Annotated in this window: 444 protein-coding genes, 3 tRNA genes, 1 pseudogene and 1 riboswitch (2 of these 449 running past the window's edge); of the genes and pseudogenes, 240 read left to right on the plus strand and 208 right to left on the minus strand. The window is 66.4% G+C overall.

Annotated elements, in window-relative coordinates:
* From GGR13_RS01035 to GGR13_RS01090, 12 genes are all read left to right on the plus strand, one after another.
* A protein-coding gene (locus tag GGR13_RS01035) for a heme lyase CcmF/NrfE family subunit (RefSeq protein ID WP_183211610.1) crosses the window boundary here: on the plus strand, positions 1 to 1,065 show its 3' portion. Its footprint begins 936 nt before the window's first position; only the last 1,065 of its 2,001 coding nucleotides appear in the window; its start codon lies off the left edge, out of view; it ends in the stop codon at positions 1,063 to 1,065.
* Positions 1,066 to 1,217: 152 nt separating this feature from the next.
* Positions 1,218 to 1,793 (plus strand): cytochrome c-type biogenesis protein, encoded by a 576-nt coding sequence (locus tag GGR13_RS01040; protein WP_343060275.1) that lies wholly within the window; start codon positions 1,218 to 1,220, stop codon positions 1,791 to 1,793.
* A 41-nt stretch (positions 1,794 to 1,834) separates the two neighbouring features.
* Positions 1,835 to 3,394 carry a trypsin-like peptidase domain-containing protein gene (locus GGR13_RS01045; RefSeq protein ID WP_183211612.1) on the plus strand — a complete coding sequence of 520 codons (1,560 nt, stop codon included), beginning with the start codon at positions 1,835 to 1,837 and terminating at the stop codon, positions 3,392 to 3,394.
* 85 nt (positions 3,395 to 3,479) lie between these two features.
* The gene (locus GGR13_RS01050; RefSeq protein WP_183211613.1) at positions 3,480 to 4,151 is read left to right on the plus strand and encodes a response regulator transcription factor; all 672 of its coding nucleotides are present in this window, start codon (positions 3,480 to 3,482) and stop codon (positions 4,149 to 4,151) included.
* A gap of 9 nt (positions 4,152 to 4,160) precedes the next feature.
* A complete protein-coding gene (locus GGR13_RS01055) occupies positions 4,161 to 5,579 on the plus strand; it encodes a sensor histidine kinase (RefSeq protein ID WP_183211614.1) in 1,419 nt (472 codons plus the stop codon).
* On the plus strand, positions 5,576 to 8,485 hold the full coding sequence (locus GGR13_RS01060) for a bifunctional [glutamine synthetase] adenylyltransferase/[glutamine synthetase]-adenylyl-L-tyrosine phosphorylase (protein WP_183211615.1): 2,910 nt from the start codon (positions 5,576 to 5,578) through the stop codon (positions 8,483 to 8,485). Before GGR13_RS01055 ends, GGR13_RS01060 begins: the two co-directional genes overlap by 4 nt.
* Positions 8,486 to 8,536: 51 nt before the next feature.
* Positions 8,537 to 9,166, plus strand: a complete 630-nt coding sequence (locus GGR13_RS01065; protein ID WP_183211616.1) for an EF-hand domain-containing protein — start codon at positions 8,537 to 8,539, stop codon at positions 9,164 to 9,166.
* Positions 9,167 to 9,231: 65 nt separating this feature from the next.
* Positions 9,232 to 9,837, plus strand: a complete 606-nt coding sequence (locus GGR13_RS01070) for an RNA polymerase sigma factor (RefSeq protein ID WP_183211617.1) — start codon at positions 9,232 to 9,234, stop codon at positions 9,835 to 9,837.
* Positions 9,834 to 10,259: a hypothetical protein gene (locus GGR13_RS01075; RefSeq protein WP_183211618.1), complete on the plus strand. Its 426-nt coding sequence runs from the start codon at positions 9,834 to 9,836 to the stop codon at positions 10,257 to 10,259. Before GGR13_RS01070 ends, GGR13_RS01075 begins: the two co-directional genes overlap by 4 nt.
* Positions 10,256 to 10,777, plus strand: a complete 522-nt coding sequence (locus GGR13_RS01080) for a periplasmic heavy metal sensor (RefSeq protein WP_183211619.1) — start codon at positions 10,256 to 10,258, stop codon at positions 10,775 to 10,777. Before GGR13_RS01075 ends, GGR13_RS01080 begins: the two co-directional genes overlap by 4 nt.
* 141 nt (positions 10,778 to 10,918) lie before the next feature.
* Positions 10,919 to 12,106, plus strand: a complete 1,188-nt coding sequence (locus tag GGR13_RS01085) for a BaiN/RdsA family NAD(P)/FAD-dependent oxidoreductase (protein WP_246347671.1) — start codon at positions 10,919 to 10,921, stop codon at positions 12,104 to 12,106.
* 248 nt (positions 12,107 to 12,354) lie between these two features.
* Positions 12,355 to 12,690: a TFIIB-type zinc ribbon-containing protein gene (locus GGR13_RS01090; protein WP_183211621.1), complete on the plus strand. Its 336-nt coding sequence runs from the start codon at positions 12,355 to 12,357 to the stop codon at positions 12,688 to 12,690.
* A gap of 14 nt (positions 12,691 to 12,704) precedes the next feature.
* On the opposite strand, the gene GGR13_RS01095 is transcribed toward GGR13_RS01090, so the two are convergent.
* Positions 12,705 to 14,417: a hypothetical protein gene (locus GGR13_RS01095; protein WP_183211622.1), complete on the minus strand. Its 1,713-nt coding sequence runs from the start codon at positions 14,415 to 14,417 to the stop codon at positions 12,705 to 12,707.
* 166 nt (positions 14,418 to 14,583) lie between these two features.
* Between GGR13_RS01095 and GGR13_RS01100 the strand changes: the two genes are divergently transcribed.
* From GGR13_RS01100 to GGR13_RS01120, 5 genes are all read left to right on the plus strand, one after another.
* Positions 14,584 to 15,288: a two-component response regulator ChvI gene (locus tag GGR13_RS01100; RefSeq protein WP_183211623.1), complete on the plus strand. Its 705-nt coding sequence runs from the start codon at positions 14,584 to 14,586 to the stop codon at positions 15,286 to 15,288.
* Positions 15,257 to 16,876: an ATP-binding protein gene (locus GGR13_RS01105; protein ID WP_183211624.1), complete on the plus strand. Its 1,620-nt coding sequence runs from the start codon at positions 15,257 to 15,259 to the stop codon at positions 16,874 to 16,876. Before GGR13_RS01100 ends, GGR13_RS01105 begins: the two co-directional genes overlap by 32 nt.
* A 62-nt stretch (positions 16,877 to 16,938) precedes the next feature.
* Positions 16,939 to 17,301: an HPr kinase/phosphorylase gene (locus GGR13_RS01110; RefSeq protein WP_281380541.1), complete on the plus strand. Its 363-nt coding sequence runs from the start codon at positions 16,939 to 16,941 to the stop codon at positions 17,299 to 17,301.
* Positions 17,302 to 17,366: 65 nt separating this feature from the next.
* Entirely contained in the window at positions 17,367 to 17,771 is a 405-nt protein-coding gene (locus tag GGR13_RS01115; protein WP_183211625.1) for a PTS sugar transporter subunit IIA, read from the plus strand.
* Positions 17,768 to 18,055 carry an HPr family phosphocarrier protein gene (locus tag GGR13_RS01120; RefSeq protein ID WP_183211626.1) on the plus strand — a complete coding sequence of 96 codons (288 nt, stop codon included), beginning with the start codon at positions 17,768 to 17,770 and terminating at the stop codon, positions 18,053 to 18,055. The genes GGR13_RS01115 and GGR13_RS01120 overlap by 4 nt, the downstream gene beginning before the upstream one ends.
* Positions 18,056 to 18,099: 44 nt before the next feature.
* On the opposite strand, the gene GGR13_RS01125 is transcribed toward GGR13_RS01120, so the two are convergent.
* The 5 genes from GGR13_RS01125 to GGR13_RS01145 all read right to left on the minus strand — a co-directional run bounded on the left by GGR13_RS01125 (position 18,100) and on the right by GGR13_RS01145 (position 20,980).
* The gene (locus tag GGR13_RS01125; RefSeq protein ID WP_183211627.1) at positions 18,100 to 18,561 is read right to left on the minus strand and encodes a peptidase S1; all 462 of its coding nucleotides are present in this window, start codon (positions 18,559 to 18,561) and stop codon (positions 18,100 to 18,102) included.
* Between the two features lie 105 nt (positions 18,562 to 18,666).
* Entirely contained in the window at positions 18,667 to 19,572 is a 906-nt protein-coding gene (locus GGR13_RS01130; RefSeq protein ID WP_183211628.1) for a dienelactone hydrolase family protein, read from the minus strand.
* Positions 19,573 to 19,646: 74 nt separating this feature from the next.
* Positions 19,647 to 20,273, minus strand: a complete 627-nt coding sequence (locus GGR13_RS01135) for an alpha-ketoglutarate-dependent dioxygenase AlkB (protein ID WP_183211629.1) — start codon at positions 20,271 to 20,273, stop codon at positions 19,647 to 19,649.
* 3 nt (positions 20,274 to 20,276) lie between these two features.
* A complete protein-coding gene (locus GGR13_RS01140) occupies positions 20,277 to 20,492 on the minus strand; it encodes a helix-turn-helix domain-containing protein (RefSeq protein ID WP_183211630.1) in 216 nt (71 codons plus the stop codon).
* Positions 20,492 to 20,980, minus strand: a complete 489-nt coding sequence (locus GGR13_RS01145) for a hypothetical protein (protein ID WP_183211631.1) — start codon at positions 20,978 to 20,980, stop codon at positions 20,492 to 20,494. Before GGR13_RS01145 ends, GGR13_RS01140 begins: the two co-directional genes overlap by 1 nt.
* A gap of 122 nt (positions 20,981 to 21,102) precedes the next feature.
* Between GGR13_RS01145 and GGR13_RS01150 the strand changes: the two genes are divergently transcribed.
* The 3 genes from GGR13_RS01150 to GGR13_RS16905 all read left to right on the plus strand — a co-directional run bounded on the left by GGR13_RS01150 (position 21,103) and on the right by GGR13_RS16905 (position 23,192).
* Positions 21,103 to 22,023: an IS1595 family transposase gene (locus tag GGR13_RS01150; RefSeq protein WP_183211632.1), complete on the plus strand. Its 921-nt coding sequence runs from the start codon at positions 21,103 to 21,105 to the stop codon at positions 22,021 to 22,023.
* Positions 22,024 to 22,161: 138 nt separating this feature from the next.
* Positions 22,162 to 22,797, plus strand: a complete 636-nt coding sequence (locus tag GGR13_RS01155; protein ID WP_183211633.1) for a DUF433 domain-containing protein — start codon at positions 22,162 to 22,164, stop codon at positions 22,795 to 22,797.
* Positions 22,794 to 23,192 (plus strand): DUF5615 family PIN-like protein, encoded by a 399-nt coding sequence (locus GGR13_RS16905; RefSeq protein ID WP_183211634.1) that lies wholly within the window; start codon positions 22,794 to 22,796, stop codon positions 23,190 to 23,192. Before GGR13_RS01155 ends, GGR13_RS16905 begins: the two co-directional genes overlap by 4 nt.
* Before the next feature lie 172 nt (positions 23,193 to 23,364).
* Here GGR13_RS16905 and GGR13_RS01165 read toward each other — a convergent pair whose 3' ends face one another.
* Together GGR13_RS01165 and GGR13_RS01170 are read right to left on the minus strand one after the other, a co-directional pair.
* Positions 23,365 to 23,976, minus strand: coding sequence for a DUF4760 domain-containing protein (locus GGR13_RS01165; RefSeq protein WP_183211635.1), 612 nt, complete (start codon positions 23,974 to 23,976; stop codon positions 23,365 to 23,367).
* Positions 23,977 to 24,612: 636 nt separating this feature from the next.
* Positions 24,613 to 25,143: an SH3 domain-containing protein gene (locus tag GGR13_RS01170; protein ID WP_221230368.1), complete on the minus strand. Its 531-nt coding sequence runs from the start codon at positions 25,141 to 25,143 to the stop codon at positions 24,613 to 24,615.
* Positions 25,144 to 25,245: 102 nt separating this feature from the next.
* Between GGR13_RS01170 and GGR13_RS01175 the strand changes: the two genes are divergently transcribed.
* From GGR13_RS01175 to dnaA, 3 genes are all read left to right on the plus strand, one after another.
* Positions 25,246 to 26,232 carry a 2-hydroxyacid dehydrogenase gene (locus GGR13_RS01175; protein WP_183211636.1) on the plus strand — a complete coding sequence of 329 codons (987 nt, stop codon included), beginning with the start codon at positions 25,246 to 25,248 and terminating at the stop codon, positions 26,230 to 26,232.
* A 115-nt stretch (positions 26,233 to 26,347) separates the two neighbouring features.
* A complete protein-coding gene (rpsT, locus tag GGR13_RS01180) occupies positions 26,348 to 26,617 on the plus strand; it encodes a 30S ribosomal protein S20 (protein ID WP_183211637.1) in 270 nt (89 codons plus the stop codon).
* 486 nt (positions 26,618 to 27,103) lie between these two features.
* On the plus strand, positions 27,104 to 28,510 hold the full coding sequence (gene dnaA, locus GGR13_RS01185) for a chromosomal replication initiator protein DnaA (RefSeq protein WP_246347673.1): 1,407 nt from the start codon (positions 27,104 to 27,106) through the stop codon (positions 28,508 to 28,510).
* A gap of 21 nt (positions 28,511 to 28,531) precedes the next feature.
* Here dnaA and GGR13_RS01190 read toward each other — a convergent pair whose 3' ends face one another.
* Both GGR13_RS01190 and GGR13_RS01195 read right to left on the minus strand, forming a co-directional pair.
* Positions 28,532 to 30,874: a PAS domain-containing sensor histidine kinase gene (locus GGR13_RS01190; protein ID WP_183212250.1), complete on the minus strand. Its 2,343-nt coding sequence runs from the start codon at positions 30,872 to 30,874 to the stop codon at positions 28,532 to 28,534.
* A 94-nt stretch (positions 30,875 to 30,968) separates the two neighbouring features.
* Complete coding sequence (locus tag GGR13_RS01195) at positions 30,969 to 31,844, minus strand: isoaspartyl peptidase/L-asparaginase family protein (protein WP_183211638.1); 876 nt, start codon at positions 31,842 to 31,844, stop codon at positions 30,969 to 30,971.
* A 158-nt stretch (positions 31,845 to 32,002) separates the two neighbouring features.
* Between GGR13_RS01195 and GGR13_RS01200 the strand changes: the two genes are divergently transcribed.
* Positions 32,003 to 33,004 carry an NADPH:quinone oxidoreductase family protein gene (locus tag GGR13_RS01200; protein WP_183211639.1) on the plus strand — a complete coding sequence of 334 codons (1,002 nt, stop codon included), beginning with the start codon at positions 32,003 to 32,005 and terminating at the stop codon, positions 33,002 to 33,004.
* Positions 33,005 to 33,014: 10 nt separating this feature from the next.
* On the opposite strand, the gene GGR13_RS01205 is transcribed toward GGR13_RS01200, so the two are convergent.
* On the minus strand, positions 33,015 to 33,425 hold the full coding sequence (locus tag GGR13_RS01205) for a YkvA family protein (protein ID WP_183211640.1): 411 nt from the start codon (positions 33,423 to 33,425) through the stop codon (positions 33,015 to 33,017).
* A gap of 56 nt (positions 33,426 to 33,481) precedes the next feature.
* Between GGR13_RS01205 and GGR13_RS01210 the strand changes: the two genes are divergently transcribed.
* Both GGR13_RS01210 and GGR13_RS01215 read left to right on the plus strand, forming a co-directional pair.
* Positions 33,482 to 34,264: an SDR family NAD(P)-dependent oxidoreductase gene (locus tag GGR13_RS01210; RefSeq protein WP_183211641.1), complete on the plus strand. Its 783-nt coding sequence runs from the start codon at positions 33,482 to 33,484 to the stop codon at positions 34,262 to 34,264.
* Positions 34,265 to 34,356: 92 nt separating this feature from the next.
* Positions 34,357 to 34,431: transfer RNA gene (locus tag GGR13_RS01215), tRNA-Gly, on the plus strand.
* Positions 34,432 to 34,860: 429 nt separating this feature from the next.
* On the opposite strand, the gene GGR13_RS01220 is transcribed toward GGR13_RS01215, so the two are convergent.
* The gene (locus GGR13_RS01220; protein ID WP_183211642.1) at positions 34,861 to 35,982 is read right to left on the minus strand and encodes a phytase; all 1,122 of its coding nucleotides are present in this window, start codon (positions 35,980 to 35,982) and stop codon (positions 34,861 to 34,863) included.
* Positions 35,983 to 36,243: 261 nt separating this feature from the next.
* Here GGR13_RS01220 and GGR13_RS01225 point away from each other — a divergent pair, with 261 nt between their 5' ends.
* The 3 genes from GGR13_RS01225 (at position 36,244) to GGR13_RS01235 (ending at position 40,485) form a co-directional block, all read left to right on the plus strand.
* Entirely contained in the window at positions 36,244 to 38,475 is a 2,232-nt protein-coding gene (locus GGR13_RS01225) for a TonB-dependent receptor plug domain-containing protein (protein ID WP_183211643.1), read from the plus strand.
* A gap of 179 nt (positions 38,476 to 38,654) precedes the next feature.
* Positions 38,655 to 40,058 (plus strand): dihydrolipoyl dehydrogenase, encoded by a 1,404-nt coding sequence (lpdA, locus tag GGR13_RS01230; RefSeq protein WP_183211644.1) that lies wholly within the window; start codon positions 38,655 to 38,657, stop codon positions 40,056 to 40,058.
* 70 nt (positions 40,059 to 40,128) lie between these two features.
* Positions 40,129 to 40,485: a hypothetical protein gene (locus tag GGR13_RS01235; RefSeq protein ID WP_183211645.1), complete on the plus strand. Its 357-nt coding sequence runs from the start codon at positions 40,129 to 40,131 to the stop codon at positions 40,483 to 40,485.
* Between the two features lie 15 nt (positions 40,486 to 40,500).
* On the opposite strand, the gene GGR13_RS01240 is transcribed toward GGR13_RS01235, so the two are convergent.
* From GGR13_RS01240 to fsa, 3 genes are read right to left on the minus strand one after another with little or no spacing between them, the layout of a single operon-like run.
* On the minus strand, positions 40,501 to 41,430 hold the full coding sequence (locus GGR13_RS01240; protein WP_183211646.1) for a tyrosine recombinase XerC: 930 nt from the start codon (positions 41,428 to 41,430) through the stop codon (positions 40,501 to 40,503).
* On the minus strand, positions 41,412 to 42,095 hold the full coding sequence (locus GGR13_RS01245) for a DUF484 family protein (RefSeq protein WP_183212251.1): 684 nt from the start codon (positions 42,093 to 42,095) through the stop codon (positions 41,412 to 41,414). Before GGR13_RS01245 ends, GGR13_RS01240 begins: the two co-directional genes overlap by 19 nt.
* Positions 42,096 to 42,151: 56 nt before the next feature.
* Entirely contained in the window at positions 42,152 to 42,805 is a 654-nt protein-coding gene (gene fsa / locus GGR13_RS01250) for a fructose-6-phosphate aldolase (RefSeq protein ID WP_183211647.1), read from the minus strand.
* A gap of 270 nt (positions 42,806 to 43,075) precedes the next feature.
* Here fsa and GGR13_RS01255 point away from each other — a divergent pair, with 270 nt between their 5' ends.
* Entirely contained in the window at positions 43,076 to 45,238 is a 2,163-nt protein-coding gene (locus GGR13_RS01255; protein ID WP_183211648.1) for a primosomal protein N', read from the plus strand.
* 64 nt (positions 45,239 to 45,302) lie between these two features.
* Positions 45,303 to 46,613 carry a sensor histidine kinase gene (locus GGR13_RS01260; protein ID WP_246347624.1) on the plus strand — a complete coding sequence of 437 codons (1,311 nt, stop codon included), beginning with the start codon at positions 45,303 to 45,305 and terminating at the stop codon, positions 46,611 to 46,613.
* Here the strand turns inward: GGR13_RS01260 and GGR13_RS01265 are convergent.
* Positions 46,610 to 46,969: a hypothetical protein gene (locus GGR13_RS01265; protein ID WP_183211649.1), complete on the minus strand. Its 360-nt coding sequence runs from the start codon at positions 46,967 to 46,969 to the stop codon at positions 46,610 to 46,612. The two genes, GGR13_RS01260 and GGR13_RS01265, sit on opposite strands and share 4 nt — an antisense overlap.
* Before the next feature lie 31 nt (positions 46,970 to 47,000).
* A complete protein-coding gene (locus GGR13_RS01270; RefSeq protein WP_183211650.1) occupies positions 47,001 to 48,845 on the minus strand; it encodes an ABC transporter transmembrane domain-containing protein in 1,845 nt (614 codons plus the stop codon).
* A gap of 136 nt (positions 48,846 to 48,981) precedes the next feature.
* Here GGR13_RS01270 and rpmE point away from each other — a divergent pair, with 136 nt between their 5' ends.
* From rpmE to GGR13_RS01285, 3 genes are all read left to right on the plus strand, one after another.
* Entirely contained in the window at positions 48,982 to 49,206 is a 225-nt protein-coding gene (gene rpmE / locus GGR13_RS01275; RefSeq protein WP_183211651.1) for a 50S ribosomal protein L31, read from the plus strand.
* A gap of 200 nt (positions 49,207 to 49,406) precedes the next feature.
* Positions 49,407 to 50,984 (plus strand): L,D-transpeptidase family protein, encoded by a 1,578-nt coding sequence (locus GGR13_RS01280; protein WP_183211652.1) that lies wholly within the window; start codon positions 49,407 to 49,409, stop codon positions 50,982 to 50,984.
* Positions 50,985 to 51,007: 23 nt separating this feature from the next.
* On the plus strand, positions 51,008 to 51,301 hold the full coding sequence (locus GGR13_RS01285) for a hypothetical protein (RefSeq protein ID WP_246347625.1): 294 nt from the start codon (positions 51,008 to 51,010) through the stop codon (positions 51,299 to 51,301).
* A gap of 7 nt (positions 51,302 to 51,308) precedes the next feature.
* Here the strand turns inward: GGR13_RS01285 and putA are convergent, their stop codons facing one another.
* Both putA and GGR13_RS01295 read right to left on the minus strand, forming a co-directional pair.
* Entirely contained in the window at positions 51,309 to 54,437 is a 3,129-nt protein-coding gene (putA, locus tag GGR13_RS01290) for a bifunctional proline dehydrogenase/L-glutamate gamma-semialdehyde dehydrogenase PutA (RefSeq protein ID WP_183211653.1), read from the minus strand.
* 55 nt (positions 54,438 to 54,492) lie between these two features.
* Positions 54,493 to 56,319, minus strand: coding sequence for a methyl-accepting chemotaxis protein (locus GGR13_RS01295; RefSeq protein WP_183211654.1), 1,827 nt, complete (start codon positions 56,317 to 56,319; stop codon positions 54,493 to 54,495).
* A 203-nt stretch (positions 56,320 to 56,522) separates the two neighbouring features.
* On the opposite strand from GGR13_RS01295, the gene GGR13_RS01300 reads away from it, so the two are divergent.
* From GGR13_RS01300 to GGR13_RS01330, 7 genes are all read left to right on the plus strand, one after another.
* Positions 56,523 to 57,689 carry a carbohydrate porin gene (locus tag GGR13_RS01300; RefSeq protein ID WP_183211655.1) on the plus strand — a complete coding sequence of 389 codons (1,167 nt, stop codon included), beginning with the start codon at positions 56,523 to 56,525 and terminating at the stop codon, positions 57,687 to 57,689.
* Between the two features lie 87 nt (positions 57,690 to 57,776).
* Positions 57,777 to 58,862, plus strand: a complete 1,086-nt coding sequence (locus tag GGR13_RS01305) for a glycosyltransferase family 4 protein (protein WP_183211656.1) — start codon at positions 57,777 to 57,779, stop codon at positions 58,860 to 58,862.
* Between the two features lie 182 nt (positions 58,863 to 59,044).
* Positions 59,045 to 59,410 (plus strand): AtpZ/AtpI family protein, encoded by a 366-nt coding sequence (locus GGR13_RS01310; RefSeq protein ID WP_183211657.1) that lies wholly within the window; start codon positions 59,045 to 59,047, stop codon positions 59,408 to 59,410.
* A 3-nt stretch (positions 59,411 to 59,413) separates the two neighbouring features.
* A complete protein-coding gene (locus GGR13_RS01315; protein WP_183211658.1) occupies positions 59,414 to 60,208 on the plus strand; it encodes a F0F1 ATP synthase subunit A in 795 nt (264 codons plus the stop codon).
* 58 nt (positions 60,209 to 60,266) lie between these two features.
* Positions 60,267 to 60,491, plus strand: coding sequence for a F0F1 ATP synthase subunit C (locus GGR13_RS01320; protein ID WP_077356178.1), 225 nt, complete (start codon positions 60,267 to 60,269; stop codon positions 60,489 to 60,491).
* An 80-nt stretch (positions 60,492 to 60,571) separates the two neighbouring features.
* Entirely contained in the window at positions 60,572 to 61,120 is a 549-nt protein-coding gene (locus tag GGR13_RS01325) for a F0F1 ATP synthase subunit B family protein (protein ID WP_183211659.1), read from the plus strand.
* A 1-nt stretch (position 61,121) separates the two neighbouring features.
* A complete protein-coding gene (locus GGR13_RS01330) occupies positions 61,122 to 61,637 on the plus strand; it encodes a F0F1 ATP synthase subunit B (protein WP_183211660.1) in 516 nt (171 codons plus the stop codon).
* Positions 61,638 to 61,780: 143 nt separating this feature from the next.
* Here the strand turns inward: GGR13_RS01330 and GGR13_RS01335 are convergent, their stop codons facing one another.
* Complete coding sequence (locus tag GGR13_RS01335; RefSeq protein ID WP_183211661.1) at positions 61,781 to 62,563, minus strand: glutaminyl-peptide cyclotransferase; 783 nt, start codon at positions 62,561 to 62,563, stop codon at positions 61,781 to 61,783.
* Entirely contained in the window at positions 62,563 to 63,432 is an 870-nt protein-coding gene (locus GGR13_RS01340; RefSeq protein ID WP_183211662.1) for a TerC family protein, read from the minus strand. The genes GGR13_RS01335 and GGR13_RS01340 overlap by 1 nt, the downstream gene beginning before the upstream one ends.
* Positions 63,433 to 63,752: 320 nt before the next feature.
* Here GGR13_RS01340 and GGR13_RS01345 point away from each other — a divergent pair, with 320 nt between their 5' ends.
* From GGR13_RS01345 to GGR13_RS01365, 5 genes are all read left to right on the plus strand, one after another.
* Positions 63,753 to 64,307 (plus strand): F0F1 ATP synthase subunit delta, encoded by a 555-nt coding sequence (locus GGR13_RS01345; protein WP_183211663.1) that lies wholly within the window; start codon positions 63,753 to 63,755, stop codon positions 64,305 to 64,307.
* 64 nt (positions 64,308 to 64,371) lie between these two features.
* Positions 64,372 to 65,907 carry a F0F1 ATP synthase subunit alpha gene (gene atpA / locus GGR13_RS01350; protein WP_183211664.1) on the plus strand — a complete coding sequence of 512 codons (1,536 nt, stop codon included), beginning with the start codon at positions 64,372 to 64,374 and terminating at the stop codon, positions 65,905 to 65,907.
* Positions 65,908 to 65,936: 29 nt separating this feature from the next.
* Positions 65,937 to 66,815, plus strand: a complete 879-nt coding sequence (locus GGR13_RS01355) for a F0F1 ATP synthase subunit gamma (protein WP_183211665.1) — start codon at positions 65,937 to 65,939, stop codon at positions 66,813 to 66,815.
* A 39-nt stretch (positions 66,816 to 66,854) separates the two neighbouring features.
* Positions 66,855 to 68,366 (plus strand): F0F1 ATP synthase subunit beta, encoded by a 1,512-nt coding sequence (gene atpD / locus GGR13_RS01360; RefSeq protein ID WP_183211666.1) that lies wholly within the window; start codon positions 66,855 to 66,857, stop codon positions 68,364 to 68,366.
* Positions 68,367 to 68,636, plus strand: a complete 270-nt coding sequence (locus GGR13_RS01365; RefSeq protein ID WP_183211667.1) for an ATP synthase F1 subunit epsilon — start codon at positions 68,367 to 68,369, stop codon at positions 68,634 to 68,636. It begins immediately after the preceding gene.
* 56 nt (positions 68,637 to 68,692) lie between these two features.
* Here the strand turns inward: GGR13_RS01365 and GGR13_RS01370 are convergent, their stop codons facing one another.
* The 6 genes from GGR13_RS01370 to GGR13_RS01395 all read right to left on the minus strand — a co-directional run bounded on the left by GGR13_RS01370 (position 68,693) and on the right by GGR13_RS01395 (position 78,511).
* On the minus strand, positions 68,693 to 69,175 hold the full coding sequence (locus GGR13_RS01370) for an RNA pyrophosphohydrolase (RefSeq protein WP_183211668.1): 483 nt from the start codon (positions 69,173 to 69,175) through the stop codon (positions 68,693 to 68,695).
* 85 nt (positions 69,176 to 69,260) lie between these two features.
* Positions 69,261 to 70,463 carry a divergent polysaccharide deacetylase family protein gene (locus GGR13_RS01375; RefSeq protein WP_183212254.1) on the minus strand — a complete coding sequence of 401 codons (1,203 nt, stop codon included), beginning with the start codon at positions 70,461 to 70,463 and terminating at the stop codon, positions 69,261 to 69,263.
* Between the two features lie 153 nt (positions 70,464 to 70,616).
* A complete protein-coding gene (locus GGR13_RS01380) occupies positions 70,617 to 71,084 on the minus strand; it encodes a universal stress protein (RefSeq protein ID WP_183211669.1) in 468 nt (155 codons plus the stop codon).
* 87 nt (positions 71,085 to 71,171) lie between these two features.
* A complete protein-coding gene (locus tag GGR13_RS01385; RefSeq protein WP_183211670.1) occupies positions 71,172 to 76,022 on the minus strand; it encodes an NAD-glutamate dehydrogenase in 4,851 nt (1,616 codons plus the stop codon).
* 196 nt (positions 76,023 to 76,218) lie between these two features.
* Positions 76,219 to 77,064 (minus strand): outer membrane protein, encoded by an 846-nt coding sequence (locus GGR13_RS01390; RefSeq protein ID WP_183211671.1) that lies wholly within the window; start codon positions 77,062 to 77,064, stop codon positions 76,219 to 76,221.
* Positions 77,065 to 77,416: 352 nt separating this feature from the next.
* Positions 77,417 to 78,511: an AI-2E family transporter gene (locus tag GGR13_RS01395; RefSeq protein WP_183211672.1), complete on the minus strand. Its 1,095-nt coding sequence runs from the start codon at positions 78,509 to 78,511 to the stop codon at positions 77,417 to 77,419.
* 123 nt (positions 78,512 to 78,634) lie between these two features.
* Here GGR13_RS01395 and GGR13_RS01400 point away from each other — a divergent pair, with 123 nt between their 5' ends.
* Positions 78,635 to 80,215, plus strand: a complete 1,581-nt coding sequence (locus GGR13_RS01400) for a helicase HerA-like domain-containing protein (protein ID WP_183211673.1) — start codon at positions 78,635 to 78,637, stop codon at positions 80,213 to 80,215.
* Between the two features lie 15 nt (positions 80,216 to 80,230).
* Here the strand turns inward: GGR13_RS01400 and GGR13_RS01405 are convergent, their stop codons facing one another.
* Both GGR13_RS01405 and timA read right to left on the minus strand, forming a co-directional pair.
* Positions 80,231 to 81,295, minus strand: a complete 1,065-nt coding sequence (locus GGR13_RS01405; RefSeq protein WP_183211674.1) for an MltA domain-containing protein — start codon at positions 81,293 to 81,295, stop codon at positions 80,231 to 80,233.
* A 55-nt stretch (positions 81,296 to 81,350) separates the two neighbouring features.
* Entirely contained in the window at positions 81,351 to 82,013 is a 663-nt protein-coding gene (gene timA, locus GGR13_RS01410) for a TIM44-related membrane protein TimA (RefSeq protein ID WP_343060276.1), read from the minus strand.
* Between the two features lie 173 nt (positions 82,014 to 82,186).
* Here timA and secB point away from each other — a divergent pair, with 173 nt between their 5' ends.
* Both secB and GGR13_RS01420 read left to right on the plus strand, forming a co-directional pair.
* Positions 82,187 to 82,714 carry a protein-export chaperone SecB gene (gene secB / locus GGR13_RS01415; protein ID WP_183211675.1) on the plus strand — a complete coding sequence of 176 codons (528 nt, stop codon included), beginning with the start codon at positions 82,187 to 82,189 and terminating at the stop codon, positions 82,712 to 82,714.
* A gap of 54 nt (positions 82,715 to 82,768) precedes the next feature.
* Complete coding sequence (locus GGR13_RS01420; protein WP_183211676.1) at positions 82,769 to 83,770, plus strand: LLM class flavin-dependent oxidoreductase; 1,002 nt, start codon at positions 82,769 to 82,771, stop codon at positions 83,768 to 83,770.
* Between the two features lie 14 nt (positions 83,771 to 83,784).
* On the opposite strand, the gene GGR13_RS01425 is transcribed toward GGR13_RS01420, so the two are convergent.
* From GGR13_RS01425 to GGR13_RS01445, 5 genes are all read right to left on the minus strand, one after another.
* A complete protein-coding gene (locus GGR13_RS01425; protein ID WP_183211677.1) occupies positions 83,785 to 84,378 on the minus strand; it encodes a hypothetical protein in 594 nt (197 codons plus the stop codon).
* 5 nt (positions 84,379 to 84,383) lie between these two features.
* Positions 84,384 to 85,547, minus strand: a complete 1,164-nt coding sequence (locus GGR13_RS01430) for a polysaccharide biosynthesis/export family protein (protein WP_246347626.1) — start codon at positions 85,545 to 85,547, stop codon at positions 84,384 to 84,386.
* A gap of 91 nt (positions 85,548 to 85,638) precedes the next feature.
* The gene (locus GGR13_RS01435; RefSeq protein ID WP_221230369.1) at positions 85,639 to 86,889 is read right to left on the minus strand and encodes a glycosyltransferase family 4 protein; all 1,251 of its coding nucleotides are present in this window, start codon (positions 86,887 to 86,889) and stop codon (positions 85,639 to 85,641) included.
* Entirely contained in the window at positions 86,889 to 88,196 is a 1,308-nt protein-coding gene (locus tag GGR13_RS01440; RefSeq protein ID WP_183211679.1) for a glycosyltransferase family 4 protein, read from the minus strand. Before GGR13_RS01440 ends, GGR13_RS01435 begins: the two co-directional genes overlap by 1 nt.
* A 94-nt stretch (positions 88,197 to 88,290) precedes the next feature.
* Complete coding sequence (locus GGR13_RS01445) at positions 88,291 to 89,286, minus strand: KpsF/GutQ family sugar-phosphate isomerase (RefSeq protein ID WP_183211680.1); 996 nt, start codon at positions 89,284 to 89,286, stop codon at positions 88,291 to 88,293.
* A gap of 184 nt (positions 89,287 to 89,470) precedes the next feature.
* On the opposite strand from GGR13_RS01445, the gene otsB reads away from it, so the two are divergent.
* The 8 genes from otsB to ybgC all read left to right on the plus strand — a co-directional run bounded on the left by otsB (position 89,471) and on the right by ybgC (position 96,639).
* Positions 89,471 to 90,238, plus strand: coding sequence for a trehalose-phosphatase (otsB, locus tag GGR13_RS01450; RefSeq protein ID WP_281380530.1), 768 nt, complete (start codon positions 89,471 to 89,473; stop codon positions 90,236 to 90,238).
* A complete protein-coding gene (locus tag GGR13_RS01455; RefSeq protein ID WP_183211681.1) occupies positions 90,235 to 92,037 on the plus strand; it encodes a glycoside hydrolase family 15 protein in 1,803 nt (600 codons plus the stop codon). The genes otsB and GGR13_RS01455 overlap by 4 nt, the downstream gene beginning before the upstream one ends.
* 58 nt (positions 92,038 to 92,095) lie before the next feature.
* Positions 92,096 to 93,526, plus strand: a complete 1,431-nt coding sequence (locus tag GGR13_RS01460) for an alpha,alpha-trehalose-phosphate synthase (UDP-forming) (protein WP_183211682.1) — start codon at positions 92,096 to 92,098, stop codon at positions 93,524 to 93,526.
* Positions 93,527 to 93,579: 53 nt separating this feature from the next.
* Positions 93,580 to 94,098, plus strand: coding sequence for a crossover junction endodeoxyribonuclease RuvC (gene ruvC, locus GGR13_RS01465; RefSeq protein ID WP_183211683.1), 519 nt, complete (start codon positions 93,580 to 93,582; stop codon positions 94,096 to 94,098).
* Positions 94,095 to 94,712 carry a Holliday junction branch migration protein RuvA gene (gene ruvA, locus GGR13_RS01470; protein ID WP_183211684.1) on the plus strand — a complete coding sequence of 206 codons (618 nt, stop codon included), beginning with the start codon at positions 94,095 to 94,097 and terminating at the stop codon, positions 94,710 to 94,712. Before ruvC ends, ruvA begins: the two co-directional genes overlap by 4 nt.
* Positions 94,709 to 95,746, plus strand: coding sequence for a Holliday junction branch migration DNA helicase RuvB (gene ruvB / locus GGR13_RS01475; protein ID WP_183211685.1), 1,038 nt, complete (start codon positions 94,709 to 94,711; stop codon positions 95,744 to 95,746). Before ruvA ends, ruvB begins: the two co-directional genes overlap by 4 nt.
* Positions 95,747 to 95,821: 75 nt before the next feature.
* Positions 95,822 to 96,190 carry a hypothetical protein gene (locus GGR13_RS01480; protein WP_183211686.1) on the plus strand — a complete coding sequence of 123 codons (369 nt, stop codon included), beginning with the start codon at positions 95,822 to 95,824 and terminating at the stop codon, positions 96,188 to 96,190.
* Complete coding sequence (gene ybgC, locus GGR13_RS01485) at positions 96,187 to 96,639, plus strand: tol-pal system-associated acyl-CoA thioesterase (protein WP_183211687.1); 453 nt, start codon at positions 96,187 to 96,189, stop codon at positions 96,637 to 96,639. Before GGR13_RS01480 ends, ybgC begins: the two co-directional genes overlap by 4 nt.
* On the opposite strand, the gene pal is transcribed toward ybgC, so the two are convergent.
* Together pal and tolB are read right to left on the minus strand one after the other, a co-directional pair.
* Positions 96,633 to 97,190, minus strand: a complete 558-nt coding sequence (gene pal, locus GGR13_RS01490) for a peptidoglycan-associated lipoprotein Pal (RefSeq protein WP_183211688.1) — start codon at positions 97,188 to 97,190, stop codon at positions 96,633 to 96,635. The two genes, ybgC and pal, sit on opposite strands and share 7 nt — an antisense overlap.
* Positions 97,191 to 97,277: 87 nt before the next feature.
* Complete coding sequence (gene tolB, locus GGR13_RS01495; RefSeq protein WP_183211689.1) at positions 97,278 to 98,660, minus strand: Tol-Pal system beta propeller repeat protein TolB; 1,383 nt, start codon at positions 98,658 to 98,660, stop codon at positions 97,278 to 97,280.
* A 436-nt stretch (positions 98,661 to 99,096) separates the two neighbouring features.
* Between tolB and GGR13_RS01500 the strand changes: the two genes are divergently transcribed.
* The 4 genes from GGR13_RS01500 to GGR13_RS01515 all read left to right on the plus strand — a co-directional run bounded on the left by GGR13_RS01500 (position 99,097) and on the right by GGR13_RS01515 (position 102,144).
* Positions 99,097 to 100,272 (plus strand): aspartate aminotransferase family protein, encoded by a 1,176-nt coding sequence (locus GGR13_RS01500; protein ID WP_183212258.1) that lies wholly within the window; start codon positions 99,097 to 99,099, stop codon positions 100,270 to 100,272.
* A 46-nt stretch (positions 100,273 to 100,318) separates the two neighbouring features.
* Positions 100,319 to 100,726 (plus strand): GxxExxY protein, encoded by a 408-nt coding sequence (locus GGR13_RS01505; RefSeq protein WP_183211690.1) that lies wholly within the window; start codon positions 100,319 to 100,321, stop codon positions 100,724 to 100,726.
* A 97-nt stretch (positions 100,727 to 100,823) separates the two neighbouring features.
* On the plus strand, positions 100,824 to 101,744 hold the full coding sequence (argF, locus tag GGR13_RS01510; protein ID WP_183211691.1) for an ornithine carbamoyltransferase: 921 nt from the start codon (positions 100,824 to 100,826) through the stop codon (positions 101,742 to 101,744).
* A gap of 187 nt (positions 101,745 to 101,931) precedes the next feature.
* A complete protein-coding gene (locus GGR13_RS01515; protein WP_183211692.1) occupies positions 101,932 to 102,144 on the plus strand; it encodes a cold-shock protein in 213 nt (70 codons plus the stop codon).
* A gap of 72 nt (positions 102,145 to 102,216) precedes the next feature.
* Here GGR13_RS01515 and GGR13_RS01520 read toward each other — a convergent pair whose 3' ends face one another.
* From GGR13_RS01520 to GGR13_RS01580, 13 genes are all read right to left on the minus strand, one after another.
* The gene (locus tag GGR13_RS01520) at positions 102,217 to 103,110 is read right to left on the minus strand and encodes a hypothetical protein (protein ID WP_183211693.1); all 894 of its coding nucleotides are present in this window, start codon (positions 103,108 to 103,110) and stop codon (positions 102,217 to 102,219) included.
* A gap of 145 nt (positions 103,111 to 103,255) precedes the next feature.
* On the minus strand, positions 103,256 to 104,029 hold the full coding sequence (locus GGR13_RS01525; protein ID WP_183211694.1) for a GIN domain-containing protein: 774 nt from the start codon (positions 104,027 to 104,029) through the stop codon (positions 103,256 to 103,258).
* A complete protein-coding gene (locus tag GGR13_RS01530; RefSeq protein WP_183211695.1) occupies positions 104,026 to 104,613 on the minus strand; it encodes a DUF1700 domain-containing protein in 588 nt (195 codons plus the stop codon). The genes GGR13_RS01525 and GGR13_RS01530 overlap by 4 nt, the downstream gene beginning before the upstream one ends.
* Positions 104,610 to 104,993 (minus strand): helix-turn-helix transcriptional regulator, encoded by a 384-nt coding sequence (locus GGR13_RS01535; protein WP_183211696.1) that lies wholly within the window; start codon positions 104,991 to 104,993, stop codon positions 104,610 to 104,612. Before GGR13_RS01535 ends, GGR13_RS01530 begins: the two co-directional genes overlap by 4 nt.
* A 192-nt stretch (positions 104,994 to 105,185) precedes the next feature.
* Positions 105,186 to 107,027, minus strand: a complete 1,842-nt coding sequence (locus tag GGR13_RS01540; RefSeq protein ID WP_183211697.1) for an ATP-binding protein — start codon at positions 107,025 to 107,027, stop codon at positions 105,186 to 105,188.
* Positions 107,024 to 107,590 carry a heme NO-binding domain-containing protein gene (locus tag GGR13_RS01545; protein WP_183211698.1) on the minus strand — a complete coding sequence of 189 codons (567 nt, stop codon included), beginning with the start codon at positions 107,588 to 107,590 and terminating at the stop codon, positions 107,024 to 107,026. The genes GGR13_RS01540 and GGR13_RS01545 overlap by 4 nt, the downstream gene beginning before the upstream one ends.
* A 150-nt stretch (positions 107,591 to 107,740) precedes the next feature.
* Positions 107,741 to 108,019, minus strand: coding sequence for a hypothetical protein (locus GGR13_RS01550; protein ID WP_221230434.1), 279 nt, complete (start codon positions 108,017 to 108,019; stop codon positions 107,741 to 107,743).
* Positions 108,020 to 108,112: 93 nt separating this feature from the next.
* Positions 108,113 to 108,916 carry a flagellin N-terminal helical domain-containing protein gene (locus GGR13_RS01555; RefSeq protein ID WP_183211699.1) on the minus strand — a complete coding sequence of 268 codons (804 nt, stop codon included), beginning with the start codon at positions 108,914 to 108,916 and terminating at the stop codon, positions 108,113 to 108,115.
* 324 nt (positions 108,917 to 109,240) lie between these two features.
* Complete coding sequence (locus GGR13_RS01560) at positions 109,241 to 109,507, minus strand: hypothetical protein (protein WP_183211700.1); 267 nt, start codon at positions 109,505 to 109,507, stop codon at positions 109,241 to 109,243.
* Complete coding sequence (locus tag GGR13_RS01565) at positions 109,498 to 109,971, minus strand: methyltransferase family protein (RefSeq protein ID WP_343060277.1); 474 nt, start codon at positions 109,969 to 109,971, stop codon at positions 109,498 to 109,500. The genes GGR13_RS01560 and GGR13_RS01565 overlap by 10 nt, the downstream gene beginning before the upstream one ends.
* Positions 109,968 to 111,047: an isoaspartyl peptidase/L-asparaginase family protein gene (locus GGR13_RS01570; RefSeq protein ID WP_183211701.1), complete on the minus strand. Its 1,080-nt coding sequence runs from the start codon at positions 111,045 to 111,047 to the stop codon at positions 109,968 to 109,970. Before GGR13_RS01570 ends, GGR13_RS01565 begins: the two co-directional genes overlap by 4 nt.
* Positions 111,048 to 111,108: 61 nt before the next feature.
* Positions 111,109 to 111,849, minus strand: a complete 741-nt coding sequence (locus GGR13_RS01575; protein ID WP_183211702.1) for a molybdopterin-synthase adenylyltransferase MoeB — start codon at positions 111,847 to 111,849, stop codon at positions 111,109 to 111,111.
* A 40-nt stretch (positions 111,850 to 111,889) separates the two neighbouring features.
* Positions 111,890 to 112,297 (minus strand): BLUF domain-containing protein, encoded by a 408-nt coding sequence (locus GGR13_RS01580; protein ID WP_281380531.1) that lies wholly within the window; start codon positions 112,295 to 112,297, stop codon positions 111,890 to 111,892.
* 125 nt (positions 112,298 to 112,422) lie between these two features.
* Between GGR13_RS01580 and hslV the strand changes: the two genes are divergently transcribed.
* Positions 112,423 to 112,980, plus strand: coding sequence for an ATP-dependent protease subunit HslV (gene hslV, locus GGR13_RS01585; RefSeq protein ID WP_183211704.1), 558 nt, complete (start codon positions 112,423 to 112,425; stop codon positions 112,978 to 112,980).
* Between the two features lie 4 nt (positions 112,981 to 112,984).
* On the opposite strand, the gene GGR13_RS01590 is transcribed toward hslV, so the two are convergent.
* Positions 112,985 to 113,806 carry an enoyl-ACP reductase FabI gene (locus GGR13_RS01590; RefSeq protein WP_183211705.1) on the minus strand — a complete coding sequence of 274 codons (822 nt, stop codon included), beginning with the start codon at positions 113,804 to 113,806 and terminating at the stop codon, positions 112,985 to 112,987.
* A gap of 170 nt (positions 113,807 to 113,976) precedes the next feature.
* Here GGR13_RS01590 and GGR13_RS01595 point away from each other — a divergent pair, with 170 nt between their 5' ends.
* Positions 113,977 to 115,614: a M28 family peptidase gene (locus tag GGR13_RS01595; RefSeq protein WP_183211706.1), complete on the plus strand. Its 1,638-nt coding sequence runs from the start codon at positions 113,977 to 113,979 to the stop codon at positions 115,612 to 115,614.
* On the opposite strand, the gene GGR13_RS01600 is transcribed toward GGR13_RS01595, so the two are convergent.
* The 3 genes from GGR13_RS01600 to GGR13_RS01610 are packed head-to-tail and all read right to left on the minus strand — an operon-like array spanning position 115,611 to position 118,586.
* Positions 115,611 to 116,873, minus strand: a complete 1,263-nt coding sequence (locus GGR13_RS01600) for a cation:proton antiporter domain-containing protein (RefSeq protein ID WP_183211707.1) — start codon at positions 116,871 to 116,873, stop codon at positions 115,611 to 115,613. The two genes, GGR13_RS01595 and GGR13_RS01600, sit on opposite strands and share 4 nt — an antisense overlap.
* A 50-nt stretch (positions 116,874 to 116,923) precedes the next feature.
* Complete coding sequence (locus GGR13_RS01605; RefSeq protein ID WP_183211708.1) at positions 116,924 to 118,072, minus strand: GNAT family N-acetyltransferase; 1,149 nt, start codon at positions 118,070 to 118,072, stop codon at positions 116,924 to 116,926.
* A 55-nt stretch (positions 118,073 to 118,127) separates the two neighbouring features.
* Complete coding sequence (locus tag GGR13_RS01610; protein ID WP_183211709.1) at positions 118,128 to 118,586, minus strand: RidA family protein; 459 nt, start codon at positions 118,584 to 118,586, stop codon at positions 118,128 to 118,130.
* Positions 118,587 to 118,697: 111 nt separating this feature from the next.
* Between GGR13_RS01610 and GGR13_RS01615 the strand changes: the two genes are divergently transcribed.
* On the plus strand, positions 118,698 to 119,615 hold the full coding sequence (locus GGR13_RS01615; protein WP_183211710.1) for a hypothetical protein: 918 nt from the start codon (positions 118,698 to 118,700) through the stop codon (positions 119,613 to 119,615).
* Here GGR13_RS01615 and GGR13_RS01620 read toward each other — a convergent pair.
* The 3 genes from GGR13_RS01620 to GGR13_RS01630 all read right to left on the minus strand — a co-directional run bounded on the left by GGR13_RS01620 (position 119,612) and on the right by GGR13_RS01630 (position 121,643).
* On the minus strand, positions 119,612 to 119,791 hold the full coding sequence (locus GGR13_RS01620; protein WP_183211711.1) for a hypothetical protein: 180 nt from the start codon (positions 119,789 to 119,791) through the stop codon (positions 119,612 to 119,614). The two genes, GGR13_RS01615 and GGR13_RS01620, sit on opposite strands and share 4 nt — an antisense overlap.
* Complete coding sequence (gene hppD, locus GGR13_RS01625) at positions 119,784 to 120,860, minus strand: 4-hydroxyphenylpyruvate dioxygenase (protein WP_183211712.1); 1,077 nt, start codon at positions 120,858 to 120,860, stop codon at positions 119,784 to 119,786. Before hppD ends, GGR13_RS01620 begins: the two co-directional genes overlap by 8 nt.
* Before the next feature lie 132 nt (positions 120,861 to 120,992).
* On the minus strand, positions 120,993 to 121,643 hold the full coding sequence (locus GGR13_RS01630) for an exopolysaccharide biosynthesis protein (RefSeq protein ID WP_246347628.1): 651 nt from the start codon (positions 121,641 to 121,643) through the stop codon (positions 120,993 to 120,995).
* Between the two features lie 70 nt (positions 121,644 to 121,713).
* On the opposite strand from GGR13_RS01630, the gene GGR13_RS01635 reads away from it, so the two are divergent.
* The 3 genes from GGR13_RS01635 to GGR13_RS01645 all read left to right on the plus strand — a co-directional run bounded on the left by GGR13_RS01635 (position 121,714) and on the right by GGR13_RS01645 (position 123,184).
* Positions 121,714 to 122,250, plus strand: coding sequence for a disulfide bond formation protein B (locus tag GGR13_RS01635; RefSeq protein ID WP_183211713.1), 537 nt, complete (start codon positions 121,714 to 121,716; stop codon positions 122,248 to 122,250).
* Positions 122,251 to 122,265: 15 nt separating this feature from the next.
* Positions 122,266 to 122,847: a demethoxyubiquinone hydroxylase family protein gene (locus tag GGR13_RS01640; RefSeq protein WP_183212262.1), complete on the plus strand. Its 582-nt coding sequence runs from the start codon at positions 122,266 to 122,268 to the stop codon at positions 122,845 to 122,847.
* Between the two features lie 70 nt (positions 122,848 to 122,917).
* Positions 122,918 to 123,184 (plus strand): hypothetical protein, encoded by a 267-nt coding sequence (locus GGR13_RS01645; RefSeq protein ID WP_183211714.1) that lies wholly within the window; start codon positions 122,918 to 122,920, stop codon positions 123,182 to 123,184.
* Here GGR13_RS01645 and GGR13_RS01650 read toward each other — a convergent pair whose 3' ends face one another.
* Both GGR13_RS01650 and cobT read right to left on the minus strand, forming a co-directional pair.
* On the minus strand, positions 123,185 to 124,120 hold the full coding sequence (locus tag GGR13_RS01650; protein WP_183211715.1) for an esterase-like activity of phytase family protein: 936 nt from the start codon (positions 124,118 to 124,120) through the stop codon (positions 123,185 to 123,187).
* Positions 124,121 to 124,142: 22 nt separating this feature from the next.
* Positions 124,143 to 126,038, minus strand: a complete 1,896-nt coding sequence (gene cobT / locus GGR13_RS01655) for a cobaltochelatase subunit CobT (RefSeq protein WP_183211716.1) — start codon at positions 126,036 to 126,038, stop codon at positions 124,143 to 124,145.
* A gap of 113 nt (positions 126,039 to 126,151) precedes the next feature.
* On the opposite strand from cobT, the gene GGR13_RS01660 reads away from it, so the two are divergent.
* Positions 126,152 to 126,847: a DUF599 domain-containing protein gene (locus GGR13_RS01660; protein ID WP_183211717.1), complete on the plus strand. Its 696-nt coding sequence runs from the start codon at positions 126,152 to 126,154 to the stop codon at positions 126,845 to 126,847.
* A 266-nt stretch (positions 126,848 to 127,113) separates the two neighbouring features.
* Here GGR13_RS01660 and GGR13_RS01665 read toward each other — a convergent pair whose 3' ends face one another.
* Positions 127,114 to 128,043, minus strand: coding sequence for an N-formylglutamate amidohydrolase (locus GGR13_RS01665; RefSeq protein WP_246347629.1), 930 nt, complete (start codon positions 128,041 to 128,043; stop codon positions 127,114 to 127,116).
* A gap of 71 nt (positions 128,044 to 128,114) precedes the next feature.
* On the opposite strand from GGR13_RS01665, the gene cpdR reads away from it, so the two are divergent.
* Positions 128,115 to 128,471, plus strand: coding sequence for a cell cycle two-component system response regulator CpdR (gene cpdR / locus GGR13_RS01670; RefSeq protein WP_183211718.1), 357 nt, complete (start codon positions 128,115 to 128,117; stop codon positions 128,469 to 128,471).
* Between the two features lie 117 nt (positions 128,472 to 128,588).
* Positions 128,589 to 128,663 (plus strand) — tRNA-Val (locus GGR13_RS01675).
* Between the two features lie 80 nt (positions 128,664 to 128,743).
* Here the strand turns inward: GGR13_RS01675 and GGR13_RS01680 are convergent.
* Both GGR13_RS01680 and GGR13_RS01685 read right to left on the minus strand, forming a co-directional pair.
* Entirely contained in the window at positions 128,744 to 129,055 is a 312-nt protein-coding gene (locus GGR13_RS01680; protein WP_183211719.1) for a hypothetical protein, read from the minus strand.
* A gap of 102 nt (positions 129,056 to 129,157) precedes the next feature.
* Positions 129,158 to 129,406, minus strand: a complete 249-nt coding sequence (locus tag GGR13_RS01685; RefSeq protein WP_183211720.1) for a hypothetical protein — start codon at positions 129,404 to 129,406, stop codon at positions 129,158 to 129,160.
* Positions 129,407 to 129,722: 316 nt separating this feature from the next.
* Here GGR13_RS01685 and GGR13_RS01690 point away from each other — a divergent pair, with 316 nt between their 5' ends.
* Positions 129,723 to 129,953, plus strand: a complete 231-nt coding sequence (locus GGR13_RS01690) for a hypothetical protein (protein ID WP_183211721.1) — start codon at positions 129,723 to 129,725, stop codon at positions 129,951 to 129,953.
* A gap of 12 nt (positions 129,954 to 129,965) precedes the next feature.
* Here the strand turns inward: GGR13_RS01690 and GGR13_RS01695 are convergent, their stop codons facing one another.
* From GGR13_RS01695 to GGR13_RS01735, 9 genes are all read right to left on the minus strand, one after another.
* Positions 129,966 to 130,286: a 2Fe-2S iron-sulfur cluster-binding protein gene (locus tag GGR13_RS01695; RefSeq protein WP_183211722.1), complete on the minus strand. Its 321-nt coding sequence runs from the start codon at positions 130,284 to 130,286 to the stop codon at positions 129,966 to 129,968.
* Between the two features lie 2 nt (positions 130,287 to 130,288).
* The gene (locus GGR13_RS01700; protein WP_183211723.1) at positions 130,289 to 131,092 is read right to left on the minus strand and encodes a succinate dehydrogenase iron-sulfur subunit; all 804 of its coding nucleotides are present in this window, start codon (positions 131,090 to 131,092) and stop codon (positions 130,289 to 130,291) included.
* A gap of 9 nt (positions 131,093 to 131,101) precedes the next feature.
* On the minus strand, positions 131,102 to 132,886 hold the full coding sequence (gene sdhA, locus GGR13_RS01705; RefSeq protein ID WP_183211724.1) for a succinate dehydrogenase flavoprotein subunit: 1,785 nt from the start codon (positions 132,884 to 132,886) through the stop codon (positions 131,102 to 131,104).
* A gap of 3 nt (positions 132,887 to 132,889) precedes the next feature.
* Complete coding sequence (gene sdhD / locus GGR13_RS01710) at positions 132,890 to 133,297, minus strand: succinate dehydrogenase, hydrophobic membrane anchor protein (protein WP_183211725.1); 408 nt, start codon at positions 133,295 to 133,297, stop codon at positions 132,890 to 132,892.
* The gene (gene sdhC, locus GGR13_RS01715) at positions 133,294 to 133,743 is read right to left on the minus strand and encodes a succinate dehydrogenase, cytochrome b556 subunit (RefSeq protein WP_246347630.1); all 450 of its coding nucleotides are present in this window, start codon (positions 133,741 to 133,743) and stop codon (positions 133,294 to 133,296) included. Before sdhC ends, sdhD begins: the two co-directional genes overlap by 4 nt.
* Positions 133,744 to 133,936: 193 nt before the next feature.
* Positions 133,937 to 134,683: a hypothetical protein gene (locus GGR13_RS01720; RefSeq protein WP_183211726.1), complete on the minus strand. Its 747-nt coding sequence runs from the start codon at positions 134,681 to 134,683 to the stop codon at positions 133,937 to 133,939.
* Positions 134,684 to 134,755: 72 nt separating this feature from the next.
* A complete protein-coding gene (locus GGR13_RS01725) occupies positions 134,756 to 135,196 on the minus strand; it encodes an HIT domain-containing protein (RefSeq protein WP_183211727.1) in 441 nt (146 codons plus the stop codon).
* A gap of 2 nt (positions 135,197 to 135,198) precedes the next feature.
* Positions 135,199 to 136,101: an SIMPL domain-containing protein gene (locus GGR13_RS01730; protein WP_183211728.1), complete on the minus strand. Its 903-nt coding sequence runs from the start codon at positions 136,099 to 136,101 to the stop codon at positions 135,199 to 135,201.
* Between the two features lie 25 nt (positions 136,102 to 136,126).
* Positions 136,127 to 136,903, minus strand: coding sequence for an EcsC family protein (locus GGR13_RS01735; RefSeq protein ID WP_183211729.1), 777 nt, complete (start codon positions 136,901 to 136,903; stop codon positions 136,127 to 136,129).
* 155 nt (positions 136,904 to 137,058) lie between these two features.
* On the opposite strand from GGR13_RS01735, the gene mdh reads away from it, so the two are divergent.
* Positions 137,059 to 138,021, plus strand: a complete 963-nt coding sequence (mdh, locus tag GGR13_RS01740) for a malate dehydrogenase (RefSeq protein WP_183211730.1) — start codon at positions 137,059 to 137,061, stop codon at positions 138,019 to 138,021.
* A 49-nt stretch (positions 138,022 to 138,070) separates the two neighbouring features.
* On the opposite strand, the gene dapB is transcribed toward mdh, so the two are convergent.
* From dapB to GGR13_RS01760, 4 genes are all read right to left on the minus strand, one after another.
* A complete protein-coding gene (gene dapB / locus GGR13_RS01745) occupies positions 138,071 to 138,820 on the minus strand; it encodes a 4-hydroxy-tetrahydrodipicolinate reductase (protein WP_183211731.1) in 750 nt (249 codons plus the stop codon).
* Positions 138,821 to 138,828: 8 nt separating this feature from the next.
* Entirely contained in the window at positions 138,829 to 140,010 is a 1,182-nt protein-coding gene (dnaJ, locus tag GGR13_RS01750; RefSeq protein WP_183211732.1) for a molecular chaperone DnaJ, read from the minus strand.
* 267 nt (positions 140,011 to 140,277) lie between these two features.
* Positions 140,278 to 142,188: a molecular chaperone DnaK gene (gene dnaK, locus GGR13_RS01755; protein WP_183211733.1), complete on the minus strand. Its 1,911-nt coding sequence runs from the start codon at positions 142,186 to 142,188 to the stop codon at positions 140,278 to 140,280.
* Between the two features lie 345 nt (positions 142,189 to 142,533).
* The gene (locus GGR13_RS01760; protein WP_183211734.1) at positions 142,534 to 143,853 is read right to left on the minus strand and encodes a metal-dependent hydrolase family protein; all 1,320 of its coding nucleotides are present in this window, start codon (positions 143,851 to 143,853) and stop codon (positions 142,534 to 142,536) included.
* A 177-nt stretch (positions 143,854 to 144,030) separates the two neighbouring features.
* Between GGR13_RS01760 and ahcY the strand changes: the two genes are divergently transcribed.
* Positions 144,031 to 145,422, plus strand: a complete 1,392-nt coding sequence (ahcY, locus tag GGR13_RS01765) for an adenosylhomocysteinase (RefSeq protein WP_183211735.1) — start codon at positions 144,031 to 144,033, stop codon at positions 145,420 to 145,422.
* Between the two features lie 89 nt (positions 145,423 to 145,511).
* Here ahcY and GGR13_RS01770 read toward each other — a convergent pair whose 3' ends face one another.
* Together GGR13_RS01770 and GGR13_RS01775 are read right to left on the minus strand one after the other, a co-directional pair.
* Positions 145,512 to 146,636: a hypothetical protein gene (locus tag GGR13_RS01770; RefSeq protein WP_183211736.1), complete on the minus strand. Its 1,125-nt coding sequence runs from the start codon at positions 146,634 to 146,636 to the stop codon at positions 145,512 to 145,514.
* Positions 146,637 to 146,702: 66 nt separating this feature from the next.
* The gene (locus tag GGR13_RS01775; RefSeq protein ID WP_183211737.1) at positions 146,703 to 147,806 is read right to left on the minus strand and encodes a hypothetical protein; all 1,104 of its coding nucleotides are present in this window, start codon (positions 147,804 to 147,806) and stop codon (positions 146,703 to 146,705) included.
* A 144-nt stretch (positions 147,807 to 147,950) separates the two neighbouring features.
* On the opposite strand from GGR13_RS01775, the gene GGR13_RS01780 reads away from it, so the two are divergent.
* Together GGR13_RS01780 and GGR13_RS01785 are read left to right on the plus strand one after the other, a co-directional pair.
* Positions 147,951 to 148,157, plus strand: coding sequence for a twin transmembrane helix small protein (locus GGR13_RS01780; RefSeq protein ID WP_183211738.1), 207 nt, complete (start codon positions 147,951 to 147,953; stop codon positions 148,155 to 148,157).
* A gap of 3 nt (positions 148,158 to 148,160) precedes the next feature.
* Positions 148,161 to 148,733, plus strand: coding sequence for a cob(I)yrinic acid a,c-diamide adenosyltransferase (locus GGR13_RS01785; protein WP_183211739.1), 573 nt, complete (start codon positions 148,161 to 148,163; stop codon positions 148,731 to 148,733).
* Positions 148,734 to 148,736: 3 nt separating this feature from the next.
* On the opposite strand, the gene GGR13_RS01790 is transcribed toward GGR13_RS01785, so the two are convergent.
* Together GGR13_RS01790 and GGR13_RS01795 are read right to left on the minus strand one after the other, a co-directional pair.
* Positions 148,737 to 148,955 carry a DUF4287 domain-containing protein gene (locus GGR13_RS01790; protein WP_183211740.1) on the minus strand — a complete coding sequence of 73 codons (219 nt, stop codon included), beginning with the start codon at positions 148,953 to 148,955 and terminating at the stop codon, positions 148,737 to 148,739.
* A complete protein-coding gene (locus tag GGR13_RS01795; protein ID WP_183211741.1) occupies positions 148,955 to 149,296 on the minus strand; it encodes a hypothetical protein in 342 nt (113 codons plus the stop codon). The genes GGR13_RS01790 and GGR13_RS01795 overlap by 1 nt, the downstream gene beginning before the upstream one ends.
* Positions 149,297 to 149,425: 129 nt before the next feature.
* Between GGR13_RS01795 and GGR13_RS01800 the strand changes: the two genes are divergently transcribed.
* The 6 genes from GGR13_RS01800 to arfB all read left to right on the plus strand — a co-directional run bounded on the left by GGR13_RS01800 (position 149,426) and on the right by arfB (position 155,007).
* Positions 149,426 to 150,190: an electron transfer flavoprotein subunit beta/FixA family protein gene (locus tag GGR13_RS01800; protein WP_183211742.1), complete on the plus strand. Its 765-nt coding sequence runs from the start codon at positions 149,426 to 149,428 to the stop codon at positions 150,188 to 150,190.
* Positions 150,191 to 151,117, plus strand: coding sequence for an electron transfer flavoprotein subunit alpha/FixB family protein (locus tag GGR13_RS01805; protein ID WP_183211743.1), 927 nt, complete (start codon positions 150,191 to 150,193; stop codon positions 151,115 to 151,117).
* Between the two features lie 152 nt (positions 151,118 to 151,269).
* Positions 151,270 to 152,766 (plus strand): amidohydrolase, encoded by a 1,497-nt coding sequence (locus GGR13_RS01810; protein ID WP_183211744.1) that lies wholly within the window; start codon positions 151,270 to 151,272, stop codon positions 152,764 to 152,766.
* Positions 152,766 to 154,121, plus strand: a complete 1,356-nt coding sequence (locus GGR13_RS01815) for an amidohydrolase family protein (RefSeq protein ID WP_183211745.1) — start codon at positions 152,766 to 152,768, stop codon at positions 154,119 to 154,121. The genes GGR13_RS01810 and GGR13_RS01815 overlap by 1 nt, the downstream gene beginning before the upstream one ends.
* A gap of 20 nt (positions 154,122 to 154,141) precedes the next feature.
* Complete coding sequence (locus GGR13_RS01820) at positions 154,142 to 154,606, plus strand: YaiI/YqxD family protein (RefSeq protein WP_183211746.1); 465 nt, start codon at positions 154,142 to 154,144, stop codon at positions 154,604 to 154,606.
* The gene (gene arfB / locus GGR13_RS01825) at positions 154,603 to 155,007 is read left to right on the plus strand and encodes an alternative ribosome rescue aminoacyl-tRNA hydrolase ArfB (protein WP_183211747.1); all 405 of its coding nucleotides are present in this window, start codon (positions 154,603 to 154,605) and stop codon (positions 155,005 to 155,007) included. Before GGR13_RS01820 ends, arfB begins: the two co-directional genes overlap by 4 nt.
* Here the strand turns inward: arfB and GGR13_RS01830 are convergent, their stop codons facing one another.
* From GGR13_RS01830 to GGR13_RS01840, 3 genes are read right to left on the minus strand one after another with little or no spacing between them, the layout of a single operon-like run.
* Entirely contained in the window at positions 155,008 to 155,532 is a 525-nt protein-coding gene (locus GGR13_RS01830) for a hypothetical protein (RefSeq protein ID WP_183211748.1), read from the minus strand.
* Positions 155,533 to 155,559: 27 nt separating this feature from the next.
* The gene (ubiB, locus tag GGR13_RS01835) at positions 155,560 to 157,146 is read right to left on the minus strand and encodes a 2-polyprenylphenol 6-hydroxylase (RefSeq protein WP_183211749.1); all 1,587 of its coding nucleotides are present in this window, start codon (positions 157,144 to 157,146) and stop codon (positions 155,560 to 155,562) included.
* A complete protein-coding gene (locus tag GGR13_RS01840) occupies positions 157,134 to 157,934 on the minus strand; it encodes a class I SAM-dependent methyltransferase (protein ID WP_183211750.1) in 801 nt (266 codons plus the stop codon). The genes ubiB and GGR13_RS01840 overlap by 13 nt, the downstream gene beginning before the upstream one ends.
* Before the next feature lie 379 nt (positions 157,935 to 158,313).
* Between GGR13_RS01840 and GGR13_RS01845 the strand changes: the two genes are divergently transcribed.
* The gene (locus tag GGR13_RS01845) at positions 158,314 to 158,694 is read left to right on the plus strand and encodes a hypothetical protein (protein WP_183211751.1); all 381 of its coding nucleotides are present in this window, start codon (positions 158,314 to 158,316) and stop codon (positions 158,692 to 158,694) included.
* The gene (locus GGR13_RS01850) at positions 158,691 to 160,160 is read left to right on the plus strand and encodes a TadE/TadG family type IV pilus assembly protein (RefSeq protein ID WP_183211752.1); all 1,470 of its coding nucleotides are present in this window, start codon (positions 158,691 to 158,693) and stop codon (positions 160,158 to 160,160) included. Before GGR13_RS01845 ends, GGR13_RS01850 begins: the two co-directional genes overlap by 4 nt.
* A 58-nt stretch (positions 160,161 to 160,218) precedes the next feature.
* Here the strand turns inward: GGR13_RS01850 and GGR13_RS01855 are convergent, their stop codons facing one another.
* Positions 160,219 to 160,938 carry a Crp/Fnr family transcriptional regulator gene (locus GGR13_RS01855; protein ID WP_183211753.1) on the minus strand — a complete coding sequence of 240 codons (720 nt, stop codon included), beginning with the start codon at positions 160,936 to 160,938 and terminating at the stop codon, positions 160,219 to 160,221.
* A gap of 132 nt (positions 160,939 to 161,070) precedes the next feature.
* Here GGR13_RS01855 and GGR13_RS01860 point away from each other — a divergent pair, with 132 nt between their 5' ends.
* The 4 genes from GGR13_RS01860 to GGR13_RS01875 all read left to right on the plus strand — a co-directional run bounded on the left by GGR13_RS01860 (position 161,071) and on the right by GGR13_RS01875 (position 165,659).
* On the plus strand, positions 161,071 to 161,376 hold the full coding sequence (locus GGR13_RS01860; RefSeq protein WP_183211754.1) for a 4a-hydroxytetrahydrobiopterin dehydratase: 306 nt from the start codon (positions 161,071 to 161,073) through the stop codon (positions 161,374 to 161,376).
* Entirely contained in the window at positions 161,373 to 162,167 is a 795-nt protein-coding gene (locus tag GGR13_RS01865) for an SDR family oxidoreductase (protein ID WP_183211755.1), read from the plus strand. Before GGR13_RS01860 ends, GGR13_RS01865 begins: the two co-directional genes overlap by 4 nt.
* Positions 162,168 to 162,267: 100 nt before the next feature.
* Positions 162,268 to 163,473, plus strand: a complete 1,206-nt coding sequence (locus GGR13_RS01870) for an acetyl-CoA C-acetyltransferase (RefSeq protein WP_183211756.1) — start codon at positions 162,268 to 162,270, stop codon at positions 163,471 to 163,473.
* Between the two features lie 11 nt (positions 163,474 to 163,484).
* The gene (locus GGR13_RS01875; RefSeq protein ID WP_183211757.1) at positions 163,485 to 165,659 is read left to right on the plus strand and encodes a 3-hydroxyacyl-CoA dehydrogenase NAD-binding domain-containing protein; all 2,175 of its coding nucleotides are present in this window, start codon (positions 163,485 to 163,487) and stop codon (positions 165,657 to 165,659) included.
* 72 nt (positions 165,660 to 165,731) lie between these two features.
* On the opposite strand, the gene GGR13_RS01880 is transcribed toward GGR13_RS01875, so the two are convergent.
* On the minus strand, positions 165,732 to 166,568 hold the full coding sequence (locus GGR13_RS01880; protein ID WP_183211758.1) for an aldo/keto reductase: 837 nt from the start codon (positions 166,566 to 166,568) through the stop codon (positions 165,732 to 165,734).
* Between the two features lie 56 nt (positions 166,569 to 166,624).
* Between GGR13_RS01880 and GGR13_RS01885 the strand changes: the two genes are divergently transcribed.
* Entirely contained in the window at positions 166,625 to 167,611 is a 987-nt protein-coding gene (locus tag GGR13_RS01885; RefSeq protein ID WP_183211759.1) for an alpha/beta fold hydrolase, read from the plus strand.
* Between the two features lie 71 nt (positions 167,612 to 167,682).
* Positions 167,683 to 169,272, plus strand: coding sequence for a putative bifunctional diguanylate cyclase/phosphodiesterase (locus GGR13_RS01890; RefSeq protein ID WP_183211760.1), 1,590 nt, complete (start codon positions 167,683 to 167,685; stop codon positions 169,270 to 169,272).
* 35 nt (positions 169,273 to 169,307) lie between these two features.
* Here GGR13_RS01890 and GGR13_RS01895 read toward each other — a convergent pair whose 3' ends face one another.
* Both GGR13_RS01895 and GGR13_RS01900 read right to left on the minus strand, forming a co-directional pair.
* Entirely contained in the window at positions 169,308 to 170,246 is a 939-nt protein-coding gene (locus GGR13_RS01895; RefSeq protein WP_183211761.1) for a pirin family protein, read from the minus strand.
* 17 nt (positions 170,247 to 170,263) lie between these two features.
* Positions 170,264 to 170,755: an Lrp/AsnC family transcriptional regulator gene (locus tag GGR13_RS01900; RefSeq protein WP_183211762.1), complete on the minus strand. Its 492-nt coding sequence runs from the start codon at positions 170,753 to 170,755 to the stop codon at positions 170,264 to 170,266.
* A 148-nt stretch (positions 170,756 to 170,903) separates the two neighbouring features.
* Here GGR13_RS01900 and GGR13_RS01905 point away from each other — a divergent pair, with 148 nt between their 5' ends.
* The 5 genes from GGR13_RS01905 (at position 170,904) to GGR13_RS01925 (ending at position 177,635) form a co-directional block, all read left to right on the plus strand.
* Positions 170,904 to 172,136: a 3-methyl-2-oxobutanoate dehydrogenase (2-methylpropanoyl-transferring) subunit alpha gene (locus GGR13_RS01905; protein WP_183211763.1), complete on the plus strand. Its 1,233-nt coding sequence runs from the start codon at positions 170,904 to 170,906 to the stop codon at positions 172,134 to 172,136.
* Between the two features lie 148 nt (positions 172,137 to 172,284).
* On the plus strand, positions 172,285 to 173,412 hold the full coding sequence (locus GGR13_RS01910; protein WP_221230371.1) for an alpha-ketoacid dehydrogenase subunit beta: 1,128 nt from the start codon (positions 172,285 to 172,287) through the stop codon (positions 173,410 to 173,412).
* Entirely contained in the window at positions 173,412 to 175,184 is a 1,773-nt protein-coding gene (locus GGR13_RS01915; protein ID WP_183211764.1) for a 2-oxo acid dehydrogenase subunit E2, read from the plus strand. The genes GGR13_RS01910 and GGR13_RS01915 overlap by 1 nt, the downstream gene beginning before the upstream one ends.
* A gap of 97 nt (positions 175,185 to 175,281) precedes the next feature.
* Positions 175,282 to 176,676, plus strand: a complete 1,395-nt coding sequence (lpdA, locus tag GGR13_RS01920; protein ID WP_183211765.1) for a dihydrolipoyl dehydrogenase — start codon at positions 175,282 to 175,284, stop codon at positions 176,674 to 176,676.
* A 122-nt stretch (positions 176,677 to 176,798) separates the two neighbouring features.
* A complete protein-coding gene (locus GGR13_RS01925; protein WP_183211766.1) occupies positions 176,799 to 177,635 on the plus strand; it encodes a hypothetical protein in 837 nt (278 codons plus the stop codon).
* A 6-nt stretch (positions 177,636 to 177,641) separates the two neighbouring features.
* Here GGR13_RS01925 and GGR13_RS01930 read toward each other — a convergent pair whose 3' ends face one another.
* On the minus strand, positions 177,642 to 178,685 hold the full coding sequence (locus tag GGR13_RS01930; RefSeq protein ID WP_183211767.1) for an LLM class flavin-dependent oxidoreductase: 1,044 nt from the start codon (positions 178,683 to 178,685) through the stop codon (positions 177,642 to 177,644).
* Complete coding sequence (locus GGR13_RS01935) at positions 178,682 to 179,635, minus strand: ATP-grasp domain-containing protein (RefSeq protein ID WP_183211768.1); 954 nt, start codon at positions 179,633 to 179,635, stop codon at positions 178,682 to 178,684. The genes GGR13_RS01930 and GGR13_RS01935 overlap by 4 nt, the downstream gene beginning before the upstream one ends.
* 125 nt (positions 179,636 to 179,760) lie before the next feature.
* On the opposite strand from GGR13_RS01935, the gene GGR13_RS01940 reads away from it, so the two are divergent.
* Positions 179,761 to 179,845 (plus strand) — tRNA-Leu (locus GGR13_RS01940).
* Between the two features lie 87 nt (positions 179,846 to 179,932).
* Here the strand turns inward: GGR13_RS01940 and GGR13_RS01945 are convergent.
* The 4 genes from GGR13_RS01945 to GGR13_RS01960 form a co-directional block, all read right to left on the minus strand.
* Positions 179,933 to 180,952, minus strand: coding sequence for a tyrosine-type recombinase/integrase (locus tag GGR13_RS01945; protein ID WP_183211769.1), 1,020 nt, complete (start codon positions 180,950 to 180,952; stop codon positions 179,933 to 179,935).
* Between the two features lie 125 nt (positions 180,953 to 181,077).
* On the minus strand, positions 181,078 to 181,629 hold the full coding sequence (locus tag GGR13_RS01950; protein ID WP_183211770.1) for a hypothetical protein: 552 nt from the start codon (positions 181,627 to 181,629) through the stop codon (positions 181,078 to 181,080).
* A gap of 400 nt (positions 181,630 to 182,029) precedes the next feature.
* Complete coding sequence (locus GGR13_RS01955) at positions 182,030 to 182,545, minus strand: hypothetical protein (protein WP_183211771.1); 516 nt, start codon at positions 182,543 to 182,545, stop codon at positions 182,030 to 182,032.
* The gene (locus GGR13_RS01960; protein WP_183211772.1) at positions 182,545 to 182,784 is read right to left on the minus strand and encodes a hypothetical protein; all 240 of its coding nucleotides are present in this window, start codon (positions 182,782 to 182,784) and stop codon (positions 182,545 to 182,547) included. Before GGR13_RS01960 ends, GGR13_RS01955 begins: the two co-directional genes overlap by 1 nt.
* 344 nt (positions 182,785 to 183,128) lie before the next feature.
* Here GGR13_RS01960 and GGR13_RS01965 point away from each other — a divergent pair, with 344 nt between their 5' ends.
* Complete coding sequence (locus GGR13_RS01965; RefSeq protein ID WP_183211773.1) at positions 183,129 to 184,157, plus strand: hypothetical protein; 1,029 nt, start codon at positions 183,129 to 183,131, stop codon at positions 184,155 to 184,157.
* A 302-nt stretch (positions 184,158 to 184,459) separates the two neighbouring features.
* Here GGR13_RS01965 and GGR13_RS01970 read toward each other — a convergent pair whose 3' ends face one another.
* The 4 genes from GGR13_RS01970 to GGR13_RS01985 all read right to left on the minus strand — a co-directional run bounded on the left by GGR13_RS01970 (position 184,460) and on the right by GGR13_RS01985 (position 191,917).
* Positions 184,460 to 185,623, minus strand: a complete 1,164-nt coding sequence (locus GGR13_RS01970; RefSeq protein ID WP_183211774.1) for a DUF1501 domain-containing protein — start codon at positions 185,621 to 185,623, stop codon at positions 184,460 to 184,462.
* Entirely contained in the window at positions 185,620 to 187,182 is a 1,563-nt protein-coding gene (locus GGR13_RS01975; RefSeq protein ID WP_183211775.1) for a DUF1800 domain-containing protein, read from the minus strand. Before GGR13_RS01975 ends, GGR13_RS01970 begins: the two co-directional genes overlap by 4 nt.
* 704 nt (positions 187,183 to 187,886) lie before the next feature.
* Positions 187,887 to 189,122 (minus strand): MFS transporter, encoded by a 1,236-nt coding sequence (locus tag GGR13_RS01980; RefSeq protein ID WP_183211776.1) that lies wholly within the window; start codon positions 189,120 to 189,122, stop codon positions 187,887 to 187,889.
* A 113-nt stretch (positions 189,123 to 189,235) separates the two neighbouring features.
* A complete protein-coding gene (locus GGR13_RS01985) occupies positions 189,236 to 191,917 on the minus strand; it encodes a TonB-dependent receptor (protein WP_183211777.1) in 2,682 nt (893 codons plus the stop codon).
* Positions 191,918 to 192,092: 175 nt separating this feature from the next.
* On the opposite strand from GGR13_RS01985, the gene GGR13_RS01990 reads away from it, so the two are divergent.
* Entirely contained in the window at positions 192,093 to 193,130 is a 1,038-nt protein-coding gene (locus GGR13_RS01990; protein ID WP_183211778.1) for a LacI family DNA-binding transcriptional regulator, read from the plus strand.
* 2 nt (positions 193,131 to 193,132) lie between these two features.
* On the opposite strand, the gene GGR13_RS01995 is transcribed toward GGR13_RS01990, so the two are convergent.
* A complete protein-coding gene (locus tag GGR13_RS01995) occupies positions 193,133 to 195,607 on the minus strand; it encodes a glycoside hydrolase family 3 protein (RefSeq protein ID WP_183211779.1) in 2,475 nt (824 codons plus the stop codon).
* Between the two features lie 110 nt (positions 195,608 to 195,717).
* On the opposite strand from GGR13_RS01995, the gene GGR13_RS02000 reads away from it, so the two are divergent.
* Positions 195,718 to 196,557 (plus strand): glycoside hydrolase family 16 protein, encoded by an 840-nt coding sequence (locus tag GGR13_RS02000; RefSeq protein ID WP_183211780.1) that lies wholly within the window; start codon positions 195,718 to 195,720, stop codon positions 196,555 to 196,557.
* 229 nt (positions 196,558 to 196,786) lie between these two features.
* On the opposite strand, the gene GGR13_RS02005 is transcribed toward GGR13_RS02000, so the two are convergent.
* Positions 196,787 to 197,596 (minus strand): hypothetical protein, encoded by an 810-nt coding sequence (locus GGR13_RS02005; protein ID WP_425486060.1) that lies wholly within the window; start codon positions 197,594 to 197,596, stop codon positions 196,787 to 196,789.
* Positions 197,597 to 197,699: 103 nt separating this feature from the next.
* Between GGR13_RS02005 and GGR13_RS02010 the strand changes: the two genes are divergently transcribed.
* Positions 197,700 to 199,106 carry an SLC13 family permease gene (locus GGR13_RS02010; RefSeq protein ID WP_183211782.1) on the plus strand — a complete coding sequence of 469 codons (1,407 nt, stop codon included), beginning with the start codon at positions 197,700 to 197,702 and terminating at the stop codon, positions 199,104 to 199,106.
* 268 nt (positions 199,107 to 199,374) lie between these two features.
* On the opposite strand, the gene GGR13_RS02015 is transcribed toward GGR13_RS02010, so the two are convergent.
* From GGR13_RS02015 to GGR13_RS02065, 11 genes are all read right to left on the minus strand, one after another.
* On the minus strand, positions 199,375 to 200,241 hold the full coding sequence (locus GGR13_RS02015) for a class I SAM-dependent methyltransferase (protein WP_183211783.1): 867 nt from the start codon (positions 200,239 to 200,241) through the stop codon (positions 199,375 to 199,377).
* A gap of 36 nt (positions 200,242 to 200,277) precedes the next feature.
* Positions 200,278 to 200,391 (minus strand): DUF2474 domain-containing protein, encoded by a 114-nt coding sequence (locus GGR13_RS02020; RefSeq protein ID WP_183211784.1) that lies wholly within the window; start codon positions 200,389 to 200,391, stop codon positions 200,278 to 200,280.
* Positions 200,391 to 201,416, minus strand: coding sequence for a cytochrome d ubiquinol oxidase subunit II (gene cydB, locus GGR13_RS02025; RefSeq protein WP_183211785.1), 1,026 nt, complete (start codon positions 201,414 to 201,416; stop codon positions 200,391 to 200,393). Before cydB ends, GGR13_RS02020 begins: the two co-directional genes overlap by 1 nt.
* Before the next feature lie 3 nt (positions 201,417 to 201,419).
* A complete protein-coding gene (locus GGR13_RS02030; RefSeq protein ID WP_183211786.1) occupies positions 201,420 to 202,832 on the minus strand; it encodes a cytochrome ubiquinol oxidase subunit I in 1,413 nt (470 codons plus the stop codon).
* Positions 202,825 to 203,628: a sulfite exporter TauE/SafE family protein gene (locus GGR13_RS02035; protein ID WP_183211787.1), complete on the minus strand. Its 804-nt coding sequence runs from the start codon at positions 203,626 to 203,628 to the stop codon at positions 202,825 to 202,827. Before GGR13_RS02035 ends, GGR13_RS02030 begins: the two co-directional genes overlap by 8 nt.
* The gene (locus GGR13_RS02040) at positions 203,625 to 205,283 is read right to left on the minus strand and encodes a bifunctional protein tyrosine phosphatase family protein/NAD(P)/FAD-dependent oxidoreductase (RefSeq protein WP_183211788.1); all 1,659 of its coding nucleotides are present in this window, start codon (positions 205,281 to 205,283) and stop codon (positions 203,625 to 203,627) included. The genes GGR13_RS02035 and GGR13_RS02040 overlap by 4 nt, the downstream gene beginning before the upstream one ends.
* A 36-nt stretch (positions 205,284 to 205,319) precedes the next feature.
* Complete coding sequence (locus GGR13_RS02045) at positions 205,320 to 205,514, minus strand: YgaP family membrane protein (protein WP_183212266.1); 195 nt, start codon at positions 205,512 to 205,514, stop codon at positions 205,320 to 205,322.
* 72 nt (positions 205,515 to 205,586) lie between these two features.
* Entirely contained in the window at positions 205,587 to 206,240 is a 654-nt protein-coding gene (locus GGR13_RS02050; RefSeq protein WP_183211789.1) for a peroxiredoxin, read from the minus strand.
* On the minus strand, positions 206,233 to 206,685 hold the full coding sequence (locus GGR13_RS02055; RefSeq protein ID WP_183211790.1) for a YeeE/YedE family protein: 453 nt from the start codon (positions 206,683 to 206,685) through the stop codon (positions 206,233 to 206,235). Before GGR13_RS02055 ends, GGR13_RS02050 begins: the two co-directional genes overlap by 8 nt.
* Entirely contained in the window at positions 206,682 to 207,125 is a 444-nt protein-coding gene (locus GGR13_RS02060; RefSeq protein WP_183211791.1) for a YeeE/YedE family protein, read from the minus strand. Before GGR13_RS02060 ends, GGR13_RS02055 begins: the two co-directional genes overlap by 4 nt.
* Complete coding sequence (locus tag GGR13_RS02065) at positions 207,125 to 208,051, minus strand: MBL fold metallo-hydrolase (protein ID WP_183211792.1); 927 nt, start codon at positions 208,049 to 208,051, stop codon at positions 207,125 to 207,127. The genes GGR13_RS02060 and GGR13_RS02065 overlap by 1 nt, the downstream gene beginning before the upstream one ends.
* A 259-nt stretch (positions 208,052 to 208,310) precedes the next feature.
* Here GGR13_RS02065 and GGR13_RS02070 point away from each other — a divergent pair, with 259 nt between their 5' ends.
* Complete coding sequence (locus GGR13_RS02070; RefSeq protein ID WP_246347633.1) at positions 208,311 to 208,964, plus strand: peroxiredoxin; 654 nt, start codon at positions 208,311 to 208,313, stop codon at positions 208,962 to 208,964.
* Positions 208,961 to 209,356, plus strand: coding sequence for an ArsR/SmtB family transcription factor (locus GGR13_RS02075; protein ID WP_183211793.1), 396 nt, complete (start codon positions 208,961 to 208,963; stop codon positions 209,354 to 209,356). The genes GGR13_RS02070 and GGR13_RS02075 overlap by 4 nt, the downstream gene beginning before the upstream one ends.
* Before the next feature lie 1,545 nt (positions 209,357 to 210,901).
* On the opposite strand, the gene GGR13_RS02080 is transcribed toward GGR13_RS02075, so the two are convergent.
* Together GGR13_RS02080 and GGR13_RS02085 are read right to left on the minus strand one after the other, a co-directional pair.
* The gene (locus GGR13_RS02080; protein WP_183211794.1) at positions 210,902 to 212,167 is read right to left on the minus strand and encodes an acyltransferase family protein; all 1,266 of its coding nucleotides are present in this window, start codon (positions 212,165 to 212,167) and stop codon (positions 210,902 to 210,904) included.
* A 601-nt stretch (positions 212,168 to 212,768) separates the two neighbouring features.
* The gene (locus GGR13_RS02085; RefSeq protein ID WP_183211795.1) at positions 212,769 to 213,488 is read right to left on the minus strand and encodes an SOS response-associated peptidase; all 720 of its coding nucleotides are present in this window, start codon (positions 213,486 to 213,488) and stop codon (positions 212,769 to 212,771) included.
* A gap of 175 nt (positions 213,489 to 213,663) precedes the next feature.
* Between GGR13_RS02085 and GGR13_RS02090 the strand changes: the two genes are divergently transcribed.
* The 5 genes from GGR13_RS02090 (at position 213,664) to bamJ (ending at position 219,194) form a co-directional block, all read left to right on the plus strand.
* Entirely contained in the window at positions 213,664 to 214,911 is a 1,248-nt protein-coding gene (locus GGR13_RS02090) for a multidrug effflux MFS transporter (RefSeq protein WP_183211796.1), read from the plus strand.
* Between the two features lie 77 nt (positions 214,912 to 214,988).
* On the plus strand, positions 214,989 to 216,947 hold the full coding sequence (locus tag GGR13_RS02095; RefSeq protein WP_183211797.1) for a M1 family metallopeptidase: 1,959 nt from the start codon (positions 214,989 to 214,991) through the stop codon (positions 216,945 to 216,947).
* A gap of 40 nt (positions 216,948 to 216,987) precedes the next feature.
* Positions 216,988 to 217,380, plus strand: coding sequence for an acyl-CoA thioesterase (locus tag GGR13_RS02100; RefSeq protein ID WP_183211798.1), 393 nt, complete (start codon positions 216,988 to 216,990; stop codon positions 217,378 to 217,380).
* 91 nt (positions 217,381 to 217,471) lie between these two features.
* A complete protein-coding gene (locus tag GGR13_RS02105; RefSeq protein WP_183211799.1) occupies positions 217,472 to 218,674 on the plus strand; it encodes a threonine ammonia-lyase in 1,203 nt (400 codons plus the stop codon).
* 19 nt (positions 218,675 to 218,693) lie between these two features.
* The gene (gene bamJ / locus GGR13_RS02110; RefSeq protein WP_246347634.1) at positions 218,694 to 219,194 is read left to right on the plus strand and encodes a BamJ family beta-barrel-assembly machinery protein; all 501 of its coding nucleotides are present in this window, start codon (positions 218,694 to 218,696) and stop codon (positions 219,192 to 219,194) included.
* Here the strand turns inward: bamJ and queG are convergent.
* Together queG and GGR13_RS02120 are read right to left on the minus strand one after the other, a co-directional pair.
* Entirely contained in the window at positions 219,191 to 220,228 is a 1,038-nt protein-coding gene (gene queG, locus GGR13_RS02115) for a tRNA epoxyqueuosine(34) reductase QueG (RefSeq protein WP_183211801.1), read from the minus strand. The genes bamJ and queG overlap by 4 nt on opposite strands.
* Positions 220,228 to 221,841, minus strand: a complete 1,614-nt coding sequence (locus tag GGR13_RS02120) for a serine hydrolase (RefSeq protein ID WP_183211802.1) — start codon at positions 221,839 to 221,841, stop codon at positions 220,228 to 220,230. Before GGR13_RS02120 ends, queG begins: the two co-directional genes overlap by 1 nt.
* Positions 221,842 to 222,082: 241 nt before the next feature.
* Between GGR13_RS02120 and GGR13_RS02125 the strand changes: the two genes are divergently transcribed.
* Positions 222,083 to 224,374: a TonB-dependent receptor domain-containing protein gene (locus GGR13_RS02125; RefSeq protein WP_183211803.1), complete on the plus strand. Its 2,292-nt coding sequence runs from the start codon at positions 222,083 to 222,085 to the stop codon at positions 224,372 to 224,374.
* A gap of 4 nt (positions 224,375 to 224,378) precedes the next feature.
* On the opposite strand, the gene GGR13_RS02130 is transcribed toward GGR13_RS02125, so the two are convergent.
* The gene (locus GGR13_RS02130) at positions 224,379 to 225,020 is read right to left on the minus strand and encodes a LysE family translocator (RefSeq protein WP_183211804.1); all 642 of its coding nucleotides are present in this window, start codon (positions 225,018 to 225,020) and stop codon (positions 224,379 to 224,381) included.
* A 126-nt stretch (positions 225,021 to 225,146) separates the two neighbouring features.
* On the opposite strand from GGR13_RS02130, the gene clpB reads away from it, so the two are divergent.
* Positions 225,147 to 227,735 (plus strand): ATP-dependent chaperone ClpB, encoded by a 2,589-nt coding sequence (clpB, locus tag GGR13_RS02135; protein ID WP_183211805.1) that lies wholly within the window; start codon positions 225,147 to 225,149, stop codon positions 227,733 to 227,735.
* Positions 227,736 to 227,996: 261 nt separating this feature from the next.
* On the plus strand, positions 227,997 to 228,296 hold the full coding sequence (locus GGR13_RS02140) for an endonuclease domain-containing protein (RefSeq protein WP_183211806.1): 300 nt from the start codon (positions 227,997 to 227,999) through the stop codon (positions 228,294 to 228,296).
* A gap of 163 nt (positions 228,297 to 228,459) precedes the next feature.
* On the opposite strand, the gene sucD is transcribed toward GGR13_RS02140, so the two are convergent.
* Positions 228,460 to 229,362, minus strand: coding sequence for a succinate--CoA ligase subunit alpha (sucD, locus tag GGR13_RS02145; protein WP_183211807.1), 903 nt, complete (start codon positions 229,360 to 229,362; stop codon positions 228,460 to 228,462).
* Positions 229,363 to 229,409: 47 nt separating this feature from the next.
* Positions 229,410 to 230,600 (minus strand): ADP-forming succinate--CoA ligase subunit beta, encoded by a 1,191-nt coding sequence (sucC, locus tag GGR13_RS02150; protein WP_183211808.1) that lies wholly within the window; start codon positions 230,598 to 230,600, stop codon positions 229,410 to 229,412.
* A 160-nt stretch (positions 230,601 to 230,760) separates the two neighbouring features.
* Between sucC and GGR13_RS02155 the strand changes: the two genes are divergently transcribed.
* Complete coding sequence (locus GGR13_RS02155; protein WP_183211809.1) at positions 230,761 to 231,681, plus strand: DMT family transporter; 921 nt, start codon at positions 230,761 to 230,763, stop codon at positions 231,679 to 231,681.
* Positions 231,682 to 231,689: 8 nt separating this feature from the next.
* On the opposite strand, the gene GGR13_RS02160 is transcribed toward GGR13_RS02155, so the two are convergent.
* The 3 genes from GGR13_RS02160 to GGR13_RS02170 all read right to left on the minus strand — a co-directional run bounded on the left by GGR13_RS02160 (position 231,690) and on the right by GGR13_RS02170 (position 233,991).
* Positions 231,690 to 231,893 carry a cold-shock protein gene (locus tag GGR13_RS02160; RefSeq protein ID WP_183211810.1) on the minus strand — a complete coding sequence of 68 codons (204 nt, stop codon included), beginning with the start codon at positions 231,891 to 231,893 and terminating at the stop codon, positions 231,690 to 231,692.
* Positions 231,894 to 232,053: 160 nt separating this feature from the next.
* A complete protein-coding gene (locus GGR13_RS02165; RefSeq protein ID WP_183211811.1) occupies positions 232,054 to 232,860 on the minus strand; it encodes an extensin-like domain-containing protein in 807 nt (268 codons plus the stop codon).
* A gap of 39 nt (positions 232,861 to 232,899) precedes the next feature.
* Positions 232,900 to 233,991, minus strand: a complete 1,092-nt coding sequence (locus tag GGR13_RS02170) for a serine hydrolase domain-containing protein (protein ID WP_183211812.1) — start codon at positions 233,989 to 233,991, stop codon at positions 232,900 to 232,902.
* An 80-nt stretch (positions 233,992 to 234,071) separates the two neighbouring features.
* On the opposite strand from GGR13_RS02170, the gene ppk2 reads away from it, so the two are divergent.
* From ppk2 to GGR13_RS02185, 3 genes are all read left to right on the plus strand, one after another.
* Positions 234,072 to 234,818, plus strand: a complete 747-nt coding sequence (gene ppk2 / locus GGR13_RS02175; RefSeq protein WP_183211813.1) for a polyphosphate kinase 2 — start codon at positions 234,072 to 234,074, stop codon at positions 234,816 to 234,818.
* A 245-nt stretch (positions 234,819 to 235,063) separates the two neighbouring features.
* Entirely contained in the window at positions 235,064 to 236,020 is a 957-nt protein-coding gene (ubiA, locus tag GGR13_RS02180; protein WP_183211814.1) for a 4-hydroxybenzoate octaprenyltransferase, read from the plus strand.
* 22 nt (positions 236,021 to 236,042) lie between these two features.
* Positions 236,043 to 236,837: a DUF3298 and DUF4163 domain-containing protein gene (locus tag GGR13_RS02185; protein WP_183211815.1), complete on the plus strand. Its 795-nt coding sequence runs from the start codon at positions 236,043 to 236,045 to the stop codon at positions 236,835 to 236,837.
* Between the two features lie 10 nt (positions 236,838 to 236,847).
* On the opposite strand, the gene GGR13_RS02190 is transcribed toward GGR13_RS02185, so the two are convergent.
* Genes GGR13_RS02190 through GGR13_RS02200 form a run of 3 tightly spaced genes read right to left on the minus strand, consistent with a single transcriptional unit; the run spans position 236,848 to position 238,472 of the window.
* Complete coding sequence (locus tag GGR13_RS02190; protein WP_246347635.1) at positions 236,848 to 237,831, minus strand: alpha/beta fold hydrolase; 984 nt, start codon at positions 237,829 to 237,831, stop codon at positions 236,848 to 236,850.
* Positions 237,832 to 237,867: 36 nt separating this feature from the next.
* On the minus strand, positions 237,868 to 238,065 hold the full coding sequence (locus tag GGR13_RS02195) for a helix-turn-helix transcriptional regulator (protein WP_183211816.1): 198 nt from the start codon (positions 238,063 to 238,065) through the stop codon (positions 237,868 to 237,870).
* Positions 238,062 to 238,472 carry a hypothetical protein gene (locus GGR13_RS02200; RefSeq protein WP_183211817.1) on the minus strand — a complete coding sequence of 137 codons (411 nt, stop codon included), beginning with the start codon at positions 238,470 to 238,472 and terminating at the stop codon, positions 238,062 to 238,064. Before GGR13_RS02200 ends, GGR13_RS02195 begins: the two co-directional genes overlap by 4 nt.
* 146 nt (positions 238,473 to 238,618) lie before the next feature.
* On the opposite strand from GGR13_RS02200, the gene GGR13_RS02205 reads away from it, so the two are divergent.
* The 3 genes from GGR13_RS02205 to GGR13_RS02215 all read left to right on the plus strand — a co-directional run bounded on the left by GGR13_RS02205 (position 238,619) and on the right by GGR13_RS02215 (position 242,178).
* Entirely contained in the window at positions 238,619 to 239,578 is a 960-nt protein-coding gene (locus tag GGR13_RS02205) for a class 1 fructose-bisphosphatase (RefSeq protein WP_183211818.1), read from the plus strand.
* A gap of 96 nt (positions 239,579 to 239,674) precedes the next feature.
* The gene (locus GGR13_RS02210) at positions 239,675 to 240,793 is read left to right on the plus strand and encodes a lipase family protein (protein ID WP_183211819.1); all 1,119 of its coding nucleotides are present in this window, start codon (positions 239,675 to 239,677) and stop codon (positions 240,791 to 240,793) included.
* A 299-nt stretch (positions 240,794 to 241,092) separates the two neighbouring features.
* Positions 241,093 to 242,178 (plus strand): DUF5694 domain-containing protein, encoded by a 1,086-nt coding sequence (locus GGR13_RS02215; RefSeq protein ID WP_183211820.1) that lies wholly within the window; start codon positions 241,093 to 241,095, stop codon positions 242,176 to 242,178.
* A 49-nt stretch (positions 242,179 to 242,227) separates the two neighbouring features.
* On the opposite strand, the gene GGR13_RS02220 is transcribed toward GGR13_RS02215, so the two are convergent.
* A complete protein-coding gene (locus tag GGR13_RS02220; RefSeq protein ID WP_183211821.1) occupies positions 242,228 to 242,506 on the minus strand; it encodes a hypothetical protein in 279 nt (92 codons plus the stop codon).
* Between the two features lie 197 nt (positions 242,507 to 242,703).
* Here GGR13_RS02220 and GGR13_RS02225 point away from each other — a divergent pair, with 197 nt between their 5' ends.
* From GGR13_RS02225 to GGR13_RS02245, 5 genes are read left to right on the plus strand one after another with little or no spacing between them, the layout of a single operon-like run.
* Positions 242,704 to 242,955, plus strand: coding sequence for a hypothetical protein (locus tag GGR13_RS02225; RefSeq protein WP_183211822.1), 252 nt, complete (start codon positions 242,704 to 242,706; stop codon positions 242,953 to 242,955).
* On the plus strand, positions 242,952 to 243,122 hold the full coding sequence (locus GGR13_RS02230) for a hypothetical protein (RefSeq protein ID WP_183211823.1): 171 nt from the start codon (positions 242,952 to 242,954) through the stop codon (positions 243,120 to 243,122). The genes GGR13_RS02225 and GGR13_RS02230 overlap by 4 nt, the downstream gene beginning before the upstream one ends.
* The gene (locus tag GGR13_RS02235; protein WP_183211824.1) at positions 243,119 to 243,307 is read left to right on the plus strand and encodes a hypothetical protein; all 189 of its coding nucleotides are present in this window, start codon (positions 243,119 to 243,121) and stop codon (positions 243,305 to 243,307) included. Before GGR13_RS02230 ends, GGR13_RS02235 begins: the two co-directional genes overlap by 4 nt.
* Positions 243,307 to 243,444: a hypothetical protein gene (locus tag GGR13_RS02240; RefSeq protein WP_183211825.1), complete on the plus strand. Its 138-nt coding sequence runs from the start codon at positions 243,307 to 243,309 to the stop codon at positions 243,442 to 243,444. The genes GGR13_RS02235 and GGR13_RS02240 overlap by 1 nt, the downstream gene beginning before the upstream one ends.
* A gap of 24 nt (positions 243,445 to 243,468) precedes the next feature.
* Positions 243,469 to 244,143 (plus strand): class I SAM-dependent methyltransferase, encoded by a 675-nt coding sequence (locus GGR13_RS02245; RefSeq protein ID WP_246347636.1) that lies wholly within the window; start codon positions 243,469 to 243,471, stop codon positions 244,141 to 244,143.
* Positions 244,144 to 244,149: 6 nt separating this feature from the next.
* On the opposite strand, the gene GGR13_RS02250 is transcribed toward GGR13_RS02245, so the two are convergent.
* The 4 genes from GGR13_RS02250 to GGR13_RS02265 are packed head-to-tail and all read right to left on the minus strand — an operon-like array spanning position 244,150 to position 247,309.
* On the minus strand, positions 244,150 to 244,671 hold the full coding sequence (locus tag GGR13_RS02250; protein ID WP_183211826.1) for a methylated-DNA--[protein]-cysteine S-methyltransferase: 522 nt from the start codon (positions 244,669 to 244,671) through the stop codon (positions 244,150 to 244,152).
* Positions 244,652 to 245,782 carry a bifunctional transcriptional activator/DNA repair enzyme AdaA gene (locus GGR13_RS02255; RefSeq protein WP_183211827.1) on the minus strand — a complete coding sequence of 377 codons (1,131 nt, stop codon included), beginning with the start codon at positions 245,780 to 245,782 and terminating at the stop codon, positions 244,652 to 244,654. The genes GGR13_RS02250 and GGR13_RS02255 overlap by 20 nt, the downstream gene beginning before the upstream one ends.
* 60 nt (positions 245,783 to 245,842) lie before the next feature.
* Complete coding sequence (locus tag GGR13_RS02260) at positions 245,843 to 246,955, minus strand: HAAS signaling domain-containing protein (protein ID WP_183211828.1); 1,113 nt, start codon at positions 246,953 to 246,955, stop codon at positions 245,843 to 245,845.
* 24 nt (positions 246,956 to 246,979) lie between these two features.
* Entirely contained in the window at positions 246,980 to 247,309 is a 330-nt protein-coding gene (locus GGR13_RS02265) for a PadR family transcriptional regulator (RefSeq protein ID WP_343060278.1), read from the minus strand.
* A gap of 239 nt (positions 247,310 to 247,548) precedes the next feature.
* Here GGR13_RS02265 and GGR13_RS02270 point away from each other — a divergent pair, with 239 nt between their 5' ends.
* Positions 247,549 to 250,197, plus strand: coding sequence for a M14 family metallopeptidase (locus GGR13_RS02270; protein WP_183211830.1), 2,649 nt, complete (start codon positions 247,549 to 247,551; stop codon positions 250,195 to 250,197).
* A 3-nt stretch (positions 250,198 to 250,200) separates the two neighbouring features.
* Here GGR13_RS02270 and GGR13_RS02275 read toward each other — a convergent pair whose 3' ends face one another.
* The 5 genes from GGR13_RS02275 to GGR13_RS02295 all read right to left on the minus strand — a co-directional run bounded on the left by GGR13_RS02275 (position 250,201) and on the right by GGR13_RS02295 (position 252,698).
* Entirely contained in the window at positions 250,201 to 250,941 is a 741-nt protein-coding gene (locus GGR13_RS02275; RefSeq protein WP_183211831.1) for an extensin-like domain-containing protein, read from the minus strand.
* Between the two features lie 163 nt (positions 250,942 to 251,104).
* A complete protein-coding gene (locus tag GGR13_RS02280) occupies positions 251,105 to 251,314 on the minus strand; it encodes a helix-turn-helix transcriptional regulator (protein WP_183211832.1) in 210 nt (69 codons plus the stop codon).
* Complete coding sequence (locus GGR13_RS02285; protein ID WP_183211833.1) at positions 251,307 to 251,954, minus strand: hypothetical protein; 648 nt, start codon at positions 251,952 to 251,954, stop codon at positions 251,307 to 251,309. The genes GGR13_RS02280 and GGR13_RS02285 overlap by 8 nt, the downstream gene beginning before the upstream one ends.
* Positions 251,955 to 252,012: 58 nt before the next feature.
* Positions 252,013 to 252,387, minus strand: a complete 375-nt coding sequence (locus GGR13_RS02290; RefSeq protein ID WP_183211834.1) for a hypothetical protein — start codon at positions 252,385 to 252,387, stop codon at positions 252,013 to 252,015.
* Complete coding sequence (locus GGR13_RS02295) at positions 252,363 to 252,698, minus strand: hypothetical protein (RefSeq protein WP_183211835.1); 336 nt, start codon at positions 252,696 to 252,698, stop codon at positions 252,363 to 252,365. The genes GGR13_RS02290 and GGR13_RS02295 overlap by 25 nt, the downstream gene beginning before the upstream one ends.
* Before the next feature lie 188 nt (positions 252,699 to 252,886).
* On the opposite strand from GGR13_RS02295, the gene GGR13_RS02300 reads away from it, so the two are divergent.
* Both GGR13_RS02300 and GGR13_RS02305 read left to right on the plus strand, forming a co-directional pair.
* Positions 252,887 to 254,383, plus strand: coding sequence for a phosphomannomutase/phosphoglucomutase (locus GGR13_RS02300; RefSeq protein WP_183211836.1), 1,497 nt, complete (start codon positions 252,887 to 252,889; stop codon positions 254,381 to 254,383).
* 8 nt (positions 254,384 to 254,391) lie between these two features.
* The gene (locus GGR13_RS02305) at positions 254,392 to 255,519 is read left to right on the plus strand and encodes an aromatic ring-hydroxylating oxygenase subunit alpha (protein ID WP_183211837.1); all 1,128 of its coding nucleotides are present in this window, start codon (positions 254,392 to 254,394) and stop codon (positions 255,517 to 255,519) included.
* Here the strand turns inward: GGR13_RS02305 and GGR13_RS02310 are convergent.
* Positions 255,497 to 256,306, minus strand: a complete 810-nt coding sequence (locus tag GGR13_RS02310) for an alpha/beta hydrolase (RefSeq protein ID WP_343060279.1) — start codon at positions 256,304 to 256,306, stop codon at positions 255,497 to 255,499. The two genes, GGR13_RS02305 and GGR13_RS02310, sit on opposite strands and share 23 nt — an antisense overlap.
* 41 nt (positions 256,307 to 256,347) lie before the next feature.
* On the opposite strand from GGR13_RS02310, the gene GGR13_RS02315 reads away from it, so the two are divergent.
* Positions 256,348 to 256,602: an Lrp/AsnC family transcriptional regulator gene (locus tag GGR13_RS02315; protein WP_183211838.1), complete on the plus strand. Its 255-nt coding sequence runs from the start codon at positions 256,348 to 256,350 to the stop codon at positions 256,600 to 256,602.
* A 108-nt stretch (positions 256,603 to 256,710) separates the two neighbouring features.
* Entirely contained in the window at positions 256,711 to 257,295 is a 585-nt protein-coding gene (locus GGR13_RS02320; RefSeq protein ID WP_183211839.1) for a hypothetical protein, read from the plus strand.
* 169 nt (positions 257,296 to 257,464) lie between these two features.
* Here GGR13_RS02320 and lepA read toward each other — a convergent pair whose 3' ends face one another.
* A complete protein-coding gene (gene lepA / locus GGR13_RS02325; protein WP_183211840.1) occupies positions 257,465 to 259,273 on the minus strand; it encodes a translation elongation factor 4 in 1,809 nt (602 codons plus the stop codon).
* 211 nt (positions 259,274 to 259,484) lie between these two features.
* Here lepA and GGR13_RS02330 point away from each other — a divergent pair, with 211 nt between their 5' ends.
* A complete protein-coding gene (locus tag GGR13_RS02330; RefSeq protein WP_343060280.1) occupies positions 259,485 to 260,618 on the plus strand; it encodes an efflux RND transporter periplasmic adaptor subunit in 1,134 nt (377 codons plus the stop codon).
* Positions 260,619 to 260,622: 4 nt separating this feature from the next.
* Positions 260,623 to 263,727, plus strand: a complete 3,105-nt coding sequence (locus GGR13_RS02335; protein WP_183211841.1) for an efflux RND transporter permease subunit — start codon at positions 260,623 to 260,625, stop codon at positions 263,725 to 263,727.
* Positions 263,728 to 263,936: 209 nt separating this feature from the next.
* Here GGR13_RS02335 and GGR13_RS02340 read toward each other — a convergent pair whose 3' ends face one another.
* Complete coding sequence (locus GGR13_RS02340) at positions 263,937 to 266,582, minus strand: TonB-dependent receptor (RefSeq protein ID WP_183211842.1); 2,646 nt, start codon at positions 266,580 to 266,582, stop codon at positions 263,937 to 263,939.
* A gap of 375 nt (positions 266,583 to 266,957) precedes the next feature.
* Here GGR13_RS02340 and GGR13_RS02345 point away from each other — a divergent pair, with 375 nt between their 5' ends.
* Together GGR13_RS02345 and GGR13_RS02350 are read left to right on the plus strand one after the other, a co-directional pair.
* Positions 266,958 to 268,385: a protein adenylyltransferase SelO gene (locus GGR13_RS02345; protein WP_183211843.1), complete on the plus strand. Its 1,428-nt coding sequence runs from the start codon at positions 266,958 to 266,960 to the stop codon at positions 268,383 to 268,385.
* A 220-nt stretch (positions 268,386 to 268,605) separates the two neighbouring features.
* Positions 268,606 to 269,040, plus strand: coding sequence for a DoxX family protein (locus GGR13_RS02350; protein WP_183211844.1), 435 nt, complete (start codon positions 268,606 to 268,608; stop codon positions 269,038 to 269,040).
* Here the strand turns inward: GGR13_RS02350 and GGR13_RS02355 are convergent.
* Complete coding sequence (locus GGR13_RS02355; RefSeq protein ID WP_183211845.1) at positions 269,000 to 269,200, minus strand: DUF2256 domain-containing protein; 201 nt, start codon at positions 269,198 to 269,200, stop codon at positions 269,000 to 269,002. The two genes, GGR13_RS02350 and GGR13_RS02355, sit on opposite strands and share 41 nt — an antisense overlap.
* Before the next feature lie 51 nt (positions 269,201 to 269,251).
* Between GGR13_RS02355 and GGR13_RS02360 the strand changes: the two genes are divergently transcribed.
* The 5 genes from GGR13_RS02360 to GGR13_RS02380 all read left to right on the plus strand — a co-directional run bounded on the left by GGR13_RS02360 (position 269,252) and on the right by GGR13_RS02380 (position 275,225).
* Positions 269,252 to 269,755 carry a MerR family transcriptional regulator gene (locus GGR13_RS02360; RefSeq protein ID WP_183211846.1) on the plus strand — a complete coding sequence of 168 codons (504 nt, stop codon included), beginning with the start codon at positions 269,252 to 269,254 and terminating at the stop codon, positions 269,753 to 269,755.
* A gap of 4 nt (positions 269,756 to 269,759) precedes the next feature.
* Positions 269,760 to 271,541, plus strand: coding sequence for an acyl-CoA dehydrogenase C-terminal domain-containing protein (locus GGR13_RS02365; RefSeq protein WP_183211847.1), 1,782 nt, complete (start codon positions 269,760 to 269,762; stop codon positions 271,539 to 271,541).
* A gap of 180 nt (positions 271,542 to 271,721) precedes the next feature.
* On the plus strand, positions 271,722 to 272,888 hold the full coding sequence (locus GGR13_RS02370) for an acyl-CoA dehydrogenase family protein (protein WP_425486063.1): 1,167 nt from the start codon (positions 271,722 to 271,724) through the stop codon (positions 272,886 to 272,888).
* A 140-nt stretch (positions 272,889 to 273,028) separates the two neighbouring features.
* The gene (locus GGR13_RS02375; protein ID WP_183211848.1) at positions 273,029 to 273,748 is read left to right on the plus strand and encodes a 16S rRNA (uracil(1498)-N(3))-methyltransferase; all 720 of its coding nucleotides are present in this window, start codon (positions 273,029 to 273,031) and stop codon (positions 273,746 to 273,748) included.
* Between the two features lie 115 nt (positions 273,749 to 273,863).
* A complete protein-coding gene (locus tag GGR13_RS02380) occupies positions 273,864 to 275,225 on the plus strand; it encodes a glutamate--cysteine ligase (RefSeq protein WP_183211849.1) in 1,362 nt (453 codons plus the stop codon).
* A 3-nt stretch (positions 275,226 to 275,228) separates the two neighbouring features.
* On the opposite strand, the gene GGR13_RS02385 is transcribed toward GGR13_RS02380, so the two are convergent.
* Entirely contained in the window at positions 275,229 to 275,936 is a 708-nt protein-coding gene (locus GGR13_RS02385) for a hypothetical protein (RefSeq protein ID WP_183211850.1), read from the minus strand.
* Between the two features lie 219 nt (positions 275,937 to 276,155).
* Positions 276,156 to 277,247: an aldo/keto reductase gene (locus GGR13_RS02390; RefSeq protein WP_183211851.1), complete on the minus strand. Its 1,092-nt coding sequence runs from the start codon at positions 277,245 to 277,247 to the stop codon at positions 276,156 to 276,158.
* Between the two features lie 80 nt (positions 277,248 to 277,327).
* Here GGR13_RS02390 and GGR13_RS02395 point away from each other — a divergent pair, with 80 nt between their 5' ends.
* The 6 genes from GGR13_RS02395 (at position 277,328) to GGR13_RS02420 (ending at position 282,559) form a co-directional block, all read left to right on the plus strand.
* Positions 277,328 to 277,996, plus strand: a complete 669-nt coding sequence (locus GGR13_RS02395) for a TetR/AcrR family transcriptional regulator (RefSeq protein ID WP_183211852.1) — start codon at positions 277,328 to 277,330, stop codon at positions 277,994 to 277,996.
* A 129-nt stretch (positions 277,997 to 278,125) separates the two neighbouring features.
* On the plus strand, positions 278,126 to 278,929 hold the full coding sequence (locus GGR13_RS02400) for an SDR family oxidoreductase (protein ID WP_183211853.1): 804 nt from the start codon (positions 278,126 to 278,128) through the stop codon (positions 278,927 to 278,929).
* A gap of 13 nt (positions 278,930 to 278,942) precedes the next feature.
* Complete coding sequence (locus tag GGR13_RS02405) at positions 278,943 to 279,692, plus strand: DUF72 domain-containing protein (protein ID WP_183211854.1); 750 nt, start codon at positions 278,943 to 278,945, stop codon at positions 279,690 to 279,692.
* A gap of 97 nt (positions 279,693 to 279,789) precedes the next feature.
* Entirely contained in the window at positions 279,790 to 280,860 is a 1,071-nt protein-coding gene (locus GGR13_RS02410) for an NAD(P)-dependent alcohol dehydrogenase (protein ID WP_221230375.1), read from the plus strand.
* A gap of 136 nt (positions 280,861 to 280,996) precedes the next feature.
* Positions 280,997 to 281,722, plus strand: coding sequence for an acetoacetyl-CoA reductase (gene phbB, locus GGR13_RS02415; RefSeq protein WP_183211855.1), 726 nt, complete (start codon positions 280,997 to 280,999; stop codon positions 281,720 to 281,722).
* A gap of 99 nt (positions 281,723 to 281,821) precedes the next feature.
* On the plus strand, positions 281,822 to 282,559 hold the full coding sequence (locus GGR13_RS02420; RefSeq protein ID WP_183211856.1) for a DUF4908 domain-containing protein: 738 nt from the start codon (positions 281,822 to 281,824) through the stop codon (positions 282,557 to 282,559).
* Between the two features lie 2 nt (positions 282,560 to 282,561).
* Here the strand turns inward: GGR13_RS02420 and gloB are convergent, their stop codons facing one another.
* Positions 282,562 to 283,290 (minus strand): hydroxyacylglutathione hydrolase, encoded by a 729-nt coding sequence (gloB, locus tag GGR13_RS02425; protein ID WP_183211857.1) that lies wholly within the window; start codon positions 283,288 to 283,290, stop codon positions 282,562 to 282,564.
* Between the two features lie 91 nt (positions 283,291 to 283,381).
* On the opposite strand from gloB, the gene GGR13_RS02430 reads away from it, so the two are divergent.
* The 5 genes from GGR13_RS02430 (at position 283,382) to GGR13_RS02450 (ending at position 288,062) form a co-directional block, all read left to right on the plus strand.
* Positions 283,382 to 284,170, plus strand: coding sequence for a class I SAM-dependent methyltransferase (locus tag GGR13_RS02430; protein ID WP_183211858.1), 789 nt, complete (start codon positions 283,382 to 283,384; stop codon positions 284,168 to 284,170).
* A gap of 10 nt (positions 284,171 to 284,180) precedes the next feature.
* Complete coding sequence (locus GGR13_RS02435; protein ID WP_183211859.1) at positions 284,181 to 284,693, plus strand: SixA phosphatase family protein; 513 nt, start codon at positions 284,181 to 284,183, stop codon at positions 284,691 to 284,693.
* Positions 284,690 to 285,043 (plus strand): DUF952 domain-containing protein, encoded by a 354-nt coding sequence (locus GGR13_RS02440; protein WP_183211860.1) that lies wholly within the window; start codon positions 284,690 to 284,692, stop codon positions 285,041 to 285,043. Before GGR13_RS02435 ends, GGR13_RS02440 begins: the two co-directional genes overlap by 4 nt.
* The gene (locus GGR13_RS02445; protein ID WP_183211861.1) at positions 285,040 to 286,086 is read left to right on the plus strand and encodes a quinone-dependent dihydroorotate dehydrogenase; all 1,047 of its coding nucleotides are present in this window, start codon (positions 285,040 to 285,042) and stop codon (positions 286,084 to 286,086) included. Before GGR13_RS02440 ends, GGR13_RS02445 begins: the two co-directional genes overlap by 4 nt.
* Positions 286,087 to 286,220: 134 nt before the next feature.
* Complete coding sequence (locus GGR13_RS02450) at positions 286,221 to 288,062, plus strand: ATP-binding protein (RefSeq protein WP_246347637.1); 1,842 nt, start codon at positions 286,221 to 286,223, stop codon at positions 288,060 to 288,062.
* Positions 288,063 to 288,092: 30 nt separating this feature from the next.
* On the opposite strand, the gene GGR13_RS02455 is transcribed toward GGR13_RS02450, so the two are convergent.
* Entirely contained in the window at positions 288,093 to 288,578 is a 486-nt protein-coding gene (locus tag GGR13_RS02455; RefSeq protein WP_183211863.1) for a peroxiredoxin, read from the minus strand.
* Between the two features lie 127 nt (positions 288,579 to 288,705).
* On the opposite strand from GGR13_RS02455, the gene GGR13_RS02460 reads away from it, so the two are divergent.
* Positions 288,706 to 289,275 (plus strand): YqgE/AlgH family protein, encoded by a 570-nt coding sequence (locus tag GGR13_RS02460; protein WP_183211864.1) that lies wholly within the window; start codon positions 288,706 to 288,708, stop codon positions 289,273 to 289,275.
* 4 nt (positions 289,276 to 289,279) lie between these two features.
* On the opposite strand, the gene GGR13_RS02465 is transcribed toward GGR13_RS02460, so the two are convergent.
* A complete protein-coding gene (locus tag GGR13_RS02465) occupies positions 289,280 to 289,960 on the minus strand; it encodes a phosphatase PAP2 family protein (RefSeq protein ID WP_343060281.1) in 681 nt (226 codons plus the stop codon).
* A 349-nt stretch (positions 289,961 to 290,309) separates the two neighbouring features.
* Between GGR13_RS02465 and GGR13_RS02470 the strand changes: the two genes are divergently transcribed.
* Positions 290,310 to 292,190, plus strand: coding sequence for a ribonucleoside-diphosphate reductase subunit alpha (locus GGR13_RS02470; protein ID WP_183211866.1), 1,881 nt, complete (start codon positions 290,310 to 290,312; stop codon positions 292,188 to 292,190).
* A 93-nt stretch (positions 292,191 to 292,283) separates the two neighbouring features.
* On the opposite strand, the gene GGR13_RS02475 is transcribed toward GGR13_RS02470, so the two are convergent.
* Positions 292,284 to 293,444, minus strand: a complete 1,161-nt coding sequence (locus tag GGR13_RS02475) for a DegT/DnrJ/EryC1/StrS family aminotransferase (protein WP_183211867.1) — start codon at positions 293,442 to 293,444, stop codon at positions 292,284 to 292,286.
* A 150-nt stretch (positions 293,445 to 293,594) separates the two neighbouring features.
* Between GGR13_RS02475 and GGR13_RS02480 the strand changes: the two genes are divergently transcribed.
* From GGR13_RS02480 to GGR13_RS02490, 3 genes are read left to right on the plus strand one after another with little or no spacing between them, the layout of a single operon-like run.
* Complete coding sequence (locus GGR13_RS02480; RefSeq protein ID WP_183211868.1) at positions 293,595 to 294,122, plus strand: D-glycero-alpha-D-manno-heptose-1,7-bisphosphate 7-phosphatase; 528 nt, start codon at positions 293,595 to 293,597, stop codon at positions 294,120 to 294,122.
* Between the two features lie 54 nt (positions 294,123 to 294,176).
* Positions 294,177 to 295,046 (plus strand): alpha/beta fold hydrolase, encoded by an 870-nt coding sequence (locus GGR13_RS02485; RefSeq protein ID WP_183211869.1) that lies wholly within the window; start codon positions 294,177 to 294,179, stop codon positions 295,044 to 295,046.
* A gap of 52 nt (positions 295,047 to 295,098) precedes the next feature.
* Positions 295,099 to 295,335, plus strand: coding sequence for a hypothetical protein (locus GGR13_RS02490; RefSeq protein WP_183211870.1), 237 nt, complete (start codon positions 295,099 to 295,101; stop codon positions 295,333 to 295,335).
* On the opposite strand, the gene GGR13_RS02495 is transcribed toward GGR13_RS02490, so the two are convergent.
* Positions 295,336 to 296,187 carry an HAD family hydrolase gene (locus GGR13_RS02495; RefSeq protein ID WP_183211871.1) on the minus strand — a complete coding sequence of 284 codons (852 nt, stop codon included), beginning with the start codon at positions 296,185 to 296,187 and terminating at the stop codon, positions 295,336 to 295,338.
* 151 nt (positions 296,188 to 296,338) lie between these two features.
* On the opposite strand from GGR13_RS02495, the gene GGR13_RS02500 reads away from it, so the two are divergent.
* Positions 296,339 to 299,197, plus strand: coding sequence for a M16 family metallopeptidase (locus tag GGR13_RS02500; RefSeq protein WP_183211872.1), 2,859 nt, complete (start codon positions 296,339 to 296,341; stop codon positions 299,195 to 299,197).
* A gap of 3 nt (positions 299,198 to 299,200) precedes the next feature.
* On the opposite strand, the gene GGR13_RS02505 is transcribed toward GGR13_RS02500, so the two are convergent.
* On the minus strand, positions 299,201 to 300,037 hold the full coding sequence (locus tag GGR13_RS02505; RefSeq protein WP_183211873.1) for a S1 family peptidase: 837 nt from the start codon (positions 300,035 to 300,037) through the stop codon (positions 299,201 to 299,203).
* Between the two features lie 6 nt (positions 300,038 to 300,043).
* Entirely contained in the window at positions 300,044 to 300,487 is a 444-nt protein-coding gene (locus tag GGR13_RS02510) for a DUF350 domain-containing protein (protein WP_183211874.1), read from the minus strand.
* Positions 300,488 to 300,664: 177 nt separating this feature from the next.
* On the opposite strand from GGR13_RS02510, the gene GGR13_RS02515 reads away from it, so the two are divergent.
* Positions 300,665 to 301,072 carry a (deoxy)nucleoside triphosphate pyrophosphohydrolase gene (locus GGR13_RS02515; protein WP_183211875.1) on the plus strand — a complete coding sequence of 136 codons (408 nt, stop codon included), beginning with the start codon at positions 300,665 to 300,667 and terminating at the stop codon, positions 301,070 to 301,072.
* Between the two features lie 23 nt (positions 301,073 to 301,095).
* Positions 301,096 to 301,281, plus strand: coding sequence for a Flp family type IVb pilin (locus GGR13_RS02520; RefSeq protein ID WP_183211876.1), 186 nt, complete (start codon positions 301,096 to 301,098; stop codon positions 301,279 to 301,281).
* On the opposite strand, the gene GGR13_RS02525 is transcribed toward GGR13_RS02520, so the two are convergent.
* Complete coding sequence (locus GGR13_RS02525; protein WP_183211877.1) at positions 301,278 to 302,168, minus strand: methyltransferase domain-containing protein; 891 nt, start codon at positions 302,166 to 302,168, stop codon at positions 301,278 to 301,280. The two genes, GGR13_RS02520 and GGR13_RS02525, sit on opposite strands and share 4 nt — an antisense overlap.
* On the opposite strand from GGR13_RS02525, the gene GGR13_RS02530 reads away from it, so the two are divergent.
* From GGR13_RS02530 to GGR13_RS02550, 5 genes are read left to right on the plus strand one after another with little or no spacing between them, the layout of a single operon-like run.
* Complete coding sequence (locus GGR13_RS02530) at positions 302,167 to 302,958, plus strand: ComFC family protein (RefSeq protein WP_183211878.1); 792 nt, start codon at positions 302,167 to 302,169, stop codon at positions 302,956 to 302,958. The two genes, GGR13_RS02525 and GGR13_RS02530, sit on opposite strands and share 2 nt — an antisense overlap.
* Before the next feature lie 56 nt (positions 302,959 to 303,014).
* Complete coding sequence (gene grxC / locus GGR13_RS02535; RefSeq protein ID WP_183211879.1) at positions 303,015 to 303,272, plus strand: glutaredoxin 3; 258 nt, start codon at positions 303,015 to 303,017, stop codon at positions 303,270 to 303,272.
* A gap of 2 nt (positions 303,273 to 303,274) precedes the next feature.
* On the plus strand, positions 303,275 to 304,114 hold the full coding sequence (locus GGR13_RS02540; RefSeq protein ID WP_183211880.1) for a carbon-nitrogen hydrolase family protein: 840 nt from the start codon (positions 303,275 to 303,277) through the stop codon (positions 304,112 to 304,114).
* A gap of 10 nt (positions 304,115 to 304,124) precedes the next feature.
* Positions 304,125 to 304,559 carry a DUF1178 family protein gene (locus GGR13_RS02545; RefSeq protein WP_183211881.1) on the plus strand — a complete coding sequence of 145 codons (435 nt, stop codon included), beginning with the start codon at positions 304,125 to 304,127 and terminating at the stop codon, positions 304,557 to 304,559.
* Positions 304,559 to 305,059, plus strand: coding sequence for a GNAT family N-acetyltransferase (locus GGR13_RS02550; protein ID WP_246347638.1), 501 nt, complete (start codon positions 304,559 to 304,561; stop codon positions 305,057 to 305,059). Before GGR13_RS02545 ends, GGR13_RS02550 begins: the two co-directional genes overlap by 1 nt.
* Here the strand turns inward: GGR13_RS02550 and GGR13_RS02555 are convergent.
* Both GGR13_RS02555 and ubiG read right to left on the minus strand, forming a co-directional pair.
* Positions 305,056 to 305,274, minus strand: a complete 219-nt coding sequence (locus tag GGR13_RS02555; RefSeq protein ID WP_183211882.1) for a hypothetical protein — start codon at positions 305,272 to 305,274, stop codon at positions 305,056 to 305,058. The two genes, GGR13_RS02550 and GGR13_RS02555, sit on opposite strands and share 4 nt — an antisense overlap.
* A gap of 100 nt (positions 305,275 to 305,374) precedes the next feature.
* Positions 305,375 to 306,178 (minus strand): bifunctional 2-polyprenyl-6-hydroxyphenol methylase/3-demethylubiquinol 3-O-methyltransferase UbiG, encoded by an 804-nt coding sequence (ubiG, locus tag GGR13_RS02560; RefSeq protein WP_183211883.1) that lies wholly within the window; start codon positions 306,176 to 306,178, stop codon positions 305,375 to 305,377.
* 57 nt (positions 306,179 to 306,235) lie between these two features.
* Here ubiG and GGR13_RS02565 point away from each other — a divergent pair, with 57 nt between their 5' ends.
* From GGR13_RS02565 to GGR13_RS02585, 5 genes are all read left to right on the plus strand, one after another.
* On the plus strand, positions 306,236 to 307,510 hold the full coding sequence (locus tag GGR13_RS02565; protein ID WP_183211884.1) for an aspartate kinase: 1,275 nt from the start codon (positions 306,236 to 306,238) through the stop codon (positions 307,508 to 307,510).
* Between the two features lie 44 nt (positions 307,511 to 307,554).
* Positions 307,555 to 309,825 (plus strand): phosphoenolpyruvate--protein phosphotransferase, encoded by a 2,271-nt coding sequence (gene ptsP, locus GGR13_RS02570; RefSeq protein WP_183211885.1) that lies wholly within the window; start codon positions 307,555 to 307,557, stop codon positions 309,823 to 309,825.
* Between the two features lie 75 nt (positions 309,826 to 309,900).
* Complete coding sequence (locus tag GGR13_RS02575; protein ID WP_183211886.1) at positions 309,901 to 310,998, plus strand: helix-turn-helix domain-containing protein; 1,098 nt, start codon at positions 309,901 to 309,903, stop codon at positions 310,996 to 310,998.
* Positions 310,999 to 311,056: 58 nt separating this feature from the next.
* A complete protein-coding gene (gene ispG, locus GGR13_RS02580) occupies positions 311,057 to 312,193 on the plus strand; it encodes a flavodoxin-dependent (E)-4-hydroxy-3-methylbut-2-enyl-diphosphate synthase (RefSeq protein WP_183211887.1) in 1,137 nt (378 codons plus the stop codon).
* Complete coding sequence (locus GGR13_RS02585; protein ID WP_183211888.1) at positions 312,190 to 312,786, plus strand: glutathione S-transferase family protein; 597 nt, start codon at positions 312,190 to 312,192, stop codon at positions 312,784 to 312,786. Before ispG ends, GGR13_RS02585 begins: the two co-directional genes overlap by 4 nt.
* A gap of 3 nt (positions 312,787 to 312,789) precedes the next feature.
* Here GGR13_RS02585 and GGR13_RS02590 read toward each other — a convergent pair whose 3' ends face one another.
* Positions 312,790 to 313,572 carry a sulfite exporter TauE/SafE family protein gene (locus GGR13_RS02590; protein ID WP_183211889.1) on the minus strand — a complete coding sequence of 261 codons (783 nt, stop codon included), beginning with the start codon at positions 313,570 to 313,572 and terminating at the stop codon, positions 312,790 to 312,792.
* An 84-nt stretch (positions 313,573 to 313,656) separates the two neighbouring features.
* Positions 313,657 to 314,295 carry a response regulator gene (locus GGR13_RS02595; protein WP_183211890.1) on the minus strand — a complete coding sequence of 213 codons (639 nt, stop codon included), beginning with the start codon at positions 314,293 to 314,295 and terminating at the stop codon, positions 313,657 to 313,659.
* Between the two features lie 195 nt (positions 314,296 to 314,490).
* Between GGR13_RS02595 and prfA the strand changes: the two genes are divergently transcribed.
* Together prfA and GGR13_RS02605 are read left to right on the plus strand one after the other, a co-directional pair.
* On the plus strand, positions 314,491 to 315,558 hold the full coding sequence (gene prfA, locus GGR13_RS02600) for a peptide chain release factor 1 (RefSeq protein WP_183211891.1): 1,068 nt from the start codon (positions 314,491 to 314,493) through the stop codon (positions 315,556 to 315,558).
* Entirely contained in the window at positions 315,558 to 315,740 is a 183-nt protein-coding gene (locus GGR13_RS02605; protein ID WP_013269402.1) for a DUF3606 domain-containing protein, read from the plus strand. The genes prfA and GGR13_RS02605 overlap by 1 nt, the downstream gene beginning before the upstream one ends.
* On the opposite strand, the gene GGR13_RS02610 is transcribed toward GGR13_RS02605, so the two are convergent.
* Positions 315,737 to 315,952, minus strand: coding sequence for a hypothetical protein (locus tag GGR13_RS02610; protein WP_183211892.1), 216 nt, complete (start codon positions 315,950 to 315,952; stop codon positions 315,737 to 315,739). The genes GGR13_RS02605 and GGR13_RS02610 overlap by 4 nt on opposite strands.
* A 108-nt stretch (positions 315,953 to 316,060) precedes the next feature.
* On the opposite strand from GGR13_RS02610, the gene GGR13_RS02615 reads away from it, so the two are divergent.
* Genes GGR13_RS02615 through GGR13_RS02630 form a run of 4 tightly spaced genes read left to right on the plus strand, consistent with a single transcriptional unit; the run spans position 316,061 to position 317,791 of the window.
* Entirely contained in the window at positions 316,061 to 316,780 is a 720-nt protein-coding gene (locus GGR13_RS02615) for a heme ABC transporter permease (RefSeq protein ID WP_183211893.1), read from the plus strand.
* 9 nt (positions 316,781 to 316,789) lie between these two features.
* A complete protein-coding gene (gene ccmD / locus GGR13_RS02620) occupies positions 316,790 to 316,966 on the plus strand; it encodes a heme exporter protein CcmD (protein WP_183211894.1) in 177 nt (58 codons plus the stop codon).
* Positions 316,963 to 317,514, plus strand: coding sequence for a DsbE family thiol:disulfide interchange protein (locus tag GGR13_RS02625; protein WP_183211895.1), 552 nt, complete (start codon positions 316,963 to 316,965; stop codon positions 317,512 to 317,514). The genes ccmD and GGR13_RS02625 overlap by 4 nt, the downstream gene beginning before the upstream one ends.
* A 34-nt stretch (positions 317,515 to 317,548) precedes the next feature.
* On the plus strand, positions 317,549 to 317,791 hold the full coding sequence (locus GGR13_RS02630) for a hypothetical protein (protein ID WP_183211896.1): 243 nt from the start codon (positions 317,549 to 317,551) through the stop codon (positions 317,789 to 317,791).
* Here GGR13_RS02630 and GGR13_RS02635 read toward each other — a convergent pair.
* Positions 317,788 to 319,038, minus strand: coding sequence for an NAD(P)/FAD-dependent oxidoreductase (locus GGR13_RS02635; RefSeq protein WP_246347639.1), 1,251 nt, complete (start codon positions 319,036 to 319,038; stop codon positions 317,788 to 317,790). The two genes, GGR13_RS02630 and GGR13_RS02635, sit on opposite strands and share 4 nt — an antisense overlap.
* A gap of 101 nt (positions 319,039 to 319,139) precedes the next feature.
* Here GGR13_RS02635 and GGR13_RS02640 point away from each other — a divergent pair, with 101 nt between their 5' ends.
* The 14 genes from GGR13_RS02640 (at position 319,140) to GGR13_RS02705 (ending at position 331,345) form a co-directional block, all read left to right on the plus strand.
* Positions 319,140 to 319,472, plus strand: a complete 333-nt coding sequence (locus GGR13_RS02640; protein WP_183211897.1) for a YerC/YecD family TrpR-related protein — start codon at positions 319,140 to 319,142, stop codon at positions 319,470 to 319,472.
* A gap of 6 nt (positions 319,473 to 319,478) precedes the next feature.
* Complete coding sequence (hisG, locus tag GGR13_RS02645) at positions 319,479 to 320,360, plus strand: ATP phosphoribosyltransferase (protein WP_183211898.1); 882 nt, start codon at positions 319,479 to 319,481, stop codon at positions 320,358 to 320,360.
* Complete coding sequence (gene hisD / locus GGR13_RS02650) at positions 320,360 to 321,673, plus strand: histidinol dehydrogenase (RefSeq protein ID WP_183211899.1); 1,314 nt, start codon at positions 320,360 to 320,362, stop codon at positions 321,671 to 321,673. The genes hisG and hisD overlap by 1 nt, the downstream gene beginning before the upstream one ends.
* Entirely contained in the window at positions 321,670 to 323,103 is a 1,434-nt protein-coding gene (gene hisB, locus GGR13_RS02655) for an imidazoleglycerol-phosphate dehydratase HisB (protein WP_183211900.1), read from the plus strand. The genes hisD and hisB overlap by 4 nt, the downstream gene beginning before the upstream one ends.
* Positions 323,100 to 323,699 carry an imidazole glycerol phosphate synthase subunit HisH gene (gene hisH / locus GGR13_RS02660; protein WP_183211901.1) on the plus strand — a complete coding sequence of 200 codons (600 nt, stop codon included), beginning with the start codon at positions 323,100 to 323,102 and terminating at the stop codon, positions 323,697 to 323,699. The genes hisB and hisH overlap by 4 nt, the downstream gene beginning before the upstream one ends.
* A complete protein-coding gene (gene hisA, locus GGR13_RS02665) occupies positions 323,696 to 324,424 on the plus strand; it encodes a 1-(5-phosphoribosyl)-5-[(5-phosphoribosylamino)methylideneamino]imidazole-4-carboxamide isomerase (protein ID WP_183211902.1) in 729 nt (242 codons plus the stop codon). The genes hisH and hisA overlap by 4 nt, the downstream gene beginning before the upstream one ends.
* Positions 324,421 to 325,188: an imidazole glycerol phosphate synthase subunit HisF gene (hisF, locus tag GGR13_RS02670; protein ID WP_183211903.1), complete on the plus strand. Its 768-nt coding sequence runs from the start codon at positions 324,421 to 324,423 to the stop codon at positions 325,186 to 325,188. The genes hisA and hisF overlap by 4 nt, the downstream gene beginning before the upstream one ends.
* Positions 325,185 to 325,334: a hypothetical protein gene (locus GGR13_RS02675; RefSeq protein WP_183211904.1), complete on the plus strand. Its 150-nt coding sequence runs from the start codon at positions 325,185 to 325,187 to the stop codon at positions 325,332 to 325,334. Before hisF ends, GGR13_RS02675 begins: the two co-directional genes overlap by 4 nt.
* A gap of 1 nt (position 325,335) precedes the next feature.
* Complete coding sequence (gene hisIE / locus GGR13_RS02680; protein ID WP_183211905.1) at positions 325,336 to 325,980, plus strand: bifunctional phosphoribosyl-AMP cyclohydrolase/phosphoribosyl-ATP diphosphatase HisIE; 645 nt, start codon at positions 325,336 to 325,338, stop codon at positions 325,978 to 325,980.
* 18 nt (positions 325,981 to 325,998) lie between these two features.
* A complete protein-coding gene (gene zwf, locus GGR13_RS02685) occupies positions 325,999 to 327,459 on the plus strand; it encodes a glucose-6-phosphate dehydrogenase (protein ID WP_183211906.1) in 1,461 nt (486 codons plus the stop codon).
* Entirely contained in the window at positions 327,452 to 328,159 is a 708-nt protein-coding gene (pgl, locus tag GGR13_RS02690) for a 6-phosphogluconolactonase (RefSeq protein ID WP_183211907.1), read from the plus strand. The genes zwf and pgl overlap by 8 nt, the downstream gene beginning before the upstream one ends.
* Positions 328,159 to 329,988, plus strand: coding sequence for a phosphogluconate dehydratase (edd, locus tag GGR13_RS02695; protein ID WP_183211908.1), 1,830 nt, complete (start codon positions 328,159 to 328,161; stop codon positions 329,986 to 329,988). Before pgl ends, edd begins: the two co-directional genes overlap by 1 nt.
* Entirely contained in the window at positions 329,989 to 330,966 is a 978-nt protein-coding gene (gene glk / locus GGR13_RS02700) for a glucokinase (RefSeq protein WP_183211909.1), read from the plus strand. It abuts the gene before it with no gap.
* Between the two features lie 82 nt (positions 330,967 to 331,048).
* Positions 331,049 to 331,345 (plus strand): hypothetical protein, encoded by a 297-nt coding sequence (locus tag GGR13_RS02705; protein WP_183211910.1) that lies wholly within the window; start codon positions 331,049 to 331,051, stop codon positions 331,343 to 331,345.
* A gap of 104 nt (positions 331,346 to 331,449) precedes the next feature.
* On the opposite strand, the gene GGR13_RS02710 is transcribed toward GGR13_RS02705, so the two are convergent.
* Genes GGR13_RS02710 through GGR13_RS02730 form a run of 5 tightly spaced genes read right to left on the minus strand, consistent with a single transcriptional unit; the run spans position 331,450 to position 336,024 of the window.
* Positions 331,450 to 332,256, minus strand: coding sequence for a DUF1295 domain-containing protein (locus tag GGR13_RS02710; protein ID WP_183211911.1), 807 nt, complete (start codon positions 332,254 to 332,256; stop codon positions 331,450 to 331,452).
* Between the two features lie 41 nt (positions 332,257 to 332,297).
* A complete protein-coding gene (locus tag GGR13_RS02715; protein WP_183211912.1) occupies positions 332,298 to 332,660 on the minus strand; it encodes a hypothetical protein in 363 nt (120 codons plus the stop codon).
* Between the two features lie 2 nt (positions 332,661 to 332,662).
* Positions 332,663 to 333,973: a homogentisate 1,2-dioxygenase gene (gene hmgA / locus GGR13_RS02720; RefSeq protein WP_183211913.1), complete on the minus strand. Its 1,311-nt coding sequence runs from the start codon at positions 333,971 to 333,973 to the stop codon at positions 332,663 to 332,665.
* Between the two features lie 50 nt (positions 333,974 to 334,023).
* Positions 334,024 to 334,824 (minus strand): undecaprenyl-diphosphate phosphatase, encoded by an 801-nt coding sequence (locus GGR13_RS02725; protein WP_183211914.1) that lies wholly within the window; start codon positions 334,822 to 334,824, stop codon positions 334,024 to 334,026.
* A 30-nt stretch (positions 334,825 to 334,854) separates the two neighbouring features.
* The gene (locus tag GGR13_RS02730; RefSeq protein ID WP_183211915.1) at positions 334,855 to 336,024 is read right to left on the minus strand and encodes a citrate/2-methylcitrate synthase; all 1,170 of its coding nucleotides are present in this window, start codon (positions 336,022 to 336,024) and stop codon (positions 334,855 to 334,857) included.
* Between the two features lie 242 nt (positions 336,025 to 336,266).
* On the opposite strand from GGR13_RS02730, the gene GGR13_RS02735 reads away from it, so the two are divergent.
* Positions 336,267 to 336,821 (plus strand): cation diffusion facilitator family transporter, encoded by a 555-nt coding sequence (locus GGR13_RS02735; RefSeq protein WP_183211916.1) that lies wholly within the window; start codon positions 336,267 to 336,269, stop codon positions 336,819 to 336,821.
* Positions 336,822 to 336,958: 137 nt separating this feature from the next.
* A complete protein-coding gene (locus GGR13_RS02740) occupies positions 336,959 to 339,805 on the plus strand; it encodes a M16 family metallopeptidase (RefSeq protein ID WP_183211917.1) in 2,847 nt (948 codons plus the stop codon).
* A 148-nt stretch (positions 339,806 to 339,953) separates the two neighbouring features.
* On the opposite strand, the gene GGR13_RS02745 is transcribed toward GGR13_RS02740, so the two are convergent.
* Positions 339,954 to 341,180: an NADP-dependent isocitrate dehydrogenase gene (locus tag GGR13_RS02745; RefSeq protein ID WP_183211918.1), complete on the minus strand. Its 1,227-nt coding sequence runs from the start codon at positions 341,178 to 341,180 to the stop codon at positions 339,954 to 339,956.
* A 188-nt stretch (positions 341,181 to 341,368) separates the two neighbouring features.
* Between GGR13_RS02745 and GGR13_RS16555 the strand changes: the two genes are divergently transcribed.
* The 3 genes from GGR13_RS16555 to GGR13_RS02760 are packed head-to-tail and all read left to right on the plus strand — an operon-like array spanning position 341,369 to position 343,798.
* Positions 341,369 to 341,710, plus strand: coding sequence for a hypervirulence associated TUDOR domain-containing protein (locus tag GGR13_RS16555; RefSeq protein ID WP_246347640.1), 342 nt, complete (start codon positions 341,369 to 341,371; stop codon positions 341,708 to 341,710).
* A 31-nt stretch (positions 341,711 to 341,741) separates the two neighbouring features.
* Complete coding sequence (locus GGR13_RS02755; protein ID WP_183211919.1) at positions 341,742 to 342,884, plus strand: DUF1176 domain-containing protein; 1,143 nt, start codon at positions 341,742 to 341,744, stop codon at positions 342,882 to 342,884.
* Positions 342,833 to 343,798 carry an NAD(P)/FAD-dependent oxidoreductase gene (locus GGR13_RS02760; RefSeq protein ID WP_343060282.1) on the plus strand — a complete coding sequence of 322 codons (966 nt, stop codon included), beginning with the start codon at positions 342,833 to 342,835 and terminating at the stop codon, positions 343,796 to 343,798. The genes GGR13_RS02755 and GGR13_RS02760 overlap by 52 nt, the downstream gene beginning before the upstream one ends.
* 16 nt (positions 343,799 to 343,814) lie before the next feature.
* On the opposite strand, the gene GGR13_RS02765 is transcribed toward GGR13_RS02760, so the two are convergent.
* From GGR13_RS02765 to fliQ, 5 genes and pseudogenes are all read right to left on the minus strand, one after another.
* Positions 343,815 to 345,653 (minus strand): DUF885 domain-containing protein, encoded by a 1,839-nt coding sequence (locus tag GGR13_RS02765; protein WP_183211920.1) that lies wholly within the window; start codon positions 345,651 to 345,653, stop codon positions 343,815 to 343,817.
* A 130-nt stretch (positions 345,654 to 345,783) separates the two neighbouring features.
* Positions 345,784 to 347,820 carry a cell cycle histidine kinase CckA gene (gene cckA / locus GGR13_RS02770; RefSeq protein ID WP_183211921.1) on the minus strand — a complete coding sequence of 679 codons (2,037 nt, stop codon included), beginning with the start codon at positions 347,818 to 347,820 and terminating at the stop codon, positions 345,784 to 345,786.
* A 54-nt stretch (positions 347,821 to 347,874) separates the two neighbouring features.
* Positions 347,875 to 348,951 (minus strand): flagellar biosynthesis protein FlhB, encoded by a 1,077-nt coding sequence (gene flhB / locus GGR13_RS02775; RefSeq protein WP_183212278.1) that lies wholly within the window; start codon positions 348,949 to 348,951, stop codon positions 347,875 to 347,877.
* 3 nt (positions 348,952 to 348,954) lie between these two features.
* Positions 348,955 to 349,716 (minus strand): annotated as a pseudogene (fliR, locus tag GGR13_RS02780) (flagellar biosynthetic protein FliR); the annotation flags it as partial.
* A gap of 7 nt (positions 349,717 to 349,723) precedes the next feature.
* On the minus strand, positions 349,724 to 349,987 hold the full coding sequence (fliQ, locus tag GGR13_RS02785) for a flagellar biosynthesis protein FliQ (protein ID WP_183211922.1): 264 nt from the start codon (positions 349,985 to 349,987) through the stop codon (positions 349,724 to 349,726).
* 124 nt (positions 349,988 to 350,111) lie between these two features.
* Between fliQ and GGR13_RS16560 the strand changes: the two genes are divergently transcribed.
* A complete protein-coding gene (locus tag GGR13_RS16560; RefSeq protein WP_246347641.1) occupies positions 350,112 to 351,167 on the plus strand; it encodes a prolyl hydroxylase family protein in 1,056 nt (351 codons plus the stop codon).
* A complete protein-coding gene (locus GGR13_RS02790) occupies positions 351,109 to 352,176 on the plus strand; it encodes an acyltransferase family protein (RefSeq protein ID WP_343060295.1) in 1,068 nt (355 codons plus the stop codon). The genes GGR13_RS16560 and GGR13_RS02790 overlap by 59 nt, the downstream gene beginning before the upstream one ends.
* Before the next feature lie 17 nt (positions 352,177 to 352,193).
* On the opposite strand, the gene fliE is transcribed toward GGR13_RS02790, so the two are convergent.
* The 3 genes from fliE to flgB are packed head-to-tail and all read right to left on the minus strand — an operon-like array spanning position 352,194 to position 353,349.
* Positions 352,194 to 352,493: a flagellar hook-basal body complex protein FliE gene (gene fliE / locus GGR13_RS02795; RefSeq protein ID WP_183211924.1), complete on the minus strand. Its 300-nt coding sequence runs from the start codon at positions 352,491 to 352,493 to the stop codon at positions 352,194 to 352,196.
* Positions 352,494 to 352,504: 11 nt separating this feature from the next.
* Positions 352,505 to 352,891 (minus strand): flagellar basal body rod protein FlgC, encoded by a 387-nt coding sequence (gene flgC / locus GGR13_RS02800; protein WP_183211925.1) that lies wholly within the window; start codon positions 352,889 to 352,891, stop codon positions 352,505 to 352,507.
* A gap of 47 nt (positions 352,892 to 352,938) precedes the next feature.
* The gene (gene flgB, locus GGR13_RS02805) at positions 352,939 to 353,349 is read right to left on the minus strand and encodes a flagellar basal body rod protein FlgB (RefSeq protein ID WP_183211926.1); all 411 of its coding nucleotides are present in this window, start codon (positions 353,347 to 353,349) and stop codon (positions 352,939 to 352,941) included.
* Positions 353,350 to 353,471: 122 nt separating this feature from the next.
* Between flgB and GGR13_RS02810 the strand changes: the two genes are divergently transcribed.
* The 3 genes from GGR13_RS02810 to GGR13_RS02820 all read left to right on the plus strand — a co-directional run bounded on the left by GGR13_RS02810 (position 353,472) and on the right by GGR13_RS02820 (position 354,962).
* On the plus strand, positions 353,472 to 353,747 hold the full coding sequence (locus tag GGR13_RS02810; protein ID WP_183211927.1) for a FliO/MopB family protein: 276 nt from the start codon (positions 353,472 to 353,474) through the stop codon (positions 353,745 to 353,747).
* Complete coding sequence (gene fliP / locus GGR13_RS02815) at positions 353,744 to 354,574, plus strand: flagellar type III secretion system pore protein FliP (RefSeq protein WP_183211928.1); 831 nt, start codon at positions 353,744 to 353,746, stop codon at positions 354,572 to 354,574. The genes GGR13_RS02810 and fliP overlap by 4 nt, the downstream gene beginning before the upstream one ends.
* Positions 354,575 to 354,653: 79 nt before the next feature.
* Positions 354,654 to 354,962 carry an HU family DNA-binding protein gene (locus tag GGR13_RS02820; RefSeq protein WP_281380543.1) on the plus strand — a complete coding sequence of 103 codons (309 nt, stop codon included), beginning with the start codon at positions 354,654 to 354,656 and terminating at the stop codon, positions 354,960 to 354,962.
* 8 nt (positions 354,963 to 354,970) lie between these two features.
* Here the strand turns inward: GGR13_RS02820 and GGR13_RS02825 are convergent, their stop codons facing one another.
* Positions 354,971 to 357,907 carry a tetratricopeptide repeat protein gene (locus tag GGR13_RS02825; protein ID WP_246347642.1) on the minus strand — a complete coding sequence of 979 codons (2,937 nt, stop codon included), beginning with the start codon at positions 357,905 to 357,907 and terminating at the stop codon, positions 354,971 to 354,973.
* A gap of 107 nt (positions 357,908 to 358,014) precedes the next feature.
* On the opposite strand from GGR13_RS02825, the gene GGR13_RS02830 reads away from it, so the two are divergent.
* The 3 genes from GGR13_RS02830 to GGR13_RS02840 all read left to right on the plus strand — a co-directional run bounded on the left by GGR13_RS02830 (position 358,015) and on the right by GGR13_RS02840 (position 360,344).
* The gene (locus tag GGR13_RS02830; RefSeq protein ID WP_183211930.1) at positions 358,015 to 358,479 is read left to right on the plus strand and encodes a DUF983 domain-containing protein; all 465 of its coding nucleotides are present in this window, start codon (positions 358,015 to 358,017) and stop codon (positions 358,477 to 358,479) included.
* 86 nt (positions 358,480 to 358,565) lie between these two features.
* Complete coding sequence (locus GGR13_RS02835) at positions 358,566 to 359,912, plus strand: cytochrome b/b6 domain-containing protein (protein ID WP_183211931.1); 1,347 nt, start codon at positions 358,566 to 358,568, stop codon at positions 359,910 to 359,912.
* Positions 359,913 to 360,032: 120 nt separating this feature from the next.
* Positions 360,033 to 360,344: an RNA-binding S4 domain-containing protein gene (locus tag GGR13_RS02840; protein ID WP_246347643.1), complete on the plus strand. Its 312-nt coding sequence runs from the start codon at positions 360,033 to 360,035 to the stop codon at positions 360,342 to 360,344.
* A gap of 37 nt (positions 360,345 to 360,381) precedes the next feature.
* On the opposite strand, the gene GGR13_RS02845 is transcribed toward GGR13_RS02840, so the two are convergent.
* On the minus strand, positions 360,382 to 360,999 hold the full coding sequence (locus GGR13_RS02845; RefSeq protein ID WP_183211932.1) for a YceI family protein: 618 nt from the start codon (positions 360,997 to 360,999) through the stop codon (positions 360,382 to 360,384).
* 258 nt (positions 361,000 to 361,257) lie between these two features.
* Between GGR13_RS02845 and fdxA the strand changes: the two genes are divergently transcribed.
* On the plus strand, positions 361,258 to 361,599 hold the full coding sequence (fdxA, locus tag GGR13_RS02850; protein WP_183211933.1) for a ferredoxin FdxA: 342 nt from the start codon (positions 361,258 to 361,260) through the stop codon (positions 361,597 to 361,599).
* Between the two features lie 290 nt (positions 361,600 to 361,889).
* Complete coding sequence (locus GGR13_RS02855; RefSeq protein WP_183211934.1) at positions 361,890 to 362,459, plus strand: CarD family transcriptional regulator; 570 nt, start codon at positions 361,890 to 361,892, stop codon at positions 362,457 to 362,459.
* Positions 362,460 to 362,543: 84 nt separating this feature from the next.
* On the opposite strand, the gene GGR13_RS02860 is transcribed toward GGR13_RS02855, so the two are convergent.
* Entirely contained in the window at positions 362,544 to 363,005 is a 462-nt protein-coding gene (locus tag GGR13_RS02860) for a DUF3617 domain-containing protein (protein WP_183211935.1), read from the minus strand.
* 459 nt (positions 363,006 to 363,464) lie between these two features.
* Between GGR13_RS02860 and rpmB the strand changes: the two genes are divergently transcribed.
* Positions 363,465 to 363,761 carry a 50S ribosomal protein L28 gene (gene rpmB / locus GGR13_RS02865; protein WP_183211936.1) on the plus strand — a complete coding sequence of 99 codons (297 nt, stop codon included), beginning with the start codon at positions 363,465 to 363,467 and terminating at the stop codon, positions 363,759 to 363,761.
* 108 nt (positions 363,762 to 363,869) lie between these two features.
* The gene (locus GGR13_RS02870) at positions 363,870 to 365,588 is read left to right on the plus strand and encodes a M1 family aminopeptidase (RefSeq protein WP_343060283.1); all 1,719 of its coding nucleotides are present in this window, start codon (positions 363,870 to 363,872) and stop codon (positions 365,586 to 365,588) included.
* Positions 365,589 to 365,594: 6 nt separating this feature from the next.
* On the opposite strand, the gene GGR13_RS02875 is transcribed toward GGR13_RS02870, so the two are convergent.
* The 4 genes from GGR13_RS02875 to GGR13_RS02890 form a co-directional block, all read right to left on the minus strand.
* Positions 365,595 to 366,371, minus strand: coding sequence for a transglutaminase-like domain-containing protein (locus GGR13_RS02875; protein WP_183211937.1), 777 nt, complete (start codon positions 366,369 to 366,371; stop codon positions 365,595 to 365,597).
* A gap of 150 nt (positions 366,372 to 366,521) precedes the next feature.
* On the minus strand, positions 366,522 to 367,082 hold the full coding sequence (locus GGR13_RS02880; protein WP_183211938.1) for an HNH endonuclease: 561 nt from the start codon (positions 367,080 to 367,082) through the stop codon (positions 366,522 to 366,524).
* Between the two features lie 132 nt (positions 367,083 to 367,214).
* The gene (locus GGR13_RS02885) at positions 367,215 to 367,865 is read right to left on the minus strand and encodes a trimeric intracellular cation channel family protein (protein ID WP_183211939.1); all 651 of its coding nucleotides are present in this window, start codon (positions 367,863 to 367,865) and stop codon (positions 367,215 to 367,217) included.
* Positions 367,862 to 368,515, minus strand: a complete 654-nt coding sequence (locus GGR13_RS02890; RefSeq protein ID WP_183211940.1) for a DNA-3-methyladenine glycosylase family protein — start codon at positions 368,513 to 368,515, stop codon at positions 367,862 to 367,864. The genes GGR13_RS02885 and GGR13_RS02890 overlap by 4 nt, the downstream gene beginning before the upstream one ends.
* 53 nt (positions 368,516 to 368,568) lie before the next feature.
* Here GGR13_RS02890 and GGR13_RS02895 point away from each other — a divergent pair, with 53 nt between their 5' ends.
* Together GGR13_RS02895 and gluQRS are read left to right on the plus strand one after the other, a co-directional pair.
* Complete coding sequence (locus GGR13_RS02895; protein ID WP_183211941.1) at positions 368,569 to 369,714, plus strand: JmjC domain-containing protein; 1,146 nt, start codon at positions 368,569 to 368,571, stop codon at positions 369,712 to 369,714.
* Positions 369,715 to 369,716: 2 nt separating this feature from the next.
* Entirely contained in the window at positions 369,717 to 370,565 is an 849-nt protein-coding gene (gene gluQRS / locus GGR13_RS02900) for a tRNA glutamyl-Q(34) synthetase GluQRS (RefSeq protein ID WP_183211942.1), read from the plus strand.
* A gap of 28 nt (positions 370,566 to 370,593) precedes the next feature.
* Here the strand turns inward: gluQRS and GGR13_RS02905 are convergent, their stop codons facing one another.
* Positions 370,594 to 371,919, minus strand: coding sequence for a spinster family MFS transporter (locus GGR13_RS02905; protein ID WP_183211943.1), 1,326 nt, complete (start codon positions 371,917 to 371,919; stop codon positions 370,594 to 370,596).
* Between the two features lie 125 nt (positions 371,920 to 372,044).
* On the minus strand, positions 372,045 to 374,282 hold the full coding sequence (locus GGR13_RS02910) for a TonB-dependent receptor (RefSeq protein WP_183211944.1): 2,238 nt from the start codon (positions 374,280 to 374,282) through the stop codon (positions 372,045 to 372,047).
* Positions 374,283 to 374,461: 179 nt separating this feature from the next.
* Here GGR13_RS02910 and GGR13_RS02915 point away from each other — a divergent pair, with 179 nt between their 5' ends.
* Positions 374,462 to 375,190: a TetR/AcrR family transcriptional regulator gene (locus GGR13_RS02915; RefSeq protein ID WP_183211945.1), complete on the plus strand. Its 729-nt coding sequence runs from the start codon at positions 374,462 to 374,464 to the stop codon at positions 375,188 to 375,190.
* Here the strand turns inward: GGR13_RS02915 and GGR13_RS02920 are convergent.
* Positions 375,177 to 375,599 (minus strand): DUF2141 domain-containing protein, encoded by a 423-nt coding sequence (locus tag GGR13_RS02920; protein ID WP_183211946.1) that lies wholly within the window; start codon positions 375,597 to 375,599, stop codon positions 375,177 to 375,179. The two genes, GGR13_RS02915 and GGR13_RS02920, sit on opposite strands and share 14 nt — an antisense overlap.
* Positions 375,600 to 375,661: 62 nt before the next feature.
* Here GGR13_RS02920 and GGR13_RS02925 point away from each other — a divergent pair, with 62 nt between their 5' ends.
* Positions 375,662 to 376,426, plus strand: coding sequence for a LytTR family DNA-binding domain-containing protein (locus GGR13_RS02925; protein ID WP_183211947.1), 765 nt, complete (start codon positions 375,662 to 375,664; stop codon positions 376,424 to 376,426).
* 3 nt (positions 376,427 to 376,429) lie between these two features.
* Here the strand turns inward: GGR13_RS02925 and GGR13_RS02930 are convergent, their stop codons facing one another.
* Together GGR13_RS02930 and GGR13_RS02935 are read right to left on the minus strand one after the other, a co-directional pair.
* On the minus strand, positions 376,430 to 377,896 hold the full coding sequence (locus GGR13_RS02930; protein ID WP_183211948.1) for a carotenoid oxygenase family protein: 1,467 nt from the start codon (positions 377,894 to 377,896) through the stop codon (positions 376,430 to 376,432).
* 24 nt (positions 377,897 to 377,920) lie between these two features.
* A complete protein-coding gene (locus GGR13_RS02935; protein ID WP_183211949.1) occupies positions 377,921 to 378,376 on the minus strand; it encodes a DUF2141 domain-containing protein in 456 nt (151 codons plus the stop codon).
* Positions 378,377 to 378,648: 272 nt separating this feature from the next.
* On the opposite strand from GGR13_RS02935, the gene rpe reads away from it, so the two are divergent.
* From rpe to purH, 4 genes are all read left to right on the plus strand, one after another.
* A complete protein-coding gene (rpe, locus tag GGR13_RS02940; protein ID WP_183211950.1) occupies positions 378,649 to 379,308 on the plus strand; it encodes a ribulose-phosphate 3-epimerase in 660 nt (219 codons plus the stop codon).
* On the plus strand, positions 379,305 to 381,119 hold the full coding sequence (locus GGR13_RS16835; RefSeq protein WP_183211951.1) for a heparinase II/III domain-containing protein: 1,815 nt from the start codon (positions 379,305 to 379,307) through the stop codon (positions 381,117 to 381,119). The genes rpe and GGR13_RS16835 overlap by 4 nt, the downstream gene beginning before the upstream one ends.
* A 98-nt stretch (positions 381,120 to 381,217) precedes the next feature.
* Positions 381,218 to 381,706: a PA2169 family four-helix-bundle protein gene (locus GGR13_RS02950; RefSeq protein WP_183211952.1), complete on the plus strand. Its 489-nt coding sequence runs from the start codon at positions 381,218 to 381,220 to the stop codon at positions 381,704 to 381,706.
* A 135-nt stretch (positions 381,707 to 381,841) separates the two neighbouring features.
* Positions 381,842 to 383,446: a bifunctional phosphoribosylaminoimidazolecarboxamide formyltransferase/IMP cyclohydrolase gene (gene purH, locus GGR13_RS02955; RefSeq protein ID WP_183211953.1), complete on the plus strand. Its 1,605-nt coding sequence runs from the start codon at positions 381,842 to 381,844 to the stop codon at positions 383,444 to 383,446.
* Between the two features lie 24 nt (positions 383,447 to 383,470).
* Here the strand turns inward: purH and GGR13_RS02960 are convergent, their stop codons facing one another.
* Positions 383,471 to 384,274 carry a hypothetical protein gene (locus GGR13_RS02960; RefSeq protein ID WP_183211954.1) on the minus strand — a complete coding sequence of 268 codons (804 nt, stop codon included), beginning with the start codon at positions 384,272 to 384,274 and terminating at the stop codon, positions 383,471 to 383,473.
* Between the two features lie 258 nt (positions 384,275 to 384,532).
* Between GGR13_RS02960 and GGR13_RS02965 the strand changes: the two genes are divergently transcribed.
* On the plus strand, positions 384,533 to 385,060 hold the full coding sequence (locus GGR13_RS02965; RefSeq protein ID WP_246347689.1) for an OmpA family protein: 528 nt from the start codon (positions 384,533 to 384,535) through the stop codon (positions 385,058 to 385,060).
* A 46-nt stretch (positions 385,061 to 385,106) separates the two neighbouring features.
* Entirely contained in the window at positions 385,107 to 385,859 is a 753-nt protein-coding gene (locus GGR13_RS02970) for a dienelactone hydrolase family protein (RefSeq protein ID WP_183211956.1), read from the plus strand.
* A gap of 6 nt (positions 385,860 to 385,865) precedes the next feature.
* Here the strand turns inward: GGR13_RS02970 and trpS are convergent, their stop codons facing one another.
* The 4 genes from trpS to mutS all read right to left on the minus strand — a co-directional run bounded on the left by trpS (position 385,866) and on the right by mutS (position 394,179).
* Positions 385,866 to 386,909: a tryptophan--tRNA ligase gene (gene trpS, locus GGR13_RS02975; protein ID WP_183211957.1), complete on the minus strand. Its 1,044-nt coding sequence runs from the start codon at positions 386,907 to 386,909 to the stop codon at positions 385,866 to 385,868.
* 38 nt (positions 386,910 to 386,947) lie between these two features.
* Positions 386,948 to 388,573 carry a murein biosynthesis integral membrane protein MurJ gene (murJ, locus tag GGR13_RS02980; RefSeq protein WP_246347690.1) on the minus strand — a complete coding sequence of 542 codons (1,626 nt, stop codon included), beginning with the start codon at positions 388,571 to 388,573 and terminating at the stop codon, positions 386,948 to 386,950.
* A gap of 243 nt (positions 388,574 to 388,816) precedes the next feature.
* Positions 388,817 to 391,501, minus strand: coding sequence for a [protein-PII] uridylyltransferase (gene glnD / locus GGR13_RS02985; protein ID WP_183211958.1), 2,685 nt, complete (start codon positions 391,499 to 391,501; stop codon positions 388,817 to 388,819).
* Positions 391,498 to 394,179, minus strand: a complete 2,682-nt coding sequence (gene mutS / locus GGR13_RS02990; protein WP_183211959.1) for a DNA mismatch repair protein MutS — start codon at positions 394,177 to 394,179, stop codon at positions 391,498 to 391,500. The genes glnD and mutS overlap by 4 nt, the downstream gene beginning before the upstream one ends.
* Before the next feature lie 53 nt (positions 394,180 to 394,232).
* Positions 394,233 to 394,452: riboswitch (cobalamin riboswitch) on the plus strand.
* A gap of 167 nt (positions 394,453 to 394,619) precedes the next feature.
* Between mutS and GGR13_RS02995 the strand changes: the two genes are divergently transcribed.
* Complete coding sequence (locus tag GGR13_RS02995; RefSeq protein WP_183211960.1) at positions 394,620 to 396,464, plus strand: TonB-dependent receptor plug domain-containing protein; 1,845 nt, start codon at positions 394,620 to 394,622, stop codon at positions 396,462 to 396,464.
* 43 nt (positions 396,465 to 396,507) lie between these two features.
* Here GGR13_RS02995 and GGR13_RS03000 read toward each other — a convergent pair whose 3' ends face one another.
* On the minus strand, positions 396,508 to 397,428 hold the full coding sequence (locus GGR13_RS03000) for an aldo/keto reductase (protein ID WP_183211961.1): 921 nt from the start codon (positions 397,426 to 397,428) through the stop codon (positions 396,508 to 396,510).
* A 73-nt stretch (positions 397,429 to 397,501) separates the two neighbouring features.
* Positions 397,502 to 398,134, minus strand: a complete 633-nt coding sequence (gene maiA / locus GGR13_RS03005) for a maleylacetoacetate isomerase (RefSeq protein ID WP_183211962.1) — start codon at positions 398,132 to 398,134, stop codon at positions 397,502 to 397,504.
* 277 nt (positions 398,135 to 398,411) lie between these two features.
* Between maiA and GGR13_RS03010 the strand changes: the two genes are divergently transcribed.
* Together GGR13_RS03010 and GGR13_RS03015 are read left to right on the plus strand one after the other, a co-directional pair.
* Positions 398,412 to 398,756, plus strand: coding sequence for a glycine zipper domain-containing protein (locus GGR13_RS03010; protein ID WP_183211963.1), 345 nt, complete (start codon positions 398,412 to 398,414; stop codon positions 398,754 to 398,756).
* On the plus strand, positions 398,756 to 399,163 hold the full coding sequence (locus GGR13_RS03015; RefSeq protein ID WP_183211964.1) for a hypothetical protein: 408 nt from the start codon (positions 398,756 to 398,758) through the stop codon (positions 399,161 to 399,163). Before GGR13_RS03010 ends, GGR13_RS03015 begins: the two co-directional genes overlap by 1 nt.
* A gap of 63 nt (positions 399,164 to 399,226) precedes the next feature.
* Here the strand turns inward: GGR13_RS03015 and GGR13_RS03020 are convergent, their stop codons facing one another.
* Together GGR13_RS03020 and GGR13_RS03025 are read right to left on the minus strand one after the other, a co-directional pair.
* The gene (locus GGR13_RS03020) at positions 399,227 to 400,078 is read right to left on the minus strand and encodes a metallophosphoesterase (protein ID WP_183211965.1); all 852 of its coding nucleotides are present in this window, start codon (positions 400,076 to 400,078) and stop codon (positions 399,227 to 399,229) included.
* Positions 400,078 to 401,019 (minus strand): diacylglycerol/lipid kinase family protein, encoded by a 942-nt coding sequence (locus GGR13_RS03025; protein WP_246347644.1) that lies wholly within the window; start codon positions 401,017 to 401,019, stop codon positions 400,078 to 400,080. Before GGR13_RS03025 ends, GGR13_RS03020 begins: the two co-directional genes overlap by 1 nt.
* A 203-nt stretch (positions 401,020 to 401,222) precedes the next feature.
* Here GGR13_RS03025 and GGR13_RS03030 point away from each other — a divergent pair, with 203 nt between their 5' ends.
* The 4 genes from GGR13_RS03030 (at position 401,223) to GGR13_RS03045 (ending at position 405,159) form a co-directional block, all read left to right on the plus strand.
* Complete coding sequence (locus tag GGR13_RS03030) at positions 401,223 to 401,567, plus strand: YMGG-like glycine zipper-containing protein (protein ID WP_183211967.1); 345 nt, start codon at positions 401,223 to 401,225, stop codon at positions 401,565 to 401,567.
* Positions 401,568 to 401,700: 133 nt separating this feature from the next.
* On the plus strand, positions 401,701 to 402,150 hold the full coding sequence (locus tag GGR13_RS03035; protein WP_183211968.1) for an OmpA family protein: 450 nt from the start codon (positions 401,701 to 401,703) through the stop codon (positions 402,148 to 402,150).
* Between the two features lie 106 nt (positions 402,151 to 402,256).
* A complete protein-coding gene (locus GGR13_RS03040; protein ID WP_343060285.1) occupies positions 402,257 to 404,464 on the plus strand; it encodes a protein-disulfide reductase DsbD family protein in 2,208 nt (735 codons plus the stop codon).
* 23 nt (positions 404,465 to 404,487) lie between these two features.
* Positions 404,488 to 405,159 (plus strand): redoxin family protein, encoded by a 672-nt coding sequence (locus GGR13_RS03045; protein ID WP_183211969.1) that lies wholly within the window; start codon positions 404,488 to 404,490, stop codon positions 405,157 to 405,159.
* On the opposite strand, the gene GGR13_RS03050 is transcribed toward GGR13_RS03045, so the two are convergent.
* Entirely contained in the window at positions 405,160 to 405,633 is a 474-nt protein-coding gene (locus tag GGR13_RS03050) for a hypothetical protein (protein ID WP_183211970.1), read from the minus strand.
* Positions 405,634 to 405,756: 123 nt separating this feature from the next.
* Here GGR13_RS03050 and pgi point away from each other — a divergent pair, with 123 nt between their 5' ends.
* Together pgi and GGR13_RS03060 are read left to right on the plus strand one after the other, a co-directional pair.
* On the plus strand, positions 405,757 to 407,355 hold the full coding sequence (gene pgi, locus GGR13_RS03055; RefSeq protein WP_343060296.1) for a glucose-6-phosphate isomerase: 1,599 nt from the start codon (positions 405,757 to 405,759) through the stop codon (positions 407,353 to 407,355).
* A gap of 9 nt (positions 407,356 to 407,364) precedes the next feature.
* The gene (locus GGR13_RS03060) at positions 407,365 to 407,730 is read left to right on the plus strand and encodes a bleomycin resistance protein (protein WP_183211972.1); all 366 of its coding nucleotides are present in this window, start codon (positions 407,365 to 407,367) and stop codon (positions 407,728 to 407,730) included.
* Between the two features lie 54 nt (positions 407,731 to 407,784).
* Here the strand turns inward: GGR13_RS03060 and GGR13_RS03065 are convergent, their stop codons facing one another.
* Complete coding sequence (locus GGR13_RS03065; protein ID WP_183211973.1) at positions 407,785 to 408,183, minus strand: hypothetical protein; 399 nt, start codon at positions 408,181 to 408,183, stop codon at positions 407,785 to 407,787.
* Positions 408,184 to 408,472: 289 nt separating this feature from the next.
* Here GGR13_RS03065 and groES point away from each other — a divergent pair, with 289 nt between their 5' ends.
* The 5 genes from groES (at position 408,473) to rimM (ending at position 413,613) form a co-directional block, all read left to right on the plus strand.
* Positions 408,473 to 408,757: a co-chaperone GroES gene (gene groES, locus GGR13_RS03070; protein WP_013267610.1), complete on the plus strand. Its 285-nt coding sequence runs from the start codon at positions 408,473 to 408,475 to the stop codon at positions 408,755 to 408,757.
* 115 nt (positions 408,758 to 408,872) lie between these two features.
* A complete protein-coding gene (groL, locus tag GGR13_RS03075; RefSeq protein WP_183211974.1) occupies positions 408,873 to 410,525 on the plus strand; it encodes a chaperonin GroEL in 1,653 nt (550 codons plus the stop codon).
* A gap of 331 nt (positions 410,526 to 410,856) precedes the next feature.
* Entirely contained in the window at positions 410,857 to 412,383 is a 1,527-nt protein-coding gene (ffh, locus tag GGR13_RS03080; protein WP_183211975.1) for a signal recognition particle protein, read from the plus strand.
* A 21-nt stretch (positions 412,384 to 412,404) separates the two neighbouring features.
* A complete protein-coding gene (gene rpsP / locus GGR13_RS03085; RefSeq protein WP_183211976.1) occupies positions 412,405 to 412,959 on the plus strand; it encodes a 30S ribosomal protein S16 in 555 nt (184 codons plus the stop codon).
* Between the two features lie 126 nt (positions 412,960 to 413,085).
* The gene (gene rimM / locus GGR13_RS03090; protein WP_183212284.1) at positions 413,086 to 413,613 is read left to right on the plus strand and encodes a ribosome maturation factor RimM; all 528 of its coding nucleotides are present in this window, start codon (positions 413,086 to 413,088) and stop codon (positions 413,611 to 413,613) included.
* Here the strand turns inward: rimM and GGR13_RS03095 are convergent.
* Positions 413,610 to 413,789 carry a DUF1508 domain-containing protein gene (locus GGR13_RS03095; protein ID WP_183212285.1) on the minus strand — a complete coding sequence of 60 codons (180 nt, stop codon included), beginning with the start codon at positions 413,787 to 413,789 and terminating at the stop codon, positions 413,610 to 413,612. The genes rimM and GGR13_RS03095 overlap by 4 nt on opposite strands.
* Positions 413,790 to 413,953: 164 nt before the next feature.
* Here GGR13_RS03095 and rlmN point away from each other — a divergent pair, with 164 nt between their 5' ends.
* Positions 413,954 to 415,108 carry a dual-specificity RNA methyltransferase RlmN gene (rlmN, locus tag GGR13_RS03100; protein WP_183211977.1) on the plus strand — a complete coding sequence of 385 codons (1,155 nt, stop codon included), beginning with the start codon at positions 413,954 to 413,956 and terminating at the stop codon, positions 415,106 to 415,108.
* Here rlmN and GGR13_RS03105 read toward each other — a convergent pair.
* Together GGR13_RS03105 and GGR13_RS03110 are read right to left on the minus strand one after the other, a co-directional pair.
* Positions 415,105 to 415,389: a hypothetical protein gene (locus GGR13_RS03105; protein WP_183211978.1), complete on the minus strand. Its 285-nt coding sequence runs from the start codon at positions 415,387 to 415,389 to the stop codon at positions 415,105 to 415,107. The two genes, rlmN and GGR13_RS03105, sit on opposite strands and share 4 nt — an antisense overlap.
* The gene (locus tag GGR13_RS03110) at positions 415,361 to 415,531 is read right to left on the minus strand and encodes a hypothetical protein (RefSeq protein WP_183211979.1); all 171 of its coding nucleotides are present in this window, start codon (positions 415,529 to 415,531) and stop codon (positions 415,361 to 415,363) included. The genes GGR13_RS03105 and GGR13_RS03110 overlap by 29 nt, the downstream gene beginning before the upstream one ends.
* A gap of 252 nt (positions 415,532 to 415,783) precedes the next feature.
* Here GGR13_RS03110 and GGR13_RS03115 point away from each other — a divergent pair, with 252 nt between their 5' ends.
* The 7 genes from GGR13_RS03115 (at position 415,784) to GGR13_RS03145 (ending at position 424,374) form a co-directional block, all read left to right on the plus strand.
* Positions 415,784 to 416,989, plus strand: coding sequence for a saccharopine dehydrogenase family protein (locus tag GGR13_RS03115; RefSeq protein WP_183211980.1), 1,206 nt, complete (start codon positions 415,784 to 415,786; stop codon positions 416,987 to 416,989).
* A 13-nt stretch (positions 416,990 to 417,002) separates the two neighbouring features.
* A complete protein-coding gene (locus GGR13_RS03120) occupies positions 417,003 to 418,181 on the plus strand; it encodes a carboxynorspermidine decarboxylase (RefSeq protein WP_246347645.1) in 1,179 nt (392 codons plus the stop codon).
* A gap of 82 nt (positions 418,182 to 418,263) precedes the next feature.
* Positions 418,264 to 419,577: an acetyl-CoA hydrolase/transferase family protein gene (locus GGR13_RS03125; protein ID WP_183211981.1), complete on the plus strand. Its 1,314-nt coding sequence runs from the start codon at positions 418,264 to 418,266 to the stop codon at positions 419,575 to 419,577.
* Positions 419,578 to 419,685: 108 nt separating this feature from the next.
* Positions 419,686 to 420,249, plus strand: coding sequence for a TMEM165/GDT1 family protein (locus GGR13_RS03130; RefSeq protein WP_183211982.1), 564 nt, complete (start codon positions 419,686 to 419,688; stop codon positions 420,247 to 420,249).
* A 25-nt stretch (positions 420,250 to 420,274) separates the two neighbouring features.
* The gene (locus GGR13_RS03135) at positions 420,275 to 422,455 is read left to right on the plus strand and encodes a response regulator (RefSeq protein ID WP_183211983.1); all 2,181 of its coding nucleotides are present in this window, start codon (positions 420,275 to 420,277) and stop codon (positions 422,453 to 422,455) included.
* A gap of 169 nt (positions 422,456 to 422,624) precedes the next feature.
* Positions 422,625 to 423,677, plus strand: a complete 1,053-nt coding sequence (locus GGR13_RS03140) for a ribonucleotide-diphosphate reductase subunit beta (RefSeq protein ID WP_183211984.1) — start codon at positions 422,625 to 422,627, stop codon at positions 423,675 to 423,677.
* Positions 423,678 to 423,747: 70 nt separating this feature from the next.
* Positions 423,748 to 424,374, plus strand: coding sequence for a glutathione S-transferase family protein (locus tag GGR13_RS03145; RefSeq protein WP_183211985.1), 627 nt, complete (start codon positions 423,748 to 423,750; stop codon positions 424,372 to 424,374).
* A gap of 3 nt (positions 424,375 to 424,377) precedes the next feature.
* On the opposite strand, the gene GGR13_RS03150 is transcribed toward GGR13_RS03145, so the two are convergent.
* On the minus strand, positions 424,378 to 425,265 hold the full coding sequence (locus GGR13_RS03150; RefSeq protein WP_183211986.1) for a hydrogen peroxide-inducible genes activator: 888 nt from the start codon (positions 425,263 to 425,265) through the stop codon (positions 424,378 to 424,380).
* Between the two features lie 72 nt (positions 425,266 to 425,337).
* Positions 425,338 to 427,389: an AsmA family protein gene (locus GGR13_RS03155; RefSeq protein WP_246347646.1), complete on the minus strand. Its 2,052-nt coding sequence runs from the start codon at positions 427,387 to 427,389 to the stop codon at positions 425,338 to 425,340.
* 202 nt (positions 427,390 to 427,591) lie between these two features.
* Between GGR13_RS03155 and GGR13_RS03160 the strand changes: the two genes are divergently transcribed.
* Positions 427,592 to 427,897, plus strand: a complete 306-nt coding sequence (locus GGR13_RS03160; protein WP_183211987.1) for a hypothetical protein — start codon at positions 427,592 to 427,594, stop codon at positions 427,895 to 427,897.
* A 70-nt stretch (positions 427,898 to 427,967) separates the two neighbouring features.
* Here the strand turns inward: GGR13_RS03160 and GGR13_RS03165 are convergent, their stop codons facing one another.
* Positions 427,968 to 430,073 carry a S9 family peptidase gene (locus GGR13_RS03165; protein ID WP_183211988.1) on the minus strand — a complete coding sequence of 702 codons (2,106 nt, stop codon included), beginning with the start codon at positions 430,071 to 430,073 and terminating at the stop codon, positions 427,968 to 427,970.
* 77 nt (positions 430,074 to 430,150) lie between these two features.
* Complete coding sequence (locus GGR13_RS03170; RefSeq protein WP_183211989.1) at positions 430,151 to 430,459, minus strand: hypothetical protein; 309 nt, start codon at positions 430,457 to 430,459, stop codon at positions 430,151 to 430,153.
* A gap of 74 nt (positions 430,460 to 430,533) precedes the next feature.
* Between GGR13_RS03170 and trxB the strand changes: the two genes are divergently transcribed.
* Entirely contained in the window at positions 430,534 to 431,541 is a 1,008-nt protein-coding gene (trxB, locus tag GGR13_RS03175; RefSeq protein WP_183211990.1) for a thioredoxin-disulfide reductase, read from the plus strand.
* A gap of 9 nt (positions 431,542 to 431,550) precedes the next feature.
* On the opposite strand, the gene GGR13_RS03180 is transcribed toward trxB, so the two are convergent.
* The 6 genes from GGR13_RS03180 to GGR13_RS03205 all read right to left on the minus strand — a co-directional run bounded on the left by GGR13_RS03180 (position 431,551) and on the right by GGR13_RS03205 (position 436,427).
* Positions 431,551 to 431,958 carry a response regulator gene (locus GGR13_RS03180; protein WP_183211991.1) on the minus strand — a complete coding sequence of 136 codons (408 nt, stop codon included), beginning with the start codon at positions 431,956 to 431,958 and terminating at the stop codon, positions 431,551 to 431,553.
* A gap of 57 nt (positions 431,959 to 432,015) precedes the next feature.
* Complete coding sequence (locus tag GGR13_RS03185) at positions 432,016 to 433,602, minus strand: PAS domain-containing protein (protein ID WP_183211992.1); 1,587 nt, start codon at positions 433,600 to 433,602, stop codon at positions 432,016 to 432,018.
* 93 nt (positions 433,603 to 433,695) lie between these two features.
* A complete protein-coding gene (locus GGR13_RS03190; protein ID WP_183211993.1) occupies positions 433,696 to 434,871 on the minus strand; it encodes a cell wall hydrolase in 1,176 nt (391 codons plus the stop codon).
* Positions 434,872 to 434,968: 97 nt separating this feature from the next.
* The gene (locus GGR13_RS03195) at positions 434,969 to 435,448 is read right to left on the minus strand and encodes a Dps family protein (protein WP_183211994.1); all 480 of its coding nucleotides are present in this window, start codon (positions 435,446 to 435,448) and stop codon (positions 434,969 to 434,971) included.
* Positions 435,449 to 435,643: 195 nt separating this feature from the next.
* Complete coding sequence (locus GGR13_RS03200) at positions 435,644 to 436,006, minus strand: DUF6481 family protein (RefSeq protein ID WP_183211995.1); 363 nt, start codon at positions 436,004 to 436,006, stop codon at positions 435,644 to 435,646.
* A gap of 235 nt (positions 436,007 to 436,241) precedes the next feature.
* Entirely contained in the window at positions 436,242 to 436,427 is a 186-nt protein-coding gene (locus tag GGR13_RS03205) for a hypothetical protein (protein ID WP_183211996.1), read from the minus strand.
* A gap of 470 nt (positions 436,428 to 436,897) precedes the next feature.
* Here GGR13_RS03205 and GGR13_RS03210 point away from each other — a divergent pair, with 470 nt between their 5' ends.
* A complete protein-coding gene (locus tag GGR13_RS03210) occupies positions 436,898 to 438,019 on the plus strand; it encodes a cell wall hydrolase (protein ID WP_246347647.1) in 1,122 nt (373 codons plus the stop codon).
* Here the strand turns inward: GGR13_RS03210 and nadC are convergent, their stop codons facing one another.
* Genes nadC through nadA form a run of 4 tightly spaced genes read right to left on the minus strand, consistent with a single transcriptional unit; the run spans position 438,020 to position 442,318 of the window.
* Complete coding sequence (gene nadC, locus GGR13_RS03215) at positions 438,020 to 438,883, minus strand: carboxylating nicotinate-nucleotide diphosphorylase (RefSeq protein WP_183211997.1); 864 nt, start codon at positions 438,881 to 438,883, stop codon at positions 438,020 to 438,022.
* Positions 438,883 to 440,391: an L-aspartate oxidase gene (locus GGR13_RS03220; RefSeq protein WP_183211998.1), complete on the minus strand. Its 1,509-nt coding sequence runs from the start codon at positions 440,389 to 440,391 to the stop codon at positions 438,883 to 438,885. The genes nadC and GGR13_RS03220 overlap by 1 nt, the downstream gene beginning before the upstream one ends.
* Positions 440,388 to 441,239 carry a metalloprotease gene (locus tag GGR13_RS03225; protein WP_183211999.1) on the minus strand — a complete coding sequence of 284 codons (852 nt, stop codon included), beginning with the start codon at positions 441,237 to 441,239 and terminating at the stop codon, positions 440,388 to 440,390. Before GGR13_RS03225 ends, GGR13_RS03220 begins: the two co-directional genes overlap by 4 nt.
* On the minus strand, positions 441,239 to 442,318 hold the full coding sequence (nadA, locus tag GGR13_RS03230) for a quinolinate synthase NadA (RefSeq protein ID WP_183212000.1): 1,080 nt from the start codon (positions 442,316 to 442,318) through the stop codon (positions 441,239 to 441,241). Before nadA ends, GGR13_RS03225 begins: the two co-directional genes overlap by 1 nt.
* A gap of 228 nt (positions 442,319 to 442,546) precedes the next feature.
* Between nadA and ilvA the strand changes: the two genes are divergently transcribed.
* On the plus strand, positions 442,547 to 444,067 hold the full coding sequence (ilvA, locus tag GGR13_RS03235) for a threonine ammonia-lyase, biosynthetic (protein ID WP_183212001.1): 1,521 nt from the start codon (positions 442,547 to 442,549) through the stop codon (positions 444,065 to 444,067).
* Between the two features lie 81 nt (positions 444,068 to 444,148).
* Entirely contained in the window at positions 444,149 to 444,685 is a 537-nt protein-coding gene (gene ppa / locus GGR13_RS03240) for an inorganic diphosphatase (protein WP_183212002.1), read from the plus strand.
* Position 444,686: 1 nt separating this feature from the next.
* Here ppa and rarD read toward each other — a convergent pair whose 3' ends face one another.
* Positions 444,687 to 445,610: an EamA family transporter RarD gene (rarD, locus tag GGR13_RS03245; protein WP_343060286.1), complete on the minus strand. Its 924-nt coding sequence runs from the start codon at positions 445,608 to 445,610 to the stop codon at positions 444,687 to 444,689.
* Complete coding sequence (locus GGR13_RS03250; protein ID WP_183212289.1) at positions 445,607 to 446,653, minus strand: aspartate-semialdehyde dehydrogenase; 1,047 nt, start codon at positions 446,651 to 446,653, stop codon at positions 445,607 to 445,609. Before GGR13_RS03250 ends, rarD begins: the two co-directional genes overlap by 4 nt.
* 166 nt (positions 446,654 to 446,819) lie before the next feature.
* Here GGR13_RS03250 and zapE point away from each other — a divergent pair, with 166 nt between their 5' ends.
* Both zapE and GGR13_RS03260 read left to right on the plus strand, forming a co-directional pair.
* On the plus strand, positions 446,820 to 447,974 hold the full coding sequence (gene zapE, locus GGR13_RS03255; RefSeq protein WP_183212004.1) for a cell division protein ZapE: 1,155 nt from the start codon (positions 446,820 to 446,822) through the stop codon (positions 447,972 to 447,974).
* A complete protein-coding gene (locus GGR13_RS03260) occupies positions 447,971 to 448,486 on the plus strand; it encodes a YbjN domain-containing protein (protein ID WP_183212005.1) in 516 nt (171 codons plus the stop codon). The genes zapE and GGR13_RS03260 overlap by 4 nt, the downstream gene beginning before the upstream one ends.
* Positions 448,487 to 448,492: 6 nt before the next feature.
* Here GGR13_RS03260 and GGR13_RS03265 read toward each other — a convergent pair whose 3' ends face one another.
* Positions 448,493 to 448,886, minus strand: partial view of a M16 family metallopeptidase gene (locus GGR13_RS03265; protein WP_183212006.1) — the 3' end only. Its footprint extends 824 nt past the window's final position; 394 of the gene's 1,218 nt are visible here — the last part of the coding sequence; the start codon falls outside the window, past its right edge — the gene reads right to left on this strand; the stop codon is at positions 448,493 to 448,495.

Here is a 448,886-nt window from a genome sequence, read left to right on the forward strand (position 1 = left end):
CGCGGCCTGATGCTGCTGGCCATCCTCGGCGTCACGGCCGGGGCGGCCTTTGCCCTGTTCGCCTGGCGAGCCCCCCAGCTGAAGGGCGGCGGCCTGTTCGCCCCGGTCAGCCGCGAGGGCGCGCTGGTGCTGAACAACCTGTTCCTGACTGCGGCTGCAGCGACCGTCCTTTTGGGCACGCTCTATCCGCTGATCCTGGAGGCCGCGACCAGCCAGACCATCTCGGTCGGACCGCCCTATTTCGCCCTCACCTTTACCCCTCTGATGATCGTTGCCTTCCTGATCCTGCCGGCCGGGCCTCTGCTGGCCTGGAAGCGCGGCGACCTGACCGGTGCGATGCAGCGCCTCGCCGTGGCTGCCGGACTGACCCTGGTTGCCGCCCTGGCAAGCTGGTTCGCCTTCGAGCCGAAGAAGGCCATGGCCGCCGCCGGGATCGCGGTCGGGGCGTGGCTGATCCTGGGGGCTCTTGCCGAAGTCGTCGAACGCGTCCGCCTGTTCCGGGTCTCGTTCCCGGAGGTCATGCGCCGGATCCGGGCCCTGCCTCTTGGGGCCTGGGGCATGACCCTGGCGCACGCAGGTCTGGGCGTCTTCGTTCTGGGGGCCGTGGTCGAGGTGTCGTTCAAGGCCGAGAACGCCGCGCCCCTCGCCATCGGGCAGGAAATCAGCGCCGGCAACTGGACGGTGCGTCTGGACGACGTCCAGATCGTGGAGGGACCCAACTATCTGGCCGAGCAGGGCCGACTGACGGTGACACCCCGCGACGGCGGCCTGTCGCGCGAAGTGGTGTCCGAGCGGCGTTTCTTCCCAACCGGCGGGCAGACGACGACCGAGGTCGGCCTCGACTTCCGGGGCCTCGACGACGTCTATGTCGTCATGGGCGAGCGGCGCAGCACACCTGAAGCGGCTCAGGCCTGGACCGTGCGCGTCTATGACAATCCCTGGGCGCGGCTGATCTTCCTCGGCCCGGCCATCATGGCCCTGGGCGGCGTGCTGTCGCTGTTCGATCGCCGCCTGCGGGTCGGCGTCGCGGCAAGACGGGCCGCGCCGGTGGTGGAAGGGGCGTGAGGAGGCTTGCTTCCATTTCCGCTCATCCCGGCGAAAGCCGGGACCCAGAGCTGTCCATGGGACGGTACGCGGGACCGATTGCCTTGCTGAACAGGCACGACCGATCGTCCAAAGATCCGGGTCCCGGCTTCCGCCGGGATGAGCGGACATGGGTGGGGTTTTTCCTCACCGTCCTGCTTTCCATCCTGATCCTCGCCACCCCCACCTTCGCCCAGGAGCCCGCGGCCCTGCCGGATCAGCCTCTGGCCGATGCGTCACAGGAAGCGCGGGCCCAGGCCCTGTTCGAGGTCCTGCGCTGCGTGGTCTGCCAGCATGAGTCGATCGCTGACAGCCCGGCGGGCATTGCCGGCGACATGCGCCGTCTGGTGCGCGAGGAGATCGCGAACGGATCGACCGACGATCAGGTCAAGGCGGACATGGTGCGTCGCTATGGCGACTTCGTGCTGTTCGAGCCGCCGGTGCGGTTCGGGACATGGCTGCTGTGGTTCGGACCCTTTGCGCTCGTCGCGCTGGGCGGACTGGCGCTGCTGGTCGTGTCGCGGCGCAAGCGGGTCGAAACCCGGGACCTCAGCCCCGAGGAAGAGGCGCAATTGAACGAAGTTCTCCAATCGGACAGGTTCGGCCCGAATCCGGTCGCATCTTCGCCCCACGCCGGGCGTTCGTTGGGATCAACCGATGATACGGTGCCTGTTGGCGTCACGCCGCAGCCGCCTATATCGAAGCCATAGGTGCCGTCCGGCACCGGATTGAAAAGACGACAAGGATGACGATGCTGAAGCGCAAGGAGTTCATTCTGGGGGCAGCCGTTGGCCTAACCTTCGCCGCCGCCGCCACCGCCGGAGGGGTCATCGACTGGCCCACCGCCAATGCCCAGGTCGCGGGCGTCTCGGGACGGATCGCGCCGACGGCCGGTGCCAGCGCCCTCGCCTTTGCCCCGCCGCAAGGGGCCCCGCTGAGCTTTGCCGACATCTTCGACCAGGTCTCACCCGCCGTGGTCCAGATCACCGTCGAGACGACGGTCGAACGGCCCCGCGGCGGCCGGTTGCAGATTCCCGGCTTCCCGCCCGGCTTTGGCTTCCAGATCCCTGAAGGCGAAGAGGAAGAGGCTGAGCCCCGCACCTCGACCGGCGCCGGCTCCGGCTTCTTCATCTCGGCCAGCGGTTTCATCGTGACGAACAATCACGTGGTCGAGAACGCCACGGAGATTTCGGTCACCCTCGCCGATGGCCGTGAACTTGAGGCCCGTCTCGTCGGCCGGGACAAGGACACGGACCTGGCCGTGATCAAGGTCGAGGGCGGCGATTTCCCGTTCGTGGCCTTCGAGGAAGCCGCACAGCCCCGCGTCGGCGACTGGGTCATAGCGGTTGGCAATCCCTTCGGTCTGGGCGGCACCGCTACGGCCGGTATCGTTTCGGCCACGGCCCGCGAAATCCCCGCGAACGACAATCCCTACACCGACTTCCTCCAGATCGATGCTGCCATCAATACGGGCAACTCCGGCGGTCCGACCTTCGACATCTATGGGCGGGTCATCGGCGTGAACTCCGCCATCTTCAGTCCCTCGGGTGGCTCGGTCGGCATCGGCTTCGCCATCCCGGCGTCCATCGCCAAACCCATTACCGACCAGTTGATGAGCGGCGAGACGATCCAGCGGGGCTACCTCGGGGCCCAGATCGGCACGGTGAATACGGATGAGATGCGCGGATCCCTGGGTCTGCCCGACGACTTGGAAGGGGCATCGATTGAAGGGCTGACGCCCGGCGCGCCCGGTGCCGAAGCTGGTCTGCGTGAAGGCGATGTGGTCACAGCGATCAACGGCAACCCGATCGACAGTTCGACGGCACTGACACGCGCCGTCGGGGCGACCAAGCCGGGCCAGACCATGCGGCTCGACATCTACCGCAACGGTCGTCGCCAGACCATCAATGTGCGGGCAGGCACACGGCCAGCCGACATCAGCGCGACGGCCGCCGAGATGGAAGCCCCCTCCGGCGCGCCTGCAAAACCGGACGCATCGAGCAGCGAGACCATTCTCGGGATGACCGTCGGTCCTGTGCCGGCTGCGGTTCGGCAACGCTATGGCCTGACCGGTGACCAGAGCGGCGTCCTCATCACGGCTGTCGAGGCCCGCTCGCCTGCAGCCCGGGAAGGAGCCGCTGTCGGCGTGCTGATCGAGCGCGTGAACTATGATCGCGTCGCCACGGTCGCCGAGTTCAAGGCTGCTGTCGAAGCCGCGCGCGCCGCCGGGCGTCCCAGCGTCCTTCTAGCCGTCCGGGCTCCTACCGGCCAGCAGGGGCGGATCATCGTGCCGTTTGCCGCCGCCGAGTGATCCCAAGCCTGAATAATCGCTAACTCACTCCTTCGCCGCCGATGCGCTACCATCGGCGGCGAATCTGTGTTCGGAGGGGTGATCGATGCGCATTCTGGTGGTCGAGGACGATGCGGACGCCGCCCAGGCGATGGTCCGGGGGCTGAGCGAAGCGGGGCACGAGGTCGCCCATGCCGTCGACGGAGCCTATGGCCTGCTCGAGGCCCAGCAGGGCGGATACGACGTCTATGTCGTCGACCGGATGATGCCGCGCCTCGATGGCGTGGGCATGGTCGAGACACTGAGGAAGAACGGCGACCAGACGCCGGTGCTGTTCCTGTCGGCCCTCGGCGAGGTCGAGGACCGGGTCACGGGGCTGAAGGCCGGGGCCGACGACTATCTGGTCAAACCCTATGCCTTTGCCGAGCTGATCGCGCGGGTCGAGGCCCTGTCGCGGCGTCGCGAGACCGGCGGCGTCCAGACCGTGCTCAAGGTCGGGGATCTGGAGATGAACCTGATCGCCCGCACCGTGCATCGCGGTACCACCGAGATCGACCTGCAGCCGCGGGAGTTCCAGCTGCTGGAATTCCTGATGCGCCACGCCAACCAGTCGGTCACCCGGACCATGCTGCTGGAGAAGGTCTGGGAATACCATTTCGACCCCCAGACCAATGTCATCGACGTCCACATCAGCCGCCTGCGCGCCAAGATCGACAAGGGCTTCGACCGCGCGATGCTGCAGACGGTACGGGGTGCGGGATATCGGCTAGAGGCGTAAAGCGCCTCGATGCGTCTCCCCTCGCTTCTGCGCCGCACGCCGTTCCGGCTGACGCTGCTGTTCCTGGCCCTGTTCGCCACGGCCGCCAGTGCCATCCTGGCCTATGTCTATATCGCTTCGGCAGCGGAGGCCCGGGCCCAGGCGGAGGCGAGCGTGCAGGCCGAGGCCGACATCCTGCTGGCCATCTATAATGCCCGCGACATCGATGCCCTGAACATGGCCCTGATTGAGCGGATCAGCCGGAGCGGGCCCTATGTCTATGTGCTGACCGACGCCAGCGGCGCCTTCATCAGCCGCAACCTGGATGCGTCGCCGATCGACCCGGCCCCCGATACCCGGGCCGGCCAGTGGGGCACCTTCCGCCTGACCGAGACCGACGAGGCCGGGCGGGTCGAGCGGCCGCAGGGTCTGGGGGTCGACTATGAACTGAGCGGCGGCGAGCATCTGTTCGTCGGCCAGTCGCTGGGTGACACCGAAGCCTATCTGATGCGACTGACCCAGGCCCTATGGGCGGCGATGGGGATGGTGCTGGTGCTCGGCGCCAGCGGGGGCCTGCTGATCAGCCGCAATGTCGAACGGTCGATGGCGCGGCTGAACAAGGTCGTGATGGCGGTTCAGGACGGCGACCTGAAGGCCCGGGCCGAGGTGCGCAAGTCCGGCGACGAACTGGACGAACTGGGCCAGGGGCTGAACCAGATGCTGGACCGGCTGGAAGCCTCGATGACCTCGATCCGGCATGCAGGCGATGCCATCGCCCACGACCTGCGCTCGCCCCTGACCCGGATGCGCGCCAAGCTGGAGGTGGCCCTGATCGATGCCGAGGCGGGCAAGGTGTCGGGCACCGATGCCCTGGGCGTTGCGCTGGACGAGGCCGACCACCTGCTCAAGACCTTCAACGCCGTCCTCGCCATCGCCCGGCTGCAGGCGGCCCAGGGCACGCCGGACCCGGTGCGCTTCGATGCAGCAGACCTGGCCTCAGACATGGCCGAGCTCTACGAGCCGGCGGCCGAGGACAAGGGGCTGGAGTTCGGGGCCGAGATCGAAGCCGGCCTGATGATCGAGGCCAACCGGCCGTTCCTTGCCCAGGCCCTCGCCAACGTCATCGACAATGCCATCAAATACACACCGGTCGGCGGGGCCGTGATGTTCCGTGCCCGGCGGCGGTCATCGGGCGAGGTCGAGTATTCGGTGACCGACACCGGCCCCGGCGTGCCCGAGGCGGATCGCGAACGGGTCGTCGAACGCTTCGTCCGCCTGGACAACAGCCGCACGGAGGTGGGATCCGGCCTTGGCCTGTCGCTGGTTGTCGCCGTGCTGGAGGCGCATGGCGGGCGGGTGCAGCTGGATGAGGGTCCCGGTGTGTATGACGGGTTCGGACCGGGCCTGAGGGTCGCCCTTGTCCTGCCTCCCGCACCGGCGGGCGTATGAGCCTGTCCGCGACAGCCCTGGGTGCTTTGATCCGGCCCTGCGGACCGGTGATCGATCCCGCGATCGCTGCTCGGACACACGATCGGCTGATCGAGACGGCGGACGCCGGTGGCTGGCGGGCCGCTCTGGACGCCGCCTGGCTGGCGCTGGAGCCCGTCTTCGCGGCCTCGCCCTATCTGTCCGGACTGGCCCGGCGCTGGCCGGACCGGTTGCACGACATCCTGCGCCAGGACCCCGAGGCCCGGCTGGCGGCGATCCTGTCGGATACCGACGCACTGACCGGCGGGGCCGAGGACGTGCGCCGGCCCCTGCGTCTGCTGAAGGCCGAACTGCATCTCCTGACCGCGATCGCGGACCTCGGCGGACACTGGGATCTGGATCAGGTCACCGGAGCACTCAGCCGCTTCGCCGATGCCACGACCCGAACCGCGCTGGCCGCTGTGGCCCATGATCAACGCACCAGGGGCAAGCTGACCAGCGCCCCCGACGACCCGCGCGGCCCCGTGCCCGGGCTGTTCGGCCTGGCCATGGGCAAGCACGGCGCGTTCGAGCTGAACTATTCCAGCGACATCGACATCTCCTTCTTCTTCGACCCCGAACAACTGGCCGCGGCCCTGGGGCCGGGCGTGGAGGCCCAGACCTTCGTCAACCGCATCGGTCAGGGACTGGCCACCCTGCTGTCGGAGCGGACAGCCGATGGCTACGTCTTCCGCGTCGATCTGAGGCTGCGGCCCGATCCCTCCTCGACCCCGCCGGTCGTGGCCGTGCCCATGGCGCTGGACTACTATGAGTCCGTTGGCCAGAACTGGGAGCGGGCCGCCTTCATCAAGGCCCGGGCCGTCTGCGGCGATGCGGTTGCGGCGGCCGAATTCCTGAACGACCTGACCCCCTTCATCTGGCGGCGCAGCCTCGACTACCAGGCTGTGCTCGATATCCAGTCGATCAAGCGGCAGATCCACGTCCACAAGACCGGCGAGGGCCTCGAAGCCGCCGGAGCCAATCTCAAGCTCGGACGCGGCGGCATCCGCGAGATCGAGTTCCACGCCCAGACCCAGCAGCTGATCCTCGGTGGCCGTGACCCCGGCCTGCGCAAGGATCGCACGGTCGAGGCGCTGGCGGCGCTGGCTGCCGCTGGACACATGCCTGCCGAGGTCGCCGACGAACTGACCATCGCCTATGTCCGCCTTCGGGGTCTGGAGCACCGCGTCCAGATGCTGGACGACGAGCAGACCCACACCCTGCCCGCCGACCCTGGGCGTCGTCAGGCCGTCGCGGCTCTGGAGGGTCATGCGGATCTGGCCAGCTTCGATGCCGGGGTCGAAACCCTGCTGGCCGGGGTCAACCGCCGCTATGGCGAGCTGTTCGAGGGCGAGGAAGACCTGTCTTCTCCCTATGGCAGTCTGGTCTTCACCGGCACGGACAATGACCCGGAGACCCTCGCGACCCTGGAACGGATGGGGTTTTCCGAACCGGCCTCCGTCGCCGACACGATCCGCTCCTGGCACCACGGACGCATTCCCGCGACCCGGACGGCACGGGGCCGGGAGCTGTTCACCCGCCTCGCGCCCCGCCTGCTGACCGCGCTCGCAGATACAGGGGCACCCGATGCCGCCTTCCGTCGGTTCGCCGTCTTCTTCTCGGGCATGAATGCGGGCGTGCAGGTTCAGGCCCTGTTTCTGGGTCAGCCCAGGCTGTTTGACCTGGTCGTCGGCGTCATGGCGTTTGCGCCGCGTCTGGCACGGGCGCTGGGGCGGTATCCCGCCGCTCTCGATTCCATGCTGGACGCCCGGTTCCAGACCGAACTCGGCATCAACACCGGCCTGTTCGACCAGATGGACGCCGAGGCGCGAGCCTCGGGCGATTTTGAAGGGGCCATGAATGTCGTGCGCCGTCTGCATCGCGAGCAGGACTTCCGCATCGGCATCCAGACCCTGAGCGGGCGTGTGGGGCCGGCGGCCGCGGGGCTGGCCTACACCAATCTGGCCGATGCGGTCATGCGGACCCTGTCGGAAGCGGCGCTCGTCGAAACCCTGCGCCTCGGCGGGGCCTTTCCCGGCGTCGTCGCCGTGATCGCCCTGGGCAAAGCCGGCTCGCGCGAAATGACGGCGAGTTCCGACCTCGATCTGATGACGGTCTATGACGCCCCGCCCGAAGCGGTCAGCGCGGGCAAGGGCTGGAGTGCGGATCTGTGGGGGGCCCGCTTTACCCAGCGGCTGATCGCAGCGCTCTCGGCCCATACCGGCGAGGGCGGGCTTTACGAGGTCGACATGCGGCTGCGGCCCTCCGGGTCGAAGGGGCCCGTTTCGGTGCGGCTGGCCGCCTTCGAAGCCTACTATGCGGAGGAGGCAGCGACCTGGGAGTTCATGTCCCTGACCCGGGCAAGGGTTGTCTGGGCCAGCGACGCGGACTTCGGCGAACGTGTCACCGCAGCGATCGAGGGGGCCCTTCGCCGTCCGCGTCCGGGCGTGGATGTGGCAGCCGATGTCCGGTCCATGCGGGACCTGATGGATCGTGAACGGCGCCCATCGGGGTTCTGGGACCTGAAGCTCGCCTCGGGGGGTCAGGTGGATGCCGAGTTCGTGGGACAGTACCGCCAGCTCGTCAGGGCAGCGGCAGGCGCGACCCTGACCGTTTCGACCGTCGATCAGCTCGGCCATGACCCGGTCCTGGCCGAGAGCTGGACACTACATCAGCAGCTGAGCCAGCTTCTGGCCTGTGCGTTCGAGGACCGCCCCGATCCGGACGCTGAACCGTCGGCCTTTCAGGCCCGGCTGGCAGAAGGGGCTGACGCACCGGACTTCGACCGGCTGCGCGCGCAACTGGCCGACGTCAGGATGCGCGCACGAGCGGCCTTCGAGACCGCCCTTCCCTGCCCCCGCGACGGAGTTTCCGACGACCCGCGTTGAACCTGTCGACATGGGGATGCGCCAGGCCACAACGGCCAATCGGAGACCACAATGAAAAAGACGATGATGATCGGCGGCGCCGCTGCGCTCGCTCTCTCCGCCGCCGTCGGTGGCGCTGCCCTTGCCCAGCAGGCACCTGCCGAGCGCTCGCCTGCCCGGGCTGATGCCAACCGTGACGGACAGATCACGCGGGCCGAGTTCGTCGATGCTCGCGTCCAGCGACTGAAGGCCATCGATACGGATGGCGACGGCACGATCACCAGGGCGGAACGAGCGGGTGCGAAACAGGCGCGCCGAGCCGAGCGTCTGGAGGGCCGATTTGATCGGCTCGACACGGACCGCAATGGCGCAATCAGCCGTACCGAGTTCCAGGCCCGTCCCGAGCGGGGAGGTCGTGGGCCCGGTGCGGACAGGATGGGCCGCGGTGGCCCCCGCGGCGAACGCATGGCAGCGCGCCGGGAGGCCCGTGGCCCGCTTGTGATCGCTGAAGCCGAGGCCCGGGCGACAGAAGCCTTCGCCCGGATGGATGCCAACAGCGATGGAGCCGTGACGGTGGCCGAACGTCGCGCTGCCCGCCAGCAGATGCGTCAGGTCCGGCAGGAGCGTCGTGCCGAGCGCGTGGCCCGTCGTGCGGCTCCGGGTTCGCAAACCCAGTCGCCTCCGACCCCCGGTTCGGAGTAAGGGCATGTCGGGGAAGGCCGTGCTGTCTCGGTCAGCCCGTTTCGTGCGAATCGAAAGAGGGCCGTTTGGCGCTGACGACCGACCCCGACGAGGATTTGGTTCGCCGTGTGGGTCAGGGCGACCCGGCGGCGATCCAAGCCATGGTCGCGCGAAAACTGCCCCGGATGCTGGCGCTCGCCAGCCGGATGCTGGGCGATCTCACCGAAGCCGAGGATGTGGCGCAGGAGGCCATGCTGCGGGCCTGGAAGCAGGCCCCCCGATGGAGGCCGGGACAGGCCAAGTTCGATACATGGCTGCACCGCGTCGGGCTGAACCTCTGTTACGATCGGCTGAGACGACGCCGGGAGGTCCCGACCGATACGCCACCCGACCGGACCGACGATGGGCCAGCGCCCGATCGCGGGCTGATCGCAGCACAGACGGGCATCCGGGTGGATGCGGCCCTAGCCCGGTTGCCGGACCGACAGCGCGAGGCCATCATCCTGTGTCATTATCAGGAACTCACCAACATCGAGGCGGCGTCGCTGATGAGCGTCAGCGTCGACGCCTTGGAAAGCTTGCTGTCACGGGGCCGACGGGCCTTGCGACAGACACTGGCCGATCTGGCTCCGGGTCACGACCCCGGGGCCAGCCCGAGCTCCGCTCGGGCGGCTGAAGGAGGAAGAACATGAAGGTCGAACGATTTCAGGAGCTGGCCGAGGCCTATGGCGCGGATCTGCGCCGCTGGCCGGAGACGGACCGCGCGGCGGCCGAGGCTTTGCGGCGCGCCGAGCCTGTCATGGTCGAGCGGCTGTTGTTCGAAGCGGCGATGACAGATGCAGCGCTGCATGCATCCGCGTCCCCCCAGGTGTCGATGGCCCTGCGTGACCTCGTCATTGCCTCTGCGACCGCGGCAGGCCTGTCACATCGCCGGATGCAATGGATTGCAGGGCGCCTGGCCTGGATGTCCGGGGCAGGCTGGGCCGCAGCGGCCTGTGCGGGCGTGGTCTTTGGCCTGAATCTGACGACCCAACTGACGGCTGACAAGCAGGTCGATGCCGTCCTCTATCAGGCCACGATGGACGGCGTGGATGACACCGAGGTGCTGGGTTGAACGCGCGGGTTCTCGCCATTGCCCTGGCGGTCTCCGTGGCCGTGAACCTGTTTGCGGTCGCCGCGGGCGTGACCGTGATGGTCGGCCAGGCGAAGGTCGAACGCCAGCTCGAGCAGGCCCAGCGCCCCGGCCGGGATCGCTCGATGCGCGAGGTTCTCGCCACCGTCGATCCCGAGGTCCGGGACCGCGTGCGCGCTGCCATGCGCGCCTCGGCGCAGGCCGCGCGTCCTGATTTCGAGGATGCCCGACAGGCGCGGCGCGAGGCCGTTGCCCTGAGCCAGGCTGAAGCGTTCGAGCCTGCTGCCGTGGCGACCTTGCTGCAACGCTCCCGCGAGGCGGAACTGAGGGGCCGGGCGCGGCTGGAGACCGACATGGTTGCCGTCCTGCAGACCCTCGCCCCCGAGGATCGCAAGACCCTGTCGGTCTTGATGAACCGCAGGCGCAATCGGGATCGCAGGCCGACAGAGCCCGTGGCCGAGCCTCGTCCCCAGCCCCCCGTCGCGGGCGAGAAGGGCTGACGCGAGACCGGACGGCATGGCATCAGCGATCCCGCTGCGGTATCGAGCGCGGATGTTGATCGAGACCTCTCCGCGCGCGGGAACACCGGCTTGAGCCGCCAGACCATCGACGTCCTGATCGTGGGTGCGGGTGCGGCGGGCATGATGTGCGCGATCGAAGCCGGTCAGCGTGGGCGCCGGGTCCTGGTCGTCGACCATGCGCAGGCCCCGGGCGAGAAGATCCGGATTTCGGGTGGCGGACGCTGCAACTTCACCAATACCGGGACCACGCACAGGAATTTCCTCGGCGAGAACCCCCATTTCGCCGCCTCGGCGCTGAAACGCTACACGCCCGCCGACTTCATTGCCCTTGTCGATCGGCACGGCATCGCCTGGCATGAAAAGACCCTGGGCCAGCTTTTCTGTGACGACAGCGCCAAGCAGATCGTGCGGATGCTGACCGACGGCATGAGGGCCCGCGGCGTGGTTCTGAAACTGGGCACGGGCATCGCCGCACTGGAGCGAGCGAGCGACGGCTTTGATGTCACCCTGGACGACGGAACGAGCCTCAGGGCCTCTTCGGTCGTCGTCGCGACCGGCGGCAAGTCCATCCCCAAGATGGGCGCCTCAGGATGGGGCTATGATCTTGCCCGGCGCTTCGGGCTCCGGGTCACGGACACCCGCCCTGCCCTGGTGCCTCTCACGTTCGAGACCGGGCTTCTGGAGACGCTGAAGGCCCTCGCCGGAGTGGCCGTCGAGGTGGAGGTAACGTCCGATCCCGCGCCCGGTCCGCGCGATGCCACCCCGGCGGTGGCCAGCATGCGGGACAGGGCGACATTTCGTGAAGGCATGCTGTTCACCCATCGCGGCCTGTCCGGTCCGGCCGTCCTGCAGATCAGTTCCTACTGGCGCGAAGGCGAGGCGATCACGATCGCCATGGCGCCGGGCGAGGACGTCTACGGGCGGCTCAAGGGCGTCAAGGACGCCGGTGGCAAACAGGCCATTCACACGGCACTGGGCGAGATCGTGCCGCGCCGCCTCGCCGAGACGATCGTCGCGCGGGAGCAGATCGCAGGCAAGCTGGCCGAGGTCGGAGACAAGACCTTGCGGCGTCTGGACCAGGCCGTGAACAACTGGACGGTGAAGCCTGTCGGATCCGAAGGTTATCGCACGGCCGAAGTCACTCTGGGCGGGGTCGGTACCGGTGCCCTGGATCAGAGGACGATGCAGGCCACGACCGTGCCCGGCCTCTTTTTCATCGGCGAGGTCGTCGATGTCACGGGCTGGCTGGGGGGCTATAATTTCCAGTGGGCCTGGTCGTCCGGTTGGGCCGCCGGTCAGGTCTGCTGACATCGCGCGCGCTGTCGGACTTGCGCGCCTAACCGCGACTTCCTAGGTTGCAGATGCGGGACGGGCCCCTCTGGCGTTCGTTTCCGGTTCTGTTTCCGAGCGGCTTTCCCCCCAGCCGTGGCGAGACGCCGGAGGCGACGCGATGTCGGACCGCAACGGGTGCGCCCGGAGCATGGCCTGTCGCTCGCTTGTGATGGATTGTGTTCCGGGTGCATTCGTCCACTGGTTCAGCTCCACTGAGGCCGCCCATGCCCCTTCTGATGTGCCCGAACGACAACGCTCCGATGCAGACGCTCGAGCGCGCCGGCGTCCAGTTCGACATGTGTCCGACGTGTCGCGGTGTCTGGCTTGATCGCGGCGAACTCGAAAAGCTGATGGACGCTTCGGCCGCGGACAGCCGCCCGGCCAGCCCTGCACCATCGACCTATGCGCCGCCCCCTCAGCAGCCCTCACCGTGGGGCGGAGGGGCCGCTGGCGGGTATCGCCAGGAGCCGCGTCGCGATGACTATCGCCGGGACGACCGCTATGATGGCGACCGTTATCGCAAGAAGAAGCGCGACAGCATTTTCGACATTTTCGACTAGGCGCTGGTCCGGGATCAGGCGGCCAGGCCCGCAGCCTGCATCAGGCCCTTGATGGCGAGAACCGTCTGTGGTTCCGCATGAAGTGCGGCGCGGGCCTCCGGGGCCCGAAACAGTTTCAGGGCCTCCATCTTGGCTCGGTCGGCCACAGGGCCGGTCGGGCCTGTTTCTCCGGCCGCAAGGCGCAGCAGCATGGCGAGGCGTCGGGGGATCGGAACACTCGCCCGGGCAATCTGGCCAATCAGTTTCGCCTCGGTTTCGATGGCACCACCGACAGCTCCGATCGCCTTGCAGATTGCGGTTTCGTCGCTTTCGCCAAGGTCGCAGGACCTGACAGCCCGCTGGAGATTGGCGAGAACCGTCAGCTTTTCGACCGGGGGCTGACGCGAGGCGCGCATTTCCGTTTCAAAGCGCAGGGACCCCACGCAGGCGGACATCCAGCGCGCTGCTGCCCGCTTGTTGGCCGCACCCGTCACGTTCTCGCAGAGCCGGGCGAGCTGTTCCGCCTCGCAGAGGACGGACTCGCACTGTGCGACAAAGGCCGAAACGAAATCAGCCGTGACGATATTGCGCGACCGTTCCACGAAGGCGTTCTGGACTTCCTCAAGCGTGAGAAGGCGACCCACGGTCGCGGTCAGTGACATCGCAAGGACGCGGAGAATGTCGATTTCGGAAGAGGCTTCGCTGGGGCGTAGCCGACGCGGCCCCATCAGCTCTCGCAGAACCATGCGGGCCAGGGACGAAGCCAGGATCGGATAGTCGCCCGCCCCCAGATGCGCCCCGAGCCGTCCCGCCGCGCCGTCGACGACCGGCATCGCAAGTGCGAAGCGGGGATCGTGCCTGACCAGAGCCTCGATTTCTCCCGGAGCGACCATGCGAACAACGGCAGCGAGGCTGCCGCCCTGGTCCAGCCCCGGGCCCAGAATGTCGGCCAGATTGGTCCGGGGGGCCAGAAGTTCGCAGAGCAGTTGCTCGATCTGCACCATGACCAGCGCCCGGGGCGGACCGTCTGCCGGAGCAGCATCCGCCAGATCCATGAGGCAGTCGAGGCGCGCCCTGGCACCCTTGATTCCCTTCAGGGCACCGGAAACCACACCGCCCATGATGAAGGCGCGATCGGGCAGCCCTGCGATCTTCCTGGCCGTGTCGGCCAGGGGACGGCTGGAGAGTTCGGTGAAGACGTTCGCCCGGCCCGCCTTGATGACCCGCTCCATCGCCTGCTCCGACAGGCGTTGATAATGACGGATCAGCTCGTGGGTCGCCTGACCGGTGGCCTGGCTCTCGGGGATCGCAATTTTCTGCAGCGCATGCTGGAGCTCGACCCCTGACGCCTCCAGTCGCTCCACGAGGTCCGGGCGGTGCAGGAGCTCGAAAGCGGTCACCCCGTTCCGGGCCAGCCAGTCCTCCAGCACCCGTCCCAGCGTTTCGCGGGCCAGCGGCGTATAGAGATCGGACGGGCCCGTGCACCGGGGCCCGAGCGTTTCCCGCTCGACCGAGCGCTTTTTGGACACTTCCGGCACGCCTCGGGTCAGCAGGGTCGTGCTCTGGAACGCCATCGTCTCGGTATCGAGCGTTTCCTTCGTGACCCGAACGGCTACGGCGCGCTTCTCGGCCAGCAGGTCTTCCGCCGTGTCGATCGCCTGCTTGCGATCTTCGGTCGCCATGAGCAGGGTCCACGGCGAAGGTGGCGTCTTGCGCTGGAAAACTTCGTAATGGATCGGTCCGGCCATGCCGCCTTGTGCCACAACAGGGTTTAAGGGCGGGTTTCCGTATGAACACTGGCGGTTCGGCCTGTGTGGCCGTAATGTCACCGTGATTTCGATCGAACGGTTACGCTTGTGGCGCGTTCATACGATCCGACACGCGATATCCGACTGAAACGAAGGAGGCCCGAGCTTGGCCAATATCACTCTGGTGGACGACGACGAGAACATCGTCGCCTCGGTATCACTGGCGCTGGAAAGCCACGGCCACAAGGTCACGGCCTATCACGACGGGGCCACCGGCCTTGAGGCGCTGGAAACCTCGCCCCCGGACCTGGCGATCCTCGACGTGAAAATGCCCCGCATGGACGGCATGGAGGTGCTGCGTCGCCTGCGCCAGACCTCCCAGATCCCGGTCATCATGTTGACCTCCAAAGATGAGGAGATCGACGAGATCCTGGGCTTCAACCTGGGCGCGGACGACTACATCCACAAACCGTTCAGCCAGCGCCTGCTGATCGAGCGCGTTAAGGCGTTGCTGCGTCGCACAGGCGCGGACGGTGGCGAGCCCGAGCCCTCTGCCGAAATCAGCGGCAAGGCGATCCGGCGCGGGAAGCTGGTCATGGACCCGGCCCGCCACGAAAGCACCTGGGACGGCAAGGCCGTCAAGCTGACCGTCACGGAATTCCTGCTGCTTCAGGCCCTGGCCCAGCGCCCGGGCTTCGTGAAGAGCCGCGACAACCTGATGGACGCCGCCTACGACGATCAGGTCTACGTCGATGACCGCACGATCGACAGCCACGTCAAACGGATGCGCAAGAAGTTCCGCGTGGTCGACAACGAGTTCGACGCCATCGAGACCCTGTATGGCGTCGGCTATCGATACCGCGAAAGCTGAACGACCGGACGCGCTGGTCGAGGATGCCCGCCCCCGCCGACGGCTGATCCGCTTCGGCGGGTCGCGGCTCGGCGGGTTCATCCTTGTTCTGAACCTGCTCAGCCTGCTGATCCTCTTCGGCGGTGCGCTGGCCCTGAACGAGTGGCGGACGGGCCTGATCGAGGCGCGCCAGGAGTCGCTGCTGTCACAGGCCGAACTTCTGGCCGAGGTGCTCTCGGACCAGAAATACACGGTGGGTGAGCCCTATCCCACGTTCAACGAGGAACAGGCTTCGCAGGTCCTGCTGGACAAATACGTCCCCCGCGGCCAGCGGGCCCGCATCCACGACGTCGATGGCTTCCCGGTCGCCGACAGCTATGTCGTGTCCGAGAATATCGGCGGCCAGCCCCTGCCCCCGGCCCGTCCGGCCGGATCACCGGTCAGGAGCGACCGTCTCACCCCGCGTCAACTGCAACAGATCGAAGACGCGCGGGGCGAACTCGGCGAAGAGATCGCGCTGGCCCTGGAGGGCACACCACAGGCAGGCGTGCGCGTCTCGGAATCCGGCGAACGTGTGGTCTCGGTGTCCTTCCCCATTCGTCATGTCCAGCAGGTGCTGGGCGTCCTGACCATCGAAGCCGCCGATGTCGACGAAATCCTCGACGACCAGCGACGCGCCCTGATGCCGTTTGCGCTGGTGGCGCTGGCCGTGAACCTGATCGCCTCCCTGCTGCTGCACCTGTTTGTGGCCCGCCCGGTCATGCGGCTGTCGGCAGCGGCTGACCAGGTCACCGCCCAGCGCGCCCGCGCCATCTCGCTGCCCGATCTCGAGGACCGCAAGGACGAGATCGGCGATCTGGCCCGGTCGCTGGAGTCTATGACCGACACCCTGTCCACGCGCATGGACGCGATCGAGCGGTTTGCCGCCGATGTCAGTCACGAGATCAAGAACCCTCTGACCTCGATCCGCTCGGCGCTGGAGACCCTCGATCTGGTCAAGGAGCAGAGCCAGCGCGACCGGCTCACGGCCCTGCTCCAGTCCGACGTCAAACGGCTGGACCGGCTGATAACCGACATTTCCAATGCCTCGCGACTGGACGCCGAACTGTCGCGTGACCGGCCACGGTCGATCGATATCGCGACCCTGCTGGGAGATATCGTCGGGGTCTATGAGACGACGTCACGGCCCGGCGAGGCGCAGGTGGTTCTGGCACCCCGGCCCGAGGGTATGCTCCGCGTCATGGGCCAGGACGGGCCGCTGGGGCAGGTCTTCCGCAATCTGATCGACAATGCCCGGTCCTTCAGTCCGCCCGGCGGCGAGGTGCGGGTCTCGATTCGGCGCGATGACCGCATCCACATCCGGGTCGAGGACGATGGCCCGGGCATTCCGCCCGAGAACCTCGAGACGGTCTTCGAGCGTTTCTATACCTCGCGTCCAAAAGGCACGGCCTTCGGGGCGAATTCCGGCCTGGGCCTTTCAATCGTGCGCCAGATCGTGGAGTCGCACGGCGGGTCGGTGGTGGCGACCAACCGGTCCGGTCCGGACGGCAAGATCATGGGGGCAGCCTTCGAGGTCACCCTGCCCGCTGTCGGCGGACGTCGGTCCTGAGCCCCTCGATCCATGCCACGGCCGTCGCCGTCCGGGACCGGAACGGCTGGCGCAGCGTCCTGCTGCGTGGCCCATCCGGAGCGGGCAAGAGCGACATGGCCTTGCGCCTGATGGCCCGTGGATGGCGGCTGGTCAGCGATGATCAGGTGCATCTCTGGCGCTGCGGCGAAAGCCTCTATGCGACAGCGCCGCGCCAGATCCTCGGCCAGATCGAGGCCCGGGGACTGGGCATCGTTTCGGCGGCCCCGCTCCATGTCGCGCGGGTGGCGTCTGTGGTGGACTGTGTGCAGCAAGCCACGGAGCGCATGCCGGAAGCGGACCGGATCGACCTTTGCGGCTTGTCCGTTCCCCGGCTCACACTGGACATCCGGCCACAGTCCGCGGTCGAAACCCTGATCCGGTCCATCGTGGGGCTTGAACCCTAGCGACTTTGCCCTATTCAGTCGGCGCTTGCATCCAGGGTGTTCGGAGCGGCATCGGTGAAGCCTTCATGATCGGGCTGGTGATCGTCACCCATGGTGGCCTGGCCTCGGAATTCCTGTCTGCGATGGAGCATGTCGTGGGACCCCAGCGCGGGGTCGCGGCCATCTGCATCGGTCCGGACGACGATATGGAGCGGCGGCGTCGCGACATCGTCGATGCGGCCGCGGCTGTCGACGATGGCTCGGGGGTCATCCTGCTGACCGACATGTTCGGGGGGACACCGTCCAACCTCGCGATCTCGGTGATGGGTCAGACCCGCGCCGAAGTCATCGCCGGGCTGAACCTGCCCATGCTCATCAAACTGGCCAGCGTGCGGACACGCGAAAGCCTCGAGGCCTGCGTCGCGCACGCCCAGGACGCGGGTCGCAAGTATATTTCCGTGGCGTCCTGGGTGCTGGCGGGCGAAAAATGAGCGCGCCTACCGACGTGTCAGAGACTGTGGTCGGGATCTGCAATACGCGCGGGCTTCATGCCCGGGCCTCGGCCAAATTCGTGAAGCTGGCGTCGAGTTTCGAGTCCGAGGTCAAGGTGACGCGGGATGGCCAGACCGTCGACGCCCGCTCGATCATGGGTCTGCTCATGCTGGGAGCCGGCATGGGTTCCGACATCCACATCAAGGCCGAAGGGTCCGATGCCGAGGCCGCGATCGAAGCCCTGGCTGACCTCGTCGTTCGCAAGTTCGACGAGGACGCCTGACCCCCAGGTTTTCGACCTGGGGGATTTTGCCGGTTCGGCAGACGTTACGGGGTTTCTGTGATGAGCAGCGTGGCCGAGGCCGTGCCACCGCCGAACGTGCCGATCCAGACGTCATAGGTCCCGCTGGCAGGCTTGTTGAAGCGCACCTCGGCGTCGCCGTCGCCATAGCTGTCATCGTCACACGACCAGTCGCCGTTCGGACCGTTGATGATCAGTGTCGTGTCCGTGGACGAGATGGTCCGAAACACCAGAGGCAGGCTTCCGGAGGAATAGGTGACCTCGAAATCCGGTGCGTCGCTGATCCGGCCCGTGCATGAACCCGGGAGACGCGACCCATCGATGCTGCCGCCCGCCGTTACGGAAACCCGATACGGGTCAGGGGTAAAGCCTGCGCTCAGGCTGATTTCGCCGAAATTGGCCTTGAGGCCCGCATTCTGTGCTGAAGCCGATCCGGCGGCAACCAGCAAGGCAGCCGACAGGGCTGCTCCGAAGATGATGTGTTTCATGACGATTTCCCCTCACCTGTCCCGACACGAGACGGTCCCGTACCCAGGTTCATGGAACCAACATTGATTGCCGTCAAGCGGTCGGTCGAGAGGATTCGGGACGCCTCAGGCCTTCAGGCGGGCATCGAACAGGGCCAGCAACCGGGCCCACCCATCGGCGGCGTCCGGGGCGCTGTAGCTCTGGCGATAGTCGGCGTGGAAACCGTGCTGCGCACCCGGATAGACGGTGATCCCGCTCTGTCGGGCCCCCGCCCTCTGCAGGGCCGCATTCATCGCATCGACGCTGGCAAGGGGAATGCCGCCGTCATTCTCGCCATACAGACCGATGACCGGAGATTTCAGATCATCGGCCAGATCGACGGGCCAGGGTGCTCCTGCTGCGATCTGCTCCGGCGTGGCCGTGGGTGATGGCGCCAGACGCCCGTACCATGCCACGCCCGCGTCGATTGCTGCGAAGCGGGCGACGGCCTGCCAGACCACCTTGCCCCCCCAGCAGAAGCCGGTGATGCCGACCCTGTCGGCATTGGCCCAGGGCTGCTGGCTGACCCACTCGAGGGTTGCAGCAATATCGCTCATGACCTGTTCATAGCCAGCCGCCGCCACGATCGTCTGGATCTGGCGCATGTCCGACAGGGGGGCCGGATCGGCCGCGCGGACGAAGAAGGCTGGAGCGATGGCCACATAGCCGGACTTGGCCAGCCGCCGGCAGATGTCCTGGATATAGGCGTGCACGCCGAAGATTTCGGATGCCACGATCACCACCGGAAATGGCCCGCTGCCCTCCGGCCTTGCGACATAGGCCGGCAGGGCAAAGCCGTCAGGCGCCGGATAGGTCACATCGGCGACCGTCAGGCCGACCGCGTCGGTCACGATCGGCTCGGCGGCCTGCGCCAGGGCTGCGGGGGCATAGGCGGCGAAGAACAACCCGCCCAGTGTGCCCTTGGCCAGGCCTCGCCGCGAGACGTCGAACTCTTCGGCGGTCTGGCCTTCGGGACGGTTCAGGACGGGCATGGGCAAGCTCCGGAAATGTGACACCGGACTGTGACGCTGGCATGCCGAACCGTCGAGTCACGATCTCCGTGAGGTCATGCGGCCTTTCGCAGCGTGAGATTGATGCGCCCGCCGCCAGCGATCAGTCGCGACGATTCCTCCAGCACCCGGTCGATCCCGTGCCGCGCCAGCCGCGCAGGTCCGCTCAGCGCACAGACATCGCCCGAGGCAAGCCGCACCGTCGCGGTCCGTCCGCCGTCGGCCGGTCCGATCCGAAACATGGCGGTATCGCCCAGCGAGACCGACACCACCGGTGCGCCCATGTCGGCTTCATCCCGGTCCTGATGCAGGCCCATCTTCGCCGAGTTCCGGTACAGATTGACCAGACAGGCATCGGGCTGGTCTTCGCGACCCGTAGCCTCGGCCCACAGGGCCAGCAGCATCGGCGGGATGGCGGGCCAGGGGCGGCCGGTCTCCGGGTGGGTGGGCTGATAGCGATAGCCCGCCCGGTCTGACACCCAGCCCAGCGACCCCATATTGGTCATTCGCACCGAGAACGGCCGCCCGCCCGGGGTGACCGGTTGATAAAGCGGAGCTTCGTCAATGGCGGCCAGGACGGTTTCCAGCAGGGTCGCCTGATCCGGAGGGGACAGCCAGCCGGGCCAGAGTCCAAAACCCGGCAGGATGCCCGCACCGATGTCGCGCACGGCGGCCTCAGCCATGGCTCATCCCTCCCACTGAAACACCGCGCCGATCTCGACCCCGAAGACGGCGGCGATGCGGAAGGCGGCTTCCAGGCTGGGCGAGTATTTGCCCGCCTCGATGGCGGCAATGGTCTGCCGCGTCATGCCGATCCGTTCGGCCAGCTGGGCCTGGGTCATCTCTCCGGCGTGGAATCGCAGGGTGCGGATCGTGTTTCGGATGGGCGGCGGTCCCGCCATCAGCGCAACCCCTTCAACAGGGCCAGCGTCACGCCGGCACGGATCGTCTCGGCCAGGACCAGACAGGCGACCAGCACATTGGCCAGCAGGACCATGGCATTGACGTCGGTCGTATAGCCCGCCCGCCCCTCGACCAGATTGCCGCCGACCAGCCCGCCCAGATAGACCAGCAGCGCCAGCACCATGATCAGCGCGGTCAGGGTCATCAGGGCGACATGGCTGCCTTTCAGGGCCGCGCCGATCTCGCGCTCGTCCCGGCTGGTCTTGTCGACCTTGCTCGTGGTTGCGGTGGCGATGAGGGTCAGCACGATCTCCAGCACGACAACCCCGACCAGACACAGGAAGAACAGCCCGCCGATGTCGCCGGCAAAATCGTCGGCCCTGAGTTCGCCCCGCGCCACGCGCGTTCCGACCGACCAGAAATAGAAGCCCCAGACGCCCACCGCGCCGATGATGCTGATCCAGAGATGTTTTTCACGAAACGACATGGCGGGCTCCCGATGATGGAAGCGGAGTCGCATATGTCAGACATTGAGTCTATTATTTTGGACATTATGTCTTTGACAAACCCACCACATAATGTAGGGTGAGGGGGTAAGGAGATTCCCCCGTGTCCGTTCTTTCCAAGCCCTACTTTCATGATGAAGCCGCCGCTTTCGCGTTCGTCGAATGCATCATCTGGAATGGCACCCCTCACTGCCCGACCTGTGGCTCAGTCAAGGTCTATGCGATCAAACCCAACGCGGAAAAGAAGGTCCGTATGGGCCTGAAGAAGTGCGGCGACTGCAAGCGCCAGTTCACCGTCCGCATCGGCACCATTTTCGAGGAAAGCCACCTTCCCCTGCACAAGTGGCTTCAGGCGATCTACCTGATGTGCAGCATCAAGAAGGGCATCAGCTCCAAGCAACTGGAGCGCACCCTGGAATGCACCTACAAAACCGCGTGGTTCCTGTCGCACCGTATCCGTGAGGCCATGCGCTCGGTCGATCTGGCTCCGTTCGGCGGCGGCGGTGGCGTGGTCGAGGCTGACGAGACCTTTATCGGTCGCGAACCCGGTATGCCCATTCAACGCGGTGTGGCTCACAAGATGAAGGTGCTCACCCTGATCGACCGCGCCACTGGCCGCGCCCGTTCAGTCGTGATCGACGATCTGAAAACCACCACCATCGGCCCGATCGTTCTGGCGAACGTCAAGCGCGAAGCCGCCCTGATGACCGACGAAGCCCACCGCTTCCAGGCCATCGGTCGCCATTTTGCGAGCCACGACACCGTCAACCACGCCAAGGACGAATACGTCCGCGCGGGCGATCCCATGATCACGACCAACACCGTCGAGAACTATTTCAGCGTCTTCAAGCGCGGCATGAAGGGCACCTACCAGCATTGCGCCAAGAAGCACCTGCACCGCTATCTGGCTGAGTTTGATTTCCGCTACTCGAACCGTTCGGCGCTGGGCTGCGAAGATCAGGAGCGGACGCTTCGCGCTTTGAAGGGCATCGTCGGCAAGCGCCTTACATACCGCTTGGCCTGACATCTGGACCCAAGCCGGCCCCAAACGGACGCTGGAGGCCACGAAAGAAGCCCAAAACGCCGTGAAACTGCGAAGCCAATTTACGGATTCTTGTGAAGATGATACGCTCATAACGAGCGCGCCGCTCAGGAAATGCTCTTGTCAAACGATGTCATTGCCGCCTTTACGCAGGAACAAGTTCAGAGCCTAACAGGCCTGACGACCGGACAGCTGCGCCATTGGGAGAAGATTGGTTTCTTCGTTCCCGGCCATGCTGCCGAAAGTGCCCGCAGCCCGTATTCGCGCATCTACAGCTTCAAAGACGTCGTGGGGCTCCGGACCATTGCGGTCCTTATGGGTAAGCACGGTGTTTCAATGCACCACCTGAAGAAGGTGGCTGAGAAGCTGAGCGCTTACAGCGCTGCACCATGGTCGGAAATCAAACTCAAAGTATGGAAAAGAGAAGTCCAGTTTGATGAGCCTGAAACTGGCCGCACCCGTGGAGTGGTGGATGGTCAGTATGTCCTGCTTGAGATCATTGATGTCATTGAGGACATGCGTAGAGACGCCGCAGCCATGCGGGAACGCAAGTCCGATCAAGTGGGCAAGATCGAGAAGCATCGTTACGTCAACCATAACCAAGCAGTCATCGCAGGAACCCGAATCTCGGTAGGCGCCATTCAGCGTCTTGCGGAAGACGGCTTCTCCCCTGACCAGATCATTGCAGAATATCCACGGCTGACCAAAGCGGACGTTAGCGCCGCCCTGAAGCACCAGACCGCCATGGCCGCGTGACTGCAAAGCAAAAGATCAGGTTCTTTCTAGATGAAGGCGTCACCCGCGCGGCGGCTAGGGTCTTTGAAGATGCTGGCCACGAAGTGATCATACTTCAGGAGGCGATCGTACCTGGCTCCCCAGATCCACTCGTGTGCGCTGCGGCGGAGTTAAACGAAGCTGTTCTCGTGGCGCACGATGGCGATATGCGCGCGCTAGCGTCACGCCGCGGAGTCAGCAATCGAAGGTTTCGCACATTGAGCCTGATCAAGCTTGATTGCCGCGAGTCCAAGGCACCCCAACGGCTTAAAGAAGCTATGTCGCTCATTGAGCACGAGTGGGCGGTTGGAAATGGTCCGCGCGACCGCAGGATTTTCTTGGTCATCGGAAACGAAGCCATGAGAACGCATAGGTGAATTATGAACCAGAGCGATAAGCCCCAAGCCGACAAGTTCCGCGATATGGCCCGCGAGCTAGAGGCTGACGAAGACCCTGCGCACTTTGAGCGGGTCGCGCGTCATATCGTTGATGCGCCGATCCCTCCGAAGGAAGCGAAGCCGACTCATAAGAGGGCCTAAGCTACGGTGACTATCGAATGCCAACCCACCAAAGGGCTTTAAACGGGCTTTGCTTTCCGCTGACCCAGCCATTCAGCTTTTCAAACTCCTGCCAGATCGTGGGCACCTTCGTACGATTGCGTAGGGCAATGACGAAGGGATGTGCGGCCGACCAAAATCGTATGATCGTCGATTTAGAAAAGCATTTTACCAAATCGTACTCGTAAATGCCCTGTTGGATGCCCACAGCGATTAGCTCGTAGTCGTTAAGGACGGCGATGATGGCTAGGGTTTCTTCCTTGCCGATGTTTTCCTCATCCGCCCACTTAGCGAGGTTCTGGTTGCCCCGGCTAAGTTCAATGAACTTTTGGACGGTAGCCTGGATTGAGGAATCGGCTCGGAGCGCAGCGATGTGCTGGATCGTGGTTTGCCGTCGAGTCAGCACTCGCTGGCTATACACACCCCATATGGCGATTAACGCCGCTGTGAGCGCAACAGCCGCACCCAAATAACCTATAAAGAGCGTGGCTTGCGGGTCGCTGCCACGCGATTGAACCAACGCGAAAGCGCCGCCCAGCAACCACCCGAACACCAGCCCGCCCGCACAGAGGACGACGGCAAAAATAAAGGCCCCCATTTTCATGGGGGCCAAGCTAGGCGACTTACAGTTGATTTAAAAGAGGATTAACCGAGGCCGCCCCAGCCCTCGGGGGCGAGTGAATTCTTAGCCATCTGATTGGGCCTCCTTCATCTAAATGAACCACCATCCGGCGGTCCAATGCGGAGCGGGGATATGCTCCTGACCATCATTAAACGCAAGCTTTTGTCTAAAGTTCACCTACGCTTTGGCTTCATACCTTGTCACTTTGCGATTAACGCCGCTTGAACAAGGCAATTGCCGAAGCGGATGATCATCATTGCCAGTCTTTTGGGTCAAGCGACGTTTCATTACAAATTGTACGCGCAAACCCGTAACGGTGGGAAGGCAAACCAAGCTCTGCGTCAAAGAAGACCCCGCCGCTCCGCGCGCTCGCATCGCTCAGTAATGCGTGGCCCTTGGATATGGGACTCGTTGATGCAGCGCTGCACCCGGTCTTTTGCAGCGAGGCTTGTGGACGCCCACCACGCCACTGCGCCCACCAGTGCGAGGCCGATGACCCCGGCCAAAAACAATCGAAACTGTGAGGCTGTCATTCCGAAAACATATCACCGACAACCAGATTTGGAAGCGGGTTTGTCAAAGACATAATGTCTATTATTTTTTACATCATGTCCGATTTTATTGTCTTGCGCGCGCAGTTCCCGCCGGACGGGCGGCATCGCACAGGGCCGTTGTCTGGGTGCCGAACAGGGTGCCCTCGCGGACCCAGCCGCGAAGCTTGTGCGCACGGACCCGGCACCAGCCGTCCTCGCATTCGTCCAGCGAGACGAGCGAGCGCGCCGAGAGCCTGGCCCGGACCGCGGAGGTTTCGGAACGCCCCGAATGGATCATCACCTCGGCCGTCGTGGTGTTGAAGACACTGCGGCGGCCCGACGCCACGCTGCGGTGGATCCAGGCGACCGCCCCTTCGGGATCGCAGATCTTGCGCCATTCGCGGGTCTCGGCGATCACCTGGACTGGCAGGCCCGAGGCGCGATACTCCCACAGGATCCGGTAATCCAGCCCCGGACCCTGGCGCGCGCGGACTTCCGACGACTTCAACGAGACCCAGCGCGGGACCTCGAGACCCGTCGGCGTCGGGCGGCCGTCCGGCATGGTCTGACCTGCGCCACTCATGACACCGAGGCCAAGAACGGCGATCAAGGGCATCACGCGACGTGACACTCTTTGGAAGGTGGCGACAGCTTTGCTAGACACCCGTATCGACCTGTCGAAGGGGCCTGTGACGGCCCGCTGATTTCAAGGCTCCCTATGTCGTCCCGCAAACTTAAGGTCGTGTTAACCAGACGCCTGCCGGACGCGGTCGAAACGCGCATGCGCGAGCTGTTCGATGCCGAGCTGAACCTGAAGGACATCCCGTTCGACCGGGCGGCCCTTGAAGCGGCGGTCCAGCGGGCCGACGTCCTGGTCCCGACCATCACCGACGAGATCGATGCCGGCCTGATCGCCGGGGCTGGTGACCAGCTGAAGATGATCGCCAATTTCGGGGCCGGGGTCGATCACATCGACATCGACGCCGCCGTGGGGCGCCAGATCATCGTCACCAATACACCCGGCGTCCTGACCGAGGACACCGCCGACCTGGGCATGGCGCTGATCCTCGCGGTCAGCCGCCGCATCGTCGAGGGGGCCCAGGTCGTCGCCGACGGTCAATTCGAGGGCTGGACGCCGACCTGGATGTGCGGACGCAAGCTGTGGGGCAAACGGCTGGGGATCGTCGGCATGGGCCGGATCGGCCAGGCGCTGGCCCGCCGCGCGCGCGCCTTTGGCCTGCAGGTGCACTACCATAACCGCAAGCCCGTCAGCCCCCGCATCGAGGAGGAGCTGGGCGCGACCTACTGGGACGACCTGGACCAGATGCTGGCCCGGATGGACATCGTCTCGCTGAACTGCCCGGCGACCCGGGAGACCCATCATCTGCTGTCGGCCGAACGGCTGGCCCGCATGCCGTCCCATGCGATCCTGATCAATACGGCGCGGGGCGAGCTGATCGACGAGGCGGCCCTGTCCGACGTCGTCGCGCGACGGATGCTGTCGGGCGTCGGGCTGGATGTGTTCGAGAACGAGCCGGCGATCCATCCCGGCCTGCTGGGCCATCCGAACGTCGTGCTGCTGCCGCATCTGGGATCGGCGACCCTCGAGGCGCGTCAGGACATGGGCGACCGGGTCATTCTGAATGTCATGACGCACCAGAACGGGCACCGTCCACCGGACCGGGTCATCCCTGCTATGTTGTAGGTGGGCGCGGACTCGCGTTGACCCCCCGGAGGCTTTCAGTTATAGCCGCCCGCTCTTGAAGATTTCCGCGCCGTGGACGTGTGCTCCGCGGCGTTTTCTGTTCGAAAGAATAACGATGGCCAACAACCCCGGCGCCCGCAAGGCGATCCGCAAGATCGAAGCTCGCACCGAAGTGAACAAGGCGCGCCGCACGCGTGTCCGTACTTTCCTGCGCAAGTTCCAGGAAGCCGTGAGCGGCGGCGACGCCGCTGCCGCCAAGGCCTCCTTCGTCGAGGCTCAGTCCGAAGTGATGCGCGCCGTTTCCAAGGGCGTGGTTCACAAGAATACGGGCTCGCGAAAAGTGTCTCGGCTGGCCGCACAACTTAAGAAAATGTCGGCCGCCTAAGCCTTCGTTTTTACGGCTCGTCACAGGGCCGTCATCTGAAAAATCAGTGTTATCAACGCCGAGGAAGCGACTGCTCCCTCGGCGTTTCGTCGTGTCCGGATAAGTTGTTGTCGACCCATCCGCACCCGCCCGGGTGACGAAAGGGCCGTTTTTCCAAGCCCTGTTTGGCCTTAGCGGAGTCAAACAATTTAACTGCAATTCGACTCGCGAATCAGCGTTGACCCCTGCGTCGCGCGGCGTAAGTTTTGGCCTCTAACGCACTTCCATCCCCACACGGATGAAGACGGCGTGAAAGCGATTTCACGCTGGCGGGAGTAGTCTGATCCAGAGGTCGAACCCGCCCGTAAAGCGTCAGCTCTACGGGAGAGGAGAACGCGTCCCCGGTTCAGGCGACTCCCTGTGTGACCCTGCGCCGGTTGTCGCGGGGGAATGGTAACAACGATGATGGCGAGTAGTGGAGCGATGGGGGGAGCGGCCTTGACGAATATGACGGACCCGGACCGGATCTGGACCGAGGCCGCTGGCAAGCTTCGCGCCGAAATCGGCGAGGGGCCCTTCAGCTCCTATATCGCGCCGTCCGCCGTCCGTGCCGAAGCTGGCGGACAGCTGATCCTCGTCACACCGACCGCCTATGCCCGTGACTGGGTTCGCAAGAACGCCCTGCGCCGCATGAATGAACTCTGGCTGGGTCTCGACGGCCTGTCGCGCAAGCTGGAAGTCCGCTGCCGCGCCGAGGTTGGCTCGCCGGCTCCGGCCATGGCCCAGCTCAGCCCGGCCAATGACATGTCCGTCCTGGCCACGGCCCCGACGGCGACCGTGGGACCCGTGACCGATGGCCCGCGTGCCGTCCGGGCCGCCGGCCTGCAGGAGCGCCTGACCTTCGACAGCTTCGTCGAGGGTCAGGGCAATGCCTTCGCCCTTGCCATCGCCCGCCAGACCGCCGCCTGGGCCGATGGCCACTTCAACCCGATCTTCTTCTGTGGCCCCTATGGCTACGGCAAGACCCACCTGCTGAACGCCATCGCCTGGGAAGCCCAGCGGCTGCGCCCGGACGCCAAGGTCGTCTATCTGACCGCCGAACGGTTCCTGTCGACCTTCGTGCGCGCCATGCAGGACCGCTCGACTGCGGCCTTCAAGGAAAGCCTGCGCTCGGCCGACATGCTGCTGCTGGACGACGTCCAGTTCGTCGGCGGCAAGGCCAGTACCCAGGAAGAGCTGCTGTCGACCCTGACGGCCCTGATCGAGGACGGCAAACGGATCGTGCTGTCGGCCGATCGCGCCCCGATGGCCCTGACCGAAATCGAGCCTCGTCTGCGCAGCCACCTGTCGGCAGGCCTGACCTGCCCGGTGGAGCCGGCAGACCGGATGCTCAAGATCGCCGTGGCCCAGAACAGGCTGCAGGCCCTGGCCCGGCTGGGCGTCGTGTCTGGCGAGGCCAATCCGGCCGTGCTGGAACAGCTGGTCGATCGCACGCCGGGATCGGTGCGCGAGCTCGAAGGGGCCGTCAACACCCTGGCAGCGGCGGCGGGTCAGCGCCTGTCGTCGGTGACGCTCGAGGAGGCCCAGGGCCTCCTGGGGGCCTCGATCCGTTCGGGTCCCGATCGCCGCATCACGGTGGACGAGATCCAGAAGACCACGTCCGAGCATTTCGCCATGAAACAGGTCGACCTGCTCAGCGAGCGTCGCACGCGTGCCGTCGCGCGCCCGCGCCAGATCGCGATGTATCTGTGCAAGCAGCTGACGACCCGCTCCTATCCGGACATCGGTCGGCGGTTCGGGGGTCGCGATCACACCACCGTCCTGCACGGTGTGCGCAAGATCGAGGAACTGCTGGCCACGGACGAGCAGATCGCCAAGGACGTCGAGGCCCTGATCCGCAAGCTGCGGGGCTGACCGACGGGCGACGGACCGGTCTCAGGCCGTCGCCTTCAGCCCCAGCTCCGGAGCAACGGCACGACCGACCGCCTCGACCGGCAGATGCAGGATGAAGGCCGCACCCTTGCCGGGTTCGCTCTCGACCTCGGCCCAGCCGCCATGAAGTTCGACCAGCGCCTTGACCAGGGCCAGGCCCACACCGGGACCGCCTCGGTCACGCCGCACGAAGCGATCGAAGACATGGGCCTGCAGATGATAGGGAATGCCGCGGCCGGTATCCTCGACCCGCACACGCACTTCCGAGGCCGTGGCGACCGCGATCAGCCGGACCTCGCCGCCGTCTGATACGGCGCGGGTGGCATTCTCCAGCAGGTGATCGATCGCCTGGGTCACGCGACGCGGATCGGCGCGGATGGTCGGCAGGGTCTTGGGACACGCCGCCTTCAGAACCGCACCCCGCCCTTCGACCCTGGGCCGGAACCGCTCGACTGCGTCGGCGAAGACATCGCGCATGCGCACATCCTCGAGACTGAGCTCCATCTCGCCGGCATCGATCTGGGCCATGTCCAGCACGTCGTCGATCGACCGCGCCAGCTGGCTGGCTGCCGTCCGGATCGCCCCGGCATGCTGGCGACCGCGCTCGTTCAGATCGCCCATGACCTCCAGCAGTTCCGAATAGCCGACGATGGTCGTCAGGGGCGTGCGGAGCTCGTAGGAGACGCTGCCGACGAACTCGCGCTTCAGGGCCTGGCTTTCCTCAAGCGCCGTCTCGCGCTGGGCCAGCGCCTGCTCCAGCTCGCGCCGGGCCGTGACGTCTGAGAAGGCCACCAGGGTCGCCCCGTCCGGCAGGGGCCGGGTCTGCCACGCGGCCACGCGGCCATCGGTCGTGCGGCCCTCGCCCGAGACCGCGATCCGGCTTTCGGGGTCAGGGTCGGCCACTCGGGCCTTGAGCCCCAGCCACAGACCGGGATCCGGCAGCACGGACTTGCACAGCTCGGCCACGGCATCGAAATCCTCGGCCTCGACCAGCCGGTCGCTCGACAGGCTCCAGAAGGTCTCGAACGCCTCGTTGTGCAGCCTCAGCCGTCCGTCGGACCCGAACACGGCCACGGCGTCGTTCAGCTTGTCGAGGGTCGCGGTCTGGACCTGGATCTGGGCATTGTAGCGGCTGCGCAGCTGCATCTCGTTGGTCATGTCCGAGAACAGCAACAGGATCCCGCCCAGCGGGTGCGGCTGGCGCACGACCCTCAGGGTCCGGCCATCGGGCAGGGACCAGCTGTCATCCGGCGCAGCCTCGGAGGCCCCGTAAAACTCCAGTTCCCGAGCCTTCCAGCCGGCGTAGTCGATGACCTCGGGCAGCTGGCGCTTCTGGCGCAGCCGATCCAGCAGCTCGGCATGGGTCGGGCGTTCGTCCAGCCAGGCCGGGTCGATGTTGAACAGGGCCTGGAAGGCGGTGTTGTGGAAAGCCAGCCGCTTGGCCGGTCCAAAGATCGCCACGGCATCAGCCAGGTGGTTCAGGGTCTCGTCGTGGGCCTCGACGTGACGACGCAGGGTGTCGCGCGTCTCCTCGGCCTCGGTCATGTCGATGGCAAAGGTCAGGACGGCCCCGCCGCCGCCGATCAGCGGCTCGGCAACGATCTTCCACGCCCGCCGGCGGCCCTCGCCCGCTGTCCAGCGGAAGCCCTCCTGGCGAATGCCCAGCCGCCCGGCCTCACCGACCATCTGGTCCGCCCCGCGGTCGAAGCTCATGTTCGCGGCCTTGGCCTCGTCCAGGGTCGTGGCCTTGACCTCGGCCAGCCAGGCGCGGTTGGCCCAGACCAGTTCGCCCGTCGCATCGGTCACCCATGTGGGAGACGGCGACGTATCGGCCAGGACGCCCAGCCCCGCATCCACGACCCGGGCCGAGGCCTTGAGCGGGGCCAGCCGGATCCACGCGGCGGCGCCGACCGACCGTCCCTCAACCGACCAGGCGCCGGCCGCCGTCTCGATCCGCAGATCGCAGGGCTCTCCCGTATGCGCCAGGGCATCCAGGCTGGGCCCGTGCAGGGTGCGGATGGACTGGACCAGGGCTTCGGCGTCGCTGACGTCGAGATCGCTGATGCCGGTGTGCGTCAGGGCTGTCCGGGCGACCATTACGGCATGCGGTGCCCCCAGCAGGGTCAGGGCCTGACCGTCCGGCCCCAGCGCGATGCGCACGTCATCGAACGCCCCCAGAGCCCCGTCGCGGTCGGCCAGAAGCGCCGCCGTGGTGGTCGCCTCGCGCTCGAGCGCCTCCTCGCGTGCCGACAGTCGATTGCGGAAACGCCATGCCCAGGCGCTGACCGATAGGGCCAGTCCCGCCGCTCCCGCAGCTGCTACATAGGCGATGTCGGCCTCAGCCATGCCGTCCAGACCCGAAACCCCTGATTCGGTAACCATACCCCATGCGGGGACTCTGGCGACAGACCCCGTGGCCGGATCGCCAGAGACGGGGAATTCAGTGGTCGAAGATCTCGACCCCGACCTGACCCTCGGTCGTCAGCCAGGCACGTTTCATGCCCTGGCTGTTGAACGGGTGCGCGATCCGGCCGCCGGCATCGAGGGCGATCAGCCCCCCGTCCCCACCCATGGCCCCGATCTCCGCGATCACGGCGGCCGTGGCCTCGGCCAGCGACTGTCCCGATGCCACGCGCCAGCCGACCTGGGCGCAGGCGGCGATGCGGATGAAATACTCCCCCTGCCCCGTGCCTGACACCGCGACATGGCTGTCGGCCCAGGTCCCGGCCGCGGGGATCGGCGTGTCACCGACGCGCCCCGGCATCTTGCCGAAGACCCCGGCCGTCGACGTCGCGGCGGCCAGCCGTCCCTGATCGTCCAGCACACAGCAGCCCACGGTGCCATGAGCCAGCGTCCCCGGCGGATGGTTGTCCTCGCCCTGCCCCGCCCGCGTGAACCAGTCCGGCTCGTCGCCGATCGGCTCCATGGCCTGGTCATGGGCAAACAGCGCAGCCCCCTCGCCCACGATCATGACGTGCGGCGTCCGGTCCATCACGGCGCGGGCGACCCGGATCGGGCTCTTGAACCCCTGCAGGGCGGCCACCGCCCCCGCCCGCCGCGTCGCCCCGTCCATCAGGCTGGCGTCCAGTTCATAGGCCCCGGCCAGATTGGGCGAGGCCCCCCGGCCGGCCACATACAGGCCCGAGGCCTCCAGCAGGGCCACGGCCTCGACCGCGACATCCAGCGCCGGTGCCCCGTCCGACAGCCGAGCCTGCATCGCCTCGACCACCTCGCGCATGTGCACGGTCTCGGCGTCATAGTTCCGCTCGCGCCGGGCACCGGCTCCGCCGTGTAGTATGAGGGCGGGTGCGGGCATCGGGCGTCTCCGGAGATCGGCCCTTTCATTCGGGCCGTCCGCTGATTAGCGTCTGGACGTCACAAGACCAACCCGGACGCCCGGTCCGACCGACACCTTTTCAAGGGTCCGGGCGCGCGCCATGCCGTGCCGGGCCTGATCGTTTCGAGGAGATCCCAATGCGCGCAGTCCTGTCCACCGTCGTCGGCGGCCCCGAGACCCTGGTGGTCGAGACCATCGCCGATCCCACGCCGATGAAGGGCGAGGTGGTCATCGACGTTCGCGCGGTCGGCATCAACTTCCCCGACACCCTGATCATCGAGGACAGGTACCAGTTCAAGCCCGCGCGTCCGTTCTCGCCCGGTGCCGAGGTCGCCGGCGTGGTCGAGGCCATCGGCGAGGGTGTGAAGGGCATTCACAAGGGTGACCGGGTCATCGCCGTGCCCGGCTGGGGCGGTCTGGTCGAGCGTCTGGCCGTGCCTGCAAGCTCGGTCATCAAGATGCCCGACGCCATGTCCTTCGAGGAAGGCGCCGCGCTGATCATGACCTATGGCACCAGCTATTATGCGCTCAAGGACCGCGCCAGCCTGCAGCCCGGCGAACGGCTGCTGGTCCTGGGGGCTGCGGGCGGCGTGGGCTCGGCCGCGGTCGAACTCGGCAAGGCCATGGGGGCCTCGGTCACGGCCGTCGCCTCGACCCACGACAAGGTCCAGTTCGCGCTGGAACTGGGGGCCGACAACGGCCTGATCTATCCGTCCGGCGCCATGGACAAGGCGGCCCAGAAGGAACTGTCCGGCGAGCTGAAGCTGGCCTCGGGTCGCGATGGCCCGGACGTGGTCTATGACGCGGTCGGCGGCGACTATGCCGAGCCGGCCCTGCGGTCGATGGACTGGTACGGTCGCTATCTGGTGGTCGGCTTCCCGGCGGGCATACCCTCTTTCCCGCTGAATCTAACGCTGCTGAAGTCGGTTCAGGTGATCGGGGTGTTCTGGGGCGCCGCCGTTGCGCGCGATCCGGCCGGGCACGCCGCCAACATGGCCGACCTGCTGCGGTTCTGGAGCGAGGGCAAGATCAAGCCGCGCGTTTCTCAGACCTTCCCGCTCGAACGGGCCCATGAGGCCATCAAGGCCCTGGGCGACCGCTCGGCAGTGGGCAAGGTCGTCGTGACCGTCACCGACTGACGCCGACGACCTAGGCGTCGCGCAGTCGCTCCAGCGTCTTCTGTGCGGCATCCTGATGCCGTTTGCGGATGTTGGCGCTCAGCGTCGCGATCACGGCCGTGATGACCGCTGCATCGTCCGTAAAGCCGATGCCCGCCAGAACGTCGGGGATCGCGTCGAAGGGCATGACGAAATAGGCCAGCGCGCCCATCATGATGCCCTTCGCCGCCATCGGCGTCTCGGGGTCACGGGCCGCGAAATAGACGCTGACCACCTGTTTGGCGAAGGGGATGCGGGCGGCGACGCGACCGATCTTGGGCCAGAAGGCCGTGTTCACGCGCATCTCGTTGACCCGCATCACCGAAGGCACCAGCGCCTTGGAGGGATCGATCGCATCCTCGGGGGTGATCGTGTCGTTCGAAGGTTTGGCTTTGGAGCTCATGGCGGCTAAATCCCGGCAACGAACAGAAGTTCATTTCATACATAGGGACGAAGCGCATGAAACTCGACAGCTCGATGGCCGCAGTTGTGACAGGGGGGGCTTCGGGCCTGGGCGAGGGCACGGCGCGAGCGATCGCGGCAACGGGCGCCAGGGTGGCTCTGTTCGACATGAATGCCGAAAAGGGCGAGGCCATCGCGGCCGAGATCGGCGGCATCTTCTGCAAGGTCGACGTCACCTCGGACGAGGAAGTCGCCGCCGCCTTCGCCAAGGCGCGCGCCGCCCACGGCCAGGAGCGGCTGACGGTCAACTGTGCCGGCATCGCCTCGGGCCAGAAGACGGTATCGCGCAAGAAGGACACCGGTGAGGTCCGCGCCCATGACATGGCGACCTTCGAACGCACCGTCCGCATCAACCTGTTCGGCACCTTCCGGGTGCTCAGCCAGTCGGCGCTGGGCATGGTCGGGCTGGAGCCCCTGGAAGACGGCGAGCGCGGCCTGATCGTCAACACCGCCTCGGTCGCCGCACAGGACGGCCAGATCGGCCAGGCGGCCTATTCGGCGTCCAAGGGCGGCGTCTATGCCATGACCCTGCCGATCGCCCGCGACCTGGCCCAGGAGGGCATCCGCGTGAACACCATCCTTCCAGGCATCATGTGGACCCCGATGATGGCCGGCATGGACCAGAAGATCCAGGACGCCCTGGCCGCCGCCATCCCCTTCCCCAGCCGCCTCGGCAAGCCTTCGGACTATGCCAGCCTGGTTCTCGAACTGGCCCGCAACGTCTACATAAATGGCGAATGCATCCGGCTGGACGGCGCGATCCGGCTCGCGCCGCGCTAAATCGAAAGAAGGGGCTTGCGAGGGGGCGGGCGCGTCCGCTATACGCCCGCCTCTCGACGAGACGGATCGCCCAGCGGGGCCCGTCGCGGAGTGCGGGCGTAGCTCAGTGGTAGAGCACAACCTTGCCAAGGTTGGGGTCGAGAGTTCGAATCTCTTCGCCCGCTCCAGTCGAGACCTTCTTGCATAGAACGCTATAGTTTCTTGCGCAGTGGCGCTCTCTTGAAGCGCGCGTCTGCGTCTGCGGGCGGCGTGAATTTGCCAAGGTTGGGGTCGAGAGTTCGAATTTCTTCGCCCGCTCCAGTCGAGATAGCCAAGGCTGTCAGAAGTGACCCGAGGGGCGCCCGTCGTGCCCGCCTCCTTCGCATTCCGCTGCCGCAGTGCTGCATTGCCGACGCATCGGACGCTGCCCTGACTCGGTCTCTTTTAGAGGCTGGTCCGGACAAGATCCGCGCAATGACCTGCGCGGCGATTGATTGGGTTGGCAAGAGGCCGGCCTGCGCAGCCATCAAATAGCGCAGCTGGCCGGCCGATCTCTCCGCTGAGCCCTTGAGCGCAGGCCACTAGCCGCAGCCCGCCGCGCTTCATGCGCGGCTGCCTCAGAGCCCGAGCGCTGTCTTGATCGCCCGCCAGTCAATGTATTTGAAATTCTGGGTGCCGACGTCGTTGATGTCGTCCTGGATCACGACCAGGCCCTCCGGAAAGGCTGCTCCGACAGGGCCACTCAAGGCATGCAGGCCGTCGGTCCCGGTGATGCCATCCACGGCACCTTCGGTGACCACGAAGCGCCCCACCCAGACCGGCGCGGTGCCATCCACGCGCCAGACCGGGAAGGTCGAGTCGCCCTGGCTGGAAGCGATCAGGTAGCGGGCCGGGCCGTCGGTGATGATGGCCAGGCCTTCCAGATCGGCGACGATCCGGTCGGGCGCGATCGGCTGGATCAGGGTGCGGGCCGCGCCGGTTGCGGGATCGAGGCCATAGCGCCACAGGCCGACGTTTTCCTCGCCGATATACAGGGCGTTGGTCGCAGGATCGGCGACGCAGCCTTCCGAGATCGTGCCGATGTCGAAGCGGCGCAGTTCGCGCGTGACCGGCTTGCCGTCCGCACCGGCATCCAGGGTGAACTGGCGGACCTCGCCCTCGTGACCGACCATGATGGCGTGCAGCTGGGTGCCGACCTGCGCAAAGCAGAAGCCATAGGGCTCGACCACATCGGTCGGGACATGGCCCCAAAGGCGGACGCCATTGTCACTGGCGGTATTGGCAGGGTCATAGAGGAACAGGGTCACGCCGGTTGTCGTCGGCGAGCGGTCGCTGGCCCCGAGCACCACCATGGACTTGCCGCCGACGCTGAGGCCCTCGGCCACATCGACATTGTTCAGCAGGCCCTGGGGCAGGAACTGCAGGATCGATCCGTCGAGACCGTAGATATAGAGGCCAGCCTTCTTGTCCGTACCGGCGACGAAGCCGGGTGTGGAGACGCCCTGGACCATCACGGGCGCGCCTTTGGAGGCCCAGATCGCTGGATCATCGGCCGCGTCCTGACCGGCGGTGCCGACCGAGGGGGTTTCCAGGGTCGCCTGTACGGGCGCGCCGGAACCGATGAAGCCTTCGCCTTCGCCCTGAAAATCGACCTCGGTCGTGGTGCAGGCAGCAAGGGTGAGAGCCGAAATCAGTGACAAGAATGAAACACTGATATGCGATCCGGTACGGACGGTCATGGCGGGGGTCCCCTGGCTGTCATTGCGGGCTGATGCGCGGGCCCAGACCATGTGCAGCCCCGCCGGTCAAGCCGGGATTGGCTGCTCGGTGAACGGCGATCAACATGATTGATCCGAACCGGGAGCGAACGTCACGAAACCGTCTATCGTTCGCAGAATCTCGGTCGCAGAACCGTCGTCGATGCTTGACCCTTACGGTCTAGCTACCGCCCCCAGCGGGCTGTGCGCCGGGGCGCGTGCCCAAACCTGTTGGGGATCGACATGAAACGTACAGCTCTTCTGCTGGGGGCGGCGCTTGCGCCTCTGGCCTTCTCGGGCGTGGCCCAGGCGCAATCGAGCGCCGTCCAGCCCGAGCCGGAAACCTCGGTCGAGGAGGTGATCGTCACGGGTCGCCCGGTGTTCCGGAACCGCACCGAGGACACCGTCCCGACCCTGTCCTATGACCTGGAATATTTCCAGCGGTTCGAGCCACTGACCGTCGGCGATGCGCTGAAGCGCGTGCCCAGCGTCACCTTCCTGTCGGACGTGCTGGAATCGGATGGGGTCCGGCTGCGCGGTCTCGATCCGGGCTACAGCCAGATCCTGATCAATGGCGAGCGCGTGCCCGGTGGTGGCGTGGACCGTTCGTTCTTCGTCGACCGCATTCCGGCCGAGCTGATCGAGCGGGTCGAGGTTGTGCGGGCATCGTCGGCCAACCGGTCCGGGGATGCAGTCGCCGGGGCCATCAACATCGTCCTGCGCGACGCCTACACGCTCGACGGCGGCTATGTCCGCCTCGGCGGCATCCTGTTCCCCGGCAACGAGCTGGGCGGCACCTATGGTGCGGTCTACGGCGGCCAGGTCGGCCCGGGCCGCCTGCTGATCGGCACCAGCATCCAGGACCGGATCAACCCCAAGGACAAGTTCAGCGCCCGCTACGCCCGGCCGAACGGCCCGCTGGTGAACACCGAGGTCCAGACCGACGTCCGTGACAGCACCGACTACTCCTTCAACGCGGCCTATGAGGTCGAGGTCGGCGGCGGCAAGCTGGACCTGTCAGGTGTATTCGTCCGGACCGAGCGTCTCCAGGATGAGGACTCGCTGGAATACCGCAACGGCATCCGCACCGAGGCGAACCTGCTGACGGTCAACGACAACGACGTCGACATCGAGACCGACAACCTGGCCCTGCGGGCCCGCTACGAGCGCGACATGTTCGGCGGCGAGACGCGCTTCAAGCTCGGCTACGCAAGCTTCGACGACCAGCAGTCCGAGTTCGAGAACGAGGCCGAATATCTGCGCGACGCCATCCCCTTCCCCGAGGAAGACCGGTTCACCGCGGATTTCGTGATCACGGACCTGCTGGACGAGGAACTGTCCGGAGCCATCGAGCACACCCGCCCGCTGACCGACTCCATCGATCTGGAGTTCGGCGTTCAGGCGATCCGGAAGGACCGCGAGTCGATCACCGACGAGGCTGCCCGCGTCCGCTCCACCGTGCCGAACGCCCCCGCGCCGCGCCCGGTCCAGCCGCCCTTCGTCTTCGCCCGGAGCGTCTACACGATCGAGGAAACTCGCATCGATCCCTATGTCATGCTGTCCGGCGAACAGGGCGCCCTGAAGTGGGAAGCCGGTCTTCGCTATGAGACCACCGATGCCACCATTGCTGGTTTCGACACCGATTATGCCGAGCTCCTGCCATCGGCCAGCCTGCGCTATTCGCTGTCGGAGCGGGATCGCCTGACCCTGTGGGCCGGCCGGACCATCCGCCGTCCGGACTTCGACGATCTGGCGCCGGGCGTGCTGGAAGAAGAGCGTGGCGACAACGACTTCCGTGGCAACCCCTTCCTCAAGCCTGAGCTGGCCTGGGGCATCGACGCAGGGTTCGAGCGTCGTCTGGGTCGCAGCGGCGTGGTCGGCATCAACGCCTTCTACCGCGACATCACCGACCTGAGCGAGGACGTGAACACCGGCGTCCAGGGCAGCGGCGGAGCCGGCACCTTCATCGAGTCGATCGACAACGTCGGCGACGGCCAGGTCTACGGCGTCGAGTTCGACCTCTCGACCCCGCTGGACTTCATCGGCTTCGACAAGACCGGCGTGTTCGTGAACGTCTCGCTGCTGGACAGCACGGTCGAGGATGCCCTGGGCGAGCGCCGCTTCAACGACCAGTCGAATTTCGTCTACAACTTTGGCTTCACCCACGACATCCCCAGCTGGCAGGCCGCCTTCGGCGCGACCTATCGCAAACAGGGCGATGCCTTCGGCCGCGTCTTCGCCGAGGAAGTCGAGACCCGTTACGGCGCCGATCTGGAAATCTTTATCGAGAAGCAGCTGACCTCGAACGCGGTCCTGCGCTTCACCGGGTCCAACCTGCTCGACACCAAAAAGGAAGAGGTCTTCGACAAGTTCGCCGATCAGGACGCACAGATTTCCCGCACCTACGACGAGTACGAGCTGGAGACCGAAGAGGCCAACCCGGTCTACCAGGTGGTCCTGCGCGTCGCCTTCTGATCAACCCGATCACGCGAGACGATTTCAGGGGGGCGGGTCGAAAGGCCCGCCCCCTTCTTTCGTCGAGGCTGCATCCTGGCCTCCGAGCCCCTATATCGCAGTCACGCGGTTGACCCCGGCGGGACGGGCGCTAGTTATCGCGCGCGCTCCCCCGCGCCGTTCGAGCAGAGAGACTGACCATGGCCGAAGCCGCATCCTATGACGTCGTCATCATCGGCGGCGGACCCGGTGGCTACAATGCCGCCATCCGGGCTGGCCAGCTGGGCCTGACGGTCGCCTGTATCGAGATGCGCGAGACCTTGGGCGGCACCTGCCTGAACGTCGGCTGCATGCCCTCAAAGGCCTTGCTGCATGCCTCCGAGATGTTCGAGGCCGCGAACGGCGAATTCGCCAAGATCGGCATCGAGGTCACGCCGAAACTGAACCTGCCGGTCATGATGGCCCAGAAATCCGAGAGCGTGACCGCCCTGACCAAGGGCATCGAATTTCTGTTCAAGAAGAACAAGGTCACCTGGATCAAGGGCCGCGGCCGCATCACCGGCCCTGGCGCGGTCGAGGTCGAAGCAGCGGACGGCAGCACGACGGCGCTGACGGCAAAGGACATCGTCATCGCCACGGGCTCGGAACCCACCCCCCTGCCCGGCGTCGAATTCGTGCCGGGCAAGGTGGTCGACTCCACCGGGGCCCTTTCGCTATCGGCGGTGCCGAAGAAGCTTATCGTCGTCGGGGCCGGGATCATCGGGCTGGAGCTGGGCTCGGTCTGGCGTCGTCTGGGGGCCGAGGTGACCGTGGTCGAATATCTGCCGCGCATCACGCCCGGCATGGACTCCGATCTGGCCACCGCCTTCCAGCGGGTCCTGACCAAACAGGGCATGACCTTCAAGCTGGGCTCCAAGGTCACCGGATCGAAGGTGGTCAAGGACGGCGTCGAACTGACCATCGAGCCCGCTGCCGGCGGGGCTGCCGAGACCTTGACCGGTGATGTGGTCCTGGTGGCCATCGGCCGTCGCCCCTACACGGCCGGGCTGGGCCTCGAGACCGTCGGGGTCGAGACCGACAAGCGCGGCGTCATCGTCGGCGATCACTTCAAGGTCGCCCCGGGCGTCTGGGTGATCGGCGACGTCACGACCGGCCCGATGCTGGCCCACAAGGCCGAGGAAGACGCCGTCGCCGCCATCGAGCTGATCGCCGGCAAGGCGGGTCACGTCGACTACAATCTGGTGCCCAGCGTGGTCTACACCTTCCCCGAAGTGGCCTGGGTCGGCCAGACCGAGGACCAGCTGAAGGCGTCCGGCGTCGCCTACAAGTCGGGCAAATTCCCCTTCAGCGCCAACAGCCGCGCCAAGATCAATCACGAGACCGACGGCTATGCCAAGGTCCTGGCCGACGCCACCACCGACCGGATCCTGGGGGTCCACATCATGGGTCCGCAGGCGGGCGAGATGATCGGCGAGGCCTGTGTGGCCATGGCCTTCGGCGGGGCCTCGGAAGACCTGGCCCGCACCAGCCACGCCCACCCGACCCGCTCGGAGGCGGTCAAACAGGCGGCCATGGGCGTCGAGGGCTGGACCATGCAGGCCTGATCCGGGACGCGCCGGGTTCAATCCTGCCGGTAAACCTGCTAGGGTCACACTCGAATCCGGAGGTCGACCGATGCTTGCACTTGCCCTCGCGTTGCTGGCTGGCCCGGTTGACGAGCCTGCAACCCGGCCGTTTGCCCTGCCCTATGCATCGGCCAGACCGTCCGATGCCGAAAGAGTGGCAAGGACAATGACGATCACGCGTTCGGCTCCTGTCGACTGCGCAAACCTGCTCCAGAGGGTCGGGCCGCTGGCACCGGATACCCCTCTGCAGCAGGCCACGACGGGACAGACGGCTGGTGCCCAGCCCAATGTGAAGATGTACCATCTGCTGGATCGGCGGATAGACGGCTGTCTCGTGCCCCTGATCGTCATTGATCAGCTTCCACAGGCCGATCAGGCCATCGGCCGCATCATCGACCCGCGCTGAGACGCCTTCGCCGGCTCAAGGCCTCGGATGGGCCGCCGCATAGGCGCCGAGCAGGTGGGCGGCGTCGACGGCCGTGTATCTCTGGGTCGTCGACAGGCTGGCGTGGCCCAGCAGTTCCTGGATCGAGCGCAGGTCGGCTCCAGCCCCCAGCAGATGGGTCGCGAAACTGTGGCGCAGGGCATGGGGCGTGGCGCTGGCCGGCAGGCCGAGACGACCGCGCAGAAGCTGGACCGTGGCCTGAACGTGCCGAGGGCTCAGCGCGCCGCCGCGCTTCGCCCGGAACAGGGGTTCATCCGGGGCCAGCACGAAGGGCTGCAGCGCCAGATAGGCCTCCACCCCCGCCCGGACAGCCGGCAGCACAGGCACCAGCCGCATCTTCGACCCCTTGCCGATGATCCGCAGGGTCTCGGGCAGGGGCGCATGCGACCGGAGCAGACCCAGGGCCTCCGAGATCCGCAGCCCGCATCCGTACAGCAGGCCCAGCACGGCCGTGTCCCGCGCCGCTTCCCAAGGCTCCTGATCGGGGTCGGCGGCAGGCTCCTGCATCATCCCGCGCGCCTGATCGGCGGTGACCGGGCGGGGAAGGGAGGGCTTGACGCGTGGCCCCCGAACGAGGGCCAGCTGAGGTGCCGGCGTCCCGCAGCGACGGTCCAGGAAGACATGAAAGGTGCGTATGGCCGACAGGGTCTGGCTGAGCGACCGGGCGTTCAGAGGATGCTCACCGCCTCGCCGCTCGGCCAGATGCGCGCGGATCTCTGCCGCCGTGATCGTGCCAAGGTCGGCCAGCGACTGGGGCTCGCCCCGGTGGCGCTCCAGAAAACCCAGGTAGGTCCGCCCGATATGGCCATAGGCTTCGAGCGTCCGGGGCGACAGCCGGCGCTCATGGGCCAGATGCTCCAGCCAGGTGGACAGAGCCTCCGAGGCGGTCAGTTCAGGATCGGCCATCGCTCGGCCATCCGTTCCACCACCCGGGCGATGAAGGCGACCAGTTCGCAGCCCATCTGTGGCGTGAACCCATCCTCTTCCAGTGAACCGAAGGCACACAGGCCCGAGCGCAGCGTCCCGTCGGGCCCGATGTGTGGTGCGATACGGATCAGGGCCACGGCCCTGACGGCCTCGGCCCCGGCACCGAACAGGTCCAGATCCTCGAAGGCGGGTCCCAGCCATGTCAGACCATGATCGCCAAGCCAGCGGTCGACCCCGCCCTCCTCCAGCCCGCGCCAGCCGAACGGCACGCCGCCCGGCTTTTCCAGCGCAATGACGGCTCCGGCCAGGCCGAACCGGGCCTGGACCGAGGCATCGAGCCGCCGGGCCAGATCGGAATGACTGCGCGACTCCATCAGGTCCAGGGTCGCGACGTGAGTCTGTGTCTGGGCCGCGAAATTGGCGCGGGCGACGCCCTCGATCTCCTTGCGGGCATCGGATTCGCGCGTCACCACCGCCTCCAGACGCGTCAGCGCCGCGGGCCCGAACTCGACGACATTCCGGCCGTGCGGTTTCAGTCCGATCTCTTCCAGCAGCGACCGGTCATCCAGAAGGATCTGCGGGTGGGCCTGCAGCCAGTCGCGCACCTCGGGCCAGTGAAGCTCCGGGCCGCCGGTCTCGCGCATCAGGTCGGTCGGTGCGCTCAAGGCGGGCGTCTCCTCCCGGAAACGCCGGGCCAGATTTACAGGATCGACTGACCGGTCTTGCCCCAGTCCGCCAGGAATTGATCAAGCCCCTTCTCGGTTAACGGATGCTTGACGAGAGCCTTGAAGGTATCGGCCGGCAGGGTCGCAGCATCGGCTCCGGCCAGGGCTGCGGCACTGACATGGGTCGGATTGCGCAGCGACGCAGCCAGGATTTCGGTCTCGAACCCGTGGATGTCGTACAGGGTGCGGATCTCTTCCAGCAGGGTGATGCCATCCGCGCCGTGGTCTTCCAGACGACCCACGAACGGCGAGACGAAGGTCGCCCCCGCCTTGGCCGCCAGCAGGGCCTGGGCCGCCGAGAAGCACAGGGTCACATTGGTCCTGATGCCCTTGTCCGTGAATGCCCGGGTGGCGCGCAGTCCGTCCCAGGTCAGGGGCAGCTTGACCACGACGTTCGGAGCGATGGCCGCCAGCTTGTCGCCCTCGCGGACCATGGTCTCGAAATCGGTCGCCACGGCCTCGGCCGAGATCGGCCCCTCGACCAGGGCGCAGATTTCAGCGATGACCTCGGCGATGTTGCGACCGGATTTGGCGATCAGCGAAGGATTGGTGGTCACGCCGTCCACCATTCCGGTGGGCAGTATGTCCTTGATCGTGGCGACGTCGGCGGTATCGAGAAAGAGTTTCATGCCGCCAGCGTTTAACGGCCTCCGGCGACGATTGCGAGACATCTCCTTGCCAGCGCCTGCGATGGGAAGCGGGACCACGCAGCAATGGAGGGGCACTCTCCAATCCTCCCCATCGCTTGCGATGGGGAGGGGGACCACGAAGTGGTGGAGGGGCTCGTGCCGCCTTCCGGTCCGTCGTTCTTTGAAAGAAACCACCCGGTCCGCATCCACCAGCCCCTCCGTCTCGTCGGCTTCGCCGCCGATCCACCTCCCCACGTCGTGGGGAGGACAATGATCGTCGCCTCCGTCCTGATCCCCCTGCCGGTGCCCGAGGCCTTCGACTACGAGGTTCCGGAAGGTCTCGATGTCGCCCGGGGCGATCAGGTCGCCGTCCCGCTGGGCCCCCGCCTGATCCGGGGGATCGTCACCGAGGTGCGCGAAACCACCGGCTCGAACCGCAAGCTCAAGCGCGTGGACAGCGTGCTGGACGATCCGCGCCTGCCGTCACGAACCGTCGACTTCGTGGAATGGGCCGCGCGCTGGACGCTGAGCCCGCCGGGCGAGATGGCCGCGACCGCTCTGAAGGGCCTGCGCGCTCCCCGCCCCCGGCCCGAGCGCAGGGTGCGACGCTTCGGCGACCGCCTGCCCGCGCGACCCACAGCGGCCCGCGCCGGCGTGCTCGAGGCCCTCGGGGACCGCGCCCTTGCGGCGGCCGACCTCGCCCGGGCGGCTGGCGCTTCCAGCGGCGTGGTCAAGGGCCTGATCGACGAGGGCGTGCTGGAGGTCATCGAGATCACGGCCGAGGCTGCCTTCGCGGCTCCCGATCCCGACCACGCGCCCGCAACCCTGAACCCGGATCAGGCCGCGGCTGCCGATGCGATGGCGGAGGCCACGTCCAGGGGCGGCTTCGCGGCCTTCCTGCTGGACGGGGTCACGGGGTCCGGCAAGACCGAGGCCTATCTGGAGGCCGTGGCGCGGACCCTGCGGGCCGATCCGGCGGCCCAGATCCTGATCCTGCTGCCCGAGATCGCCCTGACCCAGGACCTGATCGCCCGCATCACGGCCCGGTTCGGCACGGCCCCGGCGGAATGGCATTCCGGCATTGCCCCGCCGCGGCGCCGGGTGGTCTGGGAAGCGGTGGTCGCCGGGCGCTGCAACATCGTGGTCGGGGCCCGGTCGGCGCTGTTCCTGCCCTATCCGAACCTGAAGCTGATCGTCGTCGACGAGGAGCACGACGGCTCGTTCAAACAGGAGGACGGGCTCGTCTATCACGGCCGCGACCTTGCCGTGGCCCGGGCCCGGATCGAGGGCGGCACCGTGGTGCTGGCGTCGGCCACGCCCTCGCTCGAGACATTGTGGAATGCGCAGCAGGGCCGGTATCGCTGGCTGAAGCTGGCGGCACGGCATGGCGCAGCTGTCCTGCCCGATATCCAGCTGCTGGACCTGCGCCAGACCCCGCCGGACCCGCAGACCTGGCTGTCCCAGCCGCTGCGAGAGGCGATCGGCGAGACCCTGCTGAAGGGCGAGCAGACCCTGCTGTTCCTGAACCGGCGCGGCTATGCCCCCGTCGTCCTGTGCCGGGCGTGTGGCCACCGGCTGACCTCGCCGGACACTGACAGCTGGCTGGTCGAGCATCGCTACACCGGGCGGCTGGTCTGCCACCTGACCGGCTTCTCCATGGCCCGGCCGAAACACTGTCCGTCCTGCGGCGCCGAGGACAGCCTCGTCTCGGTCGGCCCTGGCGTCGAGCGGGTCGAGGAGGAGGTCCGCCAGCTGTTCCCACAGGCGCGCACGGCCGTCTTCAGCTCCGACACTGTGCCGGACGCGCGCTCGGCCCGGGCCCTGATCCAGACCATGAAGGACGGCGGAATCGACATCCTGGTGGCGACCCAGGCGGCGGCCAAGGGGCACAATTTCCCCAACCTGACGCTGGTCGGCGTCGTCGATGCCGATCTGGGCCTGCGCGGGGGTGACCTCAGGGCCGCCGAGCGCACCTTCCAGCTTCTGACCCAGGCCACCGGCCGGGCGGGGCGAGCCGAACGCCCGGGCCGGGCCCTGCTGCAGACCTGGACGCCCGAGCACCCGGTCCTGATCGCCCTCGCCGCCGCCGACCGGGATGGCTTCGTCGAGGCCGAGATGGCCGAGCGCGAGGCCGCCGCCCTGCCCCCCTATGGCCGTCTGGCGGCGCTGATCCTGTCGGGCGAGGACGCAGCGGCCGTCGAACGCCTGGCCCAGGCCCTGGCCCAGAACATCCCCAATGCCGAACGGCTGGAGGTCTATGGCCCGGCGGATGCACCGCTGGGGCTCATCCGGGGGCGTCGCCGCAAGCGACTGCTGGTCCGGGCCGACCGCGACGTGGATATCCAGGCCTTTCTTCGCGCCTGGCTGTCGCGGGTGAAGGTCCCCGGATCGGTCCGGTTGAGCGTGGATGTGGACCCCTACAGTTTCCTGTAGACACTCCCCAGATAGACCCTTGCCGTGGCCGGATTTTCGGCTCCCTCGATCTGTAGAGTTCGCCTTGCCGTCGCATGAACCGCCCGCCGTCAAGCCCGGCATGACCCCCGAGATCGCCAACCTGGTCGCAGAGGTGAAGGCCGACATCGTCGCCGAAACCGTCGTGCAGATCGATACGGTCACGCCACCCCAGGTCGAGTCGTCTCCCGATCCGGAGTACCGCACACCGCCCGAAGAGCTGCGCTACCGGTTGCGGCAGCAATCGCTGCTGGCCCGATTTGGAGAGCAGGGCCTTCGTGAACGCGACCGTCAGGCCCTTCTGGACACGGCCTGCAAGGCTTGCGCGGAAGGACTGGAAACGCCGTTCGCCAAGGTGCTGGCCTATGACGAGGCGTCGTCCCGGCTGATGCTGGTGGCTGGCACGGGCTGGCGCACGGATGCAGAGGGCCGCACATCGCTGGGATCGGATATGGAAAGCCCGGCGGGCTATGCATTCCGCACCGGAAAGCCCGTCCTGTCCAATCATCTCGAAAACGAGGAACGGTTCCGCACGCCGAGCTTCCTTGCCGAGCACAGGATCCGTCGCGCCATCAATGTGCTGATCCAGCCCGAGATCGACGGGCGCCCCTATGGGGTTCTGGAGGTCGACAGCCCTGACGAGGGACATTTCGACGCCAAGGACGCCATCTTCCTGGACGGGTTCGCCTCTGTTCTGGGTGCCGCGATCGCCCGACAGGCCGTCGAGCAGCGCCTGCTTGCTGCGATCGAGCATCAGGCCCTCATGGCACGCGAAGTGAGCCACCGGGTCAAGAACAGCCTGGCGCTGGTCTCCGGCCTGCTGTCGATGCAGGCGCGCAGCGCGGGATCGGAAGAGACGCGCCAGGCCCTGACCGATGCCGGTGCCCGGATCCATGCCATCAGCCAGGTGCACGACCAGCTCTGGCGAAGCGTCGACCTGGATACGGTGGGGCTGGATGCCTTCCTGTGCCAGCTCTGTGAAGGCCTGGCCGAGAGCGCGCCTCGCCATGTCATCGAATGCGTCGCCGGGCCGGGAACGGTGCCATCGGACGTCGCCATCCCGCTGGGCCTCATCGTGAACGAGTTCGTCACCAATGCCATCAAATACGCCTATGGCGAGGACGGTGGCCGGATCACGGTCCATGCCGAGATCGCGAACGACCAGATCCGGCTTGCCGTCGCCGATGAGGGACAAGGGTTCGACTTCGATGCCGCGCGCACGAACCGCAGCCTGGGTCTGAGGGTCGTCGACAGTCTGGTCCGTCAGTTGGGCGGGACTCTGGTCGATACGGCCGAAGGTACAGGCACCTGCCTGACCCTGACGGCACCGCTATCCGTGGCAACAGAGGTGGTCTAGCGGCCGGCGACCAGTTCCACAGTGATCGTCTCGCCCGTGACCGCCGTCGCCGTCCAGCGCGTCCCGATCCCGCCCCGGACAATCGGCGTGCAATAGGATCCCGGCACGATGATCGGGCGGCGCAGGCTGAAGCACACCTTGCCGTCGCGGACACGCCAGGTGCCGGCATTTCGCCCGCCGCGACGCCCCTCACCTTCGAACCGGCCGTCCGCCGTGAGCCAGGCCCTGGCCTTGCGCCCGTCCGGATAGGTCGAGACCAGGGTATTGCCAAACACCGGCACGAGGTCGGCCGCGGTCGGGGACACGGTCGGGGCCTGGACTGTCAAAGCGAGCGCGATCGTCAGGGCAAGGATCATCGCCGCAGCGAACCGCGTTAATCCGGCTGCGTCAATCCGCGCGGAACTGCAGCTTGGCGAGACGGGCGTACAGTCCGCCACGGGCGACCAGTTCGCCGTGGGTGCCCTGATCCACCACCTGCCCGTTCTCCATGACCACGATGCGGTCGGCGCGAAGGACTGTCGCCAGGCGGTGGGCAATGACGATGGTCGTGCGGCTCTGCATGGCCTGATCCAGAGCGACCTGCACCAGCCGCTCGTTCTCGGCGTCCAGTGCGCTGGTCGCCTCGTCCAGCAGCAGGATCGGGGCGTCGCGCACCAGGGCCCGGGCAATGGCCAGACGCTGCCGCTGCCCCCCCGACAGGCTCTTGCCCCGCTCGCCCAGCGGCGTGTTGAAGCCTTCCGGCAGGGCGTCGATGAACGCCAGGGCCTGGGCCTCCTCGGCCACCTCCCGGGCCTCGGCCTCGGTCGCGGCCTCGCGCCCGAACCGGATGTTCTCGAGCGCCGATCCGGAGAACAGCGGAGCCTCCTGCGACACCCAGGCGAACCGGTCCCGCACCTCGACGGGGTCGGCCTTGCGCACGTCCACGCCATCGACCGACACCAGGCCGCTCTGGGGGTCGTAGAAGCGCAGCAGCAGCCGGAACACGGTCGACTTGCCGGCCCCCGAAGGTCCGACGAGGGCGACCGTCTCGCCCGGCCGCACCGTCATCGAGAAGCCTTTCAGCGCCGGCAGATCGGGGCGTCCCGGATAGGCGAAGTCCACCGCCGACATCGACACCTCGCCCAGCGGCGGGCTTGGCAGGGCAACGGGATGAGCCGGTGCCGCGATCGAGGCCTCCGCCCTCATCAGTTCGTCGATCCGCTCCATCGCCCCGGCCGCCTTCTGGACGTCACCCCAGCTTTCTCCCAGCGCCCCGACCGCCCCGGCGGCAAACACGGACAACAGGACGAACTGCAGCAGGGTCCCCGGGGTCATCGTCCCTGAGATCACGTCCTGGGCCCCCAGCCAGAGAACCAGGGTCACGCCGCCAAAGGTGACGACGATGATCATGGCGGTCATCAGGGCCCGGGCCCGCATGCGCTTGAGGGATACGCCGAACGCCCCCTCCACCGCCGCACTGAACCGGGCGATGGCGCTGTCGACGCGGCCGAACGCCTGGACGGTCTCGATGGCATCCACACTCTCGCCGGCAAAGCCCACGGCATTGGCGAACCGGTCCTGGGAAGCGACCGTCAGCTTGCGGACCTTGCGGCCGAACAGGAAAATCGGGCCGAGCAGCAGCGGCACGATCAGCAGGACCAGACCGGTCAATTTGGGGCTGACCACGAACAGCAGGATCAACCCGCCAATCAGGGTGAGGAAGTTCCTGAGCGCAAAGGACACCGAGGTCGTCAGCAGCGTCTCGACCAGGGCGATATCGGTTGTCAGTCGGCTCAGCACCTCGCCCGTGCGCATCTGGGCATAGAAGGAGGGATCCAGCGTCAGGATGCGGTCGAACAGGCCCTTGCGCACATCGGCAATGACCCGCTCGCCCGTCTTGGTGACATAGAAATAGCGGCACGCCGAGGCGAGGCCGAGAAACAGCGCATTGGCCCCGAGCACCAGGAACCAGAGGTCCAGCTGCCGGCCACTGTCCTCAAAGCCGTTGTCGATCGCGCCCCGCGCCGTCACCGTCAGACCCAGTGACGCGGCCGTGGACAGCAGCAGCCAGCCCATCGCGATCAGCGCGTCCAGCTTGTGCTGCATCAGATAGGGAAGGAGGCGTCCAAGAGGGCGGATATCCTTGCGCTTGGCCCGACGTTCTCCGGCCTCCCCCATCTGTTCGATCAGCAGCGCTCCGGCGCCGGGGCGGTCGGAGACGGAGGGCGCTTCAGTCGGGGGGGAGACGGTCATCGACGCGCCTCTTGCCCCGGAACGCCCCCCGGTGTAAACGCCGCCGCTCATTCCCGCCGGAGCTCTGGCGGGATTTGTCATTTTCGCGCACCGACGGTCGGCATCGTCACCGCGCCCAAGAGACCGGACGACGACCATGAAAGCGGACACGCACCCCGACTACCACTTCATCACCGTCACCCTGACGGACGGTTCGACCTACCAGACCCGGTCGACCTACGGTAAGGAAGGCGATGTCCTGAACCTCGACATCGACCCCTCGACCCACCCGGCCTGGACCGGCGGCAACCAGCAGATGCTGGACCGGGGCGGTCGCGTGTCGCGCTTCAACAACAAGTTCGGCGGCTTCATCAAGAAGTAGGTCCACGGAACGGGCACCCGCAAAGGTGGGCCTTCCGGACCGAAATGTCGCACCTGGGTGCGGCATCACGACCACACAAAGCGTCGTCCCTTTCGGGGCGGCGCTTTTTGTTTGGCTGGAACGCCGTTAAGGTGAACTGGGTTCGGGTACAGGACGTCGGCGCGCGATGCAGTGCCGAACACAGGGATTGAGCGTAAGTTATGAATCGACGGCAACTGGGTCTCGGCATCGCCACGACGGCGATGACGGCAGCAGCGGCGGCAGCCGCCCAGCAGGCTGTTCCCCAATTCGAGACCGCACCGATCCGACCCGTGACCCGGTGGTCCGCCGCGTTCGAGGATCAGATCGGCCGCCTTCCGGATACGGTCCAGGGCGACGTGCGGGCCTTCTATGACATCAACGGCTGGCGTCCCGTCTGGACGGCCGAGCGCCTGCGTGGCCTGAACGCGGCCGCAGGTCGGTCCGAACGCCACGGTCTGCCCGCCTCGGACTTCTTCGACTTCGTCGGCTATGCCGCGGATCGCGACAGTGCCGACGTGCGCACCACCGCTGCGGCCCTGACCTATGCCCGCGTACTGGCCGAGGGTCGCGTTCGTCCCGAGGACGTCGAGGACCTCTGGGAAATGCAGAAGAACCGCGTCGATCTGCCGAGGGGTCTGAACGACGCCATGGTCCGCGGACAGCTTCTGGAGTGGTACGAGGCGCTGGCCCCCTCCGACATCGGCTATGCCAACCTGTCCGCAGGCTATGTGCGCTACCGCCGCCTGGCCCGTGATGGCGGCTGGCCCGTGTTCCGGCCCGGTGCCCCCATCGAGCCCGGCAACAGCGACCGGCGCATCCCCGCCCTGATCGCCCGTCTCGTGGCCGAAGGCGACCTGACCGCCGCCCAGGGGGAAACCCTGAAAGCCCAGGGCGTCGTCTATTCCAGTGCGCTGCAGACCGCCGTGCGCGGCTTCCAGGCCCGCCATGGCCTTGGGGCGGACGGTCGGATCGGCACCGGCACACAGCGCTCGCTCTCGGCCTCTGCAGAGGACCGGGCCCGTCAGATCGCCCTCAACCTCGAGCGGCGTCGCTGGCTGAAACGCGAGGTTGCGCCCGAGCGGATCGAGGTCAACACGGCCGCCGCCATCATGGTCTACTGGAAGGACGGCCGGCCCGTTCACTCGAACCGCGTCGTGGTGGGCTCGGCAGAAAACCAGACCCCCAGCCTCGAAAAGCCCTTCGCATCGGTCGTCGCCAATCCGCCCTGGAACGTCCCCTCGGGCATTGCCCGGCGCGAGATCCTGCCGCGCGGCCCCGCCTATCTGCGCAGCCAGAACATGTACGTCACGCCGGAAGGCAACGTCGTCCAGCGCGCCGGTCCCCTGGCCGCCCTCGGCTATGTGAAGTTCGAACTGCGCGACAGCTATGCCATCTTCCTGCACGACACGCCGTCGAAGGCCGCCTTCAACCTTGCTACCCGCCAGCGGTCGCATGGCTGTGTGCGGGTGCAGGGTGCGGTGGAGTTCGCCCGTCTTCTGCTCGCCCCGGATCCGGTAAAGCTCGAGGAGTTCGACACCGCCCAGCAGACCCGCGAGACCAAGCGCGTGACCACCGGACGCGAGATCGGCGTGCGACTGCTGTACTGGACCGCCTTCGTCGATGGTCAGGGCCGCGTGGCCTTCCGCGAGGACGTCTACAAGCGCGACCAGAAGCTGGCCGAGGCCCTCGGCATCGCCATCAGCCTGCCGACACCCGTCGACGACGGTCGCACCGACGTCAACGACGTCGGACCCTGATCACAACAGAAAGACGCCCGACCATGATGAAGGCCCCGACGCAACGATCCCGCCGCCTCGCGTGGCGGCTCGCCGGCTGGGGACTGGTGGCTGGCCTGCTGCTGATCCCCGCCGTGGCGATGCTGATCACCGACGAGGTCGTCTGGACGACAGGCGACTTCTTCCTTGCTGCGCTGCTGCTGATCGGCGGTGGACTGCTGATCGAACTCATCGTCTGGAAAATGCCCGGCCGGCCCGTTCGGCTGGCCCTTTGTCTGGCCGTCCTCGCCGCCGTCGGCGTGGTCTGGGCGGAAGGGGCCGTCGGCCTCTTCCGCTGATCGCTGCCTAGAGGTTCAGCAGGGCCGGGTCGCCGCCCTGGGCGGAGATGTTGTTGCTGATCGCCTTTTCCGAGGCATAGCGGATCAGGCTGTTGGGTCCGCCCGCCTTGGGTCCGGTGCCCGACAGACCCTCGCCACCGAATGGCTGCACGCCCACGACCGCGCCGGTGATGGAGCGGTTGATGTAGACATTGCCGGCCGGGACCAGGGCGATCACCTCCTCGGCAAAGGCCTCGATGCGGGAATGGACCCCCAGCGTCAGCCCGTAGCCGCGCGCCGCCAGCTTGCGGGCCACGGACGCCAGATCCTTCGGGTCGTAGCGGTAGACGTGCAGGATCGGGCCGAACACCTCGCGTTCGAGGAAGTCCGGTGTGGGGATCTCGGCAATCGTCGGTGCGAACAGATCGCCCCGGGCCACTTCGGCGGGAAGGGTTGCCCGCGCCAGGACGGACGCTTCGCGCGACAGCCGCTCGACGTGGCCTTCCAGCATCGCCCGGCTGTCGGTGTCGATCACCGGGCCGATATCGGTCGCCGGGTCGGTGGGATCGCCGACCACCTGGGCGGCCAGCGCGCCTTTCAGGCCCTCGATCAGGCTGTCAGCAGAGTCCTTCGGGGCATACAGGACGCGCAGGGCCGAGCAGCGCTGTCCGGCCGAGCCGAAGGCCGAAACGATGACGTCGTCGATGACCTGTTCGCGCAGGGCCGTGGTGTCGACAAACATGGCATTCAGGCCGCCTGTCTCGGCGATGAACGGCAGGATCGGACCGGGTCGTGCCGCCAGCGCTCGGTTGATCGCGCCGGCAGTATCGGTGCCGCCCGTGAAGGCCACGCCGTCGATGCCGGGATGGCTGACCAGGGCTGCACCCACGGTCTCGCCGCGTCCGGGCACAAGGGCCAGCAGATCGGGGTTCAGCCCCGCCCTGTGATACAGGCGCACAGCCTCTGCAGCGATCAGGGGCGTCTGTTCGGCGGGCTTGGCCAGGACGGCGTTACCTGCTGCCAGCGCGGCCGCGACCTGGCCCGTGAAGATGGCCAGCGGGAAATTCCAGGGGCTGATGCAGGCAAAGACACCGCGACCGTGCAGCACCAGCCGGTTGGTCTCTCCGACCGGGCCGTTCAGCGTCTGCGGCCCGCCGAAATCCTTCTCGGCCAGCATCGCATAGTAGCGACAGAAGTCGGCCGCCTCGCGCACCTCGGCGACGCCATCGTTCAGCGTCTTGCCCGCCTCGCGCGCCAGCAGCGCCACCAGCCGGTCCATGTCCGCCTCGAGGGCATCCGCCATGGCCCGCAGCACGGGCGCACGCCGCGATCCACCGGCGCGATCCCAGGCCACCTGGGCACGGGCCGCAGCCTCGATCGCCGCGTCGATATCGGTCGGGCTCGCCTCGGACACGTGGCCCAGGACCTGCGACCGGTCGAACGGATTGGTCACGTCCTGCGGGTGGGTGCCGGCCAGCAGCCTGCCACCGACGATCGGGCCCGAGGTCAACTTCTCGGAATCGACCTTCGACAGGGCCAGGGCGTGACGCTCGCGGTCGGCGGCCTGGGAGTAGTCGCGACCGAGTGCGTTCTGGCGGTCCATGTACATGTCCTTGGGCGTGGGGATCTTGGCGTGACGGTCGGGATGGGCCTCGACCGCGGTGATGGGATCGGCAGCGACGGCCGAGGCCGGAACGCGCTCGTCGAGCAGGGCGTGGACGAAGGACGAGTTGGCCCCGTTCTCGAGCAGCCGGCGTACCAGATAGGGCAGGAGGTCCTCGTGTCCGCCCACGGGCGCATAGGCCCGGACGTTCATCGTGCCGAACGTCTCTGACGCCGCCTCGTAGAGGGCCTCGCCCATGCCATGCAGGCGCTGGAACTCGATCTTGACGCCGCTGTCCTTCGCCATCCGATGCACGGCGGCTAGGGAATGGGCGTTGTGGGTCGCGAACTGGGCATACAGATGCGGAGCGGCGTCGATCATGGCGCGGGCGCAGACCAGGTAGTTCAGGTCCGTCGCCGCCTTGGTCGTGAACACGGGATAGTCAGTCCGGCCCATGACCTGGGCGCGCTTGATCTCGGTGTCCCAGTAGGCCCCCTTGACCAGCCGGACCATCAGGCGACGGTTGGCGACCCGGGCCAGTTCAGCCACGCGGGCAATCACCTCCGGCCCGCGCTTCTGATAGGCCTGGACCGCCAGCCCGAGACCGGTCCAGTCCCTCAGATCCGGTTCATGCGCCAGCCGGTCGAGCAGCTTCAGCGACAGCGCCAGCCGGTCGGCCTCTTCGGCATCCATGGTGAAATTGATGTCGTAGCGCGCCGCGATCAGCGCGAGCCGGCGGACACGCGGATAGAGCTCGGACCAGACCCGGTCCTCGTGCGTCGCCTCATAGCGGGGCGACAGGGCCGACAGCTTGACCGAGACCCCGTGTCCGACCTCGGGCCCCTGCCCCTTGGCCGTCTTGCCGACAGCGGTAATGGCATCGGCATAGATGGTCTCGTAGCGTTCGGCATCGGCCGCCGTGCGAGCCCCCTCGCCCAGCATGTCGAAGCTGCAGAGCCAGCCTTCACGGTTGGATCGCTTCAGGGCCGCTTCGATCGTGCGACCGACGACGAACTGCTCGCCCATGATACGGACCGCCGCCGCGACCGCCTGACGGATCACCGGCTCGCCGAGCCGGCCGGCGACGCGCTTCAGAAAGCCCGGCAGATCGGTCTTGGCCTGCTCGTCGGCATCGACCAGCTTGCCGGTCAGCATCAGGCCCCAGGTCGAGGCGTTGACGAAAAGGCTGTCCGACTGCCCGAGGTGCGAGGCCCAGTCGGCCGAGCCGATCTTTTCCGCGATCAGCCGGTCGCGCGTGTCCTCGTCCGGCGTGCGCAGCAGGGCTTCCGCGAGACACATCAGGGCCAGCCCCTCACGCGTCCCGAGCGAGAATTCCTGCAGGAAGCTCTCGACCACGCCCTGTTTTTTCTGACTTTTTCGGGCGTGCTCGACCAACGCCACGGCATCGGCGACAACGGCTGTGCGAGCCGCGGCATCCAGCGGCGAGGCGTTCAGGATCGTCTGGACGGCAACCGGCTCATCAGCAAACTTGCCGTGATCCAGCCTGTCCCAGTCCTGCGTGAGGGTCAGGGGTGGGGAGACGTGTGCGTTCATGCGCACGCTCTACTCCCTTAGCCCGCAATGGGGAAAGGGCCGATGTTTGCCTGCGTCAGGCTGCCTGTTGCAGCGCGGCCTCGCCGCCACGGTAGCCGCTGCTCTCGACCTGGAAGCGGCTGACCGAGCGTTGCAGCTGCTCGGCTTCCTGGGCCAGGGCATGGCTGGCGGCGGTCGATTGCTCGACCATCGCGGCATTCTGCTGGGTCACCTGATCCATCTGGTTGACGGCTGTATTGACCTCCAGAAGTCCGGTCGACTGTTCGCTGGCCGAGGCCGCGATCTCGGCGATCAGGCCGTTGATCTCGTTCACCCGCGCCATGATGCTCTGAAGCGCCTCGCCGGTCTGTCCGACCAGTCCGACCCCCGAGCTGACCTGGCGCGATGACGCCGAGATCAGCACCTTGATCTCCTTGGCCGCCTCGGCCGAGCGCTGGGCCAGGGCCCGGACTTCCTGAGCCACCACGGCAAAGCCACGCCCCGCATCCCCGGCCCGCGCGGCCTCGACGCCGGCGTTCAGGGCCAGAAGATTGGTCTGGAAGGCGATCTCGTCGATGACGCCGATGATCTGACTGATCTCGTTGGCCGATTTCTCGATGTCACTCATGGCCTCGATCGCTTCACTGACCACGACACCGCTGGTCTCTGCGTCACCCTTGGCAGCCTTGACGGCGGCGAGAGCCTGGCTGGCACCCGTGGCGGTCCGGCTGACGGTCGCCGTGATCTCATCCAGGGCAGCGGCCGTCTCCTCGAGGCTGGCGGCCTGCTGCTCGGTCCGGCGCGACAGGTCATCGGCCGCATGGCTGATCTCGCCCGACCCGGAACGGATGGCCCCGACATTGCCGACCACATCGCTCATGGCTTCCCGCATCTGCTGGATCGCCAGATTGAAGTCGGCCTTCAGCTTGGCGTAGTCACCCGGGAATTCCGCACGAATGGCATAGGTCAGGTCACCCTTGGCCAGATGCTCGAGGCCGCTGGCCAGAGCCCCGACCACGACTGCCTGCTCCCGCGCCGTGGCCGCCCGGGCGGCGTCTGCCCTTTCCCTTTCCTGGTCGGCGGCTTCCCGCTGGCGCAGAACGGCCTCGGCCTCCGCGCGCGTTCGCTCCATGATCAGGGTCTGCAGGGCCTCGACCGATCGACTGATGGCCCCGACCTCGTCGGACCGTCTTGCGCTGCTCATGTCCACGTCGGTCTCGCCCTTGGCCAGGGCCAGCATGGCGTTGGACAGGGTCATGATGGGCCGGACGATCTGGCCCAGCGCGGTCGCGATCATCACGCCGGCCACGAGCAGCCCGCCGATCATCGCACCGATCATCATGCGCCGGCCGAGAACGGCCTTGGCCTCGGCGTCCGTCTTGGACGCCAATGCAACGGCCGTGATGTCGTCACCCGCCTTTTCCATCCGCGATTCAAGATCCGCGAAATCGGCCATGAAGGGCGTGAGTTCTGCCCGGGCCAGAGCGGCGTTGCTCGAGGCCAGGGCGACGATCCGTTCGGCCGAGATGATGTAGGCGTCCAGTGAAGGCTTCACCTCGGCCAGAGCGCGACGCGTCCCTGCATCCTGGGCCAGGGTCTCGTTGGCCGCCACGCTCTCGCGGAAGACGGCACTGTGCTCGGCAAGGTCGGCCTTCACGTCCGTCAGGGCGATTCCGCTCTGGGGATCGATCGACAGCAGCGCGGCCAGGGCGTCGGAGCGCAGGGCATCGTGCATCATGTCCGCGCGCATGTGGTTGCGCAGCACCTCGCTGGAAAGCTGCGAGGACTCGAGCGCCCGCCCCAGAGTGACATCGACCCAGTAACCGACGGCCCCCATGCTGAGGCAAAGCCCGACAACCGCTATTCCAGCCACGATGATCTTGGCGCGAATGGTCTTGAGCATGAAGTCACTCCCTTTGGAATGAATTAGACGCTCCAGTCATTAAACTTGGGTATAATGGCGAATACGTAGACCTACTTAGCAATCGAACCGCTCATGGCGACAATCGGGAATAAGATACGCAAAACAAAATAACCGCAGTTTAAGCTTAACTTCAGCGGTTATGGCCATCGTCAACCTGAAACAGGGAAGACGACATGCTCATCATGCATCGCCGTGCAGCGTTTGGGGCTGCATTTCTGGCCCTCGTCACAGCCAGTACTGCCTTTGCTCAGGATGAACAGGAACCCTGGACGTTCAGTGCCGCCTATACAGCAGATGTCATCGGCGTGGATGCGCGAGATCGCTCGCTGGACTGGCGGGCCCTCGACAATCTCGATCTCGTCGTCGACGCAGACCTGGAACGTCTGACCGGCTGGCGTGGTGCCCGGGTTCACGGTGCCGTACTGGTCAACAACGGCGGCGAGCCCAATGCCCTGGCCGGCACGCTGCAGGGCATCGACAATATCGAGGTCGGCGATGCTGCCGTGCGGCTGTTCGAACTCTGGATCGAGCAGGATCTTGCGGACGGGCGGGCAACGCTGCGCACCGGCCTGTATGACCTCAACAGCGAATTCTACGCGACCGACGCCGCGGGCCTGCTGATCGCGCCACCCTTCGGCATCGGCTCGGAACTGGCCTCGACCGGGCCGAACGGGCCATCCATCTTTCCGTCCACGGCTCTGGCTGCGCGACTGCGGATCGGCCGCGAAGAGGGTGGCTATGGCCAGGTCGCGGCCATCAACGCCCGGGCCAGTACCCTGGGCGATCCGGATGGCATCGACACCGATATGGACGATGGCGTGCTGCTGATCGGCGAAGCCGGCTGGAATGGCCCGACGCGCCTTGCCGCCGGCACCTGGCGCTATGACAGGGCTCAGGACGACATCCGCACCCTCGCCCCCGACGGCAATCCGGCCAGGACCACGGCACAGGGGATTTATGCCCTGGCCGAGACCGACCTCTTCCAGACCCCCGCTGGCGGCAACGCGCGCGGCTTCGTCCGGGTCGGCCTGTCCGACGGCGACACCACGGACTTCTCTGGCGGCTGGCAGGCCGGCGTCCTCCTGAACCAGGTCTGGGCGTCCCGCCCCGACAGCCAGTTTTCCATCGGCGTCCATGAAGGCCTTCTGTCGGACAAGGCCCAGGCCAATCTTCGCGACGGAGGCGATCGCCCCGCGTCTGCCGAGCAGGGATTCGAGATCACCTATTCCGATCGCATCGGCCCGCTGACGGTCCAGCCGGACCTGCAACTGATCCGGAATGCCGGCGGTCTGCGCTCGGCCGATACGGTCGTTGTGGTCGGCCTCAGGGTCAGCGTCGCCCTCGACTGATCGCCGGCGCTGCAGCTTGAGGGCTTTTGCCCGGTCGCGCGAACGGCTAGAGCAGTCCATCGTTCATGGTGGAGACTGCTCGCGCCTATGCGTATCGTTCTGGCCACCGACGCCTGGGAGCCGCAAGTCAACGGCGTCGTCCGCACCCTGACCCGCACGGTCGAGGAGTGCCGGGCCATGGGCCATGAGGTGGACGTGATCCGCCCCGACCAGTTCAAGACCATCCCCTGCCCCACCTATCCCGAGATTCGCCTTGCCCTGGGGGCCGAGGAAGAAATCCGCGAACGTCTGCGCGCCTTCGAGCCGGAAGCCGTCCATATCGCCACCGAGGGGCCGATCGGCATTGCGACCCGGCGCATCTGCGTCGAATGGAAACTGCCGTTCACGACCAGCTACCACACGAAATTTCCCGAATATGTTTCGGCGCGATTCCCGATCCCGGTCCAGGTCGGCTACGCCTATATGAAATGGTTCCACAAGCCGTCGGGCCGGCTGATGGTGGCCACACCGACACTGCGGGACGAACTCGTCGAGCATGGCTTTCGCAACGTCTCGCCCTGGTCGCGCGGCGTGGACACCGAACAGTTCAATCCCGACCTGCCGCGCATTTTCGACGAGCTGGGCGGCAAGGACTGGCCGCGTCCCTTCTTCCTCAATGTCGGTCGGGTCGCGGTCGAGAAGAACATCGAAGCCTTCCTGTCGACCGACCTGCCGGGCACAAAGATCGTCGTCGGTGACGGCCCGGCCCGTGCCGACCTCGAAGCCCGTTACCCGGACGCCAAATTCCTCGGCGCGCGGTTCGGCGAGGAGCTGGCGCGCTGCTTTCGCGATGCGGACGTCTTCGTCTTCCCCAGCTGGACCGACACCTTCGGTCTGGTGATCCTCGAGGCCATGGCCACGGGCACGCCGGTTGCAGCCTATCCCGCCCATGGCCCGATCGACATCATCCCCGGCTCCAACGCCGGGGCCATCGACGACGATCTGAAGGTCGCCTGCATGAAGGCGCTGGAGTGCGACCGGGCTGCGGTCCGCGCCTATGCCGAAAAGTTCAGCTGGCGCGCCTCCGCCGAACAGTTCGTCGAGAACCTCGAACCCTATCCGGAGCCGGCCCGGGGCCGCTTCTGGCGCCGACTGCGCCGGATAGCACGGGTCCGCCGGAAAGCCGCCGCCTGACCCGAGAGGGAGGGAGAAATGTCACAGCCTCGGACAGAACGCCTCCTTCCCTCGATATCAGCTTTAGAATCATGGACTTGGGGCCTCACGACCCAGCCTTGACCTCGCAGGGATCCAGCTATAGGTTCCGCGCCGAATTCAGACCCGTTCCGGGCTCTCCGGAACGTCGATCGAACAGGCTCATGTCCCAGAATACGGAATCGCGCGAAGAGGCGATCGCACGCCTCGCGAAAAGCGCATCCGATCTGGAGGCGCGGACCACCAGGGAAGCGCAATCCGATGCGGCCGGTCAGGCCGTGGCGGGCCAGGCATACAAGGTCGTGGCCCAGCTTCTGGGCGGCGTCTTTCTGGGGATCGGTGCCGGGTTCGTGTTCGACCGCTTCGCCGGAACGGCGCCGTGGGGTGTGATTGGCGGGGTCCTTCTGGGCTTCGCCGTGTCTTTGTGGATGGCGTGGCAGACGGCCAAACGGCTGATGGCACAGGCAGCGGCGGCCGGCGTGGAACCTCGTTCTATCCCGTTCGACGACGCCAATGATGAGGAGCGATAGGCCTTGGCCGATCCGATCGAACAGTTCGAGATTCACCCGCTGCCGGGCATGACCTTTGGCGAGGTCAATGTCCCCGTGCTCGGCAATCAGGTGATCGCCTTCACCAACTCGCACGTCGCCATGACGATCGCCTTCCTGATGGTGGTCCTGTTCCTGACGGCCGTGACGTCGGGCGCCAAGGTGGTGCCCGGCCGGCTCCAGTCGACGGGCGAGACCCTGTTCGGCATGATCGACGGCGTCACGGACTCCATCATCGGCCATGAGGGCCGCAAGTATTTCCCGTTCGTCTTCACCCTGTTCACCCTGATCCTGGGCATGAACCTGCTGGGGATGTTCCTGACCTTCACGGCGACGTCGCAACTGGCCGTCACCATCACGTTCGCCATGCTGACCATCCTGCTGGTCATCGGCGTGGGCATCCTCAAGCACGGCCTGGGCTTCTTCCTGCTGTTCTGGCCGTCCAGCGCCCCGCTGCTCCTTCGCCCCGTCGTCGGCGCGATCGAGTTCCTGTCCTTCCTGCTGCGGCCGGTCACGCTGGCGCTGCGTCTGTTCGGCAACATGCTGGGCGGTCACGTCGCGCTGAAGATCTTTGCCGGCTTCGTCGTCAGCCTGGGAGCCATGGCTTTCGCTGGCGAGGGCCTTGGCCTCTGGGCCCTGCCGATCGCGGCCCTGTCGATGACCATGGTCGTCGCCCTGACCGCCCTCGAGTTCCTCGTGGCCTTCCTGCAGGCCTTCGTGTTCGCTGTTCTGGCCACCATCTACCTGAATGATGTGGTCAACCTGGGCCACGGCCACTAAAGCCACGCCCAGCCTCTTCGCCCCAACCCCGAAACCCAGAAACTAGGATTTGAATCTCATGGAAGCTGAAGCCGCAAAATACATCGGTGCTGGCCTCGCCACCCTCGGAATGATCGGCTCTGCCATCGGCGTGGGCAACATCTTCGCCAACTTCCTGAACGGTGCCCTGCGCAACCCTTCGGCCGCCGGCAGCCAGGTCGGTAACCTGTTCGTGGGCGCGGCTCTGGCCGAAGCCCTCGGCATCCTGGCCTTCGTGCTGGGCATCCTGATCCTCAACGCCTAATTTTCACGGCGTTTCCAGCGGCGGTGTCCTCCTGACCCGGAGGGCACCGCCTCTTTGCTGATATCTCGCAGACGGACACCATGGCCGCCCCCGAATCCACAGACATCCACGGCGGAACGACCGCCACGACCGAAGCCGAATCCGGGGGTCTGCCCCAGTTCGACACGTCCGTCTGGGGCGGGCAGATCGTCTATCTGCTGTTCCTGTTCGTCGTCCTGTACCTGCTGATCTCCAAGGTCTTTGCGCCGCGTCTGCGCCGCGTCATGGACGAGCGGGCCACCACCATTTCCAGCGCCGTTGCCACGGCCAAGTCGGTCCAGGCCGAAGCCGCGGTCCAGGCCGCTGCCGCCAAGGCCGAGGTCGCCGAAGCCCGCGCCCAGTCCCGCGCCATGGCCGCTGCCGCCAAGGCGCGCGTCACCGAGGAAGCCAACGCCCGTCGTGCGGCCGAAGAGTCCGAGGTCAACGCCCGCATCGCCACCGCCGAAGCCGCCATCGGCCAGACCCGTGACGCTGCCATGGCCAATGTCGGCACCATCGCTGCCGACACGACCCAGGCCATCGTCGAGCGCCTGACCGGCACCAAGGTCAGCGCCGCCGACGCCGCCGCCGCAGTCAAGGGAGCCGCCTGATATGCCCCATTTCCTCGAAGGCTATTTCTGGAACGTCTCCAACCCTGAACTCTGGGTCGGCATTGGCCTGATCCTGTTCTTCGGCATCGTGATCGCTGCCGGCGTGCCCAAGCTGGTCGCCGGTACGCTCGACGCCAAGGCCGCCAAGATCCAGGCCGAACTGGACGAGGCCGCCCGCCTCCGTGCAGAGGCCGAGGCCCTGCTCGCCACCATCCGTCAGGAAAAGGCCGAAGCCGAAGCCCAGGCGCAGGAAATGCTGCGCGCTGCCGAGGCCGATGCCCGCACCATGGAAGTCGAGGCCCGCGCCCGTCTCGAGGAAACCATGGCCCGTCGTCAGGCCATGGCCGAACGCCGCATCGCCCAGGCCGAGGCCCAAGCGACGGCAGAGGTCAAGGCTGCCGCTGCCGACGTCGCCGCCCGGGCTGCCGAGGCCATCCTGACGGCCCGCATCGCCGGCCAGACTACGGACCCGATGCTCGACGCTGCCATTGGTCAGATCAGCACCCGCCTGAACTAGCCCGTTTTCCGCTCATCCCGGCGAAAGCCGGGACCCGGTGCCTTCGCCGCACTTGCGGATAGCGGGGCGCGCACTGCGAAACATTTTTGCATTGCCCAGAACTGGGTCCCGGCTTTCGCCGGGAGGAGCGGGGTGACTGGACCCTATTCCGCGTCCGTCAGCCGGATTTCGAACAGCTTCGGCCAGTTCTTGCCTGTCACGAACAGCCGCCGGCCTGCCGCGTCCCAGGCAATCCCGTTCAGCACATCGTCGGTCGGTTCGACGCGCTCCGCCACTGGCAGGATATCGGTCAGGTCGATGACGCCCACGACCGCGCCGGACACCGGATCGATCCGCACCAGCAGGTCCTGCCTCCACAGGTTGGCGACGATCTGGCCGTCGATCCACTCCAGCTCGTTCAGCCGCGTCACGGGCCGTCCGCCATAGGTAACGGTGATGCGGCCGGTCTCGGCAAAGGTCACGGGGTCCAGGAACCGGATCACCGGAGTGCCATCCGACAGGATCAGGCGTTGCCCGTCATCGGTCAGGCCCCATCCCTCGCCCGGATAGGCGAACTGTCCAAGCGGGCTCAGATCGTCCGCATTCCAGATGAAGCCCGTGCCGTTCTGCCATGTCAGGCTGAACAGCTTGCCCCCCAGCTCGGTGACACCCTCGCCGAAATAGGCCCGGTCCAGTTCACGCTTCTGCAGCACGGTGCCATCGGCCAGCCGCACCCGTCGCAGGGTCGACGGGTAGCGGCCCGTCGTCTCGATCAGGTCACCGTCATGAACAATCAGGCCCTGGGTGAAGGCGCCCGGATCGTGCGGATAGGTCGCGACGATCTCGAAGCCCTGCACGGTCGGCAAGGCCGCGGCCGGCGGGTCCTGACCAGCCGCCGCGCCTCCCGTCAGGAGAAGTCCGACAGCGATCAGGACCGGGGCGCGCATCAGCGGGTCGGGTCCGCCGCGGCTTCCTTTTCCGCGGTCTGGGCCCGGGCCTCGGCCTCATTGGCCTGGGCGCGCGCCAGCTCGGCCTTCTCTCGCTTGGACCCCGACTTGCGGCTGAGCATGTTCAGCCCCTCCACGAGGGCCGAGAAGGCCATGGCGGCGTAGATATAGCCCTTGGGCACGTGCACGCCGAAGGCATCGGCGATCAGCACCATGCCGATCATCAGCAGAAAGCCCAGGGCCAGCATGACTACGGTCGGGTTCTTGTTGATGAAATTCGCCAGAGGGTCGGCGGCCAGCAGCATGACACCCACGGCGACCAGGACGGCCACGACCATGATCGGCAGGTGCTCGGTCATGCCGATCGCGGTCAGGATCGAGTCGATCGAGAAGACCAGGTCCAGCAGGATGATCTGGAAGATCGCCGCGCCCGCGTTGTTGATCACGACGCTCTTCTTGTCGAGCACGTCATGGCTCGGCGTCGGATCGACCGTGTGGTGGATTTCCTTGGTCGCCTTCCACATCAGGAACAGGCCACCGGCCAGCAGGATCAGGTCCTTCCAACTGAAGGCCGTCTCGAAGGCAGGCTCGCCGTTCTCGCCCAGCGGGCCGACGATGCCCAGATCGATCACGGTGGCGGTCAGGCCGACCAGCCATGCGATGATCGACAGCAGGGCCAGACGCATGATCAGGGCCAGGCCGATGCCGATGCGGCGGACCTTCTGGCGCTGGTTTTCCGGCAGCTTGTTTGACAGGATCGAGATGAAGATCAGATTGTCGATCCCCAGCACCACTTCCATGATGATCAGGGTGACGAGAGCCGCCCATGCGGCCGGGTCGGACAAGAGGGGCGTGATGCTTTCAAGCATGGGTCGGGAGATCCTGTGAGGTCTGGCCCCCGAGTGCGTCGGGAGAGGGTCGGGCCTATGAACACGCTTCTAGCGTCACGGTTGCCTTGCGGGCAAATGCTGAGGCGTCGGGGACACGGTCGGGCACGACCCGCCTGCGGTGCCCTGCCTCGGTTGCGAGGGGGGATTACCCATGCTATCAGCGCCCCGGCTTAGCGAAGGCCCGTCCCTGAGGCGGGTTTTTCGTCGTGCTTTACCAAGCATTTCAAGCTTTTGATCGGCGAGACCCTCTCCGCCGGTCGCAAAACGACCAACGCTTAATCCCCGGGCGGACCCTATAAGTGGCTGACGATTTCAGAACGACGGACGTCGGAGAACGCTATGCACAGGCGTTGTTCGATCTGGCCCTGGAGACAGGCAAACTCGACGCCGTGCGCGCCGATCTCAAGTCGCTGAAGGCGGCCTGGATCGAAAGCGCCGACCTGCGCCGCCTGGCGACCTCGCCGGTCATCGCTGCCGATGACCAGCAGAAGGGTCTCGTGGCCATCGCCGATGCGGCGAAATTCGACACGACGACCCGCAACTTCCTCGGCCTGCTGGGCCAGAATGGCCGCGCCCGCGATCTGGGCGGCGTCATCACCGGCTTCGAGGCCTTGTATTCGAAGCACACGGGCGTCGTCGCCGCTGAGGTGGTATCCGCCGTGCCGCTCACGACCGCCCAGACGACCCACATCCGCTCGGCCCTGATGCAGGCGCTGGGCAAGGCGCCCGAGATCACCGCCCGCGTCGACCCCGCCATCCTCGGCGGACTGAAGGTCAAGGTGGGGTCGAAACTGTTCGACGCCTCGCTGAAATCCAAACTCGACCAGATGAAGTTCGCCCTGAAACGGGCCTGACCCACGAACGCAGCGCGGCCCACACACCGCGCTTCCAAGAAGACGAAAGCCAGAGAGCCACACCATGGACATTCGCGCCGCCGAGATTTCGGCCATCCTCAAAGGCCAGATCGCCAATTTTGGCGTCGAAGCCGACGTGTCCGACGTCGGTCAGGTGCTGTCGGTCGGTGACGGCATCGCCCGCATCCACGGCCTGGACAATGTCCAGGCTGGCGAGATGATCGAATTCCCGAAGGCCGGCGTGAAGGGCATGGCCCTGAACCTCGAGCGCGACAACGTCGGCGCCGTGATCTTCGGCGCCGATGCCCAGATCGCCGAGGGCGACGAAGTCCGCCGCCTGGGCGAGATCGTGGACGTTCCGGTCGGCAAGGGCCTGCTGGGCCGCGTCGTCAACCCGCTGGGCGAGCCGATCGACGGCAAGGGCCCGATCCAGTTCACCGAGCGTCGCCGCGTGGACGTCAAGGCTCCCGGCATCATCCCGCGCAAGTCGGTGCATGAGCCGATGCAGACCGGCCTCAAGGCCATCGACACCCTGATCCCCGTCGGCCGTGGCCAGCGCGAACTGATCATCGGTGACCGTCAGGTCGGCAAGACCGCCGTGGCGATCGACACCATCCTGAACCAGAAGTCGATCAACGTTGAGGGCGCGTCGGAAGGCGAGAAGCTCTACTGCATCTACGTCGCCATCGGCCAGAAGCGCTCGACGGTGGCCCAGATCGTCAAGACGCTCGAGGAGCGCGGCGCCCTGGACTACACCATCGTGATCGCCGCCACGGCGTCCGAGCCCGCCCCGCTGCAGTTCCTGGCCCCGTTCTCGGGCACGGCCATGGGCGAGTATTTCCGCGACAACGGCATGCATGCCCTGATCGTCTATGACGATCTGTCGAAACAGGCCGTCGCCTATCGCCAGATGTCCCTGCTGCTGCGCCGCCCGCCCGGCCGTGAAGCCTATCCGGGCGACGTCTTCTACCTGCACAGCCGCCTGCTGGAGCGTTCGGCCAAGCTGAACGAGGACAACGGTTCCGGCTCGATGACGGCGCTGCCGCTGATCGAGACCCAGGCCAACGACGTCTCGGCCTATATCCCCACGAACGTGATCTCGATCACCGACGGCCAGATCTTCCTGGAATCCGACCTGTTCTACCAAGGCATCCGCCCCGCCGTGAACGTCGGCATCTCGGTCAGCCGCGTGGGCTCCTCGGCCCAGATCAAGGCGATGAAACAGGTCGCCGGTTCGATCAAGGGCGAGCTGGCCCAGTATCGCGAGATGGCCGCCTTCGCCAAATTCGGTTCGGACCTCGACGTCTCGACCCAGAAGCTGCTGGCCCGCGGTGCCCGCCTGACCGAGCTGCTGAAACAGCCCCAGTACTCGCCGCTGACGGTCGAGGAGCAGGTCGTCTCGGTCTATGCCGGCACGCGCGGCTACCTCGATGCGATCGCCGTGGCCGACATTGGTCGTTTCGAATCCGAGCTCCTGGCCCGGATGCACTCGAACCACGCCGGCATCCTGAGCAGCATCAAGACGACCAAGGCTCTGTCGAAAGAGCTGGAAGCCGAACTGAAGGCTGCCATCGAAGCCTTCGCCAAGACCTTCGCCTAACTGACCCCGAGCTGAGAGAGTAGCGCCGGATGGCCAGCCTCAAGGAAATGCGCAGTCGGATCGGAAGCGTGAAAGCCACGCAGAAGATCACGAAAGCCATGCAGATGGTCGCCGCGGCCAAGCTGAAACGCGCCCAGGACCAGGCCGTCGCGGCCCGGCCCTATGCGACGAAGATGGCTGCGGTCATCGCCAACCTGTCGGCGGGCGTGTCGGGTGACGACGCGCCGAAGCTGCTGGCCGGCACCGGGTCGGACCAGCGCCACCTGATCGTGGTGGCTTCGGCCGACAAGGGTCTGGCGGGCGGCTTCTCGTCCAACATCATCCGCGCCGCCCGCAAGCGGATCGACAGCCTGATCGCCAGTGGCAAGGACGTCCGCGTCATCGCCGTGGGCCGCAAGTCGCGCGACCAGCTGACCCGTCTGTACGGCAAGGCGGTCGTGAAGACGTTTGAACTGTCCGAGCACAAGACGATCGGCCTGCCGTCGGCCCAGCCGATCGCCGAGCTGATCGCCGAGGAGTTCGAGGAAGGCCGCGCCGATGTGGTCACCCTGTTCTACAGCCAGTTCAAGTCGGTCATCAGCCAGGTGCCGACCGCCAAACAGCTGATCCCGACCGTCGTCGACGGCGGCGCCGAGCCCATCGACCTCAAGGGCGCGGTCTATGAATACGAGCCCTCGGAAGAGGAAATCCTCGAGACCCTGCTGCCGCGTGCCATCACCACCCAGATTCTGGCGGCTCTCTACGAGAACCAGGCCGGTTTCTTCGGGGCCCAGATGAGCGCGATGGACAGCGCGACCCGCAACGCCGGCGACCTGATTTCCGCCCTGACCCTGCAGTACAACCGATCCCGCCAGGCGCAGATCACCAAGGAGCTGATCGAGATCATCTCCGGTGCCGAAGCCCTCTGATCTGATCCTGACCGAACACAAGACAACGGACCGCAACCGATGACCGACACCGTCGCCAAGAAACCCGCCGCCCCGCGCAAGGCCGCCGCGCCAAAAGCCGCCGCTCTCGTCGCCGCCGTCCAGGGCGGCAAGATCGCCCAGGTCATCGGTGCCGTCGTGGACGTCGAGTTCACCGGCCCCCTGCCCGCCATCCTGAACGCCCTGGAAACCCAGAACGTCGACCAGAAGACCGGCGAGCCCTTCCGCCTGGTGCTGGAAGTCGCCCAGCATCTGGGTGAGAACATGGTCCGCACCATCGCCATGGACACGACCGAGGGCCTGACCCGCGGCCAGCCCGTGACCGACACCGGCACCTCGATCATGACCCCGGTCGGCCCCGCCGTTCTGGGCCGCATCATGAACGTCGTCGGCGACCCGATCGACGAAGCCGGCCCGATCCTGACGACCGAGCGTCGCCCGATCCACCGCGAGGCCCCGACGTTCGAAGAACAGTCCACCTCGTCGGAAATCCTCGTCACCGGCATCAAGGTCATCGACCTGATCTGCCCCTTCACCAAGGGCGGCAAGGTCGGGCTGTTCGGCGGCGCCGGCGTGGGCAAGACCGTGACCATGCAGGAGCTGATCAACAACATCGCCAAGGCCTACGGCGGTTACTCCGTTCTGGCCGGCGTGGGTGAGCGGACCCGCGAGGGCAACGACCTGTATCACGAGATGATCGAGTCCAATGTGAACGTCGCCGGTGGCGGCGAAGGCTCGAAATGCGCCCTCGTCTACGGCCAGATGAACGAGCCTCCCGGAGCCCGCGCCCGCGTCGCCCTGACCGGTCTGGCCCAGGCCGAGTATTTCCGCGACGAGGAGGGCAAGGACGTCCTGCTGTTCGTCGACAACATCTTCCGCTTCACGCAGGCCGGTTCCGAAGTGTCCGCCCTGCTGGGCCGCATCCCCTCGGCCGTGGGCTATCAGCCTACCCTGGCCACGGAGATGGGCAACCTGCAGGAGCGCATCACCTCGACCAAGAAGGGCTCGATCACTTCGGTCCAGGCCATCTACGTTCCCGCCGACGACCTGACCGACCCGGCTCCGGCCGCCTCCTTCGCCCACCTTGACGCGACCACGGTTCTGAACCGCGACATCGCTGCCCAGGCCATTTTCCCCGCCGTCGATCCGCTGGACTCGACCTCGCGGATCATGGACCCGCTGGTCATCGGCGAGGAGCACTACCGCGTCGCCCGTTCGGTCCAGGAAGTCCTGCAACAGTACAAGTCGCTCAAGGACATCATCGCCATCCTGGGCATGGACGAGCTGTCGGAAGAGGACAAGCTGGTCGTCTCGCGCGCCCGCAAGATCAGCCGCTTCCTGTCGCAGCCTTTCTTCGTGGCCGAGCAGTTCACCAACTCGCCCGGCAAGTTCGTCGAGCTGGCCGACACGATCCGCTCGTTCAAGGGCATCGTCGCCGGTGAGTACGACCACCTGCCCGAAGCCGCCTTCTACATGGTCGGCACCATCGAAGAGGCCGTCGAGAAGGCCCAGAAGCTGGCCGAGGCCGCCTAAGTGGCCGGGAAGCTCAACTTCTCCCTTGTGTCGCCGGAACGCGAGGTCTTTGCCGGCCTGGTGGACCAGGTGGATGCCCCGGGCGTCGAGGGCGACTTCGGCGTCCTGCCCGAGCACGCCCCCTTCATGACCGCCCTGCGCGAAGGCCCAGTCACCGTCTTCACCGGCACCGCGCGCCGCGTGTTCACGGTCAAGGGCGGCTTTGCCGACGTCAATGCCGAGGGTCTGACCATCCTCGCCGAGGAAGCCTCGGAAGTCGCAGCGGCCTGATCGGCCGACCGCGTTTCAGATGAAACAGGGCCTCCCGTTCGCGCGGGAGGCCTTTTTCATGCCGCCAGATGCGCGAAGGCCGCGACGACCTGCTCATAGGCCGCGCGCTTGAACGGCACGATCAGGTCGCGGGCCTCCGACAGATCGCCCCAGCGCCAGGCGTCGAACTCGACCTCGCCATGGGCCTCCAGATCGATCTCCGCCTCATCGCCCGTGAAACGATAGGCGAACCAGACCTGCTTCTGACCGGCATAGCCCCGCGCCTGTTTCGACCCGCCATAGCCGACCGGAAAATCGTAACGGATCCAGTCGTCGGTCCGGCCCAGCATCACCACCGAGGTCACGCCCGTTTCCTCGGCCAGCTCGCGGCGAGCGGCGACTTCCAGATCCTCGCCCTTGTCGACGCCCCCTTGCGGGAACTGCCAGTTGCCCGAGGCCTCGGTCCCGGCCCGGTGCCCGTACCAGACCTGCCCTTGCGCATTGAACAGGACGACGCCGACATTGGGGCGATAAAGGCTCAGATTGGGTGCAGAGGTCATGCCCCGCTCTTGCCATCCCGCAGCGACGACGTCACCCGCGCATGGTGATTGACGGCTGGATTGCGAAGGCCCGCAGGCCCGACCGTCAGCGCCCGGGGCGCTGGGTCATGGCGCTGGCGGGAGCCAGTTGCAGGCCACGGGCTTCCAGACCGGCGGTCCAGCGGGCAGCGGCCTCGACCGTCACCGGATAGCTGAAGCCGGTCCCCAGGGCTGCTCCGCGCGACTTGGCCAGGGCCTCCAGCGCATTCAGCTGGGCGACGATTGCGGCCGGGGTCTGCTGCTGGTCAATGACCCGATCGGCGCTCGCGCGTGCCCAGGCCCCGGGGCGACGGCGGGCGGTCCCATCATCCATGAAGGCCAGACCCCGCTGGCGCAGGACGGCGAGGAAGGCGCTGGTGCCCGCATCGGAGGCCACGAACCGGTCCCCCAGATAGTTGGTCACCCCGAAATAGCCGGTCGCGCGACCCAGCAGCCAGTCCATCTTGGCCTGGATGTCTTCGGCGCTGCCCGTGCTCAGCAGGGTCTGGGGGCCGGGGTCGTTGTCCGGATAGCCGGTCGGCTCCATCGGGATCTCGATCATCACCTCATGGCCCTGGGCCCGGGCGAGGTCGATCCAGCCCTGCAGCCCCTGAGCATAGGGCACGAAGCTCAGGGTCACCTCGGCCGGCAGGCGTTCGATGGCGGCACGGGTGGTCACGGCATTCAGGCCCAGCCCCCCGACAATCAGGGCCACGCGCGGCTTGCCGTTCGAACGGAACGGACGGGCATAGGCCTGGGCCGGGACGCGGCCATCCGGCGCGATCACGGGCAGAGGTCCGTTGGGGCCCGGCGCGCTCAGGCCGGCGATGGGGGCCGCCGGCAGGGGCTGGGCGGGCAGGCGGGGCGAGGCCATGGCAGCTCCCCCGCCAGAAACGGAGGCCCCGTCCGGCAGAGTGATCAGGGCTTCCGTCCCCGCAGCCCCGTTGGGATCCAGCAGACCCTCGGTCGTCAGATCCTGATACGCCCCGAAATCGCCCAGGCTGAAGGCTTCGAGGCCGGTCGGCCCGACTGGCGCAACCACGGGAGCCCGCTTCAGCTCGACCTGCACCGACGGCGTTCCCGCGCGGGGATCGCCCAGTACGGTAAGGAACAGGGTCGCCGTGCCCAGCAGCAGGAAGCCTGCGGCTCCCACGGCCACAGGTGGCTTCTTCAGCGCGGTCAGGACCGGCGCGGCGGACAGGCGGAAAGGCGGGCGCTGCGGCGGCGCTCCGGCGGTGGCGGCGAGAACGGACTGGCGCTTTGCGAACATGGACACGGAATGGATGCTCGGATGGAAACCGCGAAGGCGGCACACTTCAGGTGGCAGTGTGGCGAGCGGCGGTTAAGAAACCCTAACGCGGATTCATCCCTTCGCCCGGTTTTCGCAGGGTTTCCGGCACCCTGTGGCAGCGACCCGTCCGGATCAGGCCAGGTCCTCGATCTCGGCGTCGGTCAGCTCGCCGGGGACGATGGTCACCGGCAGTTTTCGACCGCTGAAGGCGGCACCCTGTTTCAGCACGGCCGCAACCAGAGGCCCAGGCGACTTGCCCCCGCTGGCCGCCGCCAGAACCAGGATCTTGATCTCCGGATCCTCGCCCACGACCTTGCGGATCGCGGCCTGGGCTTCCCCGGTTTCGATCAGGAAGATCGGCTGCGACCCGGAACGCTCGGCCGCGATCTCCCCCAGCCGCACCAGGAGGGCCTCGGCTTCCTCGCGCTGCTGGCGCTGGATCTCGTCGCGCACGCCCGACCAGTGCTCGTCCGAGCTGTCGGACAACACGCGCAGCATGGCCACGCGCCCGCCCGTGGACCTCGCGCGCCGCGCCGCATAGCGCAGGGCCGCGTCGAACTCCGGACTGTCGTCCACGACGACCAGAAACTGTCTCGGCATGAAGGTTCCCCGCCCTGTCTTGTGCGCAAGCGACGCCAAGGGGGCGATGGAGTCAACTCACCGCCCCCTGACACCTACCGGCGTGGATCAGAGCTTGCCCGCGATACTGCGGATGGCACCGTTGGCAATGGTCAGTTTGGCGAAGGTCCAGCCGGTGCCCGAGGCCTCGATCTCGTCGACCGAGGCCCGCATGGCCTCGACCTGGGCCTGACGCGGACCGATCCAGGCATCGACCGCCTGCTCTGCCGCCTGCTCGGTCGCGCCGACTGCGACATCCGATGCCATGGCCACGGCACGGGTCAGGGCAACCTGCTCGGCCATGATGTCCTCGATCAGCCGCCGCACGGCCAGCCGGTCGAAATGATCGACGGATGGCACACCCCCGGCAGCGGCCCTGAGGCGGTCAAAGTCGAAGGCCGCCCCGACTTGGTGATACAGCCGTGCCATGGCCGGCTCGGGCCAGCCTGTCTCGGCCGCCAGGTCGCCGATGTCTGCGGTCGCCACCGAAGGCCTCAGCATCGCAAAGCCCCGCGCCATCGCCTCGGGGGCGCCCAGGCCGATGAAGGTCCTGACCCGCTCCTCCAGCCGTCCCTGCTCGAAGCGGGACAGCACGGCCCCGCCCTCGGGTACCAGGGCATCGACCACCGGGCGATAGGCCGCAATCAGGCTGCCGACCGTAGCGCCCGGCCGGGCCGCGCGTCGGGCCAGCCACGCGGTCTGGCGGCGCAGCACGACCGCGATCTCCTGATAGAGGGCCGTCTGGGCCTCCGCCGAGATCTGACCATCCAGCGCAGACACCGCATCCCATGCCTCGTCCAGCCGGAACACCCGCCGCGCGGCCTCGAAGGCGATGACCAGAGCCCGGGTATCGCATTCCGCAGACACCCGCAGCCGCTCGGGGAAGGTCGCCCCACCCATGTTGACGATCTCGTTGGCCAGAACCGTCGCCACGATCTCGTGCCGCAGCCGGTGCCCCTTCATCTCGGGCTCGAACCTGGCCAGGGCGTCCGGGAAGTAGCGGATCAGCGCCGCCTCGAAGAACGGGTCCTCGGTCGCGCCAGAGGCCACGATGTCGTCGAACAATTCGATCTTGGAATAGGCCGTCAGGACCGCAAGCTCGGGCCGGGTCAGCGGCTGGCCCATCGCCTTCATCTCGGCAATGCGGGCATCGCTGGGCAGCCCCTCGACCTTGCGGTCCAGCTTGCCCTTGGCGCCGAGCCACGACATGAACCGGGCCTGGGCGTCGAGGCTGGCGGTGCCTTCGGCCTGCTGCAGGGTCAGGGCCAGGGTCTGGTCGTAGTTGTGGGCCAGGACCTTCAGCCCGACCTCGTCGGTCATGGAGGCCAGCAGGGCATTGCGGTCCTCGGCCTTCAGCGTGCCATTGGTGACGGCTGACCCCACCAGGATCTTGATGTTGACCTCATGGTCGGAGGTATCCACCCCGGCGGAGTTGTCGATGGCATCGGTGTTGATCCGGCCACCCTGCGCAGCAAACGCGATCCGGCCCGCCTGGGTGAAGCCGAGGTTCGCTCCCTCGCCGATGACCTTGACCCGCAGTTCGTCGGCATTGATCCGCAGGGCGTCGGTGCCCTTGTCCCCGACCTGGGCGTCGGTTTCCGCGGCGGATTTCACATAGGTGCCGATGCCGCCAAGATACAGCAACTCGACCGGGGCCTTCAGGATCGCCCGGATCAGGCTGACCGGATCCAGGCTGTCCTCGGTGATGTCCAGCGCCGCCTTGATCTGGGGCGTCAGGGTGATGGACTTGGTCGCCCGCGAGAAGACGCCGCCACCTTCGGAGATCAGCGAGGCATCATAGTCCTGCCAGGACGAACGCGGCAGCTGGAACAGCCGGTCCCGCTCGGCCCAGGACCGGGCTGCATCCGGGTCAGGGTCGATGAAGATGTCGCGGTGATCGAAAGCCGCGATCAGGCGGGTGGCCTTCGACAGCAGCATGCCATTGCCGAACACGTCGCCCGACATGTCGCCCACACCGACGGTGGTGAAGGTCTCGGTCTGGATGTCCTTGCCCATCTCGCGGAAGTGCCGCTTGACGGCCTCCCAGGCACCGCGCGCGGTGATGCCCATGGCCTTGTGGTCATAGCCGACCGACCCGCCGCTGGCGAAGGCGTCGCCCAGCCAGAAGCCGTAGTCGGCCGACACCCCGTTGGCGATGTCCGAGAAGGTTGCCGTGCCCTTGTCGGCGGCGACAACCAGATAGGGGTCGTCCCCCTCCCACATCACGACATGGTCCGGATGCTCGACCGCACCGGTGGATCCGATGTCGTCGGTGATGTCCAGAAGACCGGACAGGAAGGTCTTGTAGGCGCGGATCGCCTCGGCCTGGATGGCATCGCGGTCCCCGCCCCTCGGCAGGTGTTTCGGGTAGAAGCCGCCCTTGGACCCGACGGGCACGATGACGGCATTCTTGACCTGCTGGGCCTTGACCAGACCCAGGACCTCGGTGCGGAAATCGTCGCGCCGGTCGGACCAGCGCAGGCCGCCCCGCGCGACCGGGCCGAACCGCAGGTGGACGCCCTCGACGTGCGGGGCCCAGACGAAGATCTCGCGATAGGGCTTGGGCAGCGGCAGGTCGTCCAGTTCGCGCGAGGCGATCTTGATCGAGATGTGCGGCTTGGGCTGGCCATCCGCTGCGCGCTGGAAATAGTTGGTCCGCTTGATGGCCCCGACCAGCGCCGCCAGACGGCGAAGCGCCCGGTCGTGGTCCAGCGATTTCACGTCCTGCAACAGGGCCGTGATCTTTTCGGACAGTTCGCCGGCTGCAGCTTCCCGCGACGTGACATCGCCGCCGTGCTCCGGATCGAATTTGCAGGCGAACAGCGACAGCAGGGCCCGCGATACGGCCGGATACTCGGTCAGGGCCGCTTCCTGAACGGCCTGGGACGGATCGAGGCCTGTCTGCTGGCGATAGCGAGCCAGGGTCCGGATCAGGGCCACCTCGCGCCAGCTGACGCCCAGTTCGAGAACCAGGCGGTTGAAGCCATCGCTTTCCGTGCGGGCGGTCCACACTGCGACAAAGGCCTCTTCGAACGGCGCCTTGATGTCGGCAAACGTCAGCGCCTCGCCGCGTGGATCCTCCAGCAGGAATTCGTGGACGTGGATCTCCTCGTCATCCAGCGGGCGGATGGCGTGGCCGAACTCCTCGAGCGTCTTCAGACCCATATCGGCCAGGATGGGAAGAACATCGGACAGCGGGACCGCCGCGCCCCGGCGATAGAGCTTGAACCGGAACTGGAGCGCCGTGTCGTCCGCCTTGCGGAAGGCCCGGACAGCCACCGGCTCGCCCCCGTCATTGTTGCCGGACGCGTTCAACCGGTCGATCTGACGAAGATCGGACACGGCCTCGGTGGCGTCGTAGCGATCGCGGTAACCTGCGCCGAAGGCTTCGGCCCATTTCTGGCTCAGGGCACTGATCTGCGAGTCGTCGTAGTCGGCCGCGCGCGCTGCACTTTCGAAGCGATCGACCCAGCTTCGCCCGGCCTCGGCCACCTCGGCCTGAAGCGCTTCCGCATCCGGGACCGCATGGTCACCGGGCGTTATGCCGATGATGTAGTGGATGCGGACCAGGGGCGCGTCGGACAGCTGCGGATACCAGGCCGACAGGCGCCCGCCCCAGGCCCGCGCGAGAATGCGGCCGATCCGCTCGCGGACGCTGGAGTCGAACCGCTCGCGCGGGATGAAGGCGAGGATCGACACGAACCGGTCGAACGGGTCCGGGCGAGTGAAGATCTTGATCTTCGGCCGGTCATAGAGGTGGAGAATGCCCAGCGAGATGTTGAGCAGCTCGTCCTCGGACACCTGGAAAAGCTCGTCGCGGGGATAGTTCTCGAGAATGTTCTTGAGACGCTTCTCGTTGTGACTTCCGGGAGCCTTGCCCGCGCGGGCCAGGGCATTGGCCACCTTGCGACGCAGCAGCGGCACCTGGGTTGCCGTCCGGTCATAGGCCTCGGCCGTGAACAGGCCCACGAAGCGGGTCTCGCCGGACGCCCGACCATCCGCGCCGTACCGCTTGACCCCGACGTAATCCATATAGGCCCGGCGGTGGACCCGGCTGCGGATATTGGCCTTGGCCACGGTGACCGGCTCGGACAGCACCATCTGGCGCTTCATGGCCTGGGTCAGGACGGCGGGCTCCGACGTCCGGCGCAGCACAGTCCTCTGGGCATCGCGTAGCACACCGACGCCCTCGGCGGACTGGCTCAGGGGCGCTTCCGCCTCGTAGCCGCCATCGGTGGAGCGCGGGTAGTCGTAGTCGCGCGCGCCGAGGAAGACGAAATGGTCGTCGTTCAGCCAGCGCAGGAAGGCCAGGTTCTCGGCCACGATATCGGCGTCGACATCGCCGGGACAGGCTTCCAGATGGGCGACGGCGCGCTCCATCAGGGCCGTCATGGCCCCATGGTCCTCGACCGCCGCGTGAACGTCGGCCAGGGCCTCACCGATCTGGTGCACGAGCGTGTCTCGCCGCTCCTGCGTCAGAGGGTCCAGAACGACCACGATGGTGGACTGGCGCCCGGAGTCACGATCGATGATCGGATGAAACAGGGACCGTACGGTCACGCCGGCGTCGGCCAGTTCCCCCATCACGCTGTCGACGAGGAAGGGTCGATCGTCCTGCACGATGTGGGCGACATCATAGCCCGTCGAACGGCCGTCGGCCGTCTTCAGCGGCTCGACGACGATTCGTGGCGCTTCGCCCGGCTTGCGGGTCTCGGCAGCCTTCCAGACCTGAGCCAGCAATGCCGCGAGATCGCCACCGGCCAGCTCCGGAGTCTCGTCGACGGCATAGTCCTCGTGCGCCTGGGCGAGGAAGGATTGCTCCAGAGGAGTCGTTGCCTCTCGCCCGACCGCCTTGCCGAACGCCCGTCCCAGCGCCTCCAGCGTGAGGGCCTGAGGCAGGGAAACAAGTTCGCCGGACATGGGCAGGGTCTCGTAAGGCGCGGCCGGGCCGCCTGGGAATGGGCGACAGGGTGAGCCGATCGCGCCAGAGGATCAATCCGCTGATTAGGCCGGGTCGCGACGCTGCGAAACCCCCCTTTGGTACCGGAAAGACAAAACGCCGGGACTGCATCAGCAGCCCCGGCGTTCGTGATCGATGTTCTCGTGTCTGTCGGGACTAGAAGCGGACGCTCATCCCGATGTTCAGGGCGTGGAGCCCGAATTTGGAGTTGCTGCGGATCATGTCGGTCCCGGTCGTGTTCGGGGCGAGAATGAACGGGTTGGTCGCCGGGGCCGTCCCCTGCCCGACCCGGATGTTGTAATCGCCCGGCTCCAGCGAGGTGTAGAGATACTCACCCGTCACCGACAGGTTCGGAGCGAGCTTGTACTCGATGCCGCCGCCGGCCTGCCAGCCGTCCGCGTCGTCCTCGTCGACGGTTTCAGTGAAGCTGTTGGCACCGTTGGAGGTGTCGAAGCTGTTCTCGACCTTGGCATAGGCGACACCGCCGGTGCCGTAGATCAGCGCCGGACCAGCCACGAAGCCGGCACGAAGACGGGCTGCGGCCATGGAATCAACGTTGCGGCTGAAGACATAGGCGGCCGGGGTCGAGCTGAACCCCGTGACACTGTCTTCCTGCCAGACAGCGCTGTAGTCGCCGACGACACCCAGGACGAGCTTGCCGAACTGGAAATCATAACCCGCACGAATGCCGGCCTGTGCCCCGGCAGAATCTCCGTCACAGCCATCAGCGGCTGTGGTCGCCTTGGCGGCGCCGTCACAGAAACCCGGGCTGAAAGCATCGGCACCCGCCGGCGTCCGGACGGGATCGCCGAAATTGCCGTCGAGGTTGCGGTCGAACCTCAGCGTCTCCTTGCTGTCGTCATTCTTGTCGGTGTAGCCGGCGAACACGCCAATATACGGCCCGCTGAAATCAGTGCGCCAGTCGGCACTCTGGGCCATGGCCGAAGTCCCGACCATCGCCAGGAGGGCAGCCATGGAGGCTGCAGAAATCATCGTCTTCATTGTTGAACCCTTACATTGGAGTGGGTCGCTCAGGGGCGACAAGCCCTTCCCTCGCCCACAACGACGCGGGTTGAGGCCCGTTCCCGGGCCTTCCTCAGGATTGCAATCAGGCGTCCGATCTGTTGCGGATGTGCCGCATATTTCATCTGCACAAAGACAAGGCCGCCGAACCCGGGGTCCGGCGGCCTGCTTTAGGCTCCGGCACTGGAGGGGAGGGGTGCCGGTCCTTGATCGTCACGGTCGGGAGGGGGGATCGACCGTGGCGACTGACGGGAGATGGGCCCGCGCGTCGCAGGTTCAAGGCTTGGAGCGTCTATTGATGCCCATGCCCGATGCGGCTGGCTGTCACGGTCTAGGGGTCTTTGCTGTCGGCCTTGGCACCGTCTTCGGGATAGGGCTCCCCGTCGCCGGACAGCAAAACGGCCATCCAGTAGGAGCCCTTGAACTCGGCCAGGATGGCCATGGCCATGACCGCAAGGGGTGTGGACAGGAACATGCCGGCGACGCCCCAGATCTTGCCCCACAGCGCCAGCGACAGCAGCACGACGACGGGGTCTATGTTCTGGTTCTCGCCCTGCATGCGGGGCTGGATCATGTTGCCGACGACGAAGAGGATGGCCTGAAGGCCTGCCAGAAGGATCAGGGCCGGCCAGTAGTCGGGAAACTGCACGAGGGCGAACAGCGGCGGGGCGAGGCCGGCAATGGCCCCTCCCAGGATCGGAATGAAGCCGACGACGAAGATGACGAAGGTCCAGAACTCGGCATTCTGAAGGCCGACCACCCGCATGAGCAGCCAGGCTGCGGCACAGATCATGATCCCCGTGACGGCCTGGACCCAGAGATAGCCCTCAACGCCGGAACGCACCCGGGCAATGACCTGCCTGGCATCGCCGCGCGAGGACCGCTCGGGGAACATCCGCACGATCTTCTTTCCGAAACCGGCCTGCGAGGCCAGCAGGAAACCGAGATAGACCAGGACGAAGAAGGCGCCGGAGGCGATCCCCTGCACCTGCACGGCCAGGGTCGTCAGCGAGCCGCGCAGGTCGATCCCGTTGAGCAGGTCCCGCGACGTCGGTACGGTGTCGACCCCGAAGATCCCGCTGATGTCGGCGATGATCTCGTCGATCCGCGGTCCGATATTGGCCGTGACACCCGAGGCGTCGCTGAAGAACCCGGCCGCGCCGTTGACGATGATGGCGATCGACAGGAAGAAGCCCACCACGACGATCAGGATCGCCACCAGACCCGACCAGCGATTGGGCAGCGGGGTACGCTGTTCAACCTCGCGCTGGATGCCGCCGATCATGATCAACAGGAAGATCGCGATCGCCAGGGGCGTCAGGATATCGGCCAGCCAGAACAGGGCCGCGCCACCGGCCACGGCAGCAATGAGAACGAGAGCGTTCTGGGCGACGGCGGAGCCGGACAGGCTGACGGGAATTTTCATGGTGCGACCTTTCGCGCCACCAACACGCCGGGTCAATCACCGTTCCGTGATGACCGCGACACTCTGGAGAACGCCTTTGCCGTGAGCTAAGCAGGACACACCCTGATCCACGGAACCCTGCCCATGTCCGACGCCCTTCCCGGTCTCTTCCTCGGCCAGTCGGAAGCCGACGGTGCGTCCCGCGCCGAGACCCTGCTGTTCAAGCGCGCCAACCGCCACGGCGTGGTGGCCGGGGCGACCGGCACGGGCAAGACCGTGACGCTGCAGATCATGGCGCAGGGGTTCTCGGATGCCGGGGTGCCGGTCTTCTGTGCCGATGTGAAAGGCGATCTCTCGGGCATCTGCATGCCCGGCTCCCCCAACGAGCGCCTGACCGCCCGTGCCACCGGCATGGGGCTGACGCTGGATCCCAAGGCGGCGCCGACGGTGTTCTGGGACCTGTACGGCCAGAAAGGTCATCCCATCCGCACCACGGTGTCGGAGATCGGTCCGGTGCTGCTGGCCCGCATGCTGAACCTCAACGATGTCCAGGAGGGCGTGCTCTCGGTCGTCTTCCATGTCGCCGACAAGGAAGGACTGCTGCTGCTCGACCTCGACGACCTGCGAGCCATGCTGGTGCATGTCGGCGAGAATGCGGAGCGGATCGGCCGTGAGGTCGGCAATGTCGCCCCGGCCTCGATTGCCGCGATCCAGCGGTCGATCCTGCAATTGGAACAGCAGGGCGGGAAGGCCTTCTTCGGGGAACCGGCCCTGCGGCTGGAAGACATGATCCGTGTCGGCCTGGATGGCCGGGGCCAGGTCAATGTGCTGGACGCGACCAAGCTGATGAACAGCCCGCGCCTGTATGCCGCCTTCCTGCTGTGGCTCCTGTCCGAGCTGTTCGAACAGTTGCCGGAAGTCGGCGATCCGGAGAAGCCGCGCCTGGTCTTCTTCTTCGACGAGGCCCACCTGCTGTTCAACGACACGCCCGATGCCCTGCGCGAGAAGGTCGAGCAGGTCGTGCGGCTGATCCGGTCCAAGGGTGTGGGCGTCTATTTCGTCACCCAGAACCCGGCCGACATTCCCGACAGCGTCCTTGCCCAGCTGGGCAACCGGATCCAGCATGCCCTGAGGGCCTATACGCCGGCGGAACAGCGCGGCCTGAAGGCGGCGTCCGAGAGCTTCAGGCCCAACCCGGCCTTCGATACGGCAGACGCCATCCAGGGACTGGGTGTCGGCGAGGCGCTGGTTTCGACACTGGATGAAAAAGGGGCCCCCAACATCGTGGGCCGCACCGCCATCCGCCCGCCCGCCAGCCGCCTTGGCCCCGCCACCGATGCCGAGCGCGCAGCCGTCATGGCCGCAAGCCCCGTGCGCGGCGTCTATGACACCATGGTCGACCGCGAGTCGGCCGAGGAAATCCTGTCCGCGCGCCGCGGGGAGGCCGACAAGGCGATTGCCGAAGCCGAGGCTGCGGAAGCCCGTGCCAAGGCGGAGGCCCAGGCTGAAAAGGATGCCGAAAAGGCCGAGGTAGCCCGTGAGCGCGAGCAGGCTCGCCAGGCGCGCGAGGCGGCCCGCGCCCGCCCGGCTCCGCGCGCCGCCCCCCGGCGGTCGACGCGTGAAACACCGATCGAGGCCGCGACGAAATCGGTCCTGCGCACGGCAGGCTCGACCATTACCCGCGAGCTGTTGCGGGGGATCCTCGGCGGGCTGAAGCGGCGGTAGAGGTTCCCGTTCGCCTCAACCCCTTGGAACCAGCCGCCACATCCTGAGGGGATGGCGAACGGAACCAGCCTCCTCGCCTGCCGCATCGCCGCGACCCATGTAGAGGTCGGCCCGCACCGGGCCGCGAATGGCGGAGCCGGTATCGAGGGCCATGACCAGGCCGGAATAACTGCCTCGCGCGCCCGGCAGATTGCCGCCGTCGGCCTGGATCCACACCAGATCGCCGTAGGTCCAGCTGGCCGGATCGATGGCGATCCCGCGGCGTGCCGTCAGGGGAACGCCTGCGGCTCCGGCAGGGTGGCCGCCGTCGTCCGCCGCCAGGGCGAAATAGATGTAGCGGGGATTGAGCGCGGTCACGGCCCGGGCCCGCTCGCCCCTGTTGGCCACCAGCCAGCGCCGGATGGCCTCGCCGGACGTGCCGTTGCGCGGCAGCAGGCCCTGCGCCTCCATCGGCCGGGCGATCCCGACGAAGGGGCGGCCGTTATCGGCGGCATAGGACGCCCGCGCTTTCGTGCCGTCCTCGAACGTCAGATAGGCCGATCCCTGGATCTGCATGAAGAACAGGTCCTCTGCCCGCATCCACGCGACGGCGTCCGGGGCCGCAGAGGCCTCGATCGAGGCCCGCTCGGGGCCTGTCCATCCGCGCTGCCAGCCGGCTGGTGCCGGACGAACCGGGGTGTCGAACGCGCCTTCAGCACGCCGGCGCGCCGGGTACTCCGGCGCGAAATAGCTGGTCAGCAGCCCCGGGCGGCCGTCCGCCGTCTCGGCCGCGACCAGGCTGAAGCCCGTCTCGAAGAAGGCGCGGGCCATCGATGGCGTCACCGATGTCCGGTCAAGATCGCGAGCCCGGCTGCACTGGACCCGGGCCGGCGCGTCACGGGCGACGCCGCACCCCGTCACATAGGCCCGAAAGGCCGCCAGATGGTCTTCCTGATCCCAGCCCGGCAGGGTCGCGGGGCTGTCCCCGGCGATGACCACCGGAGCCGGCGGGACGGGTAGTGTTGCGACAGGGGCAGGCAAGCCATCGACTGCCGGACGCTGCCCCCCGCCTCCGGCACAGGCCGCAAGGACGACAGCCATGACGGAAAATGCCGCGACCGCGCGCGCCCGTTGCCGGATCAGCAGGCCCGACACGTCAGGCGTTGGCGGGTTCGACCCGGGCCAGGACCCAGTTGGGATCGGCCGCGCCCAGCTTGCGCTCGAATGTCCAGTGTTCGGCTGTGCGACGCTCTTCGATGCGGGGCTCCGCCGTGTCCTCGCCAGAGGCCGGAATGATCTTGCTGCGCATTTCCGACAGGAACCGGACCTTGGCGATGGCGCGATCGCCGTCGGCCGTGGCGCTTTCGAGGTCGGCGCGGGGGCTTTGCAGGAATTCCACCTGTTCGGTCTCACCCCGCGTTTCGCGTGCGACGATGCCGGTTTCGAACGAGTCCATGACCGCCGGGGCCAGCAGGGGCTTCAGGGCCGCCCGGTCGCCCGACGCATAGCCGCGCACGATGGTCTCATAGGCCTGACGCGACCCCTCGAGGAATTTCTGCGGGTCGAAGGCCGGATCCCGTGCTTTCAGCCCCGAAATGGCGGCCATCGTCTGGGCGTCCAGCAACGGGCGGGCCGGGATGGCCGGCTCACCGGCCGCGGGCAGGGCCGGCGTCTTGGCGTCTTCCTGCGGCTGGCGGCCGACCTTCTTGCCCAGCACATTGTACAGCTGGAACAGGATGAAGGCCGCGACCACGGCAAAGAAAACGATCTGGAAAAGGGCAGGCGGCACGGGCAATCCCTGGATGGCGGCGTCCGGCACGCCGGACGTCAGACGACGATTAGGGTCTGATATAGGCGCACGCAAGGCATCGCGCACCTGTCTGCCCCCTCGCCGTTGCCGCAGGGCCAGACGACGTGCTAGTCGCCGCCCCTTCACGCGGTGCCGCGCTCGCGCCTCCGCGACCACCCTTTTTGAGCTATGGCCCCTCGCCCATGACCGACGTCACGCCTCCCGCCGACACTCCGATCGATCCGAATGCCAACGGTCAGGCTCCTGGCCAGACCCAGGGCCAGCCTGCCGGTCCCGGCTTCCGCATCCTTGCCCAGTTCGTGCGGGACCTGTCGTTCGAGAACCCCAAGGCACCCGACAGCCTGCGCATCGAAGGCAAGCCGCAGATCGATATGGGCGTCGAGATGGCGGCCCAGGGGCGTCCGGATGGTCTGTTCGAGGTCGACCTGAAGCTTTCGATCAAGGCATCGGCCAGCGGCACGCCCGTCTTCCAGGTCGAACTGGTCTATGGCGGCCTGTTCCAGCTGGCCAACGTCGCCGAGCAGGACATCGAGCCGATGCTGCTGATCGAATGCCCGCGCTATCTGTTCCCCTACGCCCGCGAGATCGTGGCAGGGGCGACGGCGGACGGCGGCTTCTACCCGCCCTTCATGATGGACCCGCTGGATTTCCAGGCCATCTACATGGCCCGTCGCCAGCAGATGGCCGCGCCGGTCGCCGGCGAGGTCTAGGGCCACAACCGTTCCCGGACTTGGGGATGACGCGGTCATCCCCATATCGGGCTCATGACCCTTCTGTCCGTTCTCGATCTCGCGCCGGTGCCCCAGGGCTCGGATGTGTCCCGATCGCTGGCCAACACCATCGATCTGGCACGTCATGCCGAGCGCCTCGGCTACCGTCGATACTGGCTGGCCGAACATCACAACATGGCCGGGATTGCCTCGGCCGCGACCTCGGTCGTCATCGGAGCCGTTGCGGCGGCAACCCGCACCATCCGGGTCGGAGCCGGTGGCATCATGCTGCCCAACCATGCGCCCCTGGTCATCGCAGAGCAGTTCGGCACCCTGGCGGCGCTTCACCCCGGACGCATCGATCTGGGACTGGGCCGGGCTCCGGGGTCGGACATGGCAACCGCGCGGGCGCTGCGCCGCAACCTGGCCGGTGATGCCGACAGCTTCCCGCAGGACGTGATGGAGCTGATGCACTGGTTCCAGCCCGCCGAGGAGGGCCAGCGCCTGCGCGCCAACCCCGGAGAGGGACAGGACGTACCGATCTGGATCCTGGGGTCATCGACGTTCGGAGCCCAGTTGGCGGCCCATCTGGGACTGCCCTATGCCTTTGCCAGCCATTTCGCGCCGGGCGACATGATGGCGGCCATCCGCATCTATCGCGAGACCTTCCGTCCGTCGGACCGGCTGGCAAAGCCGCATGTCATGCTGGGCTTCAATGTGTTTGCCGCAGATACCGACGCGGCTGGACAGGCCTTGTTCAGTTCCCTGCAACAGGCCTTCGTGAACCTTCGCTCCGGGCGACCCGGGAAACTGCCACCGCCAGTGCCCGGCTTTGCAGACAGCCTGCACAGCGGCGAGCGGGCCATGATCGATCAGGCGCTGTCCTGCTCAGCGGTAGGCGGACCCGTCACGGTAAGAGCCCAGCTGGATGCCTTCGTCGCGCGGACCGGAGCAGACGAGCTGATGGTCACCAGCCAGATCTGGGATCATGACGCACGAGTCCGGTCCCTGGAAATCCTGGCCGACGTCAGCGAGGACCGGCGCGCGGCCGCCTGAGCTGGCCTGCGCCGTCAGCCCGGGGGCAGGGGAAACAACTCGCCCTGCCCTTTCGGCAACGCCTGGCCGCCGCCTGCGTCGCCCAGACCGAGCCAGGCGCTCGTGATGCCGAGGCGGATCGAGCGCTCCAGGAGCGCCATCGTGCCGTCATGGCGGGCGTCGGGACTGTCTCTCAGCGCCTGACATTCCGAGAGCACCTGGGCGGCGTGGACGGCGGGACTGTCAGCGGGCTCGTGCAGGCCCAGCGTCCTCAGCGTCGCAAACCGCCAGCCCTCCTCGGGGGGATACTCATGGACAAGCACCCAGCGATCCGAGGGGCGCATCTGCTCGGCAAGGAACTGCCATTCCCGATCTCCCGGAGCGCGGGCGTAGTGGCCGGGCTTCGTGGGCAGTCCGGCGCGCGCATAGACGGCGAGGGCGTACTCTTCGAGTTCGCCCAGCAGCCGGGATAGGGCATTGTCCACCGGCGCGGCCGGCGCGGATGACCAGGCATCCTGATCCGCACCCAGCAGATCTTCATGGGGTGCCGGACGGGCGGGAATCCCGAGACGACGCGCAATGCTGATCGAAAACCGTCGCCACGAGAATTCACCGTGCCGATCGGCCATGGGCGTCAGTTCTGAAGGGTGCTGGTCACCGAGACGTCGTAGACGATGCGCGTGAAGGACTGGATGGCCTCGAAGAATTTGCGCATCTCGGCGAGCCCGGACTGGGGCACATAGACGATGTCACCTGGCTCGATGACGAAATTGCCGGCCGTGAACAGTCCCGTCGCGTCCTCGAAATTGAGCCGGTACACGATCGGGATCCCCCGCACGGTCGGGGCCTGGGTGACACCCAGCGCCTCGGCGACTTCAGGACGCTCGAAGCGGAAGACCAGCACCGACCTGGCATTCGCCAGATTGGCGTTGAGGCCGCCGACCTTGGAGATTGCGCCGGCCAGCGTCGTCGGGCCCGGCTCCATGGAGACTTCTGCCACGGCTCCCAGCGCCCCGAACGTACTGAATTTACGAGGCCTGTAGGCGAGGTTGATTTCGTCACCCCGGGCCAGGCGGACATTTTCCCGGAAATCGGTCGTTACGGCACTGAGGGGGGCGCTGTAGGTCTGGCCATCGCGCTGGATGTTGACGATGACATCTTCGACCGGGCGCGTCGTGCCGCCCCTGTCGCCAATGACGTCCAGAATGCGATCGGCGTTGGACGACAGTGGAGCCCGCCCCGGCTGCCTCACATCACCCAGAACATTGACCGTGTTGAACGAGTTCTGGGCAATCGAGACGGTAACCTGGGGATTGCCGACCCGGCCAATCAGGGCGCGACGGATCGCAGCCCCGGCCTGGGTCGAGGACAGGCCGGCAACGCGGACCGGACCTGCGAACGGGATCGTCGCATTCCCGCTGGAATCCACGCTGATCCCCGGCAGTTGCTGCTGCCCGGAACGGAGTCCGGACGCGCCCGCGCCCGCACCGAAGAGATTGCCGCTCGGCTCGAAGATCGAGACCGCGAGAACGTCGCCGGGGCCGATCAGGCCCGAAGCGCCCTCGACGGACGAATTGGCCAGTGTGCCAAGGAAGCGTGGGGGCACCAGCTTGATCCGCTCGCTCGCACCATAGTCGAGGTCGACGATCTGGTAGAAACCCTGGGTGTCTACGGACGTCGCACCGCGCTCGACCGCCTGCCCGGACGGTCCGTCCCGCGGCAAGGTCGAGCATCCGCTCAGGACAGCCACGATGGACAGCGCCAGAACCGAGCGTGTCAGGGGATTGGATAGGTTCATGGTGAACTGATTACCGGCGTTTGGCGTGAGGGACCAGAGGTCTGGCCGAAATGGCGACGTCAATCCTGAGCGCCGCACGAAGAGCGGGATGTCAGCTGTTCAGACCGATGCGTGCAGCAACATCCGCGAAATGCCGATCCCACGTCGGCGCAACGAAATGGGGAGAGATCGGACGCGATCGCGTGGCCCGCTCCAGGGCAGCGAGCCAGCCCAGGCCGTCCAGCGGGTCGATCAGTTCGGCATCCGGCACAAGTTCCCTGTGCGCGGGGATGTCCGAGGCGATCAGAGGCACCCCGAGGGCACAGGCCTCCACCGCCGGCAGGTCGAAGCCCTCGACACTGGACGGGGCGAGCACGGCCTGGGCATTCTTCATGAGGGCCGCCAGCGAGGCATCCGGCAGATTGGCGGCCTGATGCACCAGCCCCCGCAGGTTGGGCGACCGCTGAAGGTGATCCAGCACGGCTTCGTTCTCCCAGCCATAGCGGCCAACCAGCACGAGCTGTGGGGCGTCCTCGCCCATCCGCTCCTGGAGGCGCCGCCAGATGGTCAGCAGGAACGCCAGGTTCTTTCGCGCCTCGATGGTGCCGACATGGACAAAATAGGGCCGCGGGGTCGCATTGCCGGGACGGTCGAGAAAGATGGGCTCCAGCCCCAGGTGGATGGCGTCGATCGGCGGTGCGGCGATCCCCTCGCGATCGGCAAAGGCCTTCAGCTCACTGGCTGTGTAGTTCGAGTTCACGAGGATGCGCGAGGCGTGCTTCAACGCCGTCAGGACACGGATCCGGTGCTTTTCGCCATCGCCCGGACGGCAGAACTCCGGATGAGTGATCGGGATCAGGTCGTGCAGCAGGACGATGCGCTCGATCCCGTTGGCGCTGAGGCTGTTCAGGATTTCGGGGGTGTTGAGGCTGGTGTGGCCCACGTTGAAATAGCGACGCCCGGGCGGGATCTCGGGCATCCGGCGCGACCGGAAGAACTGCTTCCAGACCCGCATCCGTCGCGGGGCGTTCCGGTCAACGGGTGCTGGCGGGGAGCCCAGAACGGACACCGGTCCCGGCCGGTCGGCATTCAGGGCTTCGAACAGCCTCCGCTCGGCCTCGGTCAGGGGGCGATTGAAGAACTCTCCGGTCCAGCGTTTTCGCAGGGTTTTGACGCACTGACGGAACCAGGTCCCGTCCACCGCGACGAGCTGGTCATGCTTGGAGCGCACCGGGACCATCCGGACGTCCTGGCGCGACATCAACCATTCCGCATAGGCGAGGCAGACGCGGTCGACCCCGGTCGGGGCGGTCCGCTCGGTCCGACTGACCAGACGACTGGCATCGAAAAGGATGTCTTCCATCACAGAATACCTACCTTGTGATAGAGCTGCCGCAAGCGGTCCTGATAGGCTTCAGGGGTAAACAGTCCGGCCTGAACCCGCCCGCGGGCAACAAGTTCCGTTCGCAGGCCTTCATCGGAATCGAGGGCCAGCAGCCCCCGGGTCAAGGCCTGGACGTCATAGGGATCGACGCTGATGGCAGCCTCTCCGGCCACTTCAGGCAGGGACCCGGCTGTCGATGTCAGGACGGCCGTTCCCAGCGCCATGGATTCGAGTACAGGAAGGCCAAAGCCCTCGTAGAGCGACGGAAATACCGTCGCCCGCGCCCCGCGGATCAAGCTGACAAGCATGGCAAATGGCATGTATTCATACTGGCGGATCCGGTCCGCGCTGGGCCCGCCGTCACGCTTGACCTGGTTCAGAAGCGCCGTTTCTCCGTCGTCCAGCCAGGCTCGTCCGCCGACGATCACCAGCGGGCTCACCGAGCCGGATGCCAGATAGGCTTCGACGATACGGCCGAGATTCTTCTTGGGTTCGATCGCCCCGAAATGCAGGAAATAGCTCTTCCAGCCCAGATTGAAGACGCCTTCCAGCTCACGCGCGACATCGGCATCCGGTCGGCTTGTCAGCGCTTCCGGCAGTGAGACCGCCTGATAGGTGTTGGTGACCCGGTCTTCTGGGACATTCAGGATCCGGATCACATCCTGGCGTGTCGTTTCCGACACGACGGCGATGTGATCGGCACGCCTGGCAATACCCTGACACATGGCCAGATAGGCCCCGGTATCGTCGGCCGTCGTATGCGGCAGGCGCAGCGGGATCAGGTCGTGGATCGTGTAGATGTTGGGCACTCCCTTCGCGTGAAGCGGAAGGGTCGAGGTCCAGTGCATGACATCCGGGGCCGGAGCCGCTGCCGTGGCATCGAAGGACAGCGGCGTCTCGGTGCGATATCTGTTGAAGGCGCGGCGTGCGAACAGAAAGAGGTCCTGGGCTGCCCAGAACCTGTCCGCGTCCGGTTTGCCTCCGCCCTGGCTGGGCCAGATGACCTCGCCACTGTGGGCTACGGGATAGGCGTTTCTGCCGAACCGGCTGAGCACGGTTCGACGAAAGCGCTCGGACTTCTTCATTTTCCGGTTCGGCTTTCCCGCGTCGAACAGGGCTGTTTCGTCCAGAACCCGGTTGCCGCTCTTCCCGACGACCGGCCCGTAAAGCACCTGGGTCCCGAGCCCCAGAACACGGGCGTTTGCCAGCAGATTGCGCCCGTAGGTGGCGATCCCCGACCCCTTGGCGAGAGCGATATTCGAGCCGTCGATGCAGATTGATTTCATTGAACCATTCATCAGCCACCGACCCTGGAGGTCAGCTCGGGCATCGTCGTGGCGCAAGGCGTAGCGCGGCGACACGAGTCGGGTCAACCGCCGCTCAGGAGACGTAGCCCGCCTGCATAAGCTCGGCGACATGCACGATCGCGACAGGCCGGTCATTCTCGACCACGAACAGATTGGCAATCTTGTTGGCGGCCAGAAGGTCGACCACGTCGCTCATCCGCTGCTCAGGCCCAACGGTAATCGGCTTGCTGCTCATGATGTCGCCGGCGACGATGGCCGCGATGTTGTTGGCAAAGGCCCGACGGACGTCGCCATCCGTGATGATCCCGGCCAAGGTCCCGTCGGCGTTCAGGACCGCGACGGCCCCCTTTCGCCCCTCGGTGATAGCCGAAACGACGACCGAGAAATCGGCATCCAGGGCCACGGTGGCCGGTGGAGCGTGATTGTCGCCCATCCATTCCCGGACGCTCTGCAGGCTCATGCCCAGCGACCCGCCCGGATGGTGGAGACCGAAATCCTGGGCCGTGAACTCGCGACGGTCCATCAGCACCATGGCCAGGGCGTCGCCGAGCGCCAGGGTCATCAGGGTCGAGGTGGTCGGGGCCAGGCCGTTGGGACAGGCTTCGGCGACGCTGGGCATCACCAGGGGCACGGCCGACATCCGGGCCAGGAAGCTGGAGCCCCGCTGGGTCATGCCGATCACGGGGATGTCATTGCGCTGACAGAAGATCAGCGGATCGCGGAGCTCGCGGCTTTCACCCGACGACGAGATGGCCAGCAGGGTCGTGTCGTGGCGCAGCATGCCGAGGTCGCCATGGCTCATCTCCGCCGGATGCACGAAGAAGGCGTTGGTGCCGGTGGAGGCCAGGGTCGCGGCGATCTTTCCGCCGATATGGCCCGACTTGCCCATACCGGTCACCACGACATAGCCCGGCCGGCTCAGGATCACGTCGCAGGCGCGGGCCAGAGCCCCGTCGATCGTGCGCTCAAGCGCCTGAAGCGCCTCGATATTGAGCCGCACGACCTCGCGGGCACGGTCACCCATGGCGGCAACCTGATCCGGGCTGGAGGTTCTGATTTCCGGGCTCATGCGGCAGCCATCCCTTGACGTTTCTTGCGCGCCAGATGCGCCCTCCATGAAGTTTTCGCAACGGCCGATCCGCAGCATCGCGGACCGCAATCGACCCGCCCGCGGCAGAAATGCCGGGCGGGCGCTCAACCTTTGCCGTCCCGAGGCGTTAGGGGCGCGGGGCTGACCACGATCACGAAAACGGATGACGATGCTGCACGCCGCAGACCAGACCATAGAGCTTGAGCCCCCCCCGGCGCAGCTGGTGCGACCGGCCCTGTTTCTCGATATGGATGGGGTTCTGGCTCCGCTGGCCCCCACACCCTCGCAGGTCGGGCCCGTCGCCCGGCGCACCGCCGTGCTGGAGGCACTGGACCAGCGCCTGGGTGGCCGCATGGCGATCCTGAGCGGGCGTACCCTCGAGGAAATCGACCGGATCAGCGGCGGCGCAGCGCGGTCGGCGTCGGGCGTCCATGGTCTGGAGCGGCGACGGCGCGATGGCGAGACCGAGCGCGCCCGTGTGCCGGAAAGCCTCCGCAACGTGGTTACAGCCTTTGAGGAATTCGCCCGGACCCGGCCAGGCATTCTTGTCGAAGACAAGGGCGCGTCCGTGGGATTGCACTACCGGCAGGCCCCGGAAAGCCGCGAGGAAGCGACCGCCCTGGCCACCCGGCTTGCCGGAGAGACCGGGCTGATGCAGCAGCCCGGCCATATGGTCCTCGAGCTCAAGACCCCAGGCGCGGACAAGGGCACAGCCCTGACAGCCTTCATGACCGAGCCGCCCTTTACCGGATCGGTCCCGATCATGCTCGGCGACGACCTGACCGACGAGTTTGCGTTCGAAGCGGCAACCGCCCTGGGCGGCTTCGGCGTTCTGGTCGGCCCGGCGCGCCAGACCGCCGCCCGGTACAGGCTCGATGATGTCGAGGCGGTGCTGACCTGGCTGGAAACCGTCGAGGAGACCAAGGCATGACCAACCTCCCGCCCAGGGGGCCGAACCTCGACCTCGCGCCCATCGGCAACTGTGCCATCAGCGCCCTGATTGACCGCTACGGACGCTACGTCTGGGCCTGTGCGCCACGTGTGGACGGCGACCCGGTCTTTTCCGCCCTGATGGACGGCCAGGCGCCCGATCACGGGTTCTGGTCCGTCGAGGTCGAGAACCTCAGGGACGTAACCCAGGCCTATATCCCCAACACCCCCGTCCTGCGCACCGTGCTGACGGCGGAAGATGGCTCTGCGGTCGAGATCATCGACTTTGCGCCGCGCCACATGAAGCACGCGCGCACCTATCGACCCCTGGCGTTTGGCCGGATCATCCGGCCCCTCAATGGCGTACCGCGCGTGACGATCCGGCTGCGGCCCTCGGCAGACTGGGGTGCCCGCAAGGCAGAGTGCACATCCGGCTCGAACCACGTCCGCTACCAGTGCACCGACCTGACGCTGCGCCTGACCACCGACTGTCCCGTGTCCCATGTGCTGGAGGAGCGGACGTTCCGTCTTGAGCAGCCCTACGCCTTTTTCCTCGGGCCTGACGAAGGCTACGATCAGGAAGTCGGACCGGGCGTCCAGTCGGCGCTGGATCGCACCGTGGCCTACTGGAAGGCCTGGGTCCGGACGCTTTACATCCCGCTGGACTATCAGGAAGCGGTCATCCGGGCGGCCATCACCCTCAAGCTCTGCGTCTACGAAGAGACCGGGGCGATCGTTGCGGCCATGACGACGTCTGTCCCGGAGTTCCCCGAGAGCGGACGCAACTGGGACTACCGTTACTGCTGGATCCGGGATGCCTATTACACAGTGCGGGCGCTGAACCGGTTGGGTGCGGTCGACATCCTGGAGAACTACCTCGTCTATTTGAGGAACCTGGTCGACAACTCGGCCGGAGGCCATGTGCAGCCGGTCTATGGTGTCGGCCTGGAGCCGGGCATCGGCGAGAGCATCCTGACCTCGGTCGAGGGCTATCGCGGGATGAAGCCGGTGCGCGTCGGCAATCAGGCTCACGAGCACCTGCAGCATGACGTCTACGGCCAGATGGTCCTGGTGCTGGTCCAGTCCTTCCACGATCAGCGCCTGCTGCGGCCGGGCACGGTGGACGACTTCTATTCGCTGGAGGCGGTTGGCGAGCGGGCCTTTGCCATGCACGACCAGACGGACGCCGGCCTCTGGGAGTTCCGGACGATCGCGCGGGTGCACACTTATTCGTCAGTGATGTGCTGGGCCGCCTGCGATCGTCTGGCAAAGGCGGCGAACAAACTGGGGCTGGAGGCGCGCGCCACTGTCTGGGCCGACCGGGCCGCCGTCATCCGGGCCCGGATCGAGAAGGAAGCCTACCTTCCCGAACTCGGCCGGTTCGGGGCCAGTTTCGGGGGAGAGGAACTGGACGCCTCGCTGCTGCAGCTGGTCGATCTCGGCTTCCTGACCCCGGACGATCCGCGCCAGGTCGGAACGTTCGATGCGATCGAGCGCGACCTGAAGAAGGGGCCGTATCTGTTCCGGTATGTCGAGCCGGACGATTTCGGCGAGCCGGAGACGGCGTTCAACTTCTGCACCTTCTGGTTCATCGAGGCCCTGCACCAGAACGGTCGCGACGACGAGGCGCGAGCCATCTTCGAGGAGATGCTGAGCCGCCGGACCCATGCAGGTTTGCTGAGCGAGGATATCTCGCTGGGCGATGACGAACTGTGGGGCAACTACCCGCAGACCTATTCGCTGGTCGGGATCATCAACTGCGCCGTGCTGTTGAGCCGGTCATGGACGGACGTGCGATGAGCGTGATCACGACATCGCGTTCGATCCGTATCTCGCCTTCGCGCGTTTGGGGGGCATCATGGGTCGCCTGATCGTAGTCTCCAATCGTGTGTCGGCCCCGACCGACCCGGCCGCCGGCTCGGCGGGCGGGCTGGCGATGGCCCTGTCGGCCGCGCTGCGGAAATACGACGGGCTGTGGTTCGGGTGGTCGGGCGAAACCGTCGATCACTTCACCGGCGAAGCCAAGATCGAGGACCGCGCCGGCGTCACGGTCGCCCTGGTCGATCTGGAGAGCCAGGACGTCGACGAATACTACAATGGCTATGCCAACAAGACCCTGTGGCCGCTGTTCCACCACAGGGTCGACCTGACGACCTATGAGCGCAGCTATGGCGAGGGCTACGAGCGGGTGAACCGTCGGTTCGCAGAGGTCCTGGCCCCGATGATCGAGCCGGACGACATCATCTGGGTGCATGACTACCATCTGATCCCGATGGCCCGGGATCTGAGGCGGCTGGGGATCACCAACCGGATCGGCTTCTTCCTGCACACGCCCTGGCCGGCTCGTCAGTTGCTGGTCACCCTGCCCCATCATCGGCGGCTGGTGGAATCCCTGTTCGCCTATGATCTGGTCGGGTTCCACACCCGCGAATGGCTCGATCTGTTCACGGACTACGTCGTGACCGAGGCGCGGGGCGATGTGACGGGCGAGAATGGCCTCGAGTGTTTCGGTCGCGTGGTCCAGACCGGCGTCTATCCCATCGGGATCGATGTCGAGGGCTTCATCGCGGCCGGTGACTCGGCCCTCGGACGACGGACCTACGACCGGATGATGTCGTCCACGGCCTTCCGGTCGCTGCTGGTCGGCGTCGACCGGCTCGACTATTCCAAGGGCCTCGAGCAGCGACTGGTCGGCTATGAACAGTTCCTCGCCGACAATCCCGACATGCGATCCCAGGTGCTGCTGCTCCAGGTCACGCCCATTTCGCGCGACGAGGTCGATTCCTACCAGGACATTCGGGGGCGGCTCGACTCGCTGGCCGGTCGGATCAACGGGGCCTATGCCGAGATGGACTGGCAGCCGATCCGTTACCTGAACCGGACCTATCGGCGCGACCAGCTGGCCGGCATCTATCGCGCGGCTCGCGTCGGACTGGTGACGCCTCTCCGCGACGGCATGAACCTGGTGGCCAAGGAATATGTCGCCGCCCAGGACCCGGCCAATCCCGGGGTGCTGATCCTGTCACGGTTCGCCGGTGCCGCCGAACAGATGGGCGAGGCCCTGCTGGTCAATCCGTTCAGTCGCGAGGAGCTGTCCGAGGCGATAAAACAGGCACTGACCATGCCGCTGGCCGAACGGATCCGGAAATGGAAGGCGCTGATGCAGGTGGTCCGCGACACCGATGTGTCGATCTGGCGGGATGATTTCGTGGGGGCCCTGAAGGCCGTCAAGATCGTCGGCGACGGCGGCGCGCCGTTCCATCAGGGGGCCAACGCCCACGCGGCGTGAAAATCGGGGCTGGTCATTGTTCGTCAACCCTGTTTGGGGCAAGACTGGAACGAATGACGAACACCCTGATTCAATCTGGCACCCGCATCCTGGGACTCGACCCCGGACTGCGCCGCACCGGCTGGGGGGTGGTCGTGGCCGAAGGCTCGCGACTGCGCTGGATCGCGCACGGCGTCATCAGCCCGCCTGAAGCCGCCCCGTTCAGCGAGCGGCTGCTGTTCCTGCTGGAAGCCGTCGGCGAGGTCTGCACGGCCTACAGCTGCGATGAGGCGGCGATCGAGGAAGTGTATGTGAACATGAACCCGTCCTCGACGCTGAAGCTGGGCCATGCGCGGGCCGCCGTCATGCTGGCCCCGGCACGCTGCGGCCTGTCGGTCGCGGAATATTCGCCCAATCTGATCAAGAAGGCCGTGGTCGGGTCCGGCCATGCCGACAAGGGCCAGATCGCCTTCATGATCAAACGGCTTCTGCCGGCCGCCGGTGAGGTCAAGACCGATGCCGCCGACGCCCTCGCCGTCGCCGTGACCCATGCCCAGCTGCGGAAGCGGGCCCTGCTGGAGATGGTGTCGTGATCGGTCGTCTGAGGGGCCTCGTGGCCGAGGTCGAGGATGGTCATTGCCTGATCGACTGCGCAGGCGTCGGCTATGTCGTGGCCTGCGGGGCGAGGACGCTGCAACGGCTGCCTGCCCCGGGCGACGAGACGATCCTGCACATCGAATCCAGCTGGTCCGCCGAGAACGGACCCCGGCTGTACGGCTTTCTGGGCCGGGACGAGCGGCGGGCCTTCACGACCCTGACCGGCATCCAGGGTGTCGGCCCCAAAGCGGCGCTGTCGGTGCTGGACGTCCTGCCGCCCGGCGACCTGGCGGGGGCCGTGGCCCGGGACGACAAGGCCGCGATCGGGCGGGCCAATGGCGTCGGACCCAAGCTGGCGCTGCGGATCGTCACCGAGCTGAAGGGCAAGTCGCTCGGCGATGTCTCCTTCACCCCGTCCGCGATCGGCGGCTCGGGCGAGATCGTGCCGCCGAAGCCGAGCCTGACGGGGGAAGCCGTGTCGGCCCTGCTGGGTCTCGGCGTGGCCGAGGTCAACGCCCGCCGCGCCGTGGATCAGGCCCTGCTCCGGCTCGGTGAGGAGGCCGAGCTGTCGGCCCTGATCCGGGCTGCCTTGCAGGAACTGGGGCGATGACCGACGACCGCATCATCTCGCCCGCGGCTGCGCCGGGCGAAGCCTATGACCGCGCCCTTCGGCCCCAGACGCTGTCGGAGTTCGTCGGGCAGGAGCAGGCCAAGGGCAATCTGAAGATCTTCATCGACGCCGCCCGGGGTCGCAACGAGGCGCTGGACCATGTCCTGCTGTTTGGGCCGCCGGGACTGGGCAAGACCACCCTGGCGCAGATCGTGGCGCGGGAACTGGGTGTCGGCTTCCGGGCCACTTCTGGACCGATCCTGGCCAAGGCCGGCGATCTGGCGGCCATCCTGACCAATCTGGAACCCCGGGACGTCCTGTTCATCGACGAGATCCATCGCCTCGCCGCCACTGTCGAGGAGATCCTGTATCCGGCGATGGAGGACCATGTGCTGGACCTGATCATCGGTGAAGGGCCCTCGGCGCGCTCGGTCCGGATCGATCTGGCCCCCTTCACCCTGGTCGGCGCAACGACGCGCGCGGGGTTGCTGGCGACGCCGCTGAGGGACCGGTTCGGCATCCCCCTGCGGCTCGAATTCTATACGCCCGACGAACTGGTCCGGGTGATCACCGGGGCGGCGCGCAAGATGGGGGCCCCGATCAATGACGAGGGCGCCCGGGAGATCGCCTCGCGCGCCCGGGGCACGCCGCGCGTGGCCGGACGGCTGCTGCGCCGCGTACGGGACTTTGCCGAGGCCGAAGGGGCCCCGATGATCAACCGCATCGTCGCGGCCCGGGCACTGGCGCGGCTGGAGATCGACGAGGCCGGGCTGGACGCCAATGACCGCCGCTTCCTGAAGGCCCTGATCGAGAACTATGGCGGCGGGCCGGTCGGGATGGACACCCTGGCCGCCGCCATCGCCGAGGCCAAGGACGCCGTCGAGGACGTGATCGAGCCCTATCTGCTGCAGCAGGGCTTCATCCAGCGGACCTCCAGGGGGCGGATGGCCTGCGCCAGGGCCTATGCGCACCTTGGACTGGCCGAGCCGCCCAAGCCGCCGACGGCGTTGCCGGATGACCTCTTCGGGGGCTGACAGGCCTTTCAGGGCCCTACCCCTTCACCTGAAAGGCGAACGGCGGCATCCTGTCAGCTGGATCGGGAGGCCCCCATGGCCAGACGAGGCAGAACAAGACAGGTGACGACGGCGCTGGCCATGCTGGTCGTGGCGCTGGGCGCTACGGGAACGCTGGCCGATGCCCAGAGTGTCCTGCCCCGGTTTGCCGAGGACGGGCCGGCGCGCGCCTTGCGGCAGGTGCGTGAGCAGCGCGGGCCGGGGACCGAGCTGCGGTATGTCCAGCCAGGCCAGAACCGCACGGTCTGCGGCTATATCGGGCGGGCGGGGCAGCGGGCGGCGGTGGCCTTCGTGTCGCGGCCCAGCCGGATACTGTTCAGCGATGATCCCCTGACCGTCGAGTTCCGCGAGGCGCGGGAGCGGTACTGCCCCGACCTGCTGCAAGCCCCGACCGGGACCGGATGAGCAACCAGCCGACCGCCGGCCGGTTCGAGGGCCGTGATCATCTGCTGCCGGTGCGCGTCTATTACGAGGACACCGACTTCACCGGCCTGGTCTATCACGCGAATTATGTTCGCTATTTCGAGCGCGGCCGGTCGGACTTCTTGCGGCTGGCGGGCATCGGCCACGCCCGGCTGCTGGATCAGGAGGCCCCCATGGCCTTCGTCGTGGCCGAACTGAACCTGACCTTCCTGAAGCCCGCCCGGATCGACGATGCCCTGGTCGTGCGGACCCGCTACCAGCGGATCAGGGGGCCGAGGCTGATCATCTCCCAGACGGTCGAGCGCGGGAGCGAGGTCCTTTGCCGGGCCGAGGTGGTCGCCGTTTGCATCCATCTGGACGGACGGCCCCGCCAGCCCGGGCGGGCGCTGGTCGAGGCCGTCACGCCCTGGCTGGACCCCGAAGGTCAGTAGGCGCCGGACACAAGGGCGGTGCGGCCATTGCGGTTGCGAGCCCAGCTGTCCTCGCTCGACCCCAGCGCGATCGGCCGCTCCTTGCCGAAGCTGATGGTGTCGATCCGGCCCGCCGAGACGCCGCGCTCGATCAGATAGTTGCGAACCGATTCAGCTCTCCGGGCGGCCAGGGCCAGATTGTATTCGCGGGTGCCACGCTCGTCGGCATTGCCCTCGATCCGGACCATGACCTGGGGATAGCGCTGCAGCCACTCGGCCTGGGCGTTCAGGCGGGGATAGGCGTCGGGGCTGACCTGATAGGAATCCAGATCGAAATAGATGCGGTCGCCGACATTGATGGCGAACTCCTGCGCCGATCCGGCAGCGGCGGCGCCGCCGGCATTGCCTTCGATCGGGCCGGTCGGCGCCGTCGGGTAGGCCGGGCCGCCCGTGTCGCTGGCAGGCGGCGTGTTCGGCACCGCCGGGGTCACGGGGCGACGAGTGCAGGCCGCCATGGAGGCAACGACGAGGCCCACGGCGGTCAGGCGGATCAGGGTGCGGGCGGCGATCATTCTGGAAGTCTCCGGGTCTCTGGCGATGGGTGTGCGAGGGAGGAACGTTTCACGCGAACCGTCCGCTCCATCAGGGTTAAGATCGGGTTACGACGGGCAGCTGTCCGGGCCCTGGGCACGGCCGAGTTGCATGGGCGTATCGGCCAGCAGGGGCGACCAGGCGGGGTCGGAGCCCCGGCCCTGATAGCCTGACTGGGCGATGACCCGGCCGGAAAGGTCGACCATCCACAGATTGGTGTCCCCGCCCCGGGTCTGGCGCGCAAACATCAGATAGCGGCCATTGGGGGCCCAGGATGGGCCTTCCTCGAAATAGCTCGACGACAGCTGTCGCTCGCCCGAGCCGTCGGCATTCATCACGCCGGTTGCGAACCGCCCGCCCTGCGACTTGGTGAAGGCGATCAGGTCGCCGCGCGGGCTCCAGGCCGGGGCCGTATAGCTGCCGCCGCCGCGCGAGATCGGGCGTTGCCCCGAGCCATCGGCGTTCATCACATACAGACGCGGCGTGCCCGAACGATCGGAGTTGAAGACGATGCGCGAGGCGTCCGGGCTGAACGACGGCGAGGTGTCGATCCCGGGATCGCTGGTCAGGCGACTGAGCTGGCGGGTACGAAGGTCCATCACATAGACGTCGGTATTGCCGCCCCGGATGATCGAGAACGCCACCTTCGTGCCGTCCGGCGAATAGCGGGGCCCAAAGGCCTGGCCGTCGAATTCACCGAGACTCTCCCGGCGGCTGGTCGACAGATTGTAGAGGTAGATGCGGCTGTAGTCCTTGCCGAGCGCCATATAGACGATCTCGTCCGGCTTGGACGAGAAGCGCGGGGTCAGGATGATCTCGTTGCCGTCGGTCAGGAATTGCGGGTCGGCGCCGTCGGAGTCGACGATGGCCAGCCGGCTGAGACGGTTCAGCCCGGTGCCGCTCTCGGCGACATAGAGAATCCGGCTGTCGAAGAACCCGCTCTCGCCGGTCATCCGCTGATAGACGACGTCGGCGATCTTGTGGGAAATCCGTCGCCACTGTTCCGGCGTGGCGGTGAAATTATAGCTGACCAGCTGGCACTGGCGATACGGGTCATACAGACGGAAGCCGAAGTCGTTGCGGCCGTCGGCACGCGGCGTCACCGAGCCATACAGAACAGCCTGGGCCCCGATCTGGGTCCATTGCGGGAAGTTCGGCGCGTTCTGCAGGCTGAGGCCCGTCTCGATGAAGCTGGACGGGTTCATCGGCTCGAAGAAACCCGAGCGGCGCAGGTTGTCGCCGATGACCGTGGTCACCTGAGAACCGTTCGGGCCGCTGAACGGAGCCACCGCGATCTGGAAGGGGCGGATCACGCCCTGGTCGATCTCGACCTCGACCGGGCCCTGCTGCTGCGGGGCCGGCGTCTGGGGACGGGCGACCTGGGCCTGGACCAGCGTCACGCCCGCAACCGCGACTGCCGCGACCGTGCAGAGAAGAAGGTTCAGACGCATGAAGGGCTCCGGCATTATGAGGCGTATCGTCGGGTCTTATCGCCAGCCCGGTCGACAAACGCCAGCTTCAGCGTGATTGGGGCGACTTTGCGGACGAGAGGGCTTTCAGGACACGTGCTGTGTCTGGATTGTCTGGATTGTCTGGAATCGAGCCTGCTTTCGACCGCCTGCGTAACCCCTCATCCGCCCCTCCGGGGCACCTTCTCCCGCAAGGGGAGAAGGAAACCAGAAGCCCTACTCCCCTTGCGGAAGAAGGTGGCACGCGCAGCGTGACGGATGAGGGGTCAGTTTAGCACAGGTCCGGACGGGGGTGTGTTGACTAACACCGTCCCCGGTCCGACAAGACGGGACCCTATTCTAGCGGTCCCGGCGCAGCAGCGGCGGGACCGTCTCGCTTTTGGAGAACAGCACAGTGTCACAGGCCGCTTCGCACCTGATGGGTGTCTACAACCGGGCTCCGGTCGAGGTGGAGCGTGGCGAGGGTGCGCGCCTGTTTGCCGCCGACGGCACTGTCTATCTGGACTGCGTGCAAGGCATCTCGACCAATGCCCTGGGTCACGCCCATCCGGTGCTGGTCCAGGCCGTCAAGGACCAGGCCGAGAAGCTGTGGCACGTGTCCAACATCTTCCGCATTCCCGATCAGGAAGCCCTGGCCGCCGAGCTTTGTGACAAGTCGTTCGCTGACGTCGTCTTCTTCACCAACTCGGGGACCGAGGCGGTGGAATGCGCGCTGAAGACGGCCCGCAAATATCACTACGTCAACGGCCAGCCCGAGCGGATCGACATCTATGGCTTCGACGGTGCCTTCCACGGCCGGACCTACGGGGCCGTCAACGCCGCCGCCAACCCCAGCTATACCGAGGGCTTCGGGCCCAAGATGCAGGGCTTCCACCAGCTGACCTGGGGCGACCACGAGGCGCTGAAGGCCGCGATCGCCAATCCGACGACGGCGGCGATCATCGTCGAGCCCGTCCAAGGCGAGGGCGGGTGCCGTCCGGTGCCGGACGTCTGCCTGCGCGGCCTGCGTGAGCTGTGCGACGAACACGGTGTGCTGATCATCTTCGACGAGGTCCAGTGCGGGATGGGCCGGACCGGCAAGCTGTGGGCCCACGAATGGGCCGGGATGCAGCCCGACATCATGGCCATCGCCAAGGCGCTGGGCGGCGGCTTCCCGATCGGGGCCTGCCTGTCCACCACCGAGGCGGCCAAGGGCATGACGGTCGGCGCACACGGCTCGACCTTCGGCGGCAATCCGCTGGCCATGGCGGTTGGGCGGGCGGCGTTCGGCGAGCTGTCGAAGCCCGAGACCCTGGCCCACGTCAACGAGATCGCCGGCTATCTGAAGCAGCAGTTGCACGGGCTGAAGGAGCGCTTCCCGGACGTGATCTTGGATGTGCGGGGCAAGGGGCTGCTGACCGGGCTGAAGCTGGTCCCCAACAATCGCGAGTTCATGGCCTGGGCGCGGGACGGGCAGCATCTGCTGATCGCGGGCGGCGGCGACAACTGCGTACGCCTGCTGCCACCGCTGAACATCACGCTGGAAGAGGCGCGGGAAGCCGTCGAGAAGCTGGAGCGGACCTGCGAGGCGGCCCGGGGCAGGATGGCGGCGTAGTTACAGCGTAGCAAAAGCAAAGGGTTCATCACTGCGGTCACAGCGGATGCACGGCGAGCACGACGGTACCGGGACTGTTTCGGCCGAGGTGAACGCCATCGGCACGGCGGTGATGGATTCGGCTTTCACGGTGCATCGGCAGCTTGGGCCGGGGCTTCTGGAAGCTGTTTACGAACATTGTCTGGCGGAAGAGATGAAACTGAGGGGGCTGCAGGTCGACCGTCAGATCGCTGTGCCTGTTACCTACAACGACACGAAACTCGACGTCGGTTTCCGGCTTGATCTTCTGGTGGAGCGGAAAGTCATCGTGGAAATCAAGGCGATCGACGCCCTGGCATCGATCCATGTCGCGCAGCTTCTGACCTATCTGAGGTTCGCTGACGTCCGATTGGGGTATTTGATCAACTTCAACACGGTCAGACTCAAGGACGGCTTTCGCCGTCTGGTTCTATGAGCCGCTCCCCCCTAAGGTCACAGGACCCGCTGTGTTCGCTGTGATCTCGCCGTGTTCGCCGTGATGAACCCTAGCCCGCGATTGGTTTGAGCAATCCATGACCAGACATTTCCTCGACATTCATCGGCTGGACGCCGCGGACCTCCGGGCCATCCTTGATGATGCCCATGCCCGAAAGGCGGCCCGCAAGGGCTGGCCGCAGGGGCGGGTGGATGCGGATGCGCCCGGCAAGGACCGGGTGCTGGCCATGATCTTCGAGAAGAATTCGACCCGGACACGGTTCAGCTTCGATGCCGCCATTCGCCAGCTTGGCGGGGCGGCGATCATCGCCAATGCCGGGGACATGCAGCTGGGGCGCGGCGAGCCGGTCGAGGATACGGCCCGGGTCCTGTCGCGGATGGTCGATGCGGTGATGATCCGCGCCAACCGGCATGAGGATGTCGAGCGGTTCGCCCGGGTCTCGACGGTCCCGGTGATCAACGGACTGACCGAGCGCAGCCACCCTTGCCAGATCCTGGCGGACCTGATGACGATCGAGGAGCGGCTGGGGCCGATCCAGGGCAAGACCCTGGCCTGGGTCGGGGACGGCAACAATGTCTGCCACAGCTTCATGCATGCCGCGCCCAAGTTCGGCTTCCACTTCAGCGTCGCCTGCCCGGCCGAATATCACCCCGATCTCGTGGACCTGGCCAAGGGTGGAAACCACGTCACCCTGACCAGCGACGCCCATGAGGCGGTCAAGGGGGCCGATGCCGTGATCACCGATACCTGGGTATCGATGGGCGATGCGGACTATGAGGCGCGACTGGCAGCATTCGAGACCTATGGCGTCGACGATGCCCTGATGGACCTGGCCGATCCGGACGCGATCTTCCTGCACTGCCTGCCGGCGCACCGGGGCGAGGAGGTCACCGATGCCGTGATCGACGGCCCGAGGTCGGTTGTCTGGGATGAGGCGGAGAACCGGATTCACGCGCAGAAGGCCGTCCTCGCCTGGTGTTTTGCCGAGGCCGGATAACGGTCGGGCCGGAATAATCACGAAGCGGGTTGTCGAAAGGGCCGGTTGAGCGTACAAGAGGGCTCGTCGATCTCACTGCGTAACGCCCCCTCTCTTTGCGAACGCACCGAGTTTAGGCTTTTCCATTCAGAACCGACCCACCCCAGACGCTGTTGTCGCGGGTGAATATCTAGCGGAGGTCCTGAAAATGGCTACCGGCACTGTCAAGTGGTACAACTCCACCAAGGGTTATGGCTTCATCGAGCCTTCGGATGGCGGCAAGGACGTGTTCGTTCACGTTTCGGCCGTTGAAGGCGCAGGCATGAACGGCCTGAACGAAGGTCAAAAGATTTCCTACGAAGTCGAAAAAGACCGTCGTACGGGCAAGGAATCGGCCGGCCAACTGAAGGCCGCTGAATAGTCCTTACGGATCATTCAAGCGATTGGCGGGGCCGATGCGAAAGCATCGGCCCCGTTTTCGTTTGGGCTGGGACTAGCGCCGGACGGTGACGCGGGCGCGGGTTTCCAGCTCGCCGATGCGGCGGTCCAGATAGGCGCGGTCGTCGCTCGAGGGGCTGGTACGCGAATAGGCGGCCTCCAGACGGACGAGATCGCCATGCTCGACGCGGATGTCGGCGGCCTCGGCCCGGGCGAGTGTCGTCGAGGTCAGGGCCCGCTCGATCGCGGCCAGGCGCGTGCGCGGGTCCTGCTGCGCATAGCCGCCACCGGCGCCGACGGCTACGCCGAGACGGGCGTCCAGGGCATCAAGACGGCTTTCGATGTCCTCGCGTTCGCGGGCGGTCAGGCCACCGGACTGGTACCCTGCCTCGGTCTGGATCAGGGCGGCATAGTCGGCGCGCAGACGTGTCGCCTCGACGCGGGTGAGCTGGCGCGCGCTGACCGCGGCATTGACGCGGGCATCGAAGTCCGCCCGGCCATCGACCACCGACTGATAGCCACCCAGGTCGTCGGCATAGCCGCCGGCTTCGAGGCTCGCCGTCAGAGCGTCATACCGGCTGTTGAGTTCAGCCGTTTCGGTCGGAGTAAAGCGGCGATCGGACCCGTAGCGGGTCTCCAGCGCGACCAGGGCGTCGTATTCCGCATTCAGGCGACTGGCCGAGTTGCGGTCGAGGGTGCCAGCGCGGACGTCGGCGTCGATCCGGGCGGAGAACTGGCTGCGGCCATCGTTGAGCGGGCGTTGCCCACGGGCCCAGGCGGTGTCGAGGGCCGAACCGCCGGTCCCGAACAGGGCGCCGAGCACGGCACCCAGGGTGTCCTGACGCGTGTTGGTCTGGGCCGAGCCATAGGCCGTCTGGGCGGTGACCATGCCCGCGGTCGAAAGGGCGAGCGTGCCGACGGCGGCGGCGGTGAGGAGATGGATTTTCATGAGAACTGTCCTTGGGAGGCATGCGGCGGACCGGGTCGCGCTGTGTCTGGAACGTGGTTCCGCGGTTTCGGTTGCCCCAAACGACAGGGGCGGAGCCGCCTGCGCGACCCCGCCCCCTTTCACATCGGTTCCCTGGAGAGCCGTTCTAGTTGGCGACGTCCCCGGAGCCCGAGATGTTCTGGGTCAGGCTGGCCGGCCGGGACTCGAGGTCCACGTCGCCGGATCCGGTGAGGTCGATCTCGACCTTGCCGGTCGCATCGACCCGGGCATCGCCGCTGCCCGAGATGGCGATGTCTGCATCCGCAACTGTCAGATCGCGCAGCTCGGCATCGCCCGAGCCGGTGATGTCCAGCGCCAGCCGGGTCGCCCGGCCCTGGGCCTCCACATCGCCGGAGCCGGAGATGTCGACGGTCATCTCGGCCTGGTCATAGTCCTGGATGATCAGGTCCGAGGAGCCACGCAGGTCGAAGCGGTTGACCGACGGGGCCGTGACCACGATGCGCAGGCGTTCGGAGTCGCTCCAGCCCTGGATCCCCGTGCCGGTGACGGAGACCACGACCCGGTCGCTGCCCTCGTCGAGCTGCAGGCGGCCGCCGTCGATGCGGACGCGATCGACAATGGCCTGCGGGCCCGTGATGACGACGTTGGCCGCATCGCCCTGGACGAAGGTGACGTCGGCGGCGAGGTCGAGGGTCAGGGTCTCTCCCCCCGCCCAGGGCACGGTCCGGGTGGTTTCCGGTCCTTCAGCAGCCTCAACCGAATCCGTGCGGCGGATCATGGTGTGGCCGTCCTCGTCGTCGATCGTGAAGCTCCAGCCGTTGCGCTTGATGTCTGCGCCGCCCAGGGCTGCCGCCCCGCCGAAGGCAATGATGCAGAGCAGGAAGGCGCTGCCGGCGATGATGAAGAGGGTGCGGATCATGACCGGGCTCCCATGGGCTCAGCGTTGGTTTCGAGGGCCGGCTTGAGCAGCCGGTAGTGAAGGCGGGCGAACCAGACCAGGCCGTTGACCAGCAGGATGGTCGAGATGGCCAGCAGGGCTCCCACGAAGGTCGATCCGGCCATGACGCCCAGGCCTGCCAGGATGGTCGCGGCGATCCCGCCCGGAGCCACCGAGAAGGGCGCTGCGATCATGATCACGGCCCCGCCGAAGAAGCCGATCACCACGCCGCAAAGCACGGCGAACATGATGCCGATGACGCCCATCAGGATCGGCAGCAGGATCAGGATGTCCAGCGCACCGAGGCCCAGGACCGCGAAGACGGCTCCGGCAGCGGCCGAGGGGTTCTTTTCCTGATGCCAGCGCTGGATGCCGGCCTCGGCCTTCAGCTCGCGGGCCAGACGGTCGGGATCGCCCAGCTTGGCCGAGATTTCAGCCTCGGTCCGACCGGCGGCGAGGCCGTCATCGAAATGCGCCTCGTAATCCGTCAGGATCTCCGAGGCGGACGACACAGGCAGGCCGGCCAGTCCGCGCTTCAGACGGGACAGGAATTCGTCGCGGGTCATTGGGTCTCTCCCATGACAGGGGTGGTGGCCGCATCGGCGGCCGGGGTGGCCGGGACGTCATCGCCAAGGATGATCGCGTCGACGGCGCGGGTGAAGGACTTCCATTCGCTGGCCTGGGCCAGCAGGGCCTGACGGCCGGCGGAAGACAGGCGGTAGTATTTGCGCGACGGCCCCGAAGAGCTCTCGACCAGATAGGTCTCGACCAGCCCGTCCTGCTGCATCCGGCGCATCAGGGGGTAGATGGTGCCCTCCCCCATATCGATGGCGTCGGACAGGCGGCTGGCGATCTCGTAGGCATAGCTGTCGGCACGCGACAGGAGCGCCAGGACACACAGGCCCAGCACCCCTTTCTTCAACTGTATCTCGATGGTTTCGGTCACAGGCGACCCTCCTTCTGATGAAGAAAGTCTATCGCAAGGTACCTGTCGTCGCAAGGTACCTGTCTAAACATGACGAAGGTTTAATGAGCGGCGGTTTGCGAAGCGGAATGTTGGTAACCGCCAGACGCGGTGCGGCCGAGCCAGCGCAGATCGCGGTCCAGGTGTCGACTGAGCCGGCGGCGCTTCGTGGTCTCAGTGGCTCAAGGCCACAGCGCTGGACGACGGGACGGCCTTGCCGCAGGCCGCAAGGACCGCGAACAGGGACGGCAGATGGATCGGCTTGGTCAGAACGCCATCGGCACCCGCCGCCATGTAGCGACTGACGTCGTCGGTAAACGCGTTTGCCGTCAGCATCTGGATGGTGGCGCCTGGCGCAAGATCGCCCGAGCGAATGCGCCGCACCGCTTCCACGCCGTCCATCACCGGCATGTTGGCGTCCATGAGGACCAGATCGAAACGCGCAGTGGCGAGGGCGTTGAGCGCCTGCTGCCCATCCTCGGCGAATGTGAGTTCGACATTGGCGGGGGCCAGGAGCAGTTGCAGGACCCGACGGTTTGCCGGGTTGTCCTCGGCCGCAAGCACGCGAAGGCCACCCTGAACCTCGTCGGGTTCCACGGGCTGTTCCAGATGAACGCGCGTGCTGGTCTCGACAGGGCACTGGAACCAGAATCGGCTGCGGCCGGTCTCGGTCCGGTCGGTGCCGATCTCGCCCCCGAGCAATCGGACATTGCCGGTGCAGATGGACAGACCCAGCCCTGTGCCCCCGGCCTCACGGCCGGTTTCAGTCTGTTCGAAGGGCTGGAAGATCCGCTCGCGGTCACTGTCGTCCACGCCCGGACCGCCATCGATGACCTCGACCCGAAGGGAGCCTTCGACAGAGGACACGCGAATGGCAATGCTTTCGCCTCGGGGCGTGAATTTGATGGCATTGGCGACCAGGTTGACGACGGTCTGCTCGATGCGCCCCTCGTCGGACCGGATCAGACGACTGCCAAGCTCGGTCGTGTCCAGCGACAGTTCGATCCCCTGCTCGCGCGCGTAGGGCGTCCAGATCCTGACGATGGCCCCGACCATGGTTCCAGGATCGAAGTCCGAAAGGTGCGCCGTCACCTCGTTGGCTTCGATCTTCGACATGTCGAGGACCGCGTTAAGGAGCCTCAGCAGCATCTCGCCAGAGGCCAGCACGCCATCGACAAGTTCGTGCTGCCCCGGCGTCAGCGGTTCTCGCCTGAGCGTCTGAGCCAGACCCAGGACCGCGTTCAGCGGGGTGCGGACCTCGTGGCTGGTGACGGCAAGGAAGGCGGACTTTGCCCGGCTGGCCTGCTCGGCCGCCCTGTGCTCGGCCTCGAGCGCAGCCTTGTCGATGGCCGCGCGATCGCTGTTGCGCTTGCGCTCGACCACACGACCCAATTGCGCACCGATCTGCTCGACCGTCCGCATCAACGTTTCGTCCGGTTCCCTCGGCCAGCCCTGGAAGAATTCCAGAACAGCCCCCACCTCGGTGCCGATCAGGGCGGGGAAGGCAAAGGCGGCACGGAGACCGCATTCCCGCGCGACCTGGGTGCGTTGAAAGTGGACGTCCAGGGCGATGTCGGAAATCCAGACGGCCTGTCGTTTCTGCAGCACACGACCTGGCAGGCTCGGGCCGGGGCCAAAGCTCATCGATTCCGTCACCCGGCGGAAGGCCTTGGCCTCTACACTTGAGTCCGAAGACCAGACGCCGGACGAGACCAGCTTGACGGTGTCGGACGGATAATCAGCGAGGATCCAGACATGGCCGGTCGCCCAGCCCGTGTAGGTGCAGATCTCGTCCAGGGCGACACGGAAGGCGTCTGACGGATCATCGAGCAGGTTTGCGGCACTGGCGATGGACTCGACCAGCTTCAGTCTCTGCCTTTTGACAAACAGATCGCGCGTGCCCTGCTCTGCGATGCGCTCGGCCATCTGACGGGCCTCCCGCTCACGCGCCAGTCGACGCTCCAGTCGCTCGATCTTCGCGAGAAGGTCGTCGGACGGGGCGGGCACGGAAATCACGCAGCCTTGACCTTGTCCAATGTCTCGGAAGACCAGGAGATGGCAAAGGTGCAGTGCGGCGCGCCATGAGACGTGCAGGTGACATGTTCGAAGGTCACGGATTCGCCGTACCAGACGGCGGTCCCTTCAACGAACCCCTGGGCCAGCGCACACATCCTGCGCGTGGAGATATAGTCCATGACCAGGTCGCCCGAACTGTTCGAGCGCATGTTGAAATGCGGGCAGGCTGCACCGGGGTAGAGCTTGCGGACCTCGGTATGAATCTGGCTGTTGATGCCTTCGACGAAGGTGCGCGCGTCCGGGGCGGCCGAGAAGAAGTCGGGATAGATGTCCGCCATCAGGGGAATGGCGTTCTGCCCGAACCAGCGCAGGACCTGATCCCGGTCCAGCTCGAGGTCCTGACCTGCTGCGGCAACCAGGGCTTCCATGTCGGAATCGGGATAGCTGCCCAGCGACGTATAGGCCCCGCTGACCTCTGCAGCGTCGATGAGCCGGTCCCACATGTCGTCTCCGAAGGCGCGCGACACCGCGCCCTCGAGAAGATTGAAAACCACGCCTTTCATTGCATCCCCCGCTGATATTCGACGAACGGTAGTCGTCGAAGACGAAGGAAGTATAAACCGGTGCGGTTCAGATGATCGTCTGACCGAGCCGCAGGGCAACCTTTGCGCCCGCCATGCCTCGGCGCGGTGATGACGGGTTCGCGCTGTCGATCAGGCCTTTGTGCTGGCGATCGTGCCAGTGGCGTAGAGCGGGTCGTTGATCAGACTGGCGACCGCGTCGCGGGACAACTGCTTGATGGTCTCGCCCGTCGAGCGGTCCACGGTCTTGTAGACATAGGTCCCCGCGCGGGGGCCCTGCTCGATCACCAGGCGGTAGTCCGCAGCCCGGGGTTCAGGCTCGGCCCGGGGGCGGCTGTCGGGAAGGTTCGTGCCGATCGACGGCGTCGGAAACGCGGCGACGGGGCTGACGGCGGAGGCTTCGCTGGACATCTCTCCTTACGCCGGACTTCAGGCGCCTTCTTGTTGCACGGGCCGGACGCGGTCGGGCGGAACCTTGCGGCTCCGCCCTCGCGTCTTGCGGCTTTAGCGGAACAGCGACAGCAGGATGCTGCTCGACTGGTTGGCGATCGACAGCGCCTGCACACCCAGCTGTTGCTTGGTCTGCAGGGCGGTCAGCTTTGCGCTTTCCTTGGCCAGGTCCGCGTCGACGAGGTTGCCGATGCCGGTCTCGATCGAGTCCTGGAGCTTCGAGGTGAAGGTCAGGCTGCGCTCGAGCGACTGCGACTGGCTGCCCAGGGTTCCGAGGAAACCCGTGAACGTATTGATGGCCGTATCCACAGCCGCGGCAGTGGCCCCGGCACGCAGAATGGCACCACCGGCGGTCGCGACGGTCGTTGCCGTGGCGACACCGATGTTGGAGGTGTTGCCTGTGGCACCCGTGCTGGTGAGCACGGTCTGCTGGGCGGTTGTTGTGAACAGGTTCACCCCGTCGAAGGACGAGCCCGCCAGCGCCTTGGTGATTTCGTTGCCGAGGGCATTGAAGTCAGCGAGGTAAGCGGTTTCGGCAGCCGAGCCGGCTGTCGAGGACTGGATGGAAACGGCGAGGCCCTTCTGCTTTTCGAGGGCCTCGACGATGGTTTCACCACCGGCGAGTGCGACGTCGACGATGGATTGACCGCGCTGGATGGAGTTCTTGACGGAGTTCAGGGCACCCAGTTCAGCGCGCTGGGCCGTCGAGATGGCGAAGATCGCTCCATTGTCCTTGGCGGACGAAACGTTCCTGCCGGTGTTGATGCGGTTCTGGGCGGTCGCCAGATCGCGGTTGGTCTGGTTCAGAGCCTGCAGAGCGATCTGCGAACCCGTGTTCGTATTGATGCTGTTAGCCACTTCGGGCCTCTTTCCTTCTGGATATACAGCCTCTTTTGAGGCGTGAGCCTTATGCTCATCCAGGCTGGTTCAAATGCGGGGCCACGATTCATAAAAAAGAGAGATGATGAATTTCATCGACTTATACGTTCAACTACGTATGCAGAATTTGCCGACCCGGCAGATCCTGCCTGGTCTTGTGGACATTCTTGCCGACCAGAGCGGTCCGATCGCAGGTTGTGAAGGCGCCGGAGCAATCGATGGGCGCTCAAGCTAAGCCGTTAGATAATCGTGCGAAAATACTCACGCACGCAGCCTGAGATATACCCTGTTCTGGGTATGCCCCTAGGCCGGGGGGGCCAGCAGCGCGCGGGCTTCGACGCCGGTACGGTTGGAACGGTCACGGACCTCGACCTCGACAAGGACGGCGCCAACCGGGTCGTGAGCCCAGATGTAGCGACGCTCGATCTCGACCGTTCGGCCCGAGGGCGCAAACCCTTCGAAGGTGTCGCCCCAGGGCGTCACCCGCCGGATCTCGGCCCATTTCAGGGACACCGCGGACGCGAGCTCCTCCTCGGCCATGACCCTGAGTTCGTCGTCGTTCACAGCCATCGCCGTACCTCCTGCCGGTAGCCCAGATAGGCGGGACCAAAGCGGGCCTGCAGATAAAGTTCCTCGCGCGCGATCACGAACCGGTCGATGACCAGAAGACAGGGCAGAAGCAGGATCAGCGCAGACGGGCTGTCCATGCCGATCGCCATGCCGGCATAGATGATGGCCATGCCGACATAGATCGGGTTCCGGGTGAGGCGGTAGATTCCGCCAGTGACAAGGGCGGTCGACGGCTTCCAGGGCTGGACAGCCGTCCGGGCCTTGCGGAACAGGCCGGCGGCCATGGCCTCGAGCCCGAACCCGATGACGAGGCCAGTGACCGCGAGGCCGCGGCGCCAGAGATCCGGCAGGCCCAGGCCGGGGACGTCGAACATTTGCCCTGTTCCCCATCCGGCCAGCAGGAAGCCGACATAGATCAGGGGTGGCGGCGCGATGACGCCCGGAATGTCGCGGTGTTCGCTCACTCCTCGTCGCCATAGATGGCGACCGAGATCGGCTCGCCCGGTGCCACGCGTCCCCGGTACATGCCCGAGGTGTTCATCGAGAAGGCGACGCGCCCATCCCGACCCATGACGATGACGCCGCCGTCTCCGCCGATCGAGGCGACGTCGGCGATCTCGGCATCGGCGGCGGCCTGGACCGACAGACCGTTGGCCGTGCGCATGCAGATGTCGCGCGCCACCGTCGCCCGGATGAAATATTCGCCCGAGCCCGTGGCCGACACCGCACAGCCATCGGCATTGGAGGCATAGGTCCCGGCCCCGATCACCGGCACATCGCCGACCCGGCCCCAGCGCTTGGCCGTCATGCCGCCGGTCGAGGTGCCCGCCGCGAGGTTCCCCGCGCTATCGAGGGCAACAGCGCCGACCGTGCCGAATTTGCGTTCGTTCAGCGGGGGCTGTGGCAGGCGGTTGACGGATGCCTGAGGGCCCGGGGCGCCAGCGGGACGCGCCGGGATGGGCAGGTTCTGCTCGCGCAACGCAGCCTCGAGCCCGCGCCAGCGGCGTTCGGTGAAGAAGAAGGACGGGTCGACCTGTTCCAGCCCGGCCGAGGCGGCAAAGGTCTCGGCCCCCTCGCCGATCAGCATGACGTGGGGGGATTTCTCCATGACGGCCCGAGCGGCCGCAATCGGGTGGCGGGTCCGGGTCAGGCCAGCAACCGCTCCCGCCGTTCGATCGGCCCCGTTCATGACCGCGGCATCCAGTTCATTGCGACCGGCGGCGGTGAAGACCGCTCCGCGTCCGGCGTTGAACAGCGGGTCATCCTCCATGATCTCGATCGCCGCCTGAACCGCATCCAGGGCGATCCCGCCGTCGGCCAGAACCTTTGAGCCTGCCTCCAGCGCCCGGGTCAGGGCAGCGCGATAGGCGGCGTCCTGTTCAGGGCTGAGATCGGCACGCTCGATCACACCGGCCCCGCCATGAATGGCGAAGGACCAGCGTGGCGCAACAGAAGGCGCGGCGCCCTTGGCCAGGACGGGGGACGCCAGGGCCGTCAGGGCGAGCGCGGCAGCAATCAGGGGGGCTGACTTGACGATCATCGGGGTCGGTCTCCGGTTTGGAGATCGACATTAGGACCCGACTCGGCGGCGGGGGAAGGCCTCAAACGCGCGCGCAGACGGGGCAGTCGGGGTCGGCGGTCACCCGCACCGTCCGGGCCGTGGCCGACAGGCCGTCATAAAGGAGGAGACGACCGGTCAGCGGCTCGCCCGCGCCGGTGATCTCCTTGATCGCCTCCAGCGCGGTCATGGCCCCGACAATGCCAGCCAGCGCCCCGACCACGCCGACGCGGGCACAGGTCTCGGCGTCAGAGGGGGCCTCGGCCACCAGGCAGCGATAGCAGGGTTGACCCGAAAAGATCCCGACCTGACCGCTCCAGCGGCCCAGAGCCCCGGACACCAGCGGCACGCCCGCGGCGACGCAGGCGGCATTGACGGTGAAACGGGTCTGGAAATCGTCGGTGCCGTCGATGATCAGATCATGGCCCGTGACCAGGCGTGCGGCATTGTCTGCCGACAGGGCGACGGGATGGGCCTCGATCCGCACATGGGGGTTGAGGGCGGTGAGGCGCTGGCTCACGACCTCGACCTTGCCTCGCCCGACATCATCGGTCGCAAAGGCGATCTGGCGCTGGAGGTTCGACAGGCCGACTGTGTCTGCATCGACCAGACCGATCGTGCCGACCCCGGCGGCCGCCAGATAGAGCGCGGCCGGTCCGCCAACGCCCCCAACGCCCACGATCAGGATGCGCGCCGCGGCCAGCTTCTGCTGTCCTGGACCTCCGATCTCGGACAGGACCAGATGGCGCGCATAGCGCTCGATTTCTTCATCAGAGAAGGCCACGCCCCGCCATACGCCGGACGCGCCGGGTGGTCACGCGCGATCAGGCCGCGATGCGATATTCCAGCATGGCCTCGAGCGAGCCATGGGTGACGTGATCCAGATCGGTCAGACCGACGTGATCCAGTGTCCGCTGCGGTTCATGACAGACGGTGACCGCTTCGGTCAGGGCGCGCTCCCGGATCGGCATATCGCAGACCATGCGCAAGGGCCCCAGGCGGGCATCGGAGTCCAGACGACGCAACAGCCTGTCGACGTCCACGCGCTGGCCCTCGATGACCTGAACGACCTGTCCGTCATGAAACAGCATGGAGGTGCACAGGTGATCGCGACGATTGTTGACGTCGGACACGCCCACGATCTGTGCCATCGACAGCGGAGAACGGCCTGCGGTCCCGATCAAATTACTCACATAGGCCACGCGAACAAGCACGACGTTACTCCGGAACATCCCTCCAAATGAGACGTTCGAGCAGGTTAACTGCGTTTACGGGCAATTTCGTGGCCTAATGCCCGCATTGAAATTGCTCATGAAGCGCCTTGTCCGGCCGTAATTCCGTCGCCATTTGATCGGCCATGACCGACCAGACCTTCCTCCCCGGCCCCGGCTGGCATGGCACCACCATCCTCGCCGTGCGCAAGAACGGGCGCACCGTCATTGCCGGCGACGGCCAGGTTTCAATGGGGCCGACCATCGTCAAAGGGGCGGCTCGCAAGGTCCGCGTGCTGGCCGGCGGCAAGGTGCTGGCCGGGTTTGCAGGCGCAACAGCGGATGCCTTCACCCTGATCGAGCGGCTGGAGGCCAAGCTGGAACAGTATCCGGACCAGCTGGCGCGGGCCTGTGTCGACCTGGCGAAGGACTGGCGGACCGACCGCTACCTGCGCAAGCTCGAGGCCATGCTGCTGGTCGCCGACAGGACCTCGATCTTCACCGTCACCGGCGTCGGCGATGTGCTGGAGCCCGAGCACGGCGTGGCGGCGGTCGGATCGGGCGGCAACTATGCGTTCGCCGCCGCCCGCGCCCTGATCGACCACACCGACCTCGATGCCGAGACCATCGCGCGCCAGGCCATGGCCATCGCGGCGGACATCTGCGTCTACACCAACGGCAATCTGACGGTGGAGACGCTCTAGGGCGCTACGCCTCCTCGTCGCCCGCCAGGCCCATCATGTGGAAGCCGGCGTCGACGTGAACGACCTCGCCCGTGGTTGACAGACCCAGGTCCGACAGCAGCCACAGGGCACAGCCGGCGACGCCCTCCATCGAGGTGTCCTCCTTCATGGCCGACATGGCGCGGCCCTGGGCGATCATGCCGCGACCGCCCGAGATTCCCGCCAGCGACAGGGTGCGCATGGCCCCCGCGCTGATGGCGTTGACGCGGATTCCCTTCGGCCCCAGGTCGCGGGCGATGTAGCGGGTCGCGGCCTCCAGCGCGGCCTTGGCCACACCCATGGTGTTGTAGTTCGGGATGGCGCGCTCGGATCCCAGATAGGTCATGGTGACCAGCGACCCGCCGTTCGGCATCAGGCGCGAGGCGCGCTTGGCCACGTCCACGAAGCTGAAGGCCGAGATGTTCATGGCCAGCAGGAAGCTGTCGCGGCTGGTGTTCTCGACGAACGAACCCTTCAGCTCGTCCTTGTTGGCGAAGGCCACCGAATGGACGACGAAGTCGATGGTGCCGAACTCGGCTTCCAGCTGGGCGAAGGCGGCGTCCATCGAGGCGTCGTCGGTGACGTCGGCCTGGATCAGAAGTTTCGCACCCACGCTCTCGGCCAGCGGGTGCACCCGGCGCTCCAGCCCCTCGCCCATATAGGTGAAGGCCAGCTCGGCCCCCTGGGCGGCCAGTTGCGAGGCGATGCCCCAGGCGATGGAGTTGGCGTTGGCCACGCCCATGATCAGGCCCTTCTTGCCCTTCATCAGCTCGCCCTTGGGCATGGTCCAGGCGGATTCGGTGGCCATCGTCTCAGTCTCCTGTCTGTGGGGCCGGCGCATTCGTCGGCGAGGCCCTGTCTGGCGGTCTTTCTGGACGGGGGCGTGCGTCGAGACAAGCGGGCAAGGCGATGACGCGTCGTGCTGGACAGCCATGCAGCCACATGGGACGGATTGGCCTGTGCCTTGAGGACCCTGCCATGATCGCCTTCCACCGTCTCGCCGCCGCCGCCGTGCTCAGCCTGTCGGTTGCGGGGCCCGTCCTGGCCCAGACCCCGGCAGCCCCGATGCTGGATGCCGCTGCGATCAAGCGCGATGTCGAGGTCCTGTCCGGCGACGCCTATGCCGGGCGCGGCCCGGGCGAGGTCGGCGAGGAAAAGACGCTGGCCTATCTGGTCGAGCAGTTCGCGGCAGCGGGCCTGCAGCCGGGCGGTCAGAACGGTGGCTGGTTCCAGGACGTGGCCCTGACCCGATACCAGCGCGACAATGCCAGCGTGTCTATCCGGCTGAATGGCGAGATCCAGCCGCTCGAGCTGGTGCGCGATCTGAGTGTCACCTCGATGCATATCGGACAGACGCGGATCGAGGACGCCGGGCTGGTCTTCGTTGGCTTTGGCGTGGATGACCTGGGCTGGGACCAGTTCGCGGGCGCGGACCTGACCGGCAAGGTGGCGGTCGTCCTGCTGAACGACCCGGACTATGCTTCCGACGTTGGTCCGTTCAACGGCCGCAACCGCAGTCCGCAGGGCGGACTGGGGGCCAAGAAACGGGCGGCCTTTGCGCGCGGGGCGGTGGCCGTGCTGCAGATCCACCAGTTCGAGACGGCCTCCTGGCCCTGGCAGCAGATCGCGAATTCGGACCCCGACCCCAAATTCGTTCGCGGACCGGCTCCCGAGCGCGGCGTGGACACCAGCGGAGCGATCCGCTGGGAGGCGGCGGTCGATCTGTTCGCCAAGGCCGGGTTCGACCTGCCTGCGCTGGCTCTGTCGGCCCGCGAACAGGCGTTCCGGGCGGTCGAGGTGCCGGGCGTGACCCTGTCGACGGAATTCAGCATTGCCGCCTCGCCTATGGTCACGCGCAATGTCGTGGCCCTGCAGCCGGGCACGGACCGGGCGGACGAGACGGTCATCTATGGCGCGCACTGGGATGCCTATGGCATCGGGCCGGCGGACGATCGCGGCGACCGCCTTCGCAACGGGGCCATCGACAACGGCATCGGGACGGCAACCCTGCTGGAGATTGCCCGGACCTATGCCAAGGCCCTGGCCCCGCGCCGCAGCGTCCTGTTCATCGGCTATACGTCCGAGGAAGACGGGCTGCTGGGCGCCTATGAATATGCCAACGCCCCCCTGCGGCCACTGGAGACCACGGCGGCGGTATTCAACCTCGACCCCCATCTGGCCCTGCCGATGACCCGCAGTCTGGAGCTAATCGGGGCGGGCCGGACGGGGCTGGAAGTGGACCTGGCGCGGGTGGCGGCCGGCCAGGGTCTGTCGATCGAGGCGGAGCATGATCCGGCGGCCGGCTGGTACGGGCGGTCCGACCATTTCACCTTTGCCGAACAGGCGGTGCCGACGGTCTATTTCCGGGCGGGAAGCGATCTGGTCGAGGGCGGGACCACGCGCGGCATGGCGATGATCCGGGCCTACAACAGCCAGCACTATCATCAGCGGACCGACGAGTTCGATCCGGCCTGGGACATGGCGGCGGCGGCGCAGGAGGGCACGGTCGCCTATCTGCTGGGACGCGAGGTGGCCGACAGCGACCGCTGGCCGAACTGGAACGAAGGTGTGCCTTACCGGGCGCGCCGGGACGCCAGCGCGGCGGCCCGGGACTAGGCCTTGCCGGCCCGACGTCCCATCCGGTCGAGCAGTTGCATCAGGGGCGTCGCGGTGATGCCGTGGACGACGATCGAGACCAGGACGATGAAGCCCGTGATGGCCCACAGCCGCTCGGAACTGCCGAACTCGGCGTGGTTCAGGCCATAGGCGACATAATAGACCGACCCCAGGCCCCGGATGCCCAGCCAGGCCATCATCAACCGGTCCCGATAGGGCAGTGACGACCCGACGAAGGAGACCATGGCCGCCAGCGGGCGGACGATGAACAGGATGGCCAGGCCGATGAGCGCATCGGTCCAGGTCAGGCTGTCCAGCAGGCCATTGGCGAGCGCCCCGCCGAACAGGACCAGCAGCAGCATCATGATCAGCCGCTCGATCTGTTCGGCGAAGTCATGCATCTCCTCGTGGAAATCATCCTCGCGCTCAGCGGCCCGGATCGTCAGGGCACAGACGAAGACGGCCAGAAAGCCATAGCCGTGCACGACCTCGGTCAGGCCATAGGCGATGAAGGTGGCTCCGACCGCGACCAGACCATCGGCATGGCGCGACAGGCCCTTGAGGCGGTCCCCGAAGATGAGCCAGCCCATGGCACGACCGATGCCCCAGCCCATGGCGCAGCCGGCCGCCAGCTTCCAGGCCACGTCGACGGCCAGCCAGGTGGTCAGATCCGCGAGCTTGAACCCGCTCAAGGCCGTGACACCGCCCGCAGCGGCCAGGATCGCCAGATTGACGAAGGGAAAGGCCAGGGCGTCGTTTAGTCCGGCTTCGGACGTCAGGCCGAAGCGGACCTCATTCTCCTCGCCCGAGCGCGGCGGTCCTGTCTGGACGTCGGACGCCAGCACCGGATCGGTCGGTGCCATGGCCGCCCCCAGCAGCATCGCCATGGCCAGGCTGAAGCCCAGCCCGGCCAGCCCGAGCCAGGCGACGGCGACAATGGTGATCGGCATGGCGATACCCAGCAGCCGCCAGGTCGGGGCCCAGCCGCGCCAGCCGATCGGGCGGTCCAGCTTCAGCCCCGCGCCCATCAGCGAGATGATGACCACCAGCTCGGTCAGCCGCTCGGTCAGGGTGTCGTAGGATCGCGGGTCCGGATTGAAATTCAGCCACCCCAGGCTGAACACGCCGACGCCGAGCGCGACGCAGATCATCGCCAGCGACAGCGGCACGGTCTTCAGTCCCTTCGGAGCCCACGACACCAGCAGGATGATCAGGCCGAGCGCCACGAGAAACAGGATGTAGGGTGTGGGAGCGGACACTCAGGACCTTTCAATCGCACCCTAACGCGGGCTCTTCGGTTTCGGCTGCGTCATAGCGGATCGCGATAGGGGGAGTATTCCAGGGTCATGGCCTCGATCCCCGCTGCCACGCCCTCGCGTTCCTGATCGAGATAGCGGGCGACCGGCTCACGCAGGCCTTTCGGGGCGATGTAGTGGGCGGAGTAGACGGGGGTCGGCAGATAGCCCCGCGCGATCTTGTGCTCGCCCTGGGCCCCGGCCTCGACGCGGGACAGGCCGCGCGAAATGGCGAATTCGATGGCCTGATAGTAGCAGAGCTCGAAATGCAGGAAGGGAACATCGTCCAGCGTGCCCCACTGTCGCCCGTACAGGGCATCGCGGCCGATCAAGTTCAGGGCGCCGGCGATCGGCACCCCGTCACGGAAGGCCATGACCAGGGCGATCCGGTCGGCCATGGTCGCACCGATCCGGCTGAAGAAGTCCCGCGTCAGATAGGGCCGCCCCCATTTGCGGCTGCCGGTGTCGATATAGAAGGCGAAGAAGGCGTCCCAGTGGGTCTCCTCGATCTCGCTGCCCGTCAGGACCCGGATGTCCAGGCCCGCCTGTGCGTCCCGGCGCTCGCGGCGGATGGTCTTGCGACGGTTGGACGACAGCACGGCCAGAAAATCGTCGAAGGTTTTGTAGTCGCGATTGGGCCAGATGAACTGCATGTCCAGACGCGGCAGCAGGCCAGCCTCGGTCATGTCGCGCCATTCCTCCTGGGTCGGAAAATTGACGTGGAGGGATGAGGCCCCCTGATGGTCGCAAAGCTGCACGGCCCCCTGGATCAGGGCCTCGCGAACCATCCCGGCCTCGGCGGAGGAATGGGCAAGGAAGCGAGGACCCGTGGCGGGGGTGAAGGGCACGGCCCCGAGCAATTTCGGATAATACTGCCCTCCGGCCCGCTGCCAGGCGTCGGCCCAATTGTGGTCGAAGACATATTCCCCCTGGCTGTGGGACTTCAGATACAGCGGCATGACACCGATCACGGACCCGTCGGGATCGTGCAGCGACAGATGCCGCGGACCCCAGCCCTGACGCGGGGTGGCGCTGCCGGAGGCCTCGCAGGCATGCAGGAAGTCGTAGCAGACGAAGGGGTCGCCGGTGGGCAGGGCGCAGGCGTCCCAGGCTGGCTGTCCGATGGCCGCGATCCGGTCGTGGACGCGGATCTCCAGACTCACGCCCGGTGGTCCGCGCGAGGCCAGGTTTTCACCGGAGGAAGCAGGGTTTTCAGGGTCACTTCACCTCGACGACGGCATCGACCTCGACGGCGAAACCGAGCGGCAGCTTGTAGACACCCACGGCCGCACGCGCGTGACGCCCGGCGTCGCCGAAGACCTTGACCATCAGGTCCGAACAGCCGTTGATGACCGCCGGAACGGCCGTGAATTCCGGTCCGGCCTGGACGAAGCCCCCCAGTTTGACCACGCGGACCACGCGGTCCAGATCCCCGTCCAGAGCGGCGGCCATCTGGGCCAGCAGGTTGATGCCGCACAGGCGGGCCCCTTCGACGGCCTGTTCCTGGGTGACATCCACGCCGACCGTGCCCTTCAGCCCCCCAGAAGCGTCGTTCGACAGCTGACCCGAGATGTGCAGCAGATTGCCGGTGCGGACAAAGCCGACATAGTTGGCCACGGCCTTGGCGGGTTCGGGCAGGACGATGCCGAGATCGGCAAGGCGGGCGTTGGCGCTCATGGTCGGTCACTCCGTGGATCTGACCGGGTCTTAGCGCGCGCCGCTGGCGTCGTCATCCGTCGAAGCCGCGGCTTAACGCTACGCCAACGGGTTTCCGCCAGGGTGACGGCCATGGACTTCCTGACCCATGCCCACATCGAGGCCTTTCAGGCCATCCGGAACCGGCTGAACGACGTCGATCGGGATCGGGTCGACGCGGCCTCGGTCGAGGCCCTGGACCCCGCACGAGCTGCAGCGCACCACTGGAATTTCGAGCTGCCGGCCCATGCGGCGGATGCCGCCCTGGGGTCCGATGCGACCGACGACATGCGCCGCGCCCTGATCGCGACCTGGGCGCTGGAAATGCCCGAACGGGTCGCGGCGGAAAACCTGCCGGTCGAGGTGACGGAGCTGTACCCCTGGTGGCTGGACCGTCTGTCGGAATTCCTGATCGCCTCCGAAGGCGGCTATGACCGTGATCACTGGGCCAAGGACGTCAGGCTGGTCCTGGTGCTCAGCGTTCCGGGTGCCCGATCCCAGATTCTCGATCTGTCGTCACGGGTGGGGCCGCGGGAGGTGTTGCGCAGCGCTCTGGACGGTCATGGATGGGGTGCGGTCCTTGCCTATCTGAAGGCCCAGGGCTGGCGGCGCATCTGGCTGCAGAACCACACCGAAAGCCGCCACACCCAGGACTTCAACGAGGCGGGCTGGGACCGCACATGGATGACGTCGGCCGCGATCTGCCGGACGCGGCCAGAGCTCGCCGGCACGATGGGGGCCAGCTGGTTCTATGATCCGCAGCTCGAGACCATCAGCCCCCGCCTGAACTATCTGAGACTCAACCCGCTGAAGGGCGGAGCCTTCATGATCCATCAGGGCCCGGGCGAGATCCATTCACAGCGCAGCGGGGCGACCTCCCCGACCCGGCGGGGCCTGATCGAAAGCGGTGCCTACACACCGCACTCCTGGCTGCTGGCCTGGCCCCGTTCGACCCTGATCCCCTGGGCCGGGCAACAGGCGGCCGAGCTGAACCGGCAGGCCGCCGCCTAGCGTCCGAAGCGACGCCAGAGCGACAGGCCGATCACCGGCAGGAAGCCGCCGACCAGGGCGGCGATCAGGACGGTCCAGAAATCCCCTCCCAGACCGTATCGCCCCACCCCTGCCCCGACCCCGGCCGCCAGCAGCGGACCGAGCCAGGGCAGATGATGCAGAAACCGGTCAGGCATCGACCTTGATGACCCCGCGGCGGATCTGGTCCAGCTCGATCGAGTCGAACAGGGCCTGGAAATTGCCCTCGCCGAACGCCTGGTTGCCCTTGCGCTGGATGATCTCGAAGAAGATCGGGCCGAACATGTCCTGGGTGAAGATCTGCAGCAGCAGGCCGTCGTCGTCAGAGCCATCGATCAGGATGCGGTTCTTGCGCATCCGGGCCACGTCCTCGCCGTGGTTGGGCAAGCGTTTGTCGATCAGTTCGAAATAGGTCTCGATCGTATCCTGGAAGGGCACGCCCCGGCGCTTCAGCTCCTCCACCGTCTCGAAGATGTTGTCGGTGGCCAGGGCGATGTGCTGGATGCCCTCGCCGTTGTAGCGGCGCAGGAATTCCTCGATCTGGGAGGAATCGTCCTGGCTCTCGTTCAGCGGAATGCGGATGGCGCGGTCGGGGGCGATCATCGCCTGGGAGAACAGGCCGGTCGCCTTGCCCTTGATATCGAAATACTTCTGCTCCTCGAAGGCGAAGACCTCGCCATAGAAGCCGGACCATGTGCGCATCTGGCCGCGCCGCACATTGTGGGTCAGATGGTCGAGCATGTGCAGGCCAACGGTGTTGCGGCGCTCGGCCTCTTCCCAGCCCTCGATCTCGTCCCAGCCCTCGTACAGCGAGCCGCCCTCGCCATAGGCATCGATCAGGTACAGCAGCGAGCCGCCGATGCCGCGCAGCACATAGGCCCCCTGACCGAGCGCGCCTCCATCATGCATTTCCGCCGAATGGGCACCGCGTTCGAGCGCACTCTCGTAGGCGGCCTTGGCGTCGGCGACGCGGAAGGCCATGCCATTGGCGGAAGGGCCATGATCCCGGGCGAACTCGCCCGCATGGCCGGCGGGAGCCGTGTGCACGAGAAAGGAGATGTCGCCCTGCTTCAGCCGGACCACGCCGTTGGCCGGGTTCCTGTGCGTCTGGACAAAGCCCATGGTCTCGAGCTGGGCGATCATGGCCGGGGTGTCGGGGCCGGTGAACTCGACGAATTCGAAGCCGTCGACGCCGAGGGGGTTGTCGTGCGTGGTCGCGTCCGTCATGCGGGCGTCTCCTGGAGATGGGTGGACCTGTGCCGGCCCGATTGCGGCGGAACCTAGTGGGCCGGGGCCCTCAAGCCAAGGCGCAGGATGCGGGTTCAGGGCCGCCCCGTCGCCACAAGCCGTAAATGGCGATCACATCCCCGGCATCAGCCGCAGCGCCCAGTCGGCCCCGAGCAGAAGCCCCACCCCGACGGCCGACAGCAGACCGACCCACCCGGTGGCCACGGCAGCGCCGGCCAGGACGAACAGCCCGTCCCTCTGGATCAGCCCCACTGCCAGCAGCGACAGGGCCACGGACGGGATCGTGTTGGTCATCGGCAGGACGATGGTGACCGTGGCCAGGATCATGAAGATCGCTGCAAACCGCTCGCCCGGGCCCACGGAAAATGCCTTCAGCCGCGGCCGCGACAGCCGTTCCAGCCAGCCCAGCCGCTTCTCTGTGAAATCGGCCATCCCCTCGAGCCAGGCAGCGCGAGCCCGCAGGTTCAGGAACCAGCGCGGAAGCCAGGGCTCTTCGCGCCCGAGGAGAAGCTGGAAGGCGAGGATCAGTATGGCCAGGCCGACGACCTGGGGCACGCCATACAGGCCCGGGACCAGGCAGGGGATGGCCAGGATCAGGACCAGCAGCCCATAGGCGCGTTCGTCCAGCCGGTCGCGGATCTCGGCCACGGTCAGCCCCGTCCCGGCCCCATCGTCGGCAAGGCGACGCAGCAGGCGCGCCAGATCCTGGCGATCGTCGTCGCTGTGCTGATCCCGCGGCATCTCGGTCAGGGGCAAGGTCATGGGCGGCGTCATAGACGATGGGGCGTCAGGCGCAATCGACGCCGTGCCCGGTCCCGTCTAAACAGACACGATGAGATCTGCCTTTGTGCTCCTGACCCGCTGGTGGACGGCGTTTGCGCTGGCCCTGTCGCTCGCCATGCTGGGCGCTGCGCACGCGTTCGAGCGCTTTGCGGGGCTGGAACCCTGTAATCTGTGCCTCAAGCAGCGCGAGACCTACTGGGCGGCCGTGGCCGTGGCGGCGGTCGCGACAGGCTGGGCCATCGTCAGCCGGGCCAGCCGGGGCACGCCCCGCATCGCCTCCTTCCTGCTGTTTGCGGTCTTCACGACGGGTGCGATCACCGCGGGCTTCCACGCCGGGGGCGAACTGAAATGGTGGGACCTGCCCGCGACCTGTTCGGCCGCTGGTGGAGCCCTCAGCCTCGACGGGCTGACGGCCTTTGCTCTCGGGACGTCGGCGCCGATCACCTTCGTCGGCTGCGACGCGGTGACGTGGTCCTTCCTCGGCCTGTCCATGGCAGGATGGAACACGCTGATCGCGGCGTCCCTGGCCGGGTTCAGCCTGTTTGCCTCCAAGCGCCCGAAGGATGCCCGGGCCCCGGGGCGCTGAGTTCGAGTGGCCAAGATGACGTTTGCCGACAATCCCTCCCGCGACATTCCCCTGCCCCGTCCCGGGCGCGGCGCCGGGCGGGCGCGGCTGGCTGAAATCCTGCGCGTCGATCACGCGGGCGAGTACGGGGCCGTCCAGATCTACAAGGCCCAGCGTGCCGTCTTCGAGGGCCTGCGCGGCAAGGAAAGTCTGACCCGGGACCTGACCGAGATGCAGGGGCATGAGGCCGTCCACAAGGCGCGGTTCGATGCCCTGCTGAACGAACACCGCGTCCGGCCGACGGCCCTTCTGCCGCTCTGGCATATCGCAGCGGTCGGGCTGGGGGTGGGCACGGCCCTGATGGGCGAGAAGGCCGCCCATGCCTGCACCGAGGCGGTCGAAAGCGTCATCGAGAAACATTACGCCGACCAGATCGTCGAACTGGCCGACCGCGAGCCGGCCTTGGCGGCCGAGCTGACCCAGTTCCGTGACGAGGAACTGGAACACCACGATCACGCCATCGAACACGGCAGCCGCGAGGCTCCGGCCTATCGGCTGCTGTCCGCAGTGATCAAGGTCGGGTGCCGGGTGGCGATCAAGGTGTCCGAACGGGTCTGAAGGCCCGACACGGGGTTGCAACCTGACCCCGGGAGTGCATTGTTCTCCGATCTTGGATCGGGGGTTCAGCATGTCCGTGACTATCGTCGGCGCCGTAGCGGCGGTTCTGCTGTCTCAGCAGGTCACAGTCATGGAGAACCGCTCCGTCAGTCCACCGCGGACCGCCGTCAGCACCACGGATTCCAGCACCACCCGGGTCTGCCGGATGGAGCGGGTGACCGGATCCAATTTCTCGCGCCGCGTCTGCCGCACGGCCGCAACAGAGGTTCGCGAGCGGACAGAGAGCCAGGAAAGACTGCGGCGGATGCAGGGCTCCCGGCTTCCGGACGGCAACTAGTCAGCGCGCCAGATCGAACGCCAGCAGCAGGGTCCGCTGCAGCGGATTGTCGTTGTCGTCACTCAGCAGATAAAGCCGCGTGCCCTTCGCCGTCGCGACGGCGGCGATCCCCTCCATGTTGTCGACGGAGGCGGGTGGGCGAAGCGTAATGAGGACGGGCCCAAGGGTGCCGTCCTCCGACAGCCGACGGACCCGAGCGCGCATGTCCAGCGGGGGCGAAAAGCTGCGCTCGACGATGAACCAGCCCCCGGACGGATCGCGATCGGCCCCGGTCACGCGAAAGCCGTCGGCTCCGATCGCGGGATAGGCGGGCAGCGCCGCGCAGCCCGCACCGCGGCAGACCCACCCCCCGGACTCCTCGCCCAGGACCAGCCAGCCGTCGTTCCCGGCCGAGGCCAGCCCCTCCATCCCGCCATTGTCCGGAAAGATGACTGCGGGGTGGGAAACGGGGACAGGTCGCGCCGTGGCCCCGCGGCCATAGTTCCAGATGCGGTGATCGCGCTCGAAGCTGACAAGGACGGATCCGTCGTCGAGGATGGCGATCCCCTCGGCATCCGCCCTCGGCTTGGGTGACAGGACAGCACCGTCCGGATCGATCAGCGGGCGCAATGTTGCGCCCGCAATCCCGCTGAGCCGATCCGCGGGGTCAGTGACCAGTCGCATCCGGATCAGGGTGCCAAAGTCGCTGACAGTCCAGGCCGTATCGTCCACGACCTTCAGGTCGGACAGGCCGTGCAACTCAGGGCCTCGCAGGGTCAGGCCACCGGCATAGGTGACGCCCTCGGCCAGGGTCGCCCCGACCGGCCCCAGAGGCGTGGCTCGCGCCTCGATCCGGACCGGACGGTCGCCCGTGTCACTGTCCAGCGGTCGGCTGGTGTCGATCCCGGCGCAGGCGGCCGCCAGCAGCAGGGCGGACACCAGACCGAGGCGCGCCATGGCCCGCATCACGGGACCGGCATCATGCGGCCCGCCGCATGCGGCCACCCGGCCGGGCCTTGCCGGTGGCGACGGTCTTGGGGGCAGCCTCGAACAGCTGGGCCAGGTTCTCGATCATGACGCCGCCGAGCTGCTCGACATCGACGATGGTGACAGCGCGCCGGTACCAGCGGGTGACGTCGTGGCCGATGCCGATAGCCACCAGTTCGACCGGGCTCTGGGTCTCGATCCGCTCGATCACCTGACGCAGGTGCTTGTCCAGATACAGGGCGGCATTGGCCGACTGGGTCGAGTCGTCGACCGGTGATCCGTCCGAGATGACCATCAGGATCTGCCGGGCCTCGGGCCGGGCCAGCAGCCGGTCATGCGCCCAGGTCAGGGCCTCGCCGTCGATGTTCTCCTTCAGCAGGCCCTCGCGCATCATCAGGCCCAGGTTCTTGCGCGACCGACGCCAGGGCGAGTCGGCCGCCTTGTAGATGATGTGGCGCAGGTCGTTCAGCCGGCCCGGCATGGACGGCTTGCCGGCGCTGATCCAGGCCTCGCGCGCCTGGCCACCCTTCCAGGCGCGGGTGGTGAAGCCCAGGATCTCGACCTTGACCCCGCACCGCTCCAGCGTCCGGGCCAGGATGTCGGCACAGACCGCCGCCACCATGATCGGCCGCCCCCTCATGGAGCCGGAATTGTCCAGCAGCAGGGTGACGACCGTGTCGCGGAAGGGGCTCTCGCTCTCGGCCTTGAAGCTGAGCGGGCTGGTCGGATCGGTAATCACACGGGTCAGGCGGGCGGTGTCGAGCACCCCCTCCTCCAGATCGAACGACCAGGACCGGTTCTGTTGCGCCATCAGGCGGCGCTGCAGCTTGTTGGCCAGCCGCGCCACGACGGACGACAAAATGGTCAGCTGCTGGTCCAGCAGGGCGCGGAGCCGCTCCAGTTCGCTGGGGTCGCAAAGGTCGGCGGCGTCGACAACCTCATCATAGGCGGTCGTGAAAACGCGATAGGCCGACGCATCGCGTCCGTCATCAGCGTTCGCCTGCCGGTTTGGCAGGGCACCTTCGTTCATTTCCGGCCCGTCGTCGGAGGCGTCGCCGTCCATCTCGGTCGGGGTGCCCTCGGAACGGCTGTCGCGTTCCTGATCGGCGTCGGGATCTTCGGACGAGCCGTCCATCGACTGGCCGCCCTCGCCGCCGCCCTCGTCCTCCTCGTCCTGCTCCTGTTCGTCGGAGGGTTCGGGCTTCTGCGGATCGGGTTCGTCCTCGCCCGCGTCGTCGGAGGAGTCCTCGCCTCGCCCGTCGCCGGGATCCATGTCCAGGGCGACCAGCACATCCTTCATGGCGCGACCGAAGGCGTCCTGATCGTTCGCCGTCAGGGCCAGCCGGTCGAGTTCTGACCCGGCGCGGCCCTCCAGCCCGGCTCGGACAAGGTCCAGCATGGCCCGGACGCCTTGGGGCGAAGCTTCTCCGGTGACGCGCTCGCGCACCAGAAGGGCGACGGCCTCGGCCACGGGGACGCGCTCGGCCTCGGCCCGGAGCGCCCCCATCTTCTCGAGCCGGTTGACGAGGGCGGCATTCATGTTGGCCCGCACGCCGGCCAGCGACTGGGAGCCATAGGCCTCGACCCGGGCCTGCTCCACCGCTTCGAAGACGTCGGCAGCGCGGGTATCGGCCGGCCTGAGCCGGGCATGCAGACCCGCGTCGTGATTGGCCAGCCTCAACGCCAGCCGGTCGGCCTGACCCCGCAGGGCCGCGCTCTCGGGACCCGACGGATCGCGCGGCGGATGGGGCAGGGTCAGCTGATGGTTCGACAGGCGCGGCCCATCCGAACCGAACACGACCTCGAGCTCCGACTGCTCGGCCAGGGCCCGGGCCGCATGCGCCAGCGCGCGCTTGAAGATCTCGGCGGGAGTATCATTGGGGGCCATGGCGCACACATAACGCAAGCGCACGGAAGAGGAAGCGCCGGGTCTGTCGCATCTGTCACCGAGGTGCCCTATCTTGTGCGGGTGCGAAGCGAACCGAGGACGCAAGACCGACGATGACCTGGCTGGATTGGGCGGCGCTCGTACTCTTCTTTATCTGCTGGCTGGGCTATGGGCCGCTGCTGAAGCTGCTGGCGCGCGGGTCAGGCTCGCTCAACGACGACATGCTCACCGTCCGTCAGGCCTGGATGACGGCCATGACACACCGGGAGATGCGCCTGCTGGACAGCCAGTTGCTGGGGCATTCGATCAACTCCGGCTCCTTCTTCGCATCGTCCAACCTGCTGCTGATCGCGGCGGTGGGCGGGATTCTGTTCGGCGGTCAGGGTGCCCTGGAAGGGTTTGCATCCGTCGGGGCGGAGGACGTGCCGATCCAGTTGCTGGAGGCCAAACTGGCCCTCGTTCTGGTGTGTCTGGCGCGCGGGCTGCTGGATTTCATCTGGTCCATCCGTCAGATGAACTATGCCCTGGCTCTGATCGGCGCAGCGCCCGAAGTGCATACCGAGCACGACAAGGTCGCCTTCGGCAAGGCCACCGCAGACGTCCTGAATCCCGCCCTCAGCGCCTTCAGTCAGGGGGTGCGGGGCTATTATTTCGCATTGGCGGCAGCCGCCTGGCTTTTCGGTCCCCTGTGGCTGGCGCTGGGCGTCGCTTCGGCCTTTTCCCTGCTGGTCTGGCGTCAGGCAGGATCTCCGGCCGCGCGGGCGATCCGGACCGCAAAACGCCTGCTGGATGCGAACACGACGCCGTAAATGGCGGGTTCGCAACTGCAATATTTCCGCGCGAAGGGAAATGCGGCAAGATCATGCACTGAAAACGTCTGCATGCTGTCGGAATGGGCAGAAAACATCGTAACCAGCCGTGATGACGATTATGAAATCCCATCTTGACGCATTGTGCATCGCAACCTAGTTTTCCTGTGACGCCTCCGGGCGTCTTGCCCTTCCTGGGCGTTTCCTCCCTATAGACTTTTAAAGCCGCGCCCTCGGGCGCGGCTCTTTTTTTGCCTGAAGACAGGTCAGAGACGCCAGTCGTCGGCCGCGAGGCTGGCGATGATCCGACCCAGCGCCGTCCGGGTCCGGTCATAGTCCGCCGACGGCTCCAGACGCAGCTCGTCGAAATAGAGCGCGCGGTTCAGCTCGATCTGGATCGCCTGGAACCCGGCTTCGGGCCGTCCCCAGATCTGCGTCGAGTACCCCCCCGCATAAGGCTGGTTCAGGCCCACGATCCAGCCGAGACCTTCGAACAGAGCGCGCAGTCGCCGCGTCACCCGGGCGGAACAGGATGAGCCATGCCGGTCGCCAATCACCACATCGACACTGCGCGAGGATCGCCCACCCCTGCCGCGTCCCTGGCCGCCGGCGGCGCGCGACGGCATCGAGTGCCAGTCCATCAGGATCGCCACGCCGCGGGATGCGCGCGCCGCCTCCATCCTCTCGGCAAGCGCCGCATGGTAGGGCTCATGGACACGCGCCACCCGCCCCTTCGCCTCCTCCAGGGTAAGGCGGCGATCATAAAGCGCCGCCCCATCCCCCGCCCGTCGGGCGATAACGCCGAAACCCGCCTGGACCTTGGCACTGCCAGGGCCCACCCCCGGGCAGTCCTCGATCAGGGCAGGATCCAGTTCGTCCGGTGCCCGGTTCAGATCCAGATAGGCGCGGGAAATTCGCCCGGCGATGACCGGGATGCCCACATCCGGAGCCGATGAGATGAGCCGGTCCACCAGGGCATCCTCGGCACTGCGCAGACTGGTCGGCGCCAGGCCTGCGACCGGCCCGAAATCGTCCGGCAGCAGCGCACCCGAGTGGGGCGAGGCGAACACCAGGGCTCCCGCCTCGCCGGCAGGCAGGGTCAGGTCGAAGGGGGTCACCGGATCGGGAGCGGACGACATCATTGCTCCGGCCATACCGCGATTTGCCGGTCCATCCACAGCGACGGCTTCGCCCATACGGTGATTTTCATGGCTGGTTTACCGTTCCGGACCTAGCGTGACGCTCGATTCCGGAGACGACCCACGCCATGGCACGCATACTTCTGGCTGAAGACGACGCATCGCTGCGCGGATTTCTCACGCGGGCGCTGGAGCGGGCCGGGCATCAGGTCATCGATTGCGAGAACGGGGACGACGCCATCGACGCCCTGGAGCACGGTCCCTATGACCTGCTGCTGACCGACATCGTCATGCCGGGCGCCGACGGGATCGAGGTGGCTCGCGTGGCTGCCGCCCGCCAGCCTGGCCTGCGCATCATGTTCATCACCGGCTTTGCCGCCGTCGCCCTGTCTGCTGCCCAGGCCAGCCCGCAGGCCAAGGTGCTGTCCAAGCCCGTTCACCTGCGCGACCTGGTCAATGAAGTCGACCGGATGATCGCGGCCTGAAGGACGGGTTCGGGGCCATCGCCCCAACTTCGTCCGAAAAGGGCCTTGCGATTGGCCAGAGGTGCGGGGTATAGACCGCTCCTTCCCGTTCCGGGGCGTTCCCGGAACCGTCTTGGCGGATGCGTAGCTCAGCGGGAGAGCACCTCGTTGACATCGAGGGGGTCACAGGTTCAATCCCTGTCGCGTCCACCATTCCTTTCCTTCATTCCAGCGTCTGGCCGCTACGGGCGGCGAGCGCTTGTGTAGGTTTGAAGATAGCCGCCTCGCCTGTATCAGCCAGCCTTGCGGACGACTGTTTCCGAAGCCGCAGATTGACGAAACCTGGCGCTCCTTTGTGAACCTGGCGCTCGGGTGGCGCGAACCGGTTTTCGCTCGGGCCAGGCACTGGGGAAGCCCTTGTTCCCGTCGGCAAGACTGCCGACAAAGCGCTCGCCATAATAGAGGAAGATCGTCTCGTAGCCGACCCAGTAGAGCGCCCGGTCTGCCATTGCTGTCATGGCTGAAACGTCGTCGGCCGCTGCGAGCACACAGACATCGGCCCCCATCTTGCCGGGCAGGTTCACGATGCAGAAGTAACAGTCCATGCGCTCACTCCGGGTACTGATCGACGAATGACGCAGCCGTCATCCGGTTCCATCAAGACCATGTGTGATTGCCGCGATCGCGCGATGTTTCAGAGCGGCCTGTCAGCCTGAGGGGGCAGCCCCGGGAGGCTGCAGTCCGGGATCCAGCGAGACCCGACCCCCATGCGGTCTGTCGCGATGCAGTTCGAAGCGCGCCTTGCCGCCTTTGCGGACGGCGATCGAGGAAAAATCGCCACTCAGGAGCAAACGAAGTTCTGCCAGCGAACGCGCCTCGTCGTCATCGCGGGCCGCAACCTCCTCGATCGTCCGATGGCGATCAAGGCCATCGATCAGGAACTCGTAGCTGGTCATCACCCCCTCCTGCCGCCGAGCCACAATCCGCCATCTTCCGTCGACCGGCATTATCCTGCGTCAACATTCTGCAGATTTCTTCAGGGTGCCTACCTTGAAGAGATTACCGATCCTGGTGGCGTCAGGGCCGTCGGGCCCCGCGGTCGGATACTCGTGGAGGCGACCCGCCTGATCGCTGCGGCCGGCGTCCTGGCATCGCGGCGGCCGTCCGGGCCCAGGCTCACTTGTCCACGGGTTTCGAAGACAGCTGTGTTCCGTTTTTGTTCTCGCCGTCATAGGCTGCACGCGGGTCGGCAGCCCGATGGAGACACATGACATGAATGACCGCGCACTGGCTGACTTCCTCAGCGCCCTGGATGCCGATCTGGCCCGACAGGACGAGGCCCTGTCCGACCCCATCAGCCTGATCGGATCAGGCGAACGGATGTACCGTGCCATGGAGCGACTGGCCCAGGCCGGGGTTGGCGACGAACAGGCGGCCGAACTTCTGAGGGCCGACGTCGAGCGTCGGGCCTGGATGTCGGATCAGGGGTACGGGATGGCGTGACGCCGACGGGCGTCAGTGCTGGCTTTGCGGCAGGCGAACGATCAGGCCGTCCAGCGCATCGCTGACCCGGATCTGGCAGGACAGGCGCGAGTTCGGCTCCACCGTTTCGGCGAAATCGAGCATCGACTCTTCCATCGCCGACGGTTTGCCCGCCACGGCGACCCAGTCGGGATCGACATAGACGTGGCAGGTCGCGCAGGCACAGGCCCCGCCGCAGTCCGCGTCGATGCCCGGGACGTTGTTCCGGATCGCGCCTTCCATGACGGACAGGCCCGGCTTCACGTCCACCGTATGCTCTTTGCCATCGTGCTCGATGTAGGTGACCTTGGCCATGATCAGGCGGGCTGCTTCACGCGGTCTGCCGGACGATTGACCATCAGCTTCTTGGTCTCGGCAATGGCCTTGGCCGGGTTCAGCCCCTTGGGACAGACCTGGGCGCAGTTCATGATCGTGTGGCAGCGATAGAGCTTGAACGGGTCCTCGAGATCATCGAGCCGCTCATTGGTCTTGTCGTCACGGCTGTCGGCGATCCAGCGGTAGGATTGCAGCAGGGCTGCGGGGCCCAGGTACTCGGTCTGGTTCCACCAGTAGCTCGGGCAGGACGTCGAGCAGCAGGCGCACAGAATGCACTCGTACAGCCCGTCCAGCTTGGCCCGGTCTTCCGGCGTCTGCAGACGTTCGGTCGTCGGATCGACGTCGTCGGACTGGAGGTAGGGCTTGATCGAGTCGTACTGGGCGTAGAACAGCGTGAGGTCGGTCACCAGATCCTTGACCACGGCCTGGTGCGGCAGGGGCGCGATCGAGATGTTGTCGCCCGAGCACTCGTCCCAGCCCTTGGTGCAGGCCAGGGTGTTGCGGCCGTCGATGTTCATCGAACAGGACCCGCAGATGCCCTCGCGACAGGACCGGCGGAAGGCTAGGGTCGGGTCGATCTCGTTCTTGATGTAGATCAGGGCGTCCAGAAGCATCGGACCGTGATTGGCGGTCGGCACCTCGAACGTGTCCCAGCGCGGATTGGCATCCACCTCGGGATCATAGCGATAGACCTTGTAGGTCTTGACGTCCTTCGAGCCCGGAGCCGCCTTGTGGACGCGGCCCTTGGTCGGCTTGGACTGGCGGGGGAGAGTGAGTTCAACCATCGTCGGACCTCAGTAAACCCGTGCCTTGGGCTTGATGTACTCGATGTCGGTGGACATCGTGTACTCGTGCACGGGGCGGTAATCGATCAGCACGCCGTCGCCCTGGGTCTTCCAGGCCAGCGTGTGCTTCATCCAGTTCTCGTCGTCGCGGTCGGGGAAGTCCTCGCGGGCGTGGGCTCCTCGGCTTTCCTGACGGTTGGCGGCGCTCTCGATCGTGACCAGGGCCTGATCGATCAGGTTGTCGTACTCCAGCGTCTCGACGAGATCGGTGTTCCAGATCAGGCCGCGATCGGTGGTGCGGATGTCCTGGCCGCGCGCATGGATGTCGCGCAGCTTGGCGACGCCCTGGTCCAGGGTCTCGCCCGTGCGGAACACGGCCGCGTCGGACTGCATGGCCCGCTGCATCTCGAGACGCAGCTTTGCGGTCGGGGTGTCGCCATTGGCATGACGGAAGCGGTCGAAACGCGCCATGTGACGGTCGGTCGAATGGGCCGGGGCGTCAGGCACCTTGGCGGCCTTGTCCACGACCTCGCCGGCGCGCAGGCCGGCAGCGCGACCGAACACGACCAGATCGGTCAGGGAGTTCGAACCCAGACGGTTGGCGCCGTGCACGGACACACAGGCCGCCTCGCCCACGGCCATCAGGCCGGGCACGACGGTGTCGGCATTGTCGCCGACCTTGGTCAGGACCTCGCCGTGATAGTTCGTCGGGATGCCACCCATGTTGTAGTGAACGGTCGGCAGGACCGGGATCGGGGCCTTGGTCACATCGACGCCGGCAAAGATCTTGGCCGATTCCGAGATGCCCGGCAGGCGCTGGTGCAACACCTTGGGATCCAGGTGGTCGAGGTGCAGATAGATGTGGTCCTTGTTCGGACCGACCCCGCGGCCTTCGCGGATCTCGATGGTCATGGACCGGCTGACGACGTCGCGGCTGGCGAGGTCCTTGGCCGAGGGCGCATAGCGCTCCATGAACCGCTCGCCCTCGGAGTTGGTCAGATAACCGCCCTCGCCCCGCGCGCCTTCGGTGATCAGGCAGCCGGCGCCATAGATGCCGGTCGGGTGGAACTGGACGAACTCCATGTCCTGCAGCGGCAGGCCGGCGCGCAGGACCATGGCATTGCCGTCACCGGTGCAGGTGTGGGCGCTGGTGGCCGAGAAATAGGCGCGGCCGTAGCCGCCGGTGGCCAGGATCACCAGCTTGGCGCGGAACCGGTGCATGGTGCCGTCGTCCAGCTTCCAGGCGGTGACGCCCGTGCAGGTGCCGTCCTGCATGATCAGGTCGAGGGCGAAATACTCGATGAAGAACTCGACCTCGCGGCGCACCGACTGGCCATACAGGGTGTGAAGGATGGCGTGGCCGGTTCGATCGGCGGCAGCACAGGTGCGCTGCACCGGGCCCTCGCCATAGTTCTTGGTCATGCCGCCGAAGGCGCGCTGGTAGATCTTGCCGTCGTCGGTGCGCGAGAAGGGCACACCCCAGTGTTCCAGCTCGTAGACGGCCTTGGGGGCCTCGCGGACCAGATATTCGATGGCGTCCTGGTCGCCCAGCCAGTCCGACCCCTTGACGGTGTCGTACATGTGCCATTTCCAGGAATCCTCCCCCATGTTGCCAAGCGAGGCGGAGATGCCGCCCTGGGCCGCCACGGTGTGCGAGCGGGTCGGGAAAACCTTGGAGACGCAGGCGACCTTCAGGCCCTGCTGCGCTGCTCCGAGCGCGGCCCGCAGACCCGATCCCCCGGCTCCGACGACGACAACATCGTATTCGTGATCGACGAATTCATAGCTGGCCAAGGTTCAGGCTCCGAGACCGGCCGGCAGCGGGGCTGAGCCCAGCGCCAGTCGGGCGATAAAGAACACGCTGGCAAGCGCCAGCAAAAGGCAGATCAGGGTGTTGAGACCAAGCAGCAGCTTCAACGTCCCCGCCTTGTGGATATAGTCCTCCACGATGACTTTCACGCCCATCTGCATATGCCAAAGCGTCGCAACTAGGGTGACGGCCAGCAGGGCGGCGTTCACCGGGCTGCGGAACCAGGCCAGCGCACCGTCATAGCCCCCGCCGGACAGCGTCGCTGCGGCCCACAGCCCCCAAAGGGTCAGCGGGACCAGGATCAGGGCCGAAAGACGCTCGGCCTTCCATTCGCCTGCGCCGTGATTCTCGGAGACCTTGACGCCGTTGCGGTACTGACTGGTGGTGCGGCTCACAGCGAGACCCTCCCGGCGGCAAACAGATAGGCCCAGAAGGCCAGGGAGGCGACGACACCGAATGCGATCGAGCCCCACGACAGGCCGTCTGCCGCCTTGGGAGTCAGGGCCGCTCCGGCATCCCAGATCAGATGCCGGACACCGGCCGCGAAATGATAGAGCAGGGAAACGGTGAAGCCGAACCAGACGAGCAGGCCCAGCGGCGACCCGGCCAGGCCGACGAAGGTGGCATAGGCCTCGGCCCCGCTGGCCAGGGCCGCGATCCAGGCGACGACCAGAATCGCACCGACATACAGGGCACTACCGGTCACGCGGGTAAGGATCGAGGCCAGCATGGTGACATGCCAGCGCCAGACCTGAAGATGGGGCGACATGGGGCGGGGGCGACCGTTCGGCTGCATGACGTGACCGGTGGTCACGGCAGACGAGTCCTTGGCATTCGACATGCGAATATTTCTCAAATCTTCGAAGAAGTCTGGCGTGGGAGCGCGCGCACAGGCTTTAGGGAACCCCGACCACGGGTGTCAACGCGACCTTTCCCCCCTTTATGCCCTCAAGGCCTAACGACCGGTGCCTGAGCACACTTTTCGTCAGGACCAGGCCGTGAACGGCAAGCCGCAGCGTCCGGGCCCGGATGGATCAGGCCAGATCGCCTGACGACGACGCCTTGCCGGCTGGCAGACCACGTTTGGCCCAGGCGTTCGTGTGTTTCAGCCGCCAGTAGATCATCAGGCCGACGCCCACGATCGTCGGTACCGCCCACATCGCCGGATTGAAGGCATGGTGCGGAAAGAGTCGGACGGCTCCAAACGCAAGGAACGCCGTATAGACCGAGATGCCGGCCCCCAGCGACGCCTGGAAATGCTGCATCAGGAACTCCATCCGCGGCGGATGATCCCTGAATATGAAATGCAGATAGATGACGGCCGACGCCAGACCTGCCGTCGCCACGCCGACCATCAGATACTGCCCGATGATGAAGCCCTGCACGGCGCAGTTCAGGGCCGCGACGATCGTCAGGACCTGCAGAGAAACATTGAACCAGTGCCGGTTCCCGCTGTGTGCCGACTTGTTGCGCACGACCGAAAGGCCGTGCCATGCGAGCCCGATGGTCAGGACGGCCAGATAGAGCATCATCCAGCCGAACAGGCCGCGAATGAGGGGCACATCCGTGAGTTCGGGATGGGTCGGTAGCGGCGCGATCAGGGTGCAAAGCCCCATGCCGATCGCCGAGGTCCCGGTTGCCATCATGCTGTAGGCGAACAGACGCCCCCATTTCCTGTGATGGTGCGCCCCCTTGCGGGCGATCACCGGCACCCAGAAGAGTACCAGCCCGGTGGCCCCGCTGATCACATGGGCGACAACGAAAAGATCAAACAGCAGCATTGGTGTTGACGCCCTGGACGGTCCCGATCCCGATCGTGCCCTGCTCCAACCTTCATGAGCATCGGCCCGGCGTCAATCCGGCAACCGGTCTGCAGGCGGGGCACGCCGCACATGGCTGATCACCACATCCAGGGCATCGGCGCGATAGGGCTGGCCCCCACCCCGGCCCCAGACGGGATCGGGCCACAGGCCGTCATCCCGCCGGCGACCCACGACATGGACATGAAGCTGGGCCGTGACATTGCCGAGGGCGGCGGTGTTCAGCTTGTCGATCGGCCGGCCCCCGGCCTCGCCAAGCGCGCGCACGACCTGCCCGGCCCGGACGATCTCCTCCATCAGCACGGCCCGCTCGCCTTCGCTCAGGTCGGCCAGTTCGACCGCCGCCGCCACGCGAGGGATCAGGATCAGCCAGGGGAAGCGGGCATCGTCCTGCAGCCGCACATGACAGAGCGACCAGTCATCCACAAAGACCGACCCGGCCTCGAACGCCGGGTCGGCAGCAAAATCCGGCATCCTCAGTTCAGGCCGTAGACGACGCAGGCCCGGTCGCTCAGCTCGCGCAACGGCGGCTGCAGGGCCAGGCGCGCGGCCTCGATGGCGGCCTCGCTAGGGGCCGCTCCGGGGGCCGGGGGCGGGGGTGGCGGGGCCGGTGCGAACGCAGCTTCGCGCGCCACCCTGGAGCCGGTCACCACGATATCATCGGCATTGACCGTCGTGGCCAGCCCGGCTCCGCCCCCATAGGACGGCCAGCCGGCGAGGACATCGGTCTCGCAGGCCCGCCCCGTCGGATCGATGACCCGGACGGACCCCAGCGTCGCCCCCGCATTTCCGGCTGCGGCGCGGGCGCGATCCGCCGCGTCCTTGACCGCCTGGCCGGCCAGCCAGGTCTTCACGGCATTGTCGGGTTCCAGCTGGAAATAGACCGGGCTGATCGAGGTCGGCTGGGCCGCCACCACCGTGGCATAGACACGTTCCAGCACCGCCGTGTCGCGGATGGTCAGGCTGACGGTCGCCGTGGCCTGATAGCGTTCGATCCGGTCGGCCCGGACGTTGTCACGCAGGTTACCGTTCTCGTCACGATACTGGTCATACAGGGGCTGGGTCTGGAGCGTCGTTTCGACCCGCACCTTGTCGACGCCGTACTGGGCCAGCGTCTGGCTCAGCGCCCGGACCCGGTCGGCGGCCTGGCGCGAGGCGTCGGCGACGCTGCGCTCCACGACCTGGAAGCTGCCGTTGAAGCCGGCCCGGTTGGCTGGCACCTCGGTACGGACATGACCGATCGAGGCGATGACAGGGTCCCGCATCCACCAGGGGGCCGGAACATTGGCCTGGCCGATCGTGGCCGGCGGCGTCTGGGCCATCGCCATCGACGGCATGAGGGTGCCGGCGATCAGGGCGGCGAATGTGAGCAAGCGCATGGGTCGGTCTCCTGGGTGATTGAAATCAGCTAACGCTGTCGGCGGCCGCCGGTAAAGCCAGCCCGGGGGCCCGCATCCGCCACGCGTTCATCGCTGTCCGCCCCAGATGATCGACCAGCCGGTAGTTCACCACCGCGCCGACCGGGGCTCCGATGACCGGGATAAGCTGCGCCAGCTTGGCGAGATCGATGTAGTCCCGGTACTCCAGCTGGAATTTGCGCCAGTCGAACTCATCCAGGGACGCGGGCTGGTTTACCCCGGCGATCCAGTCCTCCAGCCGGGCCAGGACCTCTGGCCGATGCCGGGCGCTGGAGAAGGCCAGCTGGAAGACGTGGAGGATATACAGCCGCTCGCGCCAGTCCGAGCCGTCGTGGCCGTACAGGGCGGCGATCTCGAACAGCATCTTGACCTTCAGTCCCATCAGGACCGGGAAGTCCGCGGCCGCCAGCAGAAAGCCACCGGCCCCTGCGACACCCCCTTCGACGCTGGCGGTGGTGCGGTAGAAGCCGATCTGGTCCCGCACACGGACCTCGCGCGCCTGCAGGGTGGCAAAGGTCAATGGACGGGCCGAGGTCCAGCCCGAGCCCGTCAGAATCCCGTGGGTCATCTGTTCGATGGCCTTTGTCACCACCGCATGGACCTTCTCCGGGATGGCCGAGTTGATCCGGTCCTGCACCCCGCGCGTGGCGCGGTCCCAGACGCCGGGCCCCCGCAGCACATGGCGCTTCCACGCCTCCAACTCGGCCCGGGCCGAAGCCTCGTAGGTCGCTTCGAAGCCGGGATCGGTCAGGGTATCGGTCATCGGGACTCCATGGGCCGACAGGGCGACCAAAGCCGCAACGCCCGACGCTTGCAGGGGTTCGCCTGCGGGTCTAGACCGCCGCCACGCTTTTCCTCTCCCAACCCCAACCACCGGCCTCGACAGCGCCAAGCGCGACCGGGCCGAGGAGACTGCATATGGCTCGCGCGAAGATCGCCCTCATCGGCGCCGGAATGATCGGCGGCACCCTGGCCCACGTCGCGGCGCGCGAAGCGCTGGGTGACGTGATCCTGTTCGACATCGCCGAGGGCACCCCCCAGGGCAAGGCTCTGGACATCGCCGAGGCCACGGCCGTGTTCGGTTCGGATGTCTCGCTGAAGGGGGCCAATGCCTATGAGGACATCGCGGGCGCCGACGTCTGCATCGTGACCGCCGGCGTGCCCCGCAAGCCGGGCATGAGCCGCGACGACCTGATCGGCATCAATCTGAAGGTCATGAAGGCCGTCGGCGAGGGCATCAAGGCCCATGCCCCCAACGCCTTCGTCATCTGCATCACCAATCCGCTGGATGCCATGGTGTGGGCCCTGCAGAAATTCTCGGGCCTGCCCAAGGAGAAGGTCGTCGGCATGGCCGGCGTGCTCGACTCGGCGCGGTTCGCCTACTTCCTGGCGGAAAAGACCGGCGTGTCGGTCCAGGACATCCATGCCTGGACCCTGGGCGGTCACGGCGACGACATGGTCCCGATGGTGCGCCATTCGACGATCGGTGGCCTGCCCCTGCCGGACGCGGTCGCAGCGGGTCTTCTGTCGCAGGCCGACCTTGACGCCATCGTCGACCGGACCCGCAAGGGCGGCGGCGAGATCGTGGCCCTGCTGAAGACCGGATCGGCCTTCTATGCCCCGGCCGAATCCGCCATCGCCATGGCCAAGAGCTATCTGCTGGACCAGAAGCGCGTCCTGCCCTGCGCCGTCTGGCTGTCGGGTGAATACGGCCTGTCGGACCTCTATGTCGGCGTGCCCGCCCTGATCGGCGCCGGCGGGGCCGAAAAGGTCATCGAGTTCACGACCAACGATGACGAGAAGGCGATGTTCGAGAAGTCGGTCGCCTCGGTCCAGGGCCTGATTCAGGCGTGCAAGGACATCGAGCCCTCGCTGGTCTGATCGACCTCCGGAAATGCAGAAGGCCCCGTCGGCGACGACGGGGCCTTTTTCATGCCTGCCGGAAGCCCAGCACGTCCTGCATGTCATAGAGCCCGGGCCGTCGCGTCCGGACCCAGGCGGCCGCCGCCACCGCACCCTTGGCAAACAACGACCGGTCGATGGCCGAATGCGACAGGGTCAGGATCTCGTCCTTCGAGCCGAACATGACGGTGTGATCCCCGATGATCCCGCCCGCCCGGATCGTGGCAAAGCCGATCTTGCCGGCCTCACGCTGGCCGGTGATCCCGTCGTAGGGCGAGGTGCGGACATCGGCGAGGTCGGCACCGCGACCCGCAGCCGCCGCCTCGCCCAGCATCAGGGCGGTTCCGGACGGTGCGTCGACCTTGAGCCGGTGATGGGCCTCGATGATCTCGATGTCCCACTCGCGCGCCTCCAGCCGCTGGGCCGCATGCTCCACCAGCCCGATCAGGATGTTGACGCCCAGCGAGAAGTTTCCGCTGCGAACGATGGCGATCTTTTCTGCGGCGGCCATCAGGGCCGCGTCCTGCTCGGGCGAAAGGCCGGTCGAGCCGATGACCAGGGCCGGCCCCCCGCGTTCTGCGCAGGTCTTTGCCAGGGCGACCGAGGCCTCGGCCGTCGAGAAATCGATCACGACATCACAGAGCGACAGGTCGGGCGTTTCGCCCCAGTCGAAGCGGACGGCGACGACCACATCATCGCGGGCATCCAGGGCCTGGTCGACGGCACGGCCCATTCGTCCGCGTGCGCCGGAAATACCGACGTGAAACAGCTCGCTCATGGTCGAGCTTACTGCACGTTTTCTTTGCCGCTGTCAGCCTCGGCCCCAAGGATGTCGGCCCAGAACCGCTTGGCCTTGCCCGCAAAGCTGGAATTGCGCGGGTTCTGGCTGTCGCCGAACGACTGGGCCAGTTCCTGCATCAGCTCGCGCTGGCGCGGGGTCAGGTCAGTCGGGGTCTCGACGAACAGTTCGACGACCAGGTCACCGCGATGCTTGCCGTTCAGATGCGGCATGCCCTTGCCCTTGATCCGCACCGTCTTGCCGGTCTGGGCCCCCGCCGGCACCGACACGGGCGCCTTGCACTGACCGTCACAGGCCTCGGACACCAGGCACGGAGCCTCGATTTCGCCGCCCAGAGCCGCGACCGTCATGGACACCGGCACGGTCACCAGCAGATCGAGGTTGTCCCGCTCGAACAGCTCGTGGGTCTGGACCGACAGGAAGACATACAGGTCGCCGCGTGGACCGCCGCGCGTCCCGGCATCGCCCTCGCCCGTCAGGCGGATTCGCGAGCCATCATCGACGCCGGCCGGGACCTTGAGGTTCAGCTTGCGCGTCTTGCGGACCTGGCCGTGGCCATGACAGACCGAGCAGGGATCCAGGATCTGGCCGTTGCCGCCGCAGGTCGGGCAGGTTCGTTCGACCTGGAAGAAGCCATTCGCCTGACGCACGCGGCCCGCGCCGCCACAGGTGCCGCAACCCTTGGGTTTGGTGCCCGGCTTGGCTCCGGACCCTTCGCAGTTGTCGCACGTCGCGGTCGCCGGGATCGACACATCGACCTCGGCCCCCTTGTAGGCCTGTTCCAGGGTGATCTCGAGATCGTAGCGCAGGTCCGAACCCCGACGCGGGCCGTTCGGCTGGCGTCCGCCGGCACGACCGCCGAACACGTCGCCAAAGGCGTCGCCGAACACCTGGGAGAAGATGTCGTTGATGTCGTGGAAGCCCTGCTGGCCGCCCCCACCGCCGCCATTGACGCCGGCATGACCGAACCGGTCATAGGCCGCGCGCTTCTGATCGTCGGAAAGGACGCCGTAGGCCTCGGAAATTTCCTTGAAACGGGCCATGGACTCATCCGAACCGCCATTGCGGTCCGGGTGATGCTCCATCGCCAGCTTGCGGTAGGCTGACTTCAGGCCGGCGGCGTCGATCGACCGCTCAACCCCCAGCACCTCGTAATAGTCACGCGCCATCGGGCGAACTCGTCCTTTTTCCCTCGTGGATCACGCTCGCCTCTCCGGGCAGATGCGTGACACCGACGTCCCGGCAAGACATGGGAACCGGGTTCTGTGATGCAATGTCCTCCCCGACGGCCAGCGACGGGTAGGGGGATGGCGCAAAGCGGCGGTTGAGACGCTGTAAGCCGCAAGGTTGATCCACTCGATCACGCTGCGGACAGAGCCCCTCCACCGCTTCGCGGTCCCCCTCCCCATGCCCGGGGGCATGGGGAGGAAGGGGTTCTACGCGCTCTTCTTCTGGTCTTCGTCGTCCGAAACGTCCTCGAACTCGGCATCGACCACGCCGTCATCGGCGGTGGCCGTCACGTCTTCGGGGTCGCCAGCCGCGGCAGCCTGGGCATACATCGCCTCACCCAGCTTCATCGAGGCCTGGGCCAGGGTGTTGGTCCTGGTCCGGATCTCTTCCGGATCAGAGCCTTCCTTGGCGGTCTTGAGCTCGGCGATGGCCGTCTCGATCGCCGTCTTCTCTTCGGCGCCCAGTTTGTCACCGTGCTCGGCCATGGCCTTTTCGGTCGAATGGATCAGGCTTTCGGCACCGTTGGTGGCCTCGACCATGTCCTTCTTGGCCTTGTCCGCCGTGGCATTGGCCTCGGCTTCCTTGACCATCTTGTCGATGTCGGCATCCGACAGGCCGCCATTGGCCTGGATGCGGATCGACTGCTCCTTGTTGGTCGCCTTGTCCTTGGCCGTGACGTGCACGATGCCGTTGGCGTCGATGTCGAAGGCGACCTCGATCTGCGGCAGACCACGCGGTGCGGGTGGGATGCCCATCAGGTCGAACTGACCCAGCACCTTGTTGTCGGCGGCCATCGGACGCTCGCCCTGGAAGACCCGGATGGTCACGGCCGACTGATTGTCGTCGGCGGTCGAGAACACCTGGCTCTTCTTGGTCGGGATCGTCGTGTTGCGCTCGATCAGCGGCGTGAACACGCCACCCAGGGTCTCGATGCCCAGAGTCAGCGGCGTCACGTCCAGCAGCAGGACGTCCTTGACATCGCCCTGCAGGACGCCGGCCTGGACGGCAGCGCCCAGGGCCACGACTTCATCGGGGTTCACGCCGGTGTGGGGCTCGCGACCGAAGAAGGCCTTCACGGCTTCCACGACCTTGGGCATGCGGGTCATGCCGCCAACCAGAACCACTTCGTCGATGTCCGAGGCCTTCAGGCCCGCGTCCTTCAGCGCCTTGGCGCAGGGCTCGATCGTGCGCTGGATCAGGTCGTCGACCAGGGCTTCCAGCTTGGCGCGGCTCAGCTTGACGTTCAGGTGCAGCGGACCCGACGCATTCATGGTGATGAAGGGCAGGTTCACCTCGTAGGACGGGGTGAAGGACAGTTCCTTCTTGGCCTTTTCGGCCTCTTCCTTGAGACGCTGCAGGGCCAACTTGTCGGTCCGCAGATCGACGCCCTGTTCCTTCTTGAACTCGTCCGCGAGGTAGTCGACCAGACGCAGGTCGAAGTCCTCGCCGCCCAGGAAGGTGTCGCCGTTGGTCGACTTCACCTCGAACACGCCGTCGCCGATTTCCAGCACCGACACGTCGAAGGTGCCGCCGCCCAGGTCGTAGACGGCGATCTTCTTGCCTTCGTTCTTGTCCAGGCCATAGGCCAGGGCCGCAGCCGTCGGCTCGTTGATGATGCGCAGGACTTCAAGGCCGGCGATCTTGCCGGCGTCCTTGGTGGCCTGACGCTGGGCGTCGTTGAAATAGGCCGGAACGGTGATGACGGCCTGGGTAACCTTTTCGCCCAGATAGGCCTCTGCGGCCTCCTTCATCTTGATCAGGGTGAAGGCCGAGATCTGCTGCGGCGAGTAATCCTTGCCGTTGGCGCGCACCCAGGCGTCGCCGTTCGGTCCCTTGACGATCTCGTAGGGGACCATCTTCTTGTCCTTGGCCACCACCGGGTCATCGAACGAGCGGCCGATCAGGCGCTTAATGGCGAAGAAGGTGTTGGACGGATTGGTCACGGCCTGGCGCTTGGCCGGCTGACCGACCAGGGTCTCGCCCGCGTCCTGGATCGCGACGACCGACGGGGTCGTGCGGTTGCCCTCGGCGTTCTCGATGACCTTGGGGTTCTTGCCGTCCATGACGGCAACGCAGGAATTGGTAGTGCCGAGGTCGATACCGATGATCTTGGCCATGAACGTTCTTTTCACTCCATTTGGCGGGCGATGCGGCGGCCTTTTAGAGCGAAGCGCCGTGCGTGACCGCCCCCAGTGTTTCTGTATATCCGCGCACCGGCTGGGGGCCTGTGACGGACGGTTTGTACGGTACCCGGCAAAACCCCAGACATTGAGGGGTTTCTCCGGCTGATGCGGATATGGGAAGGGCATTCGGCCCCGCAAGGCCTTGCGCCCACCCCCGTGAGCCCCGTTCGGACAACCTGCCGAAACGGGTCGGCCCAGATGCGCTGGACAGGCGGGCGATGCAAGTCAATCCAGACGTCACGCGGCCGATCCGCAGGCCTGTGTGGCGGCGATACCCGGCTATTCGGACTTGAACACCTGGCCACCACGCATGACGAAGTCGACATCGGTCAGGACCGTCACGTCGGTCAGCGGGTCACCGTCCACGGCGATCAGGTCCGCGCGCTTGCCCGGCTCGAGGCTGCCGACCTGATCCGCCAGGCCCAGAAGGTCTGCGGCATTGACCGTTGCGGCCTGGATGGCGGTGGCAGGTGTCATGCCGTTGGCGACCATGAGCTCGAACTCGTCGGCATTGCGGCCGTGCTTCGACACGCCGGCGTCGGTGCCGAAGGCGATCTTCACCCCCGCGGGGACAGCGCGCTGAAGGGACTGGCCCGTGATCGAGATACGCCATAGGATCTTGGGCAGGACCTCAGGCGGATAGGCATTGGGGTTGGCCGCCAGCCGCTCGCGATACCCGTTCACCGTCGACAGGGTCGGGACGTAATAGGCCCCGGACCGACGAAACAGACCCACCGTCTCGTCGTCGAAGATGGTGCCGTGCTCGATGGAGTCCGCCCCCAGCCGCAGGGCCATGTCGATCCCGTCGGCCCCGTGGGCATGCACGGCGACCTTCTTGCCATACAGATGGGCCGTCTCGATCAGGGCCCGGGCCTCGTCCTCGAACATCTGGGCCCCCAGGCCCGCCCCGATGCGGCTGTTGACGCCGCCGGTCGTGGCGATCTTGATGACGTCGGCTCCCCGACCGATCTGGATGCGGACAGCCTCGCGGCAACTGGCGACGTCGTCACAGACATTGTCGTGGGCCGTGTGCTCGCGAAGCTCGTCGTTCAGGCCCAGTCGCCCGTCCATGTGGCCCGATGTGGTCGAGATACTGGCCCCGGCATCGACAATGCGCGGACCCGGCACGGCCCCTCGCGCCACGGCATCGCGCAGAGCCAGGGTCACCCCGCCCCCATCCCCTAGGTTCCGCACCGTGGTGAACCCGGCCATCAGGGTCTTTCGCGCATTCTCGGCGGCCTCATAGGCGCGGGCGGGCAGACTGTCCGTGAACTCGGCCAGAAGCCCCTCCTGACCGGCGCGGTCCGAGACCAGATGCACATGGCTATCGATCAGGCCCGGCAGGACGAACCGGTCGCGCAGGTCGATGACCCGGGCCCCGGCGACGGCATCGGTCCCGACGAAACCCTCGCGCACCTCGACCACCACCCCATCCCGGATCACGAGTGTCGACGGCCCGCGTGGCGCCTGTCCGGGGCGGTCCAGCAGGCGACCGGCCTGGACCAGAACGGTCTCCCCCGCCGGAGCCTGGGCCATGGCCGGAGCCGCGGCCATGAGGACCGCCGCGAGGGCTGTGACGACCATCGTATTCTTCAACATGTTCCCGATCCCCAAATCGTGTTCTTCGAGACGAACTTAGGCATGGGTCGCGCCGGCCCGCCAGCGCGGATCATATAAGGATATCCTTATGTGATATTGCTCCGTTAGGGTTTGGCAGCTATACGCACCGCATCCGATTTCACGCCAGCGGCCCCCCGTGGCCGGAAAGAGCCGCCCATGACCGACTACATCGTCCGCGACATCTCCCTTGCCCCGTTCGGCAACAAGGAGATCGCCATCGCTGAAACCGAAATGCCCGGTCTGATGGCGCTGCGCGAAGAGTTCGGCGAGGCCCAGCCCCTGAAGGGCGCGCGGATTGCCGGTTCGCTGCACATGACGATCCAGACCGCCGTGCTGATCCAGACGCTGGAAGCCCTCGGCGCCGACGTCCGCTGGGCCTCGTGCAACATCTTCTCGACTCAGGATCACGCTGCCGCCGCCATCGCGGCTGCCGGTACCCCGGTGTTCGCCACCAAGGGCGAGACGCTGGAAGAATACTGGGACTATGCCCACAAGATCTTCGAATGGGCTGACGGCGGCTATCCGAACCTGATCCTCGACGACGGTGGCGACGCCACCCTGCTGTGCGTGCTCGGACCCAAGGCCGAGAAGGACATCTCGGTCCTGTCGAACCCGCAGAACGAGGAAGAAGAAGCCCTCTACAAGGTGATGAAGCGCTACATCGCCGAGAAGCCCGGCTTCTACTCGGCCATCCGCGACGCCATCGGCGGCGTGTCGGAAGAAACCACCACCGGCGTCCACCGCCTGTACCAGATGGCCGAGCGGGGCGAACTGCCCTTCCCCGCCATCAACGTGAACGACAGCGTGACCAAGTCGAAATTCGACAACCTCTACGGCTGCCGGGAATCGCTGGTCGATGCCATCCGTCGCGGCACCGACGTCATGCTTTCGGGCAAGGTTGCCGTGGTCTGCGGCTATGGCGACGTGGGCAAGGGCTCGGCCGCCTCGCTGCGCCAGGGCGGCGCCCGCGTGAAGGTCACCGAAGTCGATCCGATCTGCGCCCTGCAGGCGGCGATGGAAGGCTATGAAGTCGTCACCGTCGAGGACGTCGCCGGCGAAGCCGATATCTTCGTCACCGCCACCGGCAACAAGGACGTCCTGACCGTCGACCACATGCGCGCGATGAAGAACAACGCCATTGTCTGCAACATCGGTCACTTCGATTCCGAGATCCAGGTCGCTGGCCTGAAGAACTTCAAGTGGGACGAGATCAAGCCCCAGGTGCACCACGTCGAGTTCCCGGACGGCAAGAAGATCATCCTGCTGTCGGAAGGTCGTCTGGTGAATCTCGGCAATGCGACGGGTCACCCCTCGTTCGTGATGTCGGCGTCCTTCACCAACCAGACGCTGGCCCAGATGGAACTGTGGACCAACAAGTCTGCCTACCAGAACCAGGTCTATGTGCTGCCCAAGCATCTGGACGAGAAGGTTGCCCGCCTTCACCTGGCCAAGCTGGGTGCCAAGCTGACGACCCTGTCAACCGAACAGGCCGACTACATCTCGGTCCCGTCGGAAGGCCCGTTCAAGCCCGACCACTACCGCTACTAGGACGGCTCCGGACAGGCAGAGCTCTCCCGCTCTGCCTGTCCGTTATTCCCGGCCTCTACGCAGACCTTATACGCATCATCCCGGCAGACTCAGGCTGCCAGGGCCATGCCCCCGGCGTCATCCCGCGTCGCCAGGCTGTTTTCGAAGTCCCCGAGGAGGTCCAGCAACTCGGCCGCATCCGGCGGCGTGCGCCGGGCACTGAACCGGTAACGCCAGAAGCTCACGATGTGCTGAATGGCCCCCAGCTGCTCGCCAAGGCGCCAGAACAGCAGTGGCGCTTCGAGAAGAAATTCCCGGAAGGCGGCAGGATCGCCTTCCAGGGTGAGGCGGCGAAAAGCGGTATCATAGACACGCAGCATCGACGCAGCATCGTCGCAGGTTTCGACCATCCGGGCCTGCAGGGCCGAGCGGCAGCGATCGAGATCGACCTTCTGCTCTGACGACGCCCGCCCGTGGGGCCGAACTGTACGGACAGCCTCGGCGACCGAGCCGACATCGCCGATGACCGAACGCAGTGCCCATTTGTAATAGAGAAATCCCTTCCAGCTGAAGATGCCCTCTTCATACTCGTCCGGCTGGAGATGCAGGGTCTGCCCGAGCATCTGAAGGTCACCTTCCGCCGTGCTGGACAGGATCTTGCCCGCGAGGCGGGCGACGGGATTGCCCTCGATCGGTACGCCGGCATCGCCGAGACTCAGCCGGACCAGCGGGAGGATCTCTTCCTGAACGAACAGGTCCATCGAGGTCATGTCGGCAGTGCTGACCGCGAAATAGCAGGGGGCCGGCTGGATTCCGTGCCGGCGCAGCTGCTCACGCAACAGGAAGGGATCGAACCCCGGCAACTCCGCCATCAGCTCCAGGACGCGACGATCCGGGTGACCGATCCCGATGCCGAGGGTCTGTTCGAGGGCCCGGTCGAACCCGATCTGATCCACGAACAGGAACCGTCCGCCGGCGCGCAGGTCGCGTTCGTCGATGGGCATGATGATCTTTGTCGCGACATGCCGACGGACCCGGAAGACGTCGATCTCGTCCCGCCGCAGCCTGTGCTTCAGGATCAGGGCGCGGTTGAGCATCCGGTGCTTGAACAACGGAGCGGTCGCCCATTCCTCGGTGTGGCCATGGTCTTCCCAAACCTTCAGCAGGTTGAGCACACGGGCGGTCGAAGCAGAGCGCTGAAGGTTGGTCAGACTGCGAATGGAACGATCGGTCATACAGAAAGCACTCGCAAAGGGTCGCCCGATCGACACCCTTGAATGGAAATGGTTGACATTTTCGCTTCAGATTTCTTCGTCGCGTCCGCGCAGGCTGACCTCGAAATCCATGAAGATATCCATCAGTTCATCGACCCCGGGAGCCGCGGCCCTCGGACTGAAGCGATAGTTCCAGAAGCTGACGATGTGCTGGATGGCACCCAACTGGTCGCCCAGCCGGGCGAAGAGCGCCGGTGCCTCGAGCAGGAAGTCACGAAAGCCGACCGGATTGCCGTCCTGGATCAGCCCGGCGTAGGCCGCGTCGTAGAATTTCAAGGTGCTGCGGCAATCGACACAGGCGCGTCCGATCAAGGTGCGCAGGACCTCGCGGCCGCGCGCGATGTATTCGCGGGCGGCCGTATCCATGGGTCCCACAGGTTTGACCGTCGCCACCTTCTCGGCAACCAGGGCGATATCCTTGGTCATGCTGCCGAGGCACCATTTGAAATAGAGGAACCCCTTCCAGCAGAAGACGCCTTCCTGGTACTGCTCCGGATTGAGGCGAAGGGTCTGCCCCAGGGCGTCCATGCGGTCTCCGGGCGCGTTCGAGAGAATCTTGGCCGCCATACGCTCGATCGAACTGTTGCCGCCTGCGGTCGCCCCACCCAGGCTCAGCTCGACCAGAGGCGTGATTTCGCCCTTCACGAAATGAAGCATCTTCTGCAGGTCCGCCTCGCTGAGCGCGAAGTAGCACGGTGCTGCGTCGATGCCGGCCTGGCTGAGCTGCTCGCGCAGCAGGAAGGGGTCCAGCGAAGGCAGTTTGTCGATCAACCGGAGAGTCTTGACGTCCGAATGACTGGCCGGGACGCCAAACACCTCCATCAGCGTCTGTTCGAAATTGATCTGGTCGACAAAGACGTAGCGACCACCGGTCTTCAGGTCATGACCGTCGATCGGGATGATGATCTTCGTTCCGACCTGTCGTCGCCCCCGGAACATGTCGACCTCGTTCCGCCGCAACCTGTGCTTGACCACGAGGCAGGTATTCAGTTCGGTGGTCTTGAACAGCGGCCGCTCGCTCCAGTCCGGCGTGTGCCGGTGGGCTTTCGCGATCTGGTGCAGGTTCAGGACGCGTGCCGTCGATGCCGATCGCTCGAGGTTTTCCAGATTTCGTACGGCGCGATCGGACATGGGGTTTCACCGGGGGTGCTGACGGTTCCCTGATAGACAAACCAGCTTTACCGTAACGATAACGGGGGTGGGTCGACGATGTCGCGGACCTCTGCGCGCCTCTGTCGCTTGGCGTAGCGCCGTCACGGGGGTAGGGATCGACCCATGGACAACGTCTTCACCATCCTCATCCTGGTGGCTATCGCCGCGGTCGCCGTCACCCTGGGTTTCGGCATCTATTCGCTGTTTCGGGGCGGAGCCTATGCGAAGTCGAACTCCAACCGCCTGATGCGGTTGCGGGTACTGCTCCAGGCCGTGGCCGTCGTCTTGCTGATGGTCGGCCTGTGGTGGAAATCCACGCAGGGAGCCTAGGCCGTGGTCGTCCTGAACAAGATCTACACCCGCACCGGTGACGCCGGAGACACCGGTCTGGCGTCAGGCGAGCGCGTGTCCAAATGCGACCCGCGGGTCGAGGCCTATGGGGCCGTCGACGAGCTGAACGCCGTGATCGGGATCGCGCGCCTTCATTCCGGACAGAACGATCGCATCGACGCCATGCTGGGGCGGATCCAGAATGAACTGTTCGACCTCGGAGCCGACCTCGCCACACCGCACGATCCAGCGCCGAAATGGGAGGCCCTTCGCATCGTCGCGTCCCAGGTCGAGCGGCTGGAAGCCGAGATCGACTGGATGAACGAAAGCCTCAAGGCATTGGACAGCTTTATCCTTCCCGGTGGCTCCCCGTTGTCGGCCCATCTCCATCTTGCCCGAACCGTAGCGCGACGGGCGGAGCGCGAGGCCGTCCGTCTGGTCGAGACCGGCGCGACCGTCACACCGGAAGCCATGCGCTATTTGAACCGGTTGTCCGACCATCTGTTCGTGGCGTGCCGCCGGGCCAATGCCAACGGGGCCAGCGACGTCAAGTGGAAGCCGGGCGCGACGCGCTGAGCTTCAGGCCCGCTTGCCCTTGAACCAGGCGTAGATCGCCATCGCATGACCATGGCCGAGCCCATATTCGGCCTTCAGCCAGTCCGTGATCTCGGTGGCCCTGACTCCATCCGCGATCTGCCCATCGACCAACAGCCCCCGGTCCGACGCCGATGCGGACAGATCTTCCGGCGTCTTGCCCGTCTTGGTCCTGACCGTGTCCAGATAGGCCTGGAACGACATCAGTTGGCAGGGCCGTTGATGAACTCCTCGCGCTGCTGCTCGATCTGGGCATTGACCGCGCGGCGCTCGTTCGCGACCTCGCGCTCGAGGCCCAGCAACTCGCGGTTCTGCGCATTGGAGGCTTCCGCACGGGTCACCCCTGCAGGCCGGCCGGTGATATCGGGAATATAGATGGGCGTGGCGCATGTGCGGCTCTCCACATCATACCACTTGCCATCCTTCTCGCAGCGCTCACCCGGATCCAGCCAGTAGGACTGGAACACGACCGTCCCGGTGATCAGCACGGCAAAGACGCTGAAAAACAGGATCGTCAGACGTTTCATGCTCAGGAAACGATGCATCGGTCATTCTCCCGTAGCCCCGGCTTTCACCACAGGGCGCGTCGATAGTTCACGTCGCGTTACGTTGACAGCCGTCGTATCGCGTTCCATTCCCTGCGCCAACATTCCGGCACTTGTGTGGATCGTATCATGAAGGTTCTCGTCCCCGTCAAACGGGTCATCGACTATAACGTCAAGGCACGCGTCAAGGCGGACCAGACGGGCGTCGACCTGGCCAACGTCAAGATGAGCATGAACCCCTTCGACGAGATTGCCGTCGAGGAGGCCGTTCGTCTGAAAGACGGCAAGGATCATCACGCCGCAGGCACGGTCACCGAGATCGTCGTTGTCTCCATCGGGGTGCAGCAGGCGCAGGAAACCATCCGCACGGCCCTGGCCATGGGCGCCGATCGCGGCATCCTGATCCAGTCCGATGCCGACCTCGAGCCCCTCGCCGTCGCCAAGCTCCTCAAGGCCGTGGTCGAGGAAGAAAAGCCGGACCTCGTCCTGATGGGCAAGCAGTCGATCGACGGCGACAACAATGCCGTCGGCCAGATGCTGGCGGCGCTCCTCGACTGGCCCCAGGCGACCTTCGCCTCGAAGATCCAGATCGGCGATGGCAAGGCGACCGTGACGCGCGAAATCGACGGCGGCCTCCAGACCATCGCCTCGCAACTGCCCGCGGTGGTGACCGTGGACCTGCGCCTGAACACGCCGCGCTATGCGTCGCTGCCGAACATCATGAAGGCCAAGAAGAAGGAGATCGCGATGAAGACGGTCGCCGACTATGGCGTCGATATCGCCCCGCGCCTCAGCGTGCTGAAGGTCACCGCCCCACCCGTGCGTTCGGCCGGGATCAAGGTCGCTGACGCGGCCGAACTCGTTTCCAAACTCAAGACCGCAGGAGCGATCTGAATGGCCGTCCTCGTCATCGCCGATCACGACGGCGTCAATCTGCGTGACACCACGAACAAGACGGTGACCGCTGCCGCAAAACTGGGCGAAGTCGACATCCTGGTGGTCGGTCAGGGCGCAAAGGCCGTCGCCGATGCCGCTGCCGCCATCGCCGGGGTCCGCAAGGTCCTGCTGGCCGAAAGCGCCGAACTGGCCAAGACGCTCGCCGAGGCCGTCGAGGCGGTCGTTGTGCCTCTGGCCGCTGGCTATGACGCCGTGCTGGCCCCGGCCACCATGGACGGCAAGAACTACATGCCCCGCATCGCGGCCCGTCTGGACGTGGCGCCGATCTCGGACATCATCGAGGTCGTCTCTGCAGACACCTTCGTGCGACCGATCTATGCCGGCAATGCGCTGGAAACCGTCCAGTCTTCGGATGGCAAGAAGGTCATCACAGTTCGTCCCACGGCCTTCGACGCTGCGGGCACGGGCGGGTCGGCAGCCATCGAGACCATCGCCGGGGCCGACGCCGCGCGGACCGACTTCATCGGCGAGGAACTGGTCAAGTCCGACCGGCCCGAGCTGGGCGCAGCCAAGATCATCGTCTCCGGCGGTCGCGCCATGGGCTCGGCCGAGGAGTTCCATGCCATCATGGACCCGCTGGCCGACAAGCTGGGCGCCGCGGTCGGCGCGTCGCGGGCCGCCGTGGACGCCGGCTATGCGCCCAACGACTATCAGGTCGGTCAGACCGGCAAGGTCGTGGCCCCGGGCCTTTACATCGCGATCGGCATTTCCGGCGCGATCCAGCACCTGGCCGGCATGAAGGACTCCAAGGTTATCGTCGCCATCAACAAGGACGCCGACGCCCCGATCTTCCAGGTCGCGGACTATGGCATCGTAGGCGACTACAAGACGGTCGTTCCGGAACTGATGACGGCGCTGGGCTGATCAGCGATCGGGTGCTCCGCCACCCGGCGGGCGCCCGTCTCTGCGACGCCCTGACCGGCGGATGATTTTTGACCTTGCGGTCATCCGAACCCCTCGCTTGTATGAAACCAGTTCAGACAGCCCGCGCAGTCGCGGGGATGAGGGGTTAATCCATGATTTTCGATCGCCTGCGGGGCCCAAGCCCCGCCGTCATCGCCTGTATTCTTGCGGGAGCGCTGTCGCTCTCCGCCTGCGCCACCACGCCGGACAGCCCCGATACCGCAGACGCGGGACATTCGCGGCCCGAAAGCGCGGCACTGGCGACCGGGCTGGACCCGGCCACCAGCCTGAACCCCTTCCCTTCGACCTATCAGCCCCTGCCGCGCCAAAACACGGCCATCGTCGGGGCGACCGTCTTCACGGCCGCCGGCACGAAGATCGAGAACGGCGTGGTCGTCGTCACCGACGGACGGATCGCGGCTGTCGGCGATGCCTCGACGCCAGTTCCAGCCGGGCATACGGTCGTTGACGGGCGCGGGCGCTTCGTGACGCCCGGCATCATCGACGTCCACTCCCACCTCGGTGTCTATCCCTCGCCCGGCGTGCAGGGGATGAGCGACGGCAACGAGGCCACCAGCCCCAACACCGCCCAGGTCTGGGCCGAGCACTCGATCTGGCCCCAGGACCCGGGCTTCAACACGGCGCGGGCGGGCGGCATCACGACCCTGCACATCCTGCCCGGCTCGGCCAACCTGTTTGGTGGCCGCGGCGTGACGGTCCGCAACATCCCTTCGATCACCATGCAGGGCATGAAGATGCCAGGCGCCCCCTACGGCCTGAAGATGGCCTGTGGCGAGAACCCCAGCCGCGTCTATGGCGGACGCAACCAGTCGCCCGCGACCGGGATGGGCAATGTCGCCGGCTACCGCGCGGCCTTCATCGCCGCGCGTGACTACAAGGCCAAATGGGACAAGTGGCGCGCGGACGGCGAGGGATCGCCCCCGACCCGCAACCTGCAGAACGAGACCCTGGCCGGGGTGCTGGACGGGTCGATCCTGATCCAGAACCACTGCTACCGTGCCGACGAAATGGCCGTGATGATCGATATCGCCAATGAGTTTGGCTACAAGATCCGCACCTTCCACCACGCCGTCGAAGCCTACAAACTGGCCCCGACCCTGGCGCGCGAAGGGATCTGCGCGGCCATGTGGACCGGCTGGTGGGGCTTCAAGATGGAAAGCCTGGACGGCATCGAGGAGAACGCTGCCATCGTCGACGCGCAACAGGGATCCTGTGCCGTCATCCATTCGGACGATGCCGAACTGACCCAGCGCCTGAACCAGGAAGCCGCGGCCGGTCTCGCCGCCGGCCGGCGTCTGGGCCTGAACACGCGCGAGGAAGATGCCATCGACTGGATCACCATCAACGCCGCCCGCGCCATCGGGATCGAGGACCAGACCGGTTCGCTGGAACCGGGCAAACGCGCCGACATCGTGATCTGGAGCGCCAACCCCTTCAGCGTCTACGCCCGCGCCGACCAGGTCTTCATCGACGGCTCACTGAGCTACGACCGGACCAACCCGGCCTATCAGCCCACGACCGATTTCGAACTCGGCCAGCCTGGCTTCGGCCGGACGCCGACCGTCGCCGCCAATACGGGAGCCCGCTGATGCGTCGCCTCATCATCACGGCCGCACTCGCGGCCTTTGCAATTGGTGCCCCTGCTGTCGCCCAGGACACCGTCGCCATCACCGGAGGCCGTGTCCTGACCGGTACCTCGGTCATCGAGAACGGCACCGTCGTCATGCGCGGCGGACGGATCGTCTCGGTCGGCACGGGCGCCGCGCCTGCCGGTGCCCGCATCGTCGATGCGTCCGGCAAGACGGTGTCGCCTGGCTTCGTCGCCGTCGATTCAGGGCTGGGGACCTCGGAAGTTTCGTCCGTTGACGGATCCGATGACCAGGGCAACAGCGCCAACACCATCAGCGCGTCGTTCGACGTCAGCTATGGCCTGGATCCCTGGTCCTTCACGCTGCCGGTCGCCCGCCAGGGCGGGATCACGCGCGCCATCGTCGTCCCGTCGCACCCCGGCGGATCGGGCGGCCACAACCACGCTGACGACAGCGATTTTGCAGGCGTCGGTGCCGGCGGCCTGCAGTCCCCGGGTCTCTTCGCCGGTCAGGCTTCGATCATTCATCTGGGTCAGGGCACCGAAATCCTGGTCAAGCCCCGGGTTGCCATGGTCGCCCCCTTCGGCGAGGCCGGTGCCGGGGTCGCGGGCGGGGCTCGGGGCGCCACCTTCACCCTGTTCAAGGAAAGCCTGGCCGAGGTTCGCCTCTATGCCCGCAACAAGGCGGCCTATGACCGGGCGGGCCTGCGCGATCTCTCGCTCTCGCGGGCCGATCTGGAAGCCCTGATCCCCGTCGCCGAAGGTCGCATGCCTCTGATCGTCACGGTCAACCGCGCCGCCGACATCCTGCAGGTCCTGCGTCTGGGCCAGGAAGAAGGCGTGCGGCTGATCCTCGACGGCGCGGCCGAAGGCTGGCTCGTCGCCGACCAGATCGCTGCGGCCAATGTCCCGGTGCTGCTGAACCCGATCATGAACCTGCCCGATTCCTTCGAGCGCCGCGCCGCGCGGATGGAAAACGCCGCCGGACTGGATGCTGCGGGCGTGGTCATTGCCATCAAGGGCAATGGCGGCTCCATCCACCGGGCCAAGGAAACCCGGTACAACGCCGGCAATGCGGTCTCCCACGGCCTGTCCTATGCTTCGGCCATCGCGGCGATCACCACCAATCCCGCGCGCATCTTCGGCATGGCGGGCGATTTCGGAGCCCTGGCACCCGGGGCTGCTGGCGATGTCGTGATCTGGTCGGGTGACCCGCTGGAGCCGCTGTCCATTGCAACGGCGGTCTTCGTCAACGGCATCGAACAGCCGATGGAAACCCGCCAGACCCTGCTGGCCCGCCGCTACATGACCGGCGGCACCCAGGCCAGCGGCATGCCGGTGGCCTACGGAAACTGAGACATGATATGGGGCCGGGCATGACGTCCGGTCCCATCATCTACATCGACGCCGATGCCTGTCCGGTGAAGGACGAGGTCTATCGCGTCGCCGATCGCTACAGGCTGAAGGTGTTCGTGGTCTCCAACACCTGGATCAATACCCCGCGCGCCGCCTTTATCGAACAGGTCGTGGTCGATGAGGGGCCCGACGTTGCAGACGACTGGATCGCAGAGCGCGCAGGCCCGGGCGACGTGGTCGTCACCAGCGACATCCCGCTCGCCGATCGCTGCCTCAAGGCCGGGGCACAGGCGCTCAAATCCAATGGACAGCCGTTCACGCCGGACTCGATCGGTTCTGCCCTGGCCGGGCGGATGGTGGGCGAGCATCTGCGGTCCATGGGCGTGGCCACGTCTGGCCCTCCCCCCTTCGGCCCCGCAGACCGCTCCCGGTTCCTGCAGGCCCTCGATCAGGCGGTCGTCCGGGCGAAGCGGGTCATCCGTTGACCGTCATTCCGGAAGACGAGCTGGAGTTCCGCTTCTATCGGGCAGGCGGACCAGGCGGACAGAACGTCAACAAGGTTTCGACCGCCGTCCAGATGCGGTTCGACGCCCTAAACTCACCGTCCCTGAGCGAGTCCGTGAAGCAGCGCCTGATGAAACTGGCCGGAAGCCGCCTGACGCTGGACGGGTTCATCCTGATCAACGCCGTGCGTCACCGGACCCAGGAGCGCAACCGCGCCGACGCCATCGCCCGGCTTCAGGCCATGGTCGACGAGGCCTCGATCGCCCCGGTCTACCGCGTGCCGACCCGACCGACGCGGGCTTCGAAAGAACGTCGCCTCGTCGCCAAGACCCACCGGGCCGGCATCAAGAGCGGCCGGGGCAAGCCGACCGCCCAGGACTGATCAGGCGGCCGGGGCCGGTGCGGGTCGGAACAGCAGGACGGTGATCTTGCCTTCCGGATTCAGGCCGACGATCCACTGCGTCACGGCCTTGTCAAAGGTCACGAGGAACAGCTCGGCCCCATTCTCGCGGCCGCGATGTTCGACGGACTTCAGGGCACCGAAGCCCTGGATGATGGGGGTCAGGGTGGCAGAGCGCGGCCGGACCTGGGTCGCCAGATCCTCGGTCATGTCGGCATAATTCAGTGTGCCCGACTGGCCTGCGGCAATCGTCGCCTTCAGGGCCGTCTCGGTCGCGGCGACGACGGCCGGGCTTGACGGCGCGCTCTGCGCGGCCTCGACCGCTGGTGCCACGGGAGCCGGTGCCACCCGAACGGTCGACGCGGCCGGTGCGTCGAAGGTGTTGGGCAATGTGCCCGCCGACACGCCGGTGTTCAGGTTGCGCGCCGTGCCCTGAGGCGGCGTCTGTGCCAGAACCGGACCCGCAAGGGCCATCAGGGCAGCGGTCGTGGCGATAAGCGTTTTCACAGGGCAGGCTCCGGGACAGACGGATCGTCAGCCCGTCATGATCGGCCAAAGCGACAGAACAAGGGCGGCCAGGGAGGCCACCGTGGCGACGACAACGCCCATAGCGATCCAGGCCGGTGTCTTGTTCCGTTCGACGATCACGGTCTGGGTGACGGGCGGCTCCTGCACCAGCCGCGACAAGGCCTTGGCGCCAGTGATCAGTTCCATCACGCCATCGCGGACCTTGGCACGAGGTCCCAGTTCGCGCGAAATCCAGGCCTCGACCACCGGACGAGCCGCCTCCCACAGATCGTGGTCGGGATTCAGCCGCCGGGCCACGCCCTCGACCGAGACCATGGTCTTCTGCAGCAGGATCAGCTCCGGGCGCAGATGCATGTCGAACAGGGCCGTGATCTCGAACAGCTGACCCAGCAGGCGTCCCATCGAGACCTGCGAGGCCGCACGGCCGATCACGGGCTCGCCGACGGCCCGCAGGGCCTGGGCAAAGGCCTCGACCGAATGGTGCGGCGGCACATAGCCGGCCTCGAAATGGACCTGGGCAATCCGTGGATAGTCGCGGGTCAGGAAGCCCCACAGGATCTCCGCCAGATAGCGTCGCTCGCCGGGCCCGAGGCGTCCGACGATCCCGAAGTCGACAGCCATCACCTCGGCCGGGGCGCTGGCAAAAAGATTGCCCTCGTGCAGGTCTGCGTGGAAGGTCCCGTGATCCAGCGCCTGGATCAGGAAGGCGCGCACGACGTTGTCGGCCAAGCCATTCTTGTCGAGGCCCGGCTGCTCGGCTGCCATCGGATCCGTCATGGGCATGCCAGTCGCCCATTCGAGCGTCAGCACACGCTTGCCGACCCCTTCCCAGATCACGGCCGGAGCGGACATGTGACCGGACTTGGCCATGATGTCCTTGAGCTCGGAGGCGGCGGCCGCTTCCAGCCGCATGTCGAGTTCCAGTTCCATCGACCGGGCAATGGTCTCGACGAATCCCTTGGGCTCGAGACGGCGTGACAATGGCACCAGACGGTGCACGATCCGGGCCCCCAGCCGCATGGCGTCGAGGCCGGACGTTACCCGGCGTTCCACGCCGGGCCGCAGCACCTTGACTGCGACCTTGCGCCCGTCCGCCAGCCGCGCCGGATGGGCCTGGGCCAGCGAGGCGGCTCCGATGGGATCGCCGAACTCGGTGAACAGCTGATCCGTGGTCCGGCCGATCGACCGCTCGATCTCGCGCCGGGCCTGCTCGGTCGGGAACGGTGGCAGATTGTCCTTCAGCCGTCCCAGATCCTTGGCGAACTGGATGCCGAAGATGTCGGCCCGCGTCGCCAGCACCTGACCGAGCTTTATCGCAACAGGCCCCAGATGTTCGAACGCCTTGCCCAGCCGTTCGCCGGGTCGGCCTTCGCGGCCCTCGCGGCGGGCAAACAGATGGACGAGCCCCGTCAGGGGTCGGCTCCAGCCGGGCAGCAGGGGCGTCAGTTCGCGCGGCACCAGGGCATCATACTTGGCCAGCACACCCATCCAGCCAATCAGCCGCCAGGCCGCGCCCAGCGGATCACGCACCGGCTGGGCGACCGGTGCCGTGGGGGCCGTCCTGTAGCGGGTCGGATAGGTCAGATCGCCCACCCGTGATGGATTGCGGCCACACCACCGGCCATGTTGGTGACGGTCACGCTGCGGAAGCCGGCGTCCTCGATCATCCTCTTGAAGGTGGTCTGGTCAGGGAAGCGGCGAATGCTTTCGACCAGATACTGGTAGCTGTCCCTGTCCTTGGCCACCCACTGGCCGATGGCGGGAATGGCGTTGAAGGACCAGGCGTCATAGGCCTTGCGGATCGCCCCGGTCGTGGGGCGGGAGAACTCAAGGCACAGGAACCGTCCCCCGGGCTTCAGCACGCGCCGTGCCTCCGACAGGGCCACTGAAATGTCAGCGACATTACGGATTCCGAAACTGATCGAATAGGCATCGACGCTGGCATCCGGCAGCGGCAGGGCCATGGCGTCACCGACGGACCAGGACATCTCCGGTTCGCCGCCCTTGTCCACGCCGGCCAGGATCATCTCGGCGTTGTAATCCAGCACGATGACCGATGCGTCGCGGTTGGTGTCCGACGGATCGCCCCGCCGCTCCTGGGCCCGGCGCGCCATTTTCGAATAGCGACGCGCCATGTCGCCGGTTCCGCCTGCAACATCCAGGATCACCTCGCCCGGACGCGGGTTCAATCGGGCCGCCGCCGCATCCTTCCAGAGCCGGTGCACGCCCGCGCTCATCAGGTCGTTCATCAGGTCGTAGTTGGAGGCGACGCTGTCGAACACACCGCGCACCATCCGGACCTTCTCCTTCGCATCGACGTCGCGAAAGCCGAAGGAGGAGGTGTCGCCGGAGGAATGGGGGCGCGTCGTGCTGTCACTCATGCTCGGGGTGTAGCCGTTGGCGAGGATCGCGTCACCGGGCTGTTTCGTCGCTGAGGTTCATCCCACGCCACCGGATGCGGGCCCATGAAAAAAGAGGCCTCTTCAACGACAGGTATGGCGGCTCAAGGGCTTGAACCGAAAGCCATCGACGATCGTTCGGCAGCCTCTCAATGCTGAAATCAATACTCGTCACCCAATAACAATATTCGCGGTAAACACTCTTAAACTAAACTATAGTGACTGGATATTTACTCTGTAGGATTGCAGGTTTATGTTCTATTCACCAATGATCCTGCCCCATTTGGCAAATTCCGGCCGCATCTGATTTACCGATTATTTGCTCTTCGGCAATAAACCGGGCCAATCGGGGAGTTTGGCGATGTCTGACGTGATTTCTGACCAGAAGCGACGCAAGAGCGATGGGCGCCCGCGCATTCCGGGCGTTCCGATCGAGTTGCGGGAGCGCCGCAAGGGTTCGCGGATCAACCGCGTGGCCCCCCGTACGTCCAAGCTTCAGGTCGTGGGCCTTCTGGCCACGATCTTCACCGCATCCGTCGCCGTGGTCGTGATCGTGGCGGCGCTGCAGCTGGACATGCCGATCCCCATCACCGCGAGGGTGACGGTCGCCACGCTGCTGGCCTTCGCCCTGTTCATCCTCGCGCTCGGCTCGGTCGAGCAGCGGCTGATCGAGATCCGGCTCGAGCTGATGATGCTGAATGGTGGCGCCCGGCGCAGCGATCGCCGTGAGGACGACCGATGACCGGACCCCGACGCCTGGCGAATTTCGTCCGCAGCCTTGCGTCCAGCAGGCGCGGCAATGTCGCCATCATCACCGCCCTGGTCTTTCCGTTCCTGATCGTGCTCGGCGGCGGGGCGATCGATTTCCACCGGGGCTATACCGCCAAGGCCCAGGCCCAGGACGCGATCGATCTCGCCGCCATTTCGGCAGCTTCCAGCAGGACGATCGACACCGACCAGCTCGAAGGGATCGCGGTCGACTACCTGGCTGGCAACATTGCCGGGCGGTTGATGAACCCCAATCCCACGGTCGAAGTCCATGACCCCGAGGTCAGTGGATTCCGGATGACCCTTTCGGGGAGCGTCGACTCGATCTTTCTGGGTCTGGTGGGAATTCCCACCATGCCTGTGGAGGTCGAAACGGTTGTCGAGCGCGGCACGATGGAGACGATCGAACTCGTCCTCGTGCTCGACAATACATGGTCCATGTCAGCGCCTGCCGGCGGCGGCGTTACCAAGATTGCTGCCCTGAAGAGCGCTTCGAATGTGCTGGTGAACGCCCTGATGGCCAATCCTGACGCTGCGGTGAAACTCGGCGTCGTGCCCTATGGCGACTACGTCAATGTGGGCACCGGCAACCGGGGAGCCTCTTGGCTGAGCGTACCGGCGGATATCTCCACCACCTCGCAACGCGTCTGCACCACCATCACTACGCGCAACGTCTGCACCCGCGGTGCCACGAAAACCTGCACGCGCAGTCGTGACGGCGTGGTCGAGAGCTATGACTGCACGCCCCAGACATGCAGGACCGAACCCGTTGCACCCTACCAGAGCTGTTCAGGCGGAACCACGACGGTGCAGCGCTGGTTCGGCTGCGTCACTTCCAGACCGCAGGGAACGCACCGTCTGAACGACAATGCCGGCTTCCCCTATCCGGGCCTGCTCGCAACCAGCCAGAACTGCCTCACGGCCATCACGCCGCTGACGGATCGCAAGGCCACGATCACGGCCGCGATCAACGCCCTGGTCGTGAATGTCGGCAACTACAAGCCGGAAACCTACATCCCGTCCGGTCTGATGTGGGGGATCAATGTGCTGTCGCCGACAGAACCGTTCTCACAGGGCGCGGCCTACGGCACGAACAACACGCGCCCGCGCAAGATCATGGTCCTGATGACCGATGGCGAGAACACACTGCGGTTCAACCCGTCGAACGGTCTGCACCAGGCCCCCAGCGGCGGCAACGCTGGTGTGACCCAGCTGGCGGCGACGAACACCGACACGACGGCGCTCTGCAACTACGCCAAGAGCAAGAAGATCGAGGTCTATACGGTGGCTCTGGCCGTCACCTCGAACACAGCCCGGAATCTTCTGTCGGCCTGCGCGTCCGAAGCCGACAACTACTTCGACGTCCGCGACACCGCCCTGCTCGAAGAAGCCTTCCTCGGCATCGCGGCCTCGATCTACAAGGTCCGCATCGTAAGCTAGGCCAGACTCGCCGACCTGCAGCGGCCCAGGCCACCGCAGGTCGGCTGCGCCAGCCCGATCAGTCCACGAGTTCAGGTTCGCGTGCATGCGGCACCGGGACGTCCAAGTCCTCCATCACCGTGCGCATGGCCGCGTAGCAACCGCACGCGTGGGCCTCCAGCGCCTTGCGGTCCAGAACCTCGACCCATCCGCGCCCGCGATGGATCAAACCCTTCTCCTCCAGCATCGTCCCCACTTCGCTGACGGTCGCGCGACGAACGCCCAGCATCCCGGCAATGTCGGCCTGCGTCAGATCAAACCGGGGGCCGTCGGCGCGGTCGTGAATGGCCAGCAGCCAGCGCGCCAGGCGTTCATCCAGCCGGTGCTGGGCATTGCAGGCCGCCGTCTGCTGCACCTGGGCGAACAGGCTTTCGGTGAATTTGGCCAGCGCCATCCGCATCGGCTCGGAAGCCTCGAGCGCCTCGGAAAAGACATCGGCCGGGCAACAGGCAGCGACGCCGCCGATCTGGCTGATCGCGCGACTGGCGGCACGGGCATTCAGAGGCCCGCAGGTCACGCCGACGATGCCTTCGCGCCCCACCGCCCCGGTCTCGACCATTCGGTCGTCGGGCAGCAGGGTCATCAGGGATACCACGCCCCGCAGCGGGAACCAGACCTCGCCGACGTCCTCGCCGGCATCGTAGAGCATCTGCCCGCGATCGAACGCTGTTTCGTGCAGATGCGGTTTCAGCCGTGCCTGATCCGCACGCGGCAGGGCAGCGATCCAGAGATTGTCCATGGTCTTGACCTCCCCGACGTCAACTCGCCAGCACTAACGATGAAGCGTGGCCATACGTTCCCTTCACAGCGAAGACCGCTTGTCGGGACCCGGTGCGCGGGTTAGGCCCGCTGCCAAGCAGGAGAAACGTCCATGGCCAACGTGCCGATCGATATCGCAGAGGCCCTGTCCGGCCTCCCCTTCTGGCGCGCCCACGACGGAGACCGGCCTGCAATCACCCGCTCCCTTCGCTTCAACGACTTCAACGCCGCCTTCGGCTTCATGAGCCGTGTGGCCCTGATGGCCGACAGGATGGATCATCACCCGGAGTGGTCGAACGTCTACGACCGAGTCGAGGTCCTGCTGACCACCCATGACGCCGGTGGCGTGACGGCACTGGATGTGAAACTCGCACGCTTGATCGACGAAGCCGCGGCCTCGACGGGAGCGAAAGCATGACCACCACAGCGACAGGACGGGTTGCCGGCAAGAAGGCCCTGATCACCGGCGCGGCCGGGGGCCTCGGACAGGCCATGGGCTGGATGCTCGCGCGTCAGGGCGCGAAGGTTGCCCTGACCGATGTCGACCTGGCCGGGGTCCAGGCCCTGGCGGCGGCCATCAATGCCGAGGTGCCGGGCTCGGCCTTTGCCTATGCCCATGACGTCGCCGACGAGGCGGCCTGGGCCTATGTGGTCGAGGCGGCCGTTGCCGACATGGGCGGGCTGTCGATCCTGGTGAACAATGCCGGCATCGGCGGTGATCTGAAATTCGTCGAGACCGACACGATCGAGAATTGGCGCCGGGTCCAGGCGATCAACATCGAGAGCATCATGCTGGGCTGCAAGCACGCCATGAAGCATCTGCGCGCCTCGGCCCCCAGTTCGATCATCAACATCTCGTCGGTCGCCGGGTTGGCGGCCGCGCCTGGCATGGGGGCCTATAACGCCACCAAGGCAGCGGTCTGGATGTATACCAAGACCGTCGCGCTGGAGGCCGCCAAGATGGACTGGAACGTCCGGAGCAACTCGGTGCATCCCGTCTTCATCAAGACCCCGATCCTGGACCCCTTCATCGCAATGGCGGGCGGCGACGAGGCCAAGGCCCACGAACGCCTGACACGCGGGATCCCGCTGAAGCGGATCGGCGAGCCCGATGATGTCGCCTACTGCGTTCTGTATCTGGCTTCGGACGAGTCGAAATTCGTCACAGGATCGGAGTTCAAGATCGATGGCGGGATGCTGGCCCAATAGGCCGACGCCCGCGATCACACGGCTTGTTACTTGACGTTGACGTAAACGTAGGCTTTTACGAACCCAACCAAGAAACCGTCCTTATTGGAGACGCACTCAAATGGCCGAAGCGTATATCTACGACGCCGTCCGCACCCCGCGCGGCAAGGGCAAGAAGGACGGTTCCCTGCACGAGATCACGGCGCTGAGCCTGGCCACCCAGGTTCTGGAGGCCCTGCGCGACCGCAACGATCTCGACACATCGAAGGTGGATGACGTCATCCTCGGCTGCGTCTCGCCCGTTGGCGAACAGGGTGCCGACATCGCCCGAACCGCCGTGCTCAGCGCAGGCTGGTCGCAGCTGACGGCGGGCGTGCAAGTGAACCGGTTCTGCGCCTCCGGCCTGGAAGCCGTGAACATGGCGGCGGCCAAGGTTAAGTCCGGCGAGGCCGACTTCGCTGTCGGCGGCGGCGTCGAGGCCATGAGCCGCGTCCCGATGGGCAGTGATGGCGGGGCCTGGCCGGTCGATCCGTCCAGCGCCTTTCCGACCTATTTCGTGCCCCAGGGCGTCTCCGCCGACATGATCGCCTCGAAATACGGCTTCAGCCGCGATGACGTCGACGCCTACTCCGTCGAAAGTCACAAGCGTTCGGCGCGAAGCTGGGCCGAGGGCCGGTTCAATCGCTCGGTCGTTCCGGTCAAGGATCAACTGGGCCTGACGCGTCTGGACCGTGACGAGACCATCCGTCCGAACACCGACATGCAGACCCTGGGGGCCCTGAACCCGTCCTTTGCCATGATGGGCGAGATGGCGTTCGATGCCGTGATCAACCAGCGCTACCCCGAGGTCGAGCGCGTCAACCATGTGCATACCCCCGGCAACTCGTCCGGCATCGTCGACGGTTCCGCCGGCGTGCTGATCGGCAGCCTCGAGGCCGGTCAGGCCGCAGGCCTCAAGCCCCGCGCCCGCATTCTCGGTGCCGCCTCGATCGGATCGGAGCCCTCGATCATGCTGACGGGCCCTGAGTTCGTGGCCAACAAGCTGCTGGCCCGTCTGGGCATGCAGTCCAGCGACATCGACCTGTACGAGCTGAACGAGGCCTTCGCCGCCGTCGTCCTGCGCTTCATGCAGGCGCTGGATATCGACCACGACAAGATGAACGTCTGCGGCGGGGCCATCGCCATGGGCCACCCGCTGGGTGCCACCGGGGCCATGATCACCGGCACCGTGCTGGACGAGCTGGAGCGGTCGGGCAAGTCGACCGCCCTGATCACCCTGTGCATCGGCGGCGGCATGGGCACCGCCACCGTCATCGAACGCGTCTGAGGGAACTGACCATGGAAAACTTCAAGATCGACGTCGATGCCGACGGCATCGCCCTGATCACCTTCGACGTCCCCGGACGCTCGATGAACACCCTGACCTCGGGCGTGATGGCCGAGATCCCGGAACTGGTCGAACGCATCAAGACCGATGACGCCATCAAGGGTGCGGTCCTGACGTCGGGCAAGGCCTCGGGCTTCTGCGCCGGCGCCGACCTCGGCGACATGGCCGGCGGCATGATCGGCGGCGGCGACCTGCAGGCAGCCTATGACAGCGGCTGGAAGCTGAACGGGGCCCTGCGTGCCCTCGAGACCTGCGGCAAGCCGGTGGCTGCGGCCATCAACGGCCTGGCGCTTGGCGGCGGGCTGGAGCTGACGCTGGCCTGTCACTATCGCGTGGTCGGCGACAGCCCGAAGATCCAGCTCGGCCTGCCCGAGATCAAGGTCGGCCTGTTCCCGGGCGGTGGCGGCACCCAGCGTCTGACTCGCCTGATCGGCGTGCAGGCGGCCATGATGGCCATGACCGAGGGCAAGTCCTTCCGTCCGAACGACGCCAAGGGCGCGGGCTTCATCAATGAGGTCGTCACCGCCGGCACCGAGGTCGAGGCTGCCAAGGCCTGGATCAAGGGCGGCGGCAAGGCCGTCCAGCCCTGGGACGACAAGAGCTTCAAACTGCCCGGCGGCGGCCCCTACCATCCTGCCGGCATCCAGAATTTCCTGGTCGGCAATGCGATGATCCGCAAGCAGACCTATGGCAACTATCCGGCTGCGACCAACCTGATGAAGGCCGTCTATGAAGGCGTCCAGGTCCCGATGGATGCCGCCCTGCGGATCGAGACCCGCTACTTCATCAAGACCCTGATGACCCCCCAGGCCCAGGGCATGATCCGCTCGCTGTTCCTGTCGAAACAGGATCTCGACAAGGGTGCTGTTCGTCCCGCGGGCGTGCCGAAGTCCGACCCGAAGAAGGTCACCGTCATCGGGGCCGGCATGATGGGCGCGGGCATCGCCTATGTTCAGGCCCTGGCCGGAATCGAGACCATCCTGATCGACCGCGACCAGGACGCCGCCGACAAGGGCAAGGCCCACGTCGCCGACCTGCTCAAGAAGCGCCTGTCGCGCGGCCAGATCGATCAGGCCAAGTACGACGCCCTTCTTGGTTCGGTCACCGCCACCACCGACTACGACCTGATCAAGGGCTCCGACCTGGTGATCGAGGCCGTGTTCGAGAACCGCGAGATCAAGGCCGATGTGACGAAACGTGCCGAGGCCCAGCTTGAGCCCGGTGCCGTGTTCGGCTCCAATACCTCGACCCTGCCGATCAGCGGCCTCGCGACCGCCTCGGTCCGTCCGGAAGACTTCATCGGCATCCACTTCTTCTCGCCCGTCGACAAGATGATGCTGGTCGAGATCATCCTGGGCGAAAAGACCGGCGAGGCAGCGATCGCCAAGTCGCTCGACTATGTGATGAAGATCAAGAAGACACCGATTGTCGTCAACGACGGCCGCGGCTTCTACACGTCACGCTGCTTCGGCACCTATGTCGCCGAGGGTCTGGCCATGCTGGAAGAAGGCTATGCCCCTGCCCTGATCGACAACATTGGCCGCATGACGGGCATGCCCCGCGGGCCGCTGGAAATGCATGACGACGTCGCGCTGGACCTGTCGGTCAAGATCGCCAAACAGACGGCCGAGGACCTCGGCGATGCCTATGAGCCGCTGGCCGGAGCCGAGATCGTCCGCAAGATGGTCGAGGAGCTGGGACGCTACGGCCGCAAGAACGGCAAGGGCTTCTACGACTATGACAGCAAGCCCAAGACGTTGTGGAAGGGCCTGTCCGAACTCGCTCCGGTGAAGATCAACGACTCGACCCCCGAAATGATCGCCGACCAGAAGCAGCGCCTGCTGTTCCGTCAGGCGGTCGAGGTCGCGCGCTGCTGGGAAGAGGGCGTCATCGACGATCCGCGCGAAGCCGACGTCGGTGCCATCCTGGCCTGGGGCTTCGCGCCCTGGACCGGCGGCCCGATCACCTACATCGACCAGATGGGCGCTGCGGCCTTTGTGGCCCAGGCCGATGACTATGCCGCCCGCTATGGCGACCGCTTCAAGGTCCCGCAGCTTCTGCGCGACATGGCGGCCTCCGGCGAGACCTTCTACGGCCGCTTCGCCAACCACAAGGCCGCCGCCTGATCCGACCTGTCCTCCCCATTCGCTCGCGAATGGGGAGTGGGACCGCCCGAAGAGCGGTGGAGGGGCAATCCCTCAGATGATGTCCAGCGGCTGTTCGCTGGTCGGCGGCGGAAACGCCCTGTCCAGTTCCGCATGATCCTCGGCGTCGAACTGGATCTCCAGCGCCTCGGCATTGGCCTCGACGTGCGCGACCGAGGATGCCTTGGGAATGGCGATGATCCCGTCCTGACGCAGGATGGCCGCCAGCGCGATCTGGGCCGGCGAGGCATCGTGCCGGTCAGCGATGGCGTTGATGACCGGATGCTCCAGCAGTCCCCCCCGCCCGAGCGGTGAATAGGCCATCATGGGCATGTCCCGCGACTGCATCCAGGGCAGCAGATCGAACTCAATGCCCCGTGAGCCGAGGTGATACAGCAGCTGATTGGCTGCGCAGTGCTCTCCCCCTTCGATGGCGTCCAGCCGCCGCATCGCCTTCATGTCGAGATTGGACACGCCCCACCGGGTGATCATGCCCTCGTCGACCAGTTCCTCGAAGGCGGCGACCGTCTCCTCCAGCGGCACCCGTCCCTCCCAGTGCAGCAGGTAGAGGTCCAACCGATCGGTCCCGAGCCGCTCCAGCGACTTTTCGCAGGACAGCATCATCTTCATCTCGGAGGCGTTCTCGGGCTTGACCTTGGACACCAGGAACACCTCGTCCCGCCGCCCGGCGATGACCTCGCCGACCAGCCGTTCCGACTTTCCGTTGCCATAGAGTTCGGCCGTATCGATCAGGGTGAGCCCCAGATCGATCCCGCGCGACAGGGCGGCCATCTCGGAATCGCGGGTGGCGGGATCGTCGCCGATCTCCCATGTCCCTTGGCCGAGAACCGGAACCGACGTACCGTCGGCAAAGCTGGTGATGCGTGTCATGACCGGACAAATGCACGAGGCGGGCTTCGGTGCCAGCCCTTCTCGCGGGAGCCAACATGCACACACGCCTGATCCAGACCGACGGCCTGTGCCAGCAGGTGCTGGAGGCCGGACCGGACGACGGCCCGCTGGTCCTGCTGATCCACGGCTTTCCGGAACTGGGGATCAGTTGGCGGGCCCAGGTCGAGGCGCTCGGCAATGCGGGCTATCGCGCGGTCGCGCCGGACATGCGGGGCTATGGTGGCACCGACAAACCGGCGCAGACCCTGGACTATTCGATTCTGAACCTCGTCGGAGACATGGTCGATCTGGTGCGCGCCCTGGGTCGCAGCGACTGTTTCGTGGTCGGCCATGACTGGGGCGCGCCGGTCGCCTGGCATTGCGCGCTTCTGCGACCCGACCTGTTCCGGGCGGTATTCGGACTTTCGGTTCCGTTCCAGCCCCGTCGCGCCAAGGGCCCGCCCACTCCGGCCATGACGGCGATCGCGAAACGGCTGGGACGCGGGACCCTGTACATGACCCAGTTCCAGGCCCCCGACGCCCACGCAATCTTCGAGACAGACGTGCCCTCGGCCCTGCGCAAGGGCTTCTATGCCTATGACGGCGCTGCGCCGGAGGAACGCCAGTCGACCGGCTTCATCGCCGAAGGCCAGGACTTCATTTCCGAGGTCGCCGATGACGCCACGCTTCCCCCCTGGATGAGCGCAGAGCATTTCGCCGAATACGTCACGGCCTTTTCCGCCGGCGGGTTCAAGGGACCGATGGACTGGTACCGTTGCCTTGACCTGAACTGGTCCCTGACGGCTTTCCTTCAGGACCAGAGAATCGTTGTTCCGTCTGCCTTCATGGTCGGGGAGCGCGATCCGGTGCGCCACTATGCGGGCCAGCATGAGGGCGGACTCAAGGACTGGCTGACAGATCTGCGGTCACAGACGGTGCTGCCCGGGGCCGGGCACTGGATCCAGCAGGAGCGATCTGCCGAAGTCACCGGGGCGCTCCTGAACTTTTTTGAGGACCTGCGTTCGCCGAACAACCATGGTTAAGCTTAGGAATTTTTAATCCGCGAGCGCTGTAGGCTGTCTCATGGCCCCTGGAGAGGCCTGACTGTTCACTCTTGGCCCTGCAGATCATTACCCACGTGAAACGCTCGAGCGCATGGAAACGCCGGCTGGACCCGGCCCCGACAGAGGCGTGGGCCCGCCGCACCATGGACGGGGTCACCCTCGTGGCGCTGGTGACCTTTGTCAGCCTGGTTGTCGTCCTTGTCGCGCGCGCGGCTTCCGACCCGGACGCGGGTCATGCCCTGCTGATCATTGACGCTGGCTTGATCGGATCCGGATACGTCCTGCTCGGGCAGTTTCGCAAATTCAGAAACACCGAGCGCGCCAGCCGGGCCCATGCCGAGTATCGTCTCCGGTCCGACCCGGTGACCGAACTGCCAAATGCCGAAGGCTTTGCAGAGGCAATCGCGTTCCATGGTCGCGAAGCGGCCACCTCTCAGACGGAAATCGCGATCCTGTGCATCAAGCTGGACCGGCTGAACGAAATTCACGCGCGCCTTGGCGAGGCGTGCGGGGATGAACTTCTGCGCGACCTCAGCGGGCGGCTCGTCACGTCCTTTGGCAGCAGTGGCGTGGTCGCCCGGGTCGGGGAAGACATGCTGGCTGTGCTCCATCCGGCAACCCCGGAATTCAAGGCCGCACTGGTTGGGGGAGAGATCAACCGACTGATGGATCTACCGCTGATAACCCCCATCGGCGACATGGCTGTGGCCAGCACGATCGGAGTCAACTTCCCCGCTCGGCCGATTACCTCGCCGCAGAATGCACTGAGACAAGCGCGGCTGGCTGCCGCTGCTGCCCTGACCTCGGGTGCGGCGGTTGCCTTCTTCGAGCCGTCGCTTGATCACACCCAGAGGCTTCACCTCGACCTCGAAGTCGAACTTCGTCAGGCGCTTCAGTCGGGCGGCCTCGAAATGGTCTACCAGCCCCAGATTGACGAAACCGGCGTGATCATCGGCGCGGAAGCCCTGATGCGCTGGCCGCATCCCACGCGCGGCCCGGTGTCCCCGACCCTGTTCGTGCCCCTCGCGGAGACGGCCGGGCTGGCCGAGACACTGGGGCGCTACGCCATTGAACGGTCGTTTGCGGATTCGGTCCTGTGGCCGGGGCTGAAGATCGCCATCAATGTCTCGCCGATCCAGCTCAAATCTCCGAACTTTGCCGACATGGTCAGCAGCTTGCTGGTCCAGTACGGCGTCAGGGCGAGTCATTTCGAGTTCGAGATCACCGAGGGCGTCCTGCTCCGTGCGGAGCCGGTCGTGCTCGACAACCTGGAACAGTTGCGGCGGATGGGCTTCCAGATCGCGCTGGACGATTTCGGGACCGGCTATTCCAGCCTGGGCTATCTGAGCCGGCTGCCGGTGGACAAGATCAAGATTGATCGCTGTTTCGTCACGCCGCTGGGTGAGCGCAAGGACGCCACCATGATCATCCGCGCCATCAGCGACCTGTCGATTGCCCTTGGCGTCAAATTGTTGGCGGAGGGCGTAGAAACGCGTGCCCAGCTGGACATCCTGCGAGCCGAGGGATGCAACCAGGCCCAGGGCCATCTGATCGGGCATCCGATGACGCCGGACCAGATCACGGCCTTGCTCGAACTGTCCCCCGAAGCCCGGGACGCCCAGGACAGGTCTGCGGCGTAAAACGGAAGGCGGCCGAGCCGGAACCTGAAAGGGCCTCAGACCGGATCGGTCGGCTTCGGCTCGACGGGCCCTGTGGTCGTCGCATTGATCGACGGCTCGTCCGGCAGGGGGATGAATTCAAGATCATCCTCGGCAGGCAGGGACATCCGGCCCGCCTGCCAGTCCGCCTTGGCGGCATCGATGCGGGCCTGAGACGAGGCCACGAAATTCCACCAGATCAATCGCTCCCCGACCGGCTCGCCGCCCAGGGCCATCACCGTGGACGGTGTGACAGACTTCACGGTCGGCTCGGCGTTTGGGTCCAGAACGATCAACTGACCGGCATGGAACTCCCGGTCACCCACCTCGATCGTGCCCTTGGCAACAAACAGCGCCCGCTCGGAATAGCCGCCCGCCCCCTTGCCAGGCGGCGGTGCCGTGCGGACCCCGGCCTGCAGGTCCCAGTGGACATAGAACAGAGGTGATTCCCCCTGGACAGAAGCACTGGCTCCATAGGCCTCTCCTGCCACGAGCCGCGCGAACAGCCCGCCGTGGTCATAGGCCGGAAGATCGTCCTCGCCGTAGTGAAGGAAGGCCGGATCGCAGTCCTCCCTGTGGTCCGGCAGGGCGATCCATGCCTGCATCCCATGCATGGGCCCGCCGGTTGCCTTCTTCAGCGGATCGGTCCGTTCGGAATGGACGATGCCCTTGCCTGCCGTCATCCAGTTCACCTCGCCGGGCCGGATGGCCTGGGTGGCCCCGGTGTTGTCCCGGTGCATGATCTCGCCCTCGAACAGATAGGTCAGGGTCGACAGGCCGATGTGCGGATGAGGCCTCACATTGATCGCCTCGGACCCGGCTGCAAACTCCGCAGGGCCCATCTGGTCCAGGAAGATGAACGGCCCGACCATGCGACGCCGCGCATACGGCAGGATCCGCCCCACCTCGAACCCGCCCAGATCCTTGCGGCGGGCGTCGATCACCATCTCGATCATGGGCAGTTCCTCGGTCTTCAGTTGGCGACGTGGGGGGTGATGATCCCCAGGGGCAGGGCCGTCACATTCTTGACGCCGCGGGTCACGATATGGCTCGCACAGTCGGAAACGATGCCCAGGGTCAACAGTTTCTCGCGCAGGAATTTATCGAAGGCATGCATGTCCGACGTGATGATCCGCAGCACATAATCCTCGCGGCCGGTGATCGTCGCGCACTGGACGACCTCAGGCCATTTGGCGACGGCGGCTTCGAAGATATCGAGATTCTCGGACGAGGGCAGGCTCAGCTTGACGATGGCATAGACCTCGAAATCCAGTCCCAGCAGCGCTGCGTCCAGCAGGGTGACCCGCTTGCGGATCAGACCGGAATCCTCCAGTCTCTTGATGCGCCGCCAGCAGGGCGAGGCCGACAAGCCCACGCGATCAGCCACCTCCGCGACCGACAGCCCCGCATCCTGCTGCAGGATATCCAGGATGCGGGCGTCGATGGGGTCGAGGTCGTCAGCCAAAGCGTTTCTCCATTTCTTGTTATGGCGCAACAAAATACCCTAAAACGGCACATTGCAAGGTCAGATTTGGAAGAGCCTCGGAACCCATGCCATGCTAATGGGCTTGCAACGAGGAAGCGCGGTCGGATCAACCGGACGGCAAGGACGAATGACAAAGAATAGCCAACCGCTGAGCCTGCGCGTGCCGGAGCCTTCGGGCCGTCCGGGCGACGCGCCTGATTTTTCGCACCTGATCCTGGACGCAGCCGGTGCGGTCGACCGCCCCGACGTCGGGTCAAAACCGTTCGACATGCGCGATCATGCTTTCCGGCTTGTCCGCGTGCTGGATGACGAAGGCCAGGCCGTCGGGCCATGGAACCCACGTCTGGATGCCGAGACCCTGCGTCGGGGTCTGAAGGCCATGATTCTGACCCGCGCCTTCGACGACCGGATGCACCGCGCCCACCGCCAGGGCAAGACCAGCTTCTACATGAAATGCACCGGCGAGGAGGCCATCGCCGTGGCCCAGGGCATGATCCTCAGCCGCGAGGACATGGGCTTTCCGACCTATCGCCAGCAGGGCCTGCTGATCGCGCGCGGCTATCCGCTGACGGCGATGATGAACCAGATCTATTCCAACGCCGAAGACCCCATCAAGGGTCGCCAGTTGCCGATCATGTATTCGGCCAGGGACTATGGCTTCTTCACCATCAGCGGCAATCTGGGCACCCAGGTGCCCCAGGCCGTGGGCTGGGCCATGGCCAGCGCCTACAAGGGCGACGACAAGATCGCCATCACCTGGATTGGCGACGGGGCTACGGCCGAAGGCGACTTCCACAACGCCCTGACCTTCGCCTCGGTCTACCGGGCCCCGGTGATCCTGAACATCGTCAACAACCAGTGGGCCATCAGCTCCTTCCAGGGCATCGCGGGCGGGCTGGAGACGACCTTCGCATCCAAGGCCATCGGCTATGGCCTGCCGGCCCTGCGGGTGGACGGCAACGACTTCCTTGCCGTCTGGGCCGCGACCCAGTGGGCCGAGGAACGCGCCCGCTCGAACCAGGGCGCGACGGTGATCGAGCTGTTCACCTATCGCGGCGCACCGCATTCGACCTCTGATGATCCCAGCCGTTACCGCCCGGGCGACGAGCACGAGAAATGGCCGCTGGGCGATCCGGTCGCGCGTCTGAAGCAGCACCTGATCGCGCTCGGAGAATGGTCCGACGATCAGCAGACCGAAGCCGAGGCCGAGGCCGTCGCCCAGGTCCGGGAAGCTGGCAAACAGTCCGAATCCATCGGCACCCTTGGCCAGTCGCGTCCGTCGGTGAAGACCATGTTCGAGGAGGTCTATGCGACCGAGGACTGGCGTCTGACCGAGCAGCGTCGCGAGGTGGGCGTATGATCCCCCCGGTCCGATCATCCCGGCGCACGCCGGGACCCAGGGCTTTGGATGTGATGACCTCGCCGTTCAGCCCTGTCGTCGATCCTGCGCACAGTCCCTCACACAAGACCTGGGTCCCGGCTTTCGCCGGGATGAGCGGTGAGCTTTGATGACCGATACCGTCTTCACCGAGTCCGACCGCACCGACGGCATCGCGCCGGACATGGCCGATCAGGACACTGCCCCAGCCTCGGTCGCGCCCGCCGCGGATGGCGTGGTGCCCATGAACATGATCCAGGCCCTGAACTCGGCCCTGCACGTCAAGATGGCCGAGGATCCCAATGTCCTGAGCTTCGGCGAGGACGCGGGCTATTTCGGCGGTGTGTTCCGCGTGACGGATCAACTGCAGCAGAAGCATGGCCTGACGCGCAGCTTCGACGCCCCGATCAGCGAATGCGGCATCGTTGCCGCCGCCATCGGCATGGGGGCCTACGGCCTGCGTCCGGTGGTCGAGATCCAGTTCGCCGACTACATCTATCCGGCCTACGACCAGATCGTCTCCGAAGCGGCCAAGATGCGCTATCGCTCGGGCGGCCAGTTCACCAGCCCGATCGTGGTCCGCAGCCCCTATGGCGGCGGCATCTTCGGGGGCCAGACCCACTCCCAGAGCCCCGAGAGCCTGTTTACCCACATCGCCGGGCTGAAGGTCGTCATTCCGTCCAACCCCTATGACGCCAAGGGCCTGCTGACGGCCGCCATCGAGGATGATGATCCGGTCATCTTCCTGGAGCCCAAACGTCTCTACAACGGGCCCTTCGACGGCTGGCACCAGAAGCCGGTCTCGCCCTGGAAGGCCCAGGCCTCGGCCCAGGTCCCGACCGGCAAATACACCGTGCCGATCGGCAAGGCGGCTGTGGTCCGCGAGGGCTCCGACGTCACCATCCTGTGCTACGGCACCATGGTCTGGGTCAGCCTGGCCGGCGCCGAACATGCCGGCGTCGACGCCGAAGTGATCGACCTGCGTACCCTTGTCCCGCTCGACATCGAAACCATCGAGGCCAGTGTGAAGAAGACCGGTCGCTGCGTGATCGTGCATGAAGCGCCGAAAACCTCCGGGTTCGGCGGCGAACTGTCCGCCCTCGTCCAGGAGCGCTGTTTCTATCATCTGGAGGCCCCCATCGCCCGCGTCACCGGCTGGGACACCCCGTATCCGCATGCCTTCGAATGGGAGTATTTCCCCGGTCCCGAACGCGTCGCCACGGCGCTGAAATCGGTCATGAGCGGGGGAGCCCGCTGATGGGACGCCATGTGTTCAAACTGCCCGACGTGGGCGAAGGCACCGCTGAGGCCGAACTGGTCGGCTGGCACGTCAAGGTCGGTGACCGCGTCGAGGAGGACCAGATCCTCGCCGACATCATGACCGACAAGGCCACCGTCGAACTGACCTCGCCCGTCGCTGGCGTCGTCACGGCCCTGCACGGCGAGCCCGGGGTGATGTCGCCTGTGGGTTCGGCCCTGGTCGAGTTCGAGGTCGAGGACGCGGGGAATGCGTCTGCGGAATCATCGTCTCCTTTCCCCCTCGAGGGGGGAAGGGCCGGGGATGGGGGTGGGGGCACCCTGCCTCACGTAAGCCCGCAAGACTCCGCCGATGCCTCGGTGTCTGATCGTACGCACCCTGCCGCCACCCCCACCCAACCCTCCCCCCTCGAGGGGGAGGGCTCGAACACAGCGCTCGCCGGAAACTACGTCTTCAAACTGCCCGACGTCGGCGAGGGCACGGCCGAGGCCGAGCTGGTCGCCTGGCACGTCAAGGTCGGCGACGCGGTCGAGGAAGACCAGCTTCTGGCCGAGGTGATGACCGACAAGGCCACCGTCGAACTGACCTCGCCCGTCTCCGGCACGGTCGCCGCCTTGCATGGCGAGGCGGGTCATCAGGTCCCCGTCGGCGGACCGCTGGTGTCATTTGATGTCGCGGGCAAGGGAAACCGTCCCGCTGCTCCCGTCGCAGCGCCCACCAGCCCCTCCACCGCTTCGCGGTCCCCCTCCCCCGTCGCAAGCGCGACCGGGGAGGACAAGGTCGCCGCCGCATCTCCTCCCCGTCCGAAGGATGGGGAGGGGGACCGCGCCAGCGGTGGAGGGGCTGTGGCCGCATCACCGGCCCGCACCGCCCAGACCCCCGGCGTCCGCCCCCTCGCCTCGCCCGCCGTACGCAAGCGCGCGCGCGATCTCGGGATCGAGTTACAGTCCGTGGCAGGCTCCGGTCCGGCGGGACGGATCGATCATGCCGATCTCGATGCCTTCCTGGCCACCGGCGGCCAGCTACCGTCCGCTCCCGGAGCATCCCCGTCCTCGGCCTATACTCGGGCAGAGGGCACGACCGAAGTCCGCATCATCGGCCTGCGCCGCAAGATCGCGGAGAAGATGGCCGAGAGCGTCCGGCGCATCCCCCACATCACCTATGTGGAAGAGATCGACGTCACGGCTCTGGAAGAGCTTCGCGCCCATCTGAACGCCCGGGGCAAGACGACCGGAAAGGCGAAACTGAACGTCCTGCCCTTCATCGCCCGCGCCATCGTCGTGGCCCTGCGCGACCAGCCCCAGATCAACTCCACGTATGATGACGAGGCCGGGATCCTGACCCAGCATGCCGCCGTCCATCTCGGCATCGCTGCCCAGACGCCGAACGGGCTGATGGTGCCGGTGGTGCGGCACGCCGAGTCCCGCGATCCCTATGATACGGCGCTGGAAATCGCCCGCGTTTCGGGGGCGGCAAAGGACGGCTCGGCCAAGCGCGAGGAGCTGTCGGGCTCGACCATCACCATCACTTCGCTGGGCACCTTGGGCGGTCTGGTCCACACCCCCATCATCAACCACCCCGAGGTCGCGATCGTCGGTCCCAACAAGATCGAGGAACGGGTCGTGGTCCGGGACGGCCAGATGGTCGTTCGCAAGATGATGAATCTGTCCTCCAGCTTCGATCACCGCATCGTCGACGGCCACGACGCCGCCGTCTTCGTCCAGCGGATCAAGGGTCTGCTGGAGCATCCCGCGACCCTGTGGATGGACTGAGGCGCTGTCTTCTCCCGTTCGGGGACGATGACAGACGCAGACTGACGACTGAGGGGCGGGCTCCGGTCCGCCCCCTCACCCCTGAACGAGACGAGTCATGCAGCAGATCAAAGCCAAAGTCCTGATCATCGGCGCCGGAACGGGCGGCTATGTCGCCGGCATCCGTTGTGGCCAGCTGGGCCTCGACACCGTTCTGGTGGATGGCGGTGACGGCCTGGGCGGGACCTGCCTGAATGTCGGCTGCATCCCCTCCAAGGCGATCATCCACGCCGCCTCGAAATTCGAAACCGTCGCCAAGGCGGCATCGGGCGGCACCCTGGGCATCACGGCGGCCACGCCCGCCATCGACCTGAGCCAGACCGTCGCCTGGAAGGACGGGATCGTCCGCAAGCTGAACGCCGGCGTCGGTGCCCTGCTGAAGAAGTCGAAGGTCCGGGTCATCAAGGGCTGGGCGAACTTTTCCGACGCCAAGACCTGCCGCGTCGAGACGGCCGACGGCCCCATGACCATCACGGCCGAACACGTCATCCTTGCCACCGGGTCGGAGCCGGTCGAACTCCCCTTCCTGCCGTTCGGTGGCGACGTCCTATCCTCGACCGAGGCCCTGTCGCTGGACGCCGTGCCCGGGAAACTGGTCGTCGTCGGCGGCGGCTATATCGGGCTGGAACTGGGCATCGCCTTCCGCAAGCTGGGCGCACAGGTCGCCATCGTCGAAATGGCCGACCGTATCCTGCCGCTCTACGACAAGGCCCTGACCGACCCCGTCGCGAAATGGCTCGAGAAACACGGTGTCGAACTCCACCTCGGGGCGCGGGCCGGCGGCTTCGGCGACGGGAAACTGTCGATCACCACCCGCGACGGCGAACCGCTCCAGCTTGAGGCGGACAAGGTGCTGGTCACCGTGGGCCGCCGGCCCCGCACCGCGGGCTGGGGCCTGGAAAACATGGGCGTCGCCATGGCCGGTCCGTTCGTGAAGATCGACGACCGCTGCGCCACCTCGATGCGCAATGTCTGGGCCGTCGGCGACCTGACCGGCGAACCGATGCTGGCACACAAGGGATCGGCCCAGGGCGAGGTCGTGGCCGAGATCATTGCCGGCCATGACCGCCGTTTCGACCCCGTCACCATCGCCGCCGTGTGTTTCACCGAGCCCGAGATCGTCTCCGCCGGCCTCGGCCCTCTGGACGTCGAGGGGCGTGACGATGTCATCACCTCGGTCTTCCCGCTCGCCGCCATCGGCCGGGCCCTGGCCATCGAGGCCGGCGAGGACGGCGGCTTCGTGCGGGTGCTGGCGTCCAAGACCGATCACCGCCTTCTGGGCATCCAGGCCGTCGGCCAGCATGTCGCCGAATTAACCAACAGCTTTGCCCAGATGCTGGAGATGGGGGCCGTCCTGGAAGACGTCGCCGGCGTCATCCACGTGCACCCGACCCTTGGCGAAGCCTTCCACGAGGCCAGCCTGCGCGCGCTGGGACACGCCATCCACATCTGACGGACGTGTTGGGCCGGAATGCGATGGCGGATGGAATGGTCACGCTTTTACTCTCCGTCCATTCGCCTTAGGATGGTATGCTGCGAACTGCGCGGCGTCTTGTGAACGTGATCCTCATGTCCGTGAGCCTCATTCGACTTTCCGGCGTCATCATGACGCTGGTCGCAACCTCTGCGTCAGCGCAGGAGCCCTTGCCCGCCGACTGGGACGTTTTACGCGAACCCTCCAGAAAGCTCGTCATGGCCCATACCGGTTTCGATGTGGGCCTGGGCATTGCCGTTCGGTGTGTCGATGGCGGACTGGAGGCCCTGATCTCGGGCCTGCCGTCAAACACGGACGAGCAACGCACGATCGGTGTCGCCTTTGCTGGCGATGATGACATCACCGACCAGCAATGGAACGTCGCCGTCGACCCCACCATCGCCGTCAGCAACATGCCTGCGCCTTTTGCGAGAAAGCTGCGGAACGGAGGCAAACTTCAACTGCGCATCGCGGGTGGGGCTGAAGATGGCCGAAATCTGCGTTACGTCCTTGACCTCCCGGCGTCCAATGCAGCGATCGATGAAACCTTGACTGCATGCGATCGTCCGCTCGTCGATCCGCGCGACGCCGCCTGGGCCGACGTCGGCGACAATGGCTTGCCGACCAACCTGCAATGGCTCAAGCGACCCCGCCCGACCTATCCCGGCGTTCCGAGGTACGAGCGCGGCTTTGCGGTGGTAACCTGTATCGCCGATCCGGAAGGCCGCCCGCAGGATTGCGTCGTCGAAACGGAACACCCTCGCGATGCCGGTTTCGGCCAGGCGACGTTGAGGGCTGCGCGCGAGGCTCGCCTCACCAACAGTTTGAACCCGGATGCGCCGATCACGCCGTCGCGTTTCAACTTTCGGGTAAACTACAATGTCGGCAACGGCCCGGTGGGCCCAGTGACACCCTCGCGTATCCGCCGGCCGAACTAAGGCCCGTCAGTTCGGCCGGATGACCTGTTCCGAGAACCGGGCCATCTCCTCCTCCTGCGGCGACATCTGCAGCAGGACGAGGTCCAGACCGGCGGCTTCGAACTCTTCGATCCGTTCACGGACGGTTTCGGGCGTGCCGACGAAGCCGGGCCGCAGCCCGCGGTTGGAGACGCTGTATTCGCGGATCTTCAGCTCGCGCTCCAGCTCTGTCCCCGACAGCCACTGGTCGAAGTTCGCAAAGCCTGCGGGCGGGGTGCCATCGGCCAGTCCGGGGATGGTGGTGATCCGCTCCAGTTCGCGCTCCGCCTCGGCCTGGGTGTCGCGGACGATCGCATAGCCGGCCATGCCATACTGCATCGGCGGCAGGCCAAAGGCCTCGCGGCGGGCCTTCATGTCGGCCACCTTGCCCGCGATGAAGGCCGGTTCGTCGCCATGCATGACATAGGCGTCGCAGTGCCGGGCGATCAGCGTCTTGGCCGCCTCGCTCTCACCCCCGGCGTAGACCACCGGACGCGGCCGGTCTGCGGTCGCGGATGGCTTGGGCTCCACGATCGCATCCTTCAGCGTGTAGAACCGCCCCTCGAAATCGACCCGCGGCTCGGTCCACAGCCGCGACAGGATGGTCAGCCATTCCTCGGTCCGGCCATAGCGGTCGTCATGCTGGTCGAACTGCAGGCCATAGCTCTCCGCCTCCTTGGCCCACCAGGACGAGACGACGTTCAGCGCCAGCCGCCCGTTCGAGATCCGGTCCACGTTCGCCGCCTGTTTCGCGAACAGCGCGGGCTGGTGAAAGTTCGGGCGCACCGCGACCATCAGTTCGATCGTCTCGGTGATCGCCGCCAGGGCTGCCGCACTGGACCAGGCATCCAGGGCCGGAGCCTCGATTCCCTTGATGTCGTTCAGGTTCAGCTCGGCAATCAGGGTCAGGTCATAGCCCTGAGTCTCCGACGCCTTCACCAGCCGCGACAGGTTTTCCCACGACGCCTCGCGCTCGTCCGGGACATTGCGCAGCCAGCCGCCGAAGACGGGGGCCCAGTATCCGTATCTCATGCCTTCACTCCAAGCGCACGGGCGGCCTTCTGTTCGGCCACGATGCCCTTCAGCCAGTCGACCAGGGCGTCGTGCGGCTCGAAGCCGAGGACCTCCATCGGCCTGGCCACGAAATTCGACAGGGCATTGATGTCATAGAACAGGACGCTGCCGTCCCGTTCATCGACCAGATATTCCACCGAGCCGATCTCGAGATGTCCGGCCGCTGCGATCCGCTCGACCGCATCCACGATTTCGGCCGACGGCTCGACCCGGGTCATGGTCAGGGCCGCCGCCCCCGGTCGCACCATACAGGCGTCGGCGGGGCACAGGTCGAAGGTGTCGCCGGGGCTCTCGACGTCCAGCGCATACAGGACCTTGCCCGCCAGGGTCTCGACCCGGGTGATCTTGCCCCCGACGCGCGGCGCATACTCCTGGATGAGCGAGATGCCGTTGACCCCCGCCGGGGCCGAACGTTCGGCCGCCGCCGTCACCAGGTCCTCGGGCGTGTCATAGCGGACGATGCCCGATCCGGACCCGCCGATGTCGGCCTTGACCAGGACCGGGAACCGCAGCCCCTCCGCCGCCGCCGGCAGGTCGGCCTGACGGTGCGCCACCCGCGTCGCCGGCCCCTTCAGCCCCAGCCGCGCGATCAGGCTCAGCTGCCGCGCCTTGGAGGTGTCGATCGGCAGGGCCGAGGCATTGACCACCCGCGTCCCCTGCCCCACCCAGTGCTCGAACAGGCTCTGGGCATAGAAGATCGGATGTTCGGGATCGCGCAGGAAGGACGACATCGCCACCCGGCTGAAGACCACGGTCGCCGGCGCCGGCGACCCCGCCGGATCGAACCCGTGTCCGGCCAGCGGCACCTTCACATACGAGACCCCCGCCCGCTCCAGCGCCGCGAACAGCGGCTCGAACCATTCTGGGTGTTCATAGACGATGGCGAGATCGGGCAAGGTGTCGGACATGAGCGCCATGTGCGTTACACCACGATGAAACGCAAGGGGTCCTCGCTCAAACCCGCGCGGCGGATTGACCCCGCGCGGCTGCCCACGCTAGTGAACCCCCCTGCCGAGACAAGACCTCAGCCTGTGCGGGCGTGGTGGAACTGGTAGACGCGCCGGACTCAAAATCCGGTTCCGAAAGGAGTGTCGGTTCGATTCCGACCGCCCGCACCATCAATCCCTGTAGGGATTTAGTCGGCTCCTGAGAGGAACGGCTTGAGAACTAAACTAGCGTCCGTGTAAATCCTGTGTAGCGAGGGTTCACGCGGCGTTCTGCCGAAGGGTTCGCTCCAAGGCCCTCATGGCTTCATCCACGTGCGCGTTGCTGACGTGAGTGTATCGCAGAACCATCTGGATCGTCTTGTGCCCGCTGATCTGCTGCACCGTCGCCAGTGGGACGCCCTGTTCAATCAACCGGGTGATCGCAGTGTGCCGCATGACGTGGGGCGTGATGACTTTGGGGTTCAGCCCGGCAGCGATGACCGCGCGCTGAAATGCCTTGCTGATCTTGACTGTATGCATCGACTTCGACCGGCTGTGGCGGGCAGGAAAGATCCATCCTTCTGGGTCATCACGCTCGCCCCTAACTCTTTTCAATACTGCAAGGAGATCGTTCGTCAGGGGCTGATGCCGCATCCCCGCCTTGGCATCGGGAATGAATAGCCGTTGGGTCGTCCAATCGATCTGATCGAATCGCGCTGATGTAATCTCCGAGTGGCGCATCGCCGTGTTCAGACCGAACTCAACGAACAGCCAAAGATCGGGGTGCGGATCTTGGATGGCGGCTCGCCGTAGAGCGACGATTTGATCGCCTTGAAGCGTGACGATCCGGCCCTGCGGTTCATCCAACTTAGGAATTCGACAAGGAACTTTGGGGATACGCTTGCGCCGGACTGCGGTGCTGATGATGTGGCTTAGAGTTGCCAACTCGCGATTTACTGTCGCGGGCGACGCCCCCTCATCCAACCGCGACCGGGAGTAACGTCCAACATGCTCCTCAGTTAGTGCCTCAACGCATTGATCAGTAAGATATGGCTTAAGACGGCGGTTGATTTGGGGCCGCTTGCTTGTCAAGTTTTTGCCGTTGGTCGCCTCCATCTCTAAGAGGTACCAATCGGCGAGTTCGCCAAAACGGACTTGCGTTTTGCGCCCGACAGGCAATGCGGAAGTCCCAAAGAGTATATCGGCCTTTAGGGCCTCTATGCAGGCCTCGCACTTCTTGATCGTCCAGCCTTCACTGGTGAGCCCAAGAACGAGGTGGATGCGCTTCCGATGGTGCATGAACTCTATCCTCCAACGGGCGTCTCCTGCCAGCTTCTCTCCGACGATGCCGTGCTCCCTTATCATTTGTCCGGGTAGAAGCTGCGAGACGGCCTGAGGCGTTAGGGTCCGAAACCGACCTGCCACTAGGGCGCTACTTCTGAGAGCACGTCCCGCGCGGCTTGGTCGGCATGGTTCTTGGCAAACTTGATGGACGCCAAGGCGACCTGTCGCCGATCAAACAATGCAATGAGGTCGCGATCCAGCTTTTCGATTTCATCGGATGGCAGGTCAGCCAACCGCTCTTCTTCTGTGCGAGCGTCCAACCGCCGACCAACCTTTTGGTTCTCACGTAGCTGACGGAGGCGGTCCATCTCTTCGTCCAGGGCAACCACCTCTTTGAACCGAGTGTCGTCCTTGGGGGTCGGAAGAGCCTCCTGAGCCCACTCCAACGCCTTGATCACGCCGAAATATACGAACGCGCTGTCCCGCGTTCCCGCGCCATGCTCGGCGAGGGACAACCGCCTTGCAGTGGTGAGGACAGCCTCCAGAACACCTTCCAAGTGCCGGAGTGATCCGTCCGACCCATGCAGAGCTTTGATCAGGAGGAGTTCGGCTTGTTGGCTCATCGAGCGCCCGGCCTCATCCGAGCTTAGCTCGAGCGCCCGACGTGTTTCCGGTGTGATCCGTGTGGTCACGACCTCCGATTTGTCCGTCAACGGCCCTCTGCGCCTGCCCTTACCCTTGTCAGCCAAACGACCCTCCTTTTGATGTCTTCGAACTGCATACATCATGCTTGACGGCGAGATCAACCGCTGGCATCAATGACTTCGGTTTGAAGACAAGAAGGAGGCGGTGCGATCGTGAACGGAGTTGAACAGGTGACAGTGAGAATGATCCCCGATGGGCGGCTATCCAGACGAGAGGCGGCCAAGTTCGTGGGTGTCGCGTCCAGAACGCTGGCTAACTGGAAGTCGCGCGGAGTAGGTCCGAACCAGACAAAGGTCGGGGGGCGCGTGTTCTATCGCCTCGCCGATCTCCAAATGTTTGTCGCCGATCATGAGGCGGCGGCTTGATCATGCTGCAACCGGTTGCAAACTACGATCGCGAGCTCTCGACTTGGGCCGTCCTTGAGCGCGCGCGAACTGGTCCCAGTGCTCCGCCAGACCTCGCGTTGCCTGGACGAGCCCAATGGTCAAGTATGGAGCCGTCGATCTGGACGGTGCTCTTCTCGCCGTCACGAGACATGAAAACCTTGGTGTACGGCTTCCGCTCGTTCGGCCCGAGAGACACTCGTATTTGCCAGCGTGCAGCCTGTTGCTCGCGAACCTTAAGCACCATTGGGTGGCTGTCCAACGCCAACGCTTCCACGACATCGTCGGCGACACGCAACGGTCCGGCGACGTCAGGCGGGGCGTCCACCACGTCACGCTTAGAACTGACAACGCGAAGAGCACCAGTCGAGAAAACGCGCAGGTGCGAGGCAAAAGTCTTTGTCAGGTACATGTGTGCGACGCGGTCGCGAAGGTCCTTGAACTCCTTCGACTTTGGGGCAGCCAGGATGCGGTCGATATCGGACCAGGTGACAGGGCGGCGCGGATGCTTTCTCATCATCAGCAGTTTCCGCCCAGCACGACGAGCGATGCGTTGTTCACGACCAGTACCTCTTCTGGCCAGAACAGGTCAGAGCGATGTCGAGCGATCCGACCGTCGAAGGTCACCGCACAACAACGCAGATCGCCCTCGTCATGGGCCTCCGTTACGACGGCCAGGTCGCCTGGAATGAAAACGTGTTCGACATCGTCGAGCCGGTCCGAATAGCCGATCACCACCACAATCTGACCCCTGCGCATAACTGGTTCTCCATAGCGGGAGAGTAGCGAGGCATGCAGCGAAGCCAAGATCAACCTATTGATTTTATTAGATATCTAGGCAACATCTCGTGCTCCATTCTGCACTACCTCAACCTGCTGCCCAACCCTTACAGAGGGGCACAACAACCGCTCAGGCTGACGTCACTTTGAACAAGTGCAGGGAAAGGCTTCGGCGCTTTCAGAGCGAGATAGAAAATCGCCTCACAGCGGGCGATCTCCGTGCGGCCAAACACAAACTACGCAAGATGCTGTCGAACCGTTCAGTGCGACTTCACTCCCTGATCATTGCCAACAGAAAGTCACCTGTAGATAGCCGCCTCGACATGGCGCGTCTTATCGAGTTGATCGAGTGCGTCAGGCCAATGTCCCGCGTCGCGTCGCCTTCTGGGTTTGCCTTGCCAAAACCGGAAGGTGGCTACCGCCCCGTATTCGAGTTTGGGCTGGAGGATCGGGCGTGCGCCGTTCTGATCCGAGAAGCCCTCAAACCCTTCGCCCGCGCACACCCTCAGTTGGCCTGTCACCCTGCACAGGTCCTTTTGAGCGGTGGGTTGCCTGTCGCGTGCGAACATCTCCGCCAAGCCCTCGACGCGGCCCCTTCTGGGGCGGTGTTCATACAGATCGACGCGAAACGCTTCTTCCCGTCGATTGCATGTGAAGGTTTGGCGGGGATGACCGGACTTCCACCCGAGGTGATCCATCGGCATCTGTCGGTTGAGCACATGGATGTCCGAGGAAAACGCTCTCTGGAAAATGCTCTCTCTATGAAAGGGAATGATCAGGGGGATGAGACACCTGCGCCATCCGGCGTGGGGCGTGAGAAAGGAGACGCGGCTCTGGGCGGTATCGCTACCGGCTCAGCGGCGGCTTCGCTCGTGGCCGAAATGGTGATGGGGCATATCCTGCGAGATGCAGGCAGCTTGCCGAGCCTCATTGCCCTAATCGTCTACTCCGACAACATCGGAGCAGTGGTCCGGACACGGGAGGAGGCGCTTGCACTTCAGGAAGCCGTCCTTGGAGCGTTCAGTCGTTCCAGGGCGGGGCCGCTCTCTGCCAGCAAGGTTTCGATCAAGGACATTGCAACGGGTTTCAACTTTGTCGGCTACCGATGGCAGCAGCAAGGGGAGAGCCTGACTGCGGAGCCGTCACGTCGGAAACATGAGTTTTGGCAGCTCACCTTCAGCACGGACCTGTTGGAGGCTGGGCTCGGCATAAACCGCGCGGATGCTAATCATTTTCGAAGGCGATTAACAGGCTACGCCAACTCCAAACAAGAATGGGCAGGGCGCGATCGGTTCCTAGCGGAATGGGAGGGGCGCATCGACGCAGCCTTCGCGCACCAAAACGGTGCCTGAACTCCGTTTCTAAGCCGATTGCGACGCTAACCTCGCTTTTGGACCGTAGCTCCAGGCACGAACTTCTGACCCAGCTGAGGGTCAGCTCTGAAATGAAGCGATCTGGTTGCCCATTTTTCTGCAGAACCGGTTGGAACTCACCGCTCTGGACAAGTCGGTAACTTCTTCCGCTGTCCGCTCGAAGAGTGAAAAGGGTGCAGTCAAACTACGGTTTTGCGTCAACATCGGACGTGTTTTGGCCTGCGGAAACCGGACTTTGGATTTGTCGCCCGTAAGGGAGTTCTCTGATGTCCGCCTGTATCTCAGAAGAGCCCATTTAGCGCGGGGGCTTCGTCGGCACTTGCGGGAAACACGGAACTGTCGAGAGCGGCTTTGTCCACGCCCAGGTGATCCCGTAACACACCCTTGAAGACCGATCGCACGTCCAGCGCTGGAGCGAGGTCACGCGATTCAAAGAGACGATTATCGGCCAGGGTCGGCCAGTCGCCGATCATGCCGCCCGCCTTCACCGCACCACCAGCCATCAGAAGCGCCGAGCCGGTGCCATGGTCGGTACCGCCGGTTCCATTGGCGCGAGCGGTTCGGCCGAACTCGGTGGCGATCACGACTACTGTACGATCCCAGTCCTCGCCCAAGCCCGAACGCAGTCCGGATACCACCTGATCCAGTCCGGTCAGCCGCGCCTGCAACTGTCCGACCTGTCGGGCATGGGTGTCCCAGCCGTCGACCGAAAGCGCGACCACATCGGCGCCGTCAGGCCCCGTCATCAGTCGGGCGACGGCCTGGCCCAGGCCGGCAACGTCGTTGCGAGCCAACCGGGGATCACCGCCCATGGCCATGGCCTGTGCCTCGGTCTGCAAACCCGCTGCAAGGTTCTCGGCCAGCAGGCGGTCATTCACATAGAGGTCCTGCAGGAGAGACGCGATCCGGTCCTCGGACCCTGTCCGCCCTCCGGGTGCCCAGCTTGAGGTCGCGGCTGACCCCCGCAGGATCAGGGGTGTCTGTGCGCCGATGGAAAGGCCTTTCAGCCCTCCCATGGCCGCCAGCGCACGATTCAGCCAGCCGTCCGTCTGCTGCCTGAGGCCCTCGCCGCCGTTCTCGAGGACATCCTGTGCGTCGAAATGGGAGCGGACCCGGACTGGAATGGCTACGGCTGGCGCAAACCGCATCTGGCCCTCGCTGTACAAGCTGTGCAGGCCGGCCAGCGAAGGATGCAGGCCGAACCCATCGGACATCGGCAGACTGTGTTCGATCGCCAGCGCACCGCGGAGCGGTCGATAGTTGGGATCGTCCACGGGCACGACAACCGACAGGCCGTCCATGGCCCCGCGCGCGATGATGACGACCATCTTGTTGCGGGGGCCGGGCGCAGCAGACGCCCCCGCCTGTCCGGCAAAGGCCAGGCTGACACCGGCGGCCGATGCCCCCAGGAGGAAGCGGCGGGTAAGATCGAGGGAACGGGTCATCGACGCTGGAACTCCGGCGACATCAGGAACAGGGTGAAGGCCTCGGGTCGGCTTTCGGCACGCGCTACGGCCATGCGGGTGCGCTCGCCGAGGCGGAGGCCCAGCGCTGCGGCCGCCGCTGCGTTCGGGTCTCCGGCCTGGACCCGGCTGGCAGCGGCGCGGGACCAGTCCAGGCGTTTGACCAGGGCATCGGGCCCGGCCCAGTCGGCTGCAGTATCCGGCCATCCTTCGGGCGACGGCGCGCTTTGGGGCGGCTGTCCCATGGCGATCAGGCCCTGACGCAGCGGTTGTACCTGCTGCGGTTCCGTACCGAAGGCACGATGCGCCGAGACGATGAAGTCGTAAGGCGTCTTGACCTTGGCGGGAACGGGCTCCCAAGCCTCTGGTGCCGCGATCAGAGCGCGGGCTACGACTGCCAGGTCCCCCCCGGACGTCGTCCAGGCCCGCTCCAATGTGGCCACGAGCCCCGGGGGCGGTATGTCGGCCACGAAATGAGCGGAGATCTTTCGCGCCAGTTTGCGCGCGGTTTCAGGACGATTGGCGAGGTCCTTCAGAATGGCTTCGCCCTGCGCACGTCCTGTATCCGCATAGCGCTGGCCCAGAACCGTGCGCTCGCCCGGCTCATGGACCACAGGGCGATAGACGAAGCCGTTCTGGCCCGCACCGCCCACGATCGCCCTGGCCATGGAGCGGCCTCTGCGACCGGCAGGGCGACCCGCTTCAGTGTCTCGCCGGGCTGGGATGGACCAGCCGGTCAGGGCCCGGGCGAACTCGGTGACATCGCCCTGGCTGTAGCCTGCGTCGGAGCCGATGGTATGCAGCTCCATGATTTCCCGGGCCAGGTTCTCGTTCAGACCGGCACTGCGCCTCTGTCCCGCAGGACTGTTCGGCCCCACAGACTGGGCCTGATCCAGATAGAGCAGCATCGCCGGATGCTGTTCGGCGGCCATGGCCAGGGTCTCGAACCGGCCAAACACATGGGGGCGGATCGCTTCCCGCTCGTAGGCGTCCAGAAAGATCGCCGACTGGAATTTGGTGGCCGAGGCCGTGAAGTGGTTGGCCCAGAAAATGGCCCACCGCTCTGCGAACCCGTCGGGTGTCGTCGCGGCCAGACGGGTCCGGGCCAGAAAGGCCTCGGCTGCCACACGGGTGAGTGCCTGGCGGCTCGCGCGCCGTGCGTCGAAGGCTGCCTGACCGGCGGGCTCCATCGGACGGCTGCCATCCGTCACCGTCGGATCAGTGTTCGGCCTGTTATCCAACTCCTGCATCGCGACCCCGGCGGGCGGTGACACGTTCATCATCACATCCGCAGGGGTTGCGGAGCCACGCCGGGTCATCCGTCTGTCCTGACCGTCCTGCTGATAGGCAAGAAAAGCCTGAACCTGATCGCTCGTCGATGGAAACTCTCCCTGCGGAGACGCAGCGCCGGATCGTTGAACCTGCGCGTCCAGCCAGCCTTTTGGATCGGCCGCGACGCGCTCGATCTCGCCTGGACGAGCGCCCATGCCAAACCGGGTAAGGGCGATAGCGGCGTTCAAACTGTTCGCGGTTTGCGGCATGTCTTGCGTCCAACCCGATCCCGTTCAATGGGTATGAAACGGTCCGGGAAGGCGAATCCGTCGCGGGCTCAGAACCACGCGGTCGCGGACGCCAGCCATTATCAATGACATATTTGGCCTAGATGAGCCGCAACTCTCATTTCCTGTTTCCGCTGGCGCTGGCCAAAGCGCCAGCCTTCCGGTCAGACGGCGTGAAGGTTTGAAATGAGTGAGATGGATCCGTTTGATCCGTCCGCCGCAAATGTCCGCAATGGGTCGAGTGCGGATTTGACGTGGCAGGCGGAGAGCGGACATTCGCTTGATCGTCCAAACGCGGACCCACTGAACCGCCGCTAGGGGTGGCGAGCTGACTTTGCCAAAGAATGGACGAAAAGACGATAACGTGGTTCGTTAACGCTTTGGCTCGCGGGAGAGGTCAAATGACGAAGAAGACCATCGGGATCTTATTTGCGATCGGTGCTGTGATATTGGGCGGTCTGGTTGTGTTTAATGTGATGTGATCTGATCTGGCGCGGGGCAACGGAACAGCGTCGCAAGTGCTGCCCGATCGCCAATGTCCGCAATGGGTCGAAAGCGGATGCTGAGAACGACCCCGACAGCAGACATTCCCTTACCCATTCGCGCCTAAACGTCATTGCACGAAACGACATCGCCAGTTCGCTGACTGACAACTCTCTGCCTAATGCTCAGAGGCGGCTCCGAGATTACCGGACCCGGCGAATCCCTAAAACGCCAGATCCCCCAATAAAGGCAAACAAGGCACCAACCAGGTAGACGGATCGGAGATCACCCTCGAAAGAAGTCAGCGCGATCAGCCCGACAAGTGGAGCCAGCATCTGTGCTGCAGTCACCGCCACGTTCAGCAGGCCTAGATCCCGGCCAGCGTTTGCAGGGTCAGGAAGGACTTCCGCGATAAGAACAGCATCCGTGATACCGTAAAGGCCGATACCCAATCCTAGAACGGCTTGAGCGATCAACGGGCCGGGCCAGGAAGGGGCCAGCCCCATCAGCAGCGCTCCCATCGCCACAAGGGTGGCTCCACCTGACACCAGCACTCGCCGACGTCCGATCCGATCGCTCACCCGCCCGCCAACCAGGCCCGCAATGACGGCCAGGACTGTGGAAATCGCCAGAAGACCTCCGAACGCAGCTTCAATCCGCACGCCGGGCAGAACCGTCTGGAAGTCGGTTTGCTTGTCCAGAAAGAAAAGAAGGTACAGCACATTGAGCGCCACGGCGGTCTGGACGAGCAGCCGCGAGGCGAATGCAATCAGGAAGTCCCGATCTGCCAGAGCGGTCAGTGAGAGTCCGCGCTGGCGCATGGCTTGCGACATCGGCGCTGCGCGCAAGGTGGTCACGACAAACGGTATGACCATGACCACGGTCACGACGACGACGGTCGTCAGGCGCAAGGCCTCGCCCGTAAGCCACATTCCGATCGCCAAGGCGCCGAACAGGTTGGAGATCGGATAGGCCAGGCCGATGAAGCCAGCCACCACACCTCTCTGATGGGCTGGAACCCGCTCTGGCAGGGTCGCCGTCAAGGGATTGAGCATGAAGTTCAGGCTGACCTGAAGCATCACGATCGCCGTGAGCAGGTCTGCCTGGGTCACGGCGGCATGAATGAACCCATAGCTGACGACCGTACCGACCAAACCTGCGACGATCCAGACGGAGCGCCCGCCGGGCCAATGACGCGTCCGGTCACCGATCAGTCCGGCCAGAACGCTTGCGATTCCGGCGGTCAAGGCCCCCCAGAATGCCACCTCACTAAGGATCTGCGTCCGTGCGGCTGGATCAATCGCCTCGACCTTCAGCGGCAAAATGAGGGTTAGTAGGGGAATGAAGGCGATGTAGGCCCCGACCTGAGCCGCCATATACACCGCCACGAACCCCGGCCTGACCGGCATAGACGGACCGGGGACGGACGTGGACGGCATGGGTTGCATCCTCGTGACCTTGGCGGGGCCGAGACGGTTTGTCACCGCGCAAAAAGAAGCGGCGGCCTCAGATGCGAGACCGTCGCCTTAGGGCCGCTCAGGAAGTCAGCGGATCAGTATTGCACGCGTACGCGGGCTCCGAAGGTGCGCGGGCGGGTGAAGAAGCGGGTGTTGTCGAACTGAGTGATGATGATCGCAGCTTCGTGGATCTCGTCAGTCAGATTGTTGACGTAGGCCTCGAAGCGCAGGCGGCCATCACCGGGCGGGGTCCAGCCGAAGCCCGCGTCGAAGGTCCAATAACCGTCGACCTTGTCGTCCAGCCGGCGGCGGGGATTGTTGGGCTGCTGGAAGTCCTCGCCGTTGAAGATGGTCGTGAAGAAGTCCGAGCGATATCCGGCCGAAACCACATAATCGAACTGACCCATGGTCTCTGTCGGGAAGGCCTGGGTGAAGTTCAGGTTGAACTGCCATTCCGGTGTTCGCGGCAAGGTCTTGCCCTCGATCGACTGGAACACGGCTTCGGTGGGCGCTACGTCAGCCTGGAAACGGAAGTCCTGGATCTCTTCAGCCTCTGTAACTTCAGCTTTCAGATAGAGCAGGTTGAAGTCCAGCCCGATATTCCAGGGCAGATCGATCCCGCCTTCGAACTGCGCGCCATAGATCCGCGACGAGGCGGCGTTGTAGGAATAGGACACCACCAGAGCCAGGGACGAATTCTCCGGGATCGGCACCGTCTGCGGTCCGCCCAGGAAATCCACGATCTGGGCCACCGACAGCAGCGACGTCAGGACCTGGTCCTCATAGTCGTTGTAGAACAGCGAGCCGTTCAGCCGCGCCTTCAGGTCGCCGATGTAAAACTCGTTTTTGGACCCCACCTCGTAAAGGGTGACTTTTTCAGGCCCATAGGTCGGGGCCAGACCGGCATTGCCGATGTTGTCGTTGAAGCCGCCAGACTTGTTGCCTGTCGAAATCAGGCCGTAGAGCAGGTTGTCGGGTGTAACGTCGAACTCGGCGCGTAGACGCCAGTCAACGAAATCGATCTTGCTCTCACCGACCTGCTGGAAGATCTGGCCTGCGAACGGCACGGCGAAGCTGACGTTGCCGTCGCTCGGGCATACGAAGAAGTCGCCGGTCACCGTATCCAGACACGGCGGACGGTTGGGTGCCCCACCAGGAACCGGGCCGTTCCTGAAGATGTCGTCGACGTTGTCACGTGCCCCGAAACGGCTGACCCCGTTGAAGTAGAAGTTCAGAACTTCCTGGTCGGTGATCGTGCCGTTACGGTCCGCATCAGGATTGAAAATCGTCCGGTTCCGCCCTGCGAACTCGAAGCCTTCGGTGCCAACGCGGACGCCGCCGCAGCACGAGAAGTCCTGGCCGCCAATGGCAAAACCGTAGCGGGCCGCCACGCCTCGGCGGCTCTTTTCATCCTCCGTGTAACGCAGGCCGCCCGTGATCCGGAACCGGTCGCTGACATCGAAGGTGGTGTCGGCAAAGAAGGCATAGGACGAGGTGTCGACGTCCGGCATGTTGAACTCGACACCCTGGAAGAACAGGCCGCGGTCACCGGTCGAGCCCAGGAATGAGTACTGATCTTCCTCGAAATAGAAGGCCCCGACGCTCCAGATCCAGGGGCCTTCATTGTCATAGAAGCGCAGTTCGTGGGTCTTGGACTGGCTGTCGGTGATCGACTGGAACTGCGAGAAATTGTCCAGCGTCTCGCCGATCCCGCCCGGCCCTGTCAGATTCTCCAGCACCCCCGGATAGAAGGGCGAGAGCGGGGTGACGGCCTTGTAGTCATAGACCAGGTCGCGATAGCTGGCCGTATATTCGATATCGAACAGGTCACCGTCATAGTTGATGTTGGCGCGAGCACCCCAGTGACGGGTGTTCAGTTCCGGCGTCTTGGCGCGTGCGATAACGCGACGCGGATCCTCGATCTCGTCGGGGTCGATGCCTTCGCCCAGCGGGTTGGCATAGTTGGTGCCCGTGTAGCCGGTGCCGGTCTCGCGGATGTAGTCAGCGCCCAACAAAATCGACAGACGCGAGGTCGGCTCCCACAGGAACTGGATACGGCCCGCGTCGTTATTCTCCGCCTCGGCTGTGCCGACACCCGCCGGTCCGACGTCCTCGTAGTAGCTGTCGTGCTCCAGGTGATAGCCGGCGATCCGGACTGCCGCCTTGTCGCCGACAGGAATGTTCAACATCCCCTGGAATACGCGCTGCTGATAGTTGCCCAGTTCGAACTCGGCACTGGAATCCCAGATATTCAGACCCGGCTTCCAGGTCACGATATTGACCGTTCCTGCGGTAGCGTTCCGGCCGCGCAGAGTGCCCTGAGGTCCAATGTTCACCTCGACACGCTGGATGTCGAAAAAGGCCGAACCAATGCCCGCCGGACGCGGGAGGTAGACTCCGTCGTAGTGGGTCGCTGCAGCTGGATCACCGAGTTCGGTGTTGTTCGACGATCCGACGCCGCGGATATAGATTTCGATATTGCCGCCGTTGTTGGCCACCGACAGGCCGGGCACTCGGCCCTCCAGATCGCTGATGTCCTGGACACCCACGGCTTTCAGATCCTCGCCGGTCAGGGCGACGGCGGTACCCGCATAGCTTTGCAGACTTTGCTCGCGCCGCTCCACGGTGACGACGATCTCGCCGAGATCGGCAGCCCCCGCCTCTTCGTCCTGTTGGGATGCCGGCGTGGGGGCATCCGCGACCTGGGCCATGGCAAGACTGGGGACCAACATGGCCAGCGTCGCGCCGCAAAGCAGTGCCGTCTTCCGATTACGCATTTGGATCATCCTCCCGATGCGGATCTTTGGTCATTCCGCTTGCCTTCAATGCGCCATTGTTTGACAACGTTGTCAACGGTCGTTTTTCGACTGGCGTCTCGGGGTGGGATTGGTGCAACACAGGAGAAGCGGTCCCGTCGACAAGACGCGCCAAGGCCAGCCTGCTGGAGACCCGATGACCAAGGTCACCATCCGTCACGTCGCCGAAGCCGCAGGGGTTGCGGTCAAGACCGTGTCGCGCGTGATGAACGGCGAGCCCAACGTGACCCGCGATCTTCAGGATCGGGTCATGAAGGCCGTGGACCAACTGGGCTATGTCCCCAGCATGGCAGCGCGACGGATGGGAGGCCGTCGCTCCTATCTCCTGGTGGCGTTGAATGACCGCCAGAACACGATCAACAACTGGCGCAGTGGTCGCGGCAACGACTGGATCGACCAGATGCTTCACGGGGCCATGCTGACATGCGAAGCGCATGGCTACCGAATGCTGTTCGAACTGGTCCAGGCCGGTTCGGAAGATCTGGATCGAAAGGTCGTCGCCATTCTTTCGGCGCTGCAGCCGGACGGTATCATTCTGACCCCGCCCCATTCCCAGAACCTGGCCTTGGTCGAGATGCTGACCCGCCGCAACGTCCCTGTCGTGCGGATGGGGGTGCCGGGAAAAGGTGTTGGATTTGGCGTCTTCATGGATGACCGGGCAGCCGCAGCAGAGGCCACGCGGCATCTGATCGATCTGGGCCATCAACGCATCGGCTTCATTGCGGGCAGCCCGCGTTTCGAGGCCAGTCGCCAGCGTCTGGACGGTTATGCCGACGCCCTCCATCAGGCCGACATCGGGATGGACGAAGCCCTGATCGCGCCCGGAGACTTCACCTTCGAGAGCGGCGTCACCGCCGCCGAGGCCCTGTTGTCACGGTCCGACCGGCCAACGGCCATCCTTGCCAGCAATGACGAGATGGCCTTGGCCACGCTCCACGTGGCCTCCCGCCTGGGGATCCGGGTCCCCGATCTATCCGTCATCAGTTTCGACGACACGCCAGGGGTCCGGCTCAGCGTGCCCGGCCTGACCAGCGTGCGTCAGCCCATCTCCGAAATGGCGGCAAAGGCCGCTGAACTGCTGATCGGTGTTAGCCGCACCGGCGAGACCGCACCGTCAGACCACCTGCTCCCTTTCGGGCTGGAAGTCCGCGGATCGACGACACGCGTCACCTGAGATCAATCCGCCGCCGCGGGACAGGTTGTCGCCGTCGCAGCGTCCAGTCTTATGTCTTCCACCGCAACCGTCGCAGGCGCGGCCGCGCTCAGGATCCACGCCCGATCCACACCGGAGAGGCCCCTTTCGCCTGACCGGAAGCAGCTCAACGGGATCGACACCTCCTGCCATCCCGCTCCGCCGACCAGCGGCACGATACCATTGCCCAGGCCGATGCTGAGCGACGAAGCCAGACCTACGTCAAGCCGGTACCGGAAGGTCAGCGCCACCTCGGCATAGTCCGCTCCCGACAGATCGATTGCCGGCCCCGTCACGATCGCCTGACCTGGCCCGGTGAAGGTGATCAGCCGCGCCGATTCCTGACCCTGACCATCGACAGGGGTAACGGTCACGGCCCCGCGCGGGCTGACGCCCCGCGCGCCGTCCGCGATCCGCGCCTCGCCTCCGCTATCGCGCACCACCAGCGACCAGGGCGTGACGAACCGCCCGTCGGCCAGGAACCGCATCGACGACGCATCGGACCCCTCTTCAGCCTCGACGAGTGTCGGGGTCTCCACAGCCGCGGCATAAGTCAGGCCGAAATCATAGCTGAACTGAGGATCGTAATCGGGTGCGCCACGGTTCTGCGGTGCCTGGTCAGGGCTGCGTGGCCAGCTGAACGATAGCCGACCCCGGAAATCATGACGCGGTGCACCGTCGGTTGCCGCGACCAGCACATCGGCGATCCCGCCGCCCTCCGAGCCCGGCAGCCAGGCAGCGACGAACGCATCCGATGCATTGATCTCGGGGTTCACATACAGGGGGCGCCCCGACAGGAAGACAGCGACGGTCGGTATGCCTTCGGCCTTCAGGCGTCGCAACAGGGCCAGGGGCTCGCGTGGGCGGAAGTCCAGATCGGCCAGGTCCCCCTGAAACTCGGCATAGGGTTCCTCGCCAAATACGATGATGGCCACGTCGGGCCGGGCCTCGAAGGTACCCGCCGTGTTCAGCTCGGCGGTGCCGCCCGATGCCTCGACCGCCGCCTTCAGGCCTTCCCAGATCGATTCGCCGTTCGGGAAATCGGCGCGGGTGTTGCCCGTCCCCTGCCAGTTTATAGTCCAGCCGCCCGCCGCTTGCCCGATGTCGTCGGCGCTGCCTGCGACCAGCACTCTCGCACCGGGCCTGATCGGCAAAACAGATCCGTTGTTTTTGAGCAGCACCAGCGATTGACGGACGGCTTCTCGGGCCAGCGCCCGATGCTCTGTCGAACCGAGCATCTCGGTCCGGCCCTCGGCAGGACGGTCAGCCTCGAATACGCCGGTCTTGACCTTGACGATCAGGATGCGCCGCACCGCCTCGTTCAGCCGGGTCATGGAGATGTCGCCTGACTTTACCTGGGCCAGGGTGTTGTCGAACAACGGCCTCCAGCTATCCGGCGCCATGAACATGTCGATCCCGGCGTTGAACGCAGCAGCGCAGCTTTCGTTGGTGCAGCCTTCAATCTGACCGTGGGCATTCCAGTCGCCGACCACAAACCCGTCGAAGCCCAACGGCCCGCGCAGCACATCGGTCAGAAGATCACGATTGGCCGTATGCTTGGCTCCGTTCCAGCTGGAGAAGCTGGCCATGATTGTCAGGACGCCAGCATCGATCGCAGGTGGATATCCCGCCGCATGGATATCGATCAGCTCGCGCTCGGTGATGATCGCATCGCCCTGATCCTTGCCGTTCCGTGTGCCTCCGTCGGCCAGATAGTGTTTTGCCGAACCCGCGATCCGCCCCGGCTCGAGATGGCCCTGACCCAGCCTCCCCTGAAGCCCAAGGGTCATCCGTCCGGCATAGGCTGTGACGATTTCGGGATCTTCGGCATAGCCCTCATAGGTCCTGCCCCAGCGGTCGTCGCGCGGCACGGCCACGGTCGGCCCGAAGGTCCAGTCGGCCCCGGTCGCCGCCACCTCCAGCGCTGTCGCCACCCCGATCCGTTCGATCAGGTCGGGATTGCGCGCAGCGCCTAGGCCAATGTTGTGCGGAAACAGGGTCGCTCCGACGACATTGTTGTGCCCGTGCACGGCATCGATGCCGAACATCAGCGGCACCCGCGCGCCGGGCCGCTCTGCCGCCGCCGCGCGAAAGGCCCTGGCCAGTTCAACCCAGGCCTCGGCCGGGGCGCGCTCATCTGCGCCGGGCGCGGAGTTGCCACCCGCCAGGATCGACCCGAGGGGATAGGCCGCCAGATCTGCGGGGGTGATGGAGCCAATGTCGGCCTGGATGACCTGGCCGACCTTCTCCTCCAACGTCATCCGGTTCAGCAGATCCTCGACGAAGGCCAAAGTGGCGGCATCTGTCATTGCGTCCGGGCTGCTGGCGGTCGGCCAGGCCGACATATCCACAACCGATGACGGCCGGGTCTGCGTCAGCCCTGGTCCGGCTGCCATCAGCAGGGCCGTCAGCGATACGGCGACAGTCGCCAAGCCACGTGGACGGGCGGAAATTGGCATGTGTCGCTTCCCTATGATCTTGTTTCCAGCAAGGTGTCGGCTGTTGACAACGTTGTCAAACCGAGATTGCCTTGGTGCAGGTCGTCGCAGAACGATTACGGGAGAACACAATGCGGTTTGTCACCAAGACGATCGTCGGCCTGGCGGGACTGGCCTGTATCGGCATCGCTCCCGCGCCCCAGGACGACAGCCTCGATGGCTACCGCCTGATATGGAACGACGAGTTCAATACAGACGGCCCACCCGACCCTACCCGCTGGACCTACGATACCCACCGCAACCGGGACGGCTGGTACAACAACGAGCTCCAGTATTACGCCAGGGATCGGCCCGAAAACGCGCGGGTCGAGAATGGGCATCTGATCATTCAGGCGCGGCGCGAAACATTGACGTCGGCACAGGTGTCTGACGCCGGGGGTCAAACTTATACTTCGGCGCGGCTGATCACGCGCGGCAAGGCCGAATGGACCTATGGCTTCTATGAGGTGAAGGCGAAAATCCCCTGCGGTCGCGGTAGCTGGCCCGCCATCTGGATGCTGCCGGTCGCCGATGCCGAATGGCCGGCAGGCGGCGAGATCGACATCATGGAACACGTCGGGCATGCGCGGGGCGAGGTCCACGGCACCGTCCACACCACCCGCTACAACCACACACAGGGGACCGAGCGGGGCGGCAAGAAACGGGTCCGCGACGCCTGTGACGCCTTTCATCGCTATCAGGTGCTCTGGACTCCGGAAGGCATCAATTTCGGCATCGACGATGTCGGCTACTATCGCTTCCGCAACGACGGTCGCGGTGATCCCGCCACCTGGCCGTTCGACGCCCCCTTCTACATGATCCTAAATATCGCCGTCGGCGGCGATTGGGGCGGGGCCGAAGGTGTCGACGACCGGGCGTTCCCCCAGACTATGGAGGTCGATTATGTCCGGGTGTTCAGCCGCGCCGAATGAAGGTTCGTACGCGCCGTCATGTCATTGAAATCGACGGACAACGGAGTTGGACGCCACGGAATTTTCCGGTCCGCTCGCTGGATGACAATTGGCCACCCCAAGATACCGCTGTGACGAAGGTCCGATTTTCGGTTCGACGTCTTTGGCCGATCTCGAGCCAAAGGCTATCCCAGTGACGTTGCACGAGGCCGATCTCATTTCACTGCGGCATGGGATCATCGGACATTCATCAGTTCAATCGCCATTCGCTGAGCGGGTTGCCAGTCGTGCCGCCCTCAAATGCCACTCGGTCGAGTCGAACCGCCACAACACACGTCGGCCGTTGGTCCGGGCTAAAGGCGACGCAGCGACTGGCGCGACCGTTGGGGAAGCTTACCACTCGCCCTTCCAGCCTCAGAGCGAAACCGCCAGCAGGTGGGACAGGAGGCACGTCACCTTTGCCACGGATCGTGTACTGATAGGCTCGGCCGTCGCGGCGGCTCAAACGTGAGCTGTCTTCCGGAAAGATCGCAACCAAGCCCACCGTTTGCGGCGACGGTGGCGCGCTGATCGACGACGACAATCCAGCGACGGGACAGGCGTCAGTGGCCATCCAAGGTCGAGCGATCCAGAAGCCCTCGACGGCCTCCCAGGTTGGGGTCGGGGCTTCGCGGTTGCCGTCGGACGTGGAGCCTGCCACGAACGGCGACGCGAGCCAGTCGCCGGGAGTCAACGATAGTCTCAGGCTTGCCTGGCCCTCGCCCCATTGCCAGTGCGCAAGCCCCTCGTTGGCCTCACCCGCAATTGTCGGACCATTACATCCGAACGGCAGTCTCAAGGAGAAGGACCGGCCGACCAATGGATCAGACCCGGCGACCGTCGCGCCGGCGGCAAAGACCGAGGCCGCCTGAGCCAACGCGGCGATCAGTTCTGCCCGGCCGAGCAGCGGAGGCGGGGTCAGGGTACCGGTGTCGACCTCGATGGGAGGAACGACCTCGGGGGCCGGGGATTTGATGACGGCGGATCGGTCCTGGTCGCACTGCGCCAGCAAAACGGCCACGGCACCCATAGCAGCGGAACGACAGACGCGAACAGAACGACCTAGGCGTGACATGGGAACCAGCCTAGCACACACACGCTGTGGATTTGGAGGCAGGGCAGGGATGAATTTCGATCAGATCGCGGCCCTGGTGGTCCTGGTCGCTGTCGTCGGCGTGCTGATCCACGGCAAGATGCGATCAGACGTCGTGGCCCTGACGGGCGCTGCGGTCCTTCTACTGCTCGGAGTGGTGAGGCCGGTCGAGGTCCAGGGCGCCTTCGCCAGCCCCGCCGTCATCGCCCTGGCCGGCCTGTTCGTCATCGCCTATGCGATCGAAATTTCCGGTCTGCTGGGCCTGCTGATCCGCAAGGCGACGGCCCTGTCAGCAAGATTGGGGGCACGCGGGATCTGGCTGGTTCTCGGGATGTGTGGCTCGCTCGGCGGGTTCCTGAACAATACGCCGGTGGTGGTACTTGCGGCTCCCGTGGTGCGCGACATGGCAACGTCACTGCATCTCTCGCCCAAGCGATTCCTGATGCCGCTCAGCCACCTGTCGGTGATGGGCGGTCTGCTGACCCTGATCGGGACCTCGACCAATCTTCTGGTCAACGACATGGCCAGCAACGCGGGGCAGCCCGTGTTCAGCCTCTTTGAGATCACGCCCGTAGGGCTTGTCATTGCGGCCGCGGGCGCAGTGTATCTGTATTTCGTCGGGGCCAGACAGTTGGGGCGCAGCGTAGCCGCCGACGAGGCAGAGCTGGCCAGGGCCAAGGTGGCGCAGGAAGAGGCGGAGGCAGCGCGCGTCCAGGCCGAGAAGCGTCGCCTGCGGCTGCCGTTCGGTCTGCCGCGTCTGGGCGAGGCTCGCAATCAGTCGGACGGGTCGGGTGATGCACACCTCGGTGACGTGGCTCTCTATGGAGCAGCTGACCGACCATTCCAGCTGCGCAGGGCTCTGATCTCTCTAGGTGTATTTGTCATGGTCGTGGCAGCGGCGGGGCTGGGTCTGGCCCCGATCGCGGCGTCGGCCTTTGCCGGCGCGGTGGCGCTGATCCTGCTGCGCGTCATCACACCGGAAGAAGCCTATTCTGGACTGCGGCCTGACATCCTGCTGCTGATAGCGGGCATGGTCGTAGTCGGGACGGCGATTGAGGTCACGGGACTGGCGGAGGCCGGGGCCGGCCGTCTGATCGACGTGATCCGACCGTTCGGGCCCTTGGCAGCCCTGATCATCCTGTATGGTGTCACCCTGTTCGCGACGGAGCTTCTATCCAACGCCACGGTGGCCGTGCTGATAACTCCGATCGCGGTGGCTCTGGCCGAAAGCCTCGGCGTCGATCCCCGACCGTTCCTTGTTGGGGTCATGATGGCCGCCAGCGCCGCGTTTGCCACACCCTTCGGCTATCAAACCAATGTGCTGGTGTTCCAGATGGGGGGTTACTCCTACATGGACTTCGTCAAGGTCGGCCTACCGCTGAACCTGGTGACCTGGGTTGCAGCCATGTTGGCGATCCCGATCTTCTTCCCGTTCTGAGATTTTCGCCTGACTATTCCAGCATGATCTCCATGCGGGCCGACTGGAGATAAGCCGACCTAGTTCGAGCGTTGAAGGGGACCGCTTCTGAGAGGGAGGCGACAAGCGATCTACTTGGATCTTGCGGACGCGCCAGCGCGTCGCTGTAGATGGGTATCGGACTTGGTCTGATTTCAGATCAAGGTCGCCATATTTCATCACCGAACCTAGACGCGCCATCCCTCTGCAGGCACTCACGCCGTACCATCATGTTTGTCCATCAGGCCCGTCACTCCGTAACTGCAGTAGCCAGCCAGGCCTTGCCGGCCATCAGCACGCCCCTCCCCTCGACCTGATGGCGCTGGAACAGGGTCAGCAGGTCGTGCCTGACCCGCTGCTGCAGGTCCTCGTCACTGGCTTCGACCATTCGACCCGCTGCCAGCGATGACAGGGCGAAATCGGTCGCCGCCTCGGGCGAGGCCCCCTCACCGCCAATCGGCTGCAGGCCCTCATAGGCAAGGATGTCGATGTGGCCAAAGCCGGCCTCACCCAGGACACGGGTTAGATATTCTGTGTCCTCGAACGCGAACGGACCCGGCGCGCGCGGCACGGCCGGCGGCACTTCGATGTGGCGCCGAAGCACGCCGATCATTTCCATCATCCAGGGATTCTCACGCGGCGGGCCCCAGACGGCGAGATCGATGCGGCCGCTCGGTTCCAGACAGCCATGCAGGTTCGAGAAGGCTTCAACCGGCTGCGGAAAGAACATGCTGCCGAACCGGGAGACCATCCGGTCGAACGGCATGTCTGGCTGATAGACCGCCGCATCGATGCATTCGAAATCCAGGTTGGTGACATGGGCGGCGGCTGCCCGCGCTCTGGCCCGAGTGATGAGGTCGGGCGAGATGTCGATACCGGTGACCCATCCGGACGGACCGACCGCAGCGGTAATCACCAGACTCGTCTTTCCGCCGCCACAACCCAGATCAAGGACCCGCTCTCCGGGCATGAAGGCGGCTCTCGCCAGAAGGGCGTCCCCGATCGGCGCGATCATCGCCTCGAACCGGTCGATCCCGGCCAGCCACCGGGCTCCCATCTCGCCGGCCCAGTCCTCGGGCTTCGGGGTCCCTGATCCATCCATCCGGGTGTCGGTCATCGGTACGTGCCTCGAGCGTATTCCAGGTCAGGACGTTCAGGCGTTGAGCCAGGTCCGGATGATGAAGGCCACAACCCCCAGGGCAGCGACGCTCATTGTCCAGATCGCCGCCATCCACAGGAGTCGTTTCCAGAGCGGAGCCTCTTCCATCAGTGATACCCGTGCGTGCCGACCTTGCCGCGAAAGACCCAGTAGGCCCAGGCGGTATAGGCGAGGATGATGGGTACGATGATCACGGTCCCGACCAACATGAACATCTGGCTGGATGCGGGCGCGGCGGCATCCCAGATCGTGATCTGGTCTGGCACGATATAGGGGAAGAGGCTGATCCCGAGGCCCGCAAAGCCCAGCAGGAACAGGCCGAGCGCGATAGCGAACGGCAGACGTTCGGAGCCCCGGTTCAGGCTGCGGAAGAAGAAGACCCCCGCGATCACGACCAGGATCGGGACCTGGGCGGTCAGGAGGACGCCCGGCAGTTCGAACCACCGTTCCCAGTAGGCATAGTCGAGGAAGGGCGTGGCGGCGCTGACGGCGGCCATGCCGCCAAGGGTCGCAAAGCCGAGAATGCGCGCCAGGCGCACGGCATGTCCCTGCGCCGTGCCCTCGACCTTCCAGATCAGCCAGGTCGCACCGAGAAGGGCATAGCCGGCGACGACACCGATCCCTGTCAGGAGACTGAAGGGCGTCAGCCAGTCGAGCCAGCCGCCCGAATAGGCCCAGCCTCCGGCCTCGACGCTCTCGACGACGCTGACGCCCTGAAGGATCGCGCCCAGGATCATCCCCTGTGCCATCGCAGCGACGACCGAGCCAACAGTGAAGGCGACGTCCCAGAGGGCGCGGTGCCGCGGATCACGCCACCGGAACTCGAAGGCGACCCCGCGAAACACCAGACCCAGCAGCATGGCGATCATCAGCGGATAGGTGGCGGGCAGGATGATCCCGTAGGCCAGGGGAAAGGCCGCGAACAGCCCCCCGCCGCCCAGCACCAGCCAGGTCTCGTTGCCGTCCCAGACCGGGGCAATCGAGTTCATGGCCTGATCCCGTTCCTCGCCGACGGCAAAGAAGGGAAACAGGATGCCGATCCCGAGATCGAAGCCGTCCATGACGACATAGGCGAAGACGGCGAAGGCGATGATGAAGGCCCAGATGACCGTCAGATCGAGTGCATAGGTCATGGCTTATTCCGCTGGTCGGGGTGCGCCGTCGAGCGCGGAGGCGGGCGTGATTCCGGCGGACCGGATCGGCACTTGGGGCGGCTCGGTCTCGTGGGCCTGGGGCGTGTGACCCATCAGCTTCAGGAGATACCAGGCCCCCGCGCCAAAGACGGCGAAATAGACGATCACGAAGGCAATCAGCGAGGCGGCCACGGCCGGGGCTGCGAGCGGCGAATGGGACTGACCGGTCAGCAGCTGTCCATAGACCGTATAGGGCTGCCGCCCCACTTCAGTGGTGATCCATCCGGCGATTACGGCAACGAAGCCGGTCGGTCCCATCAGAATGGCGAGCCTGTGCAGCAGGGGCCAGTCATACAGCGATCGACGGGCACGGGCGATCAGGCTGATCACCCCGAGGCCCAGCATCGCAAACCCCAGACCGACCATCACGCGGAAGGACCAGAAGACAATGGCGACAGGCGGCTCACGGTTGTCCGGAATGGTGTCGAGCCCGGCCAGCGGCGCGTTGGGGTCATGCTTCAGGATCAGGGACGAAGCCTTCGGGATCTCGATGGCATAGTCGACGCGCTTCTCGGCGCTGTTGGGGATGCCGAACAGGATCAGCGGCGCGCCGTCGGGGTGGCTTTCATAATGGCCTTCCATCGCCATGACCTTGGCGGGCTGGTGCTCCAGCGTGTTCAGGCCGTGCAGATCGCCGGCGAAGATCTGGATCGGCGCGACGATCGCGGCCATCCACATGGCCATGGAGAACATCTTGCGGGCGTAGGGGTTGGTTCTGTCCTTCAGCAGGTGCCAGGCCCCGACAGCTCCGACCACCAGCGAGGTCGTCAGGTAGGAGGCGATCAAGGTGTGCAGCAGCCTGTAGGGGAAGCTGGGGTTGAAGATGATGTCCAGCCACGAGCCTGCTGGGACGAACTGGCCTGCCGCATTGATCGCGAAGCCGGTCGGCGTCTGCATCCAGCTGTTCACGCTGAGGATCCAGGTCGCCGAGATGAAGGTGCCCAGGGCGACCATGCAGGTCGCCACGAAATGCAGCTTCCTGCCGACCTTGCTCATGCCGAACAGCATGACCCCGAGGAAGCCGGCTTCGAGGAAGAAGGCGGTCAGGACCTCATAGGCCATCAGCGGGCCGAGCACGGGCCCGGTCTTCACCGAGAACACCGACCAGTTGGTACCGAACTGGTAGGACATGACGATGCCGGACACCACACCCATGGCAAAGACCACGGCAAAGATCTTCAGCCAGTATTTGAACAAGTCCAGATAGACGCTCTTGCCCGTCTTCAGCCAGAGCCCTTCCAGCACCGCCAGATAGCTGGCGAGACCGATCGAGAAGGAGGGGAAGATGAAGTGGAAGCTGACGGTAAAGGCGAACTGTATGCGGGCAAGAATGACGGGATCGAGGTGATCAAACACTGTTGGCTGTCCCAAAAAACGCGCCCGCGCTCTTCCAGAGCATATAGGCTGCGACGACGAAGATGAGGATCGAGAAGACGGTGGTCAGCAGGCCTGTTGTCCCCGACAGCTTCCTGGCCGCGAGCGCACCGCCAAAGCTGCCAGCCAGACCGCCGAGTATGAAGATACCGGCGAGAGGCCAGTCGATCAGTCCGGAGAAGGCGTAGTTGAGGGCTGTCGTCAGACCGAAGGCCGTCACGGCGACGAGCGAAGATCCGATGGCATTCAGGATCGGCATCCCTGTCGAAGCGACCAGGCCAGGCACGATCAGGAAGCCGCCGCCAATCCCGAAGAAGCCGGAGAAGACCCCCGTGCCGAGGCCGAAGCCCAGCACCTTGGGCGCATTCTCGCGATTGCACTCCGCGCCCGGATTGCCGACGTCGCCGCGCCCACGCAGCATCAGGACGCCAACGACGACCATGACGATGGCGAAAAGGAACAGCAGCTTCTCGCCGTCGAAGGCCTTGCCGACCGTCGACCCTGCAAAGGCCCCGGCTACACCGGCTCCGGCATACATGCCGGCGCAGCGCCATTTCACCGTGCCGTTCCGGGCATGATTCATGAGTCCCGCCGCTGCATTGGCTGCAACAGCCAGGGCGCTGGTGCCGATGGCGACATGGGGACTGGGTACGCCGACCAGATAGACCATCAGCGGAACAGCCAGGATCGACCCGCCGCCGCCCACCAGCCCGAGCGTGAACCCCACTAGTCCGCCGGACAGCGCACCGAGCAGATACTGGATGGGCTCGAGGGTCATGCCGCGTCCCGATGCTGGGGCTGGGCCATCCACTCATGGCCCTTCAGCATCCCGTTCCAGTAGATCCAGGGCAGGGCTTCGGACTTCAGCAGCCAAGACAGGCGCTGCGGCTTGGTGCCCTCGATAATCCAGCTGGGGAAGCTGGGCAGCAGCTTGCCGCCATAGCCAAACTCGGCGAGCAGGATCTTGCCCCGCTCGACCGTCAGGGGACAGGAGCCATAGCCGTCGTAGATAGCCGTCGGGGCCTTTCCGGTGAGGACGGCAATCAGGTTCTCGGCCACGACCGGAGCCTGTTTGCGAGCTGCCGCCATGGTCTTGGCATTCGGAGTCGATCCGCCGTCGCCCAGGCCAAAGACATTGGCGTGGCGGGCATGCTGAAGACTGGCCTGGTCGACATCAACATAGCCCGCCTCATTGGCAAGCGGACTACGCGCCACGAAGGCCGGAGCCTTCTGCGGGGGCGTCACGTGGATCATGTCGAAGGACTTTGTGACCTCGCCCGCCTTCTCCCTGAAGGTGGCGGTGCGGTCGGGACCGTTGACGGCGATCAGGGTCGACTCGAACTGCAGATCGATGCCGTAGCGATCGACATACTCCATTAGCGGCGGCACGAACTCCTTCACGCCGAACAGGACGGCGCCCGCGTTGTGGAACTGGACGTCGATGTCCTTGAGCGCGCCAGTCCTTAGCCAGTGGTCGCACGACAGATACATCGCCTTCTGCGGCGCACCGGCGCATTTGATCGGCATGGGCGGCTGGGTGAACAGGGCGGTCCCGCCCTTCAGCTTCTGCACCAGTTCCCAGGTATAGGGGGCGGTCTCGTAGCTGTAGTTGGAGGTGACGCCGTTCCGGCCGAGCGTCCCGGGCAGGCCGTCGATCGCGGCCCAGTCCAGCATGTTTCCGGGTGCCACGACGAGTGCGCGGTAGCCGACCGCGCTGCCGTCCTCCAGCGTGACCTGGTCGCGTTCCGGTTCGAAGCTGGCGACTGCACCCTTGATCCAGCGAACGCCCGCCGGGATCACCGACGCCTCGGCCCTTCGTGTGTCCTTCACGTCGAATACGCCGCCGCCCACCATCGTCCAGCCGGGTTGATAGTCGTGGGTCTCGCGCGGCTCGATCACGACGATGTCGAGGCTCCGATCGCGTTCGAGGAGAGAGGCAGCCGTGGCCAGGCCGGCCGAACCTCCGCCGACAATGACCACATCGGCACGCCCGGGCTGTGCGCCTGTCGGTGCGGTCATCCGGGTCTCCAGCCGGGGGCGCAGGGCTGAAAGATCATAGCCCGCCCCTGCGGCGGTCGTTATCAGGGCGTCCGCCGATTGAGCTCCCACCTGTGACAGGGCCCACAGCGTCGTCGAGCGCGTGCCCGTGCGGCAATAAGCAAGAACCGGTCCCTCGAGCTTCATCAGGGCTTCGGCCATGCTGGCGGCGTCACCGTCGCTGATCTTGCCGCCGACCGTCGGAACATGGGCAAAGCCCATGCCATGGGACGCGGCGAGCGCCTGCATCCGGGCCGCCGTCAGCTGTCCTGGCTCCTCGTCGTCCGGTCGATTGTCGATGATCGCACGAAACCCTTCCTGTGCGGCCTGGGCGACGTCTGCCTCGCTGAGCTGTGGCGAGACCGAGAGGGAGGGGGTGAGGGCCTTGAACGGCATGGCGATCGTCCTTGATCGGGGATGTGCGGGTGAGGCTCAGCGGCGACGGCGGCGCGTGGACAGGCCGAACGGCATGTAGGCCGGGCAGGTCGCAGTCAGGCTGGTCAGCAGGAGGACAGCGGCCACGGCTCCGAGAACCAGGGCGAGGGTCCCGCCGATGAGTCCCAGTCCATAGGCGCCGATAACGGCCGCGACGGCGGCAAGCCGGATGACCCGGTCAAGCGTTCCCATGTTCTTCACGGCGAATGTCCTTGGGTAAAAGGGGTGCCGGCGCGGCCGATGCGACCGCGCCGGGTTACGACATCAAGCGGCGATCGGACGGGTCGAGAAATACCAGTCCGTGTATTTGAAGCCCTCGCCTTCACGGGCATTGGCGGCGTCGACGGTCTTTGGAGGCGAGACGATCGCGTCTTCGCCCGGTTGCCATCCGGCGGGGGTCGCCACGCCATTGGCGTCGCTCGTCTGTATGGCGGTGACCAGTCGGACGATCTCGGGGATCGAGCGGCCGTTGCTCATAGGATAATAGAGCATGGCGCGTAGGATGCCTTCGGGGTCGATCACGAAGGTCGCGCGAACCGCTGAGGTGTCGCTGGCTCCCTCATGGATCATGCCGTAGGCGCGAGCCACGTCCATCTTCAGGTCTTCGATGATCGGGAACGGGATCTCGACGCCGAACTTCTCGGCGATGTTCCGTGTCCAGGCGATGTGGGAAAAGATGCTGTCGATCGACAGGCCCAGCAGTTCGCAGTTCTTCGCCTTCAGCTCGGCCGCGACCCCGGCGAAACCGATGAACTCGGTCGTGCAGACGGGTGTGAAGTCGGACGGGTGCGAGAACAGCACCAGCCACTGACCCTTGTAATCGGCCAGCGATCGGTCGCCATGTGTGGTCTTTGCCGAGAAGTTCGGAGCGGGTGCGTTCAGGCGCGGCAGGCCGATAGCGGATTGTGTATCAGACATTGGATGTCTCCAGTTGGGGCTGCTTCGCCGGAGTGGCGGGCAGCAGGCGGTGCAGGATCATCCCGCCCAGCATTGCCAGGACGAAGATGGCGGCTGGGACAGGGGCGATGGCCAGGTCTGCAATGGCGGGGCCGGGGCAGAGGCCGGCGACGCCCCAGCCGATGCCGAACAGGGCAGCCCCGCCGATCAGGCGGGGGTCGAGATCGCGCGCGGTGGGCAGGGTAAACCGCTCGGCCGCCATCGGCGTCGGCATCCGCTTCTGGATGCGCCAGGCGATGGCCATCGGGATCAGGGCACCGCCCATGACGAAGGCCAGGGTGGGATCCCAGGCACCGAACAGGTCAAGGAAGCCGCGCACGCGCTGGGGATCGGCCATGCCGGATACAGCCAGACCGGCACCGAACAGGGCCCCGGCGACCAGGGTGACGGCGATCTGGCGCTTCATTGACCCAGCCCCATCGCGTTCATGGCGGCGACCGTCGCGAACCCCGTCAGCATGAAGGTCGCCGTTGCGACCAGCGACCGGGCCGACAGTCGTGACATGCCACAGACACCGTGTCCGCTGGTGCAGCCGCTGCCCAGCCGCGTGCCGAACCCCACAAGCAGGCCTCCTATCAACAGGGTGACGACGCCCTGCTCGAACCGCGCTTCGACAGGTCCAAGGATCAGAGCCACGAGCAGGGCGCCGAGCGGCAGGCCGACCACAAAGGCGATCGACAGTGGCCGGGGCGCGCCATCGACGGTAATGCCGGTTGCCCGGGCTGCCAGACCGCTGACGCCGGCGATGCGTCCTAGGCCCAGCAGCATGATGGCCGAGGCCGTGCCGATCATCAGTCCGCCGATCAGCCCCTGGAGCGGCATGGCGTTGGCAAGAAGGTCACCCATCACAGCACGTCCAGCGGGATCTTGAGGTAGCGGGTGCCGTTGGACTCAGGCTCGGGCAGGTGCCCGCCGCGCATGTTCACCTGGATGGAGGGCAGGATCAGCTTGGGCATGGACAGGGTGGCGTCACGGGCATCGCGCATGGCCACAAACTCGTCCTCGCCGACGCCTTCATGCACATGGACGTTGCCCGTGCGCTGGGCCCCGACCGTGGTCTCCCAGGCAAAGGTGTCGCGTCCGGCGGCCTTGTAGTCGTGGCAATGGAACAGGCGCGTGCGCTCGGGCAGGGCCATCAGTCGACGGATCGAGCGGTAAAGCTGGCGGGAGTCGCCGCCGGGGAAGTCGGCGCGCGCGGTGCCATAATCCGGCATGAACAATGTGTCGCCTGTGAAGACGGCGTCGCCGATGACATAGGCCAGGTCTGCCGGCGTGTGACCAGGCACGTGAAGCGCGATGGCCTCAAGCCCGCCGATCCGGAACCGGTCGCCGTCCTCGAACAGCCGGTCGAACTCCGACCCGTCGCGAGCGAACTCGGTACCCTCGTTGAAGATCTTTCCGAAGACATTCTGGACGTGGATGATCTCGCGACCGATCGCCAGCTGACCGCCCAGATGAGCCTTGAGATAGGGCGCTGCCGACAGGTGGTCGGCATGAGCATGGGTCTCCAGCAGCCAGGTGACCGTCAGGCTCTCGGCCTTCACATGGGCGATGATGGCGTCCGCCGAGGCGAAGGACGTTCGGCCCGCCGCTGCGTCATAGTCCAGAACACTGTCGACGACGGCGGCTTCGCGGGTCACCGGATCATGGACGACATAGCTGACCGTATTGGTCGGCTCGTCAAAGAACGCCTTTACCTGCGGAGCCTGCCCCGCGCCGCTCCAGGCCTGCTCGATAATCGTCGTGGCGATGTCCAGGTGGGTATCGGTCATGGCGGCCTCCGGCCGGTCAGGGATTGAATGGTCGCTCATGGTCAGCGAGCCCCGATCGTCAGTGAGGAGCAGACACGAGGGCCCGCCATCGTTCGTTGACGCAGATCAACACTCGGCCGGCGCTGTCTGACGGATCTCGAAATCCAGGGACGGTCAAGGGCAGGGGTCACTTTCACTTCGCCTCAAACTCATGATTACAATATCTGTGTAATCGTGTATATGAGTTGCGTCAACCCCGCTGTGATGCCAACGAGACAAGATGATGGATCTGCCCGCTTCCGCCGCCACCGCTGGCCAGCGCCCGCTGCGCATGGGCGATGTCGCCCCTGACTTTCAGGCCCGCTCGACCCTGGGCCCTGTGAAGCTGTCGGACTATCGAGGCAGATGGCTGGTCTTCTTTTCGCACCCGGCGGACTTCACCCCGGTGTGCACCAGCGAGTTCGTCGCCATCGCCAAGGCTGCAGAGGCCTTCGCCGCGATGGATTGCGGGCTTCTGGGACTGTCCGTGGACAGCCTCTATTCACACCTGGCATGGGTCCGTGCGATCCGCGACGGGTTCGACGTCACCATACCGTTCCCGATCGTCGAGGACCCCTCCATGGCGATCGGTCGCGCCTACGGGATGATCGAGCCGGACTCGCCCGATTCATCTGCCGTTCGGGCAACCTATTTCATCGATCCCGAAGGGGTCATCCGTGCCATGACCTGGTACCCGCTCAACGTCGGCCGCTCGGTCGACGAGATGCTGCGCATGGTTGCGGCGCTTCAGCGGACAGCCGGAGGCGATGCCCTTGCTCCCGAAGGATGGCGTCCGGGCGAGGACCTTCTGGCGACGGCACCGCAAGATCAGGCGGGGGTCCTCGCGGGTAGCAACGGGGCATGGTTCTGCCGCACGGAGGCGGACGGCCAATGACACTCTATGCCTCGCGTCCCGCCGCCGATGCTGCTGCCGAACGGCTCAAGACCTACGCCCAGCCCCAGCGCCTGATGATCCTCTCCCGCCTGATCGAGGGCGAACGCACAGTCAGCGAGATCGACGAAGCAACCGGCATCGGTCAACCGGCTTTGAGTCAACAGCTGGCCGAGTTGCGACGCGCCGATGTGGTCAAGACAAGGCGCGAAGCCAAGCAGATCTACTACCGCCTGGCCGACGACAATGTGATGGTCTGCGTGAAGGGCATTGAAGCGATGTTCGGTGGCTCTCGCGACGCGGCCGCCGCACTGTCATTTGCTATTTCCAGCACGCCTGCCCCGCCGACGCCTTCGAACACGCCCGGTGCCGCTGCTTTTGCACGCATTTCATAGACGCCAGAGCGTTTCTCAAAGCGGACGCTTGCAATAGCCAACATTGGCAGGAAACGGACAGCCGTTCGCTTGCCAAATGTGGACCTTCTGAAGGTCGCCTAAAAAAAAAAGGGGGGGGGGACCGCGGAGCTGACCATGGCAGCGCGTCCCAACACCGCCAAACTCCAGGATACTGCTCCTGCTGGCAAGGCGACACTCGCAGGCTTTTGCTCCCCTCGTCAGTTGGTGACGAAGGGAACTATGAAACACAGCCTAGCGGGACTGACGGAGCCGCTCCCTAGAGGCGTATTGCCGCTCTTAGCGATCGCCATCGTCGGAGGCGATCTGGCGAACATCGCTACGACGCCTTGTTCCCCGTGTTTACGCTTGTTGGCCTGGCCCTAGCGGGCGGCTTCGGTGCCAAGGGCGGCCCCGCCGGCACGCTCAAGGCCGTCTTGCGCGCACCTTTCGGGGGGCTTTCGCCCGGGGACTTAGCGCCGGAATAGGCCATCTGTTCGGCACCGACATTTAGCGCAGCTATACGCCAACCCCGTCAGTCTTCGTCGGTTTCCACGGCCTCGCCGCCGTCTCCGCCTTCACCAGACCCCTCGTGCGCGCCCCGGACGACAGCCTGCGGGTCTAGCGGCCTTGACGGCCGCCTGTCGCCGCTGGTGATAGACCGCACCGGAGCCACGTTGTGCTATCCCGATTGCAACCGGTTGCATCGTCCGCTTCGCATTTGCGGTGTGCAAAAGAAGTAGGACCGAGTTATCAGATTGATCGAACCGTCTTGCTGCTACGCAAAAACATGCGAAGCGCTGAGAGCCGAAAGTTGATACTACTCTCGGCGATCGCCTCCGCGCGAACTCAGCGGTTCGCCGCACTGCTGGAGGCGATGCTCACGAAGCCCACGTCTAAACCTCACGCAACGTGTAAGAGGATTGACGAGAGGACGAAGCCAAGTCCGCCTAAGCGCCGCGCTCCATTAGCCCTTGGATGATGGTCCAGAATTCAGCTCGCATAAGCTCACGAGCATGGAGCATAGGCAGGCATTACCGCCGGCAAAATGTCTCTCTCGCGCGCACTAGGTGTAGAGTGTTGGAAAAAGAACCTCAGCCGAAAAAACTGTGCCTTTTTGCAACGGAGTTGCACGTTGGTGCACTTGCGAAATCGACCGTTACCGGCTTGCCGTGCGATGGCAGCGAGTTTGGCAAAAGCGCGTGTAAATCCTGTGTAATCGCCTCGGTGAGGGCCGATTATTGTTGGAGGCTGATGGTGCTCTTGTGTGACTACCTGAGCCGGATAGACACTAGCCTGCGTCGGGCGCAGGGGTGTCTGAGGGTATGTGGGTGATCTTGAGTTAACATGCCTCCAACGCACTCAAAATCCGGTTCCGAAAGGAGTGTCGGTTCGATTCCGACCGCCCGCACCAAGTCTTTTCCGGCATCGGGTGGCGGAGATATCCGGTTCATCTGCTCCTCTCTGGGCATATCCACGGATCATGCTGGCCGCGCATTCCGCCATAGCCTTCGAGCGTGACGCGAGACTTCCTGACAGGCTCTGACCTCAGGACTTCCGTCGCCTCGAGCGCAAGGACGAAGCATCTCGGGTCATCAGAATATCCCCATAGACGCCGGCGGCTCCGGCCACCGACAGGGACAGGACCCCGATTGTGCCGGCTTGCAATCGCGCCCAGTTCGCCGGCAGGCCCGAGCCGCCTTCGACCAGGCTGGTGCGTCCTGATTTCAGGCTGGCCCAGAATAGCCAGCTCAGCAGGAACACGGCGGACAGCAGAGCGATCGCATAGAACAGGGACTGTGCGGGGCCCAGATCAAGATCAGGCGCGGCGATCAGGATCATGTTCCCGAAAGAGAAGGTGAACAGACTGCTGGACCCGATGAACGCGACGCCCGACCCCAGCCTTACACGTCGCACGTCGTAGGCCTCGAGGAAGGCCCAGGCCAGAAGGGTTGCCGCCAGCGACCCGAGCGCGAAATAGATCGGATCGTTGCCATTGCGGTAGGTCATTTCGATCAAGGCCTGGACTGGCTCGGCCAGGGGCGCATGCCATGGCCAGAGGCTCGCAACGACACCAGAAAGAACGAATGCTGCGCCTGCAAGCCGGAGTCTCGCCCAGGCGCGGCCACGCCCGACCTCCTTCAGAAGTGAGAGCGCAAGCCGCCCCAGCACCATGCCATAGATCACGAGCGTCAGCCCGTGCAGCAGGGAAGGACCGCCTGGCCCCTTTCCGCCGCCATAGACAAAGCCGGCGGCAAAATCGAGATAGTTGCCTCCGAACAGATAGCCCGGCGGGACACTGATAACGGGCAGCCATGGATGAAGAAGGTGAAGGGCAACCCCTGCGATGCAAAGGGACACGAGGCCGGAACGACGCCGTGACAACCAGAGGATCAGCGGCGCGACAGCCAGGATCACGGCATAGAATTTGAGAATGTCGGAGAATGGCGTGACACCAATCAGGAGTGCGCACCTCAGAGCGTAGCCCGCTGAGAAATCACCCACGGCGACATGCAAGGCGAGGGCCAGCACGTAAAGCACATAGCACTGAAGCGCACGCGACAGCAGCTTCAGGATGACCGCCTCAAATCCCTGTGTCGCAATCTGCCTTCGATAGACGATTTCGAGCATCGAGCCGAACAGGCAGATGAAGATCGGAGTTGCCAGTCCCATCGCGAGGCGGGCAAGCTGCATTGCAGCCGTATCGCCCCAGTGAAAGGCGTCTGCTGCGGTCAGGGCGTGGCTGGCCATGGCCCCAAGGATGGCCACCGACCGCAACAGGTCTATGCCCAGGATACGCGCTTTCGTCTGCATGGAGTTCCTGGCCCAGGCTCAAGCGACCCCACGGCCTTTTCGGCCGGGCCACTCACTCCCGAGCGCATTTGAATTGGGCTACGTGGCCCCGGGACCTGGTGCAGGCTGGGACTGTCTGTCTGCGCACCGCCAACTCAGGCCGGACGCGATCGCTTCTTTGTTGAACGGCGACATCCCGGACCGGGTCGCCTGGCTAGACCACTGAACCATAAGGTTGCGTAGTCACCGAAAGCGACCATCACAAGGCCAGGTCGCACAATTGGAAGCCTGAATTACAGATAACAGGCAAAACACTGTCTTTCAGAATATTTTGTCCACAGGCTCTCGTTAAGCTTGTCAGATTTCATTCGCTGCCGAGCGGCAAACCCAACCTGCCCGAGAACAACCCGTGACAGCCGCATCCGTCTCTGATTTCAGGGTGGATCCCGACGACCTCAGGCGCGAGCGGCTGCGCGCTGCGGCGACGACATCCGAAAGACGCTGCGAACTGAGGCGATCAATGACGTTGGGGGCCGTGGGCGCATCCAGTGTGCCTGATCGGCGAGATCAGCGGTTCGACCCCGGGATCACGAACCGGCGGTCGACGAGCCGTTCGCGTTGATCAGGAGGGCGCTGCAATAACCTGTAACGCCCCGTCCGGCAGCGGGCGCTGCAGGATCTTCGCCTCAGACCAGGGGGCCCGCATCCAGACATCGCGTTCCTCCTCGGTCGTCAGGATCACGGGCATGGCCTTGGGGTGGACGGCACCCACTTCGGCATTGGGCTCGGTCGTCAGGAAGCCGAACAGGTCGATCGTCTCCAGCCCCGTCCTGATCTTGCGCACCCCCGTCCAGGCCGGATGATACAGGCCGGCAAAGACCCCGACCGGCTGGTCCTCGCCCAGGGCGAACCAGACCGGCCGGTACTTGCCCACGGCGTCCCGGCCCGGTTCGCTGAAGGCGGTGAAGGGCACGAGGCACCGGCTGGCGGGCTCCAGATGCGATTTCCAGTGGCTGGAGGCCGTGTTGCGGACATTGGTGGTGCCGCCGTCGGGCTCCATCCGCAGGATCTCCGCAAACCCCTCGGCGTCGATCGTTTCGCCCTTGGCCCGGCGCTTGTCCGCACGCTTCGACGCATTGTCGAGGATCAGCTTGCGCGACGACGTCAGCCCCCAGCGCGCCATCACCAGCGCACGCGTGCCATCCGCCTCATTGCGGACGATCGGGGCCGGATAGTCGGGATATAACTCCCCCGGCTGCAGGTTTCCCGCCCCGTTCGTCATCGCCCGCGCCAGATCCAGGATCGCCGCCGGCCCCTTGCGATAGCTGTAGAGATTGCACATCCAGCCATGGTGACAGCAGATGTCTCGGATGGGGAGTCGGCAGGAGGGACACCTGATGGACCGCCTCGCGATTCAACCTCGCGCCCTTGTGGGACATCGTCAAATCATGTTGCATCGCAGCATTATCTGGCCGTCCCCGGTTGCGGCTGTCATCTTCAGCCGCCATCTGACGCCGATGACAGTGTCCTCCACGCGTTCGATCCCCAAGGGCCCCGGCTTCCCTGAGTTCGTGTGTCTGATCGCGGCGATGATGGCGCTGAATGCCCTGGCGATCGACGCCATGCTGCCCGCCCTGCCGGCCATCGGCGAGGCGCTGGGGGTGGCGAACGAGAACAGCCGGCAGTGGGTGATCACCGCCTATCTTCTGGGGTTCGGCGGGGCGCAGCTGATCTATGGTCCGCTGGCTGATCGCTATGGTCGCAAGCCGATCCTGATGGTCGGACTGGGTCTCTATATCGCCTTCAGCGCGGCCGCCGCCCTGGCCCCGACCTTCGAGACCCTGATCATGGCCCGGATCGGGTGCGGACTGGGCGCTGCGGCCTTGCGAGTCCTCGCCGTCTCCATCGTCCGCGACCGCTATTCGGGACGCCAGATGGCGCGGGTCATGTCGCTGAGCTTTCTGGTCTTTCTGGGCGTGCCCATCGTCGCCCCGGCGGTCGGCCAGCTGGTCCTGACCGTGGCCCCCTGGCCGTGGATCTTCGGGGTTCTGGGTCTGGCGGCAAGCGCCTATCTGGTCTGGGCGTTCCTGCGCCTGCCCGAAACCCTGGCCGAGGCCGACCGGATGCCGATCCGCTTAGGCCGGATCCGGGCCGCCTTCCGCGAGGTCGTCACCAGTCGCATGGCCATGGGCTATACCCTGGCGATGACGGCCATCACCGGGGCCCTGTTCGCCTTCATCAACTCCTCACAGCAGATCTTCTTTGACGTCTTCCTGGCCCCGGAACGGTTCACGACCGTGTTTGCTGCCATCGCAGGCGGCATCGCCGTAGCCTCGCTCCTGAATGCCCGGCTGGTCGAGCGTCTGGGCTCGCGGCTGATCTCGCATGCTGCGCTTCTGGGCTTCATCGTCATGGGGGCGATCCATGCCGCGGTCGCGCTCAGTGGCCACGAAACGATCTGGACCTTTGCCGTCCTGCAGGGGCTGACGATGTTCTGCTTCGGCCTGATCGCCGGCAATTTCGGCTCCATGGCCATGGAGCCCATGGGCCATATCGCCGGGACGGCCTCCTCGGTCCAGGGCTTCATCCAGACCATATTCGGATCGCTGGCCGGCTTCTTCATCGGCCAGCAGTTCGACGGCACGGTCGTGCCGATGACGGTCGGGATCACGACCTGCGGCGGACTGGCCCTGCTGTTCGTCCTGCTGGCCGAGCGGGGTCGTCTGTTCGTGGCCCGCAGCCGCCCTCAGGTCGTCACGGCCTGAAACGGATCCGCCTGCGGACTTGATCTTTCGGCCCGGCCTGTGCGTTGTCCCCGCGATCGTCCAGTCCGGAGTACCCGATGACCCGCCCAGCCACCCTGATGGTGTCCGCCCTCGCCCTGCTTTCGGCTCTGGGAGGATGCGCGAGCCTTTCCGCATCGGGGGCCGACATGCCTGCCCTGCCGGCCTCCGCAACGGCTCCGGTCGACTATGTCCGCGACATCCACTCCCACGCCCGGCCCGAGATCGCGCGCGTCACCCATGTCGATCTGGACCTGAATGCCGATTTCGAGGCGAAGACCCTGTCGGGGACCGCCGGCCTGGACATCACGGCCAAACCGGGGGCCAACGAGATCGTCCTCGATGTCCGCAATCTCGACATCCGTGATATCACCGACGCCGCAGGACAGCCGCTGCAGTATGTCGTCGGCGACGACGATCCGATCTTGGGGCGGCCCCTGACCGTCCGCTTCCCGGCCTTTGGCCCGGGCGAGACGCGCCGGATCGCCATCCGCTACGCCACCCGCCCGGACGCCGCCGCCCTGCAGTGGCTGACCCCGGCCCAGACGGCGGGCGGAGCGTCGCCCTATCTGTTCAGCCAGGGCCAGGCGATCCTGACCCGCACCTGGGTCCCCACCCAGGACAGCCCCGGCATCCGCCAGACCTATTCCGCCCGCATCACCGTGCCCGACAAGCTCAAGGCCGTGATGAGCGCCGAAATGCTGACCCCGAACGGCGAGCCCGCCGGGCCGGGTCGCACGGCTTACCGCTTCCGCATGACCAACCCGGTCCCGCCCTATCTGATTGCGATCGGCGTTGGCGACGTCGCCTTTGCTTCGCTGGGGGCCCGGACCGGTGTCTGGACCGAGCCGAGCCGTCTCGCCGCCTCCGCCGCCGAGTTCACCGAGGTCGAGGCCATGGTCGAGAAGGCCGAGGGCCTCTACGGCCCCTATCGCTGGGGCCGCTATGACCTGCTGGTCCTGCCGCCGTCCTTCCCGTTCGGCGGGATGGAGAACCCGCGCCTGACCTTCGCCACGCCGACCATTATCGCCGGCGACCGCTCGCTGGTCAGTCTGGTGGCCCACGAACTGGCTCACTCCTGGTCGGGCAATCTGGTGACCAATGCCACCTGGTCGGACTTCTGGCTGAACGAGGGCTTCACCGTCTATTTCGAGAACCGGATCATGGAGGCCGTCTACGGCCCGGATCGCGCGATGCAGGAGGAGGTGCTCGGCTGGCAGAGCCTGCAGTCGGCCATCGCCGACCTGCCCGCCCCCGACACCCGGCTCAAGCTCGACCTCGACGGGCGAGATCCCGACGATGGCATGACCGACATCGCCTATGAAAAAGGGGCGGCCTTCCTGCGCACCATCGAGCGCACGGTCGGGCGCGAGGCCTTCGACGGCTGGCTGCGCGGCTATTTCGATCGCAACGCCTTCCGGCCCATGACGACCGAGCTCTTCCTCGCCGACATCCGCCAGCACCTGATTGGCGGCGATGCTGCGCTTGAGGCCGAGCTGCAGATGGACGCCTGGATCTACCAGCCCGGCCTGCCGTCCAATGCCCGGACTCCGGTCTCGGCCGCCTTTGCACCGGTCGATGCTGCGGCGATCGCCTTCTTCGCCGACAAGGGCCCGGCCTCGGCCATCCCCTGGTCCGGCTGGAACACCCAGCAGCGCCAGCGCTTCCTGAACTGGCGTCCGGCCAGCCAGGCCAGCGGCGCAAGCTGGCTGACCCCGGCCCAGCTGGCGGACCTCCAGGCCACGCTGAACCTGGACAGTGAGGGCAATGCCGAACTGGTCTTCGCCTGGCTGCAGGTCGCGGTGGCCCATCGCTACCAGCCGGCCGTGCCGACGCTGGAGCGGTTCCTCCTGACCCAGGGCCGGCGCAAATTCGTCCTGCCGCTGTTCACCGCCCTCTGGGCCGAGGGGGACTGGGGTCGCCCGCTTGCCACCCGCCTGTATGCCCAGGCCCGGCCCGGCTACCACCCGGTCACGACCGGCAGCATCGATGCCGTGGTGGGGGTGCCGCGCGGCTGATCCGGCTTGCGGGCGGCACCGGCTCAGGTAAACCGCCCGCATGTCCTCCCCCGATTCTCCCGAAGGCCAGCTGGTTGGCCGCGTCATCGCCATGCCCGCCGACACCAATCCGGAGGGCGACATCTTCGGCGGCTGGCTGCTGGCCCAGATGGATGTCGCCGGAGCGACCCCCGCCTTTGCCCTTGCCGAAGGCCGCTGCGCCACGGTGGCGGTCGATGCCATGGTCTTTCACCAGCCGGTCTCGGTGGGGGATGAGGTCTCGATCTATGCCCGGGTGATCCACACCGGCCGCACCTCGATCCGGGTCCATGTCGAGGCGTGGAAACGCCCCCGCGCCGCCGAAAGCGTCATTCGCGTCACCGAGGGCGTCTTCACCTATGTGGCCATCGGCGACGATCGCAAACCCCGTCCCCTGCCGACCGCACCGGCCTGATCCCTTTCGGCCGCACGGTGTTGCGTGCCCCCTTCCCCTGCGTCACAACGCCCGCAACGATCGCCCACAAGATCGACGTCCGGGAGCCGAAATGACTGTAACCTTTGCCGATATCCAGGCAGCTCAGACACGTATCGCCGGTCAGGTCGACCGCACCCCCGTCCGCCATTCCCGCCGCCTGTCCCAGCTGACCGGGGCCGAGGTCTGGGTCAAATACGACAACCTGCATTTCACCGGCAGCTTCAAGGAGCGCGGGGCCCTGAACCGCCTCAGCCAGCTGACGCCCGACGAGCGCCGGCGCGGTGTCGTCGCGGCCTCGGCCGGCAACCATGCCCAGGCCCTCGCCTATCACGGCGGACGGCTGGGCATCCCGGTCACCATCGTCATGCCCGAGGGCACGCCCTTCACCAAGGCCGACGGCACCCGCAGCCACGGCGCCACCGTGGTCATCAAGGGGGCCGACTTCACCGCCTCGACCCAGGAAGCCCATCGCCTGCGCGACGAACACGGCTTCGTCTTTATCTCCGCCTTCGACGACGCGGGCATCGTGGCGGGCCAGGGGGTCTGCGCCATCGAGTTTCTGGAGGACGCGCCGGATCTCGACGCCCTGATCATCCCGATCGGCGGCGGCGGGCTGATCGCGGGCTGTGCCATCGCGGCCAGGGCCATGAAGCCCGACATCCGCATCTTCGGCGTCGAGGCGGCCATGTATCCATCCTTCGCCGCCCGCCGTCGGGGCGAGGCCCCGAAATGCGGCGGGGCGACCATCGCCGAAGGGATCGCCATCAAGGCGGTCGGCGACATCCCCTTTGCCCTGGCCGACCCGCTGGTCGAGGATGTCATGGTCTGCGAGGAGGCCGATTTCGAAAAGGCCGTCGCCTTCTATGCCACGCTGGAAAAGACCGTGGCCGAAGGGGCGGGGGCAGGCGGGCTGGCGGCCCTGCTGGCCTATCCCGACCGCTTCCGGGGCCTGAAGGTGGGCCTTGTCCTGTGCGGCGGGAATATCGATGCCCGCATGCTGGCCGTGGTACTCAACCGCGAGATGGTCCGTGAACGGAGATTGATCGTCTACCGGATCCTGGGCGACGACCGGCCGGGTATGCTGTCGGCCATGGCTGCGGTCATTGGCGGGCTTGGCGGCAACATCATCGATGTGGTTCACAACCGCCTCGCCCTTGACGTGCCGGCCAAGGGTGCCGAGTTCGACATCATGGTGGAAACGCGCGATAGCGCCCACGCTGATGAAATTGGCCAGGCGTTGAAGGACCAGGGATATGCGCTACGGATGGGTTAGAACGGCGGCTGCCGCTGCCATGACACTGGTCCTGGTGGCCTGCGGTGGCGGTGAAGACGCGGCGGCAGGGGGCGATGCGGCCTCCAACCTCGCCGCGGCCGAGGCCTTCCTGACCAAGAATGCGACGGCCGAAGGGATTCAGACCCTGCCGTCCGGCGTGCAGTACAAGATCATCAAGTCCGGCCCGGCGGGCGGTGCCAAGCCCGATGGCAATGATCTGGTTCTGGTCAACTACGAGGGTTCGCTGATCGACGGCACGGTCTTCGACAGCTCTTTCGAGCGGGGCCAGCCCTATGCCACCCATCTGGACCAGGTGGTCCCCGGCTGGACCGCCGCCCTCAGCCAGATGAAGGTCGGCGACGAGTGGATGATCTATATCCCGCCGGCGCTCGGCTATGGCGAAGCCGGTGGCGGGGCCAAGATCCCCTCCAACGCGGCCCTGGTGTTCCGGGTCCAGCTGCTGGATGTGGCCAATATTCCCGGTGCGCCGCGCGGCGGTCCGACCTCGACCCAGGTCTAGGCCGGCAACCGTCCGACCGCCCAGGTCGCCGCCTCCGCGACCACGGGGTCCGGATCCCGGGTCAGCGCATCGGCCACAGGTCGCAGACCTGCATCGCCCGAGTTGCCGATCGCATACAGGACGTTGCGAACAAACCGGTCACGCCCGATCCGCTTGACCGGGTTCTTCGCAAACAGGGCCCGGAAGGCAGCGTCATCCAGCGCGGCGAGCTCGGCCAGCCGAGGTCGCTCCAGCGCCGCACGGGCTTTCACCCGCGTCTCTCTCGCCTCCGCTGCAAACTTGTTCCAGGGACAGACCGCCAGGCAGTCGTCGCAGCCATAGATACGGTTGCCTGTCGCCACCCGGAATTCCTCGGGCCAAGACCCGGCGAACTCGATGGTGAGATAGGACAGGCACCGGCGCGCATCGAGCTGGAATGGGGCCGGAAAGGCCTGCGTCGGACAGGCCTCCAGACAGGCCGTGCATGAGCCGCAATGTTCGGTCTCGGCCGCGTCGGGCGTAATCTCGGCCGCTGACAGGATGACCCCCAGGAACAGCCAGTTGCCGTACTCGCGGCTCAGCAGATTGGTGTGCTTGCCCTGCCAACCCAGACCCGCGCGCTGGGCCAGTGGCTTCTCCATCAGGGGGGCGGTATCGACAAACACCTTGACGTCCTCGCCGGTCCGGGCGGCCACCTGACCGGCCAGGGTCTTGAGCCGGCCCTTGATGACCTCGTGGTAGTCATCCCCCCGGGCATAGACCGAGATATAGCCCGCGCCGGCATCGTCCATCTCGACCAGCGGATCGCCCTCGGGCCCGTAGTTCAGCCCGAGCACGATCGCCGTCCGGGCCCCGTCCCACATGGCGGTGGGATGGCTGCGCCGGGCCAGGGTCGTCTCCATCCAGCCCATCTCGCCATGCCGTCCGGCCTCGACGAAATGCGCGAGTCGCTCTCCGGAATTCCAGGGCTCCGAGGCCGAGGCGAACCGGCAGACCTCGAAACCCAGCTGGGCCGCCTGCTCGCGGATCGCGGGACGGAGATCGTGCGCCGTCATCAGGCCCGCGTCAGCCTCAGGTCCTGATAGTCATAGCTGAAGTCGATATCGGGCGAGACGCCCTTCAGCGTCGCCGTCACCGGGCGGCCATCGACGATGGCGAAGGTGATGAAGGCGTCCTCTTCCCGCTTGTCCGGGAAACGGGTCCGGAAGGTCGCACCATCATAGGGCTCCAGCGGGCCCTGCAGGGCGGGCGTCCGGCTGAACGACAGCCACAGCTCCTCACCCCGCCGCTCGATCAGGATGTCGCCATACCATGGGTCGGTCCATGTCCCGACGTAGTCGTCAAGGCGCAGCGGATGGGGAGCACCGGCGGCCTGTTTGGCATCAATTTCGGCAGCGGCGGCGATCGACCGGACATTGCCCTCGGTCTCCAGCCGCTTCGAATCCGCGATCCAGTCGAACCCGCCCTTGCCCATGACAATGTCGGCAATGCCACTGCGCAGGGTCCGCAGCAGGAAGCTCTCCTCGGCATTGGAGAAGACCGCGAAACCGGTGTTGCGGCCGGGGATCAGGACGGTAGCCGAGATACCGCCGGGCGAGCCGCCGCCGTGGCTGATCAGCCGCTCGCCACGATAGTCCTGCACCTGAAAGCCCATGGCATAGGTGGAGGCAATGGCCCGTCCGGGCAGTTCGGCCGTGGGCCCGGGCGAGGATCCGACGATGATGTTCGGCCGCCACATCTCGCGCGCTGTCGCTTCCGAGAACAGCCGCGTCCCGTCCGGCAGGGCTCCCATGGCCAGTCGCACCGCGATCCATTTGGCCCAGTCCGTCGCCGTGGTGCAGAACCCGCCTGCGGCACCGGCCGAGTCCCAGTTCCAGATGTCGGCAATCGTGTCTGCCAGCACCGTCATCGGGCCCTGATAGCGCAAGGGCGGCCCGACCCGCCCGTGCGGCAGGGCCGACCGCGCCGGATCGGCCAAGGAGGTGAAGGGCACGGTCTCGCTCATACCGAGCCGGTCCAGGATGCGGGTCTGGACGAAGGTCTCCCACGGCATGCCGGAGACATTGGCAATGATCTCGCCGGCCACGACAAACATCAGGTTGCAGTAGTGGTAGTTGGCCCGGAACCCGTCCTCGATCGGCACCTTCGGCACCGCCGCCATGATCTCGGCGCGGGTGCGCGGGCTATTGGGCCAGAACAGCAGGTCACCCGCCCCCAGACCGAACCCGGCCCGGTGGCTCAGGGTATCGCGCACCGTGATCCGGGCGCCGATCACCGGGTCCGACAGGGTGAAGCCGGGAATATAGGTCGCGACCGGCTCGTCCCATCTGACCTTGCCCTCGTCGACCAGGATCGCCAGCGCCGCCGCCGTGACATTCTTGGTGTTGGAGGCGATGGCGAACAGGGTGTGTTCGTCGGCCTGCGCCGCCTCACCCTGTTTGCGGACGCCATAGCCGCGCGTGAGGACCGGCTGCCCGTCCTTGACCACGACGATGCCCAGCGCAGGCTGCTCGGGCCAGGCGGCCATGGCCTGTCGGACAAAGCCATCCACGGCCGTGGCCAGCGACATATCGTCATTGGCGGGCGTCTGGCTCCAGCCCACCGAAGGAACGGCAACGGCCCCCGCAGAGGCAAAAAGGGCGGTCCGGCGGGACAGGCGGATGGACATGGAAGGGCTCCGGCGACAGGCAACGGCCCTGTTATGCCTGCCTTCCCTGCGCGGGTCGACGAGGGATCGCGGGTCGCGTGGGCGGCCGGGACCGGACCTTCGCCTTGAATGCGCCACCGGCATGAACCGCCGGTAATGAAGTGACGAAGATGTAACTACGGTTTGCGGTCCGACACCTGCTACGCGCTCGCCGGAATAAGCGCGTTGTCTGCGTCCGGTTTGTTTTCAGGGGTCCGAAGTCGTGAAGTCGTACAAGCTTGCTCTCCTGCTCGGCGTCGCCCTGACGGCACCCGCCGGCGCTACCCTCGCCCAGGCCGCACCGCCCGTTACCCAGACGGCCCCCCGGCCCGCCCCGGCTCCTGCCGCCCCGCCGACCCAGACACAGCCGACCGCGCCGGCACAGACGCCCCCCGCGCCGGCCGAAAAGCCTGCGGAGGAAGAAGCCGCGACCGTGGACGAAGTCGTCGTCGTCGCCAGCCCGAACGAGGTCCGCACCTCGATCGACTCGACCAGCTACAGCCTGGCCAACGACCTGCAGGCCACGACCGGCACCCTGGCCGACGCCCTGCGCAATGTGCCTTCGGTCGAGGTCGACCCGGACGGCAATGTCAGCCTGCGCGGCGATTCCAATGTCACCATCCTGGTCGACGGCCGCCCGTCCAGCCAGTTCAACGGACCCAGCCGTGGCCCGCTGGTGCTGCAGCTTCCAGCGGACCAGTACGCCCGCGTCGAGGTCATGACCAACCCATCCGCCGCCTACAGCCCCGAAGGCTCCGGCGGGGTCATCAACCTGATCTCCAAGCCCCGCACCGCCCGGGCCAGCAACACGACGACCGGCTCGCTGCGCGCCAATGTCGGCGACTCGGGCCGCTACAATGTCGGCGGCAATGTCTCGCATGTGAATGGCAAGACCACCCTGTCCGGCGACGTCGGCCTGCGCCACGACGCCTATATCTCGGAGACCGAACGCCTGCGCGAGCGGCTGGACACGGCCTCCGGCCGCTTCCTGCCCTCCACCCAGATCCAGGACGTCGACGGCACCTCCAACAGCGTCTTCGTCCGCCTGTCGGCCGAGCACAATCTGGATGACAAGACCCAGTTCGTTGCCGAGGTGCGCCACACCGATGTCGACAGCACCGGCGACACGACCGAGACCTTCGAGGCCCGCAATGCGCTGGGCGGCATCGCCTCGGCCTACAACCGGTCTTCGGTCGGCGGCTTCCAGGGCCAGTTCTCCGGTGCCACCGGCCGCGTCCTGCGCCGCTTCGACGACCAGGGCCACGAATGGACCAACGAACTCCGCCTGGACCGCAACAAGTTCAGCTTCGGCGGCGACACGGTCACCAACACATCGGTCCCGGTCCGGGCCCCGTTCTTCGAACTGATCGACAACCAGAACCTTCAGAACCAGATCGGCTTCACCAGCGCCTATGTCCGGCCCCTGGCCAACGGCGGTCGCCTGCGTCTGGGCTATGAGCTTCAGGCCACCATGCTGGAACTGGACAACTCGGTGGCGCGCGGATCGACGCCGACCGGTCTGACGCCAGACCCGCTGGTCTCGAACCTGTTCAACGTCGACCAGACGGTCCACGCCGCCTATGTCACCTACGAACGGCCGTTCGGCGAGAAACTGTCCGCCCAGTTCGGCCTGCGCCTCGAACAGGCCAACCTCGACCTCGATCAGGTGACCGGCAACATCCAGACGTCCCAGGACTATTTCCGCGCCTATCCGACCGGCAACCTGTCCTATCAGCTCAGCGACACCCAGACCCTGCGCGCCAGCTACAGCCGCCGGATCCAGCGCCCGGGGCCAGGCGACCTGAACCCTTTCCTGACCTTCGGCGACCCCCAGAACCTGCGCTCCGGCAACCCGGACCTCCTGCCGCAGGAGACCGACGCCCTGGAGTTCAGCTGGCAGCGCCGCGTGCAGCAGACCTTCTACCAGGCGACCGTCTACTACCGGAACACCAACGACGCCTTCACCCAGACTACCACTGACCTCGGCAACGGCGTCTTCCTGACCCGGCCCGAGAACCTGGGCTCCAGCACCTCGACAGGGCTTGAGCTGGTTGCCAACGGGGCTCTGCTGCCGACCCTGCGCTACAATGCCAGCGTCAACCTTTTCCGCCAGGAGATCGACGCGGCGGGCATTCCGGGCGGCTCGGACCGGTCGGGCGAGAGCGTCTCGGGACGGCTCAGCCTCAACTGGCAGGCCACTCCGGCCGACTTCGTCCAGGTCTCCGGCGTCTGGAGTGGTGACCAGCTGCTGGCCCAGGGCACGCGCGAGCAGTCGACGCTGGTCAATTTCGGCTATCGCCGCAAGCTGAGCGACAAGTGGTCCCTGCAGGTGACCGTGCGTGATGTCTTCGACGACTTCGGCTCGATCACCACCATCACCACCCCGACCTTCCGCGACCGCGCCGACCAGACCTTCGGCGGCCGGGCGGCCTACATCGGCCTGACGTGGAGTTTCGGTGGTGGCCAGCGGCGGCCGGAGCAGTTCGACTTCGCCCCGCCCCCGACCGGCGGCTGATCCCTCAGCCCCGCGTCTCCCAGGCCAGCCAGGCGGCCACGAGCACCAGTCCGCCCGCCATCACAGCGCGCAGGACCGGACCCTGCACGTGCTTCACCACGGTGCCCTTGGCCCCCGCTCCGCCCAGCACGATCACACTGTGCACAGCGACCGCCACGACCAGATGCAGGCTCCCCAGAGCCAGCGCCTGCGTCAGCGGGGCCCCGTGGTCCGGCCGCATGAAGGTCGGCAGCAGCGCCACATAGAAGACCGCCGCCTTGGGGTTCAGCAGATTGCCGGTCAGCCCCCTGAGAAACAGTCCGCGCAGGCTGCGCAGGTCCGGCCCGGCCCCCGTGTCCGCAGCCGGCTCGCGCCAGGCCTCCCACGCCAGCCAGAGCAGGAACAGCACCCCGGCCCAGCGCACAGTCTGGAACAGCCAGGGGAAGGCCAGCAGCACCGACGTCAGGCCGAAGGCCGCCGCCACCATCCAGACCGCCAGCCCCAGGGTCACGCCCGCCACCGCCGCAAACCCGGCGAGCCGTCCCCGCCCCATGGCCACCAGCGCAAGCCAGCCCATGTTCGGGCCCGGCGTCAGTTCGATCAGCGACACCGCCACCAGAAACGGCAGGATCACGGACGGATCGACGGGCCAGAAGGCGTGGGGCATGCCGTTACACTACGCCATCCTGCGCGCCCCTCTTGTGTGGCCGCTCCGCCACACCCAACTGCGTCTCACAGGCGTCGCCCATCCGGGGACGCCGTGCCATCATCCGCCGCCTCAGGGGATACCGCCGTGAATCTCGACCTCTATTCCGACCGCGCCAAACAGGCCGTCCAGTCCGCCCAGACCCTGGCGCTGGCCCGCCGTCACCAGCAGTTCGCCCCCGAGCACCTGCTCAAGGTGCTGCTGGAGGAACGCGATGGCCTCGCCCGCAATCTGATCAAGGCGGCGGGCGGTGATCCCGGCAAGGCCGAGACCCTGGTCGAGACGGCGCTGAAAAAGCGCGCGCAGGTCAGCGGCGGCAATGGTCAGCTCTATCTGGAGGGCGACACCGCGCGCGTCTTCGCCGCCGCCGAGGAAGCCGCCAAGGCCTCGGGCGACGCCTTCGTGACCACCGAACGCCTGCTCTCGGCCCTCGCCCGCGAGGGCGGTGTGGCCGCCGAGGTCCTGAAGTCGGTCGGGGCCACGGCCGCCGGGCTCGACGCCGCCGTCACCGAGGTGCGCAAGGGCAAGACCGCCGACAGCGCCGCCGCCGAGGACGGCTATGACGCCCTGAAACGCTATGCCCGCGACCTGACCCAGGCCGCCCGTGACGGCAAGATCGACCCGGTCATCGGCCGCGACGAGGAGATCCGCCGCACCATCCAGGTCCTGGCCCGTCGCACCAAGAACAATCCCGTCCTGATCGGCGAGCCCGGCGTCGGCAAGACCGCCATCGTCGAAGGTCTGGCCCTGCGGATCGTCAATGGCGATGTGCCCGAGAGCCTGCGCGAGAAGAAGGTCATGAGCCTGGACATGGGCTCGCTGATCGCCGGCGCGAAATACCGCGGCGAGTTCGAGGAGCGGCTCAAGGCCGTCCTGTCCGAGGTCACGGCGGCCGAGGGCGGCATCATCCTGTTCATCGACGAGATGCACACCCTGGTCGGGGCTGGAAAGGGCGACGGGGCCATGGACGCCTCCAACCTGCTCAAGCCCGCCCTGGCACGCGGCGAGCTTCACTGCGTCGGGGCCACGACCCTCGATGAATACCGCAAGCACGTGGAAAAGGATGCGGCCCTGGCCCGTCGCTTCCAGCCGGTCATGGTCGACGAACCGTCGGTCGAGGACACGGTCTCGATCCTGCGGGGCCTCAAGGAAAAGTACGAGGTCCACCACGGGGTCCGCATTTCCGACAGCGCCATCGTTGCCGCCGCCACCCTGTCGAACCGCTACATCACCGACCGCTTCCTGCCGGACAAGGCCATCGACCTGATCGACGAGGCCGGCTCGCGCGTGCGCATGGCCGTCGATTCCAAGCCCGAGATCCTGGACGAGATCGACCGTCGTCTGGTCCAGCTCAAGATCGAGCGCGAGGCCCTGGTCAAGGAGACCGACCCTGCCTCACAGGCCCGGCTGGACAAGCTGGAAGGCGAGATTGCCGATCTTGAAACCGAATCCGCCGACCTGACCGCCCGCTGGAAGGCGGAGAAGGACAAGGTCGGTCAGGGGGCCCAGCTGCGCGAGACGCTCGACCGGCTCCGCGCCGAACTGGCGGCGGCGCAGCGCGAGGGTGACCTCGCCCGCGCCTCGGAGATCGCCTATGGCCAGATCCCCGGCATCGAGAAATCCCTCGCCGAGGCCGAGGCCAATGAGGCCGACGGGGCCACGGCCCTGGCCCCCGAGGTCGTGGATGCGGCCCAGATCGCCGCTGTCGTATCCCGCTGGACCGGCGTTCCGGTCGAGAAGATGCTGGAGGGCGAACGCGAGAAACTGCTGGCCATGGAGAATGCCCTGCGCGCCCGCGTGGTCGGTCAGGACGAGGCGCTGGAGGCCGTTGCCGACGCCGTCCGCCGGGCCCGCGCGGGCCTGAACGACCCCAACCGTCCGCTGGGCAGCTTCCTCTTCCTCGGCCCCACGGGCGTGGGCAAGACCGAGCTGACCAAGGCCCTGGCCGGTTTCCTGTTCGACGACGACGCGGCCATCACCCGCATCGACATGAGCGAATACATGGAGAAGCACGCCGTCAGCCGCCTGATCGGTGCCCCTCCCGGCTATGTCGGCTATGACGAGGGCGGCGCCCTGACCGAGGCCGTGCGTCGCCGTCCCTATCAGGTCGTGCTGTTCGACGAGGTCGAGAAGGCCCACCCGGATGTCTTCAACGTCCTGCTCCAGGTGCTGGACGACGGCCGCCTGACCGACAGCCAGGCCCGCACGGTCGATTTCAGGAACACCCTGATCGTGATGACCTCCAACGCTGCCGCCGGCCAGATCGACCTCGCCCCCGACGAGTCCGCCGAGGACGCCCGCGGCCGCGTCACCACCGCCCTGCAGATGGAGGGCTTTCGCCCCGAATTCCTGAACCGGATCGACGAGATCATCCTGTTCAAGCGTCTGGGCCGCGACCAGATGAGCGGTATCGTCCGCATCCAGCTGGCCCGGCTCGACACCCTGATGGCCGACCGCCGCCTGACGCTCGACGTCGACGACACTGCCCTCGCCTGGCTCGCCGACCGCGGCTACGACCCCGACTTCGGCGCCCGCCCCCTGAAACGCGTCATCCAGAAGGACCTCGTCGACCCCATCGCGAGAAAACTCCTCGCCGGCGAATTCGAGGACGGCGCGGTGATTTCGGTGTCAGCCGGGGAAGCCGGGTTGGCGATCGGCAAGGCCAGGGTGCACTGAGACTCCTTCTCCCCCTGCGGGAGAAGGTGCCCCGGAGGGGCGGATGAGGGGTCAGGCGGGATGTCGTGATCTGCTTGGCCGACCGCCGTTCACAGGCGTGCGACCCCTCATCCGTCACGCTTCGCGTGCCACCTTCTCCCGCAGGGGGAGAAGGACGGGAGTTGAGTTCCTGGATGCGATCACGTATAACGTGTATAGCTTCCTGCCCCCATCCCCCACCCTGACGTGTCCAATCCTCGCCTGCAGAGCCTCGCGAAACGCATGCGGCGCGAGCCGGTCGTCCACGAACGCAAGCTCTGGCGTCTCCTGCGGGACCGCCGGTTAGACGGCATGAAATTCCGGCGTCAGATGGTCATCGGCCCCTATGTAGTGGACTTCGTCTGCCTGGGACACCGGCTGATCGTGGAAGCGGATGGCCCTTTCCACGACGAATCCCGCGATGCAGCCCGCGACACCTGGCTGACCCGTCAGGGCTTTCGCGTGCTGCGGTTTCCGAATGCGCAGATCGAGCAACGCGACTGGGAAGTCGTGGCCAGGATCATCGAGACCGTAAAGCGCTAACGACCCTTCTCCCCTTGCGGGAGAAGGTGGCACGCGCAGCGTGACGGATGAGGGGCTGCATCGAAGTCAAACGCTGAAGTCTTCGGTCCTCACGGCCCGCCTGACCCCTCATCCGCCCCTTCGGGGCACCTTCTCCCGCAAGGGGAGAAGGGTCATCCCGCGCCTAGCCCTTCAGGACCTCGACCAGGGTCGAGCCCAGGCGGGCCGGCGACGGCGAGACTGTGATGCCGGCAGCTTCCATGGCGGCGATCTTGGATTCGGCATCGCCCTTGCCGCCGCTGACGACGGCACCGGCGTGGCCCATGGTCCGGCCCTTGGGCGCGGTGCGGCCTGCGATGAAGCCGGCCATCGGCTTCTTGCGGCCCTTCTTGGCCTCATCGATCAGGAACTGGGCGGCGTCTTCCTCGGCGCCGCCACCGATCTCGCCGATCATGATGATCGAATGGGTCTCGGGGTCGGCCAGGAACATCTCGAGGACGTCGATGAACTCGGTGCCCTTGACCGGGTCGCCACCGATGCCGACGGCCGTGGTCTGGCCCAGGCCCTCGTTGGTGGTCTGGAACACGGCCTCATAGGTCAGGGTGCCGGAACGCGAGACGATGCCGACATTCCCCTTCTTGAAGATGGAGCCGGGCATGATGCCGATCTTGCACTCGTCCGGGGTCAGGACGCCGGGGCAGTTCGGGCCCAGCAGGCGGGACTTCGATCCCTCCAGCCGGCGCTTGACCTTGACCATGTCCATCACCGGAATGCCTTCGGTGATGCAGGTGATGAAGGGGATCTCGGCCTCGATGGCCTCGATGATGGCGTCGGCCGCGCCTGCGGGCGGCACATAGATGACCGAGGCATCGGCGCCCGTGGCGTCACGGGCATCGGCGACCGAGGCGTAGATCGGCAGGCTCTCGCCATTCGACCCGGTCCAGGTCTGGCCGCCCTTGGTGGGGTGCACGCCCCCGACCATCTGGGTGCCGTGATAGGCCAGCGCCTGTTCGGTGTGGAAGCCGCCGGTCTTGCCGGTCAGGCCCTGGACGATGATCTTGGTGTTGCGGTCGACGAGGATGGACATGGTTCAGCTCTGAATGAATGCGGTCAGCGGGACGGTGGCGGCTGTGATCAGCCGACCGCCGCGACGATCTTCTGGGCGGCGTCGTCGAGGTCGTCGGCAGCCTGGATGGTCAGGCCCGACTCGTTCAGGATCTTCTTGCCCAGCTCGGCATTGGTGCCTTCCAGACGGACCACCAGCGGCACCTTCAGGCCCACTTCCTTGACGGCGGCGACCACGCCCTCGGCGATGACATCGCATTTCATGATGCCGCCGAAGATGTTGACCAGGATGCCCTGGACGGCGGGGTCTGCGGTGATGATCTTGAACGCCGCCGCGACCTTGTCCTTGCCGGCGCCACCGCCGACGTCACAGAAATTGGCCGGCTCCTTGCCGTACAGCTTTATGATATCCATCGTCGCCATGGCCAGGCCCGCGCCATTGACCATGCAGCCGATGTTACCGTCGAGGGCGACATAGGCGAGGTCCCACTCCGAGGCCTCGATCTCCTTGGCGTCTTCCTCGGTCTCGTCGCGCAGTTCCTTGATGTCGGCATGACGGAACAGGGCGTTGCCGTCGAAGCTGACCTTGGCGTCCAGGACCCGCAGGTGACCGTCCTTCATGACGATCAGGGGATTGACCTCCAGCATGGCCATGTCGGTCTCGACGAAGGCCTTGTACAGGATCGGAAACAGGGTCTTGCCGTCCTCGGCCGCCGCGCCGGTCAGTTCGAAGGCGGCGCTGATCCGGGCCACGTCGGCCTCGGTCACGCCGGTTTCGGGGTCGATGACGATGGTCTGGATCTTCTCGGGCGTGTCATGGGCGACGGCCTCGATGTCCATGCCGCCCTCGGTCGACACGACGAAGGCGATCCGGCCATGCTCGCGATCAACCAGCAGCGAGCAGTACAGTTCGCGGTCGATGTCGGCACCGTCCTCGATGTACAGGCGGTTGACCTGCTTGCCGGCGTCGCCCGTCTGGGCCGTCACCAGGGTGTTGCCGAGCATTTCCCTGGCGTGGGAAACGGCTTCCTCGACCGAGAAGGCCAGGCGGACACCGCCCTTGGCGTCCGGGCCCAGTTCCTTGAACTTGCCCTTGCCGCGCCCGCCGGCGTGGATCTGGGACTTCATGACATACAGCGGGCCCGGCAGGGACCGGGCCGCAGCCTCGACCTGATCGACAGCGGTGACCGCAACGCCCTCGGCGACCGGTGCGCCAAAGCCCTTGAGAACCTGTTTGGCCTGGTATTCGTGAATGTTCATGGGGAGGGTCTCGCCGACGCTGGGAGGAAAGGTCCGGGGGCTTATAGGCGGGCTTTTTTCATTTCGCTACCGGCGCGGGCCGCCCACGATGCATTCCCGGTTCGTCTTTCGTCGAAGTGGGGGACTGGCGTTGTCCGGAACGCACCCCTAAACGGCGCCCATGCCGAACAGCCCGTCCCGCGCCGTGCCGCTGCTGATCCTGCTGGCCGCCGCCTGCGTGCTGGGCCTGGCGCCGATTCTCGTGCGCCTGACCGAGACAGGCCCGGCAGCGGCAGGCTTCTGGCGGTTCCTGTTCGCCATGCCGCTGTTGCTGCTCATATCGGCCAGGCCGGGCGGCGAAGGCATTGGCAGGCCCTCGAAGTGGATGATGCTGGCCGGCCTGTTCTTCGCCCTCGATCTCGGCTTCTGGCACTACGGCATCGTCATGACCTCGGTCGCCAATGCGACGGTGCTTTGCAACCTGACGCCGGTCGTGGTGACGCTGATCGGCTGGTTCGTGTTTCGCGAGCGGCCCCGCCCCCTGTTCATCCTGGCCCTTGTCCTGGCCATGGGCGGTGCGTTTGCGATGGCGGCTGCGGCCAGCGGGCAGCAGGGGACCAATCCCCTGCTCGGTGACCTGCTCTCTCTGTCAGTGTCGTTCTGGTACTCGGGCTACTTCCTTGCGGTGAAGGCCGCCCGGTCCACGGCCGGGGCGATGCGCGTCACCCTCTGGGCCACGGCCGTCGGCATTCCACTGCTGGGCGGCGTGTCCTTGCTGCTCGGCGAGAACATGATCCCTGCCAGCGGTTCGGGCTGGGCCGCCTGTGTGGCAATGGGAGTCATGCACGTCGCGGGGCAAGGCGGGGTGGCCTGGTCACTGGGCAAGCTGCCGGCCGCCATTACCGCCGTCACGATCCTCATTCAGCCGATCGTGGCGGGGCTGCTCAGCTGGTGGATCTTTGGCGAGACGCTGACGCCGATCCAGGCCCTGGGCGGTGCGCTGGTGCTGGCTGCGATTGTCCTGGCCCAGTGGTCGACCCGGAAACCGGGACCGGACACAAAAACGGGCACCGGGTCGAAGGACCCGGCGCCCGCAATCTGATATCGGATCTAGAGAACCTTGAGGTTCACCGCCGAGGTCTTGCCGCGCTGGGATTCCAGCTCGTATTCGACCTTGGCATTTTCATCCAGGCCTTGCAGGCCCGCTTTCTGAACGGCGGTGATGTGGACGAAGACGTCCGCGCCGCCGCTTTCCGGCTGAATGAAGCCGAAGCCTTTTGTGGGGTTGAACCACTTGACCGTGCCGGTCGCCATACTGCGCTCTCCATAAACGCGCTTTTCCAGGCAGGTTCTCACGAGGATGAACCCGTCAGTCCATCTGGACAGCTCGTTCAGGCGAAGGAGCGAAACGCGGGTTTGGACCCCACGCGAAATCCGGACTGCAACAGCGTTTTCCAACGACAATGCAAAACGGTCAACCGGATTCCGAATCAGCGGCAGCGCGTCGCGTGCGCGACGGCCCGGTTGCACATAGCCGATAGGACGCAGCGTCAAGGTGGAAGTGATCCTTGTGCGCATCATTGTAGTCGGGCGTGAGCACGGTGGAGAACACGCGGCAGGCCCCGTCGCGCAGCCGCTTCAGCAGCACGGCCCCGTCTCCGCCAGCGGGTCCGGCCCCGTCCCAGTCGCCCAGAAGCGTGACCTTGCGGCCGTCCTCCAGCGTCAGCCCGGCGACGTCCAGGGCATTGGCCCGGGCATGTTCGCTGGGCCGGGCGCTGGCATCCACCGAGCCATAGACCCGACGGCAGCTGTAGGTGCCCAGATTGTCCACCCGCGCCACATCCGACCCCATCACCTCCGTGGCGGCCGGTCGCAGCACCTGGCGGTCCCACAGCACATAGCGGACCGCGAGAGGGCAGGTCATGACCACCGACGGGCTGAGCGGGGTCACATCGCCCCCGGTGATCCGCACCGCGCCACGCACCTGGCAGAAGCCGCCGTCATCGGTGTCTTCTGCCCGTTCGACCTGGACATCCGCACCCCTGAGGGCCGCCATACAGGCTTCGGTCGTGGCCTCGACCTGATCCGGAGCCGCGGTCCGGGCGATGTCGAAGGCCGCCACCTTGGTGCCCGTCGCGCTGCCGATCGGCCGGTTCAGGTCCAGCGGCACCCAGGGCAGATCCTGCGGCGGGGCAAACAGGTTGAGCAGGGCGAACAGGGCACAGAGGCCGAGCGTGGCCTCCCACAACAGGTTCCAGAAATCGGCAACATCACGCTTCATACCCGCCCAGTGTGACGGGCCCCGCGCGCTCCGGCCAGCCTAGATCGCCCGGATGAGCCCGGGAATCAGACGCTGGCAGGCTGGACTACCCTTTTCGGCATCGTTGGAGACGGCGACGAAGGCCCGGCCCAGCGCGGGTGCCACCCAGGTCGAGGCGTACCACATCGTGTTCGAGCCATTGTGGGTCAGGGCGGGGCCCCGAGCCCAGGGCTGACCCGCCGCAACGATCCATCCGCCGGCATAGGGTGGGCTGCCGGTGCCCATCGCGGTCGTCAGGACGGCCAGGGTCGCGGGCGTGATCCAGCCCGCGCCGTCCTTGAGGAACACGCCGAGGAACCGGGCATAGTCGGCCAGGCTCATGTGGGCGGTTCCGGCCGGGCCGAGCGCGAGCGGATTGTCCGAGCCGGGGTCGGTCGCTTCGATCGCCGCCCCGCTGCGATGGCCGCGGGGCTGATCGCCGGACGGAGCGCCGAAACCGCCGGTCGTGATACCCAGAGGCGCGAACACCTCGGCCCGCATGGCATCCTCCCAGGCCAGTCCGGTGATCCGTTCGATCACGGCCCCCAGCAGCACGTAGTTGGCGTTGGCATAGGCAAAGGTCCCCGGGGTCCCGGCCGGAGGAACGGACAGCATGGCCTTCAAAAGCGCTCGACGCTGCTCTGGCAGGGCACGCGGCTCGGCCCGCGCCGTCATCAGCCACATCCGCCCCATGGCGGTATCGTCACTGAGCCCCGCAACGTGGCCCATCACCGCCTCGACCGGAACACTGCGCCAGGCCGGATCCATGGCCACATCCGGCAGGAGTTCCGACAGGGTGGCCCCCCAGCCCGCCCGGCCCTGATCGACCAGCCGCCCGTACAGGGCCGCCGTCATGGCCTTTGTATTGGAGCCGAGATGCCATCGGTCATCGACGGTGACAGACTCTGCCCCGCCCGCCTGACGGACACCCCGCGCACCGGTCCAGATCGGCCCGTCGACACCCACCACCATGCCGGCAAGGGCCGGCACCCCACCCGCGGCGAAGGCGGCATCGAGGGCGGTCTCCAGCGCCGGCGTCCGGGCCAGGGCAGCACCGCCCGGAAACAGGCCCAGCGCTCCGGCCCCTGCCATCATCTGTCTGCGTGAGGTCATCATACCCGACAGCCTAAGCCCAGCCTCTCGACGCGCCAGTGAATAAGTCGCAACCTTGTACCTGAACCGGAGCCGTCACCATGGGCAAGTCTGCCGACTACGAGACCGAACTGAACTCTCTGCAGATAGAGCTGGTCGAGACCCAGCACTGGGCCATCGAACAAGGGTTGAGGGTGCTGATCGTGCTGGAGGGGCGCGACAGCGCGGGCAAGGACGGGGCGATCAAGCGGATCACCGAATATGCCTCGCCCCGCCAGACCCGGGTCGTCGCCCTGCCCAAGCCCACCGACCGGGAACTGGGCCAGTGGTATTTCCAGCGCTATGTCACCCATCTGCCCGCAGCCGGTGAAATGGTCCTGCTGAACCGGTCCTGGTACAATCGCGGCGGGGTCGAGCCGGTGATGGGGTTCTGCACCCCGCGGCAGCACGCGGCCTTCCTGGGCGATGCGCCCCGGTTCGAACGGATGCTGGCCGACGACGACATCGTGGTCATCAAATTCTGGCTCGACATCACCAAGGACGAACAGGCCCGGCGACTGGCGGAGCGGATCGAAGACCCGCTGAAGCGGTTCAAGGTCTCGTCCCTGGACGCCGAGGCCCAGGCGCGCTGGGACGCCTATTCGGCGGCTCGCGACACCATGCTGGCCGCCACCCACAGCACCCACGCGCCCTGGACGGTCATCGCAACGGACGACAAGAAGACTGCCCGCCTGAACATCATCCGTCACATCCTCCATCGCCTCGACCGCCCGGGCGCGAAGGTCGCCCGGACCGACAAGGCCATCGTCTTCCCGGCCCACAAGGCCAAGGGTCGACTGGCCCCCTGAGGAGCGACTGGAAAAAACCGTCTCGATCGTCTTGTCCTCCCCGCACAGCGGGGAGGGGGACCCCGCAGGGGTGGAGGGGCCCCGTCCGCAGCACCGACGCTCCGTGTCCGGGTCCGCCAGCCCCTCCACCGCTTCGCGGTCCCCCTCCCCATCGCTGCGCGACGGGGAGGAAAGAGAAGGTAACACGGTCGCCAACCGTGTCGGGCTGGTGGGCAGTTGATATCCGGAAGTGCTAGACCCCTGGCATGTCCTCCGCACCCCTTCCTGATGCCGGTCGCAACTGGGTCGACGAGCGCGCGCCCGAAGGGCTGAAGCCCTGGCTGAAGCTCGGCCGGTTCGACCGGCCGATCGGGATCTGGCTGCTGCTGCTGCCGGGCTGGCAGGGCATCACCCTGGCGCTGTCGCAGTTTCGGTCGATGCCGGGGCTTTATGAACTGTGGCTGTTCGTCGGGTTCGGGCTGGGGGCCTGTCTGATGCGGGCGGCGGGGTGTGCGTTCAACGACATCGTCGATCGCGACTTCGACGCCCGGGTGGCGCGGACTGCGAGCCGCCCGATCCCGTCCGGCCGGATCAGGGTGAAACAGGCCTGGGCCTTCGTTGTCGGATGCAGTCTCGTCAGCCTCCTGATCCTGCTGACGCTGAACCTGACCGCCATCCTGCTGGGCGTGGGGTCGCTGGCGCTGGTCGCGGCCTATCCCTTCATGAAGCGGATCACCTGGTGGCCGCAGGCCTGGCTGGGCCTGACCTTCAACTGGGGCGCGCTGATGGGGTTTGCGGCGACCGCAGGCTTCCTGGCCTCGACCGGGGGGGCGTTCCCGGCCGCCGTCTGGAGCGCTGTCGGCCTTTATCTGGGCGGGGTGTTCTGGACCCTCGGCTATGACACCATCTATGCGCTGCAGGACATCGAGGACGATGCCATGGTCGGGGTCAAGTCGACCGCCCGGCGTCTGGGTCGGTCGGCAGCGCGCGGGGTCGGCCTGTTCTACGGGATGGCTGTCCTGCTGGCCGTGGCGGCGGGGGCCGTCGCGGAACTCGGTCCGCTGTTCTTTGCCGTCATCGTCGCCTATGCCGCCCATCTGGCCTGGCAGGTCCGGTCGCTACGTCTGGACGATCCCGTTCTGGCCCTGAAGCTGTTCAAGTCCAATCGCGAAGCCGGGTTCATCCTACTGGCGGCCATCGCCCTGGGCTGGATCCCGTTCTGACCCTCGACCGGAGAGCCTCCTGATGTCCGTCCCTGCCCCGATCCGCCTGATGATCCTGTCGGCCGCCGTGCTGGCTACGCTGTCGGCCTGCAATCGCGACGACGAAAAGGCTGGTGCGCCTGCCTCCACCGCGACCGGGGCGGTCGTGGCCACGGCGCCGGCCACGCCGCTGAGCTATGAAAGCAAGACCCCCTATGCCGAGGTCGAACTGACGCTGGATCCGGCGATCACGGCCTATCCCGATCTGCACGCCCAACTGTACCAGACCGCCGTCCGGGAGCTGAACCAGTTCAACGAGGGCGCCCAGGCCGACCGGACCGAGGCCGGCGGAGACGCCGGTCAGGCCGCCTATTCCCGCACGATCGCCCTTGTCCCCGCCGCCGAGACGCAGCGCCTGTTCGCCCTGAAGCACGACGTCTACGAGTTCACCGGCGGGGCCCATGGAAATGGCGTGTCGACTGGCATCCTCTGGGACAAGACCGCCCGGCGCCAGATCAGGCCCACCGACCTGTTCCGCGCCGGAGCGGACCTGAAGGCCATGAACACCGCCCTGTGCGCCGCCATCAACGCCGAGAAGCGGACGCGGGGCGAAGGGGTGGAGCCGGTGACCGCCGATGGCGATCTGTGGGCCTGTCCCGATGCCTCGGCGACGCCCTTTACCCTGGCCCCGGGCGCCAATGGCAAGGCCGGCGGGCTGCTGTTCCTGGTCGGTCCCTATGTCGTCGGTCCCTATGTGGAAGGCAGCTATGAAGTCGTGGTGCCAACCGCGGCCTTCGCTCCCCTGCTGGCCCCCGACTATACCGGCGAGTTCGGGTGATCCATCGGCCTCAGGGCTGACGCAGAAATTCGTCGACGATCTCGGCGAACCGTTTCGGCTGATCGGCCATGATGAAATGGCGGCTGCCGTCGACGCGGATCAGCCGGACACCGGGCAGGGCGGCATATTCGCGGGACCACAGGCCATCGGCCAGCGCCGCCGGAGCCCCGCCGTCGGCATCCGCCGCATAGGGTGCCCAGACCGGGACGGTCATGGTTGCCAGACCGGGCCGCACATCCGTCAGCATGACGTCGCGGATCGCGGCGGCCATGGCCTGCCGGTCCGAGGCCAGGGACCAGTCGACCATGGCCGTGCGCGTCGCCGGATCACGGGCCATGCCCACGGCCGTCGCCGTCTGGCTGTTCAGGAAGTCCGGGGCAGAGGCCGTCAGGATCGAGGCCGCCGCCTGGGCTGCAAACGGGCGGGCCATTTCGACAGTGACCTGGGGCCCGAACAGGGCCGAGTAGAACGGCAGGCTGTCGACGCTCATCACCCGGCCGACCCGGTCGGGGTACTGCTGGGCCAGCATGATGGCCGACAGGCCACCCATCGAATGGCCGATGATGGCCGGGCTTTGCAGGCCGGCCTGCTGCACATAGGCAGCCAGCGCATCGATGACAGGCTGGACGAAGGGTCCGTCCCCGTGGGTCCAGGGCTCACCCGCAAATCCGGCCAGTTGCACCTGATGGACCCGGTGGGTCGCCGACAGACGGACCGCGGTCGCCGTCCATACGGCGCGCGAGGACGCAAAGCCGGGGATCAGGATCACATCAGGGCCGGCTCCGGTCACGACAACGGACAGGCGGTCGCTGGCGAAGGTCGGCGCGGGCGCCGAGGCAACGGCGGGCGAGGTCTGGGCAAAGGCCTGTGCGGCGACTGCGAGGACGGGAGAACAGGCGGCCAGGGCGATGGCAATGGCCTGGGCCCGGGTCAGGGGCTTGCGGGGGGACAGCGCGCGCAGCATCGCACGCACCCGGGACAGGGCGTTGAACATGGTCGTCTCCTAAGTGTTTTGTGGTGTCCGCCGGCCTCAGCCGTGCGGGTTCTCGAAGATGTCTTCCACGGGCCGCTCGAACAAGCTGGCGATGCGATACGCCAGGTCCAGCGACGGGTCGTGCTTCTCGGTCTCGAGGGCGTTGACCGCCTGTCGCGACACGCCCAGCCGGTCGCCCAGATCGGCCTGGGTCCAGCCCTTTTCGGTGCGCAGCAGTTTCAGCCGATTCTTCATGCGTTGCTGTCCCGGATGAAGGGCGAGACGACGCCGAATGCGCCCCAGAACAGCGGATAGATCAGCCAGGCCGGCAGATGGGGCGCGCCGGCGAACGTCTCGCCGAAGCCCCAGAAGGTCGCGGCGGCCATGGCCAGACCCGCCGCCACGATGAACTGTTTGGCTGTGACCGCGCGCACGAACTCGTCACTTTCGCGCATCAGCGACAGCGTGGCCCAGATCTGGCCGATGACCGGCGCGGACACGGTGGCAGCCAGAAGCCAGGCCGAGGGGGTTCCCATGATCTCGTCGAAGGCGTCCGTCGTCATCATCGCGATACAGATCGCCATATACGGCAGCATGAACGCGAGGGTACGGATGACATAGCGTCGATGGGCGGCCGTCCCGGTCTTCCAAAGGCTCAACATGACATTTCCTCCTGACACTTTGTAAGGCCTACCTTACATCGACAAAATGTCATGTCAACATTACTTTTTGTCAGCCCTGCCTGACGTTGGAAAATGCGTCGTCAAAGGGTATCGCGTGAGACACCGGACCGACCTAGAAAGCCGTCATGACCCAGCTACCCGACCTGACCGCCTGGCTGTCGAGCCAGACCGTGGACCCCGCCACTCGCGAGGCCGTCCTGTGTGTTGCTGCTGCCTGCGTCGAGATCGGGCGGGTCGTGGCCCTGGGGGCCATCGAGGACAATCTGGGCGTCGCGGGCGGCATCAATGTCCAGCAGGAAGAGCAGAAGAAGCTCGACGTCCTGTCCAACGACATCCTCAGCGAGGCCCTGCTGGCCTGCCCGGCCGTCGCGGGACTGGCATCCGAGGAGCTGGACACGGTCCAGGTGACGGACCGGACCGGCGGGGTGCTGGTGACCTTCGATCCGCTGGATGGGTCCAGCAACCTGGACATCAATGCGCCGGTCGGGACCATCGTCTCGATCCTGCCTGCTGCCGAGGGACGGGCCTCGACGGAAGCCGACTTCCTGCGACCCGGGCGGCATCAGCTCGCGGCCGCCTATGCCCTGTATGGCCCGCAGACGGTGCTGGTGCTGAGCGTCGACCGCGACGTCGCATCCTTTACCCTCGATGCGGACGGCCACTGGCGCCTGACCCAGGACCGGATGGTCGTACCGGAACAGACGCGGGAGTTCGCCATCAACATGTCGAACCAGCGCCACTGGGCCCCGGCGGTACGGGCCTATATCGACAGCTGCCTGGCCGGACGGGACGGACCGCGCGGCAAGGATTTCAACATGCGCTGGGTCGCCGCCATGGTGGGCGACGTGCACCGGATCCTGACCCGGGGCGGCGTCTTCCTGTATCCTTGGGACGCGCGCGAGCCGGACCGGCCGGGCAAGCTGCGTCTGCTCTATGAAGGGGCCCCGATGGCCCTGCTGATCGAGCGTGCCGGCGGGCTGGCCACCGACGGTAAACAACCGATCCTGGACATCGTCCCGACCGCCCTGCACCAGCGTGTCGCCATCGTGCTGGGCTCGGCCGAGGAAGTGCGGCTGGCGGGCTGAGGCGAATGGACGGTCAGCCCGCCGTCGCGCACCGACAGGCGTTGCGGATTCCACGCGATCTGCCCTAGCCTGACCGGGTTCAACCGGGAGCGCCCCATGAGACATCTCGCCAAGGTGTTGTTGTCCGTCGTTTTGCTGGGCCTGCCGGTCGGCGCGGGGGCACAGGAGGCGGGACGCCTCATCTCAGCGGATCCGGTCGCCCAGGCTCCCGACGGGGTGCAGGCTTGGCGGGTGCGCTACTGGACCCGGGACGACCGTCTCGGGATGCGCGAGGTCTCGGGCATGGTGCTCGCGCCGAGCGGAACGCCGTCACGCCAGCCTCGACCGGTCATCGCCTGGACCCATGGGACATGGGGTACGGCCACCCAATGCGCGCCGTCGCAAAGCGCAAAATTCTTCGAGGCGACCCCGGCGGTGGACGCCGTGCGGGATGGATATGTCGTGGTCGCCCCGGACTATCCGGGCCTGGGCAATCCGGGAGCCCATCCATATCTCGTCGGGGTGACGACCGCCCGTTCCGTCCTGGACGGTGTCCGGGCTGCCCGGGCGCTGCCCGGGGCGTCGGCAGGCCCACGGTTTGCGGTATGGGGGGAGAGCCAGGGCGGGCATGCTGCGCTGTGGACCGGCCAGCTCGCGGGTGCGGAAGGAAGCGACCTCCAGCTCCTGGGCGTCGCGGCAGCGGCTCCGCCGACCGATCTCGCAGCCAATTTCCGCCAGGCGGGTGATCCCAGCGCCAGGGCGTTTCTCACGGCGCTCGCAGCAGACAGCTGGTCCCGGTACTATGACATCCCGCTGGTCATCGGTCGGCGGACGACCCCCCGGATCATGCGCCGCCTGGCCAACACCTGCGTGTCCGTCGACAGTACACCGAGGCTGGGTGCCCTGGTCGGCATCATCGCGCTCCGGCGCGATCTCAGGAGTTTCGACTTCGCGGCCACACCGCCGTGGGCAGACGTCGTAGCCGCCAACAGCACGTCGCCGGTTTCAAGCGTGCCGGTCCTGATTGCACAGACCCGCGACGATCCCCTGGTGGCTCCGGCGGTGACCCGCACGTTCGCGCAACGCCTCTGTGCCAACCGCGTTTGGGTCCGCTGGATCGACCTGCCAGGCGGAGACCATGCGACGACTGGCCGACAGAGTGCAGCACCGACCCTGGAATGGATTTCCGGCCTCTTTGCCGGAACACCCGCCTCGAACGACTGCGCGACGATCTGATGGACGCGCCAGGCCTGTCGACGCCGCGCTGAGCAACGCACCTACAGCGGCAAGGCTCGGAGCCTGCGACAGCAGGCCCTGGCCCATCGCCTGCCCTGAAGGCAAAGCCCGGCGCGCCCTGATAACCCTCGGGTGTCCGTCCGGGGCGTAAGGATGCCGTGGATCATATTGGCCAGCAGCCGAAAAAACCTGGTCCTGTGCATTATGACGGAAGCTTAAGCTGCCCCGTTTGACGCGTGGCGCTACGGGACCGGTCATGCCCGGCGTGTCGGCGGGCCTGTTCGTTCAAGAGAAGCGCCATGAAATCACTCATCTTCGCGGCCATGCTGACGGCCCTGCCGGCGCTTGCCCTCGCGCAGCAACCCGCCCCGGTCAGCGGGACAGGTCCGTATGCGCCTGCGTTCGATCCCGCCTCATTGCGTGCCGGGATGAGTGGCCCAGCCACCCGCGTGATGGTTATGGGGACGATGCATCTGGCCAACCTGAGCGGGTTCGAGCCCGACCTGCTGAGTCCGGTGCTGGACCGGCTCACAGGCTATCAACCCGATATCATCGCCATCGAGGCCGTGTCCGGACAGGAATGCGACCTGTTCCGCCGGTTCCCCAGCCGGTTTGCCGCGTCCACGGAAGGCTATTGTCCCTCCACCGACGCCGCCCGGGAAGCCACCGGCCTGGATGTGCCGGAGGCGACCGCCCGGATCGATTCCCTTCTGAAGGAATGGCCGGACCAGCCGGAGCCGAAGGACCGTCGCGCGCTTGCCGCCCTGTTCCTCGCGGGGGGCGAACGGACGTCTGCGCTCGTCAACTGGCTTCAACTGGCGCCGCAGGATCAGATCGCGGCAGATGGCCTGAACGATGTCCTGGTCGAACAGCTGCGGTCACTGGCCCGACGCCAGAACGAGAATGAGCAGATCGCGGCCGTGCTGGCCGCGCGCCTTGGCCTGAACCGGGTCCATCCGATGGACGATCACACGGCCGACGCGGTTGCCGCGGGTTTTGACGCGCGCGTCGGCAAGGCCGTCAACGAGGTCTGGGCCCAGCCGAACCCGACCCTCGTCGAGATGCAAGACCAGCCGGTGGATACGCCGGAGGGTCTGCTGCAGACCTTCCGGTTCAACAACCTGCCGTCGACGCAGGTCGGCCAGGCGCAGGCCGAGATGGGCGGAGCGCTGGCACATGCCTCGCCCGAGATGTCGGCGAGAAAATACGTTGCGTGGTGGGAAGTCCGGAACCAGCGGATGGCCGCCAACATCCGCGCCAGTTTCGCGGATCGCCCGGGATCAAGGGTGCTCGTCCTGGTCGGCTCGTCTCACAAGGCCTACCTCGATGCCTATCTGGCGGCCATTTCCGAAGTCGAACTGGTCGATCCGCTCGACATCCTGTGAAGGGTCTGTCCTCCCCGTCGTTGCGGGACAGGGAGGACGGACGTCCTGATCAGTAACCGGGAGCCCGACCATTGAGAACGCGATCAATGGCGGCATTGCGGGCGCTGCGCTTGGCGCTGAGTCCGCGGAACGGACGGGGCGCGCCCGGGGTCGCCCAGCGGCGATCCTGGGACGTGAGGCTGGACTCAGCAGCAGCGGGCCCGATCGAGCCGCAACGGTCCGGGCAGGCCGTTTCCAGACTGGCGACCTGCAAGGGGGCCGAAGCGCAGGCGCTGATACCAAGCAGCATCAGGGCAGAAAAACCGATCGTGCGGAAAGCGGGACGCATGGCAGCCTCCTTGAAAACGCCCGGGAACTTCAGGGCAGGCGAGAAGTAGAACCCTCAAATCCATTCGCGTCAAGGATGAGCGAGAGCTGATCCTTATGCCCGGGTTATACCGTCGGCTGTTTCCCGCATGGCGACCTGATGCAGGGACATGGGAGTCTGGGCCGGTCGGCATCCTTCGCCACGCCCGAGTTCCAACCATGGTCCTGCTCCCCGATATTCCTCCCGCTCCAACCCCGGCCGTCATCCAGATCCAGCCCGCAGGGGCAGGCTGGCAGCTGACATCCAGCGACGGTCTGTTCTTCGGCCTCTTTCGAGACCGGGGATCCGCCCTGAAACATGCCCGGAGCGAGGCCGAAATCCATCCCGGCCATGTCGTCATCGTCCGTGAGACCCTTTCGTCGCGCGCCGGGCCGCCATCCCGGCTCGCCGGAGGGGTGGGCGTGGCATGAGCCGTTCCAGCCTTCTGAGGGAGTCCATCGCCATGGACCGCCAGCCGCGGCCCACCGTCTGGTCGATGGCGATGACGCTGATGGGCGTGTTCTTCGGGGTTGCGCCAGCCACCCGAACAAATCTGCACGAACCGTCCGAACCGACAGGCAAGGCGTCCCGCCGATGATGTCCGGCTATCTGGATACAAACCTGCCGCCGCGGCCGAGGCCCGGCCGCACCTATGAGATCGTCAAGCGAAACGGAGGCTGGTGCATCGGCCGCAACGGGGTCTTCACCGGACCTCTGGCCGGCAAGGCGGCCGCACTGGCCCTGTGTCGCCGGCTGCAGAAACAGGCCGACAGGCTTGCGTGATGACAGCTGGCAGATCCCTTGAACGCGGGTTCGTGACCCTGACGGGCGGGGTGATCGCGATCCATGCGGCGGAGACCGTCGGGGCCCTGGGGCTCGGCTATCTGGGGCGCCTGCTGTTTCACCGCACCCTCGGGTGAGGCGAACATTGCCGATGACGCGGCATGACAATCCTGCGCAGGGTGGATGCCATGGTGCTTCACGACCCCGCGGCCTTCATTCTCGCCAACACCCGGCTGCAGACCGTGCCCCATGCGCCCGAGATTTCCCTCTGGCTGGCCGACGAGATCACGCCCATCTGGAAGATGACGGAGGAGGAACTGGGGGCCCTGGGCTTGCCGCCGCCATTCTGGGCCTTTGCCTGGGCCGGGGGGCAGGCCATCGCGCGCTGGCTGCTGGACAATCCCGAAGAGGTACGCGGCCGGACCGTACTGGACTTCGCCACGGGGTCGGGTCTGGTCGGGATTGCGGCGCTCAAGGCCGGGGCGGCATCGGTCACAGGCTGCGACATCGACCCGTTCTGCGCTGCCGCCGTCGCGGTCAATGCCCGGGCCAATGGCGTGACCATGGGCTTTACCGGCGAGAACCTTCTGGACAGCCCGCCGCCCGCCGTCGATCTGATCTGCGCTGGCGACGTCTGTTACGAAAAACCGATGACCGAGCGGGTGCTGGACTGGCTGGCCAGCGCCCGGGCGCAGGGAACGCGCGTGCTGCTGGGCGATCCGGGGCGGACCTATCTGCCGAAATCGGGGCTGACCTTCCTGGCGGAATACCGGGTGCAGACGACGCGCGAGCTCGAGGATTACGAGATCAAGCGGACCTGCGTCTGGTCGCTCTAGCGCGGGTCAGAGCGCAGCGGCCTCGTGCGCCAGCAGCCAGCGCTTGCGCTCCAGCCCACCGGCATAGCCGGTCATGGTGCCGTTGGCTCCGACGACCCGGTGACAGGGCACGATAATCCCGACCGGATTGGCACCGTTGGCCAGACCGACCGCGCGCACGGCCTTCGGTCGGCCGATGGCGGCGGCCAGCTGGCCATAGCTGCGCGTTTCACCGGCGGGAATGCTGCGCAGGGCGGCCCAGACCTCGCGCTGGAACGGCGTGCCAGCCGTCGCGACCGGCAGGCCCTCCAGGGCCCGCGCGTCACCGCCGAAATAGGCCCGGACGCCTGCGCGCACCGGCTCGGGTGCCTGGCCTGGTGTCAGCTTAACCTGACCATAATGGCGCGCGAGCAGGCGCAGCATGCGGGGCTCGTAGTCGACGAAATCCAGCGCCCGCACGACGCCTTGCGCATCGGTGACCAGCAGGACCGTACCGACCGGCGTCTCGATCCGGTCGAGGGTAAAGGCTTCAGGCGGCCTGGCGGTCATCATGCGTCTCCGTCATCAGTTCATCGATTTGCAGCCCGGCCGCCGCGAGATGCGCGAGGCCATAGGCGCGCCAGGGACTCCAGGGTTCAAGCCGTGCGAGGTATCGCGGCGACAGGCCCTCGGGCAGGCGATCGCTCGGCGCGTCCGCCCCCGTGTCGCACCACTGGCCCGCCAGCCGCAGCCCCGGCCGCGCTGCCAGCAACGGCCTGAGGACCGGATCGGCCGACAGGTCCCGCGCGATCGCCTCGGGGTCTGCCGAAAGGTCGAAGACCCTGCGTACCCGGGCCAGGACCCCCGGCAGGACCCGAAGGTCCGACACCGCCACCGTGACGGCCAGCCGACCGGGCTGATCTGCGGTGACCATGACCTGCCCGTCGGCTCCATCGATATCCTGCGTCAGGTTCCGGCTCCAGACGCTCTCCGCGACCGCATCCCCGCGCGCCGCCAGCGCGGCCATCAGCCTGCCCAGATCGAGAGGTGGGCGGTATGGCAGGGTCAGACGCACGCCGCGCTCGCTGACCCGCTCGGCGCGCCGCCGCAGGGCCGAGGGCGGGCGGCCGTACAGGCCCTGGAAGGTCTCGTTGAACCGGCGCACGCTGCCAAACCCGGACGCCAGGGCCACTTCGGCCATCGACAGGTCCGTCTGATGGATCAGGGTCTTGGCCAGAAGGACGCGCCGGGTCTGGGCCACGCTGACCGGGGCGGCCCCCAGATGCTGGCGGAACAGGCGGCGCAGCTGTCGCTCTCCGACCCCCAGCCGCCCGGCCAGAGCCTCGACGTCGCCGCCCGTCTCCGAATGGGCATCCAGCGCCCCGGCCTCGATCAGGCTCAGTGCCCGGCTGACGGTGTTCGAGGTCCCGCGCCAGGCCCCCATGTCAGGGGCTGTCTCGGGGCGGCAGCGCAGACAGGCCCGGAAGCCCACCTCTTCCGCCGCCGCCGCGCTGGCGACAAAGACCATGTTCTCGCGTTTCGGGGTGCGCGCCGGACAGACCGGCCGGCAGTAGATCCCGGTCGTCTTCACGCAGCCGAAGAAGCGTCCGTCGAACCGGGCGTCGCGTGTCAGCACGGCGCGGTAGCAGGCCTCCGGGTCGAGTTGCGGGGTCGGTTCCATGGCTGCACGATGGACCGGGCAAACGCCGATGTCTCGCGGTTTTCGGACATGGATTGCCCGTCAGGCCCTGCCGCGGATGGCGGTCGCCAGGTGCCGCAGCATCGAGAAGCCCAGGGACAGGATGGCACCCGCAAAGACCCAGCTCAGGATGAGGGACAGGGCACCGGTGTTGCCGGACAGATCCCGGGGCCCGTCATCGAAATCGCGCAGCCGCTCGAACATCAGCTGGGACCATCCCCCGATGACCCGGATCGAGGTTTCGCCGTCTGACAGGGTGAACCAGTGGCCGACCTGGAAGATGGTCCAGAGGATGGCGATGCCGACGCCGGCGGCGACGACCTGCAACCCGGCAATGAACCGTACCCACTGGGGCCGCATCAGTCGCAGGAGTTCGATCCACAGCTGGAAGATGGCCAGCAGCAGGATGGGCACGAAATTCGCCGCCCAGACCGGTGCAACCGTCAGCAACTCGCCGGTCCGGCTCAGGGTCACGGGCTGCATGCCGGACGTCTGGAACCCGCCCCACCAGGCGATGAAGACGCCAAGGACAAGGATGCCGAAGATCGCCTCGCCTGCGGGCCACCGGGCCGGGGCCTTCGGTGCCGCCCAGGCAGCGGCAGCGGCAGGCCTTTCCTTCTCTCCGGTCATGGCGGCGCGCCAGGCCTCGGGATCGGACAGTTTCAGCACCGGCAGGTCCTTGACCCGCCAGTCGGTCATGAAGCCCGGCCGCCAGCCGGTGCGCTCGATCACATAGGCCGCGACCGTGGCGATGCCGATCCAGACCAGCCCGGCCTCGAACGGGATTATGAACAGATGGCGGATCGCGTCCTGGAAGCCCCCCGCGCCCGCAAACAGGCTGAAGAACACATCGACCAGATGCAGGGCCACGATGATCAGCAGCCCCGCCTTGACGGCAAACAGCCACCAGGGGAACAGGTCCGGCCCGACCAGATGCTGGGGCCCCTTGCCGTAACGTGCCGCCACCACAAGCGGGTGGCCCATCTCGCGCAGGATGGCCTCGCGCTCAGAGTCCGTCAGGTCGCGCCCGAGGGCGGCTTCCCGTTCCTCGAACCGGGTCAGCAGGGTGTCGCGCAGCTCGGCGATGATGTCCTCGCGCTGGCCCCGGTCCAGCTGGGCCGCAACCGCAGCCAGGTAATGCTCAAGCAGGTCCATGTCGGTCCCCTTCCCCCTGAAATGTCAGATGATCTTGTCGAGCGAGGCATTGATGCCCCGCCATTCGGCTGCCAGCGCCGCCAGCATGTCGGTGCCCATCGGCGACAGCCGGTAGAACCGCTTCCTGCGCTTTTCTTCCTCGCGCCATTCACTGGTCAGCAGGCCCTGCGTCTCGAGACGGCGCAGCAGCGGATAGAGGGTGCTTTCCTCCATCTCGATCCCGTCCCCGGCCAGGGCTTGGCGCAGGGTATAGCCGTACCGCTCCTCCCGCAGACGGGCCAGGACAGCCAGCACCAGCGACCCGCGCCGCAGCTCCAGCCGCATGGATTCAAACAGGTCCGCATCGAATGACACAGCGTCGCTCCGTGACGTCACATAGTGTGTGACAAACAGTGTATGCGACATACTGTGTGAGGGAGTCAAGCGCACCCCTCCACCGCTTCGCGGTCCCCCTCCCCGCTGCGCAGGGAGGAAAGCGCCTTTCCTCCCCATTCGGAGAATGGGGAGGGGGACCGCGAAGCGGTGGAGGGGCCATGTCCGGCTTGCCAAGAGCAAAGGGCCCGCTACACCGGTCAGCCAGACACGGGGACACCATGAACATCAGCCGCCTGCTCGCCACCGCCTGCGCCGCCGCCCTGCTGGCGACCTCTGTCGCGGCACAGACCGATACGCCCCTAGTGCCGGGCGCGACCTATGACCCGGCGGTTCCGTCCGTGTCGTCGGTGCTGGGCTATGACACGGGCGAACGGATCACGCGGCCCGCCGACATCCGTCGCTATTTCGAGGCCCTGCGCGCCCAGTCTCCTGACCGGATGGCGATCGGAGAATATGGCCAGACCCACGAGGGACGCCCCCTGTTCTGGGCCGCAGTCGGAACGCCGGCAAACATCGCCCGTCTGGACGCCATCAAGGCCGCCTCGCGCGCCCTGGCCGATCCGCGCACGACCTCGTCCGCCGAAGCCCAGGCCATCCTCGCGGACCAGCCGGTCATCGTCTGGCTGGCCTATTCGGTACACGGCAACGAGATCAGCCCCGCCGACGCCTCCATGGCCGCCGCCCGCCACCTGCTGGCCTCGCGCGATCCGGCGGTCCAGGGCTGGCTGGCCAATACGGTGGTCGTCTTCGTCCCGACGCAGAATCCGGACGGGCGCGAGCGGTTCCTGTCGACCTTCTCGGCCGGCCTTGGCACGCGTCCCAATCCCGATGGCCTGTCGGCCGAGCGGGACGAACCCTGGCCATCCGGGCGCTATAACCACGACCTGTTCGACCTGAACCGCGACTGGTTCATCCAGACCCAGCCGGAGACCCGGGGCCATACGGCGGCGGTGCTGGACTGGCGGCCCCAGGTCCTCGTCGACGCCCACGAGATGGGCACGGACCAGACCTTCTTCTTTCCGCCCGAGGCCCAGCCGCTGAACCCCTGGCTGACGGACGAGACCCTGGCCAGCCGCGAGATGATTGGCCGCAACACGGCCCGCCGGTTCGACGCGCTGGGCATCCCCTATTTCACGGGCCAGGAGTACGACGCCTTTTACCCCGGATACGGCGACGGCTGGCCGGCCTATCTGGGCGCCGTGTCCATGACCTATGAACAGGGGTCGGCGCGCGGTCTGGCCGCCCGCCGCTCGTCGGGAGAGGTCGTCACCTACCGCGACACGGTGCGAAACCATTTCGTTGCCAGCCTGTCGACGATCGAGGCCGCCTCGGACAATCGCGAGCGCCTGCTGGCCAATTTCGTGGCCTATCACCGGGACGGCGTGGCGGGCAGCGGGGCCTATGTTCTGGCTCCGGCTCCCCACGACCCCACCGCCGCCGACAGTCTCGCCGGGCTGCTGGTGCGGCAGGGGCTGGAGGTCGGCCGCGCCAGCGCTGCCTTCACGTCCTGTGCCCGGTCCTTCCCCGCGGGGTCCTATGTCGTGAACCTGTCACAGCCCCAGCGCCGGATGGCCGAGGTGCTGCTGGCCCGGGACGTGGCCGTGCCGGCGGCCTTCCTCGCCGAACAGGAGCGGCGCCGGGCGCGCGGCCTGCCGGACGAGATCTATGACGTCACCGCCTGGTCCCTGCCGCTCATGTTCAACGTGCCGGCCGAGCGCTGCAATACCGCCCCCTCCGTCGCCGTCACTGCGGCCACACCAGACCGGACCCGCTCGCTGGCCGTTGCTAATGCGGAGGCCAGCTATGGCTATCTCGTCGCGCCGGGCATGGCGGCGACGCGCCTGAAGGCGGCGGCCCTGGATCAGGGCCTGAGCCTGCGGGTCATGGATCGTCCGTTCACGCACAATGGCCGCAGCTGGCCGGCCGGCACGCTCGTCCTGCCAAGAGCCGACAACCGCGACCACGACCTGACCGCTCTGACGGCGGACTGGGCCCGCCGGTTCGGGACCCCGGTGACCGGCATTGACGACAGCTGGGTGGCAACGGGCCCGAGTTTCGGGTCGCGGGATGCCGTCGCCCTGCGCGCCCCGAACATCGCCCTGGCCTGGGACGAACCCGCCGACCCCTCGGCCGCCGGCGCGACCCGCTATGTCATCGAGCGCGAGTTCGACTATCCGGTCACGGCCGTCCGGGTCGCGACCCTGTCGGGGGCCGATCTGGACCGGTACCAGGTGCTGGTGATGCCGGACGGCGGCAACTATGCCGGAACGCTGGGGACCGGCGGCGTGGCCCGGCTGAAGGCCTGGGTCGAACGCGGCGGCACTCTGGTTACCCTCGGGCGGGCCACCCGGATGGTCACCAGCGAGAGCGCCGGCATGCTGGCCTCGCGCCGCGAGACCGCTCCGAAGGGCGACACGCCTGACGACGAGAACGGCCCCCTGATCGCCAGCGAGGCCGAATACCAGACCATCGTCGGCGAAAGCGAGCGTGGCCCCGACAGCGTCGCCGGTGTCCTGGCCCAGGCGCGGACGGATCAGGAGCACTGGCTGTCCGCCGGGGTCGCCCCCAACCTGAATTTCCTGGTCAAGGGCTCGGACATCTACACGCCGCTGAAGCGCGGCGAGGGGACCAATCTGGCCCTGTTCACCTCGGCTGATACCCTGCTGGCGTCCGGCCAGCTCTGGGCCGAAAACCGGGCCCAGTTGGCCTTCAAGCCGGCCGTCATGGTCGCGCCCATGGGTCGGGGCCAGGTCATCGCCTTCACCCAGGACGCGACCTCGCGCGGCTATCTGGACGGGCTGAAGGTCCTGTTCGCCAATGCCCTGTTCAATGGCCCGGCCCACGCCTCGCCGACCTGGGTGGACTAGGGGTCAACGACAGAAAGGCTGGCCGGGTTCGAGGTGCAGGTGGTCCTGATGGGCCGCATCATAGTCAGGGCTGAGCGCCGTGCCGAAGATGGAGCACGCATCGTCCCGGATCCGGCGCAGGAACACCGCCTCGGGGCCTGAGCCGGACCAGTCGTTCGCCACGGTGATCCGCCGCCCGTCGCGCAGGCGGAATCCGGCAATATCGATCGCCGCCGCCCGCGAATGGGCGCTGGGTCGCGCGCCGGGACGGTTCGAGACGCTGCGGCAGGCATAGGTGCCATGGTGGTCGATCTGGACCACGTCCGAGCCCAGCAGTTCGCGGGCCGCGGGCTCGACCGACTGGCGGCGCCAGACACTGACGGCCAGCGCGGTCTCGCAGGTCAGGGTGGCATCGGCCGGGGCCATCCGCGCCACCGTCCCCAGGTCGGGGCCCAGGACCCCGGCCGCGGTGAGCCCGCAAGTCTCGGAGTTGACCCGGTCCGGCACCGGCGTGAACCGCACACGGGCGGCCTCCAGCGTGGCCAGACACACATCCAGACCGCTGCTGGCCCGCGCAATCCGGCCCCGCGTGCCGCCCTCGACCGGCGCATCGATGAGGCCTGTATCGGCCCCGGCCACAGACCGGACGGGCCCCGATGCAACCGGCCGGTTAACGCCATTGACCGGCGCATCGGGAATCAGCCGCCCGCATCCGGCGAGGGCCAACACAATGGCGAGGATGCTGCCTGTCCGGAAAATCCGCATGGCCCGAGTCTAGTTCATCGCCCCGCCTGTGAAAGCCATTTTCCTTCCCACATCTTGGGGAGGGGGACCGCGAAGCGGTGGAGGGGCTCCGTCCGCGTCCCGAATGCCTGCATAGCATCACCATCCCCTCCACATCGCTGCGCGACGGGGAGGACAGTCCGCCTCACTCCGTCAGCCAGAACAGCCCCTCCACCGTCGTCCCGAGCGCCCGGGCAAGGGCGAGCGCAAGGACGGTCGACGGCACGAACACCCCGTTCTCGACCGTATTGATCGTCTTTCGCGACACACCCGCCAGCGTGGCCAGCTCCACCTGGGTCAGCCCGGCCGCCGTGCGGACCTCCTTGAGACGCGAACCCAGCCGCGGGTCAGCCATTGCGCTCCGCCTCTCGCTCCAGAAGCACGAAACGCAGGGCCCCGACCTGCACCGCACCCGCAATCACGATCGGAATGACAATCACTGCCGCCGCCGGGTGATGCAGGCCCAGAAAATAGGTGCCTGTCGCACCGGCGAGCATCGCCACAAAGGCCAGCGATAGGGCCTGCTTGCGGTGAAGCTTCGTCATTTCATCATCGAGATGACGCTTCATCCTGCCCATCTTGCCTGTCCCGATTTCCGCTAGCGTCAAGCCAACAGTGATGGGAACGAAGATTGATAGGTATGCCGCTATCCAGTTGAACGTCTCACCCTGCCCTGACGCCAGCTTCCAGGCCTGGGGCAGGCCACTCACTAGGAAAAGAGCCATTGGGACAGCCATGAACAGCAGCGCGTGGTTTCGTTGGCGCTGCAACCCGTCGCCATAGCTTTCGCTGAACCTGAGCCTGTCCGTGATCAGATCGGCTCGGGCACGAACCGTTGCGTATCCACTGATCGCCGTGCCGATCGCACCGGTCAGAACCACGACGGCGAGCGCCCAGACCGGGACAGGCTGTTCACTGGCCGGAACGATCAAAAGGATCAGACCGCCCGCGATGGCCAGTCCGAGAAACAGCGCCAGCCCGAGCACGCCCAGCAAGAAACGCCGCTGCCGGTCATGCTCGCTCCTGATCATGGCGAGGCGATCCTCTTCCGGCTCACTCATCCCCACCCTCCGCCTGCCCGTCCAGCCAGGCATAGCGCAGGCCCACGACCCCCGCCGCCCCGGTCAGCACCACGGGGAACCCCAGTATCGCCCACTCCGGCCGATAAAGTCCGACCAGGTATAATCCGCTCATCCCGGCCATCAGCACCAGAAACCCCAGCGACAGAGCCCGCCCCCGCCATTCGCGGGTCAGTTCATCCTCCAGCCACTTGCGGTCGCGCTGGCCCTCACGGTCCCAGCCCAGGACCATCAGGGGCACGATCCAGGCGCATAACGGCAGCAGCGCCGCCCACAGGAAGTCGCCGGTGTCGCCCTCCCCCGCCACGATCCGGGACACTGCCATCAGCGACAGGACGACCACACCCACCCCGCAAAGGGTATCGAGACCATCCGCATGCGCCGCAGCCGCTGGGTCCGGTCCCGTCGCGTCTCACGGGCCGCTAGCCTCTCCCGGTCCGCGCGCGAACGGACCGTCGTCAGCACCGCCAGGGCCCCGGCACCGCCAGCAACGGCCCCTGCGATCAGGATCCCGTCCGACACCGAGACCCCCCAACGGTCCTCGACGGACAGGCCGAGTCCGGCCAGCAGAAATCCGGTCGCCATGCCCGACAGGCCGAGGATCTCCCTCCGCCGCCGTTGGTCCGCCCGCCGGCGCGCGTCTTCGGGTTCGTCCACCATCACGACCTCCTTTGCTGTGTCACCTTGAGGTGACATATCACCTATGGGTTACATCGTTGTCAAGCGAGACCGGGTGATCGCTTTTCCGTCCTGATGCAGCCAAGCTTTCGCAGCCGCGTTGTTGTGACCACCAACCCCGTTCGCTATACGCCGACGCGGCTCAATGTTGCCGCTATCAAGGACGTCCCATGCTCAAGCCCCGTCAGGACCTGGTTCCGAACACCTTCGATTTCGAAACCACGCCTCTGGTGAAGCCGACGGGGTTTCGCGAGTACGACGCCCGCTGGATCCTCGAGAAGGAAATCAACCTGCTGGGCATCCAGGCCCTGGGTCTGGGGCTGGCGACCTATGTCCACGAGATCGGCGTCAAGCCGCGCATCGTGGTCGGCCATGACTTCCGGTCCTATTCGCTGGGCGTCAAACAGGCGCTGATCATCGGCCTGCTGGAAGGCGGGATGGAGGTCGTGGACATCGGCCTGGCCCTTTCGCCAATGGCTTACTTTGCCCAGTTCGCGCTGGATTGCCCCTGCGTGGCCATGGTCACCGCCTCGCACAACGAGAACGGCTGGACCGGCGTCAAGATGGGAGCCCAGGCTCCGCTGACCTTCGGTCCCGACGAGATGGGCCGGCTGAAGACCATCGTGCTGGAGGGCGAGGGCGTGGCCCGCGCCGGCGGCCGGCTCGAGCGGGTCGAGGGCTTCCGCGACCGCTATATCGACGAGGTCACGTCCAAGGTGAAGCTGAGCCGCCCGCTCAAGGTCGTCTGCGCCTGTGGCAACGGTACGGCCGGGGCCTTTGCCCCCGAGGCCCTGCGCCGGATGGGAGCCGAGGTGATCGAGATGGACACCGACCTCGACTACACCTTCCCCAAATACAATCCGAACCCGGAAGACCACGCCATGCTGATGCAGATGGCCGAAAAGGTCCGGGAGACCGGAGCCGATCTGGCGCTGGGTTTTGACGGCGATGGCGACCGCTGCGGCGTGGTCGACAACACCGGCGAGGAGATCTTTGCCGACAAGATCGGCCTCATGCTGGCCCGCGACCTGTCGGCCCTGCACGCCAATGCCACCTTCGTCGTCGATGTGAAGTCGACCGGCCTGTACAAGACCGACGAGGTCCTCAAGGCCAATGGTGCGACCACCGTCTACTGGAAGACCGGCCACTCCTACATCAAGAGAAAGACCGCCGAGCTGGGGGCCCTGGCCGGGTTCGAGAAGTCGGGCCACTTCTTCCTCGCCGGTCCTCTGGGCCACGGCTATGACGACGGCCTGGTCGCCGCCAGCGCGGTGCTGGCCATGCTGGACCGCAACCCGGGCAAGACGCTCAGTGAACTGAAGGGGGCCCTGCCGGACGCCTGGACCAGCCTGACCATGTCGCCCCACTGTTCGGACGAGACCAAATATCAGGTGCTGGAAAAGCTGGTCGCCGAATACGTCAAACTTGGCGAGGACGGCGGCTCGATCTGCGGTCGCAAGATCGTCGAGGTCATCACCGTCAACGGGGCCCGGGTGCATCTGGAAGACGGGTCATGGGTCCTCGTGCGCGCCTCCTCGAACAAGCCGGAGCTGGTGGTCGTGGTCGAGAGCATGCGCTCGGCCGATGACATGCGTGACCTGTTCCGTGAGGAGATGAAGCCCCGCCTCGCGGCCCATGGCGTCACCGACTACAATCAGGAAATCTGATCACGCCGATGGCTCCGTCCGAACCCCTGCCGCCAGCCTCGACCGCCAAGGGCCCGCCCTCGGGGTTCGGCAAGGGGTTCGTCATGGACACCTGGTATTTCGTCGCCCTGTCGCGCGACGTGGCCCCCGGGTCGCTGAAGCGGCACGAGGTCATGGGTGAGCCGGTCCTGATCGGCCGCACGCGCGCCAGCGACGGCGCGGCCGGAACGGTCTTTGCGCTGCGAGACATCTGTCCGCACCGCGCCGCGCCCCTGTCGGCGGGCCGGATCGTCGACAGGCCGGGCGAGGGCCAGACCGTCGAATGCCCCTATCACGGCTGGCGGTTCGGCACCGACGGCCGCTGCGCCGCCATCCCGTCGCTGGTCGAGGACCAGCCCGGCACGACCGGTCGCATCAGGGTCCGGTCCTGGCCGGTGGTCGAGAGCCAGGGGATGGTGTTCGTCTTCATGCGCTCGGACCCACGCGACGACACCCCCCCCGACCATGCCCCGCCGGTCTTTCCCGGCATCGTCGGTGGCGAGGCGAAACTGGTCGAGGCGATGGATTTCGACAGCCATATCGACCACGCCGTCGTCGGCCTGATGGACCCCGCCCACGGCCCCTATGTGCATCAGCAATGGTGGTGGCGGTCCGAGCATTCGATGCACGAAAAGGCCAAGGCCTTTGCCCCCAGTGAGCTCGGCTTCACCATGGTCCGGCACGCGCCGTCGTCGAACAGCCGCGCCTACCGGATCCTCGGCGGCACGCCCGAGACCGAGATCACCTTCCGCCTGCCTGGCTATCGCTGGGAACATATCCAGGTCGGCCCGCGCCAGGTGCTGGCCCTGACCTGCCTGACCCCGGTCACCGAGACCCGCACCCGCATCACCCAGATCTTCTGGTCCGACCACTGGGTCTTCGGCCTCGCCCGGCCCTTCCTGCGCCAGGGCGTCCGGGCCTTCCTGAAACAGGATGGCGGCATGGTGAATTTGCAGAACGAGGGCCTGCGCTATGATCCGTCGCTGATCTGGATCGACGACGCCGACCGGCAGGCGCGCTGGTACCAGCAGCTGAAGCGCGAATGGGGCCGCAGCCGCGCCGAACAGCGGCCCTTCGTCAATCCGATAGAGCCCGTCACCCTGCGCTGGAACAGCTGAGCGCCACGATCCGCGCCACCAGCGCGCTGTCTGGATCCAGCAACGGGTCCAGCACCGTGAAATGGTTCAGCCCCGGCAGCGCCTGATACCGGGTCACCGCCCCTTGCGCACCCCAGACCTCGGCCATGGTCCGGCTCTGCTCCAGAAACGCCGCCGTCTCGTCGCCGCCCACGACACAGTCCAGCACGCCACCCTGCGGCACGACCCAGTGCAGCGGCGACAGGGCCCGTGCCGTCCCGACGTCCAGCCCCAGCGCCGTGTTCAGCGAGGTCTCGATCAGCGGCTCCAGATCGAACACGCCCGAGATCGCCACCGCCGCCGCCGCCCGTCCCTCGCCCAGCAGGCAGGCCGCCAGATGCCCCCCTGCCGAATGGCCGAAGACCACCGGCACCCGGCCGGTCAGCGCCGTGACCATGTCCACCGCCGCCCGCATCTGGTCCACGATCCGGGCCAGCGGCACATCGGGACACAGGTCATAGGCCGGGATCGCCACCCCGACCCCGTGGGCCAGAAACGCCGGAGCGATGCCGCTGAACCACGACGGATCCAGCGCCTGCCAGTAGCCGCCGTGGATGAACACGACCACCGGCCCGCCCTGCGCCGGACGCGGGGCCTCGAACAGGTCGATCGTCTCGCGCGGTCCGGGCCCATAGGCCAGTTTCACCGGCGGATGCAGCGCCCGCGCGGCCACGGCCGTCCCGCGCCAGCGAGCCATCACGGCCGGATGGTCCGGCACGGCGGCACGGTTGTTGTACAGGGCTTCGGCCGTCCCGGGCTTACGCGTCACGCATCCATCCGCTATCCCCTCCCGACAGGGAGATTTCCGCCATGATGACCGCCATCTTCGTCTTCATCAAATGCGAGCTGGGCCACGCCAACGATGTCGCGGCCGACATGGTCGACAATGTCGAGAACGTCTCGGAGGTCTATTCCACCTCGGGCCAGTACGACCTGCTGGCCAAATTCCAGCTGCCGAAGGAGATGGACATCGGCACCTTCGTGACGAAGTCGGTCCAGACCCGCCCCCATATCCGCGACACCTTCACCGTCATCACCTTCTCGCCCTTCCTGCCCAGCCGCTAGGCGTCTTTCCTCCCCATGCCCGGCATGGGGAGGGGGACCGCGAAGCGGTGGAGGGGCCCTTGGCACGTCTGAACCGCAATTTAACCGGAACGGCCTAGCTTGCCGGCCATGGACGCCGCTTCTCCTGCCCCGGACGACGCCATCGTCGTGTCGCACGTCATGCCGACGCCCGTTCGCCTGCTCTTCGGCGGTATCGGCGCCGCGGGCACACTGGTCCTGCTGATCGAGCTGGGCCCGGCGATCTGGCCGCCTTCGCTCCTGTCCCTGTTCTTTGGCGTCATCCTGCTGGGCGGTCTGTCGGTCACCCTGGCCTTCATGGCCGGCTCGGCCCTCGGCCCCGACCAGACCTGGGAGATCCGCCCGGGCCAGCTGACCATCACCTACAGCCTGTTCCACCAGACTTCGGTCCGGACCTGGCGGCTGGCGGATCTCGAAGACATGGACGTGGTCAGTTCGGCGTACGACTCCGATACCGAGACCTGGGCCCTGGCTTGCCGCCTGCCCCCCGGCCGACGGGTCGAGACCGGGCTGGCCAGCACCCCGATGCTGATGACCCTGCTGGCCTTCCTGCGCGCGCCTGTCTCGACCTGGCGCGGCGACCGCCCGGCCGACGACCGGCTGGTCTCGCCCGACTTCTCCCGCCGCGAAGCCGCCGAAGCCGCCCTCGCCCGCCTCCGGTCCGCCCCGACCTGAATCCGCAGCACCTTTCCTCCCCATGTCCCGCATGGGGAGGGGGACCGCGAAGCGGTGGAGGGGCTGCGTCCGTGCCACAGATCGTCCGTGTCTGACCCAGCCAGCCCCTCCACCCCGCTTCGCGCGGTCCCCCTCCCCGTCGCTGCACGGCGGGGAGGAAAAGGTCTGCTCAGTCGTCGTCCATCTTGAGCGCGGCGATGAAGGCTTCCTGGGGGATCTCGACCTTTCCGAACTGGCGCATCCGCTTCTTGCCGGCCTTCTGCTTCTCCAGCAGCTTCTTCTTGCGGGTGGCGTCGCCGCCGTAGCATTTGCTGGTGACGTCTTTCCTCAGGGCGCGGACGGTCTCGCGGGCGATGATCTTGCCGCCGATGGCCGCCTGGATGGGGATGACGAACATGTGGGGCGGGATCAGATCCTTCATCTTCTCGACCATGCCCCGTCCGCGCGTCTCGGCGCGGGCGCGGTGGACCAGCATCGACAGGGCATCGACCGGCTCGGCATTGACCAGGATGCTCATCTTGACCAGGTCGCCGACCTTGTAGTCGGTCAGTTCGTAATCGAAGCTGGCATAGCCCTTCGAGATCGACTTGAGCCGGTCGTAGAAGTCGAACACCACCTCGTTCAGCGGCAACTCATAGACCACCAGCGCGCGCGACCCGACATAGGACAGCTCGATCTGGGACCCGCGGCGGTCCTGGCACAGCTTGATGACCCCGCCCAGGTATTCGTCGGGCGTCAGGATGGTGGCCTTGATCCAGGGCTCGGAGATGGTCTCGATCTGCATCACGTCGGGCAGGTCGGCCGGATTGTGCAGGTCGATCTCGCGCCCGTCGCGCAGGCCGATCTTGTAGACCACCGACGGGGCGGTCGCGATCAGGTCGAGGTTGAACTCGCGGCTGAGGCGTTCCTGGATGATCTCCAGATGCAGCAGGCCGAGGAAGCCGCAGCGGAAGCCGAAGCCTAGCGCGGCGCTGGATTCCATCTCGAAGGTGAAGGAGGCATCGTTCAGGCGCAGCCGGCCGATGGCGGCGCGCAGGTCCTCGAAATCGGCGGCATCGACCGGGAACAGGCCGCAGAAGACCACGGACTGGACGTCCTTGAACCCCTTGAGCGGCTCGGCCGTGGGCTTCTTCTCGTCGGTGATGGTGTCGCCGACGGCGGCGTCGGCCACTTCCTTGATCTGGGCGGTGATGAAGCCGACCTCGCCGGGGCCGAGGCTCTCGACCGGGGTGTTCTTGGGCAGGAAGACGCCGACCCGGTCGATCAGATGGGTCGAGCCGTTCTGCATCATCTTCACGCGCATCCCGGCCTTCAGCGTGCCGTCGAAGACCCGCACCAGCACGACGACGCCCAGATAGGGGTCGTACCAGGCATCGACCAGCAGGGCCTTCAGCGGGGCATCGGGGTCGCCCTTGGGGGCCGGCAGACGGGTGACGATGGCCTCGAGCACATCCTCGATGCCGATTCCGGACTTGGCGCTGCACAGGACGGCGTCGGAGGCGTCGATGCCGATGACGTCCTCGATCTGCTGGCGGACGCGGTCGGGCTCGGCGGCGGGCAGGTCGATCTTGTTCAGGACCGGCACGATCTCGTGGTTGTTGTCGATGGCCTGATAGACATTGGCCAGGGTCTGGGCCTCGACCCCCTGCGACGCATCGACCACCAGCAGCGAGCCCTCGCAGGCCGCCAGCGAGCGCGACACCTCATAGGCGAAGTCCACGTGGCCCGGGGTGTCCATCAGGTTCAGGACATAGTCCAGCCCGTCCTTCGCCTTGTAGTTCAGGCGCACGGTCTGGGCCTTGATCGTGATCCCCCGCTCCTTCTCGATGTCCATGTTATCAAGGACCTGAGCGCTCATCTCGCGGGCCGTCAGCCCTCCGGTGACCTGGATCAGGCGGTCGGACAGGGTCGATTTACCGTGGTCGATATGGGCGACCACGGAGAAGTTTCGGATGCGTTCGATGGGGGGTGTCGTCATGGTTGGGCGCGGTTAGCACGACAGGGCTCGAAACGCCAAAGCGGCATGATGTCGGCCCGTTTCGCCGACCCGGATTACTTTGCTGTAATTGCGTGCTGCGGGGTTTGAGCTAAGCCGCTGAAAGCGGTAATCAACGACTGATGACATGCGGGAGGCCCTCCCGCGCACCGGCTGTGGGCTCCCTGTCCCCATGGCCACAGGGGATCTTCTCGTGGTTCGAGCCAGCACTATCCGCGCCTTCGGTCTCGCCGTCGCCTTCACCGCAGCGCTCGCCGCCTGCCATGGCGGCGATACGAAGAAGGAAGAGGCTGCGCCAGCGAGCCAGACGGTCACGGTCGCAACTGCGACCCGGACCGACCTGCCGCGCGTCATTTCGGCATCGGGCAGTGTCTCGGCCTGGGAAGAGGTCCCCGTCGGGGCCGAGACGGGCGGCCTTGTGGCGACCGCCGTACTGGTCGACGAGGGATCCTATGTCCGTCAGGGCCAACCCCTGGTTCAGCTGAACACCGCGCTGCTGGCCGCCCAGCTTCGCCAGCAGCAGGCGGCCCTCCAGACAGCCGAGGCCAATGCCGCTCGCGACGACGCCGCCCTCGCCCGCTCGCAGGAACTGAAGGAACGCGGCTTCCTGAGCCAGGCTTCGCTGGACACGGCGCTGGCCAACCAGCGCAGCAGCCAGGCGGGCGTCGCCCAGGCACGCGCCGGGCTCTCTCAAGCCCAGACCCAGCTGTCCCAGGCCACCATCCGCGCACCCGTCTCCGGGCTGATCATCAGCCGCAATGTCACGCGGGGCCAGATCGTGGCCGCCGGCACCGAACTGTTCCGGATGGTGCGCGATGGCCGTCTGGAACTGGACGCCCAGGTGCCGGAAACCGATCTGCCGCTGCTGCGCTCGGGCATGACGGCGGAGATCGTTTCGGATCAGGCGGTGACCACGACCGGCAGCGTCCGGATCGTCACCCCCGAGGTCGATCCCGAGACCCGTCTGGGCGTTGCCCGGATCGCCCTGGCCGCCGGCAATGGCCTGCGGCCCGGGATGTTCGCCCGCGCCACCATCGACGCCGGAACCCAGCCCGGTGTGAGCGTCCCGACCGCCTCGGTCCTGTACAGGGAAAACCGCGCGGGCGTCTTCGTCCTCCAGGCCGACAGCACCGTCCGTTTCACCCCCGTGACCGTGGCCGGCCGCACCGACCAGCGCACCTCGGTCGGCAATATCGAGCCCGGAGCCCGGGTGGTCGTTTCGGGGGCCGGCTTCCTGAGCGAAGGCGATCGGGTGACGGTCCAGGCTGCGGCACCGGGTGCTTCGGCTCCCGCGCCCGGCGCGGCGACCGCGCCGGCCCGGAAGTGATGTCATGAACAACATCTCATCCTGGGCGATCAAGAACCCGATCCCCATCATCCTGATGTTCGTCCTGCTCACCGTGGGGGGTGTGGTCGGCTTCATGGGGATGCGGATCAACAACAACCCCGACATCGCCTTCCCGCTGGTGTCGATCACGGCCGCCCGCCCGGGCGCAGCCCCGGCCGAGATGGAGACCCAGGTCACGCGACTGATCGAGGACTCGCTGGCCGGTCAATCCGGCGTCCGTCAGATCACGTCGCAGATCCTGGATGGCGTCTCGATCACGACGGTCCAGTTCGAGCTGGAAACCGACGTCGAACGCGCCACGAATGACACCCGCAATGCCGTCAGCCAGCTGCGCGCAGACCTGCCGCAGGACATGCAGGAGCCGACGGTCGCCCGCATCGACATCACGGGCGACGCCCTGATCACCTATGTGGTCCGTTCCGGCTCCATGAGCCCGGAGCAGATCAGCTGGTTCGTCGACAACACCATTGCACGCCAGCTTCTGGCCATCCCGGGCGTGGGCGAGGTCAACCGGTCGGGCGGCGTCGATCGCGAGATCCGCGTGGAACTCGATCCCGACCGGCTGAATGCCTATGGTGTCACGGCAGCGCGCGTGAGCCAGGCGCTGACGTCGGTGAACAACAACCTGCCCGGCGGGCGGATCACGGTCGGTGGCTCGGAACGCGCCATCCGCACCGTGGGACAGGCCGGTTCGGTCGAGCTTCTGGCCGCGACGCTGATCCCGCTGTCCGAGGGCCGGACCATCCGTCTGGACCAGCTTGGAACCGTGTCCGACAGCTGGACCGAGCCGCGCACCCTGGCGCGCTTCAACGGTCAGGAGGCGGTGACGTTCAGCTTCCTGCGGTCCCGCGAGGCCTCCGAAGTCACTGTGGCCGACCGGGTTCGCGAGCGCGTCGCCGAGCTCGATGAGGCCCATCCCGAGCTGGAAATCGAACAGGTCACCGCCAGCGTCGAATACATCGAGGAAAGCTATCTGGCCTCGCTGGAAGCCCTGGCGCTCGGCGCGGCACTGGCCGTCGTGGTCGTGTTCATCTTCCTGCGCGACTGGCGGGCGACGCTGATTGCGGCGACGGCCATGCCGCTGTCCCTGATCCCGACCTTCATGATCCTGGAGCCGCTGAACCAGTCGCTGAACGTCGTGACCCTGCTGGCGCTCTCCCTGACCATCGGCATCCTGGTCGACGATGCCATCGTGGAGATCGAGAATATCGTCCGGCACATGCGGGACGGCAAATCCCCCTATGATGCCTCGATGGAGGCCGCCGACGAGATCGGCCTGGCCGTGGTGGCGACGACGGCGACCATCATCGCCGTGTTTGCGCCGGTTGGCTTCATGCCCGGGATCATCGGGCAGTTCTTCAAGGCGTTTGCCCTGGCGGCCTGTGTGTCCGTGGCCTTCTCGCTGGTCGTGGCGCGGACCCTGACGCCGCTGATGGCGGCCTATCTGCTGCGACACCACAAGCACGAGGATCGCGATCCGCCGTGGATGCGGACCTATCTGAACATGCTGCGCTGGTGCCTGGGCAACCGGTGGAAGGTGTTCGGCATGGGCGTTGCCCTGTTCATCGGCACGGGGGCCATCGCGCCCCTGGTACCGTTCGAGTTCCAGCCGTCCGGCGACCAGTCACGGGCCGCCTTCTCGATCGAGACGCCGCCCGGATCCACGCTCAGGGAAACCGACGCCATCGTCCAGCGCCTGACGCGCGACCTGCGCGCCCGCCCCGAGGTGGTCTCCGTCTATGCGTCCATCGGCGGTCAGGACGTCAACCAGGCCAATGTCTACGCAGACATGGTTCCAAAGGGCGATCGCGACCTGAGCCAGCAGGCCTTCGCGCGGGAAATGGTCGACAGCTGGGACGGGATCGCCGGGGCCCGGATCGGGGCCGGCGTCGCGGTTCAGGGGGGCGGTCCCAGTGACGGGACCACCTATACCTTTGCGCTGCTGGGTGATGACCCGGCGGCCCTGGCCACCGCTGCGAGAGCCGTCGAGACCGAGATGCGGTCCGTCCCCGGCCTCGCCAATGTGATCAACACGGCCGCCATCGCCCGACCCGAGATCGTGGTCACGCCGCGTCCGGATCAGGCCGCTCTGATGGGGGTCACGGCACAGACCATCAGCCAGGCCGTGCGGGTCGCCACACTGGGCGACGTCGATCAGTCGCTGGCCAAGTACAATCTCGGCGACCGCCAGATCCCGATCCGGATCCTGCTGAATCCGGAGGCTCGCGAGAATCTGGCCGTGATCGAGAACCTTCGCGTTCCGAACGGTGAAGGCACGCCCATCCCGCTCAGCGCCGTCGCGGACGTGCAGTTCGGATCCGGCCCGTCGCAGGTCCTGCGCCAGGACCGGTCACGCATTGCCTCCATCACGGCCGAGCTGAACGGCATTCGCTCCGGCGAAGCCTCGGCCGCTGTCCTTGCCCTCCCCGCCGTCAAGAGCCTGCCCGAAGGGGTACGTCAGGTCGCGGCAGGCGACGAGGAGTTCATCCAGGAGATGATCTCGGGTTTCAGCGTCGCCTTCCTGACCGGCATCCTGCTGATGTATGCGGTGCTGGTCCTGCTGTTCAAAAGCTTTGCCTACCCGGTCACCATCATGGCGGCGCTGCCGCTTGCGATCGGTGGGGCGTTTGTCGCCCTGTTGATTGGCGGGTCCAGTTTCTCGATCTCGTCCCTGATCGGCATTCTGATGCTGATGGGGATCGCGGCCAAGAACTCCATCCTCCTGGTCGACTATGTGATCATCGCCGAACAGGGCGGCATGCCCCGATATGATGCGATCGTGGACGCGGCCCACAAGCGGGCCCGCCCGATCCTGATGACGACCTTCGCCATGGGCGCGGGGATGTTGCCGGTCGCGATCGGCTGGGGGGCCGACGTGGAGTTCCGTCAGCCCATGGCCATCGCGGTAGTCGGCGGCCTGATTTCCTCGACCTTCCTGTCGCTGCTGTACATACCGGCCATCTTCACGATCGTGGACGACGCCAGCGGTTGGGCCCGCCGACGCCTCGGGAAACGGTTTGCCGGACAACACCAGAGCTCCGGTGGCACCGCGACAGCGCCGGACATGCCTCCGGTCCCGGCCGAATAGGCGAGACCAGAGCCTCTGCTCACCCCGGCGAAAGCCGGGACCCAGTGCTTACCGGACGTCCGATGCATGGGTCGTGGGCAACCCCGGCATCCGCGCCACATGACGCGAGGCCCCTGCCTTCGCCAGGGTTGATGGACCTTGGACACGCGCAAAGCAAAACCGGCCGGGGTTGCCCCCGGCCGGCTCTGCAGTCCCGACCCGGGGGTCGATCAGTACTTGAAGCGAACCGTTGCGCCGAAGGTCCGGGGCTGGCCCAGGAAGGCGTCGTAGGTCTGGGTATCCAGGGCCGGGTTATAGAAGGTGCCATTGGGCTGCACCGTCCGCTGGAACGCCGAGCCTTGCAGCGGGGCATTGTAGGCGACCTGGACATACTCTTCGTCAGTCAGGTTCTGGGCCCAGACTTCCAGGGTCCAGCGGTCATCTTCCGTGCCCAGCGACACGCGGCCGTTGACCAGGGTCAGGTCGTCCTGCTGCTTGGCAGGCAGGTTGTCCGAGCCGGTGTTGTATTCCGACGTGTACTTGGCCTGCATGCTCAGGCCCATGCGCAGGCCGCTGCCGATCGAGCGATCGAAGTTGAAGCCGCTCGTGAACGACCATTCCGGCGCGAACGACGGAGGCGAGCCTGGCAGCAGCGACAGTTGCGGGAAGTTGGCCCCTGCCGCCAGTTCAGCGGCCGTGAAGTTGCTGAACTGCGCGTCCGTGTAGGTCATGCCGGCCGACAGGCTGAGGCCTTCGATCGGAGTGAACCACAGGAAGTCGGCATCGACGCCGCGGGTGGTCAGTTCCGGGATGGATTCCACCACGAAGGCGGTCCCGAGGAAGGTGTTCAGCTGGAAATTCTCGAACGTCTGGTCGAAGTAGGTGGCGTTCAGCAGGACCGACCGGTTGAACAGGGTGGCCTTGAAGCCGGCCTCGTAGCTGTCGACAGTTTCGGACGGGAAGAACAGGCTCGCGTTCGGTGTCACGCCGGTCTGCACGCGGTCGAGGTTGTAGCCGAAGGACTTGTAGCCCCGCGCAAACGAACCATAGGTCAGGAGCCAGTCGGTAGGACGATAGGCGACCTTGAACGTTCCGCTGACTTCGCTGTCATTAACCTCTTCAGCGACCCGGCGATTGGCATAGGCGGAGTTCGACCAGGGCAGGCAGATGTTGGCGAGGAAGATCGGTGCGTTGGCACCCAGAACCCCACCGATTGCGGCAGCGTTGCCGAGGGCACCGGTGCAGGTCGCGCCATTCCCATTGATGTTGGTCTGGAGACCATCCAGCGACTTGTTGTCGTAGGTGTAGCGCAGACCCAGCGTCAGATCGAGCTTCTCGGTCAGCTTGTAGGTGTTGTTCGTGAACAGGGCGAAGGATTCCGAACCCTGGTCATACACATCCCGAACACCCTGGCCGACGATGAAACCGGGGCCCGTCGCCTGGAACGTCGGCACGGTGACGACGGCGCCACCGGGTCCGAACGGCCCGCGACCGGATCCGCCGGTCTGCAGACAGGCACCGAACGACTGGGCTGTCTGGCCGGGGCGGGTGAAGCAGCCGATGATCGACGGCGACACCGGGATGGCGGGGTTGGCCCCGTTGATGTTTGCCGACAGCAGGAACGACAGGAACGGCGTGTAGTCGGCACCGAAATAGTAGCTGTCAGTGCGGTTGATGTCTTCCTTGGTCGCGAAGACGCCCACGAGCCAGTCAAGCTTGTCGGTCGCGCCCGCCACGCGGAATTCCTGGGTCAGGTTGTCGACCTCGAAGCCGAACTCGCCGTCGTTCACCCGGTACAGGATGTCGGCGCCGGTGAAATCCAGATCCTGGCCGTTGGCGGTCGACCACGAACGCCAGGACGAGACGCTGGTCAGGGTCGCATCACCCCAGCGGTTCAGGTCGAAATTGGCTTCCGCCGAAACGCCACGGTCCTCGATCTGCTGGCCGGTCGGACGGTTTGCATAGGCCGTGCGCGAGAATGGCAGCGTAGCGAAGCCGGGAGCTGGCGGACGCTGGCCCGTGCCCTCCGAAAGACCGTCGATGAACGGATAGGTCTGGCCCGTACGGATCTGCGTGCCGACGCAGCAGTATTCGTCGCGCTTGGAATAGTCCGCGATCAGGCGAAGCGACACATTGTCGTTCGGCAGGAACAGAAGCTGGCCGCGAACGGTCCAGAAGTCCTGGTTCTGGTCGTCGAGGTTCGTGCGCGGACCGTCACCGATGTTGATGTCGTTGAACCCGTCCCGGATGCGGCGGGCAGCGTACAGGCGGAAGGCGGTCGTGTCGGTGATCGGCCCGGTGACCGAGCCGGAGACGCCGAGGGCGCCGTAGTTGCCGACCGTGCCTTCGAAGCTGTAGCCCGGCGTGAACGCGGGGGCTTCGGTAATGATGTTGATGACGCCGGCCGAGGTGTTCTTGCCGAACAGGGTCCCCTGCGGGCCCTTCAGGACCTCGATGCGCTGCAGTTCGCCCAGGTCGCCAAAGCCGACGCCGTTGCGCGAGCGATAGACGCCGTCGATGACAACGCCGACCGAGCTCTCCAGGCCGGGGTTGTCACCCACCGTGCCGACGCCGCGGATCCGGACCGTGGTCGAGGCCTCGTTGGTCGTCGACGTCACCGTCAATCCGGGCGTCAGGATCGCCATATCCTTGATGTCACGGACGCCCGCGTCGCTGAGGACTTCCTGCGACAGCGACGTCACCACGATCGGCACGTCCTGCAGGCTCTGCTCGCGCTTCTGGGCGGTGACGATGATGTCATCGACCGTCGTCGGCTCGTCCTGATCCTGGGCGAAGGCAGTTCCGGCAAAGCCGAAGGCGACGGCACCGACGACGGCGGCGGACGCGGTGCTGCGAAGAATTTGAGTAAGGCGCATGAATACGGCTCCCGGTTCCTGTGCCAGATCACTGTCAGAACAGCGTCGTGGCGTTTCCTGAATTCCCTGATCCGCGCCCTTCTGACGTGGCGGCGGATTCTCGAAGCTCTGGCGTAGTCCAAGCCGGGTAAAGCGACAAGCGACCGCAGGGTGCAGGGCCGCATTTCAGCCGCGCCACAGGACCCGGTGTGACGCAAAAGCGACAAAAACTGGTGACCTAAGGTCAATATTCCCGCCTGAAACCCGAGTATCCGCACAGATTTCGCGCGGTATGGGCGATATGCGATGCATCAGCAGGGTGTCCACCAAAGCGTCCAGCAGGACCGGTGGTCGAGGCCGGTTGCGCAGAGGGGTCAAAGTCCGCATTTGCGGTTCATGCCCGTATCGACCGCCTATCGCCCCGATCCCCTTTTTTCTGCTCTCGGCCCGGAGTTCGGTGATCCGGTCGCGCCTGCCGATTTTCCGCAGACGATCCTGCGTCATCGCAATGCGCGGGCTGCGGCTTCAGTGGGCCTTGATGCACTGACGAATGACGAATGGGTGGCCCATTTCGGTCGCTTCGAGCCCCTGCCCGGACAGCCGGGACCGATCGCCATGCGGTATCACGGGCATCAGTTCCGGACCTACAATCCCGATCTCGGTGACGGACGAGGCTTTCTCGCGGCCCAGCTGCGCGAGTCATCTCCCGTAGGCCAGACAGGGCGACTGCTCGACCTCGGGACCAAGGGCTCCGGCACGACACCCTGGTCCCGGGCCGGTGACGGCCGACTGACCCTGAAGGGCGGCATGCGTGAGGTCCTGGCGGCGACCATGCTGGAGGCCCTGGGCGTGCCGACCAGCCGGGCCCTCAGTCTGATCGAGACCGGCGAGGCGCTGGAACGGGGGGACGAGCCTTCGCCGACCCGCTCGGCCGTGCTGGTCAGACTGCAGCACAGCCATGTCCGGTTCGGGACCTTCCAGCGCGCAGCCTATTTCGAACGCGCAAACCAGATCGAGATCCTGGCGGAGCATGTCCGTGCGACCTATCACCCGCAGGTCGAGGCCGGCGACGCGCCTGGTCTGCTGGCTGCAATCGTGGAAGCGTCGGCCCGGCTGGCGGCGCGCTGGATCGCGGCGGGCTTCGTCCACGGCGTTCTGAATACCGACAATCTGAACGTTACGGGCGAGAGCTTCGACTACGGGCCCTGGCGTTTCCTGCCTGCCTATGAGCCCGGCTTCACGGCCGCCTATTTTGACTCTTCCGGACTGTATGCCTTTGCGCGCCAGCCCGAGGCGGTGTTCTGGAACCTGACCCAACTGGCCGGGACCCTGAAGCTGGTCGCGGATGCCGAGCCTCTGACAGAAGCCCTGAACGGTTTCGGCCCGGCCTATATCCGGCATCTGAGGTCTGCCTTTCTGGACAGGCTCGGCGTCAGAAGCCTGGGCGAAGCGGCTGACCAGCGGCTGCTGGACACGACGCTGGCCCTGCTGAGGGAAGGCGGGGCGGAGCTGCGCTGGGAGCCGCTGTTTTTCGACTGGTTCACCGGGTTCGGCTCCTCCGCCCGTGCGCTGTCGGGGCCGCGCGCGAAACTCTACCAGACCAAGGCCTTTGCCGATTTCCGCTTCGCCCTGTTCGAGCATGAGCCGGATCGGCCGGAACGCCTCGAAGCGCCCCTGTTCGCACGGCCCGAGCCCGAAGAGATGCTGATCGACGAGGTCGAGGCCATCTGGTCGGCCATCGACCGGGACGATGACTGGTCCCCGTTTGCGGACAAGCTCCAGCGGCTTGAAGGGCTGCGGCAGACCCTGCGCGCATCGGCCTGATACCGCGTCTGCAAGCCATGGCCGCGCCGGGTTCCGGCGTGTTCTGAAAGAGCGAAAAGCGTCGTCGGCCCATAAAGTCATCAATTGATGTCTACAGATGATGACATCACGATATAGCTGTGCCATACCCTTGCGGACGGCCATGGCCGATCCGATATCGCGACTGTTGCAGTTTGCTACGCCCGCCTCCCCTTTCGCCCCTCCTTTCAAGAGCCGTCTCATGGCCACCCTTTGCCAGAACGCGACCACGCCGCGGACGGCCCGCGCGCGTCAGGCCCGTGATTTCACCAACCTGGCGCTCTGGACCTTCCAGGGGTGGATCGCGATGTTCTTCGTGGCTGCCGGCTATGCCAAGCTGACGGAGCCGATGGATAATCTGGCCCTGCTCCTGGACTGGCCCGAGAAGGTCAGCCTCAGCCTCGTGCGCGGCGTCGGGATCGTGGAAATCGTCCTGGCGCTGGGGATGCTGATGCCCCTGTTCTCCTGGAAGATCGGGCGCTGGCCCCTGCTGGTCTCGGCCGCGGGCCTCGTCGCCCTGCAGACCGTCATGCTGGGCGTTCACATTATCGGGGCGGATGTCTCGCTGGTCATTACCAATGTCCTGCTGCTGGCGATCACGATCCCCGTCCTGCTGGGCCGACGCCCCCCTTGCTGACACCGGCCGCACGGCACCGGTCGGAACAGAATTTCACATTGTCCCAGTCACGGGCCCATTTGGCGCGCCAGACAAAAGGGCGGCCGCAGGCCTGACAGTCCTTGGCCGGCAGGTCGCCCTTGGCCGGGGCCGAACCCTTGTTCACGTGCTTTCGTGCCATGCGTCGAACTGAAACCTTCCCTTTACGTGCGCGTCAAGTTATGGTGCGGCCATGGCCACGGCGGACGACCATCGCACCTATTCCATCCGGCAGCTTTGCCGTGAGTTCGGTGCGACCGCCCGCGCCTTGCGCTTCTATGAGGACAAGGGGCTTCTGACCCCGGCGCGCAAGGGTCAGACCCGTGTCTATGACGCCCGTGACCGGGCCCGGCTGAAACTCATCCTGCGCGGCCGCCGCATCGGTTTCACCCTGCACGAAATCCAGGACATGCTGGATCTGTACGACCGGAACGACGGCAACACCCATCAGATGGCGATCGCCCTGCGGCGTCACCGCGCCCAGATCGAGGCCCTCAAGCAGCAGCGGGAGGACCTCGACGCGGCGATCGAGACGGCCGAGGCCGCCTGTGCCGCCATGGAGGAGCGCCTGTCCGCCATGCGTCCCGATCTGTTGCCCGGCGCAGAAGATTACGAGTCCGTCCTGCGTGCCCGCCTGAACCACGACGACCCCCACGCCCATCACGCACCCCGCAACCCCTTCAAAGCGAGAGCCTGAGTCCATGGCCTATAAAGCCCCCGTCCGAGACCTGACCTTCATCCTGAACGAGGTTCTGGAGATCGACCGCTATTCGAACCAGGTCGGGTTCGAGGACCTGTCGTCCGATTTGGTCAGCCAGATCCTCGAGGAGGGCGCCAAATTCGCCGAGGAAGTGATCGCCCCGATCAACCACTCGGGCGACAAGGAAGGTTGCCACTGGGACAACGGCGTCGTCACCGGGCCCAAGGGCTGGAAGGAAGCCTATCAGGCCATGGTCGAGGCCGGCTGGCCCGCCCTGTCAGCCGATCCTGCCTATGGTGGCCAGGGCATGCCGGCCGTCGTTGGCATGGCCTTTGGCCAGTTCACGGCCGGGGCTTCGGCGGCCTTCTCGATGTACCCGGGCCTGACCGCCGGTGCCTATGCCGGCATTCACGCCAATGCCTCCGAGGAACTGAAGACCAAATACCTGCCCAAGATGGCCACCGGCGAGTGGGGCGGCACGATGAACCTGACGGAGCCCCAGTGCGGCACCGATCTGGGCATGGTGCGGACCAAAGCCGTGCCGCAGGCCGACGGCAGCTACAAGATCACTGGCCAGAAGATCTGGATCTCCGCCGGCGAACACGACTTCACCGACAACATCATCCATACGGTCCTGGCCCGCATCGAGGGCGCTCCGGCCGGGATCAAGGGTCTCAGCCTGTTCCTGGTACCCAAGGTCCTCGTCAATGAAGACGGCTCGCTGGGCGAGCGCAATTCGCTGATGTGCTCCGGCCTGGAACACAAGATGGGCATCCACGGCAACGCCACGGCGGTCATGCAGTACGACGGTGCCACCGGCTGGCTGATCGGGGCCGAGGGCCGCGGCATGAACAACATGTTCGTTGTGATGAACGAGGCGCGCCTCGGTACCGGCCTGCAGGGGCTGGCCATCGGCTCGGCCGCCTACCAGGCCGCGCTGGAGTTCGCCAAGGACCGCATCCAGGGCCGCAGCCTGACCGGACCCAAGAACCCCGAGGCCCAGGCCGACAGCATCATGGTCCACCCCGACGTCCGCCGCATGCTGCTGGAGGCCAAGGCCTTCGTGGAAGGGGGCCAGGCCTTCGTGCTGTGGACCGCGCTTCAGGCCGACCTGCAGAAGTCGGCCGACGAGGCGACCGCGCAGAAGGCCAACGACTACATGGGTCTGCTGACGCCGGTCCTGAAAGCCTATCTGACCGACAAGGGCTTCCACGTCGCCTCACTGGGCATGCAGGTCCATGGCGGCTCGGGCTACACCGAGCATTTCCAGGCCTCCCAGTATCTGCGCGATGCCCGCATCACCATGATCTACGAGGGCACAAACGGCATTCAGGCTCTGGATCTGGTGGGCCGCAAGCTGCCCGCCAACGGCGGGCGCGCGATCATGGCCTGGTTCTCCGACATCGACGCCTTCGTGGCGGAGAACGGTGGCGAGGGTCCGGTGAAGCCGTTCGTCGACGGCCTGGCCGATGCCAAGAAGAAGCTGCAGGAAGGCACGATGTGGCTGATGCAGAACGGCATGCAGAACCCGGACAATGCCGGTGCTGCCAGCACCGACTATCTGAACCTGTTCGGTCTGACGGCCCTGGCCTATATGTGGGCCCAGATGGCCAAGGCGGCGCAGGCCCATGTCGACGCCGGGTCCGAGGACCCCTTCTACGTCACCAAGCTGCAGACCGGCCGCTATTTCGTCGAGCGGATCCTGCCCGACGCTGCTGCGCACCTGACCAAGCTGAAGACCGGCGCGGACGTCCTGATGGCCATGCCGATGGAGGCGTTCTGACTGTCCTCCCCGTCGCAGCGCGATGGGGAGGTGTCACGACGCGCTTACGCGTCGTGACGGAGGGGCTGCCAGCTTCAGTATCGGTCTGATCGCTGATCTTGAAAACCGTGCGGTGGAAAGGGCCCCTCCATCGCTTCGTGGTCCCCCTCCCCAGCGCGAGGGATGGGGAGGAGATGGAAAATGCTGAACGTTATCGACACGCCTGATCCCGACTTCATGCAGGAAGAGGAAATCACCCTCTTCTCCGACAGTGTCGGCAAATGGATCGACGAACACGCCCCGCCCGAAGAGGTCCAGTCCTGGATCGCCAACTCCACCGTCCCGCGCGAACTGTGGAACAAGGCGGGTGAGGCTGGCCTGCTGGGCCTGTCGATGCCCGAGGAAGACGGCGGCATGGGCGGCGACTACCGCCACGAAGTCGTGCTGATGCGTCAGCTGGGCTGGAAGGGTGCCGACCATTTCGGCATCAGCCTGCACAACGCCATCGTCGCTCCCTACATCTGGCACTACGGCACACAGGAGCAGAAGGAGCGCTGGCTGCCGCGGCTGCTGACCGGCGAACTGGTCGGGGCCATCGCCATGACCGAGCCGGGCGCGGGCTCGGACCTTCAGGGCATCAAGACCACCGCCATCAAGTCCGGCAACGGCTATGTGGTGAACGGGTCCAAGACCTTCATCACCAACGGACAGCTGGCCAATTTCATCATCGTCGTGGCCAAGACCGATCCTGCGGCAGGAGCCAAGGGCACCAGCCTGATCGTGGTCGAGACCGACGGGGCCGAGGGCTTCGAGCGCGGCCGGAACCTCCACAAGATCGGCATGGAGGGCAATGATACCTCGGAGCTGTTCTTCAATGACGTGAAGGTGCCGGGCGAGAACATCATCGGCGGCGGCGAGGGCATGGGCTTTATCCAGCTGATGCAGCAACTGCCGCAGGAGCGTCTGAACATCGCCATCCAGGGCGTGGCTGCAGCCGAGCGCGGGCTTTCCGAGACTCTGGCCTACGTCAAGCAGCGCAAGGCCTTCGGCAAGACGGTCCTCGACTTCCAGAACACCCAGTTCAAACTGGCCGAGGTCAAGACCAAGCTGACCGTGGCCAAGGTTTTCTGCGATCACTGCATCGGCCTGCACCTCAAGGGGCAGCTGGACGCCGTGACGGCCTCCATGGCCAAATACTGGGTGACCGACATCCAGGGCGAGACCCTGGACGAGATGCTCCAGCTTCACGGTGGCTATGGCTACATGAACGAGTACCCGATCGCCCAGCTGTACAAGGACGCCCGCGTCCAGCGGATCTACGGCGGCACCAACGAGATCATGAAGGTGCTGATCGCGCGCTCGCTCTGACCCGTCCGCTCATCCCGGCGAAAGCCGGGACCCGGTGTTTCGCGGCCATGATCCCGCTTGCAACAGCTCGCGGATTGCCGTCACACCCGGAACTTCAGAGCACTGGGTCCGGGCGTTCGCCGGGATGAGCGGAGATCACCATGGTCCGATTGTACGTCACGCCTGATCTCGGCTCCGGCACCCCGATCGCCCCGACGCCCGACCAGTCACGCTATCTGACGGGCGTGATGCGGCTGACGCAGGGCGACGATATCCTGATCTTCAACGGTCGGGACGGGGAGTGGCGCGCCACGATTACCGAGTTCACCAAGCGTGGCGTCGTGCTGACGTGTCGCGAGCTGGCGCGGCCGCAAGCGTTCGGTCCGGATCTCGAACTGGTCGTCGCCCTCGTGAAGAAGTCCCGTGTCGAGACCATCGTCGAAAAGGCCGCGGAACTGGGCGTGCGCCGCATCCGGCCGACGATCACCCGCCGCACCAATGTCGAGAAGGTGCGGCTGGACCGGCTGGATGCCATCGCCATGGAGGCGGCCGAACAGACCGGACGTCTGGATGTCCCCATCGTTGACGATCCCGAGAAGCTGGAGGCCATCCTCGACGGATGGGATCCGGCCCGGAGGCTGATGTTCTGTGACGAGGCCGGCGGTGAACCAGCCATGGCAGCGCTCCAGGCGGCGGGCCCGGGGCCCTGGGCCATCCTGATCGGCCCCGAAGGCGGGTTTGCGCCAGAGGAACGCGCGCGCCTGAGAGCCCTTCCCTTCACCACCGCCGTCTCTCTGGGCCCCCGGATCCTGCGGGCCGATACGGCCGCGATCGCCGCCATGACCCTGTGGCAGGCCGCCATCGGCGACTGGGAACGCTAGGCCGTCCGCGCGCGTTCGCCGATCCGGCCATCTGCCCTCTTGAGCCCGGCCACTTTCCCGCCCATTTAGCCGCAACAACGCCGGTGCCAGTCGTGCCGGTATTCGGGGTTCACTCATGGCCGATCACGCGCCGCTTACGTTCGACCAGCTTGTCGCCTCGATGTCCGACGGGGCCAAGCCAAAGGCGCAGTGGCGCATCGGCGCCGAACACGAGAAATTCGGTTTCGACAAATCGACCCTTCGCCGGCCCGGTTACGAGGGGCCAAACGGCATCCACGCCATGCTGACCGGCCTGCAGCGCTTCGGCTGGGCCCCGGTCGAGGAGGGTGGGCATCTGATCGCCCTCGAGCGCAAGAATGCCGAAGGCTTTACAGCCTCCATCAGTCTTGAGCCGGGCGGTCAGTTCGAACTGTCCGGGGCCCCGCTCCAGACCATCCACGACATCTGTTCGGAGACCGGCCAGCATCTGATGGAGGTCAAGATGGTCGCCGACGAGCTGAACCTTGGCTTCCTGGGCGCCGGGTTCGACCCGATGTGGACCCGCGAGGACGTGCCGGTCATGCCCAAGGGCCGATACGACATCATGCGGTCCTACATGCCCAAGAAGGGCAGCCTGGGCCTCGACATGATGCTGCGGACCTGCACCATCCAGGCCAACCTCGACTTCGAATCCGAGGCCGACATGGTGGCCAAGTTCCGGACATCGCTGGCCCTGCAGCCGATCGCCACCGCCCTGTTCGCCTGCAGTCCGTTCACGGAAGGTCGCCCGAACGGCTTCCTGTCAGCCCGCGCAAATGTCTGGACCGACACCGACCCCGATCGCACGGGCATGCTGGCCTTCGTCTTCGAGGACGGTTTCGGCTTCGAGACCTATGCCAACTATGCCCTCGACACGCCGATGTATTTCGCCAAGCGCGACGGCCGCTACATCGATGCCTCTGGCCAGTCGTTCCGGGCCTTCATGAAAGGCGAACTGCCCGCCCTGCCCGGCGAGCTGCCGACGATGAAGGACTGGGCCGATCATCTGACGACCCTGTTCCCCGAAGTCCGGCTGAAACAGTATCTCGAGATGCGCGGGTCGGATGGCGGCCCATGGAGCCGCATCTGCGCCCTGCCGGCCCTGTGGGGCGGGATCTTCTACGATTCACCGTCGCTGGCCGCCGCATGGGACCTCTGCAAGGACTGGGACATCGCCGACCACGAGCGTCTGCGCCGCGACGTGACGAAACTGGGCCTGAGAGCCGAGGTCGCGGGTCGCACCGTGCGCGACATTGCCGTCGACATGGTGGCCATCGCGCGCCAGGGCCTGAAGAACCGCGGCCGCATGTCGGGCGGCATGGTCGACGAGCGCGGCTTCCTGTCGGAGCTGGAGGATATCGCCGACAGCGGCGTCACCCCGGCAGAGCGGCTTCTGGACCTCTACCACGGCGACTGGAACCACGACGTCACGCGGATCTACCGCGACTTCGCCTACTGAAGGTCAGGTCGCCGACGGCTTGACCAGATCGCAGAAGGTGACGCCTTCATGCTCCGCCCAGGCCGTTCGCATGAATGCGCCCTGATACCAGCCATAGGCCGAGGCGTCGTTCGACAGCGCCTGGTAGTTGCTCTCGAAATAGGCGTGCGGGTCTTCCCCGGCCGGCACGGGGCTGGGCAACTGACCGAGAAACACGTTGAAATTCGCGACGCGGTCGGCGACCGGGGCGTTCGGAACCGTGTCCTGAAGCCAGAAGGCGATGGCGATCCGGTTGGCCAGCACTTCGTTTTCCCAGCTGTCGCTGCTGGTCAGGCGTCCGTCCAGCGAGGCGACATAATGACCGAGCTCGTGCGGCACCAGCAGACTGTTGAAGATTTCGGCGAACTGCTGTTCCGGCGTCAGGCCCAGCGTCCCCGCCGCCGCCCATCCGCCCAGCATCCCCTGCATCCCTTCCGGCATTTCGGCCCACCGCGACAGGTGCACAGACCGGTCGTCCAGGTAGTAGGACACCAGGCTGGGAGCGGAATCCACAATGACGCCCGGCACATAGGGCGGGGTAACACCACAGGCCCTCAGTGCCGTGTCAAAGCGGGCAATGATTGCTTCCGCCTGCATCTTCAGCGGATCGACGTCCTGAGCCAGACCCGGGGTCGCAAGGACACTCCCGCCGATGACGACGGCACGGATCACGGAAAGCAGTCGGTTCGACATCACGCCCTCAAGGAGTTCAAGCCCGTTCACCTATCGTCGATTTTCCATTCCTGTCCATGGCTCCGGGTCGCCGCGATCCAAATTTCATCCCGCAGGATCGAGGCTCGCTGCGTCCTTGCCGAAAAGGGCGGCCCTGCATTAAGGCGCGGCCGTCGCCGCGGTAGGTCCACAGGTGCACGAGCTGCGGAAACCACGCGTCCCAGCCGGGGTGCGGACCCGTCAGTTGCGCGTCCCCTGGTCCGACCATCCCCAGACGTCGTTTCCGCCGAAGATCATGCGACGGATCGCGGGTGCGGTCAGCGCGGCGCTGAACCCGGGTGTCGGGGCGCTGGCGGCATCCAGCCGCGACATCTGGGCCCCGGTCAGTTCAAGGTCTGCCGCCGCGAGATTGCCGGCAAGCTGGGCCGTTGTGCGCACGCCGATCAGGGTGGAGGTCACGCCGGGACGCTGCATGACCCAGCGCAGGGCAACCTGGGCCATGGGCCGATCCAGCTCTTCGGCAACGGTCTTCAGGGCCTCGAGGATCAGCCAGTTCTGATCGACGAATTTGCTCTGGCCGAACGGATTGGCCCCGCTCAGGCGCCCGGTGTTCGACAGATCCTCCCTGCGATACTTGCCTGTCAGGAAGCCGCCAGCCAGCGGGCTCCACGGCATCACGCCCATCCCGCCCTCCTTCGCGGCCGGAAAATGCTCGCCCTCTACGTCACGGGCGACCAGCGAATACTCGACCTGGATCGCGACCGGGCCTGGCACGTGGCGTTCGGCGGCGAGGGTGGCGGCCTTCATCGCCAGCCAGGCGGGCATGTCGGAGAAGGCATAGTAACGGATCTTGCCGGCCCGGACGAGATCGCCGAGCGTCTGCACGATTTCCTCGCCTGGCGTGACGCCGTCCCAGACATGCATCCAGTACAGGTCGACGTAATCGGTACCGAGGCGGACAAGCGACGCATCGAGGGCCCGGTGGATGTTCTTGGCCCCGGCCCCACCGGCATGGGGATTGCCACGGCCTGAAGCGTCGGTCGTGAGGGGGCTGGCGGAACCGTTGAACCCGAATTTGGTCGCCAGCACGATCTCGTCCCGTGAGCCGGTTTCCTTGATGAACTGGCCCACCAGCCGCTCGCTCTCGCCGCCGGAATAGATGTCGGCCGTATCCACGAAATTGCCGCCCGCCTCGCGATAGGCCTGAAAGATGGATCTAGAAGCGGGTTCATCCGCACCCCATGCTCCAGGTCCGAAGGTCATGGTTCCGAGGGCCAGGGGACTGACGACGAGCCCGGAGCGGCCGAGCGTGCGGTAGGCGGTAAGCGACATGGAAAAGACTTTCGTAGCGGTTGCTATGAAATCCATGGCCCTCTTGCCGATGGGGGTCAAGGTATTTCATAGTGGTCGCTATGGAACAAACCGATCCATCACGCCGACCGGGCCGACCGCTTTCCTTCGATCGCGACGCAGCGCTGCGCCAGGCGATGCTGACCTTCTGGCAGCATGGCTACGAGACCAGTTCGGTCACCGATCTGACGACGGCGATGGGGATCTCGACGCCCAGCCTCTACACGGCGTTCGGCGACAAGAAGCAGTTGTTCCTGGAAACGGTCCGGCTCTATGCGGGCGATCCGGAGGCCACGCAGGCCGCTGTCGCTGCGGCGCCCAGCGCCCTTGAGGCCGCCCGTGACCTCCTGCAGGGCGCGGCCCTTGCCTACACCGGCGAGGACACGCCGAAGGGCTGTCTGCTGGCCAGTGCAACGGCCAGCGGCTCTGTCGCATCGTCGGAGGTCCAGCATGCCGTTGCGGATATCCGCCGCTCGGTGCAGGGGGCCCTGCGCGCGCGGATCGAGCGGGACAAGTCGGACAAGGTGCTGCCGCCGGACGCGGATGCTGCGGCACTGTCAGGAATGGTCATGGCCGTCATGCAGGGCCTGTCTGTGCTTGCGCGGGACGGTGGCGACAGGGCCTCCCTTCTGGCCATAGTGAGCCTTGCCTTGCAAGCATGGCCGCGGCAGCCGGGACACCCGGTACCGGGTCCGGCAAGCCCCTCGTCATCATTTGGGATGTCCGCCTGAAAACGACCCCGCAACGTGCGCTTTCGGCTCGAATTCGACGATCGGCACTCGACCGTTCCCGCCCAGCAGGGAACGTTGCAGTTTGTTTCCCGAACGACCTATGGATCCCATGGAACGGGAGAAAAACGAGTGACAAGGCTCAAGGACAAGATTGCTCTGGTGACGGGTGCAGCGCAGGGAATCGGTGCGTCTGTTGCCCGCGCCTTCGTCGCCGAAGGGGCCATGGTTTATCTGACCGATATCAACGACGACGCAGGCCGAGCGCTGGCCGAAACGCTCGGCGTATATGCCGGATATCGCCATCTGGATGTGCGTGTGGAAAGCGACTGGGAAGCGGTGATTGATGATGTCCTGGCTGCCCACAAGCGGATCGACGTGATCGTCAACAACGCGGGCATCACGGGGTTCGAGGGAGGGCCCGTCGCCCATGACCCGGAACATGCCAGCCTCGCCGACTGGCGCAGTGTCCATGAGACCAACCTCGATGGGGTCTTCCTGGGCTGCAAGCACGGCATCCGGGCCATGCGAACAACAGGCGCAGGATCCATCATCAATCTTTCATCCCGGTCGGGTCTCGTCGGCATCCCGGGCGCGGCGGCCTATGCGTCGTCGAAGGCGGCGATCCGGAATCACACGAAGACGGTTGCGCTCTATTGTGCCGGTCAGGGCCTTGCGATCCGCTGCAACTCCATCCACCCGGCAGCCATCCTGACCCCCATGTGGGAGCCCATGCTCGGTGTTGGCCCGGAACGGGAAAAGCGCATGGCCGATCTTGTAAGCGATACACCGATGCGCCGCTTCGGTCGGCCCGAAGAAGTCGCGGCCCTGGCGGTGTTGCTGGCCTCCGACGAGGCCACTTACATGACAGGATCGGAGCTGAACCTCGACGGGGGACTGCTTGCCGGTACAGCGTTGGCGCCTGAACGGACATGATGAGGGATTTGATATGAGCAGGGCCATCAGGGTCGGTGTGGGCGGATGGACCTTCGAGCCCTGGCGCGGCGTATTCTATCCCGAAAAGCTTGTTCAAAAACAGGAACTTGCTTTCTTGTCAGCCCGAGTTTCCTCGATCGAGATCAACGGCACCTACTATTCGACCTTCAAGCCCGACAGCTGGCTGAAGTGGCACGACGAGACGCCGGACGGGTTCGTGTTTTCGGTCAAGGCCAGCCGCTACTGCACCAATCGCAAGGTGCTGTCCGAAGGCAAGGAGAGCTTCGACCGGTTTCTGGATCAGGGGCTGACGCGGCTCGGCCCCAAGCTGGGCCCCATCAACTGGCAGTTCATGGCCACCAAGAAATTCGACCCCGAGGATTTCGAGGGCTTTCTGAAACTGTTGCCCCAGGAGAAGGACGGTCTGCCGCTACGCCACGCGCTGGAGGTCCGGCACGGCAGTTTCGATGTGCCGCAGTTTTATGATCTGGCCGCGAAATACGGCATGGCCATCGTCTATGCCGAGGACGACGAGGCTCCCGAATGGCCGCGGATCGACCAGCCGACGGCGGACTTTACCTATGCGCGGCTGATGTCGAGCCGTGAGACCGAGCCGACCGGCATGACGTCGCAAGAGCTCGACGTGATTGCGGATCGTACCCGTGCATGGGCGAGGCGCGGTGACGTCTTCGCCTACTTCATCTCGGGGGCAAAGATCCGCAATCCGGCGGCAGCCCAGGCGCTGATCGCGAAACTCGGCTAGGCGGCAACCGACCCGATCCGCACGGCGTTCCCTTGCGGATCGTCATCGGCAGCCACACTTTCCGGCAGCCGCCCTGCAAAGCTTCAAGGACATCGTCATGCCCATCGCCACCCGCGCCTTCGCCGCGACCGCTTCCGATCAGCCGCTCGCCCCCTACAGCTTCGACCGTCGCGATCCGGGCGCAGACGATGTGGCCATCGACATCAAATTCGCTGGCGTCTGTCACTCCGACCTTCACATCGTGAAGAACGACTTGGGCAATACCCGTTATCCCATCGTGCCCGGCCACGAGATCGCAGGGATCGTCTCGGCGGTCGGGGCCAATGTGACCCGCTTCAAGGTCGGTGACCGGGTCGGGGTCGGCTGCATGGTCGACAGCTGCCGCCAGTGTCAGCCGTGCCAAGACGGTGAGGAACAGTACTGCGTCCCGGGCATGACCCAGACCTATGGATCGCCCGATCCCAAGGGTGCCGAAGTGGGTCAGGCCATCACCCAGGGCGGTTATTCGACCGCCATCGTGGTCGATCAGAACTATGTCGTGACCATCCCCGACAGCCTGCCGCTGGATGCAGCAGCGCCCCTGCTTTGCGCCGGGATCACCACGTATTCACCGCTGAAGCACTGGAACATCGGACCAGGATCGCGGGTCGCCGTGATCGGACTTGGCGGCCTGGGACATATGGCCGTCAAACAGGCTGCGGCCATGGGAGCCGAGGTCACGGTGCTGTCGACGTCGGACCGCAAGAGGGCCGACGCCGAGCGCATGGGCGCAAAACACTTCCTGATCAACACCGACAAGGCCGCGATGAAGGCGGCGGGCGAGAGCTTCGATCTGATCATCAACACCGTGTCCGCCACCCACGAGATCTCGAACCACGTGGGGCTGCTGGCCAAGGACGGGACCATGGTCATGCTGGGCCTCACCACCGAGGGCCTGCCGGTCTTCGCCATGGGGCTGCTGTGGCGTCGCCGTTCGATCGCGGGTTCGCTGATCGGCGGAATCCGCGAAACCCAGGAGATGCTGGACTTCTGCGCCGCCCACGACATCGCCTGCGATATCGAGACGATCGCACCGGAGCAGATCAACGAGGCCTATGAGCGGATGGAGAAGTCCGACGTCCGCTACCGCTTTGTCATCGACGTCTCCAAGATGGCCGAAGCAGCCTGATAAATCGAAGAAGCCATCACGGGGATTACCCGTGATGGCTTCTCGCGCGTTGGCTTCCCGGCTAAGGCCTATCTGGACCGCAGGATCTTCCGCCTCAAGGAGGACCGCATCCGGAAACACACAGAGGGAAATGCACATGGCACGAGTGGCTTTTGTAACCGGCGGCACGCGCGGCATCGGCAAGGCGATCGTGCAGAGGCTCAAGGAAGACGGGATGGCCGTGGCTGCGGGCTATTCCGGCAACAGCGACGCCGCAGAGGCCACGGCCCGCGAACTCGGCGTGATGGTCGTCAAGGGGAATGTCGGCTCGTTCGACGACTGTGCCCGCGCCGTCGCCGACGTGGAGGCCGAGCTCGGGCCCATCGACGTGCTGGTGAACAATGCCGGCATCACCCGCGACGGCTTCTTCCACAAGATGAGCTCGGACCAGTGGTCGGACGTGATCCGGGTCAACATGGACAGCGTGTTCAACATGACACGCCAGGTCATCAACGGCATGCGCGACCGGGGCTACGGGCGCATCGTGAACATCTCGTCGATCAACGGCCAGAAGGGGCAGGTCGGCCAGACGAACTATTCGGCAGCCAAGGCCGGCATGATCGGCTTTACCAAGGCCCTGGCGCTCGAGAATGCCCGCAAGGGCGTCACCGTGAACTGTATCGCGCCCGGCTACATCGACACCGAAATGGTGGGGGCCATGGACGAGAAGGTCCTGGCCAGCATCATTGCCCAGATCCCCGTCGGGCGACTGGGCAAGGGCGAGGAGATCGCCGACATGGTGTCCTGGCTGTCCGGCGAGCGTGCTGGATATGTCACAGGATGCACCCTGTCGCTGAACGGCGGTCAGTATCTGGTCGGCTGAACCGGGTCTGCCCAAAATCCGCCGATGTGCGGTTGCACCGCTGTTGTCATGAGTTCCAGGGTGAGGGTCAGATCGGCGTCCGCGCCGACCAGAATGGCAATGGCATGTCTCGCCGTCGCCATCTCACCGGCATTCGTGGCGACGCCCTCGTTGGCCCAGGTCCGGAGCAACGCCCAGGCCGAACAGAGCCGGGCGCTCGCCGGATCAGGCGCGACCCGCACGCTCCCGCCGACCGGTCGATATGCATCCGAGACCGGCGAGAATTTCATCTTTGACCGGTCCGGTTCCCGGCCGCTGTTCCGTTTCGAGCGCCGGGAAGAAACCTGGGTGCTGCGACCCACGCCCGCGCCGCGTGGCGACATCATCTACCGCAACGATGAGGGTGCCCGGGTCCTGAGGGTCTCGCCCGAGGGCGGAATGACGCTCTACACCGTGCGCGCGCCCAATGGCACGCCGGCCTCGATGGTGGGTCCGGCCACGTCCCTGGCCCTGCCGGTACTGGGGCCGGAGAAGCTGTTCCAGCTGATGGCCATTCGCAGTGGCCTGATCACCACCGCCCTGGGTCGCACCGTCAGGATCAACCTGTTCGGTGACCAGTCGGAAGCCCTTTGTGTCGAGGCCCTGATCATATCGACCGATGCGGTTCTTCGAATGGCACGGTCTGCGACGATGCGCGATCGCCTGACCAATCTTCGCAGCATCACCATCGTCGAAGGCGGGCGAATGTCGGCTACGTTCAATCGCGGGGAACTACGGGTCGTCGTCAATCCGGCCCAGGGCATCAGCGGTCGACCTTCGTCGAGCCGCATCATCCGGGCCTTCGAGCCCACCCAGTAGGATCAGCCGGAAAAGCTGTCCTTGGCCGCTCGCCGTCGGGCAAAATCCTCCGCATCGCCTGACCGCAGGAACGGATTGAACGCCTTCTCGACCGCCAGGGTCGTCGGTATGGTTGGTTCGCCATGCGACCGGGCCAGAAAGATCGCCTCCGCGTGCGCCGCCATTTCAGGCCGGGCGTCCAGGCTGAGGGCAAACCGGGCATTGGCAGCGGTATACTCATGAGCCCCGTACAGAACCGTGGCGTCAGGCCAGGCGGACAGGGTCTTCAGGCTATCCCACATCTGATCGGGCGTGCCTTCGAACAGCCGGCCGCAACCGAGCGGAAACAGGGTGTCGCCCACGAAAGCGATGGCGTCAGCGGCGCTGCGGAACACGACATGGCCCAGGGTGTGGCCCGGCGTGGCCGTCACCTCGAATACCGTCTCGCCGAGCGTCACCCGATCACCGCCATCGATCACCCGGTCCAGCGGAGCGGCGCGGCGCACCTCTTCTGGCCCGACGATTTCTGCACCGGTCGCAGCCTTGACCGCCGCATTGCCCTGGGTGTGATCCGGATGCCAGTGGGTGTTCAGGATCAGGTCAAGACGACCCCAGCCCAGCCGCTCCAGTTCCTCCAGCACCCGCGCGCCGTCCGGCGTGTCGACACACCCGACGGTTCCGGTGGCCGCATCACGGACCAGAAAGCCGTAGTTGTCGCTCAGGCAGGGGAACAGATGAACGTCCAGGGGCATCGGCAAGCTCTCTTCACGAGAAAAACGGATAGCAGATGGGGGCCCGGATTGCTTCAGCGACGAACGGCCGCGAACAGCCTATAGTCCCTTCATGCGGCGCGGCATCGACGATCTGAGGACCTTTTACGGCGAGCCGACCGGCACGCTGGTCCGGCGTCTGCTGGCACGACGGCTCGATGATGCCTGGGGCGAGGCCAATGGCAGTGACATCCTGGGCATCGGCTATGCCACGCCATGGCTGGACGCCTTTGTCGGGGCGCGGCGTGTGGTTGCAGCGATGCCGGCAGGACAGGGCGTGGAACTGTGGCCGGTCACCGGTCGAAACCGGACCCTGCTGGTCGACGAGCGCCGGCTGCCTTTCGCCGCTGGCGCCTTCGACCGGGTCCTTCTGGTTCACGCACTGGAAGAAGCCGACGATCCGGCAGCCCTGCTGACCGAAGCGGTCCGCGCCCTTTCGCCAGCCGGACGGATCATTCTTGTGGCGGCCGCCCGAGGCGGACTGTGGGCCCGCGCCGAGGCCACACCCTTTGGTCATGGCCGCCCCTTCACCCGCGGGCAGCTGGAGCGACTGGTCCGCCAGGTCGGGCTGGAACCAACCGCGTGGTCACAGACGCTGTATGTGCCGCCATGGCCGCCGCTGCTCGGACTTGCCGACGGCTTCGAGCAGGTCGGACGACGCCTCATCCCGGGCGCTGCGGGACTGATTTTGCTGGAGGCATCGCGGCACGCCTATGCCCGGATCCGTCCGGGCGGACTGACCCAGCGCGCCCGGGCCACGTCACCGGCCCTGCTGCCCCAGCCAGCCACGCGTCCAGTGACCGATCTCGGCCGGACCGGATCAGGCACGGACGGGGTGGATGCGCCCGACGAACCGTTCTAAAGGCCCGGCCATGCACCGTCTGATCCTCATGCGCCATGCAAAGACCGAGCGTGTCCCGGCCTCCGGGACGGATCGCGACCGGGCCCTGCTCGAGCGAGGCCATGCCGATGCAGCCCTGATGGCCCGGGTCCTGGCAGAACGCGGGCTGCGACCTGACCTTGCCCTGGTGTCGACCGCAACGCGTACCCGCCAGACCTGGGACGACATGCACGACGCCTTTGGCGACGTGGAAGTCCGGCTGGAGCCGACGCTGTACAATGCCCCGTCCGATATCATCCGGAGGCTGGTCCAGTCGGCCGAGGAGCAGGCGGGATGTCTGCTGGTGCTGGCCCATAATCCGGGCATCCATCTTCTGGCGGTCGAATATCTCGTCGAGAGTGCGGCCTCGCCTTCCGTCCTGGACAAAATGTCCGGAGGCTTCCCCACCGGGGCCTGCGCGATCTTCGAGGTCGATGTGGCCGGGCGCTGCGCCTATGACGGCTTCCTGACGCCCAAGGCCTTCGGCGGCGGCGCTGACGAGTGAGCGCTCCGGTTGCCTACAAGCTGGTTGCCCGGGAAGAATGGGAAGCCGCCAACGCGACCGGTCCCTATGGCGGATCCGCGGTGGACCTGGCGGACGGCTATATCCATCTGTCGGGCGCAGACACGCTTCTTGAAACGGCCCGGAAATACTACGCCGGTCAGACCGACCTTCTGTTGCTGGCCGTCGATCTTGGCACTCTGGGCGGCACAGTCGTCTGGGAGCCCTCCCGCGGCGGGGCCCTGTTTCCGCATATCTACGGCCCCCTGCCGGTCAGCGCTGTAAAGTCGGCCCGATCGTTGAAGGTCGACGAAGCCGGTGCCCTGATCTTTGAAGACGGAGCCGGACTGTGAACCTTTCGGATCTGGGAGCCGGACTGCTGCGGCGGATGGATCCGGAGGCGGCTCACACTTTTGCCATCCAGGCGCTTAAGTCCGTTCCCCTGCCTCGGACAGGGGCCGACGAGCCAATCCTCGCAACGTCCGTGGCCGGGCTGCCGCTCTCCAACCCGATCGGTCTGGCCGCAGGGTTGGACAAGAATGCCGAGGCGCTGGCCGGTCTGTCACGCCTTGGTTTCGGGTTCCTGGAGTGTGGGTCCGTCACGCCGCTGGCGCAGCCGGGCAACGCCAAACCACGACTGTTCCGACTGTCCGAGGACCGGGCCATCATCAACAGGATGGGGTTCAACAATGCCGGGCTCGACGCATTTGCCGGGCATCTGGCGGTCAGGCCGGCGAAGACGGTGGTCGGGGCCAATCTGGGGGCCAACAAGGACACCGAGGACCGAGCCGCCGATTATGTGACCGGCCTGCAGCGTCTTGCCGGTCTGAGCGACTACTTCACCGTCAATATCTCGTCACCCAACACGCCCGGCCTGCGCGCCCTGCAGGGACGCGAGGCGCTTGACGATCTCCTGGGGCGGGTCGCCGAGGCGCGGCCGGGCAAGACCCCTGTGTTCCTGAAGATCGCGCCCGACCTGACCGGAGCCGAAATCGTCATGATCGTCGAAGCGGCCCTCTCCCACCGGATCGACGCACTGATCGTCTCGAACACGACCCTCGATCGTCCGGACAGCCTGCGCTCGACCTTTGCATCCGAAGCGGGTGGGCTGTCCGGCGCCCCCCTCCGTGCGCGGGCGGAGACGGCGCTCAGGCATGCGGCTGAGGCTGCGCAGGGTCGCCTGCCCCTGATCGGCGTCGGCGGTATCGCGTCCGGAGCGGATGCCTATGCCCGCATTCGCGCGGGGGCCTGTGCCGTACAGTTGTATTCGGCCCTGATTTTCGACGGCCCCGGACTGGTCGGAAGGATCAAGCGCGACCTCGCGGCCTGTCTTCGCGCAGACGGTCTGAACAGTATTGCCGAAGCCATGGCCGCGGGGCCCCTGCAACGCCGTTGACGGTGCGTTAGGGCAAGCCTGCCATGGTGGGCCAAAGGGGCATTACGTGCCCGGGCGCGAGGACGTGTATGTCGGAGACCTATGGCGATCTCCCGGTGAGTTGGGCCGCCGCCGTTCGGCGCCGCCGGAGCGCCATGCTTCAACGTTTCGGAATGGGCGCAGCGATCGGGCTGATTTTCAGCCCCCTGTTCGGCTGGGTCTTCAGCTCGCTTTGGGTCACCGTCTATTTCGTGATCCAGATTGCCGATCTGTGGGTCTTCGAGCCCATTCACAGCGGACGCGTCGAACGCATGGGGCGGATCCGATCTGCCATCGGCGGAGCCCTGCTGTTCCTGAATGCCGCAACCTTTGGTGTGCTTTCCGTGCCCCTGTGGCTGAACGGCGGGGCGATGGGCGGCATCTGTGCGGCCATCCTGCTGGCGTCGGGCGCGATCTACGCCGTGGTCAATTCGCCCTCTTCGATGCGCGTGCTGGCAATCACCATCACGCCACAGTTCCTTTATCTCGCAGCACAGCCCGTCTTCATGGTGATGAACGGCGCGGACCCCACGATCGTGACCGCCATGTCGATCGCCATCATCGTGTTCGCGGCCTACTGCCTGAGCACCTGGCGATACATGACCAAGGCCCGGATGGCCGAAAGCGCAGCCCGACTGGAAGCCGACCAGAAGCGGGTTCAGGCTGAAGCCGCCATGGCCAGCCGCGCGGCCTTCCTGGCGGCCGTCGGGCACGATCTGCGGACCCCCATCAGCGCCATCCTGACCGGTGCCGCCGAACTCGAGCGGGGAGCCAGCGACGGCAATGCCCGGGCTCAGGCAGCCCTGATCACGGACGCCGGCTGCATGATGAAGGCCATGCTCGACGATCTGCTCGACCACGCCAAGCTGGACGCCGGCCGGATGACCGTCGAGGCGACAGATTTCGATCTGCGGAGCCTGCTGGCCCAGACCATGCGGCTCTGGCAGGGCCCCATCCGGGCGAAAGGCCTCAAATTGCGGCTTGAGGGCGCGCGCGATGTGCCGACCTGGGTCCGCGGCGACGCCATGCGGATGCGTCAGATCCTCAACAACCTGATCTCGAATGCCGTGAAATTCACCCGGGAAGGCGCGATCACCGTGCGGCTCCGGGCCTGGGCCGACGAACCGTCTGGCCATGCGGTTCTGATCGAGATCGTCGATACCGGTCCCGGCATGACGGCCGACCAGCTGGCGCGCCTGTTCACCCCGTTCGACCAGACGGCAGATGGCATCAGTGCCCTGCATGGTGGCTCTGGTCTCGGCCTCGCCATCAGCCGCGATCTGGCTCAACTGATGGGCGGGCGCCTGACCGCCCGCGCCACGCCGGGTGTCGGCGCCTGTTTCACCCTGTCGCTCGTGCTCGAGCCGGCCCTGGATGTGGAGACGCCCCGGGCGGAGCGCATCGCGGAGGATCGCGGGATGATTGCCCGGGCGCTTTCAAACCTGCCCGCCGGTGCGGCCCGCTCCGCGACGACCGAAACGCCCCGGCCTCGCCCAATCCCGGAGGCCGCGCCCGTCTTCCATGAGAACGAAAGTGAGCCGGATCCACAGGAAGACCGCCCATTGCGGGTGCTGGTCGTGGACGACCACGACATCAACCGACGGGCCGTTGAGCTCATTCTGTCGCCCCTCGGGTGCGACATTGCCACGGCTGCCGACGGATTGGCTGCGCTGCGACTCTGCGAAACCGGCAGTTTCGACGTCATCTTCATGGACGTACGGATGCCTGAACTCGACGGGCGGGAGACAACGCGCCGCCTCCGTGCAGGGTCCGGCCCCAATGCCGGGGTCCCTGTCATAGCCGTCACGGCCGATACGGCACCGGAGGACATTGCGGCCTGCATGGACGCCGGGATGAGCTATTTCGTCTCGAAGCCACTCACGCCACCGGCCCTGCTCGGCGCCCTGAATCATGTCCTGTCGGGCAGTGACGCCGGGATCGAGACTGTAGCGGCCTAAGGCCGCGACAGCCGACCTAGGGGCTGGGCCTCAGAGCTGGGCGATCAGATGCTCGGCCGTGGAGACCTTGAATTCGCCAGGCTGTTCGACATTCAGCTGGGTGACCACGCCGTCCTTGACGAGCATGGCGTAACGCTGCGAGCGCTCGCCCATGCCAAAACCCTTGGCGTCCATGGTCAGGCCGATGGCCCGGGCGAAATCGCCGTTGCCGTCGCCGAGCATCATGATCTCGTCGAGGCCGATCGACTGGCTTTCGGCCCAGGCCTTCATGACAAACGCGTCATTGACGGACACGCAGGCGACGGTATCGACGCCCTTGTCCGCAAAGGTCGTCAGATGATCGACGAAGCCGGGCAGATGCCGCGCCGAGCAGGTCGGGGTAAATGCGCCCGGAACGGCAAACAGGGCGACCGTCTTGCCCTTGAAGACGTCGTCGGTCGTGACCGGCCGGGGACCATCGGCCGTGGCGTGGCTGAAGGTCGTGGCGGGAAGGCGATCGCCGATCTGGATGGTCATGACTGTCTCCGGGATATCCGCGCAAGCGGCGGCTGATGGCACATAGCGCTGCGTAGGCGGGTCGCCAAGGCCCGGAACGCGGCGTCAGGGCACTTGCATCCCTGTCCGCCGTTAACGATGATCCGTCATGGACCAATTCACACCCCTGACCGGGCGGCTGCTGGTGGCGATGCCCGGGATCGGGGATCCACGCTTCGAGCATGCGGTGATCCTGATATGCGCCCATGCGCGCGATCATGCGATGGGTCTGCGTCTGGACCACCCAGCCCCCATGGTCGATCTGAAGGCTGTTCTGGCCAAGCTGGATGTGCCGGCACCGTCATCGGCCCACGGTGTGCCCGTGATGATCGGCGGGCCTGTCGAGCGCGAGCGGGGGTTCGTCCTGCACACCGACGATTGGTCGGCCGGCGAGGCCAGCATACCTTTCGGCGAGGCACTCGCCATGACGGCGACACGCGAGGCCCTTGTGGCCATGGTTGATCCCGAGACCGGACCCCGGCGTGCAACCCTGCTTCTCGGCTATGCCGGATGGGGGGATGGGCAGCTCGAGGACGAGCTTGCCGAGAATGTCTGGCTGGTGTCCGACCCCGACAATGATCTCATCTTCGATCGGGAGCACGAGACCAAATGGGCGCGAGCCCTCGCTCGGATCGGCGTCGACGCCGCACGGCTTTCGGGACAGGCCGGTCGCGCCTGACCGCCTAGCGGATTGTCGCCCCTTCGTCCTGAAGCGGCGCGTGGTGGACGATCTGGCGTCTTGCGACGGCGTAGGAGACCAGCCAGAGCGCCATGGCCCAGGCCGCCCCGACACTCCAGCCCGCCAGAACGTCTGTCGCCCAGTGAGCGCCGAGATAGACCCGCGTCACGCCCACCAGCAGGGTGATGACGATGGCGACGCCAAGGACGAACCCCTTGACCCTGTGCCTGGGAAAGGCACGGGTCAGCATCACCCCGAGGCTGAGGTAGAAGACGGCGGACAACAGCGCGTGGCCTGAAGGAAAGCTGGCGTTGATGGTGTCGACAGCCTGATAGGCTTCGGGCGGTCTCTCCCGTTCGAAGACGGCTTTCAGTCCCTCGCTCAGCGCCACGCCGCCGGCGAGGCCGAGGACCAGCAGCAGTGCGGACAGACGCTTGCGCTGGATCAGCAGGAAGACCACCGCGACCGTGGCGAAAAGGCCCAGGACAGCGATCCCGCCCAGCGAGGTCAGATCGGCGGCAGCCTCTTCCAGCCACCAGGGTCCCCAGGCATTGTCCGGTGTGGCCGTTGGACGCAGCATCGACAGGATCATCCAGTCAAAAGCCCGGCCGTCCGCCTCGGTCATATCGTCGGCCAGTTCGACAAAGACCACGATGCCAAGGGCGATCACGAAGATCGCGCTCAACGCAGCAAATTCCGTTCTCGCGACGCGGAGCGCCCGTCTGGAAAAGACAATCAGTCCGTTCAAAGTCATGGCGCGCTAACGGCCAAGCTGCTGCCCCGTTCCGAAGGTATCATTATCACGCGTTCGTGATCTCGCACGATAGCCTAGCGTCACGCTGACGTCGCGGTCTTTCCACAGGCTTCTCCCGTCTTGTCTGGGCGATTCGCCCAGAAAGTGATCGTCAATCCCGTTGACGGGTCGTTAGCCATCTGCGCCCTATAGGTGGTGTGGGCATCGCCGGTAGCCACTAGATCATGTGGTCATCGGCGGGGGCGGCTCATCAACCGATTTGTTCAGGGCAAAGACGACTATGGCTCCCAGCGAGGCTTTGAAGACTGTGGATTTTGCGTCGGAAATCGGCGCGACCAGTGACCGACCCCAGTTGAAGGTGGTGCGTTCGATCCAGCTGGACCGTTCGCGCGACGATCTGCTGACCGATTTCGGCAAGAAGACACTGGAGGACCGCTACCTGCTGGCCGGCGAGAGCTATCAGGACATGTTCGCCCGCGTTTCGACGGCCTATGCCGACGACGCGGACCACGCCCAGCGCGTCTATGACTATATGTCGAAGCTGTGGTTCATGCCCTCGACGCCCGTGCTGTCGAATGGCGGCGCAGCGCGCGGCCTGCCGATTTCCTGCTTCCTGAACTCGGTTCAGGACAGCCTCGACGGCATCCAGCGCGTCTGGAACGAGAACGTTTCCCTCGCCTCCAACGGCGGCGGCATCGGCACCTACTGGGGCGGCGTCCGCTCCATCGGCGAGAAGGTCAAGGGCGCCGGCCAGACCAGCGGCATCATCCCGTTCATCCGGGTGATGGATTCGCTGACGCTGGCCATCAGCCAGGGCAGCCTGCGTCGCGGGTCGGCGGCCGTCTACCTCGACGTTCACCACCCCGAGATCGAGGAGTTCCTCGAGATCCGGAAACCCTCGGGCGATTTCAACAGGAAGTCGCTGAACCTGCACCACGGGATCAACATCACCGACGAGTTCATGGAGGCTGTCCGGGCGGGTGACACCTTTGCCCTGCGTTCGCCCAAGGACAATGCGGTGATCCGCAACGTCGACGCCCGCAGCCTGTGGCAGAAGATCCTCGAGATCCGCCTGCAGACCGGCGAGCCCTATCTGATCTTCTCCGATACCGTGAACCGGCAGATGCCGCAGCACCAGCGCGACCTGGGCCTGAAGGTCAAGCAGTCGAACCTGTGCTCCGAGATCATGCTGCACACCGGCCCCGACCATCTGGGCATCGACCGGACGGCCGTCTGCTGCCTGTCCAGCGTCAACGCCGAGATGTTCATGGAGTGGCGCGAGGAGCCCCGCTTCATCGAGGACGTGATGCGGTTCCTGGACAATGTGCTCGAGGACTTCATCACCCGCGCGCCGCCGGAAATGGCTGCAGCCGTCTACTCGGCCAAGCGCGAGCGGTCGGTCGGACTGGGGCTGATGGGCTTCCACTCCTTCCTGCAGGCCCAGGGCGTGGCCTTTGAGTCGGCCATGGCCAAGTCCTGGAACATGCGTCTTTTCAAGCACCTGCGCCGCGAGGCCGACAAGGCCAGCGTCAAGCTGGCCGAGGAAAAGGGGGCCTGCGAGGACGCCGCCGAACGCGGCGTGATGGAGCGGTTCAGCCACAAGCTGGCCATCGCCCCGACCGCCTCGATCAGCATCATCTGCGGCGGAACCAGCGCGGGGATCGAGCCGATCCCGGCCAACATCTATACGCACAAGACCCTGTCGGGCTCGTTTGCCGTCAAGAACCCCTATCTGGAGCGGGTGCTGGACGAGAAGGGCCTGAACACCGATGCGACCTGGAACTCGATCCTCGAAAACGAAGGATCAGTGCAGCATCTGGAGTCTCTGACCGACGACGAGAAAGGCATCTTCAAGACCGCCTTCGAACTGGACCAGCGCTGGGTCATCGAACTGTCGGCGGATCGGTCGCCGGAAATCTGCCAGGCGCAGTCGATCAACCTGTTCATCCCGGGCGATGTGAACAAGTGGGACCTGCACATGCTGCACTGGTCGGCGTGGGAGCGGGGGGTCAAGTCCCTGTATTACCTGCGCTCCAAGTCGGTTCAGCGCGCAGCCTTCGCCGGTGCCGAGGACAAGGCCGAGGTCGAGCCGGATCCCAACCAGCCGGACCTCTTCTCGGCCGCCCGGACCGATTACGACGAGTGCCTGGCCTGCCAGTAGGCCCACCCGGAGCCTGAACGGCCCCAGGAAATCACAGCCGTCGCGGCAACGCGGCGGCTGCGATCGTATTGGCGGATGATCAAGGCCGGGTCTTCAACCCTTGTATGACGCAACGGCGGCGACGATCCGGTCCTGGGTCGCTTCGTCCAGATCGGAATGCATCGGCAGGCTGATCACCACGTCCTTCTTGGCCTCGGTCACCGGCAGGCCCTGCGGCCCGCGCGGGTGATGCTGGTAGGCGGGCTGGAGGTGGCAGGGGATCGGATAATAGACGGCAGAGGGCACGCCCTGTTCCTTCAGATGAATCGCCAGACCGTCACGGTCGGGGTGTTCGATCGTGTACTGGGCCCAGTTCGAGACATTGCCCGCCGGCAGGTGGGGCACGGCGGCGACGTGGGGGGCCAGCAGCTCGTTATAGCGGGCTGCGATCCGGGTGCGCCATTCGATCTCATGACCGAAGACCTTCAGCTTCTCGATCAGGACCGCCGCCTGGACCGTGTCGAGGCGCGAATTCATGCCGACCCGCATGTTCAGATATTTGGTATCGTGCTCGAAGGTGCGGCCGACCAGGTCCTTGGCCACCGCCTTGCCGTGGACGCGATAGCTGTCGATCTCCTGGGCCAGGTCGTCATCGTCGGTCAGCACCGCTCCGCCGTCGCCGTAACAGCCCAGCGGCTTGGCCGGAAAGAAGCTGGTGGTCGTGACATCGGCCCATTTCAGCGGATGATCGCCGTTGATGGTGCAGCCAAAGCCCTGGGCCGAGTCGGCGATCAGCTTCAGCCCGTGCTTGTCGCACATGGCCTTGATGGCCGGATAGTCGGCGGGTTGACCGAACAGGTCGACGGCGATGACGACCCGGGGCTTGAGCCTGCCTTCGGCGATCGTCGCCTCGATGGCCGCCTCAAGGTGGCCGGGATCCATGTTGTAGGTCCGGGGATCGATGTCGATGAACACCGGCGTGGCCCCCAGCCACGGCACGACCTCGGCCGTGGCGCAGAAGGTGAAGCTGGGCACAAAGACGGCGTCGCCCGGGCGGATGCCCCAGGCCATCAGCGGCAGGACCAGGGCCTCGGTCCCGTTGGCGCAGCCAAGCGCGTGTTTCGCCTGACCGAAGGCCGCAAGATCAGCCTCGAAGGTCCGGACCTGGGGGCCCATGACATAGGCCCCGCCCTCGACCGCCTCCATGATGGCCGCCTCGATCTTGCCGCCCAGACGCAGGCGCTGGGCCTGGAGATCGATGAAGGGAAGCGACATGGAAAACTCCTTCTGGCGGCCGGCCGTCATCATGCCCGGGCAGGATGGCGAAGCAGCAGGCTACGATGGTTGCGCCCTCTATCAAAGTCGGCGGCCTGAAGGGGTCACATCGCGTTGCGGCTTGCAACGGAGCGGACTATGCGATGGGAGATGACCCCCTCGTCCCGCCCCGCTGTCTTCCTTGATCGCGATGGTGTCCTGATCGAGGACAGCGGCTATCCGCATCGGCCCGAGGACCTGGTTCTGATCTCCGGGGCGGCCCGTGCCGTTGCGGCGATCCATGCAGCGGGTGCCCTGGCCATCATCGTCACCAACCAGTCCGGCGTCGGCCGCGGCCTGTTCAGCCTTGAACAGATGGAGGCATTCAATGCCCTGCTGGTCGAGAGGCTGGCGGCAGAAGGCGGGCGGATCGACGCGGTCTATGCCTGTCCGTTCCATGCTGAAGCCGTGGAGACGCGCTTTCGCCATCCCGATCATCCGGATCGCAAGCCCAACCCCGGCATGATCCTGAGGGCGGCACGGGACCATGGCGTCGATCTGTCGCGATCACACCTCGTCGGGGACCGCGACAGCGATCTGGAGGCAGCGCGGCGGGCCGGGGTGGTGGGTCATCTGTTCACGGGCGGTGATCTGTCGGAGTTCGTCGGGGATCGGATCGCATCGCATTTCGTCGCTTGATGAAATAAGCTGGCGACGCACCGGACGTTGTGTGCCCCAGCCGAGAGTCGCGTCATGCCCTTCACCGAACGTCAGTGGACCTCGTCCGACAGCCTGACCCTGTTCGCGCGCGACCATGCGCCGGGGCCCGGCCCGGCCCGTCTGCCGGTCATCGCGATCCATGGACTGACCCGCAACAGCGCCGATTTCGAGGTCATCGCCCCGCTGATCGCCCAGAGCGGGCGGCGGGTGCTGGCCATCGATGTCCGGGGGCGGGGCCGGTCGGACCGCGCCCCCGATCCCATGACCTATACCCCCGAAGTCTATGCCCGGGACGTGATCGCCCTGATGGAGCAGACGGGCATCGAACGCGCTGTCTTCATGGGCACCTCGATGGGTGGGCTGATCACCATGGCGCTGACGGCGATCCGGCCGAAAGCCATTGCCGCCGCCATTCTGAACGACATCGGGCCCGAGGTGTCTCCCGAGGGTCTGGCCCGGATCGCCGCCTATTCCGGCCAGCCAGTCGAGATCAACGACTGGTCCGATGCTGCGGTCTATGCGCGCCGCATCAATGCCGTCGCCTTTCCCGAGTACACCGACGCCGACTGGGAAGCCTTCGCCCGGCGGACCTTCCGCGAAGGCACGATGGGCGCGCCGGTGCTGGACTATGATCCCGACATCGCCGTGCCGATCCGGGCGGCAGGGGCGAAGGCGCTCGTGCCCGCCCTCTGGCCATTCTTCAGGCGACTGGCCCGCAAACGGCCCACCCTGCTGATCCGGGGCGCAACGTCGGACCTGCTGAGCGCCGAGATCGCCGCGAAGATGCGCAAGGCCGCGCCCACGATGGACTATGCCGAGGTCCCCGGAATCGGCCACGCCCCGATGCTCCATGAACCCGAGGCGCGCGGCGCCATCTTCGAGTTCCTGGCGGGCGTCGCATGAGCAGGAACGGACCCGGCTCGCATTTCACCGGTCAAGCCTCTATCTATCCGCGATGACTTTCCGACCCACGACGATCGAACGCGCTTATCAGCTGGCTGAAAGCGGAACCTGCCGCACGGTCGGCGACATCAAGGTCAAGCTTCAGGCCGAGGGCCACGAGCGGGTTCAGGACCGGCTGTATGGCGGTTCCCTGACGTCGGCCCTGCGCAAGCTGTGCACGGCCAACTATGTCGCGCCCGAGGGCGAGGACGCAGTGGCCGCCACGCCTGACGATGACGACGACGACTGATCAGTCGGCGGGCATGCGCCCGGCATTGACGGCGATCCGTCCGATCAGGCCCTTCACGATCAGGTCCAGCGCCGACCCCTCGCGATAGTCGGCGGCGGCGACGAAATTGACCCGGTCCTCGGAAATCAGGCTGTAGATCTTCTTCTGGTCCCGTTCGTCCGAACGCGGATCGTAGACGGCGATCGAAAAGCCGCCCTTGGTGTGCATCATCTTCATGGTGGGAACATCGGTGTCGCCATCGCCCATGAAAATCATCCGGTCGAAGGGGACGGACCGTTCATCATCGGGGATGAAGCGGTTGATCCGCTCGTGCTCCCAGTGGTTCAGCACACCCTTGTTGATGCGGAAAAGATACTGGGTCTTGGTCGTGTAGTTGACGCCGACCGCTGGCCAGATCGCCACGCCGTCGGCGTCATAGACGAATTTCGACGCGAAGACGTGGTGGAAGGCGTCGCGGATCGGACAGCCGTCGATCATCTCCTCCAGCCCGGCGGAGACGATGTAGTGATCGATGTCGAGGCCGTACCGCTGTCCGAAAGCATTGATCCGGTCGAACCAGCCGAGGCCGGTCAGGTCGGTCTTGAGCCCGTCGAACAGTTTCACGTCCTGGCCATGGTCGCGCAGCATCGCCCGGGTGATCGGGGTGCCGTTGCGCCGGGCGTGGTCCAGCATCAGCTGCATATACATCAGGATGCCATCGCCATCGGCCGCCCGGGTCAGGCTCTCGGCCTCGGCCCAGAAGTCACTCTTCTCCATACCGACCGAGGGGATGAAGCTGACCTCCTGCATGTTCCCTCGCGCGAGGGTGCCGTCGAAGTCATAGATCAGGGCGGTCTTCAGGGGGGCGGCCATCGGCAGGGTCCAGCGCTCGCAAGCGGTCTTGCCGATCCCATAGCCTGCGAGACCGCCCGTTGAAACGGGACATTACATCTCCGTAAGATGCGTGGGCGTGGATCGCTGCTAGGGTTCAGGCTCTCCGATCCGGGATCATGGATATCCGCCGATGAAACTCCGCCTCCTCGCCACCGCCGCCGCCTCGGCGCTTGTCATCGGCCTGGGGGCCGTCCCGGCTCACGCCCTCGCCCCGGCTGCCGAAGCCCAGGCCGCCGCTCCGGCCGGCATCGCGGTGCCGCCGCTCGGGTTCGTCAAGCGGACGCTGGCCAATGGCATGGACGTTTATACGGCGCGTGACACCTCGACCTCGAACGTGACGGTCCAGGTCTGGTACCGCGTGGGATCCAAGGATGACCCCGCCAACCGTTCGGGCTTTGCCCACCTGTTCGAACACCTGATGTTCAAGGCGACGAAGGATTTCCCGGACGAGACCTTCGACCGTCTGACCGAGGACGTGGGTGGCAACAACAACGCCTTCACCAGCGATGACGTCACGGCCTATTTCGAGACCATCCCGGCCAACCATCTGGAGCGTCTGATCTTTGCCGAGGCCAGCCGTCTGGGCTCGCTGGTCGTCAATGAGGATGTGTTCGAGAGCGAGCGCGATGTGGTCAAGGAGGAGTACCGCCAGGGCGTCCTGGCCAGCCCCTACGGCCGACTGTTCAGCGTCTTCCTGCCCCAGACGATCTATCAGGAGCATCCCTATCGCCGCACGACGATCGGTTCGATCGAGGATCTGGACGCAGCGACCATCGAGGACGTGCGCCGGTTCCATGCGACCTACTACAGGCCCGATAACGCCATCCTGATCGTTGCCGGCAATTTCGACGAGGCGCAGCTGAATGGCTGGGTCGACCAGTATCTGGCCCCGATCAGGAACCCGGACCGGCCCCTGCCCGTCAATGACGTCAAGGAGCCCGAGCCGACCGGACCGCGCGAGGCGACCTTCCATGCGCCCAACGTCCCTCTGCCCGCCGTCGTCATGGCTTGGCCAACGATCCCCTATGTGGGCGAGGACCGGGCGGCCCTGACCGTGCTGGACGGCATCCTGTCGACCGGGGAAAGCTCGCGCCTGTATCGCTCGCTGGTCTATGACCAGCAGGTCGCGGCCTCGATCGGCTCCAGCGCCGATTTCTCGCAGCAGGCCGGGGCGCTATACGCCTTCTCGATCCTGGCCGGTGGCAAGACCCCGGATCAGGGCATCGCCGCCCTGACGGCCGAGATCGCCCGTTTCCGCGACGCGCCCGTTACCGACGCCGAACTGACCGAGGCCAAGAACGAGCTGGTGGCCGACGCCCTGCGCAACCGCGAGACCATCGGCGATCGCGCGACCGTGCTCGGGTTCGCCCTGATCAACGGCAATGACGCTGCCTATGCCGACCGCGAGATCGCGTCGATCCAGGCCGTGACGGCCGCCGATGTGCAGAGGGTCGCCAACCGCTATCTGACGCCGGAGCGGTCGATCACCCTCCGCTATCTGGCCGCGGACGAGGCCAATCCGACCTCGCAGCAGACACTGAACGTCGATGCCCCGGTCAAGGTCGCCGACCTGGCCCCCGTCGGCCAGCTGTTCACCCTGCTGCCCGAGGCCGAGCGGGCACCGTTGCCGGATGTGACCGAGGCCGTGTCACCGACGACACCCGCCGTGGCCGACTTCCGCCTGGACAATGGCCTGCGGGTTCTGGTCGCGCCCAAGGCGGGGCTCCCGCTGGTTTCGGCAAGGCTGAGCTTCGACGCCGGATCCGCCGACGACGGAAATGGCAAGGCAGGCGTTGCCTCCATGACGGCCGCCCTGCTGACCCAGGGAACCACGACCCGTTCGGCCCCCGAGATTGCGACCGAGATCGAGGCCCTGGGCGCATCGATCGGGGCCGGGGCTGGCTCGGACTTCACCAATGTCTTCGCCAATGCCCCGTCGGACGTGTTCCCCCAGACCGTGGCGTTGATGGCTGACCTGGTGCGCAATCCGACCTTTGCGGAAGAGGAACTGGAGCGGCAACGCACCCAGACCCTCGACTCCCTGAAGATCGCCCTGTCGACCCCGGGTCCGGTGGCCGGTCAGGCCGCCAGCCGCGTCATCTACGGCGATGCCGCCTACGGGGCTCCGGGCGGGGGCACGCTGACGACCATCGCCGGCCTGACGCGCGCCGACGTCGCGGCCTTCCACGGGTCCCGTTACCGGCCATCGGAGGCGACGCTGGTGTTCTCGGGCGACATCACGCCGGACGCCGCCCGGGCGCTGGCCCAGCAGGCCTTCGGCGACTGGCAGGCCCCTGGCGAGGCCGCAACGCCGTCGGCCGATCCGGCCGGTGCAGCCCTCGCCCCGCGCGTGGTCGTCATCGACCAGCCGGGTGCCGGTCAGGCGGCGGTGACCGTCGCCCTGCGCAGCGTTCCCCGCTCGGACGACGCCTATTTCCCGCTGACCGTCGGCAATACCCTGCTGGGTGGCAGCTTCACCTCGCGCCTCAATCAGGAAATCCGAATCAAGCGGGGTCTCAGCTACGGTACGCGCTCGTCACTGGGCGTGCGCCGGGACGAGGGCCTCTTCACGGCCTCGGCCCAGACCCGCAACGATGCCGCCGTCGAGGTCGCGGACCTGATCCTGGCCGAGGTCCGGCGTCTGGGCACGACTCAGCCGACCGAGAGCGAACTGACGACGCGGCGGGCCATCCTGACCGGGGCCTTTGGCCAGTCGCTGGAGACGGTCGACGGTCTGGGCGGCGTGGTAGCGGGCCTTGCCCTCTACGACATCCCCATGAGCGACCTGGCCACCTATGCCGCCAGCGTCGAGGCCGTGGATGGCCCGGCGATGCAGGCAGCCTTTGCCGAACACCTGCCGGTCGAACAGGCCAGCCTGGTCATCGTCGGCGATGCCGCCCAGTTCATCGAGGCACTGCGGGCGAAATACCCGAACGTCGAGGTGATCCCGCTCGCCGATCTCGATCTGGACAGCGCGGCCCTGAAATAGGGATCAGGCGGACAGGCAGACGACCTGCGCCACGCGCAGGTCGCGCCTGAGCTGTTCGGAAACCTCGCCGTAGTTGTCGGTCGTGATGTCCTGGGCCAGGACCCGTTCGTCGGGGCGCTGTTCGCCCCGGATGGCAGGGCCATAGGTTTCCGGCGCGGTCGTATAAACCCGCCCGCGCCGCGGGGACTCGGCGATGGTCACGCCGATCGCACGCCCGCGCGAATCGATCGCCGGAGCGCCGGACAGCCCCGCGAGGGTGCCGTCGAGCCCTTTGGACCGACCCACCTCGGCCCAGACCAGAACCGGTTCGTCGCGCGCACCGCGTCCGCGGACCCGCAGGATCTCGCGGCCCAGCAGGCGGGTGGTGATCTCGCCCGGCTCGCCCTGGGGAAAGCCGGGATGAAAGGCGCGCTGTCCCAGCCGCAAAGGGCGCTCAGCCGTGACCGGCAGGGCCGCGGGCCCACCCTCGGTCATCATCAGGGCGATATCGGCCTTTTCGGCCAACCGGACATCGGCACCGACCGCGCGTCGGTCGCCGACCACCAGGGCCGGACGTCGGCAGCCCTCGACGACGTGCCGCGCTGTGACCCAGCGCCCGTCTCCGGCGATGGAGAAGGCCGTGCCCGATGCCGGCTGGAATGGCGTGTCGGGGTTGTTCACCGTGACCATTGGATCAAACAGGGTCACGGGTCCGAGCAGGGCCCCTTCGGCCTCACTGGGTGCCTCGTCCTCCGGCCGGTTCGCCGTGTCCGCATTCTCGCGACGGCCCAGGGATACGACCACGAGCACGGCGACGACGGCGATGTAGACGGTCCAGTCCGGGAGGCGGGGAAACTGCATGGCGGCTCAGCCCGTCAGGGCGGCTGCCGTGATCAGGGCGGTGGCCAGCTTGGCGGCGACCAGCAGCACCGCGGCGGCGATCTCGCCCTTCTGAATCCGCTGGGGCAGGCCGGTCAGCACCATGTCGACGATCCGGAAGGCCGTGAGCTGGAGTGCAAGCGTTGCGATCCCCCAGATCAGGATGTCCCGGACGGTGGTCGAGACCGACATGGACACGGCGAGCGGGATGGCGATACCCAGCAGCACACCCCCAAAGGCCACGGCCGCGGCCGCATTGCCCTCGCGGATGAGCTTGATCTCTTTCCACGGCGTGAGCATCGCATAGACGGTGGCCCCAAGCCCCAGCAGCCCGAAGGTCACGACCAGATGCAGGACCAGGACCGGAAATCCGCTGGCGAACGCCTGGACCTCCGGGCTGGTCAAGGTATCGGTGAAGGAGGGCGACGACATGGACGGAATCGAGAACCGGGGTTGGCTCGCGCAGGCAAGCGCGTACAGAACACACCACAGCCTGTGCCCGAATCCCGCCCCAATCCGCAAGCGCAGCTTTGCCACACTGTGTGATGAAACTTTACCAAGGCCGCGAGGTTAACCGCGCCCTCACGATTAACACGAAAACTCAGCTTGATGACCGAACTGAAGACTGTCCTCGTCGTCGCCGCCGCCCTGATAGACGTCGATGGACGCGTGCTGATCGCGCAGCGGCCAGAGGGCAAACATATGGCCGGGCTCTGGGAATTCCCGGGTGGCAAGGTCGAACCTGGCGAACGGCCCGAGGCTGCGCTCGTTCGCGAGTTGAACGAGGAGCTCGGCATCGACGTCACGGAAGCGTGTTTGTCGCCCTTCGTGTTTACCAGCCACGCTTACGAATCCTTTCACCTGTTGATGCCATTGTTCCTTTGTAGACGCTGGTCTGGTGTGGTCGAACGACGTGAACATGCTGCCTTGGCCTGGGTTCGTCCGAACCGGTTATCGGACTATGCCATGCCGCCCGCCGACGCACCGCTGGTCGCCTGGTTGCGCGATCTTATTTGAAGCGCCCAGCAAGAAGGGCTCGAATGTTCAAGCTTTTCGTCCGCCTGATCGATGACGAGCGCGGTGCAACCGCCATCGAATACGGCCTGATCATCGCCCTGATGGCAGTCGTCATCCTGACGGCGCTGACGGCCTTTTCCAACACCTCGACCGGCGTGTTCAACGCGGCGATGGCGAGCATCGCGGCAGCAATGGGCGGGGGATCCTAGCGCCCGGGTTTATGCTCGATGACGCCCAGGGCATCAGCCAGGCGCGTCTGGGCTGATCCGCGAGGCAGAGGTCTCGGCTGCCTTTCGTGCGGTGCCCATCCCGCCAGATTGACGATCTCGAAGGTTGCCGGAATGCGTCCTTCCGCATCCCCATGGCGTTGTCCGTAAAGAACGGCAGCACGAAGAAGGATCGACCGGTTCAGAGGCCGAATGACCCCTGCCAGGACATTGGTTTCGCCCATGCTCCGCAAATCCCTGATCAGGGCAGACAGGTCCGGATAGGTGACCGTCAGCCGGTCGACATCCGACACCGGCAAAGCAAACCCCGCCCGCTGAAGCAGGGCTGCACCGTCATAGCCATCGGCGAAGGGCGAAATCCGGGCCTGGGCTCCCCCGCGCTCGGACAGTTCCGCCTCGGTCAGCACCGCGCGCAACTCCTTCAGGGTGCCCGCGCCGAGCAGGGTCCCCAGAAACAGCCCGTCGGGTTTCAGGGCCCGCCGGATCTGGGCGAGGGCTCCGGGCAGGTCGTTGGCCCAGTGCAGCGTCATCAGGGAGACGACCAGATCGGCAGAACCATCCGCGATGGGCAGAGACGTGGCTCCGGGAGCCGCCGCTCCGCCCGCCATCGACCGTGGCAAGCCGACACGGTGTGCGGCTATGCTTTGCGTCAGAAGCTCGGCGAAAGGGCTTGGATGGGCTGACAGGTCGACCGCGACCGGAAAGTCGCGCAATGTCGCCTCCAGACTGGCCACGGCATTCTCGGCCGCGCGTCGGTGCAGGAAGTCGGCCCCGGCGAAACGCCCGAACGACCGCGCCAGACGTGTCGCGCGGCGGGCGCTGTCGAAGATGATCGGCGGGCCGCCGGAGGAGGGATCGGAGGGGTTCATGTCTTTTCAGGATGGCGACTGGAGCGGTGGATTGAAAGCGCCCGCGCGACTCCGCGCGTTCGGTCGCGGTCTTGTCGATCTGATCCTTCCGCCCGTGGCCCACGACACGCCCGAGGCCACGGCCGCAGCGGGCCTGACGCCGGGGGCCTGGAGCCGGGTCGTTTTTCTCGAAGCGCCGGTCTGCGATGGCTGTGGCGCGGCGTTCGAGTTCGACGGCGGGGCGTTCGCGTCGGAACGTTGTGCCGCCTGTCTCGCCTCGCCGTACCGCTTCCAGCGCGCCCGGGCGGCCTGTGTCTATGACGAAGCGTCCCGGGGGCTGATCCTCAAATACAAGCACGGCGACCAGCAGCAGTTTGCAGGACTGTTCGCTCGCTGGATCGAACGCGCGGCCTCGGACCTGATCGCGGGTGCCGATGCGATCGCGCCGGTACCGCTGCACCGGATGCGGCTGCTGGCCCGTCGCTTCAACCAGGCGGCAGAGATCGCACGGCCCCTGGCCCGTCACGCCCGTCTGGACTACCTGCCCGATGCGCTGGTGAGGACCCAGGCCACGGCGAGCCAGGGCGGCATGTCGATGCGTGGCCGGCGCCTGAATGTCCAAAAGGCCTTTGCCGTGACCGAAGCCGGCCGTCGACGGATCAAGGGTCGCCGGATTCTGCTGGTCGACGACGTGCTGACAACCGGTGCAACCGGCGAGGCCTGTGCGAGGGCGCTGCTGGATGCCGGGGCCAGAGCGGTCGACCTGGCTGTCATCGCAAGGGTGCGAACCGCGCGAGAACTGCCTATGTAACGGATCTGTCGTGCAAGGCGTTTGCGCCGCGCACTGTGTCGTGAATGGAGCCCGTATTGGCCGACGTCGTTATCTATACCAAGCCCGGTTGCCCTTACTGCGCCGCCGCCCTGTCCCTGCTGGCCCGCAAGGGGGCCAATGTCACCGAGATCGTTGCCTCCAGCGACCCCGCGAAGAAATCCGAGATGGTCGAGAAGTCCGGCGGCAAGGCGACCTTCCCGCAGATCTTCATCGGCGGAAAACACGTCGGGGGCTCGGACGATGTCCATGCGCTGGACCGTCGGGGCCAGCTCGACTCCCTTCTCGCCGCCTGATCATGTCCCGCCCCCTCGACATCGCCCTGATCCAGACGCGGACGCCGGCCACGGCAGACGCGGCCCTGGCCCATGTCGAGCCCCTGATCCGTGAGGCTGCGGCCGGGGGGGCGCGGTTCATTCTGACGCCGGAGGGCACCAACCTGCTGGAGCAGCGGCGGGACCGGCGCGGTCTCGCCATCACCGACGAGGATCAGGACGTCGCCGTAACCGGCCTGCGCCGTCTGGCGGCTGAACTGGGCGTCTGGCTTCTGATCGGGTCCGCGATCGTGCGGTCCGGCCATCCCGCCGATGACCGCGCGGCCAACCGGTCGCTGTTGATCGATGCCCACGGCACGATCACCGGCCGCTACGACAAGCTCCACGTCTTCGACGTCGATCTTCCGAACGGCGAGACCTACCGGGAAAGCGCGAGCATTCGGCCAGGGGATGCCGCAGGCCTGACCCAGACCCCCTGGGGCCTGCTGGGGATGACCGTCTGCTACGATCTTCGCTTTCCGCATCTTTTCCGGCAACTGGCCAGGGCCGGGGCCTGCATGATCTCTGTCCCTGCGGCCTTCACCGTGCCGACCGGTCAGGCCCACTGGGAAACGCTTCTGCGGGCCCGGGCGATCGAGACCGGCTGCTTTGTCCTGGCTCCGGCCCAGGGAGGCCCCCACGAGGACGGCCGCAGGACCTGGGGGCGGTCCACTGTCGTAGGCCCCTGGGGCGAGGTGATTGCCCATGTCGATCACGACGCGCCGTGCGTCCTCCATGCCCAACTGGATATGGCGGCCGTCGAAAAGGCCCGGGCCTCAATCCCGCAACTCCTGCACGACCGCGATTTCGCGCCGCCCCGCTAAGGTCCCGCCGTTGATCCGCTACGCCCTGCAATGTGATGCCGACCATGGCTTCGAGGCCTGGTTCAGCTCGTCGTCCGACTATGATGCCCAGAGCCAGCGCGGGCTGGTCGAATGCCCCTATTGCGGCTCGCATGGCGTCACCAAACAGATCATGGCCCCGGCCGTCGCGGGCACCCGCCGCGAAGCGCCATCGCCCGAGACGGCCGCAAAGGTGCGGTCGATGATGATGGACGTCGCCCACCAGGTGCGCAGCCATGTCGAACAGAATTTCGACTACGTCGGCGATACCTTCGCCCGCGAAGCCCGGGCCATCCATGAGGGGGTGGCTGAAAAACGCGAGATCTATGGCGAGGCGACGCCGACCGAGATCAAGGCGCTGAAGGCCGACGGGGTCCCGGTTTCCCCCCTCCCCCCGCCGCCGGTTGATCCGGCCAAGGTCAACTGATGACATTGACCCGTGGCTGGCGTCCGATGACGGCAGACGATCTGGACGATGTCGTCGCCATCGCGGCGATCGGCTTTCCGGGCCACCCGGAGGACCGCGCCTGTTTCGCAAGCCGCCTCGCGGTCTTTCCGGAGGGTTGTTTCATCCTGGATGGCGAGGGCGGGGTGAAGGGCTATCTGATCACCTATCCCTGGGCAGCGGACAGTGCGCCGGTTCTGAACCGGCGCATCGCTGCCGTCCCGGAGGATGCGTCCGTCCTGTATCTCCACGACCTGGCCCTGCATCCGGACGTGCGCGGCGGGGGCTGGTCACGGTCGGCCATGGACAAGGTCCTGGCTTTGGCAAGGTCCGGAGGGCGGCCGACCATCGCCCTGGTCGCCGTCAATGATGCCGTCGGCTTCTGGCAGGGTCACGGGTTCGCGGTGCGACAGACGCCGGCGATGGCGGCCAAACTGGCCAGCTATGGCGCCGACGCCCGCTACATGGTTCGAACCGTCTAGCTGCGGGTCCAGCCCTTCTCGGCCATGCAGTCGCGGAAGGCAGCGTTGTTCGTGCTGTCCACGCGCTCGCGGCACTCCGAACGGGCGGTGTCGAACGGTTGGGCATTGTTGCCGTGCCAGGCCGTCTCGTCATGGTCGGCATCGATCACGGTGATGCAGGCCGAAGTCGAAAGCGCAGCGGTGGCGATGAGGGCAATGAGGGCGAGGCGTTTCATGGTGGGCTCCAGACGATTGAAGCGCCACCGTGACCAATCCCGTGGTCCAAAGTCCCGTTACAAACCGGCAATCCGGATGAATTCGGCGTAATCCAGCCGTTCAGTCCCGCGTCGCGACCATCATGAAATTGATCGCCGTGTCCGTGCTTTCGCTCCAGCGGTCGGTCAGCGGGTTATAGGCCACGCCATAGGGACCGTGGACGGTAACCGGCTCCGCGGCCAGCATCTTGCGGATCTCGTCGGGCTTGAGGAATTGTCGCCAGTCGTGCGTGCCGGCAGGCAGCCAGCGCAGGATGTATTCCGCGCCGATCTTGGCCAGGGCGAGGGACTTCAGCGTACGGTTCAGGGTCGCCACGACCATCATCCCGCCCGGGGCCACCAGCCGCGAACAGGACCGGATGAAGGCCTCCGGATCGGCGACGTGCTCGATCACCTCCATGGTCAGGACGACATCGAAGGGGCCAGCGTTCTCGGCCTCGAGCTGCTCGACCGTCGCCGCGCGATAGGCGATGTCCAGTCCCTGCGGCTCGGCATGGGCGCGGGCTGTCCCGATGTTCTTTGCAGAGGCATCGATGGCGGTGACGGCAAAACCCATCCGGCACATCGGCTCGGCGATCAGCCCGCCGCCGCAGCCGATGTCCAGCAGGGTCAGACCCTCGAACGGCGCGCGCGCCTGCGCATTCCGCTCGAACCGGGTCGCCGCCTGGTCGCGGACGAAGGCCAGTCGGGTCGGGTTGAACTTGTGCAACGGCGCAAACGGGCCCTTGGCATCCCACCAGAGGGCGGCCTGGGCCGAAAACCGGGCGACATCGGCAGGATCGATGCTTGCGCCCTCGGCAAAATCGGAAAAGCCCGTCTCCGATTGGGGTTTGCGCTGACGGTTGGTGTCGTTAGAAGCGGCCATGGTCGCGAGGGATGAACGCCTGCGCCCCTTCATGCAAGACGGAGTCGGCTCGCCACGATGACGCGGCCTCAAACAGATCGACTGGTGATGAAGTTCGGCGGGACCTCGATGGGGGACCTCGAGCGGATTCGACGAGCCGCGCGGATCGTCGCGGCTGAGGTGCGGGCCGGGAAATCGGTCGCCGTGGTCGTTTCGGCCATGGCGGGCAAGACCAATGAACTGGTCGCCTGGACGGATGGTACGGGCAAGTCGACCGCCGCCAACGCCATGACGGACGACGAATATGATGTCGTCGTCGCCTCGGGCGAGCAGGTCACCTCGGGCCTGCTGGCGCTGACCCTGCGCAACATGGGCTTCAACGCCCGCTCATGGATGGGCTGGCAGATCCCGATCCTGACCGACGACGCCCATGGCCGCGCCCGGATCGAGGACGTGCCAGGCGATGTCCTGGGCGCCGCGGTCGATTCCGGGGAGATCGCCATCGTGCCCGGCTTCCAGGGCGTGACGCGCGGCGGACGGATCACGACACTGGGTCGGGGCGGCTCGGATACCTCGGCCGTGGCCGTGGCGGCGGCCCTGCAGTGCCCTTGCGACATCTACACCGACGTGGACGGGGTCTACACCACCGACCCGCGCATCGTGCCAAAGGCCCGCCGGCTGGAAAAGGTGTCCTACGAGGAGATGCTCGAGATGGCCTCGCTCGGGGCCAAGGTGCTCCAGACCCGGTCGGTCGAACTGGCCATGGCCAAACAGGTCCCTGTGCGGGTTCTGTCCAGCTTCATCGAACCGGATGCCGACGGTGTCCTGCCGGAATCGTCCGGCACATTGATCTGCGACGAGGATGAGATCGTGGAAAAACGTATCGTATCGGGTGTCACCATGAGTCGTGACGAGGCCCGGATCACCCTGCTGGGCCTGACCGACCGGGTGGATGCTCCCGCCGACGTCTTCACCCGCCTCGCCGAGGCCGGGGTCAATGTCGACATGATCGTCCAGTCCCAGGCCCGCACGCCGGGCTCGGTCAACCTGACCTTCACCACCGGCCGGCGCGATGCCGAACGGGCCGAGGCCCTGATGACCAGCGCCCAGGCCGAGGTCGGGTTCGAGGAAATCCGGGTCGATCAGGACGTGGCCAAGATCTCGGTCGTCGGGGTCGGCATGCGAAGCCATGCCGGCGTTGCCCAGACGATGTTCCGGGCCCTCGCCGACAAGGGGATCAAATTCCAAGCCATCTCCACATCCGAGATCAAGATCAGCGTTCTGATCGAGGATGCCTATGCCGAATTGGCCGTTCGGGCCCTGCATTCGGCATACGGGCTGGAAACAGTATAGGATTGTATCGGGCCGCTTTCGGAGCGGCCTGAACGGGAGGCTTCATGCCGATTGGCGGCGGATTGACGACGAGGGGGCCGCGCAACCTCCTGCGCCAGATCCGCGAGGCCATGGCCGGCGCGGCCCCGGCCCAGGTGCGTCTGGACCAGGTCGTGAAGATCATCGCCCAGTCGATGGTCGCCGAGGTCTGTTCGATCTATCTGCGCCGCGGATCGGGCGATCTGGAACTGTTCGCCACCGAGGGCCTGAACAGGGACGCCGTCCACAATACCCGGCTGAAGATCGGCGAGGGTCTGGTCGGCGAGGTCGCCCGGATGGCCCAGCCCATCAGCCTGTCGGACGCCCCGTCGCATCCCAGCTTCTCCTATCGTCCGGAAACGGGCGAAGACCCCTATCACGCCTTCCTCGGCGCGCCCCTGCTGCGCGGCGGCCGGGCGATCGGCGTTCTGGTCGTCCAGAACCGGGCCGAGCGCCGCTATGATCCCGACGAGGTCGAGGACATCCAGACCATTGCCATGGTCCTGGCCGAGACCGTGGCCAATGGCGAACTGCTGGCGCTCGAGGAGCTGCGTGACGTCGAGGTCGCGCCGCACCGGCCCGAACGCCACAAGGGCCAGAGATTCGCCGAGGGCCTGGCCTTCGGTCATGTCGTCCTGCACGAGGCCCCGCTGGCCCCGGAGAAGCTGCTGGCGGACAACACCCAGGTCGAGGAAATCCGGCTTCGGGAGGCGCTGATCGCCCTGAAGGCCGGAATCGATTCCATGCTGGACGGCAGCCACGGATCGATGGCCGGGGCGTCCTATGAGGTGCTGGAAACCTACCGGATGTTCGCCGACGACCGGGGCTGGAACCGCTCGCTGGAGGAGGCCGTGCGGGGTGGCCTGACGGCCGAAGCGGCGGTGGACCGGGTCCGCAACGAGCATCGCGCGCGCTTCGCCCAGGCCCGCGACCCCTATATCAAGGAACGGCTGCACGATTTCGAGGACCTGGCCAACCGGCTGCTGCGGGTTCTGGCGGGGGACAACCCCGGCCACCGCGACCTGCCCGACGATGCCATCCTTGTGGCCCGGAACCTGGGCCCGGCGGACCTGCTGGAGTATCCGCGGAACAAGCTCAAGGGCCTCCTGATCGAGGAGGGCTCGGCCGCCAGCCATGCGGCCATCGTGGCGAGGGCACTGCAGATCCCCTGCGTCGGGCGACTGCTGGGCCTGCGCGACCGGCTCAGCGAAGGCGATCTGGTCATCGTCGATGGCGAGACCGGCGAGGCCCATCTGCGGCCCCGGCCCGACATGCTCGAGTCCGTCCAGTCGCGGATGGCCGTGCGGGACCAGCGGCAGGCCGAGTTCGCCCGGCTGCGAGATGTGGCCGCCGTCACAGCCGACGGCACCCGGATCAGCCTGCTGACCAATGCCGGTCTCGCCGTCGATCTGGAGAACCTCAACGAGACGGGGGCCGAGGGCATCGGCCTGTTCCGCACCGAGTTCCAGTTCATGGTGTCCGAACAGCTCCCCCGGCTGGATACCCAGACGGCGCTTTACAAACTGGTCCTGGATGCTGCCGGCGACCGCCCCGTGACCTTCCGGACGCTCGACATCGGCGGGGACAAGGTCCTGCCCTATCTGGAGACCGAGCGGGAAGAGAACCCTGCGCTGGGCCGACGCGCGATCCGCCTGGGCCTCGATCGCCCGGCCCTGCTGCGATTGCAGTTGCGGGCCCTGCTGGCAGCGGGGGCCAATCGCGAACTGCGGGTGATGTTCCCGATGATCGCCACGGTGGACGAGTTCCGGGCCGCCCGTGAACTGGTGGACATCGAGTGCGAATGGGCCCGGCGTCGGGGACGGCCGCTGCCCGCCCTGCTGCGGGTCGGGGCGATGATCGAATGCCCCAGCCTGCTGTGGCACCTCGATGCGCTTCTGCCGCTGACCGATTTCGTGTCGGTCGGGTCCAACGATCTGTTCCAGTACATGTATGCGGCCGACCGGACGAACCCGCTGGTCTCGGACCGCTATGACCCCCTGTCGCCGCCCGCCCTGCGCGCCCTGCAGACGATCCAGCGGGTCTGCGCCGAGACCGGGACCCCGGTATCCGTCTGTGGGGAACTGGCCGGTCGGCCGCTGGAAGCCTTTGCCCTTCTGACGCTCGGCTTCACGCGGCTGTCGGCCCCGGCGGGAGGCGTCGGTCCGGTCAAGCGGATGATCCTGTCGGCAGACCTGACGGCGGCCAAGCGCGGCATGACCAATCTGCTGGGATCCTCCGCCGGTTCGATCCGCAACGAGATCGAAAGCCTGGCACGCAAGCTGAACGTCGCAATCTGAGCCCGGAGGCCCCGGCAACGTTGAACCGGGGCGCGACGCAGGGTATCGACGGACAGCTTCCCTCAGGTCCGCGTCATGACGTTCCCCCCCGGTCAGGCGACCGGCGCGCATCCGCCGGACAGCGATCCCGTGACGGTTTTCGAATCGGCCGAGTCGCTCGGCGACGGCTTTCGCGAGCTTCGCCAGAGCCAGGGGCGGTCGATCGCCGAACTGTCGTCCGTCACCCGCATCCACGCCAAGTATCTGAGGGCGATGGAGGAGAACGACTTCGCCCTCCTGCCCTCGCGTGTCTTCGCGATCGGCTATGCGAGAGGCTATGCCCTGGCCCTGGGGCTGGACGACCAGACTGCCGTCGAGCGGTTCAAGCGCGAGAGTCCGGACGGCACGGTGCCTTTGCAGGCGCCGACAGGCATCGCGTTCGAGGATGTCCGTCGGCACTCGCCGTTGCTGGTGGGCACGGTGGCCGTGATCATCGTGGCGGTCATCGGCTGGAACGTCTTCCAGCGCATCAGCCAGGCGCGCGCGCCCCAGCCGGTCACGATCGAGGCCCTGCCGGACAACTGGGTCGAGGGTGATCCGGAAAGCCGCGACATCGTGGTTCTGGGCACGCCACAGCCGCCGCCGCCCGACCAGACGACCCCCGGCCTTTACATCACGCCAGGGCTGGAAGCCGAACTGACAGGGGTCGACCCTGCCGACCCTGCCGCGATCGCCGCCGCCCTGGCAGCGGCCCCGCCGGTTCAGGCGGCCTTCAATCCGCGCGGTCCTGTGTTCGGAGCCACGGCTGCGACGTCCCAGGTGATCCTGCAGGCGCGCAAACCGGCCAGCCTGGTGGTGACACGCTCGGATGGACGTGTGCTGTTTGCCCGCCAGCTGGCGATGGGCGAGGCGTGGCGCGCACCGGCAGGCGTCTCGGCGACCGTGGACGTATCGGATGCGACCGCCTTCGATGTCTATCTGAATGGCGAGTACGGCGGTCCGCTGCCCGGCACGATCTCGCCTCTCGCCCCGCTCAACACGCGTGCCCAGGCCCTGGCGCGACAGAGTGCAGCGGCGATCGAGGCCGAACGTCAGGCCGCCGTCCAGGCCCGGGCAGCCGGTAGCCCGCCGCCGGTCGCGGCTCCCGCCACGGCTCCCTCCGCGCCTGCAGGGTCTCGGCCAACTGCCAATTGACGCGCGCCACGGCTCCGTCATGGTCTTGTCGAACGCACGGGCCTATATTGGCGAAGACATGAGCGACCATTCCCACATCCGTCCCTGGCGCCACATCGAGCGTCGCGTCAGCCGCAAGATCCGCGTCGGCTCGGTGGAGGTCGGCGGCGGTGCCCCCATCTCGGTCCAGTCGATGACCAATACGCCGACGACGGACGCCGCCGCGACCATCGACCAGATCCGTCAACTGGAGGAGGCCGGGGCCGACATCGTGCGCGTGTCCTGCCCCGACCCGGAATCGACCGCGGCCTTCCGCACCATTGCCCGCGAGGCCAAGGTGCCCCTCGTTGCCGACATCCATTTTCACTACAAGCGCGGGATCGAGGCTGCAGAGGCCGGTGCGGCCTGCCTGCGCATCAACCCGGGCAATATCGGCAATGCCTCGCGCGTCCGCGACGTGATTCAGGCCGCCAAGGACTATGGCTGTTCCATGCGGATCGGCGTCAACGCCGGCTCGCTGGAAAAGGAACTGCTGGAAAAGTACGGCGAGCCCTGCCCGGAGGCCATGGTCGAGAGCGCTCTCAGCCACGCCCGGATCCTGCAGGACCACGACTTCCACGAGTTCAAGATTTCGGTGAAGGCCTCAGACCCCTTCCTGACGGTCGCGGCCTATCAGCAATTGGCCGAAGCCATCGACTGCCCCCTGCATCTCGGCGTGACCGAGGCCGGACCCCTGCGCAGCGGCACGATCAAGTCCGCCATCGGCATGGGCAATATGCTGTGGGCCGGGATCGGCGACACGATCCGCGTCTCCCTCGCCGCCGACCCGGTCGAGGAGATCAAGGTCGGGTTCGACATCCTGAAATCGCTGGGCCTGCGGCACCGGGGCGTCAACATCATCGCCTGCCCGTCCTGCGCCCGTCAGGGGTTCAACGTCATCGAGACGGTTGGCATCCTTGAAGAGAAGCTGGCCCACATCTCGACCCCGATGTCGCTGTCGATCATCGGATGCGTGGTCAACGGTCCGGGCGAGGCCCTGTATACGGATGTGGGCTTCACGGGCGGCGGTGCCGGCTCCGGCATGGTCTATCTGAACGGCAAGATCGCACACAAACTGGCCAATACGGCCATGGTCGACGAGATCGTCGACATGGTGGAAGCCAAGGCTGCTGAGCTGAACGCCGCCCGCGACGCCCAGCTTCAGGCAGCGGAATGAAACTTTACATCACCATCCCTTCGCCGTTTGCCCGCAAATGCCGGATCGTCGCCCGCGAAAAGGGTCTGTCCGACCGGATCGAGGAGATCGTGGTCGATCCCTATGCCAATGCGCCGGAGCTTCTGGCGACCAATCCCGTGGTCCAGGTCCCGACCCTGATCGCGACCGATGGTCTGCCGATCACCGACAGTCCGGTGATCTGTGACTGGCTGGACGCCCACGGAAGCGGAACACCTCTGATGCCGCGCGATGGCGCAGAGCGTTGGCAGGTCAAGCGGATCGAGACCCTCGGCAATGCCGCCCTGGAAATGGGCGTGAAACTGGTGCTCGAAAAGCGGCGGCCCGAACAGGAACGCTCCCCGTCCTGGATCGCGCGCTGGACCGAGAACATGGGCCGCGCGCTGGACGCGCTCGAAGCCGCGGACCTGCGAGCCGATCCTCTGGACATGGGGGTCATCACGGCGGGTGTCGCGGTCAGCTGGATCGGTTTCCGGCATCCGGACTTCGACTGGAAGACAGGACGGCCGGGGCTGGTCGCGCTTCAGGCAGCACTTGAGCAACGCCCGAGCTTCATCGCGACGGCACCGACCTGACGGTTAGCCGATGACGCCCGCCAGCTGCAGGCCCTGAAACCCGGCCAGGAAGAGCAGAAGGCCGCCGACCCCATAGGTCAGGGCCCGGCGCGGAACCTTCTTGGTGATCAGTCCGGCAAAGGGGGCGGCGATCAGGCCACCGACCACCAGTCCGGCAACTGCCGTGAAATGGTTCTGGATGGCGTCGGCATCTTCCCAGTGCCCCGTGACCAAGGCCCAGACGAACGTCGCCGAGATGGCCACCGTGACGAGGAATTCCGCTGCATTGGCGGTTCCGATGGCGCGGCGCGGTTCAGATCCTGCCCCGACAAGGGTGGACGACACGGTCGGCCCCCATCCCCCGCCACCGATGGCGTCGAAGAAGCCGCCGACCACGCCCAGCGGCGCGACGATCCAGGCGGGGCGGATGCGCTTGGGCTCCACGTCATGGCCTGCCCGCCAAAGGATGTAGACACCCATGATGGCCAGGTAGGCGATGATGAAGGGCTTGATCATGCTGCCGTCGATGCCCGCCAGCACATAGGCCCCCAGGATGCCTCCGATCACGCCGGCGCTGGCCAGCGGGATGAACAGCCGCCATTCGACATTCTTGTGCCAGATGTGTGATCCTGCCGAAGCGGCAGTGGTGAAAACCTCGGCACCGTGGACGCTGGCCGAGGCGGTCGCAGGCGGAACGCCGAACGCCAGCAGGACCGACGATGAGATCACGCCATAGGCCATGCCCAGCGCACCGTCGATCGACTGGGCTACGACCCCGACCAGCAGGAACAGCAGAAAGGTTTCCATCGAGCCCCCTGTTCGAAAAACCATCCTTAGCCCGCCCCCCGGCTCCGGCGCAGCGCAAATAACTGCCGAGGTCCTTTAGCGTTGCTATGAAGGTTCGACGGGCGGCCGGGTGGCGCGGGCCACGGCATCGAGGACGTCTGCGGTGCCATACGGTTTGATGACGATGCCCTGGGCGAGCGCTGCGTGCTGTGCGGTTGCACTGACATCGCCAGACAGAAAGATGCTGGGTACCCCCCACCTGTCGCGCAGGGCTCTCGCCAGGTCTGCGCCCGTCCCGTCACCGGAGAGATTGATGTCCAGGAGGGCAAGATCGATCGTATGGAGCGCTGCGGACACTTCAGCCGCTTCTGCATTGTGGAAGGGCCCGATCACGCGATGGCCCGCATCGGCCAGGGCTTCGGTGAGTTCCAGCGCCATGGCGGGGTCATCCTCGACGACCATGAGGGTCAGGCTGCTACTCGCGTCGGTCACGAAGGTTCGCGCTTCCGTCCCGGGAGCCTGTCGCACAAGCACGGCCCGGAGGTCACGCCAGATGGCCTGGGCGGGCCGGTCTGTATCCAGATCGAAGATCCCGGCCATGGCGATCAGCTCGTCCTGGCCTTCTGCGGACAGCACAGCATCGCTTTCGCCCAGCCGCGCGTCATAGAGCGCGCAGAGCCGGGCCACGTTTTCGTCGTGGGGTTTGCGATCATCGAGTCCGGTATTCAAGGTCGCGTCGTACATGGTGCCCTCCTGTTCAACGTCCACTCAACCTAGGCGCTCTGGCGCATCCGCAAACCCGGCTGACGACCTTGTGACGGGTCGATCACGGGGACTGGCGCATCCGTGATCCCATCCACGCCCTGCATCGACACAGGCCGGGTCAAGGCGTAAGGCTCCCGGCCTTCCGATTTGTCCCCGTTCAGAGGTTTCCCGTCCGTGCGACTGCCCCAGGCCCGGCTCGATCAGGTGCTCGACCGCTTCCATCAGGTGGAGGCGCGGATGGGCGCGGCCTCGGACGGCCAGGAGATCGTGCGGCTTTCGAAGGAACATGCCGAGATGAAGCCGGTCGCCGATGCGGTGGCTGCGCTGGCGAAGGCACGGGTCGAGATCGAGGAGCTGGCGTCCATGACGTCGGACCCGGAGATGGCCGCGATGGTCGCCGACGAACTCGAGACCCTCAACGCCCGGCTTCCCGACATGGAGCGCGACGTCGCCCTGCTGCTGGCCCCGCGCGATGCCGACGAAAATGCCTCGGCCGTCCTGGAAGTCCGGGCCGGCACCGGCGGAGACGAGGCCGCGCTGTTCGCCGGCGACCTGTTCCGCATGTACAGCCGCTATGCCTCGACCCAGGGCTGGCGGGTCGAGCTGGACAGCGCCACCGAGGGCGATGCCGGCGGCTACAAGGAAATCATCGCCACGGTCACGGGCGAGGGCGTGTTCGGGCGGCTGAAGTTCGAAAGCGGCGTCCACAGGGTGCAGCGCGTCCCCTCCACCGAGGCCCAGGGCCGGATCCACACCTCGGCGGCCACGGTGGCTGTCCTGCCCGAGGTCGAGGATGTCGAGATCGAGATCCAGGACAAGGATATCCGCATCGACACCTTCCGGGCGTCCGGATCGGGTGGCCAGCACGTCAACAAGACGGACTCGGCCGTGCGGATCACCCACTTCCCGTCCGGCATCGTGGTCACGTCCTCGGAAAAATCCCAGCACGTCAACCGGGACAAGGCGATGAAGAACCTGCGGGTCCGACTGCATGACATGCAGCGTCAGGCCAAGGACAATGCCCGCTCGGACGCCCGCAAGTCGCAGGTCGGTTCAGGAGACCGCTCCGAACGGATCCGGACCTATAATTTCCCGCAGGGACGCGTGACCGATCACCGCATCGGACTGACGCTGCACAGCCTGCCGCAGATCCTGGAAGGCGACCTGGATCCGATGCTGAATGCCCTCATCGCCGAGGACCAGGCCGCGCGTCTGGCCGATCTGGAAGCGGAGTTCAGCTGATGGCGGGCCTGAAGGACAAGCGAGGCTTCATCGACAAGGACCGGCTGGACCTGTCCGAGCGTCAGGCTGTCGAATACTGGATGAAGCGCTGGGGTGTGACCCGGGACCAGATCACCGCCGCCCACCGCAAGGCCGGCCGCATGGTCAAGGACATCGCCGCCGAACTGGGCAAGAAGCGCTAGCTGCCGATCCGTCCCGACGCCTGGCCGGTGATCCGGCAGACATAGTCGTTCTGCGGTCGGCCGCTTTCGCCGCCGGTCGGCGACAGAATGCCGCCCCGCTCCCGACATGAGGCGACAAGGGCGTCGTATTCGGCAGAATAGCTGTTGACCGTTCCAGTGCTGGCGCAGGCTGCGAGCAGCGCCAGGGTCGAGATCAGAACCAGATTACGCATTGTAAGACTCCTCTGGGCGTCAGGATGCGCCGTATCGGCCGGCGTTTCCAGAGGGCGCGACGCAGGCGTCGCTTGCCGCCGGGCGTTGGTCCGCGTAATCGCACGCTGATGTTCGGCCTTGCCAATCCCGACCGCTTCATGCGCTTCACCCGACCTGTGACACCTGTCGCCTGGGTCGTTGCCGGCGTGTTGCTGGTGGTGGGCACCTGGCTGAGCTTCACCGCCCCCGGCGACTACCAGCAGGGCGATACGGTGCGGATCATGTTCGTCCATGTGCCCGCCGCCTCGCTGGGTCTGATGATCTATGGAGCGCTGGGCGTATCGAGCTTCTTTGCCCTGGTGTTCCGCCATCCGCTCGCCGATGCAGCGGCTCGGGCTGCGGCCCTTCCCGGGGCGGCCTATACGGCTCTGGCCCTTGTGACCGGCTCGCTGTGGGGCCAGCCGATGTGGGGAACCTGGTGGGTCTGGGATGCGCGCCTGACCAGTGTGCTGGTGCTGTTCCTGTTCTACCTCGGCTATATCGCGCTGCGCAGCGCGATAGACGATGAGGCCAAGGCTGCGCGGGCCGCCGCCGTCCTGGGTCTGGTCGGGCTGATCAACCTGCCGATCGTCAAATTTTCCGTCGACTGGTGGAATACCCTTCACCAGCCCGCCTCCTTGCTGCGCGCGGGCGGAACGTCGCTGGATCCGGTCTTCCTGTGGCCGCTGTTGACCATGATGGCCGCGTTTGGCGCGCTGTTCCTGGCCATCTGGCTGAGCGCGATCCGGACCGAGATCGTCCGGCGCCGGGTCATGAGCCTGCGGGCCCGTGCGGCCCAGAACGCCTAGGGACAAACGATGCTGGACCTCGACATGAGCCCTTACGGGGCCTTCGTCTGGCCCGCCTGGGCGATCACCGCCGTGGTCATGGCCGGGCTGGTGGCACGGGCCCTTGCGGCCTCGAAACGCTGGAAGGCCGAACTGAAACGCCTCGAGGCCGAGGCGGAAAAACCCGGCACAGGCCCCGACGCATGAACCGCTGGTTTGCGGTCGTGCCGCTGGTCGTTCTGGTCGCTCTGGCGGCCCTGTTCATTGGCTGGTCGCTGAAACGGGATCCGGCCTTCAAGCCCGACGCCCTCATCGGACAACCGATTCCGGCCACGGTCCTGCCCGTTCTCACAGATGCCGTCGCCGGACCGGCCACCGGGAGCCTGGCCTCTGTCGCTGCGTCGGCCGGCGGCCCGGTCGTGGTCAATATCTTCGCCAGCTGGTGCGCGCCCTGCCGGGTCGAACACCCCCGGCTGATGGCGCTGCAGGCCCAGGGCGTCACAGTCATCGGGGTCGCCTACAAGGATGAGCCCGAGGCCACGCGCGCCTTTCTGGATGAGCTGGGGGATCCCTTCACGACCGTTCTGGTCGACCGCGAGGGCCGCGCCGGACTGGACCTCGGCGTTTCGGGTGTGCCCGAGAGCTTCGTCATCGACGCCAATGGAATCGTTGTGGCCAAACATTCCGGCCCGCTGATCGAGGACGCCGACGTGGCCCGCCTGACCGCCGCACTCGCGGGGTCTTCAGGGCGTTAACCCTTTCTCGACGGGTTTCATTAACCCTGTCGGCATGAATGCGATTCGTCCCGATCTTCCCCTTCTGCCCGGCGTGCGACCCCAGCCGGGTGCCGCTCCGGATGTGCGGGCGGCCTTCTTCCGCGCGGCGCTGGATCAGGTTCAGGCCGTTGCGCCGCAGCCCCTGCCTGTCCCTGCGCGTGCCGCCGAGCCGACGAACCGGGCCTCGGCAGCCGCCTCGCTTGAAACACCGACGCGCGACATGCGACCCGGAAGCCTGCTCGACATCCTGATCTAGGGCGTCGCTGCGGCTGCCACCGCCTTCATCGACACGGACTTGTCGGCCAGGGCGACGGGATCGACGGGCGTCCCCCGGGCGATCAGCTGGCGCCCCATCATGAACTCGGGCCCGGCGTTGACGGCCTCGACGCTGACGATCGTGTCACCCTTCAGATGGAAGACGGCGAAGCTGCGATCCGCTGGACTGCCACGCAGGATGCGGCGCTCGGCCTCGAACGGCAGGCCGGCGATCTGCAGCTTGACGTCATACTGGTCGGACCAGAACCACGGCACCTCTGGGGCTGGGGCCGGACGGTCCGTGATCGCACAGGCGCACTGACGGGCCTGTTCCAGCGCATTGGGCACGCTTTCCAGCCGGTGCATGATCCCGCCATGGACGGGAATCGGATGGCGGGTCACGTCGCCGATGGCAAAGATCGCGGGATCGGATGTGCGGGCGAACCCGTCGACGAGGATGCCCCCAGAGTGTTCGCGATCGCAGGCCAGACCCGAGTCATGGGCCAGCTGGTCATCTGCGACGGCCCCGACGCCGACCAGCGTGACATCGGCCTCGACCAGAGACCCGTCAGACAGCCGGACACCGCCCGCCTCGAAGCCTGCGACCTCTGCAGACAGACGGATGCCGACGCCGTGGCCTTCATGCAGGGTGGTGAAGAAGGCGGACAGCTCCGGAGACGCGACGCGCGCCAGGACCCGGTCCATCCGCTCGATGACCACGACCTCGGCCCCGAGTGCGCGGGCGGAGGCGGCCGCCTCCAGTCCGACATAGCCGCCGCCGACCACGGCCAGCCGGCGCCCCGGGCCGAGCTGGCCTTTCAGCCGTTCGGCATCTTCCAGCGTCCGCAGTTCGATCAGGTCTGTCCGGTCCGCACCCGGGATCGGCAGCTTCCGGGCCCGCGACCCGGTGGCCAGAACCAGGACATCCCAGGTCTCGACGCCGCCGTCGGCAAAGGTCACCGTCCGCCCGGCTCGATCGATCGCCGTGGCAAGGCTGCCGGGCCGGAAGTCGATGGAATGTTCGGCATAGAAACTCAGCGGTCGCAGCAGCAGGCCATCGAGGTCCGCTTCACCCTTCAGCCAGGCCTTCGACAGCGGCGGCCTCTGATACGGCGCAGACGCCTCCGCTCCGGCCAGGACGATCTCGCCCGCAAACCCGTATTGCCGGAGCAGTGCCGCAGCCGTGCCGCCCGCATGTCCCGCACCGATGATCAGAACCTTGGCCATGCCGATCAGATAGAGGTTCATCGCCGGTCGAGAAAGCCGGTCAGGCGGCACATCCCGATTTAGCGCCCTGCGCCAAAGGCAGGCCTTGACCGTTCCATTGTTACAGCATAGTGGAACGCGCCATGACCGACTCCCTGTCGCCATCCTCGATCAACAAGGCCGCCGATGACCGGCTGGCCCTGTATGATGCGCTGCTGTGTCTGCAATCCCGCGAGGAGGTTGATGCCTTCATGGCGGATCTGTGCACGCCGTCGGAACTGCGTGCCTTTGCCGAGCGCTGGGCCGTGGCCCGGCTGCTCGATCAGCGGCTGCAGTCCTATCGCGAGATCGCCCAGGAGGCCGGAGCCAGCCCTACCACCGTCGTGCGCGTCGCGCGCTTCCTCAAGGACATGGACAACAACGGCTACCGCCTTGTCCTCGACCGCCAGAAACTGACCCAGACCCCGAAAGCCTGATCCAAAATGAGTACCGTACAGGGGCGGCTTCGTATCGCCGTCCAGAAATCCGGCCGCCTGGCCGACCGCAGCCTCGACCTCGTGCGGGACGCAGGCTTGCGCGTCATCAAGGGCAACAATGACCTGCTGTATCGGGTCGAGAACTATCCGATCGACCTGCTGCGCGTCCGTGATGACGACATCCCGACCTTCGTCGCCGATGGCGTCTGCGACCTCGGGATCGTCGGCGAGAATGTGCTGGAGGAAGGCCGCAACGGCGGGGCCAATGCCGAGGTGGTCATGCCGCTGGGCTTCGGCCGCTGCACGCTGAAGCTCGCCGTCCCGCCAACGCTGGACTATGCCGGGCCGATGTCGCTGAACGGCAAGCGGATCGCGACGTCGTATCCCAGGATCCTGCAGCGCTATCTGGATGCCGAGGGCGTCAAGGCCGATATCGTCGTGATGCGCGGTGCCGTCGAGGTCGCCCCGCGTCTCAAGCTCGCCTCCGCCATCTGCGACCTGGTGTCGACCGGGGCGACGCTGGAGGCCAACGGCCTTGATGCGCGTGAGACGGTGTTCGAGAGCCAGGCCGTCCTGATCCGCTCGCCGTCCGGGCCCGAGCCGGCCCTGGCAAATCTGCTGGAATCGATCGTGGAGCGCATGAGCGGCGTCGTGTCCTCGCAGGGGGCCAAATATGTGATGCTGAATGCGCCGCGCAGCGCGCTGGATGCGATCACTGCCATCCTTCCGGGCGCCGGCGCTCCCACGGTCATGCCGCTGATGGGGCGTGATGACGCTGTGGCGGTGCATGCCGTTTGCCAGGAGGCCGTGTTCTGGGAAACGCTCGAGAAGCTGAAGGCGGCCGGGGCCTCGGCGATCCTCGTCCTGCCAATCGAAAAGATGATGTGATGAAACGGATTGACTGGTCTTCCCTCGATGCCGCCGGGCAGCGCGCAGCCCTGGCACGCCCAAGCCGGCGCAGCGAGCAGGGGGTCACCGACGTGGTGCGCAGGATCTTCGACGACGTCCAGTCGCGGGGCGGGGCCGCGGTCACGGAGTGGTCGATCAAGCTGGACGGGGCCGCCCCGCGCCGGCTGGCCATCACGCCCGAGGTGGTTGCTTCAGCCCGCGACCAGTTGGCCCCGGCCGATACACGGGCGCTGCGCATCGCCGCCGAGAATGTCCGGGTCTTTCACCAGGCGACCCTGCCCGCAGATACGGCCCTGATCGAGACGACGCCGGGCGTGACCTCGAAACTGGTCTGGCGGCCGATCGGGGCCGCGGGCCTCTACGTTCCGGGCGGGTCGGCACCCCTGTTTTCCTCGCTGCTGATGCTGGCCATCCCGGCGGGCGTCGCAGGGGTCGAGACCCGTGTGGCCGTGACACCGCCGTCGCGATCGGGCGAACCCCACCCTGCGATGATCCTGGCCGCCGCCGAGGCCGGTCTGGAAGCCCTGTGGCTGCTGGGTGGAGCCCAGGCCATTGCCGCCATGACCTTCGGCGTGACCCTGGAGGACGGCGAGATCCCGGCGTGCGACAAGCTGTTCGGACCCGGCAACGCCTATGTCGCAGAGGCCAAACGCTATGCCTCGTCCCTGCCCGGTGGTCCCTCGCAGGACATGCCGGCGGGACCATCGGAGCTGCTGGTCATTGCCGACCGTGACGCCGATTTCGAGATCGCCGCTGCCGACCTGCTCAGCCAGGCCGAGCACGACGCCGACGCCCAGGTCATCCTCGTCTCCGACAGTGGCACCGCGATCACCGAGATCCTTGCCGAGGTGGAACGTCAGCTCGAGACCCTGCCCCGCGCCGAAATCGCCCGGGCTTCGCTGGCCGAAGCGCGCGCCATCCGGGTGCGGGACATGGCGGAGGCCTGCCGGGTGTCGAACCTCTACGGACCCGAGCACCTTGCTATCCAGACGGTCGATGCGGCGGATCTGGTGGCGTCCATCCGTGCGGCCGGGGCCGTCTTCGTCGGACGCAATGCCGCTGAGACCCTCGGCGACTATGCAGCGGGGCCCAGCCATGTGCTGCCGACCGACGGCGGGGCGCGGACCCTGGGCGGGATCACCACCGCCAGCTTCATGACCTCGATGTCGGTCCAGACCGTGTCCGACAAGGGAGCCGCGGCCCTGGCCCCCGTCGCCGCCCGACTGGCCCGGATGGAAGGGCTCGAGGCCCACGCCCGGGCCGCCGACCTGCGTGCGGAAGCCGTTCAATGACCCTGCCTGCCCCCTATCCTCCGCTCGTCTCCGGTGGCGAAGGCCTGGACCGGTATCCCTCGGATCCGGCCACCCTCTCCAGCCGCATGGCCGCCATCTATGCCGTCTCACCCGGGACCGTGTTGCCGGTCCGCGGCCTGACTCACGGGCTGGAGCTGGTCTGGCGACTCGTGGCGCGCGACGGCCTTTCGGTTCAGGCCCCGGACGCGGAACCCTATACCGGTCTGGCTGCCATCTATGCTCGCTCCGGCGCCAGGACCGAAGCCGGAGCCGTCGTCATCCGGGCCCTCGGCTCGCCCGAGGCCGTCGCCGAAATGGCCGCACGGGTCGCACCGGCCCTGCTGGTCGTGGACGAGGGACTGATCGAGTTCGCGGAAACCACCTCGGCCGCCACCGTCATCGATGACCATGCCAATCTGGTCGTGCTGCGCAGCCTGTCGCTGGCCTATGGGCTGGCCGGGGCCCGCGTCGGCGCAGCCATCGCGCAACCCGGCACGCTGGCGCGACTGGCCTCGGTGCTGGAGCCCTATGCCATCCCCGAGCCCGTCCTGCGGCTGGCGCAGCAGGCGCTGGACCCGTCCCGCATGATCGAGACCGCCGAACGGATCGCCATGGTCAGGACCGAGCGGGCACGGCTGGTCCGGGAATTGGAGCGGATCATGACGATCGAGGCCGGGGTCGGCCCCATCATCATGGCACGGCCATCCGACATGGCCGCAGCGCGAACGGCGCTCGGCACCTGGGGTCTGGCATCCGACGTGTCGGGTGACCGGCTGCGGCTGCCCGTGTCCATCCGGGCCGAGGTCAATGACCGGATGCTGGCCGCACTGGGAGCGGCGGCACCGCGGGCCAAGGCCCACCGCACCGGACAGGCCGTCCGCGACACCAAGGAGACCCGTATCGTCTGCGCCGTCGATCTGGATGCCGCAGGCCCGATCCGCATCGAGACCGGCGTCGGCTTCTTCGATCACATGCTGGAACAGGTCGCGGCCCACGGCGGCTTCAGCCTGCGCCTGCAGTGCGAGGGCGACTTGCACACCGATCCCCACCACACGATCGAGGACAGCGCCATCGCGCTTGGCCAGGCCCTGAAACAGGCGCTGGGCGAACGGCGGGGTATCGGTCGCTACGGCTTTGTCCTGCCCATGGACGAGGCCAATGCCACGGTGTCGATCGACCTGTCGGGCCGTCCCTATCCCGTGTTCGAGGGCCATTTCGACACCCCGTTCATCGGCGACTATCGCACCGACCTGACGGCGCATGTCTTCCGCTCGCTGGCCGAACACCTCGGGGCCGCGATCCACATTTCGGTGACCGGCGCCGACGACCACCACAAGACCGAGGCTGTCTACAAGGGCTTCGGCCGGGCCCTGCGCCAGGCCATCCGCGTCGAGGGCGATGTGGTGCCCAGCACCAAGGGCGTGCTGTGACCGTTGCCATCGTCCATCTGGGTGCGGGCAATACGGCCTCCGTCCAGTTCGCCCTGGAACGGCTGGGGGCCGAGGCCGTCATCACCGCCGATCCTGCGGTGATTGCCGATGCCGAGCGTCTGGTGCTGCCAGGCGTCGGCGCGGCAGGCTATGCCATGGCGCGCATGGCCGACCTCGGCCTGACCGACATCATCAAGGGTTTCGAACGCCCCCTGATCGGGCTTTGCCTCGGCCAGCAGCTTCTGTTCGAAACGTCGGAGGAGAACGGCGGGGCGACGATGCTGGGCTTCATCCCGGGCGAGGTCCGGCGTCTGGACGTCGGTCCGGACCGACCCGTGCCGCACATGGGCTGGACGAAGCTGGAAGGGCTCAAGGACGATCCGATCCTCGAAGGCGTGTCGCCGGGTGCCTATGCCTATTTCGTGCACAGCTTCGTCTGTCCGGACACGGACGCCACAATCGCCTGCGCCGACTACGGGACCGAGGTCCCCGCCATGGTGCGGACCGGCAACCGCTGGGGCTGCCAGTTCCATCCCGAACGCTCGGCCCGGGCCGGGGCGCGCATCCTGCAGAATTTTCTGAGCCTGAGCATATGATCCTTTACCCCGCCATCGACCTGCGTGCCGGCGTCTGTGTCCGACTGATGCACGGCCGTTTCGACCAGGTCACCGAATACGATACCGATCCGTCCGCGCGGCTTGCGGCCTTTGCCGGGGCCGGCGCAGCGTGGGTCCATATCGTCGATCTGGACGGGGCCGAGGCCGGGGGCGCGGTCCAGCACGGGCTGATCGGCGAACTGGCCCGGAACGGCGGTGTCCGCATCCAGTCCGGCGGCGGGGTCCGAGCCGTCGAGGATGTCGAGCGGCTGCTGGCCGCCGGGGTGACCCGGGTTGTCGTCGGATCGCTGGCCGTGACGAAGCCTGACCTCGTGGCCGACTGGCTGGCGCGGTTCGGGCCCGAGGCCCTGACCCTGGCGTTCGACGTTCGCGTGGGGGAAGACGGCGTGCCGACGCCTTCGCTCAAGGGCTGGACCGAAGCCGCCGGGCTCGACCTGTGGGCCGCGCTGGATCGATATCCGGCCGGATCGCTGCAGCACATCCTGGTCACCGATGTGGGCCGTGACGGGGCCCTGACCGGACCGAACCTGGACCTGCTTGCCGAGGTGAAGCAACGTCGCCCGGACCTGCAGCTGCAGGCCTCGGGCGGGGTGTCGTCGCTCGAGGATCTGGTGGCCCTGAAAGCCATGGGGGCCGACGGAGCCATTGTGGGCCGGGCGCTTTACGAAGGCCGGTTCACCCTGGAACAGGCCCTGCAGGCATGACCGCCCGCCGCATCATCCCCTGCCTGGACGTCAAGGACGGACGGGTCGTGAAGGGCGTGCGCTTCGAGGGCCACACAGACATGGGCGACGCCGCCGAACTGGCCGCGCGCTATCGCGACGAGGGTGCGGACGAGCTGGTCTTCTACGACATCACCGCCTCGCCCGAGGGCCGGACGCTGGACTATGGCTGGGTGCGATCGATCGCGCGGCTGCTGGACATCCCCTTCTGCGTGGCCGGCGGGATCCGGACGGTGGACCAGGCCGCCGCCTGTCTCGACAACGGGGCCGACAAGGTCTCGATCAACTCACCCGCGCTGGAGCGACCGGAACTGATCACCGAAATGGCTGACCGGTTAGGGAGTCAGTGTGTCGTCGTCGGGGTCGATTCCCGGCGCGAGGACGGGGAGTATGTCGTCCACAAATATACCGGAGATCCCAATGCCCGGCGGCTGGCCGGCCGGCGGACACTGGACTGGCTGGTCGAGGCACAGGCGCTCGGGGCCGGAGAGATCGTGCTGAATTGCATCGATCAGGACGGTGTCCGCGCGGGTTATGACACGGCCCAGCTGTCCGAGGCGCGGTCCCGGCTGACCATTCCTCTGATCGCTTCCGGCGGAGCCGGCGCGGTCTCCCATTTCCTCGACGTGTTCGACCGGGCCAATGTCTCGGGCGCGCTGGCCGCCAGCGTGTTCCACACCGGAGCCATCCGGATTCCGGACCTCAAGGCATCACTGGCCGCATCCGGCGTGGAGATGAGATCATGACCTCTCTCTCCACTCATCCCGGCGAAAGCCGGGACCCAGCGCCTTGGGCGCTCTTCAAGGTCGGGGCTCGCATTGCTGCCGATCCTGCGCAGGCTGATTCACACAAGGACTGGGTCCCGGCTTTCGCCGGGATGAGCGGATACTGACATGATCAATCCCGACACGCTCGATTTTGCCAAGGGCAACGGCCTGATCCCGGCCATCGTGCAGGACGCGGACACCCTTCAGGTGCTGACCCTGGCCTATATGGACCGCGCCGCGCTGGACGAGACCATTGCCAGCGGCGAGGCGACCTTCTTCTCGCGGTCCCGCGGCGGGCGCTGGCGCAAGGGCGAGACCTCGGGCAACCGGCTGACGGTCGTGTCGATCACGCCCGACTGCGACGGCGATGCGCTGGTGCTGGCCGTCCGGCCGATGGGACCGGCCTGCCATCTGGGGACCACCAGCTGTTTCGGCACCGAGACTTCGCCGGGCGTCGGGCGAATCGCGGCTCTGGAGCGGACCATTGCCGAACGCGCCGCCGCTGATCCAGAGACCAGCTGGACGGCCCGCCTGATGGCCCAGGGCCCCAAGCGAGCCGCGCAGAAGGTCGGCGAGGAGGGGGTCGAAACGGCGCTGGCCGGTGCCGCAGGTCCGGACGAGGAGGTGGCCTCGGAGGCCGCCGACCTCGTCTATCACTTGCTGGTCCTGCTGCGTTCGCGTCACATGGTGTTTCAGGACGTGCTGGATGTGTTGGCCCGGCGGGCGCAACCGGCCAAAGACACGGACGGTTCAGGGGCCATGCCCGACTAGACGGAAATAGGAGCAGCCATGACGGCTCTGGTGTTGTTCGGCGGTGGCGGTGACCTGGCCATGCGGATGCTCCTTCCGTCGCTGTATTTCCTCGACCACGACGGCCTGCTGCCCGAAGGACTCAAAATCATCGGCGCGGCCCGGTCCGAGGAGACTCCGGCCGAATACATCGCCCGCGTTCGCCAGTCGGTCGAGGCCAAGGCCCGCGCCGACAAGGCCTGGGACGAGACGGTCTGGGCCCGGATGGAGGCGCGGCTTGACTATATGGCCGTGGACGCAACCAGCGCCGAGAGCCTGAAGCCCTTGCGCGACAAGGTCGGACAGGGGTCGGTGACATCCTTCCTCGCGGTCTCGCCGTCCCTGTATGCCCGGATCGTCACGGCCATGCGCGCAGCCGGCCTGGCCGAGCCCGAAGACCGGGTCGTGCTGGAAAAACCGGTCGGTCGCGACCTCGAGAGTTTCCGCGCCATCGATGACGCCGTCGCCGACGCCTTCTCCGAGGCCCAGGTGTTCCGCATCGACCACTATCTGGGCAAGGAGACGGTCCAGAACCTTCTGGCCCTGCGGTTCGGCAACACCATCTTCGAGCCGCTGTGGAACAATCTGTCCATCGACCACGTACAGATCACGGTGGGTGAAACCGTCGGGGTCGGCGATCGCTGGCCCTACTACGATGAATATGGAGCCCTGCGAGACATGCTCCAGAACCACATGCTCCAGCTGCTGTGCCTTGTGGCCATGGAGCCGCCGTCGGACCTCGATGCCGACTCGGTCCGCAACGAAAAGGTCAAGGTGCTGCGCTCGCTGCGTCCCATCACGCACGAGGACGCCGAACGGGTGACGGTGCGTGGCCAGTATGAATCGGGGACCTCGGGCGGCAAGCCGGTACCCAGTTATGACGAGGAGCGCGGGCTGGATTCGGACACCGAGACCTTCGTCGCCATCCGCGCCGACATCGACAACTGGCGCTGGGCCGGCGTGCCGTTCTTCATGCGCACCGGAAAGCGTCTGGCGGAAAAGCGGACCGAGATCGTGATCCAGTTCAAGCCTGTGCCGCACTCGATCTTCGGCCACGATGACCGCGGCGACGTGCAGGCCAACCGCATGGTGATCGAGCTGCAGCCCGAGGAGGACATCAGCCTGTCGGTGATGAACAAGCGGCCGGGCCTCGACCAGCGGATGCAGCTGCAGCCGATCCAGATGTCCCTGTCCTGGGGCGTTGGCGGGAAGGACGCCCGGCCGCCACGCCGCCGCATCGCCTACGAGCGGTTGCTGCTGGACGCCATGGCGGGCGATTCGACGCTCTTCGTCCGCCGCGACGAGGCCGAGAAGGCGTGGGAATGGGTCGATCAGGTGTCCCAGGCCTGGGCCGATGCAGGGACCAAACCCCACGACTATGCGCCAGGGTCTTGGGGACCGGACGAAGCGGACATGCTGCTGGCCCGGACCGGGCGGGACTGGAACACGACCGATGCCTGAGATCGAGACCTTCGCCACGGTCGACGACTGGGCCGATGCCTGTGCGGACCGGCTGGCTTCCGACCTGGCCGGTGCCGTGTCCGCACGGGGCAAGGCCCTGTTCGCCGGTCCCGGAGGATCGACACCCGCACCCGTCTACGAGCGGCTGTCCCGGTCCGATCTCGACTGGTCCCGCATTGCCGTCACCCTGATCGACGAGCGCTATGTTCCGGAAACCTCACCGGACTCGAACGCCCGGCTGATCCGCGACGTCCTGTTGCAGGGCCCGGCGGCAGCGGCACAGTTCATTCCATTGTATCGCCCCGCCGTGACCGTCGACCGCGCCGCAGCCGAGGCCGCCGCGGACCTGTCATCCGCAGGCGGACGACTGGATACGGTCTTGCTGGGCATGGGCGAGGACGGCCACATCTGCTCGATGTTCCCGGGGAGTCCGACCCTGAAGACCCTGCTGACACCGGTCCTCAAGCCGACCGTCCTTGGCGTTCCGCCCGGGCGCGACGGGGCCGCTCCGACGATCGAGCGGCTGAGCATGAACCTGCCCTATCTGATGCAGGCCGGTCGCGTGATCCTGGCCCTGAAGGGGCGAACCAAGCGCGAGGTCTATGAGCGCGAGGCCGGGGGTGACCCCCGCATGCAGCCGATCGCCGCCCTGCTGGCCCACGCCGTTCCGCTAGACGTCCTCTGGACGGAGGCTAACTGATGCCGACCCTGAACCCCGCCGTTGCCGCCGTCACCGCCCGGATCATCGCGCGCAGCCGCGTCACACGTACCGACTATCTGCGCCGCATGGACCACGCTCGCGACAGCGGCGTGGCACGGGCCAAACTGTCCTGCGCCAACTGGGCCCATGCCTTTGCGGGCCAGACGATCGCCGACAAGCTGACCATGATGGGCGGGACCGTGCCCAATGTCGGCATCGTCACCGCCTATAACGACATGCTGTCGGCCCATCAGCCGTTCGAGCGCTTCCCCGAGATCATCCGCCAGGCCGCCCGGTCGCTGGGGGCCACGGCGCAAGTCGCCGGTGGCACACCCGCCATGTGCGACGGAGTTACCCAGGGCCGTCCGGGCATGGAGCTGTCGCTGTTCAGCCGCGACGTCATCGCCATGTCGACCGGCGTTGCGCTGACGCATGACGCCTTTGATGCTGCGGTCATGCTGGGAGTCTGCGACAAGATCGTGCCCGGCCTGTTCATGGGGGCCCTGGCGTTCGGGCATCTGCCGGTGATCTTCGCCCCCGCCGGTCCCATGCCCTCGGGTATTCCGAATGCGGAGAAGGCCCGCGTCCGGGCCGAGTATGCCCAGGGCAAGGTGGACCGCCAGACCCTGCTGGAGAGCGAGGTCGGCTCCTACCACTCGCCCGGCACCTGCACCTTTTATGGCACCGCCAACTCCAACCAGATGATGATGGAGCTGATGGGCCTGCACCTGCCCTCGACCGCGTTCGTCCATCCCGAGACCGGCCTGCGCGACGCCCTGACGGCCGCGACCGGCCACCGCGCCGTGGAACTGGCCGCCTCGGGGGAAAGCCGAATGGCCGATGTCATCGACGAGAAGTCGATCGTCAACGGCATCGTCGCCCTGCTGGCCACCGGCGGATCGACCAACCATGCCATCCATCTGGTGGCCATGGCGCGGGCCGCCGGCGTGCTGATCGACTGGACCGACATGGACGAACTGTCGGCCGTGACCCCGCTGCTGGCCCGGGTCTATCCGAACGGTTCGGCAGACGTGAATGCCTTTCAGGCCGCAGGCGGCGTCGCTTTCGTGGCCCGCGAACTGGCCCTCGGCGGCCACATCCATTCCGACGTCACGACGGTCATGGGCAAGGGGATCGATGCCTATTTCCGCGAACCCGCCATGATCGACGGCGAACTGGTCTGGCGCGACGGTGTCCGGGACAGTCTGGACACGGACATCCTGCGTCCCGCCTCTGACCCGTTCCAGAAGGATGGCGGACTGAGGCTGGTCAAGGGCAACCTGGGCCGGGCGGTCATCAAGGTGTCGGCGGTCAAGCCGGAGCACCGGGTCGTCGAAGCCCCCTGCGCCGTCTTCGAGACCCAGGAAGACGTCCAGGCCGCGTTCAAGGCCGGGCAGCTGGATCGCGACGTGGTCATCGTGCTGCGGTTCCAGGGGCCCAAGGCCAATGGCATGCCGGAGCTTCACTCCCTGTCCCCTCTGATGTCCGTCCTGCTGGATCGCGGCTTCAAGGTGGCGCTGGTCACAGACGGGCGGATGTCCGGCGCGTCCGGCAAGACGGCGGCGGCGATCCATGTCAGCCCGGAGGCTCTGGATGGCGGCCCGCTGGCCCATGTTCAGGATGGTGACATCGTGCGCGTGGATGCCGAGACCGGCCAGATGGAAGCCGTCGGGATCGACCTGGCCACACGGCCAAGGGCCCTTCGAACGCCGGCGCATGCCGCATCGGATTCCTGGGGCTATGGCCGCGAACTGTTTTCGCTTTTTCGAAAGGGGGTCACCTCCGCAGAAGAGGGCGCCTCCGTCTGCTTCTCCGGGGAGGGAGAATAAATGGGTATCACCTGGGACAAGACCCTGCTGGTCGGTGACGTCGGTGGCACCAATGCCCGCTTCGCCCTGGCGCACATGGTCGAGGGCAAGCCGGTTCTGGAGCATCACGACAGCTTTCCGGCGTCCCAGTATCCGACCTTCCTCGAAGGCGTGGCCGCCTTCATCGATGGCTGCGAGGTCAAGCCGACCGGCGGAGTCATTGCCGTGGCCGGGCCGGTCGAGGACGGGGCGATCGACCTGACCAACTCGCCCTGGGCCGTTTCGGAGACCGAACTCGCAACCCTGGGACTGAACCCCGTGCGTCTGATCAATGATTTCGAGGCCCTGGCCTGGGGCGCGCCCGTCGTGCCGGCCGACAGTCTCGAACATCTCGGAGGACCGGCTGAAGGCGATCCCCATGCCACGATCGCCGTTTTGGGACCGGGCACCGGTTTCGGGGTCTCGGCCCTGGTGCGCAATTCCCGGGGCGACGAAATCGCCATGCCGTCCGAAGGCGGCCACGCCTGTTTCCCGCCGGGCGACCCGATCGAGGACGAGATCCTGCGGATCCTGCGGCGTCGTTATGACCGGGTGTCGATCGAGCGGCTGATCTGTGGTCCCGGGCTTCTGAACATGCACCGGGCACTGGCCGAGATCGACGGACGCGAGACCCATATCGACGACCCGGCCGAGATCACGACCACCGCCATGGCCGATCCAAACAGTCCCTGCGGTGCGACCCTGGCCCGGTTCTGCGCCATCCTGGGCGCCGTGGCCGGGGACATTGCCCTGACCACCGGCGCAAGAGGCGGTGTCTATATCGCGGGGGGCATCGCGCCGCGGATCCTGCCGTTTCTGAAGGCCAGCCCCTTCCGTCAACGGTTCGAGCGCAAGGGTCGCTTCAAGGACTATATGGCCGAGATCCCGACACAGGTGATCACGCACAAGCACGCAGCGCTCCTGGGCGCGGCGCGTGTGGCCTTCGCCGTCTCAACTTGAGCGAGCCGGAAAAATGTTCACGACAGTGTGAACCCTTCGTGAGGTGCGGCGTTTTGTCGGCTCAACCAACGAGGATTGTTCCATGCGTAAACTGATGATCGCCGCCGTCGCCACCTTCGCTGTCGCTGGCCTCGCAGCCTGCGAAAACGCGGCCGAAAAGGAAGCCGGCGCACAGGCCGACGCCATTGAAGCGGCAGCCAATGTCGAGGCCACCCAGCTCGAGAACGCAGCGGACGCAGCCCCTACCGACGCTGCCGAGAATGCGCTGAACGCCCAGGCTGATGCCGTTCAGGAAACCGCCGACGAACAGGCCGATGCCGTTGAAGCGGCTGCCGGCAACCGTGACGGTGGCATGACCACGGCAAACACGCCCAACTAATGGCGTGACACGGCGGCAGTCATGACCCGCCGTTGATCCTTCAGACACGTCAGACCCCCGTCGGTACGCCGGCGGGGGTTTTCGTTTGACGAATATGGACGCTGTCAGCCCTTCTTGGGGGGCATCGGAATGAAGGCGCTGGTCCGCCGGATATAGTCCGCATAGCCCGGCTTGGTCTTTGCCGTCGCCTTTTCGGTCATGCCGATGCCCGACCATTTGGTCAGGGTCACCGTCAGGAAGATCGGCCCGGCAATAGACGCGATGCCCACCCATCCCGTCTCGGCCGCGATCAGCCACAACCCCCACCAGACGCAGGCATCACCGAAATAGTTGGGGTGGCGGGTATAGCGCCACAGGCCGGTGTCCATGACCTGACCCTTGTTCTTCGGGTCCTTCTTGAACGCTGCAAGCTGGGCATCGCCGATACTCTCGAAGCCGATGCCGATCACGACGATCACCGCACCCGTCCAGCCGATCCAGCCGATCGGCCCAGCTGTCGCGACCTGACCCAGCTGGACCGGCAGCGAGTTCAGCCAGGCGAAGAAGGCCTGCGGCAGGAAGACGATCAGCAGGCCGGTCTTGGCAAAGCTCCAGCCGGACTTGCGTTCCTGATCCTCGACGATCTGCGTGTATCGACCGTCCGCACCGTGCGCGCGCCAGCGTTTCAGCAGATGCCAGGCCAGACGGATCGCCCATACGGCACACAGCCAGAGCAACAGCCATTTGCGGGTCGGATCGCCTTCCGTCCGGGGAAAGGTTGCCAGGGCCAGCATCAGCATGCCCAGCGGCCAGACCCCGTCGATGAAGCTGACGTCCTTGAGGCGCAGGGACAGCGTCCACAGCACAAGCATCACGACGACGATCAGGCCAAGGTTCAGGGCCAGCAGGGTCAGGATTTCGGTCAGGGTCATGGCTGAGAGACGCTAGCACGGGCCATCGGGATGCGTCGCGATCAGTCGACGCAGAGGGTCGCTTCGGCCCGGCCATTCTTAACCGTGGTGAAACAGCCGAACCGGTTGCTGTCGACCTGACAGACGCCGGCCGTGACGGTTCCGCCTTCGGCAATGCCGGTGTTGCCTTCGACCCGGCAATCTCCCTCGCACTGATCGCCGTCGGTGCAGCGTTTGCCGGCGTCCGCATAGGACACGATACACTGCATCGACTGCATCCGGCCGACGGGCCTGAGCGTCCCACCACGGGCTGCGCAGGCTCCGGCCTCGGCGCTTTGCACGGGCTTGGCCGGATCGGCGACGGTACCGGGCATCGGCGTACAGGCAGCGGCCATGAGGGCAAGAACAGGGATCAGGATACGCATGGTCACGCTTTCGGTTGAGAGACGTCGCCCTTGGCGAAGCCCGTCCAGACGTCGTCATAGTCGAGCTGCATGGTCGGCGTGGTTTGCGCCCATTGCGTGGTCCGGATCGGGAATCGGGTCTCGAACATGAACGCGAGCGTATCCGTTAGCTTGTGCGGCTTCAGATCGGCAGCCACGGCCTTGTCATAGGAGGCCTGGTCGGGGCCGTGACCACTCATGCAATTGTGCAGCGAGGCTCCACCTGGCGCGAAACCGCCCTCCTTGGCGTCATAGGCCCCCGTCACCAGCCCCATGAACTCACTCATGACATTGCGATGGAACCACGGCGGCCTGAAGGTGTGCTCGGCCACCATCCAGCGCGGCGGAAAGATCACGAAATCGATGTTGGCCGTGCCCGGCGTGTCGCTGGGCGAGGTCAGAACCGTGAAGATCGACGGGTCCGGATGGTCGAAGCTGACGGTATTGATCGTATTGAATCGCGCCGTGTCATAGCGATAGGGCGCATTGTTCCCATGCCAGGCCACGACGTCCAGCGGGGAATGGGCAAAGGTCGTCACCCACAGCCGGCCGGCGAATTTCTGAACGCACTGGGTCGGGCGATCGATGTCCTCGAAGGCCGCGACCGGGGTCTCAAAGTCGCGGGGATTGGCCAGGCCATTGGCCCCGATCGGACCCAGGTCCGGCAGACGGAAGGGCGCGCCATAGTTTTCGCAGACATAGCCGCGCACCGGCCCGTCGACCTCGACGCGGAAGCGCACCCCGCGCGGAATGACGACCACATGGCCCGGTCCGGCCTCGATCCGGCCCATCTCGGTCACGAACCGCTGCTGGCCTGACTGGGGCACGATCAGCAGCTCGCCATCGGCGCAATAGAAGACGCGATCCACCATCGACCGGTTGGCGGCATACAGGTGGATGCCCGCCCCGCCCTGGGTTTCCGGATCGCCATTGCCGCCATAGGTGACCAGGCCCTCGACCCAGTCGGTCGGTGTCTCGGGGACCGGCAATGGATCCCAGCGCATCCGGTTGGGACTGGGCGGCGCATCGGTGAAGGGTCCCGATCGCAGCCGCCCCTGATCGAAGGGCACATAGGCCGGGTGCTGGGCGGACGGTCTCAGGCGATACAGCCAGCTGCGCCGGTTCTCGGTCCTGGGCGCGGTGAAGGCGGTTCCCGAAAGCTGCTCGGCATACAGTCCCATCGGGGTCTTCTGCGGTGAGTTCTGGCCCACCGGCAGCGCCCCGGCCACAGCTTCGGTCGCGAAATGATTGGCAAAACCGGACTGGTAGGGCGCGCTGTCTGGCGTCGTTTTCATATGGTGTCTCCCGGCCCCCGTTTAGGCCGTCGCAACGGCCGCGTCACGCCTCAGAAGGGCCCCAGCAAGAACACCAGCCCCAGCGTGCCCACGGCGATCCGCCACCACGCGAAGGGGGCAAACCCGTGACGGCCGACGAAATCCAGCAGGAACCGCACCACGAACAGGGCCGTCACAAAAGCAACGGCAAACCCGACCGCAATCAGGCCTACGTCCGTGAAATCAAGGTCGTTGCGGCTCTTGAACAGATCGTAGGCCACCGCGCCCCCCATGGTGGGGAGGGCAAGAAAGAAGGTGAACTCTGCCGCGGACCGCTTGTCCGTGCCCAGCAGAAGTCCGCCCGCGATCGTGGCCCCCGACCGCGACACGCCGGGCAGAAGGGCCAGACACTGGAACAGGCCGATTAGGCCATAGACCCGCATTGGATAGGTGTTGACGTCCAGATAGCGCGGCACCCGCTTCATCCGGTCCAGCAGCAGAAGCAGCACGCCGCCGACGATCAGGGCGATACAGATCACGACCGGCGTCTCGAACAGGACGGCCTTGATGAAGTCGTACAGGAACACACCGGCGAACGCCGCTGGCAGAAAGGCCAGCACGACGCCGACGATGAAGTAGCGCGCCTTCGGGTCATGCGGCCACCGTGTCGCCAGGGCCCACAGGCGCTGGAAATAGAGGCTGATGATGGCCAGGATGGCGCCGAGCTGGATGACGATCTCGAAGGTCTTTCCTTCGCTCTCGAAGCCGAGGAAGTGGCCAAGCAGCAGGATGTGACCCGTAGAGGACACGGGGATGAACTCCGTCAGCCCCTCGACCAGACCCAGGATGATGGCGGCAAGCCAATCCGACATTACGCAACCTGTACCGATGCCGCCTGCGAGTCAGTTCGCGCCGGGCAGAAGTCCGACATAGCGCAAGCGCGCGGTAATAGGCGAGCCGTTCGATGCCTGATCCAGCGCATGCCCGAGCAGGCCGACGAGGCGGCCGATCAGATACAGATCGACGGCACCTTCGCGCGGCAGGTCGAGCTTCCTGGCCACGAGCGCGAGGGCGAGGGCCAGCGTCGGGGATTGTCCGGAAACGCGTTGCCCCTCCTCGACCACAGCCATCAGGTCGGCGGGCAGTCCCACCTGGGTGATCAGCTCCTGCGCCCGGGGATCGCCGTCCGGCCAGAGCGCATCTCCAAAACCGGGGACCATGCCGATCGCTTCGAGACGCTGGCGCGCCGCGCCGATCGGATCCCGTCTGGCCGACTGGACATGGGCAATGCTCCGCTCGATCTCGCTGGCTGCCGTTCCGTGGACAAGGGTGACCAGGCCGGCCATGGCGGCGGCCGCCGGGGAAGCACCACCGCCCGTCGCCACACGGGTCGCTAGAGCTGCAGCATCCAGTTGATGGTCGGCGACGAGCACAAGCACCCGACGCAGGGCGTGCTGCTCGCGTTCCAGCACTTTCCAGGCCCGACCGAGCCGCTGGTGAAAATGCAGCCTCGGGCCAAGACCGGCAATCGCGTCTATGCCCTCGTTGAGGGCGGAAGCCGCAAGGGCCAGGCGTTCGGTCTCGGCACAGGACGCTGTGCCACCCCGGTCCTCCTGGGCCCTTCGTCCGATGGCCGCGAACAGGCGTGCGCGCGCAGTCAGCCCCGGTTGGATGTCGAGTCTTGGGCCAAGGCCCTGGAACAGCTGAACGCCCTGCGCGTCCCAGATCAATCCGGCCGTATCCTCGAGGGTCGCCGTCTGTGACCATTCGACCACGTCCTGTCCGCGATAGAAAAGGCGGCCGTCGATGGCTGTCGTCAGGTGCGAGGACAGGGTCATCATCCGGCCCGGAAGGCCTTCCGGAGCGAGCAGGACCCCCGAGATATCGTTGGGATCCGTTCCCGTCAGACGAGCAATATCCTCGGCGGAATACAGGCTCCGACGCGGGTTCTTGGGATCCGGGCGCGCTGCAATCCGGCGACGACTGACATAGGCATAGAGCGTCTGGCTCTTGACCCCAAGACGGGCCAGCGCTTCGTCTCGATCGATCCAGTGCGTCGGGGATTGCGGCATCGGGGACCTGTTAACAGGCCGGTTGGCTGGCCTCAATCGTTTGCATAACCAAGTTAGATGACCCGTGCACTAACATCCATAATGACCTTGACAATAACGATGTTAAAGCCGCTTCACCTGACGTCGCACCGGCGCTCGTGCCATTGTTAAGCCGTGCTGTTTGGGCGAGAACAGGGTCGATGACGCTCCCTCCATTACCAACGCCGGATGCCGTCACGTCGCACGCGCGGGATAGCAGAATTATGCTTCTGGTTCTGGCTGGCCTTGTGGCGTTGAAGGCCTTCGCACTGGGTGCCTCAGGCTCGGTCTCTGCCCTTGCCGCCGTGGTCACCTCGTGTCTCGCCATGGTGGCAGCCGGGACCAACCTCTTGATGCCAAGGTGGCGGGCGATGCTCCCCACGGTCGATGACGACGTCGCCGAGGCCATCGAACGTCTGGTCCAGTCCGGCATGGCCATGTCTGCCGCCATGATTGTCGGTGTGATCGCCCTGGTGGGGATTTTCGAGCCCCGTCCCGTCGGCGGCGGATGGTGGGCGGTCGGGGCCATCGGCGTCAGCCTCGGCATAACGGCGGCTCTGGCCGCAGCCAGGGCTCGCACGGGCGGGCCCGCTGGCAGGGACGCCCAGTCATCATCCGATCTTGTGTCGACCTTTGTCGTCCTGCTGGGTGTGACAGCCGGCGCCCTCCTGAATGCGCCGGGGCTGGACGCTGCCGCTGCCCTGGTTGTGGCGGTCTGGTTGTTCTGGGGTGCCCTGCCCCAGATCATGGTCGCGGCGCGCCTGCTGGGCCGGGACTAGGCCCGGTCCCTGTCTCGAGATTTCGAGGGTCGTTTCGGATTCATGACTCTTTGGTCATGTTCGAGGCCGGAACATTGCGTGCCGTCACACCGTCGTTATGGTCCGCCGGGTCCTATCCGGAACAGGGAAGTTTTTTCATGCGTCGCCGTCTCGTATCGCTTGCCGCCGTCATTGCCGTCATTTCGCCTGCGTCGACCGTCTGGGCCTTCAGCCCGGCGACCGAGGGCGCTCCCGCCGCCATTACCGCCGTTCAGGCGGCGCCCCTGCAGGGTGCCCCGGTGTCGGAGCTGGTCGCGCGTGTCGACATTCCCTGGACCCAGTTCGAGCTCGACAACGGCCTGAGGGTCATCGTCCATACCGACCGCAAGGCACCGGTCGTGGCGGTGTCTGTCTGGTACAACGTCGGCTCCAAGGACGAGCCCGCAGGCTCGACCGGTTTTGCTCACCTGTTCGAACACCTGATGTTCGGCGGATCCGAAAACTCGCCAACCAGCCATATCCAGGCTCTGAGCGCCGCCGGGGCCACGGGCCTGAACGGCACGACCTGGTTCGACCGCACCAACTATTTCCAGACCGTGCCGGTCCCCGCCCTGGAACAGACCCTGTTCCTCGAGAGTGACCGCATGGGCTACCTGCTGGGTCAGGTCGGGCAGGAAGTGCTCGATCTGCAGCGGGGCGTCGTCCAGAACGAAAAGCGCCAGCGCGACAACCAGCCCTACGGCCTCAGCTCCTATGCCCAGCAGGAAGCGCTGTTCCCCGTCGGCCACCCGTATCGCCATTCGACCATCGGTTCGATGGCCGACCTCGATGCCGCCAGCCTCGAGACCGTGCGCAACTGGTTCCGTGAAAAGTACGGCCCCAACAATGCGATCGTGGTCCTGTCGGGCGATATCGACGAACCGACCGCCCGCACCCTGATGAACAAGTATTTCGGGTCCATCGCGCGCGGTCCCGTCAACACGCCTGCCGAGGCCGACATTCCCACACTGGCAGCCCCGGTTCAGGACGTTCTGAAGGACCGCGTTGCCCAGACCCGCATCAGCCGGGCTTGGACCGTGCCCGGTCTCAACGATCCGGACGCCGTGCCCCTGGCAGTCGGGGCCTCGATCCTGGGCGGGCTGGCCTCGTCGCGCCTCGACAACGCCCTGGTCCGTGGCGACCAGACCGCGTCGAACGTCAGCGCCGATTCCTCCAACTTCCAGCGGGTCGGCTTCTTCAGCTATTCGGCCAGCGTGAAGCCGGGCGGTGATGCCGCAGCGGTTGCGGCCAGGATGGATGCCGTCCTCGCCGACCTGATGGCCAACGGGCCAACCCAGGACGAGATCGATCGGGTTGTGACGCAATATGCTGCCCGCCGCATTCAGGGGCTGGAACAGGTCAACGGCAAGGCCAATGCCCTGGCCGAAGGCCTGCTGTATTCGAACGATCCGGATTTCTACAAGAAGGAGCTCGCCGCCTATGCGGCCGTGACCCCGGCCCAGGTCCAGGCGGCCATGCAGAAATGGCTGAGCCGCCCCGTCTACAGCCAGATCGTCGAGCCCGGCGAGCGTGAGGCCTATGTCGAGGCTGCAGCGGCGCCATCCGGTGCCACCCCGGTTCCGGCTGCCGAGATCCAGCGCGTTGCCCGCGACCCGATGCCGACCATCGGCGACGTCTCCAACATCGACTTCCCGGACGTCCAGCGCGCGACGCTCTCCAACGGCATCGAGGTGGTCTATGCACAGTCGACGACCGTGCCGGTGACCCGCGTCGCCATCGACTTCGACGCCGGCTACGCGGCCGATGAAGCCGGCAGCCTCGGCGTTCACTCGATGATGCTGAACCTGATGGAAGAGGGCACGACCACCCGCGATTCCAACGCCCTCGCCGAGGCCCAGGAGCGTCTGGGCGCCTCGATCGGCGTCGGGGCCTCGATGGACAGCACGGCCGCCAACCTGACGGCGGTGACGACCAATCTCGACCCGTCGCTGACCCTGCTGGCCGATGTCGTCCGCAACCCGGCCTTTGCTCCGGCCGAGGTCGAGCGTCTGCGGGCCCAGCGCCTGGCGGGACTGGCCAACGAGAAGACCCAGCCCGGGGCCATCGCCGCACGCGCCCTGCCCCCGCTGATGTATGGCGAGAACAGCCCCTATGGTCGTCCGTTCTCGGGCACGGGTACGGAAGCGACGATCACGGCCCTCACCCGCGACGACCTGGTGGCCGAGCATGCCCAGTGGGTCCGCCCGGACAATGCGAAGCTGTTCGTGGTCTCCGACCTGCCTCTGGCGGAACTGACGCCCAAGCTGGAAGCCGCGTTCGGCACCTGGGCCGCGCCGGCGACGCCGAAGGGCACCAAGACCTTCCCGGCCGATCTTCCTGCAACCACGGCACGGATCGTCCTGATCGACCGTCCGCAGTCGCCGCAGTCGCTGATCTATGGCGGGGCGGTGCTGCCGATGACCGGCACGGATGACCTGCTGACGCTGAACGCGGCCAATGCCGTTCTGGGCACCGACTTCCTCTCGCGGATCAACGCCGATCTGCGCGAGACGAAGGGCTGGTCCTACGGTGTGCGGGGCACCGTCAACCAGCTGAAGAACCGGGTGCCCTATATCGTCAATGCGCCCGTCCAGGCGAACCAGACCGGCCCGTCGATTGCCGCCCTGATCGCCCAGTACGAGCGCTTCCTGGAGACCGATGGCGTGACCCCGACCGAGCTGGAACGCACGGTCAACGGCGATACGCGCGGCCTGGCCGGCAGCTACGAGACCTCGGGCCAGATCCTCGGGGCCCTGCGATCGAACGCCCTGTACGGTCGTCCGGACGATTATCAGGAGACCCTGGCCAGCCGGACCCGCGCCCTCACGGCGGCTCAGCTGGACGCGGCAGCCCGCGCAGCCATCGATCCGGACCAGTTCGTCTGGGTCGTGGTTGGCGACGCCGCCGTCGTCAAACCTCAGCTCGATGCCCTCGGCCTGCCGGTCGAGGTCCGCGCCATCCAGTAGGCGACGGCCTGTAAAAATGCAGAAGGGCGGGGCCTCGCGGCTCCGCCCTTTTTCATGCCCGACGCCCACGAAAAAACCCGCCGTCGAAACGGCGGGCTGATCCGTCTTGTCATGTCGCACCCGCGGAGCGTGGAAGGCCTTCGTCAGCCTAGGCCGCCGCGATCTCCGGCATGGCCTTGGTCAGGTTCTCGGCGACCTTGTCGAGGAAGCCTTCGGTCGTCAGCCAGCCCTGCTGATCGCCGACCAGCAGCGCCAGATCCTTGGTCATGTAGCCGGCCTCGACCGTCTCGACGACGACCTCTTCCAGCGTCTTGGCAAACTTCGCCAGTTCGGCATTGCCGTCCAGCTTGGCACGGTGGGCAAAGCCCCGCGTCCAGGCGTAGATCGAGGCGATGGAGTTGGTCGAGGTCGCCTCGCCCTTCTGGTGCTGGCGATAGTGACGGGTCACCGTGCCGTGGGCGGCCTCGGATTCCAGCACCTTACCGTCCGGCGTCATCAGCACCGAGGTCATCAGCCCCAGCGAACCGAAGCCCTGGGCCACCACGTCGGACTGGACGTCGCCGTCGTAGTTCTTGCAGGCCCACACGAATCCGCCCGACCACTTGATGGCTGCCGCCACCATGTCGTCGATCAGGCGGTGCTCATAGGTCAGGTTGGCGGCCTTGAATTCGGCCGCGAACTCCTCGTCGAACACCGTCTGGAAGATGTCCTTGAAGCGGCCGTCATAGGCCTTGAGGATGGTGTTCTTGGTCGACAGATAGACCGGGAAATTCCGGGCCAGGCCGAAGGCGAAGCTTGCGCGGGCGAACTCGGTGATCGAGTCGTCCAGATTGTACATCCCCATGGCCACGCCGGCCGACGGGAACTGGAACACCTCATGCTCGATGACCTGACCGTCCTCGCCGGTGAAGGTCATCATCAGCTTGCCGGGTCCGGGAACGAGGAAGTCGGTGGCCTTGTACTGGTCGCCAAACGCGTGACGACCGACGACGATCGGCTGGGTCCAGCCAGGCACCAGACGCGGCACGTTCGAGCAGATGATCGGCTCACGGAAGACCACACCGCCCAGGATGTTGCGGATCGTGCCGTTCGGCGACTTCCACATCTTCTTGAGGCCGAACTCCTTCACCCGGGCCTCGTCCGGCGTGATGGTGGCGCATTTCACACCGACGCCGTGGCGCTGGATGGCGTGGGCGGCGTCGATCGTCACCTTGTCGTCGGTGGCGTCGCGGTTTTCCATCGACAGGTCGTAGTAGTCGAGTTCCAGGTCGAGGAATGGAAAGACCAGTTTGTCCTTGATCCATTGCCAGATGATCCGGGTCATCTCGTCGCCGTCGATGTCCACGATGGGATTGGCGACCTTGATCTTGGCCATGCGGACTGCCTTCTGAGGGGATGATGGGGGAGGGTTGGCGGGGGGTATAGCCACCCCGGCGACGATGCGCAAAGGGCGACGATCGTCGATTAACCGTGCCTCGCAAAAGCCGCCTGCGGTCAAGCTGAACGTCGGGGCGTCCGATGCATTCTCTGGTGCGGAAGGGCTCAATACGAGCTTGCGTGCCTATGACCGAAGAGACCGAGGCGCTGGTCCAGCGATGGATCCTGGCCTTTTGCGAGATTCCGATCATCATCGATCCGACGCTGATGCGCCTGGTCCTTGATGGTCCCGATGCCATGAACAGGAGAGCGGACTTGACCGGAAAGACCTTCAAGGCGGGTGACACCGTCGAATGGGAACACAGCCAGGGCACGACCCGGGGCAAGGTGGTCCGCAAGCTGACGAAGCCGGCGTCGATCAAGGGGCACAAGGTTGCAGCGTCGCCGGACAATCCGGAATATCTTGTCGAGAGCGATAAGACCGGGGCTCGCGCCGCACACAAGCCGGACGCGCTGCACAAGGCCTGATGGGCAGAGGTTGGGAATGTCGGGGGTGGTGATGCGTGTTCTTGCGCTCGTGGCGTTGTATGGTCTGGTCGCCTGCAATGAGGGTGAGGGCCAGGCAGGGCCCGTGATCGCGGCCGAAGGCCCGTCGGCCGGCGTTCAGGCACAGCCCGGACTCGCCGTTCGTCCCGAAACCCGATCTTTCCGGGACTGGTATGCTGCGTGCGACAACGGAAATACCTGTTTCGCCTACACCGGTACCGACGCGGGCGGCTGGCTGATGGTGCGGCAAATGGCGGGGCCCGAGGCGTCGCCCGAGGTCCTCGTCGGAGGGTCACCCTTTTCCGACGACGGGACGGACGGTGTGCTGACCCTGACCCTTGATGACGAACGCCAGACCCTGAGCCCGGGCAGCAGCGAGACACGGAGCCATGTCGTTCCGGACGACGCCGTCCGTGACACGCTTCGCCGTCTGGCGTCGGCTCGCGCACTTGCGATCGGAACGGACGAGGCGGCATCGGCCTTGCCGACCGCAGGGGCCTCTGCGGCCCTGCTCTGGATCGACGAGCGACAGGGCAGACTGAACACGACCGCGGCCCTGATCCGAGGCGGCGATCGTCCGGCATCGACCGTGCCGCCTGCGCCGAACTTGCCGCGCGTGGTCGCAGCGACCCCTGTCGATCAAGGCGATTTTGCGCGTGCCAGCGACCCCGGCGAAGAGGGTGCCGAGGCCGGCCTGACCCTCCCGGCCGCGATCGAGGCCCTGCCTGAGGTGAAACAGTGCCGGGCCGATACGGCGTTCAGCCCATACCTGCAGAAGGCCGTGCTGGCCGCGCGACTGTCGCCCGACACGAAGCTGTGGGGCGTGCCCTGCGATGCCGGCGCCTACAATGCCATGTACGATTTCTACCTGACCGGCCCTGACGGATCGAACCCGCGCAAGGCCGACTTCCCGAGCTGGGAGCCCCGCGAGCGGACAGAAGGCGATATCGGCGGAGATGGTCTGGTCAATCCGGTCTTCGATGCCGCGACCAACAGCCTGCGCCACTTCCCGCGCGCGCGCGGCATCGGCGACTGCGGGACGATCCAGAGCTGGGTGTGGACAGGCGACGCCTTTGTGCTGACCCGCGAGACCTTCATGGGCGAGTGCTGGGGGATGCCATCCACGCTCTGGCCAACAGTCTGGCGGACGCGATGAGCTTCGGCCCGGACGATCATCCCGATGTCCTGATCGTCGGAGCCGGTCCGGCCGGACTGACGGCGGCGACCTATCTGGGGCGCTTTCGGCGACGTGTGCTGGTCGCGGACGGCGGTCCGCCCCGGGCCTGCTGGATCCCGGTCAGTCACAACATGGCGGGCTTTCCGGAAGGCATCACCGGCGAGGCCATCCTGAAACGGATGCGGGACCAGGCCCTCGAGTACGGAGCCGTCATCGAGGCGGGTTGTGTGGAGGCGATCCGACGCGATGGCGACGGCTTTGTCGCCACGATGAACGGCCGGCAGATTCGGGCGCGTGCGGTCCTGCTGGCCACCGGAGTCGTCGATCACCACCCCGACCTGCCGGGCGTCGAGGACGCGATCAAGCGGTCGCTCGTCCGGATCTGCCCGATCTGCGATGCCTATGAGGCCATCGACAAAAGCGTCGCCATCATCGGCCGGGATGACCGGGGCATCCGCGAGGCGGCCTTCATGCGCACCTATACGGACCGCGTGACCCTGATCCACGTCGGCCCGCCGGATGCCCTGACGGAGCGCGAGGCCCTCGATCGGCTGGGTGTCCGGCTTGTCGAGTGCGCCATCGAGGCTGTGGAAATCGGCGAGGACCGGATCACGGCGCTGAATTGGAGCGGCGGCCGCCATGCCTTCGACCTGCTGTATTCGGCACTGGGCACCACGCCGAATGCCGACCTCGCCCGGGAGCTGTCCGTCGCCCTGACCGAGGACGATCTGCTCAAGGTCGACGCCCACAGCGCCACCAGCATCCCGGGCTTCTATGCCGCCGGAGACGTGGTCAAGGGCCTGAACCAGATCGCGGTCGCGACGTCGGACGCAGCGCTGGCCGCGACCGACATCCACAACCGCCTGCGGAAGGCAGACGGCCAGACGGTCTAGGTCCGGACGTCCCGTCTTACGCCTTCTGCGACGCCGTCCATTCGGTCATGACCTTGTCCAGCACGGTCAGCGGAACGCCGCCGGTGCCCAGGCCGATGTCGTGGAAGGCCCGGATGTCGAACCGGTCGCCGAGCGCCGCCTTCGAGGCCTCGCGCAGTTCGACCCATTTGTTGTGGCCCAGCTTGTAGGAACAGGCCTGGCCCGGCCAGACGCAGTAGCGCTCGATCTCGGTCGTGACGGCGCTCTCGGCATCTCCCAGGGCGTCGCGCATGAAGTCGATGGCGCGCTCGCGGCTCCAGCGCTTGGCATGCATGCCGCTGTCGACCACCAGCCGGGTGGCCCGGAACATCAGGGACTGGAGATAACCGATCTGGCCGACCGGATTGCCCTCGTAGACCCCCATCTCGTCGGCCAGCTGTTCGGAATACAGGGCCCAGCCTTCCGAATAGGCCGAGAAACCCAGCACCTTCATCAGCAGGGGCGTGCCCGGCTTCTCCTGCTGCAGGGCGATCTGGTGGTGATGGCCGGGCGACGCCTCGTGATAGGTCAGGGTCGGCAGCTGGAAGCGCGGCCACTCTGCCGTGTCACGCAGGTTGATGTAATAGGCCCCCGGTCGTGAGCCATCCAGCGTTGGCGCATTGTAGTAGCCGCCCGGTGCCCCCGCCTCGATGAATTTGGGCACGCGCCGGATCTCGACCGTCGAGGTCGGAATGCGACCGAAATACTGCGGCAGGCGGCGCGCCATATCGGCCATCTGGTCGTTCAGGTCCCGGAGCAGCTGCTCCTTGGCCTCGTCAGTGTTGTCGTAGAGGTGCTCGGGCATCTTGCCGAGGGCGGCGATCCGGTCGCCGACCGAGCCCTGGGTCAGGCCCTGGGCCTTGAGCAGGACATCCGCCCTCGCCGACAGCTCGGCCAGCTGGTCCAGACCGATGCGGTGGATCTCGTCGCCGCTCAGCGTGGTCGTCGTGTAGCTCTTGATGCCGTATTCGTAGAAGGCATCGCCATCGGGCAGGCGCCAGCAACCGGCCTCGTGGGTCGCCTCGGCGCGGCGGGCCTTCAGCGCGTCGGCCTGACGCTGCAGGGCCGGATAGACCTCGCCCGAGACGATGGCTTCGGCGCGGCTTGCCCAGTCGCCCGGGATGTTCTTCTCTGCGGTCCGGCGCGCGACCGAGGCCGTCAGCACCATCTCGGCCGCCGGGGTGCCGGTCAGATTGGCCATCTGCAGCAGGGCCTTGTCGATGATGAAGTCCGGCGGGATGGCTCCGGCAGCAAAGTCACGCTCCATCCGGGCCGTTTCCTGATCCAGGGCGGTGGCAAAGGCCGACACCCGGCTCAGATAGGCCTCGGCGTCCTGGGCCGTCTCGATCGAATGCTGGGTGTCGAGGAAGTCCGGCAGGCTCTGGTAGGAGCCGGTCAGCTGGCTGACGGTATAGCAGGTCGCGCCATAGGGACCGCCACCGCCATAGGGGAAGGCGTATCCACTGATCGCCGTGTCGCCGAAGAACTCCAGGGTGTCGTAGTAGACACCGTCGTCGCCCGTCAGGGCCGACCGGTCGATCGCCTTCAGGTCGGCGATGGATTTGCGGAAGACGACCTTGTCGGCGTCGATCTTGGCCTGCGAGCGGTCATCCAGCATGGCCTTCATCGGCGCGGCCGGCCCCTTGTCGAGACCCAGCGACGTCAGGATCTCGGGAGACGTCATCAGCGACTCCTGCACGATCCGGTCCATCAGCGCCGCCAGCGTGGCCGAGGCCGATCCGGCTGCAGGCGCCGAGGTCTGGGCGAAGACCTGGCCGGTGGCGGCAAGCCCGGCTCCGGCTGCGGCGGTAAACAACAGGCGGCGACGGTCGATCATGGCGGCTCTCCCCAAAACGGTGCCGCATCAATCACCGACCGCCCGCGATCCGCAAGCCCCGGTCCGTTACATTTGCGTCAGATGGGCGCACTGACCCCGGCAAGCGGGATTCTGCGTGCAATCTGCCGGTTCAGTCCGGGCGCAGTTCCTGCTTCACACGCTCGGCAAGCGTCTTGATGTCCAGCGGCTTGGGCAGGAAGGAGACGCCCGACTCGTCCTGCAGCAGGTCCGAGAAGTCGCTTTCGGCATAGCCGGAAATGAACATCACCGGCGCGTCGCCCAGGAACGGCCGTGCCTTCTTCAACAGGCTCGGTCCGTCCAGCCCCGGCATGATGACGTCGCTGATCAGCATGTCGATCTGGCCCGCCCATTCCTCGGCCAGCGCCAGGGCCTCCTCGCCATCGGCCGCCTCGATGACCTCATAGCCGCGCTGGCGCAGCAGTTTGGCGGCGATGATCCGCACAGCGGACTCGTCCTCGACGAACAGGATGCGACCGGCCCCCGACAGGTCGCGCGGAACGGCCTTGGCCTTGACCTCGGCCGGAGCCACCTCGACCAGTTCGGCTTCCGTTGCAGCGGGCAGGAAGATGCGGAAAGCTGCGCCGGCACCCTCGAGGTTCGTGACACCGATATGGCCGCCCGCCTGCTGGACGATGCCATAGACGGTGGCCAGGCCCATGCCCGTGCCCTCGTTGACGGCCTTGGTGGTGAAGAAGGGCTCGAAGATCTTGTCCAGCAGTTCGGGCGGGACGCCGGGGCCGGTGTCGGACACCTCGATCAGGGCGATGTCCTTGGAAGGCGCATCCCGCCAGCCCATCCCGCGCGCCTCGTCGGCCGTCAGCCTTCGTGTGCGGATCGTGACCACGGCCGCGCCCGGCTCGACCACGCCCCGCATGGCATCGCGGGCGTTGACGGCCAGGTTCATGACGGCCGTTTCGAGCTGGCTCTTGTCGGCCAGCACGACCGGCATGTCGCGTCCGTACACGGTCTCCAGGCGCACATCCTCGCGCAGCAAGCGGCCAAGAAGGACGACGAACTCTCCGATCAGCTCGCCCATGTCCAGCCGCTCGCGCCGGACGGTCGACTTGCGCGAGAAGGCCAGCAGCTTGCGCACAAGATCGGCGGCGCGGATGCCGGTCTGGCGGATCTGGTTCAGACCTTCGTAGGACGGGTCCCCGACCGGATGCCGTTCCAGCAGTTCGGACAGCTGCAACTGGATCGCGGTCAGCAGATTGTTGAAGTCGTGGGCAACGCCGCCGGCCAGCTGGCCCACGGCCTGCATCTTCTGGGCCTGGGAAAGCTGGAGCTCCATCGACTTCTGGATCGAGACATCGAACAGCCAGACCCTGCGCTTGTCGCCCTCGGGGGCCACATAGAGGTGCAGGCTGCGATCGGGATGCGCGCGGGCCACCAGCTCGATCGGTCCGGTCGATCCGGCTTCCATTCGGGCGCGGGCCTCGATGACTCCGTTCGGCTCGAACAGATGGCCAAAGTCCGCATCCCGGGCAGCAGCCGGGCCCGTCAGGACCGCAAGCGCCGGATTGGCCTCCTCGACCATGCCCTCGAAGATATCGTCTCCTGCGATCACCGCTGAACCGAACGGCGCGCCTGCGGCCATGGCCCGGCCCTCACCGGACGCCGCGACGTAGGTGCGTGTGACAACGGGTGTCGGCACGATGACCTCGGGGGCTTCCCGGACCAGAAACCGTCCCTTGCCGGCCAGGCCGATCAGCATCTCGGTCTCGCGTTCGCCGACGACGATGATGGCGCGTCCCTGATAGCCCCGCCGGGCCTGGGCAAAGGCCATGTAAAGCGCCTGGGCCGAACGCCCCTTGGGCAGGGCGACCGTGGCCCCGTTCTGCTCGGACCATGCGCCGTTGTAGGCCAGGACCTGCCCCGACGCCCAGACAAGGGCGGCAGGCTCTGCCATGGCATCCAGCATCTCGACCGCCACATCGCCCGCCGGCTGACGGGCATCCGCCCGCCCGAAGGCGAACAGGCCGACCAGGGCCACGATGGCGACGGTGACCAGCAGGATCATGCCCGGGGCCGACACCGGGCTGGCCCGGAACGCCGGCCAGGCCAGGGCGGCGACGGCCACGGCGAAGCCCAGGGTCATGGTGACCATCAGCGGATCGAGCGGAAGACGCCGGGCGGTGTCGCTCATGAACCCTCGCGAATCGGTTCGCTCAGCATACGCCATTTTCCCTTGCAGCGTCGGTCACCGGCGTTTCCGCTTCTGCATCACGAAGCCGATCACCTTGGCGGCGGCGTCGAAATGCTCGCGCGGGATCGTCTCGTCGATGTCCACGGCCGCATAGAGGGCGCGGGCCAGCGGCACATTCTCGACGATCGGCACCTTGGCATCCCGGGCCACCTCGCGGATGCGCAGGGCGAGGGCATCGACGCCCTTGGCCACGCAGACGGGGGCCGCGTCGCCCTGGTCCGGCTCGTAGCGCAGGGCAACCGAGTAGTGGGTCGGGTTGGTGACGATGACGGTGGCCTTGGGGACATTCTGCATCATCCGCTGGCGTGACCGCTGCATGCGGATCTGTCTCAGCTTGGCCTTGATGTGCGGGTCGCCCTCGGTCTGCTTGTAGTCTTCCTTGACCTCTTCCTTGGTCATGCGCTGCCGTTTGGCGAACCGGATCCTTTGCCAGAGGTAATCGCCGCCCGCCGTCAGCCCCAGGAACACCAGGGTCGCGGACATCAGGGCGATCATCATGTCGCGGGCCAGCGGCAGGATCGTCGCCGGGCTCATCGCGGCCATGTTCTCGAACTCGCGCAGGTGCGGCTTCAGGACCATCCAGCAGATCACGCCGACCGCGATCAGCTTGGCCAGGGTCTGGCCGAACTGCATCAGGCCATCGGGGCCGAAGATGCGCTTGAAGCCGGCGATCGGATTGACCTTGCTCCATTTGGGCTTGAGGTTTTCGGCGCTGAAGATGAGGCCGCTCTGGCCGACATTGCCTGAGACGCCGCCGATGATGGTGGCCAGCATGACCGCCCCGAGGCAGGGGGCCATCGCCCACAGCGCAATACCGGCCAGCTCGACCCCGGCCCCGGCCTCCAGCCCGCCGATCATGGCGTGGGGGGAGGCGATGAAGGGCAACAGGTCCTTGGCCATCTGGTTGGCGAAATAGCTGCCTCCGAAGACGATCACGGCCGTGGCCCCCATCAGCGACAGGGCCTGGGCGACGTCCGGTGACTTGGCGACATCGCCCTTCTTGCGGGCCTCGTCGAGTTTCCTCTGGGAGGCCTCTTCTGTTTGGGACTCGGGATCGGGTTTTTCAGCCAAGGCTGCCCCTGCCGCAAACACCCGGGCCATGGCCCGGTAGCGGTCGATGAAAACGGTGCCCAGAACGCCCAGCGACAGGGCGAAGACCGACAGGCCGAGGATGACGCTCAGCGGTGCAGCAGCAAAGAAGATCTGGAACTGCGGCATGACCCGCCCCACCAGGCCCGAGGCCAGGTTGAAGATCAGGGCAAAGACGATCACCGGGGCCGACAGCTGGACCCCCAGCATGAAGGCGTCACCGACGGTGCGGATGGCCATCTCGGTGAAGTCCGCTGCGATCAGCGGCTGAGCCGGCGACACCAGCGTGTAGGACCCGACCAGACCGGCGATGAACAGGTGATGGGTGTTGGTCGCAAAGATCAGCACCGTCCCCAGCAGCATCAGGAAGGCGGCGATGGTCGTGCCCGGTGCCGCCTGCAGCGGATTGGTGGTCTGGGCAAAGCTGAGCGTTGTCTGCAGCGACACGATCTCGCCCGCCACGGCAAGGGCCGAGGTGAACATCCGAAGCAGGGCCCCGATCGCCAGTCCGGTGATCACCTCGCGCAGGATCCAGCCGACCATGGAGCCGACCGTCTCGGGCAGGGCGGGCAGGGCCGCGCCGATCACCGGCCACAGGGCCAGCGACACCACCAGGGCCAGCGCCAGCCGGATGCGCGCGGGCACATAGCTCTCGCCGATCCCCGGAAGGCTCAGCAGGATCGCGCCAATCCGCGCAAAGATCAGCCCGCCGGCCCAGACCTGATCGGCGGTGGCATAGGGCTCCACGGCGGCCCTACATGCCTGCGATGCGGGCGGCGATCGATGTCATGAAGCTGCCCAGCAGGGCCCCCATCAGAGGCAGGAAGAGCAGCAGGGAGATGAAGATGGCGATGATCTTGGGCGCATAGATCAGGGTCTGTTCCTGGATCTGGGTCAGGGCCTGGAACAGGCCGATGCCCACACCGACCACGACCCCCACCAGCAGCACCGGCGCGCACAGCTGGATCGTCAGCCAGAGGGCATCACGACCCACATCCAGAACTTCGGCACCGTTCATCGCACACTCCCGCTCCGGCCAACCCTGGCCGGGAAACCAGGCAGAAAATGCCGGGAGCGTGGTTAATGCGAGGTTAGGGAAACGCCATCTCCCACTGGATGTTTTCGCGGGCTAGACAGGCCGGATGAATGCCATGGATATCGACCCGACCGATATCGCCGGCCTGAGCCGCGCGGCCGATGCCGGCGACGGGGCCGCGGCCCTGCGGCTGGCCGTCCTGTGCGGCCTGGGGCTCGGCCGACCGCAGGACTGGTCCGAGGCATTGAGCCGCCTGGATCAGGCCGCCGCCACGGGTGATCGCGATGCCGTGTTCCAGAAGACCCTGCTCGCGCCTGCAGGCGGGGCCGTCGACCTGACCGCCTGGCTCACGCCACCGCCCTGGACTGTGGTGTCGGAGCGACCCCATGTCCTGAGCCTCTCCGGTTTCGTCTCACCGGCCCTATGCGATCACCTGATCGATCTTGCTCGGCCGCGCCTGGCACGGGCCCAGGTCTATGACCCGACGACCGGGCGGGGTCGGGTGGCAAGCCATCGCAGCAACAGCGCCTTTGCCTTCAACCTCGAGACCACTGACCTGGTGCTGGTCCTGCTGCGCGAGCGGATCGCCCGCACCGCCGGGCTGCCGGTGACCGGCCTCGAGCCCAGTCAGGTGCTGCGCTATGGCGTCGGCGAGACCTTCGACTGGCACGTCGACTGGCTGGATCCCGCCATCCCGGGCCAGGCCAGCGACCTGGCGGCGCGCGGCCAGCGGATCGCCACCCTGCTGCTGTATCTGAACGACGATTTCGAGGGTGGAGAAACAGCCTTCGAGAGCGGAGGCCTCCGCCATCGCGCGCGCCGCGGCGACGCCCTGATGTGGGCCAATACGCTGCCGCAGGGCGGGGTCGACCGGTCCACCCGCCATGCCGGCCTGCCGCCGACCCGCGGCGAGAAATGGGTACTGTCCCAATGGATGCGCCCCGCCCCGCCCCGCGCGACTGAGGGCTCTGGCGCGGTCCTTGCGAAATCCGGGCTGAAACGGGCCTGGGAGGGCTTGAGCCATGGCCTGGACAGCAATTTCGACCCGAAACGAGACACCGCCCATCGCGCGCGGGGGCTGGCTGGATGCCCTGCGGTTCATCGTGGCGTCGCTGATCATCCTGCACCATTTCCAGGCGGCAGGCCCCCATCCGCTGGCTGAACTGGTCCATCCGGTGTTCGAGCGGGGCGGGTTCCTGCTGACCAATTTCTTCCTGATCGATTCCGGCTATGTGCTGATGCGGGTCTATGGCTCGGCCATCGGATCCGGGCGGATGGGGGCCGGAGACTTCTTCGCCAAGCGTGTCCTGAGGGTCTATCCGGCCCATCTGATCATGGGCCTGGGCCTCGTGGCTCTTGTGGTCGTCAGCGGAGCCTTCGGGCTCGCGCCCCGCAATCCAGAATGGTTCCGCTGGGACCAGCTGCCGGCCCAGCTGCTGCTGGTCCAGTCGTTCGGCATCCCCGGCGGTCTGGGCTGGAACGCGCCCAGCTGGTCGGTCTCGGCGCTGATCGGCTGTTACCTGGCCTTCCCCTGGATCCTGCGCGGCCTGCTGCGGCTGGGGCCGTGGCATGCGCTGGCCATCGTCGTCGGCGTCTATCTTCTGGCCAACGCCCTGACCTGGCTGCTTCTGGACTATCCGGTCTACCAGATGCCCCTGACGTACGGCTTCTTGCGCGCCCTCCCGCTGTTCGTGCTGGGCATGGGGCTGGCCGTGTTTTCGGAACGGGTCTTCGTGGCTCCGAAGCTGGCCGCATGGATCGGGATCGGCGCAGCCGTCGCCCTGGCCATCGTGCAGGCCTTCGACAAGCACGCCCTGATCTCCCTGACCCTGATCTCCCTGATCATCCTGGCCGCCGGGGCCGTGCCGGTGACCCGGCCGTCGAAATGGGTCGAGAAGGCTGCCGTCGTGTCCTTCGCCATGTTCATCACCAATGAGGTGGTCCGCATCGCGTGGTTCGGCGTTGCCAATGTCGCCATTGCCCGGCTCGGTCTGTCCGAGCCGGTTCAGTGGGTGATCTGGGGTCTGGGCGTGGCGGCAGCGTTCATCTTCGCCTGGGTGTTCCACGTCCTGATCGACGACCCGCTGCAGACCCGGATCAAGGCCTGGCTGAACCGGCGTCGGTCACGCCCGGCGGTCGGAGTCGGGCCTGTCGTCTCGCTCGAAGGCTGAACAGACGTCCAAAGGCGTCAGATCGGCATCCGCATGATCTCCTGGTAGGCGGAGATCACCTGGTCGCGCACGGCCACCACCGTCTGCAGGGACGCCTCGGCACTGGAGACCGCAGTGACCACGTCGATCATGGACCCCTGCCCCTGGATCGCCATTCCCATCTGGGTCTCGGCGGCGCGCGAGGACTGGACCGTGTCGGCCATCACATTCTGCAGCAGTTCGCCAAAACCGGGCTGGGCCACGGGTGCGCCCGCGCCGGTGGCCATGCCGCCCCCCTGGACCGCCGCATAGGCCTTGGCCGCCATGATCGGGTTCATGCGCCGGACTCCTAGCGTTTCAGGATGTCGAGGGTGCGGCTGGCCATCGTCCGCGCCGTCTCGATCACGTTCAGATTGGCCTCATAGGCCCGCTGCGCCTCGCGCATGTCCATGGCCTCGATCAGGGTGTCGACATTGGGCCGCAGCACATAGCCCTCGGCATTGGCGGCCGGGTGGGACGGGTCGTAGTCCTGACGGAAGTCGCCCTGGTCAGGCCGGACCTCGGCCATGGCGACACCGGTTGCGCCGTTGACGTTGCGGGCCTCGAACACCGGGATCTGGCGGCGATAGGGCGTACCCCCCGCCGTGCGTGCCGTGGATTCGGCGTTGGCGATGTTCTCGGCGATGATCCGCATCCGGCTCTGCTGCGCCTTGAGGGCACTGGCGGCGACAGCCATGGCGTCGTTTCTGGGCGGTATCGACTGGGGCATCGGTCAGGCCTCCCTCAGCCTGCGCTCGGCTTGCGCGTCGCGAGGCGGATCATGTCCATCGACTTGGTGTACATGCTGATGGCCGCGTCATAGGCCATGCGGCTCTCGGCCATCTTGAGCATCTGTTCCTCGACCACGACCGAGTTGCCATCGAGCGTGGTTTCCGAATCAGGCGTCTTGTCCGACTTGAACCGGGCCACGGGTCCATTGGCGGACGGCAGGTGGGCGGCGCTGGTTCGGACCATGGTCAGGCCGCCGCCTTCGCGCAGGGCTCTGGCAAAGTCCGTCGGGGCCTTGATATCGCGGGCCACATAGCCGGGCGTATCGGCATTGGCGACGTTCTGGGCGACCACCTGCTGACGCGCGTCCAGCCAGGTCATGCGACCCTTGATCTGGTTCAGCAGCGGGATATCGGCAAAGCCCATAGGCAGAAAATGCCGCCTGCATGGTTAATGAAGCCTTATCTCAACGCGACGTTAACCACGATCGTTGATGTCTGTGCCTGACCGACCGCCCTGTCCGCGGTCCTTCGGGACGTCCCAGCACCATGAACCTGATCGATCTCGCCCGCGCGATCTTCGGCCTGGCCTTCGTTCTGGGCCTGATCGGCCTGTGTGCATGGGCGGCCCGCCGCTATGCGCCGCAGCTCATGGCCAAACTGTCTGCCGAGCGCGGCGAGCGCCGGATGCAGGTCGTCGAGACCCTCGTGCTGGACCCGGCGCGCCGACTGGTCCTCGTGCGGGTCGATTCGGAGGAGCGCCTGATCCTGCTGGGCGAGGGCAAGGAACTGATCGAGCCGCGCGGGCCGGGAACAGCCGCATGAAACCCCGCCAAACGGCCCGACGCGCGATCCTCGGCTGGCCCACACGCGACGAACTGAAACGGGCTTTCCGGCTGTCCATACTGGCCACCCTGGCCTGCTGGATGTGGCCCCTCGCCGCCTTTGCCCAGGACGTCGCCACGACCGGCTCCGCCATCAACGTTGACCTCGGCACGGGTGCCGGCCTGACCGAGCGTGTTGTTCAGCTGGTCGGGCTGATGACCGTCCTGTCGCTGGCCCCCTCGATCGTCATCATGACGACCAGTTTCGTGCGAATCATCGTCGTGCTGTCGCTGCTGCGGACGGCGCTGGGCATGCAGCAGTCGCCGCCCAATGCGGTCCTCGTGTCACTCGCGCTGTTCCTCAGCGCCATCGTCATGGCCCCCACCTGGCAGGACGCCTATGATTCGGGCATCCGTCCGCTGATGGATCAGCAGATGGAATTGCCGCAGGCGTTCGATCTGGCCTCCGAACCGGTCAAGACCTTCATGCTGGCGCAGGTCGACCAGGACGACCTCGCCCTGTTCACGCGGCTGAGCCAGATCCCGGCCCCGGCCGAGATCACCGAACTGCCCCTGCGGGTGGTCATTCCGGCCTTCATGATCAGCGAGCTGAAGACGGCCTTCGAAATCGGATTTCTTCTTTTCGTTCCGTTTCTTGTCATCGATCTGGTGGTCGCCAGCGTGCTCATGTCCATGGGTATGATGATGCTGCCGCCAGTGGTGATCTCGCTGCCCTTCAAGCTGATCTTTTTCGTGCTGGTCGATGGCTGGCGGCTGGTCGCCGGCAGCCTCGTCGAGAGCTTCCAGCGAGCGTCCGGAACCGGATAGTTCCCGCCCTCACTGACATTTAGCAGTCTGGCGACTTGCCAAGACCCTGCAAACGCGTGTTGATCCGTCCGTCTTCGCTCTGTATCGGGCGACATTTTTGGAAACGACCATGACCACGCAAGCTGAACTCATTGCCGCCGTCGCCAAGGACGCCGGTGTTTCGCAGGCCGACGCCGGCAAGGTGCTGACCGCGATCGTCGAGAATATCCACGCCAGCCTCAAGTCGGGCGGCGACGTCCGCATCTCGAACCTGGGCGTGTTCGACACCGCCGACCGCGCCGAGCGCGAAGGCCGCAACCCCGCCACGGGTGCGACCATCAAGATCGCCGCCTCCAAGGCTGTGCGCTTCCGCGTTTCGAAGCCGCTGAAGGACGCCGTGAACGGCTAGAGCCTGTTTCAGGCCGCTGCGGCGGCCGCAGGTTGAGGACGGGCGGGTGCCGGCGCGGCTGCGTTGGCCCCGCCCGTTTTTGCTTTCGCGGTCTTTTCGCGCAGAGACGTCTTCATCGCATTGACCCAGCCGGTGAAGGTATCGGCATTGGCGGTCAGGCCGGCGAAATCGCCCGCCGCCGCCGGGCCCTCCATTCCATCCAGACCGTCCAGCGCGATCCGGACCGAGGCCGGCGACCGGGCCCGCTCGACAAACGGCATGTAGTTCCGCGACAGCCGGCTCAGGGCAGCGCTGTCGCGCGCCAGCGAATAGCCCACGCCCGCGCGGATCAGCCGGCTCTCCTCATCGGCCGTCAGGGGACTTGCCGTGTCCCGGAACCGCTCGCCGAGCCGCGATTCATACAGGGCTGCCGCTGCAGTCCAGTCCGACTTCTTCCAGAGAATCTCAGCGCGGACATCGCGGGCGGCCGGGCTCTGGTCGTTGCCCAGCACTTCCAGCGCATGGTCCGTACGACCCAGCTCCATCAGGGCACGCGCTTCCAGCCCGCGCCGCTCGGCCGTCAGGGCGCTGGGCAGCAGGGTGGACCGGGACGACCACAGGGCCTGCAGGGCCGGTTCCGGCTGGCGGTCCATCAGATAGACCGTCGCAAGGTCGGTCGCGACCTGGGCCTTGGCCACGCCCTCGAGCCGGTTCTCGACCTGATGCTTGAGCAGCTCCGCAGCCTGGTCCAGCAGGTCCACATCGATCAGCCGCCGTGCAAGCCGCCGCACCATCTCGTCGCCGTCGGCACCGACGGGTGTCAGTTCCCGGAAGTCGTAGAACAGCCCCAGGGCCTGGATCGGCTGCAGTCCGTCCGCTGCGCCGTCGAGGAACATGGCGCGGAAGGCATTGGCCAGATCTGCCTGAAGCTCGGCTCCGCCCGGCATGGTGGACAGTCGGCCGCCCGCTCCGCGCAGGGCCTCGAGCGCCTCGCGATAGCGCCCCTGGGACAGGTAGAGCCCGCCGAGGGTTCGGATCACGGCCAGTTCGGTCGCATCGCCACGCCAGCGCCATTTCAGCGATTCCAGCTCCGCAGCCGCCGCGTCCGGCTTCATCGTGCCCTTGGCCAGTTCCAGCTTCACCACACCCAGTTTGGCCGGTGTTGCGATCCCGTCCATCGGCGTGCGGGCCACGGCCTTGTAGATGGCCAGGGCGGTGTCGCTGCGACCGTCCTTTTCGAACAGCTGGGCCTGGACCAGGCGCGCCGCCAGTTGGTCCACAGCCGGGGCGTTTTGGGCAAAGACATAATCGAGCAGCTCGCGCGCGCCGACCAGGTCGCCGGTCTCGAGCGCAGCCATGGCATGGGCGGTCCCGAACCGCGCCCGCCACTCCGGCGGAAACTGGTCGATGACGGCGGCACCGGCGGAAAAGGCCTGCCGGGCCTCGGCCCACTCGCCCTGGTTCGCCGCCAGATAGCCCTGCCAGACCCGGGTCGAAGGATCACCTGCCAGCGAGCCGGCGGAGAAGTCGGCCGCAGCTTCTTCCAGACGCCCGATCGAGGCCCGCGCCGCGCCGCGCAGACCCCGAAGCTCGGGCTCGCCCTGAAGTCCGGGGGACTTGTTGACCAGGGCCGTGACGACGCCGATCGCCTCGTATCCCAGACCCGAACCGACAAGGAACCGGGTCAGGGCCAGGCGGGCCTCGATCGGCTGGCGTGGATCATCACTGGCGGCGATGGCTTCATTGGAAGCCGCATCCGACAGTTCGCGATAGCGGGCCTGAAAGGTCCCCTGTCCGGTCGAGGCCCAGTCGCTGAGGATCAGGGCCGGATAGCGCGCCTTGACCGGGGCCCCATCGGGGCTTTCGGCCTCGGCCAGCTCGACAGACGGTGCCGACAAGGTCAGGCCGCCGGGACGGCTCAGCGTCACCAGATCGCCTTCGGGCACGATCGTCAGGTCATCGGTCGCGGTCTCGACCGCCAGGCCCTGGGCCGTGGGCAGCAGCGTCGCATCGACAGTCCGCTTGCGGGCGCCAAAGCCCTTGCCGGGCGCCAGGGCCGTGACGGCCGCGAACCGGTCGCCGACCATCGGATCGGTCAGCCAGATGGCCTTGGTCGCGCCGGCCATCTGGGCCACGAGCGACGCCTCACCCGTGTCGTCGCGGCTCAGGGCGACGCCGGTGGAGGCCATCGGTGGCCCGCCAATGGTCACGGTCCAGCCACTGCCATCGCCCTGCGCTGACACGGACAGCGACCCAGCCGCCGGAATTCGAACCACGGTGTAATCCGGCCCGACCGCCCAGCGCGGCGCACCTGCCGGTCCGGTATCCTCGGCCCCCGCCATGTCCAGCCGGGCAGCGGCGTCGAACACGACCCAGACGGCCTCGCCGCGCCGGAAGACAGCAGCGCCGACCGGGCTCGGCCACTGGAACTGCAGGACAGTCTTGTCTGCGGTCGACTCGGTCGACACGGGGACGACCGTGCCCGGCGCGATCGTCGCAGCCGTCTCGGAGGGCGCCGGAGCCTTGCCCGGGGCATAAAGGTTCAGCCAGACCGCGCCATCGTCGATGCCGGTGCGGAAATCACTGCCCTCGGCGAGGGTCATGACGATTTCGGTGGCGTTCCTAGCGGCCCGCGTCTCGACCTTCTCGACACCGGCCGGGGGATTGACCCGCAGGCGGCTGACGTCGGGCGCGGCCGTGGAGCCGATCCGCACGATGACCTGCTGGCCCTCGCGCCGGACCCGTGACCGGGACCCCACGACGCCCGCAAACTCGACACGGGTGAAGCCGTCATTGACCCCGGTCCGGATGGTGACCGGGTCCAGCGCGACGGCAGCCGCTTCCTGGGCAAAGGCCGGGACCGCGGCCGGTCCGATCGGGGCAAGCGCCATCGTCCCCGCAGCGCCCAGCGCTACGGTGGTCCTGGCAATGCGTGAGCGGCGGCGCGCGGCGGACATCGCGTGCATCTTTGCGTGCCGGGCCTTTCGGCGCGGTTAATGAGGCATGACCTCGGGGCTTGCCTGCTTGCGCCGGGGGCGGTCGCGCACGACATGAAGGGTCTGGAGCCCAAACCATGTCAGACCCCTCGGTCGATCCCGCCTATCCGCCGCTCAGTACCCTGTCGACCGGGCTGCGCTGCCGCTGCCCGCGCTGCGGCAAGGGGCCCTTGCTGAAGGGCTATCTGACGATCCGGGACCGCTGTCCCGCGTGCGGACTGGACTACAGCTTTGCCGACCCGGCGGACGGTCCTGCTTTCTTCGTAGCGTCGGGCGTCGGGCTGATCGGAATGATGGCCTTCATGGCCTTCGAGTTCACCGTCCATCCGCCGATCTGGGTGCATATGGCCGTGACCCTGCCCCTGCTGGCCATCGCCTGCATGGCATCGCTTCGACCGTTCAAGGGCTGGCTGGTCTCGGAACAATATGTCCACAAGGCCGCGCCCCCCGAGTTCGAAAGTGTCGGCAAGCACGGCGAGGGCACGGCCTGGCGCGGTCAGGACGAGCGCGCCGCCCGCCGTGCCGCCAGAACGCCGGATTAGGCAGCTGCCGCGGATCGGCCCGGAAGCGGCCTTGAAATTCTGTAGCAGAGGCCATTACAGATTCAGTCTTCATTGATGAGCTGATCATGTCCGACCCGGCGCCACCTCCACACGCCTCATCCCGCTACAGCCGGGGGGCGATGGCGCTGCACTGGGCGATCGCCCTGCTGATCATGCTCGAGATCGGGCTTGGCCTGCGCATGGAGGGGCCACCCGGGGCCATCACCTTTGCGGTCTACCAGCTCCACAAGTCGATCGGCATCACCATCCTGGCCCTCACGCTCGTGCGGATCGGTTGGCGATGGACACACCGGCCGCCTCCGCCCGGTGACGGGCCGATGTGGGAAAAGCGCCTGGCCCACGGCGTTCATCTCGGATTCTATGCCGTCCTGCTGGCCATCCCGCTGTCAGGCTGGCTGATTGTTTCGGCATCGCGCACCGGGATCGATACGGTCCTGTTCGGGCTGATCCCCTTCCCGCACATACCCGGCATCCCCGGCCTTGAGCCTGCGTCGAAGGCCTCCGTCGAGGAGGCCGCCGAGACGGCGCACCGACTGCTGGGCTATGCGCTTTACGCCCTGCTGGCGCTGCATGTGCTGGGTGCCCTGAAACACCATCTTGTGGATCGGGACCACGGACTGGCCCGCATCCTGCCAGGCCCGGCGCGGGTCGCGCGTCTGGATCTGCGTCTGGTCGCCGTTGTCGGCACCCTCGCGATCATGGCTGCCGTGGCCGCGACATGGCCCTGGGCCTCGCAGACCCGCAGCCCTCCTGAACCCGTCGCCCCGTCCGGCGAACGGATCATGACGCCGGCCGAGACCCCGGCCCGGCAACCGGGCAGCGAGGCCGCGCCGCCCGGGCTCGCGCCCGCTCCAGCGGAAACAGAGATGGCGCTGGCGTCGCCGGGTGAACCGTCCGGGCCGGTGCCAGCCTCTCGCTGGCGCGTCCAGAACGCCGGTTCGCGGCTCGCCTTCTCGACGACCCAGTCCGGCGCCCCGATCCGCGGCCAGTTCCGGAGCTGGACGGCCGACATCGTCTTTTCGCCCGAGGCGCTGGACCAGTCCCGCGTCCGCGTGGTGGTCGACATGGGATCGTTTGCGACCGACGATTCCGACAGTCAGGGCGTGCTGGCAGGATCCGAATGGTTCGATGTGGCCAACCACGCGCAGGCGACCTTCTCGGCCACCCGGTTCCGCCGCCTCGGTCCCGACCGTTACGAGGCGCGGGGCAGCCTGAGGATCAAGGGCGTGTCCCGCCCTGCCACCCTGCAGTTCACCCTGACGATCGAGGGCGACACGGCGCGGATGGCGGGTACGACCCGCCTCGATCGCACGGACTTTGGTGTCGGTACGGGAGAATGGGCCGGAACGGATGACATTCCCGGTGCCGTGCAGGTCGAGACCACGGTCGTCGCCGTGCGAGACACGCCCTGACGCCAGGGGCTTTTCTGAATCGCAACCCTGCCCGTTGGCCGCATGGGTGGCGAATGATGACGAGGCGACCCATGTCCCGTCGATGGCATTTCGAACAGGGGCAGGACAGGGGCCGGGCCTATGAGTGATCTCGGCCTGATGGCCACCTCTGCCAGTTGCCGGGTGGATGTCTGGCTCTGGCGCGCGCGTTTCGTGAAGACGCGTTCCCTCGCCGCCGCCCTCGTCGAACGCGGGGCTGTCCGGCTGACGCATCAGGGCCGTCAGGTGCGGCTGGACAAGCCCAGTCGCTGCGTCCACCCGGGTGACTCCCTGGTGTTTTCGCTCAATGAACGCATCACGGCCGTCCGGATCGAGGCTCTGGGCGAGCGGCGCGGCCCCCCTTCGGAAGCCCGCGCCCTCTATTCACCGCTGGATGTCGTCGACCCCGGCTAGGTTTGCTGCCGGGGACTGACACCCTCTTTTTTCAGCCCTACTGCGCGACGAACTCGCCTTCGATGTGCAACTCGACCTCGTCGCCGATGGCGGGCAGGCCGTAGGTCATGCCGAAGTCGGACCGCTTGATCGTCGTCTCTCCGTCAAAGCCGACGACGTAGCGCCCACGCATTGTGCCCGCCTGGTTGAACTCGACGTCGAGGGTCACGGGCTTGGTCACATCCTTGATTGTCAGATTGCCCACAACGGCGGCTTCGGTCGGGTCTTCGGCATCAACCGTGACCGAGGTCGCCACAAAGGTGATGTTCGGGAACTGGGCCGCGTTGAAGAAGTCAGCCGAGGCGAGGTGGGTCTTCAGCCCTTCGGAGGTGTTGTCGTGACCCGACACCGGCACAGTGGCCGTCAGGGTGCTGGCCGAAGGGTTGGCCGGATCCAGCGTCAGGGTCGCCTCGACGTTGGCGAACTGGCCGATGTAGGTCGAGAAACCCAGGTGGTTGATCTTGTACGTGATCTTGCCGTGCGAAGAGTCGAGTTTGTAGGTGCCGGCGCGCACTTCCGACGGAACCTTGGTGAAGGCCGCCTGGGCGACGACGCCCCCGGCGATCAGGGTCAGGGCAGCGGAGGCGGCAAGAGCGGATTTCGTGATCAGGCGCATGACGGTTTCCTTGGTCGGGTGAAAGAGGCGGATGAACTGTAATCGACAGTGATGCAGATAGTCCGTTGTGGCGTCAAGGCAAGGATCTCGGACGGACGACCGGTCCTTCGTGGGGTGTCATGTGTCACGGATGTCGCCCGGAGCATTGCGTCACTGCATCCTGCGCCGTTCGGTTGACAGTTCGTCGACGGGAGGTCATTTCCGCAAGCCGTCCTAACCGACTGTACCTGACAACAACCGCGCGCGGTCCCGCTACCCATGACCTATATCGTCACCGATGCCTGCGTGAAGTGCAAATTCATGGACTGCATCGAAGTCTGTCCGGTGGACTGCTTCTATGAAGGTGAGAATTTCCTCGTCATCGCGCCGGATGAATGCATCGACTGCGGAGTCTGCGAACCGGAATGCCCCATCGACGCCATCAAGCCGGACACCGAGGACGAGCCTGACGGCAAATGGCTGCAGATCAACGCGACCTATGCCAAGGTCTGGCCCAACATCACCGTCAAGGGCACACCGCCGGCCGATCGCGAAGCCTTCGAGCGAGAAACCGGAAAGTTCGAGAAATACTTCAGCCCGGAGCCCGGCAAGGGCCGCTGACTCGATGGGAACGGCGCGGCCCGTTCCCGAACCTTAACGTACGTTTTGAAATTGCCGCCTTTTGTGATATGTTCTCTCACATTGGGTCGGGCGGTGAGCAAATCATGCGTGCCGCCCGCATTTGCGACAGAATCCCGCCCACGAAGGCGGGATCGGCCAGAGGTTCGGTGATCCGTTTCCACATCTGACGTCTTTATGCCTTGCCGACCGACGGAGTTTCCGGCGGTTGCGAAGCTGTTTTTGTCAGGTGTCCTACGCATCCTCGCCCCTGCGTCCGAGAAAGGAATAACATGACGAGCAAGACGGGTCTGGAATTCAAGGTCGGCGATGCGGTGGTCTATCCCGCACACGGCGTGGGCAAGGTTGCTGCGGTCGAGACTCAGGAAGTCGCAGGGATGAGTCTTGAGGTCTATGTCGTGACCTTCGATCACGAGAAGATGACCCTGCGCGTGCCGACCAAGAAGGCCAAGACAGCCGGCCTCCGGTCACTGGCCAATGACGACGTCGTCAGCCGCGCCCTCACGACCCTGAAGGGTCGCGCACGGATCAAGCGCACCATGTGGAGCCGCCGCGCCCAGGAGTATGAAGCCAAGATCAACTCCGGGGACCTGATCTCGATCGCCGAGGTCGTCCGCGACCTGCACCGCGCGGACAGCCAGCCGGAGCAGTCCTATTCCGAGCGCCAGCTCTATGAATCGGCACTCGACCGGATGGCCCGTGAAGTGGCGGCCGCCAACCGCATCGACAAGGACGCTGCCGTCAAGCTGCTGGCCAAGTCGCTGAGCGCCAAGAAGGCCGTCGTAGCGGCCAACGAAGCGGCAGAGGCCGCCGATGCCGACTCCGAGGCCGAAGCCGCCTGAACAGCAGACGACCGCTGAACACTGAAAAGGCCCGGGAGCAATCCCGGGCCTTTTTGCTGTTCTCGGCAGGGACACCTCGACGGACTAGAAATACTCCGCGCCGGCCGGGCACTGGGCCGAGATGCGCCGCGCATTGATGCTGGCGGGCAGATAGGGCGTGCCCCGGGCCAGCTGGGCCCCGCCACGAAACCGGAAACTCTCGGCTTCATAGGGTCCGTTCAGCCGGACATTGACGCGACGGCCCTTCTTGTCCGTGCAGGTGCCCTCGAACCGGGCATTGCCGCCGCCGACTTCCCGGACCGGATAGGTGCATTGCCAGCGCCGCGTCGAGAGCCCGCCGAAGAACCGGTTGATCTCGCTGGCCCGGACGCATTTCTGCTCGGTGTCGCGAATGCCCACGGCCGTGGTGGTATACTCCCAATAGCCGGGCTGGGGCGTCGGCGCCTGGGCCTGTCGCGCCGAGGAGGGGACCGCGAGCAGCAGGGCACCTGCCAGAGCAGGCGCGGCCACGGCCAGCAGACGGGTCAGGCGGGGACGAACGGTCATGGTCGGACTTTCGGGTGACACGGCGATGTGGATAGCCTGACTATATGGCGGCAATTGAACGAGGTCTGAACGATATCCTCCCCGTCGCGCAGCGATGGGGAGGGGGACCGCGCGCAGCGGGGTGGAGGGGCTGGCTGACCCGGACACGGACCGGCGGTTTAGCGGGCATAGCCCCTCCACCCCTTCGGGGTCCCCCTCCCCGCTGCGCGGGGAGGAAACACTGTCCTCCCCATCGCGCAGCGATGGGGAGGGGGACCGCGAAGCGGTGGAGGGGCTGGTTGACCCGGACAGGGTCCCCTCCGCACGGCACAGGAGGGAATCCGAAGCCTTGACGGATCGATCCCGGTTCCTCTATACGGCCCCCTCTCGCGCAGGGGGCTCCCTTGCGCGTCTTCATTTCATGCCTCGCGCCGGTTTCGTTCAAGCCGACCGCGATGGCCTCGTCTTAAGGATTACGCGATGTCGCGTCGTTGCGAACTCACCGGTATCGGTCCGATGGTCGGAAACCGCGTCAGCCACTCGAATGTGAAGACCAAGCGCCGCTTCCTGCCGTCGCTGAAGAAGGTCAAGCTGGCGTCTGAAGCCCTTGGACAGTCCTATACCCTGCGCATCTCGAATGCCGCGCTGCGCACCCTCGACTACAAGGGTGGCCTGGACGCCTATATCGTCAAGGCCGGCGACGAGCAGCTGTCGCCTGCCGCCCAGAAGATCAAGCGTCAGATCAAGGCCAAGATCGCCGATCTCGCCGCTGCCTGATCCGGGCAACAAACCATTCTGAACGAGGCCGGTGGAAACACCGGCCTTTTTCTTTGCCCGTCCGGCATTGATCGTTAGGCTTATGCCCTGTCCTTGCTGGAGCGTGGCGTGAGATCGATCAGTCTTCTGGCGGGTGTCGCTTTCGCGGCGCTTGCGTCCGTTACCGCCGCCCAGACCCTGCCGGCACCCCCGGCCTCCACTGCCTTCACCCTGTCCAGCGGCACGCCGCGTACGCCGGAACAGTTGGCGGTCCGGTTCGACGTCGCCGATCTGGCGATCCGCGTCCTGCCCGAGACCGAGTCCATCGACGCTGTCGCCACCCTGACCTTCACGGCCACGGCCCCGCTGGAGCGGATCGTGGTCGAGCTGGACAACCGCTTCGACGTCAGCGCGATCGCAGTCGACGGCCAGGCGGTCGGGTCCGATCGCTGGTCCAATCCTGAGGGCCGGCTGACGCTCACCCTGCCCGCGCCGCTGGCGGCCGGACAGACCACAGCGATCCGGATCGCCTATTCGGGCCAGCCCCACAGGGCCCGTAACGCGCCGTGGGATGGCGGCTTTGTCTGGCGCAGGACACCCGACGGCAAGCCCTGGGTCGCGACCGCCGTGCAGGGCGAGGGCTGCGACCTGTTCTGGCCCTGTATCGACCACCCACAGGGCGAGCCGGGCCGGGTCGATCTGCATATCACCGTGCCTTCGGACCTGGCGGCCCCCTCGAACGGCCGGCTGGTCGGCAAGACCGAGAACGCCCCCGACGCCGACGGCCAGGCGACCACGACCTGGCACTGGTCCGCCCGCGATCCGAACACCTATGCCATCGCTTTGACTGTCGGCCCCTATCAGGAGATCGCGGCCCCGTACGAAAGCCGCTTCGGCAACACCATCCCGATGTACTTCTGGCATCTGCCGGTCGCCGACGCGACGAAGCCGCAGGCCCTGTTCGACCAGTTCGCGCCGATGCTGGACTTCTATGAGGCGACCGTCGGGCCCTTTCCGTTCGGTGACGAAAAGATGGGGGTGGTCGAGACCCCCTTCCTCGGCATGGAGCACCAGACGATCAATGCCTATGGCAACGGCTACAAGCTGGATGGCAAGGGCTACGACTGGCTGTTGCAGCATGAGCTGGCACACGAATGGTTCGGCAACCAGCTGACCAATGTGTCGTGGGACGACATGTGGCTGCACGAGGGCCTCGGCAGCTATATGCAGCCGCTGTATGCGCGGTGGCTGAACGGCGACCGCTACATGCAGACCGAACTGGCCGAGATGCGCCAGAGCCTGACCAACCGGTTCCCCCTGGTGTCCGGTGGCGAGCAGGATGCCGGCACGGTCTATGAAGGCGCGACGGGTCCCGGGCTGGACCTCTACTACAAGGGGGCGCTGGTGGCGCATTCCCTGCGGATGCTGATCGGCGATGAGGCCTTCCAGCGGGCTGTGACCCGGCTGGTTTACGGACGCCCAGACCCCAGGCCAGGCAATTTCAGCCCGCGTTATGCGACCACCCGGGATTTCATCGCCATCGTCAGTGAGGAGGCCAAACGCGACATGCGCTGGTTCTTCGACGCCTATGTCTATCAGGCCGCCCTGCCGGTCCTGACCACCGCAAGAACCGGAGATCGCATGACCTTGGCGTGGTCGGGCGCGGCCGCCTTCCCGATGCCGGTCACGGTCGAGGTGGACGGCGAGCGCCGCCAGGTGCCGATGACCGGGGGACGCGGCGAGATCCGGCTGGAGCCGGGCAGCCATATCCTGATCGATCCGGACAACGCTGTCTTGCGCCAGCTCGACTACATCGACGCCTGGAAGGCTTCGCAGGCACGAAACTGAGGACGGTCAGACGGCCTCGGCCGTGATCGACTGACGGACCAGTTCGCAGCTGCCTTGGGTGCTCAGAAACGCAATGTCGGCGGCGTCTCGCCCGCAGGCGATGCGGACCAGACCCTCGATCGGGGCCAGGCCGGTGGGGTCGACCAGCCACCAGCCATTCGACAGCCAGATCTCGAAGATGGCGTGGAAGTCGGGCGGGGTCAGCTGATACGCATAGGCGCTGACAGCCCGTGCCGGTATCCCCGACGCCCGGCACAGGGTGATCCCCAGATGGGTGAAATCGCGGCATACGCCGGCCCGGTCGATGAAGGTCCGCGCCGCCGTGGTCTCCGAGTCCGACACCCCGCGCTCGTAATCAATATTGTCGCTGATCCATTTCAGGATCGCCAGGACCCGCTCGCCCCCCGTGGTGTCGCCGAACTCGCGCTCCACGAACCGGCCGAACTGGTCCGAAGGGCAATAGCGACTGGGCCAGAGATAGGTCAGCACCTCGGCCGGCAGGTCGTTCCAGTCATGCTGGACCGTGACCGGCGGCAAGCCCTTCAGGATGCCGTTGTCGACCGTGGCCTCATAGACCACCGACACCTCTCCCTCGAGCCGCGCGCGCAGGGTGCGGGCCCCGAATTCGGTGTTCTCGTCCTCATGGAAGTCGACGTGCGGCGTGACCGTCAGGGTCTCGTCCTCCACGGCCTGACCGGGCCAGTGGGCGACCTTGATCTGGTAGATCGCATCCGTCGGCGGGTCGAAACGATAGACAAGCTCGGAACGGACACGAAGTTTCATGGGCGGCCCTGGCTCGCAAAAGTCTTTGGTGAAGGGATCAGCCGCCTGAAACGCCCCGGTACGGGTGCCGTTCCGGGGCAGCGGTGCGCACCCCTTAGCAGGCCTGCGGAGTATGGGCACGCCCCATCAGGGGCCGGCGCGCCGATTCCGTCAGGGCTCGAGCTCGATGTCCCAGTACAGGTAGTCCAGCCAGCTCTGGTGCAGATAGTGGGGCGGAAACCGGCGGCCGGCGTCCTGCAACTGCCAGGCATTGGGGCGAAGCGGCATGCGTCGCACCGGCATGCCCGCCTGCTGGGGCGTACGGCCACCCTTCCTCAGATTGCAGGGCGAACAGGCCGCGACGATATTGTCCCAGGTCGTCCGGCCCCCTTGCGAGCGCGGCAGGACGTGGTCGAACGTCAGGTCGCTGGTACTGGTGCAGTACTGGCAGGTGAAACGGTCACGCAGGAAGACATTGAACCGGGTGAAGGCCGGTGTCCGGTCCTGGTCGACATAGGATTTCAGCGCGATCACGCTGGGCAGCTGGATTTCCATCGACGGGCTGCGCACCACCTTGTCGTAGTGGGACACGACATCGACGCGGTCCTGATAGACCGCCTTGATCGCCTCCTCCCACGGCCAGAGCGACAGCGGATAATAGGACAGCGGCCGAAAATCGGCGTTCAACACCAGGGCGGGAAAGCCGGTGTTTGTGCGGGTCGGGTGCAGCATCAGACGCTCCCGCGCGGCTGATGGATCTGGAATGCCAACGAACTGAAGACGCGTCTCCTTCGATCTGGTGACACCAGCCTATCCCTGATTCGACGCGCTCGCCATGACGATCCGGTGTCTGTTCGGTGAAGATCAGCTACGCACCAGCCCGCCCGGGAAGCCCGGCAGGCTCCAGCCCCACCGCAGGGCACCCGCCCGCAGGGTGAAACCGGCGACCGAGGCGACGATCGCAGCCGGCCAGGTCTCGATCTCCCAGGCGCGCGCCACGACATAGACGGTCGCGGCCAGCAGGGCCGCCGACACCGTGATCTCCCGTCGCAGCAGGATCGAGGGCTGGCCGGCCAGGATATCGCGCACGATCCCGCCGAAACAGGCGGTCAGCGCCCCCATGACGATACAGATCAGCGGCGCGACATCGAACGCCTCCGCCTTGGCCGCACCCAGCACGCCATAGGCCGCCAGCCCGACGGCATCGAGCCACAGCAGGGCCCGGAATCGCCAGGGCCCTGCGCCGATCAGCCACACCGCCAGCGCCCCTGCGAGGCAGACGGCGATATAGCGCCAGTCTTGCACCCAGAACACCGGCGCGCCGATCAGCAGGTCGCGCAGGGTCCCGCCTCCCACACCGGTGATCGCGGCAAAGAAGGCGAACGTCACCAGATCATGCCGCTCGCGCGCCGCCGCCAGCGCACCCGTCGCCGCGAACACGGCCACGCCGGCGAAATCCAGCGCGCCCAGCACGGTCTCGGGATTGGCGATGGCCGGATCGACGATGGGGCTCATGCCGGGGGCTCCAGGCTGATCTCGCCGCGCTTGACCCCGGTATACCATGCCCACAGCAGATGCGTCGCCACGGCGCGGTAGGGTCGCCAGGCCTCGGCCCGCAGATAGGCGGCCTTCTGATCAGGCCGGGTCTCGGTACCGTCGGCCCATTTGATCGCCTCCTGCAGGGCGACATCGCCCCCGGGAAACACGTCCAGCCGCCCCTCGCACATCATCAGATAGGCCTCTGCGGTCCACAGACCGACGCCCTTCAGCGCCGTCAGCGCCGCGATGGCTCCGGCGTCGTCGAGGGTCTGCATGTGCTCCAGGTCGATCCGGCCCTCGATCTGCGCCAGGGCCATGCCCTGTCCATAGGTCGCCTTCTGTCGGGACAGGCCCATGCCGCGCAGACTGTCCAGATCATGCGCCAGCAGGGCCTGAGGCGTGATCTCGCCCAGCCCCGCCTGCAACCGCGCCCACACCGAGGCTGCAGAGGCCACCGACACCTGCTGCTCGACGATCATGCGGAACAGCCCCTCGAACCCGCCGGGACGCAGGCGCCATTCAAACACCGGCGTCCGGGCATCCGCCTGGGCGAGAGCCGGGTCACGGGCCGCAAGCGTCGCCCGTGCCAGAGCGATCACGTCGGGGGTCGGGGCAGTCAGGGTCATCGGAACGTTCGCGCTCGGTCGACAGGTCAGCGGCAGCAATCTAGCGTCTGCCCATGCTCACTCTGGACGAACTTCTGCATCCGATCACCCCCGAGCGGTTCCTGGCCGAGTATCATGGCCGGAAACCGCTGCACATTCCGGCCGGAGACGGTGCCCCCAAGCGCGCCATCCTCGACTGGGCGCGGTTCAATGCCTTGTTATCCCAGACGTCGAGCTGGACCGCCAGCCGCCTGCGGATGGTGCGCGACAATGAACCGATCCCGCCGGAGCATTTCTGCACCGCGGTCACCGACCAGTCGGGCACGACGATGCGACCGTCGCCCGCCAAGGTGGAGGTGCTGCTGGCGACCGGGGCCAGCCTGATCGCCAACGACATCGATCCCCTGGCTCCCGGCATGGCCGCGATGGCCGAGATGCTGAGCCGGGCCTTTGCGGCCAGTGTGTCGGCCAATGCCTATTGCTCGTTCAGCGGGGTCCAGGCCTTCGGGACCCATTTCGACCTGCACGATGTCTTTGCCATCCATTGCGAGGGGGAAAAGACCTGGCGGCTGTACCAGAACCGCGCCGACAGCCCCGTGGCCTATCCCGTCCCGGAGGACCGCCTGCGGCCCTGGTTCGGCCAGACGCGGGGCGCGTTGATGCAGGAGATCCGGATGCGGCCGGGCGACGTCCTGTACCTGCCGCGCGGCTGGTATCATGACGCCCTCGCCGATGCCGAGCCGGGCAATGCCTCGCTGCACCTGACCTATTCGGTGACGCCGCTCTACGGGCGGATCCTGTTCGGCCTGCTGGAGAATGCGGCCATGCAGGATCCTGCCTTCCGCACCTACCTTCCGCCGGCCGGCCAGGACGGGGGTCGGGCGCTCGGCGATCATCTGGTATTGCTCGGCCAGAAACTGGCCGCCCTGACCGCCCTGCCCCAGTTCCGGGACGAGATCGCCGCCGCGCAGGAGCGGCTGGTCCGGCGGCCGGCGACCTATGACCTGCCCCGTCGCAAGGCCCTCAACCTTTATGCCCGCACCAGCCTGCTGCCGCCGGCTTTCACCGGTCCCGTAGCCGAGGCGGTTGGCTGGGCCCTGTCCCAGCCCCGGTTCGCGCTCGAAGACCTGATTGCCGAGTTCGACTTCGTCGCCGAGTCTGACATCCGGGCCGCCGTCGCCCGGCTGGAAACCGCCGGGGCCCTGAAGCGGGTCGACTGAGCGTGCCTTTCGTCACCCGCTTTGCCCCCTCGCCCACGGGCTTTCTGCACCGGGGCCATGCCTTCTCTGCCCTGACGGCCTGGCGCGCGGCGAAGGCGGCCGGCGGTCGCTTCCTGCTGCGGATCGAGGACACGGACTTTACGCGATGCCGACCGGAGTACGAGGCGGCGATCCTCGAGGATCTTGCCTGGCTCGGGCTGGACTGGGAGCGGCCCGTGCGACGCCAGTCCGAGCATCTGGCCGACTATCAGGCCGCGCTGGACACCCTGCGCGATCTGGGTGTGCTGTACCGCTGCTTTCGCACGCGCAAGGACCTGCTGGCCCTGGCCGGCGGCGCACCCCATGCCGATGACCCTGTCGATACCCGGGCCTTCACGGGCGGGCCGATAGCGCCCGACGAGGAAGAGGAACGTCTTTCGCGCGGCGAAGCCTTCGCCTGGCGGCTGTCGCTGGCGGCGGCGCGCGACCGTCTCGGAGACCTCAAGGCCCTGACCTGGGTCGAGCAGGGCACCGACACGCCGGGCCTGAAAGTGGCGGTGCCGGAACGCCTGGGCGACATGGTGCTGGGCCGCAAGGACATCGGGGCGGGCTATGTGATCGCCTCGGTCGTCGACGATGCGCTGCAGGGTGTCACCCACGTCATCCGGGGCGAGGATCTGGTCGAGACGACCTCGATCCAGCGGGTCCTGCAGGCCCTGCTGGGCCTGCCGACGCCGGTCTATTGCCACCACCGGCTGCTGCTGGACGCCCGGGGCAAACGGTTCGCCAAGCGCGACCGGTCCGAGACCCTGGCGGCGATCCGGGCGTCCGGCCTGTCGGCGGAAGCCCTGATCGCCGAACTGGAGGGCTAGGCCCTGCGGCCCTGAGCCTTGCCCTGCCTCAATCCACCCAGTCGCGCTTCAGGCTGCGGGCCGAAATCAGCAGCAGGATCGCGGCCAGGCCATAGAACCACTGGCCGACGTACAGCGAATACCGCAGCGCTTCCTCGCCGAACCGGGGGGTCAGATAATCCGACACCGCGCCCAGCAGATAGATGCCCAGACCGATGCCGACGAGGTTGTTGATCAGGAGGAAGCTGGCCGAGGCCGTGGATCGCATGTGCGCCGGCACCAGATGCTGGACCGCTGTCACCACCGGGCCCAGCCAGGCCAGGCTCAACGCCTGCGGGATCAGGAACAGCGCGAAGGCCAGCCATTTGTTGTCGACGTTCATGGCCAGATAGAACATCGGCACGGCGATGATGAAGCCGATGGCCGGCACCATCGGATAGGCCGCCTTCCTGATCCCCTTGCCCAGCTTGTCGGCCAGCCAGCCACCCAGCCAGATGCCGGCCGTGCCGCCGATGAAGGCGATGCCGGCGATGTAGACCGCCCGCTCGACCCCTTCCATGCCCATGGACCGCTGGAAGAAGCTGGGCAGCCAGAAGGCCGACCCATAGCCATAGACCGAGGAACAGGCCGCTCCGAACGCCAGGAACCAGAAGCTGGGCTTCTTCAGCAGGATGGCCCAGACCTCGCCGAACGAAGCGGCCTTGGTCTCGACGTGGGGCGTGACGATCGCGCCTGCACCCTCGACGGGCTCCGCCCGGTCGAAACCGCCCCGGATCGGATCCTTGACCGTGAACTTCAGCAACGGAGCCAGCAGGACCCCGGCCAGGCCCACCACGATGAAGGCAATCCGCCAGTCGATCAGCGCCGCCAGGATACCGCCGAACAGATAGCCCAGCGCCGTTCCGATCGGCACGCCAAAGGAATAGACCGCAAGAGCCCGTGCACGCTGCGACTTGGGGAAATAGTCCGAGACCAGCGAATAGGACGGGGCCACGCCACCGGCCTCTCCGACGCCGACGCCCATGCGGGACAGGAACAGGGTCCAGAAGCCGCCCGCGAACCCGCACAGGGCCGTGAAGGCGCTCCACACGCCCAGCGACGTTGCCACGATCATGGTCCGGCTCTTTCGGTCAGCCAGCCAGGCGATCGGCAGGGCGAGCGTCGAATAGACGACGGCAAAGGCCGGGCCGCCCAGCAGGCCCATCTGGCTGTCGGTGAAGCCCAGTTCCGCCTTGATGTAGGGGGCCAGGATGGCGAGGATCTGCCGGTCGATGAAGTTGAAGGTGTAGACGACCATCAGCAGGCCCAGCACATAGGCCCGGTAGCCGGGATTGGCGGCGGGACCGATGCCCCGTTCGACCGAATTGATACTCATGCGGATGGGTCCCGACGCTCTGTGTTGCGATGACGGTAGCGGCCGCGTGGGCGGCTGCAAACAAAAAGGGCGGCGGCCCGTGTCTGGAACCGCCGCCCGATGTTCGATTCAGATCTGCCGACCGATCAGAACTTGACCTGCAGGGAGGCAGTGAAGGTCCGCGGCGGGCCGTAGTAGCCGATCTGGCTGTCGTTGAAGGCGGCACCCGGGAAGGTGTAGCCACCGACACGGTATTCCTCGTCGGTCAGGTTACGTCCGTACAGGCCGACCGTGTAGCGGTCGCTCGGGTCGGTCCAGACGGCGGACAGGTCGACCAGCGAATAGGCCTTCTGGTCCAGGATCGGGTTCGGGAACTCGAACAGGCTGTAGTCGTCGCGGAAGCTGACCGACGGCGTGACCGCCAGATCGCCACCGGCCAGTTGTCCGCGCCAGGTCAGGCCGAAATAGCCGGTGAACTCCGGGGCATTCTGCAGGACGACCAGGTTGGCGATATTCTCGAACACCCGGGTGGTCAGGTTGAAGCGGTTGAACTCGTCGAACTCGGCCTGCAGGTAACCGACGGCGACATTGGCCGTCAGGTTGTCGCTGATGGTCAGGGCCCCTTCGAATTCCGCACCATAGATGGTCGAGGAGCCGACGTTGTCGACGAAGCTGGCGATCCCGGTGGTCACGCCATTGACGACGACGGGCACCTGGGTCGTGACCTGCTGGTCCTGGTATTCGTTGTAGAAGGCGGCCGAGCTGAAGCTCAGGCGACGGTCGAACAGCGAACCCTTGAGGCCGATCTCGAAGGAGTCGACGGTCTCGGGGTCATAGCCATTGACCGTCTGGGGGGTCGAGATGGCGTCGCCGCGCATGTCATAGCCACCCGACTTGAAGCCGCTCGACCAGGAGGCATAGCCGGTGACGGCATCGCTGAAGTCGTAGGACAGCGCGACCTTGGGCGAGAAGTCGTTGAAGTCCTTGGACGCCGTATAGTCGGTACGGGCTGCGCCAAGCGTCGGACGCGCCGTACCGCCCAGCAGGGGCGTGCGGGTCGCTCCCAGATAGTTGGCGCGGAACACGTCACCCTTCTTGGTGTCGCTTGTGTAGCGACCGCCCAGCGACAGGTGCAGTCGCTCGGTCAGGTCGATGTTCACGTCCGTGAACAGCGAGACGCTCTCGGTCTCGACGAAGCCTGCGGTTCCGATCGCAAGGCCCAGGTTGCCCGCAATGGTGTCGAAGGCGCCCGATGCCGTGCCGTCCAGATAGAACAGGCCGATCACGCCCTGGATCCGGTCGTACTGGAACAGGGCCTGGAATTCCTGGGTGAACTGGTGGTCCGCATAGATGGCGGGAACGTCCAGCGTCGGGCGCGGCGTATTGTCGAAATCGATCACCGTGTCGGTGTCGCCTTCGCGATAGGCCGTGATCGACTTGACCGTCCAGACGTCGTTCAGGTCGACCTGCGCGGTCAGCGAAACGCCTTCGTTGACGACCGAGTTGCGATCGCCCACGCCGGCGCGGGTGTCATAGACGCTGCCGGGAACGCCGGCATCGGCACCGGTCCCGGCCACTTCGCGGTGACCGTGACGGGGGTTGGAATCATCCTCGACACGATCGGCCGCCAGGCGGAAGAAGACGTTCTCGGCCGGCTGATACTCGACGCTCAGACGTCCCGCCAGGATGTCCTTGTTGTAGTGCTCGGCCCCGGTGTTCAGGTTCTGGCCGTAGCCGTCTCGGTCATAGCTGGCGATGGCGGCGCCGATGCGCAGGGTGTCGGTGACCGGGACACTGCCCGAGGCCAGCAGGTCGATCTGGTTGTAGCTGCCGTAGGCACCCTTCAGCGTCAGTTCGGCCTCGGTCGGGTCCATGCGCGAGGTGACGTATTTGATCGCGCCGCCGACGGTGTTGCGGCCATACAGCGTGCCCTGCGGTCCGCGCAGGACCTCGATGCGCTCGATGTCGAAGATGTCGAGAACGGCACCCTGCGGACGGGCGATGTAGACGTCGTCGACATACAGGCCGACGCCGGGCTCGAAGCCCCACAGCGGATCCTGCTGGCCGACGCCGCGCACGAAACTGATCAGGGTCGAGTTGGACCCCCGGGCGATCTGCACCGTGGCGTTCGGCGTCTGCTGCTGCAGCGCCGTGATGTCGATGGCACCGGTCTCTTCCAGGCGTTCGGCACCGATCGCCGAGACGGCGACGGGAACGTCCTTCAGAGCCTCGTCGCGACGACGGGCGGTGACGACGATCTCGTCGATATTGGTCACGCTCTCGGGCTGGTCCGCGGCCGGGGCTGCGGTCTGGGCCATCGACGCGGTCGCGGCCGTGCTCCACGCCACGCCCGCAAGCAAGGCGCACTTCATCAGTCTGTTCATCGGAAACCCCATCCCTGTCTGTTCCAAGCCGAAAGACGCTTTTATTCAGCGTTCAATGATTTTCACGGAAACTACGCCGTTCGACCGCCTTGTCAAACGGCCAAGCTGGCGTTCCGCAACGTGAGCTCCGGGCTGTGGCGCCGTTGCACCGGCCACTGGCCTGTGCCTAGCTTGGCGCGATGACCAAGCTGGATGCGCCGCCCTCCCGGACCGCCCCGACACCCGCCAGGCGCGGTCGGCCGCCCAAGGCTCTGGCAGGCGGCGGTGCGGACACCCGCGACCTGATCCTCGACGCCGCCGAGGACCTGTTCTCCAAACACGGCTTCTATGGCGTGACCATCCGCGAGGTGGCGCGCGAGGCGGGCGTCGATACGGCCCTGGTCCACTATTATTTCGGGGCGAAGCGGGGCCTGTTCGATGCCGTCTTCCTGCGCCGGGCCGAGGTCTGGAACAACGAGCGGGTCGAGGCCATCAATCGCTATGCGGCTGCATCCGGTGCCGCCATGACGCTGGAGGGCCTGCTCCATGCCTTCCTGCGCCCGCCGTTCGAATGGTCACTCAAGGGCGGGCCTGGCTGGAAACACTATGCCGCCCTGGTGGCCCAGACCAATGCCAACCCGACCTTCGGCGGCGAGACCATGGCCCGCTATTTCGACCCCGCGATCCGGCGGCTGATCGAACTGATCGCCCAGGTTCTGCCGGATGCGCGAGACGTCGATCTTTACTGGGCCTGGCACAATCTGTCCGGGGCCCTGACCCTGACGCTGGGCGAGACCGGACGTCTGGACCGGCTGTCGAACGGCCTGTGCCGCTCCGGCGATCTGGAGACGGCCAGCGACTATATGGTCCGGTTCGCTGCCGCCGGTTTCCGGGCCGTATGCGGAGCCGAACGCCCTATTTCAGCGTGAAGGCCTGCCGTCCGCCGCTGGCTGGCAGGTCGAAGGCTGCGGCATCGAACGCCGGCGGTCCCACGCGACCCCGGGCATCGCGCGAGAACCCGTACGGCTCTTTTGGCAGGCCGATCGGCCAGGTGCTCAGACGGCCATTGCCGTCGGTGTCGTGAAAGGTCCCGACAGCATAGCGTCCGGGCGGCAGGTCGCGGATGGTGACCGTCGTGACCGGACCGGTCCGGGGCACATTGACCGTCCTGAAGGGACCCTCGCTGCGGCGAAAGCTGTCAGCATCGCGATAGACGGCGATCGCCAGCGTGCCGCCCGCCTCGCGCGTGCTCAGCGACAGGACGAGGTCACCCGCCAGCGCAGTCCCCGGCAGGGACAGGCCCGCCAACGCGACGATCAGGCACACAGGTCTCTTCATATCCGTCCCGTTTCATGGTCTCAGGGCACCATCGTGTTCGCGGATCGGGGGATCGTCCAGCCATGACGTCGAAATCACCGTTCGCCCGCCTCGACCCCTCCCTTTCGCGGGGCCTTCTGGTCGCCGGTGTCGGCGGGATCGTCCTGGCACTGACCGGCGCCTTCATGGGCACGGACCAGCCAGTTCTCCTGCGACTGGCCTACTGGATCCCGATCATGCTGTGCGGCGCGGTCTGGGGCCATCTGTGTTCCGGCTGGGTCGAGCGTTACGTCAATCTCGACGAACAGCCCTGGCGCGCGGTGCTGGCCCTCGTGCTGGTCATTTCAGGTCCGTTGACAGTGTTCGTCTGGGCGGCCAGCGGCCTGGCCTTCTCGGGTCGGCTGTATCCCCTCGCCGCCATGGCCGACGTCGGTTTCGCTGTGGTCGTCGTGACCGCCACCATGAGCATGGTGAATGTCTTTCTGGCCAAGGCGCAGCCGGTCCAGACCCATGCCGCACCCGTGGGCACCGCTCCGGCGCGTTTCCCCGACCGCCTGCCCCTGAAGATGCGGGGAGCGGCGATCCGCGCTGTCCAGGCCGAAGACCACTATCTTCGGATTCACACCGACCGGGGCTCGGACCTGATCCTCATGCGGCTGTCCGATGCGCTCGAGGAGCTGGAGGGTCTGGAAGGAGCCCAGACCCACCGCAGCTGGTGGGTCGCGCGAGGGGCCGTCCGCGACGTCAGCCGTGGCGACGGACGGGCCACCCTGACGCTGGACGGCGGTCTCCAGGCCCCGGTCAGCCGCCGCTACGCCAAGGCCCTCCGCGACGCCGGCTGGTACTGACCCCTATCCCCGCCAGGCTCCGTGAAACCCGGCCGGCAGGGCCACGTCCGCCGCCCAGGTCGCGACCGGCCCGTCCTCGACCCGCGCCACGTCAAAGGCATGCAGTTCGGTCACCCCGGTCGCCAGATTGATCGACGGCCCGACCAGCCAGGCGTCGCGCTCGTTCGTCGTTCCGGGCCTGGGCACGAACACCATCTCCTCGACCACCTGGGTGTTGCCGAACTCGAAGGTATGCGACCGGCCTGTGCGCCAGTCCTGGACCGCCAGACCGGTCGGCAGGGGCCGGGACCCCCTCTCGCCGGCCACATGGACGGTCAGGTCGCGCTTCAGGCCCGCCCGCCGCGGATCACCCTTGGGAAACTCGGCCGTGATCCCCGTCCGGGCCATCTCGGCCCGGCCATTGGGACGCAAGGTGACCATCGCCAGCTGGGCAGGCTCGCCCGGCGTCGAGCCCCGCCCCTGGACGATGACCTTCGCCCCGTCGATCGCGAAGGCGACGTCCTTGTTCGCGGCGACATCGAAGCGGATCGTCCCGTCTGCCTCGGCCCAGCCGTCCCCCAGATGGAAGAAGGAAAAGGTCGGCAGTTCGTACAGCCGGGTCCGGGTCAGGTCGGCCTTGTCGAGCACCAGCACCTGGGTGCCCAGCTCCGGCTTCCAGGCGAACTGGCTGGAGAAGGGCATGCCGAAATGATCGAACACCCAGGGCTGCAGCACGATCACCAGATGCCGGTCCGTGGCCGTGAAGTCGTGCATGTAGCTGGCGCGCGGCAAGGCCACGACCGAGGCTTCGATCAGGGATCCGTCGACGTTCATGTGCCAGACGACCATCTGGTCGCCATTGGTGCCGATGTTCCAGATCGTGCCGTCCGGCGCCGGGCGGGGATGGGCCTGGAACGGCATGCCCTTCAGATCGGATCGCAGGGTCACGAACTGCTCGGTCGCCAGGGTGGCGCCATCCATCTGCGTCGGGGATCCGCCTTCCCACAGGGCCCAGATCTTGTCGCCCGCCACCATGACCGCCGTATTGGCCGCATTGCCGTCGTCGCTGGAGCCCAGCCGTGCCCGGCTGTCACCGACCGTGCCGAAGCCGGGCGTGACCACGGCGTCCAGTTCCGTCTCGTGACGCCGCTTGGGCGTGTCGGCGAACCGGGCGGCCAGCGTCACCCGACCGTCCCGGATATCGAAGGACCGCATCAGGCCATCGCCATCGAACCAGTGTGTGGCGCTGCCGCCCGGCCGCCGGAACTTGCCCGGGCCGTTGCGGAACAGCGTCCCCTCCAGCCCGGCCGGCGCGCGGCCGTGGATCAGCCGCATGGCCCGCGGTGCGATATCGGCCTCGAGGTCGGCCGAGGCCAGGGACCAGTCGAGGGCCACGTCCTGGGCGATGGCGGCACGGACCATCTCTGGCGTGGCAACGGCAGCGGACAGGGCAGCGGCGCCCATGAGGAAGTGGCGGCGTGAGGGGGTCATGTCAGCGATCCTGATGGATGGAGCCTAGCGCAGGGTGATCGTCTGGGCGGTCGGGCCCGACACCACCACATTGGCGCGTTCCCAGCTGGCCGGTCCCATGTTGCCGCGGGCATTGTTGGTGAAGGCATAGGGCTCGGTCGGCATGCCGAAGGGGTTGGTGTCCATCTGGCCATCGCCATCGACGTCATGGAAGATCCGGGCGGCATAGGGCCCGGGCTTGAGGCCGGCAAAGGCCGCCGTCCGCTGGCCCGCCGCCACATCGACCATGGTCTGGCCGATCGGTGCGCCGCGCCCGCCATAGGCCTCGGCGCTGTCGAACAGGGCCACCATGATGCGGCCAGTGTCGGCGCCGACATCAAAGGTGAGCGTCAGGGCGGCGGCGTCGGCCGGGGCTGCTGCGGGTTGGGCGGTATCGGGCTGGGCGAATGCCGGAGCCGAGATCATCAGGGCGGCGGCGGCGAGGAGAGCGATGCGGGTCATGGTATGTGTCCTGTTGCTGAGTGGCGGGAAGCCCGACCACCGGGTTCCGATGACCAGACCGTGCCGCCATCGCCCCGGTCCCGCCACCGCGTCTGCGGCAGCGACCGCCCCGACTTCGCGAACGGCAGTCGCTGTCCACTCACGAAACGCGAATGAACATGTTCGATCTCGCTCATCCCGGCGAACGCCGGGCTGAGCGGATTGCGTTGCGGACTCGCATCCCGCCCTGACCACCCTTGCCCCCCCGTCCCCCGCGCCGTAATCCAGAGATCATGACCGCGCCCCTGATCTGCCCCTCCATCCTCGCCAGCGATTTTGCGAAACTCGGAGCCGAGGTCGCTGCCCTCGAGGCTGCGGGCGCGGACTGGATCCATGTCGATGTCATGGACGGCCATTTCGTCCCCAACCTCACGATCGGGCCGGATGTGGTGAAGGCCCTGCGTCCGCACACGACCCTGCCCTTCGATGTCCACCTGATGGTCGCGCCGGTCGATCCCTGGCTGGAAGCCTATCGCAACGCCGGGGCCGACGTCCTGACGGTCCACCCCGAAAGCGGCCCGCACCTGCATCGCACCCTGGGCCGCATCCGCCAGCTCGGAGCAAAAGCCGGGATCGTCTTCAACCCCGGGACGCCGCTGAACATCCTGGAGGACGTGATCGACCTGGTCGATCTGGTGCTGATCATGTCGGTCAATCCAGGCTTCGGTGGCCAGTCGTTCATCGACAGCAGCCTGCGCAAGATCGCCGGTGCCCGCCGCCTGATCGATGCGGCCGGATCGCACGCCCATCTGCAGGTCGATGGCGGGGTCACCTCGGCCAATGCCGCAGCCTGTGTCGCGGCCGGGGCCGATGCCCTCGTCGCCGGGTCCTTCGTCTTCAAGGGCGGTCCGGACGCCTACGCCGCCAACATCGCCGCCCTGAAGTCGGCGTGAGCCCGCTCGGCCCCTTCGCCGGAGCCGACGCCCCGGCCCCGGTTCCGCCGTCCGGCGAGATTCCCGGATTGCGCGGAGCCCCCGTCCGCACCCCGGTCCGGACCTCCGGCCCCTCGACCGGTCCGGAGCTCTGGCCCGCTATCGCCGGTCGCCTGGTGACCCGCCAGATGTGGATCGAGCTCTACGGCCTTCCCGGCTATGGCCTGACCCTGCGGACCGGGAAGGCGATCGCTTTTGCCGCAACCCCGCGCGACTTCCGCCCCTGCGATGGCGAGCTCGGCAAGACCCTGCTGGGCGGACGCCTCACCCTCGCCGGCTCCAGTCTCGAGGCCGGCACACCCGCCGATCCGTGGAACCGGCCCAGCCCCAATCGGGCCTTTGCGACGGAGCTTCATGCCTTCGCCTGGCTCCCCTCTCTGATTATTCAGGGCGAACGCGGCGCGCGCGAGGCCCTGCGGCTGACGCTGTCGTGGTGGGGTCTGTTCGCGCGATGGTCGCCCTTTGCCTGGGACCCCGACATCCTGGCGCGGCGCGTGATCAACCTGTCCTGTGCGGCCCGCAAGATGGGCAATGTGGCCACCGAGGCCGAGCGCCTGCGTCTGGCCGACATCCTCGGGCGCCAGGCCCGCCAGCTCCTGCGCCCGCCCGGGGGCCTGGCCGGGCGTGCGGAGCGTCTCACGGCTGCCGCCATCGGCGGCTCGGTCCTGGCCGGAGCGACCGGCGCGCGTCTGCGCCGCATTGCGCTGGGTCGGCTGGGTCAGGCCCTGCGCGTGGCGGTCGGACCCGACGGTGTTCACGCCTCCCGCAGCCCCGAGGCCGGGCTGGAACTGCTGCTGGACCTCATGACCCTGGACGATGCCCTCGCGCAGCTGTCCGAAACTGTGCCCGAGGCGGTGACATCGGCAATCGGGCGGCTGACACTGGCCCTGCGCGACCTGACCATGACCGATGGACGTCTGGTCGCCTTCCAGGGCGGAGGACCTTCGACCGCCGCCCGGGTCGAGGCGGCCCGGTCGCATGAGGGCCGACCCGAGGCCCCGGCCCCCGGCACCATCGGTGGATACTGGCGCATCCAGAGCCCGCTCCTGACCATCGTGACCGATACCGCTGCTCCGGGTCAGGGCCCATGGAGCAACACGGCCTGCGCCCAGCCCCTGGCGCTGGAAATCGCCTGTGGACGCGACCGGATCGTGACCGGCTGTGGCTGGACGCCACGCGCCGCGGACCGCCAGGCCCTGCGTCTCACGCCCGGCCATTCGACCCTGACGCTCGGCGACCGGTCCCTCGGCGAGCCGCTGGGCGGATGGCACGCGGATCTGCTGGGCCCTCGCCTGATCAGCCGGCCGCTGACGGTCAAGGTCCAGCATCGCGAGGCCGACGGCGCGGTCTGGCTGGAGGCCGAACACGATGGCTGGGTGGAAACCCATGGACTGCTGCATGAGCGCCGTCTCTATCTGGATCAGAAGCTGGACGAACTGCGCGCCGAGGAACGTCTTCATCCATCCGCCAGCGGGGGCCCGGCCGTCCGGCCGATCGCGGCCCCCTATGCCGTCCGGTTCCAGCTGGAACCCGGCGTCCAGGCGTCCCTGGCGCGCGACCGCCGCTCGATCCTGCTGCGCGGGCATTCGGGCCGGGGCTGGTGGTTCCGGACGGATGGCCCCGATGTCGCCATTGAGCCGTCCGTCCATGTGGATGACGGCCTGACCCGACGCGCCCTGCAGATCGTTGTGCGCGGCTCTGCCCGCACCGATGCCGAGACCCGGGTGCGCTGGAAACTGAGCCCTGCCGGGGCATCGACGGACCCCCACTGAATGCGAAGGCGGGTTTCCTCACGGCCAAGCTGAAACCAACGGCCTGTTTCGGACGCTCCTAGGGCTCGACATTGTCGAACATCCCCAAGGAGCTTTCCATGAACACGAACCAAGATCACGACATCAAGGTCCTGAACGGCCTGATCGAGACGACGCTGGATAGCGCCGACGGCTATCGCGAGGCCGCAAAGGAAACCGAGGACACCCGCTACAAGTCGGTGTTCGAGAAGCGCAGCTTCGAACGCCAGCAGGTGGCGACGGACCTTCAGGGTTCGGTCCGGGTCCTGGGCGGCGAGCCCGAGGACGACGGCTCGATCCTCGCCAAGGCCCACCGCGCCTTCCTCGACGTCAAACATGCCCTGCTTCGTGACGAACAGGCCGTGGTGAACTCGGTCGAGAATGGCGAAGACCATATCAAGGCCAAGTTCGAGCGGGCCCTGGAAGATTCCGACGTCTCGGCCACGACGAAGGAAACGATCCGCCGGGCCTATGAGTCGGTGAAATCCGGACATGACCAGATGCGTGACCTGAAGCACGCCCTTGAACGCACAGACGGCGTCGACCCGGCACCGCCGCGCGCCATCTGAAGACATTTGACGCGATCGATCGAGGCCCCGGCACCGCTGCCGGGGCCTTTTTCGTGTGTTCGCCGTGACGAGCCCCGACCACAGGTGCTAGAGCCCCGCGCGTCTCCCCGGATCGCTCGCTCACGGACCCTGCCCATGCCCGCCGCCCCCGACTTTCCGCCTTCCCCTGACGCCGTCCGGCCGGTCCGGGCACTGATCTCGCTGTCGGACAAGGCCGGGCTTGAAGACGCGGCCCGCACCCTGCACGATCTGGGCGTGGAGCTGGTCTCGACCGGCGGCACCCGCGCGGCCATCGCCGGCTTCGGCCTGCCGGTAAAGGACGTTGCCGACCTGACCGGCTTTCCCGAGATGATGGATGGCCGGGTCAAGACCCTGCACCCTGTCGTGCACGGTGGCCTGCTGGGCGTTCGGGACGCTGCGGACCATGCCAAGGCCATGAGCGACCACGGCATCGGCGCGATCGATATCGTCTGGATCGACCTCTATCCCTTCGAGAGCACTGTCGCCGCCGGTGGCACGTTCGAGGCTGCCGTCGAGAACATCGACATCGGTGGCCCGGCCATGATCCGCTCCGGCTCCAAGAACCACGGCTATGTCGCGGTCTGCGTCGATGCCGCCTCGGTCGCCGAGGTCATGGCGGCCCTGAAGGCCGACGGCACGACCTCGCTGGCCCTGCGCAAGCGCCTCGCCGCCCGCGCCTTCGCCCGTACCGCCGCCTATGACGCGGCCGTCTCCGGCTGGTTCGCCGACCAGGTCGAGGATGCCGCCCCGGCGCGCAAGTCGATCTCGGGCGCGCTTGCCCAGACCCTGCGCTATGGCGAAAACCCGCACCAGACCGGGGCCTTCTATCGGACTGCAGAGGTCCGCCCGGGCGTCGCCCGCGCCGAACAGGTCCAGGGCAAGGAACTGGGCTACAACAATATTGCCGACGCCGATGCCGCCTATGAACTGGTTGCCGAGTTCGAGGCCCCCGCCTGCGTCATCGTCAAACATGCCAATCCCTGCGGCGTCGCCGTCGGGGCGGACCTGTCCGAAGCCTATGCGCGCGCCCTGGAGTGCGATTCCGTCTCGGCCTTCGGGGGCGTGATTGCCGTCAACCGCCCGCTGAACGGGGCCGACGCCCGCGCGATCACCGACATCTTCACCGAGGTCGTCATCGCCCCCGGTGCCGACGAGGATGCCCGGGCTGTCTTCGCCGCCAAGAAGAACCTGCGCCTGCTGATCACGGACGGCCTGCCCGACGCCCATGGCCCGGGCGAGGTGTTCCGCTCGGTCGCCGGAGGCTTTCTGGTGCAGGGCCGCGACCGGTCTCGCCTGACGGCCGCCGACCTGCGGATCGTCACGCGCCGCCAGCCGACGCCGACCGAGATCGCCGACATGCTGTTCGCCTTCACCGTCGCCAAACACGTCAAGTCCAATGCCATCGTCTATGCGAAGGACGGCCAGACCGCCGGTATCGGCGCTGGCCAGATGAACCGTCGCGACAGCGCCCGGATCGCCGCCATCCGCGCCCGCGAGGCCGGAGAGGCCAAGGGGCTGGCCCATTCGCTGGCCGAGGGCTCGGCCTGTGCCTCCGAGGCCTTCTTCCCGTTCGCCGACGGCCTGCTGGAAGCCATCGGGGCGGGGGCCACCGCCGTCATCCAGCCCGGTGGCTCGATGCGCGACGCCGAGGTCATCGCCGCCGCTGACGAGGCCGGCATTGCCATGGCCTTCACCGGCGTCCGGGTCTTCCGCCACTAGGGGTCGACTGGGCCGCGAGCGGGCTCAGCGCAGCAGGTCGGACCACCGCCAGCGGCCGGTGCCCAGCGCCACCCTGGCACCGCCCGGCGCGTCCGAGAGGGTCACGAGCACCAGCCCTCGCATGGCCTGGGTCCGGCAGGCGGCCGGGGCGAACGCGACCTCCAGGGCAATAGCCTGGCGCACGCCCGCCAGCCCCTTGCCGGCCTGTCCGGGGTTCTGGCGCCAGTCTCCGTCCCATACCAGCAGGGCCCGCCCCCCCACGCTGCGCTGGACCTCGGCCACGGTCCGGCGGATGTCGTCGTCCTCGCGCAGTTTCGTCTGCAGTCTGGCGACCATGTCGCAGGACCCGCCGCCATTGCCCTGACCGCGACCCGGGCCGCCATCGCCCCCGGACCCCGACCCCTGCCCCCCGGTGTCCCCCGCACGCATGGCACCGACCAGCTCGGCCTCGCTGACCGTCGCCATGGTTGCCGTTGCCACGGCCGCGACGGCGAGCTCGGACCGGACCTCGGGCGGGGTCACCGGCCGGCGGGTCGCCACCGGAGCCGCCAGCGGCAGGGGCGGTGTCGCCGGGGCCTCGCTCGGCACCGGCGCGCTGGCGGCGGGTGCCGGACTCCCGGTCTCGCTCCCCGGCTCGGGCAGGGGTTCGGCCACAGGCGTCTGCAGCGGACGGGGCACCGACAGCGTGATCTCGATCGGCGGAGGCCGGGCGGCGAGGGGCTGGGGATCCGGCCGGGGCGAACCCGGCAACAGCAACAACCCGCCGATGCCGATGTGGATCGCCGCGCTGACCACACCGGCCGCCCAGCGTCGTCGTGTCCGGCTCAACTTGGGCGTCGCATCATGACCATGTGGCGCAGCGGACCATCCCTCCGCGTCAGAATGGGGGCGTCCGGCGTTATGCGAACCGTGGCGGGATCGGGGTCGGAATCGGCCAGCCCTGCCCCGTCTGCGTCATCACCACGCCATCACGATCCCGTCACCTCCCGCCCGCGCATCCTTCCCCCGGGTCCGGCGCACCCGCAACGACAGAGACCTGCCTTGACCCGAACCCTCTCCCGTTCCGCCACCGCGGCATCCGCAGCCCTGCTGGGTGCGCTCGTCCTTTCGGGCTGCGCCAGCCACCGCTTCGTCCGCGACCAGGTCGAGGTCGTCGACACCCGCGTGACCACCGTCGACGGTCGCGTGACCCAGGTCGAGGGCTTGGCCGGTGAGGCCCTGAACCGCGCCAATGCCGCCCAGAAGCTGGCCGAGGGCAAATTCCTGTACGAGGTCGTCCTGTCCGACGACTCGGTGAAATTCCCGTCCGACCGCGATGCCCTGTCGCCCGAGGCCGAAGCGCGCCTTGGTGAACTGGCCCAGCGGCTGCGGGCCGAAAATGCCAATGTCTATCTCGAGATCCAGGGCCATACCGACGCCGCTGGTCCGGAATCCTACAACAATGCCCTCGGCGAGGCCCGGGCCGAAGCCGTGCGCCGCTATCTGAGCCGCCAGGGCATCGCCCTGAACCGGATGGCCACCATTTCCTACGGCGAAGAGAGCCCCGTCGCTCCGAACGACACGGCCGAAGGCCGGTCGCAGAACCGCCGCGTCGCCATCGTCGTCCTGAGCTAGACGAGGACGGCTGCAAGGCCGACCAACAACGGATAGGGTGTTCGCCATGGACACCCTATCCGCCCGCTGGGCCCGGCTGGAGCCGCACACGACCCTCGTCGGCCCCGACGACGACCGCCCGCGCCCGACCGCCCTGCTGTTTCATGGCTGCGGGGGTCTGAGGCCTCATCTCCCGAAATATGCCGAGGCGGCCCGCGCCGTCGGATGGCGCGCCGCCATCGTCGATTCCTATGCATCGCGCGGCTGGAGCCGGAACTTTGCCATGGCGACGGTCTGCACCGGCCTGCAGTTCCACGGCCACGAACGCGCCGGTGATATCCTGGCCACGATCGCCGGCCTGTCGCAGCGACCCGAGATCGACGACAAATGCCTGGCCCTGGCCGGCTGGAGCCACGGCGGCTGGGGCATCATGGAGGCGATGAGCGCCGACCCGAACCGGAAAGGGGCCATGGGCGTGATCGATGCCGAGGCCTGCGACCTGACCGGGGTCCGGGCGACCTGGCTGGCCTACCCCTATGTCGGCATCGCGGCAGCCAATCGCATGAAGCCCTGGCGGCACTGTCCCCGCGTTCTGGCCGTCATCGCCCGGCGCGACCACCTGACCACGGTGCGCAATGCCGAACGGGTGCACGACATGGTCCGCAACTGCGGAGCCGAGGTCGAGACCTGGATCGCCGAGGGGACCCACAGTTTCGACGAGCCCACCGGGGTTCCCCCGATGCGTCATGATCTTGCACTGACCGACGAGTCGATCCGGCGGTTCAGGGCCCTGCTCGAGGATGTCGCCCAGCCGGGCTGAGCTGGATCAGGCCCGCCAGAAGCCCACGATCCGCTTGACCTCGTCGACCACCGGATCGGCGATCGCAGCAGCACGCTCAGCGCCGTCTTTCAGGACCCGGTCGATCTCGGCGGTATCGGCCATCAGGCGGCGCATCTCGGCACTGACGGGAGCCAGTGAGGCGACGGCAAGATCAGCCAGCGCCGGCTTGAAGGCCCCGAAACCCTGGCCGCCGAACTGCGCCAGCACCTCGTCGCGGCTGATGTCGGCCAGGGCTGCATAGAGGGTCACAAGATTCTTGGCCTCGGCCCGGTCGCCCAGACCGTCGACTGTCTCCGGCAGCGGCTCCGCATCGGTGCGGGCCTTGCGGATCTTGGCCGCGATCGTGTCGGCGTCGTCGGTCAGGTTGATGCGCGACTGGTCGGACGGATCCGACTTCGACATCTTGGCCGAGCCGTCCCGCAGCGACATGACGCGCGGGGCCGGTCCCTGGGTCAGGGGTTCGGGCAGGGGGAAGAAGCCCGGCACGCCGAAGTCGGTGTTGAATTTGGCGGCGATGTCGCGGGTCAGTTCCAGATGCTGTTTCTGGTCCTCGCCGGTCGGCACCTCGGTCGCCTTGTACAGCAGGATGTCCGCCGCCTGCAGCACCGGATAGGTGTAGAGGCCGACGCTGGAGCGTTCCTTGTGCTTGCCGGACTTCTCCTTGAACTGGGTCATCCGGTCCAGCCAGCCGAGACGGGCCACGCAGTTGAACACCCAGGCCAGCTCCGCATGGGCCCGCACCGCCGACTGCGGAAAGATCACCGACTTCGCCGGATCCAGTCCGGAGGCCAGATAGGCCGCCGCGATCTCGCGCGTCTGGGCCGTCAGCAGGGCCGGATCCTGCCAGACGGTGATGGCATGCAGGTCGGCGACGAACAGGAAACAGGGCGCGCCCGCGTCCTGCAGCTGGGTGAACCGCTTCAACGCCCCCAGATAGTTGCCGAGATGCAGGGCCCCGGACGCCTGGATGCCCGAAAGGACACGGCGCGGACCGGTGTAGGCGGAGACGGTATCAGGGGCGTCGGACATGTCGGGGCAATGCCTCAAGCAACGGTTGAGGGCAAGGTCTAGCGGCCTCGCCGCAGCAGCCCGCGGACCTCGCCGATGGTCACCGCACGGGTCGCAAAGGCCAGTCCGACATAGACCAGCCCGCCAAGACCCGTGACCAGCAGCAGGCTGATCTCCTTGGCCCCGTGCGACGATCCGATCCCGGCCAGCAGTTCGGCAATGGGGGCTTCATAGACGGGACGCGCCCATGAGGCCGCCGCGACGACCGCGCCGAGGCCCGCGCTGGCCAGCAGGATGCGGGCCAGGCGCGAGATCGCTGCAGCGCCGGGCCGGTACAGATCCCGACGCCACAGCCGGCCGGCGAGCAGCAGGGCGTTGACCCAGGCCGAGGCGCTCACCGCTGCGGCAATACCCGCCACCCCCATGCCAAGGTTGAACAGTCCGATGGCCAGCACGGCGTTCACGGCGACCGACACCAGGGCAAAGGTCATCGGCGACCGGGTGTCGCGACGCGCGAAATAGGCCGGAGACAGGATACGGATCAGCACGAAGGCCGGAACGCCCCAGCCGAACTGCAGCAGAATTCCCGCCGTCGCCCGGGCGTCGACCTCGAGAAAGGCGGCGCGCGTGAACAGGGCATCGATCAGGAAATAGGGCATGGCCATCAGGGCGGCGGCTGCAGGCAGGGTCAGGGCCATGGACAGGATCATGGCCTCGTCCATCGAGGACTGCTGCTGGCCCTTGTCCTCGGACGCCACGGCCCGGGAGAGACGGGGCAACAGGGCGATGCCGATGGCGACGCCCACCAGCCCCAGAGGCAGCTGGTACAGCCGGTCCGCCGTCGACAGCCAGGAGCGACCGCCGTCCACCCAGCTGGACAGGTTCTGCGAGATGAAGACGTTGATCTGGGTCGCCGAATTTCCGATGGCCGCCGGGATGGCGGTGATGATGATGGCCTTCACCGGCCCTGTCAGCCTTGGCATCGACAGCCGGACATTGGCTCCGGCCTTGCGCACCGCCCACCAGCACAGCCCGGCCTGCGCGACCCCGGCGATGCCGACGGCCCAGGATGCGGCATAGGCCGCCTGGATCGGGCCGCCTGTGGCCGGGATCACGGCCGCCAGCATGATCAGGTTCAGCAGGATCGGATAGGCACCCGAGACGATGAACCGTCCCCGGGCATTCAGCACGCCGCTGAGCAGGGCCGCCACCGCCATGCAGGGCAGATAGGGCATAGTGATCTGGGTCAGGACGACGGCCAGCTTGAACCGCACCGGATCATCGAGGAAGCCCGAGTTCATGACGGTCATGATCCACGGCATCGTCAGCTGCGCCAGGATCGTCAGGGCCACGGTGATGGCGGCGATGACGGCCAGCGCATCGGTCGCGACCCGGTCTGCGGCCTCCTGACCCTCGGTCTCCAGCGTCCGGGCATAGGCGGGAACGAAGGCGGCGGCGAAGGCTCCCTCGGCAAAGATGCGACGGAACAGGTTGGGGAAATTCAGGGCCGTGTAATAGGCGTCCCCGGCCGGTCCGATCGAAGCCCCCAGATAGCCCGTGATGACCGTATCGCGCGCGAAACCGGCCAGCCGACTGATCAGGGTCATGCCGCTGAAGATGGCCGAGGACCGCATCATGCCGCCCCCCTTGCCCGAGGTCGTGGCCGATGCGGGCGGCTGGACCATCGGATCAACGGTGGCCGAGGCCGCTGGAACGGCAGCAGCGGGCTCGATCGGCGCAGGCGGGCGGGGTGTTTCGGTCATCGGATACCAGAGGGTCCGCTCATCCCGGCACCAGCCGGGACCCAGTTCTGTGGGCATACCGATCGCGCCGGCTTGCCACCGATGCCGATCCTGCGCGCCGTGCCTGTTCAGGGCACTGGGTCCCGGCTTTCGCCGGGATGAGCGGAGAAAGAGAGTGGTCCTGCCCTAGCGCGCTTCGGAGGGCAGCGAAACGGTCCGGGATCGCAAAGGCCGATTCAGGTCGGACACGTCCCTCGCACTGGCGCGGGCGGCGACGATGCGACGGCCGGTCGGAGCCTCGGGTGTGCGGTCCAGCACGGCCTCCAGCGCGACCTGGACCGTGGTCAGCAGTTCATCCGACACGATCTTCCCGCCCTCGGCATCCGTGACGTAGAAACTGTCGACCGCACGCTCCCCGAAGCTCGCCACATGGGCCGAGCGGATCGACAGGTCGTGATCGCTGAGGGTGCGCGACAGTTCGGCCAGCAGGCCGGGCCGGTCGGCGCCGGAGACCTCGATCACCGTCGCATGGGCCGATGCTCCAGGGTCGATCATCACCACCGGGCGCACATCGAACACGGCCCGCCTCGGGGTGGCCGGCGGCATGGCGGGCGGGGCGACGGGCTGCTCCCCCCGGGCCGCCGCTTCCAGGGCCGCAATCAGGGTTTTCAGACGACGCGGCTCGGCCTGGCCGTAGGGCAAGTCCGCCCCGTCCTGCACCTGGAACACGTCCAGCACCGTGCCGTCCTCGGCCGTCGCGACACGGGCTCCGGTCACATCGGCCCCGGCGGCGGCCAGCACAGCGGCCAGGTCGGCGAACAGGCCCGGGCGGTCGCGGGCGGCCAGGGCGATCTCGGTCGTGCGCTCGATCTGGCCCACCTTGCCGGTCGTGGCCTCGGCCGCCGCCCCGGTTCTCGCCGCCCGGGCAATGAGGTCGTGATGTCCGGCCATGGGATCGATCCGCTCGATGTCCTCGCCCCGGAACAGGGCCTCGACCGCCGAATAGAGGCTGCGCATCAGCTGGCCCTTCCAGCTGTTCCACACCCCCGGTCCGACCGCCCGGATATCGGCCACGGTCAGGACCAGCAGCAGGCGCAGCCGTTCGGGATCCCCGACCAGTTCGGCAAAGGCGCGCACGGTCTCCGGGTCCGAGACATCGCGCTTCTGGGCATAGTCCGACAGGGCCAGATGGTTGCGCACCAGCCAGACGACCAGTTCGATCCGCCGCGTCTCGACCCCCAGCCGTTCGCAGGCCCGGCGCGCGGCGATGGCCCCGTCCTCCAGCTGGCCCCGCTCGCCCCCCTTGCCGACGTCATGCAGCAGCATGGCCAGCATCAGCACCTCGATGTCGGCGATCAGATGGATCACCTCGTGGGCCAGCGGGTGGTCGCCCTCCAGCTTGCCGCGCCAGATGTCGTTGATGATGCCGATGGCCTGCAGCGTGTGCTCGTCCACCGTATAGGCGTGATACATGTTGAACTGGGTCTGGCCCACGATCCGGCCCCATTCCGGCAGGAACCGGCCCAGCAGCCCCGTCTCGTTCATGATCGTCAGCACCCGGTAGGGCCGCTGTCCGTGGGCCAGGACATGCAGCAGGGCCGCGGTCGCGCGGGGATCGCGCCGCAGCTTCGGCGTCACCAGGGCCAGAGACCGCGTCACGGCCGAAAAGGCGTGCGGGTGCAGGTCCAGGTCATGGGTGTCGGCACAGACGAACAGGCTCAGCAGGCGGACCGGGTCCTCGGCGAACACCTCGGGCCCTGTGACCGAAAGCCGGCCGCCGTCCTCGATGAATCCCGGCACGCCGAGGTTCTTCTTCCGCCCCGGCATCAGCCGCGACAGGCTCATCGTGTTCTTCTGCTGGCGGGCCTCCAGCGTCGCGCTCATGGCCCGGGTCAGCGCCCCGACGTCGCGCGCCGTCAGGAAGTAGCGACGCATGAACCGCTCGACCGCCGGCTCGTCGCCCCGCCCGCGCCAGCCCATCCGCCGGGCGACCTCGGGCTGGAGATCGAAGGTCAGCTTTTCCTCGGCCCGCCCCGCCGTCAGGTGCAGATGCCCCCGCACCCGCCAGAGGAAGTCGAACGCCTCTTCGAAGGTGCGCCGCTCGCGGGCGGTCAGCAGGTCGTCCAGAACCCGGGCCCCCAGCGGACTGTCCGGGGCCAGCGACCGCGCGATCCAGAACAGGGTGTTCAGGTCCCGCAGCCCGCCCTTGCCGTCCTTGATGTTCGGCTCGACCCGGTATCGCACCGCCCCGGCCCGACTGTGGCGGGCGTCGCGCTCTTCCATCTTGGCGGCGATGAAGGCCCGGGGATCGGCCCTGGCCACCTGTTCACGAAAGGTCGTCAGGAAACGATCGGCCAGCGCCTCGTCACCCGTCAGGTGGCGCGCCTCCAGCAGGGCAGTGCGGATGGTCATGTCGGACCGGGCCAGCGACAGCCCCTCCTCGACCGACCGCGCCGATGACCCGACCTTGAGGCCCAGATCCCACAGGACGTAGAGCATGAATTCCGCGACCGTCTCGGTCCGGGCGGTGGTCTTCCAGGGCCGCAGGAAGATCAGGTCCAGATCGGAAAACGGAGCCAGCACGCCGCGCCCGTACCCCCCGACCGCGATCAGGGTCAGGGTCTCGGCCTCGGTCGGATTGTGGGACGGGTAAAGCGTCTGGGTCGTGAACCGCCACAGGGCGATCAGCATCTCGTCGGCGGCGGCGGAATACTGGCGCGCCACCTCGACCCCGGGCAGGCCATTGGCAAGACGGGCGGCCACCTTGTCCCGGGCCGCATCGTAATGGGTCTTCAGAATCGCCGCGACCGCCGCGCGCACATTCGGCCCCTGCACCACGGCATCCAGACGCTCGTCGAGCGTGGGGGTCATTTCGCCAGCGCCTTCAGCCGGTAGAGCGCCTCCAGCGCCTCGCGCGGGCTGAGGGCGTCGGGGTCCAGCGCCTCGACCGCCTCGATCACCGCCGACCTGATGGGCGGCGCCGGGGGTTCCATCAGGGCGAACAGGGGCAGGTCATCAAGCCGGACGTGGGCCGCCTTGTCGGTCTCCAGCCGCTCCAGCACGGCACGGGCGCGCGCGACGACGGCCGGCGGCACCCCGGCCAGTTTCGCCACCTGGACGCCATAGGACCGGTCCGCCGCTCCCGATGTCGCCTCATGCAGGAAGACCAGTTCGCCGTTCCACTCCCGCGCCTTCATGGACAGGTTGCAGACATGGTCCAGCCGCTGCTCCAGCCGCGCCAGCTCATGGTAATGGGTCGCGAACAGGGTCCGGGCCCGGTTGACGTCATGCAGGGCCTCGGCGCAGGCCCAGGCGATGGCCAGCCCGTCATAGGTCGCCGTGCCCCGCCCGATCTCGTCCAGCACCACGAAACTGTGCGGCGTCGCCTGGGTCAGGATGGCGGCAGTCTCGACCATCTCCATCATGAAGGTGGACCGGCCGCGCGCGAGGTCGTCTCCCGCCCCGACGCGGCTGAACAGGCGGTCCACCACCCCCAGCCGCATGGCGCGCGCCGGGACAAAAGCCCCGGCCTGGGCCAGCACCACCAGCAGGGCGTTCTGGCGCAGAAAGGTCGACTTGCCGGCCATGTTCGGCCCGGTCACGATCGACAGGCGGGCACAGCCCTGGCCTTCGCCATCCGTGCGGCAGTCGTTCGGGGTAAAAGGGTCGCCGGCCTTGCGCACGGCGGCCTCGACCACCGGATGGCGGCCGGCCTGAACGTCGAACACAAGGCTGCCGTCGACCACGGGCCGCACCGCCCCGGTCTCCTCCGCCCATTCCGACAGGGCGGCGGTCGCATCCAGCTCGGCCAGGGCATCGGCCACCGCCTGAAGCGGCCGGGCCAGCCGCTGGACCTCTTGTCGCCAGGTCTCGAAGGTCTCGCCCTCCATCGCCAGCGCGCGGTGACCCGCCTGGCTGATCTTCGCATCCAGTTCCGACAGTTCGACGGTCGTGAACCGGACCTGGGCGGCCAGGGTCTGGCGATGGATGAAGGGGCTCTCGGGCCCGACCCGGAACAGGGGTTCTGCGTGCTTGGCCGTCGTCTCGAGGAAATAGCCCAGCACGGCATTGTGCTTGATCTTGAACGGCACGCCGCTCTCGCGCACCGCCCGCGCCTCCAGATCGGCCACGACCCGGCGGCTGTCGTCGCGCAGCCGCAAAGCCTCGTCCAGTTCCGGCCGGAAACCGGGCCGCACAAAGCCCCCGTCCCGCGCCAGATGCGGCGGCTCGTCGACCAGCCCCTCGGCCAGGGCCAGCATCAGTCGCGACACCTCGGGCGACAGCGTCAGCCGGTCGAGGCAGCCCATGATCCGCGCCGGCGGTGCGTTAAGCGGATCGGGCGAGAGGGTGAACAGCCCCGCGATCCCCTCGGCGATCGTCAGCCCCGAGCGGATCGCCGCCAGGTCCCGCGGCCCGCCCCGCCCCAGCGCCAGTCGCGACACGGCCCGGGCCACATCGGCAGAAGCCTTCAGCCCGTCCCTCAGGTCCCGGCGCAGGTCGCGCCGCTCCAGCAGCCATTCCACTGCGTCCAGTCCGGCATTGATCGCGACCGGGTCACGCAGGGGCCGGCTGATCCGCTCGGCCAGCGCCCGCGCCCCGCCGGACGTCACCGTCCGGTCGATACAGGCCAGCAGCGATCCCTCGCGCTCGCCCCTCTGGGTCCGGTCGATCTCCAGACTCAGCCGCGTCGCCGGGTCGATGGCCAGGAACCCGCTCTCGCCCGACCGGCGCGGCGGCGACAGGGCCGGCACCCGCCCCGCCTGGGTCGTCTCCAGATAGGCCGCGACCAGACCGAGCGCACAGACCTCCGCCTCCTCGAAGGCCCCGAACCCGTCCAGCGAGGCCACGCCATAGAGCCGCTGCACCCGCTCGCGCGCCGCGCCGGGCTCGGCCACGGCCGAGGCCATGGCCTGGACCACCCCGCCGGACCCCTCGAGCGCCGTCTTCAGATCGGGATCGCCGAACCCCTTGTCGGTGACCAGCACCTCGGAGGGGCGGAATGCCGCCAGAGTCGTGCCGAGGTCCGCCAGGTCACAGGCCACCGAATCGACCACCCCCGCCGACAGCTCGACCACCGCCACCGCAGCACGGCCCTTGCGCACACAGACCGCCGCCAGCCGGTTCGCCCCGCGCGCGTCCAGCAGCGAATCCTCGGTCAGGGTGCCGGGCGTGACGACCCGGACGATCCCCCGGGCCACGATGGATTTCGACCCGCGTTTCCTCGCCTCCGCCGGGGTTTCGATCTGTTCGCAGATCGCCACCCGGTGCCCGGCCCGGATCAGCCGCGCCAGATAGCCCTCCAGCGCATGCACCGGCACACCGGCCATCGGGATGTCCTCGCCCTGATGCCGGCCGCGCTTGGTCAGGGTGATGCCCAACACCGCCGAGGCCACCTCGGCATCGGTGAAGAACAGTTCGTAGAAGTCGCCCATGCGGAAGAAGACGATCGCATCGGGCTGTTCGGCCTTGGCCGCCCAGAACTGCGCCATCACGGGCGTGACGCCCTCGGTCGGGGCGGGCTGCGGGGGATGGCTGAGGGGGGCGTTCATGGGGAAACCACAGGGTGACGGATCGCGCCCCCCGGCTCAAGGGTGAACGCCATCTCTTGCAGCCCCTTCCGGCCCCTGCGATAGGTCCATCAGGCGGTTAAGGGAACGCGGTCGAACACCGCGGCTGTGCCCGCAACTGTAGGCGGGGAGACCCGCGTCCGCTCCGGAGATCCGTCTCCGGCGCCACTGGGACCCGTCCGCGGGTTCTGGGAAGGCGTGGACGCCGGTCACTGATCCGCAAGCCAGGAGACCTGGCCGCCGATGTCGTTCGTCCGCTGTCCGGGACCAGACAGAGGCGTGGGGCCAACCCTTCCCGATGCGGGAAGACGTTCCGTTGAAGCGACCCGATCTCTGCGCCGTTCCGGACCTCGCTCCGGAGCGGATTGGTCGCATTCATCGCCCCGCGCGCGCCGTCGCGGGGCCTGACGGAGTACGCCTGCATGCGTCACCTTCTGTATTCGCCTGCCCTTCTGGCGGTCGGCCTTGCCCTGCCCGCCGTGGCGCAGGACCGCGATCGCGAGACGCCTGAACTGGACGAGGTCATCGTCACGGCCACCCGCCTGCCCGCCATCGTGTCCGACACTCCCGGTGCCCGCGTCATCGATGCCGAAACGATCCAGCAGCGCGGTGCCGTCTTCGCCGCCGACATCCTGAGCGACATCCCCAGCCTGTCGGTGGTGCGGGCCGGAGCCTTCGGTGGCGTGGCCCAGGTCCGCATCCGGGGCGCCACGCCCGGCAAGACCCTGACCCTGGTCGATGGCGTACCGGTCAATGACCCGGCCGAGGTCAATGGAGCCTTCGATTTCTCGGGCTTCGAACTGGGCGATATCGAGCGGATCGAGGTCCTGTCGGGACCGCAGTCCTCGCTGTGGGGATCCGACGCCATCGGTGGCGTCATCGCCTTCACCACCCGCGAGGTGAACGGCGTTCGCGCCGAGGCGGAAGCGGGTTCATACGACACCCGGCGCGGTCGTCTGGCTGCCGGCGTCGCGAAGGACACCTATGCCTTCGGGGCCTGGGTCTCGCGGTTCGACACCGACGGCATCTCGGCCGCCGACGAAGCCGATGGCAATCCGGAGGCCGACGGCTTTCGCAGCACCACCGTCGGAGCCCGCGGCCGCTACGCCTTCACGCCGGGGGTCGAGATCGACGGCTCGGTCCGCTGGTCGGACTCAAGGGCCGACATCGACGGCTTCCCCGCTCCGTCCTTCGCCCTCGCCGACACCCCGGACACGACCGCCAGCGAACAGGTGTCCGGTTTTGCCCGGTTGAAGGCGCCCCTGTTCGGGCTTTCCCACCAGTTCAGTCTCTCGGCCTCCGACATCGCCCGCGACACCGTTTCCGACTTCCCCTCGTCCTTCGAGGCTGACCGGCAGGTCTATCGCTGGCAGGCCGACGGCGCGGCCCTGGACGACGCGCTGTCCTATGCGTTCGGGGCGGAGCGCGAGGAGACTGAGGGCAGTCTTTCGGACGGCACGACGGCCGACCTCGGCAGCACGGCCCTGTTCGGCGTCGCCCGATATGAAGTCTCGGATCGCCTCAGCGTCACGGGGGGCCTGCGGCTGGACCACACCGACGATTTCGGGTCCGAGACAACGGGCCGCCTGTCGGCGGCCCTGGACCTCGATGGCGGCTTCATCCTGTCGGGGGCCTTCGGAACGGGCTTCAAGGCGCCGTCGATCAGCCAGGCGGTCTGCGACTTCTGCTTTTCCGCCGCCCCCTTCCCGGTGCTGACGCCGGAAACCGCTGACAGTGGCGAGATCGCACTTGGCTGGGCCTCTCCCGATGGCCGGTTCGACGGGCGTGCCACCCTGTACCGGCTGAGCGTCCAGGACCAGATCACCTATGTCTTCGACCCGATCACCTTCGACGCGGCCTACGTCAACATTGCCGAGACGCGGACCGATGGTGTCGAACTCGAAGGCCGTGCGGACCTGGGTTCGGGCTTTGACCTGACGATCGCCTATGCCTGGACCGATGCCCGGGACGAGACGACGGGCACCCGGCTGCTGCGTGTTCCGGAACACGCCGGCTCAGCCACGCTGGCCTGGGCCGCAGATCGACTGTCCGGGGCCCTGACGCTGCGGGCCGAAGGGGACCAGGACGATGCGGGCGGGGTCCGGGACAGTTTTGTCACCGCCAACCTGAATGCCGCCTGGCAGGTCACGGACGACGTCGCCCTGACGGCCCGGATCGAGAACCTGGCCGACGCGCGGTATCAGCAGGTGCGAGGCTATGGCGAGCCGGGTCGATCCGCCTATGTCGGGGTCCGTTTCCAGTACTGACGCGATCCAGGCCCTTTCCCCTCGCGGGGAGAGGGCCTTCGGCTCAGGCCGCGCTGCTGATCCGGAAGGGGTCCGACGTCAGGGCTTCCTGCGTCAGGGCAGCCGGCTCGGGGAAGGCCAGCGCGGCCCAGTCGAGGTCGGGGCGGGGTGCGTGCGCTGCGGCGACGATCGCGCGCAGCTCGGCGGCGGAGGCCACACTGGCGACCACGGTCTCGACCTCGGGCAGGTTCAGCGCGAATGCGAGGGCGGCCTGCATCGGATCGACCCGGGCTTCGGCCAGACGCCGCCGCGTGCGCGACAGGGCCAGTGCATAGTCGGCCAGATGCGGTGGCAGGGTCTCGCGGCCCGTGAACATCAGCCCATGGGCAAAGACCGCCGAAAGGTGGATGGCCACGCCCTGTTTGGCCAGATCGGCGAGCAGTCCCGACGACACGGGCCGCTGGTCGAGGATATTGCAGGGCAGCTGGATCAGATCCGGCTGGAACCGCCGCGCCAGCAGGGCAGGTCCGTCCTCGAACGTCGCGCAGAAGCCGATCCGCTTGAACAGTCCGCGATCCTTGAGGGCGGAGAGACGATCCCAGAGCGCGCGGCCTTCGGCTCCGGCAAGATCGCCGGCATTCGTCACGAGCAGGGAATCGCCCCGGGGCAGTCCGAGCCGTTCCAGCGATCGGCGCGCCCTTGCCTCGACGCGGTCCACGCCGTCCGTGATCGACATGGTGCGAACCGTGACCCGGAAGGGGGAGGGAAAGGGCCAGGCCTGACCCAGCATGCGCTCGCCATCTCCATCCGGCCGGGTCGCGACCGTCGAGACGCCGGCATCGACGGCCGTCTGCAGCAACAAGCGGATCGCTTCTTCGCGGGCACCCGATGGCGCAGACATGAAGGCGTTCTGCGCACGCTCTGGTTCGGTCACCACCGCAATGGCAAGTTTTCCGGCCGGAGAATGATCTGACAGCTTCTTCACCGTCGGATTTTGGCCTGTAAAGTTTAAGGGAGGCTAACCCAGACTTTGACAGAACCTTACCAGACGACCCCCGTTATCCGGCCGCATCGGGCTGCCGATCGGGATGGGCTGCGATAAACGCTGGATGTAGCGCGGCTTTTTCGGCAATCGCCTGCAGTCCGGGCCAACGGTCCATCGACAGATTAAATCGACCCGCAGAGTAGATTTGCGGGATCAGGTAACAATCCACCAGCGTCGGCGTCTCGCCCCAGGCCCAGCCTTCACCATAGCGTTCGACAAGCGACTGCAGGGCGTCAAACCCCGCCGTGATCCATCGCCCTGCCCAGGCATCCACCCCGGTCTGATCCGCACCCAGTTCCCTGATGGCTGTCAGGACCCGCAGATTGTTCAGGGGATGGATGTCGCAGCCGATCAGGGCCGCCATGGCCCGGACCTGGGCCCGGTCGGTCGGGCCTGACGGCAACAGCGGGGGCTCCGGAAAGGTTTCCTCCAGCCACTCGAGGATGGCCGGACTCTGCGTCAGGACCAGATCGCCGGTCTCCAGCGCCGGGACCATCCCCTGCGGATTGAGCCGAAGGAAGGCCTCGGATCGCTGGGCTCCGGTGCGCAGGTCGATCCCGCGCTGCTCATAGCCGAGACCCTTGAGATTGAGCGCAATGCGGGTGCGATAGGACGTCCCCGACCGGAAGAAATCATGCAGGATCATGGTTGGACCATAAGGGTGCGACGGGATGGAAACCCTGGGGCCTGACGGGTGCGCGAAAGTGACGGGACGGCTGCGAACGGGAAATGCCACGGGGTCATGTCGTCGATGTTAGGATGACCCGCCCCCGGAAGGCGAGAGGCCAAAGGTCGACTACGTGCTGCACGACGGGGCCGCGCTCGCCGCACTGCAGCAAAGTCCGGAACCGCAAGCCTGCTCTGGCGTTGAGGCCACGACACCTCTATCTAACCGTCAAGCTTACATGACCGGAGATCGCATCATGGCTACGACCAAAGCCCGAGAAGACATCAAGAACGACCTGAAGACCCTCAAGGAGGACGTCAAGGTCGCAGCACGCGAGGAAACCTCGCGCCTGAAGGAAAAGGCGGCGGAAGCCGAATCCGTCCTTCGCGACAAGACCGAGGAAGTGCGCGAGCGCGCCCGCGGCTACTATGATCAGGCCCGTCTTCGCGGCCGCGAATATTATGACGATGCGTCGGAGCGTTTCGACGAGGCCCAGCGCTATGTGACCGAGCGCGTGCAGGAACGTCCGGTCCAGTCCACGGCCATCGCCCTTGGCGTCGGCGTCGTCCTCGGCCTTCTGCTGGCCGGCCGCCGTCGCTGATGATCGGCCGGGGCCTCATCAAGAAACTGGTCGCGGGATTTGCCGCGGCCGGAGCCGCCCTGGTCGCCGTGGTCGCAACAGGGGCCACCCTGTTCTACGGCCTGACGCTGCTGATGCATCCCGCCGGAGCCGCCGCCATCACGGCGGGGGTCTTCGCCCTGATTTCGGGCGGCCTCTTCCTTGCCATGTCCGGCAAGGCGGACGGAGGTCGCGACGAGGATGAGGAAGACGATCACGAACCCGAGGGGCTTGGCGGTCGTGCCTATGCCCTGATCCGCAGCCGCCCCGTTCTCGGGACGGTGGCGGCCCTGGCGGGTGGCTGGATCTTCCTTCGGAATCCGGCCCTCGCCACCATGGTCGCAGCGGCCTTTACAGAGCGCACGCGCGGTCCACGCCGCTATCGCTGATCCGGCTCATGCCGGAAAGAGCCCCGCGTCCTTCCGGATGCGGGGTTTTTTCATGCCCTGAGATCAGACGGCGGCCTGTTCCATGACGCCCGGCGTCGTCGGGTCGGGGGCCGTTGCGGCCTTGCGGGTGTCCTGACGGCGCGCAAGCTTCCAGTCCGGCCCCGCCTCGAAGGCCTCGCCGTTCCACTCCATCGCCGTGACCACGATCTCGTGCGCGCTCCACGACACATCATTGAACGAGGGACGCGCACCGCGCTCACGCTTGGACAGGGTGCCACAGCCCACGGCATAGGAGCAGCGGTCTGACAGATCGATGGCGAGGGCAAACGGCACATGCACATGCCCCGTCATGATCAGGTCGACACCGGCCTCGGCAAAGATCAGCGCCGCCTCGTCACCCCGCTTGACGTCGCCTGTCATCGGCGTGCCGACCATCTCGACGAGGGGATGATGGCAGGCCAGGACCCGCAGCGTACCGATCGGCGCCTGACGCAGCGCCTCGGCCGCGCGCCGGGTCTGGTCCAGATCGATGACGCCCTTGGACCAGTTGGCACGCGCCTGCCAGCCGCGCGCCGTGGTCACGCCGCGCACCATCACGCTGTCGCCGATGAACTGACCATCGTGGGCGGGATGGCCCGTGGCGGTCTCGAAGGCCTTCCACGGCTCGAACACGCGCGCAAAGGCGTCATAGTAGGGCACGTCGTGGTTGCCCACGATGACGAACCGGGGCTCGGGCATGGCGCGGATCCAGCGCCCGGCGGCCTCGAATTCCTCCGGCAGGCCCTTCTGCGTCACATCCCCCGTGATCAGGATAAGGTCCGACGGCGTCGCATGGGCATAAGCCAGCGCCGCCTCGCAGGCATCGGCATGCTCCACCCCGAAATGAATGTCCGAGAACTGCAGCAGGCGACCCACTAGCGGACGGCTCCGGCCGTTTCGGTACGGGGAGCCAGCGCCATGAAGGCCTTTGGGATGAAGGTTATGACGGTCTCGTGCGGAAGCAGCATCGGTTCTCCGTCGACGACGGCCGGGATCTTCGAACGGCCCCAGGCCTCGATGCGCCGGGCAGACTTGGTCGAGACCGATGGATCGTGGCGCCAGTCGCTGAACAGGGCATTGGCGGCCAGACGAAACGCCTGGCTCGTGTCGGACGGATCCATGGCTGCGGCCTCCAGGCCAATGGGTTCGTCCATGGCCGCGGAAATCATCGGACTGATCAGCACCAGCGCCTCGGTCTTCCGGCGATCCGAACCATCCAGCGAGTAGCGCAGGCGACCGGAGAACGCCCGGCGCAGGGCCCGGCGACCATATTGCCAGGCCTTCTTCAGCTTGCCGGTCCGCATGGCCTCGCGGGCCGGTGCCCACAGGGCTGGCGAGCCCAGGATGGCTGCACAGAAGAAGGCCTGGCCTTCGACCGTGCCGCCCGCGACAGGCTGCGGCACACCGTGCTCGAGCGCCTGCCTCAGGGCCAGCTTCCAGTCCGTTGTGCCATACAGGGCCTTGGGCAGCATGTTCATGGTGCCGCCCGGCAGCGGCGCGACCAGCGGACCCTTCGGCCCGGCCCTCGAGGCGACCGTCCCGGCCGTGCCGTCACCGGCCAGCACGAAGATGACGTCGGGCTTGTTCGCGAAGGCCTTCTGGACCTGGGTATCGAACGCGCCGTCCTCCAGCGAGACCACCTCGAAATCCAGCGGATATTCGCTGAGGATCGCGTCCAGTTCTCCCACGGCCCGGGGCCCGACCGAGCCGGACAGCGGATTCACCAGCACGCTGATGCGCTGGATCGCCACGTGGGGAGTCAGGCTTCGCGGCTCGGGCGCCGCTCCGGCCTGTGTCGGGACGTCGAAAGGTGTCATTGTCTCGCTCATCGCCCCCGAACGCCCGCCTTGGCGGACCGTTCCGCCGCAAGCGTGACTATTGGCACCACAATCGAACTATGGCCATCTGCTCCGGTCACCGGTTCGAGGTTCATCTGGTCGTTCAGGGAACAGTCATTGTGAAGCTGCGTTGATGCGGCATGGGGGCTCGAACTTTCTCCAGACCCAAAAGGGATCTCGTCATGAAACTCGCAATCATCGCCATCGGCGCTGCCGGTCTGCTGGCCTCGGCCTGCGCAACCGATCCGTACGGCAACACCGGCCTTAGCGAAACCGGCCGCCAGGGCGCCATCGGCGCAGGCCTCGGCGCCGTCGCCGGTGCCATCATCGGCAACAACGTCGGCAGCGGCAACGCCGGAACCGGCGCCGCCATCGGCGCCCTCGCCGGCGGCGCCGCCGGTGCCATCCGCGGTTCGAACCAGGACCGTCGCAACCAGCAGCGTTATGGCTCGCAAGGCCAATACTACTACTGCTACGACAACCGTCAGACCGAGTGCTACTGGGAAGACGGTCGCCGTCGCCAGTAGGCTGAACTTTTCCTGAGCTGATCGCGGTCAGCCGGGTCTGGGGGCGGTCCGTCGACGACGGGCCGCCCTCATGCGTTGAGGCGTTGAATTTGCGGGGCCTGGCCGGGAGCCAGGTGACAGGGAACGATACACGATGCGTTTTGTCATTCTTGCCGCCACGGCGGCTGCGATTGCCGGTCTGTCAGCCTGTGCCAGCGGAAGGGCCCCGGCGCGGGAGTCCATCGTCGCCGCTCCCACGGACTGTCGATCCCAGACCTTCGAAGTCTATTTTGCCGACGGCGAGGCGCGACTGACGGAAACGGCGCGTCAGGTGATTGGCCTCACGGCGACCCAGTTGCAGGGATGCGATATCCAGCGGGTGCAGGTGATCGGCCTCGCGGACGCCAGCGGTGCGGCCAGCCTGAACCAGACCCTGTCACAGCGGCGCGCCACGGCCGTTGCCGAAGCCCTGGCGGCCGCCGGCTGGCCGACGCCGGTCTTCGAAGTTGCGGCAGCAGGCGGGCAGGGTGCCACCGTGGCCCCCGGGGTGGCCGAGCCTCTGCGTCGTCGGACCGAAGTGATCGTCACGGCCGCGCCGCTCTGACGGAACGCGCGCCCGTCTGCGTAACGTCCAGCCCGGCCTGAGCGAAGCGCCGCCTGCGACCCTTCGCCCATTGTGATGGCCCGATCTTCTCGGGGCGGCTAGGGTCGTGACCGCAATCGTCCTGGAACCTGCCCGCTTGTCCCGACTGCTGCCCTTTCTGATCAGCCTGTGTGTGTTTGCCGGTTTCGCGCCGGTCGCGCTCACACAGCCCGTCCCGACGGCCTCGCCCATCTCGGCCGCGGAGACGCTCGCGGGTCCCAGGCGCACGGACAGGATCGAAGCGGAGCTGGTGGCGATGTCGGCCTGGGGTGCACCCGGCTCGACCGCCATCGTCGCCGTCCGGCAGGTCATCCAGCCCGGCTGGCACACCTACTGGCGCAATCCGGGTGACTCCGGCGGCCCCACCACCCTCGACTGGTCTCTGCCGGCCGGCGTCAGGGCCGGAGAAATCGTCTGGCCTCTGCCCGAGCGTCAGCGTCTCGCGACCTTGATGAACTATGGCTATTCGGGCGAGGTCTTCCTGCCTGTTCCGGTCGAGATCCCGGCCAACGCCAGACCGGGGACCACGATCGCCCTCGTCACGCGCGCGCTCTTCCTGGTGTGCAGCGACGAGATGTGCGTGCCGGACGAGCTGACGCTGAGGCTGGACCTGCCGATCCGCGCCGGCGCGGCTCCGCTCGACGACCGCTTCGGTGCCGCAATCCAGACCGTTATCGAGACGGCACCCCGTCCTGCCGGGATCGAGGCCCGCGTGACCCTGGAAGGCCAGACCCTGCGGCTCACGGCGACGGGTGGGCCGCTTTCCGGTGCCGCGTTCGAACGGGCCTGGTTCTTCCCCGACCGGGGCGGCGTGATCGACCATCCCGCCCCCCAGCCGGGCGAGCGCGGTCCCCGGGGCGTCACCCTGCAACTGCCCATTGGCGGCGAGATCCGGGCGAACGGCCTGACCGGTCCGATCAGCGGTGTTCTGGCCACGGACGCCGGGGCCTGGGAGATCGTCGCGACGCCCGGCACCGCCCTGCCGGGAGCTGCCGGCGGATCAGCGCTGGATCTGTCGGAAAGCAGCGCGACCGGCGAGCCGACGTCGATCATCGCCTTCCTGCAGGTCGCCCTGTTTGCCCTGCTGGGCGGGCTCATCCTGAACCTGATGCCCTGCGTGTTTCCGATCCTCGCCATGAAGGCCGCGTCCCTTGCCGGATCGGCACATGATGCCCGCGAGGCGCGCCGCGATGGCCTGGCTTTCACCGCCGGGGTTGTGGTCACGTTCCTGTTGCTGGCGGGCACGCTGTTGCTCCTGAGGGCCGGAGGCGAAGCGATCGGCTGGGGCTTTCAGCTTCAGTCGCCCGGCGTGATCGCCGCCCTGTCGCTGCTGATGCTGGCAATCGGGCTGAACCTGTCCGGCGTCTTTCACATCGGGGCATCACTTCAGGGGGCGGGCAATGGCCCCCTTTCACGCCTGTCCGGCGGTGCCGGAGCCTTCTTTACCGGTGTGCTGGCCGTGGTCGTGGCCGCACCCTGTACCGCCCCCTTCATGGCCTTCGCGCTCGGTGCCGCCCTGCTGATGCCAGCCCCGATGGCGCTGGCCGTGTTCCTGATGCTGGGACTGGGGCTGGCCCTGCCCTATCTCGCGATCAGCCTTTCGCCCGCCGTGCTGCAGAGACTCCCGCGTCCCGGTCCGTGGATGGACCGTCTGAAAAGCCTGCTGGCCTTTCCGATGTACGGCGCGGGTCTTTGGCTGGTCTGGGTGTTTTCGCGTCAGGTCGGCGGCGACGGCCTGGCGCTGCTGCTGGCGGCCAGCCTGCTTCTGGCCTTCGGCCTCTATCTCTGGGGCCTGAGGCAGCAGGCCCGGGCGGAAGGACGAACGGCCGTGCTGGCCTCCGTGACCGCCGCCCTTGCGCTGTTTTCCGCGATGGCGCTTTCAGGTGTCGCAGCCCTGCGGCCCGTCACGACCGAAACTGCGGAACGCTCGACAAGCCTGCCCTCCCGGCCCTGGTCCGAAGCGGCCGTCGCAGCCGCGCAGGGCGAAGGCCGTCCGGTCCTCGTCAATTTTACCGCCGACTGGTGCGTGACCTGCAAGATCAACGAGCGGACCTCGCTGTCTTCGGCCCGGGTTGCCGAGGCGATGACGGCCGCGAATGCCGTCTATCTGGTCGGGGACTGGACCTCGCGCGATGACGCCATCACCCGCGAACTGGAGCGTCACGGACGATCGGGCGTCCCCCTGTATCTGGTGTTCCGACCCGGCCAGCCGGAACCCGAGATCCTGCCGCAACTGCTGACCGAGGGGGTCGTCATCGACGCCCTGAAACCCTGACGATCTTCACAGAGGAGACGACCATGATCCGCATCCCTGCCTTCGCCACTGTCGCCGCCATCCTGACGCTCGCCGCCTGCAATCAGGCCGAGGCCCCGGCTGCATCTGCCACAACCGAGACCGCTGCAGCCACAGCGGCCACCCCGGGCCAGCCGCAAGCGGCCCCGGCCTTCACCCTGGTCGACAGCGACGGCGTCGAGCGCTCGCTGGCCGATTTCCGCGGCAAGACCGTCGTCCTCGAATGGACCAATGAGGGCTGTCCCTATGTCCAGAAACACTATTCCGCCGGCGCTATGCAGGCTCTGCAGGCCGAGGCCGTGGCCGACGGCGTGGTCTGGCTGACCATCATCTCGTCCGAGCCCGGGGCCCAGGGCTATGTCGAGGGCGATGCGGCGCGCGCCTGGAAGGCCCGGAACAAGGCCGGGTCATCGCACCTGCTGCTCGATCCGACCGGCGAGGTGGGCAAGCGGTTCGGTGCCGTGACGACACCGGACATGCGGGTGATCGATACCGAAGGCCGCATCCTGTTCACCGGCGGGATCGATGATCGGCCGACCAACAAAGTCGAGGATCTGGCCGGAGCCAACAATTTCGTCCGCGCGGCCCTGACCGACATCGAGGCCGGGCGGCCGGTCCAGACCGCCTATGCCAAGCCGTATGGCTGTTCGATCAAATACGCCGGCACCGACGCCTGATCAGACTTCCGGCTGAGGCGGCGCGGTGATGACCTCGACGTTGTCATTGAGCAGATAGGACAGCTCCGAAAGCGCCACGTCACGCTCGGCCTTGGACGCTGCGCCTTCGACGGCGGCCAGTTTGAGCGGCATGTCCTCGGAGATGCCGCGCAGGATGCATTTCAGGTCTCCGTCGGTGCCGCGGTCCTTCAGAACCAGATGCCCCTGCAGGTCACGCGCCGCCAGTTCGACGATCTGGGCCTTGAAGCCCGTGAAGACGGGGCTGGCGGTGAACCCTTCGGCATCGGCGGCACCGGAGGCCATCCAGCCATCGACGACGGCCTTCAGCCCACCAGAGCGGGCGACGATATCGGCGAACAGCGGCTCGCTGGCGACCGAAGCCGGCGCGGTGGCCGAAGCGGGCTGGGCAGCGGCAACCGCCACGGCAGGATCGCTGAGCAGCAGGGAGACGGCGAGGGCCAGGCTGCAAGACATGACGATATTCCCGGATTCTTCGATTGAAACGGTTTAGGCCCCAGACGTAAACGAGCCCTTGCGTCCGCCCTGCAAAAGCCGTGCTAGATCGAGCTGCCCATGACCCTGTCCACCCAGACCCCAATCGCCGACGCCTGGTCCGCCTTCGACGCTGCTGCGGCGCGTGACGGTCAGGCCCGGATCGTGGATCAGTTCGCCGCCGACCCCGGGCGGCTGGCGCGGATGACGGTCGAGGCCGCCGGACTGTATCTCGACCTGTCGAAACAGAGCTGGACCCGCGAGGCGTTCGGGACCTGCCTCGATCTGGCCCGCGCGGCCGATGTCGAGGGCCGTCGCTCCGCCCTGTTCGCCGGCGAGGCCATCAATGGCACCGAGGGCCGCGCGGTCCTGCACCCGGCCCTGAGGGCTGCACGAGGGAGCAACTTCCATGCGCTTGGCGAGGCGGTGTCTTCGGAAGTGGATGCCGTGCGCGCCGACATGGCCGCCTATGCCGAAGCGGTGCGCGCCGGCACTGAAACCGGTGCGACCGGGAAAGCCTTCACTGCGATCGTCCATATCGGGATCGGCGGATCCGATCTGGGGCCGCGTGTCGTCTGGGACGCGCTCAGGCCGCTTGCCCCCGCGATCGACCTGCGGTTCGTCGCCAATATCGATCCGCGCGACATGGCCGAGGCCCTGACCGGGCTGGATCCCGAAACCACCCTCGTCATCGTCGTGTCCAAGACCTTCACGACCCAGGAAACCCTGGCCAACGCCGAGGCGGCCCGGGCCTGGCTGGCGTCAGCCCTGCCCGAAGACGGTCAAGACCGGCATTTCATCGGCGTGACGGCTGCGCCGGACCGGGCAAAGGCCTTTGGCTGTGCCCGGACCTTTGCCTTCCGCGACTGGGTCGGCGGGCGATACTCGCTTTGGTCGGCCGTCAGCCTGAGCTGCGTCATCGCCCTGGGGCCCGACGTGTTCGACGGCCTGCTGGCCGGGGCGGCCGCCATGGACGACCATTTTGCCGAAGCGCCGCTGGACCGGAACGCGCCGGTCCTGATGGCCCTGGCGCAGATCTGGAACGTCGATGGCCTTGGCCGTCCCGCCCGGACCGTTGCCCCCTATGCCCACGCCCTGCGGCGCCTGCCGGCCTTCCTGCAGCAGCTGGAGATGGAGTCGAACGGCAAGCGGGTCCATCGCGACGGATCGCCTGTCACGCGCCAGACCTGCCCCGTCGTATTCGGCGAGCCTGGCACCAATGGCCAGCACGCCTTCTTCCAGCAGATCCATCAGGGACCCCAGGTCGTGCCGGCCGAGTTCGTCATCGTCCGGGCGACCCATGAGGACGCTCCGGAGAGCCCGCTCTGGTCCAATGCCCTGGCCCAGGGGCAGGCCCTGATGCTCGGCAAGACGACGGAGCAGGCGCACGCCGAACTGATCGCATCCGGCGCGGATACGGCCGAGGCCGATAGGCTGGCCTCACACAAGACCTTCCCCGGCAACCGCCCCTCGACCGCGATCGTCATGGAACGGGTGACGCCGGAGACCGTCGGGGCCCTGCTGGCGCTTTACGAGCACAAGACTTTCGTCGAGGGCGTGATCTGGGACATCAACAGCTTCGACCAGTGGGGGGTCGAACTGGGCAAGGTGCTGGCCAAGGCCATCCTGAAGGACGTCGCGGCCGGCGGGCCCTCCGATGCGCTCGATCCCTCGACAGCCGGGCTTCTGAGCCGGTTGATCTGAGGTCTCGACATGGCCGATCACGCCACGCCCAACCTGCCGGCCCGGGACTTCGATGCGACTGCCGAATTCTATGGTGCGCTGGGCTTCGAGACCGGCTGGCGTGACGACGGCTGGATGATCCTTGAGCGCGGCGAGCTGATGCTGGAGTTCTTCCCCTATCCGGACCTGGACCCGTTCTCGAGCAGCTTTTCCTGCTGCCTCCGCCTCGATGCTATCGATCCGCTCTATGCGGCGGCGGTGTCCGCGGGCGTGCCCGAGGCCAGGACCGGCCATCCCCGCCTGCATCCTGCTACGGTCGAGGCCAGCGGCATGCGGATCGCCTATCTGATCGACCCCGACGGGACCCTGCTCAGGCTCGTCGAGAACAGGGACTGACCGACAGCAAAAGGGGGCCCGAAAGGCCCCCTTTCTCTTCTGCTGGCCTGACGACTACCAGCGACGGTCGTAGCGATAGTCCCGGCGCGTATCGCGACGCTCTTGTCGCTCATAGCGGCGGATTTCCCGGCGATTGTAGCCATCCCGACTGTTGATGTTGTGCTCCCGCTCCCAGTGTCCCTGGTTCCGGTAACAGCGGCCACCGCGGTAGTAGTCGCAGTCCGACCGGCCACTCGACACACCTACACCGAGTGCGGCACCGGCCAGGGCGCCACCCGCAATATAGGTCGTGTCGCCATTGCCGATGGCTGCGCCAGCGATGCCGCCGACGACGGCGCCCAGGATCGCATTGCGCGTGCCGTCATCGCGATCGCGGTTCTGGGCCGAGGCGGGGCTGGCGGCCATCAGGGTCAGGGCAAGGGTGCCGACGGCGAATGTGCTGAGGGTCTTCATGATCGGTCTCCTTTTTTCGGGACGCCGAACCCGGCGTTGATGCGGCCCTTGTAGCGTCCGCTGGCTGAACGTTCCTGCAGGCCACCATTCACCGGACGTTCATGTCGCCCCCCCCCTGGCGGGCCGCGTCATCAAAAATTCACCACCCTGCTTCCCGAAGCCGAGCTTGACGCTGCAAGGGCCGGACCCTACTTGCAGGGCGCGTTAGCACTCTCGGGGTCCGGCTGCCAAAAGTCGGTGGCCCGGGTGCTGGCGGAAAAATCCTGAGTCCAAACCGGAGAACACACAGATGGCGTTTCGTCCCCTCGGCGACCGCGTGCTGGTCAAGCGCGTTGAAGAAGAATCCAAGACCAAGGGCGGGATCATCATCCCCGACACCGCCAAGGAAAAGCCCCAGGAAGGCGAAGTCGTCGCCGTCGGACCCGGCGTCCGTGACGAGCGCGGCACGGTCAACGCCCTGGAACTGAAGGCCGGCGACCGCATCCTGTTCGGCAAATGGTCGGGCACGGAGGTCAAGCTGGAAGGCGAAGACCTGATCATCATGAAAGAGTCGGACGTTCTCGGCGTCCTCTGAGTGATCCGTCGCCGGCGATGAGCGGCTGGCGCGACCGACACCGGTTCGCCGCCGCCGCTGATCCCGGCCATCCCTGATCACCAAACCCAAACCCCTACTTTGAAGGAGCTGCCTCATGGCTGCCAAACAAGTTCAGTTTTCTACCGATGCCCGCGAGAAGATGCTGCGCGGCGTCAACGTCCTCGCCAATGCCGTCAAGGTGACCCTGGGTCCCAAGGGCCGCAACGTCGTGATCCAGAAGTCCTTCGGCGCCCCGCGCTCGACCAAGGACGGCGTCTCGGTCGCCAAAGAGATCGAGCTGGAAGACGCCTTCGAGAACATGGGCGCCCAGATGATCCGCGAAGTCGCGTCCAAGACGAACGACAAGGCGGGTGACGGCACCACCACCGCAACCGTCCTGGCCCAGTCGATCGTGCAGGAAGGCCTCAAGTCCGTCGCCGCCGGCATGAACCCGATGGATCTGAAGCGCGGCATCGACAAGGCTGTCGCCGCCGTGATCGCCGAGATCAAGTCGACCTCCAAGAAGGTCAGCGCCAACTCCGAGATCGCCCAGGTCGGCACCATCTCGGCCAACGGCGACACCGAGGTCGGCGAAATGATCGCCAAGGCCATGGAAAAGGTCGGCAACGAGGGCGTCATCACCGTCGAGGAAGCCAAGACGGCTGAAACCGAACTGGACGTCGTCGAAGGCATGCAGTTCGACCGCGGCTACCTGTCGCCCTACTTCATCACCAATGCCGACAAGATGGAGGTTCAACTCGAAGAGCCCCTCATCCTGCTGTTCGAGAAGAAGCTGTCGTCGCTGCAGGCCATGCTGCCGATCCTGGAAGCCGTGGTCCAGTCGGGTCGTCCGCTGGTGATCATCGCCGAGGACATCGAAGGCGAGGCCCTGGCCACCCTGGTGGTCAACAAGCTGCGTGGCGGCCTGCGCGTCGCTGCCGTCAAGGCACCGGGCTTCGGTGACCGCCGCAAGGCCATGCTGGAGGACATCGCTGTCCTGACCGGCGGCCAGGTGATCTCGGAAGACCTCGGCATCAAGCTCGAGAACGTCACGATCGACATGCTCGGCAAGGCCAAGAAGGTCACCATCACCAAGGACGACACCACCATCGTGGACGGCGTCGGCGAGAAGGACGCGATCGAGGCCCGTATCAGCCAGATCAAGCGCCAGATCGAGGACACCACCTCGGACTACGACAAGGAAAAGCTGCAGGAACGTCTGGCCAAGCTGGCCGGCGGCGTTGCCGTCATCCGCGTCGGTGGCTCGACCGAAGTGGAAGTGAAAGAGAAGAAGGACCGCGTCGACGACGCCCTGAACGCCACGCGTGCAGCCGTTGAAGAAGGCATCGTCCCCGGCGGCGGCATCGCCCTGCTGAAGGCGACCAAGGCGCTCGAAGGCCTGACCGGTGACAACGCCGACCAGACCGCCGGCATCGCCATCATCCGTCGCGCCATCCAGGCCCCGATCCGCCAGATCGTGGAAAATGCCGGCGTCGAAGGTTCGATCGTGGTCGGCAAGGTGCTCGAGAACCCCTCGCCCACCTACGGCTTCAACGCCCAGACCGAAGAGTATGTCGACATGATCCAGGCCGGGGTCATCGACCCTGCCAAGGTCGTTCGCACGGCTCTGCAGGACGCTGCCTCCGTGGCCGGCATCCTGATCACCACCGAAGCGGCCGTTGCCGACGCACCGAAGAAGGCCTCGGCCGGCGGTGCCGGTGGCCACGGCGGTGGCGGCATGGGCGGCATGGGCGACATGGACTTCTAGTCCTCGCTCAGATCCGTCTGAACGAACAGGGGGCGGGTCCGGCAACGGACCCGCCCTTTTCGCTGGCCGAAGGCCTCCGCCTTGCCTTTGCCGCCCTTTTCCCGCATAAGCCCGCGCTTCCGGCGCAAGTGAACCTCGCGTCTCCACCGGGACGACCTCTTTCCTGGTGCTGTCGCGCTCCGCGCTGCCTGAGCACAGCCCTTCGGGCTCAGGCAGGCCGCAAGACCGATAGCCCACAAAGAACGAGCCCGGCGAGAACCCCCTGCCGACGTGAGCGTCGCCAGGGGCCGTTGTCGTATGGAGCCGCGTCACCCGCCCCATGAGGTAGCGAATGTTCGAGGCTCTGAACGAGCGACTGTCAGGCGTCTTCGACCGGATCACCGGTCGCGGCGCCCTGTCCGAGAAGGACGTGGCGGAGGCGATGCGCGAGGTGCGCGTGGCCCTGCTGGAGGCCGACGTCGCCCTGCCGGTCGTCAAGGACTTCATCGCCTTCGCCACCGAGCGTGCCACCGGCGAGGAGGTCATCCGCTCGGTGCGGCCCGCCGACCAGGTCATCAAGATCGTCTATGACGGTCTGATCGAGATGCTGGGCGGCGAGGAGCCGACGCCGCTCAACACCAATGCCACCCCGCCCGCCGTGATCCTGATGGCCGGCCTGCAGGGCTCGGGCAAGACGACGACCTCGGCCAAGCTGGCGCTGCGGTTGACGAAATTCGATCGCAAGAAGGTCATGATGGCCTCGCTGGACACGCGGCGTCCGGCGGCCATGGAGCAGCTGGCCACGCTGGGCAAGCAGATCGAGGTCGCCACCCTGCCGATCGTGGCGGGTGAGAGCGCGGTCCAGATCGCAAAGCGGGCCCTGACCTCGGCCAAACTCCAGGGCTTTGACGTCCTGATCCTCGACACCGCCGGCCGGATCACCCTGGACGAGGCCCTGATGGCCGAGGTGGCCGAGGTCGCCCGGGTGTCGAACCCGGTCGAGACCCTGCTGGTCGCCGACAGCCTGACCGGTCAGGACGCCGTGCGGACGGCCAAGGCCTTCCACGAGCGCCTGCCGCTGACCGGCCTGATCCTGACCCGCGCCGATGGCGATGGTCGTGGTGGGGCCATGCTGTCGATGCGGGCCGTCACCGGCCTGCCCATCAAATACATGGGCTCGGGCGAGAAGGTCGACGCGCTCGACGTGTTCGACGCCCGCCGCGTGGCCGGCCGTATCCTGGGCCAGGGCGATATCGTCGCCCTGGTCGAAAAAGCCTCGCAGGACCTGGACCAGTCCAAGGCCGAGGCGATGGCCCGCAAGCTGTCCAAGGGTCAGTTCGACCTGAACGACCTGGCGACCCAGCTTCAGCAGATGAAGAAGATGGGCGGGCTCCAGGGCATCATGGGCATGCTGCCCGGCGTGGCCAAGATGAAGTCCCAGATGGCCGACAGCGGCATCGACGACCGGATGATCGCCCGTCAGGAAGCCATCATCAGCTCCATGACCAAGGCCGAGCGCAAGAAGCCTGACCTCCTGAACGCCAGCCGCCGCAAGCGGATCGCCGCCGGTGCCGGGGTCGAGGTGCAGGACATCAACCGCCTGCTGAAACAGCACCGGCAGATGGCCGACATGGTCAAGTCGATGTCCAAGGGCGGCGGCAAAAAGATGCAGCAGATGGCCGCCATGATGGGTGGCCTCGGCGGCGGTGGCGGCATGGGCGGACCCGACATGGCCCGCCTCAAGGCGCTGGGCGGCGGCAAGATCGAGCCCAGTGCAGACGAAATGAAAGCCCTCCAGGACCGGCTCTCCGGCCTGGGCGGCGGTTCCATGCCGGGAGGGCTTCCCGGCCTGCCCGGCTTCCCTCCCAAGAAAAACTGATTACCCAGAAAGAGACTGAAAATGCTTAAGATTCGTCTGGCCCGCGGTGGTGCCAAGAAGCGTCCCTACTACTACATCGTCGTTGCCGACAGCCACGCTCCCCGCGACGGCAAATTCATCGAGCGCGTCGGCACCTACAACCCGATGCTGCCGCGCGACGGCGAAAAGCCCCGCGTCAGCCTGAAGGCCGACCGGATCTCGGAGTGGCTGTCCAAGGGCGCCCAGCCGACCGACCGCGTCGCGCGCTTCATCTCGCAGGACGAAAGCCTGGCCGGCAAGGTCAAGTGGAGCCAGTCCAACAACCCGAACAAGGGCACCCCGGGCAAGAAGGCCCAGGAACGTGCTGCCGAGCGCGCACAGCGCGAGGCCGACCGTGCCGAAGCCGAGGCCGCTGCCAAGATCGAAGCCGCTGAAGCCGCCCAGAAGGCCAAGGAAGAAGCCGCCGCTGCTGCTGAAGCTGCCAAGAACGCACCGCCGGCTGAAGAGCCTGCTGCAGAAGAGGCCGCACCGGAAGCCGCTGCTGAAGAGGCTCCGGCCGCTGAAGAGCCCGCTGCCGAAGACAAGACCGAGGCCTGATCCCTCTTTTTATCCGCTCACCCCGGCGAAAGCCGGGGCCCAGTGCTTTTGCCTTGAACGCGCTGCCATACGATAGAACTGGGTCCCGGCTTTCGCCGGGATGAGCGGATGAACGGGTTCCTCGACATGACCGAAAAATCCAGTCTCGTCCTCGTCGGCCAGGTCGGCGGAGGTTTTGGTGTCAAGGGCGAGGTCAAGGTCACGGCCTTCACCGCCGACCCTCTGGCCCTGAGGGCCTATGGCCCCCTGCTCCGTGCGGACGGCTCACCTGGCCTGACGCTGAGTTCCGCCCGTCCGACGAAGGAGGGCATCGTCGGTCGCGCCGCCGAAATCCAGACCAAGGAACAGGCCGACGCCCTGCGCGGGCTCAAGCTCTATGTCCCCCGTGACCGGTTCCCGGCCCCGGACGAGGACGAATTCTATCTGGCCGACCTTATCGGGGTCGAGGCCCGCGATCCTGAAGGGCAGGTCCTCGGCACCGTTCGTGCGGTGCAGAATTTCGGCGCCGACGACATGCTGGAGATCACCCCGGCCGCCGGGGGCCAGACCTGGTATCTGCCGTTCACCAAGGTCTGCGTTCCCGACCTGCATCTGTCGGACGGCTGGCTGCTGGCCGTGCGTCCGACCGAAGTCGGCGAGCGCGAGCCGGACTAGTCGGTGGTGTCGTCGATCGGCGCGTCCGGGCCATTCTTCTTGATCGACTCGATCGCATTCCTGGCGGACGCCTTGGAGGCATAACCCTCGGTCGAGAACATCGTCTCGGAATTGTACTTGAACCGGACCCGGAACTCGCCGGCCTTGTCCTTGTAGATCTCGAATTTGTGCGCCACGTCCGCCTCCACGGGTCGACGATCGACCGGGGCGTAAACTGCCACAGTGACGCTTCTCGTCAATCATGGATATGCCGCAAACGGGGATGCGACCCGGCGGTGATGCGACACCCGCCGTGATCTGTGCTATCGTCCTGTCTTCCCCGTTTTTCAGGATCTTCGTCTTGAGCATCACGCTCGATCTGTCACGCGCTACAGCCTCTGCCCCCAGGCCTCCCGTCAATCTGTCCGGACTGACGCGCGAAGGCCTGCGTCAGGCCCTGATCGACGCCGACATCTGCCCGCCGGACAAGGCGCGGATGCGCGCGAGCCAGGTCTGGGGCTGGATCCATCATTTCGGGGTGACCGACTTTGCCGCCATGTCGAACGTGGCGAAGGACACCCAGGCGAAACTGGCCGCCGCCTTCACCCTGGCCCGGCCCGAGATCGTCGAGCGCCAGGTGTCGAAGGACGGCACCCGCAAATGGCTGATCCGCACCGCCCCGGGCATCGAGGTCGAGGCCGTCTATATTCCCGACGTCGGCCGGGCCGGGGCCCTGTGCGTGTCGTCCCAGGTCGGCTGCACCCTGAACTGCACCTTCTGCCACACGGGCACCCAGGCCCTGGTCCGCAACCTGACCGCCGCCGAAATTGTGGCCCAGGTCCAGGTCGCGCGCGATGATCTGGAAGAATGGCCGTCCCCCAAGGAAGACCGTCGCCTGTCCAACATCGTCTTCATGGGCATGGGCGAGCCACTCTACAATCTCGACCACGTCTCGGACGCGATCGACATCATTTCGGACAATGAGGGTATCGCCCTGTCGCGGCGGCGGATCACGGTCTCGACCTCCGGCGTCGTGCCGATGCTGGAGCCGCTGGGCACGCGGACCCAGGCCATGCTGGCCATCAGCCTGCACGCCACGAACGACGCCCTGCGCGACGTCCTCGTGCCGTTGAACAAGAAATACGATCTCGCCCAGCTGATGGACGGCATCCGGGCCTATCCAGGCATCTCCAACGCCCGCCGGGTCACCTTCGAATACGTCATGCTGAAGGGCATCAACGACAGCCCGGACGAGGCCCGCGCCCTGGTCAAGCTGATCGAGGGCATCCCCGCCAAGGTCAATCTGATCCCGTTCAATCCCTGGCCCGGCACGGACTACGAGTGCTCGGACTGGAAGACGATCGAACGCTTCGCCGCGATCCTGAACAAGGCGGGCTATGCCTCGCCGATCCGGACGCCCCGGGGCCGCGACATCCTGGCGGCCTGCGGCCAGCTGAAGTCCGAAAGCGAAAAGATCCGCGCCAGTGTCCGGCGCGCGGAGAAGGCGGCGGCCTAAGCAACCCTGCGACGAGCATCCCATGAGGGTGCGTCGAAATCCGTGGCCTTGGCAACGGCGATCAAAGGTGCATCGTCATCATGGCTGCTGCGCTCGGCGACCACGATGTCGCCCGGCTGAAAACTCCACGTTTCGTCGTCTGGCACGGGGATGCTGGCCAAACGATATGTTGTTTCGCCCAGTCGCTCCGCCGCGACAGGTCGCCAGACGTCCGTGCCTTCATCCAGCAGGCGCACGTGGACCGTGCTCATTTCAGTAGATGAAACCATCGCCGCCGACATGGATCACGCCTCCCGAGGCATCGTCGATCACGACGGATCGCCCTGTTTGTGGATGAACATAGCGCGTGGCCGTGCCACCTGTCTCGTGACTGACCGCCATATGACGCTCACCAAGGGAGAGGGCTTCCTCGATTTGAGCCATGGTCCAGCCTCGACTCACCATCTGGCGGGAAAGCCTACCGGGAGATTTGACCATTCAAGACCCCCCGATCACACCGATCCAATAGGCACAAACCTATCCAGGATAGAGAATATCTTCAAACACCATTATTGGTAGACTGCTTCGCGGATTGTTTGCCCGCCGCAGTTAGCCCCGCGACTGTCATCATGTTATGAGCCCCGCCCCTTATAGTGACGGCATGTCCGTCGTGGTCGAGCCGTCAGGAGTGCGTGAATGAGCAGGGTGTTGGTTATCGGTGCCGGTGGCGTCGGATCGGTCGCGGTCCACAAGATGGCGATGAACGCCGACATTTTTTCGCACATCACCCTGGCGTCGCGCACGAAGTCGAAATGCGACGCCATCGCCGCCTCGGTGAAGGACCGGACCGGTGTCGTCATCGACACCGCGGCGCTGGATGCCGATGATGTGGCCGCGACCACGGCCATGATCCGCGCGGTAAAGCCGGCGCTGGTCGTCAACCTGGCCCTGCCCTACCAGGACCTGAACATCATGGACGCCTGTCTGGCGGCCGGCGTGAACTATCTCGACACGGCCAATTACGAGCCGCGCGAGGAGGCGAAATTCGAATACAAATGGCAGTGGGCCTATCAGGACCGCTTCCGCGAGGCGGGCCTGATGGCGCTGCTGGGCTCCGGCTTCGACCCCGGCGTCACCTCGGTGTTCACGACCTATACGAAGAAACACCTGCTGGACCGGATCGACACGCTCGACATTCTGGACTGCAACGGCGGCGACACGGGCCTGCCGTTCGCGACCAATTTCAATCCCGAGATCAACCTGCGTGAAGTGACGGCCCCGTCGCGGCACTGGGAAAACGGCCAGTGGGTCGAGGGTCCGGCCCTGAGCCACAAACAGGTCTTCGACTTCGACCAGGTCGGGCCGAAGAACATGTATCTGATGTATCACGAAGAGCTGGAATCGCTGGCGAAATTCTATCCGGAGATCAAGCGGATCCGGTTCTGGATGACGTTCGGCGACTCCTATCTGAAGCATCTGGAAGTGCTCGAGAACATCGGCATGACCCGGATCGAGCCGATGATGTTCCAGGGCCGCGAGATCATCCCGATCGAGTTCCTCAAGGCCCTGCTGCCCGAGCCCTCGTCGCTGGGCCCGATCACGCGCGGCAAGACCAATATCGGCACCATCGCCACCGGCGAGAAGGACGGCGTGGCGCGCACCGTCTACGTCAACAATATCTGCGACCACGAAGAGGCCTATGCCGAGACCGGCAACCAGGCGGTCAGCTACACCACCGGCGTCCCGGCCATGATCGGGGCGGCCCTGATGCTGACCGGTCAGTGGACGGGGGCGGGCGTGTTCAACATGGAGCAGCTGGATCCCGATCCCTTCATGGACATGCTGAACCGCCACGGCCTGCCCTGGAAGGTGCAGGATCTCGACGCCCCGCTCGCCTTCTGACCCGGACCGTTTGATGGCTATGCAGACCCAGGCCGGTGATCCCGGTGCCTTCGCACGCTTCGACCTGAACCGGGTGCCGTCGCCCTGTTTTGTCGTCGACGAGGTCGCGGTGCGCCGGAACCTGGCGATCCTGAAGGACATCGGGGACCGCAGCGGCGCCCGGGTCCTGCTGGCGCTCAAGGCCTTTTCGATGTGGTCGCTGGCCGATGTGGTGGGCGAATATCTGGACGGATGCTGTGCCTCCGGCCTATGGGAAGCGCGGCTGGCCCGCGAACACTACAGGGGCGAGCTGAGCACCTATTCGCCCGCCTACAAGCGCGACGACATGATGGAGGTCCTGACCCTGTCGGACCACGTCATCTTCAACTCGCCGGGCCAGATGGCGCAGTTCTCGGACCTGATCGCCGAAGCGCGGGCGGGTGGGGCCGTGTTCGAGATCGGCCTGCGGCTGAACCCCGAACATTCCGAGGCCGAGGTCGCCAAGTACGACCCCTGCCAGATCGGCTCGCGGCTGGGCTTTCCGGTGTCGCAGCTACGCCCGGAGCATCTGGAAGGCGTTGACGGCCTGCACATGCATGCCCTGTGCGAACAGGGCTATGAGCCGCTGGAGCGGCTCTGGGCCTCGCTGGAGCCCAAGATCGCCGGCGTCGCCCGATCGCTGAAATGGCTGAACCTCGGCGGCGGGCATCACATCACCCGGGCGGATTACCGGCGCGACGACCTGGTCGCCCTGCTGCGCGGCATTCACGAGCGCCATGGCGTCCAGGTCTATCTGGAACCGGGCGAGGCCATTGCGCTGGATGCCGGGATCCTGATCGGGGAGGTGCTGGACACCCTCGAAAACGGCCAGGCCATCGGCATCGTCGACATCTCGGCCACCTGCCACATGCCCGATGTGATCGAGGCCCCCTACCGACCCGCCATGCTGAACGAGGTCGAGGACGGGGTCGCGGTCCGGCTGGGCGGGCCGTCCTGTCTGGCCGGGGACATCATCGGCGACTACGGCTTCGCTTCGGTGCCAGCGCCCGGCACCCGCATCGCCTTCCTCGATCAGGCCCACTATTCGATGGTCAAGACCAACACCTTCAACGGCGTCCCCCTGCCCGCGATCGCGCTCTGGAACAGTGACACCGACGCCTTGAGGGTCGTGCGGGCCTTCGACTATCCGGAATTCCGCGACAGGCTGTCCTGAGGGGCCGATACCCGACCATTGGCTAATGGCTTTGTGGGACCGCAGGGTCTGATACCGTCCGGACAGCCGACCGGAGCCGATCATGACCCAAGCCTTGTATGCCGCGCGCCTCATGTCCGCCGCCGAGGCCGTGGCCCTGATCCCCTCAGGGGCCCGTGTGGCCATGGGGCTGGGGGTGTCGCAGCCACCGGCCATCCTGAAGGCCCTCGCCGACCGGGCCGAGGCGCGGCAGGTGGAGGGGCTCCGGCTCTACTATCTGCTGTCAACCGCCATCGCGGGCGACACCGTGCTCCGTTACGACCTGATGGACCGGATCCAGCCGAACAGCCTGTTCTACGGCAAGGTCGAGCGGGCGCTGGAGGTGCAGGCCCGGGCGGACGGTCGGCGGGTCGTGGAGCTGATCCCCACCGGCTTCCAGCAGACGCCGCGCCTGCTGACCCACGAGATCGGCGTCGACACCCTGCTGACCACGGTCTCGCCCATGGACGCAGAGGGCTACTTCAGCTTCGGCACCAACACCGACTACAACCAGCCGGTCTCCAGAACGGCGAAGCGGGTGATCCTCGAGGTCAATCCCCACATGCCGCGCGTGTTCGGCGACTGCACCATCCATGTCAGCCAGGTCACGGCCCTGGTCGAGCATGCCGTGCCCCTGCTGCAGGTTCCGAAGGCTGCGCCCCAGCCGGCGGACACCCTGATCGGCGGGATCATTGCCGGGCTGATCGAGGACGGATCGACCCTGCAGATGGGCATCGGGGCCCTGCCGGACGCTGTCTGCGCCGCCCTGCACGACCATCGCGACCTCGGGATCCACACCGAGATGATGACGCCCGGCCTGGTCGCCCTGATGAAGGCCGGTGTCGTCAACGGCGCTCGCAAGTCCCTGCACCCCGGCAAGGCAGTCTTCGCCTTCTGCATGGGGGATCAGGACACCTATGATCACCTGCACGAGAACCCGGATCTGGAAGGTCATCCGGTCAGCTACACCAACGATCCCGCCGTGATCGCCCGGAACGACCGGATGATTTCCGTCAATGCGACCCTGGAGATCGACCTGCACGGGGCCTGCTGTTCCGAATATCTGAACGGCAGCCAGTTCACGGGCTCCGGCGGCCAGCTGGACTTCGTGCGCGGTGCCTACCGGTCCGACGGCGGGCGTTCGATCATCGCCTGTCATGCGACGGCCGCGAAGGGGACCGTCTCGCGGATCGTGCCCCGGCTGGCAGGCCCGGTGACCACGCCGCGCAACGACACCCACATCGTCGTCACCGAATACGGCCGCGTGGATCTGAAGGGTCTGGGATCCTCGGACCGGGCAATGGCCCTGATCGGCCTGGCCCATCCAGATTTTCGCGATGGCCTTCAGCAGGCCGCAAGCCAGCAGGGGCTGATCTGAACGAAAAGGCTCCAGATTTCAGCCTTGGCTAACAGGGTTGCACGAGTGTGCGGAGCCGCCTAGACGCGCCGCCGGTCCTCGCTGGGAGGGCCCGAAAGTGCATCTGCCGTGGAAGCTTTCCTGATCTCGACCGGCCTCGTCTCCATTGCGGAGATCGGCGACAAGACCATGCTGCTGGCCATCATGCTGTCGGCGACCTGGCGGCGGCCGCTGCCGATCATCCTGGGCATTCTGGCAGCGACCCTGGCCAACCATCTGTTCGCCGCCATCGCCGGCTCCGTGCTGGCCCGGTTCATGGACGGGGAGTGGCTGCGCTGGGTGGTCGGCATCGCCTTTCTGGGCTTTGCAGCCTGGGCCCTGATCCCGGACAAGTTCGAGGAAAAGGCCGAGGTCGTCGAGAAGACCTTCATGGGCATCTTCTGGACCACGACTGCGGCCTTCTTCGTCATCGAGATGGGCGACAAGACCCAGGTCGCCACCGCCATGATGGCCGCCCGGTTCGAGACCGTCCTGCCCGTCCTGGCCGGATCGACCCTGGGGATGATGCTGGTCAACGGCCCCGCTGTCCTGCTGGGCGAGGTCGCGGCACGCAAACTTCCGCTGGCCTGGATCCGGCTGGCGGCGGCGGCTGGCTTTGCTTTGACCGGTCTCTGGGTCTTGGTGTTCGGTTAGGAGTTTTGATCTAGGTTATCAACAGTTGACCATCAGGCCCGTCGGGCAGCCGAATGTTCACGGGGGATTGGGCGGGATGAAGGGTCGCTGGCGACTGTTCAGACACGAGGCGGGACAGGCGGCGGGACCGCCGCCCCTGGCCTATGTGGCCTTGTACTGCGTCTGCATCCTGGTCGGACTCTGGAGCGCCCGGACCTTTGGCGAAATCGTCATCTGGCCGACCAATGGCGTGATGCTGGCCGCCCTCCTGCAGCTGCATCGTCGTCAGGCCATCGGAACGGTGGCGGTCTGTTTCGCGATCAATCTGGCCAGCAATCTCTGGCGGGGCGATCCGATGCCGTTCCTGCTGTTGAACCCGGTGATGAACCTGTTCCAGGTCGTGCTGGCCGCCGTTCTGGTGCGGCGCGTCGGCGGAGCGGCCCTGGACCTGCGTCGTCCACGCCGTCTGTTCGCCGTGAGCCTTCTGGCCATTCTGCCCGCCGTTCTGGCATCGGCCGTGATCATGGTCAGTCTGGCGGCCGCTGTGCGGGACTATAGCCTGCCGGTCTATATCTTTACCCTGCAGCGCTACTTCGGAATGGAGTTGCTGGGCCTGCTGATCGTCACGCCCACGCTGCTTCTCATCGCCCGCGCCCATCGCTTCCGGGGGGTCGCCAAGGCCTCACGCCTCGAAGTTGCCGGCCTGATGCTGCTGTTGACGGTCGTGACGACCGGGGTGTTCAGCCAGAACGTTGCGCCACTGCTCTTTCTGGTCTTTCCGCCGATCGTGCTGATCGTGTTTCGCCTTTCGCCGCCCTGGGTCGCGGCTTCGATCATGATCGTGGCCATCATCGGGGCGATCGGCTCGCTCTCCGGGCAAGGGCCCGTGATGATGACGCGGCTGCTGGACATTGCCGGCCTCGAATCCGTCCAGGATCTTCAGAGGCGGTTGAGCCTCTATTACCTGTTCCTTCTGGTCCTGATCCTGACCGCCGTGCCGCTCAGCACCCTGATGTCCGAGCGGCGTCGCCTGATCGCGCGGCTCGAAGCCCGGACTCTGGCGGCTCAGGTCGCGCGTCGCCAGGCGGAACAGTCGGCGGCGACCAAGTCGCGCTTCCTGGCCCTGATGAGCCATGAGATGCGCACGCCGCTGCACAGCGTCGTCGGCTATGCCGAGGTGCTGGGACGCAGATCGGACCTCAAGGCCGATGCCCGCCGCCAGGCCGATCTCATCCAGGAGGCCGGAAACGCATTGCTGGTGCTGGTCGAGGACGTGCTGCAGGTTTCGCGCGGCACCGACGCCCTGTGTCTGGGTCGGGCGCATCTGCCGGATCTTCTGGCCCAGGCCACTGTACCCTTCCGCGAGATCGCCGAGCTCAAGGGCCTGACCCTTCGGATCGAGATCGATCCGGGCGCAGACCTGCCAGTCTGGACGGACGCCAAACGCCTTCGACAAGCCATCCACAAACTGGTCGACAACGCCGTGAAATTCACCCGGGTCGGCCACGTCCTGGTCCATGCCGCGCGGGATGGGGACATGCTCACCCTGACCGTGTCCGACACCGGATGCGGCATCGACGTCGCCATCCTGCCGGATGTCTTTGACCCCTTTGTCCAGAGCGATGATTCCATCGCTCGCGACCATGTGGGTGCCGGTCTCGGGCTGGCCGTCGCGCGACAGCTGGTCGAGCGACTGGGTGGTCGCCTGACGGTCGAAAGTCGCGCCGACCACGGGTCAGCCTTCACCATCACCCTGCTCCTGCCGGCGCTTGAAGCACAGGTCGACAGTGCGGCGATGAAGGCGGTGGACGACGGCCCCAGGGTTGCCCCGCCCCGGGTACTGGTCGTCGATGACCATTCAGGCAATCGCGAGGTTGCGCGCCTGATGCTGGCACCGACCGGCGCCGAGATTGTGGAAGCCTGCGACGGACTCGAGGCCGTCGAGATGGCGAAGACCCAGTCCTTTGATCTGATCCTGATGGATGTACGCATGCCCCGCATGGACGGGCTGGCCGCGACACGCGCCATCCGGGCTCTGGGCGCGCCGTCGAGTACGGTTCCGATTCTCGCCGTGACGGCGGATGCCATGCCCGAGGACGCCGAGCGCTGTCTTTCTGCCGGCATGAACGGGCATCTGGCCAAGCCGATCACCCATACCGCTCTCTATGCCGCTATAGACCGGGTGATGACGGACTCCGAAGCGACGGCAGCCGCCGAAGCCGCCTAAGCGGCCCGAGCGGCCCGTCCCCAGGATCGTCCCCAGATCCCTGCAGGCTCCACGCTACATCTGGTGTCCGCGACAAAATTGACCGCTACATAGCCGCTTTTGGACTTGCTGACGGATGAAGTTGGCCGCATGGTGAACGCCTGTTTCGACGTGCCATGCGGGGACCACCATGACCATCCACACGCCGATCATCCGGGCCGACGCGCCGGGCCTGCTGACCGCGTCAGCCGCCTACAAGCCCTTCCGCTATCCGTGGGCGTTCGACATGTGGAAAAAGCAGCAGCAGGTCCACTGGATGCCCGAAGAGGTGCCGCTGGGCGAGGACTGCAAGGACTGGGCGGCCAATCTGAACGACGGCGAGCGGAACCTGCTGACGCAGATCTTCCGGTTCTTCACCCAGGCCGATATCGAGGTGCAGGACAACTACATGGAAAAATACGGTCGGGTGTTCAAACCGACCGAGGTCAAGATGATGCTGGCGTCGTTCGGCAATATGGAGACGATCCATATCGCGGCCTACGCCCTGCTGCTCGAGACGATCGGCATGCCCGAGAGCGAGTTCGGCGCCTTCATGGAATATGAGGCCATGCGGGACAAGCACGACTATATGGGCAAGTTCGGGGTCGAGACCGACGCCGACATCGTGCGGACCCTGGCCATGTTCGGCGGCTTTGCCGAAGGGCTTCAGCTGTTCGCGTCATTCGCCATGCTGATGAATTTCCCGCGCCAGAACAAGATGAAGGGCATGGGCCAGATCGTCAGCTGGTCGGTGCGTGACGAGAGCCTGCACTGCGAGGGCATCATCAAGCTCTACCACGCCTTCAACCAGGAAACCGGTGCGGTGACCAAGTCCGTGGCCAGCGACATCGTCGAATGCTGCCGTACCGTGGTCGAGATGGAAGACAAATTCATCGACCTGGCCTTCGAGATGGGGCCGGTCAACGGCATGGTGCCGGACGACATCAAGAAATACATCCGCTTCATCGCCGACTGGCGCCTGCGCCAGCTGCAGCTGCCGGAACTCTACGGCGGCTCGCGCGAGAACCCGCTGCCGTGGCTCCAGTCGCTGCTGTCGGGCGTCGAGCACGCCAATTTCTTCGAGGCGCGCGCCACGGAATACTCCAAGGCCGCGACCCAGGGGTCCTGGCACGGCGCGGACGGCGTCTGGGGCGAGTTCGACAAGATGATGGCCCGTCGCGACATGAGCCTGGTCCCGAACTGAATTCACGGGCCGGGACTCGCCAGACCGGCGTGTTCCGGCTACGTTCTCTTCAAGCACGGGGGAACGCGCCATGACCGACGAGATCGTCTTCTACACAAATCCGATGTCACGCGGACGCATCGTCCGCTGGATGCTCGAGGAGGTCGGTCAGCCTTATCGGACCGAGATCCTGGAATACGGCACCACGATGAAGTCGCCTGAGTATCTGGCGGTCAATCCGATGGGGAAGGTCCCCGCCGTGACCTGGCAGGGTGTGACCATCACGGAATGTGCGGCCATCTGCGCCTGGCTGGCCGACGCCTTTCCGCAGGCCGGACTGGCCCCGGCGCTCGGTGATCCCGGGCGTGGGACCTATCTGCGCTGGATGTTCTTTGCCGCCGGGCCGATGGAGGCTGCGGTGACCGCCAAATCCCTGGGACTTCTGGCCCCCGAGGACAAGCAGGGGATGGCCGGCTACGGCACCTTCGACCACGTTGTGGGGGCTCTGGAGCGCGCCGTCAGCGAGGGTGACTACATCTGCGGCGACCGGTTCACGGCGGCGGACGTCTATGTCGGCAGCCAGATCCAGTGGGGGCTGATGTTCAAGTCCCTGCCCGACCGCCCGGCCTTCATCGACTATGCGGCGCGGATCGGCGGTCGACCGGCCGCCGCAAGGGCCCGGGCCCTGGATGACGCCCTGATGCCGAAACCGGACTGAGCCTCAGTCCAGACGCATGGCCTCGGCGAGAAGCCGGGCGTCGGCGGCGCGGCTGGATCCGGTTCGCCAGGCCACCACGATTTCGCGGCGCGGGGCATCTGCCGCGATGTGACGGATCACGACATTGGCATTGTCGGCCAGACCGGCCCGCACGGCCATCTCGGGCAGGAAGCTGACCCCGAGGCCCGAGCCGATCATCTGCACGAGCGTATGCAGGCTGGTGGCGGCAAAGACATCGTCGCCGCGCGGGATGTTGATGTCGAAGGCGGCGAGGGCCTGATCGCGCAGGCAGTGGCCATCCTCGAGCAAGATCAGGTCATCCGCCTTCAGCGACCCGGGCTGGATCGGGCCGGGAGCGGCCAGAGGATGGCCGACGGGAGCCGCCGCAAGGATCTCGTCGTCACCGATCCGGGCATGGTCGATGCCGCTGGCCTCGTACGGCAGGGCGATGACGGCACAATCCAGCTGTCCGGCCTTGAGGGCGGCGATCAGGCGGGGCGTCAGGTCCTCGCGGATGAACAGCCGAAGCGCCGGATGATTGGCCTTCAGCGCCGGCAGGGTCGCGGGCAGAAGAAAGGGAGCCACCGTCGGGATGATACCCATGCGCAGACGCCCGGAGAGCGGTCGCCCCGCATTGCGCGCCGCCTCGACCAGATCCTCCGTCCGCGCGAGCACATCCTCGCCCCTTCGGCAGGCCTCTGCCCCGACCGCGGTGAGCTGGACGTTGCCCCGCGTGCGCTCCACGACCGGGGCGCCGAGGATCCGCTCCAGCTCCTGCACGCCCGAGCTGAGGGCGGGCTGGCTCACGTGCGCCGCCTCGGCCGCGCGACTGAATGAGCCATGCTCGGACAGGAGTTTCAGATACTGGAGCTGACGCAGGGTCGGGAGCATTCGACATCCATAGCGAAAAGCTCTGGTGATGCACGCTTTAATCGACCAGATTTATGGTTCGATTCACCAAAGTCATCTCGTTCCCGAGATCAGGGCTCCGCAATTGGCATCCTCTGCCAGACCCGGATCGATGAAGGGCAGCAAGGCCACCAGAGGGTTGATCAGAGCGCCCAGAATGCCTGCGATCCCGACCTGCCCGGCTATGGCCGATCCCTCTATGCCGATGTTCGGGCGGTTCAGCGCGCCGCGGATCGTGACCGGGGCCCAGACCCGCAGCAGTCTCGGCTTCTTGGTCTCTCCGTCGAACCGAAGATCAAAGGTCTCCGCACCCAGATCGATCGTCCCACGGCCGGTGGCGATCACGACATCGGTATCCACGACCAGAGTGCGCGCCGTCGCCACCCCGCCCGCGACCGTAAAGTCCCCCACGGCACAGCGAACACCCGAAATGCCCTGATCGCCTGACAGCAAGAGCCTGAGCCCCCGTCCGGCATTGATGCCAAGAAGTTCGGCAAAGGCTGTTCGCATCTGGCCCTGTGGCATGACCACGCTCATCGTGCCTTTGGAGGCTGCAGCGAACGCATGCAATGACGCCCCGGGCCCCTCCAGTCTTGCCCTGCCAAGCGCTCGACCCGTCAGCGGTTGAGCGCCGCCTCTTGCAGGGATCACGGACTCGACCGGATAGCCCGCCAGCCGGAAGTCGATCTCGCTATAGGGCACAGCCTTTGTCGCATCGACCCGGGCCGTGCCGATCAGAGTGCCGCGTTCAAAGGCGAATGCCACCGGATTCAGTTTCAGGATCCCGTCCTGAAGTTCGGCTCCCAGCCGGACCTGACGCAGGGCAAAATCGTTTCGCTTCACGGAGGCCGCCCGAAAACTGAGCGTCCCGTCCATGGCCCGCAGCCGCTCCACCTGCAGCGGTGCATCGGGCAGCAATTTGCCGGGCAGGCCCGAGCCGACCACCGTATCGTCGTTGCTGGTCGACTGCACCTTCGCCCCGAGCACCACGGACAGGTCGTCGATGTCCATGGACCGTGACGAGAGGTCCGCCGTGACCCTCAGGCGCTCGCCGGTTCGGTCGACCTCGACGCGCCCCGCCAGGTCGCTGGCCCCGACCTTTCCCTCGACATCGTTCAACATCCATCGGTCGCCATCGCGGGTCAGAGCCGCCGTCAGGCGGTAGGGGGGCGTGTCGGGCGTGGCGACACCGGTCAGCGGAAACTGGTCGGCCATGTTCAGACCGCTCAGGGTCAGGGTCGCATCGAACCGCCCGAAATTGAACGGCCTCAGGAGACGCCCCTCGGCAGCCAGCGATGACCCAGCCCCTTCAAGGATGGCGCTGAAGGCATAGGGGCGGTCGCGGCGGATATTGACGAAAGCGCCCCCCTGCACGGCCAGGGTCAGGGGCTGACCATTGCGCGTCCCCTTGCCGTCTAGATGAAAGCCCGTCCGTCCTTCCACGCCCGGGGCCGTCTCCCTCGCGGTGATCCGGGCATCGAGCGCGATGTCACGGGAGAGGTCGCGATACAGCATCCGGCCGTCGGTGATGGTCAGCCGCTGGATCAGCGGCAGGGTCGTCGGCTCATCGTCCCGGTTATCGGGATCGAGGACCCAACTCCGGCGACCCTGCTGATCCACGATCATGACAGCCACCGGCCGGGTTATCGCGAGCCGCACCAGCTCGATCTGGCCGACCAGCAGCCTGGACAGTCGAACGGTGGCATCGATCCGACCCACATCCAGCGTATCCGCACCGCGGGCCCACGCGGGTCCACCGACTTTCAGCCGGGAGATACTCAAGGACGGCGTGGGGCTGAACAGCCGCACATCCAGATCGCCAGCGATGACGATGTTGCGGTCGTAGTGGCTCGAGGCCCAGCGCCCGACCGGACCCCGCAGCAGGTTCCAGTCGAACAGGGCCAGCGTCAGAAACAGGACGGCGATCAGTCCCAGAGCAACCGAAGACGCCCATGCCTCCGCCAGGCCAGGCTTCCGCCATCCCCGATAGACCGGATCGTTTTCAGCCAGCCAGTCACCCTGGCGGCGTCCCCAGGCCGCTGCGGGTGCCAGGGCCCCATCCCTCAGGGGAGACCAGTCCGTCAGTTTTTTCAGCGGGTTGGTCAAGCAGCAGCGTCCAGGGTTGGATGGGGCAACGCGCAGAAGGCCACTTAGCGCCACGCCGCGACGAGCGGTCTCCAAAAATCCAGGGAAGGCTCGATTGTCGCCATCTCTTCTTTTTTTTGTCGCATAACATTTACAATCGCGAAATTGCGCGCATTATTGCTCCGAACCCTGATCGTATTCGGGACTTTTGAGGAGCCCGCCCATGACCCGTATCGCTGCCATCACCGTCGCTGCCGCGACCCTCGTCGCCGCCCTGCCCGCCTTTGCGGCAGACGGTCCCCAGACCAGTCCGGTCAAGCTTCAGCGCGTGGTCATGCAGTGCGATACCGACCAGGCCACGCGCCGCGGCTTCATGCGTCAGCACGGAGTGGCCCCGACCTTCATCACGGCCGATCAGGCTCTAGCCGCCCGCGCTGCGGGCGAGACCTGGGCAGCGCCCCGCTGCATGACCGCGCGCGAGCATGCCCGGCTGAGCCAGGTGCTGACCAGCTACGCCGCCGTTCGCTAGATCGGCGATGGCCTGACAAAGAAAGGGGCGCGGTCCGGATCGGATCGCGCCCCTTTTTCGTGTCCGCTGCCTATTCGGCCTTCAGATGCTGGTCCAGCCAGCCGAAGACCTGATTGTGCCATTCCAGGCTGTTGGCCGGCTTGAGCACCCAGTGGTTCTCGTCGGGGAAGACGACAAGGCGACTTTCGATGCCGCGCCGCTGAAGCGCGGTGAAGGTCGACAGCGCCTGGGTGGTGGGAACGCGGAAGTCGCGGTCGCCCTGTATGACCAGCATCGGCGTCTGCCAGTTGCGGACATGGTTGGCCGGGTTGAATTGCTGATAGCCCTGCGGATTCTCGTAAGGTGTCCCGCCCGAGTCCCATTCGGTGAACCAGAGTTCCTCGGTTGCATAGCCCATGCCGAAGGTGTCGAAGATGCCGTCGTGGTTCACCAGGCAGTCGAACTCGTCATTCCAGCGCCCGGCGATCCAGTTGATCATATAGCCGCCGTATGAAGCCCCCAGCGCGCAGGCCTTTTCGCCATCGATGAAGTCGTACTGTGTCTGGGCGGCCGCCCAGCCCTTCTGCAGGTCTTCCAGCGGGCGATCGCCCCAGTGCTGGCTGATCGCGTCCGTGAATTCCTGGCCGTATCCGGTCGAGCCATGGAAATCGATCATCACCACGGCATAGCCGGCCCCGGCATAGGTCTGGGCGTTCCAGCGGAACGACCAGGCATTGGCCAGCGAGCTCTGGGGTCCACCATGGATGATGAAGGCGGTCGGGTATTTCTGGCCCGGGACGGCGTTCGCCGGCTTGATGACATAGCCGTGCACGGTCTCGCCATTCCACCCTTCGAAGGTGAACTGCTCGGCCTCGCCGAAGGTCCGCTCGTCCAGCAACGGGTTGATGGTGGTCAGGCGGCGCGGCATCTCGCGACCCAGATAGGTCTTGGCATACAGATCGCCGGGCGAGGTCAGGCTGTCCTGGGCAAAGACGAAGCCCGAGGGTGTCAGGCCAAAGGCGGAGACATGGCCGGGGCCGGTGACCGGCGTGACAACCCCGTTCCGCACGTCGACCGCGAACAGCCGGGTCTGCCCGATGTCCCCTGCCGTTGTGTACAGGGTATTGCCGTCCGCCGACCATTTCAGCCCGTCCGCCGAGCGATCCCAGTTGGCGGCGATCTGGCGAGTCTGCCCGGTTTCGACGTCCTTCAGCAGGATGGCATATTTGTCGGCTTCGAAGCCGGGACGGGCCATGGCGCGATAGGCCATCGTGCGGCCGTCCGGCGAGAAGACCGGCCCGGTGTCCCAGGCATCATTGTCATCCGTCAGATTGGTAAAGGTGCCGTCGCCGCTGAGGCCATTGGTGCGCCACAGGTCGAAATTCGTGCTCCAGGGCTCGCTCTGGCCTGCGACACGGGCCGAAAAGACGATCGCATCGCCGGAGGGGGTGAAGGTGAACTCGTTCTCGTCACCAAACGGCTTTGAGGGGGTATCGCCATCAAAGCCCTTCGTCACCCAGACGGGTGTGCCCATCGCTGTGGCGTCGGCCCCGATGCCCATGACGAACAGATGGTTCTGGGTTCCGTCGGCCCATGTGTCCCAGTGGCGCACGAACATCCGGTCATAGACCTGGGCCGTGGTCTTGCGCTCCGACACCGCCTTCGCCCGTTCGACGGAGCAGGCAATGTCGGGGCAGTCCGGGAAGACCGCGAGCGACACGGCGACCGCGTCGGCGGCGGGGTTGAGACGATAGGCATTGATGTCGAGCGGAAGGTCGGTCAGCTGGACCCCCGCGGTCAGGGCCGCATTGGCCCGCCACAGCTGGGTCGTCCCGGACTTGGCCGACAGATAGTAGAGCCGCCCGTCCGAGCCCCAGCGCGCCGTATTGGCTCCATCATCGGAAATGGCCAGCCGTCTGGGCTCGCCGCCGGCATTCAGGTCCAGCAGATAGAGGCTGCCTCTCCGGCGGTTCTGGGCCACATCGGTCGCTGTCACCGTATAGACGACCTGTCGGCCGTCCGGTGAGACCTGCGGATCACCCAGCCGGTTCAACGCGATCATGTCGCGATAGGTGAAGGCCGGGTCCGCCGCTGCCGGCGCCCGGGCAGCGACGGGAAGGGCTTCGGCCATTGCGGGGACAGCAGCCCCCAGAACGGCGAGAGCGCAGGCCGCGGACAGGATGGATCGAAGGCGCATGGGGATTTTCTCCGGAACAGGTCGCTGGCGTAGCACCGCCACCCGATCTGGCAAGAGCGACCTGTCCCGGGGCCGTTTTAGTCCCCGCCGCCGCCGTCTCCGCCAGCACCATCGGAGCCCGTGTCATGGCCGCCGCTATCCTTTCCGGACCGCGAACCGCCGCCATCCATGATGAAAGGCACACTGCCGTCGGCGCCGCCGCCATCCTTGCGAACCGTCTGTTTGCGAGCCGCAGCGGCCTGAACATCCAGCACCCACCCAATACCGCCGCCGAGCACCGTGCCAATCAGGACTCCGGCCGCCAGCTGCCCGATCGCGATCCCGAGTGTGGCCCCAAACACCAGACCCAGCACCAGTCCGATCCCGATATAGCTGCGTCCCGTCATGCGATGATCCTTTTGGCCGTTCTGGCGGACAGCTTACCATCGCGCGAAGCAGAATCAGCGCCTAAATAGAGGCCATGAACACGCCCCGTAATGTCCGCCTCGCCATCATCGGTTCCGGCCCTGCCGGCTGGACCGCCGCCATCTATGCGGCCCGCGCCAGTCTGAACCCGGTCATCATCGCGGGTATCCAGCCGGGTGGCCAGTTGACCATCACAACCGATGTCGAGAACTACCCCGGCTTTGCCGACGTCATCCAGGGCCCCTGGCTGATGGAGCAGATGCAGAAACAGGCCGAGCATGTCGGGACCGAGGTCCTGCACGACATCGTGGTCTCGGCGGACCTGTCGAAACGCCCGTTCCATCTGAAGCTGGATTCGGGGGCCGAGATGCTGGCCGAGACTGTGATCATCTCGACCGGAGCCCAGGCCAAATGGCTGGGGCTGGAATCCGAACATGCCTACCAGGGGTTCGGCGTCAGCGCCTGCGCGACCTGTGACGGCTTCTTCTATCGCGGCAAGGACGTCGTGGTCGTCGGTGGCGGCAACACGGCGGTCGAAGAGGCGCTGTTCCTGACCAATTTCGCCGCCAAGGTCACCGTCGTGCATCGCCGCGACGAGTTCCGGGCCGAGAAGATCCTGCAGGAGCGGCTGTTTGCCAATTCAAAGGTCGAGGTGGTCTGGAACCACGCCGTCGAGGAGATCGTCGGGGTGGTCGATGGCGTGGCGCGCAATGTCACGGGCGTACGGCTTAAGAACACGGTCGACGGTTCGACCCGCGAAGTCCCTGCCGACGGCGTCTTCATCGCGATCGGACACGCCCCCTCATCCGAGCTGTTCCTTGGACAGCTGGAGACCAAGTCCGGTGGCTATCTGGTCGTTCGCCCGGGCACGACGTCGACCGAGATCGAAGGCGTCTATGCAGCCGGTGACGTGACCGACGATGTCTATCGCCAGGCTGTCACGGCGGCAGGCATGGGCTGCATGGCGGCGCTGGAAGCGGCGCGTTTCCTGGCCGAAGTCGATCACGCTGCCCGGGGCGAACCGATCAGCCATGCCGAGGCGGAAAAGATCGGCGCCTGGTAGACCCGACGGTCAGCCGAACAGGCGCAGCTCGGGCGGGGCAAACTCGGTCGGCTGCCCGTTCCGGCGACGCAGGGCGTAGTCGACAGCCGTCTGGACAGCCCGCTCGTCGGTCGGTTTGGACAGGACGCCGATCGTCCCCGCAACGCCTGCTCCGAGCATCCCGGGATTGGCCGTCATGTAAAGAACGGTAACCCCCTGATCCTGGGCCAGCTGGCGCCCGATTTCGATCCCGGTCGGCCCGTCCGAGAGGTGGATATCGACCAGCGCCAGATCGACACCACCGGAATCGACCGCCTTGCGGGCAGCACGGGCATCCGAGGCCATACCGATCACCTCGTGACCCAGGTCCTCCAGCACGAAGCGGAGTTCCATGGCCACAAGGGCCTCGTCCTCGATGATCAGTATACGCGCCGTCATATCCCCTCGGGGGCTTGAGTGATCGATGGGCCAGAACGCCGTTCGGCTCGTCCGGTTTCAAAAGGTCTTCAGGGCTGCCCTGCGACGCGACAGCGCAGTGGCTGGCAGGTCGGCAACGACAAGCAAACCATTCGCACGCCAGGTTCGTTCCAGCCGCCCGCCCAATTGCCCCTCCACCGACACCGTCGCGAGGGACGAGCCGAAGCCGGTTCGGGTCGGCTCCGCGTCGATCGGAGGGCCGCCCTGCTCGTCCCAGGTCAGGATGAAACGGTCGTCAACACCGTTCGTGGTCAGATGCACGCGGCCGGCCGGAACCGAAAGAGCCCCGTATTTGGCGGCATTGGTTGCCAGCTCGTGAAACAGAAGAGCCACAGATGTCGCGGCCTGATCGTCGAAGACCGCATCTTCGCCCTGCAGGATGATCCGCGGCTGACCCGTATCGTCGGCATAGGGGCGGAACAGCGCATCCAGAAAGGCATGCAGCGTCATGGAGCCAACGCTGGGGCGCGAGGCCTCCGTATGCGGGCGGACGAATTCGTGCGCGCGGGCAAGGGCGGCGACCCTGTCGCGCACGGCCCTGGCAAACGGCTGTGCCTGCGGGAACTCCCGCGCCGACAGGGCGATCAGGGCCGAGACGACGGCGAAGATGTTCTTGATCCGATGGCTCAGTTCCTGGCTCAGCAGGTCCTTGCCGTCTTGCAGCCTCTTCAGTTCGTCGATGTCGGTGCAGGTACCGAACCAGCGGATGATGCGACCGCTCGCATCCCGGATCGGTCGGGCACGGCCGAGAACCCAGCGATAGGCTCCCGAGGCATGGCGCAAGCGGTATTCGATTTCATAGGGCTCGCCCGTGGCCAGACAGTGCCCCCAGAGCGCCCGCGCCCGTTCCTGGTCTTCGTCGTGGAACATTCCGGCCCACCCCTCGCCGTCGGTGGACCCCTCCGGCATGCCGGTGAATTCGTACCAACGGGCGTTATAGTAGTCGTGAAACCCGTCAGGCAGCGTCGACCAGACCATCTGGGGCATCGATTCGGTGATCGCCCGGAACTTCTGCTCGCTCTCCGCCAGCGCCCCGATCGTCGCGGCGAGTTCGGCCTCGACCGCGTGCCGGGACGACAGTTCCAGCGCACGCGCGCGTAGCGATCGACGAAGCTCCATCTGGTCCATGACCTGCCCGGCCAGCACCTCCAGGGCCGAGGCCTCGATCGGGGTCAGGGTCGCACTGCGGGGCTTGAGATCGTGCACGCACAGAGCGCCAAGCGGTAGACCCTCGGGTGTCCTGAGCAGCCGTCCGGCATAGAACCGCAAACCCGGCTCGCCGGAGACGAAGGCGTTATTGGCAAAGCGCGGATCCTGGGTTGCGTCTGCAACGACCATCACATCGCCCTCGCCCTCACGGATATTCACGGCACAGAAGGAGGTCTCGATCGTCCCCCCGGTCATCCCGGTACCGACCTCGGCCTTGAACCAGGCCCGGTCACTGTCGATCAGGTTCACCAGCGCGATGGGGGCGTCGAAGATCTGGGCCAGAAGGCGGGCGATGCCGTCGAATGCAGGCTCGCGCGGCGTGTCGAGAATGTCATAGGCCGCGAGGGCGCTCAGCCGGTCGGCTTCGGTCCATGATCGCGTCGTCCGTTCCGTCACGCCATCTCCTGTGTCTGCGGCACCATTCCGTCGCTGCGCTAAATGCGTCGGTCTCCACGACGTTGCAATCCGGTACCCGGCGCTATCCGCACCTCAGGATACCGGCCTGCCGACCTCCTCGACATCCATGGGCACGGCCCCCTGGACCGGTACAGTGGTAATCGCGGGCGCGACGGCCTGCGGTTCTTCGAACGCTTTCAGCCGCGCGTTGATGGCGGCGATGTCGGTCGCCGTCGGCTGGCGGCGTCCCCCCAGGCTGGCGATGCCCACGACGCGGGTCTGTCCATCGATCTCGACCGACTTCATCGTTGCGTCACCCTCCGAGGTCGCGGGAGCGGGGTCGGTCACACCTGCCAGCATGATGCGGGGTTTCGAGAAGCGGGCTTCGTCAATCACCGGCTCGCGGCCCGCATAGGCCTGACGGAACGCAGCCGTCTCGCCATAGACGCCCTTCCAGCGATAGAAGATGTGGGCCCCGATCTGGTCGATCTTGGCCAGGGTCGGCGACCACCAGGGAGAGACGTAGTCGGCGTGATAGTGGGTCGCCGTGCCCACACGGGCGGCGACATGGCCCGCAAGCGCCCGCTCGGCGACGCTGGACGCGCGGTCCCATGCCCAGGCCACGGGCGGCTGACTGAGCGCGCCATCGCAGGTGAAACTGAACTGGCATCCGGTGCTGCGCTCGGCACCCTGGAACACCACGCCACAGATGGTGTTCGGATAGTTGGGATCGCGCACCCGGTTCAGGATCACCTGGGCCACAGCTTCCTGACCCTGGGTGCTTTCGAGCGCCGCCTCGTAATAGACGGCCTGGCTGAGGCAGCGCAGGGCCCGGCGTCGATCCGCCTCCGTGGCCGCCTTGAACACAAACGGCCGAGCAGGTTGCAGGGCACCGGTGGCCGTCGGCATGGAGGCATTGCGTTTGCGGGCATCGAGGCCGGATGCCCCCAGTTCGAGGATGGGCTTGCCCGCCAGGGTCAGGCTCTCCCACCCGGGCGTCAGTCCATACGGCGCGACTGCACCCTCGGGGTCGTGTCGTGCCGCAAGCGCCCGTTGAGCCGGATCGAACCGGGCCAGAAGTGCGGTCAGCCCGACGCTGCCGAAATCGCCTCCAGTGACGCGGGCCACAGCCTCCGCCCGGAGGTCATCGTCGGAGCGCGTGGTCGAGCCTGCGGCCATGCCGACGCCCAGCGCTGCGACGAGGGCTGGCGCAGCGGCGGCGAAATGCCGACACCGCGATTTCAATCCGGCCCAGTCGAGCGTGATCATCGAGCTTGCGTCTCCTGACGTGACAAACGCCGAAGGCCGGGCTTGTGCCCGACCTTCTGGGCCCTTTTCGGGCCTGACGATTGACGTTCGGTTAGAGTCAGCGTCCACCGAGCGTGGAGCGCAGCATCCAGGCGAACTTTTCGTGGGCGGCGAGACGCTGGGTCAGAAGATCGACGGTCGCCTCGTCGGAGGCCGAGTCGGCCACCTCGATGGCGGCACGCGAGGTCGCAATCAGCGTTTCATGGTCCTTCATCAGCTCTTTCAGCATCTCCAGAGCCTCCTTGTCCGGATCCCCGTCCTTGATGGAGGTCAGGTTGGCAAAGGTGGCGTGGCCCTGAGGGGCGACAACACCCAGAGCACGAATGCGTTCGGCGATATCATCCAGCGCCGCCCACATATCGCGGTACTGTTGCTCGAGCAGATTGTGGAAGCTGAAGAACTCGGGGCCACGCACATTCCAGTGATAGCCGTGGGTCTTCATGTAGACGGCAAAACTGTCGGCCAGAACCTTGGTCAGTTCCTGCGCGACGTCGGTGCGTTCAGCCTTGGTAAAGCCCGTGTCGATGGTGGCAGTCATGCTGCTTGCTCCTGAGTGAAACCAGTAGGGTTCGTGAAAAATGCAGGCACCCGGACTCCCCCGGCCCAGGCACCTCGGTGCCGGACTGCGGGAAAGCCACCCGGTCCTTCAGGAGCATGAACGCCTCTCCGGACAAACCGTTGCCGTTCGCGATGACGATCGACAAACGCATGCGCCGCCCGACGAGCGGAGCCTCTAGCGCTGGCGCGCCTTGCGGGCCGCATACCGGGCGTCTCGCGCTGCCTTCTGGTCTTCCTTGCTGAGCGCCTTGCGCTCCTTCCGGGCCGCACGCTTCTCGGCGTCCACGGCCTCTTCGGCCTCCCGCTCGGCGGCCAGACGCGCGGCTTCCTTCTCGGCCTTCTCGCGACGCTCTTCGGCCTTGGCCAATTCGTGCTGCTGGCGCAGGGCTTCCTTTTCAGCCGCGCGCTTCTCGGCGAGCTTCTCGAATTCGGGGTCGGGCGCGGCGGGCTTGGGCTTGAACTTGGCCAGCAACGCCTTCTTGGCTTCCTGCTGGGTCGAAATTCGGTCGTTGAAGCCGGTCTGTTTCAGATCTCTCATGCGCGAGGTCGGTTGTCCTTGTTGGAGCAGTTAGGTCTTTTATCGAATGAAGCGATGGTCCGGCCTTTGGGCCGGCGGACCGCAGGCGGTCGAAGTCGTGATCGTGACCGCACGGGGCGTTGCCAAAGCCCAATCCCGGCCAAAAATCAAGGTTTGCCGTGCTCAAATCCGGTTTACGCGTCACATTGATGCGGATCGTCGCCCCGACATCACGCTGCAGCGCGTTCTCAAACCCCTAGTTTGGTTTCTGAGCCTGTCCCACGGCCGTCCCTGCGGCAGCCCCCACCGCAGCACCGACAGGTCCACCGACGACGGCACCCGCCACGGCACCGGTTGCGGCACGCTGTTCGATCGTCGTTCCACAGGCCGCCAGACCAAGGGCGGAAACGAATGCGACAATGATAGCGACAGGACGGGTCATGACAGGCTCCAGAACAGGTCGGATCAACGCAACCCCGCCACCACGGTTCCGCTGGTCAGGCGAAGCCTGCGCAGACGCTTTCATCTGAAACAGGGTAAAGCAATATTAACCCGGTCATCAGGTCGCATCGAAACACGACATTGAAGCTAACCAGAGGACCTTCGAACAACATCTGCCCGAATGTAGAATGTCGATTGTAGTCAATCGGCAATCAACTTGTGTCGTTTCAACCCGCCTGCTGGCACCCGACTTTGCGTGGATGCCAGGCTGCGACGTCGTGTTGCACTGCACTCGAATTCATTTTTGCGAACACATTGGCGTCACAAACAGGTGGCTTAAGGCCGCCCTCGACGGCAGGCGTTCGCCCACCGTTGATTTCCGCATCCGGTTTACGGGGCTTGCAGTAGCCCGTCCGGCCGCGTGATCGACCCGGGGGCGGCGTACTCGCCCTGCTGAACAGGACGACGCCTTTGTCAGAACGCCTTTCGACGGATGCGGCCGCTCGCGCGGATCGCAAGGCGCCACTTCGGCCTCTCACCGCGACGCTGGTGCTGGGTGCCATGGTGGGCGTTGCCGTCGGATGCGGATGGCTTGGCAACACAGTCGCGCAGGCAACCACGATCCGCGCCCAGGCCGAGCGGATCGCGGCGGCTTCCTCCGCCGGCTTCACGGACGAGGCCCTGAACGCTGCCGCTGGGGGCCTTGATGCCAGTGCGCTTGCGATCGCCCGTCGTCATGATCCCTATACGGTCGCAGGGTCTGCCCAGCGCGATCGCCAGGCGGAACTTCTGACGGCCCGGCTGGAGACACTCCGTGGCAGCACGCGTCCCACAGGCCTTCGCCAGATCAACCTGACATCCACGCCCGACCCGGCGCGTCCGTTCCGCCTTGGTGGTGCCCTTGACCAGTCGCGCGACCTCGAATGCCTGACCCAGGCCGCCTACTATGAAGCGCGGGGCGAGGGCCGCGACGGCATGCGGGCCGTAGCCCAGGTGGTTCTGAACCGTGTCCGTCACTCGGCCTTCCCAAAGACTGTCTGCGGTGTCGTCTATCAGGGTGCCAACCGGCGCGTCGGCTGCCAGTTCAGCTTTACCTGCAACGGTTCGATGCGTGGAACCGTCAACCGGACAGCCTGGAATCGGGCGCGTGCCGTAGCCTCCAGCGCCCTTTCGGGTGACGTCTATCCGGCCGTCGGCAATGCCACCTTCTTCCACACGACCGGCGTGGCTCCCGGATGGCGCAACAGCATGATCCGGGTCGGCCAGGTCGGGGATCATCTGTTCTATCGTTTCGGTGGCCGCACAGGCAGCCGGGACGCCTTCCGCTACCAGCCCTCGCCGTCGGCTACGGTCGAACCGCGGCTCATCCAGGCCGGTATCGATCCCACGACGCCCGTCCGTCAGGCCGGTCAGGCGATCGCCTATTCCGTCCTTCTGGCCCAGGAAGACCGTACAGCCCCGCGGGGCGAGAGCGTCACCCCGGCCGAAAAAGGCGCAGATTCGCAGCCGATCCCGGTAGCGAAGCCCGAGCCGGTGACCCCGTCGGCACCTTCTGAGCCCGAAACAGCCTCGGTCGCTTCGCCGTCGGTCTGATCAGACCGCGTCCAGCCCGATGTCGAGTGTCGCGGCCGAGTGGGTAAGAGCGCCCACCGAGATCACGTTGACCCCCGTCTCGGCAATCGCCCGCACCGTCTGCAGATTGACCCCGCCGGAGGCCTCGAGGGTCACCCGGCCGGCAGTCCGGAGAACCGCCGTCCTCAGATCGTCGAGGCCGAAATTGTCCAGCATGACCACGTCCGGGCCAACACCGGCTTCGATCAGTGCCAGCGCCTCCGCCAGCTGATCCAACCCGTCGACCTCGACCTCGACCTTCATGAGATGGCCGACCGCTGCCCGCGCGCGCCGCACGGCAGGACCGATGCCGCCACAGACGGCGACATGGTTGTCCTTGATCAGGATGGCGTCATCCAGCCCGAAGCGGTGATTGGTCCCGCCCCCGCAGAGCACCGCATGTTTTTCCAGAGCCCGCAGGCCGGGCGTGGTCTTGCGGGTATCCGCGATCCGCGCCGAGGTGCCCGCGATGGCATCGACATAGGCCCGGGTCAGGGTGGCGATCCCGCACATCCGTCCCAGAAGGTTCAGCGCTGTCCGCTCCGCCGCCAGAAAGGCGCGGGCATCGGCCTCGACCTCGGCCAGAACCGCACCGGTCTCAAACGATGCGCCATCCCGAAGCCGCAGCGTCACGCGCGCCGCCGGATCGAGCGCCAGGACACTCAGCCGCACGCAGTCGATCCCGGCCAGCACCCCCGGCTGCCGGGCAGCAAAGACGGCGTGCAGTCTCGCGTCCTCGGGGATACAGGCCTGGCCGGTCGCATCGCCAGCTCGCCCCAGATCCTCGGCCAGGGCGGCGCGCACGATCGGTTCGATCAGGATGTCGGGAAGAGACCGCAGCGTCATCAGGCCGCCATAGCCGAAGCCGTTACGCCGCGACGCAGGCGCGTGTGAACCGCCACCGGATGGGTCAGGGGCCAGTCCGAGCGCCAGTGTCCACCGCGGCTCTCCTGCCGTGCGAGGGCCGCTTCCGCGATCAGCCGAGCCGTGATCAGAGGCAGCGCTGGGCCGTGCTCGGCGTCCAGCGCCGCGATCGTGGCAATCAGGCCCGACAGACCCTTCGCGTCCCGCACCAGCCCGGCATGGTCGCTCATCGCCGTGCGCAGGGTCAGCAAGGCGTCGTCCGGAAGGTCTGACAGGACAGGTCCTGCGATAAAGCCTGCCGCCGTCAGTCCCACATCGGCTCCAGCCGCTCGCCCCGTTCGCCGCCCGAAGGCTGCGGCTTCGAGGAGCGAGTTGGATGCCAGCCGATTGGCCCCGTGCACGCCGGTCGCGGCGCACTCGCCGACGGCAAACAGCCCCGGCACGCTGGTCCGGCCATCCGGATCGGCGGCAATCCCGCCCATATGGTAGTGAGCTGCGGCCGCGACCGGGATCGGTGTCTCGCGCGGATCCAGCCCGGCACGCATGCAGGCGGCAAAGACGGCCGGGAACTCGTGCGGAAAACTCGCGCCTATCGCCTTCCGGGCATCCAGAAAGGCCCCGCGACCGGCCGAGCGAGCGGCATGCACCGCTCGCGCGACAACGTCGCGGGGAGCCAGATCCGCGTCGTCGGCCTCGCCCAGAAGGAACCGGCCTTCGGTATCGATCAGCCGGGCCCCCTCGCCGCGCAGGGCCTCGGTCGCCAGCGGCATCGGGTCCAGCCCCACATCGATCGCGGTGGGGTGGAACTGCACGAACTCGGGATCCAGGATTTCGGCTCCGGCCAGCCAGGCGGCCGCCAGACCTTCGCCCAGCAGCGCGACCGGGGTCGTCGTCTTGCCAAACAGCCCGCCCGCGCCACCCGTGGCCAGCACGACGGCGGGGGCGATGACCTCGAACAGTCGTCCGGCCCGATCCACCACGGCACCGCAGACGCGCCCGGACGCATCCTGGATCAGCGATCTGAGACGACCGTCCTCCCAGACCTCGATGTTCGACGCGGCCCTGACGGATGTGACAAGCGCGCTCAGAATGGCGCGGCCTGCGCCGTCGCCGCCGACCCGCGCAACCCGGGCCCGGGAATGTGCGGCCTCGAGGCTGACGGAAAAGCCGCCCTGTTCGTCGCGATCGAAAGGCGCCCCCAGCGATGCCAGCCATTCGACCGTCGCCCGGCCGTCCTCGGTCAGGGCGCGGGTAGCTTCGACCTCGACCAGACCGGCTCCGGCAGCGAGGGTATCGGCCGCGTGAAGCGCCGGGGCATCGTCAGCGGACAGGGCGGCAGCCACCCCGCCCTGGGCCCAGGCGCTGGACGCGGCCTGCAACAGGGGCACCGGACTGACGACCAGCGCCTTGCCCGGAACCGATAGTGCCACCGAAAGGCCGGCCAGGCCTCCGCCGATGATCAACGGGCCGTCGTGATGGATCCGCTTCACCGTTCAACCCCGATATAGCGCAGGGCGACGTCCACAGCCTGGGTCGGCGATCCCTCGGCGAGGGGCAGCAGCACGCCCATCGCCGCTGCGGCACAGGCCATTGCCGTGATGATGAACAGTGCGAGGCTCTGGCCCGCCTGGCCCCAGCTCAGTCGAGCGCCATCCGACGGTCGCCATGCGCCCGCCCTGAGGTGTCCCAGCAGGGCAATCCCCAGGAAGACCGCAAGGATATAGCGCCCGGTGGCCACGCCCCACCAGACGACCAGGCCCCCGATGGCGATCAGGGCCACCTTCTCCAGCATCGGATCGACACGCGCGAGGACCGGCCCCAGCGCCTTCGACCCGTCGAGGGGCGGGGCGGGGGCCAGATTGACCAGATTGATCATGGCAATGAAGAAGGCCCCCATCAGCCATTCGGGATCGCGGGTCACGAACCAGAGGCCGACGACGGGAAGGACTGCCAGCAGACCGAACGCGGGCCCGGCGAGCGCCACCAGAACGCCGTCCCACTCGCTTCTGGGATTGCGCTGCCCCTTCGCCAGCCCACCGAGGAATGGGATGATATAGATCCGCGCAGGGCCCATGCCGAGGCGGTTCATCGCCAGCACATGGCCGTACTCGTGCACGAACAGGCCGAAGATCGCCGATCCCGCGACGATCGCACTGCCCGAGAACAGCCAGATCATCCCGCCGAGCAGAAGGGTCGAGACGACCGCCCAGGTCGGATTCTGGCCCTTGTCATCGGTGTCGGCCTGACGAGCGGGGCGCGGGGCGTCGTCGGCACTCAGATTCGCCACGGGAGGCGGCGCACGTCCGTCCCGATACCCCCAGGGTCCCGTCTCGCTCATCAGATCAGTTCCACGGCGACATGGTGCCGGGCCTTGAACAGGTCATAGCGGGCCGGGATGGCGGGCGGCGGCAGGTCGATCATGCGCTGGACCGCCAGCCGCCCCTTTTCGATCATGTCCTCGGGCACCGTCACCTCGAACTGCAGCTTCAGCAGGCAGTCCCGGATGTTCTCGAGCGTGATCCGCTTCATGTGCGGGCACATGTTGCAGGGCCCGATAAAATTCACATCCGGCACATCGCCCTTGATGTTGGAGGCCATCGAACACTCGGTGATCAGCACGACCTGCCGGGGCTTTCTGGCCATGACGTAGTCGGTCATGGCCGCTGTCGAGCCGGCGAAATCCGACGCCGCCAGCACATCCTCGGGACACTCCGGATGGGCCAGGATTTCCGCGCCGGGATAGGCCGCCCGCATCTCGGCGATGTCGTCGGCGGTGAAGCGCTCATGCACTTCGCAGCGGCCCTTCCAGGCGATGATGCCGACGGTCGTCTGGGCCGCGACATTGCGCGCCAGGAATTCGTCCGGGATCAGGATGACGCGATCGACGCCCCACTCGCGCGCAGCCCACTCCACCACCTGGACGGCGTTGGCGCTCGTGCAGCAGATGTCGGTCTCGGCCTTCACGTCTGCCGTGGTGTTCACATAGGTAACTACGGGCAGGCCGGGGTGGCGCTGCTTGATCAGCCGCACATCCGCCCCGGTGATCGACGCCGCCAGTGAACAGCCCGCCCTCAGGTCCGGAATGAGAACCATCTTGTCCGGAGACAGGATCTTGGAAGTCTCGGCCATGAAATGCACGCCGGCCTGGACGATGACCCGCGCATCCGAGCGCGCCGCCTCCTTCGCCAGGCCCAGGCTGTCGCCGACATAGTCGCCGACGCCATGGAAGATTTCGGGCGTCATATAGTTGTGAGCCAGGATCACGGCGTCGCGCTCGCGTTTCAGGGCATTGATCTCGCTGATCAATGTCGCCTGGGCGGGCCACTCCATCGGGGTGACGAAATCCTTGACCTTGGCCCAGACGGGTGCGGTCTCGTTCGCCACCGCACTCGACAACCCGAACGTCCCGTCCGCCATCTGGCACTTCCTCCCGCGAGCGTTGTCGCCAATGACTTATGCTCAACATTAGCATAAGTCGGGATCAAGATAATCCCACCTGCGGCGAACGCAAGGGTTGCCGCAGCATGTGTGGGCCACGCCTGCAGACCCGCTTGCAAAAAATGCAGGCGGAGCAAGAATATTTGTTCCAGAAGAGCAGTGATTGCGGTTAAATATTTCGTTGATCCGCCTGCAGAACCCCTCCCCATGCAAGAGACTCTCCGCCGCATCCTGACCGCGCGCGTCTATGATGTCGCTGTCGAGACCCCCCTGGACCCGTTGCCGCGTCTGACCGCCCGGCTCGGTCGCCCGGTGCTGCAGAAACGCGAGGACCTGCAGCCGATCTTTTCGTTCAAGATCCGCGGGGCCTACAACAAGATCGCGACCCTGGATGCGGAGCAACTGGCGCGCGGCGTGATCTGCGCCTCGGCCGGCAATCACGCCCAGGGCGTGGCCTTTGCGGCCACCCGGCGCGGAGCCGTCTCCACGATCGTGATGCCGGTCACGACGCCGCCGATCAAGGTGGCCGCCGTCCGCGCGCTTGGGGGCACGGTCGTGCTGCATGGCGACGCCTTCGACGAAGCCTTTGCAGAGGCCAGTCGCCAGGCGGCCGAGACCGGGGCCGTCTTCATCCACCCGTTCGACGACCCCCACGTGATCGCCGGTCAGGGCACGGTCGGGCTCGAGATCACGCGCCAGCACTCCGAGCCCATCGCGGCCATCTTCGTGCCCATCGGCGGTGGAGGGCTGGCGGCGGGTGTGGCCACCATCGTCAAATTCCTGCGTCCCGGGACGCGCGTCATCGGCGTCGAACCGGCCGATGCGGCCTGCATGAAGGCGGCGATCGCGGCGGGCGAGGTCGTCACCCTCGATCAGGTCGGCCTGTTCTGCGACGGCGTCGCCGTGCGTCGTGCCGGTAGCGAGACGTTCCGTCTGTGCCGGGACCAGCTGGACGGGATCGTCACGGTCGACAACGACGCCATCTGCGCCGCAATCAAGGACATCTTCGACGACAGCCGTGCCGTGGCGGAGCCATCAGGCGCCCTCGCTCTGGCCGGGCTCAAGGCCTGGGCCGCCGCCAACCCGGACGTCGGCGAGGGTGCCCTGATCGCCGTCAACTCCGGGGCCAATGTGAATTTCGACCGGCTGCGCCACATCGCCGAACGGGCCGAGATCGGCGAGGGCACCGAGGCCCTGCTGGCCGTGGCCATGGCCGATGACCGCGAGACCTACAGCCGTTTCCTGACCAGCCTCGACGGCCGCTCGGTGACCGAGTTCAACTACCGCTGGTCCAGCGAGGGGACAGCCAACATCTTCGTCGGCGTGGCCCTGAAACAGGGCCCTCACGAAAAGGATGACTTGATCACCACCCTGCGTTCGGGTGGCTACGGCGTCGAAGACATGAGCGACAACGAGACGGCCAAGCTGCATGTCCGTTACATGGTCGGCGGCCGGGCCACCGGGCTGCCGCACGAGCGGATCCTGCGATTCCAGTTTCCCGAACGCCCGGGAGCCTTCCTGCGTTTCCTGAACAGTCTCCAGCCGGCCTGGGCTCTCACCCTGTTCCACTATCGAAACCACGGCGACGATGTCGGCCGGGTTCTGGCCGGGATTTCGGTGCCCCCCTCCGAACAGCAGGCGCTCGACGCGGCCCTGGCGACCCTCGGCTATCCCTATGTCGACGAGACCGACAATCCGGCCAGTCGCCTGTTCCTCGACGGCGTGTGAGCGCGCACTGTTCGTTGTCCGCAAAGCCCGCTAAAGGCTCGCCACCCAAAGACGCAAAGTCCAAGAAGATAGAGACCGACCATGAACCTCGACGCCCTCTCGATCGGCGAGCACGCCCCCAATGACGTCAATGTCGTGATCGAGGTGCCGATCGGAGGCGAGCCGATCAAATACGAGATGGACAAGGCCTCCGGGGCCCTGGTGGTCGACCGGTTCCTCTACACCTCGATGCGGTATCCCGGGAACTACGGCTTCGTGCCCCATACGCTGTCGGGTGATGGCGATCCCTGCGACGTCATCGTGGCCAACACGCGCGCCCTGATGCCCGGTTCGGTCATCTCCGCACGAGTCGTGGGCGTCCTGCTGATGGAAGACGAGGCCGGTCAGGACGAGAAGATCCTTGCTGTCCCGTCGTCATGGCTGACGCAGCGTTATGACGGTGTGCAGAACTACACCGACATGCCCGAGATCACGATCAAGCAGATCGAGCATTTCTTCGCCCACTACAAGGATCTGGAAGGATCCAAATGGGTCAAGGTTCTGGGCTGGGCCGACGCTGCCCGCGCTCGCGAACTGATCCAGGAAGGCATCGAACGGGCGGCTGCCGCCAAGGCCTGACCTAGAGCGGCCCGGGGGTCTCGATCACGACCTGCCGGGCCGCTCTCGACCGATGCCAGGCCGCCGCGGCGAACACGGCGGCCCCGGTCCAGATGAAGGCGAAGGAGGCGATGCGCAGCGGCGTCAACGCCTCGCCAGCCCAGACGCCGATGGCGAACTGCAATGTCGGGGCGAGGAATTGCACAAAGCCGATGGTCGAAAGCGGCAGGCGCCGCGCAGACCAGGCGAATAGCGCAAGGGGCAGCACCGTCACGGGCCCGTTCAGCATGGCCCAGCCCAGATGGCTCGGGTCGTCGAAGGCCACCCCCTGTCCCGTCCAGGCCAGCCAGACCACCCAGGCGATGCCGAAGGGTACGAGAAACAGGCATTCGATCAGCAGCCCCGCCTGGGCTTCGATCGGGACGCGTTTGCGGATGATGCCGTAGCTCGCGAAGCTGAAGGCCAGGATCAGCGAGATCCAGGGCGGGCGGCCGAGCGCCACCGCCTGGAACAGCACGCCGACGGCAGCCAGCCCGATGGCGACCCAGCCCCATCGGTCGATCTTCTCCCGAAACAGCCACAGTCCCACGACCATGTTGAGGAGCGGGTTGATGTAGTAGCCAAGGCTGGCTTCCAGGGTGGCGCCGTGGGTCGTGGCCCAGACGTAGCCGCCCCAGTTGACAGCGATCAGAAGCGTGGAAAGGCCCAGCCAGGCCAGCGTCCGGGGCTGACGCAGCGCGGCCTGGACGGTCGCGGATTGGCCTGCAAGCCAGACCAGACCGGCCGCGAAGAGCACCGACCAGAGCGCTCGATGGGCCAGGATCTCGAAGGCATCAAAGCCTGCGCGCGCCTGGCCCATGAACAGCAGGGGCATGAACCCCCAGATGACGTAGCATCCGACCGCCGAAAGGAGCGCCGGCCGGGAGTCGACCGCCGGGCCGGTCACACCGTGAGCGTGCGATAGCCGCTCTTGGGCTTGATCGTGCCGGTTTCGTCCAGCAGCTGGGCGATCTGGACGGCGTTCAGGGCCGCACCCTTGCGCAGGTTGTCCGAGACGACCCAGAACACCAGGCCATTCTCGACCGTGTGATCCTTGCGGATGCGCGAGACATAGACAGCATGTTCGCCCGCCGCATCGACGGGGGTGATGTAGCCGTCATGCTCCTGCTTATCGACCACCAGAATGCCGGGGGCTTCGCGCAGGATGGCGCGCGCCTCGTCCGGGCTGATGGGCCGATCGAACTCGACCGTCACCGCCTCGGAGTGGCCGACGAACACGGGAACCCGGACACAGGTCACCGTCAGCTTGATGTCCGGATCCAGCATCTTGTGGGTCTCATCCCACATCTTGGCTTCCTCGTCGGTGTAGCCGTCCTCGTTGAAGGAGCCGATGTAGGGGATGACATTGAAGGCGATCTGCTTGGGGAATTTCTTCGGGCGGGCGTCACCCAGGCCGTAGATGGCCTTGGTCTGGGTCCAGAGCTCGTCCATGCCCTCCTTGCCCGCGCCGGACACCGACTGATAGGTCGCGACGACGCACCGCTTGATCTTTGCGGCATCGTGCAGGGGCTTCAGGGCGACGACCAGTTGCGCCGTCGAGCAGTTGGGATTGGCGACGATGTTCTTGCGCGACACCAGCTTGACGGCGTCGGGGTTCACCTCCGGCACGATCAGCGGCACGTCCGGGTCCTTGCGGAAGGCCGAGGAGTTGTCGATCACGACGGGACCCAGCTTCCCGATCTTCTCGGACCAGGCCCGCGACACGTCTCCGCCCGCGCTCATCAGCACGATGTCGACGGTCGAGAAATCGAACGCCTCGATGTCCTGGCATTTGATGGTCTTGTCCCCCCAGGCGACATCCATCCCCTTGGATTTTCGCGAGGCGATGGCGTGCATCGTATCGACCGGGAAGTTCAGCTCTTCCAGAATGGTCAGCATTTCGCGACCGACATTGCCGGTGGCACCCACGATGGCGACGTTGTAGCCCATCTTCTGCAGTCCTTCGGACGCGCTGTTGCTCGCCGCGCGGCGGCTCGCGGCTTCAGCGCGGTTTGATGTGGAAGATCCGGAAATCCGGACCGCGACTGGCATATGGCCTTTCGCAACCGCGAAGCAACGGCTTTTCATGCCGGATTGGCACGTCTAAGCCTGCGCCATGCCTTCCAGAGTGTCCCGCGCCTATCACAAGCGCCTCGCCGACGGTCGCCTGACGGCCGATCCGGCCCAGTCGAAAGCCCTGGATGTCCTGTCGCGCGTCGAGCGTGAGCTGGGCCACAAGGGGCTGTTCGGGGGCCGGCCGGAGGTCAGGGGCGTCTACCTCTGGGGGCCGCCGGGCCGGGGCAAGTCCATGCTGATGGACCTGTTCTTCGCCTGTGCGCCCGAGCCGCGTAAGACCCGCGCCCATTTCCACGCCTTCATGGCCCGGGTCCACGACCTGATCCGGCAATGGCGCGAGGGCGATCGCAAGAGCCGTCAGGCCGTCTTCGGTTCTCACAAGGGGGATGACCCGATCGAGCCGGTCGCCGAATTGATCGCCTCCGAGGCCCGCCTCCTGTGCTTCGACGAGCTTCAGGTCACCGACATCGCCGACGCCATGATCCTGGGGCGGCTGTTCGAGGCTCTGTTCGAGCGGAAGGTGGTGCTGGCCATCACCTCGAACCGGGTACCGTCGGACCTTTACAAGGACGGGATCAACCGCCCGCTCTTCACCCCCTTCATCGACCAGATCACGGCGCGCTGCGAGGTCGTGGAGGTTTCGGGCGAACGGGACTGGCGCCGGGACCGGCTGGCCGGGGCCCCGGTCTGGTTCAGCCCCGCAGGGCCCGAGGCTCGCGCAGGGTTCGAGACCCTGTGGTCCGACCTCAGGGGTGATGAACCCGAAGAGGCAACCCACCTGACGGTCCTCGGCCGGGACGTGGCTGTCCAGCGCACCGTAGGCAGTCTGGCGCGCGCCACCTTTGACGAGCTCTGCGCCCGCCCTCTGGGGCCACAGGACTATCTGGCCATGGCCGGGCGGTTTCACACCCTCTTCCTCGAGGCCTTGCCGACGCTGGGCCCGGACCGGCGGCAGGAGGCCCGGCGCCTGGTGACCCTGATCGACGCCCTTTACGAGGCCCGGACCCGGCTGGTCGTCCTTGCCGAGGCCGAGCCGGAAGCCCTGTATCCGACCGGGGACGGGGCCTTCGAATTCGAACGGACTATCTCGCGCTTGCGTGAAATGGCCAGCGCGTCCTGGATCGAGGGCGAGGCTGCCCATACGCTTGACACAAACGGCGCTAAGCTCGTCCCACACCCGGAGACCACCCGATGATCGTCGCAACTGCTGCCGCCCTGATGCTTCTGGCATCGCCGACGTCCCCGGTCTCCCAGTCCCAGCCCCCCGCGGCAGCGCAGCCTGCCACCATCGGCCTGTCGATCCCGGCCATGACGGGCTTTCTGACGGCACAGGGCCTTACCGTCGGGCCGCTGGAACAGGATGGCCAGCGGCGGTTCGTCTCCGTCACCGATGGCCCGGTCCGCTGGGTCCTGTTCTTCCAGTCCTGCGAGGGCGACGTTTGTTCCGACCTGCAGTTCAGCTTCGGCTTTGCCAACGCGGGCGTGACGATGGACGGGGTCAATCGCTGGAACCGCGAGCGCCGCTTTCTCAAGGCCTTTTTCGAACCGGGGGCCACACCCCAGGCCCCGGCGGCCGCCGCGACCCAGTTCGATGTCCTGATCAATGGCGTTCAGGGCGTCGAGCAGCTGTCGGACCCGCTCTCGGTGTGGCGCAGTTCGATCCTGGAATTCCCCGCCGTCGTGATCAGCCCGCCGCCTGCGGCCTGACCGGGATCAGGCCCCGCGGCTCAGGGTCCGCGTGAAGGCAGCGCCGGCACCATTGGCCGCCTTGGGTCCCAGGACGGCGGTGGCCGCGACCCCGGGTGCGATCAGGGCCTGACCCACCTCGCGCAGATCGTCGATCGTCGCGGCATCGATCCTTCCGGCGCTGGCTTCCGATGACACCAGTTGCCCGTAGATCAGGGTCTGGGCCGCGATCCGGCCCGCGCGGCTGGCCGGGCTCTCGTCCGACATCCAGAGCCCGCCCTTGAGCACCGCCTTGGCGCGGGACAGTTCGGCCGCGGTCGGGCCCTGCTCGGCAAGCCCCACGACCTCTGTGGCGCAAAGCTCGGCCAGCTCGACCGACCGGTCCGCAGCGGCACCGGCATAGATGCCGACGATGCCGGTC

Source organism: Brevundimonas variabilis (genome assembly GCF_014199945.1).
GTDB lineage: Bacteria > Pseudomonadota > Alphaproteobacteria > Caulobacterales > Caulobacteraceae > Brevundimonas > Brevundimonas variabilis.

Coding starts and splice junctions, on each gene's coding strand:
- GGR13_RS02920 (WP_183211946.1), bottom strand. CDS start 375,599: ATGAAGAGACCTGTGTGCCTGATCGTCGCGTTGGCGGGCCTGTCCCTG.
- GGR13_RS02675 (WP_183211904.1), top strand. CDS start 325,185: ATGACCTCTCTCTCCACTCATCCCGGCGAAAGCCGGGACCCAGCGCCT.
- GGR13_RS01815 (WP_183211745.1), top strand. CDS start 152,766: ATGCGTCGCCTCATCATCACGGCCGCACTCGCGGCCTTTGCAATTGGT.
- zwf (WP_183211906.1), top strand. CDS start 325,999: ATGACGGCTCTGGTGTTGTTCGGCGGTGGCGGTGACCTGGCCATGCGG.
- fsa (WP_183211647.1), bottom strand. CDS start 42,805: ATGAAACTCTTTCTCGATACCGCCGACGTCGCCACGATCAAGGACATA.
- GGR13_RS01665 (WP_246347629.1), bottom strand. CDS start 128,043: ATGGGCGAAGCCGTCGCTGTGGATGGACCGGCAAATCGCGGTATGGCC.
- GGR13_RS01530 (WP_183211695.1), bottom strand. CDS start 104,613: ATGACCCGCGACGAATTCCTGTCCCGTCTGAAGCGCGGACTGGCCGGC.
- GGR13_RS03025 (WP_246347644.1), bottom strand. CDS start 401,019: ATGACACCTTTCGACGTCCCGACACAGGCCGGAGCGGCGCCCGAGCCG.
- GGR13_RS02740 (WP_183211917.1), top strand. CDS start 336,959: ATGCGTCGCCGTCTCGTATCGCTTGCCGCCGTCATTGCCGTCATTTCG.
- GGR13_RS02335 (WP_183211841.1), top strand. CDS start 260,623: ATGAACAACATCTCATCCTGGGCGATCAAGAACCCGATCCCCATCATC.
- GGR13_RS02925 (WP_183211947.1), top strand. CDS start 375,662: ATGACGTCGAAATCACCGTTCGCCCGCCTCGACCCCTCCCTTTCGCGG.
- GGR13_RS01460 (WP_183211682.1), top strand. CDS start 92,096: ATGGGTCGCCTGATCGTAGTCTCCAATCGTGTGTCGGCCCCGACCGAC.
- GGR13_RS02950 (WP_183211952.1), top strand. CDS start 381,218: ATGAACACGAACCAAGATCACGACATCAAGGTCCTGAACGGCCTGATC.
- GGR13_RS01195 (WP_183211638.1), bottom strand. CDS start 31,844: ATGCCCGCACCCGCCCTCATACTACACGGCGGAGCCGGTGCCCGGCGC.
- GGR13_RS02480 (WP_183211868.1), top strand. CDS start 293,595: ATGACCCCCTCGTCCCGCCCCGCTGTCTTCCTTGATCGCGATGGTGTC.
- GGR13_RS02530 (WP_183211878.1), top strand. CDS start 302,167: ATGTCTTTTCAGGATGGCGACTGGAGCGGTGGATTGAAAGCGCCCGCG.
- flgB (WP_183211926.1), bottom strand. CDS start 353,349: ATGGGCTTTGCCGATATCCCGCTGCTGAACCAGATCAAGGGTCGCATG.
- GGR13_RS02035 (WP_183211787.1), bottom strand. CDS start 203,628: ATGACCCTCGAGCCCATCCAGTATCTGCTCGGTGCGCTGTCCGGCGGA.
- GGR13_RS01045 (WP_183211612.1), top strand. CDS start 1,835: ATGCTGAAGCGCAAGGAGTTCATTCTGGGGGCAGCCGTTGGCCTAACC.
- edd (WP_183211908.1), top strand. CDS start 328,159: ATGCCGACCCTGAACCCCGCCGTTGCCGCCGTCACCGCCCGGATCATC.
- GGR13_RS02475 (WP_183211867.1), bottom strand. CDS start 293,444: ATGTCGCTTCCCTTCATCGATCTCCAGGCCCAGCGCCTGCGTCTGGGC.
- GGR13_RS01685 (WP_183211720.1), bottom strand. CDS start 129,406: ATGACCAGCTACGAGTTCCTGATCGATGGCCTTGATCGCCATCGGACG.
- GGR13_RS01760 (WP_183211734.1), bottom strand. CDS start 143,853: ATGTTGAAGAATACGATGGTCGTCACAGCCCTCGCGGCGGTCCTCATG.
- hmgA (WP_183211913.1), bottom strand. CDS start 333,973: ATGAAAACGACGCCAGACAGCGCGCCCTACCAGTCCGGTTTTGCCAAT.
- dnaA (WP_246347673.1), top strand. CDS start 27,104: ATGACGGACCCGGACCGGATCTGGACCGAGGCCGCTGGCAAGCTTCGC.
- GGR13_RS02040 (WP_183211788.1), bottom strand. CDS start 205,283: ATGCCGTTCAAGGCCCTCACCCCCTCCCTCTCGGTCTCGCCACAGCTC.
- GGR13_RS02875 (WP_183211937.1), bottom strand. CDS start 366,371: ATGAAACTTCGTGTCCGTTCCGAGCTTGTCTATCGTTTCGACCCGCCG.
- GGR13_RS02575 (WP_183211886.1), top strand. CDS start 309,901: ATGACGTTCCCCCCCGGTCAGGCGACCGGCGCGCATCCGCCGGACAGC.
- lpdA (WP_183211644.1), top strand. CDS start 38,655: ATGGCCGAAGCCGCATCCTATGACGTCGTCATCATCGGCGGCGGACCC.
- GGR13_RS01285 (WP_246347625.1), top strand. CDS start 51,008: ATGATGAAGGCCCCGACGCAACGATCCCGCCGCCTCGCGTGGCGGCTC.
- atpD (WP_183211666.1), top strand. CDS start 66,855: ATGACCGACACCGTCGCCAAGAAACCCGCCGCCCCGCGCAAGGCCGCC.
- GGR13_RS01980 (WP_183211776.1), bottom strand. CDS start 189,122: ATGCCGTCCACGTCCGTCCCCGGTCCGTCTATGCCGGTCAGGCCGGGG.
- GGR13_RS01790 (WP_183211740.1), bottom strand. CDS start 148,955: ATGTCGTTCCAGGCCTATCTGGACACGGTCAGGACCAAGACGGGCAAG.
- GGR13_RS01820 (WP_183211746.1), top strand. CDS start 154,142: ATGACGTCCGGTCCCATCATCTACATCGACGCCGATGCCTGTCCGGTG.
- GGR13_RS01220 (WP_183211642.1), bottom strand. CDS start 35,982: ATGACCGTCCGTACCGGATCGCATATCAGTGTTTCATTCTTGTCACTG.
- GGR13_RS01880 (WP_183211758.1), bottom strand. CDS start 166,568: ATGACACGCATCACCAGCTTTGCCGACGGTACGTCGGTTCCGGTTCTC.
- GGR13_RS01335 (WP_183211661.1), bottom strand. CDS start 62,563: ATGCGCGCCCCGGTCCTGATCGCTGTCGGACTTCTCCTGACGGGAGGC.
- GGR13_RS01800 (WP_183211742.1), top strand. CDS start 149,426: ATGAAGGTTCTCGTCCCCGTCAAACGGGTCATCGACTATAACGTCAAG.
- GGR13_RS01590 (WP_183211705.1), bottom strand. CDS start 113,806: ATGGCCACCGAATCCGCCTGGACCATGCCCAAGGGCGAGCTGATGAAG.
- GGR13_RS02090 (WP_183211796.1), top strand. CDS start 213,664: ATGACAGTGTCCTCCACGCGTTCGATCCCCAAGGGCCCCGGCTTCCCT.
- ptsP (WP_183211885.1), top strand. CDS start 307,555: ATGCCGATTGGCGGCGGATTGACGACGAGGGGGCCGCGCAACCTCCTG.
- GGR13_RS03050 (WP_183211970.1), bottom strand. CDS start 405,633: ATGTCTTGCAGCCTGGCCCTCGCCGTCTCCCTGCTGCTCAGCGATCCT.
- GGR13_RS02710 (WP_183211911.1), bottom strand. CDS start 332,256: ATGACCCTGACCGAAATCCTGACCCTGCTGGCCCTGAACCTTGGCCTG.
- GGR13_RS02470 (WP_183211866.1), top strand. CDS start 290,310: ATGGCTCCCAGCGAGGCTTTGAAGACTGTGGATTTTGCGTCGGAAATC.
- pal (WP_183211688.1), bottom strand. CDS start 97,190: ATGATCGCCGCCCGCACCCTGATCCGCCTGACCGCCGTGGGCCTCGTC.
- GGR13_RS01855 (WP_183211753.1), bottom strand. CDS start 160,938: ATGGACAATCTCTGGATCGCTGCCCTGCCGCGTGCGGATCAGGCACGG.
- GGR13_RS02735 (WP_183211916.1), top strand. CDS start 336,267: ATGCTTCTGGTTCTGGCTGGCCTTGTGGCGTTGAAGGCCTTCGCACTG.
- GGR13_RS01435 (WP_221230369.1), bottom strand. CDS start 86,889: ATGGAAGACATCCTTTTCGATGCCAGTCGTCTGGTCAGTCGGACCGAG.
- GGR13_RS02730 (WP_183211915.1), bottom strand. CDS start 336,024: ATGCCGCAATCCCCGACGCACTGGATCGATCGAGACGAAGCGCTGGCC.
- GGR13_RS01300 (WP_183211655.1), top strand. CDS start 56,523: ATGCATCGCCGTGCAGCGTTTGGGGCTGCATTTCTGGCCCTCGTCACA.
- GGR13_RS02640 (WP_183211897.1), top strand. CDS start 319,140: ATGACCGACTCCCTGTCGCCATCCTCGATCAACAAGGCCGCCGATGAC.
- GGR13_RS02225 (WP_183211822.1), top strand. CDS start 242,704: ATGGTCCTGCTCCCCGATATTCCTCCCGCTCCAACCCCGGCCGTCATC.
- GGR13_RS03110 (WP_183211979.1), bottom strand. CDS start 415,531: ATGGCTCAAATCGAGGAAGCCCTCTCCCTTGGTGAGCGTCATATGGCG.
- GGR13_RS02240 (WP_183211825.1), top strand. CDS start 243,307: ATGACAGCTGGCAGATCCCTTGAACGCGGGTTCGTGACCCTGACGGGC.
- argF (WP_183211691.1), top strand. CDS start 100,824: ATGACCAGACATTTCCTCGACATTCATCGGCTGGACGCCGCGGACCTC.
- GGR13_RS02555 (WP_183211882.1), bottom strand. CDS start 305,274: ATGAAACGCCTCGCCCTCATTGCCCTCATCGCCACCGCTGCGCTTTCG.
- GGR13_RS01570 (WP_183211701.1), bottom strand. CDS start 111,047: ATGATCGTCAAGTCAGCCCCCCTGATTGCTGCCGCGCTCGCCCTGACG.
- otsB (WP_281380530.1), top strand. CDS start 89,471: ATGACGATGCTGCACGCCGCAGACCAGACCATAGAGCTTGAGCCCCCC.
- GGR13_RS03115 (WP_183211980.1), top strand. CDS start 415,784: ATGAGCAGGGTGTTGGTTATCGGTGCCGGTGGCGTCGGATCGGTCGCG.
- GGR13_RS03260 (WP_183212005.1), top strand. CDS start 447,971: ATGATCGTCGCAACTGCTGCCGCCCTGATGCTTCTGGCATCGCCGACG.
- GGR13_RS01895 (WP_183211761.1), bottom strand. CDS start 170,246: ATGATCGAGATGGTGATCGACGCCCGCCGCAAGGATCTGGGCGGGTTC.
- GGR13_RS02050 (WP_183211789.1), bottom strand. CDS start 206,240: ATGTCTGATACACAATCCGCTATCGGCCTGCCGCGCCTGAACGCACCC.
- cckA (WP_183211921.1), bottom strand. CDS start 347,820: ATGAGCGACACCGCCCGGCGTCTTCCGCTCGATCCGCTGATGGTCACC.
- GGR13_RS02860 (WP_183211935.1), bottom strand. CDS start 363,005: ATGACCGTTCGTCCCCGCCTGACCCGTCTGCTGGCCGTGGCCGCGCCT.
- GGR13_RS02450 (WP_246347637.1), top strand. CDS start 286,221: ATGCTTCAACGTTTCGGAATGGGCGCAGCGATCGGGCTGATTTTCAGC.
- GGR13_RS02320 (WP_183211839.1), top strand. CDS start 256,711: ATGGACGCCGCTTCTCCTGCCCCGGACGACGCCATCGTCGTGTCGCAC.
- GGR13_RS02085 (WP_183211795.1), bottom strand. CDS start 213,488: ATGTGCAATCTCTACAGCTATCGCAAGGGGCCGGCGGCGATCCTGGAT.
- GGR13_RS01795 (WP_183211741.1), bottom strand. CDS start 149,296: ATGCATCGTTTCCTGAGCATGAAACGTCTGACGATCCTGTTTTTCAGC.
- GGR13_RS01770 (WP_183211736.1), bottom strand. CDS start 146,636: ATGACCGATCGTTCCATTCGCAGTCTGACCAACCTTCAGCGCTCTGCT.
- GGR13_RS01225 (WP_183211643.1), top strand. CDS start 36,244: ATGAAACGTACAGCTCTTCTGCTGGGGGCGGCGCTTGCGCCTCTGGCC.
- GGR13_RS02160 (WP_183211810.1), bottom strand. CDS start 231,893: ATGGCGACCGGCACGGTCAAGTGGTTCAACCCCACAAAAGGCTTCGGC.
- GGR13_RS02055 (WP_183211790.1), bottom strand. CDS start 206,685: ATGAAGCGCCAGATCGCCGTCACCCTGGTCGCCGGGGCCCTGTTCGGT.
- GGR13_RS02515 (WP_183211875.1), top strand. CDS start 300,665: ATGACCGAACTGAAGACTGTCCTCGTCGTCGCCGCCGCCCTGATAGAC.
- GGR13_RS01420 (WP_183211676.1), top strand. CDS start 82,769: ATGACCCTTCTGTCCGTTCTCGATCTCGCGCCGGTGCCCCAGGGCTCG.
- GGR13_RS02520 (WP_183211876.1), top strand. CDS start 301,096: ATGTTCAAGCTTTTCGTCCGCCTGATCGATGACGAGCGCGGTGCAACC.
- ispG (WP_183211887.1), top strand. CDS start 311,057: ATGAGCGACCATTCCCACATCCGTCCCTGGCGCCACATCGAGCGTCGC.
- GGR13_RS01235 (WP_183211645.1), top strand. CDS start 40,129: ATGCTTGCACTTGCCCTCGCGTTGCTGGCTGGCCCGGTTGACGAGCCT.
- GGR13_RS01735 (WP_183211729.1), bottom strand. CDS start 136,903: ATGACCGATACCCTGACCGATCCCGGCTTCGAAGCGACCTACGAGGCT.
- fdxA (WP_183211933.1), top strand. CDS start 361,258: ATGACCTATATCGTCACCGATGCCTGCGTGAAGTGCAAATTCATGGAC.
- GGR13_RS01340 (WP_183211662.1), bottom strand. CDS start 63,432: ATGCTTGAAAGCATCACGCCCCTCTTGTCCGACCCGGCCGCATGGGCG.
- GGR13_RS01865 (WP_183211755.1), top strand. CDS start 161,373: ATGACCACCACAGCGACAGGACGGGTTGCCGGCAAGAAGGCCCTGATC.
- pgl (WP_183211907.1), top strand. CDS start 327,452: ATGCCTGAGATCGAGACCTTCGCCACGGTCGACGACTGGGCCGATGCC.
- GGR13_RS02490 (WP_183211870.1), top strand. CDS start 295,099: ATGACTTTCCGACCCACGACGATCGAACGCGCTTATCAGCTGGCTGAA.
- GGR13_RS01240 (WP_183211646.1), bottom strand. CDS start 41,430: ATGGCCGATCCTGAACTGACCGCCTCGGAGGCTCTGTCCACCTGGCTG.
- GGR13_RS02015 (WP_183211783.1), bottom strand. CDS start 200,241: ATGACCGACACCCGGATGGATGGATCAGGGACCCCGAAGCCCGAGGAC.
- GGR13_RS02220 (WP_183211821.1), bottom strand. CDS start 242,506: ATGCGTCCCGCTTTCCGCACGATCGGTTTTTCTGCCCTGATGCTGCTT.
- GGR13_RS03045 (WP_183211969.1), top strand. CDS start 404,488: ATGATCCGCATCCCTGCCTTCGCCACTGTCGCCGCCATCCTGACGCTC.
- GGR13_RS03105 (WP_183211978.1), bottom strand. CDS start 415,389: ATGTCGGCGGCGATGGTTTCATCTACTGAAATGAGCACGGTCCACGTG.
- GGR13_RS02550 (WP_246347638.1), top strand. CDS start 304,559: ATGACATTGACCCGTGGCTGGCGTCCGATGACGGCAGACGATCTGGAC.
- ruvC (WP_183211683.1), top strand. CDS start 93,580: ATGACGAACACCCTGATTCAATCTGGCACCCGCATCCTGGGACTCGAC.
- GGR13_RS01190 (WP_183212250.1), bottom strand. CDS start 30,874: ATGGCTGAGGCCGACATCGCCTATGTAGCAGCTGCGGGAGCGGCGGGA.
- GGR13_RS03200 (WP_183211995.1), bottom strand. CDS start 436,006: ATGAGAGATCTGAAACAGACCGGCTTCAACGACCGAATTTCGACCCAG.
- GGR13_RS03035 (WP_183211968.1), top strand. CDS start 401,701: ATGCGTTTTGTCATTCTTGCCGCCACGGCGGCTGCGATTGCCGGTCTG.
- GGR13_RS02215 (WP_183211820.1), top strand. CDS start 241,093: ATGAAATCACTCATCTTCGCGGCCATGCTGACGGCCCTGCCGGCGCTT.
- GGR13_RS01525 (WP_183211694.1), bottom strand. CDS start 104,029: ATGATCCGCACCCTCTTCATCATCGCCGGCAGCGCCTTCCTGCTCTGC.
- GGR13_RS02830 (WP_183211930.1), top strand. CDS start 358,015: ATGTCAGACCCCTCGGTCGATCCCGCCTATCCGCCGCTCAGTACCCTG.
- GGR13_RS01850 (WP_183211752.1), top strand. CDS start 158,691: ATGACCGGACCCCGACGCCTGGCGAATTTCGTCCGCAGCCTTGCGTCC.
- GGR13_RS02420 (WP_183211856.1), top strand. CDS start 281,822: ATGGCATGTCTCGCCGTCGCCATCTCACCGGCATTCGTGGCGACGCCC.
- GGR13_RS02430 (WP_183211858.1), top strand. CDS start 283,382: ATGCGGCGCGGCATCGACGATCTGAGGACCTTTTACGGCGAGCCGACC.
- GGR13_RS02120 (WP_183211802.1), bottom strand. CDS start 221,841: ATGTCCATCCGCCTGTCCCGCCGGACCGCCCTTTTTGCCTCTGCGGGG.
- GGR13_RS01405 (WP_183211674.1), bottom strand. CDS start 81,295: ATGGCTGTCGTCCTTGCGGCCTGTGCCGGAGGCGGGGGGCAGCGTCCG.
- GGR13_RS02195 (WP_183211816.1), bottom strand. CDS start 238,065: ATGAAGAATCGGCTGAAACTGCTGCGCACCGAAAAGGGCTGGACCCAG.
- GGR13_RS02080 (WP_183211794.1), bottom strand. CDS start 212,167: ATGCAGACGAAAGCGCGTATCCTGGGCATAGACCTGTTGCGGTCGGTG.
- rpe (WP_183211950.1), top strand. CDS start 378,649: ATGACCGCGCCCCTGATCTGCCCCTCCATCCTCGCCAGCGATTTTGCG.
- GGR13_RS02855 (WP_183211934.1), top strand. CDS start 361,890: ATGACGAGCAAGACGGGTCTGGAATTCAAGGTCGGCGATGCGGTGGTC.
- GGR13_RS01270 (WP_183211650.1), bottom strand. CDS start 48,845: ATGACCGTCTCCCCCCCGACTGAAGCGCCCTCCGTCTCCGACCGCCCC.
- GGR13_RS01935 (WP_183211768.1), bottom strand. CDS start 179,635: ATGTCCGACACCTTGCCCGATCTCGCCATCGTCTATGAACACCCAGAA.
- ahcY (WP_183211735.1), top strand. CDS start 144,031: ATGACCGACTACATCGTCCGCGACATCTCCCTTGCCCCGTTCGGCAAC.
- GGR13_RS02305 (WP_183211837.1), top strand. CDS start 254,392: ATGGCTCCGTCCGAACCCCTGCCGCCAGCCTCGACCGCCAAGGGCCCG.
- GGR13_RS02725 (WP_183211914.1), bottom strand. CDS start 334,824: ATGTCGGATTGGCTTGCCGCCATCATCCTGGGTCTGGTCGAGGGGCTG.
- GGR13_RS02095 (WP_183211797.1), top strand. CDS start 214,989: ATGACCCGCCCAGCCACCCTGATGGTGTCCGCCCTCGCCCTGCTTTCG.
- GGR13_RS01580 (WP_281380531.1), bottom strand. CDS start 112,297: ATGTTCCGGAGTAACGTCGTGCTTGTTCGCGTGGCCTATGTGAGTAAT.
- GGR13_RS01560 (WP_183211700.1), bottom strand. CDS start 109,507: ATGGCTGTGAACGACGACGAACTCAGGGTCATGGCCGAGGAGGAGCTC.
- glk (WP_183211909.1), top strand. CDS start 329,989: ATGGGTATCACCTGGGACAAGACCCTGCTGGTCGGTGACGTCGGTGGC.
- GGR13_RS01610 (WP_183211709.1), bottom strand. CDS start 118,586: ATGAGCGCCAACGCCCGCCTTGCCGATCTCGGCATCGTCCTGCCCGAA.
- GGR13_RS03140 (WP_183211984.1), top strand. CDS start 422,625: ATGACCATCCACACGCCGATCATCCGGGCCGACGCGCCGGGCCTGCTG.
- ccmD (WP_183211894.1), top strand. CDS start 316,790: ATGCTGGACCTCGACATGAGCCCTTACGGGGCCTTCGTCTGGCCCGCC.
- GGR13_RS01295 (WP_183211654.1), bottom strand. CDS start 56,319: ATGCTCAAGACCATTCGCGCCAAGATCATCGTGGCTGGAATAGCGGTT.
- GGR13_RS02300 (WP_183211836.1), top strand. CDS start 252,887: ATGCTCAAGCCCCGTCAGGACCTGGTTCCGAACACCTTCGATTTCGAA.
- GGR13_RS01690 (WP_183211721.1), top strand. CDS start 129,723: ATGAATGACCGCGCACTGGCTGACTTCCTCAGCGCCCTGGATGCCGAT.
- GGR13_RS01550 (WP_221230434.1), bottom strand. CDS start 108,019: ATGTCCAGCGAAGCCTCCGCCGTCAGCCCCGTCGCCGCGTTTCCGACG.
- zapE (WP_183212004.1), top strand. CDS start 446,820: ATGCCTTCCAGAGTGTCCCGCGCCTATCACAAGCGCCTCGCCGACGGT.
- GGR13_RS02245 (WP_246347636.1), top strand. CDS start 243,469: ATGACAATCCTGCGCAGGGTGGATGCCATGGTGCTTCACGACCCCGCG.
- flgC (WP_183211925.1), bottom strand. CDS start 352,891: ATGGCTGTCGCCGCCAGTGCCCTCAAGGCGCAGCAGAGCCGGATGCGG.
- GGR13_RS01130 (WP_183211628.1), bottom strand. CDS start 19,572: ATGCCCGTCCTGAACCGTCCCGAAGGCCAGACCGCCGAAGAGTTCGAC.
- putA (WP_183211653.1), bottom strand. CDS start 54,437: ATGAACGCACACGTCTCCCCACCCCTGACCCTCACGCAGGACTGGGAC.
- rpsP (WP_183211976.1), top strand. CDS start 412,405: ATGCTTAAGATTCGTCTGGCCCGCGGTGGTGCCAAGAAGCGTCCCTAC.
- phbB (WP_183211855.1), top strand. CDS start 280,997: ATGGCACGAGTGGCTTTTGTAACCGGCGGCACGCGCGGCATCGGCAAG.
- GGR13_RS03015 (WP_183211964.1), top strand. CDS start 398,756: ATGATCGGCCGGGGCCTCATCAAGAAACTGGTCGCGGGATTTGCCGCG.
- GGR13_RS03250 (WP_183212289.1), bottom strand. CDS start 446,653: ATGGGCTACAACGTCGCCATCGTGGGTGCCACCGGCAATGTCGGTCGC.
- GGR13_RS02295 (WP_183211835.1), bottom strand. CDS start 252,698: ATGGTGGACGAACCCGAAGACGCGCGCCGGCGGGCGGACCAACGGCGG.
- GGR13_RS02340 (WP_183211842.1), bottom strand. CDS start 266,582: ATGCGCCTTACTCAAATTCTTCGCAGCACCGCGTCCGCCGCCGTCGTC.
- GGR13_RS02755 (WP_183211919.1), top strand. CDS start 341,742: ATGCGTGTTCTTGCGCTCGTGGCGTTGTATGGTCTGGTCGCCTGCAAT.
- GGR13_RS01305 (WP_183211656.1), top strand. CDS start 57,777: ATGCGTATCGTTCTGGCCACCGACGCCTGGGAGCCGCAAGTCAACGGC.
- cobT (WP_183211716.1), bottom strand. CDS start 126,038: ATGGCCCCCAATGATACTCCCGCCGAGATCTTCAAGCGCGCGCTGGCG.
- GGR13_RS02825 (WP_246347642.1), bottom strand. CDS start 357,907: ATGCACGCGATGTCCGCCGCGCGCCGCCGCTCACGCATTGCCAGGACC.
- fliQ (WP_183211922.1), bottom strand. CDS start 349,987: ATGAACGGTGCCGAAGTTCTGGATGTGGGTCGTGATGCCCTCTGGCTG.
- GGR13_RS02165 (WP_183211811.1), bottom strand. CDS start 232,860: ATGAAGCGTGATGTTGCCGATTTCTGGAACCTGTTGTGGGAGGCCACG.
- hslV (WP_183211704.1), top strand. CDS start 112,423: ATGACCGACCAGACCTTCCTCCCCGGCCCCGGCTGGCATGGCACCACC.
- GGR13_RS01105 (WP_183211624.1), top strand. CDS start 15,257: ATGGCGTCGGCTATCGATACCGCGAAAGCTGAACGACCGGACGCGCTG.
- GGR13_RS01640 (WP_183212262.1), top strand. CDS start 122,266: ATGACGTTTGCCGACAATCCCTCCCGCGACATTCCCCTGCCCCGTCCC.
- GGR13_RS01775 (WP_183211737.1), bottom strand. CDS start 147,806: ATGTCCGATCGCGCCGTACGAAATCTGGAAAACCTCGAGCGATCGGCA.
- GGR13_RS02385 (WP_183211850.1), bottom strand. CDS start 275,936: ATGTCGAACCGACTGCTTTCCGTGATCCGTGCCGTCGTCATCGGCGGG.
- lpdA (WP_183211765.1), top strand. CDS start 175,282: ATGCAGCAGATCAAAGCCAAAGTCCTGATCATCGGCGCCGGAACGGGC.
- GGR13_RS01400 (WP_183211673.1), top strand. CDS start 78,635: ATGTCCGACGCCCTTCCCGGTCTCTTCCTCGGCCAGTCGGAAGCCGAC.
- GGR13_RS02390 (WP_183211851.1), bottom strand. CDS start 277,247: ATGTCGCTTACCGCCTACCGCACGCTCGGCCGCTCCGGGCTCGTCGTC.
- GGR13_RS01200 (WP_183211639.1), top strand. CDS start 32,003: ATGCGCGCAGTCCTGTCCACCGTCGTCGGCGGCCCCGAGACCCTGGTG.
- rpsT (WP_183211637.1), top strand. CDS start 26,348: ATGGCCAACAACCCCGGCGCCCGCAAGGCGATCCGCAAGATCGAAGCT.
- GGR13_RS02895 (WP_183211941.1), top strand. CDS start 368,569: ATGCTCACTCTGGACGAACTTCTGCATCCGATCACCCCCGAGCGGTTC.
- GGR13_RS02345 (WP_183211843.1), top strand. CDS start 266,958: ATGCCCGTATCGACCGCCTATCGCCCCGATCCCCTTTTTTCTGCTCTC.
- GGR13_RS01840 (WP_183211750.1), bottom strand. CDS start 157,934: ATGAGTGACAGCACGACGCGCCCCCATTCCTCCGGCGACACCTCCTCC.
- GGR13_RS02500 (WP_183211872.1), top strand. CDS start 296,339: ATGAAACTCCGCCTCCTCGCCACCGCCGCCGCCTCGGCGCTTGTCATC.
- rpmE (WP_183211651.1), top strand. CDS start 48,982: ATGAAAGCGGACACGCACCCCGACTACCACTTCATCACCGTCACCCTG.
- GGR13_RS02835 (WP_183211931.1), top strand. CDS start 358,566: ATGTCCGACCCGGCGCCACCTCCACACGCCTCATCCCGCTACAGCCGG.
- GGR13_RS02020 (WP_183211784.1), bottom strand. CDS start 200,391: ATGGAAGAGGCTCCGCTCTGGAAACGACTCCTGTGGATGGCGGCGATC.
- groES (WP_013267610.1), top strand. CDS start 408,473: ATGGCGTTTCGTCCCCTCGGCGACCGCGTGCTGGTCAAGCGCGTTGAA.
- GGR13_RS01065 (WP_183211616.1), top strand. CDS start 8,537: ATGAAAAAGACGATGATGATCGGCGGCGCCGCTGCGCTCGCTCTCTCC.
- GGR13_RS01700 (WP_183211723.1), bottom strand. CDS start 131,092: ATGGTTGAACTCACTCTCCCCCGCCAGTCCAAGCCGACCAAGGGCCGC.
- GGR13_RS02485 (WP_183211869.1), top strand. CDS start 294,177: ATGCCCTTCACCGAACGTCAGTGGACCTCGTCCGACAGCCTGACCCTG.
- GGR13_RS01205 (WP_183211640.1), bottom strand. CDS start 33,425: ATGAGCTCCAAAGCCAAACCTTCGAACGACACGATCACCCCCGAGGAT.
- ppk2 (WP_183211813.1), top strand. CDS start 234,072: ATGGGCAAGTCTGCCGACTACGAGACCGAACTGAACTCTCTGCAGATA.
- GGR13_RS02705 (WP_183211910.1), top strand. CDS start 331,049: ATGCGTAAACTGATGATCGCCGCCGTCGCCACCTTCGCTGTCGCTGGC.
- GGR13_RS02105 (WP_183211799.1), top strand. CDS start 217,472: ATGACTGTAACCTTTGCCGATATCCAGGCAGCTCAGACACGTATCGCC.
- GGR13_RS02510 (WP_183211874.1), bottom strand. CDS start 300,487: ATGTCGTCGCCCTCCTTCACCGATACCTTGACCAGCCCGGAGGTCCAG.
- GGR13_RS01480 (WP_183211686.1), top strand. CDS start 95,822: ATGGCCAGACGAGGCAGAACAAGACAGGTGACGACGGCGCTGGCCATG.
- GGR13_RS02605 (WP_013269402.1), top strand. CDS start 315,558: ATGGCGGGCCTGAAGGACAAGCGAGGCTTCATCGACAAGGACCGGCTG.
- hisB (WP_183211900.1), top strand. CDS start 321,670: ATGACCCTGCCTGCCCCCTATCCTCCGCTCGTCTCCGGTGGCGAAGGC.
- GGR13_RS02365 (WP_183211847.1), top strand. CDS start 269,760: ATGGCCTATAAAGCCCCCGTCCGAGACCTGACCTTCATCCTGAACGAG.
- purH (WP_183211953.1), top strand. CDS start 381,842: ATGCCCGCCGCCCCCGACTTTCCGCCTTCCCCTGACGCCGTCCGGCCG.
- GGR13_RS02350 (WP_183211844.1), top strand. CDS start 268,606: ATGGCCACCCTTTGCCAGAACGCGACCACGCCGCGGACGGCCCGCGCG.
- GGR13_RS02065 (WP_183211792.1), bottom strand. CDS start 208,051: ATGACCGATACCCACCTGGACATCGCCACGACGATTATCGAGCAGGCC.
- GGR13_RS03065 (WP_183211973.1), bottom strand. CDS start 408,183: ATGAAGACCCTCAGCACATTCGCCGTCGGCACCCTTGCCCTGACCCTG.
- GGR13_RS01915 (WP_183211764.1), top strand. CDS start 173,412: ATGGGACGCCATGTGTTCAAACTGCCCGACGTGGGCGAAGGCACCGCT.
- GGR13_RS01330 (WP_183211660.1), top strand. CDS start 61,122: ATGCCCCATTTCCTCGAAGGCTATTTCTGGAACGTCTCCAACCCTGAA.
- GGR13_RS01845 (WP_183211751.1), top strand. CDS start 158,314: ATGTCTGACGTGATTTCTGACCAGAAGCGACGCAAGAGCGATGGGCGC.
- ppa (WP_183212002.1), top strand. CDS start 444,149: ATGAACCTCGACGCCCTCTCGATCGGCGAGCACGCCCCCAATGACGTC.
- GGR13_RS01255 (WP_183211648.1), top strand. CDS start 43,076: ATGATCGTCGCCTCCGTCCTGATCCCCCTGCCGGTGCCCGAGGCCTTC.
- fliP (WP_183211928.1), top strand. CDS start 353,744: ATGAAACCCCGCCAAACGGCCCGACGCGCGATCCTCGGCTGGCCCACA.
- sucD (WP_183211807.1), bottom strand. CDS start 229,362: ATGTCCATCCTCGTCGACCGCAACACCAAGATCATCGTCCAGGGCCTG.
- GGR13_RS02890 (WP_183211940.1), bottom strand. CDS start 368,515: ATGACCCTGACTGCCCCGACCCCCGACGTGATCGCTCTGGCACGGGCG.
- GGR13_RS01125 (WP_183211627.1), bottom strand. CDS start 18,561: ATGAAACACATCATCTTCGGAGCAGCCCTGTCGGCTGCCTTGCTGGTT.
- ubiA (WP_183211814.1), top strand. CDS start 235,064: ATGTCCTCCGCACCCCTTCCTGATGCCGGTCGCAACTGGGTCGACGAG.
- GGR13_RS02100 (WP_183211798.1), top strand. CDS start 216,988: ATGTCCTCCCCCGATTCTCCCGAAGGCCAGCTGGTTGGCCGCGTCATC.
- GGR13_RS02130 (WP_183211804.1), bottom strand. CDS start 225,020: ATGCCCCACGCCTTCTGGCCCGTCGATCCGTCCGTGATCCTGCCGTTT.
- GGR13_RS02715 (WP_183211912.1), bottom strand. CDS start 332,660: ATGCGTATCCTGATCCCTGTTCTTGCCCTCATGGCCGCTGCCTGTACG.
- bamJ (WP_246347634.1), top strand. CDS start 218,694: ATGACACTGGTCCTGGTGGCCTGCGGTGGCGGTGAAGACGCGGCGGCA.
- GGR13_RS01860 (WP_183211754.1), top strand. CDS start 161,071: ATGGCCAACGTGCCGATCGATATCGCAGAGGCCCTGTCCGGCCTCCCC.
- GGR13_RS01870 (WP_183211756.1), top strand. CDS start 162,268: ATGGCCGAAGCGTATATCTACGACGCCGTCCGCACCCCGCGCGGCAAG.
- GGR13_RS03010 (WP_183211963.1), top strand. CDS start 398,412: ATGGCTACGACCAAAGCCCGAGAAGACATCAAGAACGACCTGAAGACC.
- GGR13_RS01965 (WP_183211773.1), top strand. CDS start 183,129: ATGGCGCGTCTTATCGAGTTGATCGAGTGCGTCAGGCCAATGTCCCGC.
- GGR13_RS02230 (WP_183211823.1), top strand. CDS start 242,952: ATGAGCCGTTCCAGCCTTCTGAGGGAGTCCATCGCCATGGACCGCCAG.
- fliE (WP_183211924.1), bottom strand. CDS start 352,493: ATGAACCCGATCATGGCGGCCAAGGCCTATGCGGCGGTCCAGGGGGGC.
- GGR13_RS03145 (WP_183211985.1), top strand. CDS start 423,748: ATGACCGACGAGATCGTCTTCTACACAAATCCGATGTCACGCGGACGC.
- cpdR (WP_183211718.1), top strand. CDS start 128,115: ATGGCACGCATACTTCTGGCTGAAGACGACGCATCGCTGCGCGGATTT.
- hisD (WP_183211899.1), top strand. CDS start 320,360: ATGAAACGGATTGACTGGTCTTCCCTCGATGCCGCCGGGCAGCGCGCA.
- GGR13_RS02505 (WP_183211873.1), bottom strand. CDS start 300,037: ATGCAGTTTCCCCGCCTCCCGGACTGGACCGTCTACATCGCCGTCGTC.
- GGR13_RS01805 (WP_183211743.1), top strand. CDS start 150,191: ATGGCCGTCCTCGTCATCGCCGATCACGACGGCGTCAATCTGCGTGAC.
- GGR13_RS01725 (WP_183211727.1), bottom strand. CDS start 135,196: ATGCCGGATTTTGCTGCCGACCCGGCGTTCGAGGCCGGGTCGGTCTTT.
- GGR13_RS01280 (WP_183211652.1), top strand. CDS start 49,407: ATGAATCGACGGCAACTGGGTCTCGGCATCGCCACGACGGCGATGACG.
- GGR13_RS01680 (WP_183211719.1), bottom strand. CDS start 129,055: ATGGACTGTTACTTCTGCATCGTGAACCTGCCCGGCAAGATGGGGGCC.
- GGR13_RS02370 (WP_425486063.1), top strand. CDS start 271,722: ATGCTGAACGTTATCGACACGCCTGATCCCGACTTCATGCAGGAAGAG.
- GGR13_RS02060 (WP_183211791.1), bottom strand. CDS start 207,125: ATGGGTGACCTTCTTGCCAACGCCATGCCGCTCCAGGGGCTGATCGGC.
- GGR13_RS01635 (WP_183211713.1), top strand. CDS start 121,714: ATGAGATCTGCCTTTGTGCTCCTGACCCGCTGGTGGACGGCGTTTGCG.
- GGR13_RS02745 (WP_183211918.1), bottom strand. CDS start 341,180: ATGGCCAAGATCAAGGTCGCCAATCCCATCGTGGACATCGACGGCGAC.
- GGR13_RS01875 (WP_183211757.1), top strand. CDS start 163,485: ATGGAAAACTTCAAGATCGACGTCGATGCCGACGGCATCGCCCTGATC.
- GGR13_RS02585 (WP_183211888.1), top strand. CDS start 312,190: ATGAAACTTTACATCACCATCCCTTCGCCGTTTGCCCGCAAATGCCGG.
- GGR13_RS01730 (WP_183211728.1), bottom strand. CDS start 136,101: ATGCGCTTGCTCACATTCGCCGCCCTGATCGCCGGCACCCTCATGCCG.
- GGR13_RS01990 (WP_183211778.1), top strand. CDS start 192,093: ATGACCAAGGTCACCATCCGTCACGTCGCCGAAGCCGCAGGGGTTGCG.
- trpS (WP_183211957.1), bottom strand. CDS start 386,909: ATGTCCGACGCCCCTGATACCGTCTCCGCCTACACCGGTCCGCGCCGT.
- GGR13_RS01385 (WP_183211670.1), bottom strand. CDS start 76,022: ATGTCCGGCGAACTTGTTTCCCTGCCTCAGGCCCTCACGCTGGAGGCG.
- GGR13_RS01930 (WP_183211767.1), bottom strand. CDS start 178,685: ATGAGATACGGATACTGGGCCCCCGTCTTCGGCGGCTGGCTGCGCAAT.
- GGR13_RS02075 (WP_183211793.1), top strand. CDS start 208,961: ATGACACTCTATGCCTCGCGTCCCGCCGCCGATGCTGCTGCCGAACGG.
- dapB (WP_183211731.1), bottom strand. CDS start 138,820: ATGAGCGAGCTGTTTCACGTCGGTATTTCCGGCGCACGCGGACGAATG.
- gloB (WP_183211857.1), bottom strand. CDS start 283,290: ATGCCCCTGGACGTTCATCTGTTCCCCTGCCTGAGCGACAACTACGGC.
- GGR13_RS01945 (WP_183211769.1), bottom strand. CDS start 180,952: ATGCACCATCGGAAGCGCATCCACCTCGTTCTTGGGCTCACCAGTGAA.
- GGR13_RS01455 (WP_183211681.1), top strand. CDS start 90,235: ATGACCAACCTCCCGCCCAGGGGGCCGAACCTCGACCTCGCGCCCATC.
- GGR13_RS02970 (WP_183211956.1), top strand. CDS start 385,107: ATGGACACCCTATCCGCCCGCTGGGCCCGGCTGGAGCCGCACACGACC.
- GGR13_RS01885 (WP_183211759.1), top strand. CDS start 166,625: ATGCACACACGCCTGATCCAGACCGACGGCCTGTGCCAGCAGGTGCTG.
- GGR13_RS03180 (WP_183211991.1), bottom strand. CDS start 431,958: ATGACGGCGCGTATACTGATCATCGAGGACGAGGCCCTTGTGGCCATG.
- GGR13_RS02255 (WP_183211827.1), bottom strand. CDS start 245,782: ATGGAACCGACCCCGCAACTCGACCCGGAGGCCTGCTACCGCGCCGTG.
- GGR13_RS02495 (WP_183211871.1), bottom strand. CDS start 296,187: ATGGCCGCCCCCCTGAAGACCGCCCTGATCTATGACTTCGACGGCACC.
- atpA (WP_183211664.1), top strand. CDS start 64,372: ATGGACATTCGCGCCGCCGAGATTTCGGCCATCCTCAAAGGCCAGATC.
- GGR13_RS02595 (WP_183211890.1), bottom strand. CDS start 314,295: ATGTACGACGCGACCTTGAATACCGGACTCGATGATCGCAAACCCCAC.
- GGR13_RS02315 (WP_183211838.1), top strand. CDS start 256,348: ATGATGACCGCCATCTTCGTCTTCATCAAATGCGAGCTGGGCCACGCC.
- GGR13_RS02375 (WP_183211848.1), top strand. CDS start 273,029: ATGGTCCGATTGTACGTCACGCCTGATCTCGGCTCCGGCACCCCGATC.
- GGR13_RS01210 (WP_183211641.1), top strand. CDS start 33,482: ATGAAACTCGACAGCTCGATGGCCGCAGTTGTGACAGGGGGGGCTTCG.
- GGR13_RS01515 (WP_183211692.1), top strand. CDS start 101,932: ATGGCTACCGGCACTGTCAAGTGGTACAACTCCACCAAGGGTTATGGC.
- GGR13_RS02590 (WP_183211889.1), bottom strand. CDS start 313,572: ATGGAAACCTTTCTGCTGTTCCTGCTGGTCGGGGTCGTAGCCCAGTCG.
- GGR13_RS02140 (WP_183211806.1), top strand. CDS start 227,997: ATGCGGCGCGAGCCGGTCGTCCACGAACGCAAGCTCTGGCGTCTCCTG.
- mdh (WP_183211730.1), top strand. CDS start 137,059: ATGGCTCGCGCGAAGATCGCCCTCATCGGCGCCGGAATGATCGGCGGC.
- GGR13_RS01650 (WP_183211715.1), bottom strand. CDS start 124,120: ATGGCGCGCCTCGGTCTGGTGTCCGCCCTGCTGCTGGCGGCCGCCTGC.
- GGR13_RS01645 (WP_183211714.1), top strand. CDS start 122,918: ATGTCCGTGACTATCGTCGGCGCCGTAGCGGCGGTTCTGCTGTCTCAG.
- rpmB (WP_183211936.1), top strand. CDS start 363,465: ATGTCGCGTCGTTGCGAACTCACCGGTATCGGTCCGATGGTCGGAAAC.
- GGR13_RS03120 (WP_246347645.1), top strand. CDS start 417,003: ATGGCTATGCAGACCCAGGCCGGTGATCCCGGTGCCTTCGCACGCTTC.
- GGR13_RS01975 (WP_183211775.1), bottom strand. CDS start 187,182: ATGCCGCAAACCGCGAACAGTTTGAACGCCGCTATCGCCCTTACCCGG.
- GGR13_RS02070 (WP_246347633.1), top strand. CDS start 208,311: ATGATGGATCTGCCCGCTTCCGCCGCCACCGCTGGCCAGCGCCCGCTG.
- GGR13_RS16560 (WP_246347641.1), top strand. CDS start 350,112: ATGAATGCCATGGATATCGACCCGACCGATATCGCCGGCCTGAGCCGC.
- tolB (WP_183211689.1), bottom strand. CDS start 98,660: ATGCGTCTGAACCTTCTTCTCTGCACGGTCGCGGCAGTCGCGGTTGCG.
- queG (WP_183211801.1), bottom strand. CDS start 220,228: ATGACGGCGCACGATCTCCGTCCCGCGATCCGCGAGCAGGCGGCCCAG.
- GGR13_RS02810 (WP_183211927.1), top strand. CDS start 353,472: ATGAACCTGATCGATCTCGCCCGCGCGATCTTCGGCCTGGCCTTCGTT.
- GGR13_RS02525 (WP_183211877.1), bottom strand. CDS start 302,168: ATGAACCCCTCCGATCCCTCCTCCGGCGGCCCGCCGATCATCTTCGAC.
- GGR13_RS03060 (WP_183211972.1), top strand. CDS start 407,365: ATGGCCGATCACGCCACGCCCAACCTGCCGGCCCGGGACTTCGATGCG.
- GGR13_RS03150 (WP_183211986.1), bottom strand. CDS start 425,265: ATGCTCCCGACCCTGCGTCAGCTCCAGTATCTGAAACTCCTGTCCGAG.
- GGR13_RS01390 (WP_183211671.1), bottom strand. CDS start 77,064: ATGAAGACGATGATTTCTGCAGCCTCCATGGCTGCCCTCCTGGCGATG.
- GGR13_RS02915 (WP_183211945.1), top strand. CDS start 374,462: ATGACCAAGCTGGATGCGCCGCCCTCCCGGACCGCCCCGACACCCGCC.
- GGR13_RS02355 (WP_183211845.1), bottom strand. CDS start 269,200: ATGGCACGAAAGCACGTGAACAAGGGTTCGGCCCCGGCCAAGGGCGAC.
- nadA (WP_183212000.1), bottom strand. CDS start 442,318: ATGGCGGACGGGACGTTCGGGTTGTCGAGTGCGGTGGCGAACGAGACC.
- GGR13_RS01140 (WP_183211630.1), bottom strand. CDS start 20,492: ATGGCGGGACCGCCGCCCATCCGAAACACGATCCGCACCCTGCGATTC.
- GGR13_RS01120 (WP_183211626.1), top strand. CDS start 17,768: ATGAGCGCGCCTACCGACGTGTCAGAGACTGTGGTCGGGATCTGCAAT.
- GGR13_RS16555 (WP_246347640.1), top strand. CDS start 341,369: ATGACCGAAGAGACCGAGGCGCTGGTCCAGCGATGGATCCTGGCCTTT.
- GGR13_RS01115 (WP_183211625.1), top strand. CDS start 17,367: ATGATCGGGCTGGTGATCGTCACCCATGGTGGCCTGGCCTCGGAATTC.
- hisF (WP_183211903.1), top strand. CDS start 324,421: ATGACCGCCCGCCGCATCATCCCCTGCCTGGACGTCAAGGACGGACGG.
- hppD (WP_183211712.1), bottom strand. CDS start 120,860: ATGACGGACGCGACCACGCACGACAACCCCCTCGGCGTCGACGGCTTC.
- GGR13_RS03195 (WP_183211994.1), bottom strand. CDS start 435,448: ATGACTGCCACCATCGACACGGGCTTTACCAAGGCTGAACGCACCGAC.
- cydB (WP_183211785.1), bottom strand. CDS start 201,416: ATGACCTATGCACTCGATCTGACGGTCATCTGGGCCTTCATCATCGCC.
- GGR13_RS02205 (WP_183211818.1), top strand. CDS start 238,619: ATGACCCAGCTACCCGACCTGACCGCCTGGCTGTCGAGCCAGACCGTG.
- GGR13_RS01265 (WP_183211649.1), bottom strand. CDS start 46,969: ATGATCCTTGCCCTGACGATCGCGCTCGCTTTGACAGTCCAGGCCCCG.
- GGR13_RS02615 (WP_183211893.1), top strand. CDS start 316,061: ATGTTCGGCCTTGCCAATCCCGACCGCTTCATGCGCTTCACCCGACCT.
- GGR13_RS01325 (WP_183211659.1), top strand. CDS start 60,572: ATGGCCGCCCCCGAATCCACAGACATCCACGGCGGAACGACCGCCACG.
- GGR13_RS01910 (WP_221230371.1), top strand. CDS start 172,285: ATGACCGATACCGTCTTCACCGAGTCCGACCGCACCGACGGCATCGCG.
- sucC (WP_183211808.1), bottom strand. CDS start 230,600: ATGAACATTCACGAATACCAGGCCAAACAGGTTCTCAAGGGCTTTGGC.
- GGR13_RS02000 (WP_183211780.1), top strand. CDS start 195,718: ATGCGGTTTGTCACCAAGACGATCGTCGGCCTGGCGGGACTGGCCTGT.
- GGR13_RS01050 (WP_183211613.1), top strand. CDS start 3,480: ATGCGCATTCTGGTGGTCGAGGACGATGCGGACGCCGCCCAGGCGATG.
- GGR13_RS02185 (WP_183211815.1), top strand. CDS start 236,043: ATGTCCGTCCCTGCCCCGATCCGCCTGATGATCCTGTCGGCCGCCGTG.
- GGR13_RS02360 (WP_183211846.1), top strand. CDS start 269,252: ATGGCCACGGCGGACGACCATCGCACCTATTCCATCCGGCAGCTTTGC.
- GGR13_RS01905 (WP_183211763.1), top strand. CDS start 170,904: ATGACAAAGAATAGCCAACCGCTGAGCCTGCGCGTGCCGGAGCCTTCG.
- GGR13_RS01520 (WP_183211693.1), bottom strand. CDS start 103,110: ATGAAAATCCATCTCCTCACCGCCGCCGCCGTCGGCACGCTCGCCCTT.
- GGR13_RS01595 (WP_183211706.1), top strand. CDS start 113,977: ATGATCGCCTTCCACCGTCTCGCCGCCGCCGCCGTGCTCAGCCTGTCG.
- GGR13_RS02210 (WP_183211819.1), top strand. CDS start 239,675: ATGAGACATCTCGCCAAGGTGTTGTTGTCCGTCGTTTTGCTGGGCCTG.
- GGR13_RS03170 (WP_183211989.1), bottom strand. CDS start 430,459: ATGACGGGACGCAGCTATATCGGGATCGGACTGGTGCTGGGTCTGGTG.
- GGR13_RS02010 (WP_183211782.1), top strand. CDS start 197,700: ATGAATTTCGATCAGATCGCGGCCCTGGTGGTCCTGGTCGCTGTCGTC.
- GGR13_RS02995 (WP_183211960.1), top strand. CDS start 394,620: ATGCGTCACCTTCTGTATTCGCCTGCCCTTCTGGCGGTCGGCCTTGCC.
- secB (WP_183211675.1), top strand. CDS start 82,187: ATGACCGACGTCACGCCTCCCGCCGACACTCCGATCGATCCGAATGCC.
- GGR13_RS01245 (WP_183212251.1), bottom strand. CDS start 42,095: ATGCGCGAGACCGGCGGCCCGGAGCTTCACTGGCCCGAGGTGCGCGAC.
- GGR13_RS02460 (WP_183211864.1), top strand. CDS start 288,706: ATGGACCAATTCACACCCCTGACCGGGCGGCTGCTGGTGGCGATGCCC.
- GGR13_RS02540 (WP_183211880.1), top strand. CDS start 303,275: ATGTCCCGCCCCCTCGACATCGCCCTGATCCAGACGCGGACGCCGGCC.
- GGR13_RS02910 (WP_183211944.1), bottom strand. CDS start 374,282: ATGAACAGACTGATGAAGTGCGCCTTGCTTGCGGGCGTGGCGTGGAGC.
- GGR13_RS03160 (WP_183211987.1), top strand. CDS start 427,592: ATGACCCGTATCGCTGCCATCACCGTCGCTGCCGCGACCCTCGTCGCC.
- GGR13_RS02880 (WP_183211938.1), bottom strand. CDS start 367,082: ATGCTGCACCCGACCCGCACAAACACCGGCTTTCCCGCCCTGGTGTTG.
- GGR13_RS01955 (WP_183211771.1), bottom strand. CDS start 182,545: ATGATGAGAAAGCATCCGCGCCGCCCTGTCACCTGGTCCGATATCGAC.
- GGR13_RS01630 (WP_246347628.1), bottom strand. CDS start 121,643: ATGACCTTGCCCCTGACCGAGATGCCGCGGGATCAGCACAGCGACGAC.
- GGR13_RS01995 (WP_183211779.1), bottom strand. CDS start 195,607: ATGCCAATTTCCGCCCGTCCACGTGGCTTGGCGACTGTCGCCGTATCG.
- GGR13_RS03165 (WP_183211988.1), bottom strand. CDS start 430,073: ATGCGCCTTCGATCCATCCTGTCCGCGGCCTGCGCTCTCGCCGTTCTG.
- GGR13_RS02905 (WP_183211943.1), bottom strand. CDS start 371,919: ATGAGTATCAATTCGGTCGAACGGGGCATCGGTCCCGCCGCCAATCCC.
- ilvA (WP_183212001.1), top strand. CDS start 442,547: ATGCAAGAGACTCTCCGCCGCATCCTGACCGCGCGCGTCTATGATGTC.
- maiA (WP_183211962.1), bottom strand. CDS start 398,134: ATGATCCTGCATGATTTCTTCCGGTCGGGGACGTCCTATCGCACCCGC.
- GGR13_RS02235 (WP_183211824.1), top strand. CDS start 243,119: ATGATGTCCGGCTATCTGGATACAAACCTGCCGCCGCGGCCGAGGCCC.
- GGR13_RS02280 (WP_183211832.1), bottom strand. CDS start 251,314: ATGGCTGACCCGCGGCTGGGTTCGCGTCTCAAGGAGGTCCGCACGGCG.
- hisA (WP_183211902.1), top strand. CDS start 323,696: ATGATCCTTTACCCCGCCATCGACCTGCGTGCCGGCGTCTGTGTCCGA.
- dnaK (WP_183211733.1), bottom strand. CDS start 142,188: ATGGCCAAGATCATCGGTATCGACCTCGGCACTACCAATTCCTGCGTT.
- GGR13_RS02410 (WP_221230375.1), top strand. CDS start 279,790: ATGCCCATCGCCACCCGCGCCTTCGCCGCGACCGCTTCCGATCAGCCG.
- GGR13_RS01170 (WP_221230368.1), bottom strand. CDS start 25,143: ATGCCCTTGATCGCCGTTCTTGGCCTCGGTGTCATGAGTGGCGCAGGT.
- GGR13_RS01960 (WP_183211772.1), bottom strand. CDS start 182,784: ATGCGCAGGGGTCAGATTGTGGTGGTGATCGGCTATTCGGACCGGCTC.
- GGR13_RS02170 (WP_183211812.1), bottom strand. CDS start 233,991: ATGACCTCACGCAGACAGATGATGGCAGGGGCCGGAGCGCTGGGCCTG.
- rimM (WP_183212284.1), top strand. CDS start 413,086: ATGACCGAAAAATCCAGTCTCGTCCTCGTCGGCCAGGTCGGCGGAGGT.
- murJ (WP_246347690.1), bottom strand. CDS start 388,573: ATGGTCCAGCCGCCCGCATCGGCCACGACCTCGGGCAAGGGGGGCGGC.
- GGR13_RS01620 (WP_183211711.1), bottom strand. CDS start 119,791: ATGCCTGACCGGTTTCTGCATCATCTGCCCTGGCTCGGTCCGCTGCTG.
- GGR13_RS01175 (WP_183211636.1), top strand. CDS start 25,246: ATGTCGTCCCGCAAACTTAAGGTCGTGTTAACCAGACGCCTGCCGGAC.
- hisG (WP_183211898.1), top strand. CDS start 319,479: ATGAGTACCGTACAGGGGCGGCTTCGTATCGCCGTCCAGAAATCCGGC.
- GGR13_RS02045 (WP_183212266.1), bottom strand. CDS start 205,514: ATGGGAACGCTTGACCGGGTCATCCGGCTTGCCGCCGTCGCGGCCGTT.
- GGR13_RS02435 (WP_183211859.1), top strand. CDS start 284,181: ATGCACCGTCTGATCCTCATGCGCCATGCAAAGACCGAGCGTGTCCCG.
- GGR13_RS01055 (WP_183211614.1), top strand. CDS start 4,161: ATGCGTCTCCCCTCGCTTCTGCGCCGCACGCCGTTCCGGCTGACGCTG.
- ybgC (WP_183211687.1), top strand. CDS start 96,187: ATGAGCAACCAGCCGACCGCCGGCCGGTTCGAGGGCCGTGATCATCTG.
- GGR13_RS01060 (WP_183211615.1), top strand. CDS start 5,576: ATGAGCCTGTCCGCGACAGCCCTGGGTGCTTTGATCCGGCCCTGCGGA.
- glnD (WP_183211958.1), bottom strand. CDS start 391,501: ATGACCCCCACGCTCGACGAGCGTCTGGATGCCGTGGTGCAGGGGCCG.
- trxB (WP_183211990.1), top strand. CDS start 430,534: ATGAACACGCCCCGTAATGTCCGCCTCGCCATCATCGGTTCCGGCCCT.
- GGR13_RS02635 (WP_246347639.1), bottom strand. CDS start 319,038: ATGAACCTCTATCTGATCGGCATGGCCAAGGTTCTGATCATCGGTGCG.
- GGR13_RS01615 (WP_183211710.1), top strand. CDS start 118,698: ATGGACTTCCTGACCCATGCCCACATCGAGGCCTTTCAGGCCATCCGG.
- GGR13_RS01075 (WP_183211618.1), top strand. CDS start 9,834: ATGAAGGTCGAACGATTTCAGGAGCTGGCCGAGGCCTATGGCGCGGAT.
- GGR13_RS01145 (WP_183211631.1), bottom strand. CDS start 20,980: ATGTCGTTTCGTGAAAAACATCTCTGGATCAGCATCATCGGCGCGGTG.
- GGR13_RS01380 (WP_183211669.1), bottom strand. CDS start 71,084: ATGCCGAGACAGTTTCTGGTCGTCGTGGACGACAGTCCGGAGTTCGAC.
- GGR13_RS01985 (WP_183211777.1), bottom strand. CDS start 191,917: ATGCGTAATCGGAAGACGGCACTGCTTTGCGGCGCGACGCTGGCCATG.
- GGR13_RS01395 (WP_183211672.1), bottom strand. CDS start 78,511: ATGAAAATTCCCGTCAGCCTGTCCGGCTCCGCCGTCGCCCAGAACGCT.
- GGR13_RS02275 (WP_183211831.1), bottom strand. CDS start 250,941: ATGCGGATTTTCCGGACAGGCAGCATCCTCGCCATTGTGTTGGCCCTC.
- sdhC (WP_246347630.1), bottom strand. CDS start 133,743: ATGTCGAATGCCAAGGACTCGTCTGCCGTGACCACCGGTCACGTCATG.
- GGR13_RS02395 (WP_183211852.1), top strand. CDS start 277,328: ATGGAACAAACCGATCCATCACGCCGACCGGGCCGACCGCTTTCCTTC.
- GGR13_RS02155 (WP_183211809.1), top strand. CDS start 230,761: ATGCCGAACAGCCCGTCCCGCGCCGTGCCGCTGCTGATCCTGCTGGCC.
- GGR13_RS01085 (WP_246347671.1), top strand. CDS start 10,919: ATGATGTGCGCGATCGAAGCCGGTCAGCGTGGGCGCCGGGTCCTGGTC.
- hisIE (WP_183211905.1), top strand. CDS start 325,336: ATGATCAATCCCGACACGCTCGATTTTGCCAAGGGCAACGGCCTGATC.
- GGR13_RS01500 (WP_183212258.1), top strand. CDS start 99,097: ATGGGTGTCTACAACCGGGCTCCGGTCGAGGTGGAGCGTGGCGAGGGT.
- GGR13_RS01810 (WP_183211744.1), top strand. CDS start 151,270: ATGATTTTCGATCGCCTGCGGGGCCCAAGCCCCGCCGTCATCGCCTGT.
- GGR13_RS02380 (WP_183211849.1), top strand. CDS start 273,864: ATGGCCGATCACGCGCCGCTTACGTTCGACCAGCTTGTCGCCTCGATG.
- dnaJ (WP_183211732.1), bottom strand. CDS start 140,010: ATGGCGCGTGACTATTACGAGGTGCTGGGGGTTGAGCGGTCGATCGAC.
- ffh (WP_183211975.1), top strand. CDS start 410,857: ATGTTCGAGGCTCTGAACGAGCGACTGTCAGGCGTCTTCGACCGGATC.
- GGR13_RS01355 (WP_183211665.1), top strand. CDS start 65,937: ATGGCCAGCCTCAAGGAAATGCGCAGTCGGATCGGAAGCGTGAAAGCC.
- GGR13_RS02405 (WP_183211854.1), top strand. CDS start 278,943: ATGAGCAGGGCCATCAGGGTCGGTGTGGGCGGATGGACCTTCGAGCCC.
- GGR13_RS02840 (WP_246347643.1), top strand. CDS start 360,033: ATGAGTGATCTCGGCCTGATGGCCACCTCTGCCAGTTGCCGGGTGGAT.
- GGR13_RS02630 (WP_183211896.1), top strand. CDS start 317,549: ATGAATGCGATTCGTCCCGATCTTCCCCTTCTGCCCGGCGTGCGACCC.
- GGR13_RS01135 (WP_183211629.1), bottom strand. CDS start 20,273: ATGGCTGAGGCCGCCGTGCGCGACATCGGTGCGGGCATCCTGCCGGGT.
- mutS (WP_183211959.1), bottom strand. CDS start 394,179: ATGAACGCCCCCCTCAGCCATCCCCCGCAGCCCGCCCCGACCGAGGGC.
- GGR13_RS01310 (WP_183211657.1), top strand. CDS start 59,045: ATGTCCCAGAATACGGAATCGCGCGAAGAGGCGATCGCACGCCTCGCG.
- GGR13_RS02190 (WP_246347635.1), bottom strand. CDS start 237,831: ATGTTCAACGCCCTGTCCCGGGTGCGTGCGATGCTGCGCGCGCTGTCC.
- GGR13_RS01780 (WP_183211738.1), top strand. CDS start 147,951: ATGGACAACGTCTTCACCATCCTCATCCTGGTGGCTATCGCCGCGGTC.
- GGR13_RS02935 (WP_183211949.1), bottom strand. CDS start 378,376: ATGACCCGCATCGCTCTCCTCGCCGCCGCCGCCCTGATGATCTCGGCT.
- GGR13_RS01970 (WP_183211774.1), bottom strand. CDS start 185,623: ATGACCCGTTCCCTCGATCTTACCCGCCGCTTCCTCCTGGGGGCATCG.
- GGR13_RS02765 (WP_183211920.1), bottom strand. CDS start 345,653: ATGATCGACCGTCGCCGCCTGTTGTTTACCGCCGCAGCCGGAGCCGGG.
- GGR13_RS02200 (WP_183211817.1), bottom strand. CDS start 238,472: ATGTTGAGCCTTTGGAAGACCGGGACGGCCGCCCATCGACGCTATGTC.
- GGR13_RS01440 (WP_183211679.1), bottom strand. CDS start 88,196: ATGAAATCAATCTGCATCGACGGCTCGAATATCGCTCTCGCCAAGGGG.
- GGR13_RS01445 (WP_183211680.1), bottom strand. CDS start 89,286: ATGAGCCCGGAAATCAGAACCTCCAGCCCGGATCAGGTTGCCGCCATG.
- GGR13_RS02930 (WP_183211948.1), bottom strand. CDS start 377,896: ATGACCCCCTCACGCCGCCACTTCCTCATGGGCGCCGCTGCCCTGTCC.
- GGR13_RS01720 (WP_183211726.1), bottom strand. CDS start 134,683: ATGCTGCTGTTTGATCTTTTCGTTGTCGCCCATGTGATCAGCGGGGCC.
- GGR13_RS03225 (WP_183211999.1), bottom strand. CDS start 441,239: ATGAGCGAGACGGGACCCTGGGGGTATCGGGACGGACGTGCGCCGCCT.
- GGR13_RS01505 (WP_183211690.1), top strand. CDS start 100,319: ATGCACGGCGAGCACGACGGTACCGGGACTGTTTCGGCCGAGGTGAAC.
- GGR13_RS01425 (WP_183211677.1), bottom strand. CDS start 84,378: ATGGCCGATCGGCACGGTGAATTCTCGTGGCGACGGTTTTCGATCAGC.
- GGR13_RS01320 (WP_077356178.1), top strand. CDS start 60,267: ATGGAAGCTGAAGCCGCAAAATACATCGGTGCTGGCCTCGCCACCCTC.
- GGR13_RS01095 (WP_183211622.1), bottom strand. CDS start 14,417: ATGGCCGGACCGATCCATTACGAAGTTTTCCAGCGCAAGACGCCACCT.
- groL (WP_183211974.1), top strand. CDS start 408,873: ATGGCTGCCAAACAAGTTCAGTTTTCTACCGATGCCCGCGAGAAGATG.
- lepA (WP_183211840.1), bottom strand. CDS start 259,273: ATGACGACACCCCCCATCGAACGCATCCGAAACTTCTCCGTGGTCGCC.
- GGR13_RS03125 (WP_183211981.1), top strand. CDS start 418,264: ATGACCCAAGCCTTGTATGCCGCGCGCCTCATGTCCGCCGCCGAGGCC.
- GGR13_RS02565 (WP_183211884.1), top strand. CDS start 306,236: ATGACGCGGCCTCAAACAGATCGACTGGTGATGAAGTTCGGCGGGACC.
- nadC (WP_183211997.1), bottom strand. CDS start 438,883: ATGACGCTGCGGTCTCTTCCCGACATCCTGATCGAACCGATCGTGCGC.
- GGR13_RS03190 (WP_183211993.1), bottom strand. CDS start 434,871: ATGATCACGCTCGACTGGGCCGGATTGAAATCGCGGTGTCGGCATTTC.
- GGR13_RS02625 (WP_183211895.1), top strand. CDS start 316,963: ATGAACCGCTGGTTTGCGGTCGTGCCGCTGGTCGTTCTGGTCGCTCTG.
- GGR13_RS01090 (WP_183211621.1), top strand. CDS start 12,355: ATGCCCCTTCTGATGTGCCCGAACGACAACGCTCCGATGCAGACGCTC.
- GGR13_RS02270 (WP_183211830.1), top strand. CDS start 247,549: ATGAACATCAGCCGCCTGCTCGCCACCGCCTGCGCCGCCGCCCTGCTG.
- GGR13_RS01695 (WP_183211722.1), bottom strand. CDS start 130,286: ATGGCCAAGGTCACCTACATCGAGCACGATGGCAAAGAGCATACGGTG.
- GGR13_RS02845 (WP_183211932.1), bottom strand. CDS start 360,999: ATGCGCCTGATCACGAAATCCGCTCTTGCCGCCTCCGCTGCCCTGACC.
- GGR13_RS01545 (WP_183211698.1), bottom strand. CDS start 107,590: ATGAAAGGCGTGGTTTTCAATCTTCTCGAGGGCGCGGTGTCGCGCGCC.
- GGR13_RS02260 (WP_183211828.1), bottom strand. CDS start 246,955: ATGGACCTGCTTGAGCATTACCTGGCTGCGGTTGCGGCCCAGCTGGAC.
- GGR13_RS03030 (WP_183211967.1), top strand. CDS start 401,223: ATGAAACTCGCAATCATCGCCATCGGCGCTGCCGGTCTGCTGGCCTCG.
- GGR13_RS01165 (WP_183211635.1), bottom strand. CDS start 23,976: ATGAAAATGGGGGCCTTTATTTTTGCCGTCGTCCTCTGTGCGGGCGGG.
- GGR13_RS01660 (WP_183211717.1), top strand. CDS start 126,152: ATGACCTGGCTGGATTGGGCGGCGCTCGTACTCTTCTTTATCTGCTGG.
- GGR13_RS01370 (WP_183211668.1), bottom strand. CDS start 69,175: ATGACCTCTGCACCCAATCTGAGCCTTTATCGCCCCAATGTCGGCGTC.
- GGR13_RS02885 (WP_183211939.1), bottom strand. CDS start 367,865: ATGAGCCCCATCGTCGATCCGGCCATCGCCAATCCCGAGACCGTGCTG.
- ubiG (WP_183211883.1), bottom strand. CDS start 306,178: ATGGCCGCTTCTAACGACACCAACCGTCAGCGCAAACCCCAATCGGAG.
- GGR13_RS02250 (WP_183211826.1), bottom strand. CDS start 244,671: ATGACCGCCAGGCCGCCTGAAGCCTTTACCCTCGACCGGATCGAGACG.
- GGR13_RS02610 (WP_183211892.1), bottom strand. CDS start 315,952: ATGCGTAATCTGGTTCTGATCTCGACCCTGGCGCTGCTCGCAGCCTGC.
- GGR13_RS03205 (WP_183211996.1), bottom strand. CDS start 436,427: ATGACCCGTCCTGTCGCTATCATTGTCGCATTCGTTTCCGCCCTTGGT.
- ruvB (WP_183211685.1), top strand. CDS start 94,709: ATGACCGACGACCGCATCATCTCGCCCGCGGCTGCGCCGGGCGAAGCC.
- GGR13_RS02455 (WP_183211863.1), bottom strand. CDS start 288,578: ATGACCATCCAGATCGGCGATCGCCTTCCCGCCACGACCTTCAGCCAC.
- GGR13_RS01430 (WP_246347626.1), bottom strand. CDS start 85,547: ATGAACCTATCCAATCCCCTGACACGCTCGGTTCTGGCGCTGTCCATC.
- GGR13_RS01375 (WP_183212254.1), bottom strand. CDS start 70,463: ATGTTCGCAAAGCGCCAGTCCGTTCTCGCCGCCACCGCCGGAGCGCCG.